Below are 461,373 nucleotides of genomic sequence, written 5' to 3'. Positions count from 1 at the left end.
ACCAAACAAAAAGCGGAAGGATTTGCTGTCATTATTCAAATTTACTGATTAACTTTTAACCCGCGATCAAACGCTGCGGGTGGGTGTAGATCGTCGCCCTGCCCGGCTTGCAAAAGCCCACCAGCGTCAGGTTGCAGCGCTCGGCGACCTCCACCGCTAAGGTGGTGGCTGCTGATACCGCGAACAGGATCTCGACCCCGCACATCGCGGCTTTCTGCACCATTTCATAGCTGGCGCGGCTGGAGACCAGCGCGGCGCCCTGCTGCCAGCCCTCACCGATTTCCGCCCGCCGGCCCAGCAGTTTATCCAGCGCCACATGCCGGCCGACGTCTTCAAAACCGCCCGCCAGTTCGCCCGTCGACCGGACCCAGGCGGCCGCGTGGGTACAGCCGGTGAGTCGGCCGACCGGTTGAAAGTCGTTAAGATGCGCCAGGGCCTGGTCGAGATTGGCGATATCGAACGTCTGAGTGAACGGCAGCGGTTGAACCGGCTTACCAATATCATTGAGCTGCTCGACGCCGCAGACCCCGCAGCCGGTGCGCCCGGCCAGCGCGCGACGCCGGGCTTTGAGCCCCATAAAACGCCGGCTGGAGAGTTCAATCTGCACCTCAAGGCCGTTGCATACCGACACCACGTCCATGCCGAAAATCTCCCGCCGATGCTCAATAATCCCTTCGGATAAGGAGAAGCCGACGGCGAACTGCTCCAGGTCTTTCGGCGTGGCCATCATCACCACGTGGGAGATACCGTTGTAGACCAGCGCGACCGGTACCTCTTCCGCTAACTCATCTGGCTGAGGATGTTGCAGATCCTCGCGCTTCCAGAGGGAGACCTGGCGATATCCTGTGACATTCGTCACATTTTCGATTTGTTCGAGAGGCTTCTTGTTCACTTTGCTTTAACCGTATTGGAACAGGCATACACACAATGTGGTATTCTGTTTTTATCCCTTCAGGAATGAGGGAAATATGCCCTAATTCTGAACCTTTGCGGCTCTCACCGCAAAGCAAATAACTACATGTGACAATGTCGAAACAAGGAGCGAACCATGCAGGTCAGCAGAAGGCAGTTCTTTAAGATCTGCGCTGGCGGTATGGCGGGAACCACGGCAGCAGCGCTGGGCTTTGCCCCGGCGACTGCGCTCGCGGAGACACGGCAGTACAAATTGCTGCGCACGCGCGAAACCCGTAACACCTGCACATACTGTTCTGTCGGCTGTGGGCTGTTGATGTATAGCCTCGGCGACGGCGCGAAAAACGCCAAAGCATCCATTTTCCATATCGAAGGCGATCCGGATCATCCGGTCAACCGTGGTGCGCTCTGTCCGAAAGGGGCTGGTCTGGTGGACTTTATCCATTCTGAAAGCCGCCTGAAATTCCCGGAATATCGCGCGCCAGGCTCCGATAAATGGCAGCAAATCAGCTGGGACGAAGCGTTCGATCGCATCGCCAAGCTGATGAAAGAGGACCGCGACGCCAACTTTATCGCGCAAAACGACGCTGGCACCACCGTCAACCGCTGGTTGACCACCGGGATGCTGTGCGCCTCCGCCTCCAGTAACGAAACCGGCTATTTAACGCAAAAATTCACCCGCGCCCTCGGGATGCTGGCGGTGGATAACCAGGCGCGTGTCTGACACGGACCAACGGTAGCAAGTCTTGCTCCAACATTTGGTCGCGGTGCGATGACCAACCACTGGGTGGATATTAAGAACGCCAACCTGATCGTGGTGATGGGCGGTAACGCCGCTGAAGCGCATCCGGTGGGATTCCGCTGGGCGATGGAAGCCAAAATCCATAACGGTGCCAAACTCATCGTTATCGATCCGCGCTTCACGCGTACAGCGTCGGTGGCTGATTTCTATACCCCGATTCGTTCCGGTACCGACATTACCTTCCTGTCGGGCGTGATCCTGTATCTGCTGAATAACGAAAAATTCAACCGCGAATACACCGAAGCCTACACCAACGCCAGCCTGATCGTGCGTGAGGACTACAGCTTCGACGACGGGCTATTCAGCGGCTATAACGCAGAAAAACGCCAGTACGACAAAACCAGCTGGAACTATGAGCTGGACGAAAACGGCTTCGCCAAACGCGATACTACGCTGCAGCATCCGCGCTGCGTCTGGAACCTGCTGAAGCAGCACGTTTCCCGTTATACCCCGGATGTGGTCGAAAACATCTGTGGTACGCCGAAGGCCGACTTCCTCAAAGTCTGTGAATACATTGCTGAAACCAGCGCGCCGGATAAGACCGCGTCGTTCCTGTACGCTCTCGGCTGGACCCAGCACTCCATCGGCGCGCAGAACATCCGCACCATGGCGATGATCCAGCTGCTGCTGGGCAACATGGGGATGGCGGGCGGCGGCGTCAACGCCCTGCGCGGCCACTCCAATATCCAGGGTCTGACCGACCTCGGCCTGCTCTCCACCAGCCTGCCAGGCTACATGTCGCTGCCGAACGAAAAACAGGCCGACCTGCAGACCTACCTGACGGCTAACACGCCGAAGCCGCTGCTGAAAGACCAGGTCAACTACTGGGGCAACTATCCGAAGTTCTTTGTCTCCATGATGAAAGCCTTCTTCGGCGATAAAGCGACAGCAGAAAACAGCTGGGGCTTTGACTGGCTGCCGAAATGGGACAAGAGCTACGACGTTCTGCAGTACTTCGAGATGATGAATCAGGGCAAAGTGAATGGCTATATTTGCCAGGGCTTTAACCCGGTCGCCTCGTTCCCGAACAAAAACAAGGTCGTCGCTTCCCTGTCGAAGCTGAAGTTCCTCGTGACCATCGACCCGCTCAATACCGAAACGTCCACCTTCTGGCAAAACCACGGTGAGTCGAACGATGTTGACCCGTCGAAAATCCAGACCGAAGTGTTCCGTCTGCCGTCCACCTGCTTCGCCGAAGAGAATGGGTCTATCGTCAACTCCGGCCGCTGGCTGCAGTGGCACTGGAAAGGCGCGGACGCCCCGGGGATCGCTGTCACCGATGGTGAAATCCTCGCCGGTATCTTTACGCGCCTGCGTAAGATGTATGCCGAAGAGGGTGGCCCGGCGCCAGAGCCAGTGCTCAACATGACGTGGAACTACTCCACGCCACACGAGCCGGCGTCAGAAGAAGTGGCGATGGAGAGCAACGGTAAAGCGCTGGCGGATATTACCGACCCGGCGACCGGCGCGGTGATCGTCAAGAAAGGCCAGCAGCTGAGCTCCTTCGCACAGCTACGCGACGACGGCACGACTTCCAGCGGCTGCTGGATCTTCGCCGGAAGCTGGACGCCGGAAGGTAACCAGATGGCGCGCCGGGATAACGCCGATCCGTCAGGCCTCGGCAATACGCTGGGCTGGGCATGGGCATGGCCGCTCAACCGCCGCATCCTGTATAACCGCGCCTCCGCGGACCCGCAGGGTAAACCGTGGGATCCTAAGCGTCAGTTGCTGAAGTGGGACGGCGCGAAATGGGGCGGCGTGGATATTCCGGACTACAGCGCCGCTGCGCCTGGCAGCGACGTCGGTCCGTTTATCATGCAGCCGGAAGGGATGGGCCGTCTGTTCGCTATCGATAAGATGGCGGAAGGACCGTTCCCGGAACACTACGAGCCGTTTGAAACGCCGCTCGGGACTAACCCGCTGCACCCGAACGTGGTCTCTAACCCGGCCGCTCGCGTCTTCAAAGGCGATCTCGAGCAGATGGGCAAAGCGGAGAAATTCCCGTACGTCGGCACCACTTATCGCCTGACTGAGCACTTCCACTACTGGACCAAGCACGCGCTGCTTAACGCCATCGCGCAGCCGGAGCAGTTTGTGGAGATCGGTGAAAAACTGGCGAATAAACTCGGCATCAGCCATGGCGATACCGTCAAGGTCTCCTCCAACCGCGGCTACATTAAGGCCAAGGCGGTGGTGACCAAACGTATTCGCACGCTAAAAGTTGACGGTAAGGATATCGATACCATCGGCATTCCTATTCACTGGGGCTATGAGGGCGTGGCGAAAAAAGGCTTTATTGCCAATACCCTGACGCCGTTCGTCGGTGATGCGAATACGCAGACGCCGGAGTTCAAAGCTTTCCTCGTGAACGTGGAAAAGGTGTAACGGAGACGACTTATGGCTTATCAATCGCAAGATATTATTCGTCGTTCCGCGACTAACGGTTTCACCCCCGCGCCTCAGGCGCGGGACCACCAGCAGGAGGTGGCGAAGCTTATCGACGTCACCACCTGTATCGGCTGCAAAGCCTGTCAGGTGGCCTGCTCCGAATGGAACGATATTCGTGATGAAGTCGGTCACAACGTTGGGGTGTATGACAACCCGGCGGACCTGACCGCCAAGTCATGGACGGTGATGCGCTTCTCGGAAGTGGAGCAAAACGACAAGCTTGAATGGCTCATCCGCAAGGATGGCTGCATGCATTGCGCCGATCCGGGCTGCCTGAAGGCCTGCCCGTCAGAAGGCGCGATCATTCAGTACGCCAACGGCATCGTCGATTTCCAGTCCGAGCAGTGCATCGGCTGCGGTTACTGTATCGCCGGCTGTCCTTTCGATGTGCCGCGTCTTAACCCGGAAGACAACCGCGTCTACAAATGTACCCTGTGCGTAGACCGCGTCACCGTCGGCCAGGAACCGGCCTGCGTGAAAACCTGCCCGACCGGCGCCATCCACTTTGGCTCCAAAGAGGATATGAAAACGCTGGCCGGCGAGCGCGTAGCTGAACTGAAAACCCGCGGTTACGACAATGCGGGCCTGTACGATCCGGCCGGCGTCGGCGGTACCCACGTCATGTACGTGCTGCACCATGCCGATAAGCCGAATCTGTACCACGGCCTGCCGGAAAACCCGGAGATCAGCCAGACCGTCAAGTTCTGGAAAGGCATCTGGAAACCGCTGGCGGCCGTCGGCTTCGCCGCGACCTTCGCAGCCAGTATCTTCCACTACGTCGGCGTCGGTCCGAACCGCGCGGAAGAGGAAGAGGACAACCTGCATGAAGAGAAAGACGAGGTGCGCAAATGAAAAGACGTGACACCATCGTGCGCTACACGGCGCCGGAACGCATCAACCACTGGGTCACCGCCTTCTGCTTCATCCTGGCGGCGGTAAGCGGGTTAGGCTTTTTCTTCCCGTCCTTTAACTGGCTGATGCATATCCTCGGCACGCCGCAGCTGGCGCGAATTCTCCACCCGTTCGTCGGGGTGGTGATGTTCGCGTCGTTCATCATCATGTTTTTCCGTTACTGGCACCATAACCTAATCAATCGGGATGATATCTTTTGGGCGAAGAATATTCGTAAGATCGTCGTCAACGAGGAGGTGGGCGATACCGGACGCTATAACTTCGGCCAGAAATGCGTATTCTGGGCGGCGATTATCTTCCTGGTACTGCTGCTGGTGAGCGGTGTGATCATCTGGCGTCCGTATTTTGCGCCGGCTTTCTCAATCCCGGTGATCCGATTTGCGCTGATGCTGCATTCATTTGCCGCAGTGGCGTTAATTGTGGTTATCATGGTGCATATCTACGCCGCCCTCTGGGTGAAAGGCACCATTACCGCGATGGTGGAAGGCTGGGTCACCAGTACGTGGGCGAAAAAACATCACCCGCGCTGGTACCGAGAGGTCCGCCAGAAACAGGAAAAGTCATCTGAATGAGTATTCGCATAATCCCGCAAGACGAGCTGGGTTCGAGCGAGAAACGCACGGCGGAAGCAATTCCGCCGCTACTGTTCCCCAGGCTGAAAAATCTGTATAACCGCCGCGCTGAACGTTTGCGCGAGCTGGCCGCCAATAACCCGCTGGGCGATTACCTGCGCTTTGCCGCGCTGATCGCCCATGCCCAGGAAGTGGTGCTGTACGACCATCCGCTGCAGATGGATCTCACCGCCCGTATTAAAGCGGCCAGCGAACAGGGCAAGCCGCCGCTGGATATCCACGTCCTGCCGCGCGACAAACACTGGCACAAGCTGCTGCACTCGCTGATTGCCGAGCTGAAGCCGGAGATGAGCGGCCCAGCGCTGGCGGTCATTGAGAATCTGGAAAAAGCCTCTGAGCAGGAGCTGGAGCAGATGGCCAGCGCGCTGTTTGCTTCCGACTTCGCCTCGGTCAGCAGCGATAAAGCACCGTTCATCTGGGCCGCGCTGTCGCTCTACTGGGCGCAGATGGCCAGCCTGATTCCCGGGAAAGCGCGCGCTGAATACGGCGAACAGCGCCAGTTCTGCCCGGTGTGCGGCTCGATGCCGGTCTCCAGCATCGTGCAGATCGGCACCACCCAGGGGCTGCGCTATCTGCACTGCAATCTGTGCGAAACCGAGTGGCACGTGGTACGCGTCAAATGTAGCAACTGCGAACAGAGCCGCGATCTGCACTACTGGTCGCTGGACAACGAGCAGGCTGCGGTGAAAGCCGAAAGCTGTGGCGACTGCGGAACTTACCTGAAGATTATGTATCAGGAGAAGGATCCGAAAGTCGAAGCCGTCGCCGACGATTTGGCATCCCTGGTGCTCGACGCCCGCATGGAGCAGGAAGGCTTCGCCAGAAGCTCAATTAACCCGTTCATGTTCCCCGGCGAAGGGGAATAAGTTCTGCGCTCCTATAACGGGCGACTCAGGTCGCTCGTTATCATTCATATGGTGTGAACACGCCGGAAATGCTCTCCTTAGCCCGTTTCTGCTTCTCCAGATATTGTTCAACTTTTAGGGTGCTGTTCAGAAGGACAAGGTTTTACGGCGCACCGGATAACGAGCAAATTACACCTGATAAAAACGAAGAAAAAGCAGATCTTTGCTGAGAAATACGCTTCTGCGAGCCGCTTTCCACAATGCGATCGCGGCTTTATTCGGTATATCTTTTTCGCAATAACCAGGCTATAACACTGGATATTAACCCAGTAAAAGGGACTTGCCATGACGTTGGAAAAAGGGATTGCTTCGCTGGTTGAGGAGTTTATTGCTGCGGGGCGGCCATCATCGCGAGAACAGAGTATTGATGACCGGAGAAACGGCTATCTCGCCAGCGCCGTTCTCGCAGGGGAAACAGAAACGCGGGTGCAGGTTGAAGACATCACGCTCGATGGCATGACCTTGCGCGTCGTCTCGCCGCCAAAAAGCAACGGCTTACTACCCACCATTGTGTATTATCACGGCGGCTGTTTTGTCAGCGGCGGCTTTGCCACCCACGACAATCAGCTCCGCCAGCTAGCCTGGTTCAGCGGTTGCCGGGTGATCGCCGTGCAGTACCGCCTGGCGCCGGAGCATACCTTTCCGGCGGCGCACGATGACGCAGAACAAGGTGTCATGATCATCCACCGGCACGCGGAGCAGCTTGGCGTTGACGCCTCACGCATCACACTGGCTGGCGACAGCGCCGGCGGGCACCTCGCTCTGGTAACGGCCCTGCGCCTGAAAGCGAATGCGGCGTGGCAACCCGCGCAACTGATTCTGATTTATCCCATGCTCGACCCCACCGCCAGCATGGCGAGCTACGTCAGCAACGGCGCTGACTATGTGATTACCCGGGACACGTTGTTGAGCGGCTATGAAATGTACCTCGCCTCGACGCCAGCGAACCATCCGGATGCCAGTCCACTCTGGCGCGACGATTTTCACGGTCTGCCGCCGGTGCATATTCTGACGGCGGAGTTCGATCCTTTACGCGACGAGGGCGAAGCGCTGCATCGAAGGCTGATGGCGCAAGGGGTGGAGAGTTCCTGTCAGCGCTATCTGGGGGTGATCCACGGCTTCTTTCAGCTGGGTGGGATCAGCCGCGCCGCGCGAGATGCCATGCGGGATATCGCCTGGCGCTTAGCATCGCCAGGACGATAACCGCCCGCGGCTTACTCTTCCTCGTTGCCGCCCTCTTCGTAAGAGCCAAAGGGCTTCGCCGGCAGCACGATGTAGATCCCCTCGAAAACGGCGCCCTGTTTATCGTCGCCAAAAAGCTCCACCTGCATTTGCACGCGGGCTTTACGCCCACGCGCCAGACGGTCGAGATCGCCGCTCAGCGAACCGAGGTCGGCGATGGCGCTGGGGCGGCCGCTAATGGGCTGACTGTAGCGGATATGCGCATCCGCCAGAATGATGGTGCCCCCCAGGTGCCGCTCGCGCAGCATCAGCCAGATAAGCCCCCATCCGGTTAAGGTAGCGAGCGAGAACAAACTGCCGGCAAACAGCGTGTGGTGCGGATTCTGATTTCCCGCTTCCGGCATGGTGGTAATAAATTTCTGCCCGGTGTACTGCTGGATGCGCACGCCCATTTTTTCACTCAGCGGGATATGCTGATACCACGCCTGCTGTAGTTGCGCGCACCAGTCGCCACGGTGGAGAATGTCGTCCAGCGATGCGACCGGCTTAATCATCAGGAAATGACGGATCGGCGTGGTGGTCGGGGTGGTGATCTCCCCCTGATTGATAAAGCCGAGCTTGGCGAAAAACTCCACCGCATCTTCGCGAGCGCTACAGGTGACCCGCTTAACCCCTTCCTGACGCGCGACGGACTCCAGGGTCATCGCCATCAGCGTACCCAGCCCTTTATCCTGCACCGAGGGATGAACGGCCATAAAGCGAATGGAGGCTTCATTCTCTGCATTGATATATAGCCGGCCGACAGCCACCAGGTTGCCCTCTTCATCCACCACCATCTGATGATGCGCCATCGCATCCCAGGCGTCACGTTCCGAACCCTTAGGCTGATGCAGCGGCTTACGCAGCATCTCCCAGCGGAACTGATAGTAGCTCTCTAACTCTTCTGCTGTTTGCGGTACACGAAGGTGATACATAGTCGTACTCTCTTTTGTTACCCGCAGCCTGCCCGGAAGCTGGGTCATACTTGCAACCAAAAGGTCACGGGACCATCATTGACCAAAGAAACCTGCATATCCGCAGCGAATCTTCCGGTCTGGGTGTTCATTTCCTGCTGGCGACAGCGGGCGACGAAATACTCATACAGCGCCTCAGCGCGGTCAGGAGCGGCGCCTTTCGAGAAGCTTGGCCGCATTCCCCGCTCGGTATCCGCCGCCAGCGTAAATTGCGAAACCACCAGCACGCTGCCGCCCGCCTGCTGAACGTTCAGGTTCATTTTCCCCTCCGCATCGCTGAAGATGCGGTAGCCCAGCACGCGCTCGCAGAGGCGATTCGCTTTTTGTTCATCATCGTCTTTTTCGACCCCCAGCAGCACCAGAAGCCCCGGGCCAATTTCGCCCGTCACCTCGTCCGCCACGGTAACGCTTGCACGGGATACGCGTTGAATTAATGCAATCATGGTTGTTCTGTTTCTTCTGTTTTAAGTTTGCGGTATTCACCGAGAGTGACAGTAATTTCAGCGCCAAGCAAGACGATACACCAGGTCCAGTACACCCAGACGAACAAAATCGGCACCACCGAAATCACGCCATAAATGAGCTGATAGGACGGAAAGGTGGTGATATAGAGGGCAAACGCTTTTTTACCTGCCTCAAACAGCAGCGCCGCCACCAGCGCCCCGATCACCGCGTCGCGGTTACGTACCTGGGTGGTGGGTACAATACTGTAGAGCAGCCAGAATGCCGCCCAGGAGAGGATCAGCGGGAAAAGGCGGAGCAGATTATCAATTACGCCGTCCAGGTCGCTTGCCCAGCGCAGCGACAGCAGATAGGAACTGATCGCCAGGCTGGCGCCCGCCAGCAGCGGACCAAGGGTCAGGATCATCCAGTAAACGGCAAAGGAGTAAACTTTGGGGCGACTGCGCGTGCTGCGCCAGATGGTGTTTAGCGCGCTGTCGATCGAGTACATCAGCAGCAGCGAGGTGACGATCAGGCCAAAGGCGCCTACGGCGGTCATGCGGCTGGAATTGGCGACGAACTGCTCGATATACCCCTGGATCACATCCCCGGTCGCCGGAATAAAATTGGCGAAAATAAAATGGCGGATCTGCACGCTGACTTCGGAGAACATGGGAAAGGCCGCAAACAGCGCGAACACGACGGCAATCAGCGGCACCAGGGACAGTAATGACACATAGGCGAGGTTCCCCGCCAGGGTCGTCATATGGTCTTCATCAATACGCCGCCACAGCAGCTTTAGCCACGCCAGCAGCGGCCGGGTATGGTGGAGTAATTTTTGATGAACGGTTCTTAGCATAGCTGTTTCGCGAAATAGTCAGGGATGGTCTTCTTCCCGGTCACCAGAATGCTGGTGATCCCCAACCGGTTAGCCCCTGCTATATTATCGACGTTATCATCAAAAAAGACCGTATCTGCGGCGGAAAAGCCCTCTTCTTCCAGTACTCGCTGATAAATTTGCGCTTCAGGCTTACGCATTCCCATCTCCTGTGACAGATAGATGCGATCGGCGGCAGCGCGCACTTCCGGGTATTCATCCGGCCAGAACGTGGTGTGAAGACGATTGGTATTTGAGAGCACCACCACGCGATGGCCCTGGGCACGCAGTTTTTGCATGATCGCAATCACTTCCGGACGCAGCGCGACAAACACCGCCTGCCAGCCGTGAGCAAACTGCTCATAGCTGAGGGACATATTCATTTCATGACACATGGCGGCGGCAAAATCTTCATCGCTGAGCTCGCCGCGCTCATGCTGATGGAAAGCCTCTCCCATGGTGAAATGCTGCTTCAGCGTCGCCAGCGGGATGCGGGTTAAATCGCTCCAGGCCCCCAATACCCGGTTGAAGTCAATGTCGACAATCACATTACCTAAATCAAAGATATAGAGCATTTTCGTCTCCTTCCGCGCCGTGGAAAATTAACTTTAGCGGGAAAGATGAGGTTTGACTATGCATAAACCTGAAACAACAAGCCACTCGCGAACAAAGCCGCATAATGCGGCTTTGAATAAGCAGAATCAGGCTGGCGGTTATTCTGTCGCAGCGCGCAGCGTTTTCCTGCCACCGCGAATGCGTTTAACCAGCATGACCGAAACGAACGCGCCACAGAGCGCAAAGCACGCCATGATGCCAAAGACTATCTTGTAGCCTGTCAGACCAGGGTTGAGATCGAGAATGTAGCCATACAGGCTGTAGCAGAACATGGCCGGTGCGTAGCCAACGAAACTCCCCAGCGCCATGGCGGCGCCGGTCCGGTTCTCCGCGATGTTGGCTTCACCGATCGGGGCAAAGAAGACCGCTCGCTGGGTAAACACAATTGCGCCAAATCCCAGGGTGCAGATCATGCCGAGGTAGACTGGCATGCTTTCGTGGGGCAGCAATATTAACGCCACCAGGGCTACGGTGCTGGCACAGAAGGTATAGAAGAGATATTTGCTTGGCGACTTGAGGATTTTATCGGCTATCAGGCCGCCAATCGGCCCACCCACCATTTTCAAACAATACTGGTTAATGATGCCGTAGGCGCCCACCAGCGCCACCGGCAACAGGTAGATATTTTTCAGGAAGGGAATAAAGAAAGTGAGCCCACAGTAAACCGCATAAACAAAGAAGACGTTGAACGCGATAAGCCAGATGGTTTTATCTTTTAAGACCGAAGAGATGCTACTTTTCTCTGTGGCGCTGTCGACGGTAGCTTTCTCAGGCGCATCCTCATCCTTTTCTTTCAGCATAAAAAACAGCATGATCCCGACAACAATCACGATCAGAGCGTAGAACCAGATCCCGGCTTTAAACCCCAGCAAACCGCTGCCAATCCAGGTGAAAATAGCCAGGGCAGAGAAAGCAATAATCGTGTCGACAATCCCCCGCCCGGTCTCAAAGAAACCAAACAAACGCCCCTGCTGTTCGCTGTTGCCCAACCGGCTTACCGACTTTAATAGCACCGGCCAGTTCATCATGTCGCAGGTAACGCCAAAGAGAGCCCAAACAAAGAGAATTCCCCAGTAGCCTGGCATAGTCGTCAGATAGATCCCCAACAAGCCTGTCGCAATCAGCGATAGCGACATGGTGTAGCGGCGAGGCAGTTTATCGGCAAAGTAAATTGACAGGAAAAAACCAATCGTGGTCACCACGGAGTTCACCGACATGGCATTGCCTATCTGGCCATTAGTCAGATGGAAATAGTCCTGCATCGGAATATAAAAAGCATCTTTCAGAGAAGGCAGTTTATAAATGGTGCCACCGCACAGGGTTAATAAACTGAATATAGCCCATTTCTTTTTTGTGAGCATAAGTTCCCCTAATGATTGAACATCATTTGGTTTAAGGAAAATAACAGACCATCATCATTTATTAAAAATGATGTCCCGGCATAACGAATTATTAGTAAATTTAGTGTGCCAGCGCCGTAAGCGCTTCGTCTTTTATTCTCTGCAACGTCTCTTTGACATAATGGAGCTGCGCTATCGCATCCTCTTTTTCTTTTAGCAGTCGCGCTTCAAGCTGATCGGCGTCTGGCAGTGGGGTTTCGCTCATTTGTCGCCAGGGGATCCACGGGTTGTCCCCCTCCGAGGCAAAACGGAACGGGGGGGCATAGTAATCCACTTCTTCTTCCAGACCGTATGCCATGACCTGCGGATGATCATCACCAAGACAAATTAATTCCGTCAGCAGCGCCTTAAACGGCATATCGCCCTGGCCTGAATTACAGGCCCGATGCCCAAGCCCACCGTTCTCAGTAATAATACAAGCGTCTTTGATATGAACCTGCGTAATGTAAGGTGACATCAACGCTAACGCCTCAAGCGGTCGCTCATTAGCGTTGATCATATTGGCGAAGTCAAAAAGGAGCGATAGCGATGGCATCTCGCTTTGTTTAATTAAATTCACCAGTTCAGCGCTTTTGAGATCTTCATGTTGCTCAAGGGTGAAGGTCAGGCCGGTATGGCTATAAGCCTTTTTAATGTATTGAATATCTGCTGAAATTTTTTCCATTACGTCATGTAAATGGCCTTCATAACGCGGATAAAAACGAACGGAAGTCGCTCCTGTTTTTAAAGCGATAGTCGCGGCCTGATCGATGGTCTGTTTATCGGAGGCGCTGGTTTCGATGTGAATATCCAGCTGCAACGCTTTCGCTTTGTCAGCAAACCCGGCTAACTGGGCATCATTCATATTGCTCAGCGAATAACGCTCACCATCAAGAACGTGTATTTTCACACCCTTTAAATGCAGACTATCTGCAATGGTCAGTAAATCATTAGGTAAAATACGTTCAAGCCGCATATTCAAATGATAGGCATAAGCATGAAGGTAGAGTGGTATATTATCAATACGGGAAAGGATCTTCCCGGCGTTATCTTTAGTGACCATAAAATACCTACAAGTTAATAAACAGATCCACAGCCTCAAATCGCCAGTATTCGAGATCTATTTGCACAATATTGCCGGCACTATCGGCACGGTGTTTTTCTATCAGAATAGCCGGCAGACCTGCAGAGCCACCGATGAATTTGCTCACATCGCCCGACATTCTGACGGGTCTAAAAGCCAGTTTTTTTATCACCACAGGCTTATGATATTCACGCTCCCAGACGGAGGAAAAAGACTGGTTCTTCAACCGGTCAATAAAATCTGGCGCGACGTTAGGGTTGATAAAAGTCTCGTGGTAGAAAACTTTATGCCCTTCCAACGCTCCCCAGCCGGTGACCAGATATAAATCATCAGACGGAGTGACATCCAGCAGGGGTTTAGCGGCGTCGGGATAGTCTCGGGTTCGCTGTTTTTCAATAAAGCCCCACGAGGGTTCTCTTCCCTGCTCAATGGCGGCCCGCTGAAAGCTCGCGGGGAGCTCAGGACTGTAGTTAAAACGCGGCTGCGCGACAAACCATCCTTTCCGGTCTTTACGAAAGATCCTCGATTCCGCTTCCAGGCTGAGCAGCGCCTGACGCAGCGTCATGCGTTTGATCCCCAGCAGTTCGCCAAGCTCTCTCTCTGAAGGCAGTTTTCCACCCGCAGCCGTCAGCCCTTGCTTAAGCCACAGATCCAGTTTCTCTTTTGCATTTTCGACAGTAGAAAGATTTTCAGTCATTGTTTAATCCATTTGGTTTAAACCAGATAACTCATCTTACTCTTCTGCAAAAAAAGAAAGCAATTCCTCGGACAAACTTTAGGTATAAATGTGACCAGGGTCTCCTGGAGGCCCCGGGTTAGCGCAGCGATTGTCAGATCTCACCCATAAAAAAACCCCGCCGGAGAGGCGGGGTTTAGCGAACAGCAAGAAGAATCAATTACTCTTCTTTTGCACCGCGCATTGCGCGTTTACGGTCGTTCTCGGTCAGGTGACGTTTACGAATACGGATAGAGGTCGGAGTGACTTCTACCAGTTCGTCGTCATCGATGAACTCCAGAGCCTGCTCCAGGGTCATCTTAACCGGCGGAACCAAAACCGTGGCTTCGTCAGTACCGGACGCACGCATGTTGGTCAGTTTCTTACCGGTCAGGCAGTTTACCGTCAGGTCGTTAGAACGGCTGTGAATACCGATGATCTGGCCTTCGTAAACTTCCGCACCGTGACCGAGGAACAACTTACCGCGATCCTGCAGGCCGAACAGCGCGAACGCTACCGCTTTACCCTGACCGTTGGAGATCAGCACGCCGTTGTTACGCTGGCCCACTTCGCCCGGACGAACGTCGTCGTAGTGGCTGAAGGTGGAGTACAGCAGACCGGTACCGGAGGTCATGGTCATGAACTCTGAACGGAAGCCGATCAGACCGCGGCTTGGGATCACGTAGTCGAGACGTACGCGGCCTTTTCCGTCCGGATTCATGTTTTTCAGGTCGCCTTTACGCTCGCCCAGCGCCTGCATAACAGAACCCTGGTGCTGCTCTTCGACGTCCAGCGTCACGTTCTCGAACGGCTCTTGTTTACGGCCATCGATTTCACGGAAGATAACTTTCGGACGGGAAACCGCCATCTCGAAACCTTCGCGACGCATGTTTTCAATCAGAACGGACAGATGCAGTTCACCACGGCCGGAAACGCGGAACGCATCAGCGTCTTCGGTTTCTTCAACGCGCAGCGCCACGTTGTGCACCAGCTCTTTGTTCAGGCGGTCCAGAATCTGGCGAGAGGTAACGAACTTACCTTCTTTACCGCAGAACGGAGAGGTGTTGACGTTGAAGAACATGGAAACGGTCGGCTCATCAACGGACAGGGCCGGCAGCGCTTCGACATTCTGCGGGTCGCAGATGGTGTCGGAGATGTTCAGCTCGCCCAGACCGGTGATCGCGATGATGTCGCCAGCTTCAGCTACGTCGCTCTCGATACGCTCAAGACCCAGGTGAGTCAGCACTTTACCGACTTTACCGTTACGGGTTTTGCCTTCGCTATCGATGATAGTGACCTGCTGGTTCGGCTTCACTTTACCGCGTTTGATGCGGCCGATGCCGATGACGCCAACGTAGTTGTTGTAGTCCAGCTGGGAGATCTGCATCTGCAGCGGACCGTCAAGGTCAACGTCCGGCGCCGGCACGCGATCGACAATCGCCTGGTACAGCGGGGTCATGTCGTCAGCCATGTCTTCGTGGTCCAGACCCGCGATACCGTTCAGCGCGGACGCGTAAACGATCGGGAAGTCCAGCTGTTCGTCGGTCGCGTCGAGGTTAACGAACAGGTCGAACACCTGATCGACAACCCAGTCCGGACGCGCGCCCGGGCGGTCAACTTTGTTGATGACCACGATCGGCTTCAGACCGTGGGCAAAAGCTTTTTTGGTCACGAAGCGCGTTTGCGGCATCGGGCCATCAAAGGCATCTACCACCAGCAGCACAGAGTCAACCATGGACATAACACGCTCAACTTCACCTCCGAAGTCGGCGTGCCCAGGGGTATCAACGATGTTGATACGGTAATCATTCCATTTGATTGCGGTGTTTTTCGCGAGGATGGTAATCCCACGCTCTTTCTCCAAATCGTTGGAGTCCATCACACGTTCTTGTGCTTCAGTACGTGCGTCGAACGTACCGGATTGCTGTAGCAGCTTGTCAACCAGGGTAGTTTTACCATGGTCAACGTGCGCGATGATGGCGATATTACGCAGATTTTCGATCACAACTTTGCCTCAGGCATTAGAAATAGCGCGTTATTGTACACGTATTAAGCGAAGGACTGAACAGGATCACAAACATCCTCCGCAAACAAGTATTGCAGAGTTTCTTTGTGACCGCTTTCACGGAGCGATAAAAGGGCACCGTAACAAAAATTGCACCAAAATGGTGCTCAATGTTCACACCGAGGCACTATTTTGGTGCATTATCTCCATCATGGTGCAGTCCTTTTGCACTATGGTGCGCATGATACAGCGTTTTATGGGGCATTTAAAAGTTGGCACAGATTTCGCTTTATATTTTTTAAGGCAACAACGCCACTTTTAAGCAGTATGAAGTTTTCGTTACCACGACGACAATGACCAATCCGGGAGAGTTTAAGTATGTCCGCTGAACACGTTTTGACGATGCTGAACGAGCACGAAGTGAAGTTTGTCGATCTGCGCTTCACCGATACCAAAGGTAAAGAACAGCACGTCACGATTCCGTCTCATCAGGTAAATGCCGAATTCTTCGAAGAAGGCAAAATGTTTGATGGCTCCTCGATTGGTGGCTGGAAAGGTATCAACGAATCTGACATGGTCCTGATGCCGGACGCTTCCACCGCGGTCATTGACCCGTTCTACGAAGAACCGACCCTGATCATCCGCTGCGATATCCTCGAGCCAGGCACCCTGCAGGGCTATGACCGTGACCCGCGCTCCATCGCGAAACGCGCTGAAGAGTACCTGCGCGCTACCGGCATCGCTGACACCGTCCTGTTCGGGCCAGAACCAGAATTCTTCCTGTTCGACGACATCCGTTTCGGCGCCTCTATCTCCGGCTCCCATGTCGCGATCGATGATATCGAAGGTGCGTGGAACTCCTCCACCAAATACGAAGGCGGTAACAAAGGTCACCGTCCGGGCGTGAAAGGGGGTTACTTCCCGGTTCCGCCAGTAGACTCTTCTCAGGATATCCGCTCCACCATGTGTATGATCATGGAAGAGATGGGCCTGGTTGTTGAAGCTCACCACCACGAAGTGGCTACCGCAGGTCAGAACGAAGTGGCAACCCGCTTCAACACCATGACCAAAAAAGCGGACGAAATTCAGATTTACAAATACGTTGTTCACAACGTCGCTCACCGCTTTGGTAAAACCGCGACCTTTATGCCGAAACCAATGTTCGGCGACAACGGCTCCGGCATGCACTGCCATATGTCTCTGGCGAAAAACGGGACTAACCTGTTCTCCGGCGACAAATACGCAGGTCTGTCTGAGCAGGCGCTGTTCTACATCGGCGGCGTAATCAAACACGCTAAAGCCATCAACGCCCTGGCGAACCCGACCACCAACTCCTACAAGCGTCTGGTCCCGGGTTACGAAGCGCCGGTTATGCTGGCTTACTCTGCCCGTAACCGCTCTGCCTCCATCCGTATTCCGGTGGTGACCTCTCCGAAAGCGCGTCGTATCGAAGTGCGCTTCCCGGACCCGGCTGCTAACCCGTACCTGTGCTTTGCGGCGCTGCTGATGGCTGGCCTCGATGGTATCAAGAACAAAATCCATCCGGGCGAAGCAATGGACAAAAACCTGTACGACCTGCCGCCGGAAGAAGCGAAAGAGATCCCGCAGGTTGCCGGTTCTCTGGAAGAAGCCCTGCAGGCCCTGGATGCTGACCGCGAGTTCCTGACGGCTGGCGGCGTATTCACCAATGATGCTATCGATGCTTACATCGCCCTGCGTCTGGAAGAGAACGACCGCGTACGCATGACTCCGCATCCGGTTGAGTTCGAACTGTACTACAGCGTCTAATTTTGCTGTAAATCCAGGGTATGTCGTGTTGTGGCGCGGGATGCCCGGGATATTTTGTTGCCGTGGAAACTTTCAGCCCATCTCAGGATGGGCTTTTTTCTCCACCAACACGCTGATCTCGCGAGCTTTTTACCGATAAAAAGCTATACTGCACTAAATTGGTGCACTCTTTTTCAGGAGACTGTCGAATGGCAACAGGCACACTGCCCGATGCTGGGCAGATCCTCAACTCTCTTATCAACAGTATCTTACTGGTCGATGATGACCTGGCGGTGCACTTTGCCAACCCTGCGGCGCAGCAGTTGCTGGCGCAGAGTTCGCGCAAGCTGTTTGGCACCCCGTTACCTGAGCTGTTGAGCTATTTCTCATTAAATATTGGGCTGATGCAGGAGAGTCTGCAGGCGGGCCAGGGTTTTACCGATAACGAAGTGACGCTGGTTATCGATGGCCGCTCGCATATTTTGTCGCTGACCGCCCAGCGGCTGCCGGAAGGCTTTATTCTGCTGGAAATGGCGCCGATGGATAACCAGCGCCGCCTGAGCCAGGAGCAACTGCAGCACGCGCAGCAGGTCGCCGCCCGCGATCTGGTCCGCGGCCTGGCGCACGAGATTAAAAACCCGTTAGGCGGCCTGCGCGGCGCGGCACAGCTGCTCAGCAAAGCCCTGCCCGACCCGGCGCTAACGGAATATACCAAAGTGATCATCGAGCAGGCCGACCGGCTGAGAAATCTGGTCGATCGCCTGCTCGGCCCACAGCATCCGGGCATGCACGTTACCGAAAGCATCCACAAGGTCGCCGAACGGGTAGTGAAACTGGTCTCGATGGAGTTGCCGGACAACGTGAAGTTGATCCGTGATTACGACCCCAGCCTGCCGGAGCTCCCCCACGACCCGGATCAAATTGAACAGGTGTTGCTGAACATCGTCCGTAATGCGCTGCAGGCGCTGGGGCCGGAAGGGGGCGAAATTGTTCTCCGCACCCGGACCGCTTTCCAGCTGACGCTGCACGGGGTGCGTTATCGCCTCGCCGCCCGTATTGACGTCGAAGATAATGGCCCGGGTATTCCGCCCCAGCTCCAGGATACGTTGTTTTATCCGATGGTCAGCGGCCGCGAAGGCGGTACTGGCCTGGGCTTATCTATCGCCCGCAGCCTTATCGATCAGCACTCCGGCAAAATTGAATTCACCAGCTGGCCGGGTCATACCGAATTTTCGGTATACCTGCCTATTCGGAAGTAGAGGTGTTTATGCAACGAGGGATAGCCTGGATCGTTGATGACGATAGCTCCATCCGCTGGGTGCTTGAACGCGCGCTCACCGGAGCCGGCTTGAGCTGCACAACGTTCGAAAGCGGCAATGAGGTGCTAGATGCCCTCACCACCAAAACCCCGGATGTACTGCTGTCAGATATCCGTATGCCGGGAATGGATGGTCTGGCGCTGCTCAAACAGATTAAGCAGCGTCATCCGATGCTTCCGGTCATCATAATGACCGCGCATTCCGATCTGGACGCCGCGGTCAGCGCTTATCAGCAGGGCGCGTTTGATTATCTGCCCAAACCTTTTGATATCGATGAAGCTGTCGCCCTCGTCGACCGGGCGATTAGCCACTATCAGGAGCAGCAGCAGCCGCGAAATGCGCCGATAAGCAGCCCCACCGCCGATATCATTGGCGAGGCGCCGGCCATGCAGGATGTCTTTCGCATTATTGGCCGTCTGTCGCGCTCATCCATCAGCGTGCTGATCAATGGCGAATCCGGTACCGGTAAAGAGCTTGTCGCTCATGCCCTGCATCGCCATAGCCCGCGCTCAAAAGCGCCGTTTATCGCGCTGAATATGGCGGCGATCCCCAAGGACCTGATTGAGTCCGAGCTGTTCGGCCATGAAAAAGGGGCCTTTACCGGCGCCAATACCGTCCGTCAGGGTCGCTTTGAACAGGCTGACGGCGGCACGCTGTTCCTGGATGAAATTGGCGATATGCCGCTGGATGTCCAGACTCGTCTGCTGCGCGTTCTGGCGGATGGCCAGTTTTATCGCGTGGGCGGCTACGCGCCGGTGAAGGTCGATGTGCGGATCATCGCCGCCACCCATCAGAATCTGGAGCAGCGGGTGCAGGAGGGGAAATTCCGTGAAGATTTATTCCACCGCCTGAACGTGATCCGGGTGCATTTGCCGCCGCTGCGCGAGCGTCGGGAAGATATTCCTCGTCTGGCCCGCCATTTTCTGCAGATTGCCGCCCGCGAGCTAGGTGTTGAAGCCAAACAGCTGCATCCGGAAACGGAGACAGCGCTGACCCGCCTGGCGTGGCCGGGCAACGTTCGCCAGCTGGAAAACACCTGTCGCTGGCTCACCGTCATGGCCGCCGGCCAGGAGGTGCTGACGCAGGATCTGCCGAGCGAACTGTTTGAGACCACCATTCCTGATAGCCCGACGCAGATGCAGCCAGACAGCTGGGCGACGCTGTTGGGTCAGTGGGCCGATCGGGCGCTGCGTTCCGGTCATCAAAACTTGCTTTCAGAAGCGCAACCCGAAATGGAACGCACGCTGCTGACGACCGCCCTGCGTCATACTCAGGGACATAAACAGGAGGCTGCGCGCCTGCTGGGATGGGGTCGTAATACCCTGACGCGTAAGCTAAAAGAGTTGGGTATGGAGTAGGGTTAAACGGCGTGATGAAAAATAGCCGATCAGCGCAAAGTGCTGCTATTTTGTACTTTACTGTTCCGATGGGTTGAGTATGATCGTGCCCGGCATTAGGGGAGAGCATCATGTTTGAATCACTGGTGAGTATGATATCGAGCGGCGCCGCTGCGAGTCACACACCACAAACGGCAGTCGCTGCCGTTCTGTGCGCTGCGCTGGTCGGGCTGTTCAGCTAATTGTTCCCCCTCTCCTGCGGGAGAGGGGGAAAACATTAAATCACCCTTGAGAACTGCTGCATCCGAGCCTTTTGCCGCAGATAGGCATCAAAGCACATACAGATGTTGCGGATCAGCAGGCGGCCTTTCGCCGTTACCTGGATAGCCTTACTCTCCACCACCACCAGCCCGTCATGCGCCAGCGGCGCCAGCAGTTTCAGGTCCTCAGCAAAATAAGACTGAAAATCCACGGCCCACTGCGCTTCGACTGCATCAATATCCAGACGGAAGTTACAGATCAACGCCTTAATTACGTCGCGACGCAGACAGTCGTCCCGGGTTAACGCGATCCCGCGCCACAGGGCGTTCCCTTGCTCTGCCACCTGCTGGTAGTACTGCTTTAGCTCTTTTTGGTTCTGGGCGTAGCTGTCGCCAATCATGCTGATCGCGGACACGCCCATCCCCAGCAAATCGGTATCGCCCTGAGTGGTGTAGCCCTGGAAATTGCGATGCAGTACGCCGTGACGTTGCGCGACCGCTAATTCATCATCAGGACGCGCGAAGTGGTCCATGCCGATGAACTGATAGCCTGCCGCCGTCAGCGAGCCGATGGTCTCCTGGAGGATCTCCAGCTTCTGTTCAGCGGAGGGCAGATCGGCATCTTTAATTTTGCGCTGTGCGGCAAAGAGCGTGGGCAGATGCGCGTAGTTAAACACGCTCAGGCGGTCAGGATTGAGCTCGGCGACCTTTTGCAGGGTAAAGGCAAAGCTCTCCGGCGTTTGTTTCGGCAGGCCGTAGATGAGGTCGATATTGGTCGAGGTAAATCCAATCTCCCGCGCATGACGGAGCAAATCAAAGATGAACGCTTCGTCCTGTTCGCGGTTAACCAGACGCTGAACCTCTTTATTAAAGTCCTGCACGCCCATACTCAGGCGGTTGAATCCCTCAGCGCGTAAATGATCGAGGACATCCAGCTCGATTTCACGCGGATCGACCTCGATGGAGATCTCGGCTTCGGCGCTGAAATGAAAATGGGTACGCAACAGATCCATCAGGCGACTGATTTGCGCCTTGTTGAGATAGGTCGGCGTGCCGCCTCCCCAATGCAGTTGCTTAACCTGACGGTTGGCAAACAGCGGCGCACGGTGGATGATCTCCTGTTCAAGGAGATCGAGATACTGATCGGCCTTATGCTGCTGGCGGGTGACGATCTTATTGCAGCCGCAGAAATAACACAGCTTATGGCAAAACGGGATATGCACGTACAGCGACAGGGGACGCTGTGGGTAACGGGCCACAGCGGCATCGAATTCCGCCGCGCCGAATTGTGGTGAAAACTCCAGCGCGGTGGGATACGAGGTATAGCGCGGCCCGGAATAGTTATATTTCTGGATCAGGGCCAGATCCCAGTCGATTATCTGCTCAGACATGCTCACTCCTTCCGATGGTGCCGCCGACGGGTACGCCGTCCCGGCCCCACCGCACCGCGGGTCATGAGCCGGTTGCGCAGCCATTTCTGACGCCGCGACAACCGTCGTAGTTTAACGAATAACCACAGCAGATAACATATAACCAGAAGGGTTATAAGCAGTACCGGGAATCCGATGGGATGCAAATGTTAGTTTCCACCCTTCAGCAGACGCATCATATCTTCCTGACGCTCTTCCTCTTCTTCATCTTCGTCATCGTAAGAGAGGCCGAGCTGCTGCATCAGCTCATCAATGCGATCCAGTTTGGCATCCACCCAGCTCTGCTCTTCAGCATTCAGGGTACCGCCCTCTTCCAGACGTTCCAGCAGCGCGTCCAGGCGCTCATCATTCTCCAGCAACTCCAGCTCAGCCTGCGGTGAAAGCATAGGTTTCTCGCTCTTTGGTTTATGCTGCTTGGGAGCTGGAGCGCTGCTTTCGCTCACGCCCAGCGGGATGGGTTTTTTGCTGCCCACGCGTGGATCTTGCGCCTGGCGCTGTTTTTTACCTGCTGAAGCCGCATCGCCGCCGTTCGCGCGACTTCCTGCCGCGTGGCCACGATGTTTCTTCTGCCGTTTGCGATCGCGAGCTTCCTGATTTAACTCTTCACGCGACTTGCGGCCGGATTTGCCACGGGTGGCGGATGTCGGTTTTTTCATGGTATGTAATCTTCAGACAGTATTATTCAGTATAGAATTGAGGCGGAATCTAGCAGAAAGCAAGCAAAGAAAAAAGGCGACAGATTACTCTGTCGCCTTTTTCCTCACTGACCACCCTTAACGGGCTCTTCTTTCCCTGTTCGCTAACGACTTACCCTGTCTTTCCCTTAGCGTCCAACGGTCCCTGTTTCTTCCTTTTCCCTTTGAAACGTTTCCAAAACGCGCGTCATCCTGACAATCCTGTGGTCTTCGCCTCCTGGCGCTTCCTGACCCCTCGTCCTGAGTCCTCATCCTTTTCAGCATCCCCGCCGTTGTGTATTACTTTACCCTGTTGACAAAAATCGACAACCAGTCTGGCCGTTAAAATTCCACTTTTCAGATTTCTCTACTCTTTTAATCTATTTATTTTCAGTGGGTTATAATTTATTAGTCTTATTTTTCTCAGGCATGTCCTATACGAAGAATAGCCAATGTCTCACAAAGCGCATGGTTTTTACTTACAGAACCGGCGTGCGGTAAAAACAGCCTTTTTCTGCTGTTCAGGTATAATCCCTGCCATAGCCTGTTTTAACGGAGACGACCGTCTTGACCAACTGGAATTATCAACTGACGCACTTTGTCACTAGCGCGCCAGATATCCGCCATCTTCCTGCCGATACCGGTATTGAAGTGGCATTCGCCGGCCGCTCCAATGCGGGAAAATCCAGCGCGCTGAATACGCTGACCAACCAGAAAAGCCTGGCGCGGACCTCCAAAACTCCCGGACGTACACAGCTGATTAACCTGTTCGAAGTCGCCGAAGGCAAACGCCTGGTCGACCTTCCCGGCTACGGTTATGCGCAAGTCCCGGAAGAGATGAAGATCAAGTGGCAGCGCGCGCTGGGAGAATACCTGGAAAAACGCCTGTGCCTGAAGGGCCTGGTGGTCCTGATGGACATTCGCCACCCGCTTAAGGATCTCGATCAGCAGATGATCCAATGGGCGGTAGAAAGCGATATTCAGGTGCTGGTGCTGCTGACCAAAGCCGATAAGCTCGCCAGCGGCGCGCGTAAAGCGCAAGTGAATATGGTGCGTGAAGCAGTCCTGGCCTTCAATGGCGATGTTCAGGTTGAACCCTTCTCTTCGCTGAAAAAATCTGGCGTGGATAAGCTGCGACAGAAGCTGGATAGCTGGTTTAACGAAATCCCGCCGCAGGAAGCAGAGAGCACCGTAGACGAGTAATCGTCACCAACAGCCGGATAAGAGCGTGCCGCGCCTTGTCCGGGTTCCTCTCCAGAGTCAAGCACAAGCGTGTCCTTCTTTTTGCCACTTTTCTTTCGCGCAATAAAAAACGCCCCGGTCATAAATGACCGGGGCGGCTAAAATATTCAGCCAAATCCGATTACGTGAAGTAAAAGGTCTGAAAGATAGAACATCTTACCTCTGTACCCTACGCGAATAACTTTACTCTTCTTTCGCTCACGGATAAAGCATTTTTTGTAGTTTTTTTTCACTATTTACATAGCAAATTCAAATGATCCTCACAAAACTCTATAAGTTATGTTGCTTACTTACAGAAAATCGCGTTGTGCTTTGTATACTTAGTGCGCTTGATCCCAGTTTTCTCCGCTGCCCACTTCCACCAGCAACGGTACCGCCAGCGTAGTGCTGTTCTCCATCAGTTCGTGGATCTTTTTCGATACGGCATCGAGCTCATCCTTATGCACTTCAAAGACCAGTTCATCGTGAACCTGCATGATCATTCGCACGCGAGGTTTCTCGCTCCGCAGCCATTCATCAACGGCAATCATCGCCCGCTTGATGATATCCGCAGCCGTCCCCTGCATCGGGGCGTTAATCGCCGCACGTTCCGCACCGGCACGACGAGCGCCATTGCTGGACTTGATATCCGGCAAATAGAGTCGACGGCCATCCAGCGTTTCAACATACCCTTGCTCCTTCGCCTGTGCGCGGGTGCGCTCCATATACTCCAGGACGCCCGGATAACGCTCGAAATAAAGATCCATGTACTTCTGCGCTTCTTTACGCGGGATGTTCAGCTGGCGGGCCAGGCCAAAGGCGCTCATGCCATAGATCAGACCGAAGTTGATAGCTTTAGCACTGCGCCGCTGTTCGCTGCTGACGCTGTCCAGCGGTAAGCCAAACACTTCAGCCGCCGTCGCCCGGTGAATATCCTTCCCTTCCGCGAAGGCGGTCAGCAGGCCTTTATCCCGCGACAGGTGCGCCATAATGCGCAGCTCGATTTGCGAGTAGTCCGCCGAGACAATAACGTAATCTTCTGGCGCGATAAACGCCTGGCGAATACGGCGCCCTTCTTCGTTACGCACCGGAATGTTTTGCAGGTTTGGATCGGTAGACGACAAACGGCCGGTGGCGGTAACCGCCTGATGATAGGAGGTATGTACGCGGCCCGTTTTGGGATTAATCATCAGCGGCAGCTTATCGGTATAGGTCGACTTCAGCTTCGCCAACCCACGGTACTCCAGAATCACTTTCGGCAACGGATAATCGAGCGCCAGCTCTTCCAGTACCTCTTCAGAGGTGGACGGCGCACCGCCCGGCGTCTTCTTCAGCGGCTTGATACCCTGTTTTTCAAACAGGATCGTTTGCAGCTGTTTGGTGGAGGAGAGATTAAACGCTTCCCCGGCGATCTCATGCGCCCGCTGCTCCAGCTCAACCAGGCGCTGGGCTATTTCCTGCGAGTGCGCATGCAGCACGGCGGGGTCGATTTTAACGCCATTGCGCTCAACGCGTGACAGCACCGGCACCAGCGGCATTTCAATGTGCTGGAAGATATTCAGCGGACCTTCATGCTGCTGCAGCTTCGGCCACATTTTCAGATGCAACTGGAGCGTGACGTCGGCGTCTTCCGCCGCGTAGCGACCCGCCTCTTCCAGCGCAATCTGGTTAAAGGTGAGCTGATTCTTACCCTTGCCAGCGATCTCTTCGAAGGTAATCGTTTTATGCTTCAGCCAGCGGTCGGAAAGACTGTCCATATCATGGCGGCCCGCCACGCTGTCGAGAATGTAAGATTCCAGCATGGTATCGAACGCAATCCCGCGCAGCTCAATGTCGTAATTAGCCAAAATGCCGCGATCGTATTTGAGATTTTGCCCAACCTTGAGCAGCTTCTCATCCTCCAGCAGCGGTTTAAGCAGCGCCAGCACGCGCTCGCGCGGGATCTGATCCGGCGCATCAAGGTAATCATGCGCTACCGGGACATAGGCGGCCACGCCCGGCTCAACAGCGAATGAAAGGCCGACCATGTTGGCGGAGATGTTATCCAGGCTGTCGGTTTCCGTATCAAAGGCAAAGAGCGGCGCTTGCTTCAGCTTATCGATCCAGGTGAGCAGCGTAGCCTCATCAAGGATGGTGACATAGTGCTCTGCTGAAAGTGCAGTAGCGGCCTCAACCTCTGCTTCCGCTTCTGCCGCTGCTGCAGGCACTGCAGGTTTCGCAGCCGGTTTGCCCCCCTTCGCCTGCAGCCATTTTCCGGCTTCAACGTCGGTGGTCCAGCGCTTAAACTCATACTGTCTGAACAGCGCCAGCAGATCGTCTGCCGCCGGCGGCTGCACCTCCAGCTCTTCGCAAGTGAGCTCCAGCTCGACGTCGGTTTTGATGGTCGCCAGCTGATAAGAGAGATAAGCCACCTCCTTGTTCTGCTCCAGCTTCGCCGCCATCGTTTTCGCGCCGCGGAAGCTCAGTTCAGCGATCTTCTCCGGTTCCGCATACAGCGTATCTAGACCGCCGAGGCCTTGCAGCAGCGCCTGGGCGGTCTTTTCGCCCACGCCCGGCACGCCAGGAATGTTATCTGAGGAGTCGCCCATCAGCGCCAGGAAATCAATAATCAGCTCTGGCGGGACGCCGTACTTGGTAACCACCTCATCCGGCCCGAGGATAGTGTTGGTCATGGTATTGATCAGGGTGATCCCCGGCGTCACCAGCTGGGCCATGTCTTTATCGCCGGTACTGATCAGCACCGGACGTCCAGCCCTTTCCGCTTCCCGCGCCAGGGTGCCAATCACATCGTCAGCTTCGACGCCCGGGACCGCCATCAGCGGCAGCCCCATCGCTTTCACCATCTTATGCAACGGCTCAATCTGCGCGCGCAGATCGTCCGGCATCGGCGGGCGGTGAGATTTGTAATGTTCGAACAATTCATCACGGAAGGTTTTCCCTTTCGCATCAAAGACCACGACGGCATGAGTCGGTTGATACTGCAGAATCAAACTGCGCAGCATATTCAGTACGCCGTACATAGCCCCGGTGGGCTCCCCTGCGCTGTTAGTCAGCGGCGGAAACGCATGATACGCCCGATAAAGATAGGAGGAGCCGTCAACGAGGATGAGAGGGTTTTCTGGGATCTGAACCATAATTTCCGTGCCTGTTTATCAGATTATGGATAAAGGATGCCACAGACGGGCATGAAATCCTGAATTTTTCCCGCATTTCGCGGAAAAGATTCAACGATCGTCCCGATCGCGCGACAACTTATCTTGTGGATAACTTTGTGCATAGTTTTACAACGTCAGCTTATCCGCCCCTGAAAATAAATGAATAAATAGTATTAGTTATTATTTATCAATAACTTAAAAGAAGATCAACGATCCTGGCATGAATTTGATGACCTAATCTTCCATGTGGATAGAAGATCCTTGTTTTTTTCTGTTCTGGTAAGACCCGTCATTTGCCGCGTTTTCTGGTAAAATCAGCCTCTTGCGCAGCTTAAAGGCGCTCTTTGTCAGCCTAACTTTCTGAATAAACTAACTATGTCGAGATTACTCGCTGCGATAACACTTCCGCTGAGTATCGCCTTAACCATCTTAGTCACCGTTATCTGCTCTGTACCGATCATCGTCGCCGGGCTGATTAAACTACTGGTCCCCATTCCAGCGGTATGGCGCTCTATATCCGTTTTTTGCAATTTTATGATGTACTGCTGGTGCGAGGGGCTGGCGCTGCTGTTGCATCTCAATCCCTGGCTAAAATGGGACGTCCAGGGTCTGGAAGGCCTGAACAAAAAGAACTGGTATCTGCTGATCAGCAACCACCACAGCTGGGCAGATATCGTGGTGCTATGCGTGCTGTTCCGCAAGCATATTCCGATGAATAAGTACTTCCTTAAACAACAGCTGGCGTGGGTACCGTTCATCGGCCTCGCCTGCTGGGCGCTGGATATGCCTTTTATGCGCCGCTATTCGCGCAGCTATCTTATTCGTCACCCGGAACGCCGCGGTAAAGATGTCGAAACCACCCGCCGTTCATGTGAGAAATTCCGCTCGCACCCAACGACAATCGTCAATTTCGTGGAAGGCTCGCGTTTTACCGACGCAAAAAAGCGCGAGACGCGCTCTCCTTACCACAACCTGTTACCGCCGAAAGCGGCGGGTATCGCCATGGCGCTCAATGTTCTCGGTTCGCAGTTCGATAAACTGCTGAACGTTACGCTGTGCTACCCGGAAAATCATGCAAGGCCGTTTTACGACATGCTAAGTGGCCGACTGACGCGCATTGTGGTTCGTATCAATCTGGTACCGATTGGTGAAGAGCTACACGGCGATTACGTCAACGATAAGAACTTTAAGCGTGGTTTCCAGCGCTGGCTAAATGGGCTATGGGAAGAGAAAGACCGTCAGTTAACTGACATCATGCGGGACAAAGCAAGGAAGTCACGGCAAAGTAGATAAAAAAAAGCCGGTCAGTGACCGGCTTTTTTTTTATTTCTTCTCAACCAGCTGCTTCACGGTATCCGCATACTGAGCGACGAAGACATCCATATTGCTGGTGTCCATCCCCTGCGGGTTCAGCTGGTACTTACCATTGACGTACATAGCCGGTACCCCCTGCAGCTGCAGATCGGCTGCCGCTTTCTCCTGCTGAGCGACCAGAGATTTCACCACGAAGCTGTTCCATGCGGCATCGTAGTCTTCCCCTTTCACGCCAGCGTCGACGAACACTTTACGAATGTCAGCCAGGCTCTGTACGGTCTGGTTTTTCTGCACCGCTTCGAACATCGGCGCCGTAATTTTATCTTCAACGCCCAGCGCGATGGCCACAGCCCATGCCTGCGTCAGCTCCTTGCCCAGCGGCCCCAGGAACTCGACATGGTATTTGGTCATTTTGGTGCCTTCTGGCAGTTTCTGGCGCACGCTGTCAGAGACATGCAGCACTTCTTCAAACTGATAGCAGTGCGGGCAGTAGAATGAGAAGAATTCGAGCACCTGCGGCTCGCCAGCAACCGGCTTATCAAGGGTGATGTACTGCTTGCCGTCGGTGATCTGGGCAGCGGATGCACTAAAAGCCAGAATCATACCAGCCAGCGCCAGCCAAACTTTTTTCATGATTTACTCTCTCCTGGATATATCACATTAATACATTGGCGTTAACTGAAGCGGGGGTTCCTGTAGAACCTTCACCTGCTCGAGAAAAGTAGACGTCTGCCCTCGCCAGTAATCCTCCCCGGTTAACCAGGGAAAATTAACCGGAAATGCCGGATCGTCCCAGCGTCTGAGCAACCACGCCAGATAATAAACCAGTCGCATGGCGCGTAAAGGTTCAATAAGCGCGATTTCATCGCTGTTAAAGGGGCTGAATTCCTCATAGGCCTCGACGATGGTCTCCAGCTGCATACGCTGTTCAGCCTTATCGCCGTTGAGCAGCATCCACAGATCCTGAATCGCCGGGCCGGTTCGCGCATCGTCTAAATCAACAAACAGCGGCCCATCGCGCCAGAGGATATTGCCTGCATGGCAGTCACCATGCAGGCGCAAAGTAGTCCCGCCACCGTGCCATTGCGTCATGACGGCAGCGATGAGTTTATCGGTCGCCTTCAGGAAATCGGCCTTCAGGCCTGAGGGGATAAGCGTCGACTGTTCAAATACCTGGCGTGGTTCCAGCAGATATTCCTGCACGCCAATCTCCGGACGCGCAGAAAAGCGCTGTTTGCGCCCGGTCTGGTGCAGGCGCCCCAGATAACGGCCAACCCACTCCATCTGATCAAGGTTATCCGCCTCGAACTGTCGGCCGCCAAGGCTTGGGAAAACGGCAAAATAAAACCCCTGGTGCTGATGAAGCGTACTGTCGTTAAATAACAGCGGCGCCGCAACGGGCACTTCATCTTCTACAAGCTGAAGCGCAAACTGGTGTTCTTCAAGGATTTGTGCTGCCGACCAGCGCTCAGGACGATAGAACTTCACCACATAACGATGACGCTCTTCGTCCTGGAACTGATAAACGCGGTTCTCATAGCTGTTCAGCGGGGTAAGACCGGAATCCACCCGCATACCCAGATCGAATAACCCATCGATAATGGTATCCGGGCGAAGCGTCTGAAAAGTAAAAGCCTTATCGTGCATCCTGACATCCGATAATCGTACGAATAGTTCAGGATATCATCTCATTGCGCTTTACGCGGCAGCGCTTACAACCTTTTACTCTTTTATTACGCCGCGGGCGCGCAGCAGCGCGGTTTTAAAGTCTTCTTCATAATCCTTCTGAATACCCGGGATGACAGCATCTTTTGAAGAATCACGCATCTTCAGGTGATAGATCAGAATATCGTCGGAAAGATCGCTCAGTTCGCCATCATAGCCAGCCTCTTTCGCCAGTTTCTGCAAAAATTGCATCAGGTTCAGTTCTGGCTCTTTCTGCCAGGCGGGCTGGAGGAGTTCAATTACTTCATTCAGACGTTTACATTTCATGGTCATGCTCCTTACTCTTGATAGGGACAAGTTAACAGGGTCAATCCCACAATGAAAGAGGCGATATTCATATGCAAAGCGAGGCGATAACCGGCGTCGTGCTGGCGGGCGGCAGGGCCACGCGAATGGGCGGCATTGATAAAGGATTACAGTTGCTCAATGGACGTCCTCTCTGGCGACACGTCGCGGAAGCATTAGCTCCGCAGGTAGATGAGTTAGTCATTAGCGCCAATCGTCATCTTGAACAGTGGCGTGCCAGCGGATATCCGGTCTTTCGAGACATACAGGAGGGTTATCAGGGGCCGCTGGCCGGAATGCTTGCTGTGATGCAGCAGGTCGCGAGCCCATGGTTTGTTTTTTGCCCCTGCGACACGCCGTTCATTCCGTCCTTTTTGGTGGAGCGCTTTATCCAGCAGAGAGGGGACGCACCGGTCGTTTGGGCCCATGACGGCGAACGGGATCATCCTGCCGTTGCATTAGTTCATCGTCAAATCATTCCGGAACTGGAGGCTTATCTGGCACATGGAGAGCGCAGGGTGATGGTTTTTATGCGACAAATGGGTGGGCGCCCGGTGAATTTCAGCGATGTGAAAACTGCTTTCATTAATGTAAATACGCTCGAAGATTTGCAGCAGATGCAGGAGCCATCATGATCCCATTACTGGCGATCGCCGCATGGAGCGGTACCGGAAAAACAACATTATTAAAGCGTCTTATCCCTGAGCTTTGCGCTCTAGGATTACGCCCGGGACTGATAAAGCACACCCATCATGATATGGACGTGGATAAGCCGGGCAAAGATAGCTATGAACTGCGTAAGGCGGGCGCTGCGCAAACTATTGTCGCCAGCGAACAGCGGTGGGCATTGATGACCGAGACGCCCGAGAAGCCGGAATTAGATCTCACATGGCTGGTTAGTCGAATGGATGCCAGCAGACTGGATCTGGTTTTGGTCGAGGGTTTCAAGCATGAACCCGTGCCTAAGATCCTGCTTTTTCGGCAAAACAGCGGCCATCGTGTAGAAGAGCTGGTAATTGATGAGCATACCATCGCCGTGGCCAGCGATGTATCGATCGCGACCTCACTTCCGTTGCTGGATTTAAATGATGTACCACAGATCGCGACATTTATTGTGAGTTGGTTAGAGAGGCAATAGTCATTTATCGACGGTGATATAGGAGGGATTTTCCCGGAGGCGGTGCTGCGCACCTTGTCCGGCCACAGGGACGTAGCCCCGTGTCGGATCCGTAGCCCCGGTAAGCGCAGCGCCACCGGGGAGGCATACCAGCATTCTCGCCGGATGACACAAAAGCAAAAAAGCTCAGCCTTCCGACTGAGCTTTCTGCTTTATTTGATGCCTGGCAGTTCCCTACTCTCACATGGGGAGACCCCACACTACCATCGGCGCTACGGCGTTTCACTTCTGAGTTCGGCATGGGGTCAGGTGGGACCACCGCGCTAGTGCCGCCAGGCAAATTCTGTTTTGTCAACACGTCCTGCGGACGCATCGACTAATCTGTATCAGCTGAAAATCTTCTCAAATCCGCCAAAACATCTTCGGCGTTGTAAGGTTAAGCCTCACGGTTCATTAGTACCGGTTAGCTCAACGCATCGCTGCGCTTACACACCCGGCCTATCAACGTCGTCGTCTTCAACGTTCCTTCAGGAGACTTAAAGTCTCAGGGAGAACTCATCTCGGGGCAAGTTTCGTGCTTAGATGCTTTCAGCACTTATCTCTTCCGCATTTAGCTACCGGGCAGTGCCATTGGCATGACAACCCGAACACCAGTGATGCGTCCACTCCGGTCCTCTCGTACTAGGAGCAGCCCCCCTCAATTCTCCAGCGCCCACGGCAGATAGGGACCGAACTGTCTCACGACGTTCTAAACCCAGCTCGCGTACCACTTTAAATGGCGAACAGCCATACCCTTGGGACCTACTTCAGCCCCAGGATGTGATGAGCCGACATCGAGGTGCCAAACACCGCCGTCGATATGAACTCTTGGGCGGTATCAGCCTGTTATCCCCGGAGTACCTTTTATCCGTTGAGCGATGGCCCTTCCATTCAGAACCACCGGATCACTATGACCTGCTTTCGCACCTGCTCGCGCCGTCACGCTCGCAGTCAAGCTAGCTTATGCCATTGCACTAACCTCCTGATGTCCGACCAGGATTAGCTAACCTTCGTGCTCCTCCGTTACGCTTTGGGAGGAGACCGCCCCAGTCAAACTACCCACCAGACACTGTCCGCAACCCCGATAAGGGGCCAACGTTAGAACATCAAACATTAAAGGGTGGTATTTCAAGGTTGGCTCCACGCAGACTGGCGTCCACGCTTCAAAGCCTCCCACCTATCCTACACATCAAGGCTCAATGTTCAGTGTCAAGCTATAGTAAAGGTTCACGGGGTCTTTCCGTCTTGCCGCGGGTACACTGCATCTTCACAGCGAGTTCAATTTCACTGAGTCTCGGGTGGAGACAGCCTGGCCATCATTACGCCATTCGTGCAGGTCGGAACTTACCCGACAAGGAATTTCGCTACCTTAGGACCGTTATAGTTACGGCCGCCGTTTACCGGGGCTTCGATCAAGAGCTTCTCCTTACGGATAACCCCATCAATTAACCTTCCGGCACCGGGCAGGCGTCACACCGTATACGTCCACTTTCGTGTTTGCACAGTGCTGTGTTTTTAATAAACAGTTGCAGCCAGCTGGTATCTTCGACTGGTCTCAGCTCCATCCGCAGGGACTTCACCTACACACCAGCGTGCCTTCTCCCGAAGTTACGGCACCATTTTGCCTAGTTCCTTCACCCGAGTTCTCTCAAGCGCCTTGGTATTCTCTACCTGACCACCTGTGTCGGTTTGGGGTACGATTTGATGTTACCTGATGCTTAGAGGCTTTTCCTGGAAGCAGGGCATTTGTTACTTCAGCACCGTAGTGCCTCGTCATCACACCTCAGCCTTGATTATCCGGATTTGCCTGGATAATCAGCCTACATGCTTAAACCGGGACAACCGTCGCCCGGCTAACATAGCCTTCTCCGTCCCCCCTTCGCAGTAACACCAAGTACAGGAATATTAACCTGTTTCCCATCGACTACGCCTTTCGGCCTCGCCTTAGGGGTCGACTCACCCTGCCCCGATTAACGTTGGACAGGAACCCTTGGTCTTCCGGCGAGCGGGCTTTTCACCCGCTTTATCGTTACTTATGTCAGCATTCGCACTTCTGATACCTCCAGCAACCCTCACAGGTCACCTTCGCAGGCTTACAGAACGCTCCCCTACCCAACAACACATCGTGTCGCTGCCGCAGCTTCGGTGCATGGTTTAGCCCCGTTACATCTTCCGCGCAGGCCGACTCGACCAGTGAGCTATTACGCTTTCTTTAAATGATGGCTGCTTCTAAGCCAACATCCTGGCTGTCTGTGCCTTCCCACATCGTTTCCCACTTAACCATGACTTTGGGACCTTAGCTGGCGGTCTGGGTTGTTTCCCTCTTCACGACGGACGTTAGCACCCGCCGTGTGTCTCCCGTGATAACATTCTTCGGTATTCGTAGTTTGCATCGGGTTGGTAAGTCGGGATGACCCCCTAGCCGAAACAGTGCTCTACCCCCGAAGATGAGTTCACGAGGCGCTACCTAAATAGCTTTCGGGGAGAACCAGCTATCTCCCGGTTTGATTGGCCTTTCACCCCCAGCCACAAGTCATCCGCTAATTTTTCAACATTAGTCGGTTCGGTCCTCCAGTTAGTGTTACCCAACCTTCAACCTGCCCATGGCTAGATCACCGGGTTTCGGGTCTATACCCTGCAACTTAACGCCCAGTTAAGACTCGGTTTCCCTGCGGCTCCCCTATACGGTTAACCTTGCTACAGAATATAAGTCGCTGACCCATTATACAAAAGGTACGCAGTCACACCCGAAGGTGCTCCCACTGCTTGTACGTACACGGTTTCAGGTTCTTTTTCACTCCCCTCGCCGGGGTTCTTTTCGCCTTTCCCTCACGGTACTGGTTCACTATCGGTCAGTCAGGAGTATTTAGCCTTGGAGGATGGTCCCCCCATATTCAGACAGGATACCACGTGTCCCGCCCTACTCTTCGAGTTCACAGCCTGTGCATTTTGGTGTACGGGACTATCACCCTGTACCGTCGGACTTTCCAGACCGTTCCACTAACACACAAGCTGATTCAGACTCTGGGCTGCTCCCCGTTCGCTCGCCGCTACTGGGGGAATCTCGGTTGATTTCTTTTCCTCGGGGTACTTAGATGTTTCAGTTCCCCCGGTTCGCCTCGTTAACCTATGTATTCAGTTAACGATAGTGCAACGAATTGCACTGGGTTTCCCCATTCGGACATCGCCGGTTATAACGGTTCATATCACCTTACCGACGCTTTTCGCAGATTAGCACGTCCTTCATCGCCTCTGACTGCCAGGGCATCCACCGTGTACGCTTAGTCGCTTAACCTCACAACCCGAAGATGTTTCGTAAAACATCATCGTGTCGCGAAAATTTGAGAGACTCGAACACACATTAACTGTGTGTCGTTTCAATTTTCAGCTTGATCCAGATTTTTAAAGAGCAAATATCTCAAACGTCACCCGAAGATGAGTTTTGAGATAGTTCGGCACGCGTCTTTCACTCACGAACCAGCAAGTGGCGTCCCCTAGGGGATTCGAACCCCTGTTACCGCCGTGAAAGGGCGGTGTCCTGGGCCTCTAGACGAAGGGGACACTGAAGTCTCAATCGCAAGACGCCTTGCTTCTTTACTTTCATCAGACAATCTGTGTGAGCACTACAAAGGCAGGTTCTTTAAGGTAAGGAGGTGATCCAACCGCAGGTTCCCCTACGGTTACCTTGTTACGACTTCACCCCAGTCATGAATCACAAAGTGGTAAGCGCCCTCCCGAAGGTTAAGCTACCTACTTCTTTTGCAACCCACTCCCATGGTGTGACGGGCGGTGTGTACAAGGCCCGGGAACGTATTCACCGTAGCATTCTGATCTACGATTACTAGCGATTCCGACTTCATGGAGTCGAGTTGCAGACTCCAATCCGGACTACGACATACTTTATGAGGTCCGCTTGCTCTCGCGAGGTCGCTTCTCTTTGTATATGCCATTGTAGCACGTGTGTAGCCCTGGTCGTAAGGGCCATGATGACTTGACGTCATCCCCACCTTCCTCCAGTTTATCACTGGCAGTCTCCTTTGAGTTCCCGGCCGAACCGCTGGCAACAAAGGATAAGGGTTGCGCTCGTTGCGGGACTTAACCCAACATTTCACAACACGAGCTGACGACAGCCATGCAGCACCTGTCTCACAGTTCCCGAAGGCACCAAAGCATCTCTGCTAAGTTCTGTGGATGTCAAGACCAGGTAAGGTTCTTCGCGTTGCATCGAATTAAACCACATGCTCCACCGCTTGTGCGGGCCCCCGTCAATTCATTTGAGTTTTAACCTTGCGGCCGTACTCCCCAGGCGGTCGATTTAACGCGTTAGCTCCGGAAGCCACGCCTCAAGGGCACAACCTCCAAATCGACATCGTTTACGGCGTGGACTACCAGGGTATCTAATCCTGTTTGCTCCCCACGCTTTCGCACCTGAGCGTCAGTCTTTGTCCAGGGGGCCGCCTTCGCCACCGGTATTCCTCCAGATCTCTACGCATTTCACCGCTACACCTGGAATTCTACCCCCCTCTACAAGACTCTAGCCTGCCAGTTTCGAATGCAGTTCCCAGGTTGAGCCCGGGGATTTCACATCCGACTTGACAGACCGCCTGCGTGCGCTTTACGCCCAGTAATTCCGATTAACGCTTGCACCCTCCGTATTACCGCGGCTGCTGGCACGGAGTTAGCCGGTGCTTCTTCTGCGGGTAACGTCAATCGACAAGGTTATTAACCTTATCGCCTTCCTCCCCGCTGAAAGTACTTTACAACCCGAAGGCCTTCTTCATACACGCGGCATGGCTGCATCAGGCTTGCGCCCATTGTGCAATATTCCCCACTGCTGCCTCCCGTAGGAGTCTGGACCGTGTCTCAGTTCCAGTGTGGCTGGTCATCCTCTCAGACCAGCTAGGGATCGTCGCCTAGGTGAGCCGTTACCCCACCTACTAGCTAATCCCATCTGGGCACATCTGATGGCATGAGGCCCGAAGGTCCCCCACTTTGGTCTTGCGACGTTATGCGGTATTAGCTACCGTTTCCAGTAGTTATCCCCCTCCATCAGGCAGTTTCCCAGACATTACTCACCCGTCCGCCGCTCGTCACCCGAGAGCAAGCTCTCTGTGCTACCGCTCGACTTGCATGTGTTAGGCCTGCCGCCAGCGTTCAATCTGAGCCATGATCAAACTCTTCAATTTAAGTTTGATGCTCAAAGAATTAAACTTCGTAATGAATTACGTGTTCACTCTTGAGACTTGGTATTCATTTATTGTCCGAAGACATTAAGAATCCATGTCACTTTGAGTGCCCACACAGATTGTCTGATAAATTGTTAAAGAGCAGTGCCGCTTCGTTTTTCGCTGCGGCGCGGGGTGTGCATATTACGCTTTCCCGCTGCAGAGTCAAGCATTTATTTTTGCTTTTCTCTGCGAGGTTCTCACCGGAACCCCGCTGACCCGGCGGCTTGCTTGCCGTTGTTCCGTGTCAGTGGAGGCGCATTATAGGGAGTAATTCCGAGGTGACAAGGGGAAATGCAAAAAAACTTTTCAACCGTCTCTTTTTTCAACAATGCGGCGAGGAATGTCGCAAAAAACCGCCGTTTTGCTGTTTTAACCGACGAAACGGGGCGCCTGGTGGCATACTGTTAGAGTAGAGAAAAGAAAGGAACGGCATTTATGTCTTTAAGCGCACAGCAACTGGCGGCACAAAAGAACATCTCCTGGGTACTAGCCGAGAAGCTCGCCCAAAAAATACTGACTGGCGAATATCAGCCGGAAAGCATTCTTCCCGGCGAAATGGAGTTAGGGGAGCAGTTCGGCGTGAGTCGTACCGCCGTCCGCGAAGCGGTGAAGACACTCACTGCAAAAGGCATGCTGCTGCCCCGCCCTCGCATTGGCACCCGGGTCATGCCGCGCAGCAGCTGGAACTTCCTTGATAAAGAGCTCCTCTCCTGGTGGCTAACAGAAGATAACTTCGAAGAGGTGGTGAGCCACTTTCTCGTCATGCGCAGCAGCCTGGAGCCACAGGCCTGTTTTCTCGCTGCCGCCCACGGCACCGCAGAGCAGAAAGCGCAGCTCAATACCCTAATGGAAGAGATGATTGCCCTGAAACGCCATTTTCAGCGCGATCGCTGGATAGCAGTCGATATGGCCTGGCATGAACATATCTATGAAATGAGCGGTAATCCTTTCCTCAGCTCATTCGCTTCTTTATTTCATTCGGTCTACCACACTTACTTCACATCAATTACGCAAAATGAAGTGGTGAAGCTCGATCTCCACCAGGCGATTGTCGATGCCATTCTCAACAGTGATGCGCCGGGTGCCTTACTTGCCTGCCAGGCGCTGCTAAACGCCCCACACCACGTAAATCAATAACAAGGATTTGGCATGAGCGGAAAAAAAGGGCGCAGCATGGCCGGCCTGCCGTGGATTGCGGCGATGGCCTTCTTTATGCAGGCGCTGGATGCCACCATTCTTAACACTGCCCTCCCGGCTATCGCCCACAGCCTGAATCGTTCCCCGTTAGCAATGCAGTCGGCCATCATCAGCTATACGCTGACGGTGGCGATGCTGATCCCGGTCAGCGGCTGGCTGGCCGATCGCTTCGGCACGCGTCGGGTCTTTATCATCGCCGTTAGCCTGTTTACTCTCGGCTCCCTCGCCTGCGCGCTCTCCAGTTCATTAACGGAACTGGTCATTTATCGCGTCATTCAGGGGATCGGCGGGGCGATGATGATGCCGGTGGCGAGGCTGGCCCTCCTGCGCGCCTATCCGCGCAGCGAACTGCTGCCGGTTCTGAACTTTGTCACCATGCCAGGACTGGTGGGACCGATTCTGGGTCCGGTGCTCGGCGGGGTATTTGTTACCTGGGCCAGCTGGCATTGGATTTTCCTGATAAACATACCCATCGGCGTGATCGGCATTCTGTACGCCCGTAAATACATGCCAAATTTCACAACGCCGCGCCGACGCTTCGATATAACCGGTTTTCTGTTATTTGGCTTAAGCCTGGTGTTATTTTCCAGCGGTATTGAACTGTTTGGCGAAAAAATTGTGGCGACATGGCTGGCGCTGGCGGTGATCGCCGTCAGTCTGATATTGCTCCTGGCCTATGTCCGTCACGCGCGCCGCCATCCTGCGCCGCTTATCTCGCTCTCTTTATTTAAGACCCATACGTTCTCGGTTGGCATTGCCGGCAACCTTGCCACGCGGTTGGGTACCGGTTGCGTGCCGTTTCTGATGCCGCTCATGCTACAGGTTGGCTTCGGCTATCCGGCTATTATCGCCGGCTGTATGATCGCCCCCACCGCTATCGGCTCGATTATTGCGAAATCTACCGTTACCCAGGTGCTGCGCTGGTTTGGCTATCGTAAGACCCTGGTGGGGATCACCGTGTTTATTGGCCTTATGATTGCCCAGTTCTCGCTGCAGTCGCCAGAAATGCCGCTGTGGATGCTTCTTCTGCCGCTGTTCGTGCTGGGGATGGCGATGTCCACGCAGTTTACCGCCATGAATACCATTACCCTGGCCGATCTGACGGATGACAATGCCAGCAGCGGCAACAGCCTGCTGGCCGTCACCCAGCAGCTTTCCATCAGTCTCGGGGTGGCCATCAGCGCTGCGGTGCTGCGCTTCTATGAAGGTTTTGACAGCGCCAGCACCGTAGAGCAGTTTCACTACACCTTTATTACCATGGGCGTGATAACCATCTTGTCGGCGCTGATGTTTATGCTGTTAAGAGCGAAGGATGGCCGCAACCTGATTAGCGAGCGGCACAAACGCTAAGCGGAACCGCGGACCACCAGCTCCGGGGTTAACTGTACGCGCTGCTGTTTTTGCTGCGGGTCGGCCATGCGATGGATCAGCACGTCGATGGCCAGTTCCCCCAGCTCATCTTTCGGTTGATGAATGGTGGTCAACGGCGGCGTCATATAGCGAGCCAGTTCAATATCATCGTAACCCACCAGCGCCATATCCTGCGGGATCTGCAGCCCGGCCTGGTATAACGCCTGATAAGCGCCAACCGCCATGGCATCGTTACCGACAAACACCGCCTGCGGCCGCTGCGACAACGCCAGCAGCCGCTGCATCGCGCTAAACCCGCCGCCAAACTCAAAATCGCTGGTCACCACGTATCCCTCGGCTACGGGCAGACCGCAGCGCGCCATCGCGGCATGGTAACCTTCAAGGCGCAGACGCGCCGGGGTTTTATCCAGCGGGCCGGCAATGCAGGCGATGTGTGAATACCCTTGATCGATCAGGTACTGGGTCGCCATATCACCACCGAGCAGCGAGTTATCCTGAATCAGATCGCTATCGCCATCAAACGGCGCCCAGTCCATCATGACCGTCGGAACCGACGGATAGCGCTGCATAATTTCCGGAGAGGGTTGGTGGGTCTCAGTGCACAGCAGCAGTAATCCATCGACGCGTTTTTGCATTAACGTCTCCAGATTACGATTCATTCGCTGCTCATCACCTTCCGTATTACAGAGTACGAGACTATAACCCCGCTCAAAGCAGCTGCGCTCCACGCCCCGCACCAGCTCCGAATAAAACGGATTGGTACTGGCGGTGATCAGCATGCCGATGGTGCGGGTTTGATTAAGCTTGAGGCTACGCGCCAGCGCAGAGGGGGCGTAGTTAAGGCTTTTGATCGCGGCGTCGACTTTGGCGGTGATCGCCTCGCTGACAAAGCGGTCCTTATTGATGACGTGTGACACCGTCGATGTGGAAACGCCCGCTACGCGGGCCACATCTTTCATCGTAGCCAAGCATTACCCCTGTTGCGCTAAAAATTCATCGATCTCTGTGCGCCACGGCACGGAAAGCTGCGCGCCTTTGCGGGTTACGGCAATCGCCGCCGCGGCATGCGCAAAGCGGATCGCCTCCGGCAGGTCGGTCCCTTCCAGCAGCGCGGTTACCAGCGCGCCGTTGAAGGTGTCGCCGGCGGCGATAGTATCAATAGCCTGCACACGAAACCCTGGGATCCGGCGGCTTTCGCCTTCGGCACTGAGCCAGACGCCGCGGCTGCCGAGGGTGATCATCACGGTACCAATGCCTTTGGCATGCAGCACGTCGGCGGCTTTTGCCGCATCCTCGTCACTCTCAACGCGAATACCCGTCAGCTTTTCCGCTTCGGTTTCGTTGGGGGTAATGATATCCACCAGCGCCAGCAGTTCATCGGACAGTTCACGCGCTGGCGCGGGATTAAGCACCACGGTGGTCTGATGGTGATGGGCGATTTTCGCCGCCGCCAGCACGCTCTCCAGCGGTGACTCGAGCTGCATCAACAACGCCTGCGCGCTGGCGATCCGCGCTTTTTCCGCCTCTACCTGAGCGACGGATAATGCCGCATTAGCGCCGGCATGAATACCGATGACATTCTCACCTTCGGCGTTAACGAAGATTAACGCCACGCCGGTTGCTTCCCCGGCGACCGCGCGCACAGGCGCCACATCGATTTTATCGCTTGCCAGCTGGCGGCGGATGCGTTCACCGATGTCGTCATCGCCGGTGCAGGCGATAAACGCGATATCCGCCCCGCTGCGCCCGGCGGCCACCGCCTGGTTGGCCCCTTTCCCCCCGAACGCCAGCTGGTAGTGGTTGCCGGTGACGGTTTCACCCGGTGTCGGGAAAGCGTCAAGGTTGAGAATGTGATCGGCATTGATGCTGCCAAGGACGACAAGTTTGCCTGCAGTTTTCATCGTTTCTGTTCCCGGGAAAGCGCGCCACCGGGATCCGGTGGCGCATGCCCTGCTTTTCTTTTTTATATTGTCCCTCGGACCGTTGCCAGTCCGAATCGCATATTACTGCTTAACGACCAGCTTCAGCTCAACCGGGTAGTTAGCCTCCACTTTTTCGCCCTTCAGTACCTTATCAGCAGTCTCAACGCCTTTCGCGCCGATCTGCTCCGGCAACTGTGCGACGGTCGCCGCCAGTTTGCCACTGTTTACTGCTTTTTCGCCATCCGGAGTGCCGTCAAATCCAACCACCATCACATCGGACTTGCCTGCGGTCTGCAGCGCGCGCAGGGCGCCGAGCGCCATTTCATCATTCTGCGCGAACACCGCCTGGACGTCAGGATGGGCGGTCAGCAGGTTCTGCATCACGTTCAGCCCTTTGGTACGGTCGAAATCGGCCGGCTGGCTGGCCAGAACATTGAACTTGTGCGCCGCCACAGCCTGTTTGAAGCCTTCGCCACGCTCGCGCGCCGCGGAAGTCCCGGCAATGCCCTGCAGCTCAATGACTTTCGCACTTTCACCCAGCTTTTTCGCGATGTAATCGCCCGCCATTTTTCCGCCCTGCACGTTGTCAGAGGCGATGTGGCTCACGACATCGCCTTTTGTCGCCTGACGGTCAAGGGTGATGACCGGGATTTTCGCCTGGTTCGCCATCTTCACAGCATTGCCGACGGCATCAGAGTCGGTGGGGTTGATCAGCAACAGCTTCGCGCCGCGTACCGTTAAATCCTGAACGTTAGCCAGCTCTTTCGCCGGGTTGTTCTGGGAATCGAGCACCACCAGGTTGTAGCCCAGTTTGTCAGCTTCTTTTTGCGCGCCGTCTTTCAGAGACACGAAGAACGGGTTGTTGAGAGTAGAGATAACCAGAGCGATGGTGTCTTTGGCCATCGCGTTCGCGCTAACGGTCGCACTTAGCGCAACAGCAGAGACCAGGGTCGCCAGTTTTTTCATATTCATAGTTAAGATGTCCTGTAGAGTTCTCAGTTACTGCTTTTTGTTATCTACCAGTACCGCCAGCAAAATCACCACCGCTTTAACGATCATCTGGTAATAGGAAGAAACGCCTAAAAGGTTCAAACCATTATTCAGGAAGCCAAGGATCAGCGCGCCAATCAGCGTGCCGACAATGCGTCCTTTGCCGCCCGCCAGGCTGGTGCCGCCGAGCACGACTGCCGCAATGGCGTCCAGCTCATAGCCTGTCCCGGCCGTTGGCTGTGCGGAGGAGAGGCGCGCCACTTCGATAATGCCGGCCAGCGACGCCAGCATCCCGCACAACGCGTAAACGATAATTTTGACTTTATTGACGCTAATCCCGGACAGACGCGTCGCTGCCTCATTACCGCCAAGGGCGTAGATATAACGGCCCAGGCGAGTATGGTGCAGCATGTACCAGGCCGCCAGGAAGACAATCGCCATGATCCATACCGGCGTCGGGATCCCCAGCGGACGCCCGATACCAAACCAGCCGAACAGATCGGCATTATCGCTAAAGCCGGTATTGATCGGGCTGCCGTTGGTGTACACCATGGTCACGCCGCGCAGCAGCAGCATCATCACCAGGGTGGCGATGAAAGCCTGCACGCGGCCTTTCGCCACAATCACCCCGGTGACTGCGCCGATCGCCGCACCTAATGCGAGGGCAGCAGCAACCGCTACCAGCGCATTCACTTCAATGCCAACGATCGACGCCGCCACCGCGCCGGTGAGCGCCAGCAGGGAACCGACGGACAGGTCGATCCCCGAGGTCAGTATGACCAGCGTCATCCCTACCGCCATAATGGCGTTAACGGAGGTCTGCTGCAGAATATTGAACAGGTTATTGACGGTAAAAAAGTTGGGGCTCATGGTCGATACCACCGCGATCAGCACCAGCAGGGCAATCAGCGATTTTTGCTCCATCAGCCACGCTTTCGTGAAATAACGGCGACCAGAAACAGCCTGGGTTGTCATCTTTCTTACTCCTGATTCACACGGTTAAGCTTGCCCACAGCGGCAGCCATCAATACTTCCTGGGTGGCCTGCTCGCGTGTGAATTCACCGCCGAGATGCCCTTCATGCATCACTATGATGCGATCGCTCATGCCCAACACTTCCGGCATCTCGGAGGAGACCAGAATGATGCTCAGGCCATCGGCTTTGAACTGATTGATGAGCTGGTAGATCTCTTTCTTCGCCCCGACGTCGACGCCACGGGTCGGCTCATCGAGGATCAGGACCTTCGGCCGGGTCATCAGCCCGCGGGCGATGGCGACCTTTTGCTGGTTGCCGCCGGAGAGCAGGCCGATCGCCTGCTCCATGGACGGCGTTTTCACGTTAAACAGCCGGATGAAATCACTGACCGCCTGCTGTTCATCTTTATGCTTGAGGCTCCCTCCCGTCCGGCTAAAGTAGCGCAAGGCGGTCAGGGACATATTTTCTTTTACCGACATCCCGAGCACTAAGCCGTCGCGCTTACGGTCTTCGGATATATAGACAATGCCGTTCGCCAGGCCATCCTGTGGCGAACGGGTCACCACTTCGTGACCGTCGAGCGTCACAGAGCCGCTGCTGCGCGGCAGTGCGCCATACAACACTTTCATCAGCTCGGTCCGCCCGGCGCCCATCAGCCCGGCGACGCCGAGGATTTCCCCCTGGCGCAGGGTAAAGGTCACGTTTTCCACGCCCGGGCCGCAGAGATTATCGACTTTCAGACGCACCGCGCCCGGTGCCTTAGCCAGATGCGGATACTGATCTTCCAGCTTCCGGCCAACCATCATTTCGATCAGACGGTCTTCATCCAGCGAGGAGACCTCGCGTTCGGCGATAAACTGCCCGTCGCGGAACACGGTCACGTCGTCGCAAATCTCGAAGATCTCTTTCATGCGGTGGGAGATGTAGACGATGCCGCGCCCCTGCGATTTTAGTTCGCGGATCACGCGGAACAGCGATTCGGTTTCGGTATCGGTCAGCGCGTCGGTCGGTTCATCCATAATGATGACCTTCGACTCGAAGCTCAGCACTTTGGCGATCTCCACCATTTGCTGATCGCCAATCGACAAATCGCCCACCAGCTTCTGGCTGGTAAAACGGAGATTCAGCTTCGCCAGCAGCTTGTCGGCTTCGGCATACATCCGCTTCCAGTCGATTTTGCCAAAGCGGTTAACGAACTCGCGGCCAAGGAAGATGTTCTCGGCGATCGTCAACTGCGGGATCAGGTTCAGTTCCTGATGGATAATGCCGATCCCGGCTTCCTGGGAAGATTTTGGGCCGTTAAAGGTGGTCTCTTTACCGAGCCATAATAAAGCGCCGGCGTCACGGGTGTAGATCCCGGTCAGCACTTTCATCATGGTGGATTTACCGGCGCCGTTCTCACCCACCAGCGCCATCACCCGGCCAGGATAGACATTCAGCGAGGCGCCGGAGAGCGCCTTGACGCCAGGGAACGCTTTATCGATCCCTTTCAGTTGCAATAAGGCTTCCATGACGGCGACCTCAGAACGTCACGCCGGCACAGAGAATGATATTCGCGAACGGGGAACACTCCCCGCTGCGAATTACCGCCTGACTGTCTGCGGTTTGTTTTTTGAACTGCTCATGACTGGTGTAACGAATTTCAATGGTATTTCCCTGGTGCTGCTGCAGCTGCTCAAGATGGTTGAGCAACGTCGCGTGGAGCTGTGGATTATGCGTCTTAATTTCCTCCGCGATGACAGCCGCTTCAACCTGCATTTCCGTCGTCACCACTTCCAGAACCTGCATAAATGAAGGTACGCCCTGGGTTAACGCCATATCGATGCGCGCGCTGCTGCGGGGAACCGGCAATCCGGCATCGCAGACCACCAGCGTATCGGTGTGACCCAGGCGGGAGATGACCGCGGAAATATCAGCGTTAAGTACGGTGCCTTTTTTCATTTTTTCTCTTTTGCTCCACTAGCGAAACGTTTCGCTACAATAATTATTATCAATGTGTGAGCAGAAAACCATCACCAGAAGAGAGAAATGTGATCGCCATCGAAACGTTTCGCGAGACAGCGACAGGACATGACAAACGGAGTGAGAAACAAAAAGCCCTTCGCAACGGAAGGGCTTTTTTGACATCAGATTTCGACCTGAGTACCGAGCTCGATAACCCGGTTTGGCGGGATTTCAAACTGATCCGGCGCGCGCAGGGCGTTACGCTGCAACAGCAGATAAAGCTTGCCGCGCAGACGCAGATACCACGGCCGTTTGCCGATAATCAACGACTCATGGGACATAAAGAACGAGGTCTCCATCATCCGGCAGCTGAGTCCTTCCAGGCCACAGCGATGGAACACCTCTTCGACATTTGGCGTTTCCCGCCAGCCGTAGCTGGCCACCACCCGCCAGAACGAGGGCGACAGCTGCTCAATCTGCACCCGGCGAACGTTATGCACGTAAGGCGCGTCCTCGGTGCGCAGGGTCAGGAGGATCACTCGCTCATGCAGCACCTTGTTGTGCTTCAGGTTATGCAGCAGGGCAAACGGGATCACGTTCAGGGCGCGGGACATATACACCGCGGTACCCGGGACGCGTACCGGCGGCGATTTCTCCAGTGAAGAGATCATCGCTTCCAGCGAGTTGCCGTGCTCGTGCATCCGACGCAGCAGGCGGAAGCGCTCGCTCTTCCAGGTGGTCATCACCGTAAACATCACCAGACCCAGGGACAACGGCAGCCAGCCGCCGGAGACAATCTTATCGAGGTTCGCCGAGAACAGCGGAACATCAATGCACAGGAAGGCCACCAGCATCAGCCCAACGAACAGCTTATTCCAGTGCCAGTTTTTGCGCGCCACCGTTGCCGACAGGATGGAGGTCAGCACCATGGTGCCCGTTACCGCGATACCGTACGCCGCCGCCAGGTTAGAGGAGTGCTCGAAGCTGACGATGACGATCACTACCGAGACATACAGCAGCCAGTTAATAAACGGGATATAGATCTGCCCGGACTCCATTTCCGAGGTGTGGATGATGCGCATCGGCGACAGATAGCCCAGACGCACCGCCTGACGGGTTAAGGAGAAGACCCCGGAGATCACCGCCTGCGAGGCGATAACCGTCGCCAGCGTGGCGATAATCAGCATCGGGATCAGCGCCCACTCCGGCGCCAGCAGGAAGAACGGGTTTTTAATCGCTTCCGGATGCTTAAGCAGCAATGCCCCCTGGCCAAAATAGTTCAGCACCAGCGAAGGCAGTACGACGGAGAACCAGGCGACGCGGATCGGCAGTTTGCCGAAGTGCCCCATATCGGCGTACAGCGCTTCCACCCCGGTAATCGACAGCACCACCGCGCCAAGCGCAATAAAGGAAACGGTCTTGTACTGCAGGAAGAAGTGCACCGCCCAGTAGGGGTTCAGCGCCTGCAGAACTTCCGGGTTAGCGTAAATGCTTCGCGCGCCAAGCACCGCCAGCAACAGGAACCAAATCAGCATAATCGGCGCAAACAGCTTGCCGACCATCCCGGTCCCGTGCTTCTGGATCATAAACAGCAGGGTAAGCACGATAATGGAGATCGGCACAATCCAGCTATCGAGCTGCGGGGCGATAATTTCTAACCCCTCTATCGCCGACATGACCGAAATCGCCGGGGTTATCACCACTTCGCCATAGAAGAAACTGCCGCCGATCAGGCCGAGGATCACCAGCACAGAGGTCATCCGCGCCGAGGTATTGCGTCCGGCCAGTGACATCAGCGTTAAGATCCCGCCTTCCCCGGCGTTATCCGCCCGCATCACGAAGGTGATGTATTTAATCGATACGGTAAAGATTAACAGCCAGAAAATCAGCGACAAAAAGCCAAAAACGGCATCGCGCTCAACGCCAAAGCCAAACTGACCTGACAGGCATTCACGCAGGGTATACAGTGGACTGGTACCGATATCACCGTACACCACGCCGATGGCCGCCAGCGTTAACGCCGGCAACGATTGTTTATTATCAGTGCTCATAGACTAGTCTTTTCGTTTATAAAACAAATGTGTGCCTAGTCCCTTGGCCCACAAAAAGCGCACAGTATGCACGATTATTTGTGAAATCGTACCCCTAACAGACACCATATTAACCTGGCTCAAAAAAAATAAATCGATTCTTCAGGCTATTACCGCCCCTGCTCTAACATCTATACTCGTCCCAATAACGATACATGACAAAGCACGCAACTCAATTATGGCTCAAACACATTTACTGGCTGAAAGAATTTCCCGACTCAGCGCGGCACTCGAAAAAGGACTCTTTGAACGCAGCCACGCGATACGCCTGTGCCTGCTGGCGGCGCTCAGCGGCGAGAGCGTATTTTTGCTCGGTCCGCCGGGGATCGCCAAAAGCCTGATTGCCCGCCGCCTCAAGTTCGCCTTCCAGCAGGCGCGCGCTTTTGAATACCTGATGACCCGCTTTTCCACCCCGGAAGAGGTTTTTGGCCCACTGTCCATTCAGGCGCTGAAAGATGAAGGGCGCTACGAGCGTTTAACCGCCGGCTACCTGCCGGAAGCAGAAATCGTGTTCCTCGATGAAATATGGAAAGCGGGTCCAGCTATCCTCAACACCCTGCTGACGGCGATTAACGAACGTCACTTCCGCAATGGCGCTCACGAAGAGAAAATCCCGATGCGCCTGCTGGTGGCCGCCTCGAACGAACTCCCCGAAGCCGACAGCAGCCTGGAAGCGCTGTATGACCGAATGCTGATCCGTCTGTGGCTTGATAAAGTGCAGGATAAAGGAAATTTCCGTTCCATGCTGGTCAGCCAGCAGGATGAAAACAGCAATCCGGTGCCCAGCGCGCTGCAGGTAAGCGACGAGGAGTTTACGCAATGGCAGCAGCAGATCGGCAATATCAAACTACCGGACGCGGTGTTTGAGCTGATATTCCAGCTGCGCCAGCAGCTGGATGCCCTGCCAAACGCGCCGTACGTTTCAGATCGTCGCTGGAAAAAGGCCATTCGCCTGCTGCAGGCCAGCGCCTTCTTCAGCGGCCGCGACAGCATCGCGCCGATAGATCTTATCCTGCTGAAAGATTGTCTGTGGCACAACGTCGAGAGCATGCACCTGATGTCGCAGCAGCTGGAAACGCTGATGACCTGCCACGCCTGGCAGCAGCAGGCAATGCTGACTCGGCTCGGGGCGATTGTGCAGCGACGCATTCAGATCCAACAGCAGCAAAGTGACAAAACGGCGCTAAAGGTCACCCGCCTTGGCGGCATGTTTAGCCGCAAGCCGCACTATGAGCTGCCGGCGGAGATCCAGGGATCCACCCTGACCCTGCTGCTGCAGCAGCCGCTCAAACTTCACGATATGGAAGTGATCCACATTACTTTTGAGCGCGAGGCGTTAGCCAACTGGCTGGAAAAAGGCGGCGAGATCCGCGGCAAGCTCAACGGGATCGGCTTTGCCCAACTGCTCAATATGGATGTCGACACCAGCCAGCATCTGGTCGTTCGCGACGTCAGCCTGCAGGGCTCACGCCTCGCGCTGCCCGGCAGCGCGTCGCAGGAGAACATGCCGGCGGAAATTCGCCAGCAGCTGGAGGCGCTGGACGATGAGTGGCACCAGCAACATAACCGCTTCAGCGAGCAGCAGAAGTGCCTGTTTATCCCGGTCGAGTGGCTGGGAAGAATCGAAGCCAGCCTGCAGGACGTCGGCGCGCAGATTAAACAGGCGAAACAGCCATGACGCTCGATATGCTGAATGTCATGCTGGCAGTCAGCGAAGAGGGAATGATCGAGGAGATGCTGCTGGCGCTGCTGGCCTCTCCGCAGCTGGCGGTTTTCTTTGAGAAATTTCCCCGCCTGAAAAACATCATCGCGGCGGATATTCCGCGCTGGCGGGAAGCCGTTCGCGCCCGCTTAAAAGAGGTTAACATCCCGCCGGATCTGGACGCCGAAGTACAAACCTATCAGCAGGCTCAACTGCTCTCTACCTCACAGTTTATCGTCCAGCTACCGCAGATCCTCGGCAAGCTGCACCAGCTCCAGTCCCCTTTTGCCGCCCAGGCGCAGAAGCTGGTGGACGACAATGCTACCTTTACCCCGGCGCTGCATACGCTGTTTTTACAGCGCTGGCGCCTGAGCCTGGTGGTGCAAGCCACCAGCCTTAACCAGCAGTTGCTGGATGAGGAGCGCGATCAGTTGCTCAGTGAGGTCCAGGAACGAATGACACTCAGCGGTCAGCTCGATCCGGTGCTGGCGGAGAATGACACCGCCGCCGGACGCCTGTGGGATATGAGTGCCGGCGAACTGAAACGTGGCGACTATCAGCTGATAGTGCGCTATGGCGATTTTCTTAACCAGCAGCCGGAGCTGCTGCAGCTGGCGGAACAGCTGGGGCGTTCACGGGAAGCGAAATCCGTGCCGAAGAAAGACGCGCCGATGGAGACCTTCCGTAGTCTGGTGCGCGAGCCAGCGACGGTGCCGGAACAGGTCGACGGCCTCCAGCAGAGCGATGACATTCTGCGCCTGCTGCCGCCGGAGCTGGCGACGCTCGGCATCACGGAGCTGGAGTTTGAATTTTATCGCAAGCTGGTGGAGAAACAGCTCCTGACTTACCGGCTGCACGGAGACGCCTGGCGCGAAAAAATCACCGAACGCCCGGTGACGCGGCAGGATTTTGATGAACAGCCTCGCGGGCCCTTTATTGTCTGCGTCGATACGTCAGGATCGATGGGCGGTTTTAACGAGCAGTGCGCCAAAGCCTTTTGTCTGGCCCTGATGCGCGTCGCGCTGGCGGATAACCGCCGCTGCTTTATTATGCTGTTCTCCAGCGAAGTGGTGCACTACGAACTGACCTGCGAGGGCGGCCTGGAGCAGGCGATCCGCTTTCTGAGCCAGCGCTTTCGCGGCGGCACCGATCTGGCCAGGTGTTTTCGCGCCATTATTGAACGTCTGCAAAACCCGCAGTGGGTGGATGCGGATGCCGTGGTGATCTCAGACTTTATTGCCCAGCGGTTGCCGGATGAGGTGATTGCGCAGGTGGGGGAGCTACAGCGAAAGCATCAGCACCGTTTTCACGCGGTGGCGATGTCGGTACACGGCAAACCCGGCATCATGCGCATCTTCGATCATATCTGGCGCTTTGATACCGGGTTGCGTAGCCGCCTGCTGCGACGCTGGCGGCGCTAATCGTTACAGCAGCGCGGAAACGCTTTCGCGAACCTGTGCCGGCCATACGCCGCACTGCACCTGGCCGATATGGTCGAGCTGCAGCAGCAGCATCGTCAGGCGAGACTGGCCAATGCCGCCGCCGATAGTCTGCGGCATCTCGCCGCGCAGCAGCGCCTGGTGCCACTCCAGTTGCAGGCGATCTTCGTCGCCAGTCAGCGCCAGCTGGCGTTTTAGCGCCGCGGCATCAACGCGGATCCCCATTGATGAGATCTCGAACGCATCTTCCAGCACCGGGTTCCATACCAGGATATCGCCGTTCAGTCCGGCAAAGCCTTCAGAAACCTCAGTGCTCCAGTCATCATAATCCGGGGCACGTACATCATGGCGCTTGCCATCAGAGAGTTTGCCGCCGATGCCGATTAAGAAGACGGCGCCCAGCTCTTTGGCAATCGCTCGCTCGCGGCCTTTGGCATCAAGATCCGGATAGCGACTCAGCAGCGCCTGGCTGTGAACAAAGTGGATCTGTTCCGGCAGGAACGGCGTCAGGCCAAATTCCTGGCTGACCGCCAGCTCGGTGGCTTTGATCCCGGCGTAGATCGCTTCGACGGTCGCCTTCAGCGTGCCGACGTGGCGCTCTTCATCCCCCATCACCCGCTCCCAGTCCCACTGGTCGACATAGACGGAGTGGATCGGCGTAAGACGGTCTTCATCGGGGCGAAGGGCCTTCATGTGCGTGTACAGCCCTTCGCCCACGCTGAAGTCGTGTTGTCCCAGGGTTTGACGCTTCCATTTCGCCAGCGAATGAACCACTTCGAACTGGGCGTCGGGCAGTGTTTTCACTTTCACCTGAACCGCTTTCTCGCAGCCGGACAAGTTATCCTGCGTCCCATCGCCCACGCGGCTTAAGATTGGCGCCTGGACTTCAATCAGGCCAAGCTTCTCTTCCAGCTGACGGGAAAAATGGGATTTAACGAAACTGATCTGGCGTTGTTTTGCGATATAAGCGGTTTTCATTTTTATGACTCCTGCGTCCTGTTGCCATTGATTAAGCAACAAAACAGGCCGCCAATACAATAATCAATCAATAAAAAGGCTCGTCAACTTTTAATTCAACAAAATATAGAGCTAAAATAGTAAGAACCGTCAAACTTCATAAGAAAAAGATATGGAAAATTATCAGATCGACAATCTGGACCGCGGCATTCTCGATGCGCTCATGGCCAACGCCCGTACCGCCTATGCCGAACTGGCCAAACAATTCAGCGTCAGCCCGGGTACTATTCATGTGCGCGTCGAAAAGATGAAACAGGCGGGCATCATTACTGGCGCGCGCATTGACGTCAGCCCCAAACAGCTGGGCTATGACGTCGGCTGCTTCATCGGCATTATTCTCAAGAGCGCCAAAGACTATCCCTCCGCCCTCGCCCGCCTGGAAAGCCTGGAGGAGGTGACCGAGGCTTACTACACCACCGGTCACTACAGCATCTTTATTAAGGTGATGTGTAAATCCATCGATGCCCTGCAGCAGGTACTTATCAACAAGATCCAAACAATTGATGAAATTCAGTCCACTGAAACCCTGATCGTGCTGCAGAACCCGATCATGCGCACCATTAAGCCCTGATCGTTTTTTTTAATCCCACATTTTTCCACAGGTAGATCCCAGCTCGCTCACAGCGTACAATACGCCACTCTGAACAGTTGAGCGGGCGATCGGCGATCTATGGCAGACATTACACTTATCAGCGGCAGCACCCTGGGCAGTGCGGAATACGTAGCGGAGCATCTGGCAGAAAAGCTGGAAGAAGCAGGCTACAGCACTGAAATCCAGCACGGCCCGCTGGTGGACGATCTGCAGGCGCAAGGGATCTGGTTAGTTATCTCTTCCACCCATGGCGCCGGCGACATTCCCGACAACCTGGTTCCCTTCTATGACGCACTGCTGGCGCAGCAGGCCGATCTTTCCGCCGTGCGCTTTGGCGCCATCGGGATCGGCAGCCGTGAATACGACACTTTTTGCGGCGCGATCGATAAATTAGAAGCGGCGCTGAAGGCCTGCGGGGCAAAACAGATCGGCGAGACCCTGAAGATCAACGTGCTGGAACATGAAATTCCGGAGGATCCGGCGGAAATCTGGCTGGGATCCTGGAAAAATTTGCTCTGAGAATTGTAAAGATCGTCCGTTCTTCTGTGGATAACCATGCTTAAAAGCTTGGATCAACCGGTAGTTATCCAAAGAATAACCGGAGTATGGTTTTTGAGCTGTGCATAACCCTTCATTCTGATCCCAGCTTATACGGACCAGGATCACCGATCATTCACAGATAGTGATCCTTCTTAAGCTTTTGATCTTACTTCGTGGATCCGACTTATCCACAAAGAGAGTCGATCCTAATAAGAGATCACAATAGAACAGATCTCTATATAAAGATCTTCTTTTTAATACTCAGGATCCCGGAGTCTTTCTCAAAAGACCAAAGCCGAGTAGAATCCACGGCCCGGGCTTCAATCCATTTTCAAACCGCGTTATGCGAGGCAGACCACCATGTTTTATCAGGATCCTTTTGACGTCATTATCATTGGCGGGGGTCACGCAGGCACTGAGGCCGCAATGGCCGCAGCGCGTATGGGTCAACAGACCCTGCTTTTGACACACAATATCGACACGCTGGGGCAGATGAGCTGCAACCCGGCGATTGGCGGCATTGGGAAAGGACACCTGGTAAAAGAAGTGGACGCGCTCGGCGGTCTGATGGCCAAAGCGATCGATCAGGCAGGCATTCAGTTTAGGATACTAAACGCCAGCAAAGGCCCCGCGGTGCGCGCCACTCGCGCCCAGGCTGACCGCGTACTGTACCGTCAGGCGGTACGCACTGCGCTGGAGAACCAGCCGAACCTGATGATCTTCCAGCAGGCAGTGGAAGATCTGATTGTCGAAAACGATCGTGTCGTAGGCGCGGTCACCCAGATGGGCCTCAAATTCCGTGCTAAAGCGGTGGTACTGACCGTCGGGACCTTCCTTGACGGCAAAATCCATATTGGTCTGGATAACTACAGCGGCGGACGCGCCGGCGACCCGCCGTCGATCCCGCTGTCTCGTCGCCTGCGTGAACTGCCGCTGCGCGTAAGCCGGCTGAAAACCGGGACCCCGCCGCGCATTGACGCGCGCACCATCGATTTCAGCGTGCTGGCGCAACAGCATGGCGATAACCCAATGCCGGTCTTCTCGTTTATGGGATCTGCCGATCAGCATCCGCGCCAGGTGCCGTGCTATATCACCCACACTAACGAGAAAACCCATGACGTGATCCGCAATAACCTCGATCGCAGCCCCATGTACGCCGGGGTGATCGAAGGGATCGGTCCACGCTACTGCCCGTCGATCGAAGACAAAGTCATGCGCTTTGCCGATCGCAACCAACATCAGATCTTCCTCGAACCGGAAGGCCTGACCTCAAACGAAATTTATCCGAACGGCATCTCCACCAGCCTGCCGTTCGATGTGCAAATGCAAATCGTCCGCTCAATGCAGGGGATGGAGAATGCGCGGATCGTCCGTCCTGGCTACGCTATTGAGTACGATTTCTTCGACCCGCGCGATCTGAAGCCGACGCTCGAGAGCAAATTCATTCAGGGTCTGTTCTTCGCCGGTCAGATCAACGGCACCACCGGTTATGAAGAAGCTGCGGCTCAGGGTCTGCTGGCCGGTCTTAACGCAGCTCGTTTCTCGGCGGAAAAAGAGGGCTGGGCACCGCGTCGCGATCAGGCCTACCTCGGCGTGCTGGTGGATGACCTGTGTACTCTGGGTACCAAAGAACCGTACCGCATGTTTACCTCTCGTGCTGAATATCGTCTGATGCTGCGCGAAGACAACGCCGACCTGCGTCTGACTGAGCAGGGGCGTGAACTGGGTCTGGTGGATGATGAACGCTGGGCGCGTTACAACGAGAAGCTGGAAAGCATTGAGCGTGAACGCCAGCGCCTGAAATCGACCTGGGTGAACCCTCAGGCTGAGAGCGCTAACGAAGTGAACGCTCACCTGACCGCGCCGCTGTCGCGCGAAGCCAGCGGTGAAGATCTGCTGCGTCGTCCGGAAATGACCTACGAGCAGCTGGTTCAGCTCTCGCGGTTCGCGCCGGGGCTGGAAGATCGGCAGGCGGCTGAGCAGGTTGAGATCCAGGTGAAGTATGAAGGCTATATCGCGCGCCAGCAGGATGAGATCGAGAAACAGCAGCGCAACGAGAATACCTTGTTACCGGCGACACTCGACTACCGTCAGGTCACCGGACTGTCTAATGAAGTGATCGCTAAACTAAACGACCATAAACCGTCGTCGATAGGGCAGGCGTCACGTATTTCCGGGATCACCCCGGCGGCGATCTCTATTTTGCTGGTTTGGTTGAAAAAGCAGGGGATGCTGCGTCGCAGCGCCTGATTGCGGCAGCCTGCCGCGCTGATTTCCCAGTTGCATAATCAGCGTTCGCCTTTATCATTCCTGGCCCGGTAAGCGTTAGCGCCTCCGGGCTCATTATTTTTTGAAGGTACTTACCGTGCTCAACAAACTTTCTCGTCTGCTGGATGAAGCGGGTATTTTGCTCACCGATCACCAGAAAAATCAGCTGGTGGCTTACGTCGGGCTGCTCGATAAGTGGAACAAAGCCTATAACCTGACCTCCGTTCGCGATCCAAATGAGATGCTGGTGCGTCATATCCTGGACAGCATCGTCGTCGCGCCTTATCTGCAGGGCTCGCGCTTTATCGATGTCGGTACGGGACCGGGGCTGCCTGGGATCCCGTTGGCTATCGTGCGCCCGGAGTCGCATTTCACCCTGCTGGACAGCCTTGGCAAACGCGTGCGCTTCCTGCGTCAGGTGCAGCATGAGCTGAAGCTGGATAACGTTACCCCGGTGCAGAGCCGCGTGGAAGCTTTCCCGGCTGAGCCGCCGTTTGATGGCGTGATAAGCCGCGCCTTCGCATCGCTTAATGATATGGTGAGCTGGTGCCATCATTTGCCGGCCGCGAACGGTCACTTCTATGCGCTCAAAGGGTTAGCGCAAAAAGACGAAATGGAAAACCTGCCGGAAGGATATGCCATAGCCGAGGTCATTGAGCTACATGTTCCTCAGCTGGAAGGGGAGCGGCACCTGGTGGTGATTACGCCAAAATCGAGTTAATTTTTATCAAAAAATGTGGAAAAAATGTGGCCCGTGAATGTTACAAAAATAAAGATCACCTCCCGATATTATCGGGCTGCATTTAACCATGCTTTTACTATGGTTTTTCTTGCGGTTAACTTAGCGTAACTGATTCACTGACAAAATAGTCAACTTTGAAAATATCAGGGTGCTAAAAATCGACAATGATGAACAGCATCGTGATGTTAAATTTTTATTATAAATGTCAATAAAAGGTTTTTATTGTATGTGGGGTTGTTTTAGATAATGTCCTCACTTTTTATCTTGAATATCAAAAACATGAAAAATAGTGTTTTATGTCCTTGATTCATTAAAGGGCGCTTGAAATGTTTATTATGTGATCTAATGCACGCTTTAATTGCCGTGTTTCCACGTTATTTGCAGTTTTGTATGACCGCTCACAGAACGCTGAAATGCGCGGAAAGTTGTCCGTTGGAAAATAATTAAACATTTATTCACTATTTTGCTACTTATTGTTTGAAATCACGGGGCGTCACCGTATAATTTGTCCGCTTTTTGATGCTTGACTCTTCGTCTTAAAGGACGTTTTATACGACACGCGACATACCTCAAAGGGAGCAGGAGTAAAAACGTGATGTCAGTGTCGCTCTTGAGTCGAAACGTTGCTCGCAAGCTTCTGTTTATTCAGTTACTGGCAGTAATGGCAAGTGGACTGCTGTTCAGCCTCAAAGACCCCTTCTGGGGCATTTCCGCGGTATGCGGCGGTTTGGCAGTGGTTTTGCCAAATCTGATGTTTATGATTTTTGCCTGGCGTCATCAGGCGCATACACCAGCAAAAGGCCGTGTGGCCTGGACCTTCGCCTTCGGTGAAGCCTTCAAGGTGTTGCTGACCTTCGCCCTCCTGGCGGTGGCGCTGGCCGTTTTAAAAGTGGTATTTTTGCCACTGATCGTGACGTGGGTTTTGGTGCTGGTGGTACAAGTTCTGGCGCCAGCTGTAATCAACAACAAAGGGTAAAAGGCATCATGGCTTCAGAAAATATGACGCCGCAGGAATACATAGGTCACCATCTGAACAACCTTCAGATTGACCTGCGTACTTTCTCGCTGGTGGATCCGCACAACCCCCCGGCCACCTTCTGGACGCTCAACATTGACTCCATGTTCTTCTCGGTGGTTCTCGGTCTGCTGTTCCTGGCCATGTTCCGTAGCGTTGCTAAGAAAGCGACCAGCGGCGTACCAGGGAAATTCCAGACCTTCATCGAAATGATCATCGGCTTCGTCCATGGTAGCGTCAAAGACATGTACCATGGCAAGAGCAAGGTTATCGCGCCGCTGGCGCTGACCGTGTTCGTCTGGGTCTTCCTGATGAACCTGATGGACCTGCTGCCAATCGACCTGCTTCCTTATATCGGCGAACACATTTTCGGCCTGCCTGCACTGCGCGTGGTTCCGTCTGCTGACGTGAACATCACCCTGTCGATGGCGCTTGGCGTGTTCATCCTGATTCTTTTCTACAGCATCAAAATGAAAGGCGTGGGTGGGTTCGTTAAAGAACTGACCATGCAGCCGTTCAATCACTGGGCGTTCATTCCTGTCAACTTAATCCTTGAAGGGGTAAGCCTGCTGTCCAAACCGGTCTCTCTCGGTCTGCGACTGTTCGGCAACATGTATGCCGGTGAGCTGATTTTCATTCTGATTGCTGGTCTGTTGCCGTGGTGGTCACAGTGGGTTCTGAATGTGCCTTGGGCCATTTTCCACATCCTGATTATTACGCTGCAAGCCTTCATCTTCATGGTTCTGACGATTGTCTATCTGTCGATGGCGTCTGAAGAGCATTGATTTTTACCAACACTACTACGTTTTAACTGAAACAAACTGGAGACTGTCATGGAAAACCTGAATATGGATCTGCTGTACATGGCTGCCGCTGTGATGATGGGTCTGGCGGCAATCGGTGCTGCGATCGGTATCGGCATCCTCGGAGGTAAATTCCTGGAAGGCGCAGCGCGTCAGCCGGATCTGATCCCTCTGCTGCGTACTCAGTTCTTTATCGTTATGGGTCTGGTGGATGCTATCCCGATGATCGCTGTAGGTCTGGGTCTGTACGTGATGTTCGCCGTCGCGTAGTAAGTTGTTAGAAACCTAAGCCACAGAGTTAATTAAAGAGGTATTGTGCTGTGAACATGAACGCAACAATCCTCGGCCAGGCCATCGCGTTTGTTATCTTCGTATGGTTCTGCATGAAGTACGTATGGCCGCCTTTAATGGCTGCCATCGAAAAACGCCAGAAAGAGATTTCTGACGGTTTAGCTTCTGCAGAACGCGCTAAGAAAGATTTGGACCTTGCACAGGCCAACGCGACCGACCAGCTGAAAAAAGCGAAAGCGGAAGCCCAGGTAATCATTGAGCAGGCGAACAAGCGCCGCTCTCAGATTCTGGACGAAGCTAAAGCTGAAGCAGAACAGGAACGCACCAAAATCGTTGCACAAGCGCAGGCTGAAATTGATGCTGAGCGTAAACGTGCACGCGAGGAGCTGCGTAAGCAGGTCGCTATCCTGGCTGTTGCTGGCGCCGAGAAGATCATCGAACGTTCCGTGGATGAAGCTGCTAACAGCGACATCGTGGATAAACTTGTCGCTGAACTGTAAGGAGGGAGGGGCTGATGTCTGAATTTGTAACGGTAGCTCGCCCCTACGCCAAAGCAGCTTTTGACTTTGCCGTCGAACACAACAGTGTTGAACGCTGGCAGGATATGCTGGCGTTTGCCGCCGAAGTGACCAAAAACGATCAAATGGCAGAGCTTCTCTCCGGTGCTTTGGCGCCGGAAACGCTCTCAGAAGCGTTTATCGCTATCTGCGGCGAGCAACTTGACGAAAACGGCCAGAACCTGATTAAGGTGATGGCGGAAAATAATCGTCTGAAGGTGCTCCCGGACGTTCTTGAGCAATTCATTCACCTGCGCGCGGCCAGTGAGGCCATCGCAGAGGTAGAAGTCATATCTGCCAACCAACTGAGTGATGAACAGCTTGCCAGGATCGTCAGCGCGATGGAAAAACGTCTGTCACGCAAAGTTAAGCTGAATTGCAAAATCGATAAGTCTGTTATGGCAGGTATTATCATCCGTGCGGGTGATATGGTCATTGATGGCAGCGTACGCGGCCGTCTTGATCGCCTTGCAGACGTCTTGCAGTCTTAAGGGGACTGGAGCATGCAACTGAATTCCACCGAAATCAGCGAACTGATCAAGCAGCGCATTGCTCAGTTCAATGTTGTGAGCGAAGCTCATAACGAAGGTACTATTGTTTCTGTAAGTGACGGTGTTATCCGCATCCACGGCCTTGCCGAATGTATGCAGGGTGAGATGATCTCCCTGCCGGGTAACCGTTACGCTATCGCACTGAACCTGGAGCGCGACTCCGTCGGTGCGGTGGTGATGGGTCCGTACGCTGACCTCGCCGAAGGCATGAAGGTGAAATGTACTGGCCGTATCCTGGAAGTTCCGGTTGGTCGTGGCCTGCTGGGCCGCGTGGTTAACACCCTGGGCGCGCCAATTGATGGCAAAGGTCCGCTGGAAAACGACGGTTTCTCCGCCGTTGAAGCGATCGCGCCGGGCGTAATCGAACGTCAGTCCGTCGATCAGCCGGTACAGACCGGTTATAAATCCGTTGACGCCATGATCCCAATCGGTCGTGGTCAGCGTGAACTGATCATCGGCGACCGTCAGACCGGTAAAACTGCGCTGGCTATCGATGCCATCATCAACCAGCGTGATTCCGGCATCAAGTGCGTCTATGTTGCTATCGGCCAGAAAGCGTCCACCATCTCTAACGTGGTGCGTAAACTGGAAGAGCACGGCGCGCTGGCTAACACCATCGTGGTGGTAGCGACTGCATCCGAATCTGCTGCACTGCAATACCTGGCGCCATACGCCGGTTGCGCAATGGGCGAATACTTCCGCGACCGCGGTGAAGATGCGCTGATCGTTTACGATGACCTGTCTAAACAGGCTGTTGCTTATCGTCAGATCTCCCTGCTGCTCCGTCGTCCGCCAGGACGTGAAGCGTTCCCGGGCGACGTATTCTACCTCCACTCTCGTCTGCTGGAGCGTGCTGCGCGTGTTAACGCCGAATACGTTGAAGCCTTCACCAAAGGTGAAGTGAAAGGGAAAACCGGTTCTCTGACCGCGCTGCCGATTATCGAAACCCAGGCGGGTGACGTTTCCGCGTTCGTTCCGACCAACGTAATCTCCATTACCGATGGTCAGATCTTCCTGGAAACCAACCTGTTCAACGCCGGTATTCGTCCTGCGGTTAACCCGGGTATCTCGGTATCCCGTGTGGGTGGTGCAGCGCAGACCAAGATCATGAAGAAACTGTCCGGTGGTATCCGTACCGCGCTGGCGCAGTATCGTGAACTGGCGGCGTTCTCCCAGTTTGCATCCGACCTCGACGATGCAACCCGCAAACAGCTGGACCACGGTCAGAAAGTGACCGAACTGCTGAAACAGAAACAGTATGCGCCGATGTCCGTCGCGCAGCAGTCTCTGGTTCTGTTCGCAGCAGAACGTGGTTATCTGGCTGATGTAGAACTGGCGAAAATCGGTAGCTTCGAAGCCGCACTGCTGGCTTACGTCGACCGTGATCACGCTCCGCTGATGCAAGAGATTAACCAGTCCGGTGGCTATAACGACGAAATCGAAGGCAAGCTGAAAGGCATCCTCGATTCCTTCAAAGCAACCCAGTCCTGGTAACGTCTGGCGGTCTGTCTTAGGGCAGGCCGCAAGGCATTGAGGAGAAGCTCATGGCCGGCGCAAAAGAGATACGTAGTAAGATCGCAAGCGTCCAGAACACGCAAAAGATCACTAAAGCGATGGAGATGGTCGCCGCTTCCAAAATGCGTAAATCGCAGGAGCGCATGGCGGCCAGCCGTCCTTACGCAGATACTATGCGCAAAGTGATTGGTCACCTTGCGAACGGTAATCTGGAATATAAGCACCCTTACCTGGAAGAACGCGACGTTAAGCGCGTGGGCTACCTGGTGGTGTCGACCGACCGTGGTTTGTGCGGCGGCTTGAACATTAACCTGTTCAAGAAACTGCTGGCGGAAATGAAAGCATGGTCCGATAAAGGCGTTCAGTGCGACCTCGCAATGATCGGCTCTAAGGGCGTCTCTTTCTTTAACTCCGTTGGCGGCAACGTTGTTGCACAGGTGACCGGTATGGGGGATAACCCATCCCTGTCCGAACTGATCGGCCCGGTAAAAGTGATGTTGCAGGCCTATGATGAAGGCCGTCTGGACAAGCTGTACGTTGTCAGCAACAAATTTATTAACACCATGTCTCAGGTTCCGACGATCACTCAGCTGCTGCCGTTACCGGCATCAGAAGACGCTGATCTGAAACGTAAATCCTGGGATTACCTGTATGAGCCCGATCCGAAAGCGCTGCTGGATACCCTCCTGCGCCGCTACGTCGAGTCTCAGGTTTATCAGGGCGTGGTTGAAAACCTGGCCAGCGAGCAGGCCGCCCGTATGGTGGCGATGAAAGCCGCGACCGATAATGGCGGCAGCCTGATTAAAGAGCTGCAGTTGGTATACAACAAAGCTCGTCAGGCCAGCATTACTCAGGAACTCACCGAGATCGTCTCGGGGGCCGCCGCGGTTTAACCAGGTTATTTCGTAGAGGATTTAAGATGGCTACTGGAAAGATTGTCCAGGTAATCGGCGCCGTGGTCGACGTCGAGTTCCCTCAGGATGCCGTACCACGCGTGTACGAAGCCCTTGAGGTACAGAATGGTAATGAAGTTCTGGTGCTGGAAGTTCAGCAGCAGCTGGGCGGCGGTATCGTGCGTACCATCGCCATGGGTTCTTCCGATGGTCTGCGCCGCGGTCTGGATGTAAAAGACCTCGAGCACCCGATCGAAGTCCCGGTTGGTAAAGCTACGCTGGGTCGTATCATGAACGTACTGGGTCAACCGGTCGACATGAAAGGCGACATCGGCGAAGAAGAGCGTTGGGCTATCCACCGCGCAGCGCCGTCCTATGAAGAGCTGTCCAGCTCTCAGGAACTGCTGGAAACCGGCATCAAAGTTATCGACCTGATGTGTCCGTTCGCGAAGGGCGGTAAAGTCGGTCTGTTCGGTGGTGCGGGTGTAGGTAAAACCGTAAACATGATGGAGCTGATCCGTAACATCGCGATCGAGCACTCCGGTTACTCCGTGTTTGCGGGCGTAGGTGAGCGTACTCGTGAGGGTAACGACTTCTACCACGAAATGACCGACTCCAACGTTATCGATAAAGTATCCCTGGTGTACGGCCAGATGAACGAGCCGCCGGGAAACCGTCTGCGCGTTGCGCTGACCGGCCTGACCATGGCTGAGAAATTCCGTGACGAAGGTCGTGACGTACTGCTGTTCGTCGATAACATCTATCGTTACACCCTGGCCGGTACGGAAGTATCCGCACTGCTGGGTCGTATGCCTTCAGCGGTAGGTTATCAGCCGACTCTGGCGGAAGAGATGGGCGTTCTGCAGGAACGTATCACCTCCACCAAAACCGGTTCTATCACCTCCGTACAGGCGGTATACGTACCGGCGGATGACTTAACTGACCCATCCCCAGCCACTACCTTTGCTCACTTAGATGCAACCGTAGTACTGAGCCGTCAGATCGCTTCCCTGGGTATCTACCCGGCCGTTGACCCGCTGGACTCCACCAGCCGTCAGCTGGATCCGCTGGTTGTTGGTCAGGAACACTACGACACCGCGCGTGGCGTGCAGTCCATCCTGCAGCGTTATCAGGAACTGAAAGACATCATCGCCATCCTCGGTATGGACGAACTGTCTGAAGAAGACAAACTGGTGGTAGCTCGCGCACGTAAGATCCAGCGCTTCCTGTCCCAGCCGTTCTTCGTGGCTGAAGTCTTTACCGGTTCTCCGGGCAAATACGTGGCGCTGAAAGACACCATCCGTGGCTTTAAAGGCATCATGGAAGGCGAATACGATCACCTGCCAGAGCAGGCGTTCTACATGGTCGGTTCCATCGACGAAGCCGTGGAAAAAGCCAAAAAACTTTAACGCCTTAATCGGAGGGTGATATGGCAATGACTTACCACCTGGACGTCGTCAGCGCAGAGCAACAAATGTTCTCTGGTCTGGTCGAAAAAATCCAGGTAACGGGTAGCGAAGGTGAACTGGGTATTTACCCGGGGCACGCACCGCTGCTCACCGCCATTAAGCCTGGTATGATTCGCATCGTTAAACAGCACGGTCATGAAGAGTTTATCTATCTGTCCGGCGGCATTCTTGAAGTGCAGCCTGGCAGCGTGACCGTCCTGGCGGATACCGCAATTCGTGGTCAGGACCTCGACGAAGCGCGAGCGCTGGAAGCGAAACGCAAAGCGGAAGAGCACATTAAGAGCTCTCACGGCGATGTGGATTACGCTCAGGCGTCTGCGGAACTGGCCAAAGCGATCGCTAAACTGCGCGTTATCGAGTTGACCAAAAAAGCGATGTAACACCGGCTTGAACGTAAAAAGCCAGTCTGGTTTCCAGGCTGGCTTTTTTTATGCCCAGCTGCTGACGAGCGGATGAAGTGAAAACAGAATTCACCCTTAATTGTTATTGATTAGTTAAATGATGAAGCGTAGACTCTATTTTATGTGATGTATATCACATAAAATAGCGTTATCAAACTGCACCTGCGTCAGGAAATCATCATGAAACTGTTCCATAAAATCATCGCTAAATTTAGCGTCCTGAGCTTCTAAGCTCCGCGCTATCCCCCCCGCTGACACGACGTATCGCCCATCAAAACGACAACACTGGCGATGTGAAACCGGGCAAAGAAGGTCACCTGACGGTGGCCTTTCGTTTTTTATCGCTACATCAATCACTTTGCCGCCCTCCCCCGCCAGCGACTGGCGACGATTATCCTGGTTCTTCCCGCTGTGGGTACTGAAAATCGCTTTCCGCAGCGGCTTTATTCAGGTGGCGAAAAAACAGCAAAAGCAGTGAGATAGTCAATGATTATCCTCCCCGCCCTCCTTTTTCAGCGTTAAACTGATTTGCAGTGGTTAAAAATAGCGTCATAAAATGGTGTATAGCAGTGAGCCTGGACGTTTTCTCCACGTCTCGTTTTATGATGAAAAATATGTAGAAATTTCAACGTGAAAGGCTTTTACTTTTCGTTCTAACTACCGTCAGGATGAGTATGTCAAATAGTGCGATGAGCGTGGTTATCCTTGCCGCAGGCAAAGGGACCCGCATGTATTCCGATCTTCCTAAGGTGCTGCATACCCTGGCCGGGAAGCCAATGGTGCAGCATGTCATTGATGCCGCTAACGATTTAGGCGCATGTGCGGTACACCTGGTGTATGGCCACGGTGGCGATCTGCTGCGTCAGACGCTGCATGAAGACAACCTGAACTGGGTGCTGCAGGCCGAGCAGCTTGGAACCGGGCACGCCATGCAGCAGGCGGCGCCGTTCTTCAATGATGATGAAGACATCCTGATGCTCTACGGCGATGTGCCGCTGATCTCCGTCGAGACGCTACAGCGCCTGCGCGCCGCGAAGCCGCAGGGCGGGATTGGTCTGCTGACGGTGAAGCTGGATGATCCAACCGGCTACGGCCGCATTACCCGTGAAAATGGCCAGGTGACGGGCATCGTTGAGCACAAAGATGCCAGCGAGGCGCAGCGCCAGATTCAGGAAATCAACACCGGGATCCTGATCGCCGGCGGAGCGGACCTCAAGCGCTGGCTGGCGAATCTCACCAATAACAACGCCCAGGGCGAATACTACATCACCGATATCATCGCCATGGCGCATCAGGAAGGTCGCGAGATCGTTGCCGTGCATCCCCAGCGCCTGAGCGAAGTCGAAGGCGTCAACAACCGCCTGCAGCTTGCGCGCCTGGAGCGCGTCTACCAGGCTGAGCAAGCGGAAAAGCTGCTGCTGGCGGGAGTGATGTTGCGCGATCCGGCGCGTTTCGATCTGCGCGGTACGCTGCAGCACGGGCGCGATGTGGAGATCGATACTAACGTTATTCTGGAAGGCCGCATCGTGCTGGGCGATCGAGTGAAAATCGGCGCCGGCTGCGTGATTAAAAACAGCATTATCGGCGATGATTGTGAAATCAGCCCCTACAGCGTGGTGGAAGATGCCCAGCTGCAGGCGGCCTGCACCATCGGTCCATTTGCCCGTCTGCGCCCGGGCGCCGAATTGCTGGAAGGCGCCCACGTTGGCAACTTCGTGGAAATGAAAAAGGCGCGTCTCGGCAAAGGCTCCAAGGCGGGTCATCTGACCTATCTGGGCGATGCGGAGATCGGTGATAACGTCAATATCGGCGCGGGCACCATCACCTGCAACTACGATGGCGCGAACAAACACAAAACGATTATTGGCGACGATGTCTTTGTTGGCTCGGATACCCAGCTGGTGGCCCCGGTTACGGTAGGCAACGGCGTCACTATCGCCGCCGGCACCACCGTCACACGCAATATCGCCGATAACGAACTGGTGTTGAGCCGCGTGCCGCAGGTCCATAAGCAGGGCTGGCAGCGTCCGGTGAAGAAAAAATGAACAGAATTGTCGCCGGGGGTGTACAACGCCCGGCGAACCAGGATGAGAGGGTCAACATAGATCCCCGTCCGCAGGCAGTACCATAACAATAACCCCACTCTCTACAAGGCTCGGGGCGCCCGGGAAACGGGCAAATACAGGTCAGCGACAACGCATGGCATATCGCCATTATCAGGAAATTTAACTATGTGTGGAATTGTTGGCGCAGTCGCGCAGCGTGATATTGCTGAAATCCTTCTCGAAGGTTTACGTCGTCTGGAATACCGTGGCTATGACTCTGCCGGTCTGGCGGTAGTCGACAGCGAAGGTCATATGACTCGCGTGCGTCGCCTGGGTAAGGTACAGATGCTGGCTCAGGCGGTCGAAGAGCAACCGTTACACGGTGGTACCGGGATCGCCCATACTCGCTGGGCGACGCACGGCGAACCGTCTGAGAGCAATGCGCATCCGCATGTTTCTGAACACATTGTGGTGGTCCATAACGGGATCATCGAAAACCACGAGCCGCTGCGCGCATTGCTGCAGTCTCGCGGCTATGTCTTCGTCACTGAGACCGATACCGAAGTTATCGCCCATCTGGTGCACTGGGAGCTGGAACAAGGTGGAACCTTGCGTGAAGCCGTGCTGCGCGCCATCCCGCAGCTGCGCGGCGCTTACGGCACCGTAATCATGGATACCCGCGACCCGGGTACCCTGCTGGCGGCCCGCTCCGGTAGCCCGCTGGTTATCGGTCTGGGCATGGGGGAAAACTTTATCGCCTCCGACCAGCTGGCGCTGCTGCCGGTTACCCGCCGCTTCATCTTCCTTGAAGAAGGCGACATTGCGGAAGTGACTCGTCGCTCGGTAGTGATTTTCGATAAATCCGCTGCGCAAGTGAAGCGCCAGGAGATCGAATCCAATCTGCAATATGATGCCGGCGATAAAGGTATCTATCGCCACTATATGCAGAAAGAGATTTTCGAACAGCCGAATGCGATTAAGAACACCCTGACCGGGCGAATCAGCCACGGCGAAATCGATCTCAGCGAGCTGGGACCGAACGCCAATGAAATGCTGGCTCAGGTTGAACATATTCAGATTGTTGCCTGCGGGACCTCCTATAACTCCGGGATGGTCTCCCGCTATTGGTTCGAGGCGTTAGCCGGCGTGCCGTGCGATGTGGAAATCGCCTCCGAATTCCGCTATCGGAAGTCTGCGGTGCGTCGTAACAGCCTGATGATCACCCTTTCCCAGTCTGGTGAAACCGCCGATACCCTGGCGGCGCTGCGTTTGTCGAAAGAGCTGGGCTATCTCGGCTCGCTGGCCATCTGCAACGTGCCGGGCTCGTCGCTGGTGCGTGAATCCGATCTGGCGCTGATGACCAAAGCCGGAACGGAAATTGGCGTGGCCTCGACCAAGGCCTTTACCACTCAGCTGACGGTGCTGCTGATGCTGGTGGCGAAACTGGCGCGATTGAAAGGCCAGGATGCGTCCATTGAGCATGATATCGTCCACGGCCTGCAGGCGCTGCCGAACCGTATCGAGCAGATGCTCTCCCAGGACAAGCGTATTGAGCAGCTGGCAGAGCGTTTCTCTGATAAGCATCATGCGCTGTTCCTTGGCCGCGGCGATCAGTACCCGATCGCTATGGAAGGGGCGCTGAAGCTGAAAGAGATCTCCTATATTCACGCGGAAGCCTACGCGGCAGGCGAGCTTAAGCACGGCCCGCTGGCGCTGATTGATGCGGAAATGCCGGTGATCGTAGTGGCGCCGAACAATGAGCTGCTGGAAAAACTGAAATCCAACATCGAGGAGGTTCGCGCCCGCGGCGGTGAGCTGTACGTTTTCGCCGACGGTGACGCCGGCTTCAACGGCAGCGACAACATGCACATCATTGAGATGCCGCATGTCGAAGAGAGCATCGCGCCTATCTTCTACACCGTACCGCTGCAGCTGCTGGCTTATCACGTTGCGCTGATCAAAGGCACTGATGTTGATCAGCCGCGTAACCTGGCGAAATCGGTCACGGTTGAGTAACGTATTATCTCTTTTGCAAAGGGCTGCCGGCGGCGGCCCTTTTTTATTTTTACCTGCTGTTTTTCGCCGATCTTGTGCGCAATATCTGGGCAGGCGATAGATGACAAACGATCGTTTTGCTCTGCGATTTCGCTGTCATAAAAAGAAAATTATTCTGTCATTGTGTGGTAATGCTAGTAGATAACCATTTGAGTTATAAGTGTATTATTTGACGTAAAATCCCCCCTCCTGGCGTGTCATAAAAATGTCATAATTCGTACATTTTACTGTCACCTCTTTGACCTATTTTGCTCACCATAGCCTCGAAACAATGATTTACGAATCCCAGCAGGAGACATTATGAACGTTATGCGTACCACCGTCGCAACAGTTGTCGCCGCGACCTTATCGATGAGCGCTTTCTCTGCTTTCGCAGCAGCAAGCCTGACTGGCGCAGGTGCAACTTTTCCTGCGCCGGTGTATGCCAAATGGGCTGACACCTATCAGAAAGAAACTGGCAATAAAGTGAACTACCAGGGTATTGGTTCCTCTGGTGGCGTTAAACAGATTATTGCCAACACCGTGGATTTCGGTGCTTCTGATGCTCCGCTGGCTGATGACAAATTGACCCAGGAAGGCCTGTTCCAGTTCCCGACCGTGATTGGCGGCGTGGTGCTGGCGGTTAACCTGCCTGGCGTGAAATCCGGCGAGCTGGTGCTGGATGGCAAAACCCTCGGCGATATCTACCTGGGTAAAATTAAAAAATGGGATGACGAAGCGATCGCTAAGCTCAACCCGGGTCTGAAGCTGCCGTCGCAGAATATCGCCGTGGTTCGCCGCGCCGATGGTTCCGGTACCTCCTTCGTCTTCACCAGCTACCTGTCCAAAGTGAATGAAGAGTGGAAATCGAAAATCGGCGCAGGCTCTACCGTTAACTGGCCAACCGGTCTGGGCGGTAAAGGCAACGACGGTATCGCCGCTTTTGTTCAGCGTCTGCCGGGCTCGATTGGTTACGTCGAATACGCTTACGCCAAGCAAAACAACCTGGCGTACACCAAACTGGTCTCTGCCGACGGCAAGCCGGTTAGCCCGACTGAAGACAACTTCGCTAACGCCGCAAAAGGCGTTGACTGGAGCAAGTCTTTCGCTCAGGACCTGACTAACCAGAAAGGTGAAAACGCATGGCCGATCACCTCAACCACCTTCATCCTGGTGCATAAGGCGACGAACAAGCCTGAGCAGACCGCCGAAGTGCTGAAGTTCTTTGACTGGGCGTATAAAAACGGCGGGAAAGAAGCTAATGCGCTGGATTACGCGACGCTGCCGGAAAGCGTGGTAGAGCAGGTTCGTGCGGCATGGAAAACCAACGTCAAAGACAGCAGCGGTAAAGCGCTGTACTAACAGTAGATTTTTGACGAAGATGGCGGGGGCGTTCAGGCGCTGCCCGCCCTACGGTTCAGACTGTAGGCCCGGGAGCCAACGCCACCGGGCATTTATTCGAACAAGTTTTAATACGTAAAGAGTAATCTATGGCTGCAACCAAGCCTGCATTTACCCCTCCGGGGAAAAAGGGTGACATAATTTTCAGTGCGCTGGTAAAACTGGCTGCGCTGATTGTGCTATTGATGCTGGGCGGCATCATTGTTTCCCTGATCATCTCTTCCTGGCCGAGCATTCAAAAGTTTGGCTTTGCCTTTTTGTGGACCAAAGAGTGGGATGCGCCCAACGAAATCTTTGGCGCGCTGGTGCCGATCTACGGAACTCTGGTGACCTCCTTTATCGCGCTGCTGATCGCCGTCCCGGTGAGCTTCGGCATCGCGCTGTTTCTGACTGAACTGTCCCCCGCCTGGCTCAAGCGCCCGCTGGGCATTGCGATTGAGCTGCTGGCGGCAATCCCGAGTATCGTGTACGGCATGTGGGGCCTGTTTATTTTCGCCCCGCTGTTTGCGACTTACTTCCAGGAGCCGGTGGGGAACGTCCTGTCGACCATCCCGTTCGTCGGCGCGCTGTTTGCCGGCCCGGCGTTTGGGATTGGCATTCTCGCCGCTGGCGTCATTCTGGCCATCATGATCATCCCTTATATCGCCGCGGTCATGCGCGATGTTTTCGAACAGACGCCGGTGATGATGAAAGAGTCGGCCTATGGCATCGGCTGCACCACCTGGGAAGTGATTTGGCGCATCGTTTTACCGTTCACCAAAAACGGGGTGATCGGCGGCGTGATGCTCGGTCTGGGCCGCGCGCTGGGTGAAACCATGGCGGTCACCTTTATCATCGGCAACACCTACCAGCTCGACAGCATATCGCTGTATATGCCGGGGAACAGCATTACTTCCGCGCTGGCCAACGAATTTGCCGAAGCGGAAACCGGCCTGCACGTGGCGGCGCTAATGGAGCTGGGCCTGATCCTGTTCGTTATCACCTTTATCGTTCTGGCGGCGTCGAAGTTTATGATTATGCGCCTCGCGAAGAATGAGGGGGCACGCTAATGGCGACCATTGAAATGCAAAGCACCGCCGAGCTGGCGGAGTCCCGCCGCAAGATGCAGGCCAAACGCCGCATGAAGAACCGTATCGCTCTGGCGCTGTCGATGGCCACCATGGCGTTTGGTTTGTTCTGGCTTATCTGGATCCTGATGGCGACCATAACCCGCGGCTTCGACGGCATGAGTCTGGCGCTGTTTACCGAAATGACGCCGCCGCCGAATACCGCGGGCGGTGGTCTGGCCAACGCCCTCGCCGGCAGCGGCCTGCTGATCCTGTGGGCAACCGTCTTTGGTACGCCGCTGGGTATCCTCGCCGGAATTTATTTGGCGGAGTATGGCCGCAAGTCGGTGCTGGCTGAAATTATCCGCTTTATCAACGATATTCTGCTTTCCGCACCGTCTATCGTGGTCGGCCTGTTCGTCTACACCATCGTGGTGGCGCAGATGCAGCACTTCTCGGGCTGGGCGGGCGTTATCGCCCTGGCGCTGCTGCAGGTGCCTATCGTTATTCGTACCACCGAAAACATGCTGAAACTGGTGCCGGATAGCCTGCGTGAAGCGGCCTATGCGCTGGGGACGCCGAAGTGGAAGATGATCTCGGCGATCACCCTGAAAGCCTCCGTCTCAGGGATTATGACCGGGATCCTGCTGGCTATCGCCCGTATCGCTGGGGAAACGGCGCCCTTGCTGTTCACCGCGTTGTCTAACCAGTTCTGGAGCACCGACATGATGCAGCCGATTGCCAACCTGCCGGTGACCATTTTCAAATTTGCCATGAGTCCGTTTGCGGAGTGGCAGCAACTGGCATGGGCCGGGGTATTGATTATCACCCTGTGCGTCTTGCTGCTGAACATCCTGGCGCGCGTTATCTTCGCCAAGAAGAAACACGGTTAATTTTTTGCGGCGCAGCCACGGCTGCGCTGAATGAGGAAGAGATTGAGATGAGTATGGTGAATACAGCTCCGGGTAAGATTTCAGTTCGTAACCTGAACTTCTACTACGGCAAATTCCATGCCCTGAAGAACATCAACCTGGATATCACCAAAAACCAGGTAACGGCGTTTATCGGTCCGTCAGGCTGTGGTAAATCCACCCTGCTGCGCACGTTCAACAAAATGTTTGAACTGTATCCAGAGCAGCGTGCGGAAGGTGAGATCCTACTGGATGGCGACAATATTCTGACTAACACCCAAGATATCGCCCTGCTGCGCGCTAAGGTTGGCATGGTGTTCCAGAAGCCAACGCCGTTCCCGATGTCCATTTACGACAACATCGCTTTCGGGGTGCGCCTGTTTGAAAAACTGTCCCGTGCCGATATGGACGAGCGCGTGCAGTGGGCGCTGACCAAAGCCGCATTATGGAACGAAACCAAAGATAAACTGCACCAGAGCGGGTATTCTCTCTCCGGTGGTCAGCAGCAGCGTCTGTGTATTGCCCGCGGTATCGCGATCCGCCCGGAAGTGCTGCTGCTTGATGAGCCGTGCTCCGCGCTGGACCCGATCTCCACCGGGCGTATCGAAGAACTGATCACCGAGCTGAAACAGGACTACACCGTCGTTATCGTGACTCACAACATGCAGCAGGCTGCGCGTTGCTCCGACCATACGGCATTTATGTATCTTGGCGAGCTGATTGAGTTCAGCAATACGGATGACCTGTTCACCAAGCCCGCGAAGAAACAAACTGAAGATTATATTACTGGCCGCTACGGTTGATTTGCCCTTGTGCTTTCAGGCTCTCACCAGTTGGGCAATCAGGAGACACCATGGACAACCTAAATCTTAACAAACATATTTCCGGCCAGTTCAACGCTGAACTGGAGTATATCCGCACCCAGGTGATGACCATGGGGGGGCTGGTGGAGCAACAGCTTTCTGATGCGATCACCGCAATGCATAACCAGGACAGCGAACTGGCGAAACGCGTGATTGACGGCGACAAACAGGTCAACATGATGGAAGTGGCGATCGATGAAGCCTGCGTGCGCATCATCGCCAAGCGCCAGCCGACCGCCAGCGACCTGCGCCTGGTGATGGCGATCATCAAGACTATCGCTGAGCTGGAACGCATTGGCGATGTGGCGGATAAAATCTGCCGTACCGCGTTGGAGAAGTTTTCCCAGCAGCATCAGCCGCTACTGGTGAGCCTTGAATCGCTGGGCCGCCATACGGTGCAGATGCTGCATGACGTGCTGGATGCCTTCGCGCGTATGGATCTCGACGAGGCGGTACGTATCTATCGCGAAGACAAGAAAGTCGACCAGGAATATGAAGGCATCGTACGTCAGCTGATGACCTACATGATGGAAGACTCGCGCACTATCCCCAGCGTCCTGACGGCGCTGTTCTGCGCGCGCTCCATCGAGCGTATCGGCGACCGCTGCCAGAATATCTGCGAATATATTTTCTACTTCGTCAAAGGCCAGGATTTCCGTCATGTGGGCGGCGATGAACTGGATAAATTGCTCGCTGGTAAAGATCCGAAAGAGTAATAATCATTTTGTCTAATTCTGATGAATGGATTTATCAGAATTAGATATGATTCCTCCACCGGCAGCGATATTGCTGAGATTATCGTCACAATTAACAGGCCGCCCGTTTGAGTTCTTCATTTTATCGCGTAACAATCAGCATCCACTGACTGAGCGCGCAAGCTCAGAATGTTTTAAACGGATTGTTACTGCGACAGCAGGCAAAACCTGATATTGCCCCCACGGCGGCGATATCAGGTTTTTTTATGCGTGCGAAGAATGACTTAATAAGGGTTGCTACCGCGATGCGCGGGCAAAACCTGAAGAGGATTATCTGTTAAGGCAGATCGTCTTCTTCGGGTTTTTTTGCTTTTTTCCAGGCGCAAAAATAACAGTCCCCGCGCCCTTAAGCGGTATGGATAAAGCTATTTGAACCCGCGCGATGCTTGTCGCTGTCGTTTTTATTAATGCCAATACTTATATAAGGGAATATTATGATGAGAAAAACCAGGATCGCTTCGGCGATAGCCTTGCTGGCGCCGCTTTGTTATTCAACCTCCCTGATCGCGAGCCAGCTGACGGTAGAGCAACGGCTTGAGTTGCTGGAAAAAGCGCTCAGCGATACGCAAAAAGAGCTCAAAAAATATCAAGACCAGGAGAGAAAAAGAGACCAGATTTGGGCCTCATGGTCTCCGCCTGCAGAGAGCCAGAAGCGCAACGTCGCGGCGGCAGCCGGACCGAAAGCAGCGGTGAAACCGGATGCGGTACTGGTCAAAAATCAACAACCTGCTACAGACAGTGCACCAGCCTACAGCGCGATGACGCTGAAAGATTTTAGCAGGTTCGTCAAAGATGAAATTGGCTTTAGCTATAACGGCTACTTCCGCTCGGGCTGGGGAACCGCCTCGCATGGCTCGCCAAAATCGTGGGCCATCGGCTCGCTTGGCCGTCTGGGCAATGAATATTCCGGCTGGTTCGATCTGCAGCTGAAGCAGCGGGTGTTTCAGGAAGGCGATAAACGCGTCGACGCCATCGTGATGCTCGACGGGAACGTTGGCCAGCAGTATTCCACTGGCTGGTTTGGCGACAATGCCGGCGGCGAAAACTACATCCAATTCTCGGATATGTACGTTAACACCAAAGGATTCCTGCCGTTTGCCCCGGAGGCCGATTTCTGGGTCGGCAAACACGGTGCGCCAAAAATCGAGATCCAGATGCTGGACTGGAAAACGCAGAGAACCGATGCGGCGGCTGGCGTGGGGCTGGAAAACTGGCAGGTTGGCGTCGGGAAATTCGATATCGCGCTGGTGCGGGAAGATGTTGATGACTACGATCGTTCCTTGAGCAATAAGCAGCAAATAAACACCAATACCCTTGATATCCGTTACAAAGAGATCCCGCTGTGGGATAAAGCCAGCCTGATGGTCAGCGGACGCTATGTCGCTGCCAACCAAAGTTCTTCTGAGAAATATAAAGAGGGCAATGAAGGCTATTATCCATGGAAAGATACCTGGATGGCCGGCACCTCGTTAACGCAAAAATTTGCTAACGGCGGCTTTAACGAATTCTCTTTCTTACTGGCGAATAACTCCATTGCCAGCAGCTTCTCGCGCTATGCCGGATCCAGCCCCTATACAACCTTTAACGGCCGCTATTATGGCGACCATACCAATGGCACCGCCGTGCGCTTAACCTCGCAAGGGGAAACCTATTTACGTGATGACATTATTATGGCGAATGCCATCGTTTACTCTTTTGGTAACGACGTTTACAGCTACGAGACCGGGGCCCACTCCGATTTTGAATCCATCCGTACGGTCCTGCGACCGGCTTATATCTGGAATAAATATAACCAGACCGGCGTCGAACTGGGGTACTTCAAGCAGCAAAACAAAGATGTTACCGGCAAAAAATATAACGAGTCCGGCTATAAGACCACGCTGTTCCATACCTTCAAAGTTAATACCAGTATGCTGACCTCGCGCCCGGAAATTCGCTTCTATGCCACCTATATTAAAGCGAAGGATATCGACCTGGATAAGGCCGCGAATAACACCACCAGCATTTTTGAAGACGGTAAAAACGATCAGTTTGCCGTAGGGGCGCAGGCGGAAATCTGGTGGTGAGACGATAACAGAACGGACACAACATAAGAGGAATAACGATGAAACGACATGCAATTTATTTCGCCCTGGCGCTGGCGGGCGCGGCGTTCACCATTCAGGCGGCACCGTTGCCCGCGGTGCCGGACCCCTCCCTGCCGGTGAGCCACTTTATCACCCAAGTTAACGCGGATAAAAGTATCACTTACCGCCTGTTTGCCCCTGATGCCCGGCGGGTTTCGGTAGTCACCGGCGCCACGCCGGACTCTTTTGTCTCGCACGACATGACCAAGGCAGCGGACGGAGTCTGGACATGGAAAAGCGAGCCGATGAACCCCAATCTCTATGAATACTATTTCGATGTGGATGGCTTCCGCTCGGTAGATACCGGCGGCCGCTATCAGAAGCCGCAGCGCCAGGTGAACACCAGTTTGATTCTGGTGCCGGGCAGTATTCTTGACGATCGGGCGGTCGCGCACGGCGATCTGCGCACCCTTACCTATCACTCAAAGGCGCTGAACGCTGAACGTCGTCTCTATGTCTGGACGCCGCCGGGTTATAGCGGAACCGGCGATCCGCTGCCGGTGCTCTATTTCTATCATGGCTTTGGCGACAGCGGCCTGTCGGCCATCGATCAGGGGCGGATCCCGCAAATCATGGATAACCTGCTGGCGGAGGGCAAGATCAAGCCAATGCTGGTGGTGGTCCCGGATACCGAAACCGATATCCCGGAAGCCATCGCGGAAAACTTCCCGCCGCAGGAGCGACGCAAAACCTTCTATCCGCTAAATGCGAAAGCGGCTGATAACGAGCTGATGAACGATATCATTCCGCTGATTGATGCGCGTTTTAATGTGCGTAAAGACGCGGATGGCCGGGCGCTCGCCGGGCTGTCGCAGGGCGGCTATCAGGCGCTGGTCTCCGGAATGAATCATCTGGAGAGCTTTGGCTGGCTCGCCACGTTTAGCGGCGTCACAACCACCACGGTGCCGAATGCTGGTGTGGAAGCACAGCTGAAACATCCTGAGGCCATCAATAAACAGCTGCGTAACTTTACCGTGGTCGTCGGGGAAAAAGATTCCGTGACCGGCAAAGACATCGCGGGTCTGAAAAGCGAGCTGGAAAAACAGAAGATCAACTTTGACTATCACGCCTATCCCGGCCTGAACCATGAAATGGACGTCTGGCGCCCTGCCTACGCGGAGTTTGTGCAAAAACTGTTTAAATAGCCGGAGGGGGCGTTTAGCCCCCGTTTTCCGCGAGTGAAGAAAGACAAGATGAAAGTGCTTGTGTCCGAAGATAATGACTTAAGCCGGTCGCCAGCCATCCTGTTCTGGGCGAGATCACTGCGCTACCGGGCTACCCTTGCTGCCAACCGTCGCCCGGCCGGGCGACGCCGGGGGCTAGCGAGTGATATCCCAACCGCGCGCTTTCCACAATGCCGGCAGCGCAGCCAGATCGGTAAAGGTTGTCACTTTGGGATGATCGATTGGCGGGTTGTGCGGATCGGCGCAGAAGTAGAACACCTCCATGCCGGCGGCTATTCCCGATTGTGCACCTGCACTGGAATCATCAACCAGAATGCAGTTCTCAACGTTAACGTTCATCGCCTTTGCGGCATGGAACATCAGCGCCGGATCGGGTTTCCAGCGCTGAATATCGTAGCCGCTGTACAACCGGTCAGCGAAATGGTGCAGCAGGCCGGTGCGGCCGAGAGAGTGTTGCATCTTACTGACCGGGCCATTGGAGACCACGCACATCGGGACGCTTACCGCATCCAGCAGCGCCTGGGCTCCAGCAATCACCTCCAGTTCGCTATCGAACAGGCGGGCGACTTCCGCACGGTAAATCGGCTCCAGGGTGGCCTTTTGCAGGTTAACGCCATGCTCGGCGTTGATGGTGTCGATTATTTCGTACAGCTTTACGCCTTTGAAGCGCTTAAAAATCTCTGCCAGCTCCAGCGTAATGCCAAATTCCTGGAACATGTGCACGTAGGCGCGGGAGCAAATTACCTCGCTGTCGACCAGCGTGCCGTCACAGTCAAAAAATACTGCTTCTGGTTGAGTCATAGCCATTCCATATTAACAAGTTTAACGTTTTCGTTATGTCCAATGCCGCGACGCAATCGTTGCCGTATAAGCAAAATAAATGAAAAAAATTACCATACAACCGCGCCTGGCGCTGTAATTTGGTATAGGATAGCGTCGAATTTTCCCTCCTTACGTTCGGAAACCGATAATGAGTCAACAACAAACCAGCCAGTCTTCTGGCCAGGGTCTGCTGGAGCGCGTATTTAAACTGCGCGAGCATGGCACCACGGTGCGCACGGAAGCCATCGCCGGTTTCACCACGTTCCTGACGATGGTGTATATCGTTTTTGTTAACCCACAAATTCTTGGCGTAGCGGGCATGGATACCAGCGCCGTGTTTGTGACCACCTGTCTGATTGCCGCTTTCGGCAGTATCATGATGGGGCTGTTCGCGAACCTGCCGGTTGCTCTGGCGCCGGCGATGGGCCTGAACGCCTTTTTCGCCTTTGTGGTGGTGCAGGCGATGGGCCTGCCATGGCAGGTCGGCATGGGCGCGATTTTCTGGGGCGCCGTCGGCCTGCTGCTGCTGACGATCTTCCGCGTACGCTACTGGATGATCGCCAATATTCCGCTGAGCCTGCGCGTGGGCATCACCAGCGGGATCGGCCTGTTTATCGGTATGATGGGCCTGAAGAACGCCGGGGTTATCGTCGCTAACCCGGAAACGCTGGTCAGCATTGGTCATCTTACCTCCCACAGCGTGCTGCTGGGCGTGCTGGGCTTCTTTATCATCGCGATTCTGGCGTCGCGCAACATTCACGCCGCGGTACTGGTCTCTATCGTTGTGACCACCCTGCTGGGCTGGATGCTGGGGGATGTGCACTACACTGGTATCGTCTCAGCGCCGCCGAGCGTGACTTCGGTGATCGGTCATGTCGATCTGGCGGGCTCCCTGAATCTGGGCCTGGCCGGGGTAATCTTCTCCTTTATGCTGGTCAACCTGTTTGACTCCTCCGGGACGCTGATCGGCGTGACGGATAAAGCGGGTCTGGCGGACGCCAACGGTAAATTCCCGCGCATGAAGCAGGCGCTGTTTGTCGATAGCGTCTCGTCGGTGGCAGGTTCCTTCATCGGCACCTCATCGGTAACAGCGTATATCGAATCCTCCTCCGGCGTTTCCGTAGGCGGGCGCACCGGCCTGACCGCCGTTGTCGTCGGTATCCTGTTCCTGCTGGTTATCTTCCTCTCTCCGCTGGCGGGGATGGTTCCGGCCTATGCGGCCGCCGGCGCGCTGATTTACGTCGGCGTGCTGATGACCTCCAGCCTGGCGCGCGTGAAGTGGGATGACCTGACGGAAGCGGTACCGGCGTTTATCACCGCGGTGATGATGCCGTTTAGCTTCTCGATCACTGAAGGTATCGCCCTGGGCTTTATCTCCTACTGCGTGATGAAGATCGGCACCGGCCGTCTGCGCGACCTCAGCCCTTGCGTAATTATCGTCTCGCTGCTGTTCGTGCTGAAGATTGTCTTTATTGATGCACATTAATCCGCACGCATGATGAAAAAGCCCGGCATCGCTGCCGGGCTTTTTTTATGCTTTTACCCGCTTAATATAATCGCCAAAGGCGGTCAGCTGGCCGCGCAGATGGTCGAGGGTGCTCTGATCGACCACTTCACCTGACTGCGGATCCACTTTGTTCTGGATCACGCCGCCCATAAATTCCGGTTTATTCATTACCATCGCATCGAGGAACACCAGAATCTGCCGCAGATGATACTGGCAGCGCGCGCCGCCGATGGCGCCCATTGAGCTGGTTTGAATCAGCACCGGCTTGCCGGACAGCGGCTGCTCTGGCAGGCGTGAAAGCCAGTCGATGGCGTTTTTCAGGCCGCCAGGCACGGAATAGTTATACTCGGGGGTGACGATCACCACGCCATCCGCCTCGCGGATCTGTTGCGCAATCTCCTGCACGCGCTGCGGGAATCCCTCTTCTTCCTGAATATCAGCATCGTACAGCGGAATATCGCCGATTGACGGCAGCGCGGAGATGTCCATGCCCGCCGGCGCGATGCCGGGCAGGGTACGCGCGACCATTCCATTAAACGACCCTTTACGCAGGCTGCCGAGTAACGTAACCACTTTCAAGGTATCTGACATGATTGCTCCTTTGGATCATGATGCCGGCAAGACCGGTCAATTGAGGGATAAGGTTTTTTCCGTGGGTAGGCTGGTAAAGCGCATCAGGCGGGCTGACGGCTCGCGCGCGCGCCGCTGAGCGTCCGCCAGGCTGTGCCAGTCGCCTCTCTTAGCGTCATACTCCCAGACCTTCAGCGGGCCGATATTCGGGGTAGCGGCAATCGACCACACCAGCAGCGATTCGGCGTCACAGACGGCTTCGATCGGCAGGCTGCCGGCGGTACGCAGGCGGCCGGAGCCAGGCAGCAGCTGCAGCTGCGTTGATGTTTCACCGGTCAGCTTCAGCACGCTGCGCCGCAGCGCCACCAGTTGGCTGCGCGCTTCGTCCGGGTCATGCTGAATGTTAACCCACAGATTCTCATTGTTACTGAAATTTTGCCGGTCGGCGTCGTGGCTGCGGACAGTGCGCTGCAGCTCCATATCGAGGCCACAATCCCCTTCGGTGGTCAGCGCTACGCCAACGATATTGCCAGTATAAGAGATAGAGAAGCGGGGAAGGTGACGATCGCTAAAAACCGGTCGGCCATTGGCTTCGTTAACGATTTCAGGCAGCTCGCCGATGCCGTAAAGCATAAACAGCAGTTCGGCGAGCAGCGACCGCGAAGCGCGAAAGCGGGCTTGCCGGTATTCAGGGAGCCGACGTGCGGATTGATGACAGGCCGCTGACAAACGTGTCGATAGCGGCTCCCCGGTACTGAGTATCCCTCGTGCAAAATGCGTTGCCATACGTCGCTCCGTGAGTAATGGTCTGAATGAAAACTGCGGGCGCTATTATCGCCTGGTATTAACAGGTTTTAATGCCGAAATCCCCCCTTGAAAAGGGAATTTGTTTGGATTTTACAAATTATTGCGCAAATAAGGTGCTACGGACACGAAACAAAGCTTACAGCGTACCGGAATAGAGCGCTTTCAACGTATCTCTAAGCCAGACAAGCTTCGGGTTGTAGCTGTTGCGTTTATGCCATAGCAAGGTGAAGGGGACGCGAAGCTTTTCCAGATGCTGCGGCTCTAGCGGCAGCGGCCGGGAGACCAGCGGTAGCTGATGCTGCTGATTATAGTGCTGGCAGTAGCGTGGCGCGGTGGCCAGCATGGTGTGCTGCGGTTGAGCCGCCATAAAGAGGGATTGCTCAAACCCCGGCACGGTCAGCGCCACATTACGCTTATGCCCCAGCTCCTGCAGCACGTCGTCCAGCGCCCAGGTATCGCGTTGTTCCCAGCAGATGGTGATATGCGGATAGCGTAAGAATGCCGCCAGATCCCACTCCTCCCTGAGCGCCGGATGATCGGCGCGCAGCCAGACCTGCGGCAGGTCGGTGAACAGCACATCAAAATCGATATACCACGGCAGCAGGCTCAGCAGCTCCCGCGACTGCGGATGGCTTTCGCGTCCGCAGAAGCCGATATCCACCTCGCCGCGGATGATGGCGTCCAGGGAGTCGTAGTCCCAGTTGCGCAAACGAATCAATGCCTGCGGGTAGCGCTGATAGATGCGCTGGGAGAGGGTGTTAAACAGGATCATCAGCAATGGCGTTTCCGCCGCCAGCTCGAACTTGAGGCCGCTCGGCATGGTGTGGTGCGGTTTATCGAGGATCTGGTTGCCCATCTGCATCCAGTCCGCCAGATCCTGCTCCATGCTGCTGACCAGCGGTGTAGGCGCCAGGCCCAGCGGCGTTTTGACAAACAGCGGATCGTCAAACCAGGCGCGCAGCTTGGCCAGCGACTTGCTCACCGCCGAGGGCGAAACGTTCATCCGCTTCGCCGTACGGGTGACGCTGAGCTCCTGGGTCAGGAGCTGCAGGCAGAGCAGTAAATTAAGATCGAGACTCGAAAGCGGCTTCTTCATTGTGTTGCGCAACCCGCGGCGGGGTGGCGACCAGTAGCAGAACAAGACTCACTATGCTACAGGCAATGAGTATCCCGATCAGCATATTCATTGCGCTGAGTCCGATGATGGCGGCGATCCAAATCCACAGCGACGAACCGCACACCTGCGCGATGCCGAGGACCGAGCTGGCGACACCGGCGCGCAGCGTGAATGGCCCCAGGGCCTGGCTCATTGCGACGCCGAAGCCGACGGAGAAGCCGGCGCAAATCATGCCCAGCCCGACCAGGGTGACGACCTGCTGGGTGGCGAGGCTCAGCGCCACGCCTGCCGCCAGGAACAGCAGCTGCGAGGTTATCATCAGGGTGCGTGGTTTAAACAGCGACAGGGCGAACGGCGTCGAGAAGGAGACCGCCATGCTGACCATCGCCATCAGCGCCATCGTCATGGAATAGGTGCCGCGATCGAACCCCATCTCCTCCATCATCAGTACCGGCGAGACGTTCACGTAGGTGAGGATCGCCGTCACGCTGAGGGTGGTGATGAGAATGCGGCTGAGGAAAAAGCGGTTCAACAGCGATTCGCCCGCGCCATGCTGCGGCATAGCCGTCTGCGCAGGCGCCGTCGGACGCGTCTCGCGCAGGATAAATACCGCCAGCAAACCCACTGTTACCCCCATGCCGATCATGGTGTAGAACAGACTCTGCCACGGGTATTTCAGCATGATCAGGTGGCCGAGCACCGGCGCCAGCACGGGGATGATGCAGGTAATGCCGTTGAGCAACGACAGCACTTTGGCCCGTCGACGGTCGTTCAGCGTATCGCGCAGAATAGCGAAAGCCACCACGTAGCAGCAGCCGGCGCCGATCCCCTGGATAAAGCGTCCGGTAAGGAAGTGGCTGCTGGTGTGCGCCTGCGCGCAGAGCAGGGAGGCGATAACAAAGATCGCCGCCCCCACCATGGCGACAGGCTTACGCCCCGAGCGGTCGGCGATACGGCCAGCAAACAGCATCGCGGAGGCCATTCCGGCCAGATAGACCGAGAAGGCGATATGTAATTGCGCCTCGCTGGCTCCCAGATCCTGAGCAATACGCGGCAGGCCGACGAGATACATATCGATGCCGGAGGGATAGAGCAGAACCAGGGCAAAGCTGCAGAGAAGAAAGCGTGTCATGAGATCCTCGCGATGTGAATGGCGTTCAGCATAGTGAGGAACGTCCCGCAAGACGAGTTGCCATTTGGACAACGCTATTTTCCTGGCAGGAAACGCGAACTAGCGGCCCCGGCATCGCCACACGCGGGCCATCCCTTCGCTTTCCGGCCGAACGCTTTCGAAGCCAAACTTCGCGTACAGCTCCGGAACATCCGCCACCAGCGTAACGTAGGCGCCGTCAAAGGCGTTAGCGTCCAGCCAGGCAACCAGCTTCTCCATCACCAGCCGCCCAAGGCCCTTTCCCTGGTGAGCCGGATCGACGGCGACGTCGACAATGTCGAAATTAATTGCGCCGTCGCCGACGATGCGCCCCATGGCGATAGGCGTCTCCTGCCAGAGGATATGTACGCCATAACAGCTGCGCGGCAGCCCGGCTCTGGCGCCTTCCAGGGGGCGCGGCGACATACCCGCTACCTCTCGCAGGTGGCAAAACGCTTCGGCGGAGGGCACCTTCTCGATCACGGTATATTCAACGGTCATGCTTTAGTCTCGTGGTTAAGGGGAGATAAAAGTAGAGAACGTTGCGCCGCAAAGGGCAAGAAAAAAACCGCATTAACGCGGCGTTAATGCGGGTGAGTGAACATTTACGGACTAAACGTTATTTGCCGATACAGAAGCTGGAGAAGATGCGGCCCAGCAGGTCATCGGAGGTGAACTCCCCGGTGATCTCGCTCAGCGCCTGCTGCGCGAGACGCAGCTCTTCCGCCAGCAGCTCGCCGGCCCAGGCGCCCAGCAGCTGGGCTTTGCCCTGCTGCAGATGGTCCGCCGCCTCTTCCAGCGCCTGCAGATGGCGACGGCGGGCGAGGAAGCCGCCTTCCATATTGGTATCGAAGCCCATGCTCTGCTTGAGGTGGTTACGCAGCACCTCGACGCCTTCGCCAGTGCGTGCCGACAGGCGGATCAGTGAGTGGCCATTTACTTCGCTGATACCCAGCGCTTCGCCGGTGACATCGGCTTTATTACGCACCACGGTAATCGGCAGTTTAGCGGGCAGGCGCTCGATAAAATCTGGCCAGATCTCCGCCGGATCAACGGCGCTGGTGGTGGTGCCATCGACCATAAACAGCACCCGATCGGCCTGGGCAATCTCCTGCCAGGCGCGCTCGATGCCGATACGTTCCACTTCGTCATTGGCGTCGCGCAGGCCTGCGGTATCAATGATATGCAGCGGCATGCCGTCGATATGGATATGCTCGCGCAGCACGTCGCGGGTGGTGCCGGCGATGTCGGTGACGATCGCTGCTTCGCGGCCCGCCAGGGCGTTTAGCAGGCTCGATTTACCGGCATTTGGCCGCCCGGCGATCACCACCTTCATCCCTTCGCGCAGCAGACTGCCCTGACGGGCTTCGGCGCGGACGGCGTCGAGGTCGGCCATCACCTCGTTCAGCTGGGCTTCAATTTTGCCGTCGGAGAGGAAATCAATTTCTTCATCCGGGAAATCAATCGCCGCTTCCACATAGATGCGCAGGTGAGTGAGCGCTTCCACAAGGTGGTTAACCCGCGCGGAGAAGGCCCCCTGCAGTGAGTTCAGCGCCGAGCGCGCCGCCTGTTCTGAGCTGGCGTCGATAAGGTCGGCGATGGCCTCTGCCTGCGCCAGGTCGAGCTTGTCGTTAAGGAACGCGCGCTCAGAGAATTCGCCCGGCCTGGCGATGCGCAGGCCCGGCAGGGTCAGAATACGTTTAAGCAGCAGGTCGAGAATGACTGGGCCGCCGTGGCCCTGCAGCTCAAGCACATCTTCCCCGGTAAAGGAGTTCGGCCCGGGGAACCACAGCGCAATCCCCTGATCCAGCGGCGTACCGTCAACGTCGTTGAACGGCAGGTAGTCGGCATAGCGCGGTTTCGGCAGCTTGCCAAGTACCGCCTGCGCGACGTCGCGCGCTTTGAGGCCGGAGATGCGCAGGATGCCCACACCCCCGCGTCCCGGTGGGGTTGCCTGGGCGACGATAGTGTCGTTATGGCTCATGGTGACTCTCTATGTAGATGTAAAAAAGGCGGTCCATTGACCGCCTTCTCTGGCATTAACGTTACCGTAACTACTCTAAATTATTCAAGTCGCAGATGCGTTGCCTTGAAGAATGAAGAGTATCAGGATTTCTTCTTCTCGCGGCTATGCAGGCCACGCTTCTCCAGACCACGGTAAATCAGCTGCTGCTGAATAATGGTCACCAGGTTGCTGACGATGTAGTACACCACCAGGCCAGACGGGAACCACAGGAAGAACACCGTGAAGATGACCGGCATAAAGGTCATGATCTTCTGCTGCATCGGGTCAGTCACGGTGGTCGGCGACATCTTCTGGATGAAGAACATCGTCGCGCCCATGATGATCGGCAGGATGTAGTACGGGTCCTGAGCAGACAGGTCGTGGATCCACAGGATAAACGGCGCATGACGCAGTTCAACCGAGGCGCTCAGCATGTAGTACAGCGCAAGGAAGATCGGCATCTGAATAATCAGCGGGAAGCAGCCGCCCAGCGGGTTCACTTTCTCCGCTTTATACAGCGCCATCATCTCCTGGCTTTGACGTTGTTTATCGTCGCCCAGACGCTCGCGCATGGCCTGAATCTTCGGCTGCAGCATACGCATCTTCGCCATGGAGGTGTACTGCGCTTTGGTCAGCGGGTACATGATGCCACGAACGATAAAGGTGATGACGATGATCGAGAAGCCCCAGTTGCCGAGGAAGCTGTGGATGAACTTCAGCAGCTTGAACAGCGGTTGAGAGATGAACCACAGCCAGCCGTAGTCGACGGTCAGATCCAGGTGCGGCGCGACGGCAGCCATTTTGTCCTGAATCGCCGGGCCGACCCACAGCGTGCTCTGCAGTTTGTCGGTTTGACCAGGCTGTACCAGTACCGGCTGAGATTTATAGCCGATAGCAACAATGCCGTTGCCGAGGTTGGCGGTATAGAAGTTATTCGTCCCGTTATTCTGCGGCACCCACGCAGTGGTGAAGTACTGCTGCAGCATGGCAACCCAACCGTTTTTGGTGCTAACGTTCAGGTTTTCGTTATCCAGAATGGTATCGAATTTGTATTTTTCGTATTTCGAATCCGCGGTGGAGAACGCTGCGCCACGGAAAGTATGCATCGTGGACAGGCCGCCGGTCTGCGTATCGCGACTGGACGGCAGCGCAGCGGTCTGCTTCAGCTGACCGAAGGTCGAGACTTCCAGCGGTTTCTCGCTGGCATTCTGCACGCTATAACCGACGTTCACCGCATAGCCACCGCGTTTCAGGGTGAAGGTTTTGGTGAAGACGTTGCCGGCTTTGTCGGTGTAGGTCAGCGGGATGACGAGCTCATCCTGGCCATCGGCCAGCACAAACGCCTCTTTATCGACGCTGTACAGCGGACGCGGGCCGTTTGCCGGATTATCCGGACCGTCACGGCCGGTTAAGCCGCTCTGCGCCTGGTAGACAAACTGCGGGGTGGTTTCCAGTAACTGGAACGGTTCGGTCGATTTCAGCGTTTTTGGATACGCCAGAAGCAGCGCCTGCTCAATATCGCCACCGTTGGTGTTGATAGTCAGCTCAAGCACGTCGGTTTTAACCGTAATCAGTTTCCCCTGGCCACTGGCCGGTACGCCCTGGTCGGCGGCGCTACCCGCTGCTGTGGTCGTAGTCTGCGTGGTCTGCTGCTGGGGTTGCGGATTTTTGTCCTGCTCCCAGGCTTGCCAGATCATGAAAGACACGAACAACAAAGCGATGATAAGAAGATTGCGTTGCGAATCCATCGTTAGTGTTCTCTGGTATCAAATGGTCCAGGCGGGACGGGATCGTCACCACCAGGGTGTAAAGGGTGGCATTTTAATACGCGTTTCATTGTCAACCAACTGCCTTTTATCACTCCAAACCTGCGTAAGGCCTCAATTCCGTATTGAGAACAGGTTGGGGTGAAACGACAATGCGGCCCGAGTAGCGGACTAATCAGGCGCTGATAAACTCGAATCAGGCCGATCAGGACCCGCGAGCCAGGCGACAATGGCGGCGCCATAATTTTTCCAACGCTTCCGAGAGAGCACGGTTATCGAGGTCGGCAACCCCTCTTTTCGCCACCACCACGAAATCCATAGGTGGGAGTTCATGTTGACGCAAACGAAAACTTTCACGCGTCAGACGTTTAATCCGATTGCGTTCATGTGCGCGTTTCACGTTTTTCTTGGCGACGGTGAGACCGATGCGGGGATGCCCCAGCGAATTCAGGCGGCCGAGGATGGTGATTTGCGGCGTGCCAGCCCGTTGTGGCTGCTGGAAGACGAAAGTGAAATGACTGGGAGTTAACAAGCGTAACTCCCTGGGAAATGCGAGCTTAACCACGCAGGGTTAGCTTTATTACTTGGAAACGGTCAGACGAGCGCGGCCTTTAGCACGACGACGTGCCAGAACCTGACGACCATTTTTAGTAGCCATACGAGCACGGAAGCCGTGAGAACGGTTGCGCTTCAGTACAGACGGTTGAAAAGTGCGTTTCATGGCGATTTCTACCTAAACTTGAATAAATTCACTGACTTTTGCGTAGACCCGAACGAACTTCGAACGACTTACGCCTCAGCGTGGGTGATTAAAGAGGCCGGATTGTAATAATTGTACACTCCGGAGTCAATTCTCTTTCCTTATTTCTCGCACCTCGTCGCACAAAAAATAAGCTGAGACGTGTGACGAAAACGGGCATTACGCGCCGGGTGGGGGATTATACGGCCTGGCCAGTAAAGCGCAAGGATCCTGAAGGATCTTTGTTAGATCGTTTGCGCCCAAAAGCGGCATAGCTCATTAATTTTTCCAATATGCGGCGGAAATCGTGCTTCACTCCTTCCAGGATCGATTACACTTACCCGGTTTCGATCCTTCCTGTGGATAAATCGGGAAGAATCTGTTGAGAAACACAAGATCTCTTTCTCAGTTTAGGCTATGATCCCCGGTCCCGATCGCGATCCCCGGATCCGCAGCGGGAAATAACCGCAGATAGCGGTTCGCACGTCACCCCTTTTGTGCAGGGGCTTTTCGGCTAATGCAGGGTCTTGTCGACGTGTGCCAACAATCACGATTGTTTCAGTTTTTCTTTGATATCGATTTTATGTTCGAGTGGAGTCCGCCGTGTCACTTTCGCTTTGGCAGCAGTGTCTTGCCCGATTGCAGGATGAGTTACCAGCCACAGAATTCAGCATGTGGATCCGCCCATTGCAGGCGGAACTGAGCGATAACACGCTGGCACTGTATGCGCCAAACCGTTTTGTGCTCGACTGGGTAAGGGACAAATACCTCAATAATATCAATGGACTCCTCAATGATTTTTGCGGTGCGGACGCCCCGCAGCTGCGTTTTGAGGTGGGCGCTAAGCCCGCCAGCTCGCTGCAGAAAGGGGCGGTAAGCCCGGCCGCAGCGACTATCCCGGCGGCGCAGGTGCAGACCGCGCGCGTGGCGCCGACGATCGTGCGCCCTGGCTGGGATAATGTCCCAGCGCCAGCGGAGCCGACCTACCGTTCTAACGTTAACGTGAAACACACGTTTGATAACTTCGTCGAAGGTAAATCTAACCAGCTGGCCCGCGCGGCGGCGCGTCAGGTGGCGGATAACCCGGGCGGCGCCTACAACCCCCTGTTCCTTTATGGCGGGACGGGTCTGGGCAAAACCCACCTGCTGCACGCGGTGGGGAACGGTATCGTGGCCCGTAAACCGAACGCCAAAGTGGTCTATATGCACTCGGAGCGTTTCGTTCAGGACATGGTTAAAGCGCTGCAGAACAACGCCATCGAAGAGTTTAAGCGCTACTACCGATCCGTTGACGCCCTGCTGATCGATGACATTCAGTTCTTCGCCAATAAAGAGCGATCCCAGGAAGAGTTTTTCCATACCTTCAATGCCCTGCTGGAAGGTAATCAGCAGATCATTTTGACCTCGGATCGTTATCCCAAAGAGATCAACGGCGTTGAAGATCGTCTGAAATCCCGCTTCGGCTGGGGGCTGACGGTGGCGATCGAGCCGCCGGAGCTGGAAACCCGCGTCGCGATCCTGATGAAAAAAGCCGATGAGAACGACATCCGCCTGCCGGGTGAAGTAGCGTTCTTTATTGCCAAGCGTCTGCGCTCAAACGTGCGTGAGCTGGAGGGGGCGTTGAACCGCGTTATCGCCAACGCCAACTTCACCGGCCGGGCGATCACCATCGATTTCGTGCGCGAAGCGCTGCGCGATTTGCTGGCGCTGCAGGAAAAACTGGTCACCATCGACAATATTCAAAAGACGGTGGCGGAGTACTACAAGATTAAGGTAGCGGATCTGCTGTCCAAACGCCGCTCCCGTTCGGTGGCGCGTCCTCGTCAGATGGCGATGGCGCTGGCCAAAGAGCTGACCAACCACAGCCTGCCGGAAATCGGCGATGCGTTTGGCGGCCGCGACCATACCACCGTGCTGCACGCCTGCCGCAAGATTGAGCAGCTGCGTGAAGAAAGCCACGACATTAAAGAAGATTTTTCCAATTTAATCAGAACATTATCCTCGTGACGCTATGAAATTTACCGTAGAACGTGAACATTTATTAAAACCGCTGCAACAGGTGAGCGGTCCGTTAGGTGGTCGTCCGACGCTGCCCATTCTCGGTAACCTGCTGCTTCAGGTCGCGGACGGCGCGCTGTCGCTGACCGGTACCGATCTTGAAATGGAGATGGTGGCGCGCGTGGCGCTGGTTCAGCCGCACGAAGCGGGCGCCACCACCGTTCCGGCGCGTAAATTCTTTGATATCTGCCGCGGCCTGCCGGAAGGCGCGGAGATCGCGGTGCAGCTGGAAGGCGATCGCATGCTGGTGCGTTCCGGCCGCAGCCGCTTCTCGCTGTCGACCCTGCCCGCTGCCGATTTCCCGAATCTTGACGACTGGCAGAGCGAGGTGGAATTTACCCTGCCGCAGGCGACCATGAAGCGTCTGATCGAAGCGACCCAGTTCTCGATGGCGCACCAGGATGTTCGTTACTACTTAAACGGTATGCTGTTCGAAACCGAAGGCAGCGAACTGCGCACCGTTGCTACCGACGGCCACCGTCTGGCGGTCTGTTCGATGCCGCTGGAAGCGTCGCTGCCGAACCATTCGGTGATCGTGCCGCGTAAAGGAGTGATTGAGCTGATGCGGATGCTCGACGGCGGTGATACGCCGCTGCGCGTGCAGATTGGCAGCAATAACATCCGCGCCCACGTCGGCGATTTTATCTTCACTTCGAAGCTGGTTGATGGCCGTTTCCCGGATTATCGCCGCGTATTGCCGAAAAATCCGGATAAACACCTCGAAGCGGGCTGCGATATTCTGAAGCAGGCTTTTGCCCGCGCGGCGATTCTCTCCAATGAGAAATTCCGCGGCGTGCGGCTGTACGTGAGCGAAAATCAGCTGAAAATCACCGCCAATAACCCGGAGCAGGAAGAAGCGGAAGAGATTCTGGACGTGACCTACGCCGGAACGGAGATGGAGATTGGCTTCAACGTTAGCTACGTGCTGGATGTGCTGAACGCGCTGAAGTGCGAGAATGTACGGATTCTGCTGACGGATTCGGTGTCGAGCGTGCAGATTGAGGATGCGGCTTCGCAATCCGCCGCCTACGTTGTCATGCCAATGCGATTGTAGAATCTGCAAAGGGGCTGGTTTACTTGCCATTTCGCCTTCCGGCAGTGCTCGACAAAACGCTATGCGTTTTGGACGTCTGTAAGACGGTCCGAAGGACGAGCGGAGCGAGCAAATGCTCACGTACTTCGTGTACGCTCCGCTTTCTGCGCGCTGGCGGTAGACGAACTGGCTGCGACACCCACGCCCCTTGAATGATGACGAGCTGATATGTCGCTATCCCGACTCCTGATCAAAGACTTCCGCAATATTGAACATGCGGATCTCGCTTTATCTCCCGGCTTTAACTTCCTGGTTGGCGCCAACGGCAGCGGCAAAACCAGCGTGCTGGAAGCTATCTATACGCTCGGTCATGGCCGGGCGTTTCGTAGTTTGCAAATTGGCCGGGTGATCCGCCACGAGCAGGATGCGTTTGTTCTGCACGGGCGTTTACAGGGCGAAGAGCGGGAAACCGCCATCGGCCTGACCAAAGACAAACAGGGCGACAGCAAGGTGCGTATCGACGGCACCGACGGCCACAAAGTGGCGGAGCTGGCGCACCTGATGCCGATGCAGCTGATTACGCCGGAGGGGTTTACTTTACTCAACGGCGGCCCCAAATACAGAAGAGCATTCCTTGACTGGGGATGCTTTCATAACGAAGCCGGATTCTTCACCGCCTGGAGCAACCTGAAGCGCCTGGTCAAGCAGCGCAACGCCGCGCTGCGTCAGGTCAGCCGCTATGCCCAGCTGCGGCCATGGGATCTGGAATTAATCCCGCTGGCGGAGCAGATCAGCCGCTGGCGTGCCGAATACAGCGCCGCTATCGTCGAAGACATGGCGGATACCTGTCAGCAATTTTTACCGGAATTCTCGCTCTCTTTCTCCTTCCAGCGCGGCTGGGAAAAAGAGACCGACTACGCTGAAGTGCTGGAGCGGAATTTCGAGCGCGACAGAATGTTAACCTATACCGCCCACGGCCCGCATAAAGCGGATTTCCGTATTCGTGCCGACGGGGCGCCGGTGGAAGATACCTTGTCGCGCGGGCAGCTTAAGCTGCTGATGTGCGCCCTGCGTCTGGCGCAGGGCGAGTTCCTCACCCGCGTCAGCGGGCGGCGCTGCCTGTACCTGATAGATGATTTTGCCTCGGAACTCGATGATGCCCGCCGCGGTCTGTTATCCAGTCGCCTGAAAGCGACGCAGTCGCAGGTTTTCGTCAGCGCGATCAGCGCTGAGCACGTTATGGACATGTCGGACAAAAATTCGAAGATGTTCCGCGTGGAAAAAGGTAAAATAACGGATTAACCCAAGATTAAATGAGCGAGAAACGTTGATGTCGAATTCTTATGACTCCTCCAGTATCAAAGTCCTGAAAGGGCTGGATGCGGTGCGTAAGCGCCCGGGTATGTATATCGGCGACACGGATGACGGCACCGGTCTGCACCACATGGTATTCGAGGTTGTGGATAACGCTATCGACGAAGCGCTCGCGGGTTACTGCAAAGATATCGTGGTGACCATCCACAGCGATAACTCCGTCTCCGTCCAGGATGACGGCCGCGGCATCCCGACCGGCATTCACCCGGAAGAGGGCGTCTCCGCAGCGGAAGTTATCATGACCGTCCTGCACGCTGGCGGTAAATTCGATGATAACTCCTATAAAGTCTCCGGCGGCCTGCACGGCGTGGGCGTCTCGGTGGTTAACGCCCTGTCGCAGAAGCTGGAGCTGGTTATCCAGCGTGATAACAAAGTGCACAAACAAATGTATGAGCACGGTGTGCCGCAGGCGCCGCTGGCCGTGACCGGCGAGACCGATAAAACCGGCACCATGGTGCGTTTCTGGCCGAGCCTGGAAACCTTCACCAACGTCACCGAGTTTGAATACGATATCCTGGCGAAACGCCTGCGCGAACTGTCGTTCCTGAACTCCGGGGTCTCTATCCGCCTGCGCGATAAGCGTGACGGCAAAGAAGACCATTTCCACTACGAAGGCGGCATCAAGGCGTTCGTTGAGTATCTCAACAAGAACAAAACGCCGATCCATCCGAATATCTTCTATTTCTCTACGGAAAAAGACGGTATCGGTGTGGAAGTGGCCCTGCAGTGGAACGATGGCTTCCAGGAAAACATTTACTGCTTTACCAATAACATTCCGCAGCGTGACGGTGGTACTCACCTTGCCGGCTTCCGTGCGGCGATGACCCGTACCCTCAACGCCTACATGGACAAAGAGGGCTACAGTAAAAAAGCGAAAGTCAGCGCCACCGGCGACGACGCCCGTGAAGGCCTGATTGCCGTGGTATCGGTGAAAGTGCCGGATCCGAAATTCTCCTCGCAGACCAAAGACAAGCTGGTCTCCTCCGAGGTGAAATCGGCGGTTGAGCAGCAGATGAACGAACTGCTGAGCGAATACCTGCTGGAAAACCCGTCCGATGCGAAAATCGTGGTCGGCAAAATTATTGACGCCGCGCGCGCGCGCGAAGCCGCGCGTCGTGCCCGTGAGATGACCCGCCGTAAAGGCGCGCTGGATCTGGCTGGCCTGCCGGGCAAACTAGCGGACTGCCAGGAACGCGACCCGGCGCTCTCCGAACTGTACCTGGTGGAAGGGGACTCCGCGGGCGGCTCTGCGAAGCAGGGGCGTAACCGCAAGAATCAGGCGATCCTGCCGCTGAAGGGTAAAATCCTCAACGTTGAGAAAGCCCGCTTCGATAAAATGCTCTCTTCCCAGGAAGTGGCCACGCTGATCACCGCTCTGGGCTGCGGCATCGGGCGCGATGAGTACAACCCGGACAAACTGCGCTATCACAGCATCATCATCATGACCGATGCGGACGTCGACGGCTCGCACATTCGTACCCTGCTGTTGACCTTCTTCTATCGCCAGATGCCGGAGATCGTCGAGCGCGGCCACGTCTATATTGCCCAGCCGCCGCTGTACAAAGTGAAGAAAGGCAAACAGGAACAGTACATTAAAGACGACGAAGCGATGGATCAGTATCAGATCGCTATCGCTCTTGACGGTGCGACCCTGCATACTAACGCCAATGCGCCGGCGCTGGCGGGCGAACCGCTGGAAAAACTGGTTGCCGAGTTTAACGCCACCCAGAAAATGATTGGCCGCATGGAGCGCCGCTTCCCGAAAGCGCTGCTGAAAGAGCTTATCTATCAGCCGACCCTGACCGAGGCCGATCTGGCTGACGAACAGAAGGTGACCCGCTGGGTGAACACGCTGGTATCCGAGCTGAATGAGAAAGAGCAGCACGGCAGCCAGTGGAAATTTGATCTCCACGAGAACAAAGAGCTGCAGCATTTTGAACCAGTTATTCGCGTTCGTACCCACGGCGTGGACACCGACTATCCGCTGGATAATGAGTTCATTATGGGGCCGGAATATCGCCGTATCTGTACCCTGGGCGAGAAACTGCGCGGCCTGATGGAAGAAGATGCTTACATCGAGCGCGGCGAACGTCGTCAGCCGGTGGCCAGCTTCGAGCAGGCCCTGGACTGGCTGGTGAAAGAGTCCCGTCGCGGCCTCTCTATCCAGCGCTATAAAGGTCTGGGCGAGATGAACCCGGATCAGCTGTGGGAGACCACCATGGATCCGGACAGCCGCCGCATGCTGCGCGTCACCGTCAAGGATGCCATTGCTGCCGATCAGCTGTTCACCACCCTGATGGGTGATGCGGTTGAACCACGTCGCGCCTTTATCGAAGAAAACGCCCTGAAAGCGGCGAATATCGATATCTAAGCCGTGTTCCCCCGGAGCGAGTTTGCCCGGGGTAACGGAATGTCTGAGCCCGGTCGCATGGCGCGACCGGGCTTTTCTTTGCCAGTAAAAGAGGAATCCTCTGCTGCGGTTCCATCCCCCTTTCTGGCCGACACTTTTACTGTTTTTTGAGCGGAATCGCGTTAGCATGAGGGAAGACTCATCTTACCCGGGGATCCTATGGCTATTAAACTGATTGCAATCGATATGGACGGCACTCTGCTGCTGCCAGACCATACCATCTCTCCTGCGGTGAAAGCCGCCATTGCCGCGGCGCGTGAGCGCGGCGTCAACGTGGTGCTGACCACCGGCCGCCCTTACGCCGGCGTTCACAGCTATCTGAAAGAGCTGCATATGGAGCAGCCGGGTGATTACTGCATTACCTACAATGGCGCGCTGGTGCAAAAAGCCGGGGACGGCAGCACCGTGGCGCAAACCGCGCTGAGCTATGACGACTATCGCTTCCTCGAACAGCTCTCCCGCGAAGTCGGCTCCCACTTCCACGCGCTCGATCGCAATACGCTGTATACCGCAAACCGCGATATCAGCTACTACACCGTGCATGAATCCTATGTGGCAACCATCCCGCTGGTGTTCTGCGAAGCGGAAAAGATGGACCCTGAAATCCAGTTGCTGAAAGTCATGATGATCGATGAGCCGGCGATCCTCGACCAGGCCATCGCCCGTATCCCGGCGGAAGTGAAAGAGAAGTACACCGTGCTGAAAAGCGCGCCTTACTTCCTCGAAATACTGGATAAACGCGTCAATAAAGGCACCGGCGTGAAGTCGCTGGCCGATGCGCTGGGTATCAAACCAGAAGAGATTATGGCGATTGGCGATCAGGAAAATGATATCGCGATGATTGAATTTGCCGGCGTCGGCGTGGCGATGGATAACGCCATTCCGGCGGTTAAAGAGGCGGCGAACTTCATTACCAAATCGAACCTCGATGATGGCGTCGCCTTCGCTATTGAAAAATACGTTTTAGCGTAAGCTTCCTTCAGGCCCGGCGTTCTTCGGGCCTGTCTTCTCTTTTTTCATGAACAGATGTTAATCCGCATTTAAATCCCTTATTCCGCACAGGGGATTCTATAAGCTACCCGCCCTCTTTTTTTGCAATTCAGAACTAACATCAGATTTTTCATGAATAAACGCCATTATTTGATGTTGGTTACGCTGCCATTCGCCTCTGTTCAGATTTGCGCGGCCGCGGAACCAACGACGCCGCTTGAGCCGGCGTACGCCTATCACGGCGCCGAGCCTGCGGATCTGCCGGCGCCGGTCGACACCGAGACTGAGACAGCGGAATCGGCGCCGATATTGCCATTTCTAGGCGATGAGGCCAGAAAACGTGGCTACGTCCTGCCGCTGCCGTTTGGCGTCAGCATTAATTATATGGATATGCGGCAGAATATTAATGTCGACAGCATTAGCTTCACCGGCCTGTCGCTGGACGGCCGCAATATCGATTGCGGTAAGGATCCTGTTTGCAAACACGCCGTGAAGAACATTTTCGCTAAGGGGCCGGTCTCACTGGATAACGCCTTCCAGATTGGCGTTGGTCATACGCGGGAAAGCAGCAAAACCGAGACGCTCAAGCTGGATGCCTGGCTGCTGCCGTTTATGAATGTTTATGGTCTCGTCGGACACACCGAGGGACACTCCATTTCGCAGATTGCCGTCGGCCTGAAGGGACCGAACGGCAAAGTGGTGCCCATGCCCGGGATGCAGGACCTCGACTTTCGCCTCGATTTTAAAGGTACCACCTATGGGATGGGCACCACGCTGGTGGGCGGCGTCGGCAACTGGTTTACGGTGCTGGACGCTAACTACACCCAGACCCGCTTTGATATCCTCGACGGCAGCATTGATGCGTTTACCTTTTCGCCGCGCGTAGGCTATCGTTTCAATACGCCTTCGGTCGATGCGCTACATCTCCCCGCCGGTAAGCTGAACCTGTGGGTCGGCAGCATGTATCAGGACGTGCAGCAGGAGTTTAAGGGCAGCCTTAACGATCTCTCGATGCCGTCGCCGCTGCTGCAGAATATGGTCAACCTGGCCAACCAGGACAATAACGGTCGCTTCGATGTGAAGCAGCATCTGCAGTCGCCGTGGAACGTGCTGGTGGGCGCACAGTATGAGCTGACGCAGAATTTTAACATCACCACGGAGTTTGGTTTTGCCGAACGTAACAGCTTCTTTATCTCCGGTGAGTATCGCTTTTGAGCCGACCGCTTAACCCTGTTCTGTTGCTTCTGACATGCGCGCTATGCGCGCCGGTCCAGGCCAAGGCCATCAGCCGCGAGCAAATCGACGGCTGGCTGCAGCATCTCGGCGCCAGCGATAAGTTCGACGCCAGCAAAGGCATTGACTGGGGCATGATGCCCGGTCCGTTTTATACGCCGGAGCTGGGGCTGGGCATCGGCATTGCCGTCGTCGGTCTCTACCGTCCCGATCCGCAGGATACCACCAGCCAGAATTCCACGCTGACGCTCAGCGGCTACGCCAGCTCCACCGGCGCCTTTGGCCTTAGCGTGAAAAACTACGCTTTTTTTGACCACGACCGATGGCGAATTTTTGTTGATGGTTCAATGGCCAACACCCCGACGTACTTCTGGGGACAAGGCTTTCATGCCGGCGATAAAGACAACGAAAAAGAGAAATATACCGCCCAGGTGCTGACCCTGCGCCCGACGGTCTACCGGCAGCTCATCGACAATGTTTATCTCGGCGCTGGATGGTCGCTGGCGGCGCAGAATGCCGATAAGATGGACCATAACGATCTGCCGAAAATTGAAAATACCCCGCAGGGACCGTCGGTATTCAGCTCGGGTGCCAGCGTCGCGCTCAACTGGGACGATCGCGACTTCGTCCCCAACCCGCGCCGGGGTCAGTATGCCAACTTCCGTTACACCCACTATGCGCCCGGCTTAGGCAGCGATACCCGCTTTGAAGAATTTCAGCTGCACTACAGCCATTATCATGCCCTCAGCGAGAAGAGCGTCCTCGCCTGGGAGGCCGATGGCGCCTTCACCCAGGGCGAGGTACCGTGGAGCATGATGCCGCTGCTGGGCAGCGATGAACGGATGCGCGGCTACTACCAGGGGCGCTACCGGGATAAAAACGTCGTCAGCGGTCAGCTGGAATATCGCCGGCAGCTCACCTGGCGGCACGGGATTGTCGCCTGGGCCGGGGCGGGAACCATGGGGCCTTCACTGTCGTCGCTGAATAATGACCGCTGGCTGCCTTCGGCGGGCGTTGGCTACCGCTTTGAATTCAAACCTCGCGTTAACGTTCGCCTCGACTACGGTATCGGCAAAGGCAGCAGCGGCTTTTACTTCCAGGTCGGCGAAGCGTTTTAACGCCTCCTCCTCTTATTTTTCTCTCTTATCGCCTCTTGCCAAGCCGCTGCGCTTTAATTTTCATGAATTGTTCTTTTTGTGATCCAAATTGTAGTACAACACGATAATATTGTACTACATTACGCTCATGTTGATAACGTACAGCATCACGTTAGTAGTACAAACATGAGGCGAAATTCAGCAGCGGCGGTAAAGTAGAGCAGTACACATAGAGCACAAGGACTCTCCATGACTCTCAATAAGACCGATCGCATTGTGATCTCGCTGGGCAAACAGATCGTCAGCGGTAAATACGTCCCGGGTTCGGCGCTTCCGGCCGAAGCGGAACTCTGTGAGGAGTTTGAAACCTCGCGCAACATCATCCGCGAAGTGTTTCGTTCCCTGATGGCGAAGCGGCTGATTGAAATGAAGCGCTATCGCGGCGCGTTTGTCGCTCCCAGAAACCAGTGGAACTACCTCGACACCGAGGTGCTGCAGTGGGTACTGGAAAATGACTATGACCCGCGTCTTATCAGCGCGATGAGTGAAGTGCGCAACCTGGTTGAACCCGCTATCGCGCGTTGGGCGGCGGAACGCGCCACCTCAAGCGATCTGGCGGAAATCGAGTCGGCGCTGAATGACATGATCGCCAACAACCAAAACCGGGATGCCTTTAACGAAGCGGATATTCGCTACCACGAGGCGGTGCTGCAGTCAGTACATAACCCGGTTTTGCAGCAGCTTAGCGTGGCGATCAGTTCGCTGCAGCGGGCGGTATTTGAACGGACCTGGATGGGCGATGAAGGCAACATGCCGAAAACCCTCCAGGAACATAAAGCGCTATTTGACGCCATTCGGCATCAGGATAGCGACGCGGCGGAGCAGGCGGCGTTGACGATGATCGCCAGCTCGACACGAAGGCTTAAGGAAATCACATGACGGCTCGCTACATCGCAATAGATTGGGGATCGACGAATTTACGCGCCTGGCTTTATCAGGGCGAAGAATGCCTGGAAAGCAGGCAATCTGAAGCAGGCGTAACGCGCCTGAATGGTCGCTCTCCCGCTGCGGTGTTAGCGGAAATCACACAGCACTGGCGCGATGGCGCCACACCGGTGGTGATGGCAGGTATGGTCGGCAGCAACGTGGGCTGGAAAATTGCCCCTTATTTGCCGCTTCCTGCCGCTTTCTCGGATATTGGCCAGCAGTTAACTGCCGTTGGCGACAATATCTGGATAATTCCCGGCCTTTGCATTTCCCGTGACGATAACCATAACGTCATACGCGGGGAAGAAACGCAACTGCTGGGCGCACGCGCCTTAGCCCCTTCGTCTGTCTATGTGATGCCAGGAACCCACTGCAAATGGGTACTGGCCGATCGCCTGCAAATTCACGATTTTCGTACCGTTTTGACCGGTGAGTTGCATCATCTGTTGCTTCAGCACTCGCTGGTGGGCGCCGGCTTGCCGCCGCAGGAAACGTCCGCCGACGCATTCGCGGCCGGTCTGCAGCGCGGTATCAACAACCCCGCCGTCCTGCCGCAGCTGTTTGAAGTGCGCGCTTCGCACGTGCTGGGCGCGTTGCCTCGCGAGCAGGTTAGCGAATTTCTTTCCGGCCTGCTGATTGGTGCTGAAGTTGCCACCCTCAGCGCCACGTTCGCCGGACAGCAGGCGATTACCCTCGTCGCCGGGTCATCGTTAACATCCCGTTATCAGCAGGCATTCCGTGCCATTGGCCGCGAAGTCACTGCGGTTGCGGGCGATACGGCATTTCAGACAGGAATAAGGAGCATCGCTTATGCAGTGGCAAACTAACCTTCCGCTTATCGCTATCCTGCGCGGTATTACGCCAGACGATGCGCTGGCCCACGTTGGTGCCGTTATCGACGCCGGTTTCGACGCGGTTGAAATCCCGCTGAACTCGCCGCAGTGGGAGAAAAGTATTCCGCAGGTCGTCGACGCTTACGGCGAGCAGGCGCTTATCGGCGCGGGCACCGTGCTGCAACCGGAACAGGTCGACAGGCTGGCGGCCATGGGCTGTCGGCTGATTGTGACGCCAAATATTCAGCCGGAAGTGATCCGGCGGGCGGTAGGTTACGGCATGACCGTCTGTCCAGGCTGCGCCACCGCCAGCGAAGCTTTCAGCGCGCTGGATGCCGGCGCGCAGGCGCTGAAAATTTTCCCGTCATCAGCTTTTGGCCCGGATTACATCAAAGCGTTAAAAGCCGTGCTGCCGCCGGAAGTTCCGGTCTTTGCCGTCGGCGGCGTGACGCCAGAAAATCTGGCGCAGTGGATTAATGCCGGCTGTGTGGGGGCTGGGCTGGGTAGCGATCTCTATCGTGCCGGCCAGCCGGTTGAACGTACCGCGCAGCAGGCAGCCGCATTTGTAAAAGCGTATCGAGAGGCAGTGAAATGAAAATAACCAATATCACCACGTACCGTTTACCTCCGCGTTGGATGTTCCTGAAGATTGAAACCGATGAAGGTATTGTCGGCTGGGGCGAACCGGTGATTGAAGGGCGCGCCCGTACGGTGGAAGCCGCCGTTCATGAATTTGGCGATTACATGATTGGTCAGGATCCGGCGCGGATTAATGACCTGTGGCAGGTGATGTACCGCGGCGGCTTTTATCGCGGCGGCCCGATTATGATGAGCGCCATCGCCGGAATTGATCAGGCGTTATGGGATATTAAAGGTAAGGTCCTGAATGCCCCGGTCTGGCAACTGATGGGCGGGCTGGTGCGCGACAAAATTAAAGCCTACAGCTGGGTGGGCGGCGACCGTCCCGCTGAAGTGATTGACGGGATTAAGAAGCTGCGCGGCATTGGTTTCGATACCTTTAAATTAAACGGTTGCGAAGAGATGGGGCTCATTGATAATTCCCGCGCGGTTGACGCGGCGGTGAATACCGTGGCGCAAATCCGCGAAGCGTTTGGCAATGAAATTGAGTTTGGTCTCGATTTTCATGGCCGCGTTAGCGCACCGATGGCTAAGGTATTAATTAAAGAGCTGGAGCCATATCGCCCATTATTTATTGAGGAACCGGTATTAGCCGAGCAGGCGGAATATTATCCGCGGCTGGCGGCGCAAACGCATATTCCCATTGCCGCCGGCGAACGTATGTTTTCGCGCTTTGAATTTAAACGGGTCCTGGAAGCGGGCGGGGTGGCTATTTTACAGCCCGATCTGTCACACGCAGGTGGTATTACCGAATGCTATAAAATTGCCGGCATGGCGGAAGCCTATGACGTTGGGCTGGCGCCGCACTGTCCGCTGGGGCCGATCGCGCTGGCTGCCTGTCTGCACGTTGATTTCGTTTCACATAACGCGGTCTTCCAGGAGCAGAGCATGGGGATCCACTACAACAAAGGCGCCGAACTGCTTGATTTTGTGAAAAACAAAGAAGATTTCAATATGGAAGGCGGCTTCTTTAAACCATTGATGAAGCCGGGGCTGGGCGTGGAAATTGATGAGACCCGCGTGATTGAGTTAAGTAAAAACGCGCCGGACTGGCGAAATCCGTTGTGGCGGTATGAGGATGGCTCTGTCGCCGAATGGTAAATGCGCGTCATACTTCGCACTGGTGATGCGTTGGCTGCATTTTCTTACCCTGGTCACATACTATTGTATGCTCCCAGGGATGCGAAAATTTGCCGCCTTTCCCCAGCACGAATTATTTAGCGCATCGCAACATAGTTATTAATAAAAAACAAAAACACCCTCTGTAAATTACCGGGCATGGTGAGCGGCTTCGCTATGCCCAAAATCTGGAGACAGATTGCGATGGATATTTCAGTTACCGCTGTAAAAACCGGGCGTCGCCGTTATTTGACGCTAATCATGATCTTTATTACCGTGGTTATTTGTTATGTTGACCGCGCCAACCTCGCCGTCGCCTCGGCGCATATTCAGGAGGAGTTTGGTATTAGCAAAGCGGAAATGGGCTACGTATTTTCCGCCTTTGCCTGGCTGTATACCCTCTGCCAGATACCGGGCGGTTGGTTCCTTGACCGCGTGGGATCCAGGCTTACCTACTTTATCGCCATCTTTGGCTGGTCTGTAGCCACGTTGCTACAAGGCTTCGCCACCGGATTAATGTCGCTCATTGGCCTGCGCGCTATCACCGGGATCTTCGAGGCACCTGCCTTTCCAACCAATAACCGCATGGTGACCAGCTGGTTCCCGGAGCACGAGCGCGCTTCCGCTGTCGGGTTTTATACCTCCGGGCAATTTGTTGGTCTGGCTTTCTTAACGCCGCTGCTGATTTGGATCCAGGAGCTATTGAGCTGGCACTGGGTGTTTATTGTTACCGGCGGTATCGGCATTATCTGGTCGCTGATCTGGTTCAAGGTTTATCAACCGCCGCGCCTGACCAAAAGCATCAGCAAAGCCGAACTCGACTATATTCGCGACGGCGGCGGCCTGGTGGATGGCGATGCGCCGGTGAAGAAAGAGGCGCGTCAACCGTTATCGAAAGCGGACTGGAAGCTGGTCTTTCACCGCAAGCTGGTCGGTGTTTACCTTGGGCAGTTCGCGGTAACCTCGACGCTGTGGTTCTTCCTGACCTGGTTCCCGAACTATTTAACCCAGGAAAAAGGCATTACCGCGCTGAAGGCCGGTTTTATGACCACGGTGCCCTTTCTCGCCGCATTTTTTGGCGTCCTGCTCTCTGGTTGGCTGGCGGATAAATTGGTGAAAAAAGGCTACTCGCTGGGCGTGGCGCGTAAAACGCCGATCATCTGCGGGCTGCTGATCTCCACCTGCATCATGGGAGCGAATTACACCAACGACCCGGTATGGATTATGGCGCTGATGGCGCTAGCGTTCTTCGGTAACGGTTTTGCCTCCATTACCTGGTCGCTGGTCTCATCCCTGGCGCCGATGCGCCTGATCGGTCTAACCGGTGGCGTGTTTAACTTTGTTGGCGGCCTGGGGGGCATCACCGTCCCGCTAGTGATTGGCTATTTGGCGCAGGATTACGGCTTTGGCCCGGCGCTGGTTTATATCTCAGTAGTGGCCCTGATTGGCGCGCTGTCTTATATCCTGCTGGTCGGTGATGTGAAACGTGTAGGTTAAATTTTTGCGATACGCTACCCTGATGCGTAAGTCTCGCATCAGGGTATCGTCATGAAACAAATCACTTTTGCTCCCCATCATCATCAGCTCACCAATATTAATACCTGGACCCCCGACAGCCAGTGGCTGGTGTACGACGTCCGCCCGTCCGGCGCGTCGTTCACCGGCGAGACCATAGAGCGAGTGAACGTAAACAGCGGCGCGGTGGAGACCATTTATCGTGCCACGCAAGGCGCGCACGTCGGCGTGGTGACCGTGCATCCAACCCAGGAGCGCTACGTGTTCATTCACGGCCCCGAGCGGCCGGATGCACAGTGGCAGTATGATTTTCATCACCGTCGCGGGGTGGTGGCCTTTCAGGGAGCCGTCGAGAATCTGGACGCCATGGACATTACCGCCCCTTACACCCCCGGGGCGCTGCGCGGCGGCAGCCACGTCCATGTCTATAGCCCCAACGGCCAACTGGTCAGTTTTACCTACAACGATCATGTGTTGCATGAGCGCGACCCGGCGTTGGATCTGCGCAACGTCGGCGTGGCGGCGCCGTATGGGCCGGTGACGCCGCCGGGCCACCATCCGCGCGAATACGGCGGCAGCCACTGGTGCGTGCTGGTGAGCCGCACGACGCCGACTCCCGCGCCGGGCAGCGATGAGATTAATCGCGCCTATGAAGAGGGCTGGGTCGGGAACCATGCGCTGGCGTTTATTGGCGATACGCTGGCGGAAAACGGCGACAAAGTCCCGGAGCTGTTTATTGTCGAGCTGCCGCAGGATGAAGCCGGCTGGAAGCAGCCCGGCGGGGCGCCGCTGGCGGGCACCGCAAGCACGATGCCGGCGCCGCCGGCGGGCGTCAGTCAGCGTCGTTTGACCTTCACCCACCATCGCCGCTACCCGGGGCTGGTGAACGTTCCGCGCCACTGGGTGCGCGCCAATCCGCAGTCGACGGCGATAGCCTTTCTGATGCGCGACGACGCCGGCGTAGTGCAGCTATGGCTTATTTCCCCGCGGGGGGGCGAGCCGCGGCAGTTGACGCATCACGCGTCGGGTATCCAGTCGGCGTTTAACTGGCATCCGTCGGGAGAGTGGCTGGGCTTTGTACTGGAGGGGCGGATTGCCTGCTGTCATGCCGGCACAGGCGATATCACCTTTTTAACCGAGGCGCATGCTCATGCGCCCTCGGCGGACGCGATCGTCTTTTCGCCAGACGGTAAACAGATTGCCTGGATGGAGGAGGTGGACGGTTATCGTCAGCTGTGGGTTACGCAGACCGGGCGATAACTTACTGGGCAGGCATCGGCGCTGGCGGGATCACCGAGTTGGTCGCCAGCGTGGCCTTCTCGCTCTTTTCGACCCGAGATTTGATTGAGCTGTCGGTGCGGAACATATCCCACGGCAGCAGCAGGGTATCCATGACGGCGGTGAACGGCATGTCCAGCGCCACCAGCGATTTCACACCCCAGTTGGTATTGCTGTCCCCCAGCGTTTGCGCACTGGATCGCGTGCCCGGATAGGTTCCCTCTTTGCCACCGGTATGTGACATTACGCTGGAGCAACCGCTCAGGCTTATTATCCCGCTGAACAGGACCAGCTTTAACAGTCGTCTGCTTTTCATTGTTCTTCCATCGTCGTTTCGGGCGTTGAGATAACCTTGTTGGGTTATATCGGGCCATCCCGTGAATGCATAGCGTTATTGCGCCGCACTGTGGCGGGCATCGCACTTTGCTTTTTGTGCTCCTCCCCCCAGTCTAAGCAATCATCGGCAAACTGCAAAAAAAAACGCCCCGAATCCCTTGAAAAGGACGGGGAGAAACCCATTTTATAGGTGTAACCCGCTGAGAATACGCCTGAGGGGTATTCCGGATTACCGCGGCCTGTCCACGATGGAAGGTCATTTGATTCTCGCTGATTTTCAGGAGCTATTTATTATGCGTAACTTCGATCTCTCCCCGCTTTATCGTTCAGCCATTGGTTTCGACCGCCTGTTTAACCTGCTGGAAAACAATCAAAGCCAGAGCAATGGCGGCTACCCTCCGTATAACGTCGAGCTGGTAGACGAAAACCACTATCGCATCGCCATCGCGGTGGCCGGCTTTGCTGAAAGCGAACTGGAGATCACCGCCCAGGACAATCTGCTGATCGTCAAAGGCGCCCACGCTGCCGAGCAGAAAGAGCGGACCTACCTGTATCAGGGGATCGCCGAGCGCAACTTCGAGCGCAAATTCCAGCTAGCGGAAAACATTCATGTCCGCGGCGCCAACCTGGTAAACGGTCTGCTGTATATCGATCTGGAACGGGTGATCCCGGAAGCGAACAAGCCGCGCCGTATCGAAATCAACTAATTGTCTCTCTCAGGCCGCAAGGCGGCCTGATGTAACAACCTGCTCGCCGTCAGGGAGCAGATGCGAATTCACGCAATTCGCAGACATTCACTCGCTTCTTAGAAGGAGAAAACAGTATGCGTAACTACGATTTATCCCCCCTGCTGCGTCAATGGATCGGTTTTGACAAACTGGCCAGCGCCCTGCAAACCGCCGGTGAAAGCCAGAGCTTCCCGCCCTATAACATCGAAAAAAGCGACGATAACCACTACCGCATCACCCTTGCGCTGGCCGGTTTCCGTCAGGAAGATCTGGATATTCAACTGGAAGGCACCCGCCTGGTGGTAAAAGGCACACCGCAGCAGCCGGAAAAAGAGACCACCTGGCTACACCAGGGGCTGGTGAGCCAGGCCTTCAGCCTGAGCTTCACCCTCGCTGACAACATGGAGGTCTCTGGCGCGACCTTCACCAACGGTCTGCTGCATATCGATCTGACCCGCAATGAGCCTGAGCAGATCGCCCCGCAGCGTATCGCCATCAGCGAACGACCGGCGTTAAATAGTTAATTAAGCGAAAAACTTATAAAGCCCCGATTTTCGGGGCTTTTTTGTGCCTGTCTGTTTGCTGGTATTGTGCGCCAGGCAGCATACAACCCGCCTGGCCGCGGTCATAATCCCTGTTAATAATAATGTTATTCACAGGGACGGTACCATGAGTGAGATAGCATTGACGGTCAGCGTACTGGCGCTGGTGGCGGTGGTTGGGTTGTGGATCGGCAATGTCAAAATCCGCGGCGTTGGCTTTGGTATTGGCGGCGTGTTGTTTGGCGGCATTATCGTCGGTCACTTTGTCGATCAGGCGGGCGTCGCCCTCAGCAGCCCGATGCTGCATTTTATTCAGGAATTCGGCTTGATCCTGTTTGTCTACACCATCGGTATCCAGGTGGGACCGGGCTTTTTCGCCTCGCTGCGGGTCTCAGGCCTGCGGCTCAATCTGTTCGCTATCCTGATCGTGATTCTCGGCGGCCTGGTCACCGCGGTGCTGCATAAGCTGTTCAATATTCCTCTCCCGGTGGTGCTTGGCATCTTCTCCGGCGCGGTGACCAACACGCCGGCGCTGGGGGCCGGGCAGCAAATCCTGCGCGATCTCGGGATGCCGTTCGAGGTGGTCGATCAGATGGGGATGAGCTACGCGATGGCGTATCCGTTCGGCATCTGCGGCATTCTGCTGACCATGTGGCTGGTGCGCCTGTTCTTTCGCATCAATGTCGAGAAAGAGGCCCAGCAGTTTGAGGAGAGCAGCGGCAACGGCCATGCCCATTTGCACACCATCAACGTGCGTGTGGAGAACCCCAACCTCCACCAGATGGCGATTCAGGATGTGCCGATGCTCAACAGCGACAATATCGTCTGTTCGCGGCTGAAGCGCGGTGAGCTGCTGATGGTGCCTGCGCCGGGAACCCTTATCCAGGCCGGCGATCTGCTGCACCTGGTGGGGCGGCCGGAGGATCTGCACAATGCGCAACTGGTGATCGGCCAGGAGGTGGCCACCTCGCTGTCAACGCGCGGCACCGACCTGAAGGTGGAGCGGGTGGTGGTGACTAACGAGAAAGTGCTGGGGAAGAAAATACGCGATCTGCACGTCAAACAGCGCTATGACGTGGTGATCTCCCGGCTTAATCGTGCAGGCGTCGAACTGGTGGCCAGCAGCAGCGCCAGCCTGCAGTTTGGCGATATCCTCAACCTGGTCGGCCGTCCGGAGGCGATTGACGCCGTGGCCGCCGAGCTGGGTAACGCCCAGCAGAAGCTGCAGCAGGTTCAGATGCTGCCGGTATTTATCGGCATCGGCCTCGGGGTACTGCTGGGTTCTATCCCGTTGTTTATTCCCGGCTTCCCCGCCGCCCTGAAGCTGGGGCTGGCCGGGGGGCCGCTGATTATGGCGCTGATTCTCGGGCGCATCGGGAGCATCGGCAAGCTGTACTGGTTTATGCCGCCGAGCGCCAACCTGGCGCTGCGCGAGCTGGGGATCGTGCTGTTTCTGGCGGTGGTCGGGCTAAAATCGGGGGGCGACTTTGTGGCGACCCTGACCCAGGGCGATGGCCTGAGCTGGATCGCTTACGGCATTTTCATCACCGCCATCCCGCTGCTGACGGTAGGCATTCTCGCGCGCATGCTGGCGAACATGAACTATCTGACGCTGTGCGGCATGCTGGCCGGCTCGATGACCGACCCGCCGGCGCTGGCCTTCGCCAACAATCTGCACGCCACCAGCGGCGCGGCGGCGCTCTCTTACGCTACCGTCTATCCGCTGGTGATGTTTCTGCGGATTATCACCCCGCAGCTACTCGCCGTGCTGTTCTGGGGGCTGAGCTAGCGGGCTGTGCGTCTGGACGCGGCGCAGATGGTAGTCCACCTGATACTCGCTGGCGTTGCGGAACATGACCGAATAGTTAAGAAACTCGCCGCTGTCGCTGTAGGAAAGGGAGGTAATACGCAGCAGCGGCGTCTGCTCCGGGACGTTCATTGAGCGCGCCAGCTGCTTGTCCGCCAGCACCGGCGTCAGGGTCTCATAGTTCCCGCTGATGATGATCCCGCACTCCTTCTCAATATAATCAAATTTCGACCCTTCCAGATGACTCAGCGACAGGTTGCGGAACAGCTTCACCGGCATATAGCTATCCTCCAGCATCAGCGGCTTGCCGTCGACGAAGCGCACCCGTCGTGAGAAGTAGATCCGTTCATCAATTTTAATCCGCAGCAGGCTGGCGATGGCCGGCGGGGCAGGCATCACTTCGAAGGCCAGCACCTGGCTCACCACCTCTTTACCCTGCTTGCGCAGCACTTCCGCCAGGCCGGTGAGATTGCTGGTTTCATGATGGACGTCTTTGCGCGCCACGTAGGTCCCCGAGCCGTGACGACGGACCACCAGCCCCCAGTCCACCAGCAGGTCGATGGCTTTGCGGATGGTCATGCGCGCCACCCCGAACTCCTCGGCCAGTTTTTTCTCTCCCGGCAGCGGGCTGCCGATGGCGAAGTCGGCAGAATTCAGCCGTAGCCGCAGGCGGTCAGCAATGGATTTGTAGATCACCAGTAGTCCTCTTGTACAGGAAAGGGCGAGGTTATTTTCTTCATCTGTTAGCAAAAAATAGGTTTTAAGACAGACAGTTATTATCCATTCATTAGATCGATTACATCCTTTAGCTTATCGATGTCTAACTTTTGTTAGCGAAGTAGACAACTTTGGCCAAATTAAAACCATGAAAGCGATCACGAATCGCAACGGCGCGGCATGTTGTCGGACGGGCAAATTCCTATTCTCGAGTGAGGCCGGTAACTAAGAAAAAGAAGGCCATTCACCCTACGAGTTGTTATATGAGGATTTCCCAATGCTCAGTCAAATACAACGCTTTGGCGGCGCCATGTTTACCCCGGTTTTATTGTTTCCTTTCGCCGGGATCGTGGTCGGTATCGCCATTATGTTGCGCAACCCGATGTTCGTCGGCGAAGCGCTGACCGCACCCGACAGCCTGTTTGCACAGATCGTTCACATCATCGAAGAGGGCGGCTGGACCGTCTTTCGTAATATGCCGCTGATTTTCGCCGTCGGCCTGCCGATTGGCCTGGCGAAGCAGGCCCAGGGCCGGGCCTGTCTGGCGGTACTGGTGAGCTTTCTCACCTGGAACTACTTTATCAATGCCATGGGGATGACCTGGGGCCACTTCTTCGGCGTCGACTTTTCCGTTGAACCCACGGCCGGCAGCGGCCTGACGATGATTGCCGGGATTAAAACCCTCGACACCAGCATTATCGGGGCGATCGTCATCTCCGGCCTGGTGACGGCCCTGCATAATCGCTATTTCGATAAACCCCTGCCGGTGTTCCTCGGCATCTTCCAGGGCTCATCGTTTGTGGTCATTGTCGCCTTCCTCGCGATGATCCCCTGCGCCTGGCTGACGCTGCTCGGCTGGCCAAAAGTCCAGCTGGGTATTGAATCGCTACAGGCCTTCCTGCGCTCTGCCGGCGCGCTTGGGGTGTGGGTTTACATCTTCCTTGAGCGCATTCTGATCCCCACCGGCCTGCACCACTTCGTCTATGGCCCGTTCATCTTTGGCCCGGCGGTGGTGGAGGGGGGACTACAGGTCTACTGGGCAGAGCATCTGCAGGCGTTCAGTCAGAGTACGGAACCGCTGAAGACGCTGTTCCCGGAGGGCGGCTTTGCCCTGCACGGTAACTCGAAAGTGTTTGGTTCGGTGGGCATTGCGCTGGCGCTCTACTTCACCGCCGCGCCGGAAAATCGCGTCAAGGTTGCCGGCCTGCTGATCCCCGCCACGTTGACCGCGATGCTGGTCGGGATCACCGAGCCGCTGGAGTTCACCTTCCTGTTCATCTCGCCGCTGCTGTTCGCCGTCCACGCGGTGCTGGCGGCGTCCATGGCGACGGTAATGTACATCTGCGGGGTGGTGGGCAATTTCGGCGGCGGCCTGCTCGACCAGTTCTTGCCGCAAAACTGGATCCCAATGTTTCATCACCACGCCTCGATGATGTTCATTCAGATAGGTATTGGTCTCTGTTTCACCGCTCTCTACTTCGTGGTCTTCCGCACCCTGATCCTGCGTCTGAACCTGAAGACGCCGGGCCGGGAAGAGAGTGAAATCAAGCTCTACAGCAAGGCCGATTACCAGGCGGCACGAGGTAAAACCACGGCCGCCGCCGCGCCAGAGACCCGGCTGGGTCAGGCCGCTGGCTTCCTGCAGGCCCTCGGCGGCGCACGCAACATTGAAAGTATCAATAACTGCGCCACCCGACTGCGCATCGCGCTGGTCGATATGGCGAAAACGCAAAGTGACGACGTCTTTAAAGCGCTGGGCGCCCACGGGGTAGTACGCCGCGGCAACGGGATTCAGGTCATCGTCGGCCTGCACGTTCCCCAGGTGCGCGACCAGCTGGAAAACCTGATGAAAGATTCTCTTTCGACCGAACATACCAGCATGACGGAGGCAGTATCATGAAAAAATTCTCAGTTGTTATCGCAGGCGGCGGCAGCACCTTCACTCCAGGCATTGTCCTGATGCTGCTGGCAAACCAGGATCGTTTTCCGCTGCGGTCGCTGAAATTTTACGACAACGACGGTGCGCGCCAGGAGACCATCGCCGAGGCGTGCAAAGTGATCCTCAAAGAGCAGGCGCCGGAGATTGAATTCAGCTATACCACCGATCCGCAGGCGGCGTTTACCGATGTTGATTTCGTCATGGCGCATATCCGCGTCGGGAAATATCCGATGCGTGAACAGGATGAGAAAATCCCGCTGCGCCACGGCGTGCTGGGCCAGGAGACCTGCGGACCGGGCGGGATCGCCTACGGTATGCGATCTATCGGCGGCGTGCTGGAGCTGGTGGATTATATGGAAAAATATTCGCCGAACGCCTGGATGCTCAACTACTCCAACCCGGCGGCGATTGTGGCGGAAGCCACCCGCCGTCTGCGGCCAAACGCCAAAATCCTCAACATCTGCGATATGCCAATCGGTATCGAAGGGCGGATGGCGCAGATTGTTGGCCTCAAAGACCGTAAACAGATGCGCGTGCGCTACTACGGCCTTAACCACTTCGGCTGGTGGACTTCGATTGAGGATCTCGACGGCAACGATTTGATGCCAAAACTGCGCGAATATGTGGCGAAATACGGCTATGTGCCGCCTTCTAACGACCCGCACACCGAGGCCAGCTGGAACGACACTTTTGCCAAAGCGAAAGATGTGCAGGCGCTGGATCCGCAGACCATGCCGAATACCTATCTGAAATATTATCTGTTCCCGGACTACGTGGTGGCCCACTCCAACCCGGAACGCACCCGCGCCAATGAGGTGATGGATCATCGTGAGAAAAACGTCTTCAGCGCCTGCCGGGCGATTATTGCCGCCGGGAAATCCTCCGCTGGCGATTTGGAAATTGACGAGCACGCGTCGTATATCGTCGATCTGGCGACGGCCATCGCCTTTAACACCCAGGAAAGGATGCTGCTGATTGTGCCGAACAACGGCGCAATCCATAACTTTGACGCTGACGCGATGGTGGAAATTCCTTGCCTGGTGGGTCACAACGGGCCGGAGCCGCTGACGGTCGGCGACATCCCGCACTTCCAGAAAGGGATGATGAGCCAGCAGGTGGCGGTGGAAAAACTGGTGGTCGATGCCTGGGAACAGCGCTCTTACCACAAGCTGTGGCAGGCGATTACCCTGTCGAAAACCGTGCCGAGCGCCTCGGTGGCGAAAGCGATCCTCGACGACCTGATTGCGGCCAACAAAGATTACTGGCCGGAGCTGCATTAATCCCCGCCGTTGACCGGCGCCCTGCGGGGCGCCGGTTCTTCTCCCCGGTTCCTGATTTACGCTATGCTGAAGCTTGCTGCGCGATGAACAAGGAACCGTCATGAAAATCTCCCGCCTCGGCGAAGCGCCGGATTACCGCTTTTCGCTGGCTAACGAACGCACTTTTCTGGCGTGGATCCGCACGGCGCTGGGTTTTCTCGCCGCTGGCGTCGGTCTTGACCAGCTGGCGCCAGACTTTGCCACGCCGCTGATCCGTGAAATTCTCGCCCTGCTGCTGTGCCTGTTTGCCGGCGGCATGGCCATCTATGGCTATCTGCGCTGGCTGAATAACGAGAAGGCGATGCGCCTGAAGCAGGATCTCCCCTATACCCGGACGCTGCTGGTGATTAGCATCCTGCTGCTGGCGGTGGTGGTCGCGGTGATGCTGCTGGTGCTGTATGGCGGATAAACGCCGAGCGCGGCGGGAAAGCGACCCGGGGCTACAGCCAGAGCGTACCTCGCTGGCCTGGTTTCGCACCCTGTTGGGCTATGGCGCGCTGATGGCGCTGGCGATTAAGCACAGCTGGCACCGCGCCGGACTGCCTTTCTGGCTGTCGATCGGCGTGCTGGCGATAGTGGCGGTGATCCTCTGGGGCTATACCCGCCGTCGTCATCTGATGGACGTCGACGACAGCGATTTTTTACAGCCGCGGGCGGTTCGTGACAAATTTTTGATCGCACTCGCAGTACTTTCTCTGGCATTCCTGTTTGCTGTTACTCACCTTCAACAGATCGTTTTATTCATTAGGGATATGTCATGACAGGATGTCCGGCGAATTTGCCTCTTACTCATGCCCCCGGCCAGCACCATGACACTCCCTTTCAGGCTGTCGTTGTGGAGGCGCATCATTGCCATCAACCGCAGGCGTTCTATGCGCAGCTGCGTCAACAGGGACTCACGGCTATCCATTTTATTCCGCAGCTGGCGGCCGGCGACGCCGCGCTGTGGGGTGAGTTTCTCTGCGCAGTCTTTCACCGCTGGGTGCGGGAAGATATTGGACGTATCAATATTTTGCTGTTTAGCGAGACGCTGAGCGCCTGGTGCGGCGAGTTGATAACGCAGGCGGGGGCGCCGGCGGCCAACAGCGCCTGCTACGGCTGTCCGTGGCTACGCCTGTGCCGCTGCGGCGAACAGGAAGACCCGCTGTGTGCGGGTTACCGACAGTTTTACGATCTCAGCGGGCCCTATATGCGGGTGATGCGGGACCTGCGCCGACAGCAGCGGCCGCCAGAGGCGTTGATGCCGCTGCTGCGCTGAAGATTAGCGCCCCTTCGCCAGATACTGCGCCATCTCCTCTTCCGGCACCATTCCGCCGCCGGTGGCCCACACCAGGTGGGTCGCCTGCTGCAGCTGTTGCTCACTCAGCCCCTGCAGCTGATGGTACGCTTTGCTGGCGCAGACGCGCTGCGGCCCGGCCATTCCGGCCAGCGCGGAGGGTTCAAGGCGGATATTTTCCGCTGTCGCCAGCCAGCCCAGCATGTCATACATCGTCTGGTCATCAAGGGTATAGAACCCGTCGAGCAGGCGCTCCATTGCCCGGCCAACGAAGCCGGACGCCCGGCCGACCGCCAGACCGTCGGCGGCGGTCAGATTATCAATGCCTAAATCCTGCACCGCTATCTGGTCATGAAGCCCGGTATAGACGCCGAGCAGCATGCAGGGGGAGTGGGTCGGTTCGGCGAACAGGCAGTGAACGTGGTCGCCAAAGGCCAGCTTGAGGCCAAACGCCACGCCGCCAGGGCCGCCGCCGACGCCGCACGGCAGGTAGACGAACAGCGGATGGTCGGCATCGACCACCCGTCCGGCTTGGGCGAACTGCGCCTTCAGGCGCTCGCCGGCCACGGCATAGCCGAGGAACAGCGTGCGCGAATTTTCATCGTCGATGAAAAAGCAGTTCGGGTCGGATTCCGCCGCCTTGCGCCCCTGTTCGACCGCCACGCCGTAGTCCTCTTCATACTCCACCACCGTCACGCCGTGGCTGCGCAGTTTGGCTTTTTTCCACGCCCGGGCGTCTGCGGACATATGCACGGTAACTTTAAAGCCGATGCGGGCGCTCATGATGCCGATCGACATCCCGAGGTTGCCGGTGGAGCCGACGGCGATGCTGTACTGGCTGAAGAACTGTTTAAACTCCGGCGTCAGCAATTTGCGATAATCGTCTGCGGTAGTCAGCAGTCCGGCTTCCAGCGCCAGCTTTTCCGCATGGGTCAGCACTTCATAAATGCCGCCGCGCGCTTTGATCGAGCCGGAGATCGGCAGATGGCTGTCTTTTTTCAGCAGCAGTTCGCCGCCAATCGGCTGGCCGAATTTTTGCTCAAGGCGGTGCTTCATTGCCGGAATGGCGACTACTTCCGATTCGATAATCCCACCGCTGGCGGCCGTTTCCGGGAAGGCTTCCGCCAGATAGGGCGCGAAGCGCTGCAGGCGGGCATGGGCGCCCTGCACGTCGTCGGCGGTCAGGCCGACGTAAGGCAATCCCTCCGCCAGAGAGGTGGTGGCGGGGTTAAACCAGGTGGTTTCTTTCAGGGCGATCAGATCCTGCACAAGCGGGAAGGTCGCGGTTAAGGTGGTCAGGTCAGCGTGTTTCATCATACGTCTCTTTGCGCTCAGATAATGAAAGAAAGCAGGAAGGTGGCGGCCAGTGCAAGTAGCGACGCGATAAAAGTCGCCGTCGTGTAGTACTTGAAGGTTTCACTGAGGCTGGCGCCGCAGTACTGTTTTACCAGCCAGAACAGGGAATCGGTGACGATCGTGCAACCAATGGCGCCGGAACCGATGGCAATGGCGATGATCTCCGGGCTGACGCCGGGATAGAGCGGCAGCATCGGGGCAACGATGGCGGTAGCGCCCATCATCGCCACGGTGGCGGAGCCGACGGCGGCGTGCAGGATAAGCGCCACCAGCCAGGCCAGCAGAATCGGATGCATGTCGAGGTTCGATAGGATCACCGCCAGGCTATCGGCCAGGCCGCTGGATTTTAAAATCGCGTTGAATGCGCCGCCTGCGCCGATAATCAGCAGGATGTTGGCGATAGACCCAAAGCCGTTTTCCGTATGGGTCAGCAGGACGCCCATCCCCATCTGCCGACGAATGCCGAGCATGTAATAGGCGACAAAGACGGCGATAAACATCGCGGTGATGGGGTTGCCGATAAATTCCAGCACCGTATACAGCGTGCCGCCTTTCGCCATGTTCAGTTCGGCGACGGTTTTCACCAGCATCAGGCCAATCGGCAGCAGTACGGTAAACAGCGTGGCGCCGAGCGACGGCAGCGTCGACGCCTCGCGGACCTCAAGGTTGGCAAATACGGCCGGAACCGGTTTGTACGGCAGGCGGTTGCCTAACGCTCTGAGAAACAGCGGACCGCCAACCAGCGAGGCGATCAGACCGACCAGCAGGCCATAAACAATCACTGTGCCGATATCGGCGCCCAGTTTGTTAGCGACAAACAGGGCCGCCGGATGCGGGGGGACCACGCAGTGCACCGCCATCAGCGCGGTACACAGCGGAATAGCCAGCTTCAGCAGCGAGGTATGGGTTTTTTTGGCGATGGAGAAGGCCAGGGGGATCAGCAGGACCACGCCGACTTCGACAAACAGCGTGATGCCGCAGATCAGGCCGACCAGCACCATAATCACGTCCGCCGACAGCCAGCGGCAGCGCTGCAGCGCCAGGCCGATGCGCTCCGCCGCGCCGGAGACCTCCATCATCTTGCCGAGAATGGTGCCGAGACCGATTACCGCCGCCAGGAAGCCCAGCGTGCCGCCGATCCCGCTCTCGATGGCGTTGACCATCTCCAGCGGGCCCATTCCCATCATCGCGCCGACGAAAAAGCTCGCCAGCAGCAGCGCCAGAAATGGATGAAACTTCAGTTTGACGATCGTTAAGACGATTAACACGATGCTGATCAGCAGCGTGCTCACAACCCAGACTTGCGAACCCATATTCCACCTCGCCTGTGAATAATCTGGCCTTATTGAAGCGAGAATCGTCATGGGCTGACAAACGATAAAAATGGGCTTTAGGGTGAGGAGAATTGAATCAAATGGGTGATTTAGCTCAAAAACAGACCATTAAATATGCTATGGGTCAAATTAACTCACCCTTTTGCGGCAAAACCGGCGTGATTTTTTTATCATCAACAGCCACTGTATTTGCCAGGAGCGCGTGATGGATGTGCTAAAAACCTTAGGTACCCGGTTGCTGAACGGCTGGCAGCTCTCCAGGCTGTCGACCTTTGAGGTGGCGGCGCGGCACGAGTCGTTTGCCCTGGCCGCCGACGAGCTGGCGCTCACGCCTGGCGCCGTCAGCCACCGGATTAATCAACTTGAAGAGGAGCTGGGGATCCTGCTCTTTGTCCGCTCGCATCGCAAAGTTGAGCTGACGCGTGAAGGTAAGCGGGTCTACTGGGCGCTGAAGTCGTCGCTGGATGGTCTCAATCAGGAGATCCTCGATATCAAAAACCAGGAGCTCTCCGGCAGTCTGACGGTCTACTCGCGGCCCTCTATCGCCCAGTGCTGGCTGGTGCCGGCCCTGGGTGACTTTACCCGCCGTTACCCGGCCATCTCCCTCACCGTGCTGACCGGCAATGAAAACGTTAACCTGCAGCGGACGGGCATCGATCTGGCGATCTATTTTGATGATGCGCCGTCGTCGCAGCTGAGTCACCATTTTCTGATGGATGAGGCGATCGTGCCGGTATGTACGCCGAATTACGCGCAACAGCGGCAGTTAATGTCGAATCCGGGCAATCTGTGCCACTGTACGTTGCTCCACGACCGCCAGGCATGGAGTAACGATTCCGGCACCGACGAGTGGTATAGCTGGGCGCAGCAGTTTGCGGTGGAACTGCCGCCATCGTCGGGGATTGGTTTCGATCGTTCCGATTTAGCGACGATTGCGGCGATGAATCATGTCGGGGTGGCGATGGGGCGTAAGCGGCTGGTGCAGAAGCGGCTGGAGAGTGGGGAGTTGATCGCCCCGTTTGGCGATATGACGCTGAAATGCCACCAGCACTACTATGTAACCACCCTGCCGGGTCGCCAGTGGCCGAAAATCGACGCCTTTATCGAGTGGCTGCATAGTCTGACATAAGACAAAAGCAGCCACCGGGAGGTAGCCCGGATAAGGCGTCAGCCGCTATCCGGGGAGCGCCAAGCGGCGCTTAGACCGGCTGCTGATGGTGGGTAAAGCGCGAGGCCAGCGGCAGCCAGCACAGCAGAATCAACAGACCCATCAGCATCATCAGCAGACCGAGACTGCCCTGACCGTTTTGCGGCATCATCGCCGACAGCCAGGCCAGTACGCCGGAGCCGATATTCTGCAAGCCGCCAACCAGCGCCCCGGCGGTACCGGCGAGGAACGGGAATGGCTCCATCGCGCCGCTGGTGGCCAGCGGGAACAGCATGCCGGCGCCGAAGAAGAACAGCGCCGCCGGCACCAGCAGGGTCCAGACGGTCATGACGCCCAGCAGCCCCGGGATCCACATCATCAGACCCGCCAGCAGGCAGCAGATAACCGATTGCCACATCAGGGTCGGGAAACGCTTGTTCGGGCGGCCGGCAAACCAGGCGCCGAAGAAGGCCGCCGGGATCGGCAGAATAAACAGAATACTCACCGCCATGCTGCTCAGGCCGAGCACCGCGCCCATCAGTACGCCGGAACAGGCTTCGAATACCGCAATCCCCGCCAGGCCGCCGATCAGCATCAGCAGATAGCAGTTAAACGCGCCAGTGCCGAACAGCGTTTTGTAGCTGGCCAGAAGTTTGGTGCGCGGCGCGCCCTCCGGGCGCGTTTCCGGCATCCATTTCGCCATGCTGAAGGTCACCCCGGCGCACAGCACCAGCAGGAAAGCGTAACAGGCGCGCCAGCTCCACAGGGTGTCGAGGATGCCGCCGAGCAACGGGGCAATCAGCGGGCTGACCAGAATACCCATATTTAACAGGCTATTGGCATGACGCAGCTGGGCGCCTTCGTACAGATCGCGGGGCAGGGTGCGTGCCATCACGCCGCCGACGCCGGTGCCCATCCCTTGCATGGCGCTGGCGGCGATCAGCACCGGCAGGCTATGGGTGGTCATGGCGACCAGCGTCGCCAGCATAAAAATCGACATCCCGACGAGGATCACCGGGCGGCGACCGATGCGGTCGGAGAGCGGGCCGTAAAACAGCTGTGAAATACCGTAGGTCAGCAGGTAGGCCGCCATCACGCTTTGAACCGCCCCTTCGCGAACGTTCAGCGCGACCGCCATGTCGGCGATGGCCGGAATATATATGGTCTGCGCCATCTGGCCAACGGCCACCAGCAGTACCAGCATCAACAACAAATTGAAGTTTTTATGCCGTTTCATGTCGATGAATACTTTGTGAGTAAAGAGAAATGAAGAATATGTGACTGGCACATCCCGTAATCGATGGAGGAATCTACCATATAAAAATGACAGAACAACTGCAAAGTGCCGATTATTGAGGGAGTTCCAGGCAGATTATGTAAACAGGAACGGCAACTAATGTTGCCATTGCAGGCTAAGCGAGGCGCAGGAGGATCGCCCCGGCGGCAATCCCGCAGGCGGCGAAGATGCGCAGCGGCATCAGTTGCTCTTTCAGGACGATAAAAGCGATCAGCGCGCCGAACAAAATGGAGGTTTCACGCAGCGCGGCGACCACCGCCAGCGGCGCCTGGGTCATCGCCCACAGCGCCAGGCCGTAGGAGCCCATGGTGCCGATACCGCCGAGGATACCTTTTCGCCAGTGCAGGCGCAGATAGCGGCTGGCTTCAGCGCGGCGGGTCATCATTGCCCAGCTTAGCAGGCAGAAGCCGTTCATAAAAAAGGTCCACAGGGTGTAGCCCAGCGCCGAGCCCGCCAGTCGGACGCCGGTGCCGTCCACCAGCGTATAGCCGGCGATGAAGCAGGCGTTGATCAGCGCCAGCACGATGCCTTTGCGCGAGCTGGCGCGGCCGTTAAAGGCCATCGCCAGAATAGCCAGGCAGATGACGCCGATGCCCAGCCAGGCCAGCGGCGACAAACGATCGCCGAGAAACAGCACGCTTATCGCCGCCACCAGCAATGGGGCAGTTCCCCGCATCAGCGGATAGGTCTGGCTCATATCCGACACCTGATAGGTCTTCGCCACCAGCACCGTATACACCACCTGTAACGCGCACGACGCCAGCAGATAGGGGGCGCTGGCAAGCGTTGGCTGCGGGGAAAAGGGCAGCATCACCAGCGCGATCAGCGCGGCCGAGCCGCTGACGCCGATCGCCGCGTACATTTTATCGCCGCTGGCTTTGACAATAGCGTTCCAGCTGGCGTGCAGCAGGGCGGCGAACAGCAAAATGCAGAATACGGTGATGGTCATCGCAGACAGGTTCAACAGTGAAGGTCACCGGACTGTAACACGCGCCCGCGCTGCCAGCCAGCGGGGGCTACAGCGAACAAAACAGGCGATGCGTCACCCGCGGTTCATCGTACACCGGGCGAAAGCCAAGTCTTTCATAAAAGGGCCAGGCCTGCGCCGGGGCGTGGGTGTTCAGAAAATCAAACCAGGCGCTGGAGTGGGTGATAACCGAGACCAGCAGCTGCTGGCCGATCCCCCGGCGGCGGTAGCGCTCGCTGATGTAGAGATGGCGAATACGCCCGGCCCGCGGCTGCGGGCTGAAGGGATCGCTATTGATGCCGCATACCCCAACCAGCTGGTGGTTCACAAAGGCGCCCAGCAGCGTTTCGCCCGGTGCGGTAAAGCGGTTTTTGCCGCTCTGCCAGTTTTCCGCCAGGCGGCGCAGCATATTGAAATGCTGTTCAAGGCTTTCGGTGCGCAGCGCCGCGAACCCCGGGGCATCCGGCGTCGTGGCGGCAATTAACAGGGGTGGCATAGCTTCCTCCATCAAGTCATCCCGGGACGCCCGGCGGGCGCCTGCAGGGGGGCGGTTTCCCGCCCCCCTCAGGTGCGACTTGAACCTGAATCAGCGGAACTGTTTCAGGACTGCATCAAGTAGTTGCAACACAGCAACCATGAGTTTCAGGATTAAAATAATAATATCCATTCCGCCCATACGCGCGTCTCCTGTGGTTAAGGAGCACAATAAGCTGACGTACCTTTCCGCTGCCTGTTGCCAGCTTATCCCTGCCTGTCGCCGGCGGCGTCGCCCTGGCCAATGATTGCTCCTTCCGTGGACGGCTTCCCGGCCCGCCGCCAGCAACGACAGGGGTGCGCAGCGCTGAACCACGCGTTGCCGCGCGGACCAGTGACTGCACGTTGTTGACGTAACACAGTGTGCTCTCTCGGGGTTAAGGCACTGACGGCACCACCCGTTTCAGCCAGGACTTCGTTGCGCCGGTCAAACTTGCGGCCCCCGAATGGCACACCATGAACACACCCAGTATAGATAAATACTGTATGGATGAACAGTATTTTTTGGACAAATCCGCCGCTCTCGCCCATACTCTATGACAGAGAAAAAGCGACCTTAAATTGCGCGAACTGCAGCGATCGCGTATACTTTTGGCGTTGACGTAATACAGTGTGCTTGCGGCTACCACCTGTAACCATACTGATAAAAACCTCGCTCCGGCGGGGTTTTTTGTTTTCTGCCCTTTTGCGCCGAACTGTGATCTTTCGCGCAAATTTTCGTGGATGAAAATAAATCCATTGTGAAAACGTAAAACCTGTGTTTGTATAAATTCAGCTTATTTTTCGACACAACAGGTCCCTAATGAACGCAACCCTGATCGCTTCGACCCTACTAAAAACCGCGCCAGCCGCGGTGGTCGTCGTGTCTGTGGTGGTCGTCGTCGGCAATGCGCCGTAGGGTCCGGAACAACACGAATTCCAAACCCCGCCGGCGCAAACCGAGCGGGGTTTTTTGTTGGCGAGCCCCCCGGTAAAGTCGGCCCAGAAGAAAAGGACTGGAGCATGGCAAGTTCGGGCACCACATCAAACACAATGCGCTTTACCGGCGCGCAGCTGGTTGTTCATTTACTGGAACGCCAGGGTATCACTATGGTTAGCGGCATTCCGGGCGGCTCCATCCTGCCTATTTACGATGCCTTAAGCCAGAGCACGCAGATCCGCCACATCCTGGCGCGCCACGAGCAGGGCGCGGGCTTTATCGCCCAGGGGATGGCGCGTACCGAAGGCAAACCAGCGGTCTGTATGGCCTGCAGCGGCCCGGGGGCGACGAACCTGGTGACGGCGATCGCCGATGCCCGCCTGGATTCGATTCCACTGGTCTGCATCACCGGCCAGGTGCCGGCATCGATGATTGGCACCGACGCCTTCCAGGAAGTGGACACCTACGGCATCTCTATCCCCATCACCAAACATAACTATCTGGTGCGCGACATCGCTGAGCTGCCGCAGGTGATCAGCGACGCCTTCCGTATTGCTCAGTCCGGGCGTCCCGGGCCGGTGTGGATAGACATTCCTAAGGACGTACAGTCGGCGACCATTGAGCTGGAAACGTTGCCGGAACCGGGCGAGCGCGCCGCTCCGCCGGCATTCGCCCCCGAAAGCGTGCGCGAAGCGGCGGCGATGATCAATGCGGCGAAGCGTCCGGTGCTCTATCTGGGCGGCGGGGTGATTAACGCGCCGCAGGAGATCCGTGAGCTGGCGGAAAAAGCCAATCTGCCAACCACCATGACCCTGATGGCGCTGGGCATGCTGCCGAAGGCGCACCCGCTGTCGCTGGGGATGCTGGGGATGCACGGTGCGCGCAGCACCAACTTCATTCTGCAGGAAGCGGATTTACTGATTGTTTTAGGCGCGCGTTTTGATGACCGGGCGATTGGCAAGACCGAGCAGTTCTGCCCGAACGCGAAGATTATCCACGTCGATATCGACCGCGCCGAGCTGGGCAAAATCAAGCAACCGCACGTGGCGATTCAGGGCGATGTGGCGGAAGTCTTAGCCCAGCTGAACCCGCAGATTGAGGCGCAGCCGCGCGAGGAATGGCGCCAGCTGGTGGCCGACTTGCAGCGCGAATTCCCTTGCGCCATCCCGCAGGAAAGCGACCCGCTTTCCCATTACGGCCTGATTAACGCCGTGGCCGCCTGCGTGGATGATGAAGCGATCATCACTACCGACGTTGGCCAGCACCAGATGTGGACGGCGCAGGCCTACCCGCTCAACCGTCCGCGCCAGTGGCTGACCTCCGGCGGCCTCGGCACCATGGGCTTCGGCCTGCCGGCGGCGATCGGCGCGGCGCTGGCGAATCCGCAGCGCAAGGTTATCTGCTTCTCCGGCGACGGCAGCCTGATGATGAATATTCAGGAGATGGCTACCGCCGCTGAAAATCAACTGGATGTAAAAATTATTCTGCTGAACAACGAAGCGCTGGGGCTGGTGCATCAGCAGCAGAGCCTGTTTTATCAGCAGGGCGTTTTTGCCGCCACTTATCCGGGGATGATTAACTTTATGCAGATTGCCGCCGGTTTTGGCCTGCAAACCTGTGATTTAAATAACGAAGCCGATCCGCAGGCGGCGCTGCAGGCGATCATCGCTCGTCCGGGCCCGGCGCTGATTCACGTGCGCATCGACGCGCAGCAGAAAGTGTATCCGATGGTACCGCCGGGTGCGGCCAATACTGAAATGGTGGGGGAATAAGCCATGCAAAAACACTGTGATAACGTCATTCTGGAACTCACCGTCCGCAACCACCCCGGCGTCATGACCCACGTCTGCGGGCTTTTTGCCCGCCGTGCCTTTAACGTCGAAGGTATTCTTTGTCTACCGATTCAGGGCAGCGAACACAGCCGCATCTGGCTGCTGGTGAACGACGATCAGCGTCTCGGGCAGATGATTAGCCAGATTGAAAAGCTGGAAGATGTCACCAAAGTGGCGCGTAACCAGTCCGATCCCACCATGTTTAACAAAATTGCGGTGTTCTTCGAGTAAATCGCGCAAGGCTTGAACGGTAAGGTGCTTATGGTTAAGGTAAGCGCCTTTGCCGGATGGCGCTGCGCTTATCCGGCCTACGGACACAGCGCTTTGTCGCCTCAGGCACCAGGACCCTATCATGACCACCCTCGCCCTTATTGACGATCATTTGATTGTCCGCTCCGGCTTTGCTCAGCTGCTGGGGCTGGAAACTGATTTTCAGGTTGTCGCCGAATTTGGCAGCGGCCGCGAGGCGCTGGCGGGGTTGCCGGGGCGCGGCGTTCAGGTCTGTATCTGCGATATCTCAATGCCGGATATTTCCGGGCTGGCGCTGCTCAGCCAGCTGCCGAAGGGGATGGCGACCATCATGCTGTCGGTGCACGACAGCCCGGCGCTGGTCGAGCAGGCGCTTAACGCCGGCGCGCGGGGCTTTCTGTCGAAACGCTGCAGCCCGGACGAACTTATCGCCGCGGTGCGCACGGTGGCGGCGGGCGGCTGCTATCTCACACCGGATATCGCCATGAAGCTGGCCGCCGGGCGCCAGGATCCGCTCACCAAACGCGAACGCCAGGTGGCGGAAAAGCTGGCGCAGGGCATGGCGGTGAAAGAGATCGCCGCTGAGCTCGGACTGTCGCCGAAAACCGTCCACGTTCACCGCGCTAACCTGCTGGAAAAGCTGGGCGTCAACAATGACGTCGAGCTGGCGCGCCGTATGTTTGACAGCTGGCAATGAAGACCATACTCCCGCGCCTGCTGTCGGTGATCGGCTGCGCCTTTATCTTCGCCGCCGCCTGGTTTTGTCTGTGGAGCATCAGCCTGCATCTGGTGGAGCGCGCCGATCTGGCGGTGCTGCTGTTCCCCTTCGGCCTGCGTTTGGGGCTGATGCTGCAGTGCCCGCGCGGCTACTGGCCGGTGCTGCTGGGAACCGAGTGGCTGCTGATCTTCTGGCTGGCGCAGGAAGTAGCGCTGGCGCACCCGATAATATTGATGACCGGAAGCCTGCTGACCCTCCTGCCGGTGGCGCTGATCTCGCGATATCGCCAGCAGCGCGACTGGCTGACGCTTCTGCGTCAGGGTGGGGCGTTAATGGCCGCCGCGCTGCTGCAATCGCTGCCCTGGCTGGCGGAGGGAGACGAGGGTCTTAACGCCCTGCTGTTGACGCTCACCGGCGGCCTGACTCTGGCGCCGACCTGTCTGGTGTTCTGGCACTACCTCACCAGCACCGTCTGGCGGCCCCTGGGGCCGTCGCTGGTGGCGCAGCCGGTAAACTGGCGCGGGCGGCATCTGATCTGGTATCTGTTGTTATTCACCATTAGCCTGTGGCTGCAGCTTGGGCTGCCCGCCGAGCTCTCCCGCTTTACCCCGTTTTGCCTTGCGCTGCCGATTATCGCCCTCGCCTGGCACTACGGCTGGCAGGGCGCGCTGATCGCCACATTGATGAACGCTATCGCCCTGATTGCCAGCCAGACCTGGCACGATCACCCCGTCGATCTCCTGCTTTCGCTGCTGGCGCAGAGCCTCACCGGACTGCTGCTGGGGGCGGGGATCCAGCGATTGCGCGAGCTTAACCAGTCGCTACAGAACGAGCTGGCGCGTAATCGTCGTCTGGCGGATCGCCTGCTGGAGACTGAAGAGAGCGTGCGCCGCGACGTCGCGCGCGAGCTCCATGATGATATCGGCCAGACCATCACCGCAATACGCACCCAGGCGGGGATCGTCCAGCGGCTGGCGCCGGACAACGCCAGCGTTCGCCAGAGCGGCCAGCTGATTGAACACCTCTCGCTGGGGGTTTACGACTCGGTGCGTCGCCTGCTGGGCCGCCTGCGTCCGCGCCAGCTTGACGACCTGCCGCTGGAGCAGGCGGTACGTTCTCTGATGCGCGAGATGGAGCTGGAGGACCGCGGCATTGTCAGCCATCTCGACTGGCGGATTAACGAGGCGGGGCTGAGCGAAAACCAGCGCGTGACCCTGTTCCGCGTCTGCCAGGAGGGACTGAACAATATCGTCAAGCACGCCAGCGCCAGCGCCGTGACCCTGCAGGGCTGGCAGCAGGAGGAGCGTCTGATGCTGGTGCTGGAGGATGACGGCTGCGGCCTGCCGCCGGGATCCAGCGCGCAGGGATTCGGTCTGACCGGCATGCGTGAGCGCGTGACCGCCCTGGGGGGCACGCTGACGATCTCCTGCACCCACGGTACCCGGGTGTGCGTCAATCTACCGCTGCGTTACGCCTGAGAGGATCGCTAATGTTCGCCTTTTTAAAAGCCCCGCCTGACGCTGCGCCGATTAGCGATAAACGCGAGCTTGATGCGCGTTATCGCTACTGGCGCCGCCATATCCTGTTGACCATCTGGCTGGGCTACGCGCTGTTCTATTTCACCCGCAAAAGCTTTAACGCCGCGGTGCCTGACATTCTCGCCAGCAACGTGCTGACCCGCAGCGATATCGGTCTGCTGGCCACGCTGTTTTACATCACCTACGGACTGTCGAAATTTTTCTCCGGTATCGTCAGCGACCGCTCCGATGCCCGCTATTTTATGGGGTTGGGGCTTATCGCCACCGGGGTGGTGAATATTCTGTTCGGTTTTTCTTCCTCACTGTGGGCCTTCGCCCTGCTGTGGGCACTGAACGCCTTCTTTCAGGGGTGGGGCTCGCCGGTCTGCGCCCGGCTGCTGACGGCCTGGTATTCACGCACCGAACGCGGCGGCTGGTGGGCGCTGTGGAATACGGCGCATAACGTTGGCGGCGCGCTGATCCCGATGGTGGTGGGAGCGGCGGCGCTACATTACGGCTGGCGCGCGGGGATGACCATCGCCGGCGGCCTGGCGATCCTCGCCGGATTATATCTGTGCTGGCGGCTGCGCGATCGTCCGCAGGCGGTGGGGCTACCCGCCGTGGGCGACTGGCGTCACGATGCGCTGGAGATTGCCCAGCAGCAGGAGGGCGCCGGGCTGACGCGCAAAGAGATCCTCACCCGATACGTGCTGGCAAACCCCTATATCTGGCTGCTGTCGCTGTGCTATGTGCTGGTGTACGTGGTGCGGGCGGCGATTAACGACTGGGGCAATCTGTATATGTCGGAGACGCTTGGCGTCGATCTGGTGACCGCTAACTCGGCGGTGACCATGTTCGAGCTGGGCGGATTTATCGGCGCGCTGGTGGCGGGGTGGGGCTCGGATAAGCTGTTTAACGGCAATCGCGGACCGATGAACCTGATCTTCGCCGCCGGCATTTTGCTGTCGGTTGGCGGCCTGTGGCTGATGCCGTTCGCCAGCTACGTGATGCAGGCGGCCTGCTTCTTCACCACCGGTTTCTTTGTCTTCGGCCCGCAGATGCTGATCGGCATGGCGGCGGCGGAGTGTTCGCATAAAGAGGCCGCCGGGGCGGCTACCGGGTTTGTCGGCCTGTTCGCATATCTTGGCGCGTCGCTTTCCGGCTGGCCGCTGGCGCAGGTAATGGATATCTGGCACTGGACCGGATTCTTCGTGGCGATCGCGATTGCCGCCGGCATTTCCGCGCTGCTGCTGCTGCCGTTCTTAAACGCGCAGGCGCCGCGCGCCGCCAGTGAAGCGTGATGCATCTCACTCTTTCGCCGCGAATGGGGCAAAACTAAGAAATTTTCCCGGTTTCACCTGGACGCCGTCTCAGGCCAGACGGCGCGCTGATTTTTACAATGCCTGGCTATGACGCAGGCATAAAAAATCAGCTCAGGAGATACCCATGCTGGCCTTTCTGAATCAGGTTCGTAAGCCGACCCTGGATCTGCCGCTCGACGTGCGGCGCAAAATGTGGTTCAAACCTTTCATGCAGTCCTATCTGGTGGTCTTCATTGGCTACCTGACCATGTACCTGATCCGCAAGAACTTTAATATTGCGCAGAACGACATGATCTCCACCTACGGGTTGAGCATGACCCAGCTGGGGATGATTGGCCTGGGCTTCTCCATTACCTACGGCGTAGGGAAAACCCTGGTTTCCTACTATGCCGATGGCAAAAACACCAAGCAGTTCCTGCCGTTTATGCTGATCCTCTCCGCCATCTGCATGCTGGGCTTTAGCGCCAGTATGGGTGCGGGTTCCACCAGCCTGTTCCTGATGATCGCCTTCTATGCGCTAAGCGGCTTCTTCCAGAGTACCGGCGGCTCGTGCAGCTATTCCACCATCACCAAATGGACGCCACGACGTAAACGCGGCACCTTCCTCGGCTTCTGGAATATCTCTCACAACCTCGGCGGCGCCGGCGCGGCGGGCGTGGCGCTGTTTGGCGCCAACTATCTGTTCGACGGCCACGTGATCGGCATGTTTATCTTCCCGTCGATTATTGCGCTGATCGTCGGCTTTATTGGCCTGCGCTACGGTAGCGACTCGCCGGAATCCTACGGCCTCGGCACGGCGGAGGAGCTGTTTGGCGAAGCGATCAGCGAAGAGGATAAAGAGACCGAAGAAAACGCGATGACCAAGTGGCAGATCTTTGTTGAGTACGTGCTGAAAAACAAAGTGATCTGGCTGCTGTGCTTCTCCAACATCTTCCTCTACGTGGTGCGTATCGGTATCGATCAATGGTCCACCGTGTACGCCTTCCAGGAGCTGAAGCTGTCGAAAGAGGTGGCGATTCAGGGGTTTACCCTGTTTGAGGTCGGTGCCCTGGTCGGCACGCTGCTGTGGGGCTGGCTGTCGGACCTGGCCAACGGCCGCCGCGCGCTGGTGGCCTGCATCGCGCTGGCGCTGATTATCGCCACTCTCGGTGTTTATCAACATGCCAGCAATCAGTACGTCTATCTGGCTTCGCTGTTTGCGCTGGGCTTCCTGGTGTTTGGCCCGCAGCTGCTGATTGGCGTCGCCGCCGTTGGCTTCGTACCGAAAAAAGCGATCGGCGCCGCCGATGGGATCAAGGGCACTTTCGCCTATCTGATCGGCGATAGCTTCGCCAAGCTGGGCCTCGGGATGATCGCCGACGGCACCCCGGTCTTTGGCCTCACCGGCTGGGCCGGCACCTTTGCGGCGCTGGACGCCGCCGCCATCGGCTGTATCTGCCTGATGGCCATCGTGGCTATCTTCGAAGAGCGTAAAATTCGCCGCGAGAAAAAGAACCGTATTTTGCAGACTGCCTGATTCACCAGGTATTTGGTAACCTTGCCCGGCCATTGCGCCGGGCTTTTTTATTTCTTGCGTAATATGCCAGGTCCGACAGTCGACAGCAGGCAAATTCCCATTATGATAGTCAGGCTGCGATTGGATGAGAGGATGCATGATCTGGATAGGACTGGCCACCCTGGTAGTGGTATTTGTTGTGGGATTTCGGGTGCTTACCTCTGATTCACGCCGCGCGATCCGCCGCCTGAGCGAACGCCTGGGCATCACGCCCGTCCCGCTGGAATCGATGATCGATCAGCTGGGTAAAACCGCCGGCAATGAGTATTTGCGTTACCTTGAACGGCCGAATGAAGCGCATCTGCAGAACGCCGCCCAGGTGCTGCTGATCTGGCAGGTTGCAATTGTCGACGCTAGCGAAAAAAACCTGCATTACTGGTATCGCCTGATGCAAAAAGCGCGTTTAGCGGCGCCGATCACCGAGGCGCAGATCCGCCTGGCGCAAGGGTTTCTGCGCGAGCTGGATCCGGATATGAGCGATTTGCATAACCTTCAGCAGCGCTATAACGGCCTGTTTCTCCCGGAAGACGGCGTGCACTGGCTGCACTGATCTCATTGTTATTCGGCCTGGGGTTCATCGCTTTTTGTGCCGGATGGCGGCTGCGCCTTATCCGGCCTACGGTTTCCGCACTCGTCACTTGTAGGCCGGATAAGCGTAAGCGCCATCCGGCAGGATAACTACAGTAGGATTTTCAGGCCGTGTTTTTGTACGACGCTAAGCAATTTTAATGACATTCCGCTTGGTCGCTTAGCGCCAGTCTCCCATTTTTGCACGGTAGACACGCTGGTATTCAGATAACGAGCGAACACGGGTTGGCTAACATTGAGTTGTTCACGTAGCGCTTTAATTTCAATGGGTTGAAGTGCGGCTACGCTACAGAGACATGATTCGTCAAAATGGCGCATTGTTTCCTGTGGGATTGCGCCAACGCTGAATAGCCCCGACGCAGCGCTATGGATCGCTTCGAAAGCCGGGCTTTTGTATTTATTTTTTGCTGTCATCGCAAATCTCCACCAGTTCTTTACTTTTAACTAAGACCGTCGTTTTCTCTTCAGAGAGATTGGCATAGTGTTTTGCTAACTCACGAAAACCCATTAACTCGCGATGGTTGATATTGGCCATATCCTGTTTGGCATATAGAAAGGTATAAAACCAATACCCTGCGCTTTTGGTAAGGATGATTGCGCGATCGCGATTCTTGTTGAGTCGCTTTTTATAAACCCCTCCTCCTAAATCAACCACCTTGCCCTGAAGCGCAGATTGAATTGCCTGATAGAGCTCGTCGTCGGAAATGCCATGAGAGCTAGCCTCTCTGGCGAACCATTTGGTTTTGAAGATACGCATTGCTGACATCCTGTCGTTAAAAGTATAGCACATAGTGCTACATTAAATTCTTCTGAGATTTGTTAAAGCGATAGCAAGCATCGTTTTTTTAAACATGCTAGCAGCTACGCATCCTCTTATGAAAAGCGAGAAGAGTTGCGAAAACGTTAAATGCGTCACAAACAAAATGTTACACTGCGCAGCTTTCCGCCACTTTCTTCGCAGGTCACTCATGAGTCATTCAAATGAAGCCAAACCCCATGCACGCGAACTCGCGCGACCAAACTGGTCGGCGGTCTTCGCGGTTGCTTTCTGCGTCGCCTGCCTGATTACCGTCGAATTTCTACCGGTCAGTCTGCTGACGCCGATGGCGCTGGATTTAGGTATCTCCGAAGGGATGGCCGGGCAGTCGGTGACGACGACGGCATTCGTCGCGATGTTTTCCAGCCTGTTTATCACTTCCGTCATTGGCAAAACCGATCGCCGCTACGTGGTGATCCTCTTTTCGCTGCTGCTGACCCTTTCCTGCCTGTTGGTGTCCTTTGCCGATAGCTTCACCCTGCTGCTGCTGGGACGCGCCTGTCTGGGGCTGGCGCTCGGCGGTTTCTGGGCGATGTCAGCCTCGCTGACCATGCGGCTGGTGCCGATGCGCGTGGTGCCGAAAGCGTTGTCGATTATCTTCGGCGCGGTATCCATCGCGCTGGTGATCGCCGCCCCGTTGGGCAGTTTCCTTGGCGGGCTTATCGGCTGGCGCAACGTGTTTAACGGCGCGGCGGTGATGGGTGTACTGTGTACGCTCTGGGTGCTGAAAGCGCTGCCGTCGCTGCCTGATGAATCGGCGGCTCAGCAGCAAAATATGTTTGGCCTGCTGAAGCGGCCGGGGGTGATGGCCGGCATGTGCGCCATTTTCATGGCCTTTGCCGGACAGTTCGCCTTTTTTACCTATATTCGCCCGGTCTACATGACCCTCGCCGGGTTTGATGTCGATGGCCTGACGCTGGTGCTGCTGAGCTTTGGTATCGCCAGCTTCATCGGCACGTCGCTCTCCTCGGTGCTGCTCAAACGCTCGGTGAAAACGGCGCTGGCGATTGCGCCGCTGGTGTTGACCGCCTGCGCGGCGGCGCTGGTGCTGTGGGGAGAAAGCAAAATCGTCGCCTCGACGGTGGCAATTATCTGGGGCTTCGCGTTCGCCTTGATCCCGGTGGGGTGGTCAACGTGGATCACCCGTTCACTCTCCGATCAGGCGGAAAAAGCCGGGTCGATTCAGGTGGCGGTGATCCAGCTGGCCAACACCTGCGGCGCCGCGGTCGGCGGCATTGCGCTTGACCACTTAGGGCTGCTGTCGCCGCTGGTGTTGTCAGGGGTATTAATGCTGTTTACCGGCCTGTTGGTGGCGGCCAAAGTGAAGGTGAATTCACCCGCTTAAGGCCGTTCGCCTTTTGCCAGCCGGGCGTTGATGTCGGCAATCACTTCCGGCAGGTCCGCCAGGGTATCAACCACATAATGCGCCCCGGCGGCATACAGCTTGCCTGCCGCCCGCTCGCGACGGGTGGCGATTTCCTCTTTCGACATCGCCTGGTACGCCTCCCAGGTAGCGCCGAATTCGTTACCGGACACCGCCAGGCCGACGCTCCACATCCCGGCATGTAACCCTTCGCTGATGCCCGGCGCGGCGTCATCGACCTTCACGCAGTGGGCCACATCGTCTATGCCAAGGGCAATTACGTTCTGCAGCGCCATCCACGGCCCGGGACGCCCGCCGGCGGCAAGGTCATCGGTGGCGACCCAGTGGTCCGGGGCATAGCCCTGCGCGGCGGCGGCTGGAACCAGCTTTTCCATCACCGGACGCGGATAGCCCGAGCAGGAGCCGATCTTCAGTCCGTCGGCGCGCAGCGCGGCGAGGGTGTCGACCACGCCGGCGATCGGAGCGGAAAAATCGACAACCTTAGCGATTTGCAGCGGCATAAACGCGGCGTAGATCGCATCAATATCAGCAGCCGTCATTGGCCGACCAAATTTCGCCTGCCAGCGGCTATCGACCGACGGCAGTTTGCCCAGCGCCTCAATGTGCTGCCATTTGCCAAGCCCCATCGGCACGCGGGCCTCTTCAAGGGTGAGCTCAATATCGAAGGCCTGGCGGAAGGCCTCGACGAAAATTTGCGTCGGCGCGAAGGAGCCGAAGTCCACGGTGGTGCCGGCCCAGTCGAGGATGAGTGCGGTGATACGGTTCATGGCGGTTCCTTATTGTTTCCAGTACATGGCGTTGTCGATGGCCGCCAGCAGGGCGGTGATGTCGGCGTCGTAGACTTCGCCGATGTTGCCGATGCGGAAGCAATCGCTTTGCGACACTTTGCCCGGATAGATAACGAAGCCCTGATCTTTCAGCTTCTGGTAGAAGGTGTGAAAGCGATACTGCGGCGCGTCCGGTGAATAAAAGGCGGTAATGATCGGCGAGTGCAGGCTGTCATCAAGCAGCGTCCGGAAGCCGAGCGCGCGCATTCCGGCGACCAGTCGGCGCTGATTGTGGCTGTAGCGCTGATGGCGGGCGCTGACGCCGCCCTCCTGGGCCAGTTCTTTCAGCGCCTGAGCGAAGGCCAGCACGGTATGGGTCGGTGAGGTGAAGCGCCACTTGCCGTGGTTATCCTCCATACAGCGCCACTGGGCGTAAAGATCCAGCGACAGCGAGCGCGAGCGGCCTTTGCAGGTGGCCAGCTCCGATTCGCGGGCGATGACGAAAGCGAAGCCCGGCACGCCCTGAATGCATTTGTTGGCGGAGCTTATCAGATAGTCAATATTCAGCGCGGCGATATCCAGCGGAATGCCGCCGAAGCTGCTCATCGCATCGACGATATAGCGTTTGCCATACTCCTTCGCCAGCGCGGCTACCTCTTCGATCGGGTTGAGCATGCCGGTGGTGGTTTCGCTATGCACCATCGCGATATGGGTGATCATCGGGTCATCCTGCAGGATCCGCGCGATCGCCGCCGCGTCCGGACGGGCGACTTCGCCGCAATCGTAAGGATGAAAGGCGATGCCCATCAGCTGCGCCATCTCAATCATACGCGCGCCATAGGCGCCATTGCTGACGATCAGCACTTTGCCCTGTTCGCCGATGACGCTGCCGAGCACCGCTTCGACCGCGTAACTGCCGCTGCCCTGCAGCAGCACCGCCGTATAACCGTCGGCCGGGGTGGCCAGCTGCACCAGCTGCTGGCGAATGGTCTGTACCACGCCGAGATTGTAATCATCATCCCAGGTGCAGCTATCGAACAACATCGCCTCTTTCACCGTGCGGGAGGTGGTTAGCGGGCCGGGAGTCAGCAGCAGGTAATTCCGTGAAGTCATTTGTCTCACCATTTGGTCTATACCAGATTGGTGTTTATCATGGAGACAAAGCCGGGGCAGGGTCAAAGGAAATGTGGTGCTGCAACAAAAAATTCATCTGGCTATGTATAATGAGCGCACCAAACGTGGCAGCGAGTAAACATGAAATCACCCTCTGGCGAGATGCCGCAATACCTGATGATTAAGGCGCAGCTGCAGGCGCGTATTCAAAACGGCGCCCTCAAAAGCGGCGATAAATTGCCTTCCGAGCGCGAGCTGTGCGCACTGTTCAACACAACCCGTATCACCGTGCGCGAGAGTCTGGCGCAGCTGGAGGCCAGCGGCGTGATCTACCGCGCCGACCGCCGCGGCTGGTTTGTGACGCCGGAGCGTCTGTGGCTGGATCCGACGCAGAACACCAACTTCCACAAGCTGTGTCTCGAACAGGGACGTGAGCCGAAAACGGTGCTGCTTGATGGCCGCTTAACCGCCGTGCCGCTGGATGTGATGGCGCCGCTGGCGCTGCAGCCCTTCGATCAGGTCTACCTGCTGACCCGCCTGCGCTATGCCGACGGGCGTCCGGTGTGCTATTGCGAAAACCACTGCCTGCCGGCCCGGGTGCCGGGGCTGCTGCGCCACGATCTCAATGGCAGTCTGACCGAGATTTATCAGAGTCACTACGACCTGATCTATACCAGTATGCATCTGTCGTTTTATCCCACCTCCATGCCGCCGCAGGCCGCAGAGGCGTTGGGGGTGATGGAGGGGCGCCCGGCGCTGCTGCTGCGCAGGCTGAATTACGATCAGCACGGGCGTATTCTTGATTACGATATCGAATACTGGCGGCATGACAGCCTGCGGATCGAAGTCGATACCCATTGATTTTATTGTATTAACCCTTCCCGTATCCCCGGTGGCGTCAGCGTTAACCGGGGGCGACGTATCCCCTTCGCTTTAACTCTTTCGACACACTTCTTTCATCGTTTTGTCATAAACCCTCGGTAGCGTGAACGCAAATCTGGTCTACACCAGAACAACTAACTGCGATGAGGCTAACACGATGAAACTCTCCCGACTTGCTCTGCTGTCCCTGTTCGCGCTGACCAGCTCCCCGGTTTGGGCGGACGGCGTCGTCACGGTTTACTCCGCCGACGGCCTGCATGACGGCGATAATAGCTGGTATCAGAGCCAGTTCGACGCCTTCACCAAAGCGACGGGTATCAAAGTGCAGTATGTGGAAGGCGGCTCTGGCGCGATCGTCGAGCGTCTGGCGAAGGAGCGCACCAATCCGCAGGCCGATGTGCTGGTCACGGTGCCGCCGTTTATCCAGCGCGCCGCGAAAGAGCAGCTGCTGGCCACCTTTACCCCACAGGGCAGCGCGCAGATCCCCGGCGCCAGTGACCGCTATTCGCCGCTGGTGAACAACTATCTGACCTTCATCTATAACGGCCAGTTGCTGAAAACCGCGCCGGCCAGCTGGCAGGATCTGCTGGATAGCCGCTTTAAGAATAAGCTGCAGTACTCCACGCCGGGCCAGGCGGGGGACGGCACCGCGGTGATGCTGCAGGCCTTCCACAGCCTTGGCGGCAAAGATGCCGGCTTCGAGTATCTGGGCAAGCTGCAGGCCAATAACGTCGGCCCATCGGCCTCCACCGGCAAGCTGACGGCGCTGGTCAACAAAGGCGAGCTGTACGTCGCCAACGGCGATCTGCAGATGAACCTGTCGCAGATGGCGCGTAATCCGAACGTCAAAATCTTCTGGCCGGCGGACGACAAAGGCGAGCGCAGCGCGCTGGCGCTGCCCTACACCATCGGGCTGGTGCAGAACGGACCGAACAGCGAAAACGGCAAGAAGCTGATTAATTTCCTGCTGGATAAACCGGCGCAATCCAGCGTCAGCGCGCGCTCCTGGGGCTTACCGGTGCGCAACGACGTGGCGCCGGATGACGCTAACTTTAAGGCAGCGCAGGCGGCGCTCGACGGCGTGAAGCGCTGGGAACCCAACTGGGACGACGTCGCGGTTTCTCTCTCGGCGGATATCGCCCGCTGGCATAAAGTGACCGATAGCGAGTAAGCCTGATGTTAATGAAAACCACCGTCATCTCTTCCCCGTCGCTGGCGGGGACCTCCGGGATCACCCTGGACTCGCTGCGCGTTTCCTACCACGGCAACGTGGTCTTAAAACCGCTGTCATTGACCATTGAGCCCGGTGAAGTGCTGGCGCTGATTGGCCCTTCCGGTTCCGGGAAAACCACCGTGCTGCGGGCGATTGCCGGTTTTGTGCAACCGGCTGGCGGGCGGATCCTGATCGGCGACACGGACGTCACCCACCTGCCGCCTTACCAGCGCGGGCTGGCGATGGTGGTGCAGAACTACGCGCTGTTTCCTCATATGAAGGTGGAAGACAACGTCGCCTTCGGCCTGCGGGCGCAAAAGCAGCCCAGGGGGCTTATCGCCGGGCGAGTGACCGAAGCCTTAAAAATCGTCGGTATGGCGGACTACGCCACCCGCTATCCGCATCAGCTTTCCGGCGGCCAGCAGCAGCGCGTGGCGATAGCCCGCGCGATTGCCGTGCGTCCTCGGGTGTTACTGCTTGATGAACCACTGTCGGCGCTGGACGCGCAAATTCGCCATAACATGGTGGAAGAGATTGCCCGTCTGCACCGCGAACTGCCGGAGCTGACCATCCTCTACGTTACCCACGATCAGACCGAAGCGCTGACCCTGGCGGACAAAATCGGCATTATGAAAGACGGGTCGCTGATCGCCCACGGTGAAACGCACGAGTTGTACCACTATCCGCCGAACCGCTTTAGCGCCGAATTCCTCGGCCGCGCCAATATCCTGCAGGCGACGGCGCTGAAAGACAGCCCCGAGCCGGGGCTGGTTAGCGTAAGCTGCGGCGGCGGCCTGATTAACGCCTTCAGCCGGGGCGGCCTGCATGGCAACAATAAGCTGTTATGCATTCGCCCGCAGCACATGAGCCTGGCGCCGCGATCGGCAACCAGTAATCGCCTCAACGCCACCCTGACGTCGGTGCACTGGCAGGGCGATCTGACGCATCTGCTGTGCGACGTCGCGGGCGAAGCGGTGCGGATCGTCATGACTCAGGTCAACCCACTGCCGCGCGCGGGGGACAAGCTGGCGCTCTACTTCGAACCTGGCGATGCGGTTCTGATCGAGGTGCAATGATGGCGCAAACCCTCACGCTTGCGCGTCCGGCGCGAAACCTGCGCCCTTACCTGTGGCTGGCGTTGCCGCTGCTGGTGCTGGCGACGCTGTTTTTCTATCCGCTGCTGCTGATCGCCGATCAGGCGTTACGCGACGCCAGCGGCAATCTGAGCCTTGAGACCTTCTGGCAGGTGATTGACTCAAAACGCTTTATTGGCGCGCTGCTCAATACCTTACAGATTGCGGTGTTCGCCACCCTTGGCTGCCTGGTGCTCGGCAGCGTCCTGGCGCTGATTCTGGTGTTTATTCCGTTCCCCGGCAGCCAACTGGTGGGCCGGGTCATTGATACTTTTATTGCGCTGCCGACCTTTCTTATTACTCTCGCGTTCACCTTTATTTACGGCTCGGCGGGGCTGCTCAACGGTGCCCTGATGGCGCTGTTTGCTTTTGAACTGCCGCCGGTAGACTTCCTCTATTCGATTAACGGCGTGATTCTGGCGGAGATTACCGTGTTTACGCCGCTGGTGATGCGCCCGCTGATGGCGGGACTGCGGCAGATAGATAAGAGCCAGCTGGAAGCGGCGAGCATTCTCGGCGCTCACCCGCTGCGGGTGATGACCCAGGTTATCTTCCCGGCGGCGCTGCCGGCGCTGATGGCTGGGGGCAGCCTGTGCCTGCTATTGACCACTAACGAGTTCGGTATCGTGCTGTTTATTGGCGCCAAAGGGGTCAATACCCTGCCGATGATGGTCTACAGCAAGGCGATTCTGGAGTCGGATTACAGCGTGGCCTGCATGATTGCGCTGATCAATATTTTGCTGTCGCTGGGGCTGTTTATGCTCTATCGGCTGGCGGCGGTGCGCACTGGCGTAAGGAGTTAACGATGTTGATTTGGTCGCGTAAAGGCCGCGCGGCGGCGGGCGCGCTGGCGGTGACGCTTTTTGCCGGCGTTTTCCTGCTGCCGCTGGCGGTGATTTTACTCTCCAGCCTGAGTAAACAATGGAACGGCCTGCTGCCCACCGGCTTTACCTTTGCCCACTTTGTTAACGCGTTTCGCGGGGCGGCGTGGGATTCGCTGTTTTCCAGCCTGGTGGTGGGCTTCTGCGCCAGCCTGCTGGCGCTGCTGTGCGGGATGTGGGCGGCGCTGGCGCTGCGCCAGACTGGCGCGAAGCTGCAGAAATATCTTGGGCTGATGTTTTATCTGCCCAGCGCCATCCCCTCGGTTTCAGTGGGACTGGGCATTCTGGTGGCCTTCAGCCAGGGGCCGCTGCAGATGAACGGCACCTTCTTTATCGTCCTGGCGGCGCATTTCGTGCTGATCTCGGCCTTTACCTTCAGCAACGTCACGACCGGCCTGGCGCGGATTTCCGCTGATATTGAAAACGTCGCCTCCAGCCTGGGCGCTTCACCGTGGTACCGCCTGCGCCATGTGACGCTGCCGCTGATGACGCCATGGATGATCTCGGCGCTGGCGCTGAGTTTATCGCTGTCGATGGGGGAGTTGGGGGCGACGGTGATGATCTATCCGCCGGGCTGGACGACGCTGCCGGTGACCATTTTCAGCCTGACCGATCGCGGTAATATCGCCGATGGCTCGGCGCTGACCATCGTGCTGGTGGGCGTCACGCTGCTGTTGATGATGAAGCTGGAGCGTATCGCCCGCCGATTAAGCCAGAGATAAAGAATTGATGACGCCACCAGGGCACGGGGCTGACTGCCCGGCGGCGCTGCGCTTGCGCGGGCCTGGGGGGAAGGAGGTTTTCTGTAGGCCGGATAAGGCATGTATGCCGCCATCCGGCACAACCGCGGGTACGGCGCCTGACTGCCCGGCGGCGCTGCGCTTGCGCGGGCCTGGGGGTGGAATCCCGCAGGCCTCCTCAGTCGTAGCCCGGCTAAGCGTAGCGCCAGCCGGGAACGCTCCTTCAACAACGCTCTCGCATCAGAACCACGCCTCAAACATCCCGCCGACGTTCAGCGAATCCAGCTGCTGGTCCTGGGTGCCGTTGACCTTCGCGGTATGCTCATTGTCCACCTGGCCGCCGGTCACGTAGAAGCGCAGCATCGGACGGAACTCCGGCCCCATACCGATGGCGATGTTCTGCGACAGCGTCAGCTTCCAGCCGTGGTTATCCCCGCCCTGGTCGTAGTCCACGCGCTGGTAGCCCGCTTCCAGCCAGGTGGAGTGCACGTCGTTCCAGAAATACATCGGCCGCACGATGGCGCCGTAGTTCTTGCGGTTGTCGGTGTTGTCCCTGCCGTTGTCGTAGTCGTGGAAGGCCAGCAGATATTCCACCTGCGCCTGCTGGGTGAACTTATGGCTGCCCTCGAAGCTGGCGTAGACCGTGGTCAGGTCGTCGGTTTTGTTGTAGACGCTGTTATCCGAGTTGTCGGAGTAGCGCAGGATCACCTTGTTCACCCCGCTGTCGTTGGTGTGGCTCAGCACCAGGCCGCCCTGCCAGGCTTCGAGGCGCGCGTCGCTGTCCACCGCCTTCGAGTCAAAGCCGTAGTTGGCGTACACCTCGACGTCGATCGGCCCGGCCTTGATGTTGTGGGTTTTGGTGGTTAGCGCGTAGTGGCCGTTGTCTCCGGTGTCGGAGCTGCCGGTACAGGTGATGCGCGACGGGTTGGTCTCATCGGCCATCACTTCCGGGCTACAGGATTTCACCTGCGACACCGCCGCCACGTCGAACTGCACGCCGCCGATATCAAAGTTCTTCACCCCGGCGCCCTGGCCGTCGTGGTTCATCCAGAAGTAGTCGTTGATCCCCTGTTGCGGACGCTGGTGGAAGTCGCGGCCGGCCCAGAGATAGGCGTTGGGGTTGGATTCCAGCACGTTGGTGACGCCGACGTAGGCCTTCTTCAGGTTAACCTCGTCGCTCCAGTGGTCGAACATCACGTTAAGATCCCAGATAGCCCCCTGCGCGCTTTTGAAGGCCTTGCTGATCTGGAATTCGCCGCCGTTGCTTTCGTTGCCCAGGCGGCCGATCGCCGAGGCGCCGTTATAGGAGCCGTCGACGCCGACATATTTCTGGTCGCCGGTCTGGAAGTGGGCGCCATAGCGGGCGTAGCCGCTGAACTTGAGGCCGAATGGAATGGCCATATCCGGCGAGGCGGCGGTGGTCTGCGGGTTGGTGATCACGTCGACCTTTTTGTCGGCCGCGGCGTCGATTTTCGCCTGGCGTTCGGCCAGCGCTTTATCAACGGCTTTGGCGACGATGGCGTCGATCTGTTCCTGAGTAAATTCTTGCGCCATTACGGAAATTGGGCACAGCGCGGCGACAACCGCCATGGCTAAAGGCAGTTTTTTCACAGTATTCATGGTTATCTCGCTTTAATAATTAATATATTTCAGATAATAACCATCCCATTCTGGCTAAAATATATAGCCAAAATAAGCTGATTTGTTTTTTAGGGTACAACGACGCCGGAGAATAATATTCTCGCAGGCGTTATTCCATATTAATTAACGCTGGTACAGATGGATTAATTCTTCTGAGAACTCGCGGGCCAGCAGCGAATTCATCAGATGATCCTGGGCATGTACCATAATCAGCGTCATAGGCTGACGCGCTTCACCGGCATCCTGCTCGATGAGCTGGGTCTGCATCTGATGCGCCCGACGGGCGTAACCGTCGGCTTCATTTAACAGTAAACGCGCTTCGTCGATATTTCCGGTTCGGGCCGCATGTAGCGCTTCAAAACATAATGAGCGTGACTGTCCCGCATTAACGATAATTTCCATTACCGCATCTTCTAATTCAATCATGTGTATTCCTGAGGTCTTTATTATTTAATAATGCAGTGAAAGTCCTTTTTCTGCATTATTACGCTGCCATCATATTATCTCTCCGGGGCGGAGAGGAATTAGCTAACGGTTTCTGCCACCGGAACGCTATTTTTGGTTTTCTCAACTTCGGTTTTCATTAAGGAACGTTCATAGGCGCGCAGGAACGGCAGGTAAATGACCGCCGACATCACCATGCAGATAAGGCACATCACTACCGGGCTCAGCGTCCAGTTGGCCGCCCACGAGGCGCCAATCGGTGCCGGCGTGGTCCACGGAGTGAGGGACACCACCTGGCTCAGCCAGCCAAGACGCGTCGCGCCGTAAGCCAGCACCGCGTTGACCATCGGTACGCAGACGAAGGGGATAAACATCATCGGGTTCATGATGATCGGCGCCCCGAACAGGATCGGCTCGTTGATATTAAAGAAGCTCGGCACGATGCCCATCTTGCCGATGGTGCGCAGATGCGTGGCCCGACTACGCAGCAGCAGGAAGGCCAGCGGTAGGGTTGAACCGACGCCGCCAATCAGCAGATAGTGATCCCAGAAGCCCTGCAGATAGACGTGCGGTAACACCGTGCCGGCCGCCAGCGCCGCCTGGTTTGCCGAGAGGTTAGCCATCCAGAACGGGTTCATAATACCGGTGACAATCAGCGAGCCGTGGATCCCAGCGAACCAGAAAATCTGGCACATCAGGACGGAGAGCAAAATAGCCGGCAGCGAGTCGGAGGCGGAAACCAGCGGCTCCAGCAGATGCATGATCGCCTGCGGCAGGATCATCCCGGTCTGCGCTTCGATAAACAGGTTCAGCGGATGCAAAGTACCAATCACCACCAGCACCGGGATAAGGATTTCAAACGAACGAGCGACGCCGGTCGGTACCTCTTTCGGCAGTCGAATGGTGATGTTGTTTTGCTTCAGCCACGCGTAGACGCGGGTGGAGTAGATGGCGGTGATGAGGGCGGTAAAAATGCCCTGGCCGGACAGATACTGAGTGGAAATTTTTCCATCGGCATAGGGCGCGGCAACCAGCAGGAAGGCCATAAACGCCAGCAGACCGGACATCACCGGATCCAGCTGAAACTGACGACCGAGGCTGGCGCCAATGCCGACCGAGATAAAGAAGGTCATTACGCCCATGCTGAGGTTAAACGGCAGCATCAGCTGTTCGCGGTAGTGCTGGGAGAAATCGAGCCAGCCGCGGGCAAAGCCGTTGGTGGTCTCGGGTGAAAACGGCGGAAAGATAAATACCAGCATGAAAGAGCCGATGATCATAAACGGCAATGCGGCAGTGAAGCCATCGCGGATAGCGATAACATATTTCTGCTGCCCAAGGCGTCCTGCCAGCGGAGTAATAGATTGCTCGATCACGGCAATCATGGACTGATACAGAGAACTCATTTCAACACCTCTCAGTGCGCCGCTGCGATCAGCGACAGAGCATAATTCAGGACGTTGTCTCCCCGCTGCATACCGTAGTCCATCGTATCGATGGGCTGAACGGGAATGTTCAGGGGAGCCGCTTTATCAGACAGGGTTTTCAACATGTATTTCACCTGGGGGCCTAGCAACACCACCTGATACTGCGGAAACTGGATGTCAAATTCGGAAACGCCATAGGCGTCAATCTGCACCGGCAGATCACGTTCATTCGCCGCCTCCACCATCTTTCTGACCAGCAGACTGGTGGACATTCCGGCAGAGCAGCACAGCATAATCTTGTACATCGACGACCATCCTCAAAATGTAAAAAGTTATTGCGTGGATGATTTGATATCAGACGGAAACCGGTTTCCATTTATAAAAAGCAGAACTGTGATAGTGGTCAAGATCTCCTGCTTATGGGGCGGATTTATTGGATTTGGCTCACATTATTCTGTCGATTTGGCGATGTTTTGCGCTGAAATGGAAAATCGGTTTCCAAACAAATGGCGAAATGGATATACTGCGCTGGTCATAATTGAAGCGATTCAGGTTTACAGGATTTTGGCGGGACGCGGCGCCCGCGCAGGGGAAAATGATGTCGACAATCAATGATGTTTCACGACTTGCCGGGGTTTCCAAAGCCACGGTGTCGCGAGTGTTGAGCGGCTCACGTGGCGTGAAGGAAGCCAGTCGTCAGGCGGTGCTGCAGGCGGCGGAAGCGCTCAATTACCGGCCAAACATGATAGCCCAGTCGTTGCTTAGCCAGTCCACCGGCTGCATCGGCGTCATCTGCGCCCAGGACAATATCAATCAAACCACCAGCTATCTCTACGCCCTGGAAAAACAGCTCAGCCAGCACCAGAAGCACCTGCTGCTGCGCTTCGCCAACACCAGCAGCGGCGTGATGAACTCGCTGGAGGAGTTAACCTGCGGGCTGTGCGATAACGTGCTGATCATCGGCGCGCGTTTTCCTCTGAATATTAACCGCCCGGACGTGGTGTTGGTGGACTGCCTCGACAGCGAGGGCGAAAACAGCATTCAGTTCGATCACGCCTTCGCCGCCGAAACCGCCTGCCACTATCTGATAAGCCAGGGCAGAAGGCAGATTGCGCTGATCCATCCGCAGAGCAGCGGCTTTGCCGATCAGGTGCTGCTGGGCTACAAGCACGCGCTGGAAAAAAACTTTTTGCCGTTTAATCGCAATCTGGTGTTTCTGGATAACACCTCGCCGTCGGTGGCGGTGCAGGAGCTGGTCAATAACGCCACGACGCTGAACTTTAACGCGCTGCTGGTGAGCGATGAGCTTCAGGCGCAGCGCGTGGTGCCGCAGCTGCAGGCGTTTAACCGCGCCGTTCCGCAAAATGTGATGGTGTTTAGCCTCGCCGGATCGTTACAGCTGCCCGGAATCCCGACTATCCCGGCGATTGAATATTCCATGGACGCGATGGCGTCGCGGATCGTCAACTGGCTGACCGAGAAAACGGACAACCCGGGCGGCAGCCCGCTGCGCGGCGATTTAATTATTCCAAAGCACTGATCGTCGCTCTTGCCCTGACCCGCCGCCGTTGGCTGCGGGTTTTTTAATGGCTGTTTTTTGTCGTATCCCTCACATTATAAATAAAACTCATATCTGTCGCCGGGTTTTCGAACCGGACAGCCTGCGTGACCTGCCTTAAGTTGAGTACGAAAGTTCCACTCAAAAAAACACTAACCAGAACATTCGTACCGCCTGCTTGAGGAAGTCACCCTATGAATCACATGAACGTTGTCGATGTGAAAGCGTGGATAGATGCCCGCCCGGTCTCGCGCTTTCAATGGAACGTGCTGCTGCTCTGTTTCATCATCATTATGCTGGATGGGTATGACGCTGCGGTGATGGGCTTTGTCGCCCCGGCGCTCATCGAGGACTGGGGCATCAGCCGGGCTGAAATGGGGCCGATTCTCGGGGCGGCTATGTTCGGCGTCGCCATTGGCGCGCTGGTGGCGGGCCCGCTTTCTGACCGCTACGGCCGAAAACGCATTTTACTCTGGTCGGTGGCGCTGTTTGCGCTGTTCAGCCTGGCCGGCGCCGTGGCGCAAAGCCCGTCGCAGCTGGCGCTGCTGCGCTTTCTCACCGGCCTCGGACTTGGCGCCGTGATGCCCAATTGCGTCACGCTGGTGGCGGAATATATGCCGGAGCGGCGTAAAGGGGTGATGATCACCCTGATGTACAGCGGATTCAACGTGGGTTCCGGCCTCGGCGGCTTTATCGCTGCCGGGTTGTTATCGCATTACAGCTGGCACTCGGCGCTGATTTTTGGCGGCGTGCTGCCGCTCGTGGTGCTTCCCTTTATGATCGTGATGTTGCCGGAGTCGGCGATGAGCATGGTGGCGCGCCGACTACCGGGCGAGCAGATCGCCAGGGCGCTTAACCGGCTTGGAGGCCAGTTTACGGCTGACACCGTCTTCCAGCTGAATGCGCCGCCCATCACGCGGAGCAGTAAAGTGGCGCAGCTGTTTCGGCATGGCTATGCCCGCGGCACGATAGCGCTGTGGCTGACCTATTTTATGGGGCTGTTCGTGATATATCTGCTGAACGGCTGGCTGCCAACCATTCTCCGCTCCGGCGGGCTGTCGCTGCAGCAGGCGGCGATGATGACCGGCTTGTTCCAGCTCGGCGGCCCGCTGGGCGGCATCCTTGTCGGTATGCTGATGGATCGTGCTTCGGCGAAAGCGGTGATTGCGGCAACCTATTTCCTTGGCTGCCTGTGCCTGTTGTCCCAGGGGTTGATGGACTTCGGATCGGCGGCGCTGTCGGTGCTGATTTTTATCAGCGGGATGTGCATTAACGGCGCGCAGAACGGTCTGCAGGCCTATTCGCCAGCCTATTATCAAACCGAGATCCGTGCTACCGGCGTCAGCTGGATGCATGGTATCGGCCGTACCGGGGCTATTCTCAGCTCCACGCTGGGCGGGATGCTGATGCTGGCCGTGCCGGGACACTCGTCGATCTTTTTGGTGCTGGCGCTGCCGGCCTGCCTGGCGGGGACCTGTATTTTGTTGCACCGTATGAATCACGCTAAGCCTCGACTCACAGAGGCAGAACTGGACGCTTTGTCATCCCCCCTGGAACACCGATAAGTGGAGTTATCTGATGGCTAACATTCTCGGCGGTATCGCCGTCTCTCATACCCCGACTATCGGCTTCGCGGTCGATCATCATAAACAGCAGGACCCGGCATGGTCGCCGATCTTCCAGAGCTTCGAACCGCTGCAGCGCTGGCTGGAGGAGAAAAAACCGGATGCGCTGGTGTACATCTTTAATGACCATGTGACCGCCTTTTTCTTCGATCACTATTCGACATTTACGCTGGGAATCGATAGTCAATATGACGTTGCCGATGAAGGCGGCGGACCACGCTGTCTGCCGCCGGTCCAGGGCAATGCGGCGCTCTCAAGGCACATTGGCGCCAGCCTGATGGCCGATGAGTTTGATATGTCGTTCTTTATGGATAAAAAGCTCGACCACGGCCTTTTCTCGCCGCTTTCGGCGCTGTTGCCCTGGGATGAAGCGCAGGGGTGGCCGACGGCGGTTATCCCGTTACAGATCGGCGTGCTGCAATTTCCGGTACCGAGCGCGCGCCGTTGTTACCGACTCGGCCAGGCGCTGCGCCGGGCAATTGAAAGCTTCCCGGAAGATATCAATGTGGCGATTGTCGCGACCGGCGGGCTCTCGCATCAGGTTCATGGCGAGCGCTGCGGATTTAATAATCCCGACTGGGATGCCCAGTTTGTTGACATGTTGGTTAATGACCCGGAAAAGCTTACCGAAATGACCCTTGGCGAATATGCCGAGCTGGGGGGAATGGAAGGGTCTGAGGTGATCATGTGGCTGGTGATGCGCGGCGCGCTATCAGCCAATGTCACCGAAACCTGGCGCGACTATTACCTGCCGTCGATGACCGGTATCGCTACGCTGATCCTTGAGAACAATGCGCGCCTGCCCCCCGTCGATACCCTGACGCGCCATCGCCAGCATATGGCGCAGCAGCTGGCCGGGGTGGAGAAACTGCCGGGAACCTATCCTTTTACCCACGAGCGCAGCCTGAATGGCTTACGGCTTAACCGTTTCCTGCATCGGCTGATTGAGCCTGCCTGGCGCGAACGTTTTCTGCAGTCGCCTCAGTCGCTTTATGCCGAAGCCGGACTGAGTGAGGAGGAACAGCAGTTGCTCAACGCACGCGACTGGCGGGGATTGATTCAGTATGGCGCCAGTTTCTTCCTGCTGGAGAAAATGGGCGCGGTGGTCGGCGTATCCAACCTGCATATTTACGCCGCGATGCGCGGGCAGACGCTGGAGGCGTTTCAGCAAACGCGCAACCAACAGGTAACCTATTCGGTGGCGGGTAAACGTTAAACGGTCCCGTCCTGAACCTGCTGATAAATAAAACGCAACAGCGCCTGCGTCGCCGGGGAGGGCAGGCTGCCGGCGCGAAACGTCAGCCCGATACGCCGGGTGGTATCGGGCAGGGGGACCGGCAACACGCTGAGCAACCCATTGTCAGTTTCAAAACGCATCTGGCTGGCGGAAACCGCCGCCAGCATGTCGGAGTCCTGCAGCAATCCTCGCACCATCGCCGCATCCCCGGTCTCCACCGTCGGCTGGGGCAGCGGCAGCCCCAGGGTGACAAACGCCTTATCCAGCAAATGGCGCGCCGGCGCGTTGGCGCGCGGCAGCACCCATTGCGCTGTCGCCAGCTGGCTGCGCGGATCCGGATGGCGCAGCAGCGGGTGGTTATTACGCAGTAAAATCAGCATATCCTCTTCGAATAACGCCTCGCTACAGAGGTCCGGGAGATCTTCATCCTGACGCAGGGCGCCGATAATAAAATCGATATTACCTGCGCGCATATCGGCGACCAGCGACTCATACGGGCTTTCATTGGTCATGAGGGTAATGCCCGGGTGCTGGGCCAGAAAGGCGGCGATGGCGGAGGGCAGTAGCCGGGTGCGACTCAGCGGCAGGGCGCCAATGCGCACGGTGCCCTCCAGCACCCCGCGACGGGCGGCGAGATCGCTCCAGATGTTTTCCAGCTCGTTGAGCGCTCTGCTCACCGGGGGATAGAGCAGTTCTGCGGCAGGCGTGGGACGCACCCCTTCTGGCGTTCGGCGAAACAGCGCCGAATCCGCCCCTTTCTCCAGGACCTTCAGCGCGGCGCTGACCGCCGGCTGGGTGATCCCCAACTGTTGCGCGACGGTTTGGGTATGGTTGACGTGATAGAGCTGAATAAAAATGGCTAACCGGCGGGTATTGAACAGCCAACCGGCGTCCGCCAGCGGGCCGCTGGTGCGGGTATGGTGCTTCTGCAACAGCGCCGGGATGGCCTGCAGGTCGTCAATCGCCCGCCGGGCGCGCGGCAGGATGCACTTGCCATACTCGGTGGGCACCATGCCGCTGTAATGGCGTTCGAACAGCGTGACGTTCAACGCGGCTTCAAGGTCGCGGATAGCCCGGGTTATCGCTGACTGCGTGCGGAATAAGTCATCGGCAGCACGCGAGACGCTTCCGCGCAGCGCGACCTGACAAAAAAAGCGCAGCTGCATGATATTTATGATTTTATCGTGCTTTCTCTTCAGCATTATTCGTCAGGCCTGAAATAGTGAGTGAGTCGACAACATAAATAAAAATCATAGCCTTCGCAAGTTAACGAATTACCTTCCAACGGCGGGACATGACAAGCTGAAAAAAACAACAGAGGAAGCCATCATGTCTCATCCGGTTAGCGAAAAAAGTGCCCTTGTCGTCAGCGCCCACTCGGCCGATTTCGTCTGGCGCGCGGGCGGTGCGATAGCGCTGCATGCCCTGCAGGGCTATCAGGTCCATGTGGTCTGTTTATCCTTTGGCGAGCGCGGCGAGTCCGCCAAATTGTGGCGTAAAGGCAACATGACCGAGGAGGCGGTGAAGCAAGTCCGTCGCGAAGAGGCGCAGGCCGCCGCCGAGATCCTGGGCGCCAGCGTCGAATTCTTTGATATCGGCGACTATCCGTTGCGCGCCGATAAAGAGACGCTGTTTCGTCTGGCGGATGTGTATCGCCGTATCCAGCCCCACTTTGTTCTGACGCACTCGCTGCAGGATCCCTATAACTACGATCACCCGCTGGCCTCCCACCTGGCTCAGGAGGCTCGGATTATCGCTCAGGCAGAAGGCTATCGCCCCGGCGAGAAAATTGTCGCTGCTCCCCCGGTTTACTGTTTCGAACCGCACCAGCCGGAGCAGTGCAACTGGAAGCCTGATGTGCTGCTGGACATCACCACTGTCTGGGAGAAAAAGTATCAGGCCATTCAGTGTATGCAGGGCCAGGAGCATTTGTGGGAGTACTACACCCGCGTGGCGCTGCAGCGCGGAGTGCAGGCCAAACGCAACATCGGCATCACGGCCGCGCGTGATATCGTTCACGGTGAAGCCTTCCAGAGCATCTTCCCCCGCGTAACGGAGAACCTGGCATGAAGCTGTTAAATAAAAAAGGCCTTGTGATCCGCCATCTGCCGCGCCATGACGAGGCGGTTTTGCGCCGCTGTGAGGCGGCCGGGGTAGCGACGCTCCATGAAGCCTGGGCACGCCAGGGGCTGATGGGGCCGGCAATCCGTCCGATTCAGCAGGGCGTCAGCCGGGCGGGCAACGCGGTCACGGTACTGGTGACGCCAGGCGACAACTGGATGTTTCATGTCGCGGTCGAGCAGTGCCGCGCCGGCGATATTCTGGTGGTGGCCCCGACGTCGCCGTGCGGCGATGGCTTCTTCGGCGATCTGCTGGCGACGTCTCTCCAATCGCGCGGTGTGGTCGGTCTGGTGGGCGATATCGGCATTCGCGATTCGCAAACGTTGCGGGAGATGGGATTCGCCGTCTGGTCCCGTCAGGTTTATGCCCAGGGAACGGTGAAAGAGAGCCTCGGCTCGGTTAACGTCCCGGTGATTTGCGCAGGCCAGCTTGTGCAGCCGGGCGATGTCGTGGTGGCCGACGACGATGGCGTCGTGGTGCTGCCTCACGCCCAGGTGCGTGATGTGCTCGATAAAGCGGAAGCACGCATGAGCAATGAGCTTGCGAAGCGTGAGCGGATGCGCCATGGCGAGCTGGGGCTGGATATTTACGCGATGCGCCAGCGTCTGGCGGAAAAGGGGCTGCGGTATTACGACAGCGCAGATGAGGTGGAGGAGTAAGATGGCGCAACGCGGAATTCCCTGTCTATGGATGCGCGGCGGCACCTCGAAGGCGGCCTGTTTTCTGGCTGACGATCTGCCTGCCGATCCGGTGCAACGTGATGCGGTGCTGCTGGCGGTGATGGGCTCGCCTGATCCCCGGCAAATTGACGGGATCGGCGGCGCCGATCCGCTGACCAGTAAAGTGGCGATTATCCGCCGCTCCGCACGGCCTGACGCCGATGTGGACTATCTGTTTGCCCAGGTGAACGTGACGGGGGCCTCTGTGGACTACGGCCAAAACTGCGGCAATATTCTTGCCGCCGTTGGCCCTTTCGCCATCGAGCGTGGGCTGATTCGCCACGATGCGCCGCTCACTCGGGTGCGTATTTATATGGAGAACACGGGGCAACTGGCGGTGGCAGAGATCCCCTGCGATGCCGACGGGGTCGACTACGTCGGCGAGAGTCGTATCGATGGCGTACCGGGCAGCGCCAGCCCGATCCTGCTCCATTTTCTTGATGTGGCAGGCTCCAGCTGCGGGGCACTGCTGCCGACCGGCCGGGTCCGTGACCGTTTTGACGGCGTCGAGGTGACCTGCATCGATAACGGAATGCCGGTGATCCTGCTGCGCGCGTGCGACCTCGGTTGCACCGGCTATGAGACACGCGAACAGCTGGATAATGACGACGCGCTTAAACGTCGCCTGGAGTCGATTCGCCTGCAGGCCGGGCCGCTGATGCAGCTTGGCGACGTCAGCCAGCGCACGGTGCCCAAGATGACCCTGATCGCCGAGCCGCGACACGGCGGCGCCATCAGCAGCCGCACCTTTATCCCGCACCGCTGCCACGCGTCGATCGGCGTATTTGGCGCGGTGAGCGTGGCCAGCGCCTGTCTGCTTCCTGGATCCGTCGCGCAGGGCATGGCGCAGGTCGCGCCAGGCGCTACGCCGCTGCTCAGCGTTGAGCATCCGACAGGCGAATTTAGCGTGACGCTTCAGCTTGACGCAGACGGCGCCCTGACAGGCTGCGGCCTGTTACGCACGGCGCGACTGCTGTTTGCTGGCGAAGTTTTTATTCCGGCCCGCGTCTGGCCGCGTGAGGAGTAATGATGACGACAATCGCGTTTATTGGTTTTGGCGAGGCGGGTGGCATTCTGGCGGCAGATCTGGCCCGTGAGCATGCGGTGACCATATGGGATTGCAAGCTCAATGGCCCGGAGCGAGAGGCAATGGTCAGGAAAGCCGGTGATTCGCGCGTTCAGGCGGGGAGTTCGCTGGCGCAGGCGCTGGAGAGCGCCGCGCTGATTTTTTCTACTGTGACCGCCGGTGAGGCGCTAAAGGTCGCGCAGCAGGCCGCCGCGCTGCTGCAGCCGGGGCAATATTTCCTCGATCTCAACTCCGTGGCGCCGGAAACGAAACGGCAGGCAGCTGAACATTTTCTGCCCGGCGCCTACATTGATGTCGCGGTGATGGCGCCGGTGCCGCCGGCCCGATTGCAGACACCGTTATTGATCGGCGGGCCGCAGGCGGAGGCGATCGCGCCGCGTCTGCAGGGGCTGGGGCTGAATGCCCGCTATGGCGCCAGTACGGTGGGCCAGGTGTCGGCGATAAAAATGTGCCGTAGCGTGATGATCAAAGGTCTTGAAGCGCTCACCACAGAATGCCTGTTCGCGGCCCGTGAATATGGCGTCGAGGAGGAGGTGCTTAGCTCCTTGCATCATAGTTTCCCGTCTCTGGGCTGGACAGGCGCGTTTCCCGACTATCTGATCAGCCGGGTGGCGGAACATGGCGTTCGGCGCAGCGAAGAGATGGAAGAGGTGGTAAAAACCCTGCGTGATGTGGGGAGCGCCGGGATAATGAGCGAGGCGATCGCGAAAAGCCAGCGCCAGCTTCCGGAGCAGATGGCCGCCCGTAGCCTGAGCTACAGGCAGCTGACGCCGTTTGACTGGAAAACGCTGGTCGCCAGGCTGAAATAACCGTTATTTGGCCGGACAGACGATTTTGTCGATTGCGGCCTGGTAGCTTTTTTGGTTATTGCGCTCTTTCGCCAGCGTCGCTTCGCGGACCGCGTTCTTGTTGCCGTCGGTCGCCAGTACTTTATTGGCAAAATCGTTGTCGCTGAGGTGGCTTGCTGGCGCGCATTTTTCCTTCACCGCTTTGAGCACCTGCTGCTTTTGCTGCTCGAACTGCAGGCTTTGCAGCGGTGATTCGGCCCACGCCGACGTAGCGCTCAGGGCGGTGACCAGGCATACCATCCAACATGCTTTCATCAGGCTTCTCCTTCCGTAATCGCTTCCGTCAACTATATGCGCAGGTGGGAAAACACGCAAATAGCGGTTAATTTAACTTATTGAAAAGGCGTTTGTTATCATCGCCTCAGGCGGCTCTCACCCGCCGCCGCGAGTCGATAGCGATCAGCACCACCGACGCCAGGATCAGCAGAGTGCCCAGCCAGTCCGGCAGCGTGAAGGTGATCCCCAGCAGCAGGAGCGACAGCAGGGCGCTGCTCAGCGGTTCGGCGCAGCTGAGGATCCCCGCTTTGGCGCCGCCAATCTTCTGCGCGCCGTTAAGATAAAGGCTGAATGTCAGCGAAGTACCGATCACCACCAGGTAGAAAAAAGCTAACAGCAGGCTGCCGTTCACCACAAAATCGGTGCCCTGGCCGCCGTAAAACGGCAGCAGCATCGCACCGCCGAACAACATACTCCAGCCGACGATCGGCAGCGTCCCGTAGCGGGCAATTAGCGTCGAGGGATAGGTGGTATAAAACGCGGCGGCAAACGCCGAGGCGATCCCCCAGAACAGCGCCGCCGGCGAAATCGACAGCGTCGTCGGGTTGCCGTGGGTTACCAGCAGAAAGGTGCCCGCCAGCGAGGTGCAGATAGCCCCCAGCACCAACGGAGTGGGGCGCGCTTTGCGGGCGAGGGCGAACCAGGCGACGATGATCGTCGGGGACAGGAACTGCAGCACTGTGGCCGTGGCGGCATTCGATTTTTCAATGGTCATCAAAAAGGTGAATTGCACGGTTAACGCGCCAAACAGCGAGAAAAACAGCAGGCTGACGGCGTCGCGGCGGTTTTGCAGCACGCGGAAAATGCGGTCGCCGTGAACAAAGCCGAGCATCAGCAGGATCAGCCCGGCGAACAGCAGACGCGTCATGGTCAGAAACGGCGACGACATCTGGCTTTCCTGCATAATAAACTGCGCGCATACCCCGGAACTGCCCCACAGCACGGCGGCAATCAGTACGTTCAGCATCCCTTTTTTGCTGGAGCCCATCTTTTCCTCTGGTGAAATGTGACAAAGGGGAATCATAACATGCGCCCGCCCGGGCGGCGGGGCAGGAAATGGTAGTTGGCCGCGCCGGGGTAACGATTTTGCAGGCCCGGGAAGGCGAAGTCGCCGCCGGGCATGACCCGACAATCGCGTTCTAGCTTAAATCGACATTTTTACTGCCGAACAGCCAGGTGAGCACAAAGCCGCACAGGTAGGAGACCGCCAGTCCGCCGGCGTAAACCGCCATCCCGGCGTAAATCCCGCTGCCGGAGGTCATCAGCGGCAGCGCCACCAGCCCGGACGGACCGAACACGGTGTTCAGGCCGACCGGCAGCCCCAGCCAGGCGATCAGCCCGACGAAGAAGCCGCCGCAGGCGCCGCCGAGGCAGGCGGTAACAAACGGCTTCATCCGCGGCAAGGTGACGCCGTAGATTAGCGGCTCGCCAATCCCGAGGAAGCCCGGAATAATCGCCCCCTTAATCTGGGTTCGCAGCAGCGAATCGCGCTTCGCCCGCCAGAACAGCGCCAGCGCCGCCCCCACCTGCCCGGCCCCGGCCATCGCCAGGATCGGGAACAGCGAGTTAAAGCCCTGGGCATCCACCAGCGCAAAATAGACCGGGACAAACCCCTGATGGACGCCGAACATCACCGCCAGCAGGAACAGACCGGCCAGCACCGCCGAGCCAAACGGATTGCCATTAAGATGCAGGAACAACCACGACATGCCGGTAAACAACCAGCCGCCAATCGGCATGATCACCGTAAAGGTCACCGCGCCCATGATCAGCAGCGTCACCGCCGAGGTGAGGATCATATCGAGGTTGGCCGGCATTACCCGCCGCACCTGGCGTTCAACCCACGCGCCAAGGATGGCGGCGATCAGTACGCCGATGATATTGCCGCGCGGATCGATGCTGTGGCCGAAGAAGGTGGAAATGCCGGCGTAGAAGCCGCTGGTCGCCTCCGGGTTGTAGCCCAGCACGAACAGCGAGGCGATAATCGCGCCGTTTACCCCGGAGCCGCCGAACGCCTTCTGAGCGTTATAGCCAATCAGGATGCTCAGGAAGGTGAACATCCCTTTGCTGAAGACCTTCATATAGCCAATCAGCGCCACCAGGCTGGCGTTCGGATGGGCGTTCTCCAGCACGAAAACCTGTTCCGCCAGGGTGGCGAAGCCCAGCAGCAGCCCGACGGCGATAAAGCCGGGGATTAGCGGCGTAAAGATGGTGGCGAATTTGGCGAGAAACTTCTGCACCGCGCTGGTCTGCTTGCCCTTCAGCGCCTGTTTTCTCTCCGCCGCGACGTCGGCCAGCGACGGCGCGGCGGGGGCCTCCTCCAGCAGGCCGTTCATCATCTCGGCGGCGGTTTGCGCTTTGCCGGGGCCGAGCACTACCTGGAACTGCTCGTCGCTGACGATCACCCCCATCACGCCGTCAATCTGGCGGATGGCGGCGGTGTCGGCCAGCCCTTCATCGCGCAGGGTCAAGCGCAGGCGCGTCATGCAGTTGCCCGCCTGCGCGACGTTTGCGGCGCCGCCCACGTGGCTGAGGATCCGCGCTATCATCTCTTTCGTTATTTTTGCCATTGCCCGTTACCTGTCTGTCGGCGCTCAGGCGTTGCTGAGCGCCTTGCGGATGTAGCCGTTGTTTTTCGCCAGCAGCGACTGCGCCTCTTCGGCGCTTAAGTCTGCCAGCACCATCACGATCGCCGTTTTACAGTGGCGGCCGCAGGCCTCCAGCGCATTCTGGGCGGTGGGGCGATCGCAGTCGGTCGCCTCCATCACGATGGAAACCTGGCGCTCAATCAGCTTGGCGTTGGTCGCTTCGACGTCGACCATCAGATTGCTGTAGACCTTGCCGACGCGGATCATTGCCCCGGTGGAGATCATGTTCAGCACCAGCTTCTGCGCAGTGCCGGCTTTCAGGCGGGTTGAGCCGGTCACCACCTCCGGGCCGACCACCGGAGTAATGGCGACGTCCGCCAGCTGGGCCATTTCGCCATGCGGGTTACAGCTGACGATGGCGACAAAGGCATTCTGGCGATGGGCATACTCCATGGCGCCAATGACGTACGGCGTGCGTCCGCTGGCCGCCAGCCCCACCAGCACATCGCGGTGGCTGAAGTTCAGGTTCTGCAGATCCATCGCCCCCTGCGCTTTGTTGTCTTCCACGTTTTCCACGGCGCTGAGAATCGCTTTATGTCCGCCGGCGATGATCCCCACCACCTGCTCCGGGCGGGTGCCGAAGGTCGGTGGGCATTCGCTGGCATCGAGGATCCCCAGACGCCCTGAGGTGCCAGCGCCGATATAAATCAAGCGGCCACCGGCCTGCAGCGCCGTCGCGACCTTATCCACCACCTCGGCAATCTGCGGCAGATAGGGCGTAATCGCCTGGGCCACCTGCTGGTCTTCCTGGTTTATCACCGTCAGCATCTCAAGGGTGGAAAGGGTGTCAATGTTGGCGCTGTTGGCGTTGCGTCGCTCGGTCAGCAGTTTGCTCAGGTCGATACTCATAGAAACCTCGTTATTCTCAGTCGTGCGCAGTATAAGGAATTATTTATTCCTTGCATGTGAAGAGTATCACGATTAGTACGCGGAGAATAATACGAGAATGGTAGAGATGGCGGGAAATAGTGCGGTAATAAAGATGGAATATTTTATTACCGCACCTGGCGTTTAGCGCGCGCTTCGCGGCTGGCTGAGGCCCATTAGCAGCGCCAGCAGGTAGCAGATCGCCATCGCGAGGCTCATTTTCAGCATCGTTTCGCCACCGAGGCCCGCCAGCGGCGCGGCGATGCCGCCGAAGACAAACATCAGGGTGCCCATCAGCGCGGACGCGGTGCCGGACTGGGCGGCGTCAACGGCGCTCATCGCCTCCGCGCCGGCGACGGTGCTGATGCCGCTCATCAGCGACACGGTAAAGAACAGGCCGACCAGCGCCAGCACCGGCAGCTGCAGCCAGGCAAACAGCAGCATGATCGCCGCGCAGCTCACCGCCAGCGTCAGGCCGCCGCGCAGCAGGCTTTCGGCGCTGAAGCGGCGCGCCAGACGGGAAAAGATCATCGCCGCGATAATCAGCCCGATACCGTTCAGACCGAACAGCAGGCTGAACTGCATGGCGCTCATGCCGTATTCGCTCTGCATCACGAAGGAAGAGGAGCCGATGTAGGAGAACAGTCCGGCCATCATAAAGGCCTGAATCAGGCAGAAGCGTAGAAAACGACGATTCTTCAGCACCGGCTGGCCGGGCCGCTGGCGGGTCGCATTGGTTGCCGCGGCCGGGCGCGTTTCCCGCAGGATAGTCAGGCTCATCACCAGCAGCGCGCCGCCAATGGCGGCCATCGTCCAGAAGAGAATTCGCCAGTCGAAGGCGGTGATCACGTAGCCGCCCAGCACCGGTGACAGAACCGGCGCAATGCCGTTCACCGTCATCAGCAGGGCGAAAAACTGGGTCAGCAGGGTGCCCTGGTATTTATCGCGGGCGATGGAGCGCGACAGCACCGAACCGCCGGCACCGGCGAAGCCCTGTAAAAAACGCCAGACAATCAGCATGTTGATATCCCTTGTCAGGGCGCACATCGCCGAAGAGAAGATAAACAGCAGCAGGGACAGCGCCAGGGGTTTCAGGCGGCCAATGCGGTCGCTCAGCGGGCCGAAAAACAGCTGACCCAGGCCGAGGCCAATCAGCGCGGCGGTCAGCGACAGCTGGGTTTGGGTGCTGGTGGCCTGCAGTTGCTGAGTTATCTCCGGCAGCGCCGGCAGATAAAAATCAGTGCACAGCGGGCCGATGCCCGACAGCAGGCCGAGGATCAGCGCCCAGGAGAGGGAAACACGTGGCATAACGATTCCTTACAGAAGCCGGGCGCGGCCGCCCGGCGGGTGAAATTAACTGGCGCCGCCGCCCAGCGACTGCCAGAGGGTGATCCGGTTATTGAGGTCGGTCTGCTGCAGGGACAGCAGCGTCGTCTTCGCCGACCACAGCGTGCGCTGGGCCGTAAGCACCGACAGATAATCGCCGACCCCGGCCTGATAGCTCTTCATGGCGATATCCAGCGAGGTCTGCTCGGCGGCGACGTACTGCCGCTGGGCATCGAGCTCTTCGCTCAGCGTTTCCCGGCGGGCCAGCGCATCGGCAACGTCCTTAAAGGCGCTCTGAATCGATTTCTCGTAGGTGGCGATCAGCCCCTTTTTCTCCGCTTCCGCATAGCGCAACTGCGCCAGGTTGCTGCCGCCGGTGAACAGCGGCAGGCTGATGGAGGGGGCGAACGACCACACCTGCATCCCGTGGCTGAACAGCGACGACAGCGAGTCGCTGCCGACCCCGGCGCTGGCGGTCAGTGAAATCGACGGGAAGAAATTCGCCCGCGCCGCGCCGATATCGGCATTGGCGCTCTTCAGGTTGTGCTCCGCTTCCTGTATATCCGGCCGGCGCAGCAGCACCGACGACGACACCCCCGCCGGCACCAGGGCGATGCTGTTATCCCCCAGACTTTCGAGGGTGCCGGGCAGCAGGCTCTCCGGCACGGTCTCCCCCGCCAGCAGGTTAATGGCGTTTTTATCCTGCGCCACCAGCGTGCGGTAGCTGGCGACGCTGGCGCGCGCCTGCTGATAGACGCTTTCCACCGAGCTTAAATCGCCGGCGGAGGCGGTGCCCACCGCCATCTGGCGGGCGACGATGTTGCGCGAGTTTGCTGCGCTGTCCATGGTCTGCTGCGCCAGCGCCAGATTGCTGTTATCCGTCGCCAGCGTCACCCAGGCGGTGGTCAAATCGGCAATCATCGTCAGTCGGGTATTCTGCGCGGTGAATTCGCTGGCAAGCCAGGTTTCGCGCGCCGCGCGCGACAGGCTCTGGTTCTTGCCAAACAGATCCAGCTCGAAGCTGGAGACCGCGCCGTCGGCCTGCGAAGTTGAGCTCAGGCCGCTGGCCACCGTTTTGCTGCGGGTATGGCTCAGCTCGGCATCGACAGTGGGAAACAGCGACGCCCGCGTCTCGCCGTACTGGGCGCGCGCGGCCTCGATATCGGCCAGCGCCTTTTGCACATCGCGGTTGCTGTTCAGCGCGATACTGACCACTTTTTTCAGCCGCGCGTCATTGACCACTTTCTGCCAGTCGCCGACCACCGCCGTCGATTCGCCGTGCGCCCCGGGCAGGGTGGCCGGCACCGGCGCGGCCGGGCGATCATAATGCGGATCAAGCGAGACGCAGCCCGCGGTCAGGAGCGCGATAAACATAAAACTCAAACGAAACATACTTTACTCCTGAGAAGGACGTTGGCGAGTGAAGAAGCGTTTCACCAGCACGAAGAACAGCGGCACAAAGAACACCGCCAGCAGGGTGGCCGTCAGGGTGCCGCCGATGATGCCGGTGCCGATCGCCACGCGGCTGTTGGCCCCGGCGCCAGTGGCGACGGCCAGCGGCAGCACCCCGGCAATAAACGCCAGCGAGGTCATGACAATGGGGCGCAGACGGGTCTGCGCGGCGCGGATCGCCGCCCGGGAGAGCGAATACCCCTCATCCACGGCGGATTCAGCGAACTCGACGATCAGGATGGCGTTCTTCGACGACAGGCCGATGGTGGTCAGCAGCGCCACCTGGAAGTAAACGTCGTTGCTTAAGCCGCGCAGCGTCGCCGCCAGCGCCGCGCCGAGCAGGCCGAGCGGGATGACCATGATCACCGAGAACGGCACCGACCAGCTCTCATACAGCGCCGCCAGGCACAGGAACACCACCAGAATCGAAATGGCGTACAGGCTCATCGCCTGGCCGCTGGCCAGCTTTTCCTGCAGCGAAATGCCGCTCCACGCCCAGGTGGAGCCCGCCGGCAGGCTGTCGGCCAGCTTTTCCATCTTGTCCATCGCCGCGCCGGAGCTGAAGCCGGCGGCGTTTTCGCCCTGGATCTCAAAGGCGGCGGAGCCGTTGTAGCGCACCAGGCTTTCCGGGCCGTATTGCCAGTGGGTGGTGGCGAAGGCGGAGAACGGCGTCATGCTGTTATCGCTGCCGCGAACGAACCATTTGCCAAGGTCGGAGGGCACCGCGCGCGCGTCGCTCTCGCCCTGGATATAGACCTTCTTCACCCGGCCGCGATCGATAAAGTCATTCACGTAGGTGCCGCCCCAGGCGCTGGAGAGCGTATCGGTCACGTCGCTCAGCGACAGCCCCAGCGAGACCGCTTTGTTGTTATCGATATCCACCTGCAGCTGCGGCATCTGCGGCAGGTCGTTGGCGCGCACCGACTGCAGCTCGCCGCTCTGGTTGGCCGCCGCCAGTAGCTGACTGCGCAGCTTCATCAGGCTGTCCCGGTCGGTACCGCCGCTGGCCATCAGCTCGAAGGTGAAGCCGTTGCTCTGTCCGAGACCGTCCACCGACGGCGGGGTCATGGCGAACAGGGTGGCGTCGCGGATCGCCCCAAGTTCTTTGTTGGCGCGCAGGGCGATGGCCTGGGCGGTATTGTCGTCGCCTTTGCGCTGCGACCAGTTGTTCAGCGACACGAAGGCCATCCCGGCGTTCTGACCGCTGCCGCTAAAGCTGAAGCCGTCGACGGTGAAAATGACGTTGGTATTGGCTTTCTCTTTCGTCAGGAACCAGTCGGTTACCTGGCGGCGCACCTCGGCGGTGCGCACCGCGGTGGCCCCGGCGGGCAGGGTGTACTGGACCATGATCTCGCCCTGGTCCTCCACCGGCAGGAAGCTGCCCGGCAGTTTCCACATCGCCAGCGCCATCGCCCCGCAAATCAGGACGTAAGCGCCCATCATCACCGCGCCCCGGCGCAGGCCGCCGAGCACGCGGCGCTGGTAGCCCGCTTCCGTACGCCCCCACAGGCGGTTAAACGCGCCGAAGAACCCTTTGGTATGAGGCCTGGAGTGGCTGAGCAGCGCGCCGCACAGCGCCGGGGTGAGGGTCAGGGCCACCACCACCGACAGCATCATCGCCGAGATAATGGTCACCGAGAACTGGCGATAGATGACCCCGGTCGAGCCGCCGAAAAAGGCCATCGGCAGGAACACCGCCGACAGCACCAGGGCGATCGCCACCAGCGCGCCGGAGATTTCGCCCATCGATTTTTCGGTGGCTTCGCGGGCGGGCAGCCCTTCGTCGCGCATAATGCGCTCGACGTTCTCCACCACCACGATGGCGTCGTCCACCAGCAGGCCGATCGCCAGCACCATGGCGAACAGCGTCAGGGTGTTAATCGAGTAGCCGAACAGCGCCAGCACCCCGAAGGTGCCGAGCAGCACCACCGGCACCGCCACCGCCGGAATGAGCGTCGCGCGGAAATTCTGCAGGAACAGATACATCACACAGACCACGAGAACGATCGCTTCGAACAGGGTCTGAATCACGTCCTCGACCGAAATTTTAATAAACTCGGTGCTGTCCTTCGGATAGGCGATATCGTATCCCTGCGGCATCTGACGCTGGAATTCGGCGATCTTGCTTTTCACCAGGGTCGCGGTATCCAGCGCGTTGGCGCCGGGGGCCATCATCACCGCGATCCCGGCGGCCGGATGGCCGTTCAGATTGGCGGTAGCGGTGTAATCCTCGCTGCCCATCTCCACCCGCGCGACATCGCTCAGGCGCACCACCGAGCCGTCGGCCTGGCTTTTCACGATGATCGCTTTGAACTGATCGGGGGTTTGCAGCCGCGACTGTGCGCGTACGGTGGCGGTCAGCTGCTGGGCGCTGGACGACGGCAGGGCGCCGATTTTACCGGCGGAGATCTGCACGTTCTGCGCCTCAATCGCCGACTGGACGTCGGAAGGCATCAGCGAGTAGGAGGCGAGTTTGGTCGGATCCATCCAGACGCGCATCGCGTATTCGGCGCCGAACACCTGCAGGCTGCCGACGCCCTCCACGCGCGCCAGCGGGTCCTGCAGGTTGCTGACCAGCCAGTCGGAGATATCGGAGCTGGTGGCGCGGTCGGTTTTGTCATACACCGCGAGGATCAGCAGGAAGCTGCTCTGCGATTTTTCCACCGTCACGCCGGACTGCTGGACTTCGCTCGGCAGCCGCGATTCCGCCTGCTGGACTTTGTTCTGCACCTGCACCTGGGCGGTGTCCGGGTCGGTCCCCTGCTCAAAGGTGACGGTGATGCTGACCGAGCCGTCGGAGCTGCTGGTAGAGCTGAAGTAGAGCAGATGGTCGAGGCCGGTAAGCTGCTGCTCGATGACCTGGGTGACGCTGTTCTCCAGGGTTTCGGCAGAGGCGCCGGTATAGGTGGCGGAGATTTTCACCGCCGGCGGGGCGACGTCCGGATACTGGCCCACCGGTAGGGTGCGGATCGCCAGCACGCCGGCGAGCATAATCAGAATGGCGATCACCCAGGCAAAGACCGGGCGACGCACGAAGAAACGGGAGAACATCAGGCGTTGCCTCCGTTATTGTTGACGGCAACGGCCTTCACCGTCTGGCCAGGGGCCACTTTACCGGTGCCTTCGACGATCAGCTTGTCGCCCGCTTTCAGGCCGCTCAGCACCAGCCATTTATCGCCGTAGGTGTCGCCGGTTTCCACGGCGCGCTGCGCAACTTTGTTGTCGGCATCGACCACCAGCGCCGTGGCGTTGCCTTTGGCATCGCGGGTAATCCCCTGCTGCGGGGCGAGGATCGCGTCGTTCATGATGCCTTCATCGATGCGTGCGCGAACAAACATCCCCGGCAACAGGACGTGCTGTGGGTTGGGGAAGATAGCGCGCAGGGTTACCGAGCCGGTGGATTCATCGACGGCGACTTCGGTGAGCGCCAGACGCCCTTTTTCCGGATAGGTGCTGCCATCTTCCAGGGTTAACGTCACGCTGAGGGTGTCGCTGTTGCTGGCCAGGCTTTGTTTGCGTAAGCGCAGGAGATCGACGCTGGATCGCGTCAGATCGACATACATGGTGTCGAGCCCGCGGATCGTCGCCAGCGCGGTATCCTGATCGGCGGAGACCAGCGCCCCCGGCGTGACCGAAGAGATGCCGATACGCCCGGCAATCGGCGCGGTGACGGTGGTCCAGTTCAGGTTGATGCGCGCGCTCTCCAGCGCCGCTTTCTTCGATTCCACGCTGGCCTTGTCCTGGGCGCAGGTGGAGGCGGCGTCGTCGGCATCCTGGCGGGAGACGCCGTTATCCCGGACCAGCGACGCGTAGCGCTGAGCCTTCTGGCAGTCGGAGACTACCAGCGCCTGGGCCTGTTTCAGCGCCGCCGCCGCTTCGTTCCAGGTCGCGCGATAGCTGGAGGGATCGATCTGGTAAAGGGCCTGCCCGGCCTTCACCATATCGCCTTCGGTAAACAGGCGCTTCTGGATGATGCCGCCCACCTGCGGGCGTACTTCGGCGCTGAGCGAGGCGGTGGTGCGGCCGGTGAGCTGGCTGACTACCGGAACCGGCTGGCTTTGCAGAGTGACCACGCCCACTTCCGGCGTGGGTTGCTGCGGGGCAGATGTCTGCGCATTATCGCATCCGCTAAGGAGAAATAATGCTGTCGCGATGGGAGCTATGATGTATTTCATTATATTTTCTCAAGATATAAGACGTCCGCCCCGTTTATTTAAAAACGAGGGAATAGGTTGGGCGCTGAGGCATTTTCGGCTAAGCGAAAATGACAAAAAAGGAACACAGATGTTCCTGAACGTGATTGTTATTGTGTCTCCGCTGAAGCCAACCTCTTCGGCCTTCAGGAGGTGAAAAGCGCATCTCCTCTGGTTTTGTGGTGAGAATGATCATTCTCATTTTTTGCCATTATACGATCCGCCGCGATAATGGAAAGGTTTTTTTGCTTACTTTTAGAACGCAAAAAATTAAGGCAAATAATCATGGAGAAAATAAGAATTTTTTGTGAAAGTGGAGAGGGAAAATAACCATTCGGCATCGCGATACTGGAGATAGTTAATGGCGTTAATCATTACAAAAAGCATTAATCCCGACGATCAACAAGAATTGTTTGCCGGTCTGCGGCACTATAATCAGCAGTATCTTGATGCGGCGCAGTTTGGCGATCTGGGGGTTTACTCCCGCGATGCGCAAGGGGTGATGCAGGGCGGGCTGATTGCCAAACGCAAAGGCAACTGGCTGTGTATTGAGTATCTGTGGGTCAGCGAGGCGACCCGCGGACGCGGGCTGGGAAGCGAGCTGATGCAGGAGGTGGAGCGGCAGGCGCAGGCGCTGGGCTGCAGCCATCTGCTGGTGGATACCTTTAGCTTCCAGGCACTACCGTTTTATCAGAAATTAGGCTATCAGCTGCAGATGTCGCTGCCCGACTTCCCGCACGCGGGGATGCAGCGTCACTATTTGTCGAAAGCGCTGTAACGATCCTGATATCGCCGGGCGGTCAGGTACCGTACCTGTGATTGTGCCGGATGGCGGCATAAATGCCTTATCCGGCCTACCCAGTTCTCCCGTAGTTTCGCCCCACCCAGGACCGGCAAGCGCAGCGCCGCCGGGCAGGATATCAGGCACGTCACCTGTATTCTTGCCGGGTGGAGCCTGTCGCCTTACCCGTCCTGGGGTTCGTGCGACCTGTTGTTAATTTAACCACTTGCGCGACTGAAACTGCCGGTGCTGGCGGCCTCAACATCGCTGAGACGTTCCCGGAAGGCCGGGGCAGCCCGCATGGATGCGGGCTGAGGGCCGTGTTTTGCATGGACGCTGCCTCGGCCCGACCCGAAGCCTGCAGGGATAAGTCGAAGGCACCGCGCAGCGGCGATTTTGCTGGCCGGAGCCCGGGGGTACAGGGGGCGGCGGCGACTGGCCACCCCCTGTGCGCTCCCTGCTCCATAAGAGACATAACGCAGAAGATCAACCGGGAGCGCAATCTGCCCGGATATAACACGGGAGTGGTAGCCCTGCTAAACGTTGTGGCCCTGCCAAACATAGTGCTAAGAGGGACATTTCCGGTTGTGCCGTTATTTCGCCGGGTGGCGGCTGCGCCTGACCCGGCCTACGACTGTAGCCCTGCTAAGCGTAGCGCGAGCAGGGAAAATCCCGGATGGCGGCGCGTGGCGCCTTATCCGGGCTACAAAAGCTTTTGCCGGGCGGCGGCTGCGCTTAACCCCCGACGCCGTGGCCCATCAACGCCAGCGCGTGGCTGACGATGGTCTGGCGGTTGACCGCCTGTAAACGCGGATCGCTGTGGATGCGCGAAAACGGCACCAGCACCAGGCTAATCACCGTGGTAAACAGCAGCTCCGGCGACAGCGCCGGGTTAATCTTGCCCTCCAGCTGCCAGCGGCGCACTGCCTCCAGCATCACCTGAAAACGCTCCTCGCCGAAGCGGGCATCCATATGCTGACGCAGGATCGGCATCTCGCCGATGATCTCCTGCATCCACAGCGGCGCGAACCAGGCGTTCTTCTCCGCCATATGCGCCAGCGTTTCGACCATCATCGTCAGCGCCAGCACCGGGTCCTGCGGATGGTCGACAAAGATGCGGCTGATGTGGTTGCGCAGCGGCATAAAGCGCTCCTCAATCAGCTGCGTCACCAGCGCATCCCGCGAACTGAAATAGTAATGCAGCATCGCCGGCGTTACCCCGGCCTCTTTGGCGATGGCGTTCAACGACACGCGGGCCGCACCGTCGCGGGCAAACAGCGTCAGGGCGATGTCCATCAGCTGTTCGCGGTTGGCGGTACCCGATTTTTTTCCACGCGGTCGCCCCGGGCGGCGGGGGGCATTCTGATCCTTTTGTGCTGTCATGATATGGCGATCTCTTGACCCGACTCATTCTTTCACTAAATATTAATTATGCATTTAATTAATTTCAAGCGAGCGTTGTGATGACTACTCAAGTCGCAAACCCACCGGTGCAGTCGATACGCCTGCTGTTCAGCGCATTGCTACTGGTGATGCTGCTCTCCGCGCTGGATCAGACCATTGTCTCCACCGCGCTGCCGACGATTGTCGGCGAACTGGGGGGGCTGGACAAGCTTTCCTGGGTGGTCACCGCCTATATCCTCAGCTCCACCATCGCGGTGCCGCTGTACGGTAAATTCGGCGATCTGTTCGGTCGCAAAATCGTGCTGCAGGTGGCGATTGGGCTGTTTCTCGTCGGCTCCGCCCTCTGCGGGCTGGCGCAAAACATGACCCAGCTGGTGCTGATGCGCGGCCTGCAGGGGCTCGGCGGCGGCGGCCTGATGGTGATCAGCATGGCGGCGGTGGCCGACGTCATCCCGCCCGCCAACCGCGGCCGCTATCAGGGGCTGTTCGGCGGCGTTTTTGGCCTGGCGACGGTGATCGGCCCGCTGATCGGCGGCTTTCTGGTGCAACACGCCTCCTGGCGCTGGATCTTCTACATCAATCTGCCGCTGGGCCTCTTCGCGCTGCTGGTGATCGGCGCGGTATTCCACAGCAGCAGTAAACGCAGCCAGCATCAGATTGACTGGCTGGGAGCGATTTACCTCAGCATGGCGCTGTTGTGCATCATCCTGTTTACCTCGGAAGGGGGCAGCGTCCATGCCTGGAATGACCCGCAGCTGTGGTGCATTCTGGCCTTCGGCATCGTGGGTGTCATCGGCTTTATCTACGAAGAGCGGATGGCCGCCGAGCCGATTATTCCGCTGTCGCTGTTCCGCAACCGCAGCTTCCTGCTGTGCAGCCTGATCGGCTTCGTCATCGGCATGTCGCTGTTCGGGTCGGTCACCTTCCTGCCGCTCTATCTGCAGGTGGTGAAGGAGGCGACCCCCACCGAGGCCGGGCTGCAGCTGATCCCCCTGATGGGCGGCCTGCTGCTGACCTCGGTTATCAGTGGGCGGATTATCAGCCGGACCGGTAAATATCGCCTGTTTCCGATCCTCGGCACCCTGCTTGGCGTGACCGGCATGGTGCTGCTGACCCGGATCACCATTCACTCGCCGCTGTGGCAGCTGTACCTGTTTACCGGCGTGCTGGGGGCGGGTCTGGGGCTGGTGATGCAGGTGCTGGTCCTGGCGGTGCAGAACGCGATGCCGGCGAAGCTGTACGGCGTGGCCACTTCCGGCGTGACCCTGTTCCGCTCGATCGGCGGCTCCATCGGCGTGGCGCTGTTTGGCGCGGTGTTCACACACGTACTGCAGAGCAACCTGCAAAAGCTGTTGCCGGAAGGCGCGGTACTGCCGCCGGGAATGAATCCGGTGGCGGTGCAGCACCTGCCCGCGGATATCCGCCTCGACTATCTCGACGCCTTCGGCGCGGCGATCCATGCGGCGTTCCTGATGGCGGCCGGCATTATGGCGGTGGCGTTTGTCCTCTCCTGGCTGTTAAAGGAGGCGCCGCTGAAGACCGCGACGCACTAAGCGGCCCCGGCGATGCGCAGCAGCGCCTGACGCAGCGCTGGCGCGGCAAAATCGATAAATTTGCGCAGCTTAAGCGGCGCCAGGTCCCGCGCGGTATACAGCAAATGGACCGGCGCCGGTTCCGGCTCGACGCGTTCCAGCAGCAGACGGAGCTCACCCTGTCGCAGGCCGTCCAGCGCCTGATAGTGCAGTAAGCGAGCTACGCCCACCCCCAGCCGCGCGGCATCGGCAGCGCTCTCCGGCGTGGTGACCGATAGCGCCGGCGGCAGATTAATTAGCTGGTCCTCGCGCTCAGCGGCGCGAAAGCGCCAGCCGCGATAGGGCATCGGCGATTCAATACGGATGATCGGCAGCGCCGCCAGATCGCGCGGCCGCTGCGGCTCGCCGTATTTCGCCAGCAGCGCCGGATGGGCGCAGGCCACAATGCGCATCCTGCCGAGGCGGGTGGCCACCATGCTGCTGTCCGCCAGGTCGCCAATCCGCACCGCCAGATCGATATGGTCGCCCACCAGGTCGGCGTTACGATCGCTGAGCAGCAAACGGACGCGAATTTGCGGGTAACGGGCGATAAATTCAGCGATCACCGGGAGAACGTGCTGGCGACCAAACATCGTTGGCGCAGAGATCACCAGCTCGCCTTTCGGCTCCTGATACTCGCCCGTCGCCTGGCGTTCGGCGTTTTCCACCTCCTCGAGGATCCGCCGCGCGGCGGCGACATAATCGACCCCGGCGTCGGTGAGCGTCAGTTTGCGGGTGGTCCGCGCCAGCAGGCGCACCCCCAGCGCGTTCTCCAGCTCGCCGATATGGCGGCTGACGGTGGTCAACGGCATATTCAGCGCCCGCGCCGCCGCCGACATACTCCCCAGCTCGGTCACTTTCACCAGTAGCGCCATCGCGCTTAATCGATCCATTATTCTCCCGGTTTCTGGAAAGATGATTGCCACTAAACCAGTATTATCATTTTTCGCAGTACAGTCCATGATGGCGCCAGACAACAGGAGGCGCTATGGCAGCAACCTTTCTCGATATCGCCATCACCCCGGACGTGATGGATGTGCAGCATGAAATGGGCAGCGACCAGCTGTGGCAAACGCCGCATAGCCGCCGCCAGGCCGACCGCTTCGGCGACAGCGAAGCGGGGATGATCGCCACCCGCGACAGCTTCTATCTGGCGACGGTGTCGCAGAGCGGCTGGCCCTATGTCCAGCACCGCGGCGGCCCGCCGGGGTTTCTGCATCTGCTGGATGACACCACCCTGGCGATGGCGGATTTCGGCGGTAACCGTCAGTACATCACCACCGGCAACCTGCGCGGCAGCGACCGGGCCTGCCTGTTTTTGATGGATTATCCACGCCGTGCCAGGCTGAAAATCTACGCCACCGTCGAGGTCCTGGCGGCAGTGGACCACCCGCAGCTGCTGGCGCAGGTGGCGCCGGCCAACTATCGCGCCCGCATTGAACGTCTGTTTCTTTTTCATTTGCAGGCGTTTGACTGGAACTGCCCGCAGCACATTACGCCGCGCTACAGCGCGCAGCAGGTGGCGGAGTACAGCCAGAACCTGCAGCAACGTATTCATGACCTGGAGCAGGAGAATCAGCGCCTGCAGCAGCAATTAGCCCGCAGAGGAGAGTCAGCATGACCGAACAACGTCCCCCGTTACCGCCGTTTACCCGCGACAGCGCTATCCAGAAGGTCCGCGCCGCGGAAGATGGCTGGAACAGCCGCGATGCCGAAAAGGTCGCTCTGGCCTACACCGTGGACAGCGAATGGCGCAACCGCAGCGAGTTTGTTCATGGCAGGAGGGAAATTGTCGAATTCCTGCAGCGAAAATGGCGCAAAGAGCAGCAATATCGGCTGATTAAGGAGCTGTGGGCATGGCAGGAAAATCGTATCGCCGTGCGCTTCGCCTACGAGTGGTGCGACGACAGCGGCAACTGGTTTCGCTCGTACGGCAATGAAAACTGGGAGTTTGATCAGCACGGGCTGATGCAGACGCGCTACGCCTGCATCAACGATCTGCCGATCGCTGAAAGCGAGCGCCTGTTCCACTGGCCCCAGGGGCGTCGCCCGGACGATCATCTGGGGCTCAGCGATCTGGGGCTGTAAAACCGGCGCTGCGCGACGGATTAATCGGCTTTCGGGAAGTCGACCACCGTGTCGTTAACCCGGTTCACCATGTTGGTGAACAGGATCGCGCTGATGGCGCTGATAATCTCAATCACCTGCTGGTCACTAAAACCGGCGTTGCGTAGCGCGGCGACGTCGGCTTCCGGCAGCGTACCGGTGGTGGTGACCAGAGTCTGCGCAAATTTCACCAGCGCATCAAGCTGTGTCTCTTCCGCATACGCCCCGCGGCGCAGGGCGTGGATCTGCTCGCTGCTGAAGCCGGCTTTTTTCGCCATCAGGGTGTGCGCGGCCAGGCAGTAGTCACAGCCGGTGGCTTCGCTGACTGACAGATTAATCGCCTCCAGCTGTTGGGCGCTGAGGCTGCCTTTATGGAGCATCGCATTGTGCGCCAGCGCCTGCTGCAACGCCGCCGGCGAGTGGCCGCCGATGGTCAGGTAGGCGTTTGGCACTTTGCCCATCGCTTTTTTGATCCCGGCGAAAATATCGGCGGCTTTGCCAGTGGCGTCTTGTTCACGAATATCAGCTAAACGGCTCATGGTTAACTCCTGTTGTTATCGAGGGTGTGTGTTGGCATTGGGGTCATCTTAGGCCGTTGCCGCATGCTAGACTGGCGGTCTTCGTCTCACCTTTTTGTCTTATCGTCTCAGGAGAAGCATGGACAGTCTCAGTCATCTGCTGGCGCTGCTGGCGCCGCGCTGCGAAGTGAACCTGCACTGTCGCTTCGGCGGCCGCTGGCAGGCCGGGCACCAGCAAATGCGCAGCGGCGTGGTGCCGTGGCACGTGGTGCTGCGCGGTGAGGGGCGGCTTAACGTCGGCGGCCAGACTCATCACCTGCGCGCGGGAGATGTGGTCCTCCTGCCGCACGGTTCGCCGCATCTGATGGAGAGCCTGGTGGAGTGGGGCCAGGTGCTGCCGGTAGCGCACCGGTTTAACGGCACGGTGACGGAAATGCGCGCCGGCCCGGCGGAGGGGGCGCTGGAGATGCTGTGCGGCGAATTTTATTTTGGTCCGCACGTTAGCTGGCTGTTCACTGAGGCATCGACGCTGATCCATCTCCATACCGATACGCGCGAAGACTGCCCGGAGCTGCAGCCGTTGCTTAACATACTGGTCCGCGAAAGCCTGGCGCAGCGTCCCGGCGGCAGCGCTATCGTGCGCAGCCTCGGCGATACGCTGCTGGTGCTGCTGCTGCGCATGCTGCTTGGCGAGCAGCAGCCGCCCGGCGGGCTGCTGCGTCTGATGAGCGATGAACGCCTGATGCCGGCGGTGCTGGCGGTGATGGCGACCCCGGAGCAGCCGTGGACGCTGGAAACCATGGCCGCCCGCGCCTTTCTGTCGCGGGCCACCTTTGCCCGTCATTTTGCCCGCGTTTATCACCTGACGCCGCAGGCGTGGCTGTCGCAGCTGCGAATGGCGCTGGCCGCCCGGCTGCTGCGCCTCGAGCGTCAGACCAACCTCGAGGTGATTGCCGAACGCTGCGGCTTTCAGTCGCTGGCGTCCTTCTCGAAGCGTTTCAAAATGCGCTATGGCGTGACGCCGGGCGAGTGGCGACGGGGCTAGTGCTTCGCTCTGGGGAAGATGATTTTATTTCCGGTTGCGTGGTTTGCTGTTTATTACCCCACCCGAAAGTCGCTATAGTTTTGCACGAAAAAAACAATGACAGTCAGGACGGACAGGGTGAAGAGGATGAGATTACGTTTACGTGCCGCCGCCGCGGTAATGCTGGCGGGTCTGGCGCTGGTCGGCTGCGACCAAAAGAGTAATGAAGCGAAGCACATTAAGGTCGGCGTGATTAATGGCGCTGAACAGGATGTGGCGGAAGTGGCGAAGAAGGTGGCCAAAGAGAAGTATGGTCTGGAGGTTGAGCTGGTGGGGTTCAGCGGCTCGCTGTTGCCTAACGAATCGACCAACGCCGGGGATCTGGACGCCAACGTCTTCCAGCATCGGCCTTTCCTTGAGCAGGACAACAAAGCGCATAACTACCATCTGGTGGCGGTCGGCAATACCTTCGTCTTCCCGATGGCCGGCTATTCGCGCAAGATCAAGTCAGTCGCCGAACTGAAAGACGGCGCGACGATCGCCATCCCCAACGACCCGACCAATCTCGGGCGGGCGCTGCTGCTGTTGCAAAAAGAGAAGCTGATTACCCTCAAAGCCGGCACCGGCCTGCTGCCGACGGCGGTGGATATCACCGACAACCCGCATCACCTGAGAATTATGGAGCTGGAAGGGGCGCAGCTGCCGCGCGTACTCGACGATCCTAAAGTCGACGTGGCCATCATCAGCACCACCTACCTGCAGCAAACCGGGCTGTCGCCGGTTCGCGATGGCATCTTTATCGAAGATAAAAACTCGCCCTACGTGAACATCATCGTGACCCGTGAAGACAATAAAGACGCGGAAAACGTGAAGGAGTTTATGCAGTCGTACCAGTCGCCGGAGGTGGCGAAGGCGGCTGAGACTATCTTCAACGGCGGCGCGGTGCCGGGCTGGTAAGCCAACACACAGGGAGAGGCGCGTATGGTTCGCCAACGGCAGGCTGACCTGCTGCTGATTGCCGCGACGGTGATTGCCGCCTGCGGCTGGATTTTTTCCCGCGAGGCGATCGCCGGCATGCCGGTATTCGCGTTCCTTGGGCTGCGCTTTTTTTTCGCCGCGCTGCTACTGCTGCCATTCTGCCGCGGGTTTCGCCCGCAAAAGCAGCACTGGCCAAAGCTCATCATCAGCGGGCTGTGGTTTGCGCTCAACCTCTGCCTGTGGATCTACTCGGTCTCCACGACGGCGTCGCTCGGCGAAGGGGCGTTTATTATGAGCCTGTCGATGATGTTCGTCCCGCTGACCGCGTGGGTGATGATGAAGGTGCGTCCGCCTCGGGCCTGGTGGGAGTGCCTGCCGATCGCGGTGGTTGGCCTGGGGCTGCTCAGTCTGCATATGCCGATAGCCTTCCACCCCAGCCAGGGCTGGTTTTTGCTGACGGCGCTGGTGCAGTCGATCTGGTTCTGTTACACCAGCCGCTGCGCGCGTGAAGTGCCGCTGATCCCCCTGACCACCGTGCAGCTGGCGATCACTGGTATCGTCGGGTTGACCATCTCCGCTGCCGTTGAACGCTGGGACCAGCCGATGACCCTACCGACCTTCGGCTGGCTGGTGGCCAGCATTGTCATCGCCACCAGCCTGCGCTTCGGTCTGCAGATGAAGGGGCAAAAGTACGCGGCGGTGGCCAGCGCGGCGATCATTATGGTGCTCGAACCGCTGCTGACGGTCATTGCCGCCGCGCTGTGGTACGGCGAACAGCTGCCGCTGCAGAAAATTATCGGCGGCGTGCTGATCCTCGTGGCCCAGCTGTGGTTCCGCTGGCGAATGCTTAAGCCGTAGCCTGCCCGGTGCGCGGCTGCGCCATCAATTGCAGCAGCGGCACCAGCGACAGCCCGTCCGGCATTTCGCCGCGGGCGATCAGCTGGTTTATCTCCTCAAAGGTAAACCAGCCGGTTTCCATTACCTCATCCTGAGCCGCATCCATCCCCACCCAGCGTAAACCGGTAGCCAGCCAGGTGATAAACAGCTGATCGCTGCTGCCGTAGGAGGGGTTGAAGCGAATGATCTCCTCGACGCGTTGCGCCTGCCAGCCGGTCTCTTCCCGCAGCTCGCGCAGCGCGGCCGCCGCCGGATCTTCCCCTTCGTCAACGCCGCCTGACGGAATGGCCCACACTACCTTGTCGATCAGGTAGCGGTAGTGGCGAATCAGCAGCACTTTGCCCTCCTGGATAGCCACAACCCCCACCGCCGGGCGGGGATAGTGAATGGCGTAAAAGTCGCGGCGCTCGCCGGGGGCGATATCAATACCCACCTTGCGCATGCTGAACCACGGCGTCTCGGCGATGACCTGCGGGTCGTGCATATCGGCGGCGGTCAGTTTTTTCTTCATCCTGCCACTCCTGTCAAAAATGGAGCCTTCAGAACAACATAGCCGGAGACGGATAGCAATCGCCGCAGGTTGGCCCGATTTCATCGATCCTTGCCCAAATGCCCCTATTGCGCCAGGCTGGTACTCAGTACGATGTTCGTCAAATCACCCCCTGAGGAACGCCGACATGAACATCACCCATATCCGTAACGCGACCCAGATTATTGACTACGCCGGGAAAAAGTTTCTGATCGATCCGATGCTGGCGGACAAAGGCGCCTGGCCGGGATTTCCGGGCACCGCGCGCAGCGAGCTGCGCAACCCGCTGGTGGCCTTGCCTTTTTCCCGCGATAACATTATCGACGTTGACGCAGTGATCGTCACCCATACCCATGACGATCACTGGGACGAGGCGGCGATCGCCGCGATCCCGAAAACCCTGCCGGTGTTCGTCCAGCACGAGGCCGACGGTGCGCTGCTGCGCAGCCAGGGATTCCAGGATATCCGCCTGCTGACGGCAGACAGCGAATTTGCCGGCGTGCGCCTGCTGAAAACCACCTCCGGCCAGCACGGCAGCGATCGCACCTACGCGGTGCCGGCGATGGCCGAACGCCTGGGCGAGGCCTGCGGCGTGCTGTTTCGCCATCCGCAGGAGAAGACGCTGTGGCTGGTGGGGGATACCATCTGGCGTGATGAAATTGCGGCCGACCTGCTGAAGCTGCGTCCGGACGTGGTGGTCCTCAACGCCGGCTACGCCCACGTCATCGGCTTTGGCCCGATTATCATGGGCAAAGAGGATCTCCTGAACGTACACTTCACCCTGCCGGAAGCGAAAATCATGGCTATCCACCTGGAGGCGGTCAACCACTGCCTGGTGAGTCGGGAAGAGATGCGCCAGTATGCGCTGGATAATCAGATTGCCGAGGTCGTGTGTATCCCGCAGGATGGGGAAACCGTGGTTTATTAACGTGCGCAAGGGGAAGGAACGATGAAGCTCACCGACGTGGCGATTGTTGCCGTAGAGGGCTTTAGCCCGTTTCATTACGCCGTTCCCTGCATGCTGTTTGGCGATTCGGTCTCTGAAAACAAACGCTTTAATCTGCACATTTGCGCCGAGCGACCGGGGCTGCTGCGCGCCCGCGACGGCTTCGCGCTGTACGCCAGCGGCGATTACGCCGTCCTGGAACAGGCGGATATCGTGGTGGTGCCTTACTGGGGCGAGGTCGACCGGCGCCCGCCGCAGGCGCTGCTTGATAGCCTGGTGCGGGCCCGGAATAACGGCGCGGAAATCGTCGGTCTGTGCCTGGGCGCGTTCGTCCTTGGCTACGCCGGGCTGCTGGACGGGAAACGCGCGGCGACCCACTGGGAGTTTGAGCAGGATTTTCAGCGCCGGTTTCCGCAGGTGCGGCTGGATATCAACGCCCTGTACGTCGATGACCAGCGGATCATTACTTCAGCGGGCACCGCGGCGGCGCTCGACTGTTGCCTCTACATTATCCGCCAGCGTTACGGCAGCCTCGCGGCCAACCAGATCGCCCGGCGGCTGATTGTTTCGCCGCACCGCGAGGGCGGCCAGGCGCAGTTCATCGCTCAGCCGGTGCCGAAAAATACCCGCGATGCGCGAATCAACTGCCTGCTGGATTATCTGCAGCAGCATATTGCCGAGCCGCATAATCTCGATTCGCTGGCCCGGGTGGTGGCGATGAGCCGCCGCAGCCTGACCCGCCACTTCGCCCGGGCGACCGGGATGAGCATCACCGACTGGCTGACCGCCGAACGCCTGCGCCGCAGCCAGAGCCTGCTTGAGGCGGGGGATCTGCCGGTCGAGCAGGTGGCGGAGGCGGTGGGTTATCTCTCTGCCGTCACCTGGCGTCAGCAGTTTAAGGCGCGCTTTGGCGTCAGTCCGGCCGAATGGCGGCGTACCTTTCGCCGCGGCGCTTAGCCGCCGAGGGTCGCGCTGTCGATCACGAAGCGGTATTTCACGTCACCCTTGACCATTCTTTCCCAGGCTTCGTTGATCTCATCGCCGCGGATCAGTTCGATATCGGCGACGATGCCGTGTTCAGCGCAGAAGTCGAGCATCTCCTGGGTTTCCGCGATCCCGCCAATCATCGACCCGGCAATCGACCGGCGACGGATGATCAGATTGAACACTTCCGGCGACGGATGCGGTGTGGCCGGCGCGCCTACCAGCGTCATCGTGCCATCGCGCTTCAGCAGCGTGGTGAAGGCATCGAGATTATGCGGCGCCGCCACGGTGTTGAGGATGAAATCGAAGCTTTTGACGTGGGCCGCCATTTCCTCTTCGTTACGCGACACCACCACTTCATCAGCGCCTAGCGCTCTGGCCGCATTACGCTTGGATTCGGAGGTGGTAAAGGCCACCACGTGGGCCCCCATGGCGTGGGCCAACTTGATTCCCATATGCCCAAGGCCGCCAATGCCGACCACGCCGACTTTTTTACCCGGCCCGGCGTGCCAGTGGCGCAGCGGCGAGTAGGTTGTGATCCCGGCGCACAGCAGCGGCGCGACGGCGGCCAGCTGCGCTTCGGGATGGGTTATCCGCAGCACGTAGTGTTCTTTGACCACGATCTGCTGTGAATAGCCGCCCAGGGTGTGGCCCGGCGCGTCCTGGGTCGGTCCGTTGTAGGTCAGCACCATATGGTCGCAGTAGTTCTCCAGCCCTTCAGCGCACTCCTCGCACTGTTGACAGCTATCGACCATGCAGCCGACGCCCACCAGATCGCCGACGGCGTAGCGCGAGACGGCCTCGCCGACCGCGGTGACCCGGCCCACAATTTCATGCCCCGGCACGCAGGGGTAGAGCGTTCCGGCCCATTCCGATCGCGCCTGGTGGAGATCGGAGTGGCAGACGCCGCAGTAGGCGATGGCGATCTGCACATCCTGCGGCCCCGGTTCGCGGCGGGTGATGGCCATTGATTCCAGCGGCTGGCTGGCGGAATAGGTACCTATAGCGTTGATCAGCATAGCGAAACCTCTTGATTATATCGGTGTTAAAACGGGCGGACGGAGGTGAGCGTTTTTTGCGCGGTAAGGATAAGCGTAGCCTGGAGCGCCCGGGATGCGAGACGGGTAGCTCAAAGCGTTAAAACCGCTCCTCACCGGGTGAGGAGCAGACTTTTCAGGGGGCGACTGGCGTCAGATAGTCCAGGCGCAGTGGCTCGGCGAGCAGGGAATCCATCTCGCCAATAAAGGCCTGAAAGTAGGGTTGGTCGATATGCTCATCCAGCGCCTGCTGGTCACGCCAGGACTCCCGCATGTAGAAGGTATCCGGCGCGTCGCGCAGCTGGAACAGCGCGTAGTCAAGATTGCCCGGCTCTTGTCTCGTCGGCAGGAGCAGACCCTGCAGGACCTTGCGCAGCGCGTCCGTTTGACCTGGTTTCGCCTTGAGCACGGCGAGAAGGGTTATCATCTTAAAATCCCTCCAGCACAATCTTGCCCACTGCGCGTCCGGTTTCCAGCTGGCGATGCGCTTTCTGCAGATTGTCGGCGGTGATAGCGCCGTAGTGTTCGCCGAGTGTGGTTTTGATCGTGTGGTTGTCGATCAGGGCCGCCACGCGGGTTAGCAACTGATGCTGGGCGATCATGTCATCCGTCTCAAACATTGAGCGGGTGAACATAAATTCCCAGTGCAGGGACAGGCTTTTGGCTTTCAGCGGCACCACGTCCAGGGTCTCCGGGTCATCAATCAGCGCCAGCTTGCCCTGCGGGGCGAGGGCGTCGATCAGCGCGTTGAAGTGCTGGTCGGTGTTGGTCAGGCTGGCGACATGGGTCACCGCGTTGATGCCGATGCGCGCCAGCTCGTCGGAGAGCGGCTTGCTGTGATCGATAACATGGTGCGCGCCCGCCTCGCGGACCCAGCGTTGGCTCTCCGGACGCGAGGCGGTGCCGATCACCGTCATGGCGGTCAGTTTGCTGGCCAGCTGGGTCAGGATCGACCCCACGCCGCCCGCCGCGCCGACGATCAGCAGCGTGTCGCCCGCGTTGCCGCCTTCCGTGACGCCAAGACGGTGAAACAGCAGCTCCCAGGCGGTGATAGCCGTCAGCGGCAGCGCGGCGGCGGAGGCGTTATCGAGGGTGCGCGGTTTGTGGGCCACCAGGCGCTCATCCACCAGCTGATATTCACTGTTGCTGCCGGCCCGGCCCAGGGCGCCGGCGTACCAGACCTCATCGCCTGGTGCGAACAGCGTCACTTCCTCACCGACGGACTGCACCACGCCAACGGCGTCCCAGCCCAGCACCCGCGGCGTGTCGCCCTGGAAGCCGGCGCGCACTTTGGTGTCCACCGGATTGACCGAGACCGCCTTCACGGCAACCAGCAGGTCACGCCCGTGGGCGGAAGGGACCGGCAGGTCGATCTCGGTTAAAAAAGGGATATTGTCGCCGTCAGCGGCGGCTTGAGTAATGGCGATAGCTTTCATAACTGCTCCGGTCTGTGAATCGGGTGAATAAAGCGATGACGCGATAGTAGACCGGCGCCGGGAGGGGAAAAACGGGTTAACGGCAATAACAGTTATATGCAGAAAGTGAAAATCAGCCCACCTGATAGAAATCGAGCATCACCCCATCCTGAGTACGTCCGCCCGCGCAGATAAACAGCGAGGTGGTTAGCCAGCTGAGCGCGGGGGTATCCACCTCGAAGGTGGGGACGGTGCGAAAATAGATTTCTTCCGGCGGAATAGTGCTAAAAAAGCGCATATCGTCGGCGAACAGCTGGTCATAATAGCGGGCCGGCACCCGGCGAATACCGTTGTTTTCCACGTACACCGTTCCTTCCTCCACCTGCAGGGCATAGCGGGCGGATAGCCTGCACGTGCCGTCGGGCTCGATAATCTGGCTGTCGACGCCGCCGGGCAGCACGTGGCCGCGAAGTTGACCCGAAACGCTGCCGCCGAGAATCGGGATCAGCTGACGCTTGCCGGTTTGCGGACTGCGGGAAACGATTATCGGTTTATCAACCTGGATGGTAATTGAAAAACAGTGTCTCAGTTCGGGGGTCATCATGGCTCTCCTGTTTCGGTTGGCAACGGCACGCGGCCTTTGCGCCAGTGTAACGGGTTTGCAGGAGACAAAATAACGCAGAGTTTGGATGAAAATGATTGACTGGGATGATGGGTTTTGCGGCTCAGTTTGGTATGGCGTGGCGGTGGAGGAGCAGAGGCAAACTGGCGGAAGATCACAGGAGTTGAACCTGCCCGGGACCGCTGGCGGCCCCAACTGGATTTGAAGTCCAGCCACCTCACCGGAGATGACGATCTTCCGCGCCTCGATTGCTACATGGAGGCGGGGCGCATTATAGCTACTTTCAGCCGTTTACCACATACCTGAACGCACTTTTTTACTGTTAAAACTGGACTTTGCAGAACAGTCTGAAACAAATCCGTTCAAAATCCATGGGTTACACTTTTTCATACGCTTTCAGGCTACCGCGATCACAGAAAACAAGAAACGTAATCTGATAACGAGATATCGCAATTCATCTTCCTGCGGCAAAGGTTTACAAGAAATGTAACCGGTACCAATCCGTGGCGCCGCTAAGGGAATTGTGCCCATATGAAAGATCATATTTTGTCCGTCAAAGAGAAAATTGGCTACGGCATGGGTGACGCCGCCAGCCACATCATTTTTGATAACGTTATGTTGTATATGATGTTTTTCTACACCGATATCTTCGGCATCCCCGCTGGTTTTGTCGGCACCATGTTCCTGCTGGCGCGCGCGCTGGATGCGATCTCCGACCCGTGCATGGGCCTGCTGGCCGACCGTACCCGCAGCCGCTGGGGTAAATTTCGCCCGTGGATCCTCTTCGGCGCCATTCCGTTCGGCCTCGTCTGCGTACTAGCCTACAGCTCGCCGGACTTAAGCCACCACGGCAAGCTGATCTACGCTGCGGTAACCTACACGCTACTGACCCTGCTCTACACCGTGGTGAATATCCCTTACTGCGCGCTCGGCGGCGTGATCACCGACAACCCGACACAGCGCATCTCACTCCAGTCCTGGCGCTTTGTGCTGGCGACGGCAGGCGGCATGCTTTCCACCGTGCTGATGATGCCGCTGGTCAACGTTATCGGCGGCGAAGACAAAGCGCTTGGCTTCCAGGGCGGCATCGCGGTGCTGTCGGCGATCGCCTTCCTGATGCTGGCCTTCTGCTTTTTTACCACCAAAGAGCGTGTCGAAGCGCCGCCGAGCAGCACCTCGATGCGCGAAGATTTGCGCGATATCTGGCGCAATGACCAGTGGCGAGTGGTTGGCGTGCTCACCATCCTCAATATCCTCGCGGTCTGCGTTCGCGGCGGCGCGATGATGTACTACACCACCTGGATCATGGGCTCGGCGGCGCTGTTCACCGTCTTCCTCACCACTTACTGCGTCGGCAACCTGATTGGCTCAGCGCTGGCGAAACCGCTGACCGACTGGAAATGCAAAGTCAGCGTCTTCTGGTGGACCAACGCCATCCTGGCGGTGCTCAGCGTGGCGATGTTTTTCGTACCGATGGATGCCGAAATCACCATGTTCGTCTTTATCTTCGCCATTGGCGTACTGCACCAGCTGGTGACGCCAATCCAGTGGGTGATGATGTCCGACACCGTCGACTACGGCGAATGGTGCAACGGCAAACGCCTGACCGGCATCAGCTTTGCCGGCACCCTGTTTGTGCTCAAGCTGGGTCTGGCGCTGGGCGGCGCGCTCATCGGCTGGATGCTGGCCGGCGGCGGTTACGACGCCGCAGCCAAAACTCAGAACGGCGCCACCCTCACCATTATTATCGCCTTGTTCACCCTCGTTCCAGCGGTGTGCTACCTGCTGAGCGCGGCGATCGCCAAACGCTACTACACGCTGAAAACGCCGTTCCTGAAAAAAATGATGGCCGAGCTGGCCGAGGGCGCGCGTCGTAATGAACAAGATTTCGCAACAGCCCCGATCGACAAAGAATGGCAAAACTAAGAGGACGTTTTAATGAAAATCAGTGATGGAAACTGGCTCATTCAACCAGGGCTCACCCTGATCCAACCCGTACAGGTTTATGAGGTGGAGCAGCAGGGGAATGAAATGGTGGTCTATGCCGCGCCGCGCGATGTCCGCGAACGCGCCTGGCAGCTGGATACGCCGTTATTCACCCTGCGCTTTTTCTCCCCGCTGGAAGGGGTGATCGGGGTGCGTATGGAGCACTTCCAGGGCGCGCTGGATAACGGTCCGCACTACCCGCTGAACGTGCAGAACGACATCAATGTCACCATAGAGGATACGGCCGAATTCGCCGAGCTGAAAAGCGGTAGCCTTAGCGTGCGCGTCACTAAAGGCGAATTCTGGGCGCTGGATTTTCTGCGCGACGGCGTGCGTATCACCGGTAGTCAGCTGAAAAACAACGGCTACGTGCAGGATAGTCAGACCCAGCGCAATTATCTGTTTGAGCGCCTCGACCTCGGTGTCGGCGAAACCGTCTACGGTCTCGGCGAGCGCTTTACCGCCCTGGTGCGCAACGGCCAGACGGTAGAAACCTGGAACGAAGACGGCGGCACCAGCACCGAGCAATCCTATAAAAACATTCCGTTCTACCTGACCAACCGCGGCTACGGCGTGCTGGTCAATCACCCGCAGCGCGTCTCCTTCGAGGTGGGCTCGGAGAAGGTCTCGAAAGTCCAGTTTAGCGTGGAAGGTGAATACCTTGAGTACTTCGTGATCGATGGCCCAACGCCGAAAGCGGTGCTCAACCGCTATACGCAGCTCACCGGTCGCCCGGCGCTGCCGCCGGCATGGTCGTTTGGTCTGTGGCTGACCACCTCGTTCACCACCAACTATGACGAAGCGACGGTGAACCGCTTTATCGACGGCATGGCCGAGCGCCAGCTGCCGCTGCACGTCTTCCATTTCGACTGTTTCTGGATGAAGGCCTTCCAGTGGTGCGATTTCGAATGGGATCCGCTGACTTTCCCGGACCCGGAAGGGATGATCAAGCGCCTGAAGGCGAAAGGGCTGAAGATCTGCGTGTGGATCAATCCGTATATCGGCCAGCGCTCGCCGGTGTTCAAGGAGCTGAGAGAGAAGGGCTATCTGCTGAAGCGCCCGGACGGTTCGCTGTGGCAGTGGGATAAGTGGCAGCCTGGGCTGGCGATATATGACTTCACCAACCCGGAAGCCTGTCAGTGGTACGCCGACAAACTCAAAGGTCTGGTGGCGATGGGCGTCGACTGCTTCAAGACCGACTTCGGCGAACGCATCCCGACCGATGTGCAGTGGTTTGATGGTTCTGACCCGCAGAAAATGCACAACCATTACGCCTTCATCTATAACGAACTGGTGTGGAACGTGCTGAAAGAGACCGTCGGCGAGAAAGAAGCGGTGCTGTTCGCTCGCTCCGCCTCGGTGGGCGCGCAGCAGTTCCCGGTGCACTGGGGCGGCGACTGCTACGCCAATTACGAATCGATGGCGGAAAGCCTGCGCGGCGGGTTGTCGATCGGCATGTCTGGCTTCGGTTTCTGGAGCCACGATATCGGCGGTTTCGAGAATACCGCCCCGGCCCACGTCTACAAGCGCTGGTGCGCCTTCGGCCTGCTTTCCAGCCACAGCCGCCTGCACGGCAGTAAATCCTATCGTGTGCCATGGGCCTACGACGAAGAGTCCTGCGACGTGGTGCGCCACTTCACGCAGCTGAAATGCCGCATGATGCCCTATCTCTATCGTCAGGCGGCATTGGCCAATGAGTACGGCACCCCGATGCTGCGCGCGATGATGCTCGAGTTCCCGGACGATCCGACCTGCGACTATCTCGACCGCCAGTATATGCTGGGTGATTCAGTGCTGGTCGCGCCGGTGTTCTCCGAAGCGGGCGATGTGCAGTTTTATCTGCCGGAAGGGCGCTGGACGCATCTGTGGCATAACGATGAATTGCCGGGTAGCCGCTGGCATAAGCAGAATCATAATGCGCTGAGTCTGCCGGTCTACATTCGCGACAATACTCTGCTGGCGCTGGGCAACAATGACCAGAAACCCGATTATGCCTGGCATGAAGGCACCGCCTTCCAGCTGTTCCACCTCGAAGAGGGGCGCGAGGCGCGCTGTCAGGTTCCGGCGGCGGACGGTTCCACGATCTTCACCCTGAAGGCGAAGCGCCAGGGCAACACCATCGCCGTGAGCGGCGAAGGCGAAGCCCGCGGCTGGACGCTGTGCCTGCGCAATATCCAGCAGATAGCCGGCGTTCAGGGCGGCACGCAGACCGGCAGCGAATGGGGTGTGGTGGTGAGCGCCCAGGGCAATACGCTGACGATTACGTTGTAAAAGACTGCGTTAACGGCAGAGACCCTCTTCGCCTGGCGGAGAGGGTTTTTTATTCCATTTTTGTACAAAAAGTAATATTCATTTCAGTCTGGTGACTCAGGCCGCAGACGCCGTTGCTGAACGGTGATAGCGTATTCTGCCGCTGAGAGGAGCCCGCCATGGACGTAGAAAATATCTTTCGTGACGTGAAGCTAAGCAAAACGGAAATGACCGTGCTGCGCTTTATCCAGAACGACCCGGAGCAGTGTATCCGCCAGGGGGTCCGCGCCGTGGCGGAGCAGTGCTACAGTAATCCCTCCTCGCTGGTACGGCTGGCGAAAAAGCTTAAGTTCAGCGGCTGGCTGGAGCTGGTCTATTTCATCAAGTTCAATATCACCATGCCGAAGCTCGATGTCACCAACGATATCGACTATATGAGCATTCAGCCGGCGGAGGCGCTGACGCCACTGCTGGCAAGCCTCGCGCAGCAGCGCGTCCTGATCCACGGCAGCGGCTTTTCGCAGCTGATCGCCCAGTATATTTATAACAAGTTTCTCGTCACTGGGGTGAATGCCAGCCTGGCGCTGTGGCCGGATTACGAAATTCTTGAACAGAAAAACGCCGCTCGCTTCGACTCCATCTGGATCATTTCGAAATCCGGGCGCAGCAGCTCAGCGCTTAACTGGGTGAAGGCCCTGGAGGGGAAGGAGATTAATCTGGTCTGCTTTACCGGTGATTATCAGAGCCCGCTGGCGCAGGCTGCAGATACGGCGTTTATTATTCACGACCCGCAGAAGTTTGACGATGATATTTACTGGAGCAACCCGTTTTTCGGCTACTGCATCTTAGGCTTTGAGCGGCTACTGAAGATGTGGTTTACCCGCGTACGGAGCAATAGCTAGACCCGCTAAGCGCGGTGCGAGCGGGGGGAGTTCCCGGATGGCGGCTGGCGCCTTATCCGGGCTACCGGGTGATGCGGCTATTTGTCGGGTGGCGGCTTACGCCTGACCCGACCTACATAAAATAATAACCGCTCCGTTCGTAGCCCCGCTAAGCGCGGTGCGAGCGGGGGGAGTTCCCGGATGGCGGCTGGCGCCTTATCCGGGCTACCGGGTGATGCAGCTATTTGTCGGGTGGCGGCTTACGCCTGACCCGACCTACATAAAATCATAACCGCTCCGTTCGTAGCCCCGCTAAGCGCGGTGCGAGCGGGGGGAGTTCCCGGATGGCGGCTGGCGCCTTATCCGGGCTACCGGGTGATGCGGCTATTTGTCGGGTGGCGGCTTACGCTTGACCCGACCTACATATAATAATAACCGCTCCGTTCGTAGCCCCGCTAAGCGCGGTGCGAGCGGGGGGAGTTCCCGGATGGCGGCTGGCGCCTTATCCGGGCTACCGGGTGATGCGGCTATTTGTCGGGTGGCGGCTTACGCTTGACCCGACCTACATATACTAATAACCGCTCCGTTCGTAGCCCCGCTAAGCGTAGCGCAAGCGGGGGAATCCCATCGGCAGCAGGTTACCGCCAGGCGGCGAACTGCTCATCGTCGAGGTAGGCCTCGACCAGGGTTTTCGCCAGCGACCAGGAACCGATCAGCGGGTGCGCCATCAGCGCCCGCACCGCCAGCGACTTATCCTGCTGCAGGATCGCCGCTACCGCCAGCCGCTCATACTCTTTCACGCAGGAAATCATATTCTTCTGCGCCGTCGGCACCTTCACCGGCGTGACCGGCTTGAGGCCCTCCCGGCTCAGGTCGCAGCTGATCTCAATCACGTCGTCAGGGCGCAAAAAGTCGAGCGTGCCATTATTCTGGATCGACACCACGATCCGCTTGGTGGTGGTGCTGTTCACCGCTTCCAGAATATCCAGCGCCACCCCGGCATAGCCGCCGGTGTCCGGCTCTTCGATAAACTGCCGCAGCGTCAGCGGCTCGCGGGTATGAAATTTCTCCTGACGGGATTCGTTCTGCATATAGCTGTTTTCCCGGCGAAGGTAGTGTTGCATCCAGATATTGAAGGCGGCTTCCGGCTGCGTTCTGGCATCCACGGTGCGCAGCGCCTGGCGCATCTCCTGATTGATACGGGCGATCTGCTCCCCGCGCGTTTCGCCTGCCCCCTGAATCGCCTTCAGCGCCTCGTCGCGATAGTAATAATAATAGAGATATTCGTTGAGTAACTGGTTATCGCACAGCCGCACCAGTTCGGGTGAGAAATACTGCATCGCGGTCTTCTGGTACAGCGCCGGGCTGGCGATCAGCCGCTCGGTCACCGCTTCCCCGCGCACGGTGAAGTGGGTAAACCAGGAGAAATGGTTCAGCCCATAGCATTCCACGCTCAGGTCGCGCTCCTCACAGCCGAGGATCGCCGGCAGCTCACGAATCAGCTCGGAGGGGGCATCGCAGATCCCGTAGACCCGACGCTTAAAGCCGGACTTAACGATCGCTTCCGTCACCAGGCCTGAGGGGTTGGTAAAGTTAAACAGAATGGCGTCTTCGGCGGCATGCGCTTCGATCAGCCGGCAATAGTCGAGGATCGCCGGGATCGAACGCATGGCCATCGCGAAGCCGCCGGCGCCGGTGGTCTCCTGGCCGAGGGTGTTATGTTGCAGCGCAATGCGCTCGTCGCGAATACGGCTTTCATCACCACCGACCCGCAGGGTGGTAATAATATAATTAGCGTTTTGCAGCGCCGCGACCGGGTCGGTGGTGGTCGTGAAATGAATATCCGGGCGAATGGTCGTAAATACATAGCGGGCAATTTCGCCGAATATCGCCAGATTATCTGCAGAGTTATCGAGAAAAACCACCTCCGTTAAACCAATGCGGTGAGCATTATATGCCAGAGATTTCGCTAAAAATGCAGAGCGAACGCCGCCCCCGCCTAATACGGTTAATTTCATACAAACTCCTCATTAATTTTCTGCTAACCAGTTATCAACCCGGGAACGTACCTGTCCCACTTTTACGCCATAAATAACCTGAACCTCATTGCGATTGCGCACTACGCCGTTGGCGCCGGTATTTTTTAATTGCGCGTCATCAACCCGCGCCATATCGCGCACGGCCACGCGCAGGCGGGTAAAACAATTATCGACGGAGAGAATATTCTCCTTGCCCCCGAGACCGCGGATAATGTCATCGGTGACCGACTGCGGCTGCGCGACTTTCTGGCGATACTCCGCTTTGCTGTAGAGCTTCACGTTCTCGTCATCTTCCCGGCCCGGCGTTTTCAGATTCAGCTTCACCACCAGAGTGCGGAAAATCACGTAGTAGACGGCGAACTGGCCGATACCGATAAGGACATATCCCGGCCAGCGCGTTAAGGAGACCGGTAGCGGCAGGTTATAGATCAGAAATTCGATCAGGCCCGAGGCTCCCCAGGGGCGTACGGTGAAGAGGTCGCAAATGGCCTGCGAGGCGGCGGTTAACGTCGCATGGATAAACCACAGCAGCGGCGAGACAAACAAGAAGGTGAACTCAATCGGCTCGGTGATGCCGGTCAGCATAGAGGTGATAATCGCCGGCAGCAGAATCGCCTTGGCCATCACTTTTTTCTCCGGCTTCGCGGTGTGGTAGAACGCCAGCGAGGCGCCGGCCAGGCCGAAGATGGTGGTCATCCCTTGCTGTGAGAAGCGTAGGGCCTCATTCATCACCGGGGTCAGATCCGGATGGCGCATGTAGGCGAGAAAAATGGCCTGGGTACCGGAGACCACCTGACCGTCCACGTTCAGGGTGCCGCCAATCTGGGTGAGCTGGAAGGGTGACCAGACAAAATGGTGCAGGCCGGTCGGGATAAGAAATTTTTCAAAGAAACCATAGACGAAGACCCCGGCGACCCCGGCATTTTTCATAAAGCCGGTGAGGGCGGAGATGCCGTGGGTCATAAACGGCCAAATCCAGGTAAAGGCGATGGCGTAGAAGATAACCACCGGCGTCATCGCCACCAGCGTCAGCTTGGCGCCGCCGTACATCGACAGCGCGCCGGGCAGCTCAATGGTAGAGACTTTATTGTGCACCCACGCGATAGTGCAGCCGAGAATAATGCCAAGGAAAACGCCCATATACACCACTACAAAGCCCAGCAGTTGGGTTTGCCCGGTGCCATAATATTCACCGTTAATTTTTTCGGCGAGTCCGTGGGTGTGTTCCAGCCAGGAGTGGTTGGCGCCAAGAAACATAATGAAGCACATCACCGCAACCAGCGCGACTTCGGTTTTTTTATCTTTTGCCAGGCCATAGCTAATACCGACGCAAAATAATAAGCCGAGGTTGCCAAATAGAGGCCAAAAGGTGTCGCCGAGCATCTGCCCAAGCTGGTGCAGGAAACTGGTTTCAGCTATTAATGTCGGATTAGTTAATACTGAACTGAGGGCCAGAATTAAGCCAATGACCGGCAAGAACAATACGGCGCCGATCATGGCCCGGGAGAATTTTTGCATATTCTCCAGAATACGCTGACGTATTTCAGGCATGATTGATCCTTTTATATTTTTGTAGGTACAGGGAGCGGTTTCTTTTTATCGACTTCCAGTATTTTGGTTATAGCAACTCTGATATTTGAAAGGAACCAGTAGCGGTAAATAGGCACAGATAGCCGCTTATTGCACACAGGTTTCAGAATGCTTGCAGACTCCCTCCCTGAAAGGGAAAGGGCGTAGCCAGAGCGGAGTGTTTGCAGAGAAGCGTTCCCTCTCCCCGTGGGGGAGAGGGTGATGGGGCATCGCTAGGGCGTGACGGGAGTGGGCGTTGGCGCGGCGGGGGCGGTATTGACCTCGCCGTTGCGCATCGTTTGCGCCACCTGCTGTTTCTCCATATTCACGGCGCTAAGCTGTGCGTTGACCGTCGGCTTGAGCGGGGCATCGGCCTGCACGCTGCCGCTGGCGGTCAGCTGGAGATTGCCATCCCCGCTAATGGGGAGCGAAGGCCAGCCCCAGGCCTGCAGAATATTCAGCGGCACGCCGCGGCCGTTCAGGCTCAAATTGACCTGGCGCTGCGGCAGCTGGGATACGGCGGCGGTGGCCTGCAGAATGCCGCGCTCGGTGAAGGCGCTGAGCTCAGTGATATTGACCGTCGACGCCGTGGCGCTCAGCTTGAGTGAAGGGCGACGCACGTCAATTCGGTTAAAGGTCGCCGCCGCGGCGTTCAGCGTCGCGCTACCGTTCCACACCCCCCAGCTGCCGTTTTTCACCAGCTGAAGCTCGCCGCCATAGCCATCGAGAGCGGTAATTTGCCATGGGAAGGCTGGGTCCACATCGATGATCAGGTTGCGGCTGGCGCTGAATTTTTTCAGCGTCAGGCTTTGCAGCCAGGCCGGCAGCGGCGTCATCCACAGTGGCTTCCAGTTCGCCGGCAGCGTGTACTCCAGCCCGGCGAAGGCGGTGTCGTCAAGCACCAGCGCGTTACCGGCGCGCAGCCAGTTGCCGGAGGTTCGCACCATGCCGCCCTCCCAGCGCGAGGAGAACTGGCGCAGGGCAATACCCTGGGGTGAAAATTCGGCATTCAGGATCGGGTCGAAAAAGTGCAGCGAGCCATAGATAAATTCGCTGGCATTCATCGACAGCGCGCCGTCCTGGCTCTGCCAGCCGCCGTGACTGAGCGTCAGGTTGCGCAGGCTCAGGTCAAGGTCGGTTACCGCCCAGTCCGGCCCCTGCAGGCGGGCGTCGGTGATATCCAGGCGGCCAATCTGCAGAGAGGGGACCGTGGTTAACGGCGCGAAAAAGTCGGCCAGCGAGGCGGCGCTCTGCAGTCGGATCTCATTGAGCTGCAGGTTATCCACCAGCCAGCTGCCGTCGGCGCTGCGTTTCGCATTGCCGGTTAAGGTGCCGCGGGCGACATCGGCGCCGAGGGTGGAGAGGGTGACCTCGCCCTGATCAATCTTGCCCTGAATCAGAACATTGCTGGCTTCGACGCCATTGAGCGTCATCGAGCCCGCGCTCATCTGGATCTGCGCCGTTTTCCCCAGCACATTGCCTGCCTCCGGCGCCCATGGGCTGACGCCGCCAGTGACGCGCTGCGCGCTGAGCGCCCAGCCGGTTTCCGGACTATTGAAGGCCATATTGCGCAACATTAGCCGGTCTGCAGCGAACGGCAGGTCGGCAGAGTGGGGTGACAGATTCAGGGTGCCGTCGTTAAGGACAATCTCATCCGCATGCAGCGGGTCGCTAAACTGGCAGGTGCTGAAGCCAATATCGACCGTTTTCGCCACCAGGGTTGCCGGCTTGCCTTCCCGGCCAAAGGTGACGTTTTGCAACTGCACATGAAGAGGGGAGGAGAAATCGTGGTCCATCGCATCGAAGGAGACCTGCCAGCCGGTGCCATTGCTGAGCCAGGCGCTGGCCTGGCGGGCGCCCCAGTGGGTTTGCAGCAGGAACCACGCGCCAACGATGACGAGCAGCAGAGCGACTAGCAGCCAGAGAATCAGCTTTCCAAGAAATTTCATGGTCTTCCATTCTGTGAGATGCACATAACCGTGTTATGCCCGATTTATGTGCACTTCTCAAGGCAGGCGTGGTTTATTTCCGTGACGGGGCAGACGGTGGAGGGCAGCGCCAGGGTGCCCCGGCCGATGGCACGACCGGGACGCGTTAAATCAGGCTTTTTCTGGCGGGAAAATTAAATTCAGAACAATCGCCGTGATACCGCCGGCGGCGATACCGGAGGAGAGCAGATTCTTCAGCCAGTCCGGCGCGAACTGCAGGATCAACGGCTGCTGCGACACGCCGAGGCCCACCGCCAGCGACAGGGCGATAATCAGGATCGCCCGGCGATTCAGCGGCTCGCGGGAGACGATGCGCACGCCGGACGCGGCGATGGTGCCGAACATCACCAGCGTGGCGCCGCCGAGCACTGGCTCAGGGATATGCTGTACGAAGCCGCTCACCGCCGGGAACAGCCCGAGGACGATCAGCATCAGCGCCACCACAAAGCCGACGTAGCGGCTGGCGACGCCGGTCAGCTGGATCACGCCGTTGTTCTGGCCGAAGCAGGAGTTCGGGAAGGTGTTGAAGACCGCGGACACAAAGGAGTTGAGGCCGTTAGCCAGCACGCCGCCTTTCAGGCGCTTCATATACAGCGGACCCGAGACCGGCTGTTCGGAGACGTCGGAGGTGGCGGTGATATCGCCGATGGTTTCCAGGGAGGTGATCATAAACACCAGCATCAGCGGCAGCAGCAGGCTCCAGTCAATGCCGAGGCCATAGTAGAGTGGCGTCGGGACGGTGATGAGGCTGCTGTTGGTCGGGGCGGTGTTGGCCGGCAGCATATCGAGGAACCACGCCGCCAGATAGCCCGCCGCCATGGCAATCACCAGCGAAGCGATGCGCAAATAGGGATTACGCTGGCGGTTGAGAATGATGATCAGCGCCAGCACGATGCCCGCCAGCAGCAGGTTCTTCGGCGCGCCGAAGGTATGGTCGGCCATCGCCGCGTAGCCGCCGCCGATGGAGGTCAACCCAACCTGAATCAGCGACAGGCCGATGATCATCACCACCACGCCGGAGACCAGCGGGGTAATGATGCGGCGCGCGAGGTGCAGGACGCGGGAGAGGACCATTTCCGTGCAGCTGGCCAGCATCAGGGTGCCGAACAGGGCGGCCATCATCGTCGGGACGTCGGCGCCGCCGGTTTTCAGCGCGGTGCCGCCCATGATCAGCGGGGCGACAAAGTTGAAGCTGGTGCCCTGGATGGAGAGCAGTCCGGAACCGACCGGGCCCCAGGCTTTGATCTGAATAATGGAGGCCACGCCGGAGGCGAACAGCGACATGCTGATGATATGTTGGGTATCTTGCGCCGGGAGACCGAGAGCCTGGCAGATTAATAGCGCCGGGGTGATCACCGCGACAAACATCGCCAGCAGGTGCTGGAAGGCGGCGAACAGGGTTTGCGGTAGGGGCGGGCGATCTTCGAGGCGGTAAATTAATTCGCTGGCTGGTTTATGCGCAACCGGTTGCGCATTTTCTGACTCTGCGGTGTTAACGGACATCACAAGCAATCCCAAGGTGGCAAAGCGGGAATTTTATCGGACTGTAGACCAAAAGCAAACGTTTGCCAGCGTTTGCCCATAAAAATTTATGCTGTGAATATGCGCAACGAGATTATTAACATTTTGTATGCTAAATCGCATCATTCAGGATACAAAATATCTTTTTCTGTCATTTTTTCCGCCGTTCTGCGTAAAATCCCCCTCTGCCTCCTCATGAAGAGAAGCTAAAGACACCAGGAATATCGTCGCGTGTGAATGGATCATGCGCCCATAAGGAGCTTTTTATGTTTCATCTCGATACCTTATCGACGCTCGTTGCCGCAACGCTTGTGCTATTACTCGGCAGAAAACTCGTCCAAACCGTACCCCTCCTCAAGAAATACACCATTCCTGAACCTGTTGCCGGCGGTCTGCTGGTGGCGCTGGCGCTGCTGGTGCTGAAAAAAAGTATGGATATCGATATTGATTTCGATATGAGCCTCAAAGATCCGCTGATGCTGGCGTTCTTCGCCACCATCGGTCTGAACGCCAACCTGGCCAGCCTGCGGGCGGGCGGCAAGGTGCTGGGTACCTTTCTGATTGTGGTGGTTGGTCTGTTGCTGCTGCAGAACGCCCTCGGTATCGGCATGGCGAAGCTGTTGGGCCTGGATCCGCTGATGGGTCTGCTGGCCGGTTCTATTACCCTTTCCGGCGGCCACGGCACCGGGGCGGCATGGAGCAAGCTGTTCGTTGAGCGCTATGGTTTTGCCAACGCCACCGAGGTGGCGATGGCCTGCGCGACTTTCGGCCTGGTGCTCGGCGGCCTGATCGGCGGCCCGGTGGCGCGTTACCTGGTGAAACACTCTTCCTCGCCGGACGGGACGCCGGACGATCAGGTGGCGCCGACCGCCTTCGAAAAGCCGGACGTGGGGCGGGTGATCACCTCGCTGGTGCTGATCGAGAGTATCGCCCTGATCGCTATCTGTCTGACGGTGGGCAAGGTGGTTGCGCAACTGCTGGCGGGCAGTGTCTTTGAATTGCCGACCTTTGTCTGCGTGCTGTTTATCGGCGTGATCCTCAGCAACAGCCTGGCGCTGGCGGGGCTGTATCGGGTGTTCGATCGCGCGGTGTCGGTGCTGGGCAACGTCAGCCTGTCGCTGTTCCTCGCCATGGCGCTGATGAGCCTCAAGCTCTGGGAACTGGCTTCTCTGGCGCTGCCGATGATTATTATCCTGGCGGTGCAGGCGGTAGCGATGGCGCTGTATGCAGTGTTCGTCACCTATCGGATGATGGGTAAAAACTACGATGCCGCGGTGCTGGCAGCCGGGCATTGCGGGTTTGGTCTGGGGGCAACGCCGACGGCGATCGCCAATATGCAGGCAATTACCGACCGTTTCGGCCCGTCACATATGGCCTTCCTGGTGGTGCCGATGGTGGGGGCGTTCTTTATCGATATCGTCAACGCGCTGGTGATTAAGCTGTACCTGTTGCTGCCGATATTTGGTTGATAAAAAACCCGGAGGCGGTGCTGCGCACCTGTCCGGGCTACAAGATCGTGCTGTTTGGGGTTTTGTAGCCCGGCTAAGGCGTTTACGCCGCAAGCCGGGAATACCTCCACAATCTTACGCTTCGTCGTGCTCTTCCCACGCTAACGCGCGTTTCACCGCTTTCTTCCAGCCGCTGTAACGATAGTTACGCTCGGTGGTTTCAATCCCCGGGCGGAATTCACGCTCAATCACCGCTTTTTCCTGCAGCTCATCGAGGTTCTGCCAGAAGCCGACCGCCAGACCGGCCAGATAGGCGGCGCCCAGGGCTGTCACTTCGCGCACTTCCGGACGCTCCACGCGGGTGCCGAGGATATCGGACTGGAACTGCATGAGGAAGTTGTTGGCCACCGCGCCGCCATCCACGCGCAGCGCATGCAGACGGATACCGGAGTCAGCCTGCATCGCTTCCAGCACGTCGCGGGTCTGATAGGCGATGGACTCCAGCGTCGCACGGATAATGTGGTTCGAGTTCACGCCACGGGTGAGGCCGAAAATCGCGCCGCGGGCATAGGGGTCCCAGTACGGCGCGCCAAGACCGGTGAACGCAGGCACGACGTACACGCCGTTGGTGTCCTTCACTTTGGTGGCGAAGTACTCGGAATCGAACGCATCGCTGATGAGCTTCATCTCGTCGCGCAGCCACTGAATGGAGGCGCCAGCCATAAACACCGCCCCTTCCAGTGCGTAGTTCACCTCGCCGCGCGGACCGCAGGCGATGGTGGTCAGCAGACCGTGAGTGGAGGTCACCGCTTTTTCGCCGGTGTTCATCAGCATAAAGCAGCCGGTGCCGTAGGTGTTTTTCGCCATCCCTTCCTTGACGCACAGCTGGCCGAACAGGGCCGCCTGCTGGTCACCGGCGATCCCGGCGATAGGAATACGGGTCCCGCCTTTACCACCGATGTTGGTCTGGCCGTACACTTCGGACGACTTGCGCACTTCCGGCAGCATGGCGCGCGGAATATCCAGCGCGTCGAGCATCTTGTCGTCCCAGTCCAGGTCGTGGATGTTGAACAGCATGGTACGCGAGGCGTTGGTGTAGTCGGTGACGTGCACGCGACCCTGGGTCATCTTCCAGATAAGCCAGGTGTCCACGGTGCCGAACAGCAGCTCACCGCGCTTCGCACGCTCACGGGAACCTTCGACATGGTCGAGGATCCATTTCACCTTGGTGCCGGAGAAGTAGGGGTCCACCACCAGGCCAGTGGCCTTGCGGATATACTCCTCCATCCCGTCACGCTTGAGCTGCTCGCAGATCTCGGCGGTGCGGCGGCACTGCCAGACGATGGCGTTATAGATCGGTTTGCCGGTCTCGCGCTCCCACACCACCACGGTCTCACGCTGGTTGGTGATACCGATGGCCGCGATCTGATCGGAGTTGATATCCGCTTTGGCCAGCGCTTCGACCAGCGTCGAGCTTTGGGACGCCCAGATTTCCATCGGGTCGTGTTCAACCCAGCCTGGCTTAGGATAAATTTGTTCGAATTCTCGCTGGGAGACGCTGACGATATTGGCATCATGATCCATCACAACGGCCCGGGAGCTGGTAGTGCCCTGGTCAAGCGCAACGATATATTTTTTGTCGGTCATAGTCGGTGTCCCGTAGTCAGATTACAGCGAAGCTTTATGTTGAGTGGAGGAAGAGGAGGGGCTCTCTTGCTCTTCGTCCACGCAGGTGTCGCAAGGCAGGTGGCGGCCAATCAGCTTACGATAGCTGAAAGCGCCCAGCGCCGCGCCGACCACCGGTGCGCACAGCGGCACCAGGAAATAAGGAATATCTTTACCGCCGGTGAAGGCGACGTCGCCCCAGCCGGCCAGCCAGGCGAAGGCTTTTGGGCCGATATCACGCGCCGGGTTCATGGCGAAGCCGGTCAGCGGTCCCATGGAGGCGCCAATCACCGCGATCAGCAGGCCGATCAGCAGCGGCGCCAGCGGGCCGCGCGGCACACCGTTGCCATCGTCGGTCAGTGCCAGGATGACGCCCATCAGGATAGCGGTAATCACCATCTCTACCGCGAAGGCCTGCACAAAATTGATATGCGGGTTCGGGTAAGTGGAGAAGATGCCAGCCAGATCAAGGCTTTCCACGCTGCCGCGTACCATATGGTGGGTGGTTTCATAATCGAGGAAAAGATTGTAATAAAGCCCGTAAACTAATGCCGCAGCGCAAAAGGCGCCAGCGAATTGCGAAATAATAAAAGGAACCACTTTGCGGCCATCGAAGCAGGCGAACAGCCAGAGCGCGATAGTCACCGCAGGGTTAAGGTGCGCACCGGATACCCCTGCGGTCAGGTAGATCGCCATGGCGACGCCCAGACCCCAGATGATGCTGATTTCCCATTGTCCGAAGCTGGCTCCCGCGACCTTGAGCGCAGCCACGCACCCAACGCCGAAAAAGATCAACAACCCGGTACCGAGGAACTCTGCGATGCACTGGCCTTTTAAGGTTGATGTTTGGCTCATAATCGAATCCTGAAGCGTGGTGATGATTATTGTATGTAGGGTGGTCACAGACGACCATATTGCCATGTAGGCATAGTGTTAATTTATCGTTAACGAGCAAAAACGAGAAATATCGAACTTCAAATGTGTGTACCACGTCAAGAAAATGAGCGTTTTCGCGCCATTCGCGCGCATTAAGCGCGCTGCCGGAGCGTTTCACCTCGCATTTTGTTAACCATAATATTAACAATGGCTCATGAAGTACGAGCGAACTGCGCTGAAAGTACCAGGTAAAGACTGAAAAGTGTTGCAAACCGCAATCTGCGCGGCTTGTCGCTGGACAGGGGCGGCGGGGATTCATACAATCGACGATAACACCGCTATGTGCGCTAATTTTCGTTAAGGCGGGACCGCGTATACGAAACACCAGTTTCTATCAACGCCTTGCAAGTTCAGGAGAGGTATGACGATGTCATTAGAAGTGTTTGAGAAATTAGAATCTAAGGTTCAGCAGGCGATTGATACCATCACTCTGTTGCAGATGGAAATCGAAGAGCTGAAAGAAAAGAACAACACCCTGGTGCAGGAAGTTCAGAGCGCGCAGCATGGTCGTGAAGAGCTGGAGCGCGAAAACAGCCAGCTGAAAGAGCAGCAGCAGGGCTGGCAGGAGCGTCTGCAGGCGCTGCTGGGCCGCATGGAAGAAGTCTAATCGCTTCACGCCCTCTCCCGCCAGGGAGGGGGTGATCCTTATCCCTTCCTTTATACTCACAAGTTATAGCCAATCTTTTTTTATTCTTTAATCATTGAATCGCTTTCTGGCACGCTTAGCCCATCACAACACGATATAAAGAGAGCGGTGCGATGAATAAGTGGGGCGTAGGGTTAACTCTGTTGCTGGCATCCGCCAGCGTTCTGGCAAAAGATTTTCAGCTATTAAACGTATCTTATGATCCAACGCGCGAGCTGTACGAACAGTACAACAAAGCGTTCAGCGCGCACTGGAAGCAGGAGACCGGCGACAACGTGGTGATCCGCCAGTCGCACGGCGGCTCCGGCAAGCAGGCGACCTCGGTGATTAACGGTATTGAAGCGGATGTGGTTACGCTGGCGCTGGCCTACGACGTCGACGCGATCGCCGAGCGCGGCCGTATCGATAAAAACTGGCTGAAGCGCCTGCCGGATAACTCCGCGCCTTATACTTCCACCATCGTGTTCCTTGTCCGTAAGGGCAACCCGAAACAGATCCATGACTGGAACGACCTGATCAAACCGGGCGTGTCGGTCATCACCCCGAACCCGAAAAGCTCCGGCGGCGCTCGCTGGAACTACCTGGCGGCCTGGGGCTATGCCCTACATCAGAACCATGGCGACCAGGCGAAAGCCCAGGATTTCGTCAAGGCGCTGTATAAAAACGTGGAAGTGCTGGACTCCGGCGCGCGCGGTTCGACCAATACCTTCGTAGAACGCGGGATCGGCGATGTGCTGATCGCCTGGGAAAACGAAGCGCTGCTGGCGACCAACGAACTGGGCAAAGACAAGTTTGAAATCGTGACCCCGAGTGAGTCGATTCTGGCTGAGCCGACCGTTTCGGTGGTCGATAAAGTCGTGGATAAGAAAGGCACCCGCCAGGTGGCGGAAGCGTACCTGAAGTATCTCTACTCGCCGGAAGGCCAGGAGATTGCGGCGAAGAACTTCTACCGTCCGCGCGATCCGAACGTGGCGAAGAAATATGCTAATGAATTCCCGAAACTGAAACTGTTCACTATCGATCAGGAGTTCGGCGGCTGGACGAAAGCGCAGAAAGAGCACTTCTCCAACGGCGGCACCTTCGACCAGATTAGCCAGCGTTAATTCTCTTGTCCCTGCTTGCGCTACGCTTAGCAGGGCTACAGTTCTGCGCTGTGCGTAACCCGGGCAAGGCGCCAGACGCCACCCGGGAATCCCTGCTTGCACTAGGCTTAGCAGGGCTACAGTTCTGCGCTGTGCGTAGCCCGGGTAAGGCGCCAGCCGCGACCCGGAAAACGCTCCGCCCGTCATCTGTTTTCATTTAGTCATCAAATTACGTTACTCTTCCGCTTCAGGCTTAACAGGGAATGAAAATGAGAAGAGTAAGATACTTTTTGCTGGCGCTGCTGGTGGCGATCCTCGCGGCGCTGGCGGGCGGCTACTACTGGCTGCACTCTGGCAACCCGGACGCGTTGCGCAAGATTGTTCTGCAGCAGTGCGTTCCCCATCAGCAACAGCAGCAAAACCCGTCGCCGTGCGCCGAAGTGAACCTCAAGGGCGGCTATGTGCTGTTTAAAGATCGTAACGGCCCGCTGCAGTATTTGCTGATGCCGACCTACCGCATTAACGGCACCGAAAGCCCGCTGCTGCTGGACCCGCTGACGCCGAACTTCTTCTGGCAGGCCTGGCAGGGGCGTGAGATCATGAGCCAGCGCCACGGCGCGCCGGTTCCCGATAACGCGATATCGCTGGCGATCAACTCGCGCAGCGGACGCACGCAAAACCATTTCCATATTCATATCTCTTGCCTGCGCCCCGATGTGCGCGCGCAGTTAGACAAGGATGCGGCGGCGATCAGCAGCCGCTGGCTGCCGTTGCCGGGCGGGCTTCAGGGCCATGAATATCTGGCGCGCCGGGTGACGGAGGCGGAGCTCGCCCAGCGCAGCCCGTTCCTGATGCTGGCGGAAGAGGTGCCGGAGGCGCGTCAGCATATGGGACGCTACGCGCTGGCGATGGCGCAGCAGAGCGACGGCTCTCTGGTGCTGCTGGCGACGGAGCGTAACCTGCTGTCCCTGAACCGGGCCTCGGCGGAAGAAATTCAGGATCATCGCTGCGCCATCCTTAACGCAAACCACTAGTTCTGGCGTTTACCTGTCTTACCTGTCGTCGTATTCTTGCTGAAAAAAACGACAGGAGACAGGCATGTCGCTCTGGCTTACCCACCCGCTGTTCCTCCCTTCACTGATTGTCGGCGTTACCATTGTGCTCTGGGCGACGTCGCTGCTGCCGGAATTTATCACCGCGCTGCTGTTTTTCGCTGCGGCGATGATGGCTAAAATCGCCCCGCCGGAGGTGATCTTCGGCGGCTTTGCCTCCTCGGCCTTCTGGCTGGTGTTCAGCGGCTTTGTGCTCGGCATCGCGATCCGTAAAACCGGGCTGGCGGACCGGGCGGCGCAGGCGCTGTCGGCGCGGCTAACCGACTCCTGGCCGCGGATGGTCGCCAGCGTGGTACTCCTGAGCTATGCCCTGGCGTTCGTGATGCCTTCCAACATGGGGCGCATCGCGCTGCTGATGCCGATCGTGGCGGCGATGGCCCGCCGGGCGGGCATTGCCGACGGCAGCCGCGGCTGGTACGGCCTGGCGCTGGCGGTGGGGTTCGGCACCTTTCAGCTGTCGGCGACCATTCTGCCCGCCAACGTGCCGAATCTGGTGATGAGCGGCGCGGCGGAGGGGTCGTACGGTATCCATCTGAATTATGTTCCTTATTTACTGCTGCATACACCGGTGCTTGGCTGGCTGAAAGGGGCGGCGCTGGTGGCGCTGATCTGCTGGCTGTTTCCCGGTAAGCCGCATCCGCCGCGCGACCTGGCGCCGCTGCCGGCGATGAGCCGCGACGAGAAGCGTCTGGCGTGGCTGCTGGCGGTGGTCCTCACGCTGTGGGTGACCGAGAGCTGGCATGGCATCGGCCCGGCGTGGACCGGCCTGGCGGCGGCGGTGGTCACGCTGTTGCCGCGGGTGGGCTTTATCAGCGGCGAAGAGTTTGCCAGCGGGGTGAATATGCGCACCTGTATTTATGTTGCCGGGATTTTGGGGCTGGCGATCGCCGTCACCCAAACCGGGATTGGCGGCGCGGTGGGCAATGCGCTGCTGCAGGTGATGCCCCTGGATAAGGACAATCCTTTCACCAGCTTCCTGGCGCTGACCGGAATTACCAGCGCGCTGAACTTTATTATGACCGCCAACGGCGTGCCGGCGCTGTATACCACCTTTGCCCAGAGCTTTGCCGACGCCACCGGCTTCCCGCTGCTGAGCGTGATTATGATTCAGGTGCTGGGCTATTCCACGCCGCTGCTGCCGTATCAGGCGTCGCCAATCGTGGTCGCGATGGGGTTAGGCAAAGTCCCGGCGAGGGCGGGGATGTTGCTTTGTCTGGCGCTGGCGGCGGTGAGCTATTTGATTTTACTGCCGCTGGACTACGCCTGGTATCAGCTGCTGGGAAAACTGTAGCGGCAAAAAAAGCCCGGCTTGCGTTGTGCGAAGCCGGGCCTCAGAGATTTATCAGTCATCCCGGTCGCGTGTCGCCACCGGAAAAAGCGGATTACGCTTTTTTCGCTGCTTCTGCTGCTTTAACGATCACCGCGAAAGCGTCTGCTTTCAGGGAGGCGCCGCCAACCAGCGCGCCGTCGATGTCCGGCTGGGTGAACAGCTCTGCGGCGTTGCCAGCGTTAACGGAACCGCCGTACTGGATGATCACTTGCTCAGCGATTTTCGCGTCAGCTTTAGCAATGTGGTCACGGATGAATTTGTGCACCGCCTGAGCCTGAGCCGGGGTCGCGGATTTGCCGGTACCGATAGCCCATACCGGTTCGTAAGCGATAACCACGCCTTCGAAAGCGGCAGCGCCCTGCGTTTTCAGTACCGCGTCGATCTGACGTGCGCAAACTTCTTCCGTTTTGCCCGCTTCGTTTTCGGCTTCGGTTTCACCGATGCACAGTACCGGAGTCAGACCCTGCTCTTTCAGCACGGCGAATTTCTTCGCGATCAGCTCGTCGGATTCTTTGTGGTAGGTACGACGTTCGGAGTGGCCGATGATGATGTACTGCGCGCCGATATCTTTCAGCATTTCGGCGGAGGTTTCACCGGTGAAAGCGCCGGACAGGTTTACGTCAACGTTCTGCGCGCCCAGGTGGATGTGGCTGCCTTCTGCCGCACGCTTAGCCAGGTCCAGATACATTTCCGGCGGGGCGATGGCAACTGCGCAGCCGCTTACGCCAGCCAGCTCGGTACGCAGGTTCGCAACCAGTTCGTTTACCATGTGGCGGCTGCCGTTCAGTTTCCAGTTACCCATCACTAAAGGATGTCGCATTTTAATTCTCCACGCTACTTAAGCGAATTAAGGAATATAGCCGCCCCAGAGGGCAGCATGGTCTGTGAAACAGTATAGAGACTCGTCACTGGAAAGGCTTTGCTTTTTGTCATTTATTGTTACCTTCCAGCGTTTCAGATAGCGCCAGCTTAATCGGTTCAACAGCGAAGGTCAGACCCTTTTCACCATGATCTGCCACCACATAGCGCACAGCGCCCTCGGTGTCGGAGAAGTAGCGTTTGCCTTTGCCGGCAGTCAGCAGTTTCTGCAGTTTTTGCTGGCTCTGCGCCGGGCTAAGGGTGGGCACGAAGGCGCGGATCATGGCGCTCATATACTCCAGCGCTTTGGCCTTCGCCGCCTTTTGCTCCGGCCCCTGGATCGGCAGCCAGGTGATCTGCATGGATTTGATCTTCAGCGTGCCGCGCTCCAGCGCGGTGGAGGCGTAGAGATTTTCGTTAATCTTGCTGGCGGCGCGGGTCAGGTTAGCCCGATCGCGGCTGGTTGATATGGAACGGAATTCATTCAGAGGCAGCTTCGGGTTATCGGCGTTAAATTTTTCCCGGAACTGGCTGATCGACAGGTCAAAACTCGGCGCGCCGGCGAGCAGGTAGGGGGCAGCGGTCGTCGATTCGCTTTCTGCGGACAACGCATGCGGGCCGACGGCAAGGCCCATCAGCCCACTGAAACACAAGATTGTCCACTTCTTCATGCCCGTCGTTCCTTTTTTTGCCTGCTGACGATTAAATCGGGAAGCGCGGCGCTTGTCAAAAAGTCACGACGCCAGGGTAAACTACGCAGACGATGATGATAAGGAAAAACGCATGACCCTACAGCAGTGGTTATTCTCAATTAAAGGGCGCATTGGCCGCCGCGATTTCTGGATCTGGATTGCCATTTGGCTGGTGACCATGAGCGCGCTGTTCACCCTGGCAGGCAGCAATCTGCTTAATCTGCAGACGGCGGCGTTTATTATTGTCTGCCTGCTGTGGCCGACGGCGGCGGTGGTGGTGAAGCGGCTGCACGATCGCGGCAAATCCGGACTGTGGGCGCTGCTGATGATTCTGGCGTGGATGCTGCTGGCGGGGAACTGGGCGATGCTGCCGCAGGTCTGGCAGTGGGGCGTCGGGCGCTTTGTGCCGACGCTGATTATCGTCATGATGCTGATCGACCTTGGGGCGTTTGTCGGCACCCAGGGCGAGAATAAGTTCGGCAAGGAGACCCAGGACGTGCGCTGGAAAGCGGACGCCTGATTACCAGTAGTGCTCCGCCGTCATGTGGCCCGGCCGGCGACGCAGATGTTTGGTCATCTGCCGGGTCTCTTTTAACAGCTGTTGGGTATCGCGTACCATCTGCGGGTTGCCGCACAGCATCACATGGCTGGTGTCGCGGGTCATCGGCAGGCCGACCGCCTCCTCCAGCGCCCCGGTTTCAATCAGGAACGGCACCCGGCCGGTCAGCGAGCCTGCCACGGTTTCGCGGCTGACCACCGTCTGGATGCGTAATTTGCCGGCGTAGCGCTGCTCAAGCTCGCGCATCAGCGGCAGATAGCTCAGGTCCGCGGCGTAGCGCACGGCGTGGACCAGCACCAGATGATTAAATCGCTCAAGATCTTTGCCTTCCTGGAGAATCGACAGATAAGGCCCGAGGGCGGTGCCGGTCGCCAGCATCCACAGAGTATCGCAATCCGGTACTTCCTCGAGGACGAAGAAGCCAGCCGCTTCGCTCACTACCTGGACCTCATCGCCCGGTTTCAGCGCCGCCAGACGCGGGCTCAGCTTGCCTTCCGGGACGGTGACCAGATAGAACTCGAGATCGGGATTGCCGGGGGCGTTGACGTAGGAGTAGGCGCGCTGCACGCGTTCGCCGTCGATTTCCAGCCCGAGCTTGGTAAATTGCCCGGCGGTAAACGGATGGACAGGCGCCCGCACGTATAAACTGAACAAGGCGTCCGTCCAGTACTCCACTTTTGTCACTTTGCCGCTAACCCAGTCCGCCATCGTCTTCTCCCGTTGCCAAGCGATGCCTTATCTTCGGCCCAGACGGGCAAGATTTCCACCCCGCAGGTGCAAGAAAGCTCTATTGATCAAATATAAACGAAGAACAGGACAACCGCCCGCGGACGGTTGCCTGGAGGAGAGAAAGCGGTATTACAGGATGTGCTGCTGGACGTCCGGATCTTTACGGTCGAGGTAATGAATCGACTGGATCCGACGGATGGTGCGCGACTTGCCGCGGATCAGCAGCGTCTCGGTGGTGGCCATATTGCCCTTACGGGTGATGCCGTCCAGCAGATCGCCTTTGGTGATGCCGGTAGCGGAGAAGACGACGTTATCGCTGCGTGCCATTTCATCAAGGCGCAGCACTTTACCCGCTTCGATGCCCATGGTTTTGCAGCGCGCCAGCTCGTTTTCACCGATGCGGCGATTCTCTTCGCTGTCGCCCTTCACGTGGTGACGAGCCAGCAGGCGGCCCTGCATATCGCCGTCGAGCGCGCGGATCACCGCGGCGGAAACCACCCCTTCCGGCGCGCCGCCGATGCCGTACAGCACGTCCACTTCGCTATCCGGCATGCAGGTAAGAATGGAGGCCGCGACGTCGCCATCGGGAATGGCGAACACGCGCACGCCCAGCTGCTGCAGCTGAGCAATCGCCGCATCGTGGCGCGGTTTCGCCAGCACGGTGACGGTCAGCTCGCCCAGCGGCTTGTTCAGCGCGCGGGCGATATTGCGCAGGTTCTCTTCCAGCGGCAGATTGAGATCGATAGCGCCTTTAGCGCCTGGGCCGACAATCAGCTTTTCCATATACATATCCGGCGCGTTGAGGAAGCAGCCTTTATCGCCGACCGCCATCACTGCCAGGGCATTAGCCTGGCCCATCGCCGTCATCCGGGTACCTTCGATGGGATCGACGGCGATATCCACCGCATCGCCCTGGCCGGTGCCCACTTTTTCGCCGATATAGAGCATCGGCGCTTCATCGATTTCGCCCTCGCCGATGACGATGGTGCCGTCGATATTGACGAGGTTAAGCATAATGCGCATGGCGTTAACCGCTGCGCCGTCGGCGGAGTTTTTATCGCCGCGGCCCAGCCATTTATAGCCCGCCAGCGCGGCGGCTTCGGTGACACGCGAAAATTCGATGGCCAGTTCTCGTTTCATAATCCACTCATTGTGTAGAAAGATTGCCCGCAGCGCGGCAAAAGCGCGCTACGCGTTGGAATAGCGTTCGGTTTCCGGCATCCAGCGCTCGATCAGCGCCTGGGCCTGCAGCGGATAGCGTTCATGAATGTGACGCGCAATGCGCTGAACGTCGGGGATCATCGCCTGATCGCGCAGCAAATCCGCCACTTTAAACTCAGCGTTGCCGGTCTGGCGGGTGCCGAGCAGCTCACCGGGACCGCGAATTTCAAGGTCTTTCTGGGCGATGACGAAACCGTCGTTACTGTCACGCAGCACCTGCAGGCGTTTCTGCGCCGTTTTAGAGAGCGGCGATTTATAGAGTAGCACGCAGTGGGAAGCGACCGCGCCGCGCCCGACGCGCCCTCTGAGCTGGTGCAGCTGCGCCAGACCCAGACGTTCCGGGTTTTCGATAATCATCAGGCTCGAGTTCGGTACGTCGACACCGACTTCAATGACCGTCGTGGCCACCAGCAGATGCATTTCGCCCTGCTTGAAAGCCTGCATCACCGCCTGCTTCTCCGCCGGTTTCATCCGCCCGTGCACCAGACCGATATTCAGCTCCGGCAGCGCCAGCTTGAGCTCCTCCCAGGTCGCTTCCGCCGCCTGGGCCTCCAGCAGATCGGACTCCTCAATCAGCGTACAGACCCAATACGCCTGGCGGCCTTCGTGGGTGCAAGCGTTGCGCACGCGGTCAATAATATCGCTGCGCCGGGTGTCCGGGATAGCGACGGTAGTCACCGGGGTTCGGCCCGGCGGCAGCTCGTCGATAACCGAGGTATCGAGGTCGGCGTAGGTGGTCATCGCCAGGGTGCGCGGGATCGGCGTGGCGGTCATGATCAGCTGATGCGGGTGGAAACCTTGCTGCTGACCTTTCTCCCACAGCGCCAGCCGCTGGTGTACGCCGAAGCGGTGCTGTTCGTCGATGATCACCAGCGCCAGGCCGTTAAACTGCACCTGTTCCTGGAAGATGGCGTGGGTGCCGACAATCATCTGCACCTCGCCGCTGGCGATAGCGTCCTGCTGCGCCTGGCGTGCTTTGCCTTTCTGTTTGCCCGCCAGCCAGCCGACCTCAATGCCCAGCGGTGCAAACCAGCTGCGGAAGTTGTTGGCGTGCTGCTCGGCGAGCAGTTCGGTGGGCGCCATCAGCGCCACCTGTTTGCCGTGGGCGATAGCGCGCAGAGCGGCCAGGGCGGCGACCAGCGTTTTACCGGAGCCAACGTCGCCCTGCACCAGGCGCATCATCGGCACGTCCAGCGCCATATCGCGCTCGATCTCGGCGGTGACCCGCGCCTGCGCGCCGGTGGGCTTAAAGGGCAGAGAGGCCAGCAGCTGATTTTTCAGGGTATCGTTGGCGCCGAGCGGCAGGGCGTGATAGCGCTGGGCGCCTGCCCGTAGCGCCAGCATGCTGAGGTTGTGCGCCAGCAGCTCTTCCAGAATCAGGCGCTGCTGCGCCGGGTGCTTGCCGCTTTCCAGCTCGCTAAGTTGCAAGGAGGGAGGCGGACGGTGCAGCGTACGCAGCGCCTCCGGCAGGCTCATCATCCCCTGCGCCAGCTCCGGCGGCAGGAGTTCGCTAATTGCGCAGGTCTCGAGCAGCTCGAGCGCCTGATCGGTGAGCTTGCGCAGGGTCGCCTGCTTAATGCCTTCGGTAGTCGGGTAGACCGGCGTCAGGGTCTCCTGCAGCTCCGGGGTGCTCATATCGCCCTGGACGCGGTATTCCGGGTGGATCATTTCGGCGCCGTACTTCCCGCGTTTGGCTTCACCGTAGGCCAGCACTCGTCGACCGGTCGCGAGGCTGTTTTTCATCGCCGCGTTGAAGTTGAAAAAGCGCATGGTGAGGATGCCGGTGCCATCGCTGATCTGGCAGGTCATCATTCGGCGGCCGCCGAAGGTGATATTGCTGTTGAGCACTTCGCCTTCCACGGTGGCATAAACGCCGGGAAGCAGATCGGCTATCGGGTAAAGATGGGTGCGATCTTCGTAGCGCAAAGGCAGGTGCAGCAGCAGATCCTGTACCGTATGCAGGCCGATCTTCGCCAGCTTGCTGCTCTGCGCAGCCCCGACGCCGGTGAGTGAACTGAGCGGAACGGCATCTAACAGGCGGCCTGACATCGGGTTTACCTCGCAGCCTGCATGGTGGCCCACCACGCGGCATCGGCTTCCACTTCGCCCTGCTCGTTAACGTGGGGGTAAGGCAGCCCTTTTTGTCTCGCGACGCGGGCCAGCACCGGATAGCCGCCTTCAAACAGCAGGCGCTGTTGCTCTTCCGGCGGCAGCATGCTGTTGGCGCGTTGGTACATCCCGGCATTCTGTCGCTGCCGCTGGGCTTCATACAGGATCAGCGCCGAGGCGACGGAGACGTTCAGCGACTGCACCATGCCGATCATCGGGATAATAATGTCCTGATCGGCCAGGGCCAGCGCTTCCTGAGTGATGCCGGTTTTCTCCTGACCCATCAGGATGCAGGTTGGGCGCGTATAGTCGATTTCACGGAAATCGATGGCTTTGTCGGAAAGATGGGTGGCGAGGATTTGCATACCCTGGCCTTTGAGGTGGCCGACGGCATCTGCGATGGTACGGTGGGTTTTCACCTGCACCCAGCTGTTGCTGCCCGCGGCGGCGGAGGCCATGGTGCGCATCCGGCTGCTCGGCCAGACCGCGTGCACCTCGTGTACGCCAACGGCGTCTGCGGTCCGGATGACCGCAGAGACGTTATGGGGCTTATGGACCTGCTCCATGCAGACCGTCAGGTCAGGCTGACGCCTGGCGAGCATCTCGCAGATACGCGCATAACGCTGTGAATTCATTACACTTCATCCTTCGAATTACCTCTTTAGTCGCTGCGGATCACGCGGCCCATCCCTGAGCCTCTCCCCTGACGGGGCCTGCAAGCAGCGTTCAAATCTGCTCCCGGCAGATTTGTCATTCGCTTGCTGCCTTGATGCAATTCGAATGTTTTGTCTAAAAGCTAATTTCGGTTACGGGTGACTTTAATCACGTCCGGCATGACGCGGATTTTGCGCATGATATTCGCCAGATGCACGCGGTCGCGGGCGGTCAGGCGGATAAAGGCGCTGTATACGCGGCCATCTTTCTCTTCCGTATTCAGACTCTGGATATTGGAAGAGGCGGTGTTGATCGCCGCCGTCAGGTTAGCCAGTGCGCCCTGGTGGTTAAACATATCCACCTTGATCTCCGTAATGAACTCCTGAGCGGTCTCTTTATCCCACTCAACCGCCATAAATTTCTCCGGCTCTTTCTGGTAGCCGCGGATGTTACGACAGGATTCATGATGGATAACCAGCCCTTTGCCGGGACTGACGTGGGCGATAATCGGGTCACCGGGGATCGGACGACAGCATTTGGCAAAAGTGATCAGCACGCCATCGGCGCCTTTGATCGGTAGATGGCCGTGGTTCGAGGCATTGGCCGGCACCGGAGCCGCAGCGGCTTCGCCCTGCTGCAGGTTTTTCGCCACCACCACGCTCATGGCGTTGCCCAGACCGATCTCCGCCAGCAGATCGTCGAGCGAGGCCAGCTTCATCCGGTCGAGCTCGCGCTGGATATTCTCCGGCGGGATCTCGGCGAGTTTGCGGCTACCGCCCAGCGCGTGGTTGAGCAGACGACGGCCAAGGCTGACCGAGTCATCGCGCTTGAGGTTTTTCAGCAGCTGACGGATCTTGGCGCGCGCCTTCGAGCTGACGACAAAGTTCAGCCAGGCGGCATTCGGACGTGCGCCCGGCGCGGTAATAATTTCGACAGTCTGACCGCTGGAGAGCGGCTGCGACAGTGGATAGGGCTGGCGGTCGACGCGCGCGCCGACGCAGGCATGGCCGATATCGGTATGCACCGCATAGGCGAAGTCCACCGGCGTGGCGCCAGCGGGCAGTTCGACAATGCGCCCTTCCGGGGTGAAAACGTAAATCTCATCGGGGAACAGATCGGATTTAACGCTCTCAATAAATTCAAACGAGCTGCCGGCGCTCTGCTGCAGCTCCAGCAGGCTCTGCATCCAGCGCTGGGCGCGGATTTGCGCGGTGGTGCTGCTTTCGCCGCCGTGCTCTTTATAAGCCCAGTGCGCCGCGACCCCCATCTCCGCCATCTGGTCCATGTCTTCGGTACGAATTTGTACCTCGACCGGGACGCCGTGGGGGCCGATCATCGAGGTGTGCAAAGACTGATAGCCGTTCGCTTTCGGAATGGCGATGTAATCTTTGAAACGACCTGGACGCGGTTTATAGAGGCTGTGCATCTGGCCAAGCACGCGGTAGCAGACATCGGCATCGTGGACGATAACGCGGAAGGCGTAGATATCCATGATCGAGTGAAAACGCTGCTCTTTGAGCACCATTTTGCAGTAGATCGAGTACAGATGCTTTTCGCGACCGCTGACGCGGCAGGGGATCCCTGCTTCCTGCAAACGCCCTTCGATTTCCGAGAGGATCTTTTGGATCATCTCTTTACGGTTGCCGCGCGCCGCTTTGACCACCTCTTTAATGACGCGGTAGCGGTTCGGGTACAGCGCCTCAAAGCCCAGCTCTTCGAGCTCAGTTTTGATGTGATGGATACCTAAACGGTGCGCCAGCGGGCTGTAGATTTCCAGCGTTTCGCGGGCGATGCGGCGGCGTTTATCCGGGCGTAGCGAGCCCAGGGTACGCATGTTGTGGGTGCGGTCGGCAAGCTTGATGAGGATGACGCGGATGTCCTGCACCATCGCCATGATCATTTTGCGAAAGTTTTCGGCCTGTGCCTCTTTCTTATCGCGGAACTTGAGCTTATCAAGTTTCGATACCCCCTCTACCAGTTCGGCGACGCTTTTACCAAAAAGCTGTTCCATGTCCTGGTAGGTGGCGGGAGTATCTTCAATCACATCATGCAGCAGCGCGGCCATCAGCGTTTCGTAGTCGAGCTTCATCTCGGCCAGAATACAGGCTACCGCGACCGGGTGCGTGATATAAGGTTCACCGCTTGAACGTGTCTGACCCTCGTGAGCGTCACGTGCAACGAGATACGCCTGCCGCAGACGTTTGATCTGGTCTTCCGGCAGGTAGTTTTGAATCAGCTGATTCAGGCTTTCAAACAGATACAAGGGCGACCCGCTGTGTGATTAACGACGACCTTCAGCAATCGCGGTAACGGCTTGTAATTCAGCGGCTTCCTGCTCTTGCTGTTCCTGGCGCTCACGTACGTCGAGGATCTGGTTGTTGATCAGACCTTCTTCGATTTCGCGCAGTGCGATTACGGTGGTTTTATCGTTTTCTTCCGGTACCAGCGGATCCTTTCCGCCTACCTGCATCTGACGAGCGCGACGCGCGGCGACCAGTACCAGGTCAAAACGGTTACCAATTTTCTCTACAGCGTCCTGAACAGTTACGCGTGCCATACTTAAAATGCTCCACAGGTGAAGAAATGACTGGGCATGATACTGAATGTGGGTTCAGTCTGCCAATAGTTTGGTGATTAAAGCGCCATGTCGCTGCTTTTGGCGGCTCATGCGCAGACGTTCAGCGCGGATGATATTTTTCAGGTCGCTCAGGGCGGTGTCAAAATCATCGTTCACAATCAGGTAATCATATTCGGCGTAATGGCTCATTTCCGCAACGGCCTGGGCCATTCGTTTCGCGATCACCTCTTCGCTGTCCTGGCCGCGGCCGCGCAGGCGACGGTCCAGTTCATCTTTTGACGGCGGCAGAATAAAAATGCTGCGTGCGCCCGGCATGCTTTTACGGATCTGCTGCGCGCCCTGCCAGTCGATATCGAGGAAGACATCAACACCGGTCGCCAGCACCTGCTCGATCGCTTTACGCGACGTGCCGTAATAGTTGCCAAAGACCTCTGCATGTTCCAGAAACGCGTTTTCGCCAATCATCGAGCGGAATTCGTCGTGATTCACGAAGAAATAGTGTTCGCCGTGCACTTCACCCGGACGCGGCGCCCGCGTGGTATGGGAAACCGATACCTGGGTGTCATACAACGGTTGGGTTTTTAATAAAGCCTGAATCAGGCTGGATTTACCCGCGCCGCTAGGGGCGGAAACAATATAAAGCGTGCCTTGAGCCATGAGTGTCTTTTGTATGTGGTTATCGAAAGAGGTCCTACATACGAGCCTATTATACACGTCGCCGCGGCGTGACGCAGTCCTTGTCACACTTTTTGCCGCTGTTTCTTTCATTTTGCCTGCCGTTTTCCTGAATTCGCCAGCCGTTGCTGCAACGAGGTGCAAATCCTGGAAGGCGCTTCGCAGGGTGAAAAAGCCCCCGTCGCGGTTTCCGGTATTCTGCCGCAGACTCTCCGTCAGGTGCTGAAGGAGGGAACTGCAATGCGTAAAGGAGGGGGGTGGCTGGCGATAGGGATGTTCTCTGCCAGCGCGCTGGCGACGTGCCCGGACTGGCCGCCGGCTAAAGGCAGACAGGAGATGGCACGTCTTCATCAACAGATTGACGCCTGGAACGAGGCTTACTGGCGACAGGGCGCCAGCGAGGTGAGTGATGACGTTTACGACCAGCTCACCCAGCGCCTGACGCAGTGGCGGCAATGCTTTCCGGGCGCGACGCCTGAGGAGGACGGTCTGTCTCCACCGACCGGCGATACGCGTCATCCGGTCGCCCATACCGGCGTACGCAAGCTGGCGGATGAAGCCAGCCTGGCCCGCTGGATGAAAAATAAAACCGACCTGTGGATACAGCCTAAGGTGGACGGCGTGGCGGTAACCCTGGTCTATCGCCAGGGGCATCTGGTTCAGGCTATCAGCCGCGGGGATGGCCTGCGCGGTGAGTTGTGGACCGCCCGAGCGCGGCAGATCCCGGCGCTGGCGAAGCTGACGACCGGCGAACTGGCCAACAGCGTGCTGCAGGGGGAGCTGTTTCTGCGTCGGGAGGGGCATGTTCAGCAGCAGGCTGGCGGAATGAACGCGCGGGCGAAAGTCGCCGGGTTGATGATGCGGGCTGACGCGGCGGCGCCCCTCAGCCAGCTGGACGTTTTTATCTGGGCCTGGCCAGACGGTCCGTCGGATATGCACCGTCGTCAGAAGCTGCTGGCGCAGGCGGGGTTTATCTACAGCGGACAATACACCCATCCGGTGACGCGTGTTGAGCAGGTGGCGGAGTGGCGCCAGCGGTGGTATCGCTCGCCGCTGCCCTTCGTCAGCGATGGCGTGATTGTGCGTGAAGGGCGCGAACCGGCGGGGCGCGTCTGGTCACCGGGAAAGGGCGAATGGCTGGCAGCCTGGAAATATCCTCCGGCATCGCGGGTGATGGAGGTGCGGGCGATCCATTTCAGTACCGGCCGCAGCGGTAGAGTCAACGTAGTGGCTGAGCTTGAGCCCCAGCGACTGGATGACAAACGCGTGCAGCGGGTTAACGTTGGCTCTGTGGCCCGCTGGCAGGCGCTGGATATTGGGGTTGGCGATCAGCTGCAGATCAGTCTGGCAGGTCAGGGTATTCCACGGATCGACGCGGTCGTCTGGCGGATGGCCGAGCGCCTTAAACCGACGCCGCCGGCGGCCAAATTCAATGCGCTAACCTGTTATTTCGCCACCCCTGAGTGCAGCGAACAGTTTCTTTCCCGGCTGGTCTGGTTGTCATCAAAGTCGGCGCTGGATATCGATGGCGTAGGGGAAAACGTATGGCGCGCCATTCAGCGGCAGCACCCGATGGAGCATCTTTTTTCCTGGCTGGCGCTCACGGCGGAGCAGCTGCAGGCGATGCCTGGGATCTCGGCCGCCCGTGGGCAGCACCTCTGGCATCAGTTTGATCTTATTCGTAAACGGCCTTTTATACGCTGGGTGCTGGCGATGGGGATCCCGGTGCCCCAGGAGGCGCTGGCGCAGCCTGGAAATGAAAACTGGCGCCTCCTCACGGCAAAGAGTGAAGCGCAATGGCGCACGCTGCCGGGCGTGGGGGCGATCAGAGCCCGACAGCTGGTGGCTTTCCTGCATCACCCTGACGTGGCGGCGCTGGCGCAATGGCTTAGCGGGCAACGCATCCCCGGGTTTTGAGGCGGTTAGTGGGCGTCGTGGGTGTAGTGGAAGACCGGTAGCCCGAGCTTCCAGCGCAGCGCCAGCATGCGGGCGGTAAAGCCGAACAGCAGCGTGGCCAGGACCACCACATCGTGGCTGCTAACGTAATGTTGCAGCGCTATATAGAGTACCGCTGCGGCAAACGAGATCCCGGCGTACAGCTCTTTCTGGAAGACCAGCGGAATGCGTTTGCAGAACATATCGCGCAGTACACCGCCAAAAACGCCGGTGATGACCGCAGCAATAGAGGCGATAACCGGCCCTTCTCCCATATCCAGGGCGATTTGCGCACCGATGATGGAAAATACGATCAGCCCCAGCGCATCCAGCACCAGGAAAAGCCGGCGCAGGTGCGGCATTACCGGGGCGGCAATTGTGGTAAGGACGGCGGCGACGGCGACAATAATGACGTATTCCGGATGCTTCACCCAGCCGAGAGGATAGTGTCCCAGCAGGATATCGCGAACGGAACCCCCGCCCAGTGCGGTCGCGGTGGCGATAATAATGACGCCGAACGTATCCATCCGCCGACGACCGGCAGCCAGCGCTCCGGTCATGGCTTCCGCGGTGATACCGATTAAATACAGAACATGAAGCAGCATAGATCCCCCCAGACAGTGGCCGGCAGGTTAACGATTTGTGCGCAGGATCACGATTGATATTTTCTAAAGTGAAGTCATTAGGCCAGGAAAAAGTAATGACAACATGGCTTACATTGGCTTTATTTGGCGGTTAAGTATTATTTTTTTGAATTTTTACAGATTAGAAAAAGTAATGACTTATTTCCGATCGGTTATCTATATTGAAAACGCTAAGAATACCTAATGTTTAAGTCCCGACCTTTATCCTTTTATTTTCTTTCTCGAGGAGATGAGAAAATGCGTGTCGCCGCCGGGAGCAAACATTCTCTGACTCGCCTGTTGGCCGTGGTATTAACCGGGATTCTGGCCGGTCTGTCCGGCATGGTTTTGGCACTGATTTTACACGCCATTCAGCACCTGGCTTTTGGCTACAGTTCCGGGCAGATCGTCGGTTCGGTGTCATTTTTACAGGGCGTCACGGCGTCGCCCTGGCCACGTCGCATCGCGGCAATCGTGGCCGGCGGCATCGTCGCCGGATTTGGCTGGTGGCTGCTTGGTCGCTATGGGCAGAAGCGGGTTTCCATTGCCGCGGCGGCGGCTAACCCTTCCGTCCCTATGCCCGCGGGCACCACGACGATCCACGCCCTGTTGCAGATCGTCACCGTAGCGCTGGGTTCCCCGCTTGGCCGCGAAGTGGCGCCGCGGGAAATGGGCGCGCTGGGAGGGGGGATGGTGGCGCGTAAGCTGAGCCTGCTGGAGGATGACACCCGCACGCTGATTGCCTGTGGGGCGGGCGCGGGCCTGGCGGCGGTGTATAACGTCCCGCTGGCAGGGGCGTTGTTCACCCTCGAGGTCATGCTGCTGTCGTTTAGCTGGGAAAAAACGCTGGCGGCGATAATGACCTCGGCGATTGCCGCCTGGACGGCCACCCTCGGGTTAGGGGATGAATCGCAATACCATTTTGTTTCCAGCGCGCTTCCGCACACCTTTCTCTGGTGGGCGATTCTGGTGGGCCCGATTCTGGGCACCGGCGCCTGGCTCTTTCGCAAAGCGACCAACGCAGCGCGTTCACGCGTGCGAAGTAACTGGCAGATGCCAGTGTTCTGTCTGCTGGCGTTTTCACTTCTTGCCGTCCTGAGCCTCTGGTTCCCTGCGCTACCGGGCAATGGCAAGGGGCCGATGCAGCTGGCGCTCAGCGACGGGCTGCCTCTCTCCATGGTCGCGATCCTGTTAGGGCTGAAGATGGTGGTGATCCTGGCGGTGCTGCGCGGCGGCGCGGAGGGCGGGTTGCTAACCCCGGGGCTGGCGGTGGGCGGGCTGGCCAGCCTGCTGCTCTGCGCGCTCTGGCAATCAGGGTTCCCCGGCGGAGATGAAAATAGTTTCGCCCTGGTGGGAGCAGCCGCTTTTCTCGCCGCCTCCATGCAGATGCCGCTGACGGCGGTGGTGCTGGTGATGGAATTCACCCACATGGATCACAGCTATCTGGCCCCGACGCTGCTGTGCGCGGCAGGGGCGTTTTTGACCTGCCGGGTACTGGATAAGAAATATTGCTTTTGAAATGGATGAAAAAAGGCCGGTAAACCGGCCTTCAGAAAGGTATCTGAGATTACTCGATATTCTGGATCTGCTCGCGCATTTGCTCGATCAGCACTTTCAGCTCAATCGCGGAGTTGGTGACCTCGGCATTGATCGATTTTGACGCCAGGGTGTTCGACTCACGGTTGAACTCCTGCATCATAAAGTCGAGACGGCGACCCACGGCCTCTTTCTTTTTCAGAATGTTGTAGGTCTCTTTCACGTGGGCTTCGAGGCGGTCCAGCTCTTCGGCAACGTCGATACGCTGCGCCATCAGCACCAGCTCTTGCTCGAGACGGTTATTCTCCAGCTGCACTTCCGCATCCTCCAGCTTGGCGACCAGACGCTCGCGCTGCCACTGGAGAATTTCCGGCATATGAGCGCGAACTTTCGCCACTTCGCCGCTCACGCCTTCAAGACGCTGCTCGATAAGCGCTTTCAGCGCCTGGCCTTCCGTTTCGCGAGCGACGATGAAGTCATCCAGCGCGCCGTCAAGGGCTGCCAGAATGTCGGCGGCGATGGCGTCAAGATCCTGCTCTTTGGCGGCCATCACGCCCGGCCAGCGCAGGATATCAACCGGATTGATTTCCCCTTCATCGCTCTGCATTTTCACCCAGTTGGCAGCGTTAACCAGCTGTTTAGCCAGCTTTTCGTTGAGAATGAGTTCGCCCTGAGCGCTGGGGTCTTGTTCAAAACGCAGGGTGCATTCGACTTTACCGCGAGTCAGGCGGGCGCGAATGCGCTCGCGTACCACGGGCTCCAGGCTACGGAACTGCTCCGGCAGGCGGAAGTACGTTTCCAGATAGCGCTGGTTTACCGAGCGCAGCTCCCATGCGGCGCTACCCCAGTCACCCTTGATTTCACGGCGGGCATAGGCGGTCATACTGCGGATCATAGTCGTTCCTGTTTTTAAAGGAGAGTGGGGAGGATTATAGCTTTCGAGGCCTTATCAGGATAGGAATAAGCGCCTTTAATCCGTATAATGCGCAGCCACATTCGTTTCAAGCCGGAGATTTCTATCATGCGTCCAGCAGGTCGTAGCGCCAACCAGGTGCGCCCCGTCACCCTGACCCGTAATTACACAAAACACGCTGAAGGCTCTGTGCTGGTTGAATTCGGTGATACCAAAGTGCTGTGCACCGCCTCCATTGACGAAGGCGTTCCGCGTTTCCTGAAAGGACAGGGACAGGGGTGGATCACCGCTGAATATGGCATGCTGCCGCGTTCAACGCACACGCGTAACGCGCGTGAAGCGGCAAAAGGCAAACAGGGCGGCCGGACGATGGAAATTCAGCGCCTGATCGCCCGTGCGCTGCGCGCGGCGGTTGATCTGAAAGCGCTGGGCGAATTTACTATCACCCTCGACTGCGATGTGCTGCAAGCCGACGGCGGCACCCGCACCGCGTCTATTACCGGTGCTTGCGTGGCGCTGGCCGACGCGCTGAATAAGCTGGTGGCGGCCGGCAAGCTGAAAACTAACCCGATGAAAGGGATGGTGGCGGCGGTCTCTGTTGGGATCGTTAATGGCGAAGCCATCTGCGATCTGGAGTACATCGAAGACTCTGCCGCGGAAACCGACATGAACGTGGTGATGACCGAAGATGGTCGCATCATTGAGGTGCAGGGTACGGCAGAAGGCGAGCCGTTCACCCATGAAGAGCTCCTCACTCTCCTGGCGTTAGCCCGAGGGGGGATCGAATCCATTATTACGACGCAGAAGGCGGCGTTAGTAGATTAGTTTTTAAGGCGACTGAGAAGTCGCCTTTTTTTTGACCGTAAAAAAGTAAGATGAGGAGCGAATCCATGAAGCCGTATCAGCGCCAGTTTATTGAGTTTGCGCTAAGCAAGCAGGTTCTTAAGTTTGGCGAGTTTACGCTGAAATCCGGGCGTAAGAGCCCCTATTTCTTTAACGCCGGCCTGTTTAACACCGGGCGCGATCTGGCTCTGCTGGGCCGTTTTTATGCCGAGGCGCTGGTGGATTCCGGGATTGAGTTCGACCTGCTGTTTGGCCCGGCCTACAAAGGGATCCCGATCGCCACCACCACCGCGGTGGCGTTAGCCGAACACCATGACCGCGACCTGCCTTACTGCTTTAACCGTAAAGAGGCAAAGACTCACGGCGAAGGCGGCAATCTGGTCGGTAGTCCACTGCAGGGGCGGGTCATGCTGGTGGATGACGTGATCACCGCCGGTACGGCGATTCGCGAATCCATGGAGATCATCCAGGCCAACGGCGCGCAGCTGGCGGGCGTGCTGATCTCCCTGGATCGTCAGGAGCGCGGCCGCGGTGAAATCTCCGCCATTCAGGAAGTGGAGCGGGATTACGGCTGCCAGGTTATCTCGATCGTAACCCTGAAAGAGCTGATCGCTTACCTGGAAGAGAAACCGGAGATGGCGGAACACCTGGCGGCCGTTCGCGCTTATCGCGAAGCCTACGGCGTGTAACGAAAAAGCCCGGTAAGCAGAGCGCTACCGGGCAATGCAAAGAAAACTACTGCAGCTGTGCGGCGACCAGCGGCCAGCGGGCGTCGAAATCATCCGTCGGACGGTATTTGAACTCGCTGCGCACAAAGCGCGACAGCATGCCCTCGCAGAAGGCGAGCAGCTGGCTGGCCAGCAGCGTTTCGTCGAGCGTGTAGCCTTCGCCTTCGCGCATTTTTTTCTCGCGCATCACCTGACGCAGCTGCACTTCGATGCGTTCAAAAAGCTGGTTGATACGGCCCTGCAGCCGGTCCTGTTCGAACATCAGCGCGTGTCCGGTGAGGATGCGCGTCAGCCCAGGATTACGCTCGCCAAACCCAAGAATCAACAGAACAATCAGGCGCAGGCGCGCGGACGTGTCCTTCTCATCTTTCAGAATCAAATTGATGCGCGTAATCAGACTGTCTTCAATGAACTCGATCAGGCTGTCAAACATGCGGGTTTTGCTGGGAAAATGGCGATACAGCGCGGCCTCAGAGACGCCGACGGAAGCTGCCAGTTTCGCGGTGGTAATACGTTGACTACCATCGCTGGATTCCAGCATTAGCGCCAGAGATTGAAGTATTTCTTCGCGACGATTCCGTTTCGCAGTTTGCTTTTCTGCCATGTTTTAAAATACCCCTGAAAATAAGCACTTGTCAGGCAGACATCCACAACGCGACCGCAAACCAGAGTTTGCGGTGGTGTTATTGCATTATGCGCGTTGGGATGCAGATTCCGTGTTGCTGGGCCTATTTGCGCCCTGAGTGACCGAAGCCGCCTTCGCCGCGGTCGGTGGCATCGAAAGATTCCACCAGGTTAAATTCCGCCTGCACGACCGGCACAAAGACCATCTGCGCGATACGTTCGCCCGGCTCGATAACAAAGCTCTGCTGACCGCGGTTCCAGACGGACACCATCAGCTGCCCCTGGTAATCGGAGTCGATAAGGCCCACCAGGTTGCCCAGCACCACGCCATGCTTATGACCCAGGCCGGAGCGCGGCAGGATCACCGCCGCCAGAGAGGGATCGGCGATATGAATCGCAAGGCCGGTCGGCAACAGCGTGGTTGCGCCCGGCGCAAGCTCTACGGCGTCGTCGAGACAGGCTCGCAGGTCAAGTCCGGCGGAGCCGGAGGTGGCATAGGTCGGCAGCGGAAATTGCTGGCCGACACGCGGGTCCAGAATCTTAACGTCGATTTTTTTCATCATAACGGGTCACGATCTCGTCGAGTAATAATTGGCCCAGGAGTTCCTTGCGCTCAAGTGGTAAGCGCTTTTCCCCATCCTGCCAGAAAAGGTGTAATGCGTTACTATCGCTGTTAAAGCCCTGATTAGGCTGGGAAACATCGTTGGCGCAAATCAGGTCGAGGTTTTTGCGGGCACGTTTTTGCCGCGCATATTCTTCCACATTATTCGTTTCGGCGGCAAACCCAACGACGTAGGGGCGATGCGATTTTAGCGCTGCAACCCCGGCCACGATATCCGGGTTTTTAACCATTTTTATTGTTAATTCATCACCTTGTTTTTTTATTTTATCTTCGGCGATGGCGGCGGCGCGGTAATCCGCCACCGCGGCGCAGCCAATAAAAATGTGCTGCTGTTGAGCGCCGGCCTGGACGGCCGCTTCCATTTCCAGCGCGGTAGTGACATCAATACGCTGCACAAAGGGCGGTGTCGGAAGCGATACCGGTCCGCTGACCAGGGTCACGTTCGCGCCGCGCTGTGCGGCGGCGGCGGCAATCGCGAAGCCCATCTTACCGGAGCTGTGGTTAGAGATGTAACGCACCGGATCCAACGGCTCACGGGTCGGGCCCGCGGTAATCATGAGGTTGAGATGTTGCAAATCTTTGACAGGGGAGGCGAAATGCTGTGCAACCATCTCCACGATGGTTAACGGATCGAGCATTCGCCCCGGACCAATGTCGCCGCAGGCCTGGCTACCGCTGTCCGGTCCCCACAGCAGCAAGCCGCGGGAAGCGAGCGTCTGCAGATTATGCTGGGTGGCCTGCGCGCGATACATCTGCTGGTTCATGGCGGGCAAGACGGCAACCGGAGAAGGGGTGGCAAGACAGATCGTCGACACCAAATCGTTAGCCATGCCGGCCGCCACGCGGGCAATCAAATCGGCGGTCGCCGGGGCGAGGATCACCAGGTCGGCCCATTTTCCGAGCTCAATATGGCCCATGGCCGCTTCCGCCGCCGGATCGAGCAGGCTATCGGAAACCGGATAGCCGGATACCGCCTGCAGGCTGAGTGGGGTGATGAACGCTTTTGCCGCCTCCGTCATTGCGACACGCACTTCCGCGCCGCGTTCACGCAGTCGCCGCACCAGTTCCGGGGTTTTATACGCCGCGATACCGCCGCTGACGCCCAGGACGATTTTTTTACCCGCCAGAGTCATCATGATGTATTCCTGTTGCCGTAGACCAGAATCCGCGCATCTTATCACAATCCTGACGTGGTCGTGCCTCTGACGGGCATTCACTTTGCGAGCGGCTACGCAGGGTGAAAAGCGGCGCGTCGGCAGCGCCGTCAGGTTGTGCCAGGATAGGCTGATTCACGCAGGAGGGCGCATGGACGGAACGGAAAATCTGATGCCACGGGAGAAGATGCTGCAATTCGGCATCGAGGCGCTGACGGATGTTGAGCTACTGGCGCTGTTTCTGCGCATTGGCACACGCCGTCAGGATGTGCTGAGCTACGCCCAGGCGTTATTGCAGCGTTTTGGTTCGCTCTACGCTCTGCTTTCCGCTGATAAAGCGCAACTGGTTGCCGTTGACGGGCTGGGGCTGGCGAAATATGCGCAACTGAAGGGGATTGCCGAGCTGGCGCGGCGCTATTTTAGCTCGCAACTGGTTGAGGAGGCCGCGCTGGTCACCCCCTCGATGACGCGGGAATTTTTGCAAAGCCAGCTGACGGAAGAGGAGCGCGAGATCTTTATGGTGATCTTTTTAGATAATCAGAACCGCGTGTTGAAACATAGCCGCCTTTTTTCTGGTACTCTTAGCCACGTTGAGGTGCATCCGCGAGAAATTGTACGCGAAGCCATCAAAGTGAACGCCGCCGCCGTGATCCTTGCGCATAATCATCCCTCCGGTAGTCCGGAGCCGAGTCAGGCTGACAGGCTGATTACCGAAAGGGTGGTAAAGTGTTGTCGATTCATGGAGATACGTGTGCTTGACCATCTGGTTATCGGCCGCGGTGCGTATGTATCTTTTGCCGAACGTGGCTGGATTTAGCCCCGAACTGGCGATCCTTCGGGATCTTTGTCTGTTCGGGACTTGAGCACATCGCCGAGTCAGCGTATACTACGCCACCTTTGAGAATCTCGGGTTTGGCATTTGGGCCTGGCAGTCGAGAGTTCACATTGAACTGCGATGACCAGGCTGTAAAGCCTGACGAGGCGCCAATACCCCATACGAAGCTCGAGCTAATTTGATTTTTGGAGAATAGACATGTCCCGAGTCTGCCAAGTTACTGGCAAGCGTCCGGTGACCGGTAACAACCGTTCCCACGCACTGAACGCGACTAAACGCCGTTTCCTGCCGAACCTGCACTCTCACCGTTTCTGGGTTGAGAGCGAGAAGCGTTTTGTCACCCTGCGCGTATCTGCTAAAGGTATGCGTGTAATCGATAAGAAAGGCATCGATACAGTTCTGGCTGAACTGCGTGCCCGTGGCGAAAAGTACTAAGTACTTAGAGGAAATAAATCATGGCTAAAGGTATTCGTGAGAAAATCAAGCTGGTTTCTTCCGCTGGTACTGGTCACTTCTACACCACCACGAAGAACAAACGTACCAAACCGGAAAAAATGGAACTGAAAAAGTACGATCCGGTTGTACGTCAGCACGTTATCTACAAAGAAGCTAAAATCAAATAATTTTAGCCTCCTTGTATAAAAACCCCGCTCCGGCGGGGTTTTTTGTTTTTAAAACTCCCCCATATTGCTTTCACACACTCCCTTTTCAGCCACCTGTCCGTGAAGCACAATACGCCGGGTTAATGGAGGAAAATCATGCCTGAATTACCAGAGGTTGAAACCAGCCGTCGCGGCATTGAGCCGCACCTGGTTGGCGCCACCATTCTGCAGGCCGTCGTGCGCAAAGGACGGTTGCGCTGGCCGGTTTCCGAAGAGATTTATCGCCTGAGCGACGTTCCGGTGCTCAGCGTGCGACGTCGCGCCAAATATTTGCTTCTGGAACTCCCGGACGGCTGGATCATCGTCCATCTTGGGATGTCGGGGAGCCTGCGCATCCTGAGCGAAGAGCTGCCTGCGGAAAAACACGATCACGTTGATCTGGTTATGAGTAACGGTAAAGTCCTGCGCTATACCGATCCGCGCCGCTTTGGCGCCTGGCTATGGACCAAAGAGCTGGAAGGCCACCCGGTGCTGGCGCATCTGGGGCCGGAACCGCTAAGCGATGCCTTCAACGCCGACTATCTCCAGCAGAAATGCGCGAAGAAGAAAACCGCGATCAAACCCTGGCTGATGGATAACAAGCTGGTGGTGGGCGTCGGCAATATCTACGCCAGTGAATCGCTGTTCTCCGCCGGGATCCACCCTGACAGGCTGGCGTCCTCGCTGTCGCGGGACGAGTGCGAGCAGTTGGTGAAGGTGATTAAGCTGGTCCTGCTGCGCTCGATAGAGCAGGGCGGCACCACGCTGAAGGACTTCCTGCAAAGCGATGGCAAGCCCGGTTATTTTGCCCAGGAGCTACAGGTCTATGGCCGCAAGGGCGAACCCTGCCGGATCTGCGGCACGCCGGTCGTCGGGACCAAGCATGCCCAGCGGGCGACCTTTTATTGCCGCCAGTGTCAGAAATAGTCACCGGAACAGGAATGATTGTCGGCCAGGTCAGCGAAACTGCGGGTGCGCATCTGGCGGACCCGGGGCGTTTGTAGGCCAGGTAAGCGCAGCGCCACCTGGCATCAAGACAGAGACAGAGCCGGTGTGGATGGCCCAGCAGCGCAGCGCCAGCCCGCGTGGCTCACGCCCCAGCAGATGCGTTACTTCAGCTTATTCAACAGCGCCTGGTGGACGTTGGCTGGCAGGAAATGAGAGACATCGCCCTGGTGGCGCGCGACTTCCTTCACCAGCGAAGAGGAGATAAACGACCACTCTTTGCACGGCATCAGGAACACGCTCTCAAGGGTGGGCATCAGATGGCGATTCATATGGGCCAGCTGCATCTCATACTCGAAATCCGCCACCGCCCGCAGGCCGCGGATCAGGATGTTGGCCTGCTGCGCGCGCGCGAAGCTGGCCATCAGGTCGCTGAAGCCGACCACCTGAACGTTCACCAGGTGGGCCGTCGCCTGCTCCGCCAGCGCAATGCGTTCATCAAGGCTGAACATCGGCTTTTTGCTCGGGCTGGCGGCAATAGCCAGCACCACTTTATCGAACATGCTCGCCGCGCGGGTGACAATATCGATATGGCCATTGGTGATGGGATCGAAGGTACCCGGATAGATCGCTTTTGTGCTCATGATGACTCTTTCTCCGAGTAGCCGTGGCTCAGCGCCCACAGCTCGGTATATTTTGTAAACGTATACTGCGCGTTGACCATCGCCAGTAACCAGCCCTGCTTACCGTCCAGCACCCCACCGCGCAGCAGCAGCGTTTTCAGGAACGCCCCCAGCGTATGGCTGAATATCCCCGCCATCGAGGTCTTCTTGCCCTTCTGATGGCGTTCCAGCGCCCACGCGGCGGCATACGCCAGCTGTTTTTGCTGGAAGCCAGCGAAGTCGCGGCACGTCAGATGCAGGAGATCGCCGGTCAACGGAATGACCTCGGCGCCCAGGCTATCCAGCGATTCATGGACCAGATTATCGTTATAGCGGTAACGGGCGCGTTCGTACAGGCGCAGGACGCGATCGGGGTACCAACCGCTGTGGCGCATAAAGCGTCCGAGAAAATAGTTACGCCGGGCGATGCTGTAGATGGCGCTGCGCTGCGGGGCTTCCAGTACCTTAAGAATAGCCTGCCTGAGTTCTGGCGTGACGCGCTCATCGGTATCGATCATCAACACCCAGTCGCCGGTGGCGTAGTCCTGCGCGCGCTGGCGCTGAATGCCATAGCCTCGCCAGTCGGTATGGATATAGACCTGCGCCCCGAGGCGGCGAGCCAGCTCGACGGTGCTGTCAGTACTGCCGGAGTCGAGGACGATAATTTCATCCGCCCAGCTAACGGAGTCCAGACAATCCGGCAGCAGGTCCGCTGCGTTTTTGGCGATCATCACCACGGAAAGCCGGTTAGACATTAATGACTCCGCTGCGGCAGGTAAGGTTGCAGTAACTGTAGCAGACGCGACAGCGCGCCCTGGTTCTGGTGCAGCACTTCCACCGCGTGACGGCCATACCACAGGCGGTAGTCTTCATCGGTCAGGAGCGTGGAAACCTCTTTGACCAGCGAGTTCGCGTCGGTGACGGTGATCAGGCCATCGTCCTGCTGCAGCTTGGCGCAGATATCTTTGAAATTGAAGGTATGCGGCCCCATCAGCACCGGAATGGCGTGCGCCGCCGGCTCGAGCGGGTTATGGCCGCCGCGCTCCACCAGGCTGCCGCCGACGAAAGCGAGGTCGGCAATGCCGTAGAGCAGCATCAGTTCGCCCATGGTATCGCCAATAACCACCTGGGTACTGGAGGAGGGGATCTCGCCGGTGCTGCGTAGAGTGAAGCTCATTCCGGCTTTTTGCACCATGTCGCGGGCGTCAGGGAAGCGCTCCGGATGGCGGGGAACAAGGATCAGCAGCAGGTTTGGAAAGGTCTCCAGCAGCTTTTTATGCGCCTGGAGGATAATTTGCTCTTCGCCATCGTGGGTGCTGGTGGCAATCCAGACTTTGCGGTGCGGCGCCCATTGCCGACGCAGCGTCACCGCGCGCGCCGCCAGCTCTGGCGTAACGGAGATATCGAATTTCAGGCTGCCGGTGACCGCCAGCTGATTGCGCTTCAGTCCCAGCGCGAGGAAGCGGTTGCCATCTTCTTCATTCTGCGCGGCGATAAGCGTAATACGGCTCAACAGGCGGCGCATAAAGCCGCCCAGTTTGGCATAGCCTTTGGCGGAACGTTCGGACAGGCGGGCGTTGGCAATCACCAGCGGGATCTTACGCTTATGCAGCGCGGCCACCATGTTCGGCCACAGCTCGGTCTCCATGACGATCACCAGCTTCGGCTGAACGGTGTCCAGGAAGCGGTTCATAGCGCCGGGCAGATCGTAGGGCAGATAGACGTGATGGACATCTTTGCCGAAGGCCGACATGGCGCGCTCGGAGCCGGTCGGCGTCATGGTGGTGACGGTGATCGGCAGAGAAGGGTAGCGGTGGCGCAGGGCGCGAACCAGCGGAATGGCGGCTAAGGTCTCGCCGACGGAAACGGAGTGCAGCAGAATGCCATCCGGCTCTACCTTGTTCTGACAGAAGCCATAGCGTTCCGCCCAGCGTTTACGGTAGGCAGGAGCCTTACGACTGCGCAGCAGCAGCCGCAGCCACACCAGCGGCTGAATAAGGTAAAGTAGGGTGGTATAAAGCAATTCCAAACTATTTATCCGTTCTCTGTTTTGGCGGGCAAATTCTAAGCATTTAGCCCGCGTAAAGCTATCTCTTTGGCGGAAACAGCGGGTTTTTGGTCTATCCCGCGTGGCGATAACGCTTAATACGCAGATAACGGCGTCCCAGGCGCCAGCGTAAACGGAAAGTACAGGCGTTTTTCCAGATTAACCCCCAGATACCGCGGTCGAAGAATTCTTTAATAATAACATGCTTTTTCGACTCATCTTTCATGCTGTCGAAGGTGTGGATGATCCCCAGGCCTTCTTTGGCGATCTGCCAGCGACAGGCGGCGATATGGCGCACTTTATCCGGGTAACGCTGGTTGATCGCCTCCAGCATCTCCAGAATTTTCATGTAATGGCGCGCCGAACGCATCAGCGTGTCGTCGTTGTCCGGCTTATGCGATACCGACTCAGAATGGATGTAGTAATCATAGAATTGCTGACTGGTGTACTGCACGCGCTCCGCGGCCAGCAGCGCCTCGGTGGTCCACGGGATATCCTGATGGCGCAGGCCGGGCTCGAAATGGAAGTGATGCTGGCGGATAAAATCGTGGCGATAGATATTGAGCCAGGTGACGTGCAGAAATTTCCGCGAGTCCAGGGCCTGCTTGAGCCAGACATGGCCCGGCAACACGCCGGTCGAGGGCAAGCGATCCAGCGGGAAGATCGGGTGGCTCTCGCGGCGCTTTTCGTACACGTAGGTGCCGTTGCAGGTGGCGACATCGAGATGTGCTTTCTCGGCCATTTCCAGCAGCGTGCGATACATGCCCGGATAGAGTTTATCGTCGATGTCCGGAAACGCGAGGTACTTGCCGCTGGCGGCGGCGAGGCCGGTATTACGCGCGACCGAGACGCCCTGGTTTTCCTGCTCCAGCACCTGGACGTTCTGCAGCCGATCCCGCCATTCGGCGATCACCGCCAGGCTGTTGTCCGTCGACCCATCGTTCACCAGGATCAGTTCATAGCTGTCCAGCTGCTGCTGTTCAATGCACTCAAAGAATTGCGCAAGAAATTTCTCACCGTTGTAGACGGCAGCCACGATGCTCAGTAAAGGCGTTTGACTCATAAATCTTCGATCCTGGTTAACTAACGGCGTCAGGTGCGCTGCAGCTGACGGTACTGCTGACAAATGGACACGACGCTGAATTTTTCCAGCGCGGCATCGTCGATGGCCGGCGGGTTATGGTAAATGCTTTGCATCGTCTGAGCCAGCGCCGGACTGGTGAGATCCGCCAGACCCCGGGCAAGTTCGCCGGTCAGGATCTCGGTGACGCCGCCGGGACAGCGGGTGCTGGCGACCGGGGTATGTAACAGCAGCGCCTCCACTACCACATTGCCGAATCCTTCGCTATCCGAGCTCAAAACCAGCATCCGCGCGCCTTTGATCCACGGTAAGGGGTTTTTCTGAAAACCCTTGAACCACACCCGGTCTTCAATCTCAAGCGTTTTGGCCAGCTGGCGCAGGCGTTGCTCTTGCTCCGGTTTCCCCTGTCCTAACAGCACCAGCGGCGCGTCAATGCCGCTTTGCGCGTAGGCTTCGAGCAGGCGGTCGTGACGTTTACCGGGATGGAAGCGGCCGACGTGAATCAGGTAGTCGCCGTCCGGGCGCTCGCTGTCGGCTTCCGCTTCTGCGCGCAGGGCGGCGATATCGAAGGGGTTATAGATGGTTTTCAGCTGCGCCGGGCGCAGGGCGAAGGCTTCCACCAGATCGCGCCCCACGGCGTCGGAAACCGCCACCACGTTGCGTCCCTGGTAAATCTGCTTAATTTTCTGCTGCTTCATCCAGCGGTCAAAGCCGGTACGGTGACCGAGATAAGAGGCCGAGAAGACGCCGTGCAGGCAGAACCAGACGTTGCGCTCGCGCAGCGCCCGGCTGCGGGCGACGATGCGGTCAGTTTTGTGCAGGTTGGAGAGCACAAGGTCAAATTGTCCCTGCTGCTCGGCCCGGATGACCGCGGCGTCCAGCTGGCGGGCGCGGCGGGACAGCTCGGTCAGCTTGCGCCAGGGTTTGCGGCAGCGATCGGCCACCACCTGGTAGTCGAGCCCCTCGGGCAAGGGGTACTCGCAGACGTCGCGTAGCGAAATGAGCGAGACCCGATCGCCGTCGCGCAGGAACTGCGCCGCCAGGGTCAGGACCACTTTTTCCGCGCCGCCGCCGGGCAATCCATCAATCACAAATAAGATGCGCATCGTTATTTCACCAGATCCTGATAAAGGGAAAGCAGCTGGGTGGAGAGGCGCTCGCTGGTGCAGGCCATGATGCGCTCGCGGGCGCGGTCGCCTTCCACGGAGCCCAGCGCGCGGGCGGGGAGGGCCATCACCGCCTGCTGCAGCGCCGGGATATCCAGGGCGTCGCAGACGTAACCGTTGTGGCCGTTGACGATAAACTCCGCCCCGCCGCAGCCGGTGGTGGTGATCACCGGCAGACCGCAGGCCATTGCCTCGAGGATGACGTTGGGGAACGGATCGTAGAGGGTGGGCAGCAGCAGGCCATCGGCCATCTGATAGAACGGCAGCGTTTCCGACTGCATGCCGAAGAAGCGCACCCGCGCTTCGCAGTTCAGGCTCTTCGCCAGCGCCTGGTAACGTGGCTGATCCTTATCTTTGCCAACCACCAGCAGATAGCGATCGGTCGGGGCGATGGCGCGGATCGCCGCCGCCAGCCCTTTACGCTCAAAGCCGGAGCCGACGTAAATCAGGCAGGTTGCCTGCAGCGGCAACTGCCATTTGGCGCGTAAGGCGGCAAATGTGTCTTCGCCCGGCGGCAGGAAGCGCTGGTTATCAATGGCGTTATAGATAACGTGGATCTTGTCCGCCGGCAGGCCAAAGTCTTCAATGATCTCGCGCTTGATCATCTCGGCGTTGCAGATCACCCCGCGCAGATGCGGGTCTTCGTACATCTCCCGTTCCGCTTTCATCACATAACGGTGGTAGCGGTCGGCGAACAGCAGGCGGCTTTTCCAGGCCGGTAAGATGCGCGAGCGCTGTTGCAGCCAGCGGCGATGAACGCCATCGCCGGCGCGGTAGAGATCGCAGCCGGGAATACGCTCATGGCTCTGCACCAGGTCGAAGGACTCGCGCTGCCAGAGCGCTCGCGCGGCGTTGGCAAACCCACGCTCGCGGCTGATGCGCCCCCATTTGCGTGGGTTACAGATATGGATCTGCCAGTCGGGCTTGACCGGCCCCTGCCATTCGCGGGTGATGACGTTCAGCTGCAGATGACTGCTGTCGAGGGCTTCCAGCGCGCGGGAGACAAACCGTTCTGCGCCGCCGTCCGGGCGGTACTTCTGCCGCACCAGAGCCAGCCTGAATTTACTCATGCCAGTACCTTTTTCGCCGCCGCGATCACGGCGTCGGTAGGAATTAAATCGAGATAACGTTCGTCGGTGTTGGTGTTGATGGCGTCCGGGTCGGGCAGCGGTCCGAAGTCGCCGGCCCAGATCACCTCGCCTTTCGCCTGCCACGGACGCCAGAAGGTCAGCTTCGAGGGGCCGAACAGGGCGACCAGCGGGGTGCCGAGAGCCGCTGCCATATGCATCGGCACCGAGTCGACGCCGATAAACAGCCGGGCGTGATCGATAACCGCCGCCAGCTGGCGCAGCGTTAACTGACCGGCTAAAGAGTGCAGCCGCGCCTGCGGGCAGCCGGCGATGATGGTCTCCACCATCTGCTTCTCTCTGTCGTCGGGGCCGGAGGTGAGCACCACCGCGTACCCTTCGGCGGACAGCGCGTTGATCAGGGCGCTCATCCGATCTTCGCGCCAGCATTTAAAGAACCAACGCGATGTTGGCTGGATGACGATGTAGTTATCCCGGAAGTCCTCCGGCAGCAGGGCGCGGCTGGTGGCCCAGTCTGCTTCGCTGTAGCCCATCCGCGCCGGCGCGTCGTTCAACTGGATACCGAGCGGAGCGAGGATAGAGAGATTCTGCTGTACCGTATGCAGCTGATTATGCTGTTGGGTGGCGGCCAGCGCGGTGTGGCAATAGCGCCAGAACGGGTGGCGACGCTTCGGAAAATCAAAGCCGATCCGCGTCGCGGCGCCGGTCAGTTTGCTGATAATCGCGCTCGGCCACTGGTCGGCAAGGTTAAGCACCATATCGTATCGCTGCTGGCGCAGCGTCTGAATGAGCTGCCATTGCATCTTCAACTGATGCTTTTTCCCCTGCTTTTTCCAGCGACGGTCGAGACCATAAATTTGGTGAATATCGGGGTTGGCGGCGAGCATATCCCGGGTCTCTTCATACAGCAGGACATCCACGCAGGCGGCGGGGTACTGCTGTTTCAGCGCGTGAATAAGCGGGGTGATCAGCAGCATGTCGCCATGATGGCGCAGCTTAATGACCAGGATCCGCGCCGGGTTCAAGGGGCTGCGGGAGAGGGTTTCAGGCGTCATACTCTGTTCTTCATCCAGGATAAGGGTTCCGATTCTAGGGGATCAGACAGATTGAGAGAAGCGTTGTATTGCTCTACCATGACCCGATACGTATGGCCTGAGGACGTTTTCGTGCACAATCCCGCATTTCTCATCACGATTGATACAGAGGGCGATAACCTCTGGCAAAAACATGACAGCATCACCACCGAGAATGCGCGTTATCTCCCGCGTTTTCAGCAACTTTGCGAAAAGTATGGCTTTAAACCGGTCTATTTGACCAACTATGAAATGGCCATCGACCCCTTTTATATCGAATTCGCCAGAGACGTGATTGCCCGCGGCACCGCGGAAGTCGGTATGCATTTGCATGCCTGGAACAGCCCGCCGACCGAGCCGCTGACCGCCGACGACTGGCGGCATAAGCCTTATCTCATTGAATACAGCGATGCCATGATGCGTGAAAAGGTCGACTATATGACGCATCTGCTGGAGGACACCTTCCAGACCAAAATGGTTAGCCATCGCGCCGGGCGCTGGGCCTTTGACGAGCGCTATGCGCGTCTGCTGGTGGAGCACGGTTATCAGGTGGATTGCTCGGTGACCCCACGGGTGAACTGGAAGACCGCCAAGGGGGCGCCGCAGGGCGATGGCGGGACCGATTATCGCCGCTTCCCGCAGCATGCCTATTTTCTCGATGAAAATGACATCAGCCGCGAAGGCCACTCGCCGCTGCTGGAAGTGCCGATGAGCATTCAGTACAAGCACTCCGCGTGGATGAACAGCGTGAAGCAGGGCTACGACCGCCTGCGCGGCAAAGTGCGTTCTCCCTCCGTACACTGGCTGCGTCCGATGGGCGGCAACGTGGAGACGATGAAAAAAGTCGTCGAACAAACGTTGACGCAGGGCAATGACTACGTGGAATATATGCTCCACTCTTCAGAGTATATGCCCGGCGGCAGCCCCACGTTCCAGAATGAACGGGATATTGAGCGTTTATACGCTGACCTTGAAGCCTTTTTTAGCTGGCTGGCGCCGCAGGTGAAGGGCATGACGTTGGCAGAATATTACCAGCGGAAAATCACACAGCGCTAACACAGCTCAAGGTACCGTATGCGTATCCTTAAACAATTGACGCGGAAAAAGAACGCTTTTTTCCGCGGCATTAAATTTAATTTAATTAACTATCGATACAGAAATAAGCCGGCGCGCAAACCCTTCGACCCGGTCCCCGTGCGCCGCGTGCTGCTATTGCGTCTGGACGATAAAGTCGGCGATATGGTGGTGACCACCGGCTGCGCCAGAATACTGGCCGAACGGGGATATCAGGTTTCGGTGTTAACCGGACCAATATGCTGCGAAATATTAGCCGGCTCAGAATTCATCGAGCAAGTATATTTATATCGACCACGCATGCCCTTAAATACGTTACGGGCGGCGGGTTTTGATGCGGTTATCGATTTTGATGACGTGACCAGCTATGAACGTTTTAAATTACTCGCCGATTTACGGGCGACCAGCGTGATTGGGTTTAATAAAGAGCCCTATAAACTTTACGATCATTCGATCGCTTTTTTTGACAGCAACAGCCATATTTCCCAGCGCTATAAACAGGTGGTGAAGCTTTTTGGCGTCGTTGACGACCAGCCATACGACTATCATCTCCCTGGCTGTCGCCATGAGCGGGAGAAGGTGGCGCGCTTGCTTTCCCAGGCCGGAGAGGTCGCACTGCGCATCGCCATTAACCCTTTTACCGCCTCCGAAGATAAAGACTTCTGTCGTCATCAGGTGGCGACCCTGGTCGAGCGGCTACATGCTCTGCCTTACCGGGTCTGTATCGTGATGGTGGGGCGCAGTGAGAAGATTCAGCAGCTGGGGCTGGATATGGCGCTGTACATCGCCGACAGCACCATCAACTCCGCCGTGGAGGTGATCCGCAGCTGTGATTTAGTCATTACGCCGGACACCTCGATCGTGCATATCGCCCGCGCCTTCGATAAACCGATGGTGGCGGTCTATAACAAACGTAAACTCAAGGATACCGGGCTGCCCGGCTATCATATTTGGGCGCCGGGCTATGACAAAGCGAGGCAGATCGTCTGTGAAGAAGCGAATGTCGCCGATGTGGCGATTGAGTCGGTGTGGCCGGTGATTAAAGAGCAGGCCGACCGGCTGGTCGCCGCCCGCAGTTAATATAAAAGTGACTATAAAAAAGGGCCGTCAGCGGCCCTTTTTTGTTAACGCTTTTCCGCTAGCCCTTTGCTGAGCGCTATGCCCAGCGGCAGCCAGAACAGCACCCAGGTCTCCCGGGGGTTGCTGATGATAAACATCCCCTGCGAGGCCATAAACACCAGGGCGTAAAACAGGATCGCCAGACTGTAGCGGCTGTCGGAGCGGCGCTTGCGCCACGCCTGCCAGAGTCCGCAGGCAATGACCGCAAGCAGCAGTAGTAAACCCACGATGCCGCCTTTCAGCAGGGCGCCCATATACACGCTGTGGGTGGTGGTGATGTGTTCGCCGCTGTAGTTGATGAAATCCAGTTCATAGCTGAAACCGCGTCCCAGCCAGGGCTGGCTGGCCATCTCCGACAGCGTATGGTGCCAGATACTCAGACGCAGCCCGCTTTGGGTGCCCAGCTCTTCGAAACGGGCGAGCAGCATGTCGCCCACCGGCGTCATGACCAAAAGCAGAGCCACCAGCACGGCCAGCGCCGCGGCGATCAGCAGGTTGCGGCGGGTGAAGACGTGCAGGTGCAGCGTACAGCCGACCGCCAGCACCAGGGCGATGATCGGCCCGCGGCTTTGGGTCAGCAGCATCATCACCAGCATGATGGCCACCGGCAGATAGAGCCAGTGGCTGGCTTTTTCTTTCAGTAGCATGCCGCAGATTAAGATGCCGATGCCGCAGTATCCGGCAAGGTCGATAACGTTTGTTGGCCCGGGGTTCTCGGGGGAGACCGCTCGTTCGGTGAGGACCAGCGTGTGGTCGAACATCAGCGTCCACAGCGAGAGCACGGTGATCCCGCCAACCACCGCCAGCATGGCCAGGCGGCGGGTTCGTTCGTCGCTAAGCAGCATCGCCATCAGCAACAGATAGCCCGTCAGATACACACCGTGGGTGATCGGCGAATCAATATGCTGCGGCGTATGGCCCCACAGGTTACTGAGGGCGTAATAGGTAAAGAAGGCCGCCAGCAGCGTCCAGGTCTGCCACTGCTCGCGTAACACGTCGGCCAGCGCCTGGCGATTTTCCTGGCGTACCAGCGACAGCAACAGCAGCAGGATCGATAAATGCAGCAGATTATTGGTCCGGGTGGACATACAAAAAATCGCGCTGAAAAATAAAAACAAAGGAAAGACAATCGAGTAACCCTGTCGGGCGAAGTTACTCACTTTTAAAGTACTCATTAAACGCAACCTTTTCGAAAATAGTATCCGGTACAGCGCTTTCTGGGGAAAAATTAATCACCCGGATCTGGCGTTGCTGCAGTACCTGCGCGGCATGCGCAAAGGAGGGCATGACGAGGGTATCCACTTTTGTTGCCAGGTAAGAAGGCAATTTTTCTTGTTGTGTTTCGTAGAATCGCGGCTGGTTAAAATTGGTCATATCCAGGCCGCTCACCAGGATAGTATTGAAGCCCAGCCAGGCGAGAACTTGCAGCGCCCAGTAGACCACCGTACCGGCATCAAAGACGCCCTGGCGAATATCGGTGCTAAAACAGATATCCGGGCGCTGGGGATGAAAGCACATCGCCGGATTCTGCTGGTAAGTGCGCTTTATCGCTTCGCTGGCGACTTTCGGCTGGTAAATCTTATAGCAACCGTCCTCAATCAACGCCAAACGGCAGCGCAGCGCGTCCGGATAGCGATCGACGATTTTGGCGATCCCATGCATGGTGGTGAACAGCAGAATGTCCGGTTGGCTGACGATAGCGCGGATAATGTCCGGCTTCTTATCGAAAAACTCCATGTCGACGATGGTATAGAGCGAAAAGTGCAGGCGGTCGGCAAGATGCCAGGCGCCATTGACGCCCATCACTGGGATCGTTTTCGACAACAGGGAAAAATCGATATTGCGGGTCGAAGGGCCGGTGGCGGTCAGCAGGACTTCACCCTGCATGCTGTTTTTCAGCGCGCTCAGGCTGACCAGCGGCACCGTTTTCCCTTTATAGCGCAACGCGCTTATTTCGCCGCTCGGCGCGCGGGTGATGCGGGTAAAAGGCCACAGATTTTCATTGTGACGATAAGCGCGAGGGCGGGTGTAGCGATAGATCTGCTTAAACAGAGATCCCATCAGAGCAGCCCCTGATTGTGCAGAAGAAGATGAACCCGGCTGGCGGTAATATCGCCGGTGCTGGCGCTGTTTTCCGGCCGCACGATGTGCTGGTTTTTACCGTATCCGCCAATCAGCCCCGGATCGGTCGGGCCGTAAAGCGTGAAGTTCGGTTTATCCAGCGCGGCGGTCAGATGACTGAGGCCGGTATCGACCGAGACGACGGCCCGGGCGCTGGCCAGAACCTGCGCTACCTGCTCAAGGCTCATGCGCGGCAGCACTTCAACATACTCCCGGCCTTCCGCCAGCCGCTTCGCCCGCGCCTCTTCGTGCGGGGCGCCCCACGGCAGCTTAATGCGGACGCCACTGTCGGCCAGCAGATCGAGCAGCTCCTGCCAGCGGTTTTCCGGCCAGTGCTTATCGTCGCGGGTGGTGGCATGCAGGAACACCAGATAGGGGGCGGCAGCGCTAGCCTCGTGCTGCAGGAAATGGCGTGCAATGGCGTAATCCCCCTGGGTTTGGGGTTTCGCGTAGCCGAGACTTTTGGCGAACAGCTCGCGGGTACGCTCCACGGCGTGCTGCTGTTTCGCAATGTGGTGGCGGCGGTTGTAAAACAGGCTGGCCAGCGGCTCGCGGGCCGTTTGCCAGTCCATACCATGCTTGACGCCGTGCGCCAGGCGGGTGACTAGCGCAGCGCTTTTCACCAGCCCCTGGGCGTCGATGATGGCGTCATACTTTACCGCCTGGACGGCCTCGCGAAAGGCTTTACGCTCCGCTTTGATCGGCGCGGAGAACCAGGCTTTACGCCAGCGGCGGATCGCCACCGGGATCACCCGCTCGACGCTTTCATGCCAGGAGGGGATCTGCGCGAAGCCTTCTTCCACTACCCAGTCGAAGCGGATGCCGGGGATAGCCTGCGCGGCGTCGGTCAGCGCGGGCAGCGTGTGCAGCACGTCGCCCATCGATGAGGTTTTTACAATCAATACCCGCATCCGCTACGCTTCCTCGTGCCCGGTTTTATCCGTCAACAATTCATTCAGCTCTTGCAGGACGCGCTCTGGCGTAATGTCGATCAGGCTCTGATGATAGCCTTCGGCGGCATCGCCTTTGCGCACTTTGTGGTAGCCGCTAATCAGGCGGATCACGCGCGCTTTATGCGACAGCGGCGGGGTAAAGTCCGGACTGCTCGGGCCATACAGCGCCACCAGCGGGCGGTCCAGCGCCGCGGCGACGTGCATCAGCCCCGAATCGTTAGTCACCACCGCTTTACAGGCGGCAATCAGGATCACCGCCTGCTCCAGCTGGGTTTCACCCGCCAGATTCCGGCACCAGGCCTGCTGCTCGCTGCTGAGGGCGGCGATGATCTCTTTGCCGGCCTCGTTATCTTTTGCCGAGCCAAATAGCGCAATCTGATAACCATCGTCGATGAGCTTTTTCGCCAGCGCAGCATAGTGATAGTGCGGCCAGCGTTTTGCCGGGCCGAACTCCGCGCCGGGGCAGAAGCCGATGATCGGCCGATCGTTGGACAGGTTAAAGGCGCTGCAGGCCTGCGACTTTTCCCCTTCGTTGACCTGCAGCTGCGGCCACAGCAGCGGCTGCGGCAGATCTTTGGCGCAGCGCATCACGCCGTTGTCGTAGGCCAGCGCCACGTAGCGTTCCACCATCAGCGGCCAGGCGTCTTTGTCCAGCACCCGGGCGTCGTTGAGCAGGCCGTAGCGCATCTCGCCGCGCCAGCCGGTGCGCAGCGGGATGTTGGCAAAGAAGGGGACTAATGCCGATTTAAACGAGTTCGGCAGCACGTAAGCGCGATCGTAGCGACGCTCGCGCAGGCTGTGCCCGAGCTTGCGGCGTTCGCCGATAGCCAGCGCGCCGTGGCCCAGCGGCATCGGGATCGCTTCGTTCACTTCCGGCATGCGCGATAACAACGGACGGCACCAGGCAGGCGCCATCACGTCGATAATCGCCTGGGGATAGCGCGCCCTGAGCGTACGATAAAGACTTTGCGACATCATCATGTCGCCCACCCAAGACGGGCCTACCACCAGAATTTTCATGTTATCTCTTACGCGCCCCGATTCAGCCAGGCCATATACTCCGTTACGCCTTCGGCAACGGTTTTGAACGGTTTGTCATAGCCCGCTTTACGCAGGTTAGTCAGATCCGCCTGGGTGAACGCCTGGTAGCGGCCTTTCAGTTTGTCCGGGAACGGGATGTACTCGATGCTGCCTTTTTTGTGGTACGCCAGGGTCGCATCGGCGACGGCCTGGAAGGATTCCGCGCGGCCGGTGCCGAGGTTGAAGATGCCGGAAACGCCGTTTTCCCAGAACCACAGGTTGACGTCAGCCACGTCGCCGACGTAGACGAAGTCGCGCTTGAAGCCGTCGCTGCCTTCGAACAGTTTCGGACTTTCGCCATTATTCAGCTGGGTGTTGAGGTGGAAAGCGACGCTCGCCATGCTGCCTTTGTGGCCTTCGCGCGGCCCGTAGACGTTGAAGTAGCGGAAGCCGACGATCTGCGAATTGGCTTCAGGCAGGATCTGACGGACGTATTCATCGAACAGGAATTTGGAGTAGCCGTAGACGTTCAGCGGCTGCTCGTACTCGCGGGACTCGATGAAATCGCTGGTGCGTCCACCGTAGGTGGCTGCCGAAGAGGCGTACAGGAACGGAATTTCACGCTCCAGGCAGTAGTGCAGCAGCTCTTTGGAGTACTGATAGTTGTTGTCCATCATGTACTTGCCGTCCCACTCCGTGGTGGAAGAGCATGCGCCTTCGTGGAAGATAGCGTCAATGTCGCCGAACTCTTCGCCTGCCATAATCTGGATCAGAAAGTCTTCTTTATCCATGTAGTCAGCGATGTTCAGGTCAACCAGGTTCACAAACTTGGTGCCGTCTTTCAGATTGTCGACAACCAGAATGTCGGTAATGCCCTTGTCGTTCAGCGCTTTAACGATGTTGCTGCCGATAAAGCCTGCGCCGCCGGTTACGATGATCATAACTGTACCTTTGAAGTTGAGAGCCCGGAGACAATCCGGACATGAATGCTCATATCATATCACCACATGAGCAAGCCTACAGCCATTCGCAGAATAAGGTGCTGGGCTGACGTGATTTATGCTGCAAATAATTCATTCAGGCATGCATCATCTCGTATCAGCGTATAGCTTTGGGTAATATGTGCCAAATTTTGCCGAATCTGGAGAGTTGCAATGCGTGGTGATTTCTACAAACAGTTAACTAGCAATCTGGAGACCGCTCGGGCCGAAGGCTTGTTTAAAGAAGAGCGCATCATCACCTCGGCGCAGCAGGCGGACATTACCGTCGGCGATAGCCACGTGATTAACTTCTGCGCCAATAACTATCTGGGTCTGGCCAACCACCCGGCGCTGATCGACGCGGCGAAATCCGGTATGGACAGCCACGGCTTCGGGATGGCCTCGGTACGCTTCATCTGCGGCACCCAGGATACGCACAAGCAGCTGGAGAAGAAGCTGGCGGATTTCCTAGGTATGGAAGACGCGATCCTCTACTCCTCTTGCTTCGACGCCAACGGCGGCCTGTTTGAAACGCTGCTCGGCCCGGAAGACGCCATTATCTCCGACGCCCTGAACCATGCCTCTATCATCGACGGCGTACGCCTGTGTAAAGCGAAACGCTTCCGCTATGCCAACAACGACATGCAGGAGCTGGAAGCGCGCCTGAAAGAAGCCCGCGACGCCGGGGCGCGTCACGTGTTAATCGCCACCGACGGCGTCTTCTCGATGGACGGCGTGATCGCCAACCTGAAAGGCGTATGCGATCTGGCGGATAAATACGATGCGCTGGTGATGGTCGATGACTCCCACGCCGTCGGCTTCGTCGGCGAAAACGGCCGCGGCTCCCACGAATACTGCGACGTGATGGGTCGCGTCGACATTATCACCGGCACGCTGGGTAAAGCGCTGGGCGGCGCCTCCGGCGGCTACACTGCCGCACGCAAAGAGGTGGTCGAGTGGCTGCGCCAGCGTTCCCGTCCGTATCTGTTCTCCAACTCTCTGGCGCCGGCCATCGTGGCCGCCTCCATCAAAGTGCTGGAGATGGTCGAAGAGGGTGCAGACCTGCGCGATCGCCTGTGGGCCAACGCGCGTCTGTTCCGTGAAAAAATGACCGCGGCAGGCTTCACCCTGGCGGGCGCCGACCACGCCATCATTCCGGTGATGCTGGGCGAAGCGGTGGTGGCGCAGAACTTTGCCCGCGAGCTGCAGAAAGAAGGGATCTATGTCACCGGCTTCTTCTATCCGGTGGTACCGAAAGGCCAGGCGCGTATTCGCACCCAGATGTCGGCGGCGCATACCCCTGAACAAATTGAGCGTGCGGTGGAAGCCTTTACCCGCATCGGTAAACAACTGGGCGTCATCGCCTAATAAGGGTGTGAGATGAAAGCGTTATCCAAACTGAAAGCGGAAGAAGGCATCTGGATGACCGACGTACCGGAACCGGAAGTCGGCCATAACGATCTGCTGATTAAAATCCGCAAGACCGCCATTTGCGGGACCGACGTGCACATCTACAACTGGGATGAGTAGTCGCAGAAGACTATTCCGGTACCGATGGTGGTCGGGCACGAATATGTCGGCGAAGTGGTGGGGATTGGCCAGGAAGTGCGCGGCTTTAAGATTGGCGACCGCGTCTCCGGCGAAGGGCATATCACCTGCGGCCACTGCCGTAACTGCCGCGCGGGCCGTACCCACCTGTGCCGCAACACCATTGGCGTGGGCGTCAACCGCCCGGGCTGCTTTGCCGAGTATCTGGTGATCCCGGCCTTTAACGCCTTTAAAATTCCCGACAATATCTCTGATGACCTGGCGTCTATCTTCGACCCGTTCGGCAACGCTGTGCACACCGCGCTCTCCTTCGATCTGGTGGGGGAAGACGTGCTGGTCTCCGGCGCCGGCCCGATCGGCGTGATGGCGGCGGCGGTGGCGAAACACGTCGGCGCGCGTAATGTGGTGATCACTGACGTTAACGAGTACCGTCTCGAGCTGGCGCGCAAAATGGGCGTCACTCGCGCGGTGAACGTGGCGAAAGAGAACCTCAATGACGTGATGGTCGAGCTGGGGATGACCGAAGGTTTCGATGTGGGTCTGGAGATGTCCGGCGCGCCGCCGGCGTTTCGCAGCATGCTGGATACCATGAACCACGGCGGCCGTATCGCGATGCTGGGTATCCCGCCGTCGGATATGTCCATCGACTGGACCAAGGTCATCTTCAAAGGGCTGTTTATCAAAGGTATCTACGGCCGCGAGATGTTCGAAACCTGGTATAAGATGGCGGCGCTGATCCAGTCTGGTCTGGATCTTTCACCGATCATCACCCACCGCTTCGGCATTGACGACTTCCAGAAGGGTTTTGACGCCATGCGCTCCGGCCAGTCCGGTAAAGTGGTTCTGAGCTGGGAATAACGCCTCCGGTCTGTTGTAAAAACCAGCAAAAAAGGCGCCTGCGGGCGCCTTAATTTAGATTTGGATAACATTTTTAGCCTGCTTAATATCAAGCGCACAATTTCTACATCGATTTTACGGTTATTCGCTTATACAGTGTGTTTAGTCGCGGTTTAACTTTGTAACTATCATGCTTAAACTCTCCGTATGCTTACTGACCTGTAACTCTGCACGTCTGCTCATGGAGGTGCTGCCCCCGCTGCTGAGGGTGGCCGATGAGTGTATTGTCGTCGACTCCGGTAGCACCGACGAAACGGTCTCTATTTGTCAGCAGTTTGGTCTCACCGTCCATCACCATGCCTATAAAGCCCACGGCGCGCAGATGAACTATGCCATTGGGCTGGCCAGCCATGACTGGGTGCTGTGCATGGACAGCGATGAAATTCTTGATAACGACGTCGTGTCGGCCATTCAGGCGTTAAAAGCGGGGGAGGAGCCTGACCCTGCATGCGCCTGGCGTTTGCCGCGCTACTGGTTTGTCCTCGGCAAGCAGGTGCGGACGATCTACCCCATTTCCTCGCCGGATTACCCGGTGCGCCTCTTTAACCGCCAGCAGGCGCGATTTAACGACCGGCCGGTGGATGACCAGGTGGTTGGACACGCGCGATCCGTCAGGCTGCCGGGCTTTGTACGCCATGACACCTTTTATTCGCTGCATGAAGTGTTTAATAAGCTGAACAGCTATACCACCCGACTGGTGAAGCACCAGCAGATCAAACCTTCGCTGGCGCGGGGGATTGTCAGCGCCATTGGCGCTTTCTTTAAATGGTATCTGTTCAGCGGGGCGTGGCGCTATGGCAAAGTCGGCGTGGTCACCGGCCTGTACGCCACGTTTTACAGCTTTCTCAAATATTTTAAGGCGTGGTACGCCCACGAAGATAACCAGGCGCCCGTCGCGCAAAAGCGAACGGACCCCTGAGTGGTCTAGTTGCCGGGATTGTCCCAGCCCTGCCATTTGAGGCGATAGTACTGGACCAGCGCGCTCTGGCTGATGCTGTCGCTGAGGATAGTGAAGAAGCGGCTGGCGTTCACGGGCTCCAGCGGGCGCTTCGGCTTGCAATACTTCACGCCGTGGAACGGATTACGCGGCTTCTGCTGCTGCGGCGCCGTTTGTTGCGCGGGCGGCTGAGTGTAGTTTGGCGTCGAATTGTCGACCTGCGGCTCGTTGAGCAGGCTGCTCGGGCGCACCAGCGTGATATCCGGCGGCAGGCTATAGACCATCTGCTGCAGCACCCGCACCGTCGTCGGATGCGGATGGCCAATGGCTATCGCCGAACCGTTACGCCGCGCCAGGGCGATGGCGCGGTTGAACTGGGTGCGGATATCGGCTTCATTCTGCGTATCGTCAAGAAACACCTTGCGCTTAATCACCTTCACCCCGGTGCCCTGCGCGGCGCGCATGGCCTGGGTATTGCCGATGGTCACGCTGTCGAGAAAATAGAGATTGTAGCGCTCCAGGGCCTGCATCACCTTCTGCATGCCAAACAGGTTGGAGGTCATCGCGCTGCCCATATGGTTATTCAGCCCGACGGCGTAGGGGACTTTGCCGTAAGCTTCGCGAATGATGCGCTCGATCTCCTCGCTGCTCATTTCGGGACGCAGGGTGTCTTTTTCCAGCGGCTGTTTGCTGAGCGGCGCCATCGGCAGGTGGATGAGCACTTCATGGCCCAGATTATGCGCTTTCGTGGCCATTTCCCGGGCGTGCGGCGCGTTCGGCAGCACGGCGACGGAGATAGTGGACGGCAGCGCCAGCACCTGATTTTCGGTCTGCGGGCGGTAGCCAAAATCGTCAATAACGATGGAGAGTTTGCCAGCGAACGCTGGCGCCGCCAGAGCCAGCGAACCGGCTACGGCAAGAGCAATTGCGCGAAATTGAAGCAAAACTTATCTTCCCAACCACGGCTGTGGATTGACCGCCTGACCCTGGCGGCGAATTTCGAAATAGAGCGACGGACGGCCCTGACCGCCGCTGCTGCCTACGAGCGCGATAGGCTGACCGGCACGCACCTGCGTACCTACGCTGACCAGCGCGCTTTGGTTATAGCCATACAGGCTCATGTCGCCTTTGCCATGCTCGACCACCACCACCAGACCATAGCCCTGCAGCCAGTCGGCCAGAATGACCCGACCATCGGCAATGGCTCTGACTTCGGTGCCTTCAGACGCGGCGATAACCATCCCTTTCCAACGTAGTTCACCTTGCAGCTGTTCGCCATATCGATGAAGGAGCGGACCGCGAACCGGCCAGAACGCCTGACCGCGCGGCGAGCCCAGTCCGCCGGTGCGTGACATCAGCGAACGCTCGCTTTCCGTTGGTTTATAGGTGGTGCCTTTGCGCGATGCTTCCTGCTGGCGGTCGCGCACCGCCTGCGCATCGCGTGCTTCCCGATCGGCTCGGGCTTTGGCGGCAGCCTCCGCCTGGGCGATACGACCGCGTAGGCGCGATTCGTTAGCCCGCAATTCACTTAACTGTTGCTGACCTTGCTGAATGGAGGATTCCAGTCCGGAAAGGGTCTTTTTCCGTTCGTTACGCGCCTGCTCCAGCTTCGCCTGCTGAGCTTTTTGCTCGTAGACCAGCGTCTGCTGCTGGCTCTGCTTCTCTTCTAGCATCGACTTTTGCACCGCCATCTCTTCGCGCGTTTTCTTCAGTTCCGCGATGGTTTCCTGACGGGCCTGGTTGAAATAGCTGAAGTAGACCTGCATCCGCTGATTGCGCTGGCCCTCTTCACCGCTCAGCACCATCTGGATGCCGGTATGCGGCCCCTGGCGGAACGCGGCGTCAAGCTGCGCGGCGAGGTTACGCTCCTGAGACGCGCGCTGGCGCTCCAGCTTGGCGAGAGAGGCGTTCATTTCGTCAATCTGCTTATTGAGCTGGTTCAGGTTGTCCTGGGTTTCGCGCAGTTTGCGGGCCGCGGCGGCGATCGCTTCTTCCTGCGCTTTGAGCTGGGCGAGCAGGCTTGCGCGCTGCTGCTGCTGCTGCTTAATCGCCCGCTGCCTGGCGGCGATGTCGGCCTGGATGGACTTAAGCTGATCGCGATCGTCGGCGTGCGCAGATGACGCGCACAGTAATACGCCAGCGCTGAGCGCGCTGGCGTAAAGGACGGATCGAACTGCCGTTGCGATCCATGTAGTTGAATACGTCGCCTTTCCCCTCATGGGGAAGGATTATTCCACGATGAACAGCGGCTTGCCAGTCATCTCTTGCGGGATTTCCATTCCCATCAGCGACAGCATGGTTGGGGCGATGTCGGAAAGTTTGCCGCCATTGACCGCTTTAACCGCTTTGTTACCGACGTAGATCAGCGGAACCGGCAGGTTAGTGTGGGCGGTATGCGCCTGACCGGTGGCCGGGTCGCGCATCTGCTCGGCGTTACCGTGGTCGGCGGTGATCAGCAGCTGACCGCCAACGGATTCCACCGCCTGCGCTACCTGATCGATGCAGTGATCCAGCGCTTCAACGGCTTTTACGGCTGCTTCCATCACCCCGGTATGGCCAACCATATCGCCGTTCGGGTAGTTACAGATGATAGTGTCGTACTGGCCGCCTTTGATGGCCGCGACCAGTTTCTCGGTCAGCTCGGCGGAGCTCATTTCCGGCTGCAGATCGTAGGTCGCTACTTTCGGCGAATTAATCAGAATCCGCTCTTCGCCTTTGAACGGCTCTTCTACGCCGCCGTTGAAGAAGAAGGTGACGTGGGCGTATTTTTCAGTTTCGGAGATGCGCAGCTGGGTTTTATCGTGCTTGGCCATCCACTCGCCGAAGGTATTGGCCAGCGAGGCGGGCGGGTAGGCGCAGGCGACTTTGATGTCGGCGGCATATTCGGTGAGCATCACGAAGTCGAGGTTAACCACTTTCTTACGCGCAAAGCCGTCGAAGTCGGCGTTGACGAAGGCGCGGGTGATTTCGCGCGCGCGGTCAGCACGGAAGTTCATGAAGATCAGCGCATCGCCATCTTCCATCGCCGCATCGGCCTGGCCGGCGGCGCGGATTACGGTCGCTTTCACGAACTCGTCGTTTTCGTCACGGGCGTAGGCAACCTGCAGACCGGCGACGGCGGTATCGGCCTGGAATTCGCCTTTCGCCAGGGTCATCAGGTCATAGGCCTGCTCAACGCGATCCCAGCGGTTGTCGCGGTCCATGGCGTAGTAGCGGCCGATGAGCGACGCGATGCGGCCTTTGCCCAGCGCGGCAAATTTGGCTTCGAATGTCGCCAGCGTTTTTTCCGCGCTGCGCGGCGGCGTATCACGGCCGTCGAGGAAGGCGTGCAGGTAGATCTTCTCAGCGCCGCGCTCTGCCGCCAGCTCCACCATCGCCATGATGTGATCTTCGTGGCTGTGGACGCCGCCTGGCGACATCAGACCCATGATATGTACCGCTTTGCCGGCGGCAACCGCTTTATCGACCGCGGCGGTCAGTACCGGGTTGGCGAAGAAGGTGCGTTCTTTAATTTCCACATCGAGACGGGTCAGGTCCTGATAGACGATACGACCGGCGCCCAGGTTGACGTGACCCACTTCGGAGTTCCCCATCTGACGGTCCGGCAGGCCAACTTCCAGGCCGGATGCATCGATCAGGGTATGCGGACGTTTGGCCCACAGGGCGTCCATTACCGGCGTTTTAGCGCTGTAAATGGCGTTATCCTGTTGGTCTTCGCGATAGCCGTAGCCATCCAGAATCACCAGTACCATAGGTTTTTTAGTAACCGACATTGCGACAACCTCATGCTCAAAGACAGAAATTTTGCGTAATTTTACTACAGCTGAATCGTTTAAATCCCCGTGAAAGATCAAAGAAAGGGAGCGGCCAGTCCGCGGCGCGTCAGCGAGAACGGCTTTTTTTCGCCGCCGCCCGCAGAAAATACATTACATCGCGCTCACTGGCTGTAATTGCCGCAAGGCACAGGTATACTCCTTTCCTGGTTTTTTTCTCACTTAGTCGGGAGTTGTAACCCCCCATGCAAGAAATTATGCAATTCATCGGCCGTCACCCTGTTCTGAGCATCGCGTGGATCGCGCTGCTGGGGGCGGTGCTGTTCACCACCTTCAAGGGCCTGATGTCGAAAGTTAAAGTCATCACCCGTGGTGAAGCGACGCGTCTTATCAATAAAGAAGACGCGGTAGTGGTCGACCTGCGTCAGCGTGACGATTTCCGTAAAGGCCATATTGCCGGCGCCATCAACCTGCTGCCCAGCGATATCAAAGCGAATAACGTCGGCGAGTTGGAAAAACACAAATCGCAACCCATTATTGTGGTAGACGGTTCCGGCATGCAGGCGCAAGAGCCAGCCAACGCGCTGAACAAAGCCGGGTTTGAAAAAGTCTTTGTACTGAAAGAGGGCATTGCTGGCTGGAGCGGCGAAAACCTCCCTCTGGTACGCGGCAAATAACTTACCCCGCGTGGTGATGCCGCCGCGTTTTCCCCGTCGCGCCTGACGTGAGGGGAACACAGGCTGCGGCGTAAAACCCTCAGGGTAATAACAGGAGTGAAGTCATGGCCAATATTGAGATCTACACCAAAGCGACCTGCCCGTTCTGCATCCGCGCGAAAGCGCTGCTGAACAGCAAAGGCGTAACGTTCCATGAGTTGCCGGTCGATGGCGATGCCGCGAAGCGTGAGGAGATGATCCAGCGCAGCGGACGGACGACGGTTCCGCAGATTTTTATTGATGCGCAGCACATTGGCGGCTGTGACGACTTGTATGCGCTTGATTCACGTGGTGGACTTGATCCCCTCTTGCGCTAATTTTTGCGCGCTTTCCCTGCCGGAAGCGCGTATTTAAGGACAACACGAAAGGGTTTTACTATGTCAGAACAAAACAGCACCGAAATGACCTTCCAGATCCAGCGTATCTATACCAAAGATATCTCTTTTGAAGCGCCGAACGCGCCGCAAGTTTTCCAGAAAGACTGGCAGCCGGAAGTTAAACTTGATCTGGATACCGCCTCCACCCAGCTGGCTGAAGGCGTTTATGAAGTGGTGCTGCGTGTAACCGTGACCGCCGCTCTGGGCGAAGAGACCGCGTTCCTCTGCGAAGTACAGCAGGGCGGTATTTTCTCCATCGACGGCATCGAAGGCACCCAGATGGCGCACTGCCTTGGCGCATACTGCCCGAACATTCTGTTCCCGTACGCGCGCGAGTGCATCACCAGCCTGGTTTCCCGCGGTACCTTCCCGCAACTTAACCTTGCGCCAGTGAACTTCGACGCGCTGTTTATGAACTATCTGCAGCAGCAGGCTGGCGAAGGTGCTGAACAACATCAGGATGCCTGATGAACGCACTTAATGCTGCAATGACTGTGATCGGTGCCGGCTCTTACGGCACCGCTCTTGCCATCACCCTGGCAAGAAATGGCCACCACGTTGTGCTCTGGGGCCATGACCCGAAACATATCGCGACGCTGCAACACGATCGCTGCAACGCCGCGTTCCTTCCCGATGTGCCTTTCCCGGATACGCTGCATCTTGAAAGCGACCTGGCCACCGCGCTGGCCGCCAGCCGCGATATTCTGGTGGTGGTGCCAAGCCATGTGTTTGGTCAGGTGTTACGCCAGATTAAACCGCTGATGCGTCCTGACGCGCGTCTGGTGTGGGCGACCAAAGGCCTTGAGGCCGAAACCGGTCGTCTGCTGCAGGACGTGGCGCGTGAAGCGCTGGGCGATGATATCCCGCTGGCGGTGATCTCCGGGCCAACCTTCGCCAAAGAGCTGGCCGCCGGCCTGCCGACGGCGATTTCGCTGGCGGCGACGGATCCGCAGTTTGCCGAGGATCTGCAGCACCTGCTGCACTGCGGCAAGAGCTTCCGCGTCTACATCAACCCGGACTTTATCGGCGTACAACTCGGCGGCGCGGTGAAAAACGTCATCGCCATCGGGGCGGGGATGTCGGACGGCATCGGCTTCGGCGCCAATGCGCGGACGGCGCTGATTACCCGTGGCCTGGTGGAAATGTCTCGCCTTGGCGCGGCGCTGGGCGCCGACCCGGAAACCTTTATGGGGATGGCCGGCCTCGGTGACCTGGTGCTCACCTGCACCGACAACCAGTCCCGTAACCGTCGCTTCGGCATGATGCTCGGCCAGGGGATGGACGTGCAAAGCGCCCAGGAAAAGATTGGCCAGGTGGTTGAAGGCTACCGCAATACCAAGGAAGTTCGCGTTCTGGCACAGCGTTTAGGTGTCGAAATGCCAATAACCGAGGAAATTTATCAGGTATTGTATTGCGGAAAAATTGCGCGCGAGGCAGCATTGACCTTATTGGGTCGCGCCCGCAAGGACGAGCGCAGCAGCAATTAGCTTTCCTTTGTCACCTGAATGACCCTGCCAGCGCAGAACTGGCAGGTCATTACCATATCGCCTGGAGTATGCAATGCCGTGTGAAGAACTGGATATCGTCTGGAATAATATTAAAGCCGAAGCCCGGGCTCTGGCTGACTGTGAGCCAATGCTCGCCAGTTTTTACCACGCAACGTTACTCAAGCATGAAAATCTGGGCAGCGCACTGAGCTATATGTTGGCCAACAAGCTGGCTTCCCCGATTATGCCGGCGATCGCCATTCGCGAAGTGGTGGAAGAAGCCTACGCCGCCGACCCGGAAATGATCGCCTCCGCCGCCTGCGATATTCAGGCGGTGCGCACGCGTGACCCGGCGGTGGATAAATACTCCACGCCGCTGCTCTATCTGAAGGGTTTCCATGCTCTGCAGGCCTATCGTATCGGCCACTGGCTGTGGACGCAGGGCCGGCGCGCGCTGGCGATTTTCCTGCAAAACCAGGTCTCCGTCTCTTTCCAGGTGGATATCCACCCGGCGGCGAAAATCGGCCGCGGGATCATGCTCGACCACGCCACCGGTATTGTGGTTGGTGAAACGGCGGTGATTGAGGATGACGTCTCTATTCTGCAGTCGGTCACCCTCGGCGGTACCGGTAAAACCAGCGGCGACCGTCACCCGAAAATTCGCGAAGGCGTGATGATTGGCGCCGGAGCGAAGATCCTCGGCAATATCGAAGTCGGGCGTGGGGCAAAAATCGGCGCAGGCTCAGTGGTGCTGCAGCCGGTGCCGCCGCATACCACCGCCGCAGGTGTTCCTGCGCGCATCGTCGGCAAGCCGGAGAGCGATAAGCCGGCGATGGATATGGATCAGCATTTCAACGGTATTCACCACACTTTCGAGTACGGCGACGGGATTTAACGTCTTGCCCGGTGGCGCTGCGCTTACCGGGCCTACGATCTCATCCCGCCAGCCTGTCGCCCGGATAAGGCTCCTTGCGCTGCAATCCGGGAATCGCTCAGGCTAGCTGCGCAGCACCGCGCCGGGATACCCCAGCTGCCGCCAGGCCTCATACACCACCACCGACACCGCATTCGACAGGTTCATGCTGCGGCTGTCCGGCATCATCGGAATCCGAATTTTCTGCTCCGGCGGCAGGGCATCCAGAATGCTCGCCGGCAGACCGCGGGTTTCCGGACCAAACATCAAGAAATCGCCATCCTGATAGCTGACCGCGCTGTGCGCCGGGGTTCCTTTGGTCGTCAGGGCGAACAGGCGCTGCGGCTGTGCGCTGGCGAGAAACGCCGCGTAATCGGCGTGGCGCTGCACGGCGGTGAACTCGTGATAGTCCAGTCCGGCGCGTCTCAGGCGCTTATCGTCCCAGGTGAAGCCCATGGGCTCAATGATATGCAGACTGAAGCCCGTGTTGGCGCACAGGCGGATAATATTCCCGGTGTTCGGCGGGATCTCTGGTTCGAATAACACGATGTTCAGCATACTGCCCCCTTAATTGCGGGGGGCAGAATAGCAGATATTTGGTCAACCCTCACCCCGGCCCTCTCCCTGAGGGAGAGGGGGAAAACCGGCGCCGGTCGGTGGGCCGGAGGACGCGGGTAAAAGGACTCACCCAACCTTCGGTACTTTACCTGGACGGAGGTTAAGGCGAACGCTACCGCTAGCCTGGCTGCCGGACGGTTCCCTCTCCCTGACGGAGAGGGTGAGGAGAGAGAGCACAACGGCGCAGCTTATGCCGCGTTATGCTGCTTCAGCGCATCGAAGGTCTGCAGCGCCTCCGCGTTCTGCACCAGCGAATCACGGCTAATGTCCGCGATGGTTTTCGCGCCGGTCAGGGTCATCGCCACCTTCATCTCTTTCTCGATTAGATTCAGCAGATTCGCCACCCCCTGCTTGCCATGGGTCGCCAGGGCGTACAGGTAAGCGCGGCCCAGCAGTACGCTGTCGGCGCCCAGGGCGATCATCCGCACGACGTCGAGACCGTTGCGGATGCCGCTGTCGGCGAGAATGGTAATGTCGCCTTTCACGGCGTCGGCAATTGCCGGCAGGGCGCGAGCGGAGGAGAGCACGCCGTCAAGCTGGCGGCCGCCGTGGTTGGAGACCACAATGCCGTCGGCGCCAAAGCGCACCGCGTCGCGGGCGTCCTCCGGGTCGAGGATCCCTTTGATCACCATCGGACCGTCCCAGAAATCACGGATCCACTCGAGGTCTTTCCATGAAATCGATGGATCGAAGTTATTCGCCAGCCAGCCGATGTAATCCTCCAGGCCGGTCGGCTGGCCGAGATAGGCGGAGATATTCCCCAGATCGTGCGGACGGCCGTTGAGGCCAACGTCCCATGCCCACTGCGGATGGGTGACCGCCTGCCAGTAGCGGCGCAGGGCGGCGTTCGGGCCGCTCATGCCGGAATGGGCGTCGCGGTAGCGGGCGCCGGGGGTCGGCATATCGACGGTAAAGACCAGCGTTGAACAACCCGCCGCCTTAGCGCGCTCCAGCGCATTGCGCATAAAGCCGCGGTCGCGCAGAACGTACAGCTGGAACCACATCGGCCGCTTGATGGTCGGGGCGACCTCTTCAATTGGGCAGACGGAAACGGTGGAGAGGGTAAACGGAATACCTTTGTCATCCGCTGCGCCGGCGGCCTGCACTTCGCCGCGGCGGGCGTACATCCCACACAGCCCCACCGGCGCCAGCGCCGTCGGCATCGCCAGCTTCTCGTTGAAGAGGGTGGTCTCGAGGCTCAGGTCCGACATATTGCGCAGAATACGCTGGCGTAACGCCACGTCGGAGAGATCTTCCACGTTGCGGCGCAGGGTATGTTCGGCGTAAGCCCCGCCGTCGATATAGTGGAACAGGAAAGGCGGCAGGATACGCTGGGCGGCGGCGCGATAGTCGCTGGCGGCGGAAATAATCATCACGAATTCTCCCTGGAATTATCAATAGCATCGCCGGGCAGGCGGGTAATTCGCGCCTGGCGGGCCTGGTCTTCATCAAAACGTTTAATGGTGGCGTGGACAAAGCCTAAGTGGGCCATCATCGCCTGGCGCGCCGCCTCGGCGTCGCCGGCGACAATCGCCTCCATGACGGCCTGGTGCTGTTCGGTCAGGCGGGCAAATACCGGCGGCACCAGATACATACGCTGACGGCTCTGCTTGACGGAGGAGTGCAGCAGGTCGAAAAAGCCGCGCATGGTTTGCAGGAGCACCACGTTATGCGAGGCTTCGGCGATGGCCAGATGGAAGCGGACGTCCGCCTGCGAGGCGATATCCGGGTCTTCGCTTTGGGTCGCTTCAAAGCACAGGCGAATTTTTTCTTTATCGGCGTCGGTGGCCCGCATCGCCGCGTGCCACGCGGTGCTGGCTTCGATGGCGTGGCGGGCCTCGAGGATGTCGAAGCTGTAGTCAGGGTCATCGGCTAGTAGCGTCTTCAGCGGCTGGACGATGTTTTGCTCCGACCACGGTTCATGCTGAAAGCGGACGAAAGTGCCGCCGCCTCGACGGCTCAGCAGTACCCCTTCATTGACCAGCATCGCCAGCGCTTCGCGCAGGGAATTGCGCGAGACGCCGAGCTGAGCGGCGAGCTGACGCTCGGCGGGCAGTCGCATGCCCGCCTCCAGCTGTTGTTCTTCAATCAGCGCCCGGACGCGACGGGCTACATCGTCGGCCAGGCGTTTAGGCATCACTATCACGGGATCATCCAGGTTAAAACGTAGGCCTGCAGCGTGGTGATCAGGCCCACCATACAGGTGAAGATCAGGCTGTGTTTGACGGTAAAGCGGAACAGATCCGACTCTTTACCCACCAGGCCAACCGCGGCGCAGGCGATGGCGATCGACTGTGGGGAAATCATCTTGCCGGTGACGCCGCCGGTGGTATTGGCCGCGACCAGCAGGATATCGGAGACGCCAATCTGCTGCGCCGCCGTTGCCTGCAGCGCGGCGAACAGGGCGTTAGACGAGGTGTCAGAACCGGTCAGGAATACCCCCAGCCAGCCCAGGAACGGCGAGAAGAAGGTAAACGCGTGGCCGGTATGGGCCAGCGCCAGGGCCAGGGTTGACGACAGCCCGGAGTAGTTGGAGATAAAGGCGAACGCCAGCACCATGCCGATAGAGTAGATCGGCAGCGCCAGGTCCTTCAGCGTCCCGGCGAAGGTGGTCAGCGCGTCTTTCGGCTTCATACGCAGCCAGACGATGGACAGCAGGGCGGCGAACAGAATGGCGGTGCCGGTTGCCGACAGCCAGTCAAACTTATAGATGGCGGCGTAAGGCGTCGCGGCGCTGACCACCGGCGGCATGCGGGCGACCATTTTGTCGAGGAACGGCACCGAAAAATTGATGACGAAGTCATACATCGCGCCGCCCGGTGCGAACAGCGCTTTGAACGGCGGCACGCTCCACAGGGTTACGGTGGCGGTCAGGAACAGGAACGGCGACCAGGCGCGGATCACTTGTCCTGCGGTGTAGCGCGTGCGGGCCAGCGTCATATCCACCTGCGAGGCGCCGATGTCGCCAAAGCGGAAGATGCGCACCGGCTGCCAGCGTTTGAGGAACAGGGTCAGGCAGACCAGGGAGACCAGCGATGAGATGATGTCCGGCAGCTCCGGGCCAAGGAAGTTAGAGCTGAGGTACTGGGCGATAGCGAACGAGCCGCCTGCGACCATCACCGCCGGCCAGGTCTCTTTGATGCCCCGCCAGCCATCCATGATGGCCATGATCCAGAACAGCACGATAATGGTCAGGAACGGCAGCTGACGGCCCACCATCTGGCCGATGGCGAAGCTGTCGATACCGGTTACCTGGCCGGCCACCAGGATTGGGATGCCCATCGCGCCGAAGGCCACCGGCGCGGTGTTGACGATCAGGCACAGACCAGCCGCATACAGCGGGTTAAACCCGAGTCCGACCAGCAGCGCCGCGGTAATCGCCACCGGCGCGCCAAACCCCGCTGCCCCTTCGAGAAAGGCGCCGAACGAGAATCCGACGATCAGCATCTGCAGGCGTTGGTCAGGCGTAATCGACAGGATCGACGAGCGGATAATGTCGAACTGTCCGGTCTTCACCGAGATTTTATAGACAAAGACCGCGGCGATAATAATCCACGCGATGGGCCACAGTCCGTAGAAGAAGCCATACACTACCGAGGCCAGGGCGCGGTCCACCGGCATTTTATAGAACAGCAATGCGACGGCCAGGGCGATCGCAACGGTCCAGGTAGCGGCGAGATAGCCTTTCAGTTTGAGCTTAATCAGCGCAAAAAAGAAAAACAGAATCGGTAGCGATGCGATAAGACTGGATAACCAGATATTACCGGCGGGATCGTAGTTTTGTTGCCAGAGATTCATGCAGGGTCTCCATCGGGCCGCCAGGACGAGTGGGCTGAGTCTGCGCTCATTGCCGAATCCGTCTTAGGTAAAATTGGCCCGGCCAATTAGGGATAGCAGGGTTGATGACAACGAATGGTTAACCAGATGTTACTCTTAGGCAACGGGTTTGTGATGCATTTTGATGGATTTGTGAACTGCTGGGGGGTAGATGAATTTATTGGTTGGACCAATCTGCCAGCAGGGGACGAAAAAGGGTGGCGGTAGGACAGAATAACCCTCTCCGGACGGAGAGGGCTGGGGATTAGAATTCGCTGCGGGCGAAACCGGTCATCTCTTTCAGACCCATTTCCCGGCCCAGGGCGGTCATCGGATGGACGACCACCAGGCCGCGGACGCTTTTCTTCAGCTTGCCCATATCGGCCTGCTCTTTTTTGGTAATCGCGCGACGGAACGGCAGGCTCATCAGCTTTTGCGCCTCTTTGCTCAGCTTCTGGCTCTGGACGGAACGCAGACGTTCAATCTCCGTTTCCAGAGTGGCTTTTTCTTTTTCCAGCTCAGCGTATTTATCGGCGGCTTCCACCAGCGACAGCTCGGCCTGCTGGTGGCGGATGGCGTCGAGACGATCGCTCAGACGTTTGATTTCATTCTTTTCGACTTCTTTCATGGTGATTTGATCTGTTAATAAAGGGGCTTCATTCGCCTATAGTATGTGCCGTGACCGCTATTGTTGATAGCTATTTATCAAAAATTCGCCGTTAATCGCCGTCAGAATACGATACCTGCACCTGCTAATAATTTGAATTTTATTAATATTCTTTCTGATACCCGCTCTAATTTCATTTCTGTGAAGCCGGTCGGCAGATAAGCACGTTTTCCTTAACCCACGCCGGTGAATTGGCTAATGCTTAATCAGATTATTCCCAAAAGGAGGACGTGATGGCAAAGATCGGCGACGGCGTACCACGTTTAATCGACAAAGCGGTTGATTTTATGGCTTCCAGTCAGGCGTTTATGGAGTATTTGAAAAAGTCTCCGCGGCTGCAGCATGTACCGCGAGATATCCCGCAGGATAAGGAAGCGTTGTTTCTGCAGCGTCTGGAATATTATCGTCAGCTTTACCGGCCGACCTGCGACCAGACGGAGCCGGAATCAGAGCGTTGATTTCTGGAAGGCTTTTTTTAAGCTGATTCGTGAAATCAGCTCAGTCAGGGACAACACCATCGTTGAACGCACCATCTGCTGGTAACGCAGTTTCTGCATTGCCAGCAGTTCGGCGTCGCTGTCATCAAACTGCGGCGTTGGCGGCAGGGCGGCGACGCAGTGCAGTTCGCCGAACGGACCGATAATTTCGTCGTCGGTAAAGCTGTACTCATTGCCGTCGTGATTAAGCTCCTCGCGCAGGGCCATCAGCAGCTCGGCGTCTTCATATTCGGCACGACTTATCACCCCAAGGCCATAAATCAGCTTCAGGCGTACAGAGAGATCGCCGAGCGGCCCGCTGCCCTCCAGCAAGGGCTCAACGGCGTATTTCACCGCGTAGTCGTCTTTACGGAACACCTGAAGCACCAGAATATTGACCGCTTCCGTTAACAGCTCGACGGTGGCGATCAGGAAGCTTCGCACGGTTTTGCCAGCATTCAGACGCTCAAGCACACGGTTTTCAAATGCTTGTGTTTCTTCCATCATTGCCTGCATATCTGACAGGAGTCGTAATGGGCGCGACGTCTGTCGCGCCAGGTTGTGCATCATTTTACCGCGTTGTAGTCGTTAACGGCCTCCGCGACGACATCGCTTGCCGCGTCAAGGCCGGAAATCTGGGCCAGCGCGGCCTGCGGCCCCTTGTCGGCGATCAGCGCCGCCAGCTCCTGAGCCTGCGGATCGTCTTCGCTACGGAAATGCATCGCCGCCGCGATCCCTTTCACCAGGTTGCGGTGCGGCAGGCCGTATTCCAGTGTACCCAGCAGCGGCTTAATTAAACGGTCGCCGGCGCTCAGTTTGCGCAGCGGCTGACGGCCAACGCGCTCAACATCGTCTTTCAGGTACGGGTTCTCGAAACGGCCAAGAATTTTCTGGATATAAGCCGCGTGCTTCTGCGGGTCAAAGGCGTAGCGTTTGATCAGCACCGCGCCGCTCTCCTCCATCGCGCCCTGCACGACGGCCCGAATTTTCTCGTCGAGGATCGCATCGCGAATCGTCTGGTGGCCCGCCAGTTTTCCGAGGTAGGCGGTTATAGCATGCCCGGTGTTCAAGGTGAAGAGCTTGCGCTCGACAAATGCCATCAGGTTATCAGTTAATTCCATTCCCGGGATGGTCGGCAGTTCGCCCTTGAACTGGGTTTTATCGACGATCCATTCGCTGAAGGTTTCCACGGTGACTTCCAGCGGGTCATGGGTAGCGGACGCCGATGGCGGCACGATACGGTCAACGGCGGAGTCGACGAAGCCGATATGGGTTTCCACCCAGGCCTTATCTTCCTCCGCCAGGGCGTTAAATACGTGGCCTTTTAACTGCGTTGTGCCGCGCACCATATTTTCGCAGGCGATAATGTTCAGCGGGCGTTCGGTGCCCTGCGCTTTGCGCTTCGCCAGCCCTTTGGCGATGGCCGGGGCGATGCGCTCAAGGACCACGGGACCGACGGCAGTGGTCACCAGGTCGACGCTGGCGATCAGATCCACGACCTCGTCGCCAATGCTGCTGACGGCATTCACGCCGGAGACGGTATCCACCTGCTCATTTTCGCCAACGACGTGAACCTGGTAGCTATGACGGGCATTCAGGGCATCAAGTACGGTCTGATTAACATCGGCAAACGTCAGTTCGATGCCCGCGTCGGCCAGCAGTTTACCGATAAAGCCACGTCCGATATTACCTGCGCCAAAATGTAATGCTTTCATAGTAGTAACCTTCAATTAATGTTTTTACCTGAGAGGGCTGGGGTGAGGCTTTTCCCCTCACCCAAACCCTCTCCAAAAAGGAGAGGGAATGGACCGGTCTGTTTATTTATTCAGCAGCGCCAGTACGTCGTCGACGCTGGTGGTGTTCGCCAGTCGCTCAATCACCGTTTCGTCATCCAGCGCGTTGGTCAGGCTGGTAATCACCTGAATGTGCTCGTTGTTGCGGGCGGCGATGCCGATCACCAGGCGGGCAACATCGTCTTCATCTTCCCCAAAGCGCACCCCTTCCGGGTACTGGCAGAAGACGACGCCGGTTTTCAGCACGCGGTCTTTCGCTTCGATGGTGCCGTGCGGCACCGCGATGGACTCGCCAAGATAGGTCGAGGTCAGTTTTTCGCGGTCCAGCATCGCCTGCACATATTCCGGCTCAACGTAGCCGCCTTTCACCAGTTGCTCGCCGGCGAAGCGGATGGCTTCTTCTTTTGTGGCCGCTTTGCGACCGAGGAAGATGTTATCCGCACCCAGCTTGAACAGGTTTTTGTCAGTATCATCAAAGCTGTCTTTCAGGCTATCAGTGACTTTGACTTCGTTGTCGATGTGGCGCTGGGCCGCCACCAGACGCTCGGTCAGGCTGGTGTAGAGACCGCTGTCGAGGAAGTTGGTCAGCGAAATATGCTGCGCCTGCGGTACCTGGCGCATGGCGCGCTCGGTCAGGTCGCGGTGGGTGATCACCAGATCAACATCCGGCGGCAGATTATTGATCGCGCTGTTGGTGACCGAGATGTTGCTCAGGCCGGCATCCTGCACTTTCTTGCGTAGTACCCCGGCGCCCATGGCGCTGGAACCCATCCCGGCGTCGCAAGCGACGATGATTTTCCGCACATGGCTCAGGTCGTTGGTGACATTGCCTGCCGCCAGCGGGTTGGCGCCTTTTGATTGCGCCTTCATGTCATGCATACGACGCGTCGCGGCTTCGATATCGTCTTCTTCTTTGACTTTGCTGGTCTTCAGCAGAACCGCAGAGACCACGAAGGAGACCGCCATCGCGGCGATAATGGCTGCGATGTTCGCGAAGTAGGCTCCTTTCGGCGTCATCGCCAGCACCGCCAGGATAGAGCCCGGGGAAGCCGGAGAGACCAGACCGCCGTTGAGGATGGTCAGGGTGAAGACACCGGTCATCCCGCCGAGGATAACGGCCAGGATCAGACGCGGGTTCATCAGCACGTACGGGAAATAGATTTCATGGATACCACCCAGGAAGTGGATGATAGCCGCCCCGCCTGCAGACTGTTTAGCGCTGCCGCGGCCAAAGAACATGTACGCCAGCAGAACGCCCATCCCCGGACCCGGGTTCGCTTCAATCAGGAAGAAGATGGATTTACCCAGCTCGTGGGACTGCTGAATACCCAGCGGCGAGAAGATACCGTGGTTGATGGCGTTGTTAAGGAACAGGATTTTCGCCGGTTCCACGAAGATAGACGCCAGCGGCAGCATGTCGTGCGCCACCATGAAGTTAACGCCAGCCGCCAGAATTTTCGACAGAACTTCTACCGCCGGGCCGATGCCGAGGAAGGCAAGAATAGCGAGGATCATCCCGATGATGCCGGCGGAGAAGTTATTCACCAGCATTTCAAAACCGGATTTGATCTTACCGTCGACCCAGTTATCGAACTTCTTGATGCAGTAGCCGCCCAGCGGGCCGGCAATCATGGAGCCGAGGAACATCGGCATATCCGCGCCGACGATAACGCCCATGGTGGTGATCGCCCCGACCACGCCGCCACGTTCGCCGCCGACTAATTTACCGCCGGTGTAACCGATCAGCAGCGGCAGCAGGTAGGTGATCATCGGACCGACCAGCTTCGCCAGCGTTTCGTTTGGCAACCACCCTGTCGGAATGAAAAGCGCGGTGATGATACCCCACGCGATAAACGCGCCGATATTCGGCATCACCATATTGCTGAGAAAACGACCAAAGCTTTGCACTTTGATCTTGATATCGGATGACATAAAACACCCCTTCTTCTGTTTTGCGTATCGCGCAGGCTAAAAGCCCGAGGTTTGTTGTTAATGTGGCGGCAGAGGTAGCCGGGCCCTGATTGATAGTGCGAAATCTGGCACTGAATCGTTTAGCTGTCCAGCCAACGCCTTTTTATGTGATGTAGATCACATGAATATAGGGTGCGCGGTGGGTTTTGTAGTGATTGTGATCACATAATTGCTGTGTAAAAAAACAACAGACCGTCGTTTTTGCCGCTAATCTGCGATTTTGTGTGATATTTGTCACAATTTTGTTTCGTGTTTTTGTTGTTTGTTTGTGATTTTGATCACAAAGAATTTCGCGGTGGATTTTCGCCGCTGTGATCTCGGCCCGGTTTTGCGGCCAGGGCGAGGTGGCTGTGTAACTAAGCAACCATGTTGGTTAAATAACTTTTTTCCACCGGATGGCAAAAATGAAAGGGGTGAATTATGCTCAAATCAGCGGCCCGGATGTCAGTGGGGCGTGAATAAAATTTATATAAATTATTAGCGTAAAGCCGAGGGAATTATGTTTCTCAATTATTTTGCGCTGGGTGTTCTGATCTTCGTTTTTCTGGTCATTTTTTATGGGATTATCGTTATTCACGATATTCCTTATTTGATTGCCAAAAAACGCAACCACCCCCATTCCGATGCTATTCATGTCGCCGGATGGGTCAGTCTTTTTACTCTCCATGTCATCTGGCCGTTTTTATGGATATGGGCCACGCTGTACCAACCTGAGCGCGGCTGGGGCATGCAGCATAAGGCGAATACGGACCCCGACGAACCTGAAAAAGAAAGCGATATACAACAGCTTCGCCAACGACTGAGCGACCTTGAACATCAGGTGGCGGCCATCCAGCGGCCACAGTCCACCTCTGCGGCGGAGAAATAAACTATGGATCTGTTGATAATTTTGACCTACGTGGCTATCGCCTGGTCGATATTTAAAATTTTCAAAATACCGGTAAATAAATGGACAGTTCCCACCGCGGCGCTGGGGGGCGTATTTATTGTTAGCGCGCTTATTTTATTAATGAATTATAACCACCCTTACACCTTTCTGGCGCAAAAGGCGGTGATATCTATTCCTATCACGCCGCAGGTTACCGGAGTAGTTGACAGCGTCACCGACAAAGCGAATCAGCGCGTCAAAAAGGGCGAGGTGCTTTTTACTATTGACCCGGCGCGCTATCAGGCGCGGGTCGACCGTCTGCAGGCCGACCTGGTGACAGCGCTGCACAGTATTAACACCCTCAAGGCGCAGCTCTCTGAAGCCCAGGCCAACACCACCCGCGTATCGGCGGAACGCGATCGCTTATATAAAGACTATCAACGTTACCTGAAAGGGAGCCAGGCCCGGGTGAATCCGTTCTCAGAAAGCGACATCGATAACGCCCGGCAGAATTACCTTGCTCAGGACGCGCTGGTCAAGGCGTCGGTAGCGGAACAGGCGCAGATCCAGAGCCAGCTGGACAGCATGATCAACGGCGAGCAGTCGCAGGTGGTTAGCCTGCGCGCCCAGCTGGCGGAGGCGAAGTACAATCTCGACCAGACTACCGTGCGGGCGCCCAGCGATGGGTATATCACTCAAGTGTTGATCCGTCCGGGGACCTACGCTGCCTCGCTGCCGCTGCGGCCGGTGATGGTGTTTATCCCTGAGCAAAAAAGGCTGATCGTCGCCCAGTTCAGGCAAAATTCGCTGTTAAGGCTGGAGAAGGGCGACGACGCGGAAGCGGTGTTTAATGCCCTGCCCGGACAGGTATTCCACGGCAAACTGGTGAGCATTTTACCGGTGGTGCCGGGGGGAACCTATCAGGCGCAGGGGGCGTTGCAGTCGCTGACCGTGACGCCGGGCAGCGATGGCGTGCTGGCGACCATTGAGCTCGATCCGAATGCCGAAATCGATGCACTACCCGATGGCATCTATGCGCAGGTGGCGGTCTACTCCGACCATTTCGCCCACGTTTCGGTGATGCGTAAAGTGCTGCTGCGCATGACCAGCTGGATGCACTACCTCTATCTCGACCATTAATGCGATCGGCGGCAGGTTGAGCGGGATGCTCACCTGCCTTTTACCTCGCCCTGAGCCATACTCATATCTTTGTTGGCGATAAGGAGCAGGCTATGAAACTGATCGGCAGCTACACCAGTCCCTTTGTGCGCAAAATATCGGTGATCCTGCTGGAAAAGCGCATCCCTTTTGAATTTGTCAACGAATCCCCCTACAGCGAAAGCAACGGCGTGTCGCGCTATAACCCGCTGGGCAAAGTGCCGGCGCTGGTGACAGATGACGGCGAATGCTGGTTTGATTCTCCGGTTATCGCGCAGTATCTCGAGCTGCTGGGCGTGGCGCCGCCGATGATCCCCGCCGATCCCAGAGCCGCTCTCAGGATGCGCCAGCTTGAGGCGCTGGCAGATGGGGTGATGGAGGCCGCCCAGGCGCTGGTGCGCGAAAAAGCTCGCCCTGCGGCCCAACAGTCAGAGCAAGAGCTGCTCCGCCAGCGGGAGAAAGTGGCGCGCGGCCTCGACAGGCTGGAAGCCTGCGCGGCGGACGGAACGCTACGCGGCGACGAGGTCAATCTGGCGACCATCTCTACGGCCTGCGCCATTGCCTACCTGAACTTTCGCCGGGTGGCGCCGGGCTGGTGCGCCACCCGGCCGCAGTTGGTGAAGTTGGTGGATGCGCTGTTCCAGCGCGCCAGCTTTGCGCGCACCGAACCGCCGCGGACTTGACCCAGGCAGGTAACAGTTTGCGCAAGGAGGCGTTACAATCGCCGCTGATTGTTGACTCCCTCTCCCGTCGGGAGGGGGGAAAATAACTTACCGCCAGGCCCATTCATGACTACCGAAATTCGTGCGCTTTATACCCGGCTTCCGGCCATTGACCGCTTACTCCGCGACCCCGCTTTTTCCTCCCTGCTGGCGCAGCACGGCCATTCGCAGGTGGTGACGCAGCTGCGCCAGATGCTGGACGAGGCGCGGAAACAGATCCGCCAGTGTCAGACACTGCCTGACTGGAGCCATGACTGGCTGAGTGCCTGCGCGCAGCGGCTGACCGCCAGCCAGCAGAGCGCCCTGCGTCCGGTGTTTAATCTCACCGGTACGGTGCTGCACACCAATCTCGGGCGCGCCATCCAGGCTGAGGCGGCGGTGGAGGCGGTCGTCAGCGCGATGCGCGCGCCGGTGACGCTCGAATATGATCTCGACGACGCCGGGCGCGGCCATCGCGATCGCGCTATTGCCGATCTGCTGTGCCAGATCACCGGCGCGGAAGATGCCTGTATCGTGAACAACAACGCGGCGGCCGTGCTGCTGATGCTGGCGGCCACCGCCAGCGGCAGGGAGGTGGTGGTCTCCCGCGGCGAGCTGGTGGAGATCGGCGGGGCATTCCGCATTCCCGACGTGATGCGTCAGGCAGGTTGTCAGCTGCACGAAGTGGGCACCACCAACCGCACCCACGCCAAAGACTATCGCCAGGCGGTGAATGACAATACCGCCCTGCTGATGAAGGTCCACACCAGCAACTACAGCATTGAAGGCTTTACCAAAGCCGTCGACGAAGCGGAGCTGGCGGTCATCGGCCGCGAGCTGGACGTCCCGGTAGTGGCCGACCTGGGCAGCGGGTCGCTGGTGGATCTCAGTCAGTATGGCCTGCCGAAAGAGCCGATGCCGCAAGAGATGATCGCCGCCGGGGTGAGCCTGGTCAGTTTCTCTGGCGACAAGCTGCTCGGCGGCCCGCAGGCCGGAATTATCGTTGGCAAACGCGCGCTGATTGCCCGCCTGCAGAGCCATCCGCTGAAGCGGGCCCTGCGCGCGGATAAAATGACTCTCGCGGCGCTGGAAGCCACGCTGCGCCTCTATCAGCATCCGGAAGCGCTGCGGGAAACCTTACCGACGCTGCGCCTGCTCACCCGCCCGGCGGAGGAGATCCGCCGGCAGGCTGAACGCCTGCAGCCTGCCCTGGCGGCACACTATGCTGATTTTGCCGTCAACGTGGCAGCCTGCCAGTCGCAGATTGGCAGCGGCTCGTTACCCGTCGACCGTCTGCCTGGCGCGGCGTTGACCTTTACCCCCCATGACGGCCGCGGCAGCCGGCTGGAGGCTTTGGCGGCCCGCTGGCGCAGGCTGCCATGCCCGGTGATTGGCCGCATTTATGACGGCCGGCTCTGGCTGGACCTGCGCTGTCTGGAAGATGAAACCCGGTTTATGGAGATGTTGTTACGATGATTATTGCCACCGCTGGACATGTTGACCACGGCAAAACGACGCTGCTGCAGGCGATAACCGGCGTGAATGCCGATCGTCTGCCGGAAGAGAAAGCGCGGGGAATGACGATCGATCTCGGCTATGCCTACTGGCCGCAGCCGGACGGGCGGGTGCTGGGGTTTATTGACGTGCCCGGGCACGAAAAGTTTTTGTCCAACATGCTGGCGGGGGTGGGTGGGATCGACCATGCGCTGCTGGTGGTGGCCTGCGATGACGGGGTGATGGCGCAAACCCGCGAACACCTGGCGATCCTGCAGCTGACCGGAAAGCCGACGCTGACCGTGGCGCTCACCAAGACGGACCGCGTGGCGGCCGCTCGGGTGGCGGAGGTTCAGGCGGAGGTCGAGCAGGCCCTGCGCGAACTGGGCTTTGACGCCGCCGCTTTCTTCCCCACCGCGGCGGTGGAAAACCTCGGTATTGCCGAACTGCGCAGCCATCTGCTGCAGCTTACGGAGCGCCTCTATCCACAGCAGCGGCGTTTTCGCCTGGCGCTGGATCGCGCTTTCACCGTCAAAGGGGCGGGGCTGGTGGTCACCGGGACGGCGCTCTCCGGCGAAGTACGGGTCGGGGATACCCTGTGGCTCACCGGCGTCAACACGCCGATGCGCGTCCGCGGTCTGCATGCCCAGAATCAAGCGGTTGAGCAGGCGCACGCCGGGCAGCGCATTGCGCTGAACATTGTCGGCGATGCGCAGAAAGAGGCATTGCACCGCGGCGACTGGCTGCTCTCTTCCCCGCCGCCGGAGCCTGCAGAGCGGGTGATTGTCGAACTGCAGTGCCATACGCCGCTCAGCCAGTGGCAGCCGCTGCATATTCACCACGCTGCCAGCCACATCACCGGCCGGGTGTCGCTCCTTGAGGGCGACCTGGCGGAGCTGGTGCTGGATACCCCGCTGTGGCTGGCGGATAACGACCGGCTGGTACTACGCGATATCTCTGCTCGCTTGACGTTGGCCGGCGCACGAGTGGTGACGCTGGATCCCCCGCGCCGCGGCAAGCGTAAACCGGAGTATTTGCAGTGGTTGCACGCCCTGGCGGCGGTTGGCGCTGACGATGCGCAGGCCCTGGAGCTGCATCTGCAGCGGGACGCCGTCCGGCTTGAGCGCTTCGCCTGGGCTCGGCAGCTGAGTGAAACCGGAATGGCGGCCTTGATCCAGCGGCCTGACTATCTGCAGGCCGGACAGCGCTTGCTTAGCGCGCCGCTTGCCGCCCGCTGGCAGCGAAAATTGTTGGATGCCCTGGCGCGCTACCATGAACAGCATCGCGACGAGCCGGGCCCTGGCCGGGAGCGCCTGCGCCGCATCGCGCTGCCGATGGAAGATGAAGCGCTGGTACTGCTGCTGATTGAGCAGATGCGCGAGAGCGGCTTAGTCCGCAGCCATCACGGCTGGCTGCATTTGCCCGAGCATAAAGCCGGGTTTACCGACGAGCAGCAGGCGGTCTGGCAGAAGGTGGAGACCCTGTTCGGCGATGATCCCTGGTGGGTGCGCGATCTCGCGCGCGAAGTCCATGTTGAAGAGTCCCTGATGCGCGCGGTGCTGCGCCAGGCGGCGCAGCAGGGGATAATTACCGCGATCGTCAAGGATCGTTACTACCGCAACGATCGCATTGTGCAGTTCGCCCAGCGGGTGCGCGAGCTGGATCAACTGCGCGGGTCAACTTGCGCGGCGGATTTTCGCGATACCTTAAACGTAGGGCGGAAGCTGGCGATCCAGATCCTGGAGTATTTCGATCGGATTGGCTTCACCCGCCGTCGCGGCAACGATCATATCCTGCGCGATAAGGCGTTGTTTCTGTAATCATTAACGCCTGCTCCCCGGCGGACAGCGAACGCTGTGTTGCCGGGGAAGAGGAGGTCGCGCTGTGCCGGGCCTTATTCGGCTTCCCGTACCCAGATACGCATTTCGCCTTCTCCGCGGTTTGCCCAGCTAAACCAGGGAATAAAGGTCAGCGTCTGTGAATGGGGGGGGCCAGCGGGTGATCGTAGCTCCAGAGATTCTGCGCGTCGGCGTTTTCTGCATGTTTTCTGTAGCCTGGAGCCTGAATCAACATGTTGCGAGCAAACAGCCCCTTTCCTTCAAACACCGTGAACCTGGCATCGCGTGGCAGCAGCAGGTTATGCAGCGCTTCGCCGTTATCAGCTTGTTCGAGACAATAGACCAGTGGACCGCGCTGCAGCGCGACCTGGCCTGCCTGGTGACGAACAAGCGGATTGCCATATACCCGGCGAACCGGCATCGGCAAGGTAAGCATCAGGGTGTCACCTTCCTGCCAGAGATGATGGATATGCAGATAGCCCTGGCGAATATCCTGCGTGACCGGCGCGCCGTTCAGGGTGATGTGCGGACCCTCGCACCAGTCAGGTAGACGCAGCGCCAGCGTATGGTTCACTGTTGACGGTGATTCGATGACAATTTTGACCTGTTCCCGCCAGGGATAGTCACCGCTGATACGCAGGCGTAACGTCTTTTCCCCAACCGGGATCTCGACCTGATTGCCGACATAGAGATTGATATACAACGCCTCCTCGCGTGGCGTGTAGATATAATGCCCCAGTGAGGTCAGAAGACGAGCGATATTCGGTGGGCAGCAGGCACAGCCGAACCAACGCTGACGAACAGGCTTAACATGGTCATAAATATGATTGAATTTTAAAGACTTAGGCTGCACTTCCAAGGGGTTGACGTAAAAGAAATGTTTACCGTCCAGCGCCATACCGCCCAGAACGGTATTGTACAGCGCGCGCTCCATTACATCAGCATATTGGCTGTCGGCTTCCAGTTCCAGCATGCGGCGCGCGAACATCATCAGCCCGATAGAGGCGCAGCTTTCCGCATAAACGGTATCATTCGGCAGGTCGTAATCGCTGCTGAAGGCTTCCCCGCTGCTCTGTGAGCCAATGCCGCCCGTAATATACAGCTGACGCTGGACCATGTTTTTCCATAACCGCAGGCAATCCTGGCGTTTGCCTTCGTTCTTGCTCAGGCGCGCAAGGTGCGCTACGCCGGCCATTAAATAAACAAAGCGAACCGCGTGACCCACAGCGGTGGTCTGTTCGGCAAGCGGCAAATGCGCCTGGCTGTAGGGTTTATCCATCACCATCCACGCCGGCCCATAGGTATTCCAGAAGGAAGTTTTGCCGCGTTTTTCATACTCGATGTCATAGAAATGCGGCTGTGTCCCACGCTGTTCAACGAAGTAATTAGCCAGCGCCATATAGCGTGGTTCCTGAGTCACATCGTACAAACGCATTAACGCTAGCTCTATTTCAGGGTGTCCCGGGTAGCCTTGCAACTGATTGTCGTCGGGGCCAAACACGCTGTCGATATGATCGGCGAGGCGACATACCACCTCCAGCAAGCGGCGTTTACTGGTCGCCTGGAAGAATGCCACCCCAGCCTCAATCAGGTGACCGGCACAGTACAATTCATGGCATTCGGCGAGATTGGTCCAGCGTTCCCCGGGCGCTTTCACCGTAAAATAGGTGTTCAGATAACCATCTTCACATTGCGCGGCGGCAATCAGCTCAATCACCTCGTCGGCGGTTTTTTCCAGTTCCGCATCTGGCTTCTGGCACAATGACCAGGCGACGGCCTCCAGCCATTTCGCCACATCGCTATCCTGGAACACCATTCCGTAGAATTCTCCTGCCTGCTGACCTGCGGCGATACGGAAGTTTTCTATCGCATGGCTGGGCTCAGCCTCGGCGATCCGGTCATTGAGGGCCTCCCACTGGTAGGGAATGACGACATCACGCACCAGTTGCTGATACTGACCCAGAAACGGATCGTTAACTTTCAGTTTGTGCAGATCGACTTCCATGATTTCTCCTTAAGACTGAACGTGACGTGCGCGCAGATCGGCTGCAATACGCGACATCATGGGATTGTTGAGCTTGCAGGCGCGGATAGCGAAGGCCAGCAACAGATGGAACAGCGCGGGCAGCAGGGTTTCCATCGCCGTGATCCCCGATAGTGAGGATGGAGTCTGGTTGCTGGCGCCGGGTTGATAAGCGACGTAGATAAATACCAGGCTGATAATGCCCGCACTGGAGGCCCATGCCAGCTTGATAAAGAACAGGTTGAAAGCAAAGTTCATCCCCGACGAACGGACACCCGTCTTCCATTCGCCATAATCATCAGAGAAGGCCATCAACGAAAAATGCAGCGGTAGGGTAAAGCCCAGGATGATGCCATTGCCGAGAATGACCGCCAGCCACAGCGTTTGCCAGGACGGACCGGTGGGCAGGAACCACATTCCGACCGCCAGTAAGGCCAGTACCACATTGGTGTAGTAATAGAGCTTGACGGTATCAACGTGGCGCGACAGCCAATTGACGATCGCGGCGCCCAGAATCGAGGAAAAGGTGACCATGGTGAAAAACAGCGATGTATAGCCAGTAGAGCCGCCGAGTACATAGGTAATGAAGTACATGTAGCCGCCACCGCGAATGTTAAACACGTTGATCAACAGGAATGACATCGCCAGCATGAGTAACAGCTGATCGTTTTTACGCAGACCGGCGATATGTTCGCGCAGGGTGAATTTGCCGAGCATCTCCAGGGAAACACGCTCTCGTACCCAGAAAAAGCAGCACAGAAACATCACCGCCGCGATGGCGCACAGTACGCCGACACCATACTGATAACCCTGGGCGGTATTCCCCTGACCGAGCGCTTTTACCAACCACGGCAGGCCCACGGAGACCAGGAATCCTGCCACACCGCATAGTATAAAGCGCCATGCCTGGCAGGAGATCACCTCGCTATGGCGAGTGGTCATCGTATTAATGAGCGCGCAGTAAGGGACGTTAATCGCGGTATAGCTGACTGAAAGCAGCAGGTAAGTGCCGAAGGCCCAGGCGATTTTTACCCCCATGCCGGCATCCGGCACGGTAAAGGTCAGCACGCCGATCGCTGCAATCGGAACCGCAATCCATAGCTGCCAGGGGCGAAAACGTCCCCATCGGCTTTGGGTCCGATCGGCGAGGACGCCCATGATCGGATCGGAAATAGCATCAAACACGCGCAGCGCAAGGAACAGAGTACCGACCAGCGCCGGGGTGAGCCCAAAGACGTCAGTATAGAAAAAAGTGAGAAAGTTCATGATCAGGCAGGTGATGACCGTTCCACCGGCGTCGCCCAGACCATAGCCTATTTTTTCACGGAGAGATAATTTGTCGTCCTGCATGTGCTTCGTGAGGTCGCTTGTCGTAATCGGAGCCGTAGTCATAAATAACTCCCGAAGAGAATGTTCAGAATTATTCCGCTGTCTGGCCGGCGGACATTTTTTGTCTTTTGCAAATACATTAATTATTTTGCACCGAATAAACGAGGCAACAAGGGAAGGGAAAAGTATAAAAAGAGAACGATTCCGACTTTGTCATAAAAATGTGATTCCGATCCGGAAAGGCGTTAATTTATGATTAATAATCAGTTGGAAAGAGATGTTTTATCGTTTCGTTAGCGGAAAATTAAATATATATGCTTGAATTATCCATGTCTCTTCCGATTCGCGTACAAAATGGCGGCTTATTTATTTCCCGTGGCGTCGGCAGCCATCCGGCGCGTAAACTGCAATCCTGGGAAATTATTTTTGTCGAAAAGGGAACGTTAACGATTTGCGAAGAGGATGAAATATTTAACGTTAATGCAGGGGAAAGTTTATTGCTGTGGCCAGAACGTTCTCATGTTGGGGTGGGGGAATTTCCCGCCGATCTGAAATTTTATTGGCTGCATTTTGAAGTACTGACGGAGAGTGTCCGGTCTCTGCCGCCAGCGCTGCTTAACGTTCCGCAACATACCCGCGTCAGCGATCCACAATACATTATTTCGCTGTTTCGCCAGTTTCTTCGTGAACAGGAGAACATTCACCGCAGCCTTGCGCTGGAGCTCCTGTTATTGCTGATACTGCAGCAGATTGCTGCGGCGGCAAGCGAAAAACCGGACGACAGTCCCGGCGCTGCGCTGGCCTGGAAAGCGCAGCAGATCATCCATACCCGTTACCACTTGCCTGTTTCAGCCTCGACGCTGGCGAAAGAGCTGCACTGTAATGCGGACTATTTAGGACGCGTGTATCGTCACGTTTTCCGCGTGACGTTGACCGAAGCGATCCATCGTCAGCGGGTCAGAGCGGCGGAAAAGCTGTTGATCAGCGATTCACTGTCGTTGACCGAAGTCGCGGGTCAGTGTGGCTTTAATGACGTCGGTTATTTTCGCAAGATCTTTCGTAAGCACACCAGCCTCACGCCTGCCGCCTGGAAGCGCCGCTACTGTAAGGAGCACATTAATTCAGCGTAATGAAAAATCAGTTGTGCTAGTGACTAAAAACAGCGCTGATTCCATTCAGGATCAAAGCGCGGGCAGGGACTATTCTGGCACCCTGCGGTTTTATCCCCAGGGAGCAGAGGATGAACCGGTTTCTTATTGCTAATGCCCAACAGTGTATTGGCTGTCGTACCTGTGAAGTGGCCTGCGCGGTGGCGCACCAGCAGGCGCAGGATGTGTCCATGCTGTCGACAAGCCATTTCGCGCCGCGGATCCGGGTGGTGAAAAGCGGCGAGATATCAACGGCGACGGCCTGTCGGCAGTGTGAGGATGCGCCCTGCGCCAGCGTCTGCCCGCAGGGGGCGATTCGTCTGGAGGAGGACGTCTGGTGGGTCGATCAGCGCCGCTGCATCGGCTGTAAAAGCTGCATGGTGGCCTGCCCGTACGGCGCGATGACCGTCACGGTGGTGAACCAGCAGGCGCAGGCGCTGAAATGCGATTTATGCCACCACCGCGCCGAGGGGCCGGCCTGCGTAGCCGCCTGCCCGACGCAGGCGCTGCGGGTGATGGCTCCCGCGGAGCTGGAGGCGCTATGCGCGCAAAAACGCCAGCGGCTGGCGCTGGCGTGAGCGGGTCCGCCGACGGACGTTACCCGTCAGCAGCGTCAGGAATTACGCTTCCTGTTCGCGCCAGGCGAATTCAACCTCTTCGGCGAGAATTTTCACCCCGGCCTCGATTTTTTGCGGGTCCGGCACATAGTTCATGCGCATGCACTGGTGGGTATGCGGCCACGGTTTATCGAGTCCCGGGAAGAAGTAATCCCCCGGCACCATCAGCACGCCGCGCTTTTTCAGCCGCTGATACAGCAGCTCGGTGGAGATCGGCAGATCCTTAAACCACAGCCAGAGGAAGATCGCCCCCTCCGGTTTGTGAATAAGGCAGCGCTCCTCCGGCAGATAGCGGCGAATAATGGCGATGGTCTCCTGCACCCGCTGGTAATAGAAGGGTTTGATCACTGTCTCTGACAGGCGCAGCAGATCCTGACGTTTAATCATTTCACACATCATTGCCGGCCCGATACCGCCGGGCGCGAGGCTGATAATGCCGTTCATGTTGCTGATGGCGGTAATGATTTTCTCGTTGGCGATGATAATCCCGCAGCGGCTGCCCGGCAGGCCCAGCTTGGACAGGCTCATACACAGCACGATGTTCGGATTCCACAGCGGTCGGGCGTTGCTGAAGATTATGCCCGGGAACGGCACGCCGTAGGCGTTATCAATCACCAGCGGGACCCCGTGCTGATTCGCCAGCGCATCCAGTTTGATCAGCTCTTCATCAGTGATGACGTTGCCGGTCGGGTTGGTGGGACGCGAGACGCAGATCATCCCGGTCTCCTCCGTCACCTGCAGATGCTCAAAATCAACGTGGTACTTGAACTGGCCTTCCGGCAGCAGTTCGATATTCGGCCGGGTGGCAACGAACAGATCCTCTTCCAGGCCGGCATCGGCATAGCCGATATATTCCGGCGTCAGCGGGAACAGCACCTTGCGGGTGGTGCCATCTGCCCGACGCCCTGCGAACAGATTAAATAAGTAGAAAAATGCGCTCTGACTGCCGTTTGTTAGCGCAATATTCTGTGGTTCTATCTCCCAGCCCAGTTCGTCGCGCAGCATCTTCGCCAGCAGGCTCAGCAGCTCGCTCTTGCCCTGCGGACCATCATAATTACAAAGCGCATCAAGGGCTTTGCCATTATCCAGCATGTCGGAGAGCAACTGCTGGAAGTAGTCATTCATCTCCGGGATCTGAGCGGGGTTGCCGCCGCCCAGCATAATAGCGCCCGGCGTGCGCAGACCGTCATTAAGGTCTTCCATCAGGCGGGTAATGCCTGAATGACGGGTGAATTTGTCGCCGAAAAGGGAAAATGTCATCGCGAATCGTCTGTCGGTGGTTCTGGAAAGTGGCTAACCATAACGCCAGCGCCAGCGTGGTGCAAATCGAAGGGAATAGGGGTATTTTTGTTTTTATCCTGTGAATCGATATTTTATCAGCGTATTGTTCTGAATGGCTCCCCGCCGGGCAGGGAGCCACTCCTGTATTACTGCTGTTGTCCGGCCCAGATGACCATCACTTTGTCTTCACCGCTCTCGCGCACGAATCCGTAACCCCGCGGCATCGACAGCGTTGTCTGTTTGCCCATGCCGATCGCCGGATGGCGCGCGCGGAACTGGCCAATCTTCTGCCAGTGGGTAACGCTGCGGGCCGCTTTACCGTTAACATCCTGCCAGTTCATCTCTGAACGGGTGCCCTGCAGCGGGTCCGAGCCGGTGGGGCCGAGCGGGCGCGACGACTCGTCACCATAGAAGATCTGCACGGCGCCAGGGGCCAGCAGCAGCAGCTCTGCCGCCGTGGTGCCACCTTCGCGGAACAGGCGCGTATCGTGTGAGGAGAGGTAGCTCAGCACGTTGAAGCTCTGCAGCTTGTCCGCCATTTGCTGCCAGGTGAGGTCAATGTTGGCCATGCAGGTCGCCGCTTTCGCCGCCTGGTCCTGATAGTCGAAATTGATCATCGCATCAAAACCGTGGCGATAGTAATCGCTCTCCATCACCCCGTGTCCCCAGGCTTCCCCGGTCATCCAGAACGGCGCCGCATCCAGCGCTTTATCCGGATTGGCTTTTTTCCACTCCGCCAGCGCGGCGGTGGCCTGGGTTTTTAACTGCTGCCAGGCATCCATCTCCACATGTTTAGCGGTATCGACGCGGAAGCCGTCGATGCCGTAGTCGCGCACCCACTGGCTCAGCCAGTGCGTCAGGTAGTCGCGCGGCGTATAGCCCGGGATCGCCTTCGCCGCAGTGTCCGGTTTATGGCTATAGAAGTTCGGCAGGCCCGACGCCTCCTTCGATTCGGTTTTCAGGTCCGGCAGGAAGGCCAGCGACATGGTGAGGTCGTCATAGCCCGGGTTGTCGTAATCGCCGATATCGGTGCGGATCCACTTCTTACCCCACCATTTCTCCCAACCGGCCTTGTCGCTGAAGTTGATATAGTCGTTAAAGCTGTGCCAGGTCTGGCCCGCGCCGGGCTTCCAGTCCGTCCAGCGCTCGCCGAGGGTTTTTTTCAGCTCATCCCCTTGCAGATACAGGGAGCCGAACTGGAACTCCTGCATGTCGGCCAGGGTGGCGTAACCGGTATGGTTCATCACCACGTCGAACAGAATACGTATTCCGCGCTTATGCGCTTCATCCACCAGCCGGCGGAGATCCGCTTCGGTCCCCATGTTGGCGTCCAGTTTCGACCAGTCCTGAGTGTAATAGCCGTGGTAGGCGTAGTGCGGGAAATCGCCTTTCGTCCCACCGCCGACCCAGCCGTGGATCTGCTCGAGCGGGGAGCTGATCCACAGGGCATTGACCCCCATCTGCTGCAGATAATCCAGCTTGCTGGTTAATCCCTGCAGGTCGCCGCCGTGGAAGGTGCCTATCTCCTGCATGCCGTCTTTATGTCGGCCATAGCTATTGTCGTTGGCCGGGTTACCGTTCACGAAGCGGTCGGTCAGGACGAAGTAGACGGTGGCGTTGTGCCAGTCGAACGGCGCCGGCGCGGCCGTCTCGGCGCGCTCAAGCAGCAGCAGGCCATTGCTGCCGAAGGCGGGCTGCAGAGTGATTTTGCCGCCGCTGACGGTCGCGACATTGCCGCTGTAAAAATCGCGAACCTTGCTGCCCTCGGCGAAGGTTTTGCTAACGTCGATGGTCAGAGGTTTTCCATCCCACTTCGGACACTGGCGGATCTGCGGCGCTGCGGCGCTGGCCTCTTTTTCCTCCAGCGAAATCATCATCGTCGGCGTGCCGGAGCGGGTATCCACCTCCAGGGTATACAGGCCCTGGCGGAAGATGCGCCATTGCGGCGGCGTGCCGCGACAGGGTTCCATGGAGAGCATCTGGTTGAGCTTAATGCCGCCGGAAGGCTGCCAGCACTGTTGGTCAAAATTTAGCTGCAGGGGACGTGTACCCTTCTCAACCACTTTCTGGCTGATGAAGCGGCCCGTCCCTTCTTCGGTGAAAGCAGGGAAGTCGGCAGTGGTCCAGGCGGCAAAGGCCATCCCAGGCACGAATAACGTGGCAAGCGCAGCGAGTTTCATTGCGGGATCCTTGAGCGGTTTTTATCTAGTGTGCCTTGTTGCCGCAAGGGTGAACTCCTCCCGGCGGACGTTTTGCCAGGAGGATGAAAAGGGGTGAGTGACACCGCTCAAAAAATAGGCTAAAAATGAGACGAAGCTAGCATTTTCGCGCTGGCGATGCGGCGCAGAAACCGATTTCAGATGACAGCAATTCGGAATTGGACTATTTCTGTTGATGCCCTCAGTGCGTATTTTTGATACTATTAGCGATTCAGCTATCGTTTTTTTGTGAAAAACAAGGTGTTGGAATGCATATATCCGACCAGGAGACCTGATGATATCGAATCCCATACGACGATATGGGGCCGCCATACTTATGTTACTAACCTGCGTCTTTTCAGGTAGTGTGTTGGCAACAACGCACACAGCAACAAAGAGTCATAAAGCCCCAACGGTTAAGAAGATCAGTAGTACTAAGGTAAGCAGTAAACAAGAGTATTCTCGCAATAGTGTAAAGAGCAGTTCACTTCCTGACTTGCGAAAATACCCTTCCGGAACACCAAGGAAAAAAGCGTTTCTCCGGACGGTCATGCCTTATATTACCAAGCAGAATCAGGCGATTACTGCGGATCGTAACTGGCTTGTTTCCAAGCAGTACGATGCTCGCTGGTCGCCGAGCGAAAAGGCGCGCCTGAAAGATATCGCGACGCGTTACAAGGTGAAGTGGTCAGGCAATACGCGTCATGTGCCATGGAACGCGCTGCTTGAGCGTGTCGACATTATTCCGAACAGCATGGTTGCGACCATGGCGGCGGCGGAAAGTGGCTGGGGTACCTCTAAGCTGGCGCGTGAGAACAACAATCTGTTCGGCATGAAGTGCGGCGCTGGTCGCTGCCGCGGCGCGATGAAAGGCTACTCGCAGTTTGAGTCGGTGGAGCAGTCGGTACAGGCTTACGTCACCAACCTGAACACCCACCCGGCCTATTCCTCTTTCCGCAAATCGCGCCTGCAGCTGCGTAAGGCGGATCAGGAAGTAACGGCCAGCACCATGATTCATAAGCTGAAGGGGTATTCGACCAAAGGGTCGAGCTACAACAACTATCTCTTCGCGATGTATCAGGATAACCAGCGGTTAATTGCCGCGCACATGTAATGTGCTTATCTACGTCATTATTAATGCCCGGCGCGCAAGCCCGGGCATTTTTCTTTGCTCTCTACATCATGACTTCACTGTGCCGGTCACGGTACTCTTTCGGCGTCACGTCGTACTCCTTCTTAAACACCGAATAGAAATATTGCAGCGACGGGTAGCCGCACATCTGCGAAATCTCATTGATCGACAGGCTGGTGGACACCAGCAGGCTGCGCGCCTTTTCCAGTTTCTCGCTGTGGATCACCGTGTGGATGGTCTCCCCCACTTCCTCTTTAAAGCGTTTCTCCAGGTTGGAGCGTGAAATGCCGACGGCGTCGAGCACCTGCTCCACCTTGATGCCTTTGCAGGCGTTGTTGCGAATGTAATGCATCGCCTGAATCACGGAGGGATCGTTTAACGACCGGTAGTCGGTGGAGCGTCGCTCAACGACGCGCATCGGCGGGATCAGCTGGCGCTGCAGCGGAAGCGCCTCGTTATTCAGCAGCCGGTGGAGTAATTTTGCCGCCTGATAACCCATCTGGCGGGTGCCCTGGGCGACGGAGGAGAGGGCGACGCGAGAGAGATAGCGGGTTAGCTCTTCGTTATCGATGCCAATAACGCACAGTTTCTCTGGCACCGGGATATGCAGCAGCTCGCAGGCCTGCAGGACGTGGCGGGCGCGGGCGTCGGTGACGGCGATGATGCCGGTTTGCGGCGGCAGCGTTTGCAGCCAGTCGGCGAGCCGGTTTTGCGCGTGCTGCCAGTTTTCCGGCGCCGTCTCCAGCCCCTGGTAGACCACGCCGCGATACTTCTCCTTCGCCACCAACTGGCAGAAGGCATACTCGCGCTCTACTGCCCAGCGTTTACCGCTGGAGGTGGGGAGTCCGTAAAACGCGAAGCGGTGTACCCCTTTTTCCTTCAGATGAAGAAAGGCGCTTTCCACCAGCGCGGCGTTGTCCGTGGCGATATAGTGGACCGGCGGGTACTGCTCTGGCTGATGATAAGAGCCGCCGACGCCGACGATGGGGACGTTGACATCGGCCAGTAGCTTTTCGATTTCGGGATCGTCATAGTCGGCGATAACGCCATCGCCTAACCACTCTTTGATGTTTTCGATTCGCGCCCGAAAATCCTCTTCAATAAAGATATCCCACTCCAGCTGGGAGGCCTGCAGATACTCGCCGACACCCTCAACCACCTGACGGTCATAAGCTTTGTTGGCGTTGAATAACAGCGTAATACGGTGACGCTTTTCAAACATAGATGATGTTCCTGCTCTAACCCCGGTCATACCCCTTCATTCATGATGTTGCCGATGGCCTGGCTTTCTCATTCACCCCGGCCACGTACGCGATACGCGGCCGGGATGCGCCGTCTGCAACCCGAATGCTGTTGGGTATACACTACCGGCTAATGCCCGAGATATTTCAAGCGCCTTATGGCGAAGTTTGGCGGTAGCGCAAAGAATTCAGACATTCTTCAGAGAGCGCTTCCTTACGCGCGCCGCTTGGTGGCGGAGTCCATCCACACCGCCAGCAGCAAAATGGCGCCTTTGACGATATATTGCCAGAAGGTGGCGACGTCCATCATGCTCATGCCGTTATCCAGGGCCGACATAATAAACGCCCCCATTACCGCCCCGGCGACGCTACCGATCCCGCCCGCCAGGCTGGTGCCGCCGATAACGCAGGCGGCGATGGCATCCAGTTCGGCGATGTTGCCCGCCGAGGGCGACCCCGCGCCGAGGCGTGAGCTGAGGATCAGACCGGCAATGGCGACCATCAGGCCGTTAATGGCAAACACCGCCAGCTTGGTACGCTCGACGTTAATCCCGGACAGGCGTGCCGCCTCCAGGTTGCCGCCGATGGCGTAGATGCGGCGGCCAAAGGCGGTACGAGTGGCCATGAACAGCCCTGCCAGCAGCAGGGCGGCGAGGATCAGTACCGGCGTCGGCACACCGCGATAGTCATTGAGCAGCCAGATTGCGCCCAGCACAATCACCGCGGTAATGGCCTGGCGGCCAACGGCGGCGGTGGAGGACGCGGTCGCCAGACCTAACGCCTGCCGGCGCATCCGTCCGCGCCACTGCCAGATAATGAACGCCGCCATGCCGACAACGCCGATGCCAAAGCCAATGCCATCTGGCAGGTAACTTTGGCCGATCTGCGCCATCGCCGGGCTGGTGGGCGAGACGGTGGTCCCGTTGGTGATGCCGATCAGAATGCCGCGAAACGCCAGCATCCCGGCGAGGGTGACGATAAACGAGGGAACCTTACGATAGGCCACCCACCATCCGTTCCACGCGCCGAGCAGCAGGCCCATCACCAGCGTCACCAGAATGGTGAGCGGCAGCGGCCAGCCGAGCCAGACGTCAAAGATCGCCGCCGCGCCGCCGAGAAGCCCCATCATCGAGCCGACGGACAGGTCGATTTCTGCCGAAATAATCACAAACACCATGCCGACGGCGAGGATGCCGGTGATGGCCGTCTGGCGCAGCAGGTTGGAGATATTGCGCGCGCTCAGGTAGGCGCCATCGGTAACCCAGGTGAAAAACAGCATAATGACGACGATCGCGGCGATCATCACGAAGACCTGGAGGTTAAGCCCCTTCAGCGCCGGCAGGGCGGTGGGGGCGGTTGGAGTAAGTTTGATTTCAGACGACGTGTTCTTCGACATGGCGTTCGCTCCTCAGCGCGGCTTCCATCACCTGTTCCTGGGTCAGATGTTGATTAACCAAATTGGCTTTTAGCCTGCCTTCGTGCATGACCAGCACCCGATCGCTAAGACCAAGCACCTCGGGCAGTTCGGATGAAATGACAATGACCGCGATGCCCTGCTGCACCAGCTGGTTAATCAGTTTATAAATTTCATACTTCGCCCCGATATCGATGCCGCGGGTGGGTTCGTCGAGGATCAGAATGCGCGGATTAAGCAGCAGACAGCGGGCCAGAATCGCCTTTTGCTGGTTGCCACCGCTCAGGCGGCCAATCGCCAGCTCCGGCGAGGAGGTTTTAATTTTCAATCGCTGAATGGACTGCTCAATACAGTGCTGCTCGGCGGCGTCGTCCAGGCTGCTCATCGCGCCGGTGAACTGGCTGAGCGCTGCCAGGGTAATGTTCTTACCTACCGCCATTACCGGCACGATACCGTCTTTTTTGCGGTCTTCCGGCACCATGGCGATGCCGTGGCCAATGGCCTGCTGACAGTTAGTGATGCTAACCGGCTGGCCATCAATGAAAATCTCCCCCTGCCAGCGCCCCGGCCAGACGCCGAACAGGCACTGCACCGCCTCGGTCCGTCCGGCGCCGACCAGCCCGGCGATGCCGAGGATTTCCCCGCGACGCAGGGAAAACGAGACGTCGTTGACCCGTTTAATATGACGGTTTACCGGGTGCCAGGCGGTCAAGTGTTCGACCCGCAGGATCTCCTCGCCGTGGGCGTGCGGTTCGCTGGGATAGAGCGCGGTGAGCTCCCGGCCAACCATCATGGTGATGATGTCGTCTTCGCTCATGCCGCTGGCGTCGCGGGTGCCGATATGCTGGCCGTCGCGGATCACGCAGATTGTATCGGAGATCGCTTTGACCTCATTGAGCTTGTGCGAAATATAGATGCAGGCGATATCGTGGTTTTGCAGATCGCGAACGATCGCCAGCAGCGTCGCGGTCTCTTGTTCGGTTAAGGAGGCGGTCGGTTCGTCGAGGATCAGCAGGCGAACCTGTTTATTCAGCGCCTTAGCGATCTCCACCAGCTGCTGCTGACCGAGGCCGAGGTCGCCGACGCGGGTGTCGGGCGAAATGGGCAGATTGACCTGCGCCAGCAGCTTCTGGCAGCGCAGCGTCATGGTTTCATAATCCAGCAGACCGTGGCGGGAGATCTCGGCGCCGAGGAAAATGTTCTCCAGCACGGTGAGATGTTTCACCAGCGCCAGCTCCTGATGAATAATGGCGATGCCTTTGCGTTCGGTATCGCGAATATGGTTTGCCTGCAGCGTTTCGCCGGCAAAAATAATCTCCCCCTCATAGCTTCCGTGCGGATAGATACCGCACAGCACTTTCATCAGCGTCGATTTTCCCGAACCATTTTCACCGCATAACGAGACCACCTCGCCAGCGTTCAGGCGCAGGCTGACATTATCCACGGCCTTAACGGCGCCGAAGGTTTTGGTGATGTTCTTCATTTCGAGTAGCCAGGCCATAAAGACTCCGAAAAGTGATATCCGGCGGGATGAAAATGACGCCCCGCAGCGGGGCGTCAGCCATTACAGTTCACTCTTTTTATGGAAACCGTCTTTAATCACCGTGGCGTCGATATTCTCTTTATTCACTTCAATTGGCGTTAACAGGCGCGAAGGGACATCTTTTAAACCGTTATTCAGCGTAGTGTCAGACTTCGGCTGCTTATCGTTGCCCAGCTCAACGGCGATTTCGGCGGCGTTGGTGGCCAGGGTGGTAATCGGTTTATAGACGGTCATCGTCTGGGTACCGGAAATAATGCGCTTCACGCCCGCCAGGTCAGCATCCTGACCGGAGATCGCCACTTTGCCGGCCAGCCCCTGGGCGGTTAAGGCCTGGATGGCGCCGCCGGCGGTGGCGTCATTGGAGGCAACCACGGCGTCGATTTTGTTATTATTCGCCGTCAACGCGTTTTCCATTATTTTCAGCGCGTTTTCCGGCAGCCAGCCGTCAACCCACTGATCGCCGACAATCTTAATTTTGCCCTCATCGACATACGGCTTGAGGACCTTCATCTGCCCGGCGCGGAACAGTTTGGCATTATTATCCACCGGCGAACCGCCCATCAGGAAATAATTACCCTGCGGCACTTTGTCGACCAGGCTTTGCGCCTGCATTTCGCCGACTTTTTCATTGTCGAAAGAAATATAAAAATCAATATCAGCATTATTAATCATGCGATCATAGGCCAGGACTTTAATACCTTCCTGTTTGGCCTCTTTAATAACGTTGCTGAGCACCTGACCGTTATAAGGAATAATGACTAAGACATCGACGCCGCGGTTGATCATGTTTTCAATTTGCGACATTTGCGTTTCTTCATTGCCATTGGCGGACTGAACAAAAACTTTGGCGCCTAAGGATTCCGCTTTATTGACGAAAATATCGCGGTCTTTCTGCCAGCGCTCCAGACGCAGATCGTCGATGGCCATGCCAATCTTCACTTCTTTCGCCATCCCCGCCATGCTGGCGAGCAGGAGGGAGCTGGCGCAAAGCGTAAGGCAAAGGTTCTTTATCTTCATAATAACGATACCTTTTTTGTAAGGGTAGGTAAGACGAACGGAAAATAATGTTTGATACATGAGGTTGCGGATACGTTACAGATTCTTAACGCGGAAAGCAGGGCTGGCAATTACCGGTTTTTATTTTGCGGTTATGAAATTTCGTTTAATGCGTAAATTATGACGGCGATCGTATTTTATTCATGCACACTCTTATTATTGCACTGGACTTCTCTGACAGGACGGCAGAAGAACGAGCAGATATTATTTTTTGCGAGCTAGCGCACGTTTGTGGATTCTCTCAATGGCGGTGTGAAATAACGTAATTGAGGAAAATGAAAGCGAAATTCTATATTGGCTTAAACCCGTCATACTTCAAGTTGTAGGTGTGTTGGTGACATTCGTTGCTTCGCCCCCTGGTTATCGGGGACTCGCGCTCCTGCCGCCTTCCTGCAACTCGAATTATTTAGGGTACCTGATTGGTTATTCGCCGCATCTCTGAATATGGAGTTCTCTATGCAGACCTATTTCGATCAACTCGATCGCGTTCGTTACGAAGGCCCGAAATCCACTAACCCGCTGGCTTTCCGTCATTACAACCCGGATGAACTGGTGCTGGGCAAACGGATGGAAGATCATCTGCGTTTTGCGGCCTGTTACTGGCACACTTTCTGCTGGAATGGCGCCGATATGTTTGGCGTGGGCTCCTTCGATCGCCCATGGCAGCAGCCTGGCGACGCCCTGGAGATGGCCAAACGCAAAGCCGATGTGGCGTTCGAATTTTTCCATAAACTCAACGTGCCTTACTACTGCTTCCACGACGTTGACGTCTCGCCGGAAGGGAGTTCGCTCAAGGAGTACAGCAATAACTTCGCCCGGATGGTCGAGGTACTGGCGGAGAAGCAGCAGCAGAGCGGCGTCAAGCTTCTGTGGGGGACCGCAAACTGCTTCACCAACCCGCGCTACGGCGCTGGTGCGGCCACCAACCCGGACCCGGAAGTGTTCAGCTGGGCGGCCACCCAGGTGGTCACCGCCATGAATGCCACCCATCAGCTGGGCGGCGAAAACTATGTTCTGTGGGGCGGTCGCGAGGGCTATGAAACCCTGCTGAATACCGACCTGCGCCAGGAGCGTGAACAGATTGGCCGCTTTATGCAGCTGGTGGTGGAGCATAAGCACAAAATCGGCTTTAAAGGCACGCTGCTGATCGAGCCCAAACCGCAGGAGCCTACCAAGCATCAGTATGATTATGATGCCTCTACCGTTTACGGCTTCCTCAAGCAGTTTGGCCTGGAAAAAGAGATTAAACTGAACATTGAAGCCAACCATGCGACCCTCGCCGGCCACTCTTTCCATCATGAGATCGCGACGGCCATCGCGCTGGGGCTGTTCGGTTCCGTCGACGCCAACCGCGGCGATCCGCAGCTGGGCTGGGATACCGACCAGTTCCCGAACAGCGTCGAAGAGAACGCGCTGGTGATGTATGAAATTCTCAAAGCGGGCGGCTTCACCACCGGCGGCCTCAATTTTGATGCGAAAGTGCGCCGTCAGAGCACCGACAAATACGATCTGTTCTATGGCCATATCGGCGCGATGGATACCATGGCGCTGTCGCTGAAGGTCGCGGCGCGGATGATCGAGGACGGTGAGCTGGATAAACGCGTGGCCAAACGCTACGCCGGCTGGAACGGCGAGCTGGGGCAGCAGATCCTGAACGGGCAGATGACCCTCAGCGACATTGCCCAGTATGCCGTTCAGCATCAGCTGGCGCCGCAGCATCGCAGCGGCCAGCAGGAACAACTGGAAAACCTGGTCAACCATTATCTGTTTGACAAGTAATCATGCGGCGGCGCCCGGCGTGACCGGGGTCGCCACCAGGATGCTCTGTTCGCGCCACGCTCAGCCGTGGCGCGCGTTTAAGGAGAGGGAGTATGTATATCGGCATCGATCTGGGGACATCGGGCGTCAAAGCCATTCTGCTCAATGAGCAGGGTGATGTGGTGGCATCGCATACCGAAAAGCTTACAGTCTCGCGTCCGCATCCGCTGTGGTCGGAACAAGATCCCGAGCAGTGGTGGCAGGCTACGGACACGGCGATGAAAGCCCTGGGCGCGCAGCATAGTCTGCGCGACGTGAAGGCGCTGGGGATCGCCGGGCAGATGCACGGCGCCACCCTGCTGGATAAATCGTTACAGGTGCTGCGTCCTGCCATTTTATGGAATGACGGCCGCTGCGGCGAAGAGTGCCAGCTGCTGGAGGAAAAAGTCAGCGCTTCCCGGCAGATCACCGGCAACCTGATGATGCCGGGCTTTACGGCGCCGAAGCTCTTGTGGGTGCAGCGCCACGAGGCGGCGGTGTTCAGCCAGGTCGATAAAGTGCTGCTGCCGAAGGATTATCTGCGTCTGCGGATGACCGGCGAGCTTGCCAGCGATATGTCTGACGCCGCCGGTACCCTGTGGATGGACGTCGCCCGACGCGACTGGAGCGATGAGATGCTCGCCGCCTGCGATCTCAACCGGGACGCGATGCCGGCCCTGTTTGAAGGCAGCGACGTCACCGGGCAGCTGCGCCCGGAGGTGGCGCAGGCGTGGAATATGCCACAGGCGCTGGTGGTGGGGGGCGGCGGCGACAACGCCGCCGGCGCGGTCGGGGTTGGCATGGCCGATGCCGGTCAGGCGATGCTGTCGCTGGGCACTTCAGGTGTGTATTTCGCGGTCAGCGAAGGATTCCTCAGCAAGCCTGAAAGCGCGGTGCATAGCTTTTGTCATGCGCTACCGGGCCGCTGGCATTTGATGTCGGTGATGCTCAGCGCGGCCTCCTGTCTGGACTGGGCGGCGAAATTAACCGGTCTCGCCAGCGTGCCGGCGCTGATTGCGGCGGCACAGTCAGCCGACGAGAGCGCCGGTCCGGTGTGGTTCCTGCCCTATCTGTCGGGCGAACGCACGCCGCACAACAACCCGCAGGCCAAGGGCGTCTTCTTCGGCCTGACGCATCAGCATGGGCCGGCAGAGCTGGCGCGGGCAGTAGTGGAGGGGGTGGGCTATGCGCTGGCGGACGGTATGGACGTGGTACACGCCTGCGGCATCAAGCCGCAGAGCATCACCCTTATCGGCGGCGGGGCGCGTAGCGCTTACTGGCGACAAATGCTGGCGGATATCAGCGGCCAGCAGCTCGATTACCGTACCGGGGGCGACGTCGGCCCGGCGCTGGGGGCGGCCAGGCTGGCGCAGCTGGCGGTGCACGGCGAAGCCGACCGCGCCGGGCTGTTGACGCCGCTGCCGCTTGAGCAAGCGCATCGCCCGGACGATCGCCGAGTGGCCCACTATGCGCCGCAGCGGGAAACCTTCCGCCAGATTTATCAGCAGCTGAAACCGCTGATGTCATAGCCTCAGTCCGTCCGGCAGCGCCGGGCGGATTACTCCCCTGAATGTCCAGTCTGCATTCATCCAAAACACGTATTTATTAATTCCGAAATGTCAGCTTTGCTGCACCTGGCCTGCGCCATCGCCGGGCGGTTCGGTCATAATCAGCGCGTGTCGACAGGGAGGAGCGATGAATATAAAACGCAGTATTGCCAGAGGGATGATGGCAGCAGGGTCGCTGGTTTATCTGCTGGGTATCTGGCGGACCTGCCCGCTGTTTAGCGGTAAAGGTTATTTTCTTGGCGTGCTGGTGATGGGGATGTTTGCCGTCCTCGCCCATCAGCGCGCCAGACGGTGGCAGGGGCAAGACGACGGATTTATCGCGTTATGCCGGCTGGTGTTGCTGCTGTCGGCGGGCCTGCTGCTGGTAGGCGCCTGGCATGTGCCGGCAGACTGGCATGAAAAAGCCGTCTATATCGCGGCGTGGTTTGTCTGCTTATACGGCGCATCTGCGACCCCCGAACGGGCCCGCGTCGCCCGCGCGGTGCAAAAAACGGAATAGGCGCCCGGTTGTCCGGTACGCCGGGCCGTTAGCTGACCAGCCGGCGGCGATCAACCCGCTGCACCAGGCCGGACAGCAGCAGACTGCCGAGCAGGGCGGCGCTGAAAATCCACACAATATCCAGCAGCGGCCAGCGGCTCAGTTCCAGATGGCTGGCGCGCAGCGCATGCACAATCAGGGCATGGAAGCCGTAAATCCCCAGAGAATGACGCGCAATACATTCGATACCGGGCAGGGGACGCGCGTTAAGCCAGTTTTTGGCGAGCGTCAGCAGGGTGACCGCGCAAACGAACACCGCCGGTCCGCAGTAGAGATACCAGGTGTCGCCGAAGTCCCCGCGCCAGCGTAGCTCATGCAGCGTGCCGCGGGAGATGACCCACACGGCGGCGAGGAACAGCGCGGCGCAGAGCGGGGTCAGCCATTTTTTATCCGTGTTCAGGGTGCCAATGGCCCTGCCCAGCACGCCGTAGAGCACGTAATAAAAGGTGTCGCCATTGATATAGAGGTTGACCGGCAACCACTCAATCCCGGCGGCTTTGACGCCGACCATATTGGGGTTGGCCAGAATGCCGAGGATCGCCATCAGCGTCAGCAGCATTTTGCCGCTGACGGACTTAACCTGAATAAGCGGCGAGAGCAGATAGATAACGGTGATAGCAAAGAAAAACCACAGGTGGTAGAAGACAGGCTTCTGCAGCACATTCTTTAACGACAGCTCGACGTTGATATGGGTAAACAGCGCGATATACAGCAGAGAAAACGCGCTATAGAACGCAATGCACAGGCCAATCCGCCAGAAGTGGCGCGGCTGGGCGCTGCGTTCCCCAAAAAAGAGGTAGCCCGAGATCATAAAAAACAGCGGCACGCTGACGCGGGAGGCGGAATTGAGCAGATTGGCGATATCCCATTGCAGCAGTGTAATCGCATGCGGATGAGTGATATACCAGCTGGTACTGTGGATCATCACCACCATCATGCAGGCAATGCCGCGCAGGTTGGTGATCCAGTGAATCTTTTCTTGCATCCGTCCCTCAAAGTCTACTGGCGAAATAAGGTCTGACCCGCCTTATGCCCCGGTGTCGCACGAGATTAGTCTGAGTTTTTGGTCACAGGCTTGTCGATGTTTCATGATATTCGCAAAATACCTGTAATACTGAATATTTACGATAACAACTTGCTAACAAGGCGGTGGAGGAGAACGTGGTGAAAGGTGTCGTTTCCATAATGCTGGTGCTGCTCCTTGCGGGCTGCAGCGAGACCGTTTCCCCGCCGGCGCAAAAAGCGCAGCGCGCGCGTATTACCCCGCAAACCACGCTCAATATGGCGCAACTTTGCAAGGACCAGGCCGCTATCCGCTATAACACGCAAACGCAGTTAGTTGACGTGAACCATTTTGAACAATTCCAGGCAAGCTATGAGCTGTCGGGCCGTACCGGCAAGAATGAACGTTTCATCTGTTCCTTTGACCCGGACGGCCAGTTTATGCATCTTTCGATGCGCTGAATCGACCCCACCTGGCGTAAATTTCGTCCGTTTTCCTGAAACTACGCCGTTTCGTACTGTATATCTCGCAGCCAGCGGGTATACTGACTCCTTCCTTTAAATCCACACGTATCCAGCACGAAATCATATGCAAAAGTTTGATACCAGGACCTTCCAGGGCCTGATCCTGACCTTACAGGATTACTGGGCTCGTCAGGGCTGCACCATTGTTCAACCACTGGACATGGAAGTCGGCGCCGGCACCTCTCACCCGATGACCTGCCTGCGCGCGTTAGGGCCGGAGCCGATGGCGACCGCCTACGTACAGCCTTCCCGTCGTCCAACCGATGGCCGCTATGGCGAAAACCCGAACCGTTTACAGCATTACTATCAGTTCCAGGTGGTGATTAAGCCTTCTCCGGACAACATCCAGGAGCTGTACCTCGGGTCGCTGAAAGAGCTGGGTATGGACCCGACCATTCACGACATTCGCTTCGTCGAAGACAACTGGGAAAACCCGACGCTGGGAGCCTGGGGTCTGGGTTGGGAAGTGTGGCTCAACGGCATGGAAGTGACGCAGTTCACCTACTTCCAGCAGGTGGGCGGCCTGGAGTGTAAGCCGGTGACCGGCGAGATCACCTACGGTCTGGAGCGTCTGGCGATGTACATCCAGGGCGTCGACAGCGTCTACGACCTGGTCTGGAGCGACGGCCCGCTGGGGAAAACCACTTACGGCGACGTGTTCCACCAGAACGAAGTGGAGCAGTCCACCTATAACTTCGAATACGCCGACGTCGATTTCCTCTTCTCCTGCTTCGAGCAGTATGAGAAAGAGGCCCAGCAGCTGCTGGCGCTGGAGACCCCGCTGCCGCTGCCGGCCTACGAGCGTATTCTGAAAGCGGCTCACAGCTTCAACCTGCTGGATGCGCGTAAAGCCATCTCCGTCACCGAGCGTCAGCGCTATATCCTGCGCATTCGCACCCTGACGAAAGCAGTGGCGGAAGCGTACTACGCTTCCCGTGAAGCGCTCGGCTTCCCGATGTGCAACAAGAATAAATAAGAGGCGGCCATGTCTGAGAATACTTTTCTGGTGGAAATCGGCACTGAAGAGCTGCCACCAAAAGCGCTGCGCAGCCTGGCGGAATCTTTTGCTGCGAACGTGACCGCAGAGCTGGATAACGCCGGCCTCGCGCACGGTAAAGTGGAATGGTTTGCCGCTCCGCGTCGTCTGGCGCTGAAGGTAGCCAACCTGGCGGCGGCGCAGGCCGATCGCGAAGTGGAAAAACGCGGCCCGGCCGTTGCCCAGGCGTTCGATGCCGAAGGCAAGCCAAGCAAAGCGGCCGAAGGCTGGGCGCGCGGCTGCGGTATCACCGTCGATCAGGCCGAGCGTCTGACCACGGACAAAGGCGAGTGGCTGCTGTATCGCGCCCATGTGAAGGGCGAAAGCACTGAAGCCCTGCTGCCGAACATGATTGCCAGCTCGCTGGCGAAGCTGCCGATCCCGAAACTGATGCGCTGGGGCGCGTCTGACGTCCACTTCGTGCGCCCGGTTCACACCGTCACGCTGCTGCTGGGTGACAAAGTGATCCCGGCTACTATCCTCGGTATTCCGTCCGATCGCGTGATCCGCGGCCATCGCTTTATGGGCGAGCCGGAATTCACCATCGACCATGCCGACCAGTATCCGCAGATCCTGCTGGAGCGCGGTAAAGTCATCGCCGATTACGAACAGCGTAAAGCCAAAATCAAAGCCGATGCGGAAGAGGCGGCGCGTAAGATTGGCGGTAAAGCCGATCTGAGCGAAAGCCTGCTGGAAGAAGTCACCTCGCTGGTGGAATGGCCGGTGGTACTGACGGCGAAGTTCGAAGAAAAATTCCTCGCGGTGCCGTCTGAAGCGCTGGTTTACACCATGAAGGGCGACCAGAAGTACTTCCCGGTCTACGACAACGCCGGTAAGCTGCTGCCGAACTTTATCTTCGTCGCTAACATCGAGTCGAAAGATCCGCAGCAGATCATCTCCGGTAACGAGAAGGTAGTCCGTCCGCGTCTGGCCGATGCCGAGTTCTTCTTCAACACCGACCGTAAAAAACGTCTGGAAGACAACCTGCCGCGTCTGGAAACCGTGCTGTTCCAGCAGCAGCTGGGGACGTTGCGCGACAAGACCGATCGCATTCAGGCGCTGGCGGGCTGGATTGCCGAGCAGATTGGCGCTGACGTGAACCACGCGACCCGCGCGGGCCTGCTGTCCAAGTGCGACCTGATGACCAACATGGTCTTCGAGTTCACCGACACCCAGGGCGTGATGGGGATGCACTACGCGCGCCATGATGGCGAAGCGGAAGATGTGGCCGTGGCGCTGAACGAACAGTATCAGCCGCGCTTTGCCGGCGACGCGCTGCCGTCTAACCCGGTGGCCTGCGCGGTGGCGATTGCCGATAAGATGGATACCCTGGCGGGTATCTTCGGTATCGGCCAGCACCCGAAAGGCGATAAAGACCCGTTTGCGCTGCGCCGCGCCGCGCTGGGCGTCCTGCGTATTATCGTCGAGAAGAACCTGAATCTCGATCTGCAAACGCTGACTGAAGAGGCGGTGCGTCTGTACGGTGAGAAGCTGACCAACGCCAACGTGGTCGATGACGTGATCGACTTTATGCTGGGCCGTTTCCGCGCCTGGTATCAGGACGAAGGCTACGGTGTCGACACTATCCAGGCGGTACTGGCGCGTCGTCCAACCCGCCCGGCGGATTTCGATGCGCGTATGAAGGCGGTATCGCACTTCCGTACTCTGGAAGAGTCCTCCGCGCTGGCGGCGGCGAACAAGCGTGTCTCCAACATCCTGGCGAAATCCGACGAAACGCTGAACGACATCGTTCACGCTTCGGTGCTGAAAGAAGCGGCGGAAATTAAGCTGGCGGGCAATCTGGTGGTGCTGCGCGACAAGCTGCAGCCGTACTTCGCCGCAGGCCGCTATCAGGATGCGCTGATTGAGCTGGCTGCGCTGCGCGAGCCGGTGGATGAGTTCTTCGAGAACGTGATGGTTAACGCTGAAGACAAAGATGTTCGCATCAACCGTCTGACGCTGCTGTCCAAACTGCGCGAGCTGTTCCTGCAGGTAGCGGATATTTCTCTGCTGCAGTAAGCGTATCGGAAATAATAAAAGACCTGCCTCAGGGCAGGTTTTTTATACGTGAAATATAAATAGGTGAACCGCTAATAATTCTGTCATTGATATCTTCATTATTTTCATTTATCGATAAGAAATGTTTAGGAATATATAAACATAATTCCGCGAGGTATTTACGCTAGAATGGCGGCGGGTGCTTGAGACTGTGTGTCTCAGGTATTCAGCGGGAGACAGACAGAGAAAAGCCCCACCTGATAGTAATCAAAGTGAGGCTCCCCTATGCATGAACACCATAAGAGTAGCCTCTTACTTGTTGAAAATCAACACGGGAGGCGAGGAATGCCGCAAAAGTATCTGTTGTTTGGCTTAGTAGTGATTTGCTTCACTATTTTATTATTGACCTGGATGGTTCGTGATTCGCTATGTGAATTACAGATCAGGCAGGGAAATATTGAGCTGGTGGCATTCTTAGCCTGTGATATTAAACAGTAAGAGCATCTGGTGGGGATCTATCCCCACCACGCTTGCGGTGTCAGGCATTCTCAATGCACCCTTTCATTGTTCACCAAATAAATCCTTTGCCTCCTGATATCAGGAGGCCTTTTTATTTTTACACGGCCGTTGAATTAAACGGGCTTGAAATTCATAGCGGAGTGTGGCTATCCTATGCCCCGACGAATCCCTCGTCTCTCTGGAGCGCGCCCCACAAATGAACAAACACGACTGATGAATTTCACGCCTTACCTCGCAGACGTTGCGGGTAGGGGAGTATTGATTTCATTCAGGAGTGCTTATGGCTCATTGCGCCCACATCCCCGCTTTTGTTTTACATCAGGTCACCTGTCAGTTTGCGACGGGACAGACCCTGTTTGGTCCGCTCAGCGTCTCGCTGGAACCGTCCCTTTGCGGCCTGGTCGGCCGGAACGGCGTCGGCAAGACGCGCCTGCTGCGCCTGCTGGCGGGCTTTGAGTCTCCTGCCGGCGGCCATGTCGAGCGCGCCGCCGCCGTGGCCTGGGTGGCGCAGCAGCCGACGCTCACGCCGGAGACCACCCTCGCCGCGCTGCTCGGCTATGCGCCGATATTTGACGCCTTGTTCCGCCTTGAACAGGGTAATGGACTGGCCGACGATTTCGAGCTATTGGATGGCCACTGGGATCTCACCGATCGCCTGAGTTTAGCTTTCCGTGAAGCCGATCTCCCGCCGTTCTCTGCCGATCGCCCCGCTTTTTCACTCAGCGGCGGCGAGCGGATGAAGGCTCTGCTGTGCGGCGCCTTTGTCTCCGGCGCCGATTATCTGCTGCTGGATGAGCCTACCAACCATCTGGACCGCCAGGGGCGGGAGTGGCTCTATCACCAGCTGGAAAGCTGGCAGGGCGGGGCGCTGATCGCCAGCCACGACCGCGAGCTGCTGACGCGGATGCCGAGGATTATTGAGCTGACGCCGACGGCGCTGCGCAGCTACGGCGGCAACTATGATGAATATCAGCGGCAGCGTGAGGCGGAGCAGCAGGCCGCGCGCGCGGCGCTGGAGCATGCCGTGACCGAACGACGGCGCACCCGCGCGCGAATGCAAAAGGAGCATGACGCCGCCCAGCGGCGCTCGGCGCAGACGCTGCGTACCGTTGATACCCTGAATATCGCCTCTTTTGAACGTGTGAAGTACAAAGGCGCGGCAAAAGAGCGTCCGGGAACGCTGCGCCGTCAGCATCGTGAACAGAACAGCAGTCTGAATGGCGCCGTGCAGCAGGCGCGAGAGCGGGTGGAAGAGGATACGCCGGTGATGTTCACCCTGCCGGGCAGCGAAGTGGCCGCCGGCAAGCAGGTGCTGGTGGTGGAGTCATTACAGCTCGACCATGCACCGGCTGCGCCGCTGGACTGGCGCGTGGATGGTCCGATGCGCATCGCGCTAAAGGGGCCGAACGGCTGTGGCAAAACCACTTTGCTGAAAACGCTGCTGGGGCTGGAGCAGGCCGCCTCAGGCGATGTCCGGCTGTCGGTGAGCGCCGCTTACCTCGATCAACATCTGACGCAGCTGGATTTATCCCTGTCGGTCATGGCGCACCTGAGCCTGGAAGATACCCCGCTGGATGAGGGCCTCCTGCGCACCCGCCTGGCGCAGCTGCAGCTGGGCGCGGATAAGGTCACTCTGCCGCTGTCGGCGCTCAGCGGCGGCGAACGCCTGAAAGCGGCCCTGGCGTGCGTGCTCTGGCGACGCGAGCCTGCCCAGCTGCTGTTGTTGGATGAGCCGACCAACCATCTCGATTTAGCATCGACGCAGGCTATTCAAAGCGCGCTGGCGGCGTTTCCCGGCGCGATGCTGGTGGTGTCGCATGATGAGGCGTTTTTACAAGGTCTGAGGCTGACCCATAGTCTGGCATGGGAGGAAACGGGCTGGCGCTATACCCGGCTCTGAATGCCCAACAGCCGCCATCGTAAGCTGGCGGCAGTTGGCGACAGATAAAAAAAATCCCCGCCATCAGGCAGGGATTCTTGATTCTTAGCGGCTTGAACTTACAGAGAAGTTACGTTGCCAGCTGCCGGGCCTTTAGCGCCGCTTTCGATGGTGAAGGAGACTTTCTGACCTTCATCCAGGGATTTGTAGCCATCGTTCTGGATAGCAGAGAAGTGTACGAACACGTCTTTAGAGCCATCGTCAGGAGTGATGAAGCCGAAGCCTTTGTCAGCGTTGAACCATTTTACGATACCAGTCATTTTACCGGACATAGTGAATTACCTTTAAAAAAATAAGTGAGCCTTGCGGCGTAGCGGTCTGGACTACAGATTTAAAGCGATAAAGGGAAAGTTCACTACGGGGGTATCTTTGGATAACCTTAGAAGGACTGCTCTATTCGACTGCTCTGTGGTCTGTACATCAAACCTGCGAGCATTAACGCACGTTCAGCACCTGATAGCAAACTTTTTTTACGGTGCAGCGGTAAAAGCTCCCTTGCTGGCCCTTACCGCTGCGCTCGGGATTAATCGAGTAACTGCCTTGAAAGCTGCGGGTTGGCCTGAATCAGGCGCATTAATTTTAGCTCAGTGGGGGACGGTCTTACCCGTCTCGATTCCCACTCTCTTACCATAGCGACGCTCACGCCCATGGCGTTGGCGAAGTCGTCAATCTTAAGTCCAGTGCCTTTACGCAGCTGTTCAAATTCACTAAACACAGTGGACTTACGGTTTGAGGTAAGTGTCTGATTATCGTCCTTAAAAACGATGTGTTCCAGGCTGCTCAGCAGTTCAAACACGGGATCTTTATATTCCATTGAGAACTCCTTTTATCACACAGCGGAAGAGATTTTTCTAAAGCTCTTTAAGAATAGTCAGAAAAAAGCATCAAGGATGGTAACGCCCGTGATTATTTGCCAGCAGGTTATCGAATCAGCCCCAATAGCCGAACGGCAGCGGTGCCTAAGAGCATGATTACTAATACGATGGAGTGGCTTCGAAAATTTTTGTAAACGGATAAGAAAAAAGCGGCAAAGCCGGCGCGGGACGCCGGCTTGTCGATCAGGCTTTCTGCAGACCTCTCGCGTCCTCTGTCGCCGCCGGCGCTGATTTACTGACCCGATATTTAATCAGCAGCGCGATGGCTGACAGGAATGCCGGGATAGCCAGCAGGGTGAAAATGGTCTCAAACGAGAGCTGGGCTTGCATCAGGAAGGCGCCGCTGAACGCGCCAAGGATCCCGCCGAAGCGGCCAATGCCCAGCATCCAGGCCACGCCGGTGGCGCGCCCTTGCGTTGGATAGAAGCCTGCCGCCAGCGCCGGCATCGACGACTGCGCGCCGTTCATAATACTGCCGGCGATGAACACCATCACCCCCATCAGCGCCAGGCTGCTGGTAGAGAAGCCCACCAGACAGACGAAAACGCCGGTCAGCAGCCAGCCGACGGCCACCACCTTATTGGGATTGATCTTGTCCATCAGAGCGCCGAGGATCAGCACGCCAATTCCGCCGCCGAGCGGGAACAGGGCGGTGATAATTGAGGCCTGACTCATCGATGCGCCGGTTTCACGGATCAGCAGCGGCAGCCAGCTGGTCAGGAGGTAGAAGATCAGCAGGCCCATAAAGTAGGTCAGGCACAGCATCACGGTGCCCACCGCGTAGCGTGGGGAGAAAATGACGCCTATGGCCGACTTCTCTTTCACCTGGCCTGCTTCGTGCAGCTCAAATTCCACCGTCTCCGGCAGCGGCGCGATACGCCGCAGGATGGCGGCAATGCGCTGCGCCGGCTGACGCTTCACCACCAGATAGCGGGCGGACTCCGGCAGCAGGAAAATTAATGCTACCGCCAGCAGGAGAGGCATCACGCCGCCCAGTACCAGCACGCTCTGCCAACCATAGTGCGGGATCATCCAGGCGGATAAAAAGCCGCCCAGCGACGAGCCCATCGGAAAGCCGACAAACATCAGGTTCACCAGCAGCGCCCGACGGCGCTCCGGCGCATATTCGCTCATTAGCGTCGCGGCATTGGGCATCGCCGCGCCGAGGCCCAGGCCGGTCAGGAAGCGCAGCAGCGTCAGCTGGTTAAGGCTGGTGGCAAAGGCGGTGAGCAGGCTGAATCCTCCGAACACCACGATCGACATAATCAGCACTTTCTTGCGGCCGATACGGTCAGCCAGTGGTCCCGCGGTTAACGCGCCGACCGCCAGGCCAACCAGCGCGGCGCTCATCACCGGGCCGAGGGCTGATTTTTCCACGCCCCATTCCTGGACCAGGTCGGAGGCGATGAATCCGATGATCGCGGTGTCGAACCCGTCCATCGCGACGGTGATGAAGCAGAGCGCGAGGATCATCCACTGGTAGCGGGTGAAGGGGTGCTCGTTGATAAAGGCCTGAATGTCGATGGTTGTCTTAGTCATACGGCTTTCCTGGCAGACTGAGCGAGGGACAGAGGTTTGTTATTATCGTCGCCTTCGCGTCGTTGAGATTGATTTGTGCGATAATCGAACGCATCGCCGTTAATCGCTCATTCATCAAATCATTGAAGCGCTGACCAGGCAATCCGGGTGGGCGCCAAAGCGTGCGATTATCGTCCGCTTCAGGGCGCGGCGTTGGGTAGTGGATTATAAATTTCAAAAATATCAATTAGTTAATTGATATTCATCGGTCTAATTTGAAGCGCATATTTGTGATGCGCATAACAGACGCGCCAGGCGACGGCAGCGGCGTGCGGAATGGCGTTTTTCCTGCGTAAGATTAGCAGTAAAGGGTATCCTGCGAGGCCGAGCTGGACTATCCTTGTCAGCGTCTGGCACGTGTGTGTCTTTGTGCGCTTTTTTTGGCTGAAAGGAGTAAAAAAATGGCGACAGGAAAGTCCTGCTCTCGCTGGTTTGCGGCTATGGCGGCCTTATTAATGGTGGTTAGCCTGAGTGGGTGTTTTGATAAAGAAGGCGATCAGCGCAAAGCGTTTATCGACTTCCTGCAGAATACGGCGATGCGTAGCGGTGAACGACTGCCGACGCTGACCGCCGATCAGAAAAAACAGTTTGGGCCGTTTGTCTCTGACTACGCGGTGATCTACGGCTACTCGCAGCAGGTGAGCCAGGCGATGGACGCTGGTCTGCGCCCGGTAGTGGACAGCGTCAATGCGATCCGCGTTCCGCAGGACTATATGACCCAGCGCGAGCCGCTGCGTCAGGCGAACGGCGCGCTGGGCGTGCTCAGCCAGCAGCTGCAGAATGCCAAAATGCAGGCCGATGCCGCGCATGGCGCGCTGAAGCAGGCGGACGATCTCAAGCCGGTCTTCGATCAGGTTTACGCCAAGGTGGTGACGGCGCCAGCCGACGCGCTGCAGCCGCTGATCCCGGCCGCGCAGATCTTTACCCAGCAGCTGGTTCAGGTGGGGGATTTTGTCGCCCAGCAGGGAACCCAGGTGAGCTTTGTGGCCAACGGCATTCAATTCCCGACTTCCCAGCAGGCTAGTCAGTACAATGCGCTGATTGGGCCGCTGGCGGCGCAGCATCAGGCGTTTAATCAGGCATGGACGGCGGCGGTGAACGCGACCCGCTAATGCCCTGTCTGGCTGACGTGAGCTGCGGCGAACGGGCTGGATAACGGACAGAATGCAAAAAGAACCCGGGGAGGGCGATTGCCGCCGCTACCCGGGTTTTTTTATGGCTTATTTTACCTGCGGATTGACGCAGTTTTTTTCGACCTTGCCGTTCAGGGCGTCGATCAGGTTATCCACCGCGCAGGCCGCCATGTTGTAGCGCGTCTCATGGGTGGCGGAGCCGATATGCGGCAGCGCGACGACGTTCGGCAGGCTCAGCAGCGGCGAATCTTTAGCCAGCGGCTCGTGCTCGAAGACATCAAGGCCGGCAGCGTGAATGTCACCCGCCTGCAGGGCGGCGATCAGCGCCTGCTCATCGACCACCGGGCCGCGCCCGGCGTTAATAAAGATGGCGGAAGATTTCATTTTGGCGAACTGCGCCTGGCCGAACAGATGATGGGTCTCTTCGCTCAGGGGCAGGATCAGGCAGACAAAATCGGCTTCCTGCAGCAGGGTATCAAGATCGCAATAGCGTGCGTTGAAACGTTCCTCCGCCTGCGGATGCTGGCGGCGCGCGTTATACAGGATCGGCATGCCGAACCCGAAGTGGGCGCGCTGCGCCAGCGCCATGCCGATGCGGCCCATGCCGACGATACCTAAGGTTTTATGGTGTACGTCGGTACCGAACCAGTCTGGCCCAATGCTCTTCGTCCATTCGCCCGCTTTAACGCGCTCCGCCACTTCCACCACCCGGCGGGCGGTGCTCAGCACCAGCGCCATGATCGTGTCGGCGACGGTCTCGGTCAGCACGGTCGGGGTATGCATCAGCAGCACCCGGCGGGCGTTCAGCGCCTCGACGTCGAAGTTGTCATAACCAACGGACACGGTGGAGGTCGCACGCAGCTTCGGCATCTTCTCCAGCAGCGCGGCGTCAACCTTTTCGCTGGAGCCCAGCAGGCCTTCAGCCTGGGCAAAGGCCTCAGCGTGCTGCGAAACGGTCTCCGGCCGCAGGTTTTTCACCTGAGTGACGGAAAAGTGCTCCTCCAGACGCTGTAGCAGGTCGTCGGGAAGCGTTTTATAGAGAATGACAGACGGCTTCATGCGAATCTCCGTAGTGTGAGTCGTTCAGGCGTGATGAGCGCCAAGTGGAAGGTTTTGATTATTAGCAGGCTTAACAATCAAAGTCAGCCATACTGAGGCGAAAAGCGCCACCCCCATAAAAATATAGGAAGCTGCTGGGCTGCCGGTGGCACCGTTCAGGTAGCCAACAAACCACGAGCCGCAGAAGGAGCCCAGGGCGCCCATGCTGTTGATCAGCGCCATGGCGCCACCGGCGACGTTGCGTGGCAGCATTTCCGGAATAATGGCGAAGAAGGGGCCGTAAGGCGCATACATTGCCGCACCAGCCACTACCAGCAAGGTGTAAGAGACCCAGAAGTGGTTGGCGCCGACCGCCCAGGAGCCGATGAAGGCCAGTCCGCCAATCAGCAGCAGCGGCCAGACGAACAGCTTACGGTTCTGCATTTTATCGGAGGCCCAGGAGACCACGATCATGGCGATAGTCGCCGCCAGGTATGGGACCGAGGAGAGCCAGCCCACTTCCACCATCCCCATATTTTCGCCGCCGCTGCGGATAATCGACGGCAGCCACAGTACAAAGCCGTACACGCCGATGCTCCAGGCAAAGTACTGGGCGCAGAGCAGGATCACGTTGCGGGAGCGGAAGGCCTCGCCATAGTTACGCACCGCTTTGATGCCCTGCTGCTCACGATCCAATTGTTCCTGCAGCGCGGCTTTTTCACTCTCCGCCAGCCAGGATACCTGCGACGGTTTATCTTTCACCAGCACCCACCAGCAGAAGGCCCAGATCACCGCCGGCACCCCTTCGATGATAAACATTTCCCGCCAGCCGAAGGCCTGAATCAGGTAGCCGGAGACCACCGACATCCACAGGACCGTCACCGGGTTGCCGAGGATCAGGAAGGTATTGGCCCGCGAGCGCTCGGATTTGGTGAACCAGTTGCTGATATAGATCAGCATCGCCGGCATCACCGCCGCTTCGACGACGCCGAGAATAAAGCGAATGGCCGCCAGCGCCGGGATATTATGCACAATCCCGGTCAGGGAGGCGCAGCCGCCCCACAGGATCAGGCAGATAAAGATCAGTTTGCGAACGCTGCGGCGCTCTGCATAAATAGCGCCGGGGATCTGAAAGAAGAAGTAGCCAAGGAAGAACAGCGCCCCCAGCAGGGAAGAGATCCCTTTGGTGATGCCCAGGTCTTCGGTAATGCCTGCCGCGGAGGCGAAGCTGAAGTTGGCGCGGTCGAGGTACGCCAGGCTATACGTGATAAACACGATAGGCATGATGTACCACCAGCGTTTCGTTGCATTTGTTGAGCTATTCATAGGCTTGCCTCTGTCAATGAGGTGACATACGTCCGTCGAAACGGACGCTGCTGTGCCGCGCTGCAGGTAGGGTACAGGACGGCTGTTATTGTTGCGTATAAATGTTATTCGCCCAGCGCGTCGCGGGTGGGCAGCCCCTCGCTGTCGCCCTGGACCTGAATCGCCAGCGAACCGATTTTATTGCCGCGGTTCACCGCCTGAAGCAGGGTTTTGCCTTCCAGCAGGGCGCTAATCACCCCAACGGCAAAGCCGTCGCCGGCGCCGACGGTATCGACGACGTTTTCGACTTTAATGGCATCAACCGTGCCCTGTTCGCCGTTGGCGCTCTTGAACCAGGCGCCGTCGCAGCCGGTTTTAATGACCACCGCCTTGACGCCGCGCGAGAGATAGAAATCGGCTATCCCCTCCGGAGTCTGCTGGCCGGTGAGGATGACGCCCTCTTTTAAGCCTGGCAAAACCCAGTCAGCCTGGAAGGCGAGACGGTTGAGTTTCTCCACCATCTCGGCTTCGCTTTTCCACAGCACCGGACGCAGATTGGGATCGAAAGAGAGGGTTTTGCCCTCGGCTTTCATGACCTTCGCCGCATGCTCCAGCAGTGCATATGAGCTTTCAGAGAGCGCGGCGGCCACGCCGCTCAGGTGCAAATGACGGGCGCTGGTGAAGTAGTCGGCGCGAAAATCGTCAGGCGACAGATGGCTGGCGGCAGAACCTTTGCGGAAATACTCCACAATGGGATCGGTTCCATTTTCGACTTTCGATTTCATCTGGAAACCGGTAGCGAAGCGGTTATCAATGGCGACAGCATGACTATCGATCCCCTCTTTCGCCAGCGATTGCAGTACGAAGCGGCCAAAGCTATCGTTACCGACGCGGCTGACCCAGCCGACCTTCAGACCCAGGCGCGCCAGACCGGTGGCGACGTTCAGCTCGGCGCCGGCGACACGTTTCATAAAATGCTCCACCTCGGCCAGATCGCCGGTTTCGGTGGCGACAAACATGGCCATAGCTTCGCCGATGGTGATGACATCTAAATTTTCCACGGCTTATTCCTCGCGTAACAGGTTGACGTAGCGGCGGGTCACGGCCGTCAGGTCATGGCCAGTCAGCGGAAACTCGATTCCACGCGGTGCGTCGGCGGGAAGATTATCGAGCAGGGCCAGCCAGCGGTCGGCGGCCTGATCCGGCGGCACAGCGCGGAATTTCTCCTGATGTGGCTCCGCCGCTTTCACATGAATATAGCTGACCGCCGGCGCAAGATGGCGGGCTGCCTCTTCCGGCGAATCGCCGACCCACAGCCAGTTGCCCATATCAAACGTTAAGGTGATCGGCAGCTGATGGACCCGGCAGGCGGCTTTGAAGCGCTGCATCGGCGCCAGCTGGCCGCAGTCGGTCTGATCATTCTCCACCACCAGCGCCATGCCGCTGTCGCTGAGGATATGGCGCAGCTCGTCGAGCTGCTGGTTGTGGCGGAAATGGCCAAGGGAGAGCTTCAGCCACAGGGCGTTAAGGGTCTGCGCTTCCGCGAGCAGCGTCGGGAGATGCGGGTTAAGCTCGCCGTTGTCGGCGAACAGCGCCTGGGGCGCGGAGTAGCAAGCCAGCAGGCCGTGGCGCTCGATGGCGGCTGCCAGCGCCGGCAGGGCGTTGAGCTCTTCGGCGCTGAACAGCTCGCGGCGGATTTCGACGCCGTCCGCGCCGGCGTCGGCGATAAACGGCAGGACGGCGGCCTGGCCGCCTAAGGATTTAACATGGTCATTACCATAGGCAGCGGTAACGACAATAATTTTTCTGGCCATCGCGCTCTTACTCCCGGCGTTTGTTGCTTAATCTCCTTATTACGCTAGATGGTATCGGTTCCATAAGAAAGGGCGAGATGTTTAATTTATGATCGGCATCACGAAGGATCGTTAACGGGAGGTTGATCCGCGGACGATAAGCTCGCCGGAAAAGACCCGCTCGCAGATGGGGTCGTTAGTGCCGGCAATGCGTCGAATCACCTGTTCCACCGCCGCGTAGCCGATCTGCCACGTCGGTTGTTTGAGGGTGGTGATGCCGACGCCGGCCAGCTCCGCCCACTCCAGTTCGTCGAAGCCCAGCAGGCCGATATCGCTGCCCCAGATCAGGCCGACGCGCTTCAGGGCGCGGGCCACCTGCAGCGTCAGCGCGCCGTTGGCGGAGATCACCGCTTTGCGCATCCCGCGGTGGCGGGCGTGGAACTGGCGCAGGACGTTGTCCATCATCGCGCCGTCGTTGAGCTGCACTTCGGCGTTTTCGGCCACCACGCCGTGGTGGCGGGCGAGCGTGGCGCGAAAGGCGCTCAGGCGCTCGCGGCGGGTATTGACCGAGCCCAGCGGTTCGCTGAGAAACAGGATGGCCTCAAAGCCTTTCTCCACCAGGTGTTCGGTGGCGGTGGTGGCGGCCTGAGCGTTATCAAGTCCGACCACATCGCAGGCGAAATCGGGGATTTTACGGTCAATCAGCACCATCGGCAGGGCCGACTGCTGCAGGCGGTTCAGGCCATCCTCCCGCATGCCGACCGCGTTGACGACGATGCCTTCCACCTGATAGCTGCGCAGCAGGTCGAGATAGTGCAGCTCCTGGTCAAGCTCGTTATTGGTGTTACATACCAGCAGGGTAAAGCCCTTTTCCCGGCAGGCCGCTTCAATGCCACTCATGACATTGACCGAATAGGGGTTGGTGATATCGGCGATGATCAGGCCGATGAGGCGGGTGCGGCCGTGCTTGAGGCCGCGGGCCATCAGGCTGGGGCGGTAGTCGAGTTCGGCAATGGCTTTTTCAATACGTGATAACAGATCGTCGGAAAGCAGGTGCTTCTCGCCGTTAAGATACCGTGAAATGCTGGTTTTGCCGGTCTTTGCGGCTTTCGCCACATCGCTAATGGTTGCACGCGCCGCTTTCGCCATGATGGCTTCCTTTGCTGAAAATCTGCCAACACCTTAGCGCGAAAAATAGCGATATCAAGCATTTTGCCCGGCAGAGGCGCGGCCGGGCAACATGAGGATGCGCTTATTGCAGCGGGCTGAGGGTGATTTCCACGCGACGGTTCTGCGCCTTACCTTCCGCCGTGCTGTTGCTGGCGATCGGGTTCGCCGGCCCCATGCCGGTGGTGCGAATGCGGTTGGCCGCCACGCCCTGGGTGATCAGTGCGCTGGCGACGCTGTCAGCACGCTGCTGCGACAGACGCATATTCAGATCCTTACTGCCGGTGCTGTCGGTGTAGCCGACGACGTTAACGGCGGTTTTTTCATACTCTTTCAGCACCATGGCCACGCCGGTCAGGGTGTTGGCGCCGGCCGGTTTCAGGTTGGCGCTGTTGCTGTCGAAAGTGACGTTATTCGGCATGTTCAGCACGATATTGTCACCATTTCGCGTCACGCTGACCCCGGTTCCCTGCATTTTGTCGCGCAGCTTCGCTTCCTGCACGTCCATGTAGTAGCCTATGCCGCCGCCCAGCGCCGCGCCTGCCGCTGCGCCAATCAGCGCGCCTTTGCCGCGGTCATGTTTGGAAGAGGAGAGCGCGCCGACGCCAGCGCCCACTAAGGAGCCAATACCTGCGCCAATACCGGATTTACCTGCTTCACGCTCACCGGTATAGGGGTTGGTGGTGCAGCCAGATATCGCCAGGGTGCCGCTGACCAGCGCCGCAATCATAAGTACGCGTTTTTTCATTTAATGTCCTTAATCCTTTTTATTCTTTGTCACAGCGAACGTGACGGTTGATTATGACGCGCGAATACGTAGAAAATTCCCCAAACACCATCTCATTTTGTAAATAACATTGAACGGCGCCGATCGCACCGTCACCACACCTGCTTTCGCTGACCAGGAGCTGCCCTTGCCAACCTCATCTGCAACCAAAACCATTTTAACCGCCGCCCATTGGGGACCGATGCTGGTGGAAACGGACGGGGAAAACGTCCTCTCCTCCCGCGGCGCGCTGGCGACACCGTTTGCCAACTCGCTGCAAACGGCGGTGCGCGACCAGGTGCACAGTAAAACCCGCGTGCGCTACCCGATGGTGCGCAAAGGTTTCCTTGCCTCTCCGGACAAGCCCCAGGGGGCCCGAGGTCAGGATGAATTTGTGCGGGTGAGCTGGGAGCAGGCGCTGGATCTGATCGATGCCCAGCATCGTCGGATCCACGAAAGCTACGGACCGGCCTCTATTTTTGCCGGCTCCTACGGCTGGCGTTCTAACGGCGTCTTGCATAAGGCGGCCACCCTGCTGCAGCGCTATATGAGCCTGGCGGGCGGCTACACCGGCCATCTCGGGGATTACTCCACCGGCGCGGCGCAGGCGATCATGCCTTACGTCGTGGGCGGCAATGAGGTATATCAGCAGCAGACCAGCTGGCCGCTGGTGCTGGAATACAGCGAGGTAGTGGTGCTGTGGAGCGCCAACCCGCTGAATACGCTGAAAATTGCCTGGAACGCCTCCGACGAGCAGGGTATCCCGTGGTTCGACCGGCTGCGCCAGAGCGGAAAACGCCTGATCTGCATCGATCCGATGCGATCGGAAACTGTCGATTTCTTTGGCGATTCGATGGAGTGGATCGCGCCGCATATGGGCACCGACGTCGCGCTGATGCTGGGTATCGCCCATACGCTGGTGGAGAATGGCTGGCAGGACGACGAGTTTCTTGCCCGCTGCGCCAGCGGCTACGAGATTTTTGCCCGCTATCTGACCGGCGAAAGCGACGGCGTGGCGAAAACCGCCGACTGGGCGGCGGCTATCTGCGGCGTCGCAGCGGATAAGATCCGCGAACTGGCGAAACTTTTCCACGAAAACACCACTATGCTGATGTCTGGCTGGGGCATGCAGCGCCAGCAGTATGGCGAGCAGAAACACTGGATGCTGGTCACCCTGGCTGCGATGCTGGGGCAGATTGGCACCCCGGGGGGCGGGTTTGGTCTTTCCTACCATTTCGCCAACGGCGGCAATCCGACCCGCCGCGCAGCGGTGCTGGGCTCGATGCAGGGGAGCGTGGCCGGAGGCGTGGACGCCGTGGAGAAGATCCCGGTCGCGCGGATTGTCGAGGCGCTGGAGAACCCGGGGGCGGAGTATCAGCACAACGGCATGGCGCGGCGCTTCCCCGATATTCGCTTTATCTGGTGGGCCGGCGGCGCCAACTTTACCCATCATCAGGATACCAACCGCCTGATTCAGGCCTGGCAGAAACCAGAGCTTATCGTCATCTCCGAATGCTTTTGGACCGCCGCCGCGCGTCATGCCGATATCGTCCTGCCGGCGACCACCTCGTTTGAGCGCAACGATCTGACGATGACCGGGGACTACAGCAATCAGCATCTGGTGCCGATGAAGCAGGTGGTCGCCCCGCAGGGTGAAGCGCGCGATGATTTCGCGGTCTTTGCCGACCTCAGCGAACGCTGGGAGGCGGGTGGCCGCGAGCGCTTTACCGAAGGGAAGAGCGATCTGCAGTGGCTGGAGACCTTCTATCAGATGGCCGCCCGGCGCGGCGCCCAGCAGCAGGTGACGCTGCCGCCGTTTGCCGAATTCTGGCAGGCTAACCAGCTGATTGAGATGCCGGAGGAGCCGGAGAATGCCCGTTTCATCCGCTTTGCCGCCTTCCGCGACGATCCCCAGGCCAACCCGCTGAAAACGGCGAGCGGTAAAATTGAGATCCACTCGCCGACCATCGCCGCCTTTGGCTACACCGACTGCCCGCCGCACCCAATGTGGCTGGAGCCCGACGAGTGGCATGGCAACGCCGAGGCGGGGCAGCTGCAGCTGCTGTCGGCCCATCCGGCCCACCGGCTGCACAGTCAACTGAACTACTCCGCGCTGCGCGAACGCTATGCCGTTGCCGGACGCGAACCGTTGACTATTCATCCGCAGGATGCCCGGGCGCGGGGGATTGCCGATGGCGATCTGGTGCGGGTGTGGAACGCCCGCGGTCAGGTGCTGGCCGGCGCGGTGGTGACGGAGGGGATCCGCCCGGGGGTGATATGCCTGCATGAAGGAGCGTGGCCCGACCTGGATCCGGTGGCGGGCATCTGCAAAAACGGGGCGGTGAACGTCTTAACTAAAGATATCCCAACATCCCGCCTGGGCAACGGCTGTGCCGGTAACACCGCCCTGGCGTGGCTGGAGAAATATACCGGCCCGGCGCTGCCGCTTACGGCATTTGATCCGCCGGCCAACGCATAATCCAGGTGGGGTGCTGAGTATCGTCCTGCCATGCGCAATCTTCAATGCGGAAGCCTTGCGCATGGTAGAAACTGACCGCTGATTCGTTTTTCTGATAAACCTCAAGGCTAAGCCAGGCGTAGTGCTGCTTGACTTCATCCAGCAGCGCCCGGCCAATGCCCTGGCGAATAGCGTCCGGCGCGACGAACAGCGCGCCGACGAAACGGGACTCCAGCACGCTGACAAAGCCTTTTAGCTCCCCGTCGCGCTCCCAGACCCAGGTGCTGGCGGCGGGAAGATAGACATCCCGTACCACCGCGACGCTGTCGCGCCAGTAGCTTTCGCTGATAAAGGGATGGGCATGAATCGTACTTTCCAGCCACAGGTCCAGCAGCGGCAGGTTATCTTTAGCGTCCCACTTGCGGATCATCCTGACCTCCAGGGTGACAGAAGCAGCCGGTGACATGGTCGTTGACCAGCCCGCAGGCCTGCATAAAAGAGTAACAGATTGTCGAACCGACAAACTTAAAACCCCGTTTTTTCAACGCTTTAGACAGCGCATCTGAGGCCGGCGTCGTGGTCGGGATCTCCGCCAGCGTCGCCGCGCGGGTGACCTGGGGCGCATTGTCGACGAAGGACCAGACAAAATCAGTGAACGACTCGCCATTTTCCTCCATCGCCAGATACGCCCGGGCGTTGCCGATGATGGCCTGGATTTTTCCCCGATGGCGGATAATCCCGGCATCCTGCAGCAGCCGCTCGACATCTTCATCCCCCATCGCCGCCACCCGCACCGGATCGAACTGGTGAAAAGCCTGGCGATAGTTTTGCCGTTTTTTTAACACCGTGATCCATGATAACCCGGCCTGCTGACCCTCAAGGCAGATCATTTCAAACAGCCGCTGGGATGCTTTTTGCGCGACACCCCATTCGGTATCGTGATACTCGATATATAACGGATCCTGACTCACCCATCCGCAACGCTGCATAGCTATTTCTCCCTCTGCGCTAAAAAAGTGGACGCCCCGGCTTGACGACTGAAAGATAAAGATAATAGTTAATACAGGGAAATCGTATCCCCCAAAAAAACACAGCAATAATGCCGATTCGGCTCTTTTCTGGAGTCGCATTAATGATAATAAAGAAATGCAATGGCCTCCGGGGGTTCTTGTTCCCGGTGTGCGTATCCGTCTGGGTGTCGTGTGTCTCTGGAGCGAATGCCTGGCAACAGGAATATATCGCTATCGATACAAAAAGTAATACGTCGGAACGCTATACATGGGATAGCGATCACCAACCACGCTATGAAGATATCCTCGCCGAGCGGATGAAGTCGTCTGAAACGCCGGGCGGACTGGCGTTAAACCAGGGGCTGGCACCGCCGGACAGCAGCCGTGGGATGAGCGTCGGCTGGAATTATCTGCTGGCAAACGGCATGACCTCCGGGCCGGTGGCCAGCCTGCGCAGCGACTACACCGCGCCGGCGACGAAAAGCGTGGGCGAGACGGGATATGTCAACACGCTCGGCTGGCGTATGGATTATCAGTCGCTGTGGGGCGTGCACCCTTGGGCGCAGGTGAGCTATAACCAGTCGCTCGCCAGCGATGCCTGGTCGCCGACCACCCGCGCCAGAGAGGGCGGCTGGAGTGATGTCACCCTGGGCGCCGATATGCCGCTGGGATCGCATGTGGCGGCATGGGCCACGCTGTCACAGGCGGACAACGTCCCATCGGGGGAAAATACGCTCTATCTGATGGGGGTCAGCGCCAACTTTTGACCCGCGATTGTTACGCATTTGAAACGATGTGGTTATTGTTAAATCTCAGTAATGGCGCATTTCTGTGAGATAGCGCACACTAACTTTTTCCCTGAAATTCGCGGAATGAATGTCATGCAATGTCATTCATTCCGCCATTAATGCATTTCATTCCCTGCTGATGGCAGTTCATGCCTTTTTCCCCCACTGGATGAGGGGCCTTCGCTATTGTGGCGGCAGTTAATTTATCAGGACAACTGCTATGAACGCTGCAAACCGTCAATCGACCCGCTGGCTTACGCTTATCGGCACCATCATCACCCAATTCGCTCTCGGTTCGGTTTATACCTGGAGCCTGTTTAACAGTTCACTGTCTGACAAACTGGGCGAACCGGTCAGCCAGGTCGCCTTCTCCTTTGGCCTGCTGAGCCTCGGGCTGGCGCTCTCTTCGTCGGTCGCCGGCAAGCTGCAGGAGCGTTTTGGCGTGAAGCGCGTCACCATGGCCTCCGGGATCCTGCTTGGTCTGGGCTTCTTTCTGACCGCCCACTCCAGCAGCCTGATGATGCTGTGGCTGAGCGCTGGCGTGCTGGTGGGGCTGGCGGACGGGGCCGGTTATCTGCTGACCCTGTCGAACTGCGTCAAGTGGTTCCCGGAACGCAAAGGGCTGATCTCCGCCTTCTCCATCGGTTCCTATGGCCTCGGCAGCCTGGGGTTCAAATTCATTGATACTCATCTGCTGGCCACCGTTGGTCTGGAAAAAACCTTCGTTATCTGGGGCGCTATCGTGCTGGTGATGATCGTCTTTGGCGCGACCTTGATGAAAGATGCGCCAAATCATACGGCGACCACCACGGCCAACGGCGTCGTGGAAAACGACTTCACTCTCGCCGAATCGATGCGTAAACCGCAGTACTGGATGCTGGCGGTGATGTTCCTGACGGCCTGCATGAGCGGTCTGTATGTGATTGGCGTGGCGAAAGATATCGCGCAGGGAATGGTCCACCTGGATGTCGCCACGGCGGCCAATGCGGTAACGGTTATCTCAATCGCTAACCTTAGCGGTCGCCTGGTGTTAGGTATCCTGTCCGATAAAATTTCCCGCATTCGCGTGATCACCATCGGTCAGGTGGTGTCGCTGGTGGGGATGGCCGCGCTGCTGTTCGCTCCGCTGAATGCCATGACCTTTTTCGCCGCCATCGCCTGCGTTGCTTTTAACTTCGGCGGAACCATCACCGTCTTCCCATCGCTGGTCAGTGAATTCTTCGGTCTGAACAACCTGGCGAAAAACTACGGTGTGATTTATCTGGGTTTTGGTATCGGCAGCATCTGCGGTTCCCTCATCGCTTCGCTGTTCGGGGGCTTCTACGTCACCTTCTGCGTGATCTTCGCCCTGCTGATTATTTCGCTGGCGCTTTCCACCACCATTCGTCAGCCGAAAGGCAGTGTCTATAGCGAGGCGCACGCCTGAAACCTGCAGCGTGAAACGTACCCCTGATTAATACCCTAAGCAAATAGTGCCAATCCAGCCAAATATTTTGTAAATGTTTGGCTGGATCACATTCCCTCCTGATACTTTTCCCGTTCCCTGTGGTCTACTTATCGCGCTTTGTAGAGGTTTCTGATAACCAACCCTAACGCACCCTATTAGCCTACTGACTCATGCCACAGCGTCAGGCGGTGTTTTATTCTTCTTTTTCCAGGTTTGCTTGCATGAAATATATTAGAACGATGACGCAGCAGAAGCTTAGTTTTTGGCTGGCGCTGTACATCGGCTGGTTTATGAACGTCGCCGTTTTTTTTCGGCGTTTCGATGGTTATGCTCAAGAGTTCACTGTCTGGAAAGGGCTTTCCGGTGTCGTTGAGCTGGTGGCCACGGTCTTTGTCACCTTCTTCCTGTTACGTCTTCTGTCGCTGTTCGGTCGCCGTATCTGGCGCATTCTGGCGACGCTGATTGTTCTGTTTTCCGCCGCCGCCAGTTACTACATGACGTTCCTTAACGTGGTGATTGGCTACGGGATTATCGCCTCGGTGATGACCACCGATATCGACCTGTCGAAAGAGGTCATCGGCTGGCATCTGATCCTCTGGCTGGCGGCAGTGAGCGCGCCGCCACTGCTGTTTATCTGGAGCAACCGCTGCCGCCATACGCTGCTGCGCCAACTGCGTACCCCGGGCCAGCGGGTTAAAAACGTGCTGATCGTGGTGTTGGCCGGCCTCATCGTCTGGGGACCTATCCGCCTGCTTGAGCTGCGCCAACACGATGTCGAGCGCCATTCGGAAGTGGATATGCCGAGCTACGGCGGGGTGATCGCCAACTCCTACCTGCCGTCGAACTGGCTGTCGGCGCTGGGGCTGTACGCCTGGGCGCAGGTGGATGAATCCTCAGATAACAAATCGCTGATTAACCCGGCGAAGAAATTTACCTACGTCGCCCCGGAAGGGCTCGATGACACCTACGTGGTGTTTATCATTGGCGAAACCACCCGCTGGGATCATATGGGCATCCTTGGCTATAGCCGTAACACCACGCCAGAGCTGGCGAAAGAGAAGAATCTGGTCGCTTTCCGCGGCTACTCGTGCGATACCGCCACCAAGCTGTCGTTACGCTGCATGTTTGTGCGTCAGGGCGGGGCAGAGGATAACCCGCAGCGGACCCTCAAAGAGCAGAACGTCTTTGCGGTGCTTCATCAGCTGGGCTTCAGCGGCAATCTGTACGCCATGCAGAGTGAGATGTGGTTCTACAGCAACACGATGGCCAACAATATCGCCTATCGCGAGCAGATTGGCGCCGAGCCGCGCAACCGCGGCAAGAGCGTTGACGATATGCTGCTGGTGGATGAGATGAAGCGCGGTATGGAGCAGGGCAACGCCTCTGGTAAGCACCTGATCATCCTCCACACGAAAGGCTCGCACTTTAACTACACCCAACGCTATCCGCGCAGCTTCGCCCAGTGGAAGCCGGAGTGCGTCGGTGTTGATAACAAGTGCTCGAAAGCGGAGCTGATCAACTCCTACGACAACAGCGTGACCTATGTCGATCACTTTATCGTCAGCGTCCTCGACCAGCTACGGGATAAGAAAGCGATTGTGTTCTATGCCGCCGACCATGGCGAGTCGATTAACGAGCGTGAACATCTGCACGGTACGCCGCGCAAGATGGCGCCGCCGGAACAGTTCCGTGTGCCGATGATGGTCTGGATGTCGGATAAATACCTGGAGAATCCGGATCATGCCGCTGCGTTTGCCCATCTGCAGCAGCAGGCCGCGATGAAGGTGCCGCGCCGCCACGTCGAGCTGTACGACACCATTATGGGCTGCCTCGGCTATACTTCGCCGGATGGCGGGATCAACGAGAACAATAACTGGTGTCGCGTGCCGGCTTCGAAGAAAGCGGCGAAGGAATAGCAATAGTGGCGAGATTCTCGCCGCTTGATTGATTTTTTGCTAATAAGGCATTGACGGGTAGGCATCCCAGCAGTAAGATGCGCCCCGCATTCGGTGATTGGCGCAGCCTGGTAGCGCACTTCGTTCGGGACGAAGGGGTCGGAGGTTCGAATCCTCTATCACCGACCAAATTCGAAAAGCCTGCTCAATGAGCAGGCTTTTTTGCATCTGCGGCCAGTGAGGATGAGAACCTCCGGGGGCAGGAGGTTCGACTCGAGCGAAGCGAGAGAACGTTGCGTCAGCAACGGACCGCAGGGCGAGCCACAAAGTGGCGAGTCATCCTCTATCACCGACCAAATTCCAAAAGCCTGCTCAACGAGCAGGCTTTTTTGCTTCTGCGGCCAGTGAGGATGAGAACCCCGAAGGTTCGCTTCAGATCCCGTAGGCCCGCGCAAGCGCAGCGCCGCCGGGCACCTTCTGCAGTCTCCCGGCCCAAAACCGCATCAAAATCACAAAAAACATCTTTACCCCCGTTTCCAGCCAGCTGTTCGCTATTTTGTGACATCTTCCATTGCATTTTTTTATCGATGAACAGATCTTTTTTCGCGAAGCTTATGGCTGAATACAGCATTTTCCGCTGTGCGTTTTAACGTTCACGCTATTAATCGCTCACATATTGGTCACATAGCAAGAAATTTTTCTCATTTACTGGCATTGTTTCCCACTAGGTGTCGCAAATTAATAAGGTCTTTATTCTGCATATTCGCCAGTAGCATAAATTTCTCTGCTGAAAATAGCGTCTTGAAGTTTTTTTAATCTTTGCCTGTCGTTTCTCACGCTGGATGTAAAACCCGGCTAGCTGTATTGACGTTTCCCCATTCTGTTGACAGATTGTAGGGCATGAGGGGCATTTCATGGAGAATCCGTACTGCAACTCAGTCGTTTTTGCGAAAGGAATCCCCATCTCTCTCAACGCCTTCGGGCACCACCGACTGGACCGGGTATATTCTAAATAGTTCGAATTGCGGGAAGGCGGCAAGCTTGAGCATCCCCAGAGCATAGATGGCTATGTGACTGGCTTATTGAGCACAGCCAACGCATCCATCATTCGAATATGACGAATAAAAATAAATAAAGGTCCGGCGGATATATGCAAACAACATCACAGTTTTGGAGCAGAATAATGAGTATTTCCTTGAAGAAATCAGGGATGCTGAAGCTTGGTCTGAGCCTTGTCGCCATGACCGTCGCTGCCAGCGTGCAAGCGAAAACCCTGGTTTATTGTTCAGAAGGCTCGCCGGAAGGCTTTAACCCACAGCTCTTCACCTCTGGCACCACCTATGACGCCAGTTCCGTACCGATCTACAATCGCCTGGTCGAATTCAAAACCGGTACGACGGAAGTTATTCCTGGACTGGCTGAAAAATGGGAAGTCAGCCCGGATGGTAAAACCTATACTTTCCACCTGCGTCAGGGCGTGAAATGGCAGGATAATAAAGACTTTAAGCCAACCCGTGACCTGAACGCCGATGACGTGGTGTTCTCCTTCGATCGTCAGAAGAATACCAATAACCCGTACCATAAAGTTTCTGGCGGCAGCTATGAATACTTTGAAGGGATGGGGTTACCCGACCTGATTAGCGAAGTGAAGAAAGTGGACGATAAAACCGTCCAGTTCGTCCTGACCCGCCCGGAAGCGCCGTTCCTCGCTGACCTGGCCATGGACTTCGCCTCTATTCTCTCTAAAGAGTATGCCGACAACATGCTGAAAGCCGGCACGCCGGAAAAAGTAGACCTCAATCCTATCGGTACCGGTCCATTCCAGCTGCTGCAGTATCAGAAAGATTCCCGCATTCTGTATAAAGCCTTCCCGGGCTACTGGGGCACCAAGCCGAAGATCGATCGTCTGGTCTTCTCCATCACCCCGGATGCCTCCGTGCGCTATGCCAAGCTGCAGAAAAATGAGTGCCAGGTGATGCCGTATCCGAACCCGGCGGACATCGCGCGCATGAAGGAAGATAAGAGCATTACCCTGCTGGAACAGCCGGGCCTGAACGTCGGTTATCTCTCCTTCAACACCGAGAAGAAACCGCTGGACGACGTGAAAGTTCGTCAGGCGCTGACCTACGCGGTTAACAAAGAAGCGATCATCAAAGCCGTTTACCAGGGCGCAGGCCAGGCGGCGAAGAACCTGATCCCGCCGACCATGTGGGGCTATAACGACGACGTTAAAGACTACACCTACGATCCGGAGAAGGCGAAGCAGCTGCTGAAAGAAGCGGGCCTGGAAAAAGGCTTCACTATCGATCTGTGGGCGATGCCGGTACAGCGTCCGTATAACCCGAACGCCCGCCGTATGGCGGAGATGATCCAGGCCGACTGGGCCAAGATTGGCGTCCAGGCCAAAATCGTCACCTACGAGTGGGGCGAGTATCTGAAACGCGCGAAAGCGGGCGAGCACCAGAGCGTCATGATGGGCTGGACCGGCGACAACGGGGATCCGGATAACTTCTTCGCCACCCTGTTCAGCTGCGCCGCGGCGAAAGACGGCTCCAACTACTCGCGCTGGTGCTATAAGCCGTTTGAAGATCTGATTCAGCCGGCCCGCGCCACCGACGACCACAACAAGCGTATTGAACTGTACAAACAGGCTCAGGTAGTGATGCATGACCAGGCTCCGGCGCTGATCATCGCTCACTCCACCGTTTACGAGCCAGTGCGTAAAGAAGTCAAAGGCTATGTGGTGGATCCGCTGGGTAAACACCACTTCGATAACGTCTCTGTCGAATAATAAGCACGATGCCTGACCCCCTCTCCCCGCGTGGGAGAGGTGGGGGGCGTATTCCCGCTATTCCGGGGAATGCTTTTGTGAGCAATACAGACGCCCTGTCGCCAGGCGGGGCGTCACTAGAGAGAATCCGGGTTATGTTGCAGTTTATTCTCCGACGTCTGGGACTTGTCATCCCGACATTTATCGGTATCACCCTTCTCACCTTTGCCTTCGTCCATATGATCCCCGGCGATCCGGTGATGATTATGGCGGGCGAACGTGGTATTTCCCCCGAACGTCACGCGCAGCTGCTGGCCGAAATGGGCCTTGATAAGCCGCTGTGGCAGCAATATGCCCACTATATCTGGGGCGTGCTGCACGGCGATTTAGGCATCTCGCTGAAAAGCCGCATTCCCGTGTGGCAGGAGTTTGTCCCACGCTTTAAAGCCACCCTTGAGCTGGGCGTCTGCGCGATGATCTTCGCCGTCGCCGTCGGCATTCCGGTGGGCGTGCTGGCTGCGGTAAAACGCGGCTCCATCTTTGACCACACCGCGGTGGGCCTGGCGCTGACCGGCTACTCGATGCCTATCTTCTGGTGGGGCATGATGTTGATTATGCTGGTTTCGGTGCAGCTGAACCTGACGCCGGTCTCCGGGCGTATCAGCGATACGGTCTTCCTTGACGATACCTTGCCGCTGACCGGCTTTATGCTGATCGACACCGCCATCTGGGGCGAGCAGGGCGACTTTATTGACGCCTTAATGCATATGATCCTGCCCGCCATCGTGCTGGGCACCATTCCGCTGGCAGTGATCGTGCGTATGACCCGATCGTCGATGCTGGAAGTGCTCGGCGAAGACTACATCCGCACCGCGCGCGCCAAAGGCCTGACCCGGATGCGGGTGATTGTGATCCACGCGCTGCGTAACGCGATGCTGCCGGTGGTCACGGTGATTGGCCTGCAGGTGGGCACGCTGCTGGCGGGCGCCATCCTGACGGAAACCATTTTCTCATGGCCTGGTTTAGGCCGCTGGCTGATCGACGCGCTGCAGCGTCGCGATTATCCGGTGGTGCAGGGCGGGGTGCTGCTGGTGGCGACGATGATTATCCTCGTCAACCTGCTGGTCGACCTGCTGTACGGCGTGGTGAACCCGCGTATCCGGCATAAGAAGTAAGGGGTCATCATGTCACAAGTTACTGAAAATAAAGTTATCACTGCGCCGGTGCCCATGACCCCGCTGCAGGAGTTCTGGCACTATTTCAAACGCAATAAAGGGGCGGTGGTCGGTCTGGTGTACGTGGCGGTGATGATCGTAATCGCCGTGTTCGCCAACTTTCTCGCCCCGTATAACCCGGCGGATCAGTTCCGTGATTCGCTGCTGGCGCCGCCGTTCTGGCAGGAGGGCGGCAGCCTGGCGCATCTGCTCGGCACCGACGACGTGGGCCGCGATATTCTGTCTCGCCTGATGTATGGCGCGCGCCTGTCGCTGCTGGTGGGCTGCCTGGTGGTGGTCCTGTCGCTGATCCTCGGCGTGGTGCTCGGCCTGGTGGCGGGCTATTTCGGCGGAGTGGTGGACTCAATCATCATGCGCGTCGTCGATATTATGCTGGCGCTGCCGAGTCTGCTTCTGGCGCTGGTGCTGGTGGCTATCTTCGGACCCTCCATCGTCAACGCCTCGCTGGCGCTGACCTTCGTGGCGCTCCCGCACTATGTGCGTCTGACGCGCGCGGCGGTGCTGGTGGAGGTCAACCGCGACTACGTGACCGCTTCCCGCGTGGCGGGCGCCGGGGCGATGCGCCAGATGTTCGTCAATATTCTGCCTAACTGTCTCGCGCCGCTGATCGTTCAGGCGTCGCTGGGCTTTTCTAACGCCATTCTCGACATGGCCGCGCTGGGGTTCCTCGGCATGGGCGCGCAGCCGCCGACGCCGGAGTGGGGCACCATGCTCTCCGACGTATTGCAGTTCGCGCAGAGCGCCTGGTGGGTGGTGACCTTCCCGGGCGTGGCGATCCTGCTGACGGTGCTGGCATTTAACCTGATGGGTGACGGTCTGCGTGACGCGCTCGATCCCAAACTGAAGCAGTAAGAGGTTCGAGATGGCGTTATTGAATGTAGATAAATTATCGGTGCATTTCGGCGATGAAAACGCGCCGTTCCGCGCCGTGGACCGCATCAGCTATAGCGTGAAGCAGGGCGAAGTGGTCGGCATCGTCGGGGAGTCTGGATCCGGTAAATCCGTCAGCTCGTTGGCGATTATGGGTCTGATTGATTACCCCGGCCGGGTCATGGCGGACAAACTGGAGTTTAACGGCCGCGACCTGCAGCGCATCTCTGAAAAAGAGCGGCGCCAGCTGGTGGGGGCGGAGGTGGCGATGATCTTCCAGGATCCGATGACCAGCCTCAATCCCTGCTTTACCGTCGGCTTCCAGATTATGGAAGCGATAAAAGTCCATCAGGGCGGCAACAAGCAAACCCGCCGCCAGCGGGCCATCGACCTGCTGAACCTGGTCGGCATTCCCGATCCGGCGTCGCGGCTGGACGTCTACCCGCATCAGCTTTCCGGCGGGATGAGCCAGCGCGTCATGATCGCGATGGCGATTGCCTGTCGGCCAAAACTGCTGATTGCCGATGAACCGACCACCGCGCTGGACGTGACCATTCAGGCGCAGATCATCGAGCTGCTGCTGGAACTGCAGCAGCAGGAGAATATGGCGCTGGTGTTGATCACCCACGACCTGGCGCTGGTGGCCGAGGCCGCGCATAAAATTATCGTTATGTATGCCGGTCAGGTGGTGGAGACTGGCGATGCGAAGGATATTTTCCGCGCGCCGCGCCATCCATACACCCAGGCGCTGCTGCGTGCGCTGCCGGAGTTTGCCCAGGATAAAGCGCGTCTGGCGTCGCTGCCGGGCGTAGTGCCTGGGAAATATGACCGTCCCAACGGCTGCCTGCTGAACCCGCGCTGCCCCTATGCTACGGATAAATGCCGTAGCGAAGAGCCGGCGCTCGCGGATCTCAATGGCGGTCGCCAGTCTAAATGTCACTACCCACTCGATGATGCCGGGAGGCCTGGATTATGAGTACGCAAAAGGCCGCCACGCCACAACCGCTGTTGCAGGCCATTGATCTGAAAAAACACTACCCGGTGAAGAAGGGATTATTCGCCCCGGAACGGCTGGTGAAGGCGCTGGACGGCGTCTCCTTTACTCTTGAGCGCGGTAAAACGCTGGCGGTGGTGGGAGAGTCGGGCTGCGGTAAATCGACCCTCGGTCGTCTGCTGACGATGATTGAAATTCCCACCGGCGGCGAGCTCTATTATCAGGGGCAGGATCTGCTTAAGCACGACCCACAGGCGCAGAAGCTGCGGCGGCAAAAAATCCAGATTGTGTTCCAGAACCCCTACGGTTCTCTGAACCCGCGTAAAAAAGTGGGGCAGATTCTGGAAGAGCCGCTGCTGATTAACAGTAGCCTGAGCAAAGAGCAGCGCCGCGAAAAAGCGCTGGCGATGATGGCGAAAGTGGGCCTGAAAACAGAGCATTACGATCGCTACCCGCATATGTTCTCCGGCGGTCAGCGCCAGCGTATCGCCATTGCCCGCGGTCTGATGCTGGATCCGGACGTGGTGATCGCCGATGAGCCGGTCTCCGCGCTGGACGTTTCGGTACGCGCTCAGGTGCTGAACCTGATGATGGATCTGCAGCAGGATTTAGGTCTGTCCTACGTGTTTATCTCCCACGATCTGTCGGTCGTCGAGCATATCGCTGATGAAGTGATGGTGATGTATCTCGGCCGCTGCGTGGAGAAGGGCACCAAGGACCAGATCTTTAACAATCCGCGTCATCCGTACACCCAGGCGCTGTTGTCGGCGACGCCGCGTCTGAACCCGGACGACCGTCGCGAGCGGATTAAGCTGACCGGCGAGCTGCCGAGCCCGCTGAATCCGCCGCCGGGCTGCGCCTTCAACGCGCGCTGCCGCCGGCGCTTCGGCCCTTGCACCCAGCTTCAGCCGCAGCTGAAGGATTACGGCGGCCAGCTGGTGGCCTGCTTTGCCGTCGACCAGGATGAGAATCCGCAAAAGCCCCACGCCTGATGGCAGGCTCCCGGTCCGATAACCGGGGGCTTCTCTCCCGCCGGGGATAAAACCCGGCGATATCGCCTTTTATCGCAGTGAATGCCACGTTCTCGGCGCATTCTTCGTCGATTATCCGAAAAAATAAGACTTTCAGTCCATTTTTATAGAATTAAAGAGAAATTAAAATGGTTCAGGTTTATTCTTTCGCTGATCTGACGCTATGATTCTATCATTACCTAATACATTTATATAAAAACGGACGGGAAGCGCGGTGGAAGCGTGGTTTAAGGATGGACGCATACCTAAAAAATGGGGCTATCCTTCTGAAAGGAAAATGTTAGTGTAGCGATACTTCTGCCGTGGAATCACACCGAAAATCAAATTCTAAACTATTATAACCCTGTCAACCGTATGTATTGGTACGTCTCCAACGGCGCGTTTTCTGCCATACCAGAGACGCAACGATATTTTAAATATACTTCGAAAATAACAACAAACTTAATATGAAATTTTTAAAATCATGAGGTTATCAATGAACCATTATGATGATCTGCAGCGCTTTCAGGAAAAAACGCGGACGCAAAACCTCAAATTTCAGGATCTTTCATCGCAAGCCGCCACGCGCGAGCATGGAGACTGGGCGATCCTCAATCAGCTAAATCCCGGCGCAGAGAAATCCTCTTCCCTGGCGCTGGGAGGCTCGGTTTCTGCGCCCCTGCCGCAGTCAGTGCCCGCGGATCTGTTCCACCAGATAGAAGCGGCCCCGCAGCCGGCCGTGGAGACCGCCACCGCCGCGCCGGAGCCAGTCAGGCAGGAGCCTGCGGTGACCCCTGCGCCTTCAATCCCGGCGCCTGAACCGGCAATGGCGCCGCCGAGAATGGCTCCTCGACCCGCGCCCACCGCCGAGAACTATGCCCACCTGTTCGCGGCGAAAAGCGCAGAGCCGGTGGCGAAAAATAAAGACCAGCCTTTGAAATCACTTCTGGAAAGGATCGCAACATGCCGTTGATTTGCGTCTGTTCACCGAAAGGTGGCGTAGGGAAAACGACCCTGGCGGCCAATTTAGCCTATTCGCTGGCGCGGACCGGCAGCAAAGTGCTGGCGCTGGATTTTGATGTCCAGAACGCGCTGCGTTTGCATTTTGGCGTGCCGCTGAACGATGAGCGCGGCTATGTGGCGAAGGCGCTGGAGCTGCACGACTGGAGCCAGTGCGTGCTGAGCGCCGGCAGCAACATTTTCGTCCTGCCGTATGGCGAAGTGAGCGAAGCGCAGCGTCAGGCGTTTGATGAGCAGCTGACCCACAATGACCATTTTCTCCAGCGCGGACTGTCCGCACTGCTGAATTATCCCGGACTTATCACCATCGCCGATATGCCGCCAGGGCCTTCGCCGGCGCTAAAGGCGCTGACGGGGCTGGCAGACCTGCATCTGATCCCGCTGCTGGCTGATACTGCCTCGATGTCGACCCTGGCGCACGTGGAAAAACAGCGCCTGACCGGCGCGGCGCTGAATCACAAGCATGGGCACTATTTCGTCATTAACCAAAGCGATAGCCGTCGCCAGGTCAGCCGGGACGTCACCAGCCTGATGGAAGAGAAGCTGGGCGAGCGACTGCTTGGCATCGTCCATCGTGATGAAAGCGTGGTGGAGGCCAATGCGTCGCAGAAGTCGATTCTGGACTTTAACGCTTCCTCGGCAGCGGCCTTCGATATTGAAATTATTGCTAAAAAAATATCTTCGCTGTTGGGTATCCATATTGGCGATGGCACGGTGCACAGCCAGCCACGCATGTCAGGGCTTTAACTTATTGCAGGGCTGCTGAATGAAAAAATCTCTTTTTTGGTTGCTGGCGCTGGTGCTGTCACCCGTCGCCGTGCTGGTGGTGATCACGCCGATGGACAGCCAGAAGCAGTATATTTTTGGTCTGCTGAGCATCGGTATTCTCTTTCTGATGGGGTTCAGCAAGCGCCGCAGCGTATCGGTCATTATGGTCGTCACGTCGCTGCTGATGTCTACCCGTTACATGTATTTTCGTCTCACGCAGACCCTGCACTTCAACTCAGCTATTGAAACTATCCTCGGCATGGGGCTCTTTCTGGCGGAAGTCTATATCTGGGTGATGCTGCTGCTTAACTATCTGCAGACCGTGTGGCCGCTGAAGCGCGGTATTGTTCCGCTGCCGGATGATATGAGCAAGTGGCCGACGGTGGATATCTATATTCCGAGCTATAACGAACCGCTTGAGGTGGTGCGTGACACCGTCCTCGCGGCACAATGTATTGATTATCCAAAAGATAAAATGAAAATCTATCTTCTGGATGATGGTAAACGCAGCGAGTTTGCCGTCTTCGCCGCCGACGTCGGGGTGGGCTATATCACCCGCAACGATAACAAACACGCTAAAGCGGGAAACCTCAACCACGCCCTAACCCTGACCCAGGGGGAGCTTATCTGTGTTTTCGACTGCGACCACGTTGCCACGCGCGTGTTTCTGCAGGCCACCGTCGGCGGCTTCCTGAAAGATCCGATGCTGGCTCTGGTGCAGACGCCGCACTACTTCTATTCCCCGGATCCCTTCGAGCGCAACCTCTCCGTCGGGCGCAACATCCCGAACGAAGGGATGCTGTTCTATGGCCCGATTCAGCAGGGCAACGATAACTGGAACGCCACCTTTTTCTGCGGCTCCTGCGCGGTGATCCGTCGCGAGGCGCTGGCGCAGATCGGCGGTTTCGCCGTGGAAACGGTGACCGAAGATGCCCATACGGCGCTCAAGTTCCAGCGCCTTGGTTGGAAGTCTGCCTTTCTCGATATTCCGCTGGCGGCTGGCCTCGCCACCGAGCGCCTGGTGGTGCACGTTATCCAGCGTACCCGCTGGGCGCGCGGGATGACGCAGATTTTTCGCGTCGATAACCCGCTGTTTGGCCGCGGGCTGACCTTCCAGCAGCGCTTGTGCTACCTCAGCGCCATGCTCTACTACCAGTTTGCGCTCCCGAGGGTGGTGTTTGTCACCGCCCCGCTGGCTTATCTGCTGTTTAACCTCAATATCATTTACTCGTCAGCGAGCCTGATCGTCTCCTATGCGCTGCCGCACCTGTTTCTCGCCATCTACGTCGGTTCGCGAATGAACGGCCGCTATCGCTACAGCTTCTGGGGGGAAATCTACGACATTGTGCTGGCTTTCCACCTGGTGCTGCCGACCCTGGTGACGATGATTTTCCCCAAACGCGGCAAATTCAACGTCACCGATAAGGGCGGCCTGCTGGACGTCGGCTACTTCGATTTCACCGTGGTGCGTCCGCACCTGGTGGTGGCCTGTCTGCTGGCGCTGGGGGTGATCGTCGGCATCGTCCGGGCGATTGGCCATGACTACTTTGGCTCGGACCCCAACGTTATCGCTCTGAACGTCGGGTGGGGTATCTACAGCCTGATCTTCCTGCTGGCGGCGATTGCCGTCGCGCGTGAAACGCGGCAGGTGCGGAAAACCATTCGTATCGATGTCGATATCCCGGTAGTGATCCATTACGCCAGCGGCATCGTGTCCCGCAGCCACACCGAGGATCTGTCGATGGGCGGTTGCCGCGTAGTGGCGCCGGATAAGCGCCATCTGGAGGATGATATCGAAGAGGTTGAGCTGATCCTGCAGTCCGGGGCTATCTCCATCCCGGCCCAGTTGGTCACCTCTGACGAGCGCTTCCTGCGCCTCAAGTTTGATGAAGATATTCCGCTTTCGCGCCGCCGTGAGCTGGTGCGCGTGGTGCTGGCCCGTGCGGATGCGTGGATTAATCCGCCGCGCCCGCAGGATAACCCGTTCCGCTCCTTCTTCACCATTTTACGCTGCGTGTTCGAACTGTTCTGGCTGACGTGGAAAACCCGTCGCAGCCAGCGCAATCGGGCAACAGTGGCGAAAACGGCGCAGGAGGATGGCACGTTATGAAGCGATTAACGACGCTGGCGCTGCTGGCAGGGATGCTCTCTGCGCCTGCGCTGCACAGTGAAGAACCGGGCTCCGGTGCCGCCGCGCCGCTGAGCTTTCCGCAGCTCAATGGCGCGGCGGACAGCGAGCCAGGCGACGAACCCCCGGCCGCCTCGCCGGAGGAGAGCGCCTCCCCGACAGCCCCCGCCACCGCCGGCGATGCGACGGCGACGGCCCCTGCGCCGGATATGCCGGACTTGCCCCCGCCGGTGAGCGGGTCGGCCGCGCCGGAGGTCATTCCTGTCGCCCCGGTCTGGGGAGGCGATCTGAATCTGGCGCAGATGGGGATGCCGGACGGCATTATTCTCAGCGGCGGTCAGCGGCAGGGGGGCGTCAGCTTTACCCTGCCTTCCGATCAGGTGGTGATCCATTCGCAGCTTAGCCTTGCCGTTCGCGTATCGCCGGAAATGGCGAGTCGCAATGCCACCCTGCAGCTGATGCTCAACGGTCAACCGCTCGGCACCCTGCCGCTGGGGGCCGATGGCGAGGATGTCTCCCATTATCAACTGGATATCCCGCCCGCGCTGATGGTTTCCAGTAATAACCTGAGCGTGAAGATCAACGATGGCGATACCCTGCAGTGCCAGCGTGACATTCATGATTCGTCGCGGGTGACGGTGCTGCCCACGTCGCATTTCAGCTGGGAAAGCCAGCAGTTGAACATCAGCGACGATCTGAGCCACTTCCCGCGTCCATTCTTCGACAGCATGCAGATGACGCCGGCGGACATCGCCGTTTCCTATGGAGCGAAGCCGTCGGCCGACGTCTTCAGCGCCGCGGCGCTGGTCTCTTCCTGGCTGGGTATCCAGGCGGACTATCGCGGCATCGCCTTCAGCGCGCTGCGCGACCGCCTGCCGGAACGCCACGGTATCGTGATTGGCCACCCGGGCGAGCAGGTGGGCGGCATGACGCTGCCGGAAACCGATAAGCCACTGCTGCGCATCATCGCCAACCCCGCCAATCCAGCCTACAAGCTGCTGTTGATTGTCGGCAAAAACGATACCGCGCTGCGCATGGCCGCCTGGCGCCTGACCCGCGGCAACTTCGCGCCGCAAACCGCGACGCTGGATGTTGAACCACAGACCATCCCGGTTGGCAAAGCGTACGATGCGCCGCGCTGGATCCCCACCGATCGTCCAGTCAGACTCAGCGAACTGCTGCGTAAGGATCAAAGCCCGACCGTCAGCGGCGTCTGGCACGAACCTTTACGTATCGCCTTCCGCGCCGCGCCGGACCTCTATCTGTGGGATGGCGAGACGATCCCGCTGCAGGTTGGCTACCGCTTCCCGTCGGAGAGTTGGATCAATGAAGACAAGTCCCTGCTGAGCGTCACGCTCAACGGCACCTTCCTCAACAACCTGCCGATGAACAAGCAGGGGCCGCTGGAGAAAGTCTGGCGCTACCTCGGGGGCGATGCGCGCCAGGAGCGCTTTACCATCCCGCTGGCACCCTACCTGATCTATGGCGATAACCAGCTGTCGATGTACTTCAATGTGGTGCCGAAGGACGATGTTCCGTGCTCGGTTCTGCTGAATAACAATATCAAGAGCCGCATCACTGACGACTCATGGATTGATTTGAGCAAAACGCGACACTTCTCGCTGCTGCCAAACCTCTCCTATTTCGTCGGCGCCTCTTTCCCTTTCTCGCGGCTGGCGGACTATTCGCAAACGACGCTCCTGCTGCCGGCGGAACCGTCTGAGACCCAGGTGGCAACCCTGCTGAATCTGGCGGCGCGCTCCGGGAATGCGACCGGCACCGCGCTGGCGAATAACCGCGTCGTGCTTGGGATGCCCACCGGCGGCGGGGATTTGCAGTCGCTGCGCGAACGTGATGTGCTGGCGGTCACCGCTCTCGATCAGCAGGCCTTCAACCAGAGCCTGCTGGCCGACTCACCCTACCGCCCGGTGGATAATGTGCTGAGCGTCCGCGAGCCCGACCTGTGGCAAAAAGCGCAGCGCCGACTCACCGGCGACTGGACCTCCGCCAGCCTCGATGCCGATCGCTACTTCTCATCCAGCAGCGCCTGGCGCGGGTTTATCAGCTATCGTTCGCCGTGGAATCCCGCCCGCCTGGTGGTGGTGGCGATGGCCAGCAATGATGACCAGCTGGCGCGACTGAAAAACGATCTGGACTCACCGCGCATCAATGCCGGGATCCGTGGCGATACCGCGGTGATCACCAGCGATAACGGGGTGCGTAGTTTCCAGGTAAGTACGCCGTTCCCCAGCGGTCAGATGCCGTGGTACATGATGGCGGTCTGGTATGCCAGCCAGCACTCCGGTTTCCTCGCTCTGCTGGGGCTGATTGCCACCTCGATAATGGGACTGGCGCTGACCGCGATGTTTAAACGTCACGCCCGTAAGCGTCTGGGTTCGGGGGATAACCAATGAAAAGAAAGATAACGATAACGATGAAAAGCTCCCGGCGGCTCACCACATTCTGCCTCACCGGCGCCCTGGCTCTCGGCGCTTCTGGCGGCGCGCTGGCGGCGGGTAACGACGCGGCGCTACAGGCGCTGTTCGCCCAGGCCAACTACTGGCATGAGAAATCCCATGACGAGCTGGCGATGGAGTCCCTGCAGAAGGTGCTCTCGGTGGATGCCAACAACACCCAGGCGCTGTATCTGATGGCGCTCTGGTCGCAGCAGGGCGGCGATATGCAGGCGGCGGCGCAGTGGCGCGCGCGGCTGGCGAAAGCGGCGCCGGACAGCCCGGGGCTGCAGGATCTGGACAATGCCAAAAAAATGTCGCAGGTGCCGCAGGGCCAGCTCAGCCTGGCTCGCCAGCAGGCGCGCGGCGGCAATATCCCCGGCGCGCTGGCGACCTGGCGCAGCATGTTCAATGGCAATACGCCGCCTGCCGGGCTGGCGGCGGAATATTACCTGACCATGGCCAGCGACAAATCGCTCTATCCGCAGGCCATTAGCGAACTGCGGCAGTACGTGGCGCAGCATCCCCAGGAGAACGCCCCGCGGGTAGCGTTGGGCAAAGCGTTAACCTGGCGGGAAGATACCCGTCGGGAAGGGATCGCCCTGCTCGAGCCGATGGCCAGCGGCAATAAAGAGGCGGACAACGGCTTACGTCAGGCCTTGCTCTGGCTGGGTCCGCAGGCCGGGGATGAGCAGTATTACGACACCTGGATGCAGCGTCATCCGCAGGATAGCGAAGTTCAGAACTACTTTCGTGAACGGCGCAGCGGCCAGGCGCGCGGCCAGGGCTACGCCAATCTCAACAGCGGCAATACCGCTGCCGCGAAGCAGCAGTTTGAAGAGGTATTGCAGACCAACCCGCAGGATGCCGATGCGTTGGCGGGCATGGGCTATATCGCGCAGCGCAGCGGCGACTACCAGGCCGCATCGCAATATCTGAGCCGGGCGGCGGACCTCGGCGGCGACGCCTCGGCGACCCGCCGTCAGCAGGCGGCTGATGCCCTGTTCTACGGCCAGCTGGCGCAGGCTCAGCAGGCCTATAAGCAGGGCAATATCAGCCAGGCGCTGGCGCTCTCCGCGCCGCTTGCGCAGCAGAGCGGGGCGCGGGGCGCCTCGGCGAAGCTGTTTCGCGCCGATGTGCTGCGACATAACAAAGATTTACCCCAGGCCGAGCAAACGCTGCGCTCACTGTTAAACGACGACCCGCAGAATGCGGCGGCGCGGGAAAACCTCTACTACGTGCTGCGCGAGCAGAATAAATCCGCCGAGGCGCAGGCGATGCTGCAGACGCTGCCGCAGAGCCTACAGCAAAAACTGCAGCCGCGAGTGGTGGCCGGCATGCCAGGCGACGCCCTGCGTCGTCAGGCCCAGGCGCAGGTCAGCAGCGGTAACCCAGCCGGCGCAATAGCCACCCTGCGCGAAGGCGTTGCCCGCTATCCGGACGATCCCTGGCTGCGTCTCGATCTGGCCCGACTGCTGCAAAAATCGGGTAACGCCAGCGAGGCCTCTTCGCTGATGTCGGCGGCCTATCGCCCCGGCGCCAGCAACAGCGCGCTGTATGCCGCCGCGCTGTTCGCCAGCGAAAACGGCGCCTGGCAACAGGCGCAGACGCTGCTGGCGCGCATTCCCGGCGGCAGCCAGACCAGCGACATGCGCGATTTACGCCAGCGGGTGAACTACAACCTGCAGCTGGTGACCGCCGAAAACTACCTGGCGCAGGGCAATACCATCGCCGCCAGCAATACCCTGCGGGCGATGGCCTCCACGCCGCCGAAAGCCCCGGCGGACGCCGGCAAGCTGGCGCGGCTGCTGGCCGAGAGCGGCGACCTGACCACCGCGGTATCGCTGGTGCGCAACAATATCAGCGGCGGGGTGTCCGGCAACGCCGGGGATTACGCCGATCAGATCGCCGTCCTGAACCAGGCCGGGCTGACCGGCGAGGCGCAGAACCTGATCAGCAATCCGCAGCTGCAGGCCAGCAGTACGCCGACGCAGCTGGCGAGCATTCGCAATGGCTATGTGATCAACGAGGCCGACCGCCTGCGCGAGCAGGGCAATTATGCTGCGGCGTATGACAAGCTGATCCGCGCCATGCAAAGCGATCCGCATAATACCGATCTGATGTTCGCCATGGCGCGGCTGTACCAGAGCGGCAAAATGAACAAAGAGGCCGGGGTGGTCTATGACTATCTGATGACGCGCGATACGCCGAACCAGGATGCGCGCGCCGGGGCCATTGACGTGGCGCTGTCGGCGGGGAACAACGATCGCGCGGAACAGCTGGCCGGCGGCTTGCGTCAGGATAACTCCCCGGATCGCCTGCTGCTGCTGGCGAGAGTGGCGGAGGCCCAGGGTCATCATCAGCAGGCGATGACCTACCTGCGCAGCGCCCGCGGCAAACTGCTGGGCATGCAAAGCACCAACAGCAGCGAAACGCCGACCGTCGGCGGGGTGCTGGCGGCGGATAACCCCTTCATCGGCGTGTCGCAAACGTCGGCGCCGACGCGGACGGCCTCCGCCTACGGGCAGTATATGCCGTGGCAGGTTGCCCAGTCGGCCGCCGCGCCCGGCTCCTCACTGCCGGGGATCCAGCGCACCGATCTGCCGGTGGACACCGCCCAGACGCGGATGCTGCGTCAGGTGGACACCATGATGGAGTCGCTGCAGGAGAAAACCGGCAGCTGGCTGCAGGGGGGAATGGACGTGCGCGGACGCGACGGCGAATCGGGCACCAGCAAGCTGACGGAGCTCAGAACGCCGCTGACCTGGTCCTCCTCGCCGTTTGGCGACTCGCGCTTTGACTTTACCGTCACCCCGGTGTCGTTAAACGCCGGGACCGCCAGCGGCGACGCCTGGCGTCGCTACGGCGCCAACCCGCTGGCCAACGCGGTCTCCAATATGGTGAGTACCGCCACCAGCGAGCAGGCGGCGATCGCCTCGATGACCGAGGCGGAGCGGACGGCCTATTTTGCCAGCAATCCGGGGGCAGAGGCGTTAAGCGGCCTGGGCACCCTGAACGCGGCGGACTTCAATCCGACCACCAGCAGCGGGATGGAAAACCTGGCGAAGCTCGGGAGCTATGATTCGGGGCAGGTGGCCAGCTATCTTTCCTCGTCCAGCCGTAAGCCGAACGTTGACCAGACCAGCGGCTCGACCGATTCGCAGAAGGCCAACGGCGTCGAACTGGCGCTGGCGCTAAGCGGTGACGATTACCGGGTCGATATCGGCAGCACGCCGCTGGGCCAGGATCTGAATACCGTTGTCGGCGGGGTGAAATGGTCGCCCAAGCTGACCAACTATCTGTCGCTGATCCTCACCGGCGAACGCCGCTCGCTCACCGACAGCCTGCTTTCGTATGTCGGTCTGAAGGATGCCTATTCCGGTAAAACCTGGGGGCAGGTGACGAAAAACGGCGGCACCCTGCAGCTGAGCTATGACGACGGTGACGCGGGCTTCTACGTTGGCGGCGGCGGTTACAGCTACCTGGGGCAGAACGTCGCCAGCAACACCAGCATCAACGCCAATGCCGGGGTCTATCTGCGGCCCTATCATGACGAATACCGCCAGCTGCAGGCCGGGTTGAGCATGAGCTATATGGATTACTCCAAAAACCTCAGCTACTTCACCTATGGCCAGGGGGGCTACTTTAGTCCGCAAAACTACGTCAGCGTGTCGCTGCCGGTCAGTCTGACGGAAAAATATGATAACTGGACCATGAAGCTCGGCGGCTCGGTGGGCTACCAGTCTTACAGCCAGGATAAGAGCGCCTATTTCCCGACCAATTCGGAGTGGCAGCAGACCCTGGAGACGGCGGTGAGCAATGGGTTTGCCAAGGAAGCCTACTATTCTGCGACCTCGAAGAGCGGCATCGGCTATACCCTGCGCGCCGGGGCGGATTACAAGGTCAACAAACAGATGACGCTGGGGGGCCAGATTGGCTATGACACCTTCGGGGATTATAACGAAAGCACCGCCGGGCTCTATATTCGCTATATGTTAGGAGATCATTGATGATGACGGAGAACAATAACCCGGTGGTGATGACCTGGTTTCAGCAGCAGCAAACGCCTGCCGGATGGTTCGATCTGTTGATTATTATGGTCGAAGGTATGTTAAATAATGCCGGCGAGCTGGAAAGTCAGCCCTTCCTGCGTCAGATGGGCGCCTCGTTGGCGGAGACCCATCCGTTGCCGGCGTCGGAGACCGTAGGGGAGCTGGAGGCGAATATCAACCGGCTGCTGACCCATTTCCACTGGGGGGTGGTGACCATCGACGTCGGTGAGGATGGCCTGCGCTTGCGCCATCAGGCGTTGCCGGTCAGCCGCGACGATGCGGGGCGCGTGCGCTGGTGCAACGCGTTCTGTGCCATACTCGAGGGGTTATATTCTCGCTGGCTGCAGAGTCAGGGAGGCAGCGCTCACGTAATATTGCAGCGTGAGCGGGTGTTCTCTGTCTCTGACGTTCAGTTTCTTTACTACCATCCATAATGAGTGAATTTATGCCCCTGCGTGCTTTAGTGGCGGTGATAGTGACAACGGCAGTAATGCTGGTGCCCCGGGCGTGGGCGGATACGGCCTGGGAGCGTTATAAGGCCCGTTTTATGATGCCGGACGGCCGTATCATTGATACCGCCAATGGCAATGTGTCGCATACGGAAGGCCAGGGCTTCGCCATGCTCCTGGCGGTGGCGAATAACGATCGCCCGGCGTTCGACAAGCTGTGGCAGTGGACGGACAGCACCCTGCGCGACAAGTCTAACGGGCTGTTTTACTGGCGCTATAACCCGGTGGCACCGGACCCGATCGCCGATAAAAACAACGCCACCGATGGCGATACCCTGATCGCCTGGGCGCTGCTGCGCGCGCAAAAGCAGTGGCAGGACAAGCGCTACGCCATGGCCTCCGATGCCATCACCGCCTCCCTGCTGAAATATACGGTGGTGACTTTCGCCGGTCGCCAGGTGATGCTCCCGGGCGTGAAGGGGTTTAACCGCAACGACCACCTGAACCTTAACCCCTCCTATTTCATCTTCCCGGCCTGGCGGGCCTTTGCGGAGCGGACGCACCTGACCGCCTGGCGGACATTGCAGAGTGACGGGCAGGCGCTGCTGGGGCAAATGGGCTGGGGGAAATCGCATCTGCCCAGCGACTGGGTGGCGCTGCGGGCGGATGGCAAGATGCTGCCGGCCAAAGAGTGGCCGCCGCGGATGAGTTTCGATGCGATCCGTATCCCGCTGTATATCTCGTGGGTCGATCCGCACAGCGCCTTGCTCGCACCGTGGAAAGCCTGGATGCAGAGTTACCCGCGCCTGCAAACTCCGGCGTGGATCAACGTTAGCACCAACGAGGTCGCCCCGTGGAATATGGCCGGCGGCCTGCTGGCGGTGCGTGATTTAACGCTTGGCGAACCGCTGGAAGCGCCGCAGATTGACGACAAGGATGATTATTACTCCGCCAGCCTCAAGCTGCTGGTCTGGCTGGCGAAACAGGATCAGCGCTAGCGCTGTGATGGCTTTGCAGGTTTCTCAGCCCGTATCCTGCGGGCTGAGAGAAAAGAGCAGGAACGTCTCACGATGTAAGGCCGCCAGAATAGGCGGCCTTGTCGCTTATTGCGGATAAGGCACCCAACTGCCGCCATTCAACTGGACATAAGGCTTGCCCTGATACTGGATAACGATGGCGTTGGCGTTTTCGGACACCGCCGCGCTCTGCGGCAGGTTGGCGACATACTGCTGCCAGTTGACGCTGTCTTCGCTGAACATTTTGCCGTCGAGGGCGCGCACCACCAGCTCCGACACCGCCAGGTAGCTGCTGGGCTGATCGATGATAATTGGCGCGCCTTCATGCGGCGCCTTCATGCCGAAGAATTTCACCGCCGTCGGGACGTTAGTGATCGACGGGCTCGGGATATCCCGCAGGCCAGACACCTGCATCTTATCGCCCTTCAGCGCGCCGCCGTGTTCCGGCACCACTACCACCATCACCTTACGCCCCGATTTTTCCAGTTCGGTGAAGAAGTTATCCAGGTCGTCAAACAGCTTCTGCGCCCGCACTTTGTAGTCCGCGGTTTTGCTTTGTCCCGGGAAGTGATTGCCGTCATGCAGCGGCAGGGTGTTATAGAACGTGGCGCTCCGCGGATTGCTGCTGGCCTCTTCGGTCTTCAGCCAGCGGTTGAGAACCGCGAGATCCTCATACACTGGCGAGCCATCAAATGCCTGCAGGCTGACCGGCAGACCGCTCTGGTCCATCAGCGGGCTCTGCATGCCGCCCAGCGAACGCAGCTCTTTTAGGAAGTCGCCGAACAGGCCGTTGTGGCCGAGCATCAACTGCTGGTTGAAGCCGAGTTTCGCCAGGTTTTCAAACAGGTAGCAATCGGCGCCGGATGGCTGATACAGGTTGGTATGCGACAGCTGGCCGCAGCTGGCGCGCAGCAGACGCACCGCCGCAGGTCCGCTGTAGGAGGTCGCTGAGTTAAAGTTTTTGAAGACGATATCGAAATGCTTCCACAGCGGGTGGTCCATCAGCCCGGCGGCTTCAATATCCGACCAGGAGAGCGAGCAGATATTGATCACCAGCAGGTCAAACGGCTGCGCATCCGCCGGCAGCTGGTCCGGGAACGGTGTCTTGCGCTTCTGCTCGGCGGCATAGAAACCGTTCAGCCAGTTGGTGAGGTTGGCCGAGGTCGGCGGTTCGGTCTGCGGCGGAATATCGCTGCTGGCCGGGCTGGACGCGGCGCCAGCGGCGGCGTTGGTCCCGACGTTGGCCGGCGCGGTGGCGGCGGCAGTGGTGGGCTGACCGGCAGGCCAAATGGTAAAGGCCGGCAGCAGCGGACTGACCGCCTGCCAGACGACCATCGCGGAGACAAACACGGTAACGCGCAGCCACTGGCTGATAAACAGCCACAGCACCAGTAAAACAAAGAAGGCGCCGACCATGCTCCAGTTGATAAAGCGGACAATCAGATCCCAGATATAGCTGGCGCTGAAGCCGGCGATTTGCGATCCCTGGCTAAAAATCGACTCTGGCCCGGGCAGCCAGGTATCGTGCCAGAACAGCGCGAATCCCAGCGGAATGGCGATCCAGTGGCGGATGCGGTGCAGCTTTTCGCGCGGGATCGGCACCAGCAGAAAGGCGAGAAACACCAGGTTAAGCATCGGGTGAAAATTGAGATACCCGGCCCACAGCAGGGCAAACTTGACCAGAAAGTAGAAGTTCCAGCCGCCAAGGCCGCGCCAGTACTGCCAGAGCGGAAGCGGTGCCGCGGTCGTTTTTTTATTTGTCATTTGTTCGCTTTGCCTTGCTTAACCGTTGTTCCCCGGCGTAATACCCCTGCCGGTTTCACGTAACGGGGTTTAAAGAACATCAGTCTTAACGTCGTGCGGATCCGGCGCTGATAGTGGCGCGTCAGGTAGCCCAGCGGAAAAAACAGCAGGGCGCAGAGCACCACCAGTTGCAGAATATCGGCGATAGACATCATCAGGCTTGCTCCTCACGGGTGGTTAACCGGTGTGGTTCGGGGTAGCGTCGCCAGTGGCGTCCATCATGGGTGGCGTTGATGGTCTCGTTTTTACCGACCGTGAGAGGCAGCGGCGTATTCCAGCGCGCCGGCTCGATGCCGCGCATGATCACAATTTCCGAGAGAATCTGTTTGTCTTCAAACCACACCATGCGGTTAGAAAAAATATCGCCGGTCGGCAGCGGGAAAATGTGGTTTAGCGCGGTATCGAGGTCATTGATCCGGCAAAACGACAAGAACAGCACCAGCCGGTTATTGCCGATGGTCATGATGTCGCCCATCCGGTTGGGTTTGCATAACGTCAGCGCCTGCTCAACGCGCAGCCCCGGCGCCGGGCGCAGGGCCACCATCACGCCTTTGCTGTCGGCCGGCAGCAGGGTATTGGTCATCACGTTGTGCACCGCTTCGCAAAAGGCGTCCCATTTCTGATAGCCGCGCAGTTTTAACGGCTGGCTCCAGGTGAGCAGGGTGGCAAAATCTTCCGGGATATGGCGGGAGAACTTTTGGTTCTGAACGCTTTCGATTAGCGTCAGGCAGCGGGAAAGCGACGCGCTGTTAGGGATCACCAGGCTGGCGCCGCTGCTGAGCAGCAGCCGCTCATCAGTCGCGCGCAGGCTGGGGGTTTGTTCGCGGACAATAATTTTCAGCGCCGTGCCGCGCTGACGGCGCAGGGTATGAATATAGCGGCCCAGCTGTTCAATTTGCGTATTTTGGGTAATGGAGAAGAGGATCGTCGCCGCTTGCGCGGTGCGCCCGGCGTTGAAGACCTCGTCGTTGGTGTCAAACAGCGTCCAGTATTCCGACAGCGGCGGGGCACCTTCCAGCACGCGCACATTGCTGAGGATCGCTTTTTCATCGCTGCGCGGCTGCACGCTGGTTTCAGCGTCCTGCGCTAATCGCCAGCCGGCGTCATCATGTTGCACCATCAGCTGCTGCTGGGCGCTGATACCCTTATCGCTTCCCCACCAGGCAATATCAAAGATATGCCGGTCGCCCTGGTAACGAATACTTGCCAGTCCGGAAAGGGAGCGGTACTCACGTAATAAGGGAGTCAGCTGCCGATCAATATCCTGCGCGGAATTGATCGCTAAGAATGCGCAGCGATGATATTGCGCCCAGCGGCTGGTCTTTTCCACCCAGGCGCATAACTTTTCGTTATTTATATTTTGCCAGGCATTTTCAGCACATAGCAGAATAAATAGATAATTGCCAGGTTCGAGGGAGCAGACCAAGTCGCGATGTATTTCTTCCAGCGCCTCCGGACGATTCGGCAGGGTAAACAGTGCAATATTATCCGGGCCGTGAATGTGTTCTAATGAAATGATATCATTTGGTTTATTCCCCATCACCAGCGCGGCAACCTTGCTGTTTTTCGCCTGCGTGGCCAGCGTCTGATTAAATAGACTAACGGCATCGGCATAACGGTCAACGTTGAGCCACCATACCCCGCCGACCGGCATATGGCACACTTCATCCCATAATGATGAAATACCCAAAGTAAATACACTATCCACGGCATCCCTCGTGCGCCCTGATTCACACTGGATAAGTTTACTAGCGAAACTGACAGAGTAAACCTAACATTGAAATTAAAGGTCATCAGTTTTAGCATGTACACCTGCTTTTTAAGGATGCGCTGTATACGTCCTCTGGTTTAATAATAAATTTCGAACGGACAGAGATATGCCAGCAAAAGATCCTGCGGTACCCACGGACGCCACGCTGGGGTACACCTTTCAAAATGATTTTCTGGCGCTTAGCCGGGCATTTTCCCTGCCGGATATTGATTATCATGATATTTCCAGGCGCGAACAGCTGAACGCGGCGCTGAAGCGCTGGCCGCTGCTGGCAGAGTTTGCAGAGAAAAAATAAGGAAGCCGGAGATGGCTATTCTGGGATTACAGGGCGTGCGAGGGGGGACTGGCGTCACGTCCATTACGGCTGCACTCGCCTGGGCGCTGCAATTGCTCGGTGAAACGGTGCTGGCGATCGACGCCAGCCCGGATAATATGCTGCGTTTTTTCTTCAATACCGACATCCATCATCAGGACGGCTGGGCGCGGGCGCTGCTCGATGGCCGGGACTGGCGTGACGCGGGCTTGCGCTATACGCAGCATATCGATCTACTGCCGTTTGGCCAGCTCAGCGCCGGCGAAAGAGAAAATGTCGACCAGCTGCAGCCCACCCTGGGGGCGATGACGGAGGCCGTACTGCAGCTGCAGGGGCAGTACCGCTGGCTGCTGCTGGATCTGCCGGCGGGTTATTCGCCGTTGACCCGCGAGCTGCTGACGCTTTGCGATCGCTCGCTGGTGGTGGTTCATCCCGACGCCAATAGCCATATCCGTCTACACCAGCAGCCCCTCCCGGCCAACAGCGATATTCTGATTAACGATCTGCGGGTCGGCAGCCAGCTGCAGGAAGATCTCTACCAGCTGTGGCTCGAGAGCCAGCCGCGCATCCTGCCGGTGACGATTCACCGCGACGAGGCGATGGCCGAGTGCCTGGCGGCGAAGCAGCCCCTTGGGGAGTATCGCCAGGACTCTCTGGCGGCGGAAGAGGTACTGACCCTGGCGAACTGGTGTCTGATCCACTATTCCGCCGGGAGGCCGGCATGATCCGCCTCAGCACGCTGCTGCTGGCCCCGCCGGTGGGGGAACGGCTGCGCGCGCGCTATGACGACTACCGGCAGCATGGCGCCTCCTGGCTGTCGGCGTCGCTTGGCTGCCTGTGGGCATCGCTGGTCTGGGCGCTAATGCCGCTGGAGACGCCGCGCTGGCAGGCGATTCTGGCGCACCATGACACCTATTTCCCCCATATTAATCCGCATCGGCCACGTCCGCTGGATCCGCTGCGCTACCTGCTGCAATCCCTGTGGTTACTGACAACGCGCGTGCCGGAGCCGGAGAAAAAGGTCAACTGGCGTTCGCTGGCGGCGCTGGAAGGGGTGCACGGTCGCTATACGCAGTGGCTGGAAAAATTGCCTGAGCAGGTCAACGCCCGCACCGGTCATCTGGATAAACAGAAAGAGCTGGCGCACCTCAATCCCAAACTGCGCCGGGCGATCCTTGGGGGGGTGACCTGCTGCTCGCTGGTGCTGGCGCTGATGTGTATTACGCAGCCTTTTAACCCGCTGTCGCAGTTTATCTTCCTGATGCTGCTGTGGGGCGTGGCGCTGCTGGTGCGGCGCATCCCCGGCCGCTTCTCGGCGCTGATGCTGATCGTGCTGTCGCTGACGGTCTCGTGCCGCTATATCTGGTGGCGCTATACCTCGACGCTGAACTGGAACGACCCGGTAAGCCTGGTGTGCGGGATTATTTTGCTGTTCGCTGAGACCTACGCCTGGGTGGTGCTGGTGCTGGGCTACTTCCAGGTGGTCTGGCCGTTGAACCGCCAACCGGTGCCGCTGCCGGAGGACATGGATCTGTGGCCGACGGTGGACATCTTCGTCCCCACCTACAACGAAGATCTCAACGTGGTGAAAAACACCATCTACGCCTCGCAGGGCATCGACTGGCCGAAGGACAAGCTGAACATCTGGATCCTCGACGACGGCGGACGGGAAGCGTTTCGCCAGTTTGCCAAAGATGTCGGGGTGCACTATATCGCCCGTACCAGCCATGAGCACGCCAAAGCCGGCAACATCAACAATGCGCTGAAATACGCCAAAGGGGAGTTCGTCTCGATCTTTGACTGCGACCATGTGCCGACGCGCTCGTTTCTGCAGATGACCATGGGCTGGTTCCTGAAAGAGAAAGAGCTGGCGATGATGCAGACCCCGCACCACTTCTTCTCGCCCGATCCCTTCGAGCGCAACCTTGGTCGTTTTCGCAAAACGCCGAACGAAGGGACGCTATTCTACGGCCTGGTGCAGGACGGGAACGACATGTGGGACGCCACCTTCTTCTGCGGCTCCTGCGCCGTGATTCGCCGTGGCCCGCTGGATGAGATCGGCGGAATCGCCGTCGAAACGGTGACCGAAGATGCCCACACCTCGCTGCGCCTGCACCGGCGGGGTTACACCTCCGCCTATATGCGTATTCCGCAGGCGGCGGGGCTGGCGACGGAGAGTTTATCCGCGCATATCGGCCAGCGCATCCGCTGGGCGCGCGGGATGGTGCAGATATTCCGCCTCGATAATCCGCTGTTTGGCAAAGGCCTGAAGCTGGTACAGCGCGTCTGCTACGCCAACGCCATGCTTCACTTTCTCTCCGGTATTCCGCGCCTCATCTTCCTCACGGCGCCGCTGGCCTTTTTGCTGCTCCATGCCTATATCATTTATGCGCCAGCGCTGATGATCGCGCTATTCGTGTTGCCGCATATGATCCACGCCAGCCTGACCAACTCGAAGATTCAGGGCAAATATCGCCATTCGTTCTGGAGTGAAATCTACGAGACGGTGCTCGCCTGGTATATCGCGCCGCCCACCTTTGTGGCGCTGATTAATCCGCATAAAGGCAAATTCAACGTCACCGCGAAGGGCGGACTGGTGGAAGAGGAGTATGTCGACTGGGTGATTTCCCGGCCCTATATCTACCTCGTGCTGCTCAACCTGGTCGGCGTCGCGGTGGGGATCTGGCGCTTTATGTACGGCCCGGAAAACGAAATTCTCACCGTCTGGGTGAGTATTGTCTGGGTGTTCTACAACCTGATTATTCTTGGCGGCGCGGTGGCGGTCTCGGTCGAAAGCAAGCAGGTCCGCCGGTCGCATCGTGTCGAAATGAGCATGCCGGCGGCAATTGCCCGCGAAGATGGCCATCTGTTCTCCTGCACCGTTCACGACTATTCCGACGGTGGGCTGGGGATCAAAATTCACGGCGACGCTCAGGTGTTGGAGGGGCAGAACGCCAGGCTGCTGCTCAAACGGGGACAGCAGGAGTATGCCTTCCCGGTGCGGGTCGCGCGGGTCAACGGCAGCGAAGTGGGATTGCAGCTGCTGCCGTTGACCAACCAGCAGCATATCGATTTTGTGCAGTGTACGTTTGCCCGCGCCGATACGTGGGCGCTTTGGCAGGATAGCTTCCCGGAAGACAAGCCGATGGAAAGCCTGCTGGATATCCTGAAGCTGGGGTTCCGTGGCTATCGTCACCTGGCGGAGTTTTCGCCGCCGTCGGTGAAGGTGGTTTTCCGCGCGCTCACCTCGCTGGTGGCATGGATAGTGTCGTTTGTACCCCGACGCCCTGAACGCGCCGCGCCGACGCTCTCCGCAGACCCGGCAATGGCTCAACAATGATGATAATGCGATGAAAAGAAAACTTTCCTGGATGTGTGCAGTAGCGGTGGGCATGTGCAGCTGGTATCCGCTGGCCTCTTACGCGGCGCCGGCCACCGTGGTGAATCCGGCCCCTGGCGTTCAGCCGCAGGCGGCCTCCCCGCTCGCGCCGGTGACGACAGGCGAGCCGACGGCAACCCTCGCCGAACCGACCGCTCCGGCGTTGGTCGCCGAGAACGTCCCGCAGCGGGAGGTGAAGCTGACCTTTGCCACCATCGCGCCGCCTCCGGGCAGCATTGTGCTGCGCGGCTCACGGCCTGACGCCTCGGTTGAATTCGGCATGCGTAGCGATGAGCTGGTCGCTAACGCGCTGCTCAATCTGGAATACACCCCGTCGCCCTCGCTGCTGCCCGTGCAGTCGCAGCTGAAAGTCTATCTCAACGATGAGCTGATGGGCGTCCTGCCCGTCACCAAAGAGCAGCTGGGGAAAAAGATCCGCGCGCAGCTGCCGATTGACCCGCTGTATATCACCGACTTCAACCGTATACGGCTGGAGTTTGTCGGCCACTACCGCGATGTCTGCGAAAACCCGGCCAGCAGCACGCTATGGCTGGACGTCGGGCGCGAAAGCTATCTGGATCTCACCTACCAGTCGCTGAAGGTGCATAACGATCTGTCGCACTTCCCGGTACCGTTCTACGATCCGCGCGACAACCGCCCGCTGACGCTGCCGATGATTTTCCCGGGCTCGCCGGCGGTGGCCCAGCAGCAGGCGGCGGCGATTATCGCTTCATGGTTCGGCAGCAAGGCCGGCTGGCGCGGCCAGCAGTTCCCGGTCTATTTCAACGAACTGCCGGATCGTAACGCCATTGTCTTCGCCACCAACGACAAGCGTCCGGATTTCCTGCGCGATCATCCGCCGGTCAACGCGCCGACCATCGAAATGATCGACAACCCGAACGATCCTTACGTCAAGCTGCTGGTTATTTTCGGCCGCGATGATAAAGACCTGCTGCTGGCGGCGAAGGGGATTGCCCAGGGCAATATTCTGTTCCGCGGCAGCAGCGTCACCGTGGACGGCATCAAAACCCTGCAGCCGCGGCAGCCATACGATGCGCCAAACTGGGTGCGCACCGACCGCTCGGTCACCTTTGCTGAGCTGAAAACCTATGAGCAACAGCTGCAGTCCAGCGGGCTGGTGCCGGATGCCATCACCGTGGCGCTTAACCTGCCGCCGGATCTCTATCTGCTGCGGGCCAACGGCATCGATATGGATCTGAAATACCGCTATACCATGCCGCCGGTGAAGGATAGCTCGCGGATGGATATCAGCCTTAACGACCAGTTCCTGCAGTCGTTCAGCCTTAACAGCTCGCAGGATGTGAACAAACTGATCCTGCGCCTGCCGGTGCTGCAGGGGCTGCTGGACGGCAAATCGGAGGTTACCATACCCGCGCTGCGTCTTGGGGCGGTGAACCAGCTGCGCTTTGACTTCCAGTACATGAACCCGATGCCCGGCGGCTCTATCGACAACTGTATTACCTTCCAGCCGGTGCAGAACCATGTGGTGATCGGCGACGATTCGACCATCGACTTCTCGAAGTATTATCACTTTATTGCTCTACCGGACCTGCGCGTCTTCGCCAATGCCGGCTTCCCTTACAGCCGTATGGCGGACCTCGCCGACACCCTGGTGGTGGTGCCGAAGGCGCCGACCCAGGGCCAGGTGGCGACGCTGCTGCAGGCGCTGGGCGGCATCGGTTCGCAGACCGGCCTGGCGGCGATTAATCTGCAAATGACTGACGATGGCAACCAGATCAAGAATAAAGATGCGGATCTGCTGCTGATCGGCGCGATCCCCTCGTCCCTCAAGGACGATACCAAAATCAACCTGCTGGTCGAGGCGACCAAAAGCTGGGTGAAAATGCCGATGCGTCATTACGACCTGGCGAGCATTTATCCCGATGATGAGGCCCGCACGCCCAACACCCGCACCGACATCACTTCTTCCGGACCGATGGCGGCGGTGATTGGCTTCCAGTCGCCCTACAACGATCAGCGCAGCGTGGTGGCCCTGCTGGCCGACAGCCCACGCGGTAATGAACTGCTAACCAACGCCCTCAACGACAGTGGTAAGCGGGCGGCGATGTTTGGCTCGGTGGCGGTGATCCGCGAATCCGGCGTCAACAGCCTGCGGGTGGGCGATGTTTACTATGTCGGCCATCTGCCCTGGTTCGAGCGCATCTGGTTCGCGCTCTCTAACCACCCGATACTGCTGGCGATCTTCGCCGCGGTCAGTATCGTGCTGCTGGCGTGGGTGCTGTGGCGCATGCTGCGCATTATCAGCCGCCGCCGCCTTAGCCTGGATGATGAGTAAACGATGATGAAAGTACTTTGCGGCGCGGTGCTCTCCGCGCTGGTGCTGGCGGCGGGCCAGGCGAGCGCCGCCTGCCAGTGGCCCGCCTGGGAGCAGTTTAAGCAAGCCTACGTCAGCCCCGAGGGGCGGGTGATCGACCCCAGCGATGCGCGCAAAATTTCCACTTCCGAAGGACAGAGCTATGGCCTGTTCTTTGCCCTGGCGGCCAACGATCGCGCGGGGTTCGACAAGCTGCTGACCTGGACGCAGAACAACCTGGCGGAGGGCGACCTGCGGCAGCATCTGCCGGGCTGGCTGTGGGGGAAAAAGGACGACGAGCAGTGGACGCTGCTGGACAGCAATTCGGCATCCGACTCAGATCTGTGGATAGCCTGGGCGCTGCTGGAGGCGGGGCGCCTGTGGCAGCAGCCGCAGTACACCGAGACCGGGAAAGCGCTGCTGGCGCGGATTGTCGATGAAGAGACGGTGGCGGTGCCGGGCCTTGGCACGATGCTGCTGCCGGGAAAAGTCGGTTTTGCCGATGACAGCGGCTGGCGGTTTAACCCCAGCTATCTTCCACCGCAGCTGGCCACCTATTTTGTGCGTTTTGGCGCGCCGTGGCCTGCCCTGCGCGATACTAACCTGCGTCTGCTGCTGGAGACCGCACCGAAAGGCTTTACCCCGGACTGGGTGCGCTATGAGAAAGGGAAAGGCTGGCAGCTGAAAACGGAGAAGCCGCCGATCGGCAGCTATGACGCGATTCGCGTCTACCTGTGGGTGGGCATGCTTCATGACGGCGATAAGCAGAAAGCGCGTCTGCTGGCCCGCTTTGCGCCGATGGCGGCGCAAACCGCGGAGCAGGGGGTACCGCCGGAGAAAGTGAATATCGCCACCGGCAAAACCAGCGGCCAGGGGCCGGTGGGCTTTTCCGCGGTGATGCTGCCGTTTTTACAGAACGACGAGGCCCGGTCGGTGCAACGGCAGCGCGTCGCCGATAACTATCCCGGCGCGGATGCCTACTACAGCGCGGTCCTGACGCTGTTTGGCCAGGGTTGGGATCAACACCGTTTTCGTTTCACTGCGGGTGGCGAATTACAACCTGACTGGAACCAGGAATGCGCAAGCTCTCACTAAGTTTACTCACGCTGTCCCTCGGCGTTGCGCTGCTGCCGTTAGCGCAGGCGGCGACGACGCCCGCCCAGGAACATCTGCTGGAGCAGGTGCGCCTCGGCGAGGCCAGCAATCGTGAAGACCTGGTGCGCCAGTCGCTGTACCGTCTGGAGCTGATTGACCCCAACAACCCGGACCTGATTGCCGCGCGGATGCGCTATCTGCTGCGCCAGGGGGATGCCGCCGGGGCGCAAAAAGAGCTGGAGCGACTGACGAAGCTGGCGCCGGACTCCCCGGAGCTGAAGGCGTCGCGCAATGAGATGAAAAGCAACACCGGCGAGGGTCGTCAGGCGCTGCAGCAGGCGCGACTGCTGGGCGTGGCCGGGAAGGTCGATGAAGCCATCGCCGCCTACGAAAAGCTGTTCGGCGGCGTGCCGGATGATGTTGATGCCGCGATTGAATACTGGACGCTGGTGGCGCGCCTGCCGGCCCGTCATAGCGAAGGCGTCAGCCAGCTGAAAAAACTGAACGCCAGCGCGCCGGGCAACGTCAGCCTGCTCACGGCGCTGGCGAAGCAGATGTTTGCCGATAACAAACCGCAGGAAGGGTTCGCCTATCTGGCGGAAATGGCCCGCTCGGCCTCAGGACGCGGTATCGCCGCCGATATGTGGTACAGCGAGGTGAAAAGCATGCCGGTGAGCAAGGCCAGCGTGCAGGCGTTGCAGCAATTCCTGCTGCAGTTTCCTACCGGCTCGGTGGCGGCGAACGCCCGCGTCCTGCTCGACCAACAGCAGGCGCAGCTGCAGGATCCGACGTTCCGCGCCCGCTCGGAAGGGCTGGCGGCGATCAAATCCGGAAATACCTCGCAGGCGGTGGCGGATCTGCAGAAAGCCGTTCAGGCCGACAGCCGCGACAGCGATGCGGTGGGCGCCCTCGGCCAGGCCTATTCCCAGCGCGGCGACCGCGCGCGGGCGGTGGCCCAGCTCAATAAAGCGATCGCCATGGATCCCGACAGCCCGAATCGCGGCAAATGGGACAGCCTGCTGCAAACCAACCGCTACTGGCTGCTGATCAAGCAGGGGGATAACGCCCTGAAGGCCGGTCAGCTTGCGCAGGCGCAGAATTATTATGCCCAGGCGCAGCGGGTCGATCGGACCGACAGCTATGCCGTGCTGGGGCTGGGCGACGTCGCGGCGGCGCGCAAAGAGTCGGCGGCGGCGGAGCGCTATTATCAGCAGGCGTTGCGTCTGGATCGCGGCAATAACCTGGCGGTGCGCGGCCTGGCCAACCTCTATCGCGCCGAATCGCCCGAGAAAGCCAGCGCCTGGATCGCCGGCCTTCCTGCTGCCCAGCGGCGCAGTATTGATGATATCGAGCGCAGCCTGACCAACGACCGGCTGGAGAAACAGGCGCAGGCCCTGGAGAGCCAGGGCAACTGGGCGCAGGCGGCGGAAGTCCAGCGTCGGCGCCTGGCGCTCGATCCGGACAGCGTGTGGATCACCTATCGTCTGGCGCGGGATCTGGTCAGCGCCGGCGAACGCCAGCAAGCCGATGCGCTGATGCGGGCGATGGTCAACCGCCAGCCGCAGGATGCTGAACGAATATACGCCTCGGGGCTGTACCTGTCGGGGAACGACCAGGACGATCTGGCGCTGGCGCAAATCGCCACCCTGCCGCGCAACGCGTGGACGGATAACATCCGTGAACTGGAGGCGCGTCTGCAAAGCGACCGGGTGCTGCGCCAGGCGAACCAATTGCGCGACAGCGGCGAGGAAGCGCAGGCGATCGCCCTCATCAAACAGCAGCCGGCCTCGGTACGCTATGACCTGACGCTGGCCGACTGGGCGCAGCAGCGCGGCGACAACCAGACGGCGATTGCCGACTATCAGCGGGTGCTGCGTCAGGAAGCCGACAACGGCGATGCGCGCCTCGGCCTTGCGGAAGTCTACCTGGCCGAGGGGGATAAACCGGCCGCCCGGGCGCAGGTCATGCAGCTGAAAGGCGCAGAGGCCGAATCCATGAATATGCAGCGGCGGGTCGCCCTGGCGCGAGCTGGCCTTGGCGATACCGCTGACGCCCAACGGATTTTTAACCAGATTGTGCCGCAGGCGAAGGCGCAGCCGCCCTCGATGGAGAGCGCGCTGGTGCTGCGCGATGCCGCGCGCTTTGCCACCCGGAACGGGGAGCCGCAGCAGGCGCTGACTCACTACCGGGAGGCGATGGTGGCCTCCGGCATCACCCCCGCGCAGCCGCAGGATAACGATACCTTTACCCGGCTGACGCGCAACGACAGCCGGGATGACTGGCTGAAGCGCGGGATCCGCAGCGATGCCGCCGATCTTTATCGCCAGCAGGATCTGAACGTCACCCTGGAACATGACTTCTGGGGATCCAGCGGCACCGGCGGCTATTCCGATCTGAAGGCGCATACCACCATGCTGCAGGTGGATGCCCCGCTAGCGGATGGCCGGATGTTCTTTCGCACCGACCTGGTCAATATGGATGCCGGCAGCTTTTCCACCCACAGCGACGGGAGCTACTCGCCCAGCTGGGGCACCTGCGGGGAGATCGCCTGCACCAGCGGTAGTAAAAATCAGACCGACAGCGGGGCCAGCGTGGCGGTCGGCTGGCAGAACGACACCTGGAGCGGGGATATCGGCACCACGCCGATGGGCTTCAATGTCGTCGATGTGGTCGGCGGCCTGAGCTACAGCAGCGACGTCGGGCCGGTGGGGTACACGGTCAACGTCCACCGGCGGCCCATCTCCAGCTCGCTGCTCTCCTTCGGCGGGCAGAAAGACAGCAACAGCCATACCGGCACCACCTGGGGCGGTGTTCGCGCCGACGGCGGCGGTGTGAGCCTCAGCTATGACCGGGGCGAAGCGCACGGGATCTGGTCCTCGCTGGGGGCCGACTCGTTGACCGGTAAAAACGTGGCGGATAACTGGCGCGTGCGCTGGATGACCGGCTACTACTACAAGGTGATTAACGAGAATAATCGTCGCGTCACCGTCGGCCTCAACAATATGATCTGGCACTACGACAAAGATCTCAGCGGCTACACCCTCGGCCAGGGCGGCTATTACAGCCCGCAGGAGTACCTCTCTTTCGCCGTGCCGGTGACCTGGCGTCAGCGCACGGAGAACTGGTCCTGGGAACTCGGCGGGTCGGTGTCATGGTCCCATTCGCGTACCCAAACGCAGGCCCGCTATCCGCTGCTGAACCTGATCCCGTCCGACTACCGGCAGCGCGCCAGCGAACTGACGGAGCAGGGCAGCAGCAGCCAGGGATTCGGTTACACCGCCAGAGCGCTGGTGGAGCGGCGGGTGACCAGCAACTGGTTCGTTGGCGCCGCGGTCGATATTCAGCAGGCGAAGGATTATACCCCAAGCCATGCGCTGCTTTACGTCCGCTACTCGGCGGCAGGCTGGCAGGGGGATCTGGATATGCCGCCCCAGCCGCTGGTGCCTTACGCCGACTGGTAGCAGAATAGGCTGAATTACGTCACAGAGCGCTACTCCACGGCGCGCTTCGCGTATACTCGTGAGGCGTTGCCCACCGTCGGCCGCCGGGGAGGTCTCTCCGGCGTCTGCGTCACCGCGCGGAAATATCCCGTCACTTCATCCCTCGCGGGCGTGGGCGAAGGATTTGAGTATATAATCAGCCTGAAACGACCGGGATTGAAGGATTGATACCGGGTATGCATTCAGTATCAGTGGAGAACACCGTTGCGCGTCAGCCGTTCACTTACAATCAAACAGATGGCGATGGTCGCGAGCGTGTCCATGGCCTTTGTATTGGTTTTTTGCACTATTTTGCTGTTTCACTTTGTGCAACAGAGTCGCTTTACCACGGCCACGCAGTTAGAAAGTATCGCGCGATCCGTTCGCGAACCGCTGTCGGCGGCTATTCTGAAAGCCGATATTCCGGAAGCGGAAGCTATTTTAAGCCGTATCCAGCCTGCTGGCATCGTCAGCCGGGCGGATGTGGTCTTGCCCAACCAGTTCCAGGCGTTACGGATGCGGTTTATCCCCGAGCGGTCGGTGCCGGTGACCATCACCCGGCTGTTTGAGCTGCCGGTGCAGATTTCGCTGCCCATTTATTCGCTGGAGCGGCCGGCCAACCCGCAGCCGCTGGCCTATCTGGTGCTGCAGGCCGATTCCTATCGCATGTATAAATTCGTCATGAGCGCCCTTGCCACGTTAGTGACTGCTTACTTACTTCTGGTGCTGATGTTGACGGTGGCGCTCACCTGGTGCATCAACCGGCTGATGGTTCGCCCTCTGCGGCGTATCGCCCGCGAGCTGAACGATCTCTCCCAGCAGGAGCGTCTTGGGCATCAGCTGACCCTCCCGCGCCTGCACCATGACGACGAGATCGGCATGCTGGTGCGCAGCTATAACCGCAACCAGCAGAGCCTGGTGCGCCAGCATGATGAGCTGTCCATCCAGTCGACCCGCTTCCCGGTCTCCGAGCTGCCGAATAAAGCCTTTTTGCTGGCGATGCTGGAGCAGACGGTGGCCCGCCCGCAGAGCGCCGCGCTGATCGTCGTCGCCTGTGAAACCCTGCAGGACGCCGCCGGCGTGCTCAAGGAGAGCCAGCGCGAAATGCTGCTCCTGACGCTGGTGGAGAAGCTGCGCGCCGCGATCCCGCCGCAGATGGTGCTGGCTCAGGTGAGCGGCTATGACTTCGCCATTCTCGCCGATGGCCTCGCCGAATCCTGGCAGGCGGTGACGTTAAGTAAGCAAGTGCTCACTATTATTAATGAACGTTTGCCGCTGCATGGTCTGCAGCTGCGACCCTACGCCAGCGTCGGGATCGCTATGTTCCACCCCGGCCTCAGCGCCGAACAGTTTTACCGGCGCGCGGTGTCAGCCGCCGTCACCGCAAGACGCAAAGGTAAAAACCAGATTGAGTTCTTCGATCCCGAGCAGATGGAAAAGGCTCAGCGTCGCTTGATGGAAGAGCACGATATAATGACCGCCCTCGACAACCAGCAGTTCGCTATCTGGCTGCAGCCGCAGGTGGCCTGCGCCAGCGGCGAGATCTGCGGCGCCGAGGTGCTGCTGCGTCAGCGGCAGGCGGATGGCAGCTGGTCGCTACCGCCGGCGCTGATTGAACGCATTGAGTCCTGCGGGCTGATTATCCCGGTCGGCTACTGGGTGATGGAAGAGGCCTGCCGCCAGCTGGCTGCCTGGCAAAGCCAGGGGATTATGCTGCCGCTGTCGGTCAATGTTTCGCTGCTTCAGCTGCTGGAGCACGATCGCGGCGAGGAGATGCTGAAGCTGATCGCCCGCTACCGCATCGCGCCGGGGACCTTAATCCTCGAGGTGACGGAGAGCTGCCGGATGGACGATCCGCAGGACGTGATGGCGCGGTTGCGGCCTCTGCGCGAGGCCGGGGTACGTATTGCGCTGGATGATTTTGGCATGGGTTACGCCGGGTTGCACCAGCTGCAGCAGATGAAGGCCCTGCCGGTTGATATCCTGAAAATCGATAAGGTATTCATCGATATGCTGCCGGAGGATGTCAGCATGGTGCCGGCGATGATCCAGCTCGCGCGCGGCCTGTCGCTACGTATCGTGGCGGAAGGGGTGGAGAACGAGGCCCAGTACCGCTGGTTGCAAGCCGCCGGCGTCGAGGTGCTCCAGGGCCATCTGTTCGGTTGTGCTTTACCGCAGGAGGCGTTCAGCGCGCGCTATCTCTCCCCGGTCCGGGAGGATGCAAATTTGTAAGTGTTTTGTTGACTTGTGCGAGTCAGCTCAAAGATTTTAACAAATGCGTTGCACTTTCGGCGTTAGTTATTTCTGAAATGTTTCCAGGGTGTTATTTTTAAGCCACAGACGTCAAATATCCCTTCTTGCTCTGTGGTTATTCCCAAAGGACACCCTATGAAAACCTCTATCTTTAAAAGCCTCTATGTCCAGGTTCTGACGGCCATAGCGATCGGTATTCTGCTGGGCCATTTTTACCCGGAACTGGGCGCGCAAATGAAACCCTTCGGCGACGCCTTCGTTAAGCTGATTAAAATGGTGATTGCTCCGGTTATCTTCTGTACCGTCGTGACGGGGATCGCCGGGATGGAGAGCATGAAAGCCGTTGGCCGTACCGGGGCGGTAGCGCTACTCTATTTCGAAGTGGTCAGCACCATCGCGCTGATTATCGGTCTGATTATCGTCAACGTGGTGCAGCCGGGGGCCGGGATGAACGTCGACCCGTCGACGCTCGATGCGAAAGCGGTGGCGGTGTACGCTGAGCAGGCGAAAGACCAGGGGGTGGTGGCCTTTTTACTGGATGTGATCCCGGGCAGCGTCATTGGCGCCTTCGCCAGCGGCAACATCCTGCAGGTTCTGCTGTTCGCCGTTCTGTTTGGCTTTGCCCTGCATCGTCTGGGCAGCAAGGGCCAGCTGATTTTCAACGTCATTGAAAGTTTCTCGCAGGTCATCTTCGGCATCATCAATATGATCATGCGCCTGGCGCCGATCGGCGCCTTCGGGGCCATGGCCTTCACCATCGGTAAATATGGCGTCGGCACCCTGGTGCAGCTGGGGCAGCTGATCATCTGCTTCTATATCACCTGTATCCTGTTCGTGGTGCTGGTGCTGGGGAGCATCGCCCGGGCCACCGGCTTCAGCATCTTTAAATTTATCCGCTATATCCGTGAAGAGCTGCTGATCGTGCTGGGGACCTCCTCATCCGAATCGGCGCTGCCGCGCATGCTCGACAAGATGGAGAAGCTCGGCTGTCGTAAGTCGGTGGTGGGCCTGGTGATCCCGACCGGCTATTCGTTTAACCTCGACGGCACCTCTATCTATCTGACGATGGCGGCGGTGTTTATCGCCCAGGCGACCAACAGCCATATGGATATTTTCCATCAAATCACCCTGCTGGTGGTGCTGCTGCTCTCCTCGAAAGGGGCGGCGGGAGTGACCGGCAGCGGCTTCATCGTGCTGGCGGCGACCATCTCGGCGGTTGGGCATTTACCGGTCGCTGGCCTGGCGCTGATCCTCGGTATTGACCGCTTTATGTCCGAAGCCCGCGCTTTGACTAACCTGGTCGGTAACGGCGTCGCCACGGTGGTGGTGGCAAAATGGGTGAAAGAACTCGATGCCAAACAGATGGATGATGTGCTGAATAACCGTGTTCCCGCGAACAAAACGCACGAATTATCCTCTTAAATCCTCCTCTTAGGCCCGTACTCCCTTGCTGGAGTACGGGCTCCTGCGCATAATTAGAGGTCATTTCCGCCCTGCGGGAATGACACGAAATGATTATTTTACGTTGTCATGCGACATTTTCGTCTCCGTGTGGTCTAACCGACGTATTTCACTCTCACTTTTTTCGGCAGCCCGTCAGTGGGATGCTGTTGTAACCAGGAATGTTCATCAGGGGTTCACATGCAGGGCACAACAATTAAACTCTTAACGGGCGGTTTGCTGATGGTAGCGGCGGCCGGTTATGTGCAGGCAGAAGCGCTCCAGCCTGATCCGGCCTGGCAACAAGGGACCTTAGCGAATGGGTTGTCGTGGCAGGTGCTGGCCACGCCGCAGCGTCCCAGCGACCGTATCGAAGTCCGTCTGTCCGTGAATATTGGCTCGCTGAGCGAAAGCACTCAGCAGAGCGGTTTCAGCCGTTTTATTCCCCGTCTGGCGTTGACGCAAAGCGGCAGCCTGCCGACGATGCAGGCGCGCTCGCTGTGGCAGCAGAGCATTGACCCGAAGCGTCCTCTGCCGCCGGCCATCGTCTCCTACGATTACACGATGTTTAATCTCAGCCTGCCGAATAACCGCAACGATCTGCTGAAAGAGGCGCTGAGCTGGCTGGCGGACGCCAGCGGTAAACTGACCATTACGCCTGAATCGATCAATCACGCGCTGCAGGGCAGCGACATGGTGGCGACCTGGCCGCTGGATACCAAAGAGGGCTGGTGGCGCTATCGCCTGAAGGGCTCCACCATGCTGGGCCACGATCCCGCCGCGCCGCTGAAGCAGCCGATCGACGTGGCGCAGCTGAAAGACTTTTATCAAAAATGGTACACCCCTGACGCCATGACGCTGATCGTGGTGGGTAACGTCGACAGCCGCAGCGTCGCTGAGCAAATCAGCAAGACCTTTGGCGATCTGAAGGGTAAGCGGGAAACGCCGGCGGCGGTGCCGACCTTATCGCCGCTGCCCACCGTGCCGGTCAGCATCATGACCAGCGCCGTGCGCCAGGACAAACTGTCCATCATGTGGGACGCCCCCTGGCAGCCGATCCGCGATTCCGCAGCGCTGCAGCGCTACTGGCGCGACGACCTCGCCCGCGAAGCGCTGTTCTGGCACGTGCAGCAGAGCCTGAGCAAAAATAACGTCAAGGATATTGGGCTTGGTTTCGACTGCCGGGTGCTCTATCAGCGCGCGCAGTGCGCCATCAATATCGAATCGCCGGGCGAGCGCCTGAATAACAACCTGAGCGTGGTTTCGCGCGAATTGGCGAAAGTGCGCGACAACGGCCTGCCGCAGGAGGAGTTTGACGCGCTTATCGCCCAGAAAAGCCTCGAGCTGCAGAAGCTGTTTGCCACCTATGCGCGCACCGATACCGACATTCTGATGAGCCAGCGCATGCGCTCCCTGCAAAATCAGGTGGTGGATATCGCGCCGGAGCAGTACCAGAAGCTGCGTCAGGAGTTCCTCAACTCCCTGACGGTGGACATGCTGAACCAGTACCTGCGTCAGCAACTCTCTCAGGATATGGCGCTGGTGTTACAGCAGCCGAAAGGCGAACCGGAATACAACATGAAGGAGCTGCAGGCCACGTGGGAAAAACTGATGGCGCCGAGTCCGGCGAGTCCGGCGGCCGCAGCGACCAGCGGCAGCGCCGATACGGTTGACGCCCACAGCGAGGCCAGCGACATCCCGTCGGGGCAGTAACCTGACGCCTCTCCGGCGCGCCAGCGGCGGCCGGAGAGCGCTTACAGGTGAGGATTATTGCGGCATCGCTTCCCGCGGGATGATCGCCCCGCGATACTGGATCACCGTGCTGGCGGTCAGATGTCCGCGTCTGGCGGCGGATTCAGCATCGCCGCCGGTCAGGCGAACGGCCAGATAGCCGGCGCTGAAGGAGTCGCCGGCGGCGGTGGTATCCACCACCTTCTCTTTGGCCAGCTTGACGGCCGGCACTTCCCGCAGCGGTTGCCCGCTAACCGAGACCAGGCAGGCATCCGCTCCGCGCTTCACCACCACCTCTTCCACGCCGGCGGCGTGGGTGCGGGCGATCACCTCGGCGACCGGTTTTTCCCCCCACAGCGCGTCTTCATCGTCGAGGGTCAGAAACGCGATATCGGCGCAGGCGAGCATCTCCTGATAAACCTGCTGCGTCTCCGCCTGGCTGACCCACAGGCGCGGGCGATAGTTGTTGTCGAAGATCACCTTGCCGCCGTTGGCGCGGCACTCACGCAGCAGCGTGAACAACGTTGCACGACTGACCGGGCTGAGAATGGCGAGGCTGATACCGCTCAGATAGAGATAGTCGAAAGTGGCCAGCTCTTCGCAAATCGCCGCTGCGCGATCGCTCTCCAGCCAGAATTTTGCCGCCGCCTCGTTGCGCCAGTAGTAGAAGGTGCGCTCGCCGGCGTCATCGGTTTCAATGTAATACAGCCCCGGCAGGCGGTCGGCCATCCGCTGGATAAGATTGATGTTGACGTTTTCCTGCTGCCAGCTGTCGAGCATCTGCTGGCTGAACGCATCGGTTCCCAGCGCGGTGACGTAGTGGACGCTCAGCGCGCTGGCATCTGTCTGCCGCGCGATATAGACCGAAGTGTTTAAGGTATCGCCGCCAAAGCCGCGGTTAACGGCCCCGTTCTTCTCTGACAGCTCAATCATGCATTCGCCAATGACGGCAATTTTTTTAGACATAGCCAGAACCTGCAATGGAATCGATATAAGCGCTAGTGTGCGCTGCGCTGTTTTGCTGGTCAATCATATTAAAACATCGTTCCATTATTTTTTTGACCTGACGCGCGTAATGTGACGAAAAGCGCATTTCCAGGAGAAACGCCGCTTTTTGACTATATTCAGGACTGACGTGATGCAAAAGGAGCGGAGTAGGGATGAGCAGAACCCGTAAAACGTTGGTAATCATCACAGGAACGATACTGTTGCTGATCGTTCTCTTCTTTATCGTGCTGGCCACCTTTGACTGGAACCGGCTGAAGCCGACGATCAATCAGAAAGTGTCTGCCGAGCTGAACCGCCCGTTCGCCATCCGCGGCGATCTCGGCGTGGTCTGGGAGCGTCAGCCGGAGGAGCGCGGCTGGCGCAGCTGGATCCCGTGGCCCCATGTGCACGCGGAGGATATCGTGCTGGGCAATCCGCCGGCCATTCCCCAGGTGACCATGATCCACCTGCCGCGGGTGGAGGCGACCCTCGCCCCGCTGGCGCTGCTGAGCAAAACGGTGTATCTGCCGTGGATCAAGCTGGAACGGCCCGACGTGCGGCTGATCCGCCTGGCGGAAGACAACAATAACTGGACCTTTCAGCTGGCTGGCGATCGGCGTGCCGCGGGGGACAGCGCCCCCTCCAGCTGGTCTTTCCGCCTCGATAATATTCTTTTCGACCGCGGGACTATCGCTATCGATGACAAGATCACCCGCAGCGATATCACCATCCTCGTCGATCCTCTAGGCAAACCGCTGCCGTTCAGCGAAGTCACCGGCACGCAGGATCGGCAGAGCGCGGCGAAACCAGGCGACTACGTCTTTGGTCTTTCGCTGAAGGGCCGCTACAAGGGGCAGCCGGTCACCGGCAACGGTAAAATCGGCGGCATGCTGGCCCTGCGCAGCGCAAGCACGCCTTTCCCGCTGCAGGGCGACTTCCGCTCCGGCAATACGCGGGTGGCGTTTAGCGGCACGGTCAGCGACCCGCTCAACGTCGGTGGCATTGACCTGCGGCTGAAATTCGCCGGCGATTCGCTGCGCGACCTCTACGACCTGACCGGCGTGCTGCTGCCGGAGACGCCGTCGTTCTCCACCGACGGCCACCTGCGCGCCGACTTTAAGCAGAAAAACCGCATGCGCTTTGACTATCAGGATTTTAACGGCCGGATCGGCGATAGCGACATTCATGGCTCCCTGACCTATACCACTGGCAAACCGCGACCGAAGCTCAGCGGCGACATGGAGTCGAAGCAGCTGCGGCTGGCGGATCTCGGGCCGTTAATCGGCGTCGACTCCGGCAAAGGGACGAAGAAAAGCGCAGCGCGCCAGGCGGGCGACCGACCGCAGCCGGCGGGTAAAGTGTTGCCGGCGGACCGCTTTGAAACCGATAAATGGCAGGTGATGGATGCCGATGTGCGCTTTAAGGGCCGGAGAATCGAGCACGGCGGCACGCTGCCGATCAGCGATCTGGCGACCCACGTGATCCTGGAGGATGGCGACCTGCGCCTGCAGCCGGTGCGTTTTGGCCTGGCCAACGGGTCGATTGCCGGCAGCGTGCACCTGCAGGGCGATAAAAAGCCGCTGCAGGGTGAGGCTAATCTGCAGGCGCGGCGCCTGAAGCTGAAGGCGCTGATGCCGAACGTCGAGATGATGCAGAAAACCCTCGGCGAGATGAATGGCGACGTTCAGCTGCGCGGCAGCGGCAACTCGGTGGCGGCCCTGCTCGGCAACAGCAACGGCAACCTGAAGCTGCTGATGAACGACGGCCTGATCAGTCGCAACCTGATGGAAATTCTCGGCCTTAACGTTGGCAACTACCTGATCGGCCAGATTTTTGGCGATGAGGAGGTTCGGGTGAACTGCGCGGCGGCCAATATCGACGTGACCAACGGCGTCGCCCGGCCGCAGATTTTTGCCTTCGATACGGAAAACGCGCTGATCAATGTAACCGGGACCGCCAGCTTCGCCTCCGAGCAGCTGGACCTGACCATCGATCCGGAAAGCAAAGGCTTCCGGGTGATCACCCTGCGTTCCCCGCTGTATGTTCGCGGCACCTTTAAATCGCCGCAGGCGGGGGTGAAGGCCGGGCCGCTGATTGTCCGCGGCGCGGTAGCGGCGGCGCTGGCCACCCTGGTGACCCCGGCTGCCGCGCTGCTGGCGCTGGTTTCTCCGGCGGAGGGCGATAGCAACCAGTGCCGGACCATTTTGTCGCAGATGAAAAAGTAGGAGAGCGCCCTGACGCCAGCGGCGTCAGGGCGAAGGATCATAACGACTGGTGGCGGGTCTCGTGGGTCAGCAGCAGGGCGATCAGCGTCAGCGCCGCCATCGCCGCCAGATAGGTGCCGACCGCCGCGAGGCCATAGTTGCCCTGCAGCCAGGCGGCAATGTACGGCGCCACCGAGGCGCCGAGGATCGACGACACGTTATAGGAGAACGATGCCCCGGTGTAACGCACTTCCGTCGGGAACAGCTCCGGCAGCAGCGCGCCCATCGGGCCAAAGGTCAGTCCCATCAGGCTTAAGCCCAGCAGCAGGAAGGCGAAGACCAGCAGCGGATTGCCGGAGCCCAGCAGCGGTTTAAAGGCGAACAGGGCGAACAAAATAATCATCGTGGTGATGATAATCATGCTCTTACGACGACCAAAGGCATCCGCCAGCAGGCCGGCGATCGGCACCATCACGCCAAAGCCAATCACTGCCATCATCAGCATCCACAGCACTTCGTTACGCGGCAGGCCCAGGCCATTCGGCGCCGCGCCGGTGCTGAAGGTCATCGAGTAGACGGTCATGATGTAGAACAGGGTATAGGTTGCCAGCATGATGAAGGTGCCCAGCACCGTCACGCGAACGTGTTTGGTCAACAGGGTACCCAGCGGGATTTTGACCTGTTTTTTTGCCGCCGCCACTTTGGCGAAGACCGGGGTCTCATGCAGCGAAACGCGAACATAAAGACCGATGATCACCAGCACCGCGGAGAAGATAAACGGCACACGCCAGCCCCACTCCATAAACTGCTGATCGGTTAACAGCCAGGAGAGCAGCAGGAAGGTGCCGTTGGCGAAGAAGAAGCCGATCGGCGCGCCCAGCTGCGGGAAGGAGCCGTACAGGGCGCGCTTGCGCGCCGGGGCGTTTTCCGTAGCCAGCAGCGCCGCGCCGCCCCATTCCCCTCCGAGGCCAAGTCCCTGACCGAAGCGCGCCAGCGCCAGCAGCATCGGCGCGACAATGCCAATGCTTTCATAGCCGGGCAGCAGGCCGATCACCACGGTGGAGATCCCCATGGTTAACAGCGAAGCCACCAGGGTAACCTTGCGGCCGACGCGATCGCCGAAGTGGCCAAACAGCGCGGAGCCGATTGGCCGGGCGACGAAGGCGATGGCGAAGGTGGCCAGCGATTGCAGGGTGGCCGCGGCGGCATCGCCCTGCGGGAAGAAGATATGCGGGAAGACGATGACCGCGGCAGTGGCATAAATGTAGAAGTCGAAAAACTCAATGGCGGTGCCAATGAGCGAGGCGACAACGACTTTATTGCGTGAGTTGACCGGGGCGGTTTCCTGCGTGTTTTCGAGTGTGGTGGCTGTGGCTTGCATAGATCTTTCTTATTTTTGCGCGAACGAAAAGCCATATAGCCACAGCCACAGGGACATTTCAATCTGTAACAAACGAGGGGAATGCGCAAAAAAGCGGCAAAAAGCGGATAATTTTTACGCCAGAAAAAATAGTTCTATGAAATGCTTCACACAATTAAAAGGATAGAGAATAAAACCAGTTTTTCGTTAAATAAAAGTTACGCGCTGGATTTATCTGCTGAAATCAAGCGCGAGGATGAATTTTGCCTCTTTTATTCATCCTCGCAATACGTCAGCGGTGGGTTTTGCCCGGCATCCGTCGGTCGTCTTTATACTCCGCGGTGGCGATCCACGCGGCGCAGAACAGCGTCAGGCGGGCAAAGAAATAGAAAAAGGCCATCAGCCCGAGCACCGATCCGAACGCCGCCCCGGAGGGGGATTTCACCAGCGCCGGCAGCGTCCAGGTCATGACGATTTTGATGATTTCAAAGCCAATCGCCGCGATAAGCGTGCCGCGAAACAGGGCCTTGCGCCGCGGACGATGGCGCGGCAGCCGCCAGAAGATCCAGAAAAAGAGCAGATAGTTGGCAAAAATAGAGATGGCGAGACCGATCAGCCGCCAGGCGGGTTTCAGCCATTCAATATTGTCCAGATACAGCGCGGAGATAATCAACTGCTGGGCGGAACCGGCGACAGAGGTGATCGACAGCGTAATAATCAGCGCCACCAGCAGACCGATCAGCGAGATAAGATCGCGGAAGTATTTTATCCAGATTTTCTCCTCGTCCTGCGGCCGGCGCTCCCAGACGTCGCGTGACTGAGCGCGGATCGCTTCGCGCAGGTTGCCCATCCAGTTAATACCGGAATAGAGCGCCACCAGCAGGCCGACCACACCGACGGCGGTACGCTGCTGCACCGCGGTGTTGATGGTGTTTTTCAGCGTCGCCGCCAGCGTCGGGTCGCTGACGTTTTGCAGAATTTTGTCGAAAATGTCCTGCAGCAGGGTCGGATGCCAGGCCAGAACGAAGCCGGCGGCGGCAAATGAGACCATCAGGATCGGGATCATCGACAGGAACGAGAAATAGGTGATGGCCGCGCCGAACTGATTTCCCAGCCGGTCGTTGAAGCGCTCTGCGGCGCGTAGCAGGTGGGCGATCACCGGGTTGCGCTGCACTTTAGCCGCCGTTCCGGTGACGGTCTTCAGCGCCTGGCTGGCTTTTTGGCCGACGGCCGTGTCATTGAGGGCGTCGAGGGGGCTTTTGCTTTTCTCCGGCTGCGTGTCCGGTTCCTGTGGTGGGCGTCGATCGTCGTTTTCCGGCGTCATACGTAATTTCTTCCTTTTTTACCGCGAGATTCAGCAAAAAGTATACCTTAAATGCCGTATCCTGCAGGAACGCATCTGCCCGCCCCCCGTTCACCCTCCGCGCGGATCAATCGACGTAATCTTTCATCAGCCCGCCCAGCCACTCCATAAACAGATGCACGCGGCGGGAGAGATTGCGCCGGTGCGGGTAGATAAGCGAGACCGGCAGCGGCTCAGCGCGGTACTGGGGCAGGATCTCGATCAGTTCGCCGGCGCGTAACGCCTCGCGCACGCCGGTGCGCGGCACCTGAATAATTCCCAGCCCGGCGATACAGGCCGCCTGATAGGTTTCCGTGCTGTTGACCGTCAATATGCCGCCGCTTTTTACCCAGCGCACGGCGCCGTCGATCACCACCTCGAAGCCGGAAGGACGGACCCCGAGAGTGCTGGCGTAGTGGATCAGGGCATGATCCGCCAGATCCTCCAGGGATTGCGGGTAGCCAAAACGGGCCAGGTAGTCCGGGCTGGCGCAGTTAATTTGCGTCAGCTTGCCCAGCGGGCGGGCGATAAGCCCGGAGTCTTTGAGCGCGCCGACGCGCACCACGCAGTCAAACCCCTCGCGGATCACGTCCACCAGCCGGTCGCTGCTGCTCAGCTCCAGTTCGATGCCCGGATACTGCTGCAAAAAAGTCGGCAGATGCGGGATCACCAGCTTTTTGGCAAAACCGACCGGCATATCCACCCGCAGCCGACCGCTGATGCTCGCCGGATCGTGCTGGAACATCCCGTCCAGTTCGTCGAGATTGCTCAGCAGATCCTTCGCCCGCTCGTAGTAGACCATCCCATCCTGGGTGAGTTGAACCCGACGGGTGGTACGGTGCAGGAGCCGCACGCCAAGATGGCTTTCCAGGGCCTGAATCTGCCGCGAGACGCTGCCTTTCGGCAGCGCCAGGGTCTCGGCGGCGCGGGAGAAGCTCTCCAGATCCGCTACGCGAATGAATAACTGCATTGCATGAATTTTATCCATGCTCATGGCCTATTGTTGTTGTGAATGAAACAGTAAAACGTAATGTAGCGTATTTATTGTTTTACTGGCAGTTAATAAGCTAGGACACAATCACAACGCAACCTGAAAGGGGTCTTCTGATGACACAACGTATCGCTTTAGTGACCGGCGGCAGCCGTGGCCTGGGTAAAAACGCCGCGTTGAAGCTGGCGGCGAAGGGAACCGACATTCTTCTGACCTATCACAGCAACCGCCAGGCGGCTCTTGATGTGGTGGCGGAGATTGAGCAAAAAGGGGTCAAGGCGGCAGCATTGGCGCTGAACGTCGGCGATTCCTCAACATTCGACGCCTTTGCCAGCGAGGTGGCGCAGGTGCTGGCGCAGAAGTGGGGACGCACTACCTTTGATTATTTACTGAACAACGCTGGGATCGGCCTCAACGTCCCCTTCGCCGAGACCAGTGAAGCGCAGTTTGACGAGCTGATGAACATCCAGTTCAAAGGGCCGTTTTTTCTGACCCAGCGGCTGCTGCCCCTCCTGCAGGACGGGGGGCGGATCCTTAATGTCTCCAGCGGCCTGGCGCGCTTTGCCCTGCCGGGCTATGCGGCCTACGCCGCGATGAAGGGGGCGATGGAGGTCCTGACTCGCTATCAGGCGAAAGAGCTGGGCGGACGGGGGATATCGGTGAACATCATCGCGCCGGGGGCCATTGAGACCGATTTTGGCGGCGGGGAGGTGCGTGATAACGCCGAGGTGAATCGGCATATCGCCGCCCAGACCGCGCTGGGGCGCGTCGGGCTACCGGATGATATCGGCGACGCCATCGCCGCCCTGCTCAGCGATGAGCTGGCGTGGATGAACGCGCAGCGTGTGGAAGTCTCGGGAGGGATGTTCCTCTGAACCCCGCTGTCGTCAGACCGTGAGCGGCGGCGCGCTAGGGCGCATCGCCCTCCGCGCGCAGCCGACCGAACAGCCAGTCGTTGTGCCAGCGTCCGTTGAGCCAGTAGTTCTCCCGCAGCTCCCCCTCCAGCCGGAACCCGGCTTTGAGCAGTAACTGCTTAGACGCCTCGTTGCCGGCGGTGACGGTGGCGGTCAGGCGGCGGACGCCGCCGGTGGTGAAGGCGTAGTCGCACAGCGCGCGCAGCGATTCGTAGCCGTAGCCCCGGCCCTGCGCCGCCGGGGCGAAGAGAAAGCCGACCTCGGCTATGTCGCGCTGATGATGTAGGTAACCGGTGAGGCCGAGCGGGGTATGGGTCAGCCTGTCGCGCACCACCAGGCACAGCCAGTGTGCATCCCCGGGCGTCCACGGCGGCAGCCGCGAATCGAACGCCTCGCGGATGGCCGCCTGCGGCCGGGGGTCGGCCACATAGAGCATGACCTGCGGATCCTGCTGCAGGGAAAGAAAAAACGACCAGTCGTCCAGCTGCAGCGGTGAGCAGCGCAGGCGCGGCGTCAGAAGTTCAGGCATAAGCGTCATTCCGGGCAGGGCGAATCCCCTGAACATAGCAGGAGAAGGCCGCCGGGAACAGCCCGACTAGGTTGGCTCACCGTACAGGCCAATCAGCCGGCGCACCACGCCGTTGGTCCAGCCGAAGCCATCCTGCAGGGGATACTCCCCGCCGCCGCCCTCATGCGGCACGCCGGTGGCGATGTGGTATTTCTCAATCAGCTTGTGGTGCTGCTTGTAGAAGTGGTTGACCGTCTGCAGCCAGCTCCAGGCGATCTCATCTCCCAACGGATCCTGACCGTAGCGTTTAAATCCCTGCACCGCCATCCACTGCAGCGGCGCCCAGCCGTTGGGTTTATCCCACTGCTCGCCGCTTTCGTATTCGGTGGCCATGATCCCTCCGGGGGTGAGCAGGCGGGCCCGCACCGCATCGGCAAGGCGTTCCGCCTGTTCGTGGGTCGCCAGGCCGACGTAAAGGGTGACAATGCTGGCGGCGGAAAACAGCGCCAGCTGTTCGCGGCGCCAGTCATAATCGCGAAAACAGCCGTTCTCATCGTCCCACAGGTAGCGGTTAACTGCCGCCCGCCGATCCTGAGCCTTCTGGCGGAAGGCTGCTTCCGTCTCGCGATCGCCCTTCAGCCCGGAGAGGTTGGCGATGGTCGTCTCCAGCTTGAACAGGAAGGCGTTCAGGTCGATGGGGATAAACTGCGTGGTACGGATACTGGCCAGCCGCGTGATATCCCGCAGCCAGCGGCTGGAGTAGTCCCAGCCGGACGCGGCGCCCGCCCGCAGATCGCGGTAGACTTCATTAGCCGGCCGTCCCGAGTGGCGGGCGGTCTCCACGTCCTCGCGCCACGATTCATCCCGCGGCGTGTCCCGATCGTCCCAGTAGCGATTGAGCAGGGAGCCATCCGGCATGCGCACCACGTGCCGATACGCCTGATGCGGGATCAGCGACTCGGCGCCGTCCATCCAGAAGGCGTGCTCCATCTTCAGATGATCCAGATAGCGCTTCGCGCCGCGCACGCCGTCCTCTTCAAAAAGTTCGACCATCAGGGCGAACACCGGTGGCTGCGAGCGGCTGAGGTAGTAGGTGCGGTTGCCGTTCGGAATATGACCGTAGGTTTCAATCAGCCAGGCGAAGTTATCGGCCATGCATTTCAGCAGATCTTCCCGGCCGCTCTCCGCCAGCCCCAGCATGGTGAAATAAGAGTCCCAGTAATAGGTTTCGCTAAAGCGGCCGCCGGGGACGATATAGGCCTGCGGCAGCGCCAGCAGCGACGACCAGGGGATATGATCCTGAGGCTCGCGGGTCAGCACCGGCCACAGCTTATCGATGTGCTCTTTCAGCGTCAGGTTGGGGTCGGAGGTGTAAACGTCGGTCTGGCTCTCCGGCAGCCAGAAGTTGTCCTCAACGAACTGCCGTAGATCGAAATCGGGCTGACGTTTGACCTTCCGGTAGTTCCGCAGGATGTCCAGCGGGTCGTGCTTCGGCGCGCAGTCGGGAAACGTTTTGCTGTCGGCAAAAATGCGTGATTTCTGCACGTTGGTAAACAGCTCAAGATAGCGATCCGCCGGGGTGAGGGCGTCAGACGCCGGAAGCCCCTCGATCACCTCAGGCTCCGGTTCAGCGTCAATCATCTCATCCAGCTTTAATTCGTACGGATCGGCTTCGTAGCAGGGATCGATGTCGATCCTTAACTCGTCGTCTTCAACGTGGCGTAATTTCTGGCTGAACATAGCGATACGGACCTCCGGATAGCGTGAGTTCGCGGCCGGGCGTACCCGGCCTTGTCTTTTAAGCGTAGACAGTCGCTTCGGTGAGTGTGAAGCAAACTGTGCGTTAGATCACGCTTTTTCGCCTGCAGGGGACGCCGTGATTTTTAAGTAACGCCTTGATAAATCATTAATAAGTCCGCGCTTGGGCGAAGATAAAATTCGGAGCATTCATTATGCAACAAAATTTTATCCCGGGGCGCTCACTCCCACGCCGCCTCCAGCATCTCCAGCAGCTGTTCGCTGCTCAGGCTGACCGGATTGGCCTTCATCGATGAGGAGGTGCTGGCGGCCAGCGCCGCCGGCTCCAGCGCGTCGCGCGCCACGCCGAGGTCGCGTAGGGTGCCGAGACCGGCGCGAAGGCTCCATTCCCGCAGACTGTCCCAGACCCGATCCGCCGGAACCTCCAGCCCGTCGGCCAGCCAGCGGCGAACGTCGTTGAAGCGCTGGCGCAGGGCGGGGTCGTTTATCTGCGACTCATTCAGCGCCAGCCCAAACGGCAGCAGGCTGCCGCACAGGGCACCATGCGAGGCGCGGCTCAGGCCGCCCAGCGGGCCGGCGAGGCCGTGGATCACCCCCAGCCCGGCGTTGGCCAGCGCCAGTCCGCCGCACAGGCTGACCCAGGCCATCTCGTCGCGGCTGGCCGGGCACTCTTTTTCCATCAGAACCTTCAGCGCGCGGATACCCCGCGGGATCGCCTGTTGACAGAGGGCGTCGGTGAAAGGGGTAGCCCGGCTGCAGAGCCACGGCTCTATCACCTGGGTCAGGGCGTCAAGGCCGGAGCTCAGGGTGATACTCCGCGGCGCGTTGTCGGTTAGCGCCGGGTCGACAATCGCCAGGTCAGGCAGCATCCGGTCGTCGCGCAGGCTCACCTTCCGCTGCTGTTCCGGAACGTTGATCACCGCATTTTTGGTAACCTCCGCGCCCGTCCCGGCGGTGGTGGGGATCGCCACGAACGGCAGGGGACTGGCTTCCAGCTGACGGCCCGTTCCCACCACCTCCAGATAGTCGATCACCGGGCCGGTGGCGGGGACCAGCGCCGCAATCGCCTTACCGGCGTCAATCACCGCGCCGCCGCCGAGGCTGACCACCGCCCTGATCCCTTTTTCGCGCGCCAGCTGGACGCCCTGCTCAATATCGCTAAGCCAGGGTTCGCGACTTATCGCCAGCGTCGTGACTGCAAGCTGCAGCGCCTCCAGCTGCTGGCGGAGAAACGCCGCCCGCTTCGGGCTGGCGCCATGCACCAGCAGAATGGGACCACCCTGCTGCGCCAGCCAGGGGGCGGCGCTCTGGGCCTGACCGCGGCCAAAACGAATATTGGCGGGCATCAAAACGGTAAAAGGGGTCAACATGTCGGATTCCTTTTCGGCAAACAGGCTGGAATCAACTATACACATTATCCAGCGCTCTGCCTTGTTGCTGGCTGGCAATAGAGTAGAGTGAATGAACTGTCTTTTATGGCTGAGGAATCGCTGACGATGCTAACAATTCTGGGCAAACGCTCTTCAATCAATGTACGGAAAGTGCTGTGGACCTGCGAGGAGATCGGGCTGGCGTACCAGCAGGAGGATTACGGCAGCGGGTTTAAGCCCCTGGACACCCCTGAATTTCAGCGCCTGAATCCTAACAGCCTGGTGCCGGTGCTGCTGGACGATGACTTTGTGCTCTGGGAGTCGAACAGCATCTGCCGCTATCTGGCGCGGAAAGCGGAGCGCTGGGATCTGCTGCCCGCTGAGCCGCAGCCCGCCGCCGAGGTGGAGCACTGGATGGACTGGCAGGCGACCGAGTTCAATAATGCCTGGCGCCATGCCTTTATGGGGCTGGTGCGTGAAGATCCTCGCTTTCAGGATCCGGCGGCGATTAAAGAGAGCATTGCCACCTGGACCCACTGTGTGCGCATTGTCGAGGCGCAGTTGCAGCGTACCGGGGCGTGGATAGCCGGCGAGCGCTTCACCCTGGCCGATATCGTGCTGGGGCTGTCGGTGCATCGCTGGAAGATGACGCCCTTTGCGCATCCGGAAATGCCGGCCGTGGAGCGCTGGTATATGGCGCTCAATCAGCGCCCGGCGTTTATGCGCCATGGCAATAACGGCGTGGCCTGAGCATAAAAAAAGAAGCCCCTCAGGGCTTCTTTTTATCATCCGGCGCTCGCGTGTTAGCGCATGGTGACGAACTCTTCTGCCGCCGTCGGGTGAATAGCGACGGTATTGTCGAAGTCTTTTTTGGTAGCGCCCATCTTCAACGCCACCGCAAAGCCCTGCAGCATCTCATCCATTCCGAAGCCGATGCCGTGGATGCCGACAATCTTCTCTTCCGGGCCAACGCACACCAGCTTCATGCGGCACGGCTGGCGGTGCGAGGTGACGGCGGTGTACATCGCGGTGAAGGAGGATTTGTAGACCTTCACCGCGTCGTCGCCATACTGCTCGCGCGCCTGCGGCTCGGTTAAGCCGACGGTGCCGATAGGCGGGTGGCTGAAGACCACGGTCGGAATATTGTTGTAGTCCAGATGCTCTTCCGGCTTGTTGTTAAACAAGCGTTCGGAGAGGCGACGGCCTGCGGCCACGGCCACCGGGGTCAGTTCGACGGCGCCAGTGTTATCGCCCACGGCGTAGATGCCCGGCACGCTGGTGTTCTGGAACTTATCGACGATGATGTAGCCTTTATCGTCGGTTTTCACGCCGGTAGCCGCCAGGTTGAAGTTATCGGTCGCCGGTTCGCGGCCAATCGCCCAGATCAGGCAGTCAACGGTCTGGCTGCGGCCATCTTCCAGCTCGAGGGTCAGGCTACCGTCGGCATGCTTCACCACCGCTTTCGGGATGGCGTTGGTATGCAGCTGCGGACCTTCGGCGTTCATCACTTCCACCAGCGTGTCGACGATCAGCGGATCGAAGCTGCGCAGCGGCGCGTGCTTACGCACGAACAGGTGGGTTTCAGCGCCGAGGCCGTTAATCACCCCCGCCAGTTCAACGGCGATGTAGCCCGCGCCGACCACCGCCACGCGCTTCGGCAGCGCCGGCAGTTCGAAGAAACCGTCGGAATCAATACCGTATTCCACGCCCGGAATGTTCGGGTGGCTCGGACGGCCGCCGGTGGCGATCAGGATATGATCGGCGGTAATGGTCTCGCCGTTCACTTCCACGGTGTGGGCATCGACAAAGCGCGCAAACCCTTTGATCACGTCGACGTTATTCTTACCCAGCACGTTGTCGTAGGAGGTATGAATGCGGTCGATATAGGCGCTGCGGCTGGCGACCAGCTTCTCCCAGTCGAAATGGTTGATGGTGGTATCGAAACCGTAGTCCGGGCCGTAAAGATGAATGGCTTCGCGGATCTGCGCCGCATGCCACATCACTTTTTTCGGCACGCAGCCGACGTTGACGCAGGTGCCGCCCAGCGCTTTGGCTTCAATCAGCGCGCACTTCTGGCCGTACATGGCCGCACGGTTAATCGAGGCGATACCGCCGCTACCGCCGCCGATGGCGAGGTAATCATAATGTTTGCTCATGCCCATATGTCCTTAATCGTTGATTGCCGCGATTGTAGCGCGAGGCGTAAAAGGTTCCACCGATGGTTGCGATTACTCCGGCACGATCCAGCTGACGGTCGTGTGACCGGTACCGGCCGGCACCAGCTTGCTGTGTAGCCACGGCAGCACATTGTTCATCTGCTGCTCCAGCTTCCACGGCGGGTTGATGACGATCATCCCGGAGGCGGTCATGCCGCGCTGGTCGCTGTCCGGACGCACCGCCAGCTCGATTTGCAGAATTTTGCGGATACCTGTGGCTTCTAAATCTTTGATCATGCGTTTTATTTGCGCGCGCAGCACCACCGGATACCACAGCGCGTAGGTGCCGGTGGCGAAGCGTTTATAGCCTTCGTTAATCCCGGTCACCACCGCCTGATAGTCGGTTTTAATTTCGTACGGCGGGTCGATCAGAATCAGACCGCGGCGCGAGACCGGCGGCAGCTTAGCTTTCAGCTGCTGGTAGCCATCGGCTTTATCGACGCGCGCGCGGCTGTCTTTCTGGAACTCGGCGCGCAGCAGCGGGAAGTCGCTCGGGTGCAGCTCGGTCATCTGCAGGCTGTCCTGCTCGCGGAGCAGCTGGCGGGCGATCAGCGGGGAGCCCGGGTAGTAGCGCAGCTGGCCGTTACGGTTGAAGTGTTCGACCACCGAAATATAGGGCTCAAGCTCTGCCGGCAGGTCGTCCTGCTGCCAGATTCGGGCGATGCCTTCGAGATACTCGCCGGTACGCTCGGCGTGCTCGCCGCTCAGCTGATAGCGGCCCGCGCCGGCGTGGGTGTCCAGGTAGAGAAACGGTTTTTCTTTCTCTTTCAGCGCTTCGATGATCAGGCTCTGAACGGTGTGTTTGAGGACGTCGGCGTGGTTGCCTGCGTGAAAGCTGTGGCGATAACTGAGCATGGATGCAGAGATTCCGGGAAATAAACAAGTTAACCGATAGTTTACCGCAGATCGGCCGAGATTACCGCTGCGCCGCCGCGCTGTTTCATTTCTGCCAAAAGCGTTGCAAAACATAACGCTGTCATAAAAGCGTCAAACGGCCGCGCTAGCGTCGGATACAGGCAAGGTAATTGTTTGAATAAAAGGAAAAATAATGAAAAATCAACTCTCGCTGCTGGCCGTGGCGCTGCTGCTGGCGCAACCGGTTCTGGCTAAAGACATCCCGCTGAACAGGGCGGCGGCCCTCGCCAATCGCGTGACGCCGGCTGCCTCCAGCCAGGCGTATGACGATCTTGAGCAACAGGCGCTGGCGCAGCTGCGCCACGCTCTGCAGGGGGATGCCGCCGCGCTGACACGCGATCGGCTGGCGCACGCGAAACAAAACAAAACCCAGGCCGATACCGTCTGGCTGAAGGCCAGCGGCTATGACTTCCAGACCCGGACCAATCAGCAGGCGGGCATTGCGCTGCTGTCGGCGTTCAGCAGCCTGCCGGAGACCGTCGTGCAGCAGAATCTGGCGACGGTCACCGCCATTAACCGCGACGCCGTACAGACCACCCGCCGTCAGGCGCTGGCCGATGCGGAAGGGATTAGCTACCTCTACTTCCTCAGCGACGCGCTGGGGCCGCGGCTGGGCAACGCGTTTCTGACCGCCTATGACCAGGGCGCGCTGGGGAAAGCGGCGGCGCTGATCAAAGCCTCGGAGGTCAGCACCGGCGAGGCGAAAAAGCACTACAACAATCCGCGGCCGTTTCTGGTGCAGGGCAACACCATTCACCTGGTGCCGGACGACGTGGTGGTGAAGGATAACCAGCCCTATACCGCCGACGGCGGCTCGTTCCCCAGCGGTCACACCAACACTGGCTATACTGATGCGCTGCTGCTGGCGGCGATGATCCCGGAGCGGTTCGACGCACTGGTGGCGCGCGGCGCACGCTATGGCTATTCGCGCATCGTGCTGGGTGTCCACTATCCCCTGGATGTGATCGGCTCGCGGATGGTGGCCGAGCGCAACGTGGCCCATTATCTTAACGATCCGCGCTACCGGGTATTATTTAACGAAGCCCGCGATCAGCTGCGCGCCGCGCTGGCGAAAGCCTGCGGCACATCGCTTGCCGAGTGCGCGAAGAGCAGCGTGAAAGACGATCCCTGGCGCGATCCGGCGATGCGTGATTTCACTCGTTTCACCATGACCTACGACCTGCCGCGGCAGACGGGGCCGCAGCCGCGCCTGCAGGTGCCGGAGGGGGCGGAAGTGCTGCTGGAGGCTGCCCTGCCGCAGCTGTCTGCGGCCCAGCGTCGGGCGCTGATGGTCAATACCGCGCTGCCGGCGGGCTACCCGCTGTCCGGCGCCACCCCCGAGCAGCAGTTCTGGCAGCGGGTAAATCTGTCGGCGGCCTGGGAAATGGCGCAAAAAGGGCATTAATGCGGTTTCCGGCACGCTGCACCGCGTGCCGCGTTTTTCCGGCAACGGGCGGACTTATCGCAGCAATACCCAGGCTGACGCACCGCCCGTCATTGAAATTCCCCCAACTATCCCCCATTCTAGATCTCATGCATAAGCGCCGGACGCGCGCTTCACTCACCCTTTTCAACAGGACAGCGCATATGACCAATCCATTACTGACGCCTTTTTCCCTGCCGCCTTTTTCTGCGATCAAACCAGAGCACGTGGTCCCCGCGGTCACCAAAGCGCTGGAGGATTGCCGGGCCGCAGTGGAAAGCGCGGTGGCGCACGGCGCGCCGTATAGCTGGGAAAATCTTTGCCAGCCGCTGGCGGAAGTGGACGATGTGCTGGGACGCATCTTCTCGCCTGTCAGCCATCTCAATTCGGTAAAAAACAGCCCGGAACTGCGCGAGGCCTACGAACAGACGCTGCCGCTGCTCTCCGAGTACAGCACCTGGGTCGGCCAGCATGAAGGCCTGTATAAAGCCTACCGCGACCTGCGCGATGGCGATAACTACGCCACGCTGAATACCGCGCAGAAAAAAGCGGTTGATAACGCGCTGCGCGATTTCGAATTATCCGGTATTGGCCTGCCGCCGGAGGCGCAGAAACGCTACGGTGAAATCGCCGCGCGCCTCTCTGAGCTGGGCAACCAGTACAGCAACAACGTCCTTGACGCCACCATGGGCTGGAACAAGCTGGTGACCGACGTCGCCGATCTGGCCGGTATGCCGGAAAGCGCGCTGGCCGCCGCTCAGGCGCAGGCCCAGGCCAAAGAGCAGGAAGGGTATCTGCTGACTCTGGATATCCCGAGCTACCTGCCGGTGATGACCTACTGCGACAATCAGGCGCTGCGCGAAGAGATGTACCGCGCCTATTCCACCCGCGCCTCCGATCAGGGGCCGAACGCCGGGAAATGGGATAACAGCCCGGTGATGGCGGAGATCCTCGCTCTGCGCCACGAGCTGGCGCAGCTGCTGGGCTTTGACAGCTACGCCTTTAAATCCCTCGCCACCAAAATGGCGGAGGATCCGCAGCAGGTGCTCGACTTCCTCACCGACCTGGCAAAACGCGCCCGTCCACAGGGCGAAAAAGAGCTGGCCCAGCTGCGCGCTTTCGCTAAAACCGAGTTCGGCGTCGAAGAGCTGCAGCCGTGGGACATCGCTTACTACAGCGAAAAACAGAAACAGCATCTCTACAGCATCAGCGATGAGCAGCTGCGCCCCTATTTCCCGGAAAACAAAGCCGTTAACGGTCTGTTCGAAGTGGTGAAGCGCATTTATGGCATTACCGCCAAAGAGCGTACCGATGTCGACGTGTGGCATCCGGAAGTGCGCTTCTTCGAGCTGTATGACGAACACAACGAGCTGCGCGGCAGCTTCTATCTCGACCTGTATGCCCGCGAGCACAAGCGCGGCGGGGCGTGGATGGACGACTGCGTCGGCCAGATGCGTAAGCTGGATGGCTCCCTGCAGAAGCCGGTCGCCTACCTGACCTGTAACTTCAACCGTCCGGTCAACGGCAAACCGGCGCTGTTCACCCACGACGAAGTGATCACCCTGTTCCACGAGTTCGGCCACGGTCTGCACCACATGCTGACCCGCATCGATACCGCCGGGGTTTCCGGCATCAGCGGGGTGCCGTGGGACGCGGTCGAGCTGCCGAGCCAGTTTATGGAAAACTGGTGCTGGGAGCCGGAAGCGCTGGCCTTTATCTCCGGTCATTATGAAACCGGTGAACCGCTGCCGCAGGCGCTGCTGGAGAAAATGCTGGCGGCGAAAAACTACCAGGCGGCGATGTTTATTCTGCGCCAGCTGGAGTTCGGCCTGTTCGATTTCCGCCTGCATGCGGAGTACAAACCGGAGCAGGGAGCGAAAATCCTTGAGACCCTGGCGGAGATTAAAAAGCAGGTCGCCGTGGTGCCGGGGCCGACCTGGGGCCGCTTCCCGCACGCCTTCAGCCACATCTTCGCTGGCGGCTATGCGGCAGGTTACTACAGCTACCTGTGGGCCGACGTGCTGGCGGCAGACGCCTTCTCACGCTTCGAAGAAGAGGGGATTTTCAACCGTGAAACCGGTCAGTCGTTCCTCGACAATATCCTGAGCCGCGGCGGTTCCGAAGAGCCGATGGAGCTGTTCAAACGCTTCCGCGGGCGCGAGCCGCAGCTGGACGCGATGCTTGAGCATTACGGGATCAAAGGCTGATTGCTACGTGAAGATCTGCTTAATTGATGAAACGGGCGCCGGAGACGGCGCCTTATCTGTTTTAGCCGCCCGCTGGGGGCTGGAGCAGGATGACGATAACCTGATGGCGCTGGTGTTGACCGCTGAGCATCTGGAGCTGCGTAAGCGCGATGAGCCTAAGCTTGGCGGTATCTTCGTCGATTTCGTCGGCGGGGCGATGGCCCACCGGCGCAAGTTTGGCGGCGGCCGCGGTGAAGCGGTAGCCAAAGCGGTGGGCATTAAAGGCGATTATCTGCCGGATGTGGTTGACGCCACCGCCGGCCTGGGGCGCGATGCCTTCGTGCTGGCGTCGGTCGGCTGCCGCGTGCGGATGCTGGAGCGCAATCCGGTGGTCGCCGCGCTGCTCGACGATGGTCTGGCCCGCGGCTATGCCGATGCGGAAATCGGCGGCTGGCTGCAGGAGCGGCTGCAGCTGATCCACGCCTCCAGCCTGACGGCGCTGACCGATATCACCCCGCGTCCGCAGGTGGTCTACCTCGACCCGATGTTCCCGCATAAGCAGAAAAGCGCGCTGGTGAAGAAAGAGATGCGCGTTTTTCAGTCGCTGGTGGGGCCTGATTTAGACGCCGATGGCCTGCTGGCCCCGGCGCGCCAGCTGGCGACCAAACGGGTGGTGGTAAAGCGCCCGGATTACGCGCCGCCGCTGGCGGAAGTCGCCACGCCGAACGCGGTGGTGACCAAAGGGCATCGGTTTGATATCTACGCCGGCACACCGGAGTAATATTACGCCGTGGTGGTATCTCCCGGATAGCGGCGCAACGCGCCTTATCCGGGCTACCGCATTGTAGCCCGGCTCAGCGTAGCGCAAGCCGGGAACCGTAATATTTGAACAAACGGCGCCAGTGCGGATCGGCCATCTTAAACGGTTACTCGGCGCTGGCCGGGGTATTAATCATCCGGTTCAGCCAAGGCACCATCAGCGCCATCACCACCGTGACCCCCAGGGTCACCAGGCCAATTTTACTGAACACGCTGGTGTAAACCGGCAGCGTCTGCAGCGGGTCGGTGATATTTTCCGGCACCGCGGTGAAGGTCGCCACATAGCCGCCGAGCAGGAACGCGGCGGCCTGGGTCAGGAACCACATCCCCAGAATAAAGCCCATCAGATGCTGCGGCACCAGCGCGGCGACCATCGCCAGCCCCAGGGCGCTGATCAGCAGCTCGCCCAGGCTCTGGAACAGATAAACCAGCACAATAAACCACGGCGAGGTTAATCCCTGGGCGTCGGCGAACCACATCCCGGCGGCCGCGGCGGTCAGGAAGCCCAGCGCGCAGAGGAACATCCCGAGGGTAAATTTCACCGGCATGGTCAGGTCTTTACCCTTATGACCGAGATGGGTGTAAATCGCCGCCAGCACCGGGCTGGCCACCACCACCCAGAAGGGGTTCAGCGCCTGGAAGCTGACCGGGTTGATGGTAAAACCCAGGATCTGATGATGGACGTTGTTGATGGCGAAGAAGTTCAGCGAGGTCGGCATCTGGGCGTAGAGAATGTAAAACAGCACCGCCTCGATCATCAGGATAAAGGCGACGAACATTTTGTTGCGCCCGGTTTTATCAAGGCGAAACGCCTCGCGGAAAAAGAACGCAATGACCACGACCGACAGGACAATCAGCACCAGGTTGGCGATCATCACGTTATGCATCAGCCAGGCGCAGAGAAAAATCATTACCACCGTACCGGCCAGCACCAGTGCCAGATTGCGCAGGCTGAGGGGGCGGTGATCGGGCTCGGAGCCAATATCTTTTACCATCCCGCGGCAGGCGAAGTAGACCAGCAGCGCGATAATCAGCCCCGCGCCGCACAGGTTATAGGTCACCGCGTAGCCAAACTTTTCCGCGATCACCGGCGCCAGCGACAGCGACAGCAGCGAACCGATGTTTATCGACATATAAAACAGGGTGAACGCCCCGTCGAGACGGGCATCCTTCGGCGGATAGCATTTTGACAGCAGGCTCGCCGGGTTGGCTTTAAACAAACCGTTGCCGACGGCGATGGTGCCGAGGGCGATAAAGATCAGCTGCGGTTTCAGCAGCGACATCCCGGTCATAAAGTAGCCGATAGCCAGCACAACCGCGCCGAGCACCAGGGTACGTTTGGTCCCCAGCAAATGGTCGCCCACGTAGCCGCCGATCGAGATCAGCCCGTAAACCAGCGCCGCGAAGGCGCCGAAGGTGATAAAGGCCTGTTCCTGAGAGAAGCCCAACTGTTTAACAAAGAAGACCGCCAGGATCCCCTGAACGCCGTAATAGCCAAAACGTTCCCAGAGCTCCACAAAGAAGATCATGAAGAACGGACGAGGTTGCTGCAGCAAGCCCGTAGGTGCAGTTGTATTCATATTCCTTCGCCTTGTATTACTTTCCCAAAAAGTATGAACGCGTATGCCAGAACGCGCCGAAAATGTCTGATAACTCGCCATGCTGCGGTTATTGGCTTAATGAGTAGATTATTATATAGATGTTTCAGTGAATAACTGGCTGATCACACTAATTGAATGGCTTTTTTATAGATTTAAGCTCTGTTGTCTGGCGGGGCGGAAGCGAAAATAAAAACGCCCGCAGCGGCGGGCGTCTGGCATGACACAACGGGAGGGTTATTCGTCTTCTTCGTCGCGCAGCGGGACGATCAGCATGTCGACATGGACGGTGTTGATCAGCTGACGGGCAGAGGACATCAGCTTGCTCCAGAAGTCCTGATGATGGCCGCAGACCACCAGGTCCATATCGTATTTTTTAATCGCATCGACCAGCACCTGACCGAGGTCGCCGCTGCCGCTCAGGGTCTCAGTGATCGGGTAGCCGGCGTTGGTCGAGAGCTCGGTCAGCGCGTGATGGGTCTCTTCGGAGATGCGTTTTTGCATATCGCCGAGGTTCACGTCAATCAGCCCGGTGTAGAGGTCGGAGTAATTGACATCCACGTGGATCAGGGAGACTTTCGCGTTATAAGGGCGGGCCATAGAAACGGCTTTTTCAACCAGTACTTTACTCTCCGGGGACAGGTCTACTGCAATCAGAATATGTTTGTAAGCCATAGTGTTACTCCTTCCATAAGTTTGTCGATGACCATTGGACCTGACAGCTGGCGCTGCCGTTTCGCCCGCGTCCTGCGTGCTACATTCGCGGGAGGGTAGCCTTTAAGGACTTCATTGTAGAAGATATTTCTTACCTTATAGCGCCCCCCGCACTCCGTCAATGCACTGGGTTCACCTAAAAGCTAAACAAATTTATCCGTCTTACGTATTGATAACGAATAACCTTGTGGTAAAAAAATTAATGGATCTCCTACACTATTTAATGAGCCGGTCGGAAAAATAAATGTGATCGGAATCGCACTCTTTACGGTATTGTCGTCGGTTATTTGGGGAGCGGTAGCCGCGGAGGGTTTCTCCGTGGGCGGGTCGCCGGGGAGGAGGTATGATCAGCACTATTGCGCTGTTTTGGGCCCTGTGTGTCGTTTGTGTGGTGAATATGGCACGCTACTTCTCATCGTTGCGTGCATTATTGGTTGTGCTACGTGGTTGCGATCCCTTGCTCTATCAGTACGTCGATGGCGGCGGCTTTTTTACCTCGCACGGGCAGCCCAGCAAACAGATGCGGCTGGTCTGGTATATCTATGCCCAGCGCTACCGTGACCATCATGACGATGAATTTATTCGTCGCTGCGAACGTGTTCGTCGCCAGTTTATTCTGACCAGCGCCCTGTGCGGCCTGGTGGTGGTGAGCCTGATTGCGCTGATGATCTGGCACTAACGATATTTTCAGAATAAAAAACGGGCCAGCAAGCTGGCCCGTTTTGAACGAATAACGCTTAAATCAGCTTCAGGGAGAGCCAGTAAAGGACGCCTGAAAGGATAATCGCTGCCGGCAGGGTCAGTACCCAGGCCATCAGAATGCTGGTTACCGTCTTTTTCTGCAGACCACCGCCATCCACCAGCATCGTCCCCGCTACCGAGGAGGAAAGCACGTGGGTGGTGGAAACTGGCATCCCGGTGTAGCTCGCCAGACCGATTGAGACCGCTGCGGTCATCTGCGCCGACATCCCCTGGGCGTAGGTCATACCCTTCTTACCGATCTTCTCACCGATGGTGGTCGCCACGCGGCGCCAGCCGATCATGGTACCAATACCCAGCGCCAGCGCGACCGCCATGATAATCCAGATTGGCGCGTACTCGATGGTGCTCAGCATATCGGTTTTCAGTTTCTTCAGCAGACGCTGGTCGTCAGCGCTCACGTCCGGCAGTTTCGCCACTTTGTCGGTAGTGTCGGAGATGCAGAGCATGATGCGACGCAGCTGGCCGCGCTGTTCCGGTTTTAGCGACTCGTAGTTCTCAACGCCGGTCAGCATGGTCTTCACGCGGTCAAGGGCGTTGATGGTGTTCGCCGGATGGCAATGAAACTCGCCGTTGGCCGCGGTATTGGTGTCCGGAGAGGGAACCAGCTGGTCAACGCCGGTGGCTTTCTTCAGCAGGTCAGGGCGCTGCTGGAAGAAGGTTTCCACGTTGTTGACCGCATCGCGGGTACGGGTGATTTCGTAACCGGAGGCGTTCATATTCACCACGAAGCCTGCCGGGGCGACGCCGATCAGGACCAGCATCACCAGACCAATGCCTTTCTGTCCATCGTTAGCGCCGTGAGAGAACGACACGCCGATAGCGGACAGGATCAGGGCGATACGGGTCCAGAACGGCGGCTTTTTCTTGCCGTCTTTCTTTTCACGCTCCGCCGGGGTCAGGTGGATACGCGCCCGTTTTTTGGTGCCGCTCCAGTAGCGGCGCAGCAGGAAAATCAGGCCGCCCGCAATCACCAGACCAACGATAGGCGAGATGATAAGCGAACCAAAAATGCCGATGACTTTCGGGATATTCAACGCATCAACCACGGAGGTGCCTGTCATCAGCGCATTGGTTAAACCAATACCGATGATGGCGCCGATCAGGGTATGAGAACTGGATGCCGGAAGACCGAAGTACCAGGTCCCGAGGTTCCAGATGATCGCCGCCAGCAGCATAGAGAACACCATGGCGAGGCCATGCGCGGAACCCATGTTAAGCAGCAGATCGGTCGGCAGCATATGCACGATGGCATAGGCTACGCTGAGACCGCCCAGCAGAACGCCGAAGAAGTTGAAGAGCGCCGCCATCGCCACAGCGAGCTGTGAGCGCATAGCGCGAGTGTAGATAACCGTAGCCACCGCGTTTGCGGTATCATGGAAACCGTTAATCGCTTCGTAAAACAGTACAAAAGCTAAAGCAAGCAATAATAATAGTCCGGTATGTAAATCCAGACCGGCAAATAAATGTAGCATAGGACGTTACGCCATTTTGAGGACATGAACGCGGCGCATTATCAGTGACTTTAGCGGCGCGGGCAAAGTGAAATATAGACTTTTTTTGATTTTCTTCCTGTTTAGGTTTTACCCTGTTGGGAGTAATCCTATATCTTTCAATGATGTATCTAATGCGGGATTTTTCCCGCTGGTGTGACCAGAGTGAAATATTTACAAAACCCGACAATTGGGGAACGAGGAATGCGGTGTGGAAAGGTTTGATGCCATTGTCGTTGGCGCCGGAGCGGCGGGAATGTTTTGCGCAGCGCAGGCGGGGCAGCTCGGCTGTCGCGTCCTGCTGCTCGACAACGGCAAAAAGCCGGGGCGAAAAATTCTGATGTCTGGCGGCGGCCGCTGCAACTTTACCAATATGTATGTCGAGCCGGCTGCCTATTTGAGCCAAAACCCGCATTTTTGCAAATCTGCCCTGGCGCGCTACACCCAGTGGGACTTTATCGAGCTGGTCGGCAAATATGGCATCGCCTGGCATGAGAAAACCCTCGGTCAGCTGTTTTGCGATGATTCGGCGGAACAGATCGTCACTCTGTTGCTGGCGGAATGCGAAAAGGGCGGCGTGCAGATCCGCCTGCGCAGCGAAATTCTCAGCGTGGAGCGCGACGAGCAAGGCTATCGGCTTCAGGTGAACGGCGAAACGCTGGCGACCAAAAAGCTGGTGATCGCCTCCGGCGGCTTGTCGATGCCGGGCCTCGGCGCCTCGCCGTTTGGCTATAAAATCGCCGAACAGTTCGGCCTGAAGGTGCTGCCGACCCGTGCGGGTCTGGTGCCGTTTACCCTGCACAAGCCGCTGCTTGAGCAGCTCCAGGTTCTCTCCGGCGTCTCGGTGCCGTCGACCATCACCGCCGAGAACGGCACCCTGTTCCGCGAAAATCTGCTGTTCACCCATCGCGGCCTTTCCGGACCGGCGGTGCTGCAAATTTCCAGCTACTGGCAGCCCGGCGAGTTCGTCACCGTGAATCTGCTGCCGGACTGCAATCTTGAGGAATTCCTTAACGAGCAGCGCGGCGCGCATCCCAACCAGAGCCTGAAAAACACCCTCGCGATGCAGTTGCCGAAGCGGCTGGTGGAGTGTCTGCAGCAGCTGGGGCAAATTCCTGATGTTACGCTGAAGCAGCTGAACGTTCGAGATCAGCAAGCGCTGGTGGAGACGCTGACCGCCTGGCGCGTGCAGCCGAACGGCACCGAAGGCTACCGGACGGCGGAAGTGACCCTCGGCGGCGTGGACACCAATGAGCTCTCGTCGCGTACCATGGAGGCGCGTAAGGCGCCGGGTCTCTACTTTATCGGCGAAGTGATGGACGTCACCGGCTGGCTCGGCGGCTATAACTTCCAGTGGGCGTGGTCAAGCGCCTGGGCCTGCGCGCAGGCGCTGGTGGAAGGGTAACGGCGGTTTTATTCCGGCGGACAGGTTCGGTTTATCCGCTGATGTTATGTTGCTTCAGTTTACGCCACAGGGTGGTAGGACTGATGCCGAGGATGGCCGAGGCTTTGGTTCTGTCGCCATCCGTTTTTTCAATCACGCTCGCGATCAGCTGTTTCTCCTGTTTTTTTAGCAGATCGCTCTCATCCGCGACCACCGCGAGGTCAGTCACAAGAGACACGCCCTGGTGACAGGGCGATGAGAGGTGACTGATCTGCTGCAATACCGCTTTATCCACCGTATCACCCTCCAGCAAGACGATGAGGCGATAAATGACCGCCTGCAGCTCACGGATATTGCCTGGCCAGTCATAGTTCTGTAAGCAGTTCACGGCATCCGGGGTAAAGGTGAGGTGCTTGTTCTGTTGCTGCAGAAGATGGTGAATCAGCACCATAATATCTTCAGGTCTTTCGCGTAATGGCGGGAGCTGCAGTTCAAGGATATTGATTCGGTAATAGAGATCCTGGCGGAACTCCCCGCTGGCGATGAGCTGCCCCAGATCTTTATTGCTGGCGGTGATCAGGCGAAAATCGGCTGAGAGCAGGCTGTCGCCACCAAGACGGGAAAATTGCTTCTCCTGCAATACGCGCAGCAGCTTCACCTGGACCGACAGCGGGGCCTCACTGATCTCATCGATAAATACCGTTCCGTTAGTGGCCATTTCAAAGACCCCGGGTTTGCCTCCCTTCCGCGCATTGGTAAATGCGCCTTCGGCATAACCGAAAAGTTCACTTTCCAGCAGGCTCTCCGGAATAGCCGCGCAGTTGATGGCGATAAAAGGACCATGGCTGCGGGCGCTGACGTGATGAATACTCTGAGCAAACAGTTCCTTCCCCGTGCCGGTATCCCCTAAGAGATGGACCGGAAGATCATGCTGAGCGCACAGCCTGGCTTTTTGTATCACCTGATGCATGATCGGCGATTGCGTAATAATATTGTCAAAAGAATAGCTGGTGGCATAGCCGCGTAATTTACTTTTTTTACTGTTAGTCTGCTGCCAGAGTGTGCTTTCCTGGCTTAAGCCAGTGATAATGGCATAGGTGTTTTGGCGATTGGAAAAATGACGGACTGAGATACAAACAAGTGTGCCATTAATTTCAATAGTTTGCTCTTTGATGTTGGACTCATTAATCATGCTGGCATAGATATCTTTAAAAGCTTCTTTTTTAAAGATTTTGTCACCCACCTGACATTGAAATAAGGTCATGCCGATAGCATTGATATTAATGATTTCACCCAGTTGATCAACACACATAATGCCTTCGCGTGATTGATTCAATGCCGCATGGCTCATGACTAACTTTAAATTTTCCCGATTAATATATTTTAGTAAGCCATGAGCTTCATTAATGGCTTGTTCAATGGAATTATTGTCGGCGTCGCCTTCAATAACGTTGAGATTGTATTTCTTGGCCATTTCGGCGACAGTCAAACCACCAATGACCATATGATAATCATTTTCTGACAGATTTTTTATAACATTTTCAATGTCATGGTGATTGTAGACCTGGCAGATTTTAAACTCGTCGTTGGTCATGCTTTGGTAATGCCGCAGCGCCCGGCAAAACTGAGGGAAACCAATGGCGGCAATTTTCTGTGATTTATTCTTGGCTTCCTGCAGGATGCGGTATACGCCATGAAAATCATGGGCAATTTCGATGACCGGAATAGGGATGTTATTGCGAAGCAGGGCCGCAGTGCCGCCCCGGCTAATAATGATTCTGGTGCCGGACTGGATCATTTCATTAGCTTTGTTGAGAACGTCAGAATAACGAAATTCATAGACGGGGATTTCCAGTTTACGCTCAATAAGAACATTCATTATCCGTTGGGTAATGGTGCTGGAAACTGAGAAGATGACAATTTCATTATTCTTCATACATTATTCACTTATCGGCTCAGGATTGGCTAAAATCATTATAATTTTAAGGCGCAGATAAATAATGACGAAGGTCATAGAAGAGGGGTTTTATCATACCAGCCATACGCCTGGAAAGGCGTATGGCTGGTGGCTTGCGAATTAGAAACGCAGACGGCGATAAACAATCTGTCCGTTACAGATAGTGGCGCAGTTATCGAGGTAGCAATCACCCTCCAGGGTTTTTCCCCGGGTATCTTCAAAGGTGATCTTATCTTTGCGTAATTTCACAATGGAAATATCGGCAATAGCGTTTGCCGCCAGGGTACCAATCTGCCCCTGCATTTTCATCAGGCGAGCCGGCGTGGCGGTCACGGCGCGGATAACGTCAAAGAACGGCATGCCCATATTGAGATATTTCGACATCACATGCAGCAGGCTATAGACCTTATCAGTACGCAAGCTATTGCGCAGGGTTAAATCGGTACTGATGATATCAGGGTAGAATCCCTGCTCCATCGCCGATTGCGCCACCTTGAAATCAAAGTGGGCGACACCGTTTGAACAATCGAAGATCACCCCCCTGGACTGTGCTTCTTTGATGGCGGCATACACCTGCCCTTGTTCGTTGAGAATAGAATGACCGGTACCGTGGAAACAGTGTGCATAGATGTCACCCTCTTCAAAATAGCGGATCAGTTCATCGGCGCACAACAGGGAGTCGGTGACATGCACGCAAATCGAGGTTTCCAGTTTGCGTGCGAGGGCGACCGTGGCTAACAGCGGATCGCTGGCATACTGTTTGCCTCGGGCGATATCCTGGCTATAGCGTAATTTCAAACCCAGGATGTTGTCTCTATTGTCATTCAGCGTCTGGGCAATTTTTTCCTCGTTGTAATTGGCCGGATTGGTATTTTCAAGGTAGCCGGTGGGCCCGCCACCGAGGGTGGAGAGGCCAACATTGACCACGTTTAAATAGCTCTTAATTTTCACCATCGCCGGATGGATCACGCTATTACGAAATAGCGAATAGTTGACCCATCCGCTGCTCCCGGCATCGACCATGCTGGTGACGCCGTTTGGTAAACAGACGATATCAGGGTTAACGCTAATCGCCGTTCCGCCATGGAAAACATGGCCATGAAAATCGATGAGGCCGGGAAGAATGATACAGCCCGACGCATCAATAACGGTTTCAGCCTGCAGGTCGCTATGATGAGAAATATCAACGATGCGGTTACCCTTAATACCAATATCGGCGTTGATATAAGTACGGTTTTCAATATCGGCGATCTGGCCGTTTTTAATGACTATATCCAGTTTCATTTTATGCTCCTGTCAGATGCCGATAAGCTTCCAGTAAGGAATACCGATAAAGAAGAAGATTAACACGTTCACCACAACCATAATGGTGCCGAGCATCCAGAAGGTTTTCTGTGGCACGTAGCCGCTGGAGAACGTAAATACACCAGCCCCATTGCCATAGTGGGTCAATAAAGCGCCATAGCCTGCGGAGAAGGCCAGGGAGAGCGCGACGTACATCGGATGTGCCTGCGTGGTCATACCCAGGGTAAAAAGTACCGGATAGAAAGAGACCACAAAGGCGCTGTTTGAGACGAAGAAATAGCGGACCGCAAGGCTGATAAACACCAGCACGGCAATCGCGCTGATTTCACTCAAATGCGAGAGATCGAGATAATTTTTAATCACGTCGACCAGGTAAACATAGAAGCCCCCTTTTGACAGCGCCACCGCGCAACCGTAGAAGGCGCCGTACCAGACAAAGGTCTGCCAGGCTGATTTTTCGCTGACCACGTCATTCCAGCTCAGGACGCCGAAAAGCAGCAGACAGGCGAGGAAGGCGAGCCCTACCGGAATAAAGGCAATACCGGTGATAGACCCGGTCATCCAGCCTAACACGCCGAGAATAAAGAACACGATCAACAGCTTCTCTTCGCGTTTGACCGGGCCTAATTCATTGAGGCCTTTTTCCGCAATTTCGTTCACGTTCTCAATAACTTTGAGTTCCGGGGCATAGATTTTATACAGGATCCAGGGCGCCAGAATGAGCACCAGTCCCGCCGGGACAACGGCGGCTTTAAACCAGGTCATCCACTCAAGATTGACCTTCATAATTTCATTGGCTAATGAAACGGTGATCGAGTTGGTGGCCATCCCGGTCAGGAACAGGCTGGAGGTCCCCATCGAGACGACGTACATCAGGATAGTCAGATAGGCACCGATTTTGCGGCTACCGTCGTCGGGCTTCGAGCCAAGCGCTTCGGCGATATTCCTGAAAATGGGGTAGGTGATCCCTCCCGAACGCGACATGTTTGAACCGGTCGCCGGGGCCAGTACGGTATCGGTGACCATCATCAGATAGCCGAGCGTCAGGGTATTTTTGCCGTAGCGTTTGAGTAACAGATAAGCAATGCGTTTACCTAACCCGGTAATGACAAACGCTTTGCAAATAATAAAAGCGCTGATAATAAACCATACCATCGGGCTGCCAAATCCAGCGAATAGTGGACCGGGGTCGAGTACCAGAGAGGCGAATCCCAGAATAATCAGCATAATCACCGCGTCGGTAAACGGGCGTAAAACCAAGCCACAGAGCATGGCCAGATAAATGCCAACCATATGCCATGTCGGGGCGGCAACGCCTTCCGGATGCGGTATTATCCAAAATAAAACAGGGAAAAAGATAATCGGCAAGAGTTTTAAATAAAGCATTTTTGTTACCTTTGCTTTAAGGCCACGGCAGATAAACCACCGTGGCTTATATTATTTAATCGAATTAACGATACGTGTCGTCGATAAATTCGACGCCCGTTGCATCCAGCGATTTTTTAACCCATTGACGATTGGCGGTACCGTTTTTGGCGGCGTCCACTTTGCTGGCATCGAATTTGGCGTACTCTTTCGCTTTATCCAGCACCGTTTCTGCATCGCTCAGTGGGATGACAATGACGCCATCCGCATCGCCGACAATTAAATCGCCAGGGCAGACAGCGACGCCGCCCACGGCAATGGGGGTATTCACTTCCCCGGGTCCCATTTTGAAAGGGCCTGCCGGATTCGAGCCTGTGGCATAGAGCGGAAAATCAAGCACCGATAGGGCGTCGATATCGCGAATCGGCCCGTCCAGCACGATACCGGCAATTTTCTTCATGTGATGGGCATACGCCACCATGATTTCGCCCATCAATGCCCGCGAGCGATCCCCTTCGTTGGAGACCACGATGACGTCATTTTCTCCCGCCATATCCAGGGCGGCATGGAGCATCAAATTGTCGCCGGCGCGAGCTTTTACCGTAATGGCGAAGCCGGCCATAATCGGTTTTTGGGGTGAGGAAATACGCTTGATGCCGTTGCCTAATACCGCGATACGGTTCATGGTGTCAGCAATATTTGCCGCCGGCAGGTGCTCATATTCTTTCAGCAGGGCAATATTTCCCACCGGACGTTTTAAAAATACACGGTTACCAATAGTCATCTCTTGCTCCTTAAAAACCTGGGACCGGCCAGGACGGTTTTTTACCCGATAACACTTCGTCAATGCCGATGGCGGAATGAAGAGACGCCCTGTCGGTTGCTTCGATAGTGGCGGCACCGATATGGGGGCCGATGACGATATTGCTCAGCGCGAAAATAGGATCGTTGGCATCGAAGGGTTCTTTCTTCAAAACATCAACACCGGCGCCGGCGATAATTTGCTGGCTTAAGGCGTGATAAAGTGCGCGCTCATCGACGAGTTTGCCGCGGGCGGTATTAATGAAATAGGCGCTGGGCTTCATCATCGAGAACTGTTTTTCGCCGACGAAGTCGGTGGTTTCCGCTGTTGTTGGGCAGTGCAGCGAAACGAAATCACTCTCTTTGAAAATTCGGTCGAAATCGTCAGTCAGTTCGACACCCTCGGGGATCTGCTGCTGCGTTTTATAGGGATCATAGGCAATGACTTTCATATTAAAGCCGTGCAATGCTTTTAACGCGACGCGCGAGCCGATATTTCCTACGCCAATTAAACCCAGGGTTTTACCATCAAGTTCAACTTTCGGGGTGCGCAGTTTTGCCCAGTAATAATCTTCAAGCATTTTTTCTTCGACCAGCTTGAAATTACGTGAGCAGTGCAGCATATAAAATATGGTCAGTTCCGCAACTGACATGCTGTTGGCTATCGGGGCATTTAATACCACAACGCCATGACGTTTGGCGGACTCCAAATCTACGGTATCGTAACCTGCGCCATGGCGGGCCACCACTTTGAGCTTTTTAGCCGCTTCAAAAACGCGGTCGGACATTTTTGACAGGCGCACGATGATACCGTCGCAGTCGCCGATATCGCGGATGATATCTTCCTCTTCCATCCCGGAACCATTAATTAGCTGATAACCCCGGCTTTCCAGATACTCTCTCCCTTCGGCCATGATCTCTTGCGGGAGTAGAATTTTATACGTCATGTCAATTTCTCCAGTGTTGTTTACGTGGAGATAAATGCATGCCCTATGCCACAACTTATTTATAGTGTGATAATTTTTATAATATATTGAAATTAAAATGATTTTTATTTTGTTAATTAATGGTGAATTGTTTTTATGTTGATGAGTATCACAAATTTATATTAGGGGTTATCGTCGGTTTTTTTCATTATGAAATGGCTGGATTGCAAAATTAAATAACGGTGTTATGCATTTCACATTGTTGCTCGACAGGGCATTGGCAGCCAGTGATTGACATTTTGTTTGCGGTTAACTAAAACGATGGCGGAATGAATAAATAAAAGGGGTATTGACTATGAATAATGCCCAGATTGAAATGTTCAGTGTTATGGTACAAACGGGGAATATTCATCATACAGCACAACGTTTTGGTATCGATGCCGCATCCATTACCACCAGTATTTGTGCGCTGGAAAACGAGATTGGTTTTAATCTCATCGTGCGAGGGAAAAATATCAGGAAGGTAATATTAACGGAAAAGGGAAAGGCTTTTTACAAACTCACGCCAGAGATCCTTTGTATCCTGAATGCTATCGCCACGATTCGTTGCGCCCAGAACCTGGTTGAATAAGCCCGGCGCAAATCGGCCGGGCTGTTACGTGATGTTAGTTCAACCCAAGAAAATACTGAGCGATTTTGAAATAGATAATCAGTCCGGTGCCATCGATCAGCGTGGCGATAAACGGCGCGGAAACCACCGCCGGGTCGATGCCGATCCGTTTAAGCACCATCGGAATGACCGACGAGACAACTGCGCTCCACAGGGTAATGCATACCAGCGTCAGGCTGACGATCAGCGTGATTTCCATGCCGATGCCCATCATCCAGGCGCGCAGGCAGCCCGCCAGCCCCAGCGTTAAGGCAATCAGAAACGAGGTCGACACCTCTTTGCGGATCACCCGCCCCATATCGCGCAGCCGTACTTCTCCCAGCGCCATCGAGCGCACCAGCGTCGAGGTGATCTGCGTTCCGCTGTTGCCGCCGGTGCCGATGAGTAACGGAATAAAGAAGGCCAGCGCAATGGCCGACTCCAGCGCCTCTTCGAAATGCTGCAGCACGCTGCTGGTGTAGGCTTCGGCCACGAACAGCAGCAGCAGCCACACCGAGCGTTTCTTCCACAGCGTCCAGGGGCTGATCTCGAGGTACGGTTTTTCCAGCGGCAGCGTCGCCCCCTGCAGCTGAGCGTCCTCGGTGACGTCATCCTCCAGCAGATGGGCGATCTCCTTTTCCATCAGGCAGCCGACCAGCTCGCCTTTATCGACGACGGGAACCAGCTCGAGGCCGCGCTCGTTGAGCTCGGCAATGACCTGCGGGCGTTCATCGTCAGGTTTGACGCGGAACAGGCAGCTGTCCATCAGGTAGCGGATAGACTGCCCGACATCCCCTTCCTGCAGTAGCTTTTTGACCGACAGGCTGCCGCGCAGCTTTTTACCGGCGACAACAAACACCTGGCCGGGAATATCATCGCTGGTGAGCTGCGAGATAAAGTGCTCCCGCGCCTCATGGACGCTGAGATGTTCCTGTAGCGTAATAAAGTCGGTACGCATGTACTGGGCGATGGCATCGCCGTTGAAGCCAGAGGTCGCCTGATGGGCGGCGCAGAGTTGAATGGAAGACATGATTAAGATCCCTATAAAAAATCACTCATAGGGGCGAACAAGACAGGGTTAGCGCAGGCAGATCCCTACGTCCTGGTTTTAGCACTGCATAACGTATCTGAACGGTCATGACCGCCAGAAGTTACCTTGGCAACACCTTGATTCGATGGAAGCCTGTATTTCCCTGAGTGGTCTCTCTCGATACCAACAGGGCGGTAACTTGTATTTATGCAGGAGCCTCGCCATAACGAGATCGTTAAATGAAGCGCCATTATTGGCGAAGCGGGATAATTCACAAAGCGTATAATTTATGTGGTTTATCAACTGTTGATAAACCACCTAAGAATTTTCAAATCGTTAATCATCCGCTAAACACTGCAAATGCCCATGGCGCACGCCGCGCTGGGCAATCACGTCGTCGGCAAAATGCTGTATCTCGACCATGTCTCCCTTCAGCACCGCAATCTCCAGGCAGTCGTCATGACTGATATGCACATGCAGCGTGGCGACGGAGAGATCGTGATGATGATGCTGGGTGGCCACCAGCCGGCTCGCCAGTTCGCGTTTTTCATGCTCGTACACATATGACAGGACGGCATAACCGCGCCGCGGCTCCGACGGTGCGGGATCCTGGTTGAGGGCGTCTCGCAGAATATCGCGTACCGCCTCCGAACGATTGTGGTAGCCGCGGCGGGCGCTGAGCGCATCGAGAGCGGCCAGCAGGTCATCATCAAGAGTCAGGGTTACGCGCTGCATGGCATGGCCTCGTTAAGCAGAGTGGCAGGAAAAGGTGGCAGCACCGCCTGCTGGAGCGCCTGTCCGGCAGGGGAGCGCAGGCGCAGCGGTAGACTGACCGTTGCGGTTTCGACGATGCGTCCGTGCTCCATCACCAGCACCCGCTGGCAAAAGCGCTCCACCAGCCGCAGGTCGTGAGTGATGAACAGGCAGGCGGTGCCAAACTGGGCCTGCAGACGCTTCAGCAGGGCGATAATCTCCGCCTGCAGCAGCAGATCGAGATTCGAGACCGCTTCATCCAGAATCAACAGCTGCGGCCGTACCGCGAGGGCGCGAGCCAGGCAGACGCGCTGCAGCTGTCCGCCGCTGAGCTGCGCCGAGCGTTTATCGAGCAGCATCGTGGAAAGGTCGACAGCCTGCAGCATCTCTTCCACCTGGCGCGCGCGTTCCTCGCGCGACAAGCGCAACAGATGGCGCAGCGGCTCGCTGACGATCTCGCGCACCGTTTTGCGCGGATTCACCGCGCTGAAGGCGTCCTGAAACACCAGCTGAATATCGCGGCGGAAGGCGCCGACGGCCTCGCCCTTCAGGGCGGTCAGCGGTGTGCCGCGCCAGACAATATCGCCGTGCTGCGGCGTTTCCAGGCCCACCAGCATCCGCGCCAGGGTGCTCTTGCCGCAGCCGCTGCGCCCGAGCAGAGCCACCGTTTCGCCGGGGGCGATGGCGAGTTGGATCTCGTGCAGGACCCTGCCGTGGTGCGGGTAATTGTGGCTCACCCCGGTGACGCTGAGTAAATTCATGCTGTTTTCTCCAGTCCGTACAGCGCCAGATGCGCCGCCAACAGGCGTTGGCTCAGCGGGTGCTGTGGGGCGCTGAACAGCGTATTTACATCGCACTGTTCAACGAGGCGACCGTTCTCCATGACCGCTACGTAATCCGCCAGCCGCGCCACAACGCCCATGTCATGGGTCACCAGCAGCAGCCCCAGACCGCGGCTGGCGACGATATCCGCCAGCAGATTGAGGATCCGCGCCTGGGCGATGGCATCGAGGTCGGTGGTCGGTTCGTCGGCGATGATAAAGGGCGCGCGGCTGAGCAGGGCGAGGGCGACCATCATCCGTTGCAGCATGCCGCCGCTCATCTCAAAGGGGTAGCGTTTCAGCAGCGCCCGCGGATTATCCAGACCCACCTCTTCCATTGCCGCCAGCAGGGCGGCGTCACTTGCTTCGCGGCCCGCCGCCCGGCAGGTTTCCCGGGCGTGGGCGGCCATGGTATGCAGCGGATTAAAGGCGCTGCGTGGGTTCTGCATGATAGTGGCGATAGTCGCGCCGCGCAGCTGTTCGCCGTGCACCGGCATGCCGTCAAGCAACACCCGGCCGGCGGTCTGGTTGACGCCGGGCGGCAGCAGGCCCAGCGCGGCGGCGCAGGTGAGCGATTTCCCGCTGCCGCTGCTGCCGAGCAGCGCCAGTACCTGGCCGCGGCGCAGGGTAAGCGAGACGTCGCTGACCAGCGGGCGGTCGGCGGCAAGGGCGATCTGTTGCAGTTGGATCTTCTGCGGCATCAGTGGCTATGCTCCGCGATCAGGTGAGGATCGAGGCGATCGCGCAGCGCGTCGCCCAGCAGGTTAAAGGCCATCACGCTGATGAACAGCGCCAGCCCCGGCCAGACCATCTGCAGCGGCTGGGTCCAGATATACTGCCGGGCGTCGTTGATCATCACCCCCCATTCCGCCGTCGGCGCGCTGACGCCGAGGCCAAGGAACGACATGCCGGCCACGTGAAGCATCATATGGCCGATATCCAGTGAGGCGAGCACCAGCAGCGAGGGGATCACCGCCCCTGCCAGATGGTCGCTGAACAGCCGCCACTGGCTGGCGCCGCTCAGGCGGGCGGCGAGGATAAATTCGCGCTGGCGCAGGGAGACCACCAGATTACGCACCATTCTGGCGTACCAGGCCCAGTGCGACAGCGCAATGGCGAGGATCACGTTGGTCAGCCCGGTTCCCAACACCCCCACCATAAAGAACGACAGGATCGAGGTCGGAAAGGTCATAAACAGTTCGGCGAGGCGCATCAGGCCGCGGTCGGCGCGGCCGCCCAGCAGCCCGGCGCTGCCGCCAACCGCCAGACCGATCAGCAGCACCAGCAGCAGGCAGGCCATTACCGCCCCCAGCGAGACGCGGGTGGCGGCCAGCAGGCGCGAGAAAATATCCCGTCCAAGATGATCGGTTCCCAGCCAGTGCGCTCCCCCTGGCGGCAGCAGCCGCTGCTGCAGGTTAATCGCCGCTGGATCCCAGGGCAGCCACCAGCCACTGCCGAGGGCGATGACCGCCAGCAGCGCGATAACCAGCAGGGCCAGTTTCACCGGCCAGCGGAAGTTTCGCAGCCATCTCATACGCTCACCTCCTCATGGCGGCGCAGGCGCGGGTCGAGCGCCGCGTTAAGCACATCCACCGCCAGGTTAGCCAGTACGAACACCGTGACCATCATCAGGGTAAAGCACTGAATCACTGGATAATCGCGATTGAAGATCGCGGAAACCGCGTAGCGGCCAACCCCCGGCCAGGCAAAGATATTTTCGATAATCATCGTGCCGCCGATCAGCTCACCAATGTGCATGCCCATGGCGGTCACCACCGGCAGGGTGGCGTTGCGCAGGATATGCCGCCGCTCCACCTGGCGCGCGCTCAACCCGCGCAGCCGCGCCCATACCACGTGACGCTGGCCGGAGACCTCCAGCATGCTGGCGCGCAGCAGCCGGGCGTTAATCGCCAGCGACATAAAGGCGATGGAGACGGCGGGCAATATCAGGTGCTGCCAGTCGCCGTATCCCATCGCCGGGAGCCACTGCAGATGCACGGAAAAGAGCATCACCAGCAGAAAGGCTAGCCAGAAGTTCGGCATCGACACGCCGAGGAAGGCAATCAGCCGTACAGCAAAATCCGGCAGGCGATCGCGATGGCGCGCCGCCCAGATCCCCAGCGGCAGCGAGGTGACGAGGATCAGCGCCAGCGCCGCGCCGGTGAGCAGCAGGGTGGCCGGCAGGAAGTGCAGCAGGTCGTCCAGCACCGGCCGCCGGGTGGCATAGGAGAGGCCGAAGTCCAGGTGCAGCGCCCGCCACAGCCAGTGCAGATACTGCATCGCCAGCGGCTGGTTGAGCCCCAGCAGTTCGCGGGTCGAGGCGACCATCTCTTCCGTGGGCGGCAGATTCGACAGGCGCAGATAATCCAGCGCCGGGTCGCCGGTGCCGAGCCGCAGCAGCAGAAAGATGATGGCGGAGGCGGCGAGCAACAGCGGGATCAGCAGCAGCAGGCGGCGTAAAATATAGCGTAGCATTATGGTGTTACCGGTTTAATCTGGTCGAACGGGATCTCGGTGGTCACCGGCGCGAACGGGATCTCGCCGACCTCCTGGCGCGCAACTGACATCAGCGAGACATAGCTGATGGGTAGGTACACCGCGTCCTGATGCAGACGGGTCAGCACATCGTGGTACAGCCGTTTCCGCTGCGCCTCGTCGCTGGTGGTCAGCACCTCGCTAATCTCTTTATCAATCAGCGCTTTGTCGGGCAGGCCGCGCTGGGCCTGATAATCGGCATGCGAGGGCACGCGCATCGAGCTTAAAAAGGCATGCGGATCGTAGGGGGCGCCCCAGGTGCGATTGAAGATCATGCCGAACCGGCCTTCGCGCTGGCGCGCATAGATGCTGCTTTCCTCCTCGCCCACCAGGGTGACGCGGACGCCGACCTCCCGCAGATTGGCCTGAATAATTTCGGCCATCGATTTAGCCAGCGCGTCGGTGCCGATAAACGCCAGCTCAATCGCCAGCGGTTGCCCGGCTTTTTGTCGCCAGGGCTGGCCTTCCGGCTGCTGCCAGCCGGCCTGCGCCAGCAGGGCGCGGGCTTTTGCCGGATCGTAACGGCGTGGCGTCAGATCCTGCGGGGCGTAGGGGACCGAGGGCGCAAACAGGGTGTCGGCAACCTGCTGGGTGCCGTAGAGCACGCTATCGACGAGGGTCTGCTTGTCGACGGCGTAGTTGAGCGCCTCGCGAACCGCCTGCTCGCGGGTCGGGCCCTGGCTGGCGTTCAGCGCCAGCATCACCGTCTCCGTCGGGGCGGAGAGTCGAGCCACGTAGCCGGGGTGATGACGAAAGCGTTCGAAGGTATCCAGCGGTAGCAGCCCTTCGTCGCCGTAGAGCATGTCAATTTCCCCGGTTTCGAACGCCACCGCGCGGCTGGTGGCGTCAGGGATCACTTTGATGGTGATTTGCTGCAGCGCGGGTTTATTACCCCAGTACTGTTCGTTGCGTACCAGCACGTCGCGCTGATTGAGCTGCGAGCTCGCCAGTCGCCACGGCCCGGTGCCGATCGGGGCTTTGATGCCGTTGGCGGTGCCGCCATCGATAAACTGCGAGGGGGCGATAAAGCGGAACGGGCGGGGCAGGGCCAGCTCTTGTAGCAAGGGGACGTAGGCGCTTTTCAGGGTGATCTGCAGCTCGCTGGCGCTGAGCGCCCGCACGTCGGTTATCTGATTGGCGAGCTCAAGCCAGGCGTGACGTTGACGGTTGGCGAGCACCGCCTGGAAATTCGCCGCTGCGGCCTGGGCGTTAAAGGGTTCGCCGTTGGAGAAGGTCACATCCTCGCGCAGGGTGAACCACCAGGTTTTGCCATCGGCGGAGTGACGCCAGCGGGTCGCCAGCCAGGGCTGCACGCTGCCGTCAGCCTGATACTTCACCAGCGGCTCATAGACCATGCTTTGGGCAAACATCTGGTTGGGGGTATAAAGATGCGGATTCAGCGGGCCGACGTTCACCGGCCAGGCGGTGGTGAGCGAGTGCTGCGCGGCCTGAGCCAGCAGAGGGACGCAGGCGATCAGCGCCAGCAGAGTGAGGCGGAAAATAGACAAGACGGCAATCTCAACGACAGGAAAGTATGACGATTTTAGTGATTCATCATACTTTCGGAGTAACCTGGATCAATATTGCGCCGAAAAGTATAAGTAATCCGTATGATTATGCGCAGGGGCAGGCGCCGCTTTACCCCTCAGGGCGCCCGGAACAACCCCAGCAGCGTGGCCACCTGTTCGTCGATCGGCGCCAGATCCCGCTTGACGATCAGATGCAGCGGCGTCGCGCGGCGCGCGCCATGGCTGAGGGGCAGCCGCTTCAGCACGCCCTGATCGAGATGGGAACGAATGCGCTCTTCCGGCAGCCAGCCGAAGCCGACCTGATACATCACCGCATCAATGGCGGCGTCAATGGTGGAGAAAGTCCAGGCGTCACGCGTCGCCTGGCCATCGCCGGTCTGGTCGGCAATGCGCACCAGCGGCCATGGCGCCAGCGCGCTATCCTCCAGCGGACCGTCGAGGGCGGCGAGAGGATGGTCGCGGTGGGCGACGGCGATAAAATCAATATTCATCAGCCACTCTCCGCGGCCGGTAATATCCTGGCGGCGGGTCAGAACCATGACATCGGCTTCCGTTCGCGCCGCACCCTCGTCATCCATATTTTCCAGCACTTCGGTGAGTCTGACCTGCGTCTGCGGATAACGCTGCTGAAACTGGCGCAAAATGGCGAACAACCGCTGGCGCGGGAAAATGCTGTCGACCACCAGATCCAGACGGGTGCGCGCCCCGTTGCGCAGAGTGGCGGCATGCGTCTCAACGTAGGCGAAGGCCTGTAGCAGCGGTTTGACCTGATTCAGCAGCAGTTCGCCGGCCGGGGTCAGCACCGCCCGCCGCCCGGACGGCGCCAGCAGCGCTACCCCTAAACGCTCCTGCAGCAGCGCGAGGTTATAGCTCACCGAAGACTGGCTGCGATTGGTCTCCTCCGCCGCTCTGGCAAAGCTCCCCAATTCCACTACCTTTTCGAGTAACGCCCACTGCTCCAGGGTTGTCTTGTGCATAATCAATCTAAAATTTGGATGTATTTAATCCAAACATAGCGTTATTCATTCAATTTTTAAAGACGTATGCTGTCCTCAACAACACAGAGGAGAATAAATGATGAGCACTTTCGACAAACATGACCTCAGCGGCTTTATCGGTAAACATCTGGTCTACACCTACGACAACGGCTGGAACTACGAAATTTACGTCAAAAACGGCCACACCCTCGACTACCGTATTCACAGCGGCATCGTCGGCAATCGCTGGGTGAAAGATCAGGAAGCGTACATCGTGCGGGTGGGGGAAAGTATCTACAAAATCTCATGGACCGAACCGACCGGTACCGACGTCAGCCTGATCGTCAACCTGGGCGATAAACTGTTCCACGGCACCATTTTCTTCCCGCGCTGGATCATGAATAACCCGGAAAAAACCGTCTGCTTCCAGAACGATCACATTCCTCTGATGAATTCGTACCGCGATGCCGGCCCGGCCTACCCGACGGAAGTGATTGACGAGTTTGCTACTATCACCTTCATTCGCGACTGTGGCGCGGATAATGACGAGGTTATTAATTGCCCGGCAAGTGAATTGCCAGCTGATTTTCCTGCAAATTTGTAATTAAGCAGAAATAACTTTGTGATCTGCGCTAACTTTTTGTCATCAAGCGTGACAAAGACAGCGTCATTAATTGTTATCTGGTTTAACCCCCGTTTACTTTCCGCGATAGCGTTCCTGTTTGCTTTTCCAGACAGGAACGCTTTTTTGTCAAAATTCTGCCATAAATAAAACCTATCATTCTGTTTCTTAATGATTTATTTGGCTATGCTGAGAAAAGATTAATTTCTTAATATTATCCTAAGCAAGGTCGACTACATTAATAGTGGTCGAAATACCCTGAAATGGAATGCCGCGCTGAACTCACTTCATTTTAATTTCGTTTAAGTCCGCAGGCGCAGGATATTTTATTCTAACGACCCAGGTTTGTGCGTGGGTCATCTACAGAACAGGATGATGATGAGCGATTTTTTGCCTTTTTCGCGCCCGTCGATGGGCGACGCAGAGCTGGCAGCCCTGCGTGAAGTTTTAACGTCGGGCTGGATCACCACCGGACCGAAGAATCAGGCACTTGAAGCGGCATTTTGCCAGTTGACCGGCAACCGCCACGCGATTGCCGTCAGTTCAGCGACCGGCGGGATGCATGTGACCCTGATGGCGCTGGGTATTGGCCCTGGCGATGAAGTCATTACGCCGTCCCAGACCTGGGTCTCCACTCTCAATATGATCTGCCTGCTGGGCGCCACGCCGGTAATGATCGATGTCGATAACGACAATCTGATGATCACCCCTGAGGCGGTGGCAGCGGCGATCACCTCGCGTACCAAAGCGATTATTCCTGTGCACTACGCGGGGGCGCCAGCCGATATCGACGCCATTCGCGCGGTGGGCGAGCGCCATGGCATTCCGGTGATCGAAGACGCCGCCCATGCGGCGGGGACCCACTATAAGGGCCGCCACGTAGGCTGGCAGGGGACCGCGATTTTCTCGTTCCACGCGATCAAAAACATGACCTGCGCTGAAGGCGGCCTGATTGTCACCGACGACGACGAGCTGGCCTCCCGTATCCGCAGCCTGAAATTCCATGGCCTTGGCGTGGACGCCTATGACCGCCAGACCCATGGCCGCGCGCCGCAGGCGGAGGTGATCGCTCCGGGCTTTAAATACAATCTTGCCGACATCAACGCCGCGCTGGCGCTGGTCCAGCTGGAAAAACTGCCTCACGCCAACCAGCGGCGGGCGGAAATTGCCCAGCGCTATCTGCGCGAACTGGCGGACACGCCGTTTACGCCCCTGACCGTCCCGGCCTGGGATCACCAGCACGCCTGGCATCTGTTTATCATCCGCGTCGATGAGGCTGCCTGCGGCATCAGCCGCGACGCGTTGATGGAAAAGCTAAAGGCGATGGGTATCGGCACCGGTCTGCACTTCCGTGCGGCCCATACGCAAAAATATTACCGCGAGCGCTTCCCGGAGGTTTCCCTGCCGAATACCGAATGGAACAGCGCCCGCATCTGTTCTCTCCCGTTGTTCCCGGACATGACCGATGACGATGTCACTCGCGTCATTTCCGCACTGCGCCAGCTGTCAGGACGTTGATATGCTTACTTACCCTCCCGTGAAGAAGGTCTCGGTGGTTATTCCGGTTTATAACGAACAGGATAGCCTGCCGGAGCTGCTTCGTCGTACGGATACCGCCTGCGCCACGCTGGGGCGGCAATATGAAATTCTGCTGATCGACGATGGCAGCAGCGACGATTCCGCGCGCATGCTCACCGAAGCTGCCGAGGCGGAAGGCAGTCACGTCGTCGCCGTGCTGTTAAACCGTAACTACGGGCAGCACTCGGCGATCATGGCCGGTTTCAGCCATGTAACCGGCGATTTAATCATTACGCTTGACGCCGACCTGCAAAACCCGCCGGAAGAGATCCCGCGGTTGGTAGAGAAGGCGGATGAAGGCTACGACGTGGTGGGCACCGTTCGCCAGAACCGTCAGGACAGCATCTTCCGCAAAACCGCGTCGAAGATGATCAACCGCCTGATCCAGCGCACCACCGGCAAAGCGATGGGCGACTACGGCTGCATGCTGCGCGCTTACCGCCGCCATATCATCGACGCCATGCTCAACTGCCATGAGCGCAGCACCTTTATCCCGATCCTGGCGAATACCTTCGCCCGGCGCGCGGTGGAGATCCCGGTGATGCACGCCGAGCGCGAATTCGGCGACTCCAAATACAGCTTTATGCGCCTGATCAACCTGATGTACGACCTGGTGACCTGTCTGACCACCACGCCGCTGCGTCTGCTCAGCATTTTCGGCAGCGTGATAGCCCTGCTGGGCTTCGCCTTTGGCCTGATGCTGGTGGTGCTGCGTCTGGCCTTTGGCCCGCAGTGGGCGGCGGAAGGGGTATTTATGCTCTTCGCCGTGCTGTTTATGTTCATCGGCGCTCAGTTTATCGGGATGGGCCTGCTCGGGGAGTATATCGGACGCATCTATAACGACGTGCGCGCGCGTCCCCGCTACTTTATTCAACGTGTTGTTCGCCAGCCGGAAACGGCATCTAAAGAGGAAGATCGTTCATGAAAGCCGTAGTCTTCGCTTATCACGATATGGGCTGCACCGGTATCCAGGCTCTGCTGGACGCTGGATATGATATCGCTGCTATTTTCACCCACCCGGATAACCCTGGCGAAAACCATTTCTTTGGCTCCGTGGCGCGCCTTGCCGCCGAGCAGGGCATTCCGGTGTGGGCGCCGGAAGACGTGAACCATCCGCTGTGGATTGAGCGTATCCGCGAGATGAAGCCGGACGTGCTGTTCTCCTTCTACTACCGCAACCTGCTGGGCGATGAGATCCTCAGTCTTGCGCCGAAAGGGGCGTTTAACCTACACGGTTCGCTGCTGCCGAAATATCGCGGCCGCGCGCCGCTGAACTGGGTACTGGTCAATGGCGAAAGCGAAACCGGCGTGACGCTGCACCGGATGGTGAACCGCGCGGATGCCGGCGATATCGTCGCTCAGCAAACCGTGGCGATTGGCCCGGATGACGCCGCCCTGACGCTGCACCGCAAGCTGTGCGCTGCCGCCACTGAGCTGCTGAGCCAGGCGTTGCCGGCGATCCTCGCCGGAACCACCGATGAACGTCCGCAGGATCACAGCCAGGCGACCTATGTGGGACGGCGCACCCCGGAAGATGGCCGCCTCGACTGGGAGCAGCCGGCGCAGACGCTGCACAATCTGGTGCGCGCGGTCTCCGATCCGTGGCCGGGGGCCTTCGGCTACGCTGGCGCGAACAAATTTATTGTCTGGAAATCCCGTGTACGCAGTGATCTACCTGCAGCCAAACCGGGCACCGTTATCTCCGTTGCACCGCTGATCGTGGCGTGCCAGGAAGGGGCGCTGGAGATTGTCACCGGCCAGACCGAACGCGGCGTGTACATGCAGGGCGCCCAGCTGGCGCAGGCGCTGGGCCTGGTGTCCGGGGCGGTGATCAGCAGCAAACCGGTGGTGGCGGTTAAGCGTCGTACCCGGGTGCTGATCCTCGGCGTCAATGGCTTTATCGGTAACCATCTGACCGAACGCCTGCTGCAGGACGACAACTATGAGATTTACGGCCTGGATATCGGCTCCGACGCCATCAGCCGTTTCCTCGACTGCCCGCGTTTTCACTTCGTGGAAGGCGATATCAGCATTCACTCCGAGTGGATCGAATATCACATTAAGAAATGCGACGTGGTGCTGCCGCTGGTAGCTATCGCCACCCCTATCGAGTACACCCGCAACCCGCTGCGCGTGTTCGAGCTGGATTTCGAAGAGAACCTGAAGATCATCCGCGATTGCGTGAAATACAATAAGCGCATCATCTTCCCGTCGACCTCTGAAGTGTACGGCATGTGCACCGACAAAAACTTCGACGAAGATACTTCCAACCTGGTGGTCGGGCCGATCAACAAACAGCGCTGGATCTACTCGGTCTCCAAGCAGCTGCTGGACCGCGTGATCTGGGCCTACGGCGATAAGAATGGCCTGAAGTTCACCCTGTTCCGTCCGTTCAACTGGATGGGGCCGCGTCTGGATAACCTCAACGCCGCGCGTATCGGCAGCTCCCGCGCCATCACCCAGCTGATCCTTAACCTGGTGGAAGGCTCGCCGATCAAGCTCATCGAAGGCGGCAAGCAGAAGCGCTGCTTCACCGACATCAGCGACGGTATCGAAGCGCTGTTCCGCATCATTGAGAACAAAGACGGCCGCTGCGACGGGCAGATCATCAACATCGGCAATCCGGATAACGAAGCGAGCATCAAAGAGCTGGCGGAGATGCTGCTGGCCTGCTTCGAACGCCATCCGCTGCGCGATCGCTTCCCGCCGTTTGCCGGCTTCCGCGAAGTGGAAAGCAGCGACTACTACGGCAAGGGCTATCAGGACGTTGAGCATCGCAAACCGAGCATCCGCAACGCCAAACGCTGCCTGAACTGGGAGCCGAAGGTGGAGATGGAAGAGACCGTTGAGCATACCCTGGACTTCTTCCTGCGCACGGTTGAACTGGTGGACGATAAAAATCCATGAAACAGGTCGGCTTACGCATAGATGTCGATACTTTTCGCGGGACGCGGGACGGTGTTCCGCGGCTGCTGGACCTGCTGGGCCAGCACGGGATTCAGGCAAGCTTCTTCTTCAGCGTCGGGCCGGACAATATGGGGCGTCACCTGTGGCGCCTGGTAAAACCGAAGTTTCTGTGGAAGATGCTGCGTTCCAGAGCGGCTTCGCTGTACGGCTGGGATATTCTGCTGGCCGGCACCGCGTGGCCGGGACGCCGCATCGGCGCGGGGAACGAGGCGGTGATCCGCGCGACCGCCGAGTCTCATGAAGTGGGCCTGCACGCCTGGGACCACTACAGCTGGCAGGCGTGGAGCGGCGTCTGGCCGCAGGAACGGCTGACGCTGGAGGTCGAGCGTGGCCTGCTGGAGCTCGAGCGCATCATCGGCCGCCCGGTCACCTGTTCGGCCGTTGCCGGCTGGCGCGCCGATCAGCGGGTGGTGAAAGCCAAAGAATCCTTCGATTTTCTCTACAACAGCGACTGTCGCGGCACGCGGCCGTTTCTGCCCCAGCTCGGCAGCGGCGTCTCTGGTACGGTGCAGATCCCGGTCACGTTGCCGACCTGGGACGAGGCGGTGGGCACGGCGGTGGATATCGCCGGCTTTAACCGCTATCTCCTCGACTGCATCCATCGCGACCCTGGCGTGCCGGTCTATACCATTCACGCCGAAGTGGAAGGTATTGCCTATGCCGATCAGTTCGATGAACTGCTGACCATGGCGGCGGAAGAAGAAATTCAGTTTTGCCCACTGAGCCAGCTGCTGCCCGCTGACTTTAGCGAGCTGCCGTCCGGCAAAGTGGTTCGGGGTGAACTGGCTGGCCGGGAAGGCTGGCTCGGACGTGAACAATTACTGACTTCGGGTGTTTGATGAAAAGCATTCGCTATGGCGTCTCTCTGATTGCGCTGTTTGCGCTGTATTACCTGCTGCCGCTCAATTTCCGTTTGCTCTGGCAACCCGATGAAACACGCTATGCGGAGATCAGCCGTGAAATGCTGGCCACCGGCGACTGGGTGGTGCCGCATTTTCTCGGGCTGCGCTACTTCGAAAAGCCGATTGCCGGTTACTGGATCAACAGTGTCGGCCAGTGGCTGTTTGGCCATAATAACTTCGGCGTACGCTTCGGGTCGGTCTTCGCCATCACCATGACCGCCGTGCTGGTGGCCTGGCTGGCGTGGCGCATCTTTCGCGATAAGCGGGTAGCCGTCCTGTCGCCAGTGATTTTTCTCACCGCGATGCTGGTGTATGCGATTGGTACCTATGCGGTGCTGGACCCGATGATCACCCTGTGGCTGGCGCTGGCGATGTGCAGCTTCTGGGGCGCGACGCAGGCGCAGAGCCGCGGCGGCAAAATACTGGGTTACGTGCTGTTGGGCGTCGCCTGCGGTATGGGGGTGATGACCAAAGGTTTCCTTGCGCTGGCGGTGCCGGTGGTGGGCGTTCTGCCGTGGGTGATCGCCCGTAAACGCTGGCGTGAAGTGCTGACCTACGGTTGGCTGGCGGTGGTCGTCTGTACGCTGGTGGTGCTGCCCTGGGGGCTGGCTATCGCCCAGCGCGAGCCGGACTTCTGGCGCTATTTCTTCTGGGTCGAGCATATTCAGCGTTTCGCCGAAAAAGACGCCCAGCATAAAGCGCCATTCTGGTACTACATCCCATTCCTGATCGCCGGCAGCTTGCCGTGGCTGGCCCTGCTGCCAGGGGCGCTGAAGCGCGGCTGGCGTGAGCGCGATGAGGCCCGCGGCGCGCTGTATCTGCTCGGTTGGGTGGCGATGCCGTTCCTGTTCTTCAGTATTGCTAAAGGCAAACTGCCGACCTATATCCTGCCGTGCTTTGCGCCGCTGTCGATCCTGATGGCCCGCTACGCGCTGGAGGCGGCGAAGACCGGCGCGAAAGCGCTGCGCATCAATGGGATGATCAACCTGGGCTTTGGCCTGCTGGGGCTGATCGCCGTGCTGGTGGTCTCGCCCTGGGGCGTGATGCACAAGCCGGTATGGACCAAGATTGAGCTGTATAAATGTCTGCTGGCGGCCATCGCCTTCGCCGTCTGGGCGCTGATGGGCTGGTTGGCGATGAAAGACGCTGGTCGCCGTTGGAGCCTGGCGGCGCTTTGCCCGCTTGGCCTGGCGCTGCTGGTGGGCTTCGCCATTCCGGACCGGGTTATCGACAGCAAACAGCCGCAGTTCCTCGTGGACATCGTCAGCGAATCCCTGCAGCCCAGCCGTTACGTCCTGACTAACAACGTCGGGATCGCCGGCGGCCTGGCCTGGGAGCTGAAGCGAAGCGATATTATTATGTTCGACAAACAGGGTGAGCTGAAGTACGGTCTCGACTGGCCGGACGCTCAGGGAAGCTTTGTCAGCCAGGCCGGGTTTGCCGACTGGCTGGCCACGCATCGTCAGCAGGGGCCGGTCTCGCTGGTGCTGTTGATGGATAAAGGAGAGAGTATGGTCGACTTACCGTTACCGAAACCCGATAACGCCTATGAGCTGGGTCGGGTGGTCTTCCTTCAGTACCTGCCGCAATGAGCGTCTGGATCTGTCTGGTGTTCGCCAGCCTGCTGAGCTGCGCCGGACAGCTGTGCCAGAAACAGGCGACCCGCCCGTCCCGTCGCGGACGGCGGAGTCGCCATATACTCTTCTGGCTGGGGATGGCGCTGCTATGCCTCGGCTGCGGCATGCTGCTGTGGCTGAGCGTCCTGCAGTCTATTCCGGTGAGCATCGCCTATCCGATGCTGAGCCTGAACTTCGTCTGGGTCACCCTTGCGGGCTGGGGCATCTGGCATGAGCCGGTCGCTCGCCGCCACTGGTTTGGCGTCGGGTTGATCGTCGTGGGCATTGTCATTCTGGGGACCAGCGTTTGATGGGCTTTCTCTGGGCATTATTCAGCGTCGGCCTTGTCAGCGCCGCGCAGCTGCTGCTGCGCAGCGCCATGGTGGCCTTGCCGCCGCTGACCGATATTCTGGCCTTTCTCCAGCATCTGCTGCATTTCGAGGCTGGTACCTTCGGCCTGTTTTTCGGCCTGCTGGGCTACCTGTTGTCAATGGTCTGCTGGTACTTTGCCCTCCACCGTCTACCGTTATCAAAAGCGTATGCGCTGTTGAGCCTGAGCTATATCCTGGTGTGGGCTGCCGCCATCTGGCTGCCCGGCTGGCATGAGCCGTTCTACTGGCAATCGCTGCTGGGCGTGGCGATTATCGTCGCCGGCGTATTGACCATCTTCTGGCCGGTGAAACGCCGCTAGCCGGGGAGCCGGCTTTTGGGACGCCCCGGGCCGAGCAGGATCGCCAGCTTGCTGCCCCCGACGGTGGTCTCCATCCAGATTTTACAGACGCTGGTTAACGGCACCGAGAGCAGCATTCCCACCGGCCCCAGCAGCCAGCCCCAGACCAGCAGCGACAGGAACACCACCAGGGTCGACATCCCCAGCCGGTGGCCCATCATGCGCGGCTCCACCATGTTGCCCAGCACCATATGCACCACCAGAAACAGCGCCCCGACCAGCAGGCACTCATAGATGCCGCTGAACAGCAGCGCCTGCAGCATGGGTGGGATGGCGGAGATGGCGGAGCCGATATTCGGCACATAGTTCAGCAGGAACGCCAGCACCCCCCACATCAGCGCGAACTGCACCCCCATCGCCAGCAGCCCCAGCCAGACAATCAGCCCGGTCCACAGGCTGATCAGCGTTTTCAAAGCCAGATAGTGGGTAACGCCTTTCAGCGCCCGGTGCAGCCCGGCGATATGCAGGCGAGGGTTATTGAGGGCAAAACGCAGTTTGTAGGGCAGGTGGCGAACCTCAAACAGCATAAAGATCACCGTCATCACCAGCAGCACAATGCTGGCCATCGCCCCGGAAAGCTGGGTCATCAGCGTCGTGGCCCAGGTCATCAGCCGTTCTGAATCCATACGCCGCAGCATGCGCTCCGGATTGATATGCAGGTTGAGAAAGGGGAGATACTCCTGGAGCTGGACGATCTTACGCGTCAGGGCGCGGTTGAAATCAGGCAGCATGGCGACAAAGTCATTGAGCGACGCCGCCAGCACGCCAAGCAGCGCGGTGAGCATCACCAGCATTGCCGTCACCACCAGGGTAATGGCGAACGGGCGCCGCACCCCGCGGCGAATGCACCAGGTGACCAGCGGGTTGAGGACGATAGCGAAAAACAGCGCCAGCAGCAGCTGCACCAGAATATCGGCGGCGGCGTGGATCCCGGCGAGGATAATCACCAGCGCCGCCAGCTTAAGTAAAATATGGAGCCCGGCTTTATCAGCCTGCGGAGGGGACATAGGTATTCCTTTTGTGAGTCGCGCCTGATAAGTGTAGCGGTTCGCCGACTGCCAATATTCCGAAAGGCGAGCTGCTTTTCCGCCGCCAGCGTGGTAATAGTGAAAGCTGGTTGTCGAAATCTGGTGGAACCTGATGCCCGAACCCGTCGCCGAACCGGCGCTCAATGGACTGCGCCTCAATCTGCGGATTGTCTCCGTCGTCATTTTTAACTTTGCCAGCTATCTCACCATCGGCTTGCCGCTGGCGGTGCTTCCCGGCTATGTGCATGATGTAATGGGCTTTAGCGCTTTCTGGGCCGGCCTGGTGATTAGTCTGCAATATTTCGCCACGCTGCTTAGCCGCCCGCACGCCGGGCGCTATGCTGACCTGCTGGGGCCCAAAAAAATCGTTGTCTTCGGCCTCTGCGGCTGCTTTTTAAGCGGCCTGAGCTATCTGCTGGCCGCCTGGAGCAGCGGCTGGCCGCTGGTTAGCCTGCTGCTGCTATGCATGGGGCGGGTTATTCTCGGCATCGGCCAGAGCTTTGCCGGCACCGGCTCGACGCTGTGGGGCGTCGGCGTTGTTGGGTCGCTGCATATCGGGCGGGTGATCTCGTGGAACGGCATTGTGACCTACGGAGCGATGGCGATGGGCGCCCCGCTCGGCGTGCTGTGCTATTCGTACATTGGCCTCAGCGGCCTGGCCGGGGTCATTATGACGGTTGCGCTGGCGGCCATCCTCTGCGCGCTGCCCCGCGCAGCGGTGAAGGCGGCGAAAGGCAAAGCGATGTCGTTTCGCGCGGTGCTCGGGCGGGTGTGGCCCTACGGCATGGCGCTGGCCCTGGCCTCCGCCGGTTTCGGGGTTATCGCCACCTTTATCACGCTGTTTTATGAGGCCAAAGGCTGGGACGGGGCGGCCTTCGCCCTGACGCTGTTCAGCTGCGCGTTTGTTGGCGCACGGCTGCTGTTTCCCAACGCCATTAACCGCCTCGGCGGGCTGAACGTGGCGATGCTCTGCTTTAGCGTGGAGATCATCGGCCTGCTGCTGGTCGGCTTTGCTGATACGCCGCTGCTGGCGAAAATCGGCACCTTGCTTACCGGGGCCGGGTTCTCGTTGGTCTTTCCGGCGCTGGGCGTGGTGGCGGTGAAAGCGGTGCCGCAGCACAACCAAGGGTCGGCGCTGGCCACCTATACCGTGTTTATGGATTTGTCGTTAGGCGTCACCGGGCCGCTGGCCGGCTTGCTGATGGCGTGGACCGGGATCCCGGTGATATATCTGGCGGCGGCAGGTCTGGTGATGGCGGCGCTGCTGTTGGGCTGGCGGCTAAAAAAACGGCCCCCGGTTAGCGAACCGGAGGCCAGCGCACCAGGCCAGTAATTACTGGATGGTGAGGGTGCTGATGATGCTTTCCGCTTCGGTCTGCGCCTGCTGCTGGTTGTCCGCCGGCAGGGTGACCTGCAGGGTCAGCAGTTTGTCATCCACTTTGCCGAGCAGTACGGAAGACCACGCGGTCTGCCCCTTGGCGGAGATGATGCTGTCCAGCTGCTGCAGGGTATGACCTTTGATCTCCAGCGACTTATTGCTCACCACCTGCAGCTGCGGGTCGCGGCTACGCTGCTGATCTTCCAGGCGTTTCGCCAGCACCGCCAGGTCTTCATTGGTGCTGTCGCCGACGATGACGATGACTGCTTTCTGGCCGGTGGCGTCAGAATAGACGTGCATGTTGTTCGCCTGAGTACCCAGTTTGCCGCTCTGGTCGGCCATGCCCGCAGGCAGGGTGAAGCTCAGCTTGCCATCCAGCAGGCTGATTGCCTGGCCGCTGGCATTGCTCTCCGCTGCTGCGCCAACGGTTGGCGCTTTTGAATCGCTGTTATCGCAGGCGGCAAGCCCCATCACCAGCAGGCCAATACCGACATATTTAACCAAATTGCGCATTGACATCTTCCTTTCGATAAACGGCCACTAATGGCTCATCCGGCTATCTTAACACATCAGTCCGCGAGTACCTTTAACTCGGCTGCAATGCCGACAAATCAGATTTATCCGCCAGCCTTTTCAACAGCATATTTAACAGAACGCCGTACATCGGCAGGAAGAAAATGATGCTGATAAGCACTTTAAAGCTGTAGTCGACGAGGGCGATCTCCCCCCAGTGAGCGGCCATAAACGGATCCGGGCTGCGCCAGAAGGCGATGAAGAAGAACGCTACGGTATCGCTGATGTTGCCGAACAGCGTCGAGGCGGTGGGGGCCAGCCACCAGTGACGACTCTGCCGCAGGCGGTTGAAGACGTGGACGTCAAGGATCTGCCCCAGCGCATAGGCCATAAAGCTGGCGATGGCGATGCGCGCGACGAAGAGATTAAAGGTGCCCAGCGCGGCGAAGCCCTGCCACTCGCCCATGTAAAACAGGGCGGAGATGGCGTAGGAGATGACCAGCGCCGGGACCATCACCGCAAAAATAATGCGTCGCGCCAGCGGTGCGCCAAAAATTCGCACCGTCAGATCGGTGGCGAGGAAGATAAACGGAAAACTGAACGCGCCCCAGGTGGTATGGAAACCAAAGATGGAGATCGGCAGCTGAACCAGATAGTTGCTGGAGGTAATCACCAGCAGATGAAATAGCGAAAGCCAGACGAGCGCTTTTTTGCGCTGTACGGTAGTAAACGGATTCATATTGTGACCTTTTTATGCCCGTCATGCTTCAGGTAAATGAGCAATCGGCAGCGGAACGTTGGGGTGAGGGAACCCAATTAAAAACGGCTGCATGATACTGCGTTGCCGGCGTAATGCAATGGTTGTTTTTCGCGCAAACGTTAACCTGGCTTGCGTACTGGCGAGCAGGGGGTAAACTAGGGCCGTTTTGTTGACGTGAGACTAAAATGAGCGAACTTTTCTCCACTCCTGACCACACTCTGGATGCCCTGGGACTCCGCTGCCCGGAGCCGGTCATGATGGTGCGTAAAACCGTGCGGACGATGCCGGTGGGCGAGACGCTGCTGATTATTGCTGACGATCCGGCCACCACCCGCGATATCCCGGGATTCTGCCGCTTTATGGAGCATGAGCTGGTGGCCCAGGAAACCGAAGCCCTGCCGTACCGCTACCTGATCCGCAAAAGCCACTGAGCCTCTCCCGGATGGCGGCGCGCAGCGCCTTATCCGGGCTACCCGACGGTCCGGAACCGTAGCCCTGCTAAGCGTAGCGCGAGCAGGGAATACCCCGGATGGCGGCGGGTAGCGCCTTATCCGGGCTACCCGACGGTCTGGAACCGTAGCCCTGCTAAGCGTAGCGCGAGCAGGGAAGCCGGTATCTATGCTACAACTTCTTACGCAATAACCGCAGCGCGTTAGCCGTTACCAGCACGGTGGCGCCGGTATCCGCCAGCACCGCCAGCCACAGACCGGTCAGGCCGAGCAGGGTGGTGACAAGGAAAATCCCCTTCAGCCCTAAGGCAATCGCGATGTTCTGGCGGATATTGGCGTGAGTCGCCCGCGCCAGGGAAATCATCTGCGCCAGGCCGGTCAGACGGTTGTGGGTCAGCGCGGCGTCGGCAGTCTCCAGCGCCACGTCGGTACCGCTGCCCATGGCGATGCCGATGGTCGCCGCTTTCATCGCCGGGGCGTCGTTGATACCGTCCCCGACCATCGCCAGCGGCGCATCGGCATTCAGCGCCATCACCGCTTCGACTTTGTCCGCCGGCAGCAGGCCGGCGCGGAATTCCAGCCCCAGTTCGCTGGCGATGGCCGCCGCGGCGCGCGGGTTATCCCCGGTGAGGATCACCCCCTGCACCCCCAGCTGGTGTAAGGCATCCACTGCCTGACGTGCGTCGTCGCGCAGGGTGTCGCGCAGCGCCAGGATGCCGAGAAGCGTCTCGCCGCGCATGACCAGCACCACCGTTTGCCCGGCGCTCTCCAGCTGCTGGATCTGCGCCTCATACTCTGCCGGGGCGGCTTTGCTGGCCGCGCAGATTAAAATCCGGCTGCCGTTGACCTCGGCTTCGATACCGGAACCTGCCAGCGCCCGCTGGCCGCTGGCCAGCGGAATGCTCAGCTGGCGCCGCTGCGCTTCTCGGACGATGGCCTGCGCCAACGGATGGCTGGAGCCTTGCTCCACCGCCGCCGCCAGCGCCAGCAGCGCGTTGTCGTCATTCTCAGCCGTGGCGATGACCGAGGTCACCTGCGGCTGCCCGACGGTCAGGGTGCCGGTTTTATCGAACGCCACCTGGCGCACCTGGCCCAGCTGTTCCAGCGCCGCGCCGCCTTTGATCAGCGCCCCGCGTCGGGCGGCGACCGCCAGGCCGGAGGTGATGGCCGCCGGGGTGGAGATGACCAGCGCGCACGGGCAGCCGATCAACAGCAGCGTTAAGCCTTTATAGATCCATGGCAGCCAGGCGCTGGCGAAGAACAGCGGCGGGACAATGGCCACCAACAGGGCCACCACCATAATGGCCGGAGTGTAGATCCGGCTGAAGCGGTCGATAAAACGCTCGATCGGCGCCCGACGTTCCTCCGCCTCTTCAATCAGCTTCAGGATGCGGTCGATGGCGCTGTCGCCCGGTTCGGAGATCACGGTCAGCTGCACCAGGCGGTCGACGCTGGTGGCGCCCGCCGCTACCCGTTCTCCGGCCTGGCGCTCCACCGGCACCGACTCGCCGGTCAGGGCGCTTTCATCAAAGCTGGCAAACGGCGACAGCAGTTGTCCATCCGCCGGCAGACGCCCGCCGGCAGCCACTTCAATCACATCTCCGGGACGCAGGTCACGCTGGGCGACGGTTTCCCGCACGCCGTTGCGCAGACGGATGGCGGTGTCGGGCTTCAGCGCCATCAGCGCGCTCACGCCCTGCCGCGCGCGGCTGGCGGCCCAGCCTTCGAGACGCTCGCCGATCAGGAACAGTAGCAGGACCATCGCCGCTTCCGCGGTGGCGCCGATAAACAGCGCCCCGATGGCGGCGACGCTCATCAGCGTTTCAATGGCGAACCAGCTCCCGCTTTTGATCAGGCGCAGCGCCTGACGGGCAACCGGCCACAGGCCGACCAGGGTGGTGGCAACAAAGGCTAACTGACCGGCGGGGTGGTTGGCCTGCTCCAGCCCCCAGCTCAGGGCCATCATAATGACCAGCGTCAGCAACGGTAAATTGTCGCGCAGCCGCGAGCCCTGCGTTTTCTCTGACGCGGGGGCATCGGCATCGCGCAGCGTATAGCCTGCCTGACGTACCGCCTGCTCAACCTGGGCGCGAACGTCGCCTTCAGCGTTAACCAATAATTTTTCCGTGGCGAACAGCACCTGAACCTGACTGACGCCGGGCACCTGACGAACCGCCGTTTCCACCTTGCGGGCGCAGGCGGCGCAGTCCATGCCGGCAACCTGCCAGCTGTAGCGGGCGTCGCTAAGCGCTTCGGCGGCTGGTGCGCTCTCTACGGCGCAGGCGTGGTCTGTGCAGCAGCTCTCCGCCGGGGCGGGCGCTGGCCGCATGGTGAATGACGAGAATTGTGGGACTTTTTTATCCTGCGCGTCTGGAGTCGACATGGCACCCTCCGGTAAATGATAATTTTCTCATTAGCCGTAGGATACACTCTGGAGTCGACTCCAGAGTCAAGGACTAAATTACAGGTACAGCGCGCGCACGATGAGGAAGTGGCCGGCAAAGTAAAACGCGGCGGCAATGGCGTTATCGGCGCGGAAACGGCGACGATAGTGACTTACCAGCCACACGGCATTGCTCAGCAGCAGCAGAGCGGCGCCGGCGAAACCGGACAGCGCGGTGTCGGTAGGGCGGGCAAACCATAGCTCACCGGCCAGCCAGACCATCACCAGCGTCATGCCGATAAAGGTCAGCACCGGCATTTTCATCTCTTCCAGGCGGCTCCAGATCACCGCCATCAGCAGGGCGCCGAATACCAGCAGCACCAGCGGCAGCGGCCAGAAGAACGACAGCGTCAGCTGGCTGGCAAACCAGATGGTATACAGCAGATGCGACAGGAAGAAGGCGCCCACCGCGTACATCACCCGCTGGCGCGGCAGCAGGGTGAGGGCGTCGCCGAGCAGCGAGGCGCACAGGCCAGCCAGCACCAGGTAGCTGATGGCATTGAACATCGGCGCCTGCCAGGCCAGCAACAGCAACAGAATCAGGGTGACAGGTTTAAATACCCAGCGTCGCCAGGCCGGCCCGCGATAGGATGCATCGACATAAAGCCATGCGGAGAAACAGACAGCAATAAATGACCAAAGCATAGTAAGTCCCTGTATCTGTTATCATAAAGAAAGTTACGGATGCGTGAAGCTACCACTCAGTGTAGTGGTTTGGCGCAGCAGATGACAATGTTATTCCAGTCGCAGTATGCTGATTCCTGATATTTTTTATGGGTAACCTTAATGAGTAAAATGCCGCTCTTTTTTGTTCTGGTCGTCGCGGTGATTGTGGTGGCGGCTTCGTTTCGCTATGTGCAGCAGCGCCGCGAAAAACTGGCGAACGACGCCGCGCCGGTGTTGCAAAAGCGGGTGATCGTCAGCAATAAGCGGGAAAAAGTGATTAACGATCGACGTTCGCGGCAGCAGACGGTGACGCCTGCGGGCAGCGAGATGCGCTATGAAGCGAGCTTTCGCCCTGAGAGCGGCGGGCTGGAGGTGGTGTTTCGCCTTGACGCGCCGCAGTATCATGCGCTGAGCGTCGGCGATCGCGGGATGTTGAGTTATAAGGGCACAGCGTTCGTGGCGTTTACGCCCGATCCCTGAGCCCTTGTCAGGACTATTTCTTCAGCGTCGCCTTCAGTTTTTTCTGCCAGGCGACGAGCTCAAACACGCCGAAGATAAAAATGCGGATTTGCTCAAAGCGGCCCAGCGGCGGGGCATCTTTCGGCTGCGTCGCCTTGAGCAGCGTCAGCTGCAGACCATGCATCAGGATCATAAAAATCAGCGCGACGTTGACGAAGATATTCAGCGGCTTCGGGAAGGGCTGAAACAGATTCAATAACAGAAAGGCCCAGACGCACAGCATCAGCAGGCGGCCTAAATTAATCAGCATGGTGCTCTCCTTGGGCCTCACGTTGGTAAAGACGGTACGCGACCTGTCCGGCCACTTTTTCACGATACAGATGCCAGTTTGCCGGTACCGGCGGTAAACCGTTTTCGACTTCGCTTTCGACGTACACCAGGGCCTCATCGGCCAGCCAGCCCTGCGTTTCCAGCAGGCGCAGCGTCTCCTCCAGCAGCCCCTGACGGAACGGTGGGTCGACGAATACGATCTCATGCGGCGTGCCCGGTTGGCTCAGGAAGCTGAGGGTGTTGGTCGCGATCACCTTGCCGCGATCCGCTTTCAGGGTGGCCAGGTTTTTTTGCAACTGCTGAGCGACGCCGCGCTCCATCTCCAGTAGCGTAGTGCTGGCCGCATAGCGGGACAGCGCCTCAAGACCCAGCGCGCCGCTGCCGGCAAAGCAGTCGAGGCAGTGCGCGTCAACGATGGACGGCGCCAGCCAGTTAAAAAGGGTTTCGCGAACCCGGTCGGTGGTCGGCCGCAGGCCCGGGCTCTCCGGCACCGGTAATTTACGGCCGCGCCATTGCCCGCCGATAATGCGGATCTGACCGCTGCCCGCGTGGTTTGGTTTTTTCATCTCTCTGCTCAAGTCTCAACTTCCGGCCTGCTATTCTAGCGATCGACGGCGGTTGACGAAACCTTAATCCGGGGGCGGTGCTGCGAGTTAAGTTAAGTGATAGACTATCCAACTAATTTCATCATTTTTTCAGCTTCTGATGAAGCTGCGCCATGAATAAACAGCGAGGAGTGTGGTCGCAAATGGCAAAAGAGAAAAAACGTGGCTTCTTTTCCTGGCTGGGCTTTGGACAGAAAGAACAGGCACAGGACACCGAGACTGAACAAAAAGTAGAAGAACAACAAGCGGTTGCCGATGAGACACCGGCGGCGGAAACCCCTGCCGAGCCGAGCGCGCCGAAAGCGGACCCGGAGGCGTTTGCCGAAGAGGTCGTCGACGTCACCGAGACGGTGGTCGAAAACGAAAAGGCCCACCTTGCGGAGCCTGCCAGCGCGCAGGAAGAAGAGTGGGTGGAAGCGCCTGCTCTGACCGAAGAAGCGCCTGTTGTTGAACCGGAGCCCGCGGTCAGCGAACCGCCTGAACAGCCTGCGGTGGTTGAGTCGCTGGCGGAAGAGGTTATCGCCGAACCGGTGGCGGCGGAGGTCGTGGCTGAGCAGCCTGTAGAGGATGCTGTTGCCCAGCCGCAGGAGACGGAAGCGCCGGAAGAGGACGCGCCGTTAAGCGATGAAGAGCTGGAAGCGCAGGCGCTGGCGGCCGAGGCGGCAGAAGAGGCGGCGGTGGTGGTGCCGGCGCCAGAAGACGAGGCGCCGGTGGAAGAACTGGCCCAGGAGCAGGAAAAACCGACGAAAGAAGGCTTTTTTGCCCGCCTAAAACGTAGTCTTCTGAAAACAAAAGAAAATCTCGGTTCCGGATTTATCAGCCTGTTCCGCGGTAAGAAGATCGACGACGATCTGTTTGAAGAGCTGGAAGAGCAGCTGCTGATCGCTGATGTCGGGGTGGAGACCACCCGCAAGATCATTACTAACCTCACTGAGGGCGCCAGCCGTAAGCAGCTGCGCGATGCGGAGGCGCTGTACGGCCTGCTGAAAGAAGAGATGGGTGAGATTCTCGCCAAAGTGGATGCGCCGCTGAACGTTGAAGGCAAAACGCCATTTGTTATTCTGATGGTCGGCGTGAACGGGGTGGGGAAAACCACCACCATCGGCAAGCTGGCGCGTCAGTTTGAGCAGCAGGGCAAAACGGTGATGCTGGCGGCGGGGGATACCTTCCGTGCGGCGGCGGTAGAACAGTTGCAGGTCTGGGGGCAGCGTAACAATATCCCGGTGATCGCCCAGCACACCGGCGCCGATTCCGCTTCGGTGATTTTCGACGCCATTCAGGCGGCGAAGGCGCGCCATGTTGATGTGCTGATTGCCGATACCGCCGGGCGTCTGCAGAATAAATCGCACCTGATGGAAGAGCTGAAGAAGATCGTCCGGGTGATGAAAAAGCTGGACGTCGACGCGCCGCATGAGGTGATGTTAACCATCGACGCCAGCACCGGGCAGAATGCGATTAGCCAGGCCAAACTGTTCCATGAGGCGGTAGGTTTGACCGGGATCACCCTGACCAAGCTGGATGGCACCGCCAAAGGCGGCGTGATCTTCTCGGTGGCCGACCAGTTCGGCATTCCGATTCGCTATATTGGCGTCGGCGAGCGTATTGAGGATCTGCGTCCGTTTAATGCGGGCGACTTTATTGAGGCACTTTTTGCCCGAGAGGATTAAGAATGATTCGCTTTGAACAAGTCAGCAAAGCCTATCTCGGTGGGAGACAAGCGCTGCAGGGGGTGAACTTCCACCTGCAGCCGGGCGAGATGGCGTTTCTGACCGGCCACTCCGGCGCAGGGAAAAGTACCCTGCTGAAGCTTATCTGTGGTATCGAACGGCCCAGCGCCGGCAAAATCTTCTTCAGCGGTCATGAAATCAGCCGCCTGAAGAGCCGTGAGGTGCCGTTCCTGCGCCGCCAGATCGGCATGATTTTCCAGGACCACCATTTGCTGATGGATCGCACCGTGTATGACAACGTGGCGATCCCGCTGATTATCGCCGGCGCCAGCGGCGATGACATTCGTCGCCGCGTCTCGGCGGCGCTGGACAAGGTCGGGCTGCTGGACAAAGCGAAGAACTTTCCGATTCAGCTCTCCGGCGGCGAGCAGCAGCGCGTGGGGATCGCTCGCGCGGTGGTCAACAAGCCGGCGGTACTGCTGGCGGATGAACCGACCGGTAACCTCGACGAGGCGCTCTCGGAGGGGATTTTACGTCTGTTTGAAGAGTTTAACCGCGTCGGGGTGACGGTACTGATGGCCACGCACGATCTGGGGCTTATCTCCAGCCGTCCGTACCGCGTGCTGACGCTCAGCGACGGCCATCTGCATGGAGGCATTCGGGGTGAATAAGCGCGACGCAATGAACCAAATCCGCCAGTTCGGCAGCAAGTTCGATCGCCTGCGCAACGCGGCGGGCGGCGGCGGCGGCGGGCGCAATGCGCCAAAACGGCCGAAAGCGGCGCCTAACCCGGCCTCGCGTAAGAGCAACGTGTTCAACGAGCAGGTGCGCTACGCCTGGCACGGCGCGCTCCAGGATTTAAAAAGCACACCGCTGGCCACCTTCCTGACGGTGATGGTTATCGCCATCTCGTTGACCCTGCCAAGCGTCTGCTACATGGTCTACAAAAACGTCAGCAGCGCGGCGTCACAGTACTATCCCTCGCCGCAGATCACCGTGTATCTGGAAAAAACGCTGGATGACGACGCCGCGGCGCGGGTGGTAGGTCAGCTGCAGGCGGAGCAGGGCGTCGACAAGGTGAACTATTTGTCACGTGACGAGGCATTGGGTGAATTCCGTAACTGGTCCGGCTTTGGCGGCGCCCTGGATATGCTGGAAGAGAACCCGCTGCCGGCGGTCGCCATCGTGGTGCCGAAGCTGGATTTCCAGAGCACGGAAGCGCTGAACACCCTGCGCGATCGGGTATCGCGGATCCAGGGGGTCGATGAGGTGCGGATGGACGACAGCTGGTTTGCCCGCCTCTCCTCGCTCACCGGGCTGGTGGGCCGCGTGTCGGCGATGATTGGCGTGCTGATGGTGGCGGCGGTGTTCCTGGTGATCGGCAACAGCGTGCGCCTGAGCATCTTCGCCCGCCGCGATACCATTAACGTGCAGAAACTGATCGGCGCCACCGACGGCTTTATCCTGCGTCCGTTCCTCTACGGCGGGGCGATGCTGGGCTTCTCCGGCGCGTTTTTATCGCTGATCCTGTCGGAGATTCTGGTGATGCGCCTCTCGTCGGCAGTGACCGAAGTGGCGAAGGTGTTCGGCACCCAGTTTGAGCTAAGCGGCTTAGGCTTTGACGAGTGTCTGCTGATGCTGATCGTCTGCTCGATGATTGGCTGGGTGGCCGCCTGGCTGGCGACAGTGCAACATTTACGTCACTTTACTCCCGATTAAAAAAAGCGTGATATAATCTTTCCCTGCTGCAATGAGTTCCTGTTCGCAGGGAAAGATACCGCAAGCTTGTTCTCCTTTTCCTGCCCTCACTTTTTCATCGTGGTGTCACATTTTGTGCGTAATTTATTCACACCGTTGCATGGAACTTGTGGATAAAATCACTGTCTGATACTAATGTGAGTGATATTCTCGTTGCTCATGAATGCTGGCATGCTTGTTGCCTGATGGGGACAAGACCACGTCAGAAGATATCAATTGAGAGGATTTGAATGACCAAAGAAATGCAAACTTTAGCTTTAGCCCCCGTTGGTAACCTGGAATCGTATATCCGGGCCGCTAACACTTGGCCGATGCTGTCGGCTGATGAAGAGCGGGAGCTTGCTGAAAAGCTGCATTACCAGGGCGATCTGGAAGCAGCGAAAAAGCTGATTCTGTCTCACCTGCGCTTTGTTGTTCACATTGCTCGTAACTACTCGGGCTATGGCCTGCCGCAGGCGGATCTGATCCAGGAAGGCAATATCGGCCTGATGAAAGCCGTGCGTCGCTTCAACCCGGAAGTGGGTGTGCGCCTGGTCTCCTTCGCCGTGCACTGGATTAAAGCCGAAATTCACGAATACGTGCTGCGCAACTGGCGTATCGTGAAGGTCGCTACCACCAAAGCACAGCGTAAGCTGTTCTTTAACCTGCGTAAAACCAAACAGCGTCTGGGTTGGTTCAACCAGGATGAAGTGGAAATGGTGGCCCGTGAGCTGGGCGTGTCGAGCAAAGACGTCCGCGAGATGGAATCCCGCATGGCGGCCCAGGACATGACGTTCGACATGTCGTCGGACGATGAATCCGACAGCCAGCCGATGGCGCCGGTCCTGTATCTGCAGGACAAAACGTCAAACTTTGCCGATGGCATCGAAGACGATAACTGGGAAGAGCAGGCGGCGAATAAGCTGACTGACGCGATGCAGGGCCTGGACGAGCGTAGCCAGGATATCATCCGCGCCCGCTGGCTGGACGAAGACAACAAGTCCACGCTGCAGGAGCTGGCTGACCGCTACGGCGTCTCCGCAGAGCGCGTGCGTCAGCTGGAAAAGAACGCCATGAAAAAACTGCGTGCGGCGATCGAAGCCTGATACGCCACCCCTGCCTGACGCCAGGCAACCCGATAACGCCCCGCCTCAGGTTGGGGCGTTTTGTTTTTCTGCGCCATCCATGGGCCGCAGCACCTCTGGACAGTGCGTCCGCAGGCAGCCGATCAGCACGCTGAATGCCGGCGCCATCTGCTCCTCGGGCTGGCTGGCAAATCCCATCAATAATCCTTTCTTACGCGCCGCCGTCAGGTAGTAGCGCGAGAGCGGCCGCACCAGAATGTGGCGCGCATTGGCCTCGCGGGCGATCGCCACATCGTCAGCCTCTTCCGGTAAATTGAGGATCAAATGCAGCCCGGCATTATCGCTGAAGTCCGACAGGGCGTCGGGCATACAGTGCCGCTGAATCAGCTCGGTTAAAAAGGCGCGGCGACGGCTGTAGAGCAGGCGCATGCGGCGGATATGGGCCGAGTAGTGACCAGCGGTAATAAACTCCGCCAGCGCCATCTGGATCAGCGAATGGCCGCCGCGGTAAAGCTCGGCGTGGGCGTGCTTCAGATCGCTGACCAGCGGACGGGGGATCACCACATAGCCCAGACGCAGGCCGGGATAGAGCGTTTTACTGAAGGTGCCGATATAGACCACCGGCGCGTCGGCCACCAGCCCCTGCAGGGCGGGGATGGGCTGGCCGGAAAAGCGAAACTCGCTGTCATAATCATCTTCGACGATCCAGCTCCCCTGCTGGCGGGCGAGCGCCAGCAGCCGCTGACGACGTTCAAGGCTCATCACTGCGCCCAGCGGATACTGGTGAGAAGGGGTGACAAAGATGAGCCGCGGCGCATCGTCAACCGTTTCCGGCGGACACAGGCCGTTGGCATCGACGGTCAGGGGCTCCGCCCGGACGTCGTTCATCGCCAGCAGGTGGCGAATGCCCCAGTAGGAAGGCTCCTCCACCCACGCCAGATCGCCGCTGTCGCACAGCATGCGGGTGACCAGATCGATAGCCTGGTGGATCCCCTCGGTGATAAGAATTTGATCTGCCTGACAGTGGACGCCGCGCGATACCCGCAGATAATCCACCAGCGCCTGCTGCAGCTCCGGGGTGCCGCCGTTGCAGCTGTAGCTTAGCCGCTCGGGCTTTGGCCGACGGCTGATGCGCGCCTGGATCTTGCTGAACAGCGGATGGGGAAAGGCGTTAACGTCCGGTACGCCGGGAATAAACGCTCCCCACTGGCGCGGGCTGGCGCTGACCTGGCCGAGCAGGTGCTGGCCGCGGCGTGAAAGGTGCGCCGTCGATGTCGCGATGCTGCTGTTTTCCCGCTCACCCTTAGCGGTCAAGGAACTTTCAGAGGCGGTTTGGGCAACGAATGTTCCGCTTCCCCGACGGGAAACCACATATCCTTCCGCCAGTAATTGTTCATAAGTTGTTAATATGGTGTTTCTTGATACGCCGAGTTCTCCCGCCAGGTCCCGCGACGGCGGCAGGCGGCTTTGCGGCGCCAGCGAACCGTCAAGGATCGCGCGGCGAAGCGCGTTGTATAAGCGTTTGTGCAGAAGAGGGTCGCGCTCTTCCTGCAGACGGACCAGCACCAGGTCACCCACCAGCGAACGCAATTGGATCCCTCAGATATTCAAAATTGGTACTCGATTATAGGGCCAACTCCTGTGTAAATAAACGACATCGTTTCTAATTTGTTGCGATAACGTGACATACACGACAGGAGATTCGCAGGTGAAAAGCTCAGAACTGAATCAACGTCGCCAGCAGGCGACGCCGCGCGGCGTAGGCGTAATGTGTAACTACTTTGTCGAGAAGGCGGAGAACGCCACGCTTTGGGATATCGAAGGCAATGAGGTGATCGATTTCGCCGCCGGTATCGCCGTGTTAAATACCGGTCACCGTCATCCGAAGGTGGTCGCCGCGGTCGCTGACCAGCTGCAGGCGTTCACCCACACCGCCTATCAGATTGTGCCGTACGAAAGCTATGTCACGCTGGCGGAACGTATCAACGATCTGGCGCCGATTGACGGGCCGGCAAAAACGGCCTTCTTCACCACCGGCGCGGAAGCGGTCGAGAACGCGGTGAAAATTGCCCGCGCTTACACCGGTCGTCCGGGGCTGATAACTTTCGGCGGCGGTTTCCACGGCCGTACCTTTATGACCATGGCCCTCACCGGTAAGGTCGCACCCTACAAAATCGGCTTCGGGCCGTTCCCGGGCTCGGTGTATCACGGTGTCTACCCGAATGCGGCGCATGGCGTGACCACCGCGGATGCGCTGAAAAGCCTGGAGCGCATTTTCAAAGCGGATATTGCGCCGGATCAGGTCGCGGCCATCATCCTCGAGCCGATCCAGGGGGAAGGCGGCTTTAACGTCGCGCCGGCCGATTTCATGCAGGCGCTGCGCGACCTGTGCGATACCCACGGCATTCTGCTGATCGCCGATGAAGTGCAAACCGGTTTCGCTCGTACCGGCAAGCTGTTCGCCATGCAGCATTATGATGTGAAACCGGATCTGATGACGATGGCGAAAAGCCTCGCCGGCGGTTTCCCGCTGTCGGGCGTCGTTGGTCGCGCCGAGGTAATGGATGCCCCAGCGCCAGGCGGACTGGGCGGGACCTATGCCGGTAACCCGCTGGCGGTGGCCGCGGCGCACGCGGTGCTGGATGTGATTGCCGAAGAGCAGCTGTGCCAGCGCGCTGAGCAGCTGGGTAGCCATCTGCAGGAAGTGCTCAACCAGGCGCGCGCCACCTGTCCGGCGATTGTCGATGTCCGCGGCCGGGGGTCGATGGTGGCAGTGGAGTTTAACGATCCGCAAACTGGCGAGCCGTCGCCGGAGTTCACCCGCCAGGTGCAACAGAAAGCGCAGGAGAACGGCCTGCTGCTGCTGAGCTGCGGCGTCTACGGCAACGTGATCCGCTTCCTCTATCCGCTGACGATTCCGGACGCCCAGTTCTCGAAAGCGCTGGATATTCTGGCGCGCGTACTGAAGAGCTAACGTCTCCCCGGCGGGCTGCGGCGGCAGGGAAGCCGAACAGCAACAGGACGCCGCAGTCGCCTGTTCATGCTCAGCGTGAGTGGTTTATCACCCTGATATCACCTTTTTTCCGGCGGAGAAAACCGCCGGAGTAAAACGGAAAGTATTATGTCTGAAAACTCCACCTTTTCTCCCGTCCTCACCGGCCGGGAACGTACGGCTGTCCCTGCAAAATCTCTGAGCTTCGTCGAAGGGGTATCGATGATTGTCGGTACCAATATTGGCGCGGGTGTCCTCTCTATCGCCTATGCGTCAAGCAAAGCGGGCTTTTTACCACTGCTGTTCTGGCTGGTGCTGGTGGGTAGTCTAACCACGGTGACCATGCTCTATGTCGCGGAATCCACGCTCCGCACGCGTAAACATCTGCAGCTCAGCGGATTATCAAAGCGCTACGTCGGCGGCTTCGGCGCGCTAATGATGTTCCTCTCCGTCTGCGTCAACAGCGTCGGGGCATTGACGGCTTATATGACCGGCAGCGGCAAGCTGCTGCACTCGCTGTTTGGCATCTCGCCGGCGCTGGGCAGCGTGCTGTTTTTCGTCCCGGCGGCAGGGGTGCTCTATCTGGGGCTGAAGGCGATCGGCCGCGGCGAGAAATTTATCAGCATCGGCATGGTGGTGATGATCTCGGTGCTGGTGATTGCCACGCTGCTGAAAGAGACCACCCGCGTGGGCTATCTGCTCGACGGCAACTGGCTGTATATGGTTCCGGTCTTCAACGTCGTGGCGTTCTGCTTCTCGGCACAGTATATCGTCCCGGAAATGGCGCGGGGCTTCGCCGACAAACCGGAAAAATTGCCTAAAGCCATTATGGTCGGCATGGCGCTGACCTTTACCCTGCTGGCGCTGGTGCCGCTGTCGGTGATCTCGCTTAACGGCCTGGAGAATATTTCGGATGTGGCCACCATCTCCTGGGGCAGGGCGCTTGGCGAATGGGCCTTCTTCTCCGCCAACCTGTTTGCGCTGTGCGCGATGTTGACCTCCTACTGGGGACTGGGCGGCAGCTTCCTGACCAATATCTTCGATCAGTTCCGCCTGGGGAATGACGAACAGCCCGCCCGTCGCCTGATGGTGCTGCTGGTGGTGGCGATCCCGCCGTTCGCGCTGGCCTACAGCGGCATGGTCTCCTTCGTCAACGCGCTCTATTTTGCCGGGGTGTTCAGCGGCGTTATTTTATCGATTATGCCGATCCTGATGCTCAAGGGCGCCCGCCAGCGTGGCGACCTGACGCCGGGCTGGACCTGTCCGGCCTGGATGACCCATCCGCTTATCCAATGCTTCATTGTGTTGTTGTATCTTTGCAGCGCCGTCTACGCGATAGCGTCCGCGGTAGGCTACCTGCCTGCTGGCTGGTAATTAGGGCCTGTTTTGCACCGCGTCCGGTTCATGCTGGCGCGGTTTTTTTATTTGTCACTTATCTGTTACATAGCCCGCAATTTAGTCGTTTCAAATTCCTCAGAATGACGGTATGTTTAGCATAGTGTGCTGCAAAAGCGCGAGCAGCCCCCGGTAGATTAGCTATCATATGCTTTTCCTATCGATATAAACAAAATAATGCGCTAACAAACAACATCACAACAAATGCAAAAACCATAATAATGGGGAGCCTCAGGATGAATATGAAGGGTAAAGCGTTACTGGCAGGATGTATTGCCTTAGTTATGAGCAGCGCGGCGCTGGCGGAAGATATCAAAATCGCGGTAGTCGGGGCGATGTCCGGCCCGGTGGCCCAGTACGGCGATCAGGAATTTACCGGCGCCGAGCAGGCGGTAGCGGATATCAATGCTAAGGGCGGCATTAAGGGCAATAAGCTGCAGATCGTAAAATATGATGACGCTTGCGACCCGAAACAGGCGGTAGCGGTCGCCAACAAAGTGGTCAACGACGGGATCAAATACGTTATCGGCCACCTGTGCTCCTCTTCCACTCAGCCGGCGTCTGATATCTATGAAGACGAAGGCATTCTGATGATCACCCCGGCAGCAACCGCGCCGGAGCTGACCGCGCGCGGCTATAAGCTGATCCTGCGCACCACCGGACTGGACTCCGACCAGGGACCAACCGCGGCGAAATACATTCTCGACAAAGTGAAGCCGCAGCGTATCGCAGTGGTGCATGACAAACAGCAGTATGGCGAAGGTTTGGCCCGTGCGGTGCAGGATGGCCTGAAAAAAGGCGGGGCGAACGTGGTCTTCTTCGACGGGATCACCGCCGGTGAGAAAGACTTCTCCACGCTGGTAGCGCGCCTGAAGAAAGAGAATATCGACTTCGTCTATTATGGCGGCTATCACCCGGAAATGGGCCAGATCCTGCGTCAGGCCCGCGCTGCCGGTCTGAAAACCCAGTTTATGGGCCCGGAAGGCGTAGCGAACGTCTCCCTGTCTAACATCGCCGGCGAGTCGGCGGAAGGTTTGCTGGTGACCAAGCCGAAGAACTACGACCAGGTGCCGGCGAACAAACCGATTGTGGATGCGATCAAGGCGAAAAAACAGGATCCGAGCGGCGCCTTCGTCTGGACCACCTACGCGGCGCTGCAGTCGCTGCAGGCGGGCCTGAATCAGTCTGACGATCCGGCGGAAATCGCTAAATACCTGAAAGGCGCGACCGTGGACACCGTGATGGGCCCGCTGTCATGGGATCAGAAAGGCGACCTGAAAGGATTCGAGTTCGGTGTCTTTACCTGGCATGCGAATGGTACGGCGACCGACGCCAAATAATTTAACCGGCGCCTTTCACGCTGCAAATGAGTTGTCTGCGACCCTCAACCCCGGTCACTTACTAATGTAAGCTCCCGGGGATTTCGGGTCTTGACGCCTTTTTGCCACGCGAAATGCTGGGTTAAATGGGCGGGGCGCCTTTCACGCTGCAAATGCGTTGTCTGACCCCGGTTGCGCTGCGCTTACCGGGGCTACAGCTTAATGCTTTTCCCAACCGGTGTGCTGGGCGCTAAAGCCGAGCGCCTGCATAAAGGCCGCCATCACGCCGCGGTCTTCCACCCCACGGTCGGCGACGCGCCAGCTATTGATCGTCGGGTTATCCCGTAATGTCTCTTCCACTAAATATTGCCCGACGCCGCGGCGGCGGGTCACTTCACGCACGCACAGATCGCTGAGCTCACCTTCAACGCCGCGCAGGGTAACGCGCACGGCGCCCAGCAGGCGCTCGTTAAAGCGGGCGGCGTAGAGACGATGGTTTTCATCAAGGGTCAGCGTCGACAGATCCTGCGACGGCCAGATTTTTCCCAGATCAATGCGATCCTGATCGCTGAAGTGCTGTAAACGGATAATGGTCAGTTTCATGGGCGGCAAGTCCAGTGCAAAACAGAGGCGCCAGTGTACCCAAAATTGCTGTCTGGCGGAGCGCTGTTTTTTGCGCATACATCAGGGGATTCGTTTTCCTGGCGTTGTTGGGGTAGCGCAATCCGTCATGGATCGAAAAATAAGCAGAATTTTAACCTAATGTGCAGCGTTTTATTCCGCCTTATGTATCGTTATTTTATGCTGCCGCATGGACTTTTTTTTGTTTATCTTCGGCAAAATACAGAATATTATCTTTGCTTAATCGACTGAAAAATAGAGATTTTAATCTGTTTTTTAGTGAAAAGCTGCGCTAAACCATTAAACTCAATGGTAAAAATGGCGTTGTTTAATAAAAGCACAGAATGCTTTTTAACCATAAAAATACAAAACATTTACACCACATCACGAACGGGGTTCTGCAGCATGAAAAGGAACGCGAAAACCATCGTCGCGGGCATTGTCGCATTAGCGATGTCGCACGCGGCGATGGCCAAGGATATTAAGGTCGCCGTGGTCGGCGCGATGTCGGGCCCGGTGGCCCAGTGGGGCGACATGGAGTTCAATGGCGCGCGTCAGGCGATTAAAGACATCAACGCCAGCGGCGGCATTAAGGGCGACAAGCTGGTGGCCGTCGAATACGACGACGCCTGCGATCCGAAGCAAGCGGTCGCGGTAGCCAACAAAATCGTCAACGACGGTATTCAGTACGTTATCGGCCACCTGTGCTCCTCTTCCACCCAGCCGGCTTCCGATATCTATGAGGATGAAGGCATCCTGATGATCTCCCCGGGAGCGACCAACCCGGAGCTGACCCAGCGCGGATACCAGTACATCATGCGTACCGCCGGCCTCGACTCCTCGCAGGGGCCGACCGCGGCGAAATATATCGTCGAGAAAGTGAAACCGCAGCGTATCGCTATCATTCATGACAAGCAGCAGTACGGCGAAGGGCTGGCGCGTTCGGTGCAGGACAACCTGAAGAAAGCCGGGGCCAACATCGTCTTCTTTGACGGCATCACCGCGGGTGAAAAAGATTTTTCCGCCCTGCTGGCGCGCCTGAAGAAAGAGAACATCGACTTCGTCTACTACGGCGGTTACTACCCGGAAATGGGGCAGATGCTGCGCCAGGCGCGCTCCGTCGGGCTGAAAACCGTGTTTATGGGGCCGGAAGGGGTCGGCAACGCCTCGCTGTCCAATATCGCGGGCGCCGCGGCGGAAGGGATGCTGGTGACAATGCCAAAACGCTACGATCAGGACCCTGCCAACAGCGCCATCGTCAACGCGCTGAAAGCGGAGAAGAAAGATCCGAGCGGGCCGTATGTCTGGATCACTTACGCCGCGGTTCAGTCGCTGGCGCAGGCGATGGACAGAACCGGCAGCCAGCAGCCGCTGGATTTAATCAAAGATTTGAAAGCGCACGGGGCGAAAACCGTGATTGGGCCGCTGACCTGGGATGAAAAAGGCGATCTGAAGGGATTTGAGTTTGGTGTCTTCCAGTGGCACGCCGACGGCTCTTCGAGCGCGGCGAAATAAGCGCTGAAGATGAGTTATCCCTCCGCCCGCGAACCGCGGGCGGTTTGAAAAAGGTCACCTTATGTCCGAGCAGTTTCTCTATTTTCTGCAGCAGATGTTTAACGGCGTCACGCTGGGCAGTACCTATGCGCTGATCGCCATCGGCTATACGATGGTGTACGGCATTATCGGCATGATCAACTTCGCCCACGGCGAGGTCTATATGATTGGCAGCTATGTCTCCTTCATGATCATCGCCGCGCTGATGATGATGGGCATCGACACCAGCTGGCTGCTGGTCGCCGCCGGCTTCGTGGGCGCCATTGTGATTGCCAGCGCCTACGGCTGGAGCATTGAGCGCGTGGCCTATCGGCCGGTGCGTAACTCTAAACGTCTGATTGCGCTGATCTCCGCTATCGGGATGTCTATCTTCCTGCAGAACTACGTCAGCCTGACCCAGGGCTCCCGCGACGTGGCGCTGCCGAGCTTGTTTAACGGCCAGTGGGTCGTCGGCCACAGCGACAGCTTCTCTGCGACGATCACCACCATGCAGCTGGTGATCTGGGTGGTGACTTTTATCGCCATGCTGGCCCTGACGCTGTTCATTCGCTACTCGCGGATGGGGCGCGCCTGCCGCGCCTGTGCCGAAGACCTGAAAATGGCCAGCCTGCTCGGGATTAACACCGACCGCGTTATCGCCCTGACCTTTGTCATCGGCGCAGCGATGGCGGCGGTGGCCGGCGTGCTGCTGGGGCAGTTCTACGGCGTGATTAACCCCTACATCGGCTTTATGGCCGGGATGAAGGCCTTCACCGCCGCCGTGCTCGGCGGTATCGGCAGTATTCCGGGCGCGATGATCGGCGGCCTGATCCTGGGTATTGCCGAAGCGCTCTCTTCTGCCTATCTCAGCACTGAATATAAGGACGTGGTTTCCTTCGCGCTGCTGATTCTGGTGCTGTTAGTAATGCCGACCGGCATTCTGGGCCGCCCGGAGGTTGAAAAAGTATGAAACCGATGCAAATTGCAATGGCGCTGCTCTCTGCTGCGATGTTCTTCATTCTGGCGGGCGTCTTTATGGGCGTGCAGCTGGAGCTGAACGGCACCAAACTGGTGGTGGATACCGCCGCCGATATTCGCTGGCAGTGGATCTTCATCGGCACCGCGGTGGTCTTTTTCTTCCAGCTGCTGCGGCCGCTGTTCCAGAAAGCGGTTAAGAACGTCTCCGGGCCGAAGTTTATTATGCCGGCGATTGACGGCTCAACGGTGAAGCAGAAGCTGTTCCTGATCGCCCTGCTGGTCATTGCCGTGGCCTGGCCGTTTATGGTGTCGCGCGGCACGGTGGATATCGCCACCCTGACGATGATCTATATCATCCTCGGCCTCGGGCTGAACGTGGTGGTCGGGCTTTCCGGCCTGCTGGTGCTGGGCTACGGCGGGTTCTACGCCATCGGCGCCTACACTTTCGCGCTGCTGAACCACTATTACGGTCTTGGTTTCTGGACCTGTCTGCCGCTGGCCGGCCTGGTCTCCGCGGCGGCTGGCTTCCTGCTCGGTTTCCCGGTACTGCGTCTGCGCGGCGACTACCTGGCGATCGTGACCTTAGGCTTCGGCGAGATCGTGCGTATTCTGCTGCTCAACAATACCGAAATCACCGGCGGGCCGAACGGCATCAGCCAGATCCCGAAACCGACCTTCTTTGGCCTCGAATTTAGCCGTAGCGCCCGCGAAGGCGGCTGGGATACCTTCAGCAACTTCTTCGGCGTCAAATACGATCCCTCCGACCGGGTGATTTTCCTCTACCTGGTGGCGCTGCTGCTGGTGGTGCTGAGCCTGTTCGTTATCAACCGCCTGCTGCGGATGCCGCTGGGGCGGGCGTGGGAAGCGCTGCGTGAAGATGAAATCGCCTGTCGTTCGCTGGGCCTGAGCCCGACGCGCATTAAGCTGACCGCCTTTACCATCAGCGCCGCGTTTGCCGGCTTTGCCGGGACGCTGTTCGCCGCGCGCCAGGGTTTCGTCAGTCCGGAATCCTTTACCTTCGCCGAGTCCGCCTTCGTACTGGCGATCGTCGTGCTGGGCGGGATGGGCTCGCAGTTCGCGGTGATCCTGGCGGCTATTCTGCTGGTGGTGTCGCGTGAGCTGATGCGTGACTTTAACGAATACAGCATGTTAATGCTCGGCGGCCTGATGGTGCTGATGATGATCTGGCGTCCGCAGGGGCTTCTGCCAATGACGCGCGTGCAGTTGAAGCTGAAAAACGGTCAGGCGAAAGGAGAGCAGGCATGAGTCAGCCATTATTATCCGTCAGCGGCCTGATGATGCGTTTCGGCGGTCTGCTGGCCGTCAACAATGTGTCGCTGGAGCTCAGAGAGCGCGAGATCGTCTCGCTGATCGGCCCCAACGGCGCCGGGAAGACCACGGTCTTTAACTGCCTGACCGGTTTCTACAAGCCTACCGGCGGCACCATTCTGCTGCGCGACCAGCATCTGGAAGGGCTGCCGGGCCAGCAGATTGCCCGGATGGGCGTGGTGCGGACCTTCCAGCACGTGCGTCTGTTCCGCGAAATGACGGTGATTGAAAACCTGCTGGTGGCGCAACATCAGCAGCTGAAAACCGGTCTCTTCTCCGGTCTGCTGAAAACGCCGGCCTTCCGTCGGGCGCAGAGCGAAGCGCTGGATCGCGCGGCCACCTGGCTGGAGCGTATCGGCCTGCTGGAGCACGCTAACCGCCAGGCCAGCAACCTGGCCTATGGCGACCAGCGCCGGCTGGAGATTGCCCGCTGCATGGTGACCCAGCCGGAAATTCTGATGCTCGATGAACCCGCGGCGGGGCTGAACCCGAAAGAGACCAAAGAGCTGGACGAGCTTATCGCCGAGCTGCGTAACCATCACAACACCACCATCCTGCTTATCGAACACGATATGAAGCTGGTGATGGGCATTTCCGATCGCATCTACGTCGTGAACCAGGGGACACCGCTGGCCAACGGGACGCCGGAAGAGATTCGTAATAACCCGGACGTGATCCGCGCATACCTTGGTGAGGCATAAGATGGAAAACGCGATGTTAACTTTTGACAACGTCAGCGCCCACTACGGCAAGATTCAGGCGCTGCACAACGTCAGCCTGCATATCAAACAGGGCGAGATTGTGACGCTTATCGGCGCCAACGGCGCGGGGAAAACCACCCTGCTCGGCACGCTGTGCGGCGATCCGCGCGCCTCCAGCGGGCGCATTGTCTTTGACGGTAAGGATATTACCGACTGGCAGACGGCGAAGATCATGCGCGAGGCGGTGGCGATCGTCCCGGAAGGGCGGCGCGTCTTTTCGCGTATGACGGTGGAAGAGAACCTGGCGATGGGCGGTTTCTTTGCCGACCGCAATCAGTTCCAGACCCGCATCAAATGGGTGTATGAGCTGTTTCCGCGTCTGCACGAGCGCCGTATCCAGCGCGCCGGCACCATGTCCGGCGGCGAACAGCAGATGCTGGCGATCGGTCGCGCTCTGATGAGCCAGCCGCGTCTGCTGCTGCTGGATGAACCGTCATTAGGGCTGGCGCCGATCATTATTCAGCAGATCTTCGATACCATTGAGCAACTGCGCGAGCAGGGGATGACTATCTTCCTCGTCGAGCAGAACGCCAACCAGGCGCTGAAGCTGGCCGACCGCGGCTACGTGCTGGAGAACGGTCACGTGGTGCTGGAGGATACCGGCGACGCGCTGCTGGCCAACGAGGCGGTGCGCAGCGCCTATCTCGGCGGTTAATTCATCGCAACCCGGCGTCGTTCAGTTCGCCGGTTTGTAGCCCGGGCGAGGCGCTTGCGCCGACCCCGGGAGCCGATCGCACAACTATTATCCGTGTCTCAGCTCCCACTTTACTTCCCCCGTCCTTTCATCGGCTTGTCATCTCTCTGACCCGTTACTATCTTTTTTTTGTAATAAAAAAGTTATTTTTCTGTAATTCGAACATGTCATGTTACCCCGCGAGCATAAAACGCGTGAAATCGCGCATCCGGCACAACAAGAGAGATAACCGATGATATCGTTACGACATACAGCTTTAGGACTGGCGCTGAGCCTGGCTTTTGCCGGTCAGGCCCTGGCGGTTACCACCATCCCGTTCTGGCACTCAATGGAAGGCGAACTGGGTAAAGAAGTGGATTCTCTGGCGCAACGCTTTAACGCGGCCAATCCTGATTACAAAATCGTTCCGGTATACAAGGGCAACTATGAACAGAGCCTGAGCGCCGGTATCGCCGCCTTCCGTACCGGCAACGCGCCGGCGATCCTGCAGGTGTATGAAGTGGGCACCGCCACCATGATGGCGTCGAAAGCCATTAAGCCGGTCTACCAGGTGTTTAGCGAGGCGGGCATCAAGTTTGATGAATCGCAGTTTGTGCCGACGGTCGCCGGGTATTACACCGATTCGAAAACCGGCCATCTGCTCTCCCAGCCGTTTAACAGCTCCACCCCGGTGCTGTACTACAATAAAGACGCCTTCAAAAAAGCCGGTTTAGATCCAGAGCAGCCGCCGAAGACCTGGCAGGATCTGGCGGCCTACACCGCGAAGCTGAAAGCTGCCGGGATGAAGTGCGGCTACGCCAGCGGCTGGCAGGGCTGGATCCAGATCGAGAACTTCAGCGCCTGGCATGGTCTGCCGGTGGCGACGAAAAATAATGGCTTTGACGGCACCGACGCGGTTCTTGAGTTCAATAAGCCGGAGCAGGTGAAGCATATTGCGCTGCTCGAAGAGATGAACAAGAAGGGCGATTTCAGCTACTTCGGGCGTAAAGACGAGTCCACTGAAAAGTTCTATAACGGCGATTGTGCCATTACCACTGCCTCGTCCGGCTCGCTGGCCGATATCCGCCAGTACGCCAAATTTAACTACGGCGTCGGCATGATGCCTTACGATGCCGATGTGAAAGGCGCGCCGCAGAACGCTATCATTGGCGGGGCCAGCCTGTGGGTGATGCAGGGCAAAGACAAAGAGACCTACACCGGCGTGGCGAAGTTCCTCGACTTCCTGACCAAACCGGAAAACGCCGCCGAGTGGCACCAGAAAACCGGCTATCTGCCGATCACCACCGCGGCCTACGATCTGACCCGTCAGCAGGGCTTCTATGATAAGAACCCGGGCGCCGATATCGCCACCCGCCAGATGCTGAACAAGCCGCCGTTGCCGTTCACCAAAGGCCTGCGCCTGGGCAACATGCCGCAAATCCGCACCATCGTCGATGAAGAGCTGGAGAGCGTGTGGACCGGCAAGAAAACCCCGCAACAGGCGCTGGATTCCGCCGTTCAGCGTGGGAATCAGCTGCTGCGCCGCTTCGAACAAGCGACCAAATCGTAATCTGTAACTTGCCCGGTGGCGCTGCGCTTACCGGGCCTACGATGTGCCCTATGTAGGCCGGGTAAGGCGTAGCCGCCACCCGGCATTGTTCAGGAACCCAATCTCCATGTCATCATCCCGTCCGGTATTCCGCTCGCGCTGGCTGCCCTACGTGCTGGTCGCGCCGCAGCTGATTATCACGCTGATTTTCTTTATCTGGCCCGCGGGCGAAGCGCTGTGGTATTCGCTACAGAGCGTCGATCCCTTTGGCCTTTCCAGCCAGTTCGTCGGCCTGGATAACTTCGTTGCGCTGTTCCACGATCCGTACTACCTGGACTCGTTCTGGACGACTATAAAATTCAGCACCCTGGTGACCGTCAGCGGCCTGCTCATTTCGCTGTTTTTTGCCGCGCTGGTCGACTATGTGGTGCGCGGCAGCCGCTTTTATCAAACGCTGATGCTGCTGCCGTACGCCGTGGCCCCCGCCGTCGCGGCGGTGCTGTGGATCTTCCTCTTTAACCCCGGGCGCGGGCTGATCACTCACTTCCTTGGCGAGCTGGGCTACGACTGGAACCACGCGCAGAACAGCGGCCAGGCGATGTTCCTGGTGGTCTTTGCCTCGGTATGGAAGCAGATAAGTTACAACTTCCTGTTTTTCTTCGCCGCGCTGCAGTCGATCCCGCGTTCGCTGGTTGAGGCCGCTGCCATCGACGGCGCCGGACCAATCCGCCGCTTCTTCAAGCTGGCGCTGCCGCTGATTGCGCCGGTAAGTTTCTTCCTGCTGGTGGTCAACCTGGTTTACGCCTTCTTCGACACCTTCCCGGTGATCGATGCTGCCACCGCCGGCGGCCCGGTGCAGGCGACCACCACCCTGATTTACAAAATCTATCGCGAAGGTTTCGCCGGGCTCGATCTTTCCGCTTCCGCCGCGCAGTCGGTGGTGCTGATGTTCCTCGTCATTATCCTGACGGTGGTGCAATTCCGTTACGTTGAAAGTAAGGTGCGTTACCAATGATTGAGAACCGTCGCGGGCTGACGATTTTCAGCCACACCATGCTGATTTTGGGCATCGCCGTCATTTTATTCCCGCTGTATGTTGCCTTCGTGGCGGCGACGCTGGATAACCAATCGGTGTTCGAAACGCCGATGACGCTGATCCCCGGCGGACATCTGCTGGAGAACATGAAGACCATCTGGGTGAACGGCGTCGGCGTCAACAGCGCGCCGTTCTGGCTGATGATGCTCAACAGCTTCATCATGGCGTTCGCCATTACGGTGGGCAAAATCGTGGTGTCGATGCTTTCGGCGTTCGCCATCGTCTGGTTCCGCTTTCCGCTGCGTAACCTGTTCTTCTGGCTGATCTTTATCACCCTCATGCTGCCGGTCGAGGTGCGTATTTTCCCGACGGTGGAAGTGATCGCCAATCTCAACATGCTCGACAGCTATGCCGGGCTTACGCTGCCGCTAATGGCCTCGGCCACCGCCACCTTCCTGTTCCGCCAGTTCTTTATGACCCTGCCGGACGAGCTGATTGAAGCGGCGCGTATCGATGGCGCTTCGCCGATGCGCTTTTTTCGCGACATCGTGCTGCCGCTGTCGAAAACCAACCTCGCGGCGCTGTTCGTCATCACCTTTATCTACGGCTGGAACCAGTATCTGTGGCCGTTGCTGATTATTCAGGATGTGAATCTTGGCACCGCCGTCGCCGGCATCAAAGGCATGATCGCCACCGGCGAAGGCACTACCCAGTGGAATCAGGTGATGGCGGCGATGCTGCTGACCCTGATCCCGCCGGTTGTCATCGTTTTAGCCATGCAGCGCGCGTTTGTACGTGGCCTGGTCGATAGTGAGAAATAAAATGGCTGGTTTAAAACTACAGGCAGTAAGCAAAAGCTGGGATGGCAAAACCCAGGTGATTCAACCGCTGACGCTGGACGTGGCGGACGGGGAATTTATCGTTATGGTCGGCCCGTCGGGCTGCGGGAAATCTACGCTGCTGCGGATGGTCGCCGGACTGGAGCGGGTGACCAGCGGCGATATCTGGATCGACCGCAAGCGGGTGACCGAGATGGAGCCGAAGGATCGCGGTATCGCCATGGTGTTCCAGAACTATGCCCTTTATCCGCATATGAGCGTGGAAGAGAACATGGCGTGGGGGCTGAAGATCCGCGGCATGGGTAAGGGATTGATCGCCGACCGGGTGCAGGAGGCGGCGCGTATTCTTGAGCTGGACGGCCTGCTCAAGCGCCGCCCGCGCGAGCTCTCCGGCGGCCAGCGCCAGCGCGTGGCGATGGGCCGCGCCATCGTGCGCGACCCGGCGGTATTCCTCTTCGACGAACCGTTGTCAAACCTCGACGCCAAGCTGCGCGTGCAGATGCGTCTTGAGCTGCAGCAGCTGCATCGCCGCCTGAAAACCACCTCGCTGTACGTTACCCATGACCAGGTGGAGGCGATGACCCTCGCCCAGCGGGTGATGGTGATGAACAAAGGCGTTGCCGAGCAGATCGGCACCCCGGTCGAAGTATATGAGAAACCGGCCAGCCGCTTTGTGGCGAGCTTTATCGGCAGCCCGGCCATGAACCTGCTGGAAGGGCGCATCAGCGATGACGGCGGTCGCTTTGAGCTGGCGGGCGGCATGCAGCTGCCGACGAATCATGAGCATCGGCGCCACGCCGGGCGTAAAATGACGCTCGGTATCCGCCCGGAGCATTTTATCTTAAGCTCGCAGGCGCAAGGTGGCATTCCGCTGCTGATGGACACCCTGGAAATTTTAGGTGCCGATAACCTCGCCCACGGGCGCTGGGGCGAACAGAAGCTGGTGGTCAGACTGCCGCACCAGCAGCGTCCGGCGGCAGGCAGCACGCTATGGCTGCATCTGCCTTTGGAACATCTGCACCTCTTTGATGGTGAAACAGGACAACGCGCATGAGTAACTGGCCTTATCCCCGTATCGTCGCCCATCGCGGCGGCGGTAAACTGGCGCCGGAGAACACCCTGGCGGCTATCGATGTTGGCGCCCGCTACGGGCATACGATGATTGAATTTGACGCCAAGCTGTCAAAGGACGGGCAGATCTTTCTGCTGCATGACGATAATCTCGAACGCACCAGCAACGGCTGGGGCGTGGCGGGGGAGCTGCCATGGGACGATCTGCTGAAGGTCGATGCTGGCAGCTGGTTCAGCCGTGAATTTAAGGGCGAGCCGCTGCCGCTGCTCTCCCAGGTGGCGGAGCGCTGCCGCCGTCACGGCATGATGGCGAATATCGAAATTAAACCGACCACTGGCCTTGGGCCGCAGACCGGCAACGTGGTGGCCCTGGCGGCACGGGAGCTGTGGGCGGGAATGACCGCGCCGCTGCTGTCGTCGTTTGAAATCGATGCCCTGGAGGCGGCGCAGGAAGCCGCTCCCGAGCTGCCGCGCGGGCTGCTGCTGGATGAGTGGCGCGATGACTGGCGGGAGTTGACCACCCGGCTGGGCTGCGTGTCCATTCACCTCAACCACAAGCTGCTGGACGCCGGGCGGGTGGCAAGCCTGAAACAGGCCGGCCTGCATATCCTGGTGTATACCGTTAATAAACCCCAGCGCGCCGCCGAGCTGCTGCGCTGGGGCGTAGACTGCATCTGCACCGATGCCATTGACGTCATCGGGCCGGATTTCCAGCCTTAATATCCACTGCGCGGCGGCTGGCCTTTACGGGTTGGTCTGCCGCAGCATCCCTCCATTATTGTTCGGCAGTACCTGCTGCGGTGGATTGATATTCCCGCCCTGTGCGGCACGCTGCTGATTGGTCTGCAGCTGGTTTTGCAGATGCTGCTGCTGGGAGCGAGTCTGATTGTTCAGATTCTGCTTCAGCATGCTCTGCTGCTGCTGTTGCTGCACCTTCATCTCATTTTGCATGCGCTGCTGGCTGGGGACCACGTAACCCGGCTGATTGGGGTTGTTATCAATATTGATTGGCTGGGCTAAAACGCCGAGCGGCATCAGCGCCGCCAGAAATAACATCGCTTTCATGGTTTTCTCCTCCCGTGCGTGGGATCACTTAAGTGTACCTCGAATCCGCCATAACAATGATTTTTTAGGAGTTATCAACCAGGCTTAAGCGGGGAATGAAACCTACCTATCAGGAGTAAGACAATGATAAAAACAACAATCTGGCGTCAGGTGGTCATCGCTGCGTTGCTGGCGGGCGGGAGTTTTACCGTTGCCGCCAGTCCGCCACCGCCGCCGCCGGTCTCTTATGGCGTAGAGGAGGATGTGTTCCACCCGGTTCGCGCCCGACAGGGGATGGTGGCCTCGGTGGATGCCCTGGCCACCCGCGTCGGTGTGGACATTCTGCGCCAGGGCGGCAACGCCGTCGATGCGGCGGTGGCGGTCGGCTACGCGCTGGCGGTCACCCATCCGCAGGCCGGGAATATCGGCGGCGGCGGTTTTATGCTGCTGCGTACGAAAGACGGCAAGACCACGGCCATCGATTTCCGCGAAATGGCGCCGGAGCAGGCCACCCGCGACATGTTCCTTGACGATCAGGGTAACCCGGACAGTAAAAAATCGCTCACCTCGCATCTCGCCTCCGGCACGCCAGGCAGCGTCGCCGGTTTCTCTCTTGCCCTGGAAAAATACGGCACCATGCCGCTGAACAAAGTGATCCGCCCGGCGATTAAGCTGGCGGAAGAGGGCTTTATCGTTAACGATGCGTTGGCGGACGATCTAAAGACCTACGGCAGCGAAGTGATCCCGCAGCACGAAAACAGCAAAGCGATCTTCTGGAAGAACGGCGAGCCGCTAAAGAAGGGCGACCGGCTGGTACAGAAGAACCTGGGGAAAAGCCTCGAGCTGATTGCCGAGCACGGTCCGGATGCCTTCTATAAAGGCGCCATCGCCGACCAGATCGCTGAGGAGATGAAAAAGCACGGCGGGCTTATCACCAAAGCCGACCTCGCTAACTATAAGGCGGTGGAGCGCACGCCGATTAGCGGCGAATATCGCGGGTATGAGGTTTATTCCATGCCGCCGCCGTCTTCCGGCGGGATCCACATCGTGCAGATCCTCAATATCCTCGAAAACTTCGATCTGCAGAAATATGGCTTCGGCAGCGCCGACGCCATGCAGGTGATGGCGGAGGCGGAGAAACACGCCTATGCCGACCGCTCTGAATATCTCGGCGATCCTGACTTCGTCAAAGTGCCGTGGCAGGCGCTGACCAGCAAAGCCTACGCCAAAGCGATCGCCGCTGAGATCGACGTCAATAAGGCGAAGCCTTCCAGCCAGATCCGCCCGGGCAAACTGGCGCCCTATGAAAGCAACCAGACCACCCATTTCTCGGTGGTGGATAAAGAGGGCAATGCGGTGGCGGTGACCTATACGCTGAATACCACCTTCGGTACCGGCATTGTGGCCGGCGACTCCGGCATTCTGCTGAATAACCAGATGGATGATTTCTCGGCGAAGCCCGGCGTGCCTAACGTCTATGGCCTGGTGGGCGGCGACGCCAATGCGGTGGAGCCGAAAAAACGCCCGCTGTCGTCGATGTCGCCGACCATTGTGGTGAAAGACGGCAAAACCTGGCTGGTGACGGGCAGTCCCGGGGGCAGCCGGATCATCACCACCGTACTGCAGATGGTGGTCAATACCATCGATTTCGGGATGAACGTCGCAGAAGCCACCAACGCCCCGCGTTTTCACCATCAATGGCTGCCGGATGAGCTCCGGGTGGAGAAAGGCTTTAGCCCGGATACCCTGAAGCTGCTGGAGGCGAAGGGGCAGAAAGTGGCGCTGAAAGAGGCGATGGGCAGTACCCAGAGCATTATGGTGGGGCCGGACGGGATGCTGTATGGTGCCTCCGATCCGCGTTCGCCGGATGATTTAACGGCGGGGTATTGATATGTTGCCCGGTGGCGCTGTTGCGCTTACCGGGCCAACCACGGCACGAAAGTAGGCCGGGTAAGGCGAAGCCGCCACCCGGCAATAAGCTACTTCATTCTCGCCATATAATACGCATCCACATACTCACCGTTGCGCAGCGCGTAACGCTTGCCGGTGCCTTCGATCTCAAATCCGTGTTTTTTGTACACCGCAATCGCTGGCTCGTTATCGGCGAATACCGTCAGCTCGATGCGGTCAACGCGCAGCCAGTTATCGCACAGGTCGATCATCTCGCGCATCAGGGCGCTGCCGATACCGCGGCCCTGATGGCCTGCTGAAACCGCCATACCAAAGGTCGCAACGTGGCTGCGACGAGGGCGCGGCTCGACATGGAGCGACAGATGCCCGGTAACCCGATCGTCCAGCGTCGCTACCAGGTGGAAGGTATGGGGTTTGGGCTGTAGCTTCTCCTGCCAGGCTTCCATGGCGGGGTAAGGGATCTGTAGCGTGTCATGATAGACCTCCGGGTGCGCCATCAGCATACGTAAAGGTTCAGCATCGCGCGGTTCGGCATGGCGTATCACTATGTCACTCATTCCCCTATCCTCTTTTTGGTGGTTGATTCCCCTTCACCATCTCTGACGGCAGCCGGGGAGTCAATGTTGTTTTTTGCAAAAAAAGATAGACAAGTGCGAATGAGAATGATTATTATTGTCCTGCATTCAGGAAGACCCCTGCGGAAAGCCTGAAAGCACGACATTGCTCACATTGCTTCCAGTATTACTTTAGCCAGCCGGGTGCTGGCTTTTTTTTTGCTGCAATCTCAGGCGCTTTGCGGCCTGGCGGACGTCACGCCGTCTTCCGCAACCAGGCCGATGAGATGACTTTTGCTTTCCGCCGCGGCCAGCACCTCGGCGCTGCCGGTGAACAGGCCCCCCTTTTTAATCGCCAGCGAGCGATAGGTGAGGGTGCCATCCAGATTGCCGTGCTCCTCAATGCTGATGCTGTCGCCGCGACACTGGCCCTGCACCTTGCCGTCAATAATCAGCTCCCGGCAGCTGATGTTGCCCTCCACCTGGCCTTCACGCATCACCTTAATCAGATGTTCTTTAGCCTCAATGTTGCCGGTAAGCTGGCCGTGAATATAGACATGGCCGCTGGCGACAATATTGCCAACGAAATGCACCCCGCTGGCAATGACCGTGGTCTCTTGTTTTTTACTGGCGACCGTTGGGGATTCTGGGTTATTTGCCGGAGGCGTGACCACTTCTGAAGTCTGGGGTTCCGTTTTATTTTTCTTGATAAACATCGCGTTAATCTTGTTCCGTTGGCTATGGAGGAGGAAGGCGACCAGCGCGCAGGCGGCCGCCAGGCGCGCCGGCACGATCGCATTGACAGACCAGGCGATCAGCGCGAGAAGCCAGAAAAAAAGGGCGCCGTTTAAGGCGAGATACTGTTTGTCCATTAGCAGCGGCTGGCTACTCCGTTAGTCATCAGCAACGTCCTGGTTTGCCCTCCACTTATCCGCAGTTTCGCCATTGAGATCAAGAGGTTTAGCCGGAAAGTGGTGATTTAATCACTTATTAATCAAGTAGTTATTAATAATTACGTATAAGTAGTGCACTACCTATTTTTTTGACGAATCTTCACGGAAAACGGACTGAGAGGATGAAGTCATGTCCCGGCTTGCGCTATGGTTGAAGGTAGTTCATTCACTAAGGACAGCGTTATGACTCTGCACTGCGCATTTATTGGCTTCGGCAAAAGCACCACCCGCTACCATCTTCCTTACGTATTACACCGCCAGGACCGCTGGCAGGTGGCGCACATCTACCGCCGTCGGGCGAAGCCCGAAGAGCAGGCGCCGCAGTATTCCCACATCCATTTCACCAGCGATCTCGATGAAGTATTAAACGACCCGCAGGTCAGGCTGGTAGTGGTCTGCACCCATGCCGACAGCCATTTTGACTATGCGAAAAAGGCGCTGGAGGCGGGGAAAAATGTGCTGGTGGAAAAGCCGTTCACCCCGACGCTGGAGGAAGCCAAAACCCTGTTTGCGCTGGCGAACAGCAAAGGCCTGACGGTGACGCCCTACCAGAACCGCCGCTTCGATTCCTGCTTCCTGACCACCAAGAAGGTGATTGAGAGCGGCAAGCTTGGCGAACTGGTGGAGATCGAAAGCCATTTTGACAACTACCGCCCGCTGGCGGAGACCAACCCTGGCGGTCCGCAAAACGGCGAGTTCTATGGCCTTGGCGTACATACCCTGGACCAGATTATTTCGCTGTTCGGCCGCCCGGACCATGTTGCTTACGATCTGCGCTCGCTGCGCAACAAAGCTAACCCGGACGATACCTTTGAGGCCCAGCTGTTCTACGGCGATCTGAAGGCTATCGTTAAGACCAGCCATCTGGTGCAGATCGACTACCCGAAATTCATCGTCCACGGCCATAAAGGCTCGTTTGTGAAATATGGTATCGACCAGCAGGAAACCAGCCTGAAAGCCAATATCATGCCGGGCGAGCCGGGCTTTGGCGCGGATGACAGCGTCGGCGAGCTGGTGTATGTCAACGACGCGGGGGAGACGGTGCGCGAAGCGGTCCCGCTGGAGAGCGGCGACTATGGCCGGGTATACGACGCGCTGTACGATACCCTCGTCAACGGCCAGCCAAATTACGTCAAGGAATCTGACGTTCTTACCAATATGGAGATCCTGCAGCGCGGCTTTGAGCAGCCATCACCGGCCACTATTACTCTGGTGAAATAAGCCCAATCGGCTCCTCTGCGCTTGTTCATATTTTTTGAACAGAGGAGTCAATTTTCACCCTCTATGATCGTTGGCGAAATGGGTCCACACTGACTCCATCGAAAACATATGGGGGTGCAACATGATCTACTTACGCAAAGCGAACGAACGTGGCCATGCTAACCATGGCTGGCTGGATTCCTGGCATACTTTCTCTTTCGCCAACTATTACGACCCGAACTTTATGGGCTTCTCCGCCCTGCGGGTGATTAACGATGACGTCATCGACGCCGGTCAGGGCTTCGGTACCCACCCGCACAAAGACATGGAGATCCTGACCTATGTGCTGGAAGGGGCGGTGGAGCACCAGGACAGCATGGGCAACAAAGAGCAGGTGCCGGCGGGCGAGTTTCAGATCATGAGCGCGGGTACCGGGGTGCGTCACTCTGAGTACAATCCGAGCAAAACCGATCGTCTGCGTCTGTACCAGATCTGGATTATTCCGGAAGAAACCGGCATTACCCCGCGCTACGAGCAGCGCCGCTTCGACGCCGCCCAGGGCAAACAGCTGGTGCTGTCGCCGGATGCGCGAGATGGCTCGCTGAAGGTGTACCAGGATATGGAACTGTATCGCTGGGCGCTGCTGAAAGATGAGCAGTCGGTTCACCAGATTGCTGCGGAACGCCGCGTCTGGATCCAGGTCGTCAAAGGCGAAGTGACCATTAACGGTACCAAAGCTACCACCAGCGATGGTCTGGCCATCTGGGATGAGCAGGCGATTTCGGTTCATGCCGACAGCGATAGCGAAATCCTGCTGTTCGATCTGCCGCCGGTTTGATAGTTATCTGAGGTAGTCTATACCCAAAATAATGCGAGTTGCAGGAAGGCGGCGACGCAGCGAATCCCCAGGAGCTTACATAAGTAAGTGACTGGGGTGAGCGAGGAAAGCCAACGCGCATGCAACTTGAACTATGATGGGTATAAATAAATTGCGCCACCTTCCCTAACATGAGGGAAGGTTGCGCTTTGTCCGTGATAAACTGAGAAAATGTTTCCCCGTTGATCACAGTCAGGACGATGAAAAAGAAAAGACCCGTACTTCAGGATGTAGCCGATCTTGTCGGCGTGACCAAAATGACGGTCAGTCGCTATTTACGCAACCCGGAGCAGGTCTCCGAAGCGCTGCGTGGCAAGATTGCCGTTGCCCTCGATGAACTGGGTTATATTCCCAATCGCGCCCCTGACATTCTCTCCAACGCCACCAGCCGCGCGATTGGCGTGCTGCTGCCATCGTTAACCAACCAGGTGTTCTCGGAAGTGCTGCGCGGTATTGAAAGCGTCACCGACGCCTTCGGCTATCAAACCATGCTGGCGCACTACGGCTACAAGCCGGAAATGGAAGAGAAACGCCTCGAATCAATGCTCTCCTGGAACATTGACGGCCTGATCCTCACCGAACGCACCCATACGCCCCGCACCCTGAAGATGATTGAAGTCGCCGGCATTCCGGTGGTGGAGCTGATGGACAGCCGGTCGCCATGCCTCGATATTGCGGTCGGGTTTGATAACTTTGAAGCTGCCCGGCAGATGACCGCGGCGATCATCGCCCGCGGCCACCGCCACGTCGCCTATCTGGGGGCGCGTCTTGATGAACGTACTATCATCAAACAGAAGGGGTACGAGCAGGCGATGCTCGACGCCGGCATGACGCCCTACAGCGTGATGGTTGAGCAGTCCTCGTCCTATTCATCCGGGATTGAGCTGATGCGCCAGGCGCGTCGCGAATACCCGCAGCTTGACGGCATCTTTTGCACCAACGATGACCTCGCGGTCGGCGCGGCCTTTGAGTGCCAGCGCCTGGGGCTGAAGATCCCCGATGATATGGCAATTGCCGGTTTCCACGGCCACGATATCGGCCAGGTGATGGAGCCGCGGCTGGCCAGCGTCCTGACTCCGCGTGAGCGGATGGGGCGCATCGGCGCCGAACGTCTGCTGGCGCGCATTCGTGGCGAAGCGATTACCCCTAAGATGTTAGATTTAGGTTTCACATTGTCACCGGGCGGATCAATTTAAACTGACAAGTTTGAAGTAGATCACACATATTCACATCTGGCACGAATGGATATTGCTTCTCCACAGGTCCGGCATGACAATGTTACCGATAACAGTTACCCGTAACAATTAACCGATATGCCGCCTTCGCGCTCAATGAGTCAGCCACGGCGCGGCGTACCTGTCCGGTGGGAGGATGCTTTGAGCACGACTAATCATGATCACCACGTCTACGTTCTGATGGGCGTTTCCGGTAGCGGAAAATCCGCTGTCGCCAGCGAAGTGGCGCATCAGCTGCATGCCGCGTTTCTCGACGGCGACTTTCTGCATCCGCGCAGCAATATCACCAAGATGGCTTCCGGTGAGCCGCTCAACGATGACGACCGTACCCCGTGGCTGCAGGCGTTAAATGACGCCGCGTTTGCCATGCAGCGTACCAATAAGGTGTCGCTGATCGTCTGCTCGGCGCTGAAGAAGAGCTATCGCGACATTCTGCGCAAGGGCAACCCGAACCTCTCCTTCATCTACCTGAAAGGCGACTTCGAGGTGATCGAAAACCGTCTGAAGGCGCGTAAAGGGCACTTCTTCAAAACCCAAATGTTGGTGACGCAGTTTGAAACGCTGCAGGAACCAGGCGCCGACGAGAGCGATGTGCTTATCGTCGATATCGACCAGCCGCTGGAAGGCGTGGTGGCCAGCACCATTGAGGTGATCAACAAAGGCAGTCACTAGTGAGTACTTTAACGCTTGTTTTAACAGCAGTCGGCTCGGTATTGCTGCTGCTGTTTTTAGTCATGAAGGCGCGGATGCACGCCTTCGTGGCTTTGATGGTGGTTTCTATTGGTGCAGGTCTCTTCTCCGGCATGCCGCTGGATAAAATCGCGGCGACGATGGAGAAGGGGATGGGCGGTACGCTGGGCTTCCTGGCGATCGTCGTCGCGCTGGGCGCGATGTTCGGCAAGATCCTACATGAAACGGGGGCGGTCGATCAGATTGCCGTCAAGATGCTCAAATCCTTCGGCCACAATCGCGCGCACTATGCGATTGGTCTCGCCGGCCTCATCTGCGCGCTGCCGCTGTTTTTCGAAGTGGCGATCGTACTACTGATCAGCGTCGCCTTCTCGATGGCGCGCCATACCGGCACTAACCTCGTGAAGCTGGTGATCCCGCTGTTTGCCGGGGTGGCCGCCGCCGCAGCGTTCCTGCTGCCGGGACCGGCGCCGATGCTGCTGGCGTCGCAAATGCACGCCGACTTTGGCTGGATGATCCTGATTGGCCTGTGCGCGGCAATTCCGGGGATGATTATCGCCGGGCCGCTGTGGGGCAACTTCATCAGCCGCTACGTTGAGCTGCATATTCCTGACGACGTGACCGAGCCGCATCTCGGCGAAGGCAAAATGCCCTCCTTCGGCTTCAGCCTGTCGCTGATCCTGCTACCGCTGGTGCTGGTAGGCCTGAAAACCATCGCCGCGCGCTTTGTACCGGTGGGGTCTACCGCTTACGAATGGTTCGAATTTATCGGTCACCCGTTCACCGCGATCCTGGTGGCCTGCCTGGTGGCGATCTACGGCCTGGCGGTACGTCAGGGGATGGCGAAAGACCGGGTAATGGAGATCTGCGGCCATGCGCTGCAGCCGGCGGGAATTATCCTGCTGGTGATCGGGGCTGGCGGCGTCTTCAAGCAGGTGCTGGTTGACTCCGGCGTCGGCCCGGCGCTTGGTGAAGCGCTGACCGGCATGGGGCTGCCGATCGCCATTACCTGCTTCGTGCTGGCGGCGGCGGTGCGTATCATCCAGGGATCTGCCACCGTGGCGTGCCTGACGGCTGTCGGCCTGGTGATGCCGGTGATTGAGCAGCTGAACTACAGCGGCGCGCAGATGGCGGCATTATCTATCTGTATCGCCGGCGGCTCGATTGTGGTGAGCCACGTGAACGACGCCGGCTTCTGGTTGTTCGGTAAATTTACCGGCGCCACCGAAGCCCAGACGCTGAAAACCTGGACGATGATGGAAACCATCCTCGGCACCACCGGGGCGATTGTCGGCATGATTGCCTTCCAGCTGCTGAGCTAAGTCTGTTCGTCACCCGCTCGCGGGAGGCCAAAAGCCAGGGTAACGCCGTTTACCCTGGCTTCCCGGCAATAAGCCGCGCTTTTTCCCTCTTTTCTCTTCCGGCTCCTCGCCCTTATTAGCGCTACGACGATGCTCGTATCCTTCAGCAAGCCTTGCTGCACCTGGGTTTGTTGCTTCTTTTTGGCAAGGGGAAAATCAGCCGATTTCGTGCTTAATCCATAATCAGGATCAATAAAATCGCAACGGAAAATGTTCCATTCCCTGGGTGATTTCCCCGATAATCATTGCGATTTTGACGACTACCAGCGACGGTGGACAATGCGCAGGATAAGTTGCTTTTCTGATTGTTCAGCAATCATTGATTAATTTCACTTGCGACTTTAGCTGCATTTTGTAAGGTGAGGGATAATCCAGTTGGAAACTGGTCAGGCACAAACAGCACACACCTCGCAGGAATACGTTATGAAAAATGTTGGTTTTATCGGCTGGCGCGGAATGGTCGGCTCTGTTCTCATGCAACGCATGGTTGAAGAGCGCGATTTCGACGCCATTCGCCCGGTGTTCTTCTCTACCTCCCAGCTGGGACAGCCAGCGCCGTCATTCGGCGGTAGCACCGGTGGCACGCTTCAGGATGCGTTCGATCTGGACGCGCTGAAGGCACTGGACATTATTGTCACGTGCCAGGGCGGCGATTACACCAACGAGATTTACCCGAAGCTGCGCGAAAGCGGCTGGCAGGGTTACTGGATTGACGCGGCCTCTTCGCTGCGCATGAAGGACGATGCGATCATTATCCTCGACCCGGTTAACCAGGACGTGATCACCGCCGGCCTGAACAACGGCGTAAAAACCTTTGTCGGCGGCAACTGTACCGTCAGCCTGATGCTGATGTCCCTCGGCGGCCTGTTTGCCCAGGATCTGGTGGAGTGGGTCAGCGTGGCGACATACCAGGCGGCTTCCGGCGGCGGCGCGCGTCATATGCGCGAACTGCTGAGCCAGATGGGCCAGCTGCACAACCACGTCGCGACAGAGCTGGCGGACCCGGCTTCCGCCATTCTGGAAATCGAGCGCAAAGTGACGTCGCTGACCCGCAGCGGCGAGCTGCCGGTGGATAACTTCGGCGTTCCGCTGGCGGGCAGCCTGATCCCGTGGATCGACAAACAACTGGATAACGGCCAGAGCCGCGAAGAGTGGAAAGGCCAGGCGGAGACCAACAAGATCCTCGCCACCTCGTCCGTTATCCCTGTAGACGGCCTGTGCGTCCGCGTTGGCGCGCTGCGCTGCCACAGCCAGGCGTTCACCATCAAGCTGAAAAAAGATGTCTCTATCCCGACCGTTGAGGAGCTACTGGCCGCGCACAACCCGTGGGCCAAAGTGGTACCGAACGATCGCGACATTACCATGCGCGAGCTGACCCCAGCCGCGGTGACTGGCACCCTGACCACCCCGGTCGGACGCCTGCGTAAACTGAATATGGGACCGGAATACCTGTCGGCCTTTACCGTTGGCGACCAGCTGCTGTGGGGCGCCGCCGAGCCGCTGCGCCGGATGCTTCGCCAGCTGGCGTAAGCACAGGATGAACAGAAAGGGGGTCTTCGAGCCCCCTTTTTTTTTGCGTAATACAAGGAGTAAACGCGGATGTTAGATTTTTCCCCACGGAGGTAACTCAGCCTTGGCTATGCTTTAAGTAAGGAATTCCTTACCTGAAGGTGGGACGGAGCAGAAGGATGCAAAAAGCGCTGCGCCGTTCAGGTCAAAAAAGTCGCCAGTTACAGGAATGAGCGACACTTACAACAGGATGAAAGCATGTCTAATCATATCGATAGAGACGTGATTAATGCGCTAATCGCCGGTCATTTCGCGGACCCTTTTTCCGTGCTCGGCATGCACCGTACCGACGCCGGGCTGGAAGTGCGCGCATTATTACCCGATGCCACCGATGTGTGGGTTATTGAACCAAAAACCGGACGCAAAGTCGGCAAGCTCGAATGCCTCGACTCGCGTGGTTTTTTCAGCGGCGTTCTGCCGCGGCGTAAAAACGCCTTTCGCTATCAGCTGGCCGTCACCTGGCACGGACAGCAGAATCTGATTGATGACCCTTATCGCTTTGGTCCGCTGCTGCAGGATCTTGACGTCTGGCTGCTGTCGGAAGGGACCCACCTGCGCCCTTACGAAACGCTGGGCGCGCATGCCGCCACCATGGACGGCGTTACCGGCACCCGTTTCTCGGTGTGGGCGCCGAACGCCCGCCGTGTCTCGGTGGTGGGGCAGTTTAACTACTGGGACGGTCGACGCCACCCGATGCGATTCCGCAAAGAGTCCGGGATCTGGGAGCTGTTCGTTCCCGGCGCGCACAATGGCCAGCTGTATAAATTCGAACTGATTGACGCCCACGGCCACCTGCGGGTCAAAGCCGACCCTTACGCCTTTGAGTCGCAAATGCGTCCGGAAAGCGCCTCGCTTATCTGCGACCTGCCGCCCAAAGTGGAACAGCCGGCGGACCGCAGAGCGGCGAACCAGTTTGATGCCCCGATCTCTATCTATGAAGTGCATCTCGGCTCCTGGCGTCGCCATACCGACAATAATTTCTGGCTGAGCTACCGCGAGCTGGCCGACCAGCTGGTCCCCTACGCGAAATGGATGGGCTTCACCCATCTCGAGCTGCTGCCGGTTAACGAGCACCCGTTCGACGGCAGCTGGGGCTATCAACCTACCGGCCTCTATGCACCGACCCGCCGTTTCGGCACTCGTGACGATTTCCGTTACTTTATCAACGCCGCGCACGCCGCCGGGCTGAACGTCATTCTTGACTGGGTGCCCGGCCACTTTCCGGCGGATGATTTTGCCCTTGCCTCGTTTGACGGCACTTCGCTGTATGAGCACAGCGATCCGCGCGAGGGATATCACCAGGACTGGAATACCCTGATCTACAACTACGGACGTCGGGAAGTCAGCAACTACCTGGTGGGTAACGCGCTGTACTGGATCGAACGCTTCGGCATCGATGCGCTGCGCGTCGACGCGGTGGCCTCGATGATCTATCGCGACTACAGCCGCAAGGCGGGGGAGTGGATCCCTAACGAATATGGCGGCCGGGAAAATCTGGAAGCCATTGAGTTTCTGCGCAACACCAACCGCATCCTTGGCGAACAGACGCCGGGCGCGGTCACCATGGCGGAAGAGTCCACCGATTTCGCCGGGGTAACCCGTCCGCCAGCCGGCGGCGGCCTCGGTTTCTGGTTCAAATGGAACCTCGGCTGGATGCATGACACCCTGGATTACATGAAGCTCGATCCGGTGCATCGCCGCTACCATCACGACAAAATGACCTTCGGCATGCTCTACAACTACACCGAGAACTTTGTGCTGCCGCTCTCCCACGATGAAGTGGTGCACGGCAAAAAATCGATTCTCGACCGCATGCCGGGGGATGCCTGGCAGAAGTTCGCTAACCTGCGCGCCTACTACGGCTGGCTGTTCGCCTTCCCGGGGAAAAAGCTGCTGTTTATGGGCAATGAGTTCGCTCAGGGCCGCGAGTGGAACCACGACGGCAGCCTCGACTGGCATCTGCTGGAGGGCGGCGACAACTGGCACCACGGCGTTCAGCGGCTGGTGCGCGACCTGAACCATACCTATCGCCACCATAAGGCGCTGCACGAGCTGGATTTCGACCCGTACGGCTTCGAATGGCTGGTGGTCGACGACCATGAGCGCTCGGTGTTTGTCTTTGTGCGCCGCGACCGGGCCGGGAACGAGATTATCGTCGCCAGCAACTTCACGCCGGTACCGCGCCATGACTACCGCTTCGGCATCAACCAGCCGGGCCGCTGGCGCGAGGCGTTGAATACCGACTCAATGCACTATCACGGCAGCAACCAGGGCAACGGCGGCGTGGTGGAAAGCGATGCTATCCCCAGCCACGGTCGCGAACATTCGCTGTCCCTGACCCTGCCGCCGCTGGCGACGATCTGGCTGGTCCGGGAGGCGCAATGACCACCCTCGCGGCAGGCAAACCTGCGCCGTTGGGCGCCAGCTATGACGGCAAAGGGGTGAACTTCGCCCTCTTCTCCGCCCACGCGGAGCGGGTGGAGCTGTGCGTGTTCGACGAGCAGGGCAACGAGCAACGCTTCGATCTCCCGGCGCGCAGCGGCGACATCTGGCACGGCTGGCTGGCTGGCGTCGGGCCGGGCCTGCGCTACGGCTACCGGGTGCATGGTCCCTGGGATCCGGCGCAGGGACACCGCTTTAACCCGGCCAAGCTGCTGCTCGATCCCTGCGCGCACCGGGTGGAAGGCGAGCTGCCGGACGACGAACGCCTGCACGGCGGAATGTGGCAGCCGGATCATCGCGACAGCGCCGCGATAGCGCCAAAATCGCAGGTCGTGGATCTGCATTACGACTGGCTGGGCGATCAACCGCCGCGTACCCCGTGGGGGGAAACGGTGATTTATGAAGCGCACGTGAAAGGGCTCACCCTGCTTAATCCGCAGCTGCCGGAAGCTATTCGCGGAACTTATAAGGCGCTGGGCCACCCGGTAATGATCGCTTACTTCAAATCGCTGGGCATTAGCGCCCTTGAGCTGTTGCCGGTGGCGCAGTTCGCCAGCGAGCCGCGACTGCAGCGGATGGGGTTGAGTAACTACTGGGGCTACAACCCGCTGGCATGGTTCGCGCTGGATCCGCGCTATGCCAGCGACCCGACGCGCGCCCTGGATGAGTTTCGCGATGCGGTTAAGGCGCTGCACGCCGCCGGTATCGAAGTGATACTGGATATCGTGCTCAACCATAGCGCGGAAATCGATCTTGAAGGTCCCACCGTCTCCCTGCGCGGAATCGACAACCGTAGCTATTATTGGGTAAGGGAAGATGGTGATTATCACAACTGGACCGGGTGCGGGAATACGCTCAATCTCAGCCACCCGGGGGTAGTGGAACTGGCGCGCCAGTGTTTGCGCTTCTGGGTGGATGAGTGCCATGTCGACGGTTTTCGCTTCGATCTCGCCTCAGTGATGGGGCGGACGCCGGAATTCCGCCAGGATGCGCCACTGTTCGAGGCTATCCGCCACGACAGCGTGCTGTCGCAGGTGAAACTGATCGCCGAACCCTGGGATATCGGCCCGGGGGGCTACCAGGTGGGCAATTTTCCGCCGCTGTTCGCCGAGTGGAACGACCATTTTCGCGATAGCGCCCGCCGCTTCTGGCTGCAGCAAAACGTCTCCCTGGGGGATTTTGCGCAACGCTTCGCGGCCTCCAGCGATCTCTTTGCCCGTGATGGCAAGCCGCCATCGGCGACGGTCAACCTGGTGACGGCCCACGATGGCTTCACGCTGCGCGACTGCGTTTGTTTCAATCAGAAACACAATGAGGCAAACGGGGAGGAGAATCGCGATGGGACTAACAATAACTACAGCAACAATCATGGTATAGAAGGATTAGAAGCTAATTTTGCGGTGGTTGAACGGCGACGCGCCAGCGTGCATGCGCTGCTGACGACGCTGCTGCTGGCTCAGGGGACGCCGATGCTGCTGGCGGGCGATGAGCAGGGCCACAGCCAGCACGGTAACAATAATGCTTACTGCCAGGACAATGCCCTGACGTGGCTGGACTGGCGCCAGGCGAACCCGGGATTAACCGCCTTTACCGCGGCGCTGATCCACCTGCGCCGGCGCATTCCGGCGCTCACCCGCAACCGCTGGTGGCAGGAGGGGGATGGCAGCGTCCGCTGGCTTAATCGCAATGCCCAGCCGCTGACTGCCGGGGAGTGGCAGCAGGGTGCAGCGTGTATGCAAATCCAGTTGTCGGATCGCTGGCTGCTCACGCTGAACGCCACCGCAGAGGTGGTCGATATGGTTTTACCCGAGGGGGAATGGCGCGCCGTTCCTCCATTCGCCGGAGAGGATAATCCGGTCATCATGGCTGTCTGGCATGGGCCCGCGCACGGAGTGTGCGTATTTCAAAGGTCGTAAGCCCTGAAGCTTCCGGTAAACCCGTGGCGGCGGCGCGGCGGGATGAGCAGGAAAGCGGGGGTGTAAAAAGGAGTTAATCATGGTTAGGCTTGAAAAAAACGATCCGCTGATGCTGGCGCGTCAATTACCCATCAAATCCGTGGCGTTGATCCTCGCGGGCGGCCGTGGCACCCGGCTTAAGGATCTCACCATTAAGCGTGCGAAACCTGCCGTTCACTTCGGCGGCAAGTTCCGTATTATCGATTTCGCATTATCTAACTGCATTAACTCAGGGATCCGCCGCATCGGCGTTATTACCCAGTATCAGTCGCATACGCTGGTGCAGCACATCCAGCGCGGCTGGTCTTTCTTCAGCGAAGAGATGAACGAGTTTGTCGATCTGCTGCCGGCTCAACAGCGCGTACACGGCGAAAACTGGTATCGCGGCACGGCGGATGCGGTGACGCAGAACCTGGATATCATCAGCCGCTACAAGGCCGAGTACGTGGTGATCCTCGCGGGCGACCATATTTATAAGCAGGACTACTCGCGCATGCTGATCGACCATGTCGAAAAAGGGGCGCGTTGCACCGTGGCCTGCATGCCGGTGCCCATTGAAGAGGCATCCGCCTTCGGCGTCATGGCGGTCGACGAAAACGAAAAGATCATTGAGTTTGTCGAGAAACCCGCCAACCCGCCGGCGATGCCGACCGACCCGACCAAATCGCTGGCCAGCATGGGCATTTATGTCTTTGACGCCGCCTATCTTTATGAGCTGCTGGAAGAAGACGATCGCAACGAGAACTCCAGCCATGATTTCGGCAAAGACATCATTCCGAAGATCACTGAAGCTGGCATGGCTTATGCACATCCTTTCCCGCTCTCCTGCGTGCAGTCCGACCCGAACGCCGAGCCGTACTGGCGCGACGTGGGGACGCTGGAAGCCTACTGGAAGGCCAACCTCGATCTGGCGTCAGTCACGCCGGAGCTGGATATGTACGACCAGAACTGGCCGATCCGTACCCATATGGAATCGCTGCCGCCGGCGAAGTTCGTGCAGGACCGCTCCGGTAGCCACGGCATGACCCTGAACTCGCTGGTTTCCGGGGGGTGCATTATCTCCGGGTCGGTGGTGGTGCAGTCGGTGCTGTTCCCGCGCGTGCGGGTGAACTCATTCTGTAACATTGATTCGGCAGTCTTGTTGCCAGATGTCTGGGTGGGGCGCTCATGCCGCCTGCGTCGCTGCGTGATTGACCGCGCCTGCGTCATCCCGGAAGGTATGGTGATTGGTGAGAACGCGGAAGAGGATGCACGCCGCTTCTATCGCTCAGAGGAAGGTATCGTGCTGGTGACCCGCGACATGCTGCGGAAATTGGGGCACAAACAGGAGCGCTAATGCAGGTCTTACATGTATGTTCTGAGATGTTCCCGCTGTTAAAGACGGGCGGTCTGGCGGACGTCATCGGCGCGCTGCCGGCGGCGCAAATCGCGGAGGGTATCGATACGCGCGTGCTGTTGCCGGCGTTTCCTGATATCCGCCGCGGCGTGGTGGATGCCCAGGTGGTGACCCGCCGGGATACGTTCGCCGGGCGGATCACGCTGCTGTACGGCCACTTTAACGGCGTGGGGATCTATCTGATAGACGCCCCGCATCTCTATGACCGGCCGGGGAGCCCTTACCACGATACCAACCAGCACGCTTATACCGACAACGTTCTGCGCTTTGCGCTGCTGGGCTGGGTGGGAAGCGAAATGGCCAGCGGACTGGATCCATTCTGGCGACCGGATGTGGTCCATGCCCACGACTGGCACGCCGGCCTGACGCCGGCCTACCTGGCGGCGCGCGGCCGCCCGGCTAAATCGGTCTTTACCGTGCATAACCTGGCGTACCAGGGGATGTTTTACTCCTGGCATATGAATGATATCGAACTGCCGTGGTCGTTTTACAACATGCATGGCCTCGAGTTTAACGGCCAGATCTCGTTTCTGAAGGCCGGTCTTTACTACGCCGATCATATTACGGCGGTGAGCCCGACCTACGCGCGCGAGATCACCGAGCCGCAGTACGCCTACGGCATGGAGGGGCTGCTGCGTCAGCGCCATCATGAAGGACGGCTGTCGGGAATTCTCAACGGCGTTGACGACGGTATCTGGAGCCCGCAAAACGACCTCCTGCTGCCGATGCGCTACGATCGCGACACGCTGGAGGAGAAGGCGGAGAACAAGCGTCAGCTGCAGATCGCCATGGGCCTGAAGGTCGATGATAAAGCGCCGCTGTTTGCTGTCGTCAGCCGTCTCACCAGCCAGAAAGGGCTGGATCTGGTGCTCGAAGCGCTGCCGGGCCTGCTTGAGCAGGGCGGCCAGCTGGCGCTGCTGGGCGCCGGCGATCCGGTGCTGCAGGAAGGGTTCCTCGCCGCCGCCGCCGAACATCCAGGCAAAGTGGGCGTGCAGATTGGCTACCATGAGGCCTTCTCCCACCGCATTATGGGGGGCGCCGACGTCATTCTGGTCCCGAGCCGCTTTGAACCCTGCGGCCTGACCCAGCTGTACGGTCTGAAGTACGGTACGCTGCCGCTGGTGCGCCGCACCGGCGGTCTGGCGGACACGGTCTCAGACAGTTCGCTGGAGAACCTTGCCGATGGTCTGGCGACAGGTTTTGTCTTTGAGGACAGCAATGCGCTGTCATTGCTGCGCGCTATTCGTCGCGCCTTTGTCCTCTGGTCGCGCCCATCGCTCTGGCGCTATGTGCAGCGTCAGGCGATGAATATGGATTTTAGCTGGCAGGTTGCCGCGAACTCCTATCGCGAACTTTATCAACGCTTGATGTAACCACTGGAGTCATTGTTATGAATGTACCCTTTAGCTATGCATCACCGACGCTGAGCGTTGAGGCGTTAAAGCATTCTATTGCCTATAAGCTGATGTTTATCATCGGCAAAGATCCGGCCATCGCCAACAAGCATGAATGGCTTAACGCCACGCTGTTTGCCGTTCGCGATCGCATGGTGGAGCGCTGGTTGCGCTCCAACCGCGCGCAGCTCTCGCAGGAAGTGCGCCAGGTATACTATCTGTCGATGGAGTTCCTGATCGGCCGTACCCTCTCGAATGCCCTGCTGTCGCTCGGCATCTATGACGATGTGAGCAGCGCGCTGGCGGAGATGGGGCTCGATCTCGAAGAGCTGATCGATGAAGAGAACGACCCCGGGCTTGGCAACGGCGGTCTGGGCCGCCTGGCGGCCTGCTTCCTTGACTCCCTGGCGGCGCTAGGCCTGCCGGGACGCGGCTATGGGATCCGCTACGACTACGGGATGTTTAAACAGAATATCGTCGATGGCCGGCAAAAAGAGTCCCCTGACTATTGGCTGGAGTACGGTAACCCGTGGGAGTTTGAGCGCCACAATACCCGCTATAAAGTGCGCTTCGGCGGCCGCATTCAGCAGGAGGGGAAGAAAACCCGTTGGATTGAGACGGAAGAGATCATCGCTGAAGCCTACGACCAGATTATCCCCGGCTTTGACACTGACGCCACCAACACGCTGCGTCTATGGAGCGCACAGGCCAGTAGCGAAATAAACCTCGGTAAGTTCAATCAGGGTGACTATTTCGCCGCGGTAGAGGATAAGAACCACTCCGAAAACGTCTCCCGCGTGCTCTATCCGGACGACTCAACCTACTCCGGCCGCGAGCTGCGCCTACGCCAGGAGTATTTCCTCGTCTCGGCCACGGTGCAGGATATCCTGAGCCGCCATTACATGTTGCATAAGACCTATGACAACCTGGCGGACAAGATTGCCATTCACCTGAATGATACCCACCCGGTGCTATCGATACCGGAGCTGATGCGCCTGCTTATCGATGAGCATAAATTCAGCTGGGACGAGGCGTTCGAGGTGACCTGCCAGGTCTTCTCCTATACTAACCATACCCTGATGAGCGAAGCGCTCGAGACCTGGCCGGTGGATATGCTGGGTAAAATTCTCCCGCGCCATCTGCAGATTATCTTTGAGATTAACGACTACTTTCTCAAGACTCTGCAGGAGCAGTATCCCAACGATACCGCGCTGCTCAGCCGTACCTCGATCATTGACGAGTCCAACGGCCGTCGCGTGCGGATGGCCTGGCTGGCGGTGGTGGTCAGCCACAAAGTCAACGGGGTGTCGGAGCTCCATTCCCGGTTGATGGTGGAGTCGCTGTTTGCCGAATTCGCTAAAATTTTCCCGATGCGCTTTACCAACGTGACCAACGGCGTCACGCCGCGCCGCTGGCTGGCGCTGGCCAACCCGCCGCTGTCGAAAGTGCTGGATGAGCATATCGGCCGCACCTGGCGGACCGATCTGAGCCAGCTTGACGAGCTGAAGCAGCATATCGACTATCCGACGGTCAACCAGGCGGTGCGTCAGGCTAAACTGGAAAACAAACAGCGGCTGGCCAGCTATATTGCGCAGCAGCTCAATGTGGTGGTGAATCCGAAGGCGCTGTTTGATGTGCAGATCAAACGCATTCACGAGTACAAACGCCAGCTGATGAATGTGCTGCACGTTATTACCCGCTATAACCGGATCAAAGCCGATCCGCAGGCCGAGTGGGTGCCGCGGGTGAATATTTTCGCCGGTAAGGCGGCTTCAGCCTACTACATGGCCAAGCATATTATTCACCTGATCAACGATGTGGCAGCGGTAATCAATAACGATCCGCAGATTGGCGACAAGCTGAAGGTGGTCTTTATCCCCAACTACAGCGTCAGCCTGGCGCAGCTGATCATTCCGGCAGCAGACCTGTCGGAACAGATCTCCCTCGCAGGCACGGAAGCTTCTGGTACCAGTAATATGAAGTTTGCCCTTAACGGCGCGCTGACTATCGGCACCCTCGACGGGGCGAACGTGGAGATGCAGGAGCACGTGGGCGAAGAGAATATCTTTATCTTCGGTAACACCGCGGAAGAGGTGGAGGAGCTGCGTCGCAGTGGCTATAAACCGCGCGAATACTACGAGCAGGATGAAGAGCTTCACCAGGCGCTGACGCAGATCGGTACCGGCGTTTTCAGCCCGTCGGAACCGGGGCGCTACCGCGACCTGCTGGATTCGCTGATTAACTTTGGCGACCACTACCAGGTGCTGGCGGACTATCGCAGCTATGTGGACTGCCAGGATCGCGTCGACGAGCTGTATCAACATCCGGAAGAGTGGGCCTATAAGGCGATGCTGAATATTGCCAACATGGGCTACTTCTCTTCCGACCGGACGATCCAGGAGTACGCGAAATATATCTGGCATATCGACCCGGTAAGGCTGTAAGCCAGTCAACGCAACACAACGGGGCCATTTGGCCCCGTTGTTTCATTATTGCGGTTGAACCTGGCCTCAGGCGTTTCCGCCGGGCAGCGTTACGACGCTAACGACAGCTCAGACTTTCCCGCATGCTGCGCCAGCCATTCGCTGATGCGCGCCTGCTGCTCGCCATTCAGCCACATGCCCTGTTTGGTACGGCGCCAGATGGCGTCATCCAGGCTGCGCACCCATTCATGCTCAACCAGATACTTCAGCTCGGCTTCATAAAACTCATGGCCAAAATCTTCTCCCAGATCGCTCAGGGCGCTGGCTTCTTTCAGGATCCACTCGCTGTTGCTCCCGTAGGTGCGGGCATAATGGCGGGCCAGTGATTCGCTGATGAACGGGAAGCGACGGCGCAGTTTTGCCGCGTAGTCGTCGCGGTCGCCGCCAATATCGCCGCCGGGGAGCACCGCGGTTTTGGTCCATGCCGGGCCGATCCCTTTGTAATAGGGGGTCAGTTTTTCCAGCGCGTGCTCGGCCAGTTTGCGATAGGTGGTCAGCTTCCCGCCGAAGACGGAGAGCAGCGGCGCCTGGCCGTTCTCATCGTGAATATCCAGCGTGTAGTCGCGGGTGATCGCCTGCGGCGAATCCGACTCGTCGTCGCACAGCGGACGGACGCCGGAGTAGGTCCAGACGATATCGTCCCGGCTGAGGGTCTTTTTAAAGTGCGCGTTATAGACGTTCAGCAGGTAATTAATCTCTTTATCATCAATGGCCACCGCTTTCGGATCGCCCTTATACTCGACGTCCGTCGTGCCGATGATCGAGAACTCATCCATCCACGGGATAACAAACACAATACGTTTATCTTCGTTTTGCAGAATGTAGGCCTGCTTCTGGGTATGTACCCGCGGCACCACGATGTGGCTGCCCTTAATCAGGCGGATACCGTAAGGCGAGCGCAGATGCATCCCTTCGTCGAAGAACTGTTTGACCCATGGACCGGTGGCATTAACCAGACCGCGCGCCTTCCAGGTAAACTTCTCGCCGCTATCAATATCTTCCGCTTCCACCACCCACAGGCCATTCTCTCGTTTTGCCGAGATGGCGCGAGTGCGGGTGCGTACTTCGCCGCCTTTGCGGACGACCATCTGCGCGTTGGCCAGCACCAGGCGGGCATCGTCGACCCAGCAGTCGGAATATTCGAAACCGCGCACAATTTCCGGCTTAAGTACCGATTCTGCGCCAAAACGCAAACCGGTGGATCCCGGCAGGCTGGTGCGTTTGCCCAGATGATCGTACATAAACAAGCCGATACGGATCATCCATGCCGGACGCAGATGCGGGCGATGCGGGAGACGAAAGCGCATCGGGAAGGCGATATGCGGGGCCATTTTTAACAGCACTTCGCGTTCGGCCAGCGCTTCGCTGACCAGGCGGAACTCATAGTGTTCGAGGTAGCGTAGCCCGCCGTGGATCAGTTTGGAACTGGCGCTGGAGGTGGCGCAGGCGAGATCGCGCGCTTCCAGCATCAGTACGGATAAACCACGCCCGGCGGCATCTGCCGCGATACCGGCACCGTTGATGCCTCCGCCTATCACAATCAGATCTTTGGTTTCCACGTTCTTACCCTCTCACACTTTCGTTTAAGCTCACAAATGCTCGATATCGCTCACTATAGCAAACAAACGCGCTTTTGGTAACATCAAAAAAACATTTTGGAGTGATGGGTGTAACATATTGGCGTTTCTTTACCGCCTGACGGTACACTACAGGGTAAAATTGGGCCGGCCATCGCCCGTCATGACGAGTAAGAGAAGAGAACCATGGAACAGTTTGAATGTATCAACGTTGAAGAAGCGCACCAGAAACTGCATCAGCAGACGGCGGTTTTGGTCGATATCCGCGATCCGCAAAGCTATGCGATGGGCCATACGCCGGGCGCGTTTCATCTGACCAACGATACGCTGGGCGCGTTTATGCGTGACCACGACTTTGACACGGCGGTGATGGTGATGTGCTATCACGGCAACAGCAGCAAGGGCGCCGCGCAATATCTGCTGCAGCAGGGGTTTGATAAGGTCTACAGCGTTGACGGCGGGTTCGACGCCTGGCATCGCCATTTCCCGGCGGAAGTGGCGCACGGGACGTTTTAACGACTGGCAGGTATACTATCTCCCTTTGTGTGGAATAAGCGATTCGCTGCATGTTAATGATTACCTCTTTTGCCAACCCGCGCGTGGCCCAGGCGTTTGTCGATTATATGGCGACGCAGGGGATTATCCTGACTATCCAGCAGCACACCCAGAGCGACGTCTGGTTGGCTGATGAGAGCCAGGCCGGGCGCGTCAGGGCTGAGCTGGCGCGTTTTCTCGAAAACCCGGCGGACCCGCGCTATCTGGCGGCGAGCTGGCAGTCCGGACAGACCAATAGCGGGTTGCGCTATCAGCGCTTTCCTTTCTTTGCCACGCTGCGGCATAACGCCGGCCCGTTCACCTGGGCGATTCTGCTAATCTGCATCGCGGTGTTCATCCTGCAAAATCTGGTGGGCGATCAGCCGGTGATGATTTGGCTGGCCTGGCCCTACGATCCTTCGCTGCAGTTCGAAGCCTGGCGCTATTTCAGCCATGCTTTCATGCATTTCTCGCTGATGCATATTCTCTTCAACCTGCTATGGTGGTGGTATCTCGGCGGCGCGGTGGAAAAGCGCATCGGCAGCGGCAAGCTGGTGGTGATCACCGTCATCAGCGCCCTGCTGAGCGGCTTTGTGCAGCACCAGTTTAGCGGCCCGTGGTTTGGCGGCCTGTCGGGCGTGGTCTACGCGCTGATGGGATATGTCTGGCTGCGGGGCGAGCGCGATCCGCAGAGCGGTATTTATCTGCAGCGCGGGTTAATACTCTTCTCTTTAGTGTGGTTAATTGCTGGCTGGTTTGATGTTTTCGGCATGGCGATCGCCAACGGCGCGCACGTGGCTGGTCTGGCGACCGGTCTGGCGATGGCGTTTGTCGATACCTTGCATGGGCGAAAACGCGCATAAAGACTTACCGACAGGGGTCGGGTAGGCGACATTTTTCCAGGGATATTTCATGAAACAAACACAACGTCATGACGCCATTATCGAGCTGGTAAAAAAACAGGGTTACGTCAGCACGGAAGAGCTGGTTGAGCAGTTTGCGGTCAGCCCGCAGACCATCCGCCGCGACCTGAACGATTTAGCCGAACAGAAAATGATCCTCCGCCACCACGGCGGCGCGGCGCTGCCCTCCAGCTCGGTGAACACCTCCTGGCACGATCGCAAAGCGACCCAGACGGCGGAGAAAGAGCGTATCGCCCGGCGGGTGGCCAGCGAGATCCCGGACGGGGCGACGCTGTTTATCGATATCGGCACCACGCCGGAAGCGGTGGCGCACGCCCTGCTCGATCACAACGATCTGCGGATTGTGACCAATAACCTTAACGTCGCCAACACGCTGATGGTGAAAGAGGACTTCCGCATTATTCTTGCCGGCGGCGAACTGCGCAGCCGCGACGGCGGGATCATCGGGGAAGCCACCCTCGACTTTATCTCGCAGTTCCGTCTCGACTTCGGCATTCTCGGCATCAGCGGTGTCGACAGCGATGGCTCGCTGCTGGAGTTTGATTATCATGAAGTGCGCACCAAGCGCGCGATCATTGAGAATTCACGCCACGTGATGCTGGTGGTGGACCATACTAAGTTTGGCCGTAACGCGATGGTCAACATGGGCAGCATCAGCATGGTCGATGCGGTCTATACCGACGTGCTGCCCCCGGCGGGCGTGCTGAAGGTCATTACCGATAACAACCTCCAGCTCGAGCTGTGCTAAACGACAACGGCGTCGTCAGACGCCGTATCCCATCATCTTAAGCAGCTGCTGGGCATGCTGCACCGCGTCCTGACGGTGGGCGACGCCCAGTTTCTGATACAGATTGCGAATGTGGGTCTTGATGGTGGTGGCCGCCACGTCAAGCTCGCCGGCAATCTGCTCGTTGCTGTAGCCGGAATAGATTAAGCCAAGCACCTGCCATTCGCGCTGGGTCAGCGGGCTGGTGCGGATAAGCTCCGGCACCTCCGGGTGATTCAGCAGCCGCTCGACGAACCCTTCGTCAAAGTGGGCGAATTTGTGGCGATGATGTTGGTTAATGTCGCGCAGAATACGCTGGGCGCGGTGTTGCTCCAGCTCCGGCAGGGTGTTCAGCTGGATCAGCTGGCGCAGCTGCTGGGCCATCGTCTCGCCCTCAATCACAAAGTGGTTGATAAAGCCGGTGCGGTTGGCGAGCGTCAGGGCTTCCAGCAGGGCTTTCTGCGCTTCGCTCTTGCGTCCTGCCTGCCAGTACAGCTGGTTGAGCAGCAGCAGGTTGCGGTTGAGATCGCTCATCAAACGCAGCGAACGCGCATTTTCGTTCAGCTCTTCCAGCACCATTTCCGCGGGTTCGAAATCGCCCAGCAGGATCTGCGCGCGGGCAATATTGCGCCATTGGCTCTGCAGGAAGTGGTTATTGGCGAATTCCGGCTTCGGCGTCTGGCGCAGCCAGTTGGCCGCCGCGGTTTTATCGCCGGTCATCTGCCAGTAGATCACCCGCACCTTGTCGGCGTTGGAGACCCAGTCGCTGTGATAGTGACCATTACCGAGCAGGTTTTCCAGTCGGTTCAGGTGGCTGCGGGCATTATCCAGATCGCCGCGCGCTAGCGAGCATTGCACCATCAGCGCCAGGCACTGCAGCTGCTGCTGTGGTTGATAAGTTGAGAGGACCTCCATCCCCTGACGGGCGCAGGCTTCAGCTTCGTCGAGGCGCGCCCATGCCCACAGCAGCTGAGAGCGGATGCGCAACAGGAACTCATGCATCGGCAGCTGCTCAAGATGCTGTTCGCGTACCAGCTGGAAGGCTTTCTCCTGGCTCTCCCAGGCGGCCTGCAGGAAGCCCTGGGCGAACAGAATTTCGCTTTGCTGAATGATGCTCCACAGGGCGTAATGCCACACGTCGTGACGGCGGGCCATCTGTTCGGTCTGCTGCATCACGGCGAGAGATTTGGTCAGTTTACCCTTACAGTGGAGGACTTCGCCATGTACCGAGGTGGCGACGATGCGGCTGTAATAGTTGGCCAGCGGCAGCTCTTCCAGGGCCACCATCGACAGACGTTCCGCCTCGTCCTGGTCGCCGTCGTTAATCGCCACCTGCGCGCGCAGGGCGTTGAAATCGCCATGCATCGCGGTATCCATTTCGACGCTCATCTCCTGCTCGGCGCGCGCCAGCAGGGTGTTGACTTCGCTGTAGCGATGCTGGCTCTGCATCAGCCAGGCCTGCAGCAGGATCAGGCGCGGATTTTCCAGCAGATTTGACCAGGGCAGCGCCGACAGCGACTGCTCCAGCAGGCCCAGTTCGCTATGGTTAAACATGCCCCAGGCGTGATTGAGCAAGATATCGCGCAGCATTTTGGCATCGCCGGCCGCCAGCGCATGGTGGATAGCCTCGCTGGGGAAGCCTTGCGCCATCCAGCTTTCCGCCGCGGCGCGGTGGATCTCCGGCAGTTCAACCGCCAGCTCCCACTGACAGCGCTGGCGCAGGAAACTGCCAAACAGCGGGTGATAGCGGAACCATTCGCCGGAATCATCCATCCGCTGCAGGAACAGCCCCTGACGTTCGATCTCCTCCAGCTGCATCTGGCCATTCTCTTCGCCGGTGACGCGAACGATTAACGCGTCGTTCATTGAGCGCAGCAGCGAACTCTTCAGCAAAAAGTTGCGCGTGCGGGCGTCGACGTTATCCAGCACTTCATCCACCAGATAATCCGACAGATGGCTGGCGTTAATCCCGGCGAGTCGGCGGGCGGAGTGTTGGGCGGAGGAGTTATTCTGGCGGGCGGAGAGGGCGATGAGCTGCAGCGCGGTGGCCCACCCGGCGACGTCGTCGCACAGCCGGCTGCTGTCGTCGGCTTCGATAGGCGACGTCAGACGGCAGTCGAAAAATTGTTTCGCTTCCTGGTGGGTAAAGGCCAGCTGCTGGCTGCCAATCTCCAGCAGCTGATCGCGGACGCGCAGGTTGGCAATCCCCAGCTGCGGCAGATTCCGCGACAGGACCACGAGGGTCATATTCTCCGGCTGATGGCGGAGGAAAAAGCGCATCGCGTCATGAATCACCGGATTATTGATCAGATGGTAATCATCAATGACGAGGTACAGCGGGCGCTGCCAGTCGGCGAGTTCAATAAACAGCTGCGCAAAAAGAGAGGAGAGGCTGGCGTACTGGCGCTTTTGCACCATCGCTTCACTGGCCGCGCAGTGGTTGCCGGTGGCCTGCTGGATCGCCGCGATCAGATAACTGGCAAAACGCTCCTGCTGGTTGTCGCCTTCGTCCAGCGAAAACCACCCAAGATCGTTTTTACCTGCGGCCCACTGAGAAATGAGCGTTGTTTTACCGTACCCGGCAGGACTGGTGATCAGCACGAGACGATAATTGTTCGCGCCGGAAAGTTTCGCCAGTAAACGCTCACGAACCACGGTGTGTTCAAGGCGGACCGGACGACTTAATTTGGACGGAATCAACATAGTTCTACATTTCGCTGTGCAAGAGAGAGGTTGCGATTTTTTTTGCGCTTCGTAATTAATATCTAATAAGGTCGGTGATTATGAAATTTATTGCAAGTTATGTCCGAAGTTTATGCTCTTGAATTTGCTCTATGTCACAAATTTCGACATTGGTTGCGAATGGGGAAAAATCGCAGGCAGGACTCTTCGTCAGCGGTTTTTAGCCGGTGGTGAGCGGAGCGGGGAGAGATTAAATTTATGTCTGAAGTAGTTGTTTGTTTTTATTAAATTATTGTCAGTGATTTCTTAGAAGTAATCTTTTTTGCGGGTTAATGTGATGAAATGTGCTTATTTTCCTGGAGGTCTCTATTTATTTTTTTAATAACCCTGCGAAGGGCGGGAAAATTTTTGCCGCGTATTGGCCTGTAACAAATTTTTGGTCGGCAGAAATGGCATCTCGACTGTCATACTGCGGTGATTTTTACAGCATATTTTGGCCTTCTCACCCACACTATAGTGGTCAGGATCACACTTTTCGCTCATCCCCGGCACTCCTCCCTGTCTAATCCCCGTCGGGATGAGGACGATGAATCGGGAGGTCGGCACACTAGCGCCATCGTTTTAGTAAAGGACCCGGATCTCATTATGTCACAGACTTCATTTAACAAAGCTCAGTTTCAGGCTGCACTGACGCGTCAGTGGCAGCGTTTTGGTTTACAGTCCGCTTCCGAGATGACGCAGCGTCAATGGTGGCGCGCCGTCAGCGGAGCGCTGGCGGAACTTCTGTCGGCGCAGCCGGTGGCAAAACCAGCGCAAGGACAGCGTCACGTTAACTACATCTCGATGGAGTTTCTGATTGGCCGCCTGACCGGCAACAACCTGCTCAACCTGGGCTGGTACGAGGGCGTGAGCGACGCGCTGAAAGGCTATGACGTCAACCTCACCGATCTGCTGGAAGAAGAGACCGACCCGGCGCTGGGTAACGGCGGCCTGGGCCGTCTGGCAGCCTGCTTCCTCGACTCCATGGCGACCGTGGGGCAGTCGGCGACCGGTTACGGCCTCAATTACCAGTATGGTCTGTTCCGCCAGTCCTTTGACGACGGCCAGCAGAAGGAAGCTCCGGACGACTGGGGCCGCAGCAGCTACCCGTGGTTCCGCCATAACGACGCGCTGGATGTCCAGGTCGGTATCGGCGGCAAAGTCAGTAAAAACGGCGAGTGGCAGCCGGCGTTCGTCATTACCGGCGAAGCCTGGGACCTGCCGGTGCTAGGCTATCGCAACAACGTCGCCCAGCCGCTGCGTCTGTGGCAGGCCAAACATGCTCATCCGTTTAACCTGACCAAATTCAACGACGGCGATTTCCTGCGCGCCGAGCAGCAGGGCATCGACGCGGAAAAACTGACCAAGGTGCTGTACCCGAACGACAACCATCAGGCCGGTAAAAAACTGCGCCTGATGCAGCAGTACTTCCAGTGCGCTTGCTCAGTGGCCGATATCCTGCGTCGTCATCATCTGGCAGGCCGCAAGCTGGCCGAGCTGGCGGATTACGAAGTGATCCAGCTGAACGATACGCACCCGACCATCGCCATCCCGGAGCTGCTGCGCGTGCTGATCGACGAGCACCAGTTGAGCTGGGATGACGCCTGGGCGATCACCAGCAAAACCTTTGCTTACACCAACCATACCCTGATGCCGGAAGCGCTGGAGTGCTGGGATGAGAAGCTGGTGAAAGCGCTGCTGCCGCGCCATATGCAGATCATTAAAGAGATTAACGACCGCTTTAAACTGCTGGTGGACAAAACCTGGCCGGGCGATAAGCAGGTCTGGGCGAAACTGGCGGTGGTGCATAACAAGCAGGTGCGGATGGCCAACATGTGCGTGGTGGGCGGTTTTGCCGTCAACGGCGTAGCGGCGCTGCACTCGGACCTGGTGGTGAAAGATCTGTTCCCGGAATATAACCAGCTGTGGCCGAACAAATTCCATAACGTGACCAACGGCATCACACCGCGCCGCTGGATCAAGCAGTGCAACCCGGCGCTGGCCACGCTGCTGGATGAGACGCTGAAAAAAGAGTGGGCCAATGACCTTGACCAGCTGATCAATCTGGAAAAATACGCTGACGATGCGGCATTCCGTCAGACCTATCGCGATATTAAGCAGGCCAACAAAGTTCATCTGGCCGAGTTTGTGAAGCAGCGTACCGGGATTGAGATCAACCCGCAGGCGATTTTCGACATTCAGATCAAACGTCTGCACGAGTACAAGCGTCAGCACCTCAACCTGCTGCATATCCTTGCGCTGTACAAAGAGATCCGCGAAAACCCGCAGGCCGATCGCGTACCGCGCGTCTTCCTGTTCGGCGCGAAAGCGGCGCCGGGCTACTATCTGGCGAAGAACATTATTTTCGCCATCAACAAGGTAGCGGAAGCGATCAACAACGACCCGAAAGTCGGCGATAAGCTGAAAGTGGTCTTCCTGCCGGACTACTGTGTTTCGGCTGCGGAAAAACTGATCCCGGCGGCAGATATCTCCGAGCAGATCTCCACCGCGGGCAAAGAAGCCTCTGGCACCGGCAACATGAAACTGGCGCTGAATGGCGCGCTGACCGTCGGGACGCTGGATGGCGCCAACGTGGAAATCGCCGAGCAGGTCGGTGAAGAGAACATCTTTATCTTCGGCCACACGGTAGAAGAAGTGAAAGCCCTGAAAGCGAAAGGCTACGATCCGCTGAAATGGCGTAAAAAAGACAAACTGCTTGATGCGGTGCTTAAGGAGCTGGAGAACGGCACCTATAGCAACGGCGACAAGCATGCCTTCGACCAGATGCTGCACAGCCTGCTGCAGGGCGGCGACCCGTATCTGGTGCTGGCCGATTTCGAAGCCTACGTGGCGGCGCAAAAACGGGTAGATGAGCTGTATCGCGACCAGGAGGCCTGGACCCGCGCGACAATTCTCAACACCGCGCGCTGCGGCATGTTCAGCTCCGACCGCTCGATCCGCGATTATCAGCAACGTATCTGGCAGGCGAAACGCTAAAGGAAGGCCTATGGAGAGTAAACGCCTCGATAATGCCGCGCTGGCGGCGGGCATCAGCCCCAGCTATATCAACGCGCACGGCAAGCCGCAGTCTATTGCGGCTGTCACCAAACAGCGTCTACTGGATGCGATGCATCGCTCAACCGCCGCCACGAAAGTGGCGGTTAACCCGCTGCCGAACGTGAAGATCTTCACCCACGGCAAAAAAATGTCGCTGCCGGTGGCAGGACGCGGTGAGTATCAGTGGATCCTGACCACTGAGGACGGTAAGCAGTATCAGGGTAAAACCCGCGGCGGCGAGACGCTGCCGCTGCCGGCCAAACTGCCGGAGGGGTATCACTCCCTGACGTTCACCCAGGAGGGGGAGCGCTGGCACTGCCGGACCATCGTCGCTCCGGCCCGCTGCTATGAGCCGCAGCCGCTGAAAGAGGGGAAAAAGCTGTGGGGCACCTGCGTGCAGCTGTATACCCTGCGTTCGGAGAAAAACTGGGGGATCGGCGATTTTGGCGATCTGCGCGCCATGCTGCCGGAAATCGCCCGCCGCGGCGGGTCGTTTATTGGTCTCAACCCGATCCATGCCCTCTATCCGGCGAACCCGGAGAGCGCCAGCCCCTATAGCCCGTCTTCACGTCGCTGGCTGAACGTTATCTACATCGACGTCAATGCGGTTGACGATTTCCAGCATAGCGAAGAGGCGCAGGCGTGGTGGCAGTCCGCAGCGACGCAGCAGGCCTTGCAGGCGGCGCGGCAAACGGATGATGTGGACTATACCGCGGTCACCACGCTGAAAATGACCGCGCTGCGTATGGCGTGGAAACGATTCTCTCGTCGTGAAGATGAGCAGATGACGGCGTTCCGCGAGTTTGTTCTGCGTGAAGGGGAAAGCCTTTACTGGCAGGCCGCTTTCGATGCGCTGCACGCCTGGCAGGTTCAACAGGACCCGCTGCGTTGGGGCTGGCCGGCCTGGCCGAAGGCCTTTCAGGATATCGACAGCCCGGAGGTGAAAGCCTTCTGCGTCGAGCATGAGGACGACGTCAGTTTCTATCTCTGGCTGCAGTGGCTGGCCTGGAGCCAGTTTGCCGCCTGCTGGGAAACCAGCCAGCGCGATGGGATGCCGATCGGCCTCTACCGCGATCTGGCGGTGGGCGTCGCCGAAGGCGGGTCGGAGACCTGGTGCGACCGTGAGCTGTACTGCCTGAAAGCGTCCGTGGGCGCGCCGCCGGATATTCTGGGTCCGCTGGGCCAGAACTGGGGCCTGCCGCCGATGGATCCGCATATTATTGCCGCTCGCGCCTATGAGCCGTTTATCGACCTGCTGCGCGCCAATATGCAGAACTGCGGCGCGTTGCGCATCGATCACGTGATGTCGGTGCTGCGTCTGTGGTGGATCCCCTATGGTGAAACCGCCGACCATGGCGCTTACGTTCAGTATCCCGTCGACGATCTGCTGTCGCTTCTGGCGCTGGAAAGCCAGCGTCATCGCTGCATGGTGATCGGCGAAGATCTGGGCACGGTACCGGTGGAGATCGTCAGCAAGTTACGCAACAGCGGCGTCTATTCTTATAAGGTGCTCTATTTTGAGAGCGATGCAGAGAAAACGTTCCGCGCGCCGGCGCTGTACCCGGAGCAATCAATGGCTGTGGCGACGACGCACGACCTGCCCACCCTCCGCGGCTACTGGGAAAGCGGCGATCTGACGTTAGGTAAAGCGCTGGGTCTCTATCCTGATGAGGTGGTGCTGCGCGGGCTGTACCAGGACCGTGAGCTGGCGAAACAAGGGCTGCTGGATGCGCTGCATAAGTACGGCTGTCTGCCCAAGCGTGCCGGTCATAAGGCCTCCCTGATGAGCATGACGGGGATCCTCAACCGGGGGATGCAACGTTATATTGCCGACAGCAACAGCGCCCTGCTGGGCCTGCAGCCGGAAGACTGGCTGGAGATGGCGTCGCCGGTCAATATTCCGGGCACCAGCACCGAGTACCCGAACTGGCGCCGGAAGCTTTCCGTCACCCTTGAGCAGATGTTTGCCGATGAACAGGTCAATAAGCTGATTAAGGATCTGGATAAACGGCGCAAGGCGGCGAGCAAAAAAGCCGCCTCCTGATGACACCCCGCCGCGCGCTCCTCTGCGCGGCGAAGAGTATGTCCGATAAAAAAGGCCGGTCCGCATCATGCGGACCGGCCTTTTTCTGTGGCGGGAGTCTCCTTACACCACCATCCCCAGCAGCAGACAGCCTACCAGGCCGCAGACAGAGATAATGGTTTCCAGTACCGACCAGGACCTGATGGTCTCGCCGATGGTCAGGTTAAAGTACTCTTTGAACAGCCAGAAGCCCGGATCGTTCACGTGGGAGAAGATAACGCTGCCGGAGCCGACCGCGATAACCATCAGCTCCGGGCTGACACCGGTGGTGGCGATCAGCGGCGCGGCGATCCCGCCCGCGGTGATGGCGGCAACGGTCGCCGAACCCAGCGCGATACGCAGTACCGCGGCGATGGACCATGCCATAAACAGCGGAGACATATTCGATTCGTGCATGATAGAAGCGATGTATTTATCCATGCCGCTATCCACCAGCACCTGTTTGAAGGCGCCGCCGCCGCCGATGATCAACAGCATCATGGCGATGATTTTAATAGAAGAGGTCAGGGTATCGTTGATCTGCTCCATGGAGCGGCCGCGGTTCAAACCGAAGGTGAACAGGGCGATCAGTACCGCAATCAGGGTGGCCATCACCGGGTCGCCGAAGAATTCGGCAATCGGCAGGAAGGCGTGGCCCTTCGGCAGGATCATCTCGGCCACGGCGCGCATCGCCATCAGGATCACCGGAACCAGCGAGGTCCAGACGCTGACGCCAAAGCCAGGCATCTCTTCTTCAGTGAACACTTTCGGGTTATGCAGGCCTTCCGGGATCGGCTTATCAATGCCTTTCAGGAAACGGGCGAAAACCGGGCCGGCGAGAATAACCGTCGGGATAGCCAGAATGGTGCCATAGAGCAGCGTCTTACCCATATCGGCGTGGAAGATGGTGGCGATCGCGGTCGGACCCGGGTGCGGCGGCAGGAAGCCATGGGTGACGGAGAGCGCGGCGGCCATCGGTACGCCGACGTACAGCAGCGGAATACGGGCCGAGGCGGCGATGGTAAACACCAGCGGCAGCATCAGTACGAAGCCCACTTCATAGAACAGGGCGAAACCGACGGTGAAGCCGGTCAGGACCACCGCCCATTGAATATGCTTCTTACCGAACTTATTGATAAGCGTGGTGGCGATACGCTGAGCGCCGCCGCAGTCTGCCAGCAGCTTACCGAGCATAGCGCCGAAGCCCATGATCAGCGCGAGGCTGCCAAGGGTGCCGCCAACGCCGTTTTTGATGGAAACGATCACTTTATCCAGTGGCATACCCTGCATTAATCCGACGGCGAGCGCCACCAGAACCAGCGCAATGAAGCCGTTCATTTTGAAACGGATCATTAACAGCAATAACAGGGCAACCCCGATAGCAACGATGACTAATGGCATGATTTACCTGGCCTTAATTTGTTATGGGTAACGTCAAAGTTTGAACCTGTAGAGCATCCGCTCCGTCAGGGAGCAAAATAGTCTGGCACCGTAAACGCTTGCATTATCCTTACCCAGAGAAAGGATAGCTGGCTATTTTTTTGCCGGTGGTGCCTGAAGGGGATGATACGGGTAACATGTGAGGGTTGAGAATCACCTGACCGGGGAAAATGTTAAATATGAGACTTAAGTCATACTCTTTCCCCGGTTTTTGCCGGTCGTTTAGTGGGAGATGTTGCGCGGTAACACAGAAAGGAGAAAGGAGAGCCGGCGACAGGGTGCCGCCGGAGGAAAGGCTTAGTAGTAGGAGTGCTCGCCGCGCTGGTGCTCGGTCAGATCGCGAACCCCTTTCAGCTCTGGAAACTCGTTCAGCAGCTGTTTTTCAATACCTTCTTTCAGGGTTACGTCGACCATCGAGCAGCCATTGCATCCGCCGCCGAACTGCAGGATAGCCAGACCGTCGTCGGTGATCTCCATCAGCGACACGCGACCGCCGTGGCCGGCCAGCTGCGGGTTAATCTGCGACTGCAGCAGGTACTCGACGCGCTCCATCAGCGGGGCATCGTCAGCGACTTTGCGCATTTTGGCGTTCGGCGCTTTCAGGGTCAGCTGCGAGCCAAGCTGGTCGGTGACGAAATCAATTTCAGCGTCTTCCAGATAGGGCGCGCTGAGCTCATCGACATAGGCGGTCAGCTGTTCAAATTTCAGCGCCGTGTCGGTGTCTTCCACCGCATCCGGTGGGCAGTAGGATACGCCGCACTCAGCGTTTGGGGTGCCGGGATTAATCACAAATACGCGAATTTGCGTCCCTTCTTCCTGATTTGCCAGCAGTTTGGCAAAGTGCGCTTGTGCAGCATCGGAAATACGGATCATAGCGTTGGCCTAATAGTTGACTATTTTACTGGGTTATAATACGCCCATCAGCGGGGGTCTACAAGGTACGGCATATACACCATACCTGAACCGTCGCGGCGCCGTTTCGCAAAAGCAGGCGGGATATCTCGGCGACGGTGCTGCCGGTCGTGACGACATCATCCACCAGAGCGATATGGAGTCCCTGGACGGCAAATTCAAGCTGAAAGGCATTTTTCAGGTTCTGGCTGCGCAGGCGGGCATTGAGCGAATGCTGCACGGCGCCCGCTCGCTGGCGCGTCAGGCCGTCGCGACGCCAGACGCACCCACGCCAGCGGGCCAACGGTCGGCACAGCTCATCGCACTGATTATAACCCCGGCGCCAGCGGCGGCGATGCCACAGCGGCACGCCGACCAGCGCGTCTACCGGCGGCAAATCGTCGCGCTGTTTAAGGCGCAGCAGCAGCAGGCGCGCCAGGGCGGGGCCCAGTTCCGGACGATGGTGAAACTTCAGCTGCCGCACCAGGTCGCTCAGCGGCGAACGATAGTCATTGACCGCCACCATTCGATGCCAGGGCGGCGGCTTTTGCAGGCAGCGGCCGCAGGGATGCCGGGACATTGCCGCCGGCAGGCCGCACTGCGGGCAGAGCGGGGGGCAGGCGAGCAGGGCGCGGCTGCAGCGAGAGCAGATCCCCCAGCGGGCGACCGCCAGCGGCATTTGGCATAGCCAGCATAAGCTGTGTGCTGTTAGCATATTTGGCCTTCTGTCCAGTAAAAAAGAGAACGGTAACGGATGAACGACATCTGGTGGCAAACAATCGGCGAAGGTGATTGTCATCTTGTGCTGCTGCACGGTTGGGGACTGAACGCTCAGGTCTGGGATTGCATCACGCCGCAGCTGGCTTCGCATTTTACCCTTCACCTGGTGGACCTGCCTGGCTATGGCCGTAGCGGCGGGTTTGGGGCGATGTCGCTGGAGGCGATGGCGCAGCGGGTGCTGGAGCAGGCTCCGCCTCAGGCGGTGTGGCTGGGCTGGAGCCTGGGCGGGCTGGTGGCCAGCCAGGTCGCGATTATGCGTCCGCAACGGGTGCAGGCGCTGGTAACGGTTGCCTCTTCCCCCTGTTTCGCGGCTCATGAGGACTGGCCCGGCATCAAGCCGGAGGTGCTGGCCGGATTTCAGCAGCAGCTGAGCGAGGATTTCCAGCGCACCGTCGAGCGGTTCCTCGCACTGCAAACCATGGGCACGGAGAGCGCCCGTCAGGATGCGCGGGCGTTAAAGCAGGCGGTGCTCTCGCTGCCGATGCCTTCCGCTGAGGCGCTGAACGGCGGTCTGGAGATCCTCAGAACCGTCGATCTGCGCCAGGCGCTGGTCGGGCTGCCGATGCCGTTTCTGCGGCTGTACGGTCGACTGGACGGGTTGGTGCCGCGCAAGATTGTCCCGTTGCTGGATAAGCTATGGCCGGAAAGCGAGTCAATTCTCTTTGACAAGGCAGCGCATGCGCCGTTTGTTTCCCATCCCGCAGCCTTTTGCGAGCCGCTGATGGCGCTGAAAAAACGGCTGGAGTAATTTTTTTTGCCGCGCCATGGTAAAAGGGCCATTCACAGCAATACTTAGGTTGTTACGGTGGTTGATTATTTCATTCCGCCACCGTGACCTACAATAACAACCTAATGGAGAGTAGAGGCTATGAAACTTGTTACAGGAATGGTTGCATCTCTGGTGATTGGCTGTCTTTCTTTTGGCGCATTCGCAGCGAAAGAGATCCAAAAAGAGGACGTGGCGAAGATGAATCTGACCAAGGTCGGCAGCATCACGACCTCAAGGACGACCTCGCCGATGGACGCCCGACGCGATCTGTCGAAAAAAGCTGATGAGCTGGGTGGAAAATACTTTGTGGTGATTGCCGGGCAGAAAAACGAAAAAACCGTTCACGCTAACGCTGACGTGTATAAATAATCCAGTCATAAAAAACGGGCCTGTTGGCCCGTTTTTCTCTGCTGTCACACTCGTTTTACCTCATGGCGCTGGCTGGCCTTACTCCCTTCATCGCAGCGCCCACCACTCCTGCTGGCACGCCGCTTTCCCTTCAGGACAGCTTTTACAGCTGCCGGAGAGGCAGCCCTCGCTCGTTTCGCTGATCCGTACCACCTTGCCCATGGCTTCCATGCGTTCGAGCATGGCGTCAATCAGCGGCTGAGGCGTCCGCAGGCGGGCGCTGAGCTGTTTCGCCTCCATGCGGCCCTGCAGGGCCAGCATATCGCGGACTTCCATTAACGACGCCACCGCTCCTCCTTAGTGGCAATCGCCAGCCGGGCTGGAACAGCAGGAGGTCGGCGTTTTCCGGGTGGCCAGCAGCGAGACGTCAACCCGGCTGCGCGCCCGACGCAGCAGACCGAAGAGCACTACGTTGAACAATACCACCGCCAGGATACACGCCAGGCTGTAGCGCGGATGGTCGCTAAAGCTGACGGTCTGGTAGTAGAGCGTCGAGAGCGAATAGGCGATATTCAGCCCCCACAGAATGGAGAAGGTCATCCAGCCGCGGCTCGATTCGCGGGCGATGGCGCCCATCACCGAGATGCAGGGGATGTAGAGCAGAACGAAGATCAGATAGCTGTAAGCCGCCGCGGCGCTGCCAAATTTACTGCCCATCACGCCCATCGCGCCGGTGGCCATTTCGCCATCGCCTTTGCTGGCTTCGATGGGGTTGGCCAGGACGCTGAGGCTGAAGGTGTCTTTCAGTCCCTGCCATGTCTCGTCGACGGCCGCCAGCAGTTCTTCGCCGAGGCTGAAGGTCCGCGGATTGAACTCCTCGTTCTGGATATCTTCGGCGGTATAGAGGGTGTTCAGCGTACCGACCACCACCTCCTTCGCCATCGCGCCGGTAAACAGGCCCACGGTGGCCTGCCAGTTATCTTCATGCACGCCGATCGGTTTAAACACCGGAGTAATGACCCGGCTCACCGAGGCCAGCGCGGAGTCGTTGATGTTGTCGACGACCTTACCGCTCAGCGAGAAGCTGTTCAGCGCGCTGAGGAAGATGCTGACAATGACGATCACCTTCCCGGCGCGCAGCACAAAGCCTTTCAGGCGCTGCCAGGTCTGGATAATCAGGCTCTTGATATGCGGGACGTGGTACACCGGCAGCTCCATCACGAACGGCGAGGCTTCGCCGCGCATAATGGTGTGCTTCAGCATCAGGCCGGTGAGAATGGCCATCACAATGCCCAGCACGTAGAGCGAGAAGACCGCCAGCGCGCCGTTCTGACCAAAGAACGCGGCCGCGAAAACGGCGAAGATCGCCAGCCGCGCGCCGCAGGACATAAACGGCGCCATCATAATGGTCATCAGACGTTCGCGCGGGGCGTCGAGGGTGCGGGCGCCCATCACCGACGGCACGTTACAGCCGAAACCGACAATCAACGGGACAAAGGATTTTCCCGGCAGGCCGAGGGCTTGCATCAGGCGGTCCATGACAAAGGCGGCGCGCGCCATGTAGCCGGAGTCCTCAAGGAAAGAGAGGAACAGATACATCATGCCGATCTGCGGCACCAGCGGCAGCACGGTGTTGATACCGCCGCCGATCCCCTGGGCGAGGAACACGGTCAGCCAGTCCGGGAAGTGCAGGGTGTAGCCCAGCCATTGAATACCGTGAATAAAGACCGCGACCGAGCCGGCGTCAAAAATCGGCTGCAGCGCGCCGCCGATGTTGATCGCCAGCAGGAACATCAGATACATGACAAAGAGAAAAATCGGCAACCCGAGGAAGCGGTTGAGGATCACCTTGTCCATCGCCGCGGTAAAGCGGCTTGGCTCGGCGGTCAGGGTGTTACTGACGGCGTCGCAAATGGCGGCGATGGTCTGATAGCGCGCGTCAGCGATATGCAGCGCCGGGTCGTCGATCTCGTCGCTAAGATTCGCCAGGGCGATATCCAGTTTATCGGCGGCGTCGCCGGCATAGGCCCGGCTGTAGATGTCGCCCTCCAGCATCTGCAGACCGAGCCAGCGCCGTTGCTTGACCGGGATCTGCGCTGACATCTGCTGCGCCAGCAGGTCAGCTTCGCGCAGCAGCGGCTGCGGATAATGGACCAGCTCAATATCGCTGTTCGCCTGATGACGGTCGAGGGCAATCTTCAGCGCTTCGATCCCGCGTCCGCGGGTCGAAACCAGCGGAATGACCGGGCAGCCGAGGCGCGCGGCGAGGGCATCGATATCGATACGCACCTGCTGCTTTTCGGCAATATCCAGCATGTTCAGCGCCACGACGCAGGGGATCCCCAGCTCAAGCAGCTGCAGCGTCAAATAGAGGTTTCGCTCGAGGTTGGAGGCGTCGACCACGTTAATCAGCATGTCGGCCTCGCCGCTGAGGATGTAGTGGCAGGCGATCTGCTCGTCCAGCGAGGTCTGCGAAGAGATGGTGGTCAGAGAGTAGGTCCCGGGGAGGTCAACCAGCGTGACCTGGTGGTCAGTGGTGGCGAATACGCCCTCTTTACGCTCAACGGTGACCCCGGCCCAGTTGCCCACGCGCTGGCGGGCGCCGGTCAGTTGATTAAATAAAGTGGTCTTGCCGGAATTAGGATTACCAATTAAACCAACGGTTAATTTTTTCATATTTCAGACTCTTGTGCCGGGCCAGCCGTTATTGTGCAACCGCTTCCAGTTCGATTAAGGCGAGATCTTTTTTGCGTAATACCAAACTGACGCGTCGGGTTTCAATATGAACAGGATCGCCGAGCGGCGCCACGCGCACCACATGAAAAGAGGATCCGGGCAGCATGCCGAGGGAGAGCAATTTCTGACGGTATGCTGGGCTAATATCGCGGGAGAATCCAATGATTTTCCACGCACTATCAGGTGTGAATTGCATAGGGCCTACTTGTCTATCGCTAACCGAAGATGAATTGACCGGGCGTCGGGATGTCACCGCGCCGGATACCATAGCCAACGAAAAAAGAAAAAATCATTCTGAAAGTGATGATAATGAGAATGGTTTTTATCATCAATACATATGATGCGATCAACGCTATTTTTAAAGCGGAAATCACTTTTTTATTGATGTGCCGCAAAATCTGTCTGTGATCGAAAATGCACGAAATATTATTTCGGCGATCTAATGTTTAATTAAGGTTTCTTAAGTTAACGAAATGAAAATATTAATTTCGCTGTCTTCAGGCGTGGAATAAAAACAGGTTATCAGAAACAACTGAACCTGTTTTGCGCGTGATGGCGATGGCCTGGTCATGAAAAGAAAACTGCCCCTGAAAAGGGGCAGGGTGGGATTAGCGTTTTTTACCCATCGCCGCCGCGAGGGCATCCATCATCGCGCTGTTGCCGGCAGGCTGCGCTTCGCGACCGCGAGGTTTGGCGGCTTTCGCGGCCGGGCGGTTGCCCTGCGGGCGATCCTGACCGCCGCCGCGGCGGGCGTTGCTGTCGCCCGGCTGCTCGTCGAGACGCATGGTCAGGGCGATACGCTTACGCGGCAGATCGACTTCCATGACCTTGACCTTCACGATGTCGCCCGCTTTCACCACGGTGTGCGGATCTTCAACAAACTTGTCAGAAAGCGACGAAATGTGGACCAGTCCGTCCTGATGGACGCCGATATCGACAAATGCGCCGAAGTTGGTGACGTTGGTGACGGCCCCTTCCAGAATCATCCCCGGCAGCAGATCGTTCATGGTCTCTACGCCGTCTGCGAACTTCGCTGTCTTAAACTCCGGACGCGGGTCGCGGCCCGGTTTTTCCAGCTCTTTGATGATGTCGGTCACGGTCGGTACGCCGAACTTCTCATCGGTGAAATCCACGGCCTTCAGGTGGCGCAGCGCACTGCTATTGCCCATCAGATCTTTCAGCGCCTGCTGGGTAGCGGCCAGAATGCGTTCGACCACCGGGTAGGCTTCCGGGTGAACGGTGGAGGCATCCAGCGGGTTGTCGCCGTGGTTGATACGCAGGAAGCCGGCGCACTGTTCAAAGGCTTTCGGCCCCAGGCGGCTGACCTTCAGCAGCTGCTGGCGGTTCTGGAACTGGCCGTTCTCGTCGCGCCAGGCGACGATGTTCTGCGCCATCATGCGGGTCAGGCCGGCCACGCGGGTCAGCAGCGGCACGGAGGCGGTGTTCAGGTCAACGCCAACGGCGTTCACGCAGTCTTCCACCACCGCGTCCAGCTTACGCGCCAGCTGGGTCTGGCTGACATCGTGCTGATACTGGCCGACGCCAATGGATTTCGGGTCGATTTTCACCAGCTCGGCCAGGGGATCCTGCAGACGGCGGGCAATGGAGACCGCGCCGCGCAGCGACACGTCGAGGTCAGGGAACTCCTGCGCCGCCAGCTCGGAGGCGGAGTAAACGGAAGCCCCGGCTTCGCTGACGATCACCTTCTGGGCGGTGACCTTCGGGAACTGTTTCTGCACGTCGAGGAAGAAACGCTCGGTTTCACGCGAGGCGGTGCCGTTGCCGATCGCCACCAGCTCGACGTTGTGCTTCTCGCACAGCGCCGCCACGACAACCGCCGCTTTAGCCGCCTGGCCGGTGTGGGGGTAGATGGTATCGGTGGCCACCAGTTTGCCGGTACCGTCAACCACGGCCACTTTCACCCCGGTGCGCAGGCCCGGGTCAAGGCCCATGGTAGTGCGCAGCCCGGCGGGCGCAGCCATCAGCAGGTCGTGCAGGTTGCGGGCGAAGACGTTAATGGCTTCGTCTTCGGCGCGCTCGCGCACGGTACCCATCAGCTCGGTTTCGAGATGCATCAGGACTTTGATCCGCCAGGTCCAACTGACGACGCCTTTACGCCAGCTGTCCGCCGGGGCGTTATTCAGGCGCAGGCCCAGATGGTCGATAATAATCTGCTCGCCGTGGCTCTCTTTCGGCGGCTCGTCAAACTGCGGGTCAGCGTTTAAAGAGAGCTGCAGGACGCCTTCGTTGCGACCGCGGAACATCGCCAGCGCGCGATGCGACGGCACGGTGGCGATCGGTTCATGGTGATCGAAGTAGTCGCGGAATTTGGCGCCTTCCTCTTCTTTGCCGCTGACGACGGTGGAGACCAGGTGGGCGTTTTTCCACAGATAGTCACGGACCTTCGCCAGCAGCGCGGCGTCTTCGGCAAAACGCTCCATCAGGATATAGCGCGCGCCATCCAGCGCCGCTTTGCTGTCGGCCACGCCTTTATCGGCATCAATATATTTTGCGGCTTCCGTTTCCGGATCGTGGGACGGTTCGTTCCACAGCAGGTCAGCCAGCGGCTCCAGCCCCGCTTCGATAGCGATTTGCCCGCGGGTGCGGCGCTTCGGTTTATACGGCAGGTAGAGATCTTCCAGTTCAGTTTTGCTGAGCGTGGTGTTGATGGCTTTTTCCAGCGCGTCGGTCAGTTTGCCCTGTTCAGCGATGGATTTGAGGATCGCCTGACGACGGTCTTCCAGTTCGCGCAGATAGCCGAGGCGGGTTTCCAGATTACGCAGCTGCGTGTCATCCAGACCGCCGGTGACTTCTTTACGATAACGTGCAATAAACGGCACGGTGTTCCCTTCATCAAGCAGGCGAACGGCAGCTTCTACCTGTTCGGCTCTGGCCTGAAGTTCACCCGCAATAATGCGGCAGAGCGAATCATTCATCATGGCTTTTAATTCATCTTTAGGGTCAAAAAACAGGGACTAGTTATACGGACTGACGGCTAAAAATGCCAGTCGCGCCGGGCGTCTCTCGGAAAGTTCTTGTCTATTTAACGTATTCGATCTCGTTGACATACCAGCTGGCTTCGCCCGCCGGCGTGTTGACGATGGCCAGATCGCCAACCTCTTTTTTTAACAGTGCGCGCGCCATCGGCGAGTCGATGGAGATATAGTCTTTGCGGCCAAAAATTTCATCGTAACCGACGATGCGAAAGCGCTTGATATCGCCTTCATCGTTTTCAATCTCTACCCAGGCGCCGAAGAAGACTTTGCCCTCCTGCTGTGGGGAGTAATCGACGATCTTTAACTGTTCCAGACATTTGGTCAGATAGCGGACCCGGCGATCGATCTCGCGCAGGCGCTTTTTGTTGTACTGGTAATCCGCGTTCTCGCTGCGGTCGCCGAGGCTGGCGGCCCAGGTCACCTTTTTGGTCACTTCCGGGCGCTCCTGGCGCCACAGATAGTCCATCTCCTGCTTCAGTTTTTCATATCCCTCGCGGGTGATCAGCGGCGTTTTCATCGTGAGTTCAACCTTCTGACAGTCTGTCGTTGCGCACAATTTGTAGCGCGTAATAATACCGACAGGATAAATACTGTGTCTTATGATTAAATGTATACTTAACCTGCTGTTAAATATGCTTTGTAACAATTTAGCCTGGAATATATACCAGATTTAGCTGGTGAGCGCGCCGGGCTTTTTTGAGAATACGCACTGACTATTGCAGTGAACCTTTGGGAGTACAAACAATGCAAGAGAATTATAAGATTCTGGTTGTGGATGACGACATGCGCCTGCGTGCGCTGCTCGAACGTTATCTGACCGAGCAGGGCTTCCAGGTTCGTAGCGTGGCGAACGCCGAACAGATGGATCGTCTGTTAACCCGCGAATCCTTCCACCTGATGGTGCTGGATCTGATGCTGCCTGGGGAAGATGGTCTCTCGATTTGCCGCCGTCTGCGCAGCCAGAGCAACCCGATGCCGATCATTATGGTGACGGCGAAAGGCGAAGAGGTTGATCGTATTGTGGGCCTGGAGATCGGGGCCGACGACTACATTCCGAAGCCGTTCAACCCGCGTGAACTGCTGGCCCGCATCCGGGCGGTGCTGCGCCGTCAGGCGAACGAGCTGCCGGGCGCGCCGTCGCAGGAAGAGGCGGTTATCGCCTTTGGTAAATTCAAACTGAACCTGGGCACCCGCGAGATGTTCCGTGAAGACGAGCCGATGCCGTTGACCAGCGGCGAGTTTGCGGTCCTGAAGGCGCTGGTAAGCCATCCTCGTGAGCCGCTGTCGCGCGATAAGTTAATGAACCTCGCTCGCGGCCGCGAATACTCTGCGATGGAGCGTTCCATCGACGTACAGATCTCCCGCCTGCGCCGCATGGTGGAAGAGGACCCGGCGCATCCGCGCTATATCCAGACCGTCTGGGGTCTGGGCTACGTCTTCGTCCCGGACGGTTCTAAGGCATGAAACGCGTGCGCTTTTCGCCGCGCAGCTCCTTTGCTCGCACGCTGCTCCTGATCGTCACCTTGCTGTTCGTCAGCCTGGTGACGACCTATCTGGTAGTACTGAATTTCGCGATCCTGCCAAGTCTCCAGCAGTTTAATAAAGTATTGGCCTACGAAGTGCGTATGCTGATGACTGATAAGCTGCAGCTGGAGGATGGCACCCAGCTGGTGGTGCCCCCGGCGTTTCGCCGTGAAATTTATCGCGAGCTGGGGATTTCGCTCTATTCCAATGAAGCGGCGGAAGACGCAGGCCTGCGCTGGGCGCAGCATTATGAATTCTTGAGCCAGCAGATGGCTCATCAGCTTGGCGGCCCCACTGAGGTGCGGGTGGAGGTCAATAAAAGCTCCCCCGTGGTGTGGCTGAAGACCTGGCTGTCGCCCAATATTTGGGTGCGGGTGCCGCTGACCGAGATCCATCAGGGCGACTTCTCGCCGCTGTTCCGCTATACCCTGGCGATCATGCTGCTGGCGATAGGCGGCGCCTGGCTGTTTATCCGTATTCAGAACCGCCCGCTGGTGGATCTGGAGCATGCGGCCCTGCAGGTCGGGCGCGGCATTATTCCGCCGCCGCTGCGCGAGTATGGCGCCTCCGAAGTGCGTTCGGTGACGCGCGCCTTCAACCACATGGCCGCGGGCGTGAAGCAGCTGGCCGACGACCGTACGCTGCTGATGGCTGGGGTCAGCCATGATTTACGGACTCCGCTGACCCGCATTCGTCTGGCCACCGAGATGATGGGCGAGCAGGACGGCTATCTCGCGGAGTCGATCAACAAAGATATCGAAGAGTGCAACGCCATCATCGAGCAGTTTATCGACTATCTGCGCACCGGGCAGGAGATGCCGATGGAGCTGGCGGATCTGAATGCGGTGCTGGGGGAAGTGATCGCTGCGGAGAGCGGCTATGAGCGGGAGATCGCTACCGCCCTGCAGGCCGGCGAAATTCCGGTACGCATGCATCCTCTGTCTATCAAGCGCGCGCTGGCGAATATGGTGGTCAACGCGGCCCGCTATGGCAATGGCTGGATCAAGGTCAGCAGCGGCAGCGAAGCGAGCCGGGCCTGGTTCCAGGTAGAAGATGACGGACCTGGGATTAAACCTGAGCAGCGAGAGCACCTGTTTCAGCCGTTTGTACGCGGCGACAGCGCCCGCAGCACCAGCGGCACCGGGCTGGGGTTGGCGATTGTTCAGCGTATTATCGATAATCACAACGGGCGGCTGGAGATTGGCTCCAGCGAACGCGGCGGGTTACTGATCCGCGCCTGGCTGCCGGTGCACCGGGTGCTGGCGCCGATGAAACAGGCCAAAGAGAGCTGATCGCGCCCGCGGTTGGTTGGTCAGAACGCTGCACAATAAAAAGCCGGGCAAGCCCGGCTTTTTCATCTTTGCGCCCGTTAGCGCTGCGGCCCTGCCGCCACCAGCGCGGCGCCCGCTGGCGTATCGGTATACTTCTCAAAGTTCTCAATAAACAGCTTCGCCAGCTGGTCGGCTTTTTCCTGCCACTGCTCCGGGGAACCATAGGTGCTGCGCGGATCGAGGATCTGGGGATCCACGCCCGGGAGGGCCGTCGGGATCTGCAGGTTAAACATCGGCAGGGTAAAGGTCTCCGCGTTGTCCAGCGAGCCATTGAGGATGGCGTCGATGATGGCGCGGGTATCTTTAATCGAGATGCGCTTGCCGGTGCCGTTCCAGCCGGTATTGACCAGATAAGCCTGCGCGCCGGCCGCCTGCATGCGTTTGACCAGCACTTCGGCGTACTGTGTCGGGTGCAGCGACAGGAAGGCGGCGCCGAAGCAGGCGGAAAAAGTTGGCGTGGGTTCGGTCACGCCGCGCTCGGTGCCGGCCAGTTTGGCGGTAAACCCGGACAGGAAATGGTACTGCGTCTGATCGGCGGTCAGGCGGGAGACCGGCGGCAGTACGCCGAACGCATCGGCCGTCAGGAAGATCACTTTGGTGGCGTGACCCGCTTTGGAGACCGGTTTGACGATATTATCGATATGGTCGATGGGGTAGGAGACGCGGGTGTTTTCGGTCTTTGAGCCGTCATCGAAATCGATTGTCCCGTCGGCGCGCACCACCACGTTTTCCAGCAGGGCGTTGCGGCGAATGGCGTGATAGATATCCGGCTCGGCCGCTTCAGAGAGCTTGATGGTCTTGGCGTAGCAGCCCCCTTCGAAGTTAAACACCCCGTCGTCATCCCAGCCATGTTCGTCATCGCCAATCAGGCGGCGTTTCGGGTCGGTGGAGAGGGTGGTTTTGCCGGTGCCTGAGAGGCCGAAGAAAATGGCGACATCGCCTTTCTCGCCCACGTTGGCAGAACAGTGCATGGAGGCGATGCCCTTCAGCGGCAGCAGGTAGTTCATGATCGAGAACATCCCTTTCTTCATCTCGCCGCCGTACCAGGTGCCGCCG

General features: G+C 58.3%; 405 protein-coding genes, 3 tRNA genes, 3 rRNA genes, 1 other RNA gene, 5 pseudogenes, 1 riboswitch and 1 other annotated feature (1 of these 419 cut by a window edge). Of the genes and pseudogenes, 226 read left to right on the top strand and 191 right to left on the bottom strand.

The genetic code is table 11. The features are described from left to right. Positions 1 to 55: 55 nt before the first annotated feature. Positions 56 to 892, bottom strand: a complete 837-nt coding sequence (gene fdhD / locus CE636_RS15340) for a formate dehydrogenase accessory sulfurtransferase FdhD (protein WP_017899836.1) — start codon at positions 890 to 892, stop codon at positions 56 to 58. A gap of 156 nt (positions 893 to 1,048) precedes the next feature. Here fdhD and fdnG point away from each other — a divergent pair, with 156 nt between their 5' ends. The 5 genes from fdnG to CE636_RS15315 all read left to right on the top strand — a co-directional run bounded on the left by fdnG (position 1,049) and on the right by CE636_RS15315 (position 7,814). After that, positions 1,049 to 4,099 (top strand): formate dehydrogenase-N subunit alpha, encoded by a 3,051-nt coding sequence (fdnG, locus tag CE636_RS15335; protein ID WP_085956538.1) that lies wholly within the window; start codon positions 1,049 to 1,051, stop codon positions 4,097 to 4,099. 12 nt (positions 4,100 to 4,111) lie between these two features. Continuing rightward, entirely contained in the window at positions 4,112 to 5,014 is a 903-nt protein-coding gene (fdxH, locus tag CE636_RS15330) for a formate dehydrogenase subunit beta (protein ID WP_002882822.1), read from the top strand. After that, entirely contained in the window at positions 5,011 to 5,646 is a 636-nt protein-coding gene (fdoI, locus tag CE636_RS15325; RefSeq protein WP_004203632.1) for a formate dehydrogenase cytochrome b556 subunit, read from the top strand. Before fdxH ends, fdoI begins: the two co-directional genes overlap by 4 nt. Further along, on the top strand, positions 5,643 to 6,572 hold the full coding sequence (gene fdhE / locus CE636_RS15320) for a formate dehydrogenase accessory protein FdhE (protein WP_004203631.1): 930 nt from the start codon (positions 5,643 to 5,645) through the stop codon (positions 6,570 to 6,572). Before fdoI ends, fdhE begins: the two co-directional genes overlap by 4 nt. Before the next feature lie 324 nt (positions 6,573 to 6,896). Continuing rightward, positions 6,897 to 7,814 carry an alpha/beta hydrolase gene (locus CE636_RS15315; RefSeq protein WP_017899837.1) on the top strand — a complete coding sequence of 306 codons (918 nt, stop codon included), beginning with the start codon at positions 6,897 to 6,899 and terminating at the stop codon, positions 7,812 to 7,814. A gap of 11 nt (positions 7,815 to 7,825) precedes the next feature. On the opposite strand, the gene fabY is transcribed toward CE636_RS15315, so the two are convergent. The 8 genes from fabY to typA form a co-directional block, all read right to left on the bottom strand. After that, positions 7,826 to 8,767: a fatty acid biosynthesis protein FabY gene (gene fabY, locus CE636_RS15310; protein ID WP_025999202.1), complete on the bottom strand. Its 942-nt coding sequence runs from the start codon at positions 8,765 to 8,767 to the stop codon at positions 7,826 to 7,828. A gap of 44 nt (positions 8,768 to 8,811) precedes the next feature. Continuing rightward, entirely contained in the window at positions 8,812 to 9,249 is a 438-nt protein-coding gene (gene dtd / locus CE636_RS15305; RefSeq protein ID WP_004203627.1) for a D-aminoacyl-tRNA deacylase, read from the bottom strand. Continuing rightward, the gene (locus tag CE636_RS15300; RefSeq protein WP_004203625.1) at positions 9,246 to 10,106 is read right to left on the bottom strand and encodes a virulence factor BrkB family protein; all 861 of its coding nucleotides are present in this window, start codon (positions 10,104 to 10,106) and stop codon (positions 9,246 to 9,248) included. Before CE636_RS15300 ends, dtd begins: the two co-directional genes overlap by 4 nt. Next, complete coding sequence (gene yihX / locus CE636_RS15295) at positions 10,100 to 10,699, bottom strand: glucose-1-phosphatase (protein WP_017899838.1); 600 nt, start codon at positions 10,697 to 10,699, stop codon at positions 10,100 to 10,102. Before yihX ends, CE636_RS15300 begins: the two co-directional genes overlap by 7 nt. A gap of 138 nt (positions 10,700 to 10,837) precedes the next feature. Continuing rightward, positions 10,838 to 12,100 (bottom strand): MFS transporter, encoded by a 1,263-nt coding sequence (locus tag CE636_RS15290; RefSeq protein ID WP_017899839.1) that lies wholly within the window; start codon positions 12,098 to 12,100, stop codon positions 10,838 to 10,840. Between the two features lie 100 nt (positions 12,101 to 12,200). Continuing rightward, positions 12,201 to 13,181 carry a sugar phosphate isomerase/epimerase family protein gene (locus tag CE636_RS15285; RefSeq protein ID WP_017899840.1) on the bottom strand — a complete coding sequence of 327 codons (981 nt, stop codon included), beginning with the start codon at positions 13,179 to 13,181 and terminating at the stop codon, positions 12,201 to 12,203. A 7-nt stretch (positions 13,182 to 13,188) separates the two neighbouring features. Then, positions 13,189 to 13,899 (bottom strand): GntR family transcriptional regulator, encoded by a 711-nt coding sequence (locus CE636_RS15280; protein WP_017899841.1) that lies wholly within the window; start codon positions 13,897 to 13,899, stop codon positions 13,189 to 13,191. Positions 13,900 to 14,098: 199 nt separating this feature from the next. Then, positions 14,099 to 15,922, bottom strand: coding sequence for a ribosome-dependent GTPase TypA (gene typA / locus CE636_RS15275; RefSeq protein ID WP_002882755.1), 1,824 nt, complete (start codon positions 15,920 to 15,922; stop codon positions 14,099 to 14,101). A 378-nt stretch (positions 15,923 to 16,300) separates the two neighbouring features. On the opposite strand from typA, the gene glnA reads away from it, so the two are divergent. The 4 genes from glnA (at position 16,301) to CE636_RS28775 (ending at position 20,587) form a co-directional block, all read left to right on the top strand. Beyond that, positions 16,301 to 17,710 (top strand): glutamate--ammonia ligase, encoded by a 1,410-nt coding sequence (glnA, locus tag CE636_RS15270; RefSeq protein WP_004203622.1) that lies wholly within the window; start codon positions 16,301 to 16,303, stop codon positions 17,708 to 17,710. A gap of 188 nt (positions 17,711 to 17,898) precedes the next feature. Continuing rightward, positions 17,899 to 18,948 carry a nitrogen regulation protein NR(II) gene (gene glnL, locus CE636_RS15265; protein ID WP_004203621.1) on the top strand — a complete coding sequence of 350 codons (1,050 nt, stop codon included), beginning with the start codon at positions 17,899 to 17,901 and terminating at the stop codon, positions 18,946 to 18,948. An 8-nt stretch (positions 18,949 to 18,956) separates the two neighbouring features. Then, on the top strand, positions 18,957 to 20,366 hold the full coding sequence (glnG, locus tag CE636_RS15260; RefSeq protein WP_002882749.1) for a nitrogen regulation protein NR(I): 1,410 nt from the start codon (positions 18,957 to 18,959) through the stop codon (positions 20,364 to 20,366). A 110-nt stretch (positions 20,367 to 20,476) separates the two neighbouring features. Next, positions 20,477 to 20,587, top strand: coding sequence for a YshB family small membrane protein (locus tag CE636_RS28775; RefSeq protein WP_004152951.1), 111 nt, complete (start codon positions 20,477 to 20,479; stop codon positions 20,585 to 20,587). A 35-nt stretch (positions 20,588 to 20,622) separates the two neighbouring features. Here the strand turns inward: CE636_RS28775 and hemN are convergent, their stop codons facing one another. Next, on the bottom strand, positions 20,623 to 21,996 hold the full coding sequence (gene hemN / locus CE636_RS15255) for an oxygen-independent coproporphyrinogen III oxidase (protein WP_004203620.1): 1,374 nt from the start codon (positions 21,994 to 21,996) through the stop codon (positions 20,623 to 20,625). Between the two features lie 188 nt (positions 21,997 to 22,184). Further along, positions 22,185 to 22,691 (bottom strand): Der GTPase-activating protein YihI, encoded by a 507-nt coding sequence (gene yihI / locus CE636_RS15245; protein ID WP_002882743.1) that lies wholly within the window; start codon positions 22,689 to 22,691, stop codon positions 22,185 to 22,187. A 585-nt stretch (positions 22,692 to 23,276) separates the two neighbouring features. Between yihI and yihA the strand changes: the two genes are divergently transcribed. Then, positions 23,277 to 23,912 (top strand): ribosome biogenesis GTP-binding protein YihA/YsxC, encoded by a 636-nt coding sequence (yihA, locus tag CE636_RS15240; protein WP_017899842.1) that lies wholly within the window; start codon positions 23,277 to 23,279, stop codon positions 23,910 to 23,912. Positions 23,913 to 24,271: 359 nt separating this feature from the next. Here the strand turns inward: yihA and polA are convergent, their stop codons facing one another. Then, entirely contained in the window at positions 24,272 to 27,064 is a 2,793-nt protein-coding gene (gene polA, locus CE636_RS15230; protein ID WP_004203617.1) for a DNA polymerase I, read from the bottom strand. A 396-nt stretch (positions 27,065 to 27,460) separates the two neighbouring features. Here polA and CE636_RS15215 point away from each other — a divergent pair, with 396 nt between their 5' ends. Then, positions 27,461 to 28,378 (top strand): acyltransferase, encoded by a 918-nt coding sequence (locus CE636_RS15215; RefSeq protein ID WP_017899843.1) that lies wholly within the window; start codon positions 27,461 to 27,463, stop codon positions 28,376 to 28,378. A gap of 30 nt (positions 28,379 to 28,408) precedes the next feature. Here CE636_RS15215 and dsbA read toward each other — a convergent pair whose 3' ends face one another. The 3 genes from dsbA to CE636_RS15200 form a co-directional block, all read right to left on the bottom strand. Continuing rightward, positions 28,409 to 29,032: a thiol:disulfide interchange protein DsbA gene (gene dsbA / locus CE636_RS15210; RefSeq protein WP_004203613.1), complete on the bottom strand. Its 624-nt coding sequence runs from the start codon at positions 29,030 to 29,032 to the stop codon at positions 28,409 to 28,411. Between the two features lie 27 nt (positions 29,033 to 29,059). Beyond that, positions 29,060 to 30,046 carry a serine/threonine protein kinase gene (locus CE636_RS15205; protein ID WP_004203612.1) on the bottom strand — a complete coding sequence of 329 codons (987 nt, stop codon included), beginning with the start codon at positions 30,044 to 30,046 and terminating at the stop codon, positions 29,060 to 29,062. A 75-nt stretch (positions 30,047 to 30,121) separates the two neighbouring features. Continuing rightward, on the bottom strand, positions 30,122 to 30,391 hold the full coding sequence (locus tag CE636_RS15200) for a YihD family protein (RefSeq protein WP_002882612.1): 270 nt from the start codon (positions 30,389 to 30,391) through the stop codon (positions 30,122 to 30,124). A 71-nt stretch (positions 30,392 to 30,462) separates the two neighbouring features. Between CE636_RS15200 and mobA the strand changes: the two genes are divergently transcribed. Both mobA and mobB read left to right on the top strand, forming a co-directional pair. After that, the gene (gene mobA, locus CE636_RS15195; RefSeq protein WP_004203611.1) at positions 30,463 to 31,044 is read left to right on the top strand and encodes a molybdenum cofactor guanylyltransferase MobA; all 582 of its coding nucleotides are present in this window, start codon (positions 30,463 to 30,465) and stop codon (positions 31,042 to 31,044) included. After that, complete coding sequence (gene mobB, locus CE636_RS15190; RefSeq protein WP_017899844.1) at positions 31,041 to 31,547, top strand: molybdopterin-guanine dinucleotide biosynthesis protein MobB; 507 nt, start codon at positions 31,041 to 31,043, stop codon at positions 31,545 to 31,547. Before mobA ends, mobB begins: the two co-directional genes overlap by 4 nt. A 200-nt stretch (positions 31,548 to 31,747) precedes the next feature. On the opposite strand, the gene rrf is transcribed toward mobB, so the two are convergent. From rrf to CE636_RS15170, 4 genes are all read right to left on the bottom strand, one after another. Continuing rightward, positions 31,748 to 31,863: ribosomal RNA gene (rrf, locus tag CE636_RS15185) — 5S ribosomal RNA — on the bottom strand. 95 nt (positions 31,864 to 31,958) lie between these two features. Then, positions 31,959 to 34,860 (bottom strand): 23S ribosomal RNA (locus CE636_RS15180). 190 nt (positions 34,861 to 35,050) lie between these two features. After that, positions 35,051 to 35,126, bottom strand: a tRNA-Glu gene (locus CE636_RS15175). An 85-nt stretch (positions 35,127 to 35,211) separates the two neighbouring features. After that, a 16S ribosomal RNA gene (locus CE636_RS15170) occupies positions 35,212 to 36,751 on the bottom strand. The 16S, 23S and 5S rRNA genes sit together here with 1 tRNA gene alongside, the layout of an rRNA operon. Before the next feature lie 477 nt (positions 36,752 to 37,228). Between CE636_RS15170 and CE636_RS15165 the strand changes: the two genes are divergently transcribed. Both CE636_RS15165 and mdtD read left to right on the top strand, forming a co-directional pair. Further along, entirely contained in the window at positions 37,229 to 37,930 is a 702-nt protein-coding gene (locus tag CE636_RS15165; protein ID WP_004202329.1) for a FadR/GntR family transcriptional regulator, read from the top strand. A 12-nt stretch (positions 37,931 to 37,942) separates the two neighbouring features. Beyond that, complete coding sequence (mdtD, locus tag CE636_RS15160; protein ID WP_017899645.1) at positions 37,943 to 39,340, top strand: multidrug transporter subunit MdtD; 1,398 nt, start codon at positions 37,943 to 37,945, stop codon at positions 39,338 to 39,340. Here mdtD and rbsR read toward each other — a convergent pair. The 7 genes from rbsR to kup all read right to left on the bottom strand — a co-directional run bounded on the left by rbsR (position 39,337) and on the right by kup (position 47,243). Next, a complete protein-coding gene (gene rbsR / locus CE636_RS15155; protein ID WP_032447013.1) occupies positions 39,337 to 40,320 on the bottom strand; it encodes a ribose operon transcriptional repressor RbsR in 984 nt (327 codons plus the stop codon). The genes mdtD and rbsR overlap by 4 nt on opposite strands. Positions 40,321 to 40,332: 12 nt before the next feature. Then, entirely contained in the window at positions 40,333 to 41,262 is a 930-nt protein-coding gene (gene rbsK / locus CE636_RS15150; protein WP_017899647.1) for a ribokinase, read from the bottom strand. Positions 41,263 to 41,364: 102 nt separating this feature from the next. Next, positions 41,365 to 42,255 (bottom strand): ribose ABC transporter substrate-binding protein RbsB, encoded by an 891-nt coding sequence (gene rbsB, locus CE636_RS15145; RefSeq protein WP_004202323.1) that lies wholly within the window; start codon positions 42,253 to 42,255, stop codon positions 41,365 to 41,367. Between the two features lie 27 nt (positions 42,256 to 42,282). After that, positions 42,283 to 43,248, bottom strand: a complete 966-nt coding sequence (gene rbsC, locus CE636_RS15140) for a ribose ABC transporter permease (protein WP_004202322.1) — start codon at positions 43,246 to 43,248, stop codon at positions 42,283 to 42,285. Between the two features lie 5 nt (positions 43,249 to 43,253). After that, positions 43,254 to 44,759: a ribose ABC transporter ATP-binding protein RbsA gene (rbsA, locus tag CE636_RS15135; protein ID WP_004202321.1), complete on the bottom strand. Its 1,506-nt coding sequence runs from the start codon at positions 44,757 to 44,759 to the stop codon at positions 43,254 to 43,256. Positions 44,760 to 44,769: 10 nt separating this feature from the next. Continuing rightward, positions 44,770 to 45,189, bottom strand: coding sequence for a D-ribose pyranase (gene rbsD, locus CE636_RS15130; protein ID WP_004202320.1), 420 nt, complete (start codon positions 45,187 to 45,189; stop codon positions 44,770 to 44,772). A 185-nt stretch (positions 45,190 to 45,374) separates the two neighbouring features. Then, positions 45,375 to 47,243 carry a low affinity potassium transporter Kup gene (kup, locus tag CE636_RS15125; RefSeq protein WP_004202319.1) on the bottom strand — a complete coding sequence of 623 codons (1,869 nt, stop codon included), beginning with the start codon at positions 47,241 to 47,243 and terminating at the stop codon, positions 45,375 to 45,377. Positions 47,244 to 47,460: 217 nt separating this feature from the next. Here kup and ravA point away from each other — a divergent pair, with 217 nt between their 5' ends. After that, positions 47,461 to 48,960 carry an ATPase RavA gene (ravA, locus tag CE636_RS15120; RefSeq protein ID WP_017899648.1) on the top strand — a complete coding sequence of 500 codons (1,500 nt, stop codon included), beginning with the start codon at positions 47,461 to 47,463 and terminating at the stop codon, positions 48,958 to 48,960. Continuing rightward, on the top strand, positions 48,957 to 50,405 hold the full coding sequence (viaA, locus tag CE636_RS15115) for an ATPase RavA stimulator ViaA (RefSeq protein ID WP_017899649.1): 1,449 nt from the start codon (positions 48,957 to 48,959) through the stop codon (positions 50,403 to 50,405). Before ravA ends, viaA begins: the two co-directional genes overlap by 4 nt. 3 nt (positions 50,406 to 50,408) lie before the next feature. Here viaA and asnA read toward each other — a convergent pair whose 3' ends face one another. Next, a complete protein-coding gene (gene asnA / locus CE636_RS15110) occupies positions 50,409 to 51,401 on the bottom strand; it encodes an aspartate--ammonia ligase (protein WP_017899650.1) in 993 nt (330 codons plus the stop codon). Positions 51,402 to 51,552: 151 nt separating this feature from the next. Between asnA and asnC the strand changes: the two genes are divergently transcribed. The 22 genes from asnC (at position 51,553) to CE636_RS14995 (ending at position 75,403) form a co-directional block, all read left to right on the top strand. Then, complete coding sequence (asnC, locus tag CE636_RS15105) at positions 51,553 to 52,011, top strand: transcriptional regulator AsnC (RefSeq protein WP_002882510.1); 459 nt, start codon at positions 51,553 to 51,555, stop codon at positions 52,009 to 52,011. Between the two features lie 99 nt (positions 52,012 to 52,110). Beyond that, entirely contained in the window at positions 52,111 to 52,551 is a 441-nt protein-coding gene (gene mioC, locus CE636_RS15100) for an FMN-binding protein MioC (protein ID WP_017899651.1), read from the top strand. 381 nt (positions 52,552 to 52,932) lie between these two features. Continuing rightward, on the top strand, positions 52,933 to 54,822 hold the full coding sequence (gene mnmG / locus CE636_RS15095) for a tRNA uridine-5-carboxymethylaminomethyl(34) synthesis enzyme MnmG (RefSeq protein WP_017899652.1): 1,890 nt from the start codon (positions 52,933 to 52,935) through the stop codon (positions 54,820 to 54,822). Between the two features lie 115 nt (positions 54,823 to 54,937). Further along, positions 54,938 to 55,561, top strand: coding sequence for a 16S rRNA (guanine(527)-N(7))-methyltransferase RsmG (rsmG, locus tag CE636_RS15090; protein ID WP_004202311.1), 624 nt, complete (start codon positions 54,938 to 54,940; stop codon positions 55,559 to 55,561). Between the two features lie 616 nt (positions 55,562 to 56,177). Continuing rightward, on the top strand, positions 56,178 to 56,558 hold the full coding sequence (atpI, locus tag CE636_RS15085; protein ID WP_004202310.1) for a F0F1 ATP synthase subunit I: 381 nt from the start codon (positions 56,178 to 56,180) through the stop codon (positions 56,556 to 56,558). A gap of 8 nt (positions 56,559 to 56,566) precedes the next feature. Continuing rightward, positions 56,567 to 57,382: a F0F1 ATP synthase subunit A gene (atpB, locus tag CE636_RS15080; protein ID WP_004202309.1), complete on the top strand. Its 816-nt coding sequence runs from the start codon at positions 56,567 to 56,569 to the stop codon at positions 57,380 to 57,382. A gap of 48 nt (positions 57,383 to 57,430) precedes the next feature. Further along, positions 57,431 to 57,670 carry a F0F1 ATP synthase subunit C gene (gene atpE / locus CE636_RS15075; protein ID WP_000429386.1) on the top strand — a complete coding sequence of 80 codons (240 nt, stop codon included), beginning with the start codon at positions 57,431 to 57,433 and terminating at the stop codon, positions 57,668 to 57,670. 50 nt (positions 57,671 to 57,720) lie between these two features. Beyond that, positions 57,721 to 58,191 carry a F0F1 ATP synthase subunit B gene (gene atpF, locus CE636_RS15070; RefSeq protein ID WP_004107293.1) on the top strand — a complete coding sequence of 157 codons (471 nt, stop codon included), beginning with the start codon at positions 57,721 to 57,723 and terminating at the stop codon, positions 58,189 to 58,191. A 14-nt stretch (positions 58,192 to 58,205) separates the two neighbouring features. Beyond that, the gene (atpH, locus tag CE636_RS15065; protein ID WP_004202307.1) at positions 58,206 to 58,739 is read left to right on the top strand and encodes a F0F1 ATP synthase subunit delta; all 534 of its coding nucleotides are present in this window, start codon (positions 58,206 to 58,208) and stop codon (positions 58,737 to 58,739) included. Between the two features lie 12 nt (positions 58,740 to 58,751). Further along, positions 58,752 to 60,293, top strand: a complete 1,542-nt coding sequence (gene atpA, locus CE636_RS15060) for a F0F1 ATP synthase subunit alpha (RefSeq protein ID WP_004144995.1) — start codon at positions 58,752 to 58,754, stop codon at positions 60,291 to 60,293. A 50-nt stretch (positions 60,294 to 60,343) separates the two neighbouring features. Then, positions 60,344 to 61,207: a F0F1 ATP synthase subunit gamma gene (gene atpG / locus CE636_RS15055; RefSeq protein WP_004144996.1), complete on the top strand. Its 864-nt coding sequence runs from the start codon at positions 60,344 to 60,346 to the stop codon at positions 61,205 to 61,207. Positions 61,208 to 61,233: 26 nt separating this feature from the next. Further along, positions 61,234 to 62,616, top strand: a complete 1,383-nt coding sequence (gene atpD / locus CE636_RS15050) for a F0F1 ATP synthase subunit beta (RefSeq protein ID WP_004144997.1) — start codon at positions 61,234 to 61,236, stop codon at positions 62,614 to 62,616. A 20-nt stretch (positions 62,617 to 62,636) separates the two neighbouring features. Continuing rightward, positions 62,637 to 63,056: a F0F1 ATP synthase subunit epsilon gene (locus CE636_RS15045; RefSeq protein WP_001251971.1), complete on the top strand. Its 420-nt coding sequence runs from the start codon at positions 62,637 to 62,639 to the stop codon at positions 63,054 to 63,056. 695 nt (positions 63,057 to 63,751) lie between these two features. Then, positions 63,752 to 65,122, top strand: a complete 1,371-nt coding sequence (glmU, locus tag CE636_RS15035) for a bifunctional UDP-N-acetylglucosamine diphosphorylase/glucosamine-1-phosphate N-acetyltransferase GlmU (protein ID WP_017899654.1) — start codon at positions 63,752 to 63,754, stop codon at positions 65,120 to 65,122. Between the two features lie 186 nt (positions 65,123 to 65,308). Continuing rightward, positions 65,309 to 67,138: a glutamine--fructose-6-phosphate transaminase (isomerizing) gene (gene glmS, locus CE636_RS15030; RefSeq protein ID WP_004202303.1), complete on the top strand. Its 1,830-nt coding sequence runs from the start codon at positions 65,309 to 65,311 to the stop codon at positions 67,136 to 67,138. A 339-nt stretch (positions 67,139 to 67,477) separates the two neighbouring features. After that, the gene (pstS, locus tag CE636_RS15025; protein WP_004150308.1) at positions 67,478 to 68,518 is read left to right on the top strand and encodes a phosphate ABC transporter substrate-binding protein PstS; all 1,041 of its coding nucleotides are present in this window, start codon (positions 67,478 to 67,480) and stop codon (positions 68,516 to 68,518) included. 128 nt (positions 68,519 to 68,646) lie between these two features. After that, positions 68,647 to 69,606 (top strand): phosphate ABC transporter permease PstC, encoded by a 960-nt coding sequence (pstC, locus tag CE636_RS15020; protein ID WP_004202302.1) that lies wholly within the window; start codon positions 68,647 to 68,649, stop codon positions 69,604 to 69,606. After that, positions 69,606 to 70,496: a phosphate ABC transporter permease PstA gene (gene pstA / locus CE636_RS15015; protein WP_004202301.1), complete on the top strand. Its 891-nt coding sequence runs from the start codon at positions 69,606 to 69,608 to the stop codon at positions 70,494 to 70,496. Before pstC ends, pstA begins: the two co-directional genes overlap by 1 nt. A 47-nt stretch (positions 70,497 to 70,543) precedes the next feature. Beyond that, positions 70,544 to 71,317, top strand: a complete 774-nt coding sequence (pstB, locus tag CE636_RS15010; RefSeq protein ID WP_004145006.1) for a phosphate ABC transporter ATP-binding protein PstB — start codon at positions 70,544 to 70,546, stop codon at positions 71,315 to 71,317. A 50-nt stretch (positions 71,318 to 71,367) separates the two neighbouring features. Beyond that, a complete protein-coding gene (gene phoU, locus CE636_RS15005) occupies positions 71,368 to 72,093 on the top strand; it encodes a phosphate signaling complex protein PhoU (RefSeq protein ID WP_004107251.1) in 726 nt (241 codons plus the stop codon). 473 nt (positions 72,094 to 72,566) lie between these two features. Continuing rightward, positions 72,567 to 74,198 carry a carbohydrate porin gene (locus tag CE636_RS15000; protein ID WP_017899655.1) on the top strand — a complete coding sequence of 544 codons (1,632 nt, stop codon included), beginning with the start codon at positions 72,567 to 72,569 and terminating at the stop codon, positions 74,196 to 74,198. Between the two features lie 38 nt (positions 74,199 to 74,236). Further along, complete coding sequence (locus CE636_RS14995) at positions 74,237 to 75,403, top strand: alpha/beta hydrolase-fold protein (RefSeq protein WP_017899656.1); 1,167 nt, start codon at positions 74,237 to 74,239, stop codon at positions 75,401 to 75,403. A 174-nt stretch (positions 75,404 to 75,577) separates the two neighbouring features. Here CE636_RS14995 and yieH read toward each other — a convergent pair whose 3' ends face one another. Continuing rightward, complete coding sequence (gene yieH, locus CE636_RS14990; protein WP_004202295.1) at positions 75,578 to 76,243, bottom strand: 6-phosphogluconate phosphatase; 666 nt, start codon at positions 76,241 to 76,243, stop codon at positions 75,578 to 75,580. Positions 76,244 to 76,412: 169 nt separating this feature from the next. Between yieH and CE636_RS14980 the strand changes: the two genes are divergently transcribed. Next, a complete protein-coding gene (locus CE636_RS14980) occupies positions 76,413 to 77,750 on the top strand; it encodes an NCS2 family permease (protein WP_004202294.1) in 1,338 nt (445 codons plus the stop codon). A 45-nt stretch (positions 77,751 to 77,795) separates the two neighbouring features. On the opposite strand, the gene CE636_RS14975 is transcribed toward CE636_RS14980, so the two are convergent. From CE636_RS14975 to rpmH, 10 genes are all read right to left on the bottom strand, one after another. Further along, the gene (locus CE636_RS14975) at positions 77,796 to 78,362 is read right to left on the bottom strand and encodes an NADPH-dependent FMN reductase (RefSeq protein WP_004202293.1); all 567 of its coding nucleotides are present in this window, start codon (positions 78,360 to 78,362) and stop codon (positions 77,796 to 77,798) included. Positions 78,363 to 78,398: 36 nt separating this feature from the next. Continuing rightward, a complete protein-coding gene (locus CE636_RS14970; RefSeq protein WP_072500828.1) occupies positions 78,399 to 78,974 on the bottom strand; it encodes a 4'-phosphopantetheinyl transferase family protein in 576 nt (191 codons plus the stop codon). Between the two features lie 310 nt (positions 78,975 to 79,284). Beyond that, the gene (yidZ, locus tag CE636_RS14965) at positions 79,285 to 80,244 is read right to left on the bottom strand and encodes an HTH-type transcriptional regulator YidZ (protein ID WP_004202291.1); all 960 of its coding nucleotides are present in this window, start codon (positions 80,242 to 80,244) and stop codon (positions 79,285 to 79,287) included. Next, positions 80,213 to 81,397 carry an MFS transporter gene (locus CE636_RS14960; RefSeq protein ID WP_004202290.1) on the bottom strand — a complete coding sequence of 395 codons (1,185 nt, stop codon included), beginning with the start codon at positions 81,395 to 81,397 and terminating at the stop codon, positions 80,213 to 80,215. Before CE636_RS14960 ends, yidZ begins: the two co-directional genes overlap by 32 nt. A gap of 99 nt (positions 81,398 to 81,496) precedes the next feature. Further along, positions 81,497 to 81,916, bottom strand: coding sequence for a GNAT family N-acetyltransferase (locus CE636_RS14955; RefSeq protein ID WP_004202289.1), 420 nt, complete (start codon positions 81,914 to 81,916; stop codon positions 81,497 to 81,499). A gap of 118 nt (positions 81,917 to 82,034) precedes the next feature. After that, entirely contained in the window at positions 82,035 to 83,399 is a 1,365-nt protein-coding gene (gene mnmE, locus CE636_RS14950; RefSeq protein WP_004202288.1) for a tRNA uridine-5-carboxymethylaminomethyl(34) synthesis GTPase MnmE, read from the bottom strand. A 122-nt stretch (positions 83,400 to 83,521) separates the two neighbouring features. Beyond that, on the bottom strand, positions 83,522 to 85,168 hold the full coding sequence (gene yidC / locus CE636_RS14945; protein WP_017899657.1) for a membrane protein insertase YidC: 1,647 nt from the start codon (positions 85,166 to 85,168) through the stop codon (positions 83,522 to 83,524). 2 nt (positions 85,169 to 85,170) lie between these two features. Beyond that, entirely contained in the window at positions 85,171 to 85,428 is a 258-nt protein-coding gene (gene yidD, locus CE636_RS14940) for a membrane protein insertion efficiency factor YidD (RefSeq protein WP_004151536.1), read from the bottom strand. Further along, positions 85,392 to 85,751, bottom strand: a complete 360-nt coding sequence (gene rnpA, locus CE636_RS14935) for a ribonuclease P protein component (RefSeq protein WP_004151535.1) — start codon at positions 85,749 to 85,751, stop codon at positions 85,392 to 85,394. Before rnpA ends, yidD begins: the two co-directional genes overlap by 37 nt. Positions 85,752 to 85,766: 15 nt before the next feature. After that, positions 85,767 to 85,907, bottom strand: coding sequence for a 50S ribosomal protein L34 (rpmH, locus tag CE636_RS14930; protein ID WP_000831330.1), 141 nt, complete (start codon positions 85,905 to 85,907; stop codon positions 85,767 to 85,769). A 621-nt stretch (positions 85,908 to 86,528) separates the two neighbouring features. Between rpmH and dnaA the strand changes: the two genes are divergently transcribed. The 13 genes from dnaA to CE636_RS14865 all read left to right on the top strand — a co-directional run bounded on the left by dnaA (position 86,529) and on the right by CE636_RS14865 (position 102,473). Beyond that, positions 86,529 to 87,932 carry a chromosomal replication initiator protein DnaA gene (gene dnaA, locus CE636_RS14925; RefSeq protein ID WP_017899658.1) on the top strand — a complete coding sequence of 468 codons (1,404 nt, stop codon included), beginning with the start codon at positions 86,529 to 86,531 and terminating at the stop codon, positions 87,930 to 87,932. 4 nt (positions 87,933 to 87,936) lie between these two features. Then, complete coding sequence (gene dnaN, locus CE636_RS14920) at positions 87,937 to 89,037, top strand: DNA polymerase III subunit beta (protein WP_004145090.1); 1,101 nt, start codon at positions 87,937 to 87,939, stop codon at positions 89,035 to 89,037. A 207-nt stretch (positions 89,038 to 89,244) separates the two neighbouring features. Next, on the top strand, positions 89,245 to 90,318 hold the full coding sequence (gene recF / locus CE636_RS14915; RefSeq protein ID WP_004202283.1) for a DNA replication/repair protein RecF: 1,074 nt from the start codon (positions 89,245 to 89,247) through the stop codon (positions 90,316 to 90,318). A 28-nt stretch (positions 90,319 to 90,346) separates the two neighbouring features. After that, positions 90,347 to 92,761 (top strand): DNA topoisomerase (ATP-hydrolyzing) subunit B, encoded by a 2,415-nt coding sequence (gene gyrB, locus CE636_RS14910; protein ID WP_004202281.1) that lies wholly within the window; start codon positions 90,347 to 90,349, stop codon positions 92,759 to 92,761. Positions 92,762 to 92,959: 198 nt separating this feature from the next. Continuing rightward, positions 92,960 to 93,772, top strand: coding sequence for a sugar-phosphatase (gene yidA / locus CE636_RS14905; RefSeq protein WP_004202280.1), 813 nt, complete (start codon positions 92,960 to 92,962; stop codon positions 93,770 to 93,772). 150 nt (positions 93,773 to 93,922) lie between these two features. Beyond that, positions 93,923 to 95,005, top strand: a complete 1,083-nt coding sequence (locus tag CE636_RS14900) for a hypothetical protein (protein WP_004202278.1) — start codon at positions 93,923 to 93,925, stop codon at positions 95,003 to 95,005. 20 nt (positions 95,006 to 95,025) lie between these two features. Next, positions 95,026 to 96,141: a BamA/TamA family outer membrane protein gene (locus CE636_RS14895; RefSeq protein WP_164852392.1), complete on the top strand. Its 1,116-nt coding sequence runs from the start codon at positions 95,026 to 95,028 to the stop codon at positions 96,139 to 96,141. 228 nt (positions 96,142 to 96,369) lie between these two features. After that, positions 96,370 to 97,059: a D-galactonate utilization transcriptional regulator DgoR gene (gene dgoR, locus CE636_RS14890; RefSeq protein ID WP_004145084.1), complete on the top strand. Its 690-nt coding sequence runs from the start codon at positions 96,370 to 96,372 to the stop codon at positions 97,057 to 97,059. Continuing rightward, positions 97,056 to 97,934, top strand: a complete 879-nt coding sequence (locus CE636_RS14885; RefSeq protein ID WP_017899660.1) for a 2-dehydro-3-deoxygalactonokinase — start codon at positions 97,056 to 97,058, stop codon at positions 97,932 to 97,934. Before dgoR ends, CE636_RS14885 begins: the two co-directional genes overlap by 4 nt. Beyond that, positions 97,918 to 98,535 (top strand): 2-dehydro-3-deoxy-6-phosphogalactonate aldolase, encoded by a 618-nt coding sequence (locus CE636_RS14880; protein WP_017899661.1) that lies wholly within the window; start codon positions 97,918 to 97,920, stop codon positions 98,533 to 98,535. The genes CE636_RS14885 and CE636_RS14880 overlap by 17 nt, the downstream gene beginning before the upstream one ends. After that, the gene (gene dgoD / locus CE636_RS14875) at positions 98,532 to 99,680 is read left to right on the top strand and encodes a galactonate dehydratase (protein WP_017899662.1); all 1,149 of its coding nucleotides are present in this window, start codon (positions 98,532 to 98,534) and stop codon (positions 99,678 to 99,680) included. Before CE636_RS14880 ends, dgoD begins: the two co-directional genes overlap by 4 nt. A gap of 177 nt (positions 99,681 to 99,857) precedes the next feature. Next, on the top strand, positions 99,858 to 101,195 hold the full coding sequence (locus CE636_RS14870; protein WP_032447014.1) for an MFS transporter: 1,338 nt from the start codon (positions 99,858 to 99,860) through the stop codon (positions 101,193 to 101,195). Positions 101,196 to 101,246: 51 nt separating this feature from the next. Beyond that, a complete protein-coding gene (locus CE636_RS14865) occupies positions 101,247 to 102,473 on the top strand; it encodes a DUF3748 domain-containing protein (RefSeq protein WP_017899664.1) in 1,227 nt (408 codons plus the stop codon). 1 nt (position 102,474) lies between these two features. Here CE636_RS14865 and CE636_RS14860 read toward each other — a convergent pair whose 3' ends face one another. Further along, complete coding sequence (locus CE636_RS14860; protein WP_004202272.1) at positions 102,475 to 102,807, bottom strand: YceK/YidQ family lipoprotein; 333 nt, start codon at positions 102,805 to 102,807, stop codon at positions 102,475 to 102,477. Between the two features lie 244 nt (positions 102,808 to 103,051). Continuing rightward, positions 103,052 to 103,127, top strand: a sequence feature (ROSE (Repression Of Heat Shock gene Expression) occurs in the 5'-region of heat shock genes and acts as an RNA thermometer to modulate expression.). Between CE636_RS14860 and ibpA the strand changes: the two genes are divergently transcribed. The 3 genes from ibpA to CE636_RS14845 all read left to right on the top strand — a co-directional run bounded on the left by ibpA (position 103,121) and on the right by CE636_RS14845 (position 105,886). Beyond that, on the top strand, positions 103,121 to 103,534 hold the full coding sequence (ibpA, locus tag CE636_RS14855; protein ID WP_004151523.1) for a small heat shock chaperone IbpA: 414 nt from the start codon (positions 103,121 to 103,123) through the stop codon (positions 103,532 to 103,534). (Overlaps the previous feature by 7 nt.) 116 nt (positions 103,535 to 103,650) lie before the next feature. Next, positions 103,651 to 104,079: a small heat shock chaperone IbpB gene (gene ibpB / locus CE636_RS14850; protein ID WP_004145074.1), complete on the top strand. Its 429-nt coding sequence runs from the start codon at positions 103,651 to 103,653 to the stop codon at positions 104,077 to 104,079. Between the two features lie 145 nt (positions 104,080 to 104,224). Further along, on the top strand, positions 104,225 to 105,886 hold the full coding sequence (locus tag CE636_RS14845) for a putative transporter (RefSeq protein ID WP_017899666.1): 1,662 nt from the start codon (positions 104,225 to 104,227) through the stop codon (positions 105,884 to 105,886). On the opposite strand, the gene CE636_RS14840 is transcribed toward CE636_RS14845, so the two are convergent. After that, a complete protein-coding gene (locus CE636_RS14840) occupies positions 105,854 to 106,600 on the bottom strand; it encodes a GntR family transcriptional regulator (protein WP_004202269.1) in 747 nt (248 codons plus the stop codon). The genes CE636_RS14845 and CE636_RS14840 overlap by 33 nt on opposite strands. Before the next feature lie 298 nt (positions 106,601 to 106,898). On the opposite strand from CE636_RS14840, the gene CE636_RS14835 reads away from it, so the two are divergent. From CE636_RS14835 to CE636_RS14815, 5 genes are all read left to right on the top strand, one after another. Continuing rightward, on the top strand, positions 106,899 to 108,521 hold the full coding sequence (locus CE636_RS14835) for an alpha-glucoside-specific PTS transporter subunit IIBC (protein WP_017899667.1): 1,623 nt from the start codon (positions 106,899 to 106,901) through the stop codon (positions 108,519 to 108,521). After that, a complete protein-coding gene (locus CE636_RS14830) occupies positions 108,518 to 109,840 on the top strand; it encodes a 6-phospho-alpha-glucosidase (protein WP_017899668.1) in 1,323 nt (440 codons plus the stop codon). The genes CE636_RS14835 and CE636_RS14830 overlap by 4 nt, the downstream gene beginning before the upstream one ends. A 100-nt stretch (positions 109,841 to 109,940) precedes the next feature. Next, positions 109,941 to 110,288, top strand: coding sequence for a YidH family protein (locus CE636_RS14825; RefSeq protein ID WP_004202264.1), 348 nt, complete (start codon positions 109,941 to 109,943; stop codon positions 110,286 to 110,288). Then, positions 110,278 to 110,640, top strand: a complete 363-nt coding sequence (locus CE636_RS14820; protein WP_017899669.1) for a DUF202 domain-containing protein — start codon at positions 110,278 to 110,280, stop codon at positions 110,638 to 110,640. The genes CE636_RS14825 and CE636_RS14820 overlap by 11 nt, the downstream gene beginning before the upstream one ends. 74 nt (positions 110,641 to 110,714) lie before the next feature. Next, positions 110,715 to 111,137 (top strand): hypothetical protein, encoded by a 423-nt coding sequence (locus tag CE636_RS14815; RefSeq protein WP_025999188.1) that lies wholly within the window; start codon positions 110,715 to 110,717, stop codon positions 111,135 to 111,137. A gap of 3 nt (positions 111,138 to 111,140) precedes the next feature. Here the strand turns inward: CE636_RS14815 and dsdA are convergent, their stop codons facing one another. After that, positions 111,141 to 112,469, bottom strand: a complete 1,329-nt coding sequence (gene dsdA / locus CE636_RS14810) for a D-serine ammonia-lyase (protein ID WP_017899671.1) — start codon at positions 112,467 to 112,469, stop codon at positions 111,141 to 111,143. A 17-nt stretch (positions 112,470 to 112,486) separates the two neighbouring features. Further along, a complete protein-coding gene (dsdX, locus tag CE636_RS14805) occupies positions 112,487 to 113,824 on the bottom strand; it encodes a D-serine transporter DsdX (protein WP_017899672.1) in 1,338 nt (445 codons plus the stop codon). 101 nt (positions 113,825 to 113,925) lie between these two features. Between dsdX and CE636_RS29410 the strand changes: the two genes are divergently transcribed. Beyond that, positions 113,926 to 114,051, top strand: a complete 126-nt coding sequence (locus tag CE636_RS29410) for a hypothetical protein (protein WP_369707484.1) — start codon at positions 113,926 to 113,928, stop codon at positions 114,049 to 114,051. Next, entirely contained in the window at positions 114,051 to 114,974 is a 924-nt protein-coding gene (dsdC, locus tag CE636_RS14800; protein ID WP_017899673.1) for a DNA-binding transcriptional regulator DsdC, read from the top strand. The genes CE636_RS29410 and dsdC overlap by 1 nt, the downstream gene beginning before the upstream one ends. Positions 114,975 to 115,044: 70 nt before the next feature. On the opposite strand, the gene emrD is transcribed toward dsdC, so the two are convergent. The 5 genes from emrD to CE636_RS28755 all read right to left on the bottom strand — a co-directional run bounded on the left by emrD (position 115,045) and on the right by CE636_RS28755 (position 118,580). Further along, positions 115,045 to 116,229 carry a multidrug efflux MFS transporter EmrD gene (emrD, locus tag CE636_RS14795; protein ID WP_004202254.1) on the bottom strand — a complete coding sequence of 395 codons (1,185 nt, stop codon included), beginning with the start codon at positions 116,227 to 116,229 and terminating at the stop codon, positions 115,045 to 115,047. A gap of 175 nt (positions 116,230 to 116,404) precedes the next feature. Continuing rightward, entirely contained in the window at positions 116,405 to 117,238 is an 834-nt protein-coding gene (locus CE636_RS14790) for a DMT family transporter (RefSeq protein ID WP_004202252.1), read from the bottom strand. A 67-nt stretch (positions 117,239 to 117,305) separates the two neighbouring features. After that, positions 117,306 to 117,752, bottom strand: coding sequence for a GNAT family N-acetyltransferase (locus CE636_RS14785; protein ID WP_004202251.1), 447 nt, complete (start codon positions 117,750 to 117,752; stop codon positions 117,306 to 117,308). Positions 117,753 to 117,842: 90 nt separating this feature from the next. Beyond that, positions 117,843 to 117,962, bottom strand: coding sequence for a type I toxin-antitoxin system toxin TisB (gene tisB, locus CE636_RS14780; protein WP_004145059.1), 120 nt, complete (start codon positions 117,960 to 117,962; stop codon positions 117,843 to 117,845). Positions 117,963 to 118,412: 450 nt separating this feature from the next. Then, entirely contained in the window at positions 118,413 to 118,580 is a 168-nt protein-coding gene (locus CE636_RS28755; RefSeq protein WP_072096580.1) for a hypothetical protein, read from the bottom strand. 12 nt (positions 118,581 to 118,592) lie between these two features. Between CE636_RS28755 and ivbL the strand changes: the two genes are divergently transcribed. The 8 genes from ivbL to CE636_RS14740 all read left to right on the top strand — a co-directional run bounded on the left by ivbL (position 118,593) and on the right by CE636_RS14740 (position 126,452). Beyond that, complete coding sequence (ivbL, locus tag CE636_RS14775; protein ID WP_002923286.1) at positions 118,593 to 118,688, top strand: ilvB operon leader peptide IvbL; 96 nt, start codon at positions 118,593 to 118,595, stop codon at positions 118,686 to 118,688. Between the two features lie 104 nt (positions 118,689 to 118,792). Continuing rightward, complete coding sequence (gene ilvB / locus CE636_RS14770; protein ID WP_017899674.1) at positions 118,793 to 120,481, top strand: acetolactate synthase large subunit; 1,689 nt, start codon at positions 118,793 to 118,795, stop codon at positions 120,479 to 120,481. 3 nt (positions 120,482 to 120,484) lie between these two features. Further along, a complete protein-coding gene (gene ilvN / locus CE636_RS14765) occupies positions 120,485 to 120,772 on the top strand; it encodes an acetolactate synthase small subunit (protein ID WP_017899675.1) in 288 nt (95 codons plus the stop codon). 121 nt (positions 120,773 to 120,893) lie between these two features. After that, a complete protein-coding gene (uhpA, locus tag CE636_RS14760; RefSeq protein WP_017899676.1) occupies positions 120,894 to 121,487 on the top strand; it encodes a transcriptional regulator UhpA in 594 nt (197 codons plus the stop codon). A 17-nt stretch (positions 121,488 to 121,504) separates the two neighbouring features. Next, positions 121,505 to 122,986 (top strand): signal transduction histidine-protein kinase/phosphatase UhpB, encoded by a 1,482-nt coding sequence (gene uhpB / locus CE636_RS14755; protein ID WP_025999189.1) that lies wholly within the window; start codon positions 121,505 to 121,507, stop codon positions 122,984 to 122,986. Positions 122,987 to 122,997: 11 nt separating this feature from the next. Next, positions 122,998 to 124,326 (top strand): MFS transporter, encoded by a 1,329-nt coding sequence (locus tag CE636_RS14750; protein WP_017899678.1) that lies wholly within the window; start codon positions 122,998 to 123,000, stop codon positions 124,324 to 124,326. A 145-nt stretch (positions 124,327 to 124,471) separates the two neighbouring features. Next, a complete protein-coding gene (gene uhpT / locus CE636_RS14745; protein ID WP_004202242.1) occupies positions 124,472 to 125,863 on the top strand; it encodes a hexose-6-phosphate:phosphate antiporter in 1,392 nt (463 codons plus the stop codon). Positions 125,864 to 125,999: 136 nt separating this feature from the next. Beyond that, on the top strand, positions 126,000 to 126,452 hold the full coding sequence (locus tag CE636_RS14740; protein WP_017899679.1) for a DUF1198 family protein: 453 nt from the start codon (positions 126,000 to 126,002) through the stop codon (positions 126,450 to 126,452). A 128-nt stretch (positions 126,453 to 126,580) separates the two neighbouring features. Here the strand turns inward: CE636_RS14740 and CE636_RS14735 are convergent, their stop codons facing one another. Together CE636_RS14735 and CE636_RS14730 are read right to left on the bottom strand one after the other, a co-directional pair. Next, a complete protein-coding gene (locus tag CE636_RS14735; protein WP_017899680.1) occupies positions 126,581 to 126,904 on the bottom strand; it encodes a helix-turn-helix domain-containing protein in 324 nt (107 codons plus the stop codon). Further along, on the bottom strand, positions 126,888 to 127,247 hold the full coding sequence (locus tag CE636_RS14730; protein ID WP_004173863.1) for a type II toxin-antitoxin system RelE/ParE family toxin: 360 nt from the start codon (positions 127,245 to 127,247) through the stop codon (positions 126,888 to 126,890). The genes CE636_RS14735 and CE636_RS14730 overlap by 17 nt, the downstream gene beginning before the upstream one ends. 211 nt (positions 127,248 to 127,458) lie before the next feature. Between CE636_RS14730 and nepI the strand changes: the two genes are divergently transcribed. Then, complete coding sequence (gene nepI, locus CE636_RS14725) at positions 127,459 to 128,652, top strand: purine ribonucleoside efflux pump NepI (protein ID WP_094354859.1); 1,194 nt, start codon at positions 127,459 to 127,461, stop codon at positions 128,650 to 128,652. Here nepI and phnX read toward each other — a convergent pair. Next, positions 128,649 to 129,458: a phosphonoacetaldehyde hydrolase gene (gene phnX, locus CE636_RS14720; protein WP_004202238.1), complete on the bottom strand. Its 810-nt coding sequence runs from the start codon at positions 129,456 to 129,458 to the stop codon at positions 128,649 to 128,651. The two genes, nepI and phnX, sit on opposite strands and share 4 nt — an antisense overlap. Before the next feature lie 9 nt (positions 129,459 to 129,467). Then, positions 129,468 to 130,571 (bottom strand): 2-aminoethylphosphonate--pyruvate transaminase, encoded by a 1,104-nt coding sequence (gene phnW / locus CE636_RS14715; RefSeq protein WP_004202236.1) that lies wholly within the window; start codon positions 130,569 to 130,571, stop codon positions 129,468 to 129,470. A 141-nt stretch (positions 130,572 to 130,712) separates the two neighbouring features. Between phnW and phnR the strand changes: the two genes are divergently transcribed. From phnR to phnV, 5 genes are all read left to right on the top strand, one after another. Continuing rightward, the gene (gene phnR / locus CE636_RS14705) at positions 130,713 to 131,432 is read left to right on the top strand and encodes a phosphonate utilization transcriptional regulator PhnR (RefSeq protein ID WP_017900804.1); all 720 of its coding nucleotides are present in this window, start codon (positions 130,713 to 130,715) and stop codon (positions 131,430 to 131,432) included. Positions 131,433 to 131,610: 178 nt separating this feature from the next. Further along, positions 131,611 to 132,624: a 2-aminoethylphosphonate ABC transporter substrate-binding protein gene (gene phnS, locus CE636_RS14700; RefSeq protein WP_017900803.1), complete on the top strand. Its 1,014-nt coding sequence runs from the start codon at positions 131,611 to 131,613 to the stop codon at positions 132,622 to 132,624. A gap of 5 nt (positions 132,625 to 132,629) precedes the next feature. After that, positions 132,630 to 133,742, top strand: a complete 1,113-nt coding sequence (phnT, locus tag CE636_RS14695; protein ID WP_017900802.1) for a 2-aminoethylphosphonate ABC transport system ATP-binding subunit PhnT — start codon at positions 132,630 to 132,632, stop codon at positions 133,740 to 133,742. Beyond that, positions 133,742 to 134,602 carry a 2-aminoethylphosphonate ABC transporter permease subunit gene (gene phnU, locus CE636_RS14690; RefSeq protein WP_017900801.1) on the top strand — a complete coding sequence of 287 codons (861 nt, stop codon included), beginning with the start codon at positions 133,742 to 133,744 and terminating at the stop codon, positions 134,600 to 134,602. The genes phnT and phnU overlap by 1 nt, the downstream gene beginning before the upstream one ends. Before the next feature lie 2 nt (positions 134,603 to 134,604). Continuing rightward, entirely contained in the window at positions 134,605 to 135,402 is a 798-nt protein-coding gene (gene phnV / locus CE636_RS14685) for a 2-aminoethylphosphonate ABC transport system, membrane component PhnV (RefSeq protein WP_017900800.1), read from the top strand. A 258-nt stretch (positions 135,403 to 135,660) separates the two neighbouring features. Here the strand turns inward: phnV and CE636_RS14675 are convergent, their stop codons facing one another. The 4 genes from CE636_RS14675 to CE636_RS14660 all read right to left on the bottom strand — a co-directional run bounded on the left by CE636_RS14675 (position 135,661) and on the right by CE636_RS14660 (position 139,234). Beyond that, positions 135,661 to 137,040, bottom strand: a complete 1,380-nt coding sequence (locus CE636_RS14675) for a carbohydrate porin (RefSeq protein WP_065799839.1) — start codon at positions 137,038 to 137,040, stop codon at positions 135,661 to 135,663. A gap of 144 nt (positions 137,041 to 137,184) precedes the next feature. Then, on the bottom strand, positions 137,185 to 137,487 hold the full coding sequence (locus CE636_RS14670; protein ID WP_004205145.1) for a PTS lactose/cellobiose transporter subunit IIA: 303 nt from the start codon (positions 137,485 to 137,487) through the stop codon (positions 137,185 to 137,187). 98 nt (positions 137,488 to 137,585) lie between these two features. After that, positions 137,586 to 138,908, bottom strand: coding sequence for a PTS sugar transporter subunit IIC (locus tag CE636_RS14665; RefSeq protein WP_004205144.1), 1,323 nt, complete (start codon positions 138,906 to 138,908; stop codon positions 137,586 to 137,588). Between the two features lie 11 nt (positions 138,909 to 138,919). Continuing rightward, complete coding sequence (locus CE636_RS14660) at positions 138,920 to 139,234, bottom strand: PTS sugar transporter subunit IIB (RefSeq protein WP_017900185.1); 315 nt, start codon at positions 139,232 to 139,234, stop codon at positions 138,920 to 138,922. On the opposite strand from CE636_RS14660, the gene CE636_RS14655 reads away from it, so the two are divergent. The 4 genes from CE636_RS14655 (at position 139,227) to CE636_RS14640 (ending at position 143,328) form a co-directional block, all read left to right on the top strand. Beyond that, entirely contained in the window at positions 139,227 to 139,544 is a 318-nt protein-coding gene (locus CE636_RS14655; RefSeq protein WP_123811952.1) for a hypothetical protein, read from the top strand. The two genes, CE636_RS14660 and CE636_RS14655, sit on opposite strands and share 8 nt — an antisense overlap. Next, entirely contained in the window at positions 139,528 to 140,469 is a 942-nt protein-coding gene (locus CE636_RS14650) for a LacI family DNA-binding transcriptional regulator (RefSeq protein WP_004205142.1), read from the top strand. The genes CE636_RS14655 and CE636_RS14650 overlap by 17 nt, the downstream gene beginning before the upstream one ends. A gap of 212 nt (positions 140,470 to 140,681) precedes the next feature. Then, the gene (locus tag CE636_RS14645) at positions 140,682 to 142,052 is read left to right on the top strand and encodes an MFS transporter (protein WP_004205140.1); all 1,371 of its coding nucleotides are present in this window, start codon (positions 140,682 to 140,684) and stop codon (positions 142,050 to 142,052) included. A 13-nt stretch (positions 142,053 to 142,065) separates the two neighbouring features. Continuing rightward, the gene (locus CE636_RS14640) at positions 142,066 to 143,328 is read left to right on the top strand and encodes a gallate dioxygenase (RefSeq protein ID WP_004205139.1); all 1,263 of its coding nucleotides are present in this window, start codon (positions 142,066 to 142,068) and stop codon (positions 143,326 to 143,328) included. Here CE636_RS14640 and CE636_RS14635 read toward each other — a convergent pair. Next, complete coding sequence (locus tag CE636_RS14635) at positions 143,325 to 144,551, bottom strand: LysR family transcriptional regulator (RefSeq protein WP_017900183.1); 1,227 nt, start codon at positions 144,549 to 144,551, stop codon at positions 143,325 to 143,327. The two genes, CE636_RS14640 and CE636_RS14635, sit on opposite strands and share 4 nt — an antisense overlap. A 127-nt stretch (positions 144,552 to 144,678) precedes the next feature. On the opposite strand from CE636_RS14635, the gene galB reads away from it, so the two are divergent. From galB to CE636_RS14615, 4 genes are read left to right on the top strand one after another with little or no spacing between them, the layout of a single operon-like run. After that, positions 144,679 to 145,419, top strand: a complete 741-nt coding sequence (galB, locus tag CE636_RS14630; RefSeq protein WP_004205133.1) for a 4-oxalmesaconate hydratase — start codon at positions 144,679 to 144,681, stop codon at positions 145,417 to 145,419. Continuing rightward, entirely contained in the window at positions 145,416 to 146,129 is a 714-nt protein-coding gene (locus CE636_RS14625; protein ID WP_017900182.1) for a 4-carboxy-4-hydroxy-2-oxoadipate aldolase/oxaloacetate decarboxylase, read from the top strand. Before galB ends, CE636_RS14625 begins: the two co-directional genes overlap by 4 nt. A 1-nt stretch (position 146,130) precedes the next feature. After that, the gene (locus CE636_RS14620) at positions 146,131 to 147,216 is read left to right on the top strand and encodes a 4-oxalomesaconate tautomerase (protein ID WP_004205131.1); all 1,086 of its coding nucleotides are present in this window, start codon (positions 146,131 to 146,133) and stop codon (positions 147,214 to 147,216) included. Positions 147,217 to 147,218: 2 nt separating this feature from the next. Continuing rightward, positions 147,219 to 148,085 carry an NAD(P)-dependent oxidoreductase gene (locus tag CE636_RS14615; protein WP_023319368.1) on the top strand — a complete coding sequence of 289 codons (867 nt, stop codon included), beginning with the start codon at positions 147,219 to 147,221 and terminating at the stop codon, positions 148,083 to 148,085. Between the two features lie 3 nt (positions 148,086 to 148,088). Here CE636_RS14615 and CE636_RS14610 read toward each other — a convergent pair whose 3' ends face one another. From CE636_RS14610 to eefA, 8 genes are all read right to left on the bottom strand, one after another. Further along, the gene (locus tag CE636_RS14610; protein ID WP_002923120.1) at positions 148,089 to 148,379 is read right to left on the bottom strand and encodes a YicS family protein; all 291 of its coding nucleotides are present in this window, start codon (positions 148,377 to 148,379) and stop codon (positions 148,089 to 148,091) included. A gap of 106 nt (positions 148,380 to 148,485) precedes the next feature. After that, complete coding sequence (locus tag CE636_RS14605; RefSeq protein ID WP_004205129.1) at positions 148,486 to 149,388, bottom strand: DMT family transporter; 903 nt, start codon at positions 149,386 to 149,388, stop codon at positions 148,486 to 148,488. A 151-nt stretch (positions 149,389 to 149,539) separates the two neighbouring features. Next, a complete protein-coding gene (gene murP / locus CE636_RS14600; protein ID WP_017900181.1) occupies positions 149,540 to 150,970 on the bottom strand; it encodes a PTS N-acetylmuramic acid transporter subunit IIBC in 1,431 nt (476 codons plus the stop codon). 24 nt (positions 150,971 to 150,994) lie between these two features. Beyond that, a complete protein-coding gene (gene murQ / locus CE636_RS14595; RefSeq protein WP_017900180.1) occupies positions 150,995 to 151,897 on the bottom strand; it encodes an N-acetylmuramic acid 6-phosphate etherase in 903 nt (300 codons plus the stop codon). A gap of 162 nt (positions 151,898 to 152,059) precedes the next feature. After that, complete coding sequence (locus CE636_RS14590) at positions 152,060 to 153,223, bottom strand: multidrug effflux MFS transporter (protein WP_017900179.1); 1,164 nt, start codon at positions 153,221 to 153,223, stop codon at positions 152,060 to 152,062. 45 nt (positions 153,224 to 153,268) lie between these two features. Next, positions 153,269 to 154,633: a multidrug efflux RND transporter outer membrane subunit EefC gene (gene eefC, locus CE636_RS14585; RefSeq protein ID WP_017900178.1), complete on the bottom strand. Its 1,365-nt coding sequence runs from the start codon at positions 154,631 to 154,633 to the stop codon at positions 153,269 to 153,271. 3 nt (positions 154,634 to 154,636) lie between these two features. Continuing rightward, positions 154,637 to 157,744 (bottom strand): multidrug efflux RND transporter permease subunit EefB, encoded by a 3,108-nt coding sequence (eefB, locus tag CE636_RS14580; RefSeq protein ID WP_017900177.1) that lies wholly within the window; start codon positions 157,742 to 157,744, stop codon positions 154,637 to 154,639. After that, complete coding sequence (gene eefA / locus CE636_RS14575) at positions 157,744 to 158,868, bottom strand: multidrug efflux RND transporter periplasmic adaptor subunit EefA (RefSeq protein ID WP_017900176.1); 1,125 nt, start codon at positions 158,866 to 158,868, stop codon at positions 157,744 to 157,746. Before eefA ends, eefB begins: the two co-directional genes overlap by 1 nt. Positions 158,869 to 159,074: 206 nt before the next feature. Between eefA and CE636_RS28750 the strand changes: the two genes are divergently transcribed. Next, positions 159,075 to 159,197, top strand: a complete 123-nt coding sequence (locus CE636_RS28750) for a hypothetical protein (protein WP_032426094.1) — start codon at positions 159,075 to 159,077, stop codon at positions 159,195 to 159,197. On the opposite strand, the gene CE636_RS28745 is transcribed toward CE636_RS28750, so the two are convergent. Continuing rightward, on the bottom strand, positions 159,157 to 159,273 hold the full coding sequence (locus CE636_RS28745) for a hypothetical protein (protein ID WP_032431163.1): 117 nt from the start codon (positions 159,271 to 159,273) through the stop codon (positions 159,157 to 159,159). The two genes, CE636_RS28750 and CE636_RS28745, sit on opposite strands and share 41 nt — an antisense overlap. On the opposite strand from CE636_RS28745, the gene CE636_RS14565 reads away from it, so the two are divergent. Continuing rightward, positions 159,248 to 159,664: a GNAT family N-acetyltransferase gene (locus CE636_RS14565; protein WP_017900175.1), complete on the top strand. Its 417-nt coding sequence runs from the start codon at positions 159,248 to 159,250 to the stop codon at positions 159,662 to 159,664. The genes CE636_RS28745 and CE636_RS14565 overlap by 26 nt on opposite strands. A 738-nt stretch (positions 159,665 to 160,402) precedes the next feature. Here the strand turns inward: CE636_RS14565 and CE636_RS14555 are convergent. Then, positions 160,403 to 161,050, bottom strand: coding sequence for a TetR/AcrR family transcriptional regulator (locus CE636_RS14555; RefSeq protein ID WP_017900760.1), 648 nt, complete (start codon positions 161,048 to 161,050; stop codon positions 160,403 to 160,405). Positions 161,051 to 161,130: 80 nt separating this feature from the next. On the opposite strand from CE636_RS14555, the gene CE636_RS14550 reads away from it, so the two are divergent. Further along, positions 161,131 to 162,624: an MDR family MFS transporter gene (locus CE636_RS14550; protein ID WP_017900759.1), complete on the top strand. Its 1,494-nt coding sequence runs from the start codon at positions 161,131 to 161,133 to the stop codon at positions 162,622 to 162,624. Here CE636_RS14550 and CE636_RS14545 read toward each other — a convergent pair. Continuing rightward, a complete protein-coding gene (locus tag CE636_RS14545; RefSeq protein ID WP_004205115.1) occupies positions 162,621 to 163,535 on the bottom strand; it encodes a LysR substrate-binding domain-containing protein in 915 nt (304 codons plus the stop codon). The genes CE636_RS14550 and CE636_RS14545 overlap by 4 nt on opposite strands. A gap of 95 nt (positions 163,536 to 163,630) precedes the next feature. Here CE636_RS14545 and CE636_RS14540 point away from each other — a divergent pair, with 95 nt between their 5' ends. Both CE636_RS14540 and CE636_RS14535 read left to right on the top strand, forming a co-directional pair. Continuing rightward, positions 163,631 to 164,263 (top strand): pyridoxamine 5'-phosphate oxidase family protein, encoded by a 633-nt coding sequence (locus CE636_RS14540; RefSeq protein ID WP_017900758.1) that lies wholly within the window; start codon positions 163,631 to 163,633, stop codon positions 164,261 to 164,263. Next, positions 164,260 to 164,730: a DUF1348 family protein gene (locus tag CE636_RS14535; RefSeq protein ID WP_017900757.1), complete on the top strand. Its 471-nt coding sequence runs from the start codon at positions 164,260 to 164,262 to the stop codon at positions 164,728 to 164,730. Before CE636_RS14540 ends, CE636_RS14535 begins: the two co-directional genes overlap by 4 nt. A 20-nt stretch (positions 164,731 to 164,750) precedes the next feature. Here the strand turns inward: CE636_RS14535 and CE636_RS14530 are convergent, their stop codons facing one another. Then, positions 164,751 to 165,287 (bottom strand): carboxymuconolactone decarboxylase family protein, encoded by a 537-nt coding sequence (locus CE636_RS14530; protein ID WP_004205112.1) that lies wholly within the window; start codon positions 165,285 to 165,287, stop codon positions 164,751 to 164,753. Positions 165,288 to 165,405: 118 nt separating this feature from the next. On the opposite strand from CE636_RS14530, the gene CE636_RS14525 reads away from it, so the two are divergent. From CE636_RS14525 to CE636_RS14515, 3 genes are all read left to right on the top strand, one after another. After that, entirely contained in the window at positions 165,406 to 166,311 is a 906-nt protein-coding gene (locus CE636_RS14525; RefSeq protein WP_017900756.1) for an AraC family transcriptional regulator, read from the top strand. Between the two features lie 126 nt (positions 166,312 to 166,437). Continuing rightward, positions 166,438 to 167,247 carry a lipoprotein NlpA gene (nlpA, locus tag CE636_RS14520; protein WP_017900755.1) on the top strand — a complete coding sequence of 270 codons (810 nt, stop codon included), beginning with the start codon at positions 166,438 to 166,440 and terminating at the stop codon, positions 167,245 to 167,247. A 24-nt stretch (positions 167,248 to 167,271) separates the two neighbouring features. Further along, complete coding sequence (locus tag CE636_RS14515) at positions 167,272 to 168,126, top strand: DMT family transporter (protein ID WP_004205109.1); 855 nt, start codon at positions 167,272 to 167,274, stop codon at positions 168,124 to 168,126. Here CE636_RS14515 and CE636_RS14510 read toward each other — a convergent pair. Next, positions 168,116 to 168,676: an NUDIX domain-containing protein gene (locus CE636_RS14510; RefSeq protein WP_017900754.1), complete on the bottom strand. Its 561-nt coding sequence runs from the start codon at positions 168,674 to 168,676 to the stop codon at positions 168,116 to 168,118. The two genes, CE636_RS14515 and CE636_RS14510, sit on opposite strands and share 11 nt — an antisense overlap. Positions 168,677 to 168,842: 166 nt before the next feature. Here CE636_RS14510 and CE636_RS14505 point away from each other — a divergent pair, with 166 nt between their 5' ends. Together CE636_RS14505 and CE636_RS14500 are read left to right on the top strand one after the other, a co-directional pair. Beyond that, positions 168,843 to 169,622, top strand: a complete 780-nt coding sequence (locus CE636_RS14505; protein ID WP_004205106.1) for an MBL fold metallo-hydrolase — start codon at positions 168,843 to 168,845, stop codon at positions 169,620 to 169,622. A gap of 21 nt (positions 169,623 to 169,643) precedes the next feature. Next, positions 169,644 to 170,597, top strand: coding sequence for a GlxA family transcriptional regulator (locus CE636_RS14500; RefSeq protein ID WP_017900753.1), 954 nt, complete (start codon positions 169,644 to 169,646; stop codon positions 170,595 to 170,597). On the opposite strand, the gene CE636_RS14495 is transcribed toward CE636_RS14500, so the two are convergent. The 5 genes from CE636_RS14495 to CE636_RS14470 form a co-directional block, all read right to left on the bottom strand. Next, positions 170,594 to 171,643 carry an NAD(P)-dependent alcohol dehydrogenase gene (locus tag CE636_RS14495; protein ID WP_004205104.1) on the bottom strand — a complete coding sequence of 350 codons (1,050 nt, stop codon included), beginning with the start codon at positions 171,641 to 171,643 and terminating at the stop codon, positions 170,594 to 170,596. The two genes, CE636_RS14500 and CE636_RS14495, sit on opposite strands and share 4 nt — an antisense overlap. A 154-nt stretch (positions 171,644 to 171,797) precedes the next feature. Further along, complete coding sequence (locus CE636_RS14490; RefSeq protein ID WP_004205103.1) at positions 171,798 to 172,088, bottom strand: putative quinol monooxygenase; 291 nt, start codon at positions 172,086 to 172,088, stop codon at positions 171,798 to 171,800. A gap of 1 nt (position 172,089) precedes the next feature. After that, positions 172,090 to 173,097, bottom strand: a complete 1,008-nt coding sequence (locus CE636_RS14485) for a zinc-binding alcohol dehydrogenase family protein (protein ID WP_004205102.1) — start codon at positions 173,095 to 173,097, stop codon at positions 172,090 to 172,092. 112 nt (positions 173,098 to 173,209) lie between these two features. Beyond that, entirely contained in the window at positions 173,210 to 173,677 is a 468-nt protein-coding gene (locus CE636_RS14480) for a DUF3237 domain-containing protein (protein ID WP_025999294.1), read from the bottom strand. 165 nt (positions 173,678 to 173,842) lie between these two features. Beyond that, positions 173,843 to 173,937: transfer RNA gene (locus CE636_RS14470), tRNA-Sec, on the bottom strand. A 292-nt stretch (positions 173,938 to 174,229) separates the two neighbouring features. On the opposite strand from CE636_RS14470, the gene CE636_RS14465 reads away from it, so the two are divergent. The 3 genes from CE636_RS14465 (at position 174,230) to CE636_RS14455 (ending at position 178,836) form a co-directional block, all read left to right on the top strand. Further along, positions 174,230 to 175,624 (top strand): glycoside-pentoside-hexuronide family transporter, encoded by a 1,395-nt coding sequence (locus CE636_RS14465; RefSeq protein ID WP_017900751.1) that lies wholly within the window; start codon positions 174,230 to 174,232, stop codon positions 175,622 to 175,624. Between the two features lie 12 nt (positions 175,625 to 175,636). Beyond that, positions 175,637 to 177,955 carry an alpha-xylosidase gene (gene yicI, locus CE636_RS14460; protein ID WP_017900750.1) on the top strand — a complete coding sequence of 773 codons (2,319 nt, stop codon included), beginning with the start codon at positions 175,637 to 175,639 and terminating at the stop codon, positions 177,953 to 177,955. Between the two features lie 158 nt (positions 177,956 to 178,113). Next, on the top strand, positions 178,114 to 178,836 hold the full coding sequence (locus tag CE636_RS14455) for a MurR/RpiR family transcriptional regulator (RefSeq protein WP_004205097.1): 723 nt from the start codon (positions 178,114 to 178,116) through the stop codon (positions 178,834 to 178,836). Between the two features lie 617 nt (positions 178,837 to 179,453). Here the strand turns inward: CE636_RS14455 and CE636_RS14450 are convergent. From CE636_RS14450 to CE636_RS14435, 4 genes are all read right to left on the bottom strand, one after another. Then, the gene (locus CE636_RS14450; RefSeq protein WP_004205096.1) at positions 179,454 to 180,833 is read right to left on the bottom strand and encodes a maltose-6'-phosphate glucosidase; all 1,380 of its coding nucleotides are present in this window, start codon (positions 180,831 to 180,833) and stop codon (positions 179,454 to 179,456) included. A 12-nt stretch (positions 180,834 to 180,845) separates the two neighbouring features. Further along, positions 180,846 to 182,405, bottom strand: a complete 1,560-nt coding sequence (locus CE636_RS14445; protein WP_017900066.1) for a PTS transporter subunit EIIC — start codon at positions 182,403 to 182,405, stop codon at positions 180,846 to 180,848. A gap of 251 nt (positions 182,406 to 182,656) precedes the next feature. After that, a complete protein-coding gene (locus CE636_RS14440) occupies positions 182,657 to 184,372 on the bottom strand; it encodes an AsmA family protein (protein WP_017900065.1) in 1,716 nt (571 codons plus the stop codon). A gap of 150 nt (positions 184,373 to 184,522) precedes the next feature. Next, positions 184,523 to 185,914, bottom strand: a complete 1,392-nt coding sequence (locus CE636_RS14435) for a nucleobase:cation symporter-2 family protein (RefSeq protein ID WP_004150226.1) — start codon at positions 185,912 to 185,914, stop codon at positions 184,523 to 184,525. Positions 185,915 to 186,198: 284 nt separating this feature from the next. Between CE636_RS14435 and gltS the strand changes: the two genes are divergently transcribed. Continuing rightward, positions 186,199 to 187,401 (top strand): sodium/glutamate symporter, encoded by a 1,203-nt coding sequence (gene gltS / locus CE636_RS14430; RefSeq protein WP_004901437.1) that lies wholly within the window; start codon positions 186,199 to 186,201, stop codon positions 187,399 to 187,401. A gap of 114 nt (positions 187,402 to 187,515) precedes the next feature. Here gltS and glpK read toward each other — a convergent pair whose 3' ends face one another. Beyond that, positions 187,516 to 189,027, bottom strand: coding sequence for a glycerol kinase GlpK (gene glpK / locus CE636_RS14425; RefSeq protein WP_004873089.1), 1,512 nt, complete (start codon positions 189,025 to 189,027; stop codon positions 187,516 to 187,518). Between the two features lie 21 nt (positions 189,028 to 189,048). After that, complete coding sequence (locus tag CE636_RS14420; RefSeq protein ID WP_004205091.1) at positions 189,049 to 189,900, bottom strand: MIP/aquaporin family protein; 852 nt, start codon at positions 189,898 to 189,900, stop codon at positions 189,049 to 189,051. Positions 189,901 to 190,342: 442 nt separating this feature from the next. On the opposite strand from CE636_RS14420, the gene zapB reads away from it, so the two are divergent. From zapB to CE636_RS14400, 4 genes are all read left to right on the top strand, one after another. Beyond that, a complete protein-coding gene (gene zapB, locus CE636_RS14415) occupies positions 190,343 to 190,588 on the top strand; it encodes a septal ring assembly protein ZapB (protein WP_004150222.1) in 246 nt (81 codons plus the stop codon). Between the two features lie 152 nt (positions 190,589 to 190,740). Next, positions 190,741 to 191,730 (top strand): sulfate ABC transporter substrate-binding protein, encoded by a 990-nt coding sequence (locus CE636_RS14410; RefSeq protein ID WP_004205090.1) that lies wholly within the window; start codon positions 190,741 to 190,743, stop codon positions 191,728 to 191,730. 242 nt (positions 191,731 to 191,972) lie between these two features. Next, on the top strand, positions 191,973 to 192,743 hold the full coding sequence (locus tag CE636_RS14405; protein WP_025999223.1) for a CDP-diacylglycerol diphosphatase: 771 nt from the start codon (positions 191,973 to 191,975) through the stop codon (positions 192,741 to 192,743). A 64-nt stretch (positions 192,744 to 192,807) separates the two neighbouring features. Continuing rightward, positions 192,808 to 194,112 carry an SLC13 family permease gene (locus CE636_RS14400; RefSeq protein WP_017900063.1) on the top strand — a complete coding sequence of 435 codons (1,305 nt, stop codon included), beginning with the start codon at positions 192,808 to 192,810 and terminating at the stop codon, positions 194,110 to 194,112. A 91-nt stretch (positions 194,113 to 194,203) separates the two neighbouring features. Here the strand turns inward: CE636_RS14400 and tpiA are convergent, their stop codons facing one another. Both tpiA and CE636_RS14390 read right to left on the bottom strand, forming a co-directional pair. Further along, positions 194,204 to 194,971 (bottom strand): triose-phosphate isomerase, encoded by a 768-nt coding sequence (tpiA, locus tag CE636_RS14395; RefSeq protein WP_002922909.1) that lies wholly within the window; start codon positions 194,969 to 194,971, stop codon positions 194,204 to 194,206. Positions 194,972 to 195,080: 109 nt separating this feature from the next. Then, positions 195,081 to 195,680 carry a YiiQ family protein gene (locus tag CE636_RS14390; RefSeq protein ID WP_017900062.1) on the bottom strand — a complete coding sequence of 200 codons (600 nt, stop codon included), beginning with the start codon at positions 195,678 to 195,680 and terminating at the stop codon, positions 195,081 to 195,083. A gap of 112 nt (positions 195,681 to 195,792) precedes the next feature. Here CE636_RS14390 and CE636_RS14385 point away from each other — a divergent pair, with 112 nt between their 5' ends. Further along, complete coding sequence (locus CE636_RS14385) at positions 195,793 to 196,221, top strand: DUF805 domain-containing protein (RefSeq protein ID WP_004173894.1); 429 nt, start codon at positions 195,793 to 195,795, stop codon at positions 196,219 to 196,221. Here CE636_RS14385 and fpr read toward each other — a convergent pair whose 3' ends face one another. The 7 genes from fpr to gmk all read right to left on the bottom strand — a co-directional run bounded on the left by fpr (position 196,222) and on the right by gmk (position 204,208). Beyond that, complete coding sequence (gene fpr, locus CE636_RS14380; RefSeq protein WP_004205086.1) at positions 196,222 to 196,968, bottom strand: ferredoxin--NADP(+) reductase; 747 nt, start codon at positions 196,966 to 196,968, stop codon at positions 196,222 to 196,224. A gap of 150 nt (positions 196,969 to 197,118) precedes the next feature. After that, positions 197,119 to 198,129: a class II fructose-bisphosphatase gene (gene glpX, locus CE636_RS14375; RefSeq protein WP_004205085.1), complete on the bottom strand. Its 1,011-nt coding sequence runs from the start codon at positions 198,127 to 198,129 to the stop codon at positions 197,119 to 197,121. Between the two features lie 48 nt (positions 198,130 to 198,177). Then, positions 198,178 to 200,259, bottom strand: a complete 2,082-nt coding sequence (recG, locus tag CE636_RS14370; protein WP_017900061.1) for an ATP-dependent DNA helicase RecG — start codon at positions 200,257 to 200,259, stop codon at positions 198,178 to 198,180. 5 nt (positions 200,260 to 200,264) lie between these two features. Then, positions 200,265 to 200,954, bottom strand: coding sequence for a tRNA (guanosine(18)-2'-O)-methyltransferase TrmH (gene trmH / locus CE636_RS14365; RefSeq protein WP_017900060.1), 690 nt, complete (start codon positions 200,952 to 200,954; stop codon positions 200,265 to 200,267). A 161-nt stretch (positions 200,955 to 201,115) separates the two neighbouring features. Continuing rightward, positions 201,116 to 203,236 carry a bifunctional GTP diphosphokinase/guanosine-3',5'-bis pyrophosphate 3'-pyrophosphohydrolase gene (spoT, locus tag CE636_RS14360; RefSeq protein WP_004205080.1) on the bottom strand — a complete coding sequence of 707 codons (2,121 nt, stop codon included), beginning with the start codon at positions 203,234 to 203,236 and terminating at the stop codon, positions 201,116 to 201,118. Between the two features lie 18 nt (positions 203,237 to 203,254). Then, positions 203,255 to 203,530 (bottom strand): DNA-directed RNA polymerase subunit omega, encoded by a 276-nt coding sequence (rpoZ, locus tag CE636_RS14355; RefSeq protein ID WP_000135058.1) that lies wholly within the window; start codon positions 203,528 to 203,530, stop codon positions 203,255 to 203,257. A gap of 54 nt (positions 203,531 to 203,584) precedes the next feature. Continuing rightward, on the bottom strand, positions 203,585 to 204,208 hold the full coding sequence (gene gmk / locus CE636_RS14350; RefSeq protein WP_002922664.1) for a guanylate kinase: 624 nt from the start codon (positions 204,206 to 204,208) through the stop codon (positions 203,585 to 203,587). A gap of 258 nt (positions 204,209 to 204,466) precedes the next feature. On the opposite strand from gmk, the gene ligB reads away from it, so the two are divergent. Further along, a complete protein-coding gene (gene ligB, locus CE636_RS14345; RefSeq protein WP_017900059.1) occupies positions 204,467 to 206,143 on the top strand; it encodes an NAD-dependent DNA ligase LigB in 1,677 nt (558 codons plus the stop codon). 5 nt (positions 206,144 to 206,148) lie between these two features. Here the strand turns inward: ligB and CE636_RS14340 are convergent, their stop codons facing one another. Further along, on the bottom strand, positions 206,149 to 206,766 hold the full coding sequence (locus CE636_RS14340; protein WP_002922654.1) for a trimeric intracellular cation channel family protein: 618 nt from the start codon (positions 206,764 to 206,766) through the stop codon (positions 206,149 to 206,151). 276 nt (positions 206,767 to 207,042) lie between these two features. Here CE636_RS14340 and CE636_RS14335 point away from each other — a divergent pair, with 276 nt between their 5' ends. After that, the gene (locus tag CE636_RS14335; RefSeq protein ID WP_017900058.1) at positions 207,043 to 208,302 is read left to right on the top strand and encodes a chloride channel protein; all 1,260 of its coding nucleotides are present in this window, start codon (positions 207,043 to 207,045) and stop codon (positions 208,300 to 208,302) included. Positions 208,303 to 208,351: 49 nt separating this feature from the next. On the opposite strand, the gene CE636_RS14330 is transcribed toward CE636_RS14335, so the two are convergent. Continuing rightward, positions 208,352 to 209,215 carry a YicC/YloC family endoribonuclease gene (locus CE636_RS14330; RefSeq protein ID WP_002922636.1) on the bottom strand — a complete coding sequence of 288 codons (864 nt, stop codon included), beginning with the start codon at positions 209,213 to 209,215 and terminating at the stop codon, positions 208,352 to 208,354. Between the two features lie 126 nt (positions 209,216 to 209,341). Here CE636_RS14330 and rph point away from each other — a divergent pair, with 126 nt between their 5' ends. Next, positions 209,342 to 210,058, top strand: a complete 717-nt coding sequence (rph, locus tag CE636_RS14325) for a ribonuclease PH (RefSeq protein ID WP_004205074.1) — start codon at positions 209,342 to 209,344, stop codon at positions 210,056 to 210,058. A gap of 65 nt (positions 210,059 to 210,123) precedes the next feature. After that, entirely contained in the window at positions 210,124 to 210,765 is a 642-nt protein-coding gene (pyrE, locus tag CE636_RS14320; protein ID WP_004205073.1) for an orotate phosphoribosyltransferase, read from the top strand. 46 nt (positions 210,766 to 210,811) lie between these two features. Here the strand turns inward: pyrE and slmA are convergent, their stop codons facing one another. The 3 genes from slmA to coaBC all read right to left on the bottom strand — a co-directional run bounded on the left by slmA (position 210,812) and on the right by coaBC (position 213,183). Then, positions 210,812 to 211,408, bottom strand: a complete 597-nt coding sequence (slmA, locus tag CE636_RS14315) for a nucleoid occlusion factor SlmA (protein ID WP_004205072.1) — start codon at positions 211,406 to 211,408, stop codon at positions 210,812 to 210,814. Positions 211,409 to 211,532: 124 nt separating this feature from the next. Then, on the bottom strand, positions 211,533 to 211,991 hold the full coding sequence (gene dut, locus CE636_RS14310) for a dUTP diphosphatase (protein WP_017900056.1): 459 nt from the start codon (positions 211,989 to 211,991) through the stop codon (positions 211,533 to 211,535). After that, positions 211,969 to 213,183 (bottom strand): bifunctional phosphopantothenoylcysteine decarboxylase/phosphopantothenate--cysteine ligase CoaBC, encoded by a 1,215-nt coding sequence (coaBC, locus tag CE636_RS14305; protein WP_025999222.1) that lies wholly within the window; start codon positions 213,181 to 213,183, stop codon positions 211,969 to 211,971. Before coaBC ends, dut begins: the two co-directional genes overlap by 23 nt. A 172-nt stretch (positions 213,184 to 213,355) precedes the next feature. Here coaBC and radC point away from each other — a divergent pair, with 172 nt between their 5' ends. From radC to mutM, 4 genes are all read left to right on the top strand, one after another. Next, positions 213,356 to 214,021, top strand: a complete 666-nt coding sequence (gene radC, locus CE636_RS14300; RefSeq protein ID WP_017900054.1) for a RadC family protein — start codon at positions 213,356 to 213,358, stop codon at positions 214,019 to 214,021. Positions 214,022 to 214,237: 216 nt separating this feature from the next. Then, complete coding sequence (gene rpmB / locus CE636_RS14295) at positions 214,238 to 214,474, top strand: 50S ribosomal protein L28 (RefSeq protein WP_000091955.1); 237 nt, start codon at positions 214,238 to 214,240, stop codon at positions 214,472 to 214,474. 20 nt (positions 214,475 to 214,494) lie between these two features. Continuing rightward, positions 214,495 to 214,662 carry a 50S ribosomal protein L33 gene (rpmG, locus tag CE636_RS14290; RefSeq protein ID WP_002922510.1) on the top strand — a complete coding sequence of 56 codons (168 nt, stop codon included), beginning with the start codon at positions 214,495 to 214,497 and terminating at the stop codon, positions 214,660 to 214,662. Between the two features lie 135 nt (positions 214,663 to 214,797). After that, a complete protein-coding gene (gene mutM / locus CE636_RS14285; RefSeq protein WP_017900053.1) occupies positions 214,798 to 215,607 on the top strand; it encodes a bifunctional DNA-formamidopyrimidine glycosylase/DNA-(apurinic or apyrimidinic site) lyase in 810 nt (269 codons plus the stop codon). A 182-nt stretch (positions 215,608 to 215,789) separates the two neighbouring features. On the opposite strand, the gene coaD is transcribed toward mutM, so the two are convergent. The 7 genes from coaD to rfaQ all read right to left on the bottom strand — a co-directional run bounded on the left by coaD (position 215,790) and on the right by rfaQ (position 222,724). Next, positions 215,790 to 216,269: a pantetheine-phosphate adenylyltransferase gene (gene coaD, locus CE636_RS14280; protein ID WP_004205067.1), complete on the bottom strand. Its 480-nt coding sequence runs from the start codon at positions 216,267 to 216,269 to the stop codon at positions 215,790 to 215,792. Continuing rightward, on the bottom strand, positions 216,266 to 217,042 hold the full coding sequence (locus CE636_RS14275; protein ID WP_017900052.1) for a glycosyltransferase family 2 protein: 777 nt from the start codon (positions 217,040 to 217,042) through the stop codon (positions 216,266 to 216,268). Before CE636_RS14275 ends, coaD begins: the two co-directional genes overlap by 4 nt. Next, entirely contained in the window at positions 217,042 to 218,316 is a 1,275-nt protein-coding gene (waaA, locus tag CE636_RS14270; protein WP_004205065.1) for a lipid IV(A) 3-deoxy-D-manno-octulosonic acid transferase, read from the bottom strand. The genes CE636_RS14275 and waaA overlap by 1 nt, the downstream gene beginning before the upstream one ends. 91 nt (positions 218,317 to 218,407) lie before the next feature. Then, a complete protein-coding gene (locus CE636_RS14265) occupies positions 218,408 to 219,397 on the bottom strand; it encodes a glycosyltransferase (RefSeq protein WP_017900051.1) in 990 nt (329 codons plus the stop codon). A gap of 29 nt (positions 219,398 to 219,426) precedes the next feature. After that, positions 219,427 to 220,521, bottom strand: coding sequence for a glycosyltransferase (locus tag CE636_RS14260; protein ID WP_017900050.1), 1,095 nt, complete (start codon positions 220,519 to 220,521; stop codon positions 219,427 to 219,429). Positions 220,522 to 220,523: 2 nt separating this feature from the next. Next, entirely contained in the window at positions 220,524 to 221,651 is a 1,128-nt protein-coding gene (locus CE636_RS14255) for a glycosyltransferase family 4 protein (protein WP_017900049.1), read from the bottom strand. After that, positions 221,648 to 222,724 carry a putative lipopolysaccharide heptosyltransferase III gene (gene rfaQ / locus CE636_RS14250; RefSeq protein WP_017900048.1) on the bottom strand — a complete coding sequence of 359 codons (1,077 nt, stop codon included), beginning with the start codon at positions 222,722 to 222,724 and terminating at the stop codon, positions 221,648 to 221,650. Before rfaQ ends, CE636_RS14255 begins: the two co-directional genes overlap by 4 nt. Positions 222,725 to 222,835: 111 nt before the next feature. Here rfaQ and CE636_RS14245 point away from each other — a divergent pair, with 111 nt between their 5' ends. Both CE636_RS14245 and CE636_RS14240 read left to right on the top strand, forming a co-directional pair. Next, the gene (locus CE636_RS14245) at positions 222,836 to 223,798 is read left to right on the top strand and encodes a polysaccharide deacetylase family protein (protein WP_012540311.1); all 963 of its coding nucleotides are present in this window, start codon (positions 222,836 to 222,838) and stop codon (positions 223,796 to 223,798) included. 18 nt (positions 223,799 to 223,816) lie between these two features. After that, on the top strand, positions 223,817 to 224,896 hold the full coding sequence (locus tag CE636_RS14240) for a glycosyltransferase family 9 protein (RefSeq protein ID WP_017900047.1): 1,080 nt from the start codon (positions 223,817 to 223,819) through the stop codon (positions 224,894 to 224,896). A gap of 44 nt (positions 224,897 to 224,940) precedes the next feature. On the opposite strand, the gene CE636_RS14235 is transcribed toward CE636_RS14240, so the two are convergent. Genes CE636_RS14235 through rfaD form a run of 5 tightly spaced genes read right to left on the bottom strand, consistent with a single transcriptional unit; the run spans position 224,941 to position 229,970 of the window. Beyond that, the gene (locus tag CE636_RS14235; RefSeq protein ID WP_017900046.1) at positions 224,941 to 226,110 is read right to left on the bottom strand and encodes an O-antigen ligase family protein; all 1,170 of its coding nucleotides are present in this window, start codon (positions 226,108 to 226,110) and stop codon (positions 224,941 to 224,943) included. After that, a complete protein-coding gene (locus CE636_RS14230) occupies positions 226,088 to 226,996 on the bottom strand; it encodes a sugar glycosyltransferase (protein WP_017900045.1) in 909 nt (302 codons plus the stop codon). Before CE636_RS14230 ends, CE636_RS14235 begins: the two co-directional genes overlap by 23 nt. After that, on the bottom strand, positions 226,996 to 227,967 hold the full coding sequence (rfaC, locus tag CE636_RS14225; RefSeq protein ID WP_004205056.1) for a lipopolysaccharide heptosyltransferase RfaC: 972 nt from the start codon (positions 227,965 to 227,967) through the stop codon (positions 226,996 to 226,998). Before rfaC ends, CE636_RS14230 begins: the two co-directional genes overlap by 1 nt. 3 nt (positions 227,968 to 227,970) lie before the next feature. Continuing rightward, entirely contained in the window at positions 227,971 to 229,029 is a 1,059-nt protein-coding gene (gene rfaF, locus CE636_RS14220) for an ADP-heptose--LPS heptosyltransferase RfaF (protein ID WP_004205055.1), read from the bottom strand. An 8-nt stretch (positions 229,030 to 229,037) separates the two neighbouring features. Continuing rightward, positions 229,038 to 229,970 (bottom strand): ADP-glyceromanno-heptose 6-epimerase, encoded by a 933-nt coding sequence (gene rfaD, locus CE636_RS14215; RefSeq protein ID WP_004205054.1) that lies wholly within the window; start codon positions 229,968 to 229,970, stop codon positions 229,038 to 229,040. Between the two features lie 213 nt (positions 229,971 to 230,183). Here rfaD and kbl point away from each other — a divergent pair, with 213 nt between their 5' ends. The 3 genes and pseudogenes from kbl to CE636_RS14200 all read left to right on the top strand — a co-directional run bounded on the left by kbl (position 230,184) and on the right by CE636_RS14200 (position 233,373). Continuing rightward, positions 230,184 to 231,377: a glycine C-acetyltransferase gene (gene kbl / locus CE636_RS14210; protein ID WP_017900044.1), complete on the top strand. Its 1,194-nt coding sequence runs from the start codon at positions 230,184 to 230,186 to the stop codon at positions 231,375 to 231,377. Between the two features lie 12 nt (positions 231,378 to 231,389). Then, positions 231,390 to 232,415, top strand: a pseudogene (gene tdh, locus CE636_RS14205) (L-threonine 3-dehydrogenase). A 169-nt stretch (positions 232,416 to 232,584) separates the two neighbouring features. After that, positions 232,585 to 233,373 carry a glycosyltransferase family 2 protein gene (locus tag CE636_RS14200; RefSeq protein WP_017900043.1) on the top strand — a complete coding sequence of 263 codons (789 nt, stop codon included), beginning with the start codon at positions 232,585 to 232,587 and terminating at the stop codon, positions 233,371 to 233,373. A 5-nt stretch (positions 233,374 to 233,378) separates the two neighbouring features. Here the strand turns inward: CE636_RS14200 and CE636_RS14195 are convergent, their stop codons facing one another. Genes CE636_RS14195 through gpmM form a run of 3 tightly spaced genes read right to left on the bottom strand, consistent with a single transcriptional unit; the run spans position 233,379 to position 237,164 of the window. Next, complete coding sequence (locus CE636_RS14195; RefSeq protein ID WP_017900042.1) at positions 233,379 to 234,335, bottom strand: divergent polysaccharide deacetylase family protein; 957 nt, start codon at positions 234,333 to 234,335, stop codon at positions 233,379 to 233,381. A gap of 3 nt (positions 234,336 to 234,338) precedes the next feature. Further along, positions 234,339 to 235,610, bottom strand: a complete 1,272-nt coding sequence (gene envC, locus CE636_RS14190; RefSeq protein ID WP_004205048.1) for a murein hydrolase activator EnvC — start codon at positions 235,608 to 235,610, stop codon at positions 234,339 to 234,341. Positions 235,611 to 235,619: 9 nt separating this feature from the next. Further along, positions 235,620 to 237,164 (bottom strand): 2,3-bisphosphoglycerate-independent phosphoglycerate mutase, encoded by a 1,545-nt coding sequence (gene gpmM / locus CE636_RS14185; RefSeq protein ID WP_017900041.1) that lies wholly within the window; start codon positions 237,162 to 237,164, stop codon positions 235,620 to 235,622. A 245-nt stretch (positions 237,165 to 237,409) separates the two neighbouring features. Here gpmM and CE636_RS14180 point away from each other — a divergent pair, with 245 nt between their 5' ends. The 5 genes from CE636_RS14180 (at position 237,410) to cysE (ending at position 240,639) form a co-directional block, all read left to right on the top strand. Next, positions 237,410 to 237,841: a rhodanese-like domain-containing protein gene (locus CE636_RS14180; protein WP_004205046.1), complete on the top strand. Its 432-nt coding sequence runs from the start codon at positions 237,410 to 237,412 to the stop codon at positions 237,839 to 237,841. A gap of 104 nt (positions 237,842 to 237,945) precedes the next feature. Then, entirely contained in the window at positions 237,946 to 238,197 is a 252-nt protein-coding gene (gene grxC / locus CE636_RS14175) for a glutaredoxin 3 (protein WP_017900040.1), read from the top strand. A 60-nt stretch (positions 238,198 to 238,257) separates the two neighbouring features. Then, entirely contained in the window at positions 238,258 to 238,725 is a 468-nt protein-coding gene (gene secB, locus CE636_RS14170; RefSeq protein ID WP_002922428.1) for a protein-export chaperone SecB, read from the top strand. After that, positions 238,725 to 239,744, top strand: coding sequence for an NAD(P)H-dependent glycerol-3-phosphate dehydrogenase (gene gpsA / locus CE636_RS14165; protein WP_004205045.1), 1,020 nt, complete (start codon positions 238,725 to 238,727; stop codon positions 239,742 to 239,744). The genes secB and gpsA overlap by 1 nt, the downstream gene beginning before the upstream one ends. A gap of 73 nt (positions 239,745 to 239,817) precedes the next feature. After that, positions 239,818 to 240,639, top strand: coding sequence for a serine O-acetyltransferase (cysE, locus tag CE636_RS14160; RefSeq protein ID WP_002922426.1), 822 nt, complete (start codon positions 239,818 to 239,820; stop codon positions 240,637 to 240,639). A 102-nt stretch (positions 240,640 to 240,741) separates the two neighbouring features. Here the strand turns inward: cysE and trmL are convergent, their stop codons facing one another. The 5 genes from trmL to CE636_RS14135 form a co-directional block, all read right to left on the bottom strand. After that, positions 240,742 to 241,215 carry a tRNA (uridine(34)/cytosine(34)/5-carboxymethylaminomethyluridine(34)-2'-O)-methyltransferase TrmL gene (gene trmL, locus CE636_RS14155; protein WP_004205043.1) on the bottom strand — a complete coding sequence of 158 codons (474 nt, stop codon included), beginning with the start codon at positions 241,213 to 241,215 and terminating at the stop codon, positions 240,742 to 240,744. Between the two features lie 248 nt (positions 241,216 to 241,463). Then, complete coding sequence (lldD, locus tag CE636_RS14150) at positions 241,464 to 242,648, bottom strand: FMN-dependent L-lactate dehydrogenase LldD (protein ID WP_004205042.1); 1,185 nt, start codon at positions 242,646 to 242,648, stop codon at positions 241,464 to 241,466. Then, complete coding sequence (gene lldR, locus CE636_RS14145) at positions 242,648 to 243,421, bottom strand: transcriptional regulator LldR (RefSeq protein WP_004205041.1); 774 nt, start codon at positions 243,419 to 243,421, stop codon at positions 242,648 to 242,650. Before lldR ends, lldD begins: the two co-directional genes overlap by 1 nt. After that, positions 243,418 to 245,073, bottom strand: coding sequence for an L-lactate permease (gene lldP / locus CE636_RS14140; RefSeq protein ID WP_004205040.1), 1,656 nt, complete (start codon positions 245,071 to 245,073; stop codon positions 243,418 to 243,420). Before lldP ends, lldR begins: the two co-directional genes overlap by 4 nt. Before the next feature lie 283 nt (positions 245,074 to 245,356). Further along, positions 245,357 to 245,719, bottom strand: a complete 363-nt coding sequence (locus CE636_RS14135) for a YibL family ribosome-associated protein (protein ID WP_002922410.1) — start codon at positions 245,717 to 245,719, stop codon at positions 245,357 to 245,359. A gap of 272 nt (positions 245,720 to 245,991) precedes the next feature. Between CE636_RS14135 and CE636_RS14130 the strand changes: the two genes are divergently transcribed. Beyond that, positions 245,992 to 246,216, top strand: a complete 225-nt coding sequence (locus CE636_RS14130) for a hypothetical protein (RefSeq protein WP_002922402.1) — start codon at positions 245,992 to 245,994, stop codon at positions 246,214 to 246,216. Here the strand turns inward: CE636_RS14130 and mtlR are convergent. The 3 genes from mtlR to mtlA form a co-directional block, all read right to left on the bottom strand. Beyond that, positions 246,205 to 246,801, bottom strand: coding sequence for a mannitol operon repressor MtlR (gene mtlR, locus CE636_RS14125; protein WP_025999221.1), 597 nt, complete (start codon positions 246,799 to 246,801; stop codon positions 246,205 to 246,207). The two genes, CE636_RS14130 and mtlR, sit on opposite strands and share 12 nt — an antisense overlap. Further along, a complete protein-coding gene (gene mtlD / locus CE636_RS14120; protein WP_004205038.1) occupies positions 246,801 to 247,949 on the bottom strand; it encodes a mannitol-1-phosphate 5-dehydrogenase in 1,149 nt (382 codons plus the stop codon). Before mtlD ends, mtlR begins: the two co-directional genes overlap by 1 nt. Before the next feature lie 102 nt (positions 247,950 to 248,051). Next, positions 248,052 to 249,959 carry a PTS mannitol transporter subunit IICBA gene (gene mtlA / locus CE636_RS14115; protein WP_017900038.1) on the bottom strand — a complete coding sequence of 636 codons (1,908 nt, stop codon included), beginning with the start codon at positions 249,957 to 249,959 and terminating at the stop codon, positions 248,052 to 248,054. 538 nt (positions 249,960 to 250,497) lie between these two features. Between mtlA and CE636_RS14110 the strand changes: the two genes are divergently transcribed. The 5 genes from CE636_RS14110 to selB all read left to right on the top strand — a co-directional run bounded on the left by CE636_RS14110 (position 250,498) and on the right by selB (position 256,039). Then, complete coding sequence (locus CE636_RS14110) at positions 250,498 to 250,866, top strand: DUF3302 domain-containing protein (protein ID WP_004205035.1); 369 nt, start codon at positions 250,498 to 250,500, stop codon at positions 250,864 to 250,866. 3 nt (positions 250,867 to 250,869) lie between these two features. Beyond that, entirely contained in the window at positions 250,870 to 252,006 is a 1,137-nt protein-coding gene (locus CE636_RS14105) for an HlyD family secretion protein (protein ID WP_004205034.1), read from the top strand. A gap of 92 nt (positions 252,007 to 252,098) precedes the next feature. Next, the gene (locus tag CE636_RS14100; protein ID WP_017900037.1) at positions 252,099 to 252,707 is read left to right on the top strand and encodes a glutathione S-transferase; all 609 of its coding nucleotides are present in this window, start codon (positions 252,099 to 252,101) and stop codon (positions 252,705 to 252,707) included. Positions 252,708 to 252,812: 105 nt separating this feature from the next. Next, positions 252,813 to 254,201, top strand: a complete 1,389-nt coding sequence (gene selA, locus CE636_RS14095) for an L-seryl-tRNA(Sec) selenium transferase (protein WP_017900036.1) — start codon at positions 252,813 to 252,815, stop codon at positions 254,199 to 254,201. Continuing rightward, positions 254,198 to 256,039: a selenocysteine-specific translation elongation factor gene (gene selB / locus CE636_RS14090; protein ID WP_017900035.1), complete on the top strand. Its 1,842-nt coding sequence runs from the start codon at positions 254,198 to 254,200 to the stop codon at positions 256,037 to 256,039. The genes selA and selB overlap by 4 nt, the downstream gene beginning before the upstream one ends. Positions 256,040 to 256,113: 74 nt before the next feature. On the opposite strand, the pseudogene CE636_RS29655 reads toward selB, so the two are convergent. The 3 genes and pseudogenes from CE636_RS29655 to CE636_RS14080 form a co-directional block, all read right to left on the bottom strand. Next, positions 256,114 to 256,242 (bottom strand): annotated as a pseudogene (locus tag CE636_RS29655) (hypothetical protein); the annotation flags it as partial. After that, complete coding sequence (locus CE636_RS14085; protein ID WP_017900034.1) at positions 256,188 to 258,062, bottom strand: glycoside hydrolase family 127 protein; 1,875 nt, start codon at positions 258,060 to 258,062, stop codon at positions 256,188 to 256,190. The pseudogene CE636_RS29655 and the gene CE636_RS14085, both read right to left, overlap by 55 nt. Positions 258,063 to 258,071: 9 nt before the next feature. Beyond that, positions 258,072 to 259,472: an MFS transporter gene (locus CE636_RS14080; protein ID WP_025999220.1), complete on the bottom strand. Its 1,401-nt coding sequence runs from the start codon at positions 259,470 to 259,472 to the stop codon at positions 258,072 to 258,074. 251 nt (positions 259,473 to 259,723) lie between these two features. Here CE636_RS14080 and CE636_RS14075 point away from each other — a divergent pair, with 251 nt between their 5' ends. Together CE636_RS14075 and CE636_RS14070 are read left to right on the top strand one after the other, a co-directional pair. After that, positions 259,724 to 260,539, top strand: coding sequence for an AraC family transcriptional regulator (locus CE636_RS14075; RefSeq protein WP_004205028.1), 816 nt, complete (start codon positions 259,724 to 259,726; stop codon positions 260,537 to 260,539). A 110-nt stretch (positions 260,540 to 260,649) separates the two neighbouring features. Continuing rightward, the gene (locus tag CE636_RS14070; protein WP_004205027.1) at positions 260,650 to 261,135 is read left to right on the top strand and encodes a 4Fe-4S dicluster domain-containing protein; all 486 of its coding nucleotides are present in this window, start codon (positions 260,650 to 260,652) and stop codon (positions 261,133 to 261,135) included. Positions 261,136 to 261,177: 42 nt separating this feature from the next. Here CE636_RS14070 and avtA read toward each other — a convergent pair whose 3' ends face one another. Then, positions 261,178 to 262,434, bottom strand: coding sequence for a valine--pyruvate transaminase (gene avtA, locus CE636_RS14065; protein WP_004205026.1), 1,257 nt, complete (start codon positions 262,432 to 262,434; stop codon positions 261,178 to 261,180). Positions 262,435 to 262,601: 167 nt separating this feature from the next. Further along, positions 262,602 to 264,635, bottom strand: coding sequence for an alpha-amylase (locus tag CE636_RS14060; protein ID WP_017900031.1), 2,034 nt, complete (start codon positions 264,633 to 264,635; stop codon positions 262,602 to 262,604). 313 nt (positions 264,636 to 264,948) lie between these two features. Between CE636_RS14060 and CE636_RS14055 the strand changes: the two genes are divergently transcribed. After that, positions 264,949 to 265,767, top strand: a complete 819-nt coding sequence (locus CE636_RS14055; protein ID WP_017900030.1) for a protein bax — start codon at positions 264,949 to 264,951, stop codon at positions 265,765 to 265,767. Between the two features lie 61 nt (positions 265,768 to 265,828). Here the strand turns inward: CE636_RS14055 and xylR are convergent, their stop codons facing one another. From xylR to xylF, 4 genes are all read right to left on the bottom strand, one after another. Continuing rightward, positions 265,829 to 267,007: a D-xylose utilization transcriptional activator XylR gene (gene xylR / locus CE636_RS14050; RefSeq protein ID WP_004205023.1), complete on the bottom strand. Its 1,179-nt coding sequence runs from the start codon at positions 267,005 to 267,007 to the stop codon at positions 265,829 to 265,831. 233 nt (positions 267,008 to 267,240) lie between these two features. Continuing rightward, the gene (xylH, locus tag CE636_RS14045) at positions 267,241 to 268,422 is read right to left on the bottom strand and encodes a xylose ABC transporter permease XylH (protein ID WP_017900029.1); all 1,182 of its coding nucleotides are present in this window, start codon (positions 268,420 to 268,422) and stop codon (positions 267,241 to 267,243) included. Then, positions 268,400 to 269,941 carry a xylose ABC transporter ATP-binding protein gene (locus CE636_RS14040; RefSeq protein ID WP_017900028.1) on the bottom strand — a complete coding sequence of 514 codons (1,542 nt, stop codon included), beginning with the start codon at positions 269,939 to 269,941 and terminating at the stop codon, positions 268,400 to 268,402. Before CE636_RS14040 ends, xylH begins: the two co-directional genes overlap by 23 nt. A 63-nt stretch (positions 269,942 to 270,004) precedes the next feature. Continuing rightward, positions 270,005 to 271,000 carry a D-xylose ABC transporter substrate-binding protein gene (gene xylF, locus CE636_RS14035; protein ID WP_017900027.1) on the bottom strand — a complete coding sequence of 332 codons (996 nt, stop codon included), beginning with the start codon at positions 270,998 to 271,000 and terminating at the stop codon, positions 270,005 to 270,007. A gap of 495 nt (positions 271,001 to 271,495) precedes the next feature. Between xylF and xylA the strand changes: the two genes are divergently transcribed. From xylA to yiaB, 3 genes are all read left to right on the top strand, one after another. Then, complete coding sequence (gene xylA / locus CE636_RS14025) at positions 271,496 to 272,818, top strand: xylose isomerase (protein WP_004205019.1); 1,323 nt, start codon at positions 271,496 to 271,498, stop codon at positions 272,816 to 272,818. Positions 272,819 to 272,910: 92 nt separating this feature from the next. Next, the gene (gene xylB, locus CE636_RS14020; RefSeq protein WP_017900026.1) at positions 272,911 to 274,365 is read left to right on the top strand and encodes a xylulokinase; all 1,455 of its coding nucleotides are present in this window, start codon (positions 272,911 to 272,913) and stop codon (positions 274,363 to 274,365) included. A gap of 166 nt (positions 274,366 to 274,531) precedes the next feature. Then, a complete protein-coding gene (gene yiaB, locus CE636_RS14015; RefSeq protein WP_017900025.1) occupies positions 274,532 to 274,903 on the top strand; it encodes an inner membrane protein YiaB in 372 nt (123 codons plus the stop codon). 28 nt (positions 274,904 to 274,931) lie between these two features. Here the strand turns inward: yiaB and CE636_RS14010 are convergent, their stop codons facing one another. Further along, positions 274,932 to 275,927, bottom strand: a complete 996-nt coding sequence (locus CE636_RS14010) for an acyltransferase (RefSeq protein ID WP_017900024.1) — start codon at positions 275,925 to 275,927, stop codon at positions 274,932 to 274,934. A gap of 179 nt (positions 275,928 to 276,106) precedes the next feature. On the opposite strand from CE636_RS14010, the gene CE636_RS14005 reads away from it, so the two are divergent. From CE636_RS14005 to CE636_RS13985, 5 genes are all read left to right on the top strand, one after another. Continuing rightward, positions 276,107 to 276,406 carry a YsaB family lipoprotein gene (locus tag CE636_RS14005; protein ID WP_025999219.1) on the top strand — a complete coding sequence of 100 codons (300 nt, stop codon included), beginning with the start codon at positions 276,107 to 276,109 and terminating at the stop codon, positions 276,404 to 276,406. A gap of 127 nt (positions 276,407 to 276,533) precedes the next feature. Next, on the top strand, positions 276,534 to 277,445 hold the full coding sequence (glyQ, locus tag CE636_RS14000) for a glycine--tRNA ligase subunit alpha (RefSeq protein ID WP_004205014.1): 912 nt from the start codon (positions 276,534 to 276,536) through the stop codon (positions 277,443 to 277,445). A 9-nt stretch (positions 277,446 to 277,454) separates the two neighbouring features. Next, positions 277,455 to 279,524 carry a glycine--tRNA ligase subunit beta gene (glyS, locus tag CE636_RS13995; protein WP_004205013.1) on the top strand — a complete coding sequence of 690 codons (2,070 nt, stop codon included), beginning with the start codon at positions 277,455 to 277,457 and terminating at the stop codon, positions 279,522 to 279,524. Between the two features lie 324 nt (positions 279,525 to 279,848). Further along, the gene (hokA, locus tag CE636_RS13990; protein ID WP_004205012.1) at positions 279,849 to 280,001 is read left to right on the top strand and encodes a type I toxin-antitoxin system toxin HokA; all 153 of its coding nucleotides are present in this window, start codon (positions 279,849 to 279,851) and stop codon (positions 279,999 to 280,001) included. A gap of 301 nt (positions 280,002 to 280,302) precedes the next feature. Then, positions 280,303 to 281,922: an ATP-binding cassette domain-containing protein gene (locus tag CE636_RS13985; RefSeq protein ID WP_017900022.1), complete on the top strand. Its 1,620-nt coding sequence runs from the start codon at positions 280,303 to 280,305 to the stop codon at positions 281,920 to 281,922. A gap of 98 nt (positions 281,923 to 282,020) precedes the next feature. On the opposite strand, the gene cspA is transcribed toward CE636_RS13985, so the two are convergent. From cspA to CE636_RS13970, 3 genes are all read right to left on the bottom strand, one after another. After that, positions 282,021 to 282,233 (bottom strand): RNA chaperone/antiterminator CspA, encoded by a 213-nt coding sequence (gene cspA, locus CE636_RS13980; RefSeq protein WP_000014594.1) that lies wholly within the window; start codon positions 282,231 to 282,233, stop codon positions 282,021 to 282,023. A 251-nt stretch (positions 282,234 to 282,484) separates the two neighbouring features. Further along, positions 282,485 to 282,775, bottom strand: coding sequence for an HTH-type transcriptional regulator (locus tag CE636_RS13975; protein ID WP_004205010.1), 291 nt, complete (start codon positions 282,773 to 282,775; stop codon positions 282,485 to 282,487). 244 nt (positions 282,776 to 283,019) lie between these two features. Then, complete coding sequence (locus CE636_RS13970; RefSeq protein WP_017900021.1) at positions 283,020 to 284,375, bottom strand: MFS transporter; 1,356 nt, start codon at positions 284,373 to 284,375, stop codon at positions 283,020 to 283,022. A 440-nt stretch (positions 284,376 to 284,815) separates the two neighbouring features. Between CE636_RS13970 and CE636_RS13955 the strand changes: the two genes are divergently transcribed. Continuing rightward, positions 284,816 to 285,526, top strand: a complete 711-nt coding sequence (locus tag CE636_RS13955; RefSeq protein ID WP_002921929.1) for a DUF3053 domain-containing protein — start codon at positions 284,816 to 284,818, stop codon at positions 285,524 to 285,526. Positions 285,527 to 285,634: 108 nt separating this feature from the next. Here CE636_RS13955 and ghrB read toward each other — a convergent pair whose 3' ends face one another. The 6 genes from ghrB to CE636_RS13925 all read right to left on the bottom strand — a co-directional run bounded on the left by ghrB (position 285,635) and on the right by CE636_RS13925 (position 291,598). Then, positions 285,635 to 286,606, bottom strand: coding sequence for a glyoxylate/hydroxypyruvate reductase GhrB (gene ghrB / locus CE636_RS13950; RefSeq protein ID WP_017900020.1), 972 nt, complete (start codon positions 286,604 to 286,606; stop codon positions 285,635 to 285,637). Between the two features lie 24 nt (positions 286,607 to 286,630). After that, positions 286,631 to 287,911, bottom strand: coding sequence for an MFS transporter (locus CE636_RS13945; RefSeq protein ID WP_004205006.1), 1,281 nt, complete (start codon positions 287,909 to 287,911; stop codon positions 286,631 to 286,633). A gap of 104 nt (positions 287,912 to 288,015) precedes the next feature. Then, positions 288,016 to 288,951 (bottom strand): sugar kinase, encoded by a 936-nt coding sequence (locus tag CE636_RS13940; RefSeq protein ID WP_004205005.1) that lies wholly within the window; start codon positions 288,949 to 288,951, stop codon positions 288,016 to 288,018. Between the two features lie 3 nt (positions 288,952 to 288,954). Beyond that, complete coding sequence (locus tag CE636_RS13935; RefSeq protein WP_017900019.1) at positions 288,955 to 289,704, bottom strand: sugar phosphate isomerase/epimerase family protein; 750 nt, start codon at positions 289,702 to 289,704, stop codon at positions 288,955 to 288,957. Between the two features lie 111 nt (positions 289,705 to 289,815). Further along, positions 289,816 to 290,832 (bottom strand): LacI family DNA-binding transcriptional regulator, encoded by a 1,017-nt coding sequence (locus CE636_RS13930; RefSeq protein ID WP_004205002.1) that lies wholly within the window; start codon positions 290,830 to 290,832, stop codon positions 289,816 to 289,818. A 103-nt stretch (positions 290,833 to 290,935) separates the two neighbouring features. Further along, positions 290,936 to 291,598: an OmpA family lipoprotein gene (locus CE636_RS13925; protein WP_002921917.1), complete on the bottom strand. Its 663-nt coding sequence runs from the start codon at positions 291,596 to 291,598 to the stop codon at positions 290,936 to 290,938. A 166-nt stretch (positions 291,599 to 291,764) separates the two neighbouring features. Here CE636_RS13925 and CE636_RS13920 point away from each other — a divergent pair, with 166 nt between their 5' ends. Then, complete coding sequence (locus CE636_RS13920; protein WP_017900018.1) at positions 291,765 to 294,095, top strand: molybdopterin guanine dinucleotide-containing S/N-oxide reductase; 2,331 nt, start codon at positions 291,765 to 291,767, stop codon at positions 294,093 to 294,095. On the opposite strand, the gene CE636_RS13915 is transcribed toward CE636_RS13920, so the two are convergent. Both CE636_RS13915 and tag read right to left on the bottom strand, forming a co-directional pair. Continuing rightward, a complete protein-coding gene (locus CE636_RS13915) occupies positions 294,064 to 294,504 on the bottom strand; it encodes an N-acetyltransferase (RefSeq protein WP_004205000.1) in 441 nt (146 codons plus the stop codon). The genes CE636_RS13920 and CE636_RS13915 overlap by 32 nt on opposite strands. Further along, entirely contained in the window at positions 294,482 to 295,063 is a 582-nt protein-coding gene (tag, locus tag CE636_RS13910; protein ID WP_004204998.1) for a DNA-3-methyladenine glycosylase I, read from the bottom strand. Before tag ends, CE636_RS13915 begins: the two co-directional genes overlap by 23 nt. Positions 295,064 to 295,269: 206 nt before the next feature. Here tag and CE636_RS13905 point away from each other — a divergent pair, with 206 nt between their 5' ends. From CE636_RS13905 to CE636_RS13885, 5 genes are all read left to right on the top strand, one after another. Further along, complete coding sequence (locus tag CE636_RS13905; RefSeq protein WP_072140522.1) at positions 295,270 to 295,851, top strand: autotransporter outer membrane beta-barrel domain-containing protein; 582 nt, start codon at positions 295,270 to 295,272, stop codon at positions 295,849 to 295,851. A 241-nt stretch (positions 295,852 to 296,092) separates the two neighbouring features. Then, complete coding sequence (locus CE636_RS13900; protein ID WP_004204995.1) at positions 296,093 to 297,298, top strand: MFS transporter; 1,206 nt, start codon at positions 296,093 to 296,095, stop codon at positions 297,296 to 297,298. Between the two features lie 242 nt (positions 297,299 to 297,540). Beyond that, on the top strand, positions 297,541 to 299,235 hold the full coding sequence (gene eptB / locus CE636_RS13895; RefSeq protein ID WP_017900016.1) for a kdo(2)-lipid A phosphoethanolamine 7''-transferase: 1,695 nt from the start codon (positions 297,541 to 297,543) through the stop codon (positions 299,233 to 299,235). 91 nt (positions 299,236 to 299,326) lie between these two features. Then, a tRNA-Pro gene (locus CE636_RS13890) sits at positions 299,327 to 299,403 on the top strand. A 34-nt stretch (positions 299,404 to 299,437) separates the two neighbouring features. Beyond that, a non-coding RNA gene (locus CE636_RS13885) (RtT sRNA) lies at positions 299,438 to 299,570 on the top strand. Here the strand turns inward: CE636_RS13885 and CE636_RS13880 are convergent. Next, positions 299,561 to 299,845, bottom strand: a complete 285-nt coding sequence (locus tag CE636_RS13880; protein WP_017900015.1) for a hypothetical protein — start codon at positions 299,843 to 299,845, stop codon at positions 299,561 to 299,563. The genes CE636_RS13885 and CE636_RS13880 overlap by 10 nt on opposite strands. 552 nt (positions 299,846 to 300,397) lie before the next feature. Between CE636_RS13880 and dppA the strand changes: the two genes are divergently transcribed. The 13 genes and pseudogenes from dppA to CE636_RS13815 all read left to right on the top strand — a co-directional run bounded on the left by dppA (position 300,398) and on the right by CE636_RS13815 (position 317,961). Next, the gene (dppA, locus tag CE636_RS13875; RefSeq protein WP_017900014.1) at positions 300,398 to 302,005 is read left to right on the top strand and encodes a dipeptide ABC transporter periplasmic-binding protein DppA; all 1,608 of its coding nucleotides are present in this window, start codon (positions 300,398 to 300,400) and stop codon (positions 302,003 to 302,005) included. A 134-nt stretch (positions 302,006 to 302,139) separates the two neighbouring features. Continuing rightward, on the top strand, positions 302,140 to 303,159 hold the full coding sequence (gene dppB, locus CE636_RS13870) for a dipeptide ABC transporter permease DppB (protein WP_002921786.1): 1,020 nt from the start codon (positions 302,140 to 302,142) through the stop codon (positions 303,157 to 303,159). A 9-nt stretch (positions 303,160 to 303,168) separates the two neighbouring features. After that, positions 303,169 to 304,071: a dipeptide ABC transporter permease DppC gene (gene dppC, locus CE636_RS13865; protein WP_004204988.1), complete on the top strand. Its 903-nt coding sequence runs from the start codon at positions 303,169 to 303,171 to the stop codon at positions 304,069 to 304,071. A 10-nt stretch (positions 304,072 to 304,081) separates the two neighbouring features. Further along, positions 304,082 to 305,065 carry a dipeptide ABC transporter ATP-binding protein gene (gene dppD / locus CE636_RS13860; protein ID WP_004204987.1) on the top strand — a complete coding sequence of 328 codons (984 nt, stop codon included), beginning with the start codon at positions 304,082 to 304,084 and terminating at the stop codon, positions 305,063 to 305,065. Then, positions 305,062 to 306,075: a dipeptide ABC transporter ATP-binding subunit DppF gene (gene dppF / locus CE636_RS13855; RefSeq protein WP_004204985.1), complete on the top strand. Its 1,014-nt coding sequence runs from the start codon at positions 305,062 to 305,064 to the stop codon at positions 306,073 to 306,075. The genes dppD and dppF overlap by 4 nt, the downstream gene beginning before the upstream one ends. A gap of 18 nt (positions 306,076 to 306,093) precedes the next feature. Further along, positions 306,094 to 306,273: pseudogene (locus tag CE636_RS13850) on the top strand (hypothetical protein). 316 nt (positions 306,274 to 306,589) lie between these two features. Beyond that, positions 306,590 to 307,066, top strand: coding sequence for a cellulose biosynthesis protein BcsO (gene bcsO / locus CE636_RS13845; RefSeq protein WP_017900013.1), 477 nt, complete (start codon positions 306,590 to 306,592; stop codon positions 307,064 to 307,066). Between the two features lies 1 nt (position 307,067). Further along, positions 307,068 to 307,860: pseudogene (locus tag CE636_RS13840) on the top strand (cellulose synthase operon protein YhjQ/BcsQ). 19 nt (positions 307,861 to 307,879) lie between these two features. Then, positions 307,880 to 309,991: a UDP-forming cellulose synthase catalytic subunit gene (gene bcsA, locus CE636_RS13835; RefSeq protein ID WP_004204982.1), complete on the top strand. Its 2,112-nt coding sequence runs from the start codon at positions 307,880 to 307,882 to the stop codon at positions 309,989 to 309,991. Further along, a complete protein-coding gene (gene bcsB, locus CE636_RS13830; protein ID WP_017900012.1) occupies positions 309,988 to 312,423 on the top strand; it encodes a cellulose biosynthesis cyclic di-GMP-binding regulatory protein BcsB in 2,436 nt (811 codons plus the stop codon). The genes bcsA (CE636_RS13835) and bcsB (CE636_RS13830) overlap by 4 nt, the downstream gene beginning before the upstream one ends. After that, positions 312,420 to 316,472 carry a cellulose biosynthesis protein BcsC gene (locus CE636_RS13825; RefSeq protein ID WP_025999217.1) on the top strand — a complete coding sequence of 1,351 codons (4,053 nt, stop codon included), beginning with the start codon at positions 312,420 to 312,422 and terminating at the stop codon, positions 316,470 to 316,472. Before bcsB (CE636_RS13830) ends, CE636_RS13825 begins: the two co-directional genes overlap by 4 nt. Next, positions 316,472 to 316,948: a cellulose biosynthesis protein BcsD gene (bcsD, locus tag CE636_RS13820; RefSeq protein WP_004204979.1), complete on the top strand. Its 477-nt coding sequence runs from the start codon at positions 316,472 to 316,474 to the stop codon at positions 316,946 to 316,948. The genes CE636_RS13825 and bcsD overlap by 1 nt, the downstream gene beginning before the upstream one ends. Positions 316,949 to 316,959: 11 nt before the next feature. Continuing rightward, on the top strand, positions 316,960 to 317,961 hold the full coding sequence (locus CE636_RS13815; protein ID WP_017900010.1) for a glycosyl hydrolase family 8: 1,002 nt from the start codon (positions 316,960 to 316,962) through the stop codon (positions 317,959 to 317,961). A 105-nt stretch (positions 317,962 to 318,066) separates the two neighbouring features. On the opposite strand, the gene bcsG is transcribed toward CE636_RS13815, so the two are convergent. The 3 genes from bcsG to bcsE are packed head-to-tail and all read right to left on the bottom strand — an operon-like array spanning position 318,067 to position 321,490. After that, a complete protein-coding gene (bcsG, locus tag CE636_RS13810; protein ID WP_004204977.1) occupies positions 318,067 to 319,743 on the bottom strand; it encodes a cellulose biosynthesis protein BcsG in 1,677 nt (558 codons plus the stop codon). Next, complete coding sequence (gene bcsF / locus CE636_RS13805) at positions 319,740 to 319,937, bottom strand: cellulose biosynthesis protein BcsF (protein ID WP_004204976.1); 198 nt, start codon at positions 319,935 to 319,937, stop codon at positions 319,740 to 319,742. Before bcsF ends, bcsG begins: the two co-directional genes overlap by 4 nt. Then, positions 319,937 to 321,490 carry a cellulose biosynthesis protein BcsE gene (gene bcsE / locus CE636_RS13800; RefSeq protein ID WP_017900009.1) on the bottom strand — a complete coding sequence of 518 codons (1,554 nt, stop codon included), beginning with the start codon at positions 321,488 to 321,490 and terminating at the stop codon, positions 319,937 to 319,939. Before bcsE ends, bcsF begins: the two co-directional genes overlap by 1 nt. A gap of 169 nt (positions 321,491 to 321,659) precedes the next feature. Here bcsE and bcsR point away from each other — a divergent pair, with 169 nt between their 5' ends. The 9 genes from bcsR to CE636_RS13755 all read left to right on the top strand — a co-directional run bounded on the left by bcsR (position 321,660) and on the right by CE636_RS13755 (position 337,560). Then, positions 321,660 to 321,848 (top strand): cellulose biosynthesis protein BcsR, encoded by a 189-nt coding sequence (gene bcsR, locus CE636_RS13795; protein WP_002921513.1) that lies wholly within the window; start codon positions 321,660 to 321,662, stop codon positions 321,846 to 321,848. A gap of 11 nt (positions 321,849 to 321,859) precedes the next feature. After that, entirely contained in the window at positions 321,860 to 322,591 is a 732-nt protein-coding gene (gene bcsQ / locus CE636_RS13790; protein ID WP_017900008.1) for a cellulose biosynthesis protein BcsQ, read from the top strand. Continuing rightward, positions 322,588 to 325,206: a UDP-forming cellulose synthase catalytic subunit gene (gene bcsA / locus CE636_RS13785; protein ID WP_004204973.1), complete on the top strand. Its 2,619-nt coding sequence runs from the start codon at positions 322,588 to 322,590 to the stop codon at positions 325,204 to 325,206. Before bcsQ ends, bcsA (CE636_RS13785) begins: the two co-directional genes overlap by 4 nt. Before the next feature lie 10 nt (positions 325,207 to 325,216). Then, the gene (gene bcsB / locus CE636_RS13780; RefSeq protein ID WP_025999216.1) at positions 325,217 to 327,562 is read left to right on the top strand and encodes a cellulose biosynthesis cyclic di-GMP-binding regulatory protein BcsB; all 2,346 of its coding nucleotides are present in this window, start codon (positions 325,217 to 325,219) and stop codon (positions 327,560 to 327,562) included. A 3-nt stretch (positions 327,563 to 327,565) separates the two neighbouring features. Then, on the top strand, positions 327,566 to 328,675 hold the full coding sequence (gene bcsZ, locus CE636_RS13775) for a cellulose synthase complex periplasmic endoglucanase BcsZ (RefSeq protein WP_017900006.1): 1,110 nt from the start codon (positions 327,566 to 327,568) through the stop codon (positions 328,673 to 328,675). Continuing rightward, positions 328,657 to 332,136, top strand: a complete 3,480-nt coding sequence (bcsC, locus tag CE636_RS13770; protein WP_017900005.1) for a cellulose synthase complex outer membrane protein BcsC — start codon at positions 328,657 to 328,659, stop codon at positions 332,134 to 332,136. Before bcsZ ends, bcsC begins: the two co-directional genes overlap by 19 nt. A 243-nt stretch (positions 332,137 to 332,379) precedes the next feature. Beyond that, positions 332,380 to 334,386: a biofilm formation regulator HmsP gene (hmsP, locus tag CE636_RS13765; RefSeq protein WP_017900004.1), complete on the top strand. Its 2,007-nt coding sequence runs from the start codon at positions 332,380 to 332,382 to the stop codon at positions 334,384 to 334,386. 156 nt (positions 334,387 to 334,542) lie between these two features. Continuing rightward, positions 334,543 to 335,829 (top strand): dicarboxylate/amino acid:cation symporter, encoded by a 1,287-nt coding sequence (locus tag CE636_RS13760; RefSeq protein WP_004204966.1) that lies wholly within the window; start codon positions 334,543 to 334,545, stop codon positions 335,827 to 335,829. A 219-nt stretch (positions 335,830 to 336,048) separates the two neighbouring features. After that, positions 336,049 to 337,560, top strand: a complete 1,512-nt coding sequence (locus CE636_RS13755) for a M16 family metallopeptidase (protein WP_004204964.1) — start codon at positions 336,049 to 336,051, stop codon at positions 337,558 to 337,560. Positions 337,561 to 337,614: 54 nt separating this feature from the next. On the opposite strand, the gene CE636_RS13750 is transcribed toward CE636_RS13755, so the two are convergent. Beyond that, positions 337,615 to 338,544, bottom strand: a complete 930-nt coding sequence (locus tag CE636_RS13750) for a sugar kinase (protein WP_017900003.1) — start codon at positions 338,542 to 338,544, stop codon at positions 337,615 to 337,617. 194 nt (positions 338,545 to 338,738) lie between these two features. On the opposite strand from CE636_RS13750, the gene CE636_RS13740 reads away from it, so the two are divergent. Then, complete coding sequence (locus tag CE636_RS13740) at positions 338,739 to 340,790, top strand: AsmA family protein (protein ID WP_017900002.1); 2,052 nt, start codon at positions 338,739 to 338,741, stop codon at positions 340,788 to 340,790. A 37-nt stretch (positions 340,791 to 340,827) separates the two neighbouring features. Here CE636_RS13740 and CE636_RS13735 read toward each other — a convergent pair whose 3' ends face one another. The 3 genes from CE636_RS13735 to CE636_RS13725 all read right to left on the bottom strand — a co-directional run bounded on the left by CE636_RS13735 (position 340,828) and on the right by CE636_RS13725 (position 344,459). Beyond that, positions 340,828 to 342,150 carry an MFS transporter gene (locus CE636_RS13735; RefSeq protein ID WP_017900001.1) on the bottom strand — a complete coding sequence of 441 codons (1,323 nt, stop codon included), beginning with the start codon at positions 342,148 to 342,150 and terminating at the stop codon, positions 340,828 to 340,830. 271 nt (positions 342,151 to 342,421) lie between these two features. Further along, positions 342,422 to 343,453: an inner membrane protein YhjD gene (gene yhjD / locus CE636_RS13730; RefSeq protein WP_004204960.1), complete on the bottom strand. Its 1,032-nt coding sequence runs from the start codon at positions 343,451 to 343,453 to the stop codon at positions 342,422 to 342,424. 106 nt (positions 343,454 to 343,559) lie between these two features. After that, positions 343,560 to 344,459: a LysR family transcriptional regulator gene (locus CE636_RS13725; protein WP_004204959.1), complete on the bottom strand. Its 900-nt coding sequence runs from the start codon at positions 344,457 to 344,459 to the stop codon at positions 343,560 to 343,562. Between the two features lie 119 nt (positions 344,460 to 344,578). On the opposite strand from CE636_RS13725, the gene CE636_RS13720 reads away from it, so the two are divergent. After that, positions 344,579 to 345,337: an SDR family NAD(P)-dependent oxidoreductase gene (locus CE636_RS13720; protein WP_017900000.1), complete on the top strand. Its 759-nt coding sequence runs from the start codon at positions 344,579 to 344,581 to the stop codon at positions 345,335 to 345,337. Positions 345,338 to 345,371: 34 nt separating this feature from the next. Here CE636_RS13720 and CE636_RS13715 read toward each other — a convergent pair whose 3' ends face one another. The 3 genes from CE636_RS13715 to CE636_RS13705 form a co-directional block, all read right to left on the bottom strand. Next, the gene (locus CE636_RS13715; RefSeq protein ID WP_017899999.1) at positions 345,372 to 345,905 is read right to left on the bottom strand and encodes a GNAT family N-acetyltransferase; all 534 of its coding nucleotides are present in this window, start codon (positions 345,903 to 345,905) and stop codon (positions 345,372 to 345,374) included. Positions 345,906 to 345,971: 66 nt separating this feature from the next. Next, complete coding sequence (locus tag CE636_RS13710) at positions 345,972 to 347,624, bottom strand: alpha,alpha-trehalase (protein ID WP_017899998.1); 1,653 nt, start codon at positions 347,622 to 347,624, stop codon at positions 345,972 to 345,974. 239 nt (positions 347,625 to 347,863) lie between these two features. Next, positions 347,864 to 349,012: an iron-containing alcohol dehydrogenase gene (locus CE636_RS13705; RefSeq protein WP_017899997.1), complete on the bottom strand. Its 1,149-nt coding sequence runs from the start codon at positions 349,010 to 349,012 to the stop codon at positions 347,864 to 347,866. Positions 349,013 to 349,138: 126 nt separating this feature from the next. Here CE636_RS13705 and CE636_RS13700 point away from each other — a divergent pair, with 126 nt between their 5' ends. Next, the gene (locus tag CE636_RS13700; RefSeq protein WP_032447035.1) at positions 349,139 to 349,762 is read left to right on the top strand and encodes a glutathione S-transferase family protein; all 624 of its coding nucleotides are present in this window, start codon (positions 349,139 to 349,141) and stop codon (positions 349,760 to 349,762) included. Between the two features lie 53 nt (positions 349,763 to 349,815). Here the strand turns inward: CE636_RS13700 and gorA are convergent, their stop codons facing one another. Then, positions 349,816 to 351,168 carry a glutathione-disulfide reductase gene (gene gorA, locus CE636_RS13695; protein ID WP_004204946.1) on the bottom strand — a complete coding sequence of 451 codons (1,353 nt, stop codon included), beginning with the start codon at positions 351,166 to 351,168 and terminating at the stop codon, positions 349,816 to 349,818. A 72-nt stretch (positions 351,169 to 351,240) separates the two neighbouring features. Beyond that, positions 351,241 to 352,083 (bottom strand): 23S rRNA (adenine(2030)-N(6))-methyltransferase RlmJ, encoded by an 843-nt coding sequence (locus tag CE636_RS13690; protein ID WP_004204945.1) that lies wholly within the window; start codon positions 352,081 to 352,083, stop codon positions 351,241 to 351,243. Between the two features lie 193 nt (positions 352,084 to 352,276). Between CE636_RS13690 and CE636_RS13685 the strand changes: the two genes are divergently transcribed. The 3 genes from CE636_RS13685 (at position 352,277) to rsmJ (ending at position 356,533) form a co-directional block, all read left to right on the top strand. Beyond that, positions 352,277 to 353,548 carry an acid phosphatase gene (locus CE636_RS13685; RefSeq protein ID WP_017899995.1) on the top strand — a complete coding sequence of 424 codons (1,272 nt, stop codon included), beginning with the start codon at positions 352,277 to 352,279 and terminating at the stop codon, positions 353,546 to 353,548. 182 nt (positions 353,549 to 353,730) lie between these two features. Next, positions 353,731 to 355,773, top strand: coding sequence for an oligopeptidase A (gene prlC / locus CE636_RS13680; protein WP_004204943.1), 2,043 nt, complete (start codon positions 353,731 to 353,733; stop codon positions 355,771 to 355,773). Positions 355,774 to 355,780: 7 nt separating this feature from the next. Beyond that, on the top strand, positions 355,781 to 356,533 hold the full coding sequence (rsmJ, locus tag CE636_RS13675; protein ID WP_004204942.1) for a 16S rRNA (guanine(1516)-N(2))-methyltransferase RsmJ: 753 nt from the start codon (positions 355,781 to 355,783) through the stop codon (positions 356,531 to 356,533). Between the two features lie 145 nt (positions 356,534 to 356,678). Here rsmJ and dtpB read toward each other — a convergent pair whose 3' ends face one another. After that, the gene (gene dtpB / locus CE636_RS13670; RefSeq protein ID WP_004204941.1) at positions 356,679 to 358,151 is read right to left on the bottom strand and encodes a dipeptide/tripeptide permease DtpB; all 1,473 of its coding nucleotides are present in this window, start codon (positions 358,149 to 358,151) and stop codon (positions 356,679 to 356,681) included. A 255-nt stretch (positions 358,152 to 358,406) separates the two neighbouring features. Continuing rightward, a complete protein-coding gene (gene uspA, locus CE636_RS13665) occupies positions 358,407 to 358,844 on the bottom strand; it encodes a universal stress protein UspA (RefSeq protein ID WP_004145166.1) in 438 nt (145 codons plus the stop codon). Positions 358,845 to 359,226: 382 nt separating this feature from the next. Between uspA and uspB the strand changes: the two genes are divergently transcribed. Further along, positions 359,227 to 359,562, top strand: coding sequence for a universal stress protein UspB (gene uspB / locus CE636_RS13660; RefSeq protein ID WP_002921203.1), 336 nt, complete (start codon positions 359,227 to 359,229; stop codon positions 359,560 to 359,562). Between the two features lie 58 nt (positions 359,563 to 359,620). Here uspB and pitA read toward each other — a convergent pair whose 3' ends face one another. After that, positions 359,621 to 361,117 (bottom strand): inorganic phosphate transporter PitA, encoded by a 1,497-nt coding sequence (gene pitA, locus CE636_RS13655; protein ID WP_004204940.1) that lies wholly within the window; start codon positions 361,115 to 361,117, stop codon positions 359,621 to 359,623. Positions 361,118 to 361,346: 229 nt separating this feature from the next. Between pitA and CE636_RS13650 the strand changes: the two genes are divergently transcribed. After that, positions 361,347 to 362,540: an NAD(P)/FAD-dependent oxidoreductase gene (locus tag CE636_RS13650; RefSeq protein WP_004204939.1), complete on the top strand. Its 1,194-nt coding sequence runs from the start codon at positions 361,347 to 361,349 to the stop codon at positions 362,538 to 362,540. A 31-nt stretch (positions 362,541 to 362,571) separates the two neighbouring features. Here the strand turns inward: CE636_RS13650 and CE636_RS13645 are convergent, their stop codons facing one another. The 5 genes from CE636_RS13645 to CE636_RS13625 all read right to left on the bottom strand — a co-directional run bounded on the left by CE636_RS13645 (position 362,572) and on the right by CE636_RS13625 (position 368,894). Next, positions 362,572 to 364,455, bottom strand: coding sequence for a sigma 54-interacting transcriptional regulator (locus tag CE636_RS13645; protein ID WP_017899994.1), 1,884 nt, complete (start codon positions 364,453 to 364,455; stop codon positions 362,572 to 362,574). Between the two features lie 141 nt (positions 364,456 to 364,596). After that, positions 364,597 to 365,760: a metallo-dependent hydrolase gene (locus CE636_RS13640; RefSeq protein WP_012540369.1), complete on the bottom strand. Its 1,164-nt coding sequence runs from the start codon at positions 365,758 to 365,760 to the stop codon at positions 364,597 to 364,599. A gap of 12 nt (positions 365,761 to 365,772) precedes the next feature. Further along, positions 365,773 to 367,167: a DASS family sodium-coupled anion symporter gene (locus CE636_RS13635; protein ID WP_025999215.1), complete on the bottom strand. Its 1,395-nt coding sequence runs from the start codon at positions 367,165 to 367,167 to the stop codon at positions 365,773 to 365,775. Between the two features lie 64 nt (positions 367,168 to 367,231). Beyond that, positions 367,232 to 367,930, bottom strand: coding sequence for a dimethylmenaquinone methyltransferase (locus CE636_RS13630; protein ID WP_004204935.1), 699 nt, complete (start codon positions 367,928 to 367,930; stop codon positions 367,232 to 367,234). 10 nt (positions 367,931 to 367,940) lie between these two features. Continuing rightward, complete coding sequence (locus CE636_RS13625; RefSeq protein WP_004204934.1) at positions 367,941 to 368,894, bottom strand: hydroxyacid dehydrogenase; 954 nt, start codon at positions 368,892 to 368,894, stop codon at positions 367,941 to 367,943. Between the two features lie 334 nt (positions 368,895 to 369,228). Here CE636_RS13625 and CE636_RS13620 point away from each other — a divergent pair, with 334 nt between their 5' ends. After that, positions 369,229 to 369,504 (top strand): LysR family transcriptional regulator, encoded by a 276-nt coding sequence (locus tag CE636_RS13620; protein WP_004204933.1) that lies wholly within the window; start codon positions 369,229 to 369,231, stop codon positions 369,502 to 369,504. 34 nt (positions 369,505 to 369,538) lie between these two features. On the opposite strand, the gene CE636_RS13615 is transcribed toward CE636_RS13620, so the two are convergent. The 8 genes from CE636_RS13615 to CE636_RS13580 form a co-directional block, all read right to left on the bottom strand. Continuing rightward, positions 369,539 to 370,552: a magnesium transporter gene (locus CE636_RS13615; RefSeq protein ID WP_017899992.1), complete on the bottom strand. Its 1,014-nt coding sequence runs from the start codon at positions 370,550 to 370,552 to the stop codon at positions 369,539 to 369,541. A 56-nt stretch (positions 370,553 to 370,608) separates the two neighbouring features. Further along, a riboswitch (M-box (ykoK) riboswitch) is annotated at positions 370,609 to 370,790 on the bottom strand. 98 nt (positions 370,791 to 370,888) lie between these two features. After that, positions 370,889 to 371,287, bottom strand: a complete 399-nt coding sequence (nikR, locus tag CE636_RS13610; protein ID WP_004202063.1) for a nickel-responsive transcriptional regulator NikR — start codon at positions 371,285 to 371,287, stop codon at positions 370,889 to 370,891. Beyond that, the gene (nikE, locus tag CE636_RS13605) at positions 371,275 to 372,066 is read right to left on the bottom strand and encodes a nickel import ATP-binding protein NikE (protein WP_017899991.1); all 792 of its coding nucleotides are present in this window, start codon (positions 372,064 to 372,066) and stop codon (positions 371,275 to 371,277) included. The genes nikR and nikE overlap by 13 nt, the downstream gene beginning before the upstream one ends. Further along, complete coding sequence (gene nikD, locus CE636_RS13600; protein ID WP_004202067.1) at positions 372,063 to 372,827, bottom strand: nickel import ATP-binding protein NikD; 765 nt, start codon at positions 372,825 to 372,827, stop codon at positions 372,063 to 372,065. The genes nikE and nikD overlap by 4 nt, the downstream gene beginning before the upstream one ends. Then, positions 372,827 to 373,660: a nickel ABC transporter permease subunit NikC gene (gene nikC / locus CE636_RS13595; RefSeq protein ID WP_004202068.1), complete on the bottom strand. Its 834-nt coding sequence runs from the start codon at positions 373,658 to 373,660 to the stop codon at positions 372,827 to 372,829. Before nikC ends, nikD begins: the two co-directional genes overlap by 1 nt. After that, the gene (nikB, locus tag CE636_RS13590; protein WP_017899990.1) at positions 373,657 to 374,601 is read right to left on the bottom strand and encodes a nickel ABC transporter permease subunit NikB; all 945 of its coding nucleotides are present in this window, start codon (positions 374,599 to 374,601) and stop codon (positions 373,657 to 373,659) included. The genes nikC and nikB overlap by 4 nt, the downstream gene beginning before the upstream one ends. After that, positions 374,601 to 376,169, bottom strand: a complete 1,569-nt coding sequence (nikA, locus tag CE636_RS13585; protein ID WP_017899989.1) for a nickel ABC transporter substrate-binding protein — start codon at positions 376,167 to 376,169, stop codon at positions 374,601 to 374,603. Before nikA ends, nikB begins: the two co-directional genes overlap by 1 nt. Positions 376,170 to 376,306: 137 nt before the next feature. Continuing rightward, entirely contained in the window at positions 376,307 to 377,167 is an 861-nt protein-coding gene (locus tag CE636_RS13580; RefSeq protein ID WP_017899988.1) for a LysR family transcriptional regulator, read from the bottom strand. 97 nt (positions 377,168 to 377,264) lie between these two features. On the opposite strand from CE636_RS13580, the gene CE636_RS13575 reads away from it, so the two are divergent. The 8 genes from CE636_RS13575 to arnF all read left to right on the top strand — a co-directional run bounded on the left by CE636_RS13575 (position 377,265) and on the right by arnF (position 385,543). Continuing rightward, positions 377,265 to 377,771 (top strand): phenolic acid decarboxylase, encoded by a 507-nt coding sequence (locus tag CE636_RS13575; RefSeq protein ID WP_012540376.1) that lies wholly within the window; start codon positions 377,265 to 377,267, stop codon positions 377,769 to 377,771. A 396-nt stretch (positions 377,772 to 378,167) separates the two neighbouring features. Continuing rightward, positions 378,168 to 379,307, top strand: coding sequence for a UDP-4-amino-4-deoxy-L-arabinose aminotransferase (arnB, locus tag CE636_RS13570; RefSeq protein ID WP_004202075.1), 1,140 nt, complete (start codon positions 378,168 to 378,170; stop codon positions 379,305 to 379,307). 1 nt (position 379,308) lies between these two features. Then, positions 379,309 to 380,292, top strand: coding sequence for an undecaprenyl-phosphate 4-deoxy-4-formamido-L-arabinose transferase (arnC, locus tag CE636_RS13565; protein WP_004202077.1), 984 nt, complete (start codon positions 379,309 to 379,311; stop codon positions 380,290 to 380,292). Next, a complete protein-coding gene (gene arnA, locus CE636_RS13560) occupies positions 380,289 to 382,274 on the top strand; it encodes a bifunctional UDP-4-amino-4-deoxy-L-arabinose formyltransferase/UDP-glucuronic acid oxidase ArnA (RefSeq protein WP_017899987.1) in 1,986 nt (661 codons plus the stop codon). Before arnC ends, arnA begins: the two co-directional genes overlap by 4 nt. Beyond that, positions 382,271 to 383,173, top strand: a complete 903-nt coding sequence (gene arnD, locus CE636_RS13555) for a 4-deoxy-4-formamido-L-arabinose-phosphoundecaprenol deformylase (RefSeq protein ID WP_004202080.1) — start codon at positions 382,271 to 382,273, stop codon at positions 383,171 to 383,173. The genes arnA and arnD overlap by 4 nt, the downstream gene beginning before the upstream one ends. Beyond that, a complete protein-coding gene (arnT, locus tag CE636_RS13550) occupies positions 383,173 to 384,828 on the top strand; it encodes a lipid IV(A) 4-amino-4-deoxy-L-arabinosyltransferase (protein ID WP_004202082.1) in 1,656 nt (551 codons plus the stop codon). Before arnD ends, arnT begins: the two co-directional genes overlap by 1 nt. After that, a complete protein-coding gene (gene arnE / locus CE636_RS13545; protein ID WP_004202083.1) occupies positions 384,825 to 385,163 on the top strand; it encodes a 4-amino-4-deoxy-L-arabinose-phosphoundecaprenol flippase subunit ArnE in 339 nt (112 codons plus the stop codon). The genes arnT and arnE overlap by 4 nt, the downstream gene beginning before the upstream one ends. Beyond that, on the top strand, positions 385,163 to 385,543 hold the full coding sequence (gene arnF / locus CE636_RS13540) for a 4-amino-4-deoxy-L-arabinose-phosphoundecaprenol flippase subunit ArnF (protein ID WP_004202084.1): 381 nt from the start codon (positions 385,163 to 385,165) through the stop codon (positions 385,541 to 385,543). The genes arnE and arnF overlap by 1 nt, the downstream gene beginning before the upstream one ends. On the opposite strand, the gene CE636_RS13535 is transcribed toward arnF, so the two are convergent. After that, the gene (locus CE636_RS13535) at positions 385,540 to 386,589 is read right to left on the bottom strand and encodes an AI-2E family transporter (protein WP_017899986.1); all 1,050 of its coding nucleotides are present in this window, start codon (positions 386,587 to 386,589) and stop codon (positions 385,540 to 385,542) included. The two genes, arnF and CE636_RS13535, sit on opposite strands and share 4 nt — an antisense overlap. Positions 386,590 to 386,722: 133 nt before the next feature. Here CE636_RS13535 and CE636_RS13530 point away from each other — a divergent pair, with 133 nt between their 5' ends. Next, positions 386,723 to 387,943: an MFS transporter gene (locus tag CE636_RS13530; protein WP_017899985.1), complete on the top strand. Its 1,221-nt coding sequence runs from the start codon at positions 386,723 to 386,725 to the stop codon at positions 387,941 to 387,943. Here CE636_RS13530 and CE636_RS13525 read toward each other — a convergent pair whose 3' ends face one another. After that, positions 387,944 to 388,501, bottom strand: a complete 558-nt coding sequence (locus CE636_RS13525; protein WP_017899984.1) for a DcrB family lipoprotein — start codon at positions 388,499 to 388,501, stop codon at positions 387,944 to 387,946. Positions 388,502 to 388,574: 73 nt separating this feature from the next. Next, positions 388,575 to 389,240, bottom strand: a complete 666-nt coding sequence (locus CE636_RS13520) for a 7-cyano-7-deazaguanine/7-aminomethyl-7-deazaguanine transporter (RefSeq protein ID WP_004202088.1) — start codon at positions 389,238 to 389,240, stop codon at positions 388,575 to 388,577. A 206-nt stretch (positions 389,241 to 389,446) separates the two neighbouring features. On the opposite strand from CE636_RS13520, the gene tusA reads away from it, so the two are divergent. Beyond that, the gene (tusA, locus tag CE636_RS13515; RefSeq protein WP_002920858.1) at positions 389,447 to 389,692 is read left to right on the top strand and encodes a sulfurtransferase TusA; all 246 of its coding nucleotides are present in this window, start codon (positions 389,447 to 389,449) and stop codon (positions 389,690 to 389,692) included. Positions 389,693 to 389,882: 190 nt separating this feature from the next. Here tusA and zntA read toward each other — a convergent pair whose 3' ends face one another. Next, on the bottom strand, positions 389,883 to 392,093 hold the full coding sequence (gene zntA / locus CE636_RS13510) for a Zn(II)/Cd(II)/Pb(II) translocating P-type ATPase ZntA (RefSeq protein WP_017899983.1): 2,211 nt from the start codon (positions 392,091 to 392,093) through the stop codon (positions 389,883 to 389,885). Positions 392,094 to 392,171: 78 nt separating this feature from the next. Further along, on the bottom strand, positions 392,172 to 392,798 hold the full coding sequence (locus CE636_RS13505; protein ID WP_004202090.1) for a lysoplasmalogenase: 627 nt from the start codon (positions 392,796 to 392,798) through the stop codon (positions 392,172 to 392,174). 150 nt (positions 392,799 to 392,948) lie between these two features. On the opposite strand from CE636_RS13505, the gene CE636_RS13500 reads away from it, so the two are divergent. After that, the gene (locus CE636_RS13500; protein ID WP_025999214.1) at positions 392,949 to 393,299 is read left to right on the top strand and encodes a DUF2500 domain-containing protein; all 351 of its coding nucleotides are present in this window, start codon (positions 392,949 to 392,951) and stop codon (positions 393,297 to 393,299) included. A 13-nt stretch (positions 393,300 to 393,312) separates the two neighbouring features. Here CE636_RS13500 and CE636_RS13495 read toward each other — a convergent pair whose 3' ends face one another. Further along, on the bottom strand, positions 393,313 to 393,588 hold the full coding sequence (locus CE636_RS13495) for a DUF1145 family protein (RefSeq protein ID WP_004202092.1): 276 nt from the start codon (positions 393,586 to 393,588) through the stop codon (positions 393,313 to 393,315). Continuing rightward, a complete protein-coding gene (rsmD, locus tag CE636_RS13490) occupies positions 393,578 to 394,174 on the bottom strand; it encodes a 16S rRNA (guanine(966)-N(2))-methyltransferase (RefSeq protein ID WP_017899982.1) in 597 nt (198 codons plus the stop codon). The genes CE636_RS13495 and rsmD overlap by 11 nt, the downstream gene beginning before the upstream one ends. A gap of 182 nt (positions 394,175 to 394,356) precedes the next feature. Here rsmD and ftsY point away from each other — a divergent pair, with 182 nt between their 5' ends. The 4 genes from ftsY (at position 394,357) to rpoH (ending at position 398,723) form a co-directional block, all read left to right on the top strand. Then, positions 394,357 to 395,880, top strand: coding sequence for a signal recognition particle-docking protein FtsY (ftsY, locus tag CE636_RS13485; RefSeq protein ID WP_017899981.1), 1,524 nt, complete (start codon positions 394,357 to 394,359; stop codon positions 395,878 to 395,880). Between the two features lie 2 nt (positions 395,881 to 395,882). Beyond that, on the top strand, positions 395,883 to 396,551 hold the full coding sequence (ftsE, locus tag CE636_RS13480; protein ID WP_004202097.1) for a cell division ATP-binding protein FtsE: 669 nt from the start codon (positions 395,883 to 395,885) through the stop codon (positions 396,549 to 396,551). Beyond that, positions 396,544 to 397,599, top strand: a complete 1,056-nt coding sequence (gene ftsX, locus CE636_RS13475; RefSeq protein ID WP_002920816.1) for a permease-like cell division protein FtsX — start codon at positions 396,544 to 396,546, stop codon at positions 397,597 to 397,599. The genes ftsE and ftsX overlap by 8 nt, the downstream gene beginning before the upstream one ends. 269 nt (positions 397,600 to 397,868) lie before the next feature. Beyond that, positions 397,869 to 398,723 carry an RNA polymerase sigma factor RpoH gene (rpoH, locus tag CE636_RS13470; RefSeq protein WP_002920815.1) on the top strand — a complete coding sequence of 285 codons (855 nt, stop codon included), beginning with the start codon at positions 397,869 to 397,871 and terminating at the stop codon, positions 398,721 to 398,723. Positions 398,724 to 398,768: 45 nt separating this feature from the next. Here the strand turns inward: rpoH and CE636_RS13465 are convergent, their stop codons facing one another. Beyond that, positions 398,769 to 400,292 carry a PLP-dependent aminotransferase family protein gene (locus CE636_RS13465; RefSeq protein ID WP_004202101.1) on the bottom strand — a complete coding sequence of 508 codons (1,524 nt, stop codon included), beginning with the start codon at positions 400,290 to 400,292 and terminating at the stop codon, positions 398,769 to 398,771. A 118-nt stretch (positions 400,293 to 400,410) separates the two neighbouring features. Here CE636_RS13465 and CE636_RS13460 point away from each other — a divergent pair, with 118 nt between their 5' ends. The 3 genes from CE636_RS13460 (at position 400,411) to livJ (ending at position 404,429) form a co-directional block, all read left to right on the top strand. After that, positions 400,411 to 401,676, top strand: coding sequence for a 4-aminobutyrate--2-oxoglutarate transaminase (locus CE636_RS13460; RefSeq protein WP_004202103.1), 1,266 nt, complete (start codon positions 400,411 to 400,413; stop codon positions 401,674 to 401,676). 147 nt (positions 401,677 to 401,823) lie between these two features. Then, positions 401,824 to 403,068, top strand: coding sequence for an aromatic amino acid transport family protein (locus CE636_RS13455; RefSeq protein ID WP_017899980.1), 1,245 nt, complete (start codon positions 401,824 to 401,826; stop codon positions 403,066 to 403,068). Positions 403,069 to 403,325: 257 nt separating this feature from the next. After that, positions 403,326 to 404,429, top strand: a complete 1,104-nt coding sequence (gene livJ, locus CE636_RS13450; RefSeq protein WP_002920812.1) for a branched chain amino acid ABC transporter substrate-binding protein LivJ — start codon at positions 403,326 to 403,328, stop codon at positions 404,427 to 404,429. 198 nt (positions 404,430 to 404,627) lie between these two features. Here the strand turns inward: livJ and panM are convergent, their stop codons facing one another. Beyond that, positions 404,628 to 405,011, bottom strand: coding sequence for an aspartate 1-decarboxylase autocleavage activator PanM (panM, locus tag CE636_RS13445; protein ID WP_004202106.1), 384 nt, complete (start codon positions 405,009 to 405,011; stop codon positions 404,628 to 404,630). A 423-nt stretch (positions 405,012 to 405,434) separates the two neighbouring features. Between panM and livK the strand changes: the two genes are divergently transcribed. From livK to ugpQ, 10 genes are all read left to right on the top strand, one after another. Beyond that, positions 405,435 to 406,544: a high-affinity branched-chain amino acid ABC transporter substrate-binding protein LivK gene (gene livK / locus CE636_RS13435; protein ID WP_002920808.1), complete on the top strand. Its 1,110-nt coding sequence runs from the start codon at positions 405,435 to 405,437 to the stop codon at positions 406,542 to 406,544. Positions 406,545 to 406,605: 61 nt separating this feature from the next. Further along, entirely contained in the window at positions 406,606 to 407,532 is a 927-nt protein-coding gene (gene livH / locus CE636_RS13430; protein WP_002920807.1) for a high-affinity branched-chain amino acid ABC transporter permease LivH, read from the top strand. After that, the gene (gene livM, locus CE636_RS13425) at positions 407,529 to 408,806 is read left to right on the top strand and encodes a branched chain amino acid ABC transporter permease LivM (RefSeq protein WP_004202111.1); all 1,278 of its coding nucleotides are present in this window, start codon (positions 407,529 to 407,531) and stop codon (positions 408,804 to 408,806) included. The genes livH and livM overlap by 4 nt, the downstream gene beginning before the upstream one ends. Beyond that, positions 408,803 to 409,570 (top strand): high-affinity branched-chain amino acid ABC transporter ATP-binding protein LivG, encoded by a 768-nt coding sequence (gene livG / locus CE636_RS13420; RefSeq protein WP_002920803.1) that lies wholly within the window; start codon positions 408,803 to 408,805, stop codon positions 409,568 to 409,570. Before livM ends, livG begins: the two co-directional genes overlap by 4 nt. A gap of 1 nt (position 409,571) precedes the next feature. Next, positions 409,572 to 410,285: a high-affinity branched-chain amino acid ABC transporter ATP-binding protein LivF gene (livF, locus tag CE636_RS13415; protein WP_017899978.1), complete on the top strand. Its 714-nt coding sequence runs from the start codon at positions 409,572 to 409,574 to the stop codon at positions 410,283 to 410,285. 271 nt (positions 410,286 to 410,556) lie between these two features. Then, positions 410,557 to 411,873 (top strand): sn-glycerol-3-phosphate ABC transporter substrate-binding protein UgpB, encoded by a 1,317-nt coding sequence (gene ugpB, locus CE636_RS13410; RefSeq protein WP_004174008.1) that lies wholly within the window; start codon positions 410,557 to 410,559, stop codon positions 411,871 to 411,873. 106 nt (positions 411,874 to 411,979) lie between these two features. Then, positions 411,980 to 412,867, top strand: coding sequence for a sn-glycerol-3-phosphate ABC transporter permease UgpA (gene ugpA / locus CE636_RS13405; protein ID WP_004202113.1), 888 nt, complete (start codon positions 411,980 to 411,982; stop codon positions 412,865 to 412,867). Continuing rightward, the gene (gene ugpE / locus CE636_RS13400) at positions 412,864 to 413,709 is read left to right on the top strand and encodes a sn-glycerol-3-phosphate ABC transporter permease UgpE (RefSeq protein ID WP_004202115.1); all 846 of its coding nucleotides are present in this window, start codon (positions 412,864 to 412,866) and stop codon (positions 413,707 to 413,709) included. Before ugpA ends, ugpE begins: the two co-directional genes overlap by 4 nt. A gap of 1 nt (position 413,710) precedes the next feature. Further along, positions 413,711 to 414,781, top strand: coding sequence for a sn-glycerol-3-phosphate import ATP-binding protein UgpC (locus tag CE636_RS13395; protein WP_017899977.1), 1,071 nt, complete (start codon positions 413,711 to 413,713; stop codon positions 414,779 to 414,781). After that, entirely contained in the window at positions 414,778 to 415,518 is a 741-nt protein-coding gene (ugpQ, locus tag CE636_RS13390; protein ID WP_004202117.1) for a glycerophosphodiester phosphodiesterase, read from the top strand. The genes CE636_RS13395 and ugpQ overlap by 4 nt, the downstream gene beginning before the upstream one ends. A gap of 24 nt (positions 415,519 to 415,542) precedes the next feature. Here the strand turns inward: ugpQ and CE636_RS13385 are convergent, their stop codons facing one another. Continuing rightward, a complete protein-coding gene (locus CE636_RS13385) occupies positions 415,543 to 415,863 on the bottom strand; it encodes a DUF2756 family protein (protein WP_004202118.1) in 321 nt (106 codons plus the stop codon). Positions 415,864 to 415,986: 123 nt separating this feature from the next. Between CE636_RS13385 and ggt the strand changes: the two genes are divergently transcribed. Further along, positions 415,987 to 417,732, top strand: a complete 1,746-nt coding sequence (gene ggt, locus CE636_RS13380) for a gamma-glutamyltransferase (protein WP_017899976.1) — start codon at positions 415,987 to 415,989, stop codon at positions 417,730 to 417,732. 89 nt (positions 417,733 to 417,821) lie between these two features. Here the strand turns inward: ggt and yhhY are convergent, their stop codons facing one another. Further along, complete coding sequence (gene yhhY / locus CE636_RS13375) at positions 417,822 to 418,298, bottom strand: N-acetyltransferase (RefSeq protein WP_072140523.1); 477 nt, start codon at positions 418,296 to 418,298, stop codon at positions 417,822 to 417,824. Positions 418,299 to 418,537: 239 nt separating this feature from the next. After that, positions 418,538 to 419,179, bottom strand: a complete 642-nt coding sequence (locus CE636_RS13370) for a bactofilin family protein (protein WP_017899974.1) — start codon at positions 419,177 to 419,179, stop codon at positions 418,538 to 418,540. Between the two features lie 264 nt (positions 419,180 to 419,443). On the opposite strand from CE636_RS13370, the gene CE636_RS13365 reads away from it, so the two are divergent. From CE636_RS13365 to gntU, 5 genes are all read left to right on the top strand, one after another. Beyond that, entirely contained in the window at positions 419,444 to 420,481 is a 1,038-nt protein-coding gene (locus CE636_RS13365) for an oxidoreductase (protein WP_017899973.1), read from the top strand. A gap of 121 nt (positions 420,482 to 420,602) precedes the next feature. Continuing rightward, positions 420,603 to 421,298 carry a pirin family protein gene (locus CE636_RS13360; RefSeq protein ID WP_002920779.1) on the top strand — a complete coding sequence of 232 codons (696 nt, stop codon included), beginning with the start codon at positions 420,603 to 420,605 and terminating at the stop codon, positions 421,296 to 421,298. A gap of 239 nt (positions 421,299 to 421,537) precedes the next feature. Then, positions 421,538 to 422,533 carry a gluconate operon transcriptional repressor GntR gene (gene gntR, locus CE636_RS13350; RefSeq protein ID WP_002920777.1) on the top strand — a complete coding sequence of 332 codons (996 nt, stop codon included), beginning with the start codon at positions 421,538 to 421,540 and terminating at the stop codon, positions 422,531 to 422,533. A gap of 180 nt (positions 422,534 to 422,713) precedes the next feature. Next, positions 422,714 to 423,244: a gluconokinase gene (gene gntK, locus CE636_RS13345; protein WP_004202126.1), complete on the top strand. Its 531-nt coding sequence runs from the start codon at positions 422,714 to 422,716 to the stop codon at positions 423,242 to 423,244. Then, the gene (gntU, locus tag CE636_RS13340; RefSeq protein WP_004202127.1) at positions 423,244 to 424,584 is read left to right on the top strand and encodes a gluconate transporter; all 1,341 of its coding nucleotides are present in this window, start codon (positions 423,244 to 423,246) and stop codon (positions 424,582 to 424,584) included. Before gntK ends, gntU begins: the two co-directional genes overlap by 1 nt. Here the strand turns inward: gntU and CE636_RS13335 are convergent. Beyond that, a pseudogene (locus CE636_RS13335) lies at positions 424,581 to 424,943 on the bottom strand (hypothetical protein). The gene gntU and the pseudogene CE636_RS13335 sit on opposite strands and share 4 nt — an antisense overlap. Positions 424,944 to 425,046: 103 nt before the next feature. Between CE636_RS13335 and asd the strand changes: the two are divergent. The 6 genes from asd (at position 425,047) to glgP (ending at position 435,823) form a co-directional block, all read left to right on the top strand. Next, positions 425,047 to 426,153, top strand: a complete 1,107-nt coding sequence (gene asd / locus CE636_RS13330; protein ID WP_017899971.1) for an aspartate-semialdehyde dehydrogenase — start codon at positions 425,047 to 425,049, stop codon at positions 426,151 to 426,153. A 237-nt stretch (positions 426,154 to 426,390) separates the two neighbouring features. Continuing rightward, the gene (gene glgB / locus CE636_RS13325; RefSeq protein ID WP_017899970.1) at positions 426,391 to 428,577 is read left to right on the top strand and encodes a 1,4-alpha-glucan branching enzyme; all 2,187 of its coding nucleotides are present in this window, start codon (positions 426,391 to 426,393) and stop codon (positions 428,575 to 428,577) included. After that, positions 428,574 to 430,550 carry a glycogen debranching protein GlgX gene (glgX, locus tag CE636_RS13320; RefSeq protein WP_017899969.1) on the top strand — a complete coding sequence of 659 codons (1,977 nt, stop codon included), beginning with the start codon at positions 428,574 to 428,576 and terminating at the stop codon, positions 430,548 to 430,550. Before glgB ends, glgX begins: the two co-directional genes overlap by 4 nt. Before the next feature lie 79 nt (positions 430,551 to 430,629). Continuing rightward, positions 430,630 to 431,925, top strand: a complete 1,296-nt coding sequence (glgC, locus tag CE636_RS13315; RefSeq protein ID WP_002920566.1) for a glucose-1-phosphate adenylyltransferase — start codon at positions 430,630 to 430,632, stop codon at positions 431,923 to 431,925. Continuing rightward, on the top strand, positions 431,925 to 433,358 hold the full coding sequence (gene glgA, locus CE636_RS13310) for a glycogen synthase GlgA (RefSeq protein ID WP_004202133.1): 1,434 nt from the start codon (positions 431,925 to 431,927) through the stop codon (positions 433,356 to 433,358). The genes glgC and glgA overlap by 1 nt, the downstream gene beginning before the upstream one ends. A 17-nt stretch (positions 433,359 to 433,375) precedes the next feature. After that, a complete protein-coding gene (glgP, locus tag CE636_RS13305) occupies positions 433,376 to 435,823 on the top strand; it encodes a glycogen phosphorylase (RefSeq protein WP_004202135.1) in 2,448 nt (815 codons plus the stop codon). Positions 435,824 to 435,912: 89 nt separating this feature from the next. On the opposite strand, the gene glpD is transcribed toward glgP, so the two are convergent. Further along, positions 435,913 to 437,421: a glycerol-3-phosphate dehydrogenase gene (gene glpD, locus CE636_RS13300; RefSeq protein WP_004202136.1), complete on the bottom strand. Its 1,509-nt coding sequence runs from the start codon at positions 437,419 to 437,421 to the stop codon at positions 435,913 to 435,915. Between the two features lie 204 nt (positions 437,422 to 437,625). Here glpD and glpE point away from each other — a divergent pair, with 204 nt between their 5' ends. Genes glpE through CE636_RS13285 form a run of 3 tightly spaced genes read left to right on the top strand, consistent with a single transcriptional unit; the run spans position 437,626 to position 439,644 of the window. Then, positions 437,626 to 437,955, top strand: coding sequence for a thiosulfate sulfurtransferase GlpE (gene glpE / locus CE636_RS13295; RefSeq protein ID WP_004202138.1), 330 nt, complete (start codon positions 437,626 to 437,628; stop codon positions 437,953 to 437,955). A gap of 50 nt (positions 437,956 to 438,005) precedes the next feature. Next, positions 438,006 to 438,836, top strand: coding sequence for a rhomboid family intramembrane serine protease GlpG (glpG, locus tag CE636_RS13290; protein ID WP_017899968.1), 831 nt, complete (start codon positions 438,006 to 438,008; stop codon positions 438,834 to 438,836). Positions 438,837 to 438,885: 49 nt separating this feature from the next. Next, on the top strand, positions 438,886 to 439,644 hold the full coding sequence (locus CE636_RS13285; RefSeq protein WP_002920548.1) for a DeoR/GlpR family transcriptional regulator: 759 nt from the start codon (positions 438,886 to 438,888) through the stop codon (positions 439,642 to 439,644). Between the two features lie 15 nt (positions 439,645 to 439,659). Here CE636_RS13285 and malT read toward each other — a convergent pair whose 3' ends face one another. Next, positions 439,660 to 442,365, bottom strand: coding sequence for an HTH-type transcriptional regulator MalT (gene malT / locus CE636_RS13280; RefSeq protein ID WP_017899967.1), 2,706 nt, complete (start codon positions 442,363 to 442,365; stop codon positions 439,660 to 439,662). A 624-nt stretch (positions 442,366 to 442,989) separates the two neighbouring features. On the opposite strand from malT, the gene malP reads away from it, so the two are divergent. Both malP and malQ read left to right on the top strand, forming a co-directional pair. Then, complete coding sequence (gene malP, locus CE636_RS13275) at positions 442,990 to 445,380, top strand: maltodextrin phosphorylase (RefSeq protein WP_004202140.1); 2,391 nt, start codon at positions 442,990 to 442,992, stop codon at positions 445,378 to 445,380. A 10-nt stretch (positions 445,381 to 445,390) separates the two neighbouring features. Beyond that, positions 445,391 to 447,484, top strand: a complete 2,094-nt coding sequence (malQ, locus tag CE636_RS13270; RefSeq protein ID WP_017899966.1) for a 4-alpha-glucanotransferase — start codon at positions 445,391 to 445,393, stop codon at positions 447,482 to 447,484. Between the two features lie 102 nt (positions 447,485 to 447,586). Here malQ and gntT read toward each other — a convergent pair whose 3' ends face one another. The 3 genes from gntT to gntX form a co-directional block, all read right to left on the bottom strand. After that, complete coding sequence (gntT, locus tag CE636_RS13265) at positions 447,587 to 448,903, bottom strand: gluconate transporter (protein ID WP_004202142.1); 1,317 nt, start codon at positions 448,901 to 448,903, stop codon at positions 447,587 to 447,589. A gap of 336 nt (positions 448,904 to 449,239) precedes the next feature. After that, positions 449,240 to 449,815 (bottom strand): Fe-S biogenesis protein NfuA, encoded by a 576-nt coding sequence (gene nfuA, locus CE636_RS13260; RefSeq protein ID WP_004202143.1) that lies wholly within the window; start codon positions 449,813 to 449,815, stop codon positions 449,240 to 449,242. A 58-nt stretch (positions 449,816 to 449,873) separates the two neighbouring features. Continuing rightward, entirely contained in the window at positions 449,874 to 450,548 is a 675-nt protein-coding gene (gntX, locus tag CE636_RS13255; protein WP_017899965.1) for a DNA utilization protein GntX, read from the bottom strand. A 39-nt stretch (positions 450,549 to 450,587) separates the two neighbouring features. Between gntX and bioH the strand changes: the two genes are divergently transcribed. Continuing rightward, on the top strand, positions 450,588 to 451,361 hold the full coding sequence (gene bioH, locus CE636_RS13250) for a pimeloyl-ACP methyl ester esterase BioH (RefSeq protein WP_017899964.1): 774 nt from the start codon (positions 450,588 to 450,590) through the stop codon (positions 451,359 to 451,361). Positions 451,362 to 451,481: 120 nt separating this feature from the next. Next, on the top strand, positions 451,482 to 451,751 hold the full coding sequence (locus CE636_RS13245) for a YdgH/BhsA/McbA-like domain containing protein (RefSeq protein ID WP_004202149.1): 270 nt from the start codon (positions 451,482 to 451,484) through the stop codon (positions 451,749 to 451,751). An 87-nt stretch (positions 451,752 to 451,838) separates the two neighbouring features. On the opposite strand, the gene feoC is transcribed toward CE636_RS13245, so the two are convergent. The 5 genes from feoC to greB all read right to left on the bottom strand — a co-directional run bounded on the left by feoC (position 451,839) and on the right by greB (position 457,979). Beyond that, complete coding sequence (feoC, locus tag CE636_RS13240; RefSeq protein ID WP_004202151.1) at positions 451,839 to 452,078, bottom strand: [Fe-S]-dependent transcriptional repressor FeoC; 240 nt, start codon at positions 452,076 to 452,078, stop codon at positions 451,839 to 451,841. Positions 452,079 to 452,087: 9 nt separating this feature from the next. Then, complete coding sequence (feoB, locus tag CE636_RS13235; RefSeq protein ID WP_017899963.1) at positions 452,088 to 454,406, bottom strand: Fe(2+) transporter permease subunit FeoB; 2,319 nt, start codon at positions 454,404 to 454,406, stop codon at positions 452,088 to 452,090. Between the two features lie 28 nt (positions 454,407 to 454,434). Then, complete coding sequence (gene feoA / locus CE636_RS13230; RefSeq protein ID WP_004202154.1) at positions 454,435 to 454,662, bottom strand: ferrous iron transporter A; 228 nt, start codon at positions 454,660 to 454,662, stop codon at positions 454,435 to 454,437. Positions 454,663 to 455,074: 412 nt separating this feature from the next. Continuing rightward, positions 455,075 to 457,405, bottom strand: a complete 2,331-nt coding sequence (locus CE636_RS13225) for a Tex family protein (protein ID WP_017899962.1) — start codon at positions 457,403 to 457,405, stop codon at positions 455,075 to 455,077. A 100-nt stretch (positions 457,406 to 457,505) separates the two neighbouring features. Further along, the gene (gene greB / locus CE636_RS13220; protein ID WP_002920503.1) at positions 457,506 to 457,979 is read right to left on the bottom strand and encodes a transcription elongation factor GreB; all 474 of its coding nucleotides are present in this window, start codon (positions 457,977 to 457,979) and stop codon (positions 457,506 to 457,508) included. A gap of 227 nt (positions 457,980 to 458,206) precedes the next feature. Here greB and ompR point away from each other — a divergent pair, with 227 nt between their 5' ends. Beyond that, positions 458,207 to 458,926, top strand: a complete 720-nt coding sequence (gene ompR, locus CE636_RS13215) for a two-component system response regulator OmpR (RefSeq protein WP_001157751.1) — start codon at positions 458,207 to 458,209, stop codon at positions 458,924 to 458,926. Further along, the gene (gene envZ, locus CE636_RS13210) at positions 458,923 to 460,278 is read left to right on the top strand and encodes a two-component system sensor histidine kinase EnvZ (RefSeq protein WP_017899961.1); all 1,356 of its coding nucleotides are present in this window, start codon (positions 458,923 to 458,925) and stop codon (positions 460,276 to 460,278) included. The genes ompR and envZ overlap by 4 nt, the downstream gene beginning before the upstream one ends. 77 nt (positions 460,279 to 460,355) lie before the next feature. Here envZ and pckA read toward each other — a convergent pair whose 3' ends face one another. Beyond that, positions 460,356 to 461,373 carry the 3' portion of a phosphoenolpyruvate carboxykinase (ATP) gene (pckA, locus tag CE636_RS13205; RefSeq protein WP_004202159.1) on the bottom strand. Its footprint extends 605 nt past the window's final position, so only the last 1,018 of its 1,623 coding nucleotides appear in the window; the start codon falls outside the window, past its right edge — the gene reads right to left on this strand; it ends in the stop codon at positions 460,356 to 460,358.

Origin of the sequence: Klebsiella sp. LY (assembly GCF_004010915.1) — a bacterium.
Classification (GTDB): Bacteria; Pseudomonadota; Gammaproteobacteria; order Enterobacterales; family Enterobacteriaceae; genus Klebsiella; species Klebsiella quasipneumoniae.
The sequence above is the reverse complement of the archived record's forward strand: the minus strand, read 5'-3'. Positions and strand labels throughout refer to the sequence as shown.

Coding starts and splice junctions, on each gene's coding strand:
- atpB (WP_004202309.1), top strand. CDS start 56,567: ATGGCTTCAGAAAATATGACGCCGCAGGAATACATAGGTCACCATCTG.
- CE636_RS13985 (WP_017900022.1), top strand. CDS start 280,303: ATGGCTCATTGCGCCCACATCCCCGCTTTTGTTTTACATCAGGTCACC.
- CE636_RS13945 (WP_004205006.1), bottom strand. CDS start 287,911: ATGAATAGCTCAACAAATGCAACGAAACGCTGGTGGTACATCATGCCT.
- CE636_RS13825 (WP_025999217.1), top strand. CDS start 312,420: ATGAAAAGAAAGATAACGATAACGATGAAAAGCTCCCGGCGGCTCACC.
- CE636_RS14275 (WP_017900052.1), bottom strand. CDS start 217,042: ATGTCTAACCGGCTTTCCGTGGTGATGATCGCCAAAAACGCAGCGGAC.
- xylF (WP_017900027.1), bottom strand. CDS start 271,000: ATGAAGATAAAGAACCTTTGCCTTACGCTTTGCGCCAGCTCCCTCCTG.
- CE636_RS14535 (WP_017900757.1), top strand. CDS start 164,260: ATGACCGAACAACGTCCCCCGTTACCGCCGTTTACCCGCGACAGCGCT.
- tusA (WP_002920858.1), top strand. CDS start 389,447: ATGAGCGAACTTTTCTCCACTCCTGACCACACTCTGGATGCCCTGGGA.
- glmS (WP_004202303.1), top strand. CDS start 65,309: ATGTGTGGAATTGTTGGCGCAGTCGCGCAGCGTGATATTGCTGAAATC.
- CE636_RS13640 (WP_012540369.1), bottom strand. CDS start 365,760: ATGAAACTGGATATAGTCATTAAAAACGGCCAGATCGCCGATATTGAA.
- CE636_RS13700 (WP_032447035.1), top strand. CDS start 349,139: ATGCTAACAATTCTGGGCAAACGCTCTTCAATCAATGTACGGAAAGTG.
- glmU (WP_017899654.1), top strand. CDS start 63,752: ATGTCAAATAGTGCGATGAGCGTGGTTATCCTTGCCGCAGGCAAAGGG.
- CE636_RS14235 (WP_017900046.1), bottom strand. CDS start 226,110: ATGAGTACTTTAAAAGTGAGTAACTTCGCCCGACAGGGTTACTCGATT.
- mtlR (WP_025999221.1), bottom strand. CDS start 246,801: ATGCACAACCTGGCGCGACAGACGTCGCGCCCATTACGACTCCTGTCA.
- CE636_RS29410 (WP_369707484.1), top strand. CDS start 113,926: ATGGGTGATTTAGCTCAAAAACAGACCATTAAATATGCTATGGGTCAA.
- xylB (WP_017900026.1), top strand. CDS start 272,911: ATGTATATCGGCATCGATCTGGGGACATCGGGCGTCAAAGCCATTCTG.
- uspA (WP_004145166.1), bottom strand. CDS start 358,844: ATGGCTTACAAACATATTCTGATTGCAGTAGACCTGTCCCCGGAGAGT.
- CE636_RS14240 (WP_017900047.1), top strand. CDS start 223,817: ATGCGTATCCTTAAACAATTGACGCGGAAAAAGAACGCTTTTTTCCGC.
- arnA (WP_017899987.1), top strand. CDS start 380,289: ATGAAAGCCGTAGTCTTCGCTTATCACGATATGGGCTGCACCGGTATC.
- pstB (WP_004145006.1), top strand. CDS start 70,544: ATGAGTATGGTGAATACAGCTCCGGGTAAGATTTCAGTTCGTAACCTG.
- phoU (WP_004107251.1), top strand. CDS start 71,368: ATGGACAACCTAAATCTTAACAAACATATTTCCGGCCAGTTCAACGCT.
- mobB (WP_017899844.1), top strand. CDS start 31,041: ATGATCCCATTACTGGCGATCGCCGCATGGAGCGGTACCGGAAAAACA.
- bioH (WP_017899964.1), top strand. CDS start 450,588: ATGAACGACATCTGGTGGCAAACAATCGGCGAAGGTGATTGTCATCTT.
- CE636_RS15000 (WP_017899655.1), top strand. CDS start 72,567: ATGATGAGAAAAACCAGGATCGCTTCGGCGATAGCCTTGCTGGCGCCG.
- CE636_RS15280 (WP_017899841.1), bottom strand. CDS start 13,899: ATGACTGAAAATCTTTCTACTGTCGAAAATGCAAAAGAGAAACTGGAT.
- dtd (WP_004203627.1), bottom strand. CDS start 9,249: ATGATTGCATTAATTCAACGCGTATCCCGTGCAAGCGTTACCGTGGCG.
- ivbL (WP_002923286.1), top strand. CDS start 118,593: ATGAACGCAACCCTGATCGCTTCGACCCTACTAAAAACCGCGCCAGCC.
- eefA (WP_017900176.1), bottom strand. CDS start 158,868: ATGAAATACATCATAGCTCCCATCGCGACAGCATTATTTCTCCTTAGC.
- CE636_RS13575 (WP_012540376.1), top strand. CDS start 377,265: ATGATGAGCACTTTCGACAAACATGACCTCAGCGGCTTTATCGGTAAA.
- CE636_RS14530 (WP_004205112.1), bottom strand. CDS start 165,287: ATGAGCCGTTTAGCTGATATTCGTGAACAAGACGCCACTGGCAAAGCC.
- CE636_RS14445 (WP_017900066.1), bottom strand. CDS start 182,405: ATGCCTGAAATACGTCAGCGTATTCTGGAGAATATGCAAAAATTCTCC.
- mioC (WP_017899651.1), top strand. CDS start 52,111: ATGGCAGACATTACACTTATCAGCGGCAGCACCCTGGGCAGTGCGGAA.
- CE636_RS13635 (WP_025999215.1), bottom strand. CDS start 367,167: ATGCTTTATTTAAAACTCTTGCCGATTATCTTTTTCCCTGTTTTATTT.
- malT (WP_017899967.1), bottom strand. CDS start 442,365: ATGTTGATTCCGTCCAAATTAAGTCGTCCGGTCCGCCTTGAACACACC.
- glyQ (WP_004205014.1), top strand. CDS start 276,534: ATGCAAAAGTTTGATACCAGGACCTTCCAGGGCCTGATCCTGACCTTA.
- mtlA (WP_017900038.1), bottom strand. CDS start 249,959: ATGTCATCCGATATCAAGATCAAAGTGCAAAGCTTTGGTCGTTTTCTC.
- CE636_RS14785 (WP_004202251.1), bottom strand. CDS start 117,752: ATGCCACCCCTGTTAATTGCCGCCACGACGCCGGATGCCCCGGGGTTC.
- glpK (WP_004873089.1), bottom strand. CDS start 189,027: ATGACCGACAAAAAATATATCGTTGCGCTTGACCAGGGCACTACCAGC.
- CE636_RS14970 (WP_072500828.1), bottom strand. CDS start 78,974: ATGCTTTACGGCATCGGCGAGCTGCCTGAAATCGTTAACGAAGCCAAT.
- CE636_RS14180 (WP_004205046.1), top strand. CDS start 237,410: ATGCAAGAAATTATGCAATTCATCGGCCGTCACCCTGTTCTGAGCATC.
- gntR (WP_002920777.1), top strand. CDS start 421,538: ATGAAAAAGAAAAGACCCGTACTTCAGGATGTAGCCGATCTTGTCGGC.
- glpG (WP_017899968.1), top strand. CDS start 438,006: ATGTTAATGATTACCTCTTTTGCCAACCCGCGCGTGGCCCAGGCGTTT.
- rfaF (WP_004205055.1), bottom strand. CDS start 229,029: ATGAAAATTCTGGTGGTAGGCCCGTCTTGGGTGGGCGACATGATGATG.
- murQ (WP_017900180.1), bottom strand. CDS start 151,897: ATGAGTATCGACCTGAGCAAACTGCTGACCGAGCGACGCAACGCCAAC.
- pstS (WP_004150308.1), top strand. CDS start 67,478: ATGAACGTTATGCGTACCACCGTCGCAACAGTTGTCGCCGCGACCTTA.
- CE636_RS13935 (WP_017900019.1), bottom strand. CDS start 289,704: ATGGCCAGAAAAATTATTGTCGTTACCGCTGCCTATGGTAATGACCAT.
- radC (WP_017900054.1), top strand. CDS start 213,356: ATGGACGGAACGGAAAATCTGATGCCACGGGAGAAGATGCTGCAATTC.
- CE636_RS14750 (WP_017899678.1), top strand. CDS start 122,998: ATGTTCGCCTTTTTAAAAGCCCCGCCTGACGCTGCGCCGATTAGCGAT.
- rsmD (WP_017899982.1), bottom strand. CDS start 394,174: ATGAAAAAACCAAACCACGCGGGCAGCGGTCAGATCCGCATTATCGGC.
- avtA (WP_004205026.1), bottom strand. CDS start 262,434: ATGACATTTTCCCTTTTCGGCGACAAATTCACCCGTCATTCAGGCATT.
- feoB (WP_017899963.1), bottom strand. CDS start 454,406: ATGAAAAAATTAACCGTTGGTTTAATTGGTAATCCTAATTCCGGCAAG.
- gmk (WP_002922664.1), bottom strand. CDS start 204,208: ATGGCTCAAGGCACGCTTTATATTGTTTCCGCCCCTAGCGGCGCGGGT.
- gntT (WP_004202142.1), bottom strand. CDS start 448,903: ATGCCATTAGTCATCGTTGCTATCGGGGTTGCCCTGTTATTGCTGTTA.
- ftsE (WP_004202097.1), top strand. CDS start 395,883: ATGATTCGCTTTGAACAAGTCAGCAAAGCCTATCTCGGTGGGAGACAA.
- eptB (WP_017900016.1), top strand. CDS start 297,541: ATGAAATATATTAGAACGATGACGCAGCAGAAGCTTAGTTTTTGGCTG.
- CE636_RS14485 (WP_004205102.1), bottom strand. CDS start 173,097: ATGAAAGCTATCGCCATTACTCAAGCCGCCGCTGACGGCGACAATATC.
- CE636_RS14230 (WP_017900045.1), bottom strand. CDS start 226,996: ATGGGATCTCTGTTTAAGCAGATCTATCGCTACACCCGCCCTCGCGCT.
- CE636_RS13970 (WP_017900021.1), bottom strand. CDS start 284,375: ATGACTAAGACAACCATCGACATTCAGGCCTTTATCAACGAGCACCCC.
- gyrB (WP_004202281.1), top strand. CDS start 90,347: ATGTCGAATTCTTATGACTCCTCCAGTATCAAAGTCCTGAAAGGGCTG.
- glgA (WP_004202133.1), top strand. CDS start 431,925: ATGCAGGTCTTACATGTATGTTCTGAGATGTTCCCGCTGTTAAAGACG.
- CE636_RS14505 (WP_004205106.1), top strand. CDS start 168,843: ATGAACATCACCCATATCCGTAACGCGACCCAGATTATTGACTACGCC.
- arnT (WP_004202082.1), top strand. CDS start 383,173: ATGAAAAGCATTCGCTATGGCGTCTCTCTGATTGCGCTGTTTGCGCTG.
- CE636_RS14555 (WP_017900760.1), bottom strand. CDS start 161,050: ATGACAGCACAAAAGGATCAGAATGCCCCCCGCCGCCCGGGGCGACCG.
- CE636_RS13930 (WP_004205002.1), bottom strand. CDS start 290,832: ATGGCGAAAGCGGCGCGTGCAACCATTAGCGATGTGGCGAAAGCCGCA.
- CE636_RS14260 (WP_017900050.1), bottom strand. CDS start 220,521: ATGCGCATCTTATTTGTGATTGATGGATTGCCCGGCGGCGGCGCGGAA.
- envC (WP_004205048.1), bottom strand. CDS start 235,610: ATGAGGGGAAAGGCGACGTATTCAACTACATGGATCGCAACGGCAGTT.
- arnE (WP_004202083.1), top strand. CDS start 384,825: ATGAGCGTCTGGATCTGTCTGGTGTTCGCCAGCCTGCTGAGCTGCGCC.
- CE636_RS13955 (WP_002921929.1), top strand. CDS start 284,816: ATGGCGACAGGAAAGTCCTGCTCTCGCTGGTTTGCGGCTATGGCGGCC.
- CE636_RS14440 (WP_017900065.1), bottom strand. CDS start 184,372: ATGAAATTTCTTGGAAAGCTGATTCTCTGGCTGCTAGTCGCTCTGCTG.
- fabY (WP_025999202.1), bottom strand. CDS start 8,767: ATGTATCACCTTCGTGTACCGCAAACAGCAGAAGAGTTAGAGAGCTAC.
- phnS (WP_017900803.1), top strand. CDS start 131,611: ATGAAACTCTCCCGACTTGCTCTGCTGTCCCTGTTCGCGCTGACCAGC.
- CE636_RS14405 (WP_025999223.1), top strand. CDS start 191,973: ATGAAAATGAGAAGAGTAAGATACTTTTTGCTGGCGCTGCTGGTGGCG.
- yidC (WP_017899657.1), bottom strand. CDS start 85,168: ATGGATTCGCAACGCAATCTTCTTATCATCGCTTTGTTGTTCGTGTCT.
- asd (WP_017899971.1), top strand. CDS start 425,047: ATGAAAAATGTTGGTTTTATCGGCTGGCGCGGAATGGTCGGCTCTGTT.
- CE636_RS13385 (WP_004202118.1), bottom strand. CDS start 415,863: ATGAAAGCGATGTTATTTCTGGCGGCGCTGATGCCGCTCGGCGTTTTA.
- CE636_RS13370 (WP_017899974.1), bottom strand. CDS start 419,179: ATGGACAAACAGTATCTCGCCTTAAACGGCGCCCTTTTTTTCTGGCTT.
- CE636_RS14865 (WP_017899664.1), top strand. CDS start 101,247: ATGAAACAAATCACTTTTGCTCCCCATCATCATCAGCTCACCAATATT.
- phnX (WP_004202238.1), bottom strand. CDS start 129,458: ATGAACCGTATCACCGCACTCATCCTCGACTGGGCCGGCACCACCGTG.
- nikR (WP_004202063.1), bottom strand. CDS start 371,287: ATGCAGCGCGTAACCCTGACTCTTGATGATGACCTGCTGGCCGCTCTC.
- ravA (WP_017899648.1), top strand. CDS start 47,461: ATGGCTCAAACACATTTACTGGCTGAAAGAATTTCCCGACTCAGCGCG.
- arnC (WP_004202077.1), top strand. CDS start 379,309: ATGCTTACTTACCCTCCCGTGAAGAAGGTCTCGGTGGTTATTCCGGTT.
- hemN (WP_004203620.1), bottom strand. CDS start 21,996: ATGTCTGAGCAGATAATCGACTGGGATCTGGCCCTGATCCAGAAATAT.
- glnL (WP_004203621.1), top strand. CDS start 17,899: ATGGCAACAGGCACACTGCCCGATGCTGGGCAGATCCTCAACTCTCTT.
- CE636_RS13520 (WP_004202088.1), bottom strand. CDS start 389,240: ATGAATCCGTTTACTACCGTACAGCGCAAAAAAGCGCTCGTCTGGCTT.
- CE636_RS15290 (WP_017899839.1), bottom strand. CDS start 12,100: ATGCTCACAAAAAAGAAATGGGCTATATTCAGTTTATTAACCCTGTGC.
- CE636_RS14545 (WP_004205115.1), bottom strand. CDS start 163,535: ATGGATCGATTAAGCGCGATGGCGCTACTGGTGAAAGTGACCGAGCTG.
- CE636_RS13915 (WP_004205000.1), bottom strand. CDS start 294,504: ATGATCCGCAAGTGGGACGCTAAAGATAACCTGCCGCTGCTGGACCTG.
- mdtD (WP_017899645.1), top strand. CDS start 37,943: ATGAGCGGAAAAAAAGGGCGCAGCATGGCCGGCCTGCCGTGGATTGCG.
- selB (WP_017900035.1), top strand. CDS start 254,198: ATGATTATTGCCACCGCTGGACATGTTGACCACGGCAAAACGACGCTG.
- CE636_RS14900 (WP_004202278.1), top strand. CDS start 93,923: ATGAATAAACGCCATTATTTGATGTTGGTTACGCTGCCATTCGCCTCT.
- CE636_RS13750 (WP_017900003.1), bottom strand. CDS start 338,544: ATGTCTAAAAAAATTGCCGTCATTGGCGAATGCATGATTGAGCTGTCA.
- rbsD (WP_004202320.1), bottom strand. CDS start 45,189: ATGAAAAAAGGCACCGTACTTAACGCTGATATTTCCGCGGTCATCTCC.
- fpr (WP_004205086.1), bottom strand. CDS start 196,968: ATGGCGGACTGGGTTAGCGGCAAAGTGACAAAAGTGGAGTACTGGACG.
- rpmB (WP_000091955.1), top strand. CDS start 214,238: ATGTCCCGAGTCTGCCAAGTTACTGGCAAGCGTCCGGTGACCGGTAAC.
- CE636_RS13360 (WP_002920779.1), top strand. CDS start 420,603: ATGATCTACTTACGCAAAGCGAACGAACGTGGCCATGCTAACCATGGC.
- bcsR (WP_002921513.1), top strand. CDS start 321,660: ATGCCAGCAAAAGATCCTGCGGTACCCACGGACGCCACGCTGGGGTAC.
- atpD (WP_004144997.1), top strand. CDS start 61,234: ATGGCTACTGGAAAGATTGTCCAGGTAATCGGCGCCGTGGTCGACGTC.
- tpiA (WP_002922909.1), bottom strand. CDS start 194,971: ATGCGACATCCTTTAGTGATGGGTAACTGGAAACTGAACGGCAGCCGC.
- livJ (WP_002920812.1), top strand. CDS start 403,326: ATGAATATGAAGGGTAAAGCGTTACTGGCAGGATGTATTGCCTTAGTT.
- CE636_RS14390 (WP_017900062.1), bottom strand. CDS start 195,680: ATGAAGAAGTGGACAATCTTGTGTTTCAGTGGGCTGATGGGCCTTGCC.
- CE636_RS14650 (WP_004205142.1), top strand. CDS start 139,528: ATGTCGACAATCAATGATGTTTCACGACTTGCCGGGGTTTCCAAAGCC.
- greB (WP_002920503.1), bottom strand. CDS start 457,979: ATGAAAACGCCGCTGATCACCCGCGAGGGATATGAAAAACTGAAGCAG.
- CE636_RS13755 (WP_004204964.1), top strand. CDS start 336,049: ATGCAGGGCACAACAATTAAACTCTTAACGGGCGGTTTGCTGATGGTA.
- asnC (WP_002882510.1), top strand. CDS start 51,553: ATGGAAAATTATCAGATCGACAATCTGGACCGCGGCATTCTCGATGCG.
- CE636_RS14110 (WP_004205035.1), top strand. CDS start 250,498: ATGTTTCTCAATTATTTTGCGCTGGGTGTTCTGATCTTCGTTTTTCTG.
- ompR (WP_001157751.1), top strand. CDS start 458,207: ATGCAAGAGAATTATAAGATTCTGGTTGTGGATGACGACATGCGCCTG.
- polA (WP_004203617.1), bottom strand. CDS start 27,064: ATGGTTCAGATCCCAGAAAACCCTCTCATCCTCGTTGACGGCTCCTCC.
- CE636_RS13395 (WP_017899977.1), top strand. CDS start 413,711: ATGGCTGGTTTAAAACTACAGGCAGTAAGCAAAAGCTGGGATGGCAAA.
- CE636_RS14835 (WP_017899667.1), top strand. CDS start 106,899: ATGCTCAGTCAAATACAACGCTTTGGCGGCGCCATGTTTACCCCGGTT.
- dut (WP_017900056.1), bottom strand. CDS start 211,991: ATGATGAAAAAAATCGACGTTAAGATTCTGGACCCGCGTGTCGGCCAG.
- CE636_RS14330 (WP_002922636.1), bottom strand. CDS start 209,215: ATGATCCGCAGTATGACCGCCTATGCCCGCCGTGAAATCAAGGGTGAC.
- lldP (WP_004205040.1), bottom strand. CDS start 245,073: ATGAATCTCTGGCAACAAAACTACGATCCCGCCGGTAATATCTGGTTA.
- pstC (WP_004202302.1), top strand. CDS start 68,647: ATGGCTGCAACCAAGCCTGCATTTACCCCTCCGGGGAAAAAGGGTGAC.
- CE636_RS15200 (WP_002882612.1), bottom strand. CDS start 30,391: ATGAAATGTAAACGTCTGAATGAAGTAATTGAACTCCTCCAGCCCGCC.
- mobA (WP_004203611.1), top strand. CDS start 30,463: ATGCAAAGCGAGGCGATAACCGGCGTCGTGCTGGCGGGCGGCAGGGCC.
- CE636_RS13615 (WP_017899992.1), bottom strand. CDS start 370,552: ATGTCTTCCATTCAACTCTGCGCCGCCCATCAGGCGACCTCTGGCTTC.
- rbsR (WP_032447013.1), bottom strand. CDS start 40,320: ATGAAAGATGTGGCCCGCGTAGCGGGCGTTTCCACATCGACGGTGTCA.
- CE636_RS15315 (WP_017899837.1), top strand. CDS start 6,897: ATGACGTTGGAAAAAGGGATTGCTTCGCTGGTTGAGGAGTTTATTGCT.
- CE636_RS14130 (WP_002922402.1), top strand. CDS start 245,992: ATGGCAAAGATCGGCGACGGCGTACCACGTTTAATCGACAAAGCGGTT.
- livG (WP_002920803.1), top strand. CDS start 408,803: ATGAGTCAGCCATTATTATCCGTCAGCGGCCTGATGATGCGTTTCGGC.
- CE636_RS14070 (WP_004205027.1), top strand. CDS start 260,650: ATGAACCGGTTTCTTATTGCTAATGCCCAACAGTGTATTGGCTGTCGT.
- livK (WP_002920808.1), top strand. CDS start 405,435: ATGAAAAGGAACGCGAAAACCATCGTCGCGGGCATTGTCGCATTAGCG.
- CE636_RS14960 (WP_004202290.1), bottom strand. CDS start 81,397: ATGACACGCTTTCTTCTCTGCAGCTTTGCCCTGGTTCTGCTCTATCCC.
- livM (WP_004202111.1), top strand. CDS start 407,529: ATGAAACCGATGCAAATTGCAATGGCGCTGCTCTCTGCTGCGATGTTC.
- glpX (WP_004205085.1), bottom strand. CDS start 198,129: ATGAAACGAGAACTGGCCATCGAATTTTCGCGTGTCACCGAAGCCGCC.
- ibpB (WP_004145074.1), top strand. CDS start 103,651: ATGCGTAACTACGATTTATCCCCCCTGCTGCGTCAATGGATCGGTTTT.
- CE636_RS14105 (WP_004205034.1), top strand. CDS start 250,870: ATGGATCTGTTGATAATTTTGACCTACGTGGCTATCGCCTGGTCGATA.
- coaD (WP_004205067.1), bottom strand. CDS start 216,269: ATGAGCACAAAAGCGATCTATCCGGGTACCTTCGATCCCATCACCAAT.
- glnA (WP_004203622.1), top strand. CDS start 16,301: ATGTCCGCTGAACACGTTTTGACGATGCTGAACGAGCACGAAGTGAAG.
- CE636_RS13900 (WP_004204995.1), top strand. CDS start 296,093: ATGAACGCTGCAAACCGTCAATCGACCCGCTGGCTTACGCTTATCGGC.
- dgoD (WP_017899662.1), top strand. CDS start 98,532: ATGAAAATAACCAATATCACCACGTACCGTTTACCTCCGCGTTGGATG.
- recF (WP_004202283.1), top strand. CDS start 89,245: ATGTCGCTATCCCGACTCCTGATCAAAGACTTCCGCAATATTGAACAT.
- prlC (WP_004204943.1), top strand. CDS start 353,731: ATGACCAATCCATTACTGACGCCTTTTTCCCTGCCGCCTTTTTCTGCG.
- gorA (WP_004204946.1), bottom strand. CDS start 351,168: ATGAGCAAACATTATGATTACCTCGCCATCGGCGGCGGTAGCGGCGGT.
- CE636_RS14740 (WP_017899679.1), top strand. CDS start 126,000: ATGATCTGGATAGGACTGGCCACCCTGGTAGTGGTATTTGTTGTGGGA.
- CE636_RS14605 (WP_004205129.1), bottom strand. CDS start 149,388: ATGGGCTCCAGCAAAAAAGGGATGCTGAACGTACTGATTGCCGCCGTG.
- recG (WP_017900061.1), bottom strand. CDS start 200,259: ATGTCAGGCCGCCTGTTAGATGCCGTTCCGCTCAGTTCACTCACCGGC.
- tag (WP_004204998.1), bottom strand. CDS start 295,063: ATGCAGCGTTGCGGATGGGTGAGTCAGGATCCGTTATATATCGAGTAT.
- CE636_RS14335 (WP_017900058.1), top strand. CDS start 207,043: ATGCGTGTCGCCGCCGGGAGCAAACATTCTCTGACTCGCCTGTTGGCC.
- yicI (WP_017900750.1), top strand. CDS start 175,637: ATGAAAATCAGTGATGGAAACTGGCTCATTCAACCAGGGCTCACCCTG.
- malQ (WP_017899966.1), top strand. CDS start 445,391: ATGGAGAGTAAACGCCTCGATAATGCCGCGCTGGCGGCGGGCATCAGC.
- CE636_RS28750 (WP_032426094.1), top strand. CDS start 159,075: ATGATCATTCTCATTTTTTGCCATTATACGATCCGCCGCGATAATGGA.
- slmA (WP_004205072.1), bottom strand. CDS start 211,408: ATGGCAGAAAAGCAAACTGCGAAACGGAATCGTCGCGAAGAAATACTT.
- rpoH (WP_002920815.1), top strand. CDS start 397,869: ATGACCAAAGAAATGCAAACTTTAGCTTTAGCCCCCGTTGGTAACCTG.
- pstA (WP_004202301.1), top strand. CDS start 69,606: ATGGCGACCATTGAAATGCAAAGCACCGCCGAGCTGGCGGAGTCCCGC.
- CE636_RS14635 (WP_017900183.1), bottom strand. CDS start 144,551: ATGCTGAAGAGAAAGCACGATAAAATCATAAATATCATGCAGCTGCGC.
- dppB (WP_002921786.1), top strand. CDS start 302,140: ATGTTGCAGTTTATTCTCCGACGTCTGGGACTTGTCATCCCGACATTT.
- CE636_RS14465 (WP_017900751.1), top strand. CDS start 174,230: ATGAAAGATCATATTTTGTCCGTCAAAGAGAAAATTGGCTACGGCATG.
- xylA (WP_004205019.1), top strand. CDS start 271,496: ATGCAGACCTATTTCGATCAACTCGATCGCGTTCGTTACGAAGGCCCG.
- CE636_RS15285 (WP_017899840.1), bottom strand. CDS start 13,181: ATGGTCACTAAAGATAACGCCGGGAAGATCCTTTCCCGTATTGATAAT.
- mutM (WP_017900053.1), top strand. CDS start 214,798: ATGCCTGAATTACCAGAGGTTGAAACCAGCCGTCGCGGCATTGAGCCG.
- dppD (WP_004204987.1), top strand. CDS start 304,082: ATGGCGTTATTGAATGTAGATAAATTATCGGTGCATTTCGGCGATGAA.
- CE636_RS13715 (WP_017899999.1), bottom strand. CDS start 345,905: ATGCCTGAACTTCTGACGCCGCGCCTGCGCTGCTCACCGCTGCAGCTG.
- CE636_RS13685 (WP_017899995.1), top strand. CDS start 352,277: ATGAAAAATCAACTCTCGCTGCTGGCCGTGGCGCTGCTGCTGGCGCAA.
- rpmH (WP_000831330.1), bottom strand. CDS start 85,907: ATGAAACGCACTTTTCAACCGTCTGTACTGAAGCGCAACCGTTCTCAC.
- galB (WP_004205133.1), top strand. CDS start 144,679: ATGTCTCATCCGGTTAGCGAAAAAAGTGCCCTTGTCGTCAGCGCCCAC.
- CE636_RS14075 (WP_004205028.1), top strand. CDS start 259,724: ATGCTTGAATTATCCATGTCTCTTCCGATTCGCGTACAAAATGGCGGC.
- bcsC (WP_017900005.1), top strand. CDS start 328,657: ATGCGCAAGCTCTCACTAAGTTTACTCACGCTGTCCCTCGGCGTTGCG.
- livF (WP_017899978.1), top strand. CDS start 409,572: ATGGAAAACGCGATGTTAACTTTTGACAACGTCAGCGCCCACTACGGC.
- ugpB (WP_004174008.1), top strand. CDS start 410,557: ATGATATCGTTACGACATACAGCTTTAGGACTGGCGCTGAGCCTGGCT.
- bcsZ (WP_017900006.1), top strand. CDS start 327,566: ATGATGAAAGTACTTTGCGGCGCGGTGCTCTCCGCGCTGGTGCTGGCG.
- dgoR (WP_004145084.1), top strand. CDS start 96,370: ATGACTCTCAATAAGACCGATCGCATTGTGATCTCGCTGGGCAAACAG.
- CE636_RS13620 (WP_004204933.1), top strand. CDS start 369,229: ATGAATAATGCCCAGATTGAAATGTTCAGTGTTATGGTACAAACGGGG.
- bcsA (WP_004204973.1), top strand. CDS start 322,588: ATGATCCGCCTCAGCACGCTGCTGCTGGCCCCGCCGGTGGGGGAACGG.
- CE636_RS14100 (WP_017900037.1), top strand. CDS start 252,099: ATGAAACTGATCGGCAGCTACACCAGTCCCTTTGTGCGCAAAATATCG.
- arnD (WP_004202080.1), top strand. CDS start 382,271: ATGAAACAGGTCGGCTTACGCATAGATGTCGATACTTTTCGCGGGACG.
- yidZ (WP_004202291.1), bottom strand. CDS start 80,244: ATGAAGAAGCCGCTTTCGAGTCTCGATCTTAATTTACTGCTCTGCCTG.
- CE636_RS14550 (WP_017900759.1), top strand. CDS start 161,131: ATGACTACTCAAGTCGCAAACCCACCGGTGCAGTCGATACGCCTGCTG.
- CE636_RS14480 (WP_025999294.1), bottom strand. CDS start 173,677: ATGACCCCCGAACTGAGACACTGTTTTTCAATTACCATCCAGGTTGAT.
- CE636_RS14540 (WP_017900758.1), top strand. CDS start 163,631: ATGGCAGCAACCTTTCTCGATATCGCCATCACCCCGGACGTGATGGAT.
- nepI (WP_094354859.1), top strand. CDS start 127,459: ATGAGTCATTCAAATGAAGCCAAACCCCATGCACGCGAACTCGCGCGA.
- nikD (WP_004202067.1), bottom strand. CDS start 372,827: ATGCCGCAGAAGATCCAACTGCAACAGATCGCCCTTGCCGCCGACCGC.
- ilvN (WP_017899675.1), top strand. CDS start 120,485: ATGCAAAAACACTGTGATAACGTCATTCTGGAACTCACCGTCCGCAAC.
- yidA (WP_004202280.1), top strand. CDS start 92,960: ATGGCTATTAAACTGATTGCAATCGATATGGACGGCACTCTGCTGCTG.
- CE636_RS14450 (WP_004205096.1), bottom strand. CDS start 180,833: ATGAAATTAACCGTATTAGGCGGGGGCGGCGTTCGCTCTGCATTTTTA.
- ghrB (WP_017900020.1), bottom strand. CDS start 286,606: ATGAAGCCGTCTGTCATTCTCTATAAAACGCTTCCCGACGACCTGCTA.
- gpsA (WP_004205045.1), top strand. CDS start 238,725: ATGAACGCACTTAATGCTGCAATGACTGTGATCGGTGCCGGCTCTTAC.
- CE636_RS14975 (WP_004202293.1), bottom strand. CDS start 78,362: ATGTCAGATACCTTGAAAGTGGTTACGTTACTCGGCAGCCTGCGTAAA.
- phnV (WP_017900800.1), top strand. CDS start 134,605: ATGTTGATTTGGTCGCGTAAAGGCCGCGCGGCGGCGGGCGCGCTGGCG.
- CE636_RS14820 (WP_017899669.1), top strand. CDS start 110,278: ATGGCGGATAAACGCCGAGCGCGGCGGGAAAGCGACCCGGGGCTACAG.
- CE636_RS13630 (WP_004204935.1), bottom strand. CDS start 367,930: ATGACTATTGGTAACCGTGTATTTTTAAAACGTCCGGTGGGAAATATT.
- ibpA (WP_004151523.1), top strand. CDS start 103,121: ATGCGTAACTTCGATCTCTCCCCGCTTTATCGTTCAGCCATTGGTTTC.
- CE636_RS14995 (WP_017899656.1), top strand. CDS start 74,237: ATGAAACGACATGCAATTTATTTCGCCCTGGCGCTGGCGGGCGCGGCG.
- CE636_RS15045 (WP_001251971.1), top strand. CDS start 62,637: ATGGCAATGACTTACCACCTGGACGTCGTCAGCGCAGAGCAACAAATG.
- eefC (WP_017900178.1), bottom strand. CDS start 154,633: ATGTTTCGTTTGAGTTTTATGTTTATCGCGCTCCTGACCGCGGGCTGC.
- CE636_RS13725 (WP_004204959.1), bottom strand. CDS start 344,459: ATGGATAAAATTCATGCAATGCAGTTATTCATTCGCGTAGCGGATCTG.
- mnmE (WP_004202288.1), bottom strand. CDS start 83,399: ATGAGCCATAACGACACTATCGTCGCCCAGGCAACCCCACCGGGACGC.
- CE636_RS14790 (WP_004202252.1), bottom strand. CDS start 117,238: ATGACCATCACCGTATTCTGCATTTTGCTGTTCGCCGCCCTGCTGCAC.
- CE636_RS14410 (WP_004205090.1), top strand. CDS start 190,741: ATGAATAAGTGGGGCGTAGGGTTAACTCTGTTGCTGGCATCCGCCAGC.
- CE636_RS14620 (WP_004205131.1), top strand. CDS start 146,131: ATGGCGCAACGCGGAATTCCCTGTCTATGGATGCGCGGCGGCACCTCG.
- CE636_RS13525 (WP_017899984.1), bottom strand. CDS start 388,501: ATGCGCAATTTGGTTAAATATGTCGGTATTGGCCTGCTGGTGATGGGG.
- rpmG (WP_002922510.1), top strand. CDS start 214,495: ATGGCTAAAGGTATTCGTGAGAAAATCAAGCTGGTTTCTTCCGCTGGT.
- CE636_RS14955 (WP_004202289.1), bottom strand. CDS start 81,916: ATGACCGTTGAATATACCGTGATCGAGAAGGTGCCCTCCGCCGAAGCG.
- CE636_RS15205 (WP_004203612.1), bottom strand. CDS start 30,046: ATGCACGATAAGGCTTTTACTTTTCAGACGCTTCGCCCGGATACCATT.
- CE636_RS14730 (WP_004173863.1), bottom strand. CDS start 127,247: ATGCGTATCTTCAAAACCAAATGGTTCGCCAGAGAGGCTAGCTCTCAT.
- CE636_RS14645 (WP_004205140.1), top strand. CDS start 140,682: ATGAATCACATGAACGTTGTCGATGTGAAAGCGTGGATAGATGCCCGC.
- yihI (WP_002882743.1), bottom strand. CDS start 22,691: ATGAAAAAACCGACATCCGCCACCCGTGGCAAATCCGGCCGCAAGTCG.
- phnR (WP_017900804.1), top strand. CDS start 130,713: ATGAAATCACCCTCTGGCGAGATGCCGCAATACCTGATGATTAAGGCG.
- CE636_RS14200 (WP_017900043.1), top strand. CDS start 232,585: ATGCTTAAACTCTCCGTATGCTTACTGACCTGTAACTCTGCACGTCTG.
- CE636_RS13925 (WP_002921917.1), bottom strand. CDS start 291,598: ATGAAAAAACGCGTACTTATGATTGCGGCGCTGGTCAGCGGCACCCTG.
- CE636_RS14080 (WP_025999220.1), bottom strand. CDS start 259,472: ATGACTACGGCTCCGATTACGACAAGCGACCTCACGAAGCACATGCAG.
- CE636_RS14735 (WP_017899680.1), bottom strand. CDS start 126,904: ATGACAGCAAAAAATAAATACAAAAGCCCGGCTTTCGAAGCGATCCAT.
- glnG (WP_002882749.1), top strand. CDS start 18,957: ATGCAACGAGGGATAGCCTGGATCGTTGATGACGATAGCTCCATCCGC.
- CE636_RS28745 (WP_032431163.1), bottom strand. CDS start 159,273: ATGCTTTTTGTAATGATTAACGCCATTAACTATCTCCAGTATCGCGAT.
- kbl (WP_017900044.1), top strand. CDS start 230,184: ATGCGTGGTGATTTCTACAAACAGTTAACTAGCAATCTGGAGACCGCT.
- dnaN (WP_004145090.1), top strand. CDS start 87,937: ATGAAATTTACCGTAGAACGTGAACATTTATTAAAACCGCTGCAACAG.
- ligB (WP_017900059.1), top strand. CDS start 204,467: ATGCGTAAAGGAGGGGGGTGGCTGGCGATAGGGATGTTCTCTGCCAGC.
- CE636_RS14660 (WP_017900185.1), bottom strand. CDS start 139,234: ATGTACAAGATTATGCTGTGCTGCTCTGCCGGAATGTCCACCAGTCTG.
- atpI (WP_004202310.1), top strand. CDS start 56,178: ATGTCAGTGTCGCTCTTGAGTCGAAACGTTGCTCGCAAGCTTCTGTTT.
- CE636_RS14640 (WP_004205139.1), top strand. CDS start 142,066: ATGGCTAACATTCTCGGCGGTATCGCCGTCTCTCATACCCCGACTATC.
- bcsD (WP_004204979.1), top strand. CDS start 316,472: ATGATGACGGAGAACAATAACCCGGTGGTGATGACCTGGTTTCAGCAG.
- kup (WP_004202319.1), bottom strand. CDS start 47,243: ATGAGCACTGATAATAAACAATCGTTGCCGGCGTTAACGCTGGCGGCC.
- CE636_RS13505 (WP_004202090.1), bottom strand. CDS start 392,798: ATGCTTTGGTCATTTATTGCTGTCTGTTTCTCCGCATGGCTTTATGTC.
- selA (WP_017900036.1), top strand. CDS start 252,813: ATGACTACCGAAATTCGTGCGCTTTATACCCGGCTTCCGGCCATTGAC.
- rpoZ (WP_000135058.1), bottom strand. CDS start 203,530: ATGGCACGCGTAACTGTTCAGGACGCTGTAGAGAAAATTGGTAACCGT.
- murP (WP_017900181.1), bottom strand. CDS start 150,970: ATGGCAAAAATAACGAAAGAGATGATAGCGCGGATCCTCAGCCACGTG.
- CE636_RS13535 (WP_017899986.1), bottom strand. CDS start 386,589: ATGTCCCCTCCGCAGGCTGATAAAGCCGGGCTCCATATTTTACTTAAG.
- CE636_RS15165 (WP_004202329.1), top strand. CDS start 37,229: ATGTCTTTAAGCGCACAGCAACTGGCGGCACAAAAGAACATCTCCTGG.
- CE636_RS13285 (WP_002920548.1), top strand. CDS start 438,886: ATGAAACAAACACAACGTCATGACGCCATTATCGAGCTGGTAAAAAAA.
- malP (WP_004202140.1), top strand. CDS start 442,990: ATGTCACAGACTTCATTTAACAAAGCTCAGTTTCAGGCTGCACTGACG.
- ugpE (WP_004202115.1), top strand. CDS start 412,864: ATGATTGAGAACCGTCGCGGGCTGACGATTTTCAGCCACACCATGCTG.
- CE636_RS14060 (WP_017900031.1), bottom strand. CDS start 264,635: ATGAAACTCGCTGCGCTTGCCACGTTATTCGTGCCTGGGATGGCCTTT.
- CE636_RS14490 (WP_004205103.1), bottom strand. CDS start 172,088: ATGATAACCCTTCTCGCCGTGCTCAAGGCGAAACCAGGTCAAACGGAC.
- CE636_RS13225 (WP_017899962.1), bottom strand. CDS start 457,405: ATGATGAATGATTCGCTCTGCCGCATTATTGCGGGTGAACTTCAGGCC.
- fdoI (WP_004203632.1), top strand. CDS start 5,011: ATGAAAAGACGTGACACCATCGTGCGCTACACGGCGCCGGAACGCATC.
- CE636_RS13690 (WP_004204945.1), bottom strand. CDS start 352,083: ATGCTCAGTTATCGCCACAGCTTTCACGCAGGCAACCACGCCGACGTC.
- phnU (WP_017900801.1), top strand. CDS start 133,742: ATGGCGCAAACCCTCACGCTTGCGCGTCCGGCGCGAAACCTGCGCCCT.
- nikE (WP_017899991.1), bottom strand. CDS start 372,066: ATGAATTTACTCAGCGTCACCGGGGTGAGCCACAATTACCCGCACCAC.
- nikC (WP_004202068.1), bottom strand. CDS start 373,660: ATGAGATGGCTGCGAAACTTCCGCTGGCCGGTGAAACTGGCCCTGCTG.
- mtlD (WP_004205038.1), bottom strand. CDS start 247,949: ATGAAAGCATTACATTTTGGCGCAGGTAATATCGGACGTGGCTTTATC.
- mnmG (WP_017899652.1), top strand. CDS start 52,933: ATGTTTTATCAGGATCCTTTTGACGTCATTATCATTGGCGGGGGTCAC.
- emrD (WP_004202254.1), bottom strand. CDS start 116,229: ATGAAACGGCATAAAAACTTCAATTTGTTGTTGATGCTGGTACTGCTG.
- gpmM (WP_017900041.1), bottom strand. CDS start 237,164: ATGTCGGTTACTAAAAAACCTATGGTACTGGTGATTCTGGATGGCTAC.
- CE636_RS28775 (WP_004152951.1), top strand. CDS start 20,477: ATGTTTGAATCACTGGTGAGTATGATATCGAGCGGCGCCGCTGCGAGT.
- hokA (WP_004205012.1), top strand. CDS start 279,849: ATGCCGCAAAAGTATCTGTTGTTTGGCTTAGTAGTGATTTGCTTCACT.
- asnA (WP_017899650.1), bottom strand. CDS start 51,401: ATGAAAACCGCTTATATCGCAAAACAACGCCAGATCAGTTTCGTTAAA.
- yidD (WP_004151536.1), bottom strand. CDS start 85,428: ATGGCGCCGCCATTGTCGCCTGGCTCGCGGGTCCTGATCGGCCTGATT.
- cysE (WP_002922426.1), top strand. CDS start 239,818: ATGCCGTGTGAAGAACTGGATATCGTCTGGAATAATATTAAAGCCGAA.
- ftsY (WP_017899981.1), top strand. CDS start 394,357: ATGGCAAAAGAGAAAAAACGTGGCTTCTTTTCCTGGCTGGGCTTTGGA.
- glpE (WP_004202138.1), top strand. CDS start 437,626: ATGGAACAGTTTGAATGTATCAACGTTGAAGAAGCGCACCAGAAACTG.
- yiaB (WP_017900025.1), top strand. CDS start 274,532: ATGAATATAAAACGCAGTATTGCCAGAGGGATGATGGCAGCAGGGTCG.
- nfuA (WP_004202143.1), bottom strand. CDS start 449,815: ATGATCCGTATTTCCGATGCTGCACAAGCGCACTTTGCCAAACTGCTG.
- atpG (WP_004144996.1), top strand. CDS start 60,344: ATGGCCGGCGCAAAAGAGATACGTAGTAAGATCGCAAGCGTCCAGAAC.
- CE636_RS13815 (WP_017900010.1), top strand. CDS start 316,960: ATGCCCCTGCGTGCTTTAGTGGCGGTGATAGTGACAACGGCAGTAATG.
- CE636_RS14565 (WP_017900175.1), top strand. CDS start 159,248: ATGGCGTTAATCATTACAAAAAGCATTAATCCCGACGATCAACAAGAA.
- feoA (WP_004202154.1), bottom strand. CDS start 454,662: ATGCAATTCACACCTGATAGTGCGTGGAAAATCATTGGATTCTCCCGC.
- CE636_RS14385 (WP_004173894.1), top strand. CDS start 195,793: ATGACCCTACAGCAGTGGTTATTCTCAATTAAAGGGCGCATTGGCCGC.
- CE636_RS14515 (WP_004205109.1), top strand. CDS start 167,272: ATGGTTCGCCAACGGCAGGCTGACCTGCTGCTGATTGCCGCGACGGTG.
- dsbA (WP_004203613.1), bottom strand. CDS start 29,032: ATGAAAAAAGTTTGGCTGGCGCTGGCTGGTATGATTCTGGCTTTTAGT.
- glyS (WP_004205013.1), top strand. CDS start 277,455: ATGTCTGAGAATACTTTTCTGGTGGAAATCGGCACTGAAGAGCTGCCA.
- phnT (WP_017900802.1), top strand. CDS start 132,630: ATGTTAATGAAAACCACCGTCATCTCTTCCCCGTCGCTGGCGGGGACC.
- zntA (WP_017899983.1), bottom strand. CDS start 392,093: ATGTCGACTCCAGACGCGCAGGATAAAAAAGTCCCACAATTCTCGTCA.
- dsdA (WP_017899671.1), bottom strand. CDS start 112,469: ATGAAACACGCTGACCTGACCACCTTAACCGCGACCTTCCCGCTTGTG.
- lldD (WP_004205042.1), bottom strand. CDS start 242,648: ATGATTATTTCCGCCGCCAGCGACTATCGCGCCGCCGCCCAGCGTATC.
- rfaQ (WP_017900048.1), bottom strand. CDS start 222,724: ATGACGCCTGAAACCCTCTCCCGCAGCCCCTTGAACCCGGCGCGGATC.
- trmL (WP_004205043.1), bottom strand. CDS start 241,215: ATGCTGAACATCGTGTTATTCGAACCAGAGATCCCGCCGAACACCGGG.
- CE636_RS14665 (WP_004205144.1), bottom strand. CDS start 138,908: ATGAGTTCTCTGTATCAGTCCATGATTGCCGTGATCGAGCAATCTATT.
- zapB (WP_004150222.1), top strand. CDS start 190,343: ATGACGATGTCATTAGAAGTGTTTGAGAAATTAGAATCTAAGGTTCAG.
- bcsF (WP_004204976.1), bottom strand. CDS start 319,937: ATGATGTCTATCGCCGATATTCTGCAACTGGTGGTGCTCTGCGCCCTG.
- CE636_RS14265 (WP_017900051.1), bottom strand. CDS start 219,397: ATGAGTCAAACGCCTTTACTGAGCATCGTGGCTGCCGTCTACAACGGT.
- CE636_RS14615 (WP_023319368.1), top strand. CDS start 147,219: ATGACGACAATCGCGTTTATTGGTTTTGGCGAGGCGGGTGGCATTCTG.
- CE636_RS13580 (WP_017899988.1), bottom strand. CDS start 377,167: ATGCACAAGACAACCCTGGAGCAGTGGGCGTTACTCGAAAAGGTAGTG.
- CE636_RS14610 (WP_002923120.1), bottom strand. CDS start 148,379: ATGAAAGCATGTTGGATGGTATGCCTGGTCACCGCCCTGAGCGCTACG.
- CE636_RS14845 (WP_017899666.1), top strand. CDS start 104,225: ATGAGTGAGATAGCATTGACGGTCAGCGTACTGGCGCTGGTGGCGGTG.
- CE636_RS14675 (WP_065799839.1), bottom strand. CDS start 137,040: ATGAATACTGTGAAAAAACTGCCTTTAGCCATGGCGGTTGTCGCCGCG.
- glgP (WP_004202135.1), top strand. CDS start 433,376: ATGAATGTACCCTTTAGCTATGCATCACCGACGCTGAGCGTTGAGGCG.
- bcsB (WP_025999216.1), top strand. CDS start 325,217: ATGAAAAGAAAACTTTCCTGGATGTGTGCAGTAGCGGTGGGCATGTGC.
- rph (WP_004205074.1), top strand. CDS start 209,342: ATGCGTCCAGCAGGTCGTAGCGCCAACCAGGTGCGCCCCGTCACCCTG.
- bcsB (WP_017900012.1), top strand. CDS start 309,988: ATGAAGCGATTAACGACGCTGGCGCTGCTGGCAGGGATGCTCTCTGCG.
- CE636_RS14870 (WP_032447014.1), top strand. CDS start 99,858: ATGGTGAGCGGCTTCGCTATGCCCAAAATCTGGAGACAGATTGCGATG.
- bcsQ (WP_017900008.1), top strand. CDS start 321,860: ATGGCTATTCTGGGATTACAGGGCGTGCGAGGGGGGACTGGCGTCACG.
- CE636_RS13495 (WP_004202092.1), bottom strand. CDS start 393,588: ATGCTGATTAATTTAGGCCGCCTGCTGATGCTGTGCGTCTGGGCCTTT.
- trmH (WP_017900060.1), bottom strand. CDS start 200,954: ATGAATTCACAGCGTTATGCGCGTATCTGCGAGATGCTCGCCAGGCGT.
- ugpA (WP_004202113.1), top strand. CDS start 411,980: ATGTCATCATCCCGTCCGGTATTCCGCTCGCGCTGGCTGCCCTACGTG.
- bcsO (WP_017900013.1), top strand. CDS start 306,590: ATGAACCATTATGATGATCTGCAGCGCTTTCAGGAAAAAACGCGGACG.
- fdxH (WP_002882822.1), top strand. CDS start 4,112: ATGGCTTATCAATCGCAAGATATTATTCGTCGTTCCGCGACTAACGGT.
- gntX (WP_017899965.1), bottom strand. CDS start 450,548: ATGCTAACAGCACACAGCTTATGCTGGCTATGCCAAATGCCGCTGGCG.
- CE636_RS14625 (WP_017900182.1), top strand. CDS start 145,416: ATGAAGCTGTTAAATAAAAAAGGCCTTGTGATCCGCCATCTGCCGCGC.
- panM (WP_004202106.1), bottom strand. CDS start 405,011: ATGAAACTGACCATTATCCGTTTACAGCACTTCAGCGATCAGGATCGC.
- CE636_RS14495 (WP_004205104.1), bottom strand. CDS start 171,643: ATGCTGATCAACGCTATAGGTACCTATTCCGCCAGCCAGCCGCTGGAA.
- CE636_RS14510 (WP_017900754.1), bottom strand. CDS start 168,676: ATGAAGAAAAAACTGACCGCCGCCGATATGCACGACCCGCAGGTCATC.
- atpE (WP_000429386.1), top strand. CDS start 57,431: ATGGAAAACCTGAATATGGATCTGCTGTACATGGCTGCCGCTGTGATG.
- CE636_RS14400 (WP_017900063.1), top strand. CDS start 192,808: ATGTCGCTCTGGCTTACCCACCCGCTGTTCCTCCCTTCACTGATTGTC.
- yieH (WP_004202295.1), bottom strand. CDS start 76,243: ATGACTCAACCAGAAGCAGTATTTTTTGACTGTGACGGCACGCTGGTC.
- CE636_RS15215 (WP_017899843.1), top strand. CDS start 27,461: ATGTCGAGATTACTCGCTGCGATAACACTTCCGCTGAGTATCGCCTTA.
- rbsC (WP_004202322.1), bottom strand. CDS start 43,248: ATGACAACCCAGGCTGTTTCTGGTCGCCGTTATTTCACGAAAGCGTGG.
- glgC (WP_002920566.1), top strand. CDS start 430,630: ATGGTTAGGCTTGAAAAAAACGATCCGCTGATGCTGGCGCGTCAATTA.
- CE636_RS14010 (WP_017900024.1), bottom strand. CDS start 275,927: ATGCAAGAAAAGATTCACTGGATCACCAACCTGCGCGGCATTGCCTGC.
- xylR (WP_004205023.1), bottom strand. CDS start 267,007: ATGTTTGAAAAGCGTCACCGTATTACGCTGTTATTCAACGCCAACAAA.
- CE636_RS13365 (WP_017899973.1), top strand. CDS start 419,444: ATGACTCTGCACTGCGCATTTATTGGCTTCGGCAAAAGCACCACCCGC.
- xylH (WP_017900029.1), bottom strand. CDS start 268,422: ATGTCGAAGAACACGTCGTCTGAAATCAAACTTACTCCAACCGCCCCC.
- rfaC (WP_004205056.1), bottom strand. CDS start 227,967: ATGCGGGTATTGATTGTAAAAACCTCATCGATGGGCGACGTGCTGCAC.
- rbsB (WP_004202323.1), bottom strand. CDS start 42,255: ATGAATATGAAAAAACTGGCGACCCTGGTCTCTGCTGTTGCGCTAAGT.
- CE636_RS13455 (WP_017899980.1), top strand. CDS start 401,824: ATGTCTGAAAACTCCACCTTTTCTCCCGTCCTCACCGGCCGGGAACGT.
- CE636_RS13530 (WP_017899985.1), top strand. CDS start 386,723: ATGCCCGAACCCGTCGCCGAACCGGCGCTCAATGGACTGCGCCTCAAT.
- dppF (WP_004204985.1), top strand. CDS start 305,062: ATGAGTACGCAAAAGGCCGCCACGCCACAACCGCTGTTGCAGGCCATT.
- ggt (WP_017899976.1), top strand. CDS start 415,987: ATGATAAAAACAACAATCTGGCGTCAGGTGGTCATCGCTGCGTTGCTG.
- gltS (WP_004901437.1), top strand. CDS start 186,199: ATGTTTCATCTCGATACCTTATCGACGCTCGTTGCCGCAACGCTTGTG.
- cspA (WP_000014594.1), bottom strand. CDS start 282,233: ATGTCCGGTAAAATGACTGGTATCGTAAAATGGTTCAACGCTGACAAA.
- nlpA (WP_017900755.1), top strand. CDS start 166,438: ATGAGATTACGTTTACGTGCCGCCGCCGCGGTAATGCTGGCGGGTCTG.
- CE636_RS14455 (WP_004205097.1), top strand. CDS start 178,114: ATGGACGTAGAAAATATCTTTCGTGACGTGAAGCTAAGCAAAACGGAA.
- CE636_RS13975 (WP_004205010.1), bottom strand. CDS start 282,775: ATGGAATATAAAGATCCCGTGTTTGAACTGCTGAGCAGCCTGGAACAC.
- CE636_RS14830 (WP_017899668.1), top strand. CDS start 108,518: ATGAAAAAATTCTCAGTTGTTATCGCAGGCGGCGGCAGCACCTTCACT.
- fdhE (WP_004203631.1), top strand. CDS start 5,643: ATGAGTATTCGCATAATCCCGCAAGACGAGCTGGGTTCGAGCGAGAAA.
- phnW (WP_004202236.1), bottom strand. CDS start 130,571: ATGACTTCACGGAATTACCTGCTGCTGACTCCCGGCCCGCTAACCACC.
- CE636_RS14085 (WP_017900034.1), bottom strand. CDS start 258,062: ATGGAAGTCGATCTGCACAAACTGAAAGTTAACGATCCGTTTCTGGGT.
- coaBC (WP_025999222.1), bottom strand. CDS start 213,183: ATGACTCTGGCGGGTAAAAAAATCGTCCTGGGCGTCAGCGGCGGTATC.
- CE636_RS14255 (WP_017900049.1), bottom strand. CDS start 221,651: ATGAGTAAATTCAGGCTGGCTCTGGTGCGGCAGAAGTACCGCCCGGAC.
- CE636_RS14135 (WP_002922410.1), bottom strand. CDS start 245,719: ATGAAAGAAGTCGAAAAGAATGAAATCAAACGTCTGAGCGATCGTCTC.
- uhpT (WP_004202242.1), top strand. CDS start 124,472: ATGCTGGCCTTTCTGAATCAGGTTCGTAAGCCGACCCTGGATCTGCCG.
- grxC (WP_017900040.1), top strand. CDS start 237,946: ATGGCCAATATTGAGATCTACACCAAAGCGACCTGCCCGTTCTGCATC.
- CE636_RS13760 (WP_004204966.1), top strand. CDS start 334,543: ATGAAAACCTCTATCTTTAAAAGCCTCTATGTCCAGGTTCTGACGGCC.
- bcsA (WP_004204982.1), top strand. CDS start 307,880: ATGAAAAAATCTCTTTTTTGGTTGCTGGCGCTGGTGCTGTCACCCGTC.
- CE636_RS14340 (WP_002922654.1), bottom strand. CDS start 206,766: ATGCTGCTTCATGTTCTGTATTTAATCGGTATCACCGCGGAAGCCATG.
- CE636_RS14590 (WP_017900179.1), bottom strand. CDS start 153,223: ATGCCACGTGTTTCCCTCTCCTGGGCGCTGATCCTCGGCCTGCTGTCG.
- CE636_RS14500 (WP_017900753.1), top strand. CDS start 169,644: ATGAAGCTCACCGACGTGGCGATTGTTGCCGTAGAGGGCTTTAGCCCG.
- CE636_RS14670 (WP_004205145.1), bottom strand. CDS start 137,487: ATGATTGAATTAGAAGATGCGGTAATGGAAATTATCGTTAATGCGGGA.
- CE636_RS13740 (WP_017900002.1), top strand. CDS start 338,739: ATGAGCAGAACCCGTAAAACGTTGGTAATCATCACAGGAACGATACTG.
- atpH (WP_004202307.1), top strand. CDS start 58,206: ATGTCTGAATTTGTAACGGTAGCTCGCCCCTACGCCAAAGCAGCTTTT.
- secB (WP_002922428.1), top strand. CDS start 238,258: ATGTCAGAACAAAACAGCACCGAAATGACCTTCCAGATCCAGCGTATC.
- dtpB (WP_004204941.1), bottom strand. CDS start 358,151: ATGAATACAACTGCACCTACGGGCTTGCTGCAGCAACCTCGTCCGTTC.
- CE636_RS13720 (WP_017900000.1), top strand. CDS start 344,579: ATGACACAACGTATCGCTTTAGTGACCGGCGGCAGCCGTGGCCTGGGT.
- pyrE (WP_004205073.1), top strand. CDS start 210,124: ATGAAGCCGTATCAGCGCCAGTTTATTGAGTTTGCGCTAAGCAAGCAG.
- CE636_RS13735 (WP_017900001.1), bottom strand. CDS start 342,150: ATGCAAGCCACAGCCACCACACTCGAAAACACGCAGGAAACCGCCCCG.
- CE636_RS13880 (WP_017900015.1), bottom strand. CDS start 299,845: ATGCTGTATTCAGCCATAAGCTTCGCGAAAAAAGATCTGTTCATCGAT.
- ilvB (WP_017899674.1), top strand. CDS start 118,793: ATGGCAAGTTCGGGCACCACATCAAACACAATGCGCTTTACCGGCGCG.
- yhjD (WP_004204960.1), bottom strand. CDS start 343,453: ATGACGCCGGAAAACGACGATCGACGCCCACCACAGGAACCGGACACG.
- uhpA (WP_017899676.1), top strand. CDS start 120,894: ATGACCACCCTCGCCCTTATTGACGATCATTTGATTGTCCGCTCCGGC.
- rbsA (WP_004202321.1), bottom strand. CDS start 44,759: ATGGAAGCCTTATTGCAACTGAAAGGGATCGATAAAGCGTTCCCTGGC.
- CE636_RS13625 (WP_004204934.1), bottom strand. CDS start 368,894: ATGACGTATAAAATTCTACTCCCGCAAGAGATCATGGCCGAAGGGAGA.
- glgB (WP_017899970.1), top strand. CDS start 426,391: ATGTCTAATCATATCGATAGAGACGTGATTAATGCGCTAATCGCCGGT.
- CE636_RS14980 (WP_004202294.1), top strand. CDS start 76,413: ATGAGTCAACAACAAACCAGCCAGTCTTCTGGCCAGGGTCTGCTGGAG.
- atpA (WP_004144995.1), top strand. CDS start 58,752: ATGCAACTGAATTCCACCGAAATCAGCGAACTGATCAAGCAGCGCATT.
- ugpQ (WP_004202117.1), top strand. CDS start 414,778: ATGAGTAACTGGCCTTATCCCCGTATCGTCGCCCATCGCGGCGGCGGT.
- arnB (WP_004202075.1), top strand. CDS start 378,168: ATGAGCGATTTTTTGCCTTTTTCGCGCCCGTCGATGGGCGACGCAGAG.
- CE636_RS14825 (WP_004202264.1), top strand. CDS start 109,941: ATGAAAATCTCCCGCCTCGGCGAAGCGCCGGATTACCGCTTTTCGCTG.
- dsdX (WP_017899672.1), bottom strand. CDS start 113,824: ATGGGTTCGCAAGTCTGGGTTGTGAGCACGCTGCTGATCAGCATCGTG.
- pitA (WP_004204940.1), bottom strand. CDS start 361,117: ATGCTACATTTATTTGCCGGTCTGGATTTACATACCGGACTATTATTA.
- CE636_RS13710 (WP_017899998.1), bottom strand. CDS start 347,624: ATGTTCAGCCAGAAATTACGCCACGTTGAAGACGACGAGTTAAGGATC.
- CE636_RS13705 (WP_017899997.1), bottom strand. CDS start 349,012: ATGTTGACCCCTTTTACCGTTTTGATGCCCGCCAATATTCGTTTTGGC.
- CE636_RS13500 (WP_025999214.1), top strand. CDS start 392,949: ATGCCGCTCTTTTTTGTTCTGGTCGTCGCGGTGATTGTGGTGGCGGCT.
- uspB (WP_002921203.1), top strand. CDS start 359,227: ATGATCAGCACTATTGCGCTGTTTTGGGCCCTGTGTGTCGTTTGTGTG.
- glgX (WP_017899969.1), top strand. CDS start 428,574: ATGACCACCCTCGCGGCAGGCAAACCTGCGCCGTTGGGCGCCAGCTAT.
- CE636_RS13645 (WP_017899994.1), bottom strand. CDS start 364,455: ATGAAGAATAATGAAATTGTCATCTTCTCAGTTTCCAGCACCATTACC.
- envZ (WP_017899961.1), top strand. CDS start 458,923: ATGAAACGCGTGCGCTTTTCGCCGCGCAGCTCCTTTGCTCGCACGCTG.
- eefB (WP_017900177.1), bottom strand. CDS start 157,744: ATGTTCTCCCGTTTCTTCGTGCGTCGCCCGGTCTTTGCCTGGGTGATC.
- CE636_RS14435 (WP_004150226.1), bottom strand. CDS start 185,914: ATGTCCGTTAACACCGCAGAGTCAGAAAATGCGCAACCGGTTGCGCAT.
- CE636_RS14525 (WP_017900756.1), top strand. CDS start 165,406: ATGGACAGTCTCAGTCATCTGCTGGCGCTGCTGGCGCCGCGCTGCGAA.
- livH (WP_002920807.1), top strand. CDS start 406,606: ATGTCCGAGCAGTTTCTCTATTTTCTGCAGCAGATGTTTAACGGCGTC.
- dppA (WP_017900014.1), top strand. CDS start 300,398: ATGAGTATTTCCTTGAAGAAATCAGGGATGCTGAAGCTTGGTCTGAGC.
- viaA (WP_017899649.1), top strand. CDS start 48,957: ATGACGCTCGATATGCTGAATGTCATGCTGGCAGTCAGCGAAGAGGGA.
- rfaD (WP_004205054.1), bottom strand. CDS start 229,970: ATGATCATCGTAACCGGCGGCGCAGGCTTTATCGGCAGCAACATCGTT.
- rbsK (WP_017899647.1), bottom strand. CDS start 41,262: ATGAAAACTGCAGGCAAACTTGTCGTCCTTGGCAGCATCAATGCCGAT.
- CE636_RS14055 (WP_017900030.1), top strand. CDS start 264,949: ATGATATCGAATCCCATACGACGATATGGGGCCGCCATACTTATGTTA.
- arnF (WP_004202084.1), top strand. CDS start 385,163: ATGGGCTTTCTCTGGGCATTATTCAGCGTCGGCCTTGTCAGCGCCGCG.
- CE636_RS14040 (WP_017900028.1), bottom strand. CDS start 269,941: ATGGCCTGGCTACTCGAAATGAAGAACATCACCAAAACCTTCGGCGCC.
- CE636_RS13245 (WP_004202149.1), top strand. CDS start 451,482: ATGAAACTTGTTACAGGAATGGTTGCATCTCTGGTGATTGGCTGTCTT.
- nikB (WP_017899990.1), bottom strand. CDS start 374,601: ATGCTACGCTATATTTTACGCCGCCTGCTGCTGCTGATCCCGCTGTTG.
- CE636_RS15300 (WP_004203625.1), bottom strand. CDS start 10,106: ATGCTAAGAACCGTTCATCAAAAATTACTCCACCATACCCGGCCGCTG.
- dsdC (WP_017899673.1), top strand. CDS start 114,051: ATGGATGTGCTAAAAACCTTAGGTACCCGGTTGCTGAACGGCTGGCAG.
- CE636_RS14860 (WP_004202272.1), bottom strand. CDS start 102,807: ATGAAAAGCAGACGACTGTTAAAGCTGGTCCTGTTCAGCGGGATAATA.
- dppC (WP_004204988.1), top strand. CDS start 303,169: ATGTCACAAGTTACTGAAAATAAAGTTATCACTGCGCCGGTGCCCATG.
- CE636_RS14880 (WP_017899661.1), top strand. CDS start 97,918: ATGCAGTGGCAAACTAACCTTCCGCTTATCGCTATCCTGCGCGGTATT.
- bcsG (WP_004204977.1), bottom strand. CDS start 319,743: ATGACAAATAAAAAAACGACCGCGGCACCGCTTCCGCTCTGGCAGTAC.
- CE636_RS14885 (WP_017899660.1), top strand. CDS start 97,056: ATGACGGCTCGCTACATCGCAATAGATTGGGGATCGACGAATTTACGC.
- yihX (WP_017899838.1), bottom strand. CDS start 10,699: ATGCTCTATATCTTTGATTTAGGTAATGTGATTGTCGACATTGACTTC.
- CE636_RS14420 (WP_004205091.1), bottom strand. CDS start 189,900: ATGAGCCAAACATCAACCTTAAAAGGCCAGTGCATCGCAGAGTTCCTC.